The sequence below is a fragment of the Bradyrhizobium sp. WCU1 genome (assembly GCF_053474805.1).
Map to the genome: position 1 here is coordinate 3,683,894 of NZ_CM130280.1, position 456,822 is coordinate 4,140,715.

General features: G+C 64.9%; 410 protein-coding genes, 3 tRNA genes, 1 other RNA gene and 1 riboswitch (2 of these 415 only partly in view). Of the genes, 195 read left to right on the forward strand and 219 right to left on the reverse strand.

Features of this window, described 5'->3' with window-relative positions:
- The 5 genes from trmD to ACTUWL_RS17180 all read right to left on the reverse strand — a co-directional run.
- A protein-coding gene (trmD, locus tag ACTUWL_RS17160) for a tRNA (guanosine(37)-N1)-methyltransferase TrmD (RefSeq protein ID WP_021078823.1) crosses the window boundary here: on the reverse strand, positions 1-155 show its 5' end (the start). 607 nt of this gene lie to the left of the window's left edge; the window shows 155 of its 762 coding nt (coding positions 1-155); its start codon is at positions 153-155; its stop codon lies off the left edge, out of view.
- Between the two features lie 89 nt (positions 156-244).
- Positions 245-931 (reverse strand): hypothetical protein, encoded by a 687-nt coding sequence (locus ACTUWL_RS17165; protein WP_021078822.1) that lies wholly within the window; start codon positions 929-931, stop codon positions 245-247.
- A 67-nt stretch (positions 932-998) separates the two neighbouring features.
- Entirely contained in the window at positions 999-1,691 is a 693-nt protein-coding gene (locus tag ACTUWL_RS17170) for a hypothetical protein (RefSeq protein ID WP_146160372.1), read from the reverse strand.
- Between the two features lie 175 nt (positions 1,692-1,866).
- Positions 1,867-2,949 (reverse strand): zinc-binding dehydrogenase, encoded by a 1,083-nt coding sequence (locus tag ACTUWL_RS17175; protein ID WP_021078820.1) that lies wholly within the window; start codon positions 2,947-2,949, stop codon positions 1,867-1,869.
- Positions 2,950-3,039: 90 nt separating this feature from the next.
- A complete protein-coding gene (locus ACTUWL_RS17180) occupies positions 3,040-4,251 on the reverse strand; it encodes an MFS transporter (protein WP_021078819.1) in 1,212 nt (403 codons plus the stop codon).
- A gap of 170 nt (positions 4,252-4,421) precedes the next feature.
- Here ACTUWL_RS17180 and gcvA point away from each other — a divergent pair, with 170 nt between their 5' ends.
- Entirely contained in the window at positions 4,422-5,333 is a 912-nt protein-coding gene (gene gcvA, locus ACTUWL_RS17185) for a transcriptional regulator GcvA (RefSeq protein WP_021078818.1), read from the forward strand.
- Between the two features lie 13 nt (positions 5,334-5,346).
- Here gcvA and rimM read toward each other — a convergent pair whose 3' ends face one another.
- The 3 genes from rimM to ffh all read right to left on the reverse strand — a co-directional run bounded on the left by rimM (position 5,347) and on the right by ffh (position 7,848).
- Positions 5,347-5,868 carry a ribosome maturation factor RimM gene (gene rimM / locus ACTUWL_RS17190; RefSeq protein ID WP_021078817.1) on the reverse strand — a complete coding sequence of 174 codons (522 nt, stop codon included), beginning with the start codon at positions 5,866-5,868 and terminating at the stop codon, positions 5,347-5,349.
- Positions 5,869-5,885: 17 nt separating this feature from the next.
- Positions 5,886-6,218 carry a 30S ribosomal protein S16 gene (gene rpsP / locus ACTUWL_RS17195; protein WP_021078816.1) on the reverse strand — a complete coding sequence of 111 codons (333 nt, stop codon included), beginning with the start codon at positions 6,216-6,218 and terminating at the stop codon, positions 5,886-5,888.
- An 82-nt stretch (positions 6,219-6,300) separates the two neighbouring features.
- Entirely contained in the window at positions 6,301-7,848 is a 1,548-nt protein-coding gene (gene ffh / locus ACTUWL_RS17200; protein WP_035651281.1) for a signal recognition particle protein, read from the reverse strand.
- A 392-nt stretch (positions 7,849-8,240) separates the two neighbouring features.
- Between ffh and ACTUWL_RS17205 the strand changes: the two genes are divergently transcribed.
- The gene (locus ACTUWL_RS17205; protein WP_035651278.1) at positions 8,241-9,305 is read left to right on the forward strand and encodes an MBL fold metallo-hydrolase; all 1,065 of its coding nucleotides are present in this window, start codon (positions 8,241-8,243) and stop codon (positions 9,303-9,305) included.
- 153 nt (positions 9,306-9,458) lie between these two features.
- On the opposite strand, the gene ACTUWL_RS17210 is transcribed toward ACTUWL_RS17205, so the two are convergent.
- Both ACTUWL_RS17210 and ACTUWL_RS17215 read right to left on the reverse strand, forming a co-directional pair.
- Positions 9,459-10,178 carry an SIMPL domain-containing protein gene (locus ACTUWL_RS17210; RefSeq protein WP_021078813.1) on the reverse strand — a complete coding sequence of 240 codons (720 nt, stop codon included), beginning with the start codon at positions 10,176-10,178 and terminating at the stop codon, positions 9,459-9,461.
- A 5-nt stretch (positions 10,179-10,183) separates the two neighbouring features.
- A complete protein-coding gene (locus ACTUWL_RS17215; protein WP_021078812.1) occupies positions 10,184-10,894 on the reverse strand; it encodes a GyrI-like domain-containing protein in 711 nt (236 codons plus the stop codon).
- A gap of 185 nt (positions 10,895-11,079) precedes the next feature.
- Here ACTUWL_RS17215 and dapF point away from each other — a divergent pair, with 185 nt between their 5' ends.
- A complete protein-coding gene (gene dapF / locus ACTUWL_RS17220) occupies positions 11,080-11,964 on the forward strand; it encodes a diaminopimelate epimerase (RefSeq protein ID WP_021078811.1) in 885 nt (294 codons plus the stop codon).
- A 21-nt stretch (positions 11,965-11,985) separates the two neighbouring features.
- Positions 11,986-13,338, forward strand: a complete 1,353-nt coding sequence (mtaB, locus tag ACTUWL_RS17225; protein WP_021078810.1) for a tRNA (N(6)-L-threonylcarbamoyladenosine(37)-C(2))-methylthiotransferase MtaB — start codon at positions 11,986-11,988, stop codon at positions 13,336-13,338.
- Between the two features lie 61 nt (positions 13,339-13,399).
- On the opposite strand, the gene ACTUWL_RS17230 is transcribed toward mtaB, so the two are convergent.
- Complete coding sequence (locus tag ACTUWL_RS17230) at positions 13,400-14,539, reverse strand: DUF2336 domain-containing protein (RefSeq protein ID WP_021078809.1); 1,140 nt, start codon at positions 14,537-14,539, stop codon at positions 13,400-13,402.
- A gap of 105 nt (positions 14,540-14,644) precedes the next feature.
- Positions 14,645-15,346, reverse strand: coding sequence for an RluA family pseudouridine synthase (locus ACTUWL_RS17235; protein ID WP_035651276.1), 702 nt, complete (start codon positions 15,344-15,346; stop codon positions 14,645-14,647).
- A gap of 49 nt (positions 15,347-15,395) precedes the next feature.
- On the opposite strand from ACTUWL_RS17235, the gene ftsY reads away from it, so the two are divergent.
- Complete coding sequence (gene ftsY / locus ACTUWL_RS17240; protein ID WP_021078807.1) at positions 15,396-16,343, forward strand: signal recognition particle-docking protein FtsY; 948 nt, start codon at positions 15,396-15,398, stop codon at positions 16,341-16,343.
- A gap of 37 nt (positions 16,344-16,380) precedes the next feature.
- Entirely contained in the window at positions 16,381-16,980 is a 600-nt protein-coding gene (locus ACTUWL_RS17245; protein ID WP_021078806.1) for a septation protein A, read from the forward strand.
- Between the two features lie 148 nt (positions 16,981-17,128).
- Here ACTUWL_RS17245 and ACTUWL_RS17250 read toward each other — a convergent pair whose 3' ends face one another.
- From ACTUWL_RS17250 to ccmA, 6 genes are all read right to left on the reverse strand, one after another.
- On the reverse strand, positions 17,129-17,506 hold the full coding sequence (locus tag ACTUWL_RS17250; protein ID WP_021078805.1) for a ComEA family DNA-binding protein: 378 nt from the start codon (positions 17,504-17,506) through the stop codon (positions 17,129-17,131).
- Between the two features lie 170 nt (positions 17,507-17,676).
- Positions 17,677-18,270: a DsbE family thiol:disulfide interchange protein gene (locus ACTUWL_RS17255; RefSeq protein ID WP_021078804.1), complete on the reverse strand. Its 594-nt coding sequence runs from the start codon at positions 18,268-18,270 to the stop codon at positions 17,677-17,679.
- On the reverse strand, positions 18,267-18,446 hold the full coding sequence (gene ccmD, locus ACTUWL_RS17260) for a heme exporter protein CcmD (RefSeq protein ID WP_021078803.1): 180 nt from the start codon (positions 18,444-18,446) through the stop codon (positions 18,267-18,269). Before ccmD ends, ACTUWL_RS17255 begins: the two co-directional genes overlap by 4 nt.
- Before the next feature lie 2 nt (positions 18,447-18,448).
- Positions 18,449-19,237, reverse strand: a complete 789-nt coding sequence (locus ACTUWL_RS17265) for a heme ABC transporter permease (protein WP_021078802.1) — start codon at positions 19,235-19,237, stop codon at positions 18,449-18,451.
- A 75-nt stretch (positions 19,238-19,312) separates the two neighbouring features.
- On the reverse strand, positions 19,313-19,981 hold the full coding sequence (gene ccmB / locus ACTUWL_RS17270) for a heme exporter protein CcmB (RefSeq protein WP_021078801.1): 669 nt from the start codon (positions 19,979-19,981) through the stop codon (positions 19,313-19,315).
- Positions 19,982-20,249: 268 nt separating this feature from the next.
- Entirely contained in the window at positions 20,250-20,852 is a 603-nt protein-coding gene (ccmA, locus tag ACTUWL_RS17275) for a heme ABC exporter ATP-binding protein CcmA (protein ID WP_021078800.1), read from the reverse strand.
- Between the two features lie 242 nt (positions 20,853-21,094).
- On the opposite strand from ccmA, the gene acnA reads away from it, so the two are divergent.
- The 3 genes from acnA to ACTUWL_RS17290 all read left to right on the forward strand — a co-directional run bounded on the left by acnA (position 21,095) and on the right by ACTUWL_RS17290 (position 25,781).
- On the forward strand, positions 21,095-23,815 hold the full coding sequence (acnA, locus tag ACTUWL_RS17280) for an aconitate hydratase AcnA (RefSeq protein ID WP_021078799.1): 2,721 nt from the start codon (positions 21,095-21,097) through the stop codon (positions 23,813-23,815).
- Positions 23,816-24,019: 204 nt separating this feature from the next.
- Positions 24,020-24,781, forward strand: coding sequence for a DUF1223 domain-containing protein (locus tag ACTUWL_RS17285; protein ID WP_035651270.1), 762 nt, complete (start codon positions 24,020-24,022; stop codon positions 24,779-24,781).
- Positions 24,782-25,409: 628 nt separating this feature from the next.
- Positions 25,410-25,781 (forward strand): DUF2794 domain-containing protein, encoded by a 372-nt coding sequence (locus tag ACTUWL_RS17290; RefSeq protein ID WP_021078797.1) that lies wholly within the window; start codon positions 25,410-25,412, stop codon positions 25,779-25,781.
- A gap of 98 nt (positions 25,782-25,879) precedes the next feature.
- On the opposite strand, the gene ACTUWL_RS17295 is transcribed toward ACTUWL_RS17290, so the two are convergent.
- The 3 genes from ACTUWL_RS17295 to ACTUWL_RS17305 form a co-directional block, all read right to left on the reverse strand.
- Positions 25,880-26,671: a Bax inhibitor-1/YccA family protein gene (locus ACTUWL_RS17295; protein ID WP_021078796.1), complete on the reverse strand. Its 792-nt coding sequence runs from the start codon at positions 26,669-26,671 to the stop codon at positions 25,880-25,882.
- Between the two features lie 234 nt (positions 26,672-26,905).
- Entirely contained in the window at positions 26,906-29,491 is a 2,586-nt protein-coding gene (locus tag ACTUWL_RS17300) for an ABC transporter permease (RefSeq protein ID WP_021078795.1), read from the reverse strand.
- Positions 29,488-30,207, reverse strand: coding sequence for an ABC transporter ATP-binding protein (locus tag ACTUWL_RS17305; protein WP_021078794.1), 720 nt, complete (start codon positions 30,205-30,207; stop codon positions 29,488-29,490). The genes ACTUWL_RS17300 and ACTUWL_RS17305 overlap by 4 nt, the downstream gene beginning before the upstream one ends.
- A gap of 55 nt (positions 30,208-30,262) precedes the next feature.
- Between ACTUWL_RS17305 and ACTUWL_RS17310 the strand changes: the two genes are divergently transcribed.
- From ACTUWL_RS17310 to ACTUWL_RS17365, 12 genes are all read left to right on the forward strand, one after another.
- Complete coding sequence (locus ACTUWL_RS17310) at positions 30,263-30,910, forward strand: arylesterase (protein WP_035651309.1); 648 nt, start codon at positions 30,263-30,265, stop codon at positions 30,908-30,910.
- Positions 30,911-31,077: 167 nt separating this feature from the next.
- On the forward strand, positions 31,078-31,614 hold the full coding sequence (thpR, locus tag ACTUWL_RS17315; protein ID WP_021078792.1) for an RNA 2',3'-cyclic phosphodiesterase: 537 nt from the start codon (positions 31,078-31,080) through the stop codon (positions 31,612-31,614).
- A 135-nt stretch (positions 31,615-31,749) separates the two neighbouring features.
- Complete coding sequence (gene zapE / locus ACTUWL_RS17320) at positions 31,750-32,937, forward strand: cell division protein ZapE (protein WP_021078791.1); 1,188 nt, start codon at positions 31,750-31,752, stop codon at positions 32,935-32,937.
- Positions 32,938-33,145: 208 nt separating this feature from the next.
- The gene (gene mdh, locus ACTUWL_RS17325; RefSeq protein ID WP_021078790.1) at positions 33,146-34,114 is read left to right on the forward strand and encodes a malate dehydrogenase; all 969 of its coding nucleotides are present in this window, start codon (positions 33,146-33,148) and stop codon (positions 34,112-34,114) included.
- Positions 34,115-34,274: 160 nt separating this feature from the next.
- Complete coding sequence (gene sucC / locus ACTUWL_RS17330) at positions 34,275-35,471, forward strand: ADP-forming succinate--CoA ligase subunit beta (protein WP_021078789.1); 1,197 nt, start codon at positions 34,275-34,277, stop codon at positions 35,469-35,471.
- Positions 35,471-35,950, forward strand: coding sequence for a DUF1579 family protein (locus ACTUWL_RS17335; RefSeq protein ID WP_035651268.1), 480 nt, complete (start codon positions 35,471-35,473; stop codon positions 35,948-35,950). Before sucC ends, ACTUWL_RS17335 begins: the two co-directional genes overlap by 1 nt.
- A gap of 94 nt (positions 35,951-36,044) precedes the next feature.
- A complete protein-coding gene (gene sucD, locus ACTUWL_RS17340) occupies positions 36,045-36,926 on the forward strand; it encodes a succinate--CoA ligase subunit alpha (RefSeq protein ID WP_021078787.1) in 882 nt (293 codons plus the stop codon).
- 258 nt (positions 36,927-37,184) lie between these two features.
- Entirely contained in the window at positions 37,185-40,145 is a 2,961-nt protein-coding gene (locus ACTUWL_RS17345; RefSeq protein WP_021078786.1) for a 2-oxoglutarate dehydrogenase E1 component, read from the forward strand.
- A 174-nt stretch (positions 40,146-40,319) separates the two neighbouring features.
- Entirely contained in the window at positions 40,320-41,561 is a 1,242-nt protein-coding gene (odhB, locus tag ACTUWL_RS17350; protein ID WP_021078785.1) for a 2-oxoglutarate dehydrogenase complex dihydrolipoyllysine-residue succinyltransferase, read from the forward strand.
- A gap of 72 nt (positions 41,562-41,633) precedes the next feature.
- Entirely contained in the window at positions 41,634-42,383 is a 750-nt protein-coding gene (locus ACTUWL_RS17355) for an SDR family oxidoreductase (protein WP_021078784.1), read from the forward strand.
- Between the two features lie 82 nt (positions 42,384-42,465).
- Positions 42,466-43,866, forward strand: coding sequence for a dihydrolipoyl dehydrogenase (gene lpdA, locus ACTUWL_RS17360; protein WP_021078783.1), 1,401 nt, complete (start codon positions 42,466-42,468; stop codon positions 43,864-43,866).
- Positions 43,867-44,113: 247 nt separating this feature from the next.
- Positions 44,114-44,653 (forward strand): hypothetical protein, encoded by a 540-nt coding sequence (locus ACTUWL_RS17365; RefSeq protein WP_021078782.1) that lies wholly within the window; start codon positions 44,114-44,116, stop codon positions 44,651-44,653.
- Positions 44,654-45,091: 438 nt separating this feature from the next.
- On the opposite strand, the gene ACTUWL_RS17370 is transcribed toward ACTUWL_RS17365, so the two are convergent.
- Both ACTUWL_RS17370 and ACTUWL_RS17375 read right to left on the reverse strand, forming a co-directional pair.
- Positions 45,092-45,682 carry a DUF4337 domain-containing protein gene (locus ACTUWL_RS17370; protein WP_021078781.1) on the reverse strand — a complete coding sequence of 197 codons (591 nt, stop codon included), beginning with the start codon at positions 45,680-45,682 and terminating at the stop codon, positions 45,092-45,094.
- A 146-nt stretch (positions 45,683-45,828) separates the two neighbouring features.
- Positions 45,829-46,800: a tyrosine recombinase XerC gene (locus ACTUWL_RS17375; RefSeq protein WP_021078780.1), complete on the reverse strand. Its 972-nt coding sequence runs from the start codon at positions 46,798-46,800 to the stop codon at positions 45,829-45,831.
- Between the two features lie 115 nt (positions 46,801-46,915).
- Between ACTUWL_RS17375 and ACTUWL_RS17380 the strand changes: the two genes are divergently transcribed.
- Entirely contained in the window at positions 46,916-49,126 is a 2,211-nt protein-coding gene (locus ACTUWL_RS17380) for a primosomal protein N' (RefSeq protein ID WP_021078779.1), read from the forward strand.
- Between the two features lie 178 nt (positions 49,127-49,304).
- Here ACTUWL_RS17380 and ACTUWL_RS17385 read toward each other — a convergent pair whose 3' ends face one another.
- Positions 49,305-49,796 carry a septal ring lytic transglycosylase RlpA family protein gene (locus ACTUWL_RS17385; protein WP_021078778.1) on the reverse strand — a complete coding sequence of 164 codons (492 nt, stop codon included), beginning with the start codon at positions 49,794-49,796 and terminating at the stop codon, positions 49,305-49,307.
- Between the two features lie 630 nt (positions 49,797-50,426).
- Here ACTUWL_RS17385 and ACTUWL_RS17390 point away from each other — a divergent pair.
- The 6 genes from ACTUWL_RS17390 (at position 50,427) to ACTUWL_RS17415 (ending at position 56,865) form a co-directional block, all read left to right on the forward strand.
- Positions 50,427-50,987, forward strand: a complete 561-nt coding sequence (locus tag ACTUWL_RS17390; RefSeq protein WP_021078777.1) for a F0F1 ATP synthase subunit delta — start codon at positions 50,427-50,429, stop codon at positions 50,985-50,987.
- Positions 50,987-52,516, forward strand: coding sequence for a F0F1 ATP synthase subunit alpha (gene atpA, locus ACTUWL_RS17395; protein ID WP_021078776.1), 1,530 nt, complete (start codon positions 50,987-50,989; stop codon positions 52,514-52,516). The genes ACTUWL_RS17390 and atpA overlap by 1 nt, the downstream gene beginning before the upstream one ends.
- 92 nt (positions 52,517-52,608) lie before the next feature.
- Complete coding sequence (locus tag ACTUWL_RS17400) at positions 52,609-53,487, forward strand: F0F1 ATP synthase subunit gamma (protein ID WP_035651266.1); 879 nt, start codon at positions 52,609-52,611, stop codon at positions 53,485-53,487.
- Between the two features lie 25 nt (positions 53,488-53,512).
- Entirely contained in the window at positions 53,513-54,955 is a 1,443-nt protein-coding gene (gene atpD, locus ACTUWL_RS17405; RefSeq protein ID WP_021078774.1) for a F0F1 ATP synthase subunit beta, read from the forward strand.
- 116 nt (positions 54,956-55,071) lie between these two features.
- Positions 55,072-55,479, forward strand: coding sequence for a F0F1 ATP synthase subunit epsilon (locus ACTUWL_RS17410; protein WP_035651307.1), 408 nt, complete (start codon positions 55,072-55,074; stop codon positions 55,477-55,479).
- Positions 55,480-55,881: 402 nt separating this feature from the next.
- The gene (locus ACTUWL_RS17415; RefSeq protein ID WP_035651305.1) at positions 55,882-56,865 is read left to right on the forward strand and encodes an AraC family transcriptional regulator; all 984 of its coding nucleotides are present in this window, start codon (positions 55,882-55,884) and stop codon (positions 56,863-56,865) included.
- Here ACTUWL_RS17415 and ACTUWL_RS17420 read toward each other — a convergent pair.
- The 12 genes from ACTUWL_RS17420 to ACTUWL_RS17475 all read right to left on the reverse strand — a co-directional run bounded on the left by ACTUWL_RS17420 (position 56,823) and on the right by ACTUWL_RS17475 (position 68,441).
- Positions 56,823-57,323 (reverse strand): RNA pyrophosphohydrolase, encoded by a 501-nt coding sequence (locus ACTUWL_RS17420; protein ID WP_021078771.1) that lies wholly within the window; start codon positions 57,321-57,323, stop codon positions 56,823-56,825. The genes ACTUWL_RS17415 and ACTUWL_RS17420 overlap by 43 nt on opposite strands.
- A 21-nt stretch (positions 57,324-57,344) precedes the next feature.
- Complete coding sequence (locus ACTUWL_RS17425; RefSeq protein ID WP_021078770.1) at positions 57,345-57,848, reverse strand: RNA pyrophosphohydrolase; 504 nt, start codon at positions 57,846-57,848, stop codon at positions 57,345-57,347.
- Positions 57,849-57,926: 78 nt separating this feature from the next.
- Positions 57,927-59,141, reverse strand: coding sequence for a divergent polysaccharide deacetylase family protein (locus ACTUWL_RS17430; RefSeq protein WP_021078769.1), 1,215 nt, complete (start codon positions 59,139-59,141; stop codon positions 57,927-57,929).
- A 150-nt stretch (positions 59,142-59,291) separates the two neighbouring features.
- Entirely contained in the window at positions 59,292-60,677 is a 1,386-nt protein-coding gene (locus tag ACTUWL_RS17435; RefSeq protein ID WP_021078768.1) for a S41 family peptidase, read from the reverse strand.
- Entirely contained in the window at positions 60,674-62,050 is a 1,377-nt protein-coding gene (locus tag ACTUWL_RS17440) for a murein hydrolase activator EnvC family protein (protein ID WP_021078767.1), read from the reverse strand. The genes ACTUWL_RS17435 and ACTUWL_RS17440 overlap by 4 nt, the downstream gene beginning before the upstream one ends.
- Before the next feature lie 37 nt (positions 62,051-62,087).
- Positions 62,088-62,570, reverse strand: a complete 483-nt coding sequence (gene rlmH, locus ACTUWL_RS17445) for a 23S rRNA (pseudouridine(1915)-N(3))-methyltransferase RlmH (protein ID WP_021078766.1) — start codon at positions 62,568-62,570, stop codon at positions 62,088-62,090.
- A gap of 50 nt (positions 62,571-62,620) precedes the next feature.
- Complete coding sequence (rsfS, locus tag ACTUWL_RS17450; protein ID WP_197363321.1) at positions 62,621-62,914, reverse strand: ribosome silencing factor; 294 nt, start codon at positions 62,912-62,914, stop codon at positions 62,621-62,623.
- Between the two features lie 277 nt (positions 62,915-63,191).
- Positions 63,192-63,815 carry a nicotinate-nucleotide adenylyltransferase gene (locus ACTUWL_RS17455; protein ID WP_021078764.1) on the reverse strand — a complete coding sequence of 208 codons (624 nt, stop codon included), beginning with the start codon at positions 63,813-63,815 and terminating at the stop codon, positions 63,192-63,194.
- Positions 63,816-63,860: 45 nt separating this feature from the next.
- Positions 63,861-65,153 (reverse strand): glutamate-5-semialdehyde dehydrogenase, encoded by a 1,293-nt coding sequence (locus tag ACTUWL_RS17460; protein WP_021078763.1) that lies wholly within the window; start codon positions 65,151-65,153, stop codon positions 63,861-63,863.
- A 132-nt stretch (positions 65,154-65,285) separates the two neighbouring features.
- Complete coding sequence (proB, locus tag ACTUWL_RS17465) at positions 65,286-66,428, reverse strand: glutamate 5-kinase (protein WP_021078762.1); 1,143 nt, start codon at positions 66,426-66,428, stop codon at positions 65,286-65,288.
- Between the two features lie 67 nt (positions 66,429-66,495).
- On the reverse strand, positions 66,496-67,548 hold the full coding sequence (gene obgE, locus ACTUWL_RS17470) for a GTPase ObgE (RefSeq protein WP_021078761.1): 1,053 nt from the start codon (positions 67,546-67,548) through the stop codon (positions 66,496-66,498).
- Between the two features lie 413 nt (positions 67,549-67,961).
- On the reverse strand, positions 67,962-68,441 hold the full coding sequence (locus tag ACTUWL_RS17475; RefSeq protein WP_021078760.1) for a MaoC family dehydratase: 480 nt from the start codon (positions 68,439-68,441) through the stop codon (positions 67,962-67,964).
- Between the two features lie 168 nt (positions 68,442-68,609).
- On the opposite strand from ACTUWL_RS17475, the gene ACTUWL_RS17480 reads away from it, so the two are divergent.
- Both ACTUWL_RS17480 and ACTUWL_RS17485 read left to right on the forward strand, forming a co-directional pair.
- Positions 68,610-69,524, forward strand: coding sequence for a DMT family transporter (locus tag ACTUWL_RS17480; protein WP_021078759.1), 915 nt, complete (start codon positions 68,610-68,612; stop codon positions 69,522-69,524).
- 294 nt (positions 69,525-69,818) lie between these two features.
- Positions 69,819-71,111: an IS4 family transposase gene (locus ACTUWL_RS17485; RefSeq protein WP_110201936.1), complete on the forward strand. Its 1,293-nt coding sequence runs from the start codon at positions 69,819-69,821 to the stop codon at positions 71,109-71,111.
- 40 nt (positions 71,112-71,151) lie between these two features.
- Here ACTUWL_RS17485 and ACTUWL_RS17490 read toward each other — a convergent pair whose 3' ends face one another.
- The 4 genes from ACTUWL_RS17490 to ACTUWL_RS17505 all read right to left on the reverse strand — a co-directional run bounded on the left by ACTUWL_RS17490 (position 71,152) and on the right by ACTUWL_RS17505 (position 73,895).
- On the reverse strand, positions 71,152-71,748 hold the full coding sequence (locus ACTUWL_RS17490) for a GNAT family N-acetyltransferase (protein WP_021080921.1): 597 nt from the start codon (positions 71,746-71,748) through the stop codon (positions 71,152-71,154).
- 169 nt (positions 71,749-71,917) lie between these two features.
- Entirely contained in the window at positions 71,918-72,187 is a 270-nt protein-coding gene (gene rpmA / locus ACTUWL_RS17495; RefSeq protein ID WP_021080922.1) for a 50S ribosomal protein L27, read from the reverse strand.
- 121 nt (positions 72,188-72,308) lie between these two features.
- Positions 72,309-72,689 (reverse strand): 50S ribosomal protein L21, encoded by a 381-nt coding sequence (rplU, locus tag ACTUWL_RS17500; protein WP_021080923.1) that lies wholly within the window; start codon positions 72,687-72,689, stop codon positions 72,309-72,311.
- Positions 72,690-72,944: 255 nt separating this feature from the next.
- Positions 72,945-73,895 (reverse strand): GlxA family transcriptional regulator, encoded by a 951-nt coding sequence (locus tag ACTUWL_RS17505; RefSeq protein WP_021080924.1) that lies wholly within the window; start codon positions 73,893-73,895, stop codon positions 72,945-72,947.
- Between the two features lie 126 nt (positions 73,896-74,021).
- Here ACTUWL_RS17505 and ACTUWL_RS17510 point away from each other — a divergent pair, with 126 nt between their 5' ends.
- Entirely contained in the window at positions 74,022-74,825 is an 804-nt protein-coding gene (locus tag ACTUWL_RS17510; protein WP_021080925.1) for an SDR family NAD(P)-dependent oxidoreductase, read from the forward strand.
- Between the two features lie 116 nt (positions 74,826-74,941).
- Positions 74,942-76,096, forward strand: a complete 1,155-nt coding sequence (locus ACTUWL_RS17515) for an ROK family protein (protein WP_021080926.1) — start codon at positions 74,942-74,944, stop codon at positions 76,094-76,096.
- A gap of 211 nt (positions 76,097-76,307) precedes the next feature.
- On the opposite strand, the gene ACTUWL_RS17520 is transcribed toward ACTUWL_RS17515, so the two are convergent.
- Positions 76,308-77,171 carry an alpha/beta fold hydrolase gene (locus ACTUWL_RS17520; protein WP_021080927.1) on the reverse strand — a complete coding sequence of 288 codons (864 nt, stop codon included), beginning with the start codon at positions 77,169-77,171 and terminating at the stop codon, positions 76,308-76,310.
- A 213-nt stretch (positions 77,172-77,384) separates the two neighbouring features.
- On the opposite strand from ACTUWL_RS17520, the gene ACTUWL_RS17525 reads away from it, so the two are divergent.
- Positions 77,385-77,474: transfer RNA gene (locus ACTUWL_RS17525), tRNA-Ser, on the forward strand.
- Between the two features lie 66 nt (positions 77,475-77,540).
- Positions 77,541-78,080 carry a GNAT family N-acetyltransferase gene (locus ACTUWL_RS17530; protein ID WP_021080928.1) on the forward strand — a complete coding sequence of 180 codons (540 nt, stop codon included), beginning with the start codon at positions 77,541-77,543 and terminating at the stop codon, positions 78,078-78,080.
- A 151-nt stretch (positions 78,081-78,231) separates the two neighbouring features.
- Here ACTUWL_RS17530 and ACTUWL_RS17535 read toward each other — a convergent pair whose 3' ends face one another.
- The 5 genes from ACTUWL_RS17535 to ACTUWL_RS17555 all read right to left on the reverse strand — a co-directional run bounded on the left by ACTUWL_RS17535 (position 78,232) and on the right by ACTUWL_RS17555 (position 81,586).
- Positions 78,232-78,939: a hypothetical protein gene (locus ACTUWL_RS17535; protein ID WP_021080929.1), complete on the reverse strand. Its 708-nt coding sequence runs from the start codon at positions 78,937-78,939 to the stop codon at positions 78,232-78,234.
- A 52-nt stretch (positions 78,940-78,991) separates the two neighbouring features.
- Positions 78,992-79,192, reverse strand: coding sequence for a hypothetical protein (locus ACTUWL_RS17540; protein ID WP_021080930.1), 201 nt, complete (start codon positions 79,190-79,192; stop codon positions 78,992-78,994).
- 189 nt (positions 79,193-79,381) lie between these two features.
- Positions 79,382-79,966 (reverse strand): protein-S-isoprenylcysteine O-methyltransferase, encoded by a 585-nt coding sequence (locus ACTUWL_RS17545; RefSeq protein ID WP_021080931.1) that lies wholly within the window; start codon positions 79,964-79,966, stop codon positions 79,382-79,384.
- A 243-nt stretch (positions 79,967-80,209) separates the two neighbouring features.
- Positions 80,210-80,749 carry an SGNH/GDSL hydrolase family protein gene (locus ACTUWL_RS17550; protein WP_021080932.1) on the reverse strand — a complete coding sequence of 180 codons (540 nt, stop codon included), beginning with the start codon at positions 80,747-80,749 and terminating at the stop codon, positions 80,210-80,212.
- A 123-nt stretch (positions 80,750-80,872) separates the two neighbouring features.
- Positions 80,873-81,586 (reverse strand): thioesterase domain-containing protein, encoded by a 714-nt coding sequence (locus ACTUWL_RS17555; protein ID WP_021080933.1) that lies wholly within the window; start codon positions 81,584-81,586, stop codon positions 80,873-80,875.
- 382 nt (positions 81,587-81,968) lie between these two features.
- On the opposite strand from ACTUWL_RS17555, the gene ACTUWL_RS17560 reads away from it, so the two are divergent.
- Entirely contained in the window at positions 81,969-83,198 is a 1,230-nt protein-coding gene (locus ACTUWL_RS17560; RefSeq protein ID WP_021080935.1) for an alpha/beta hydrolase, read from the forward strand.
- Positions 83,199-83,459: 261 nt separating this feature from the next.
- Entirely contained in the window at positions 83,460-84,047 is a 588-nt protein-coding gene (locus tag ACTUWL_RS17565; protein WP_021080936.1) for a GNAT family N-acetyltransferase, read from the forward strand.
- A gap of 809 nt (positions 84,048-84,856) precedes the next feature.
- On the opposite strand, the gene ACTUWL_RS17570 is transcribed toward ACTUWL_RS17565, so the two are convergent.
- From ACTUWL_RS17570 to ACTUWL_RS17595, 6 genes are all read right to left on the reverse strand, one after another.
- Entirely contained in the window at positions 84,857-85,759 is a 903-nt protein-coding gene (locus ACTUWL_RS17570) for a sigma-70 family RNA polymerase sigma factor (protein WP_021080937.1), read from the reverse strand.
- Positions 85,756-86,394 (reverse strand): flavodoxin family protein, encoded by a 639-nt coding sequence (locus ACTUWL_RS17575; RefSeq protein WP_021080938.1) that lies wholly within the window; start codon positions 86,392-86,394, stop codon positions 85,756-85,758. The genes ACTUWL_RS17570 and ACTUWL_RS17575 overlap by 4 nt, the downstream gene beginning before the upstream one ends.
- A gap of 156 nt (positions 86,395-86,550) precedes the next feature.
- Positions 86,551-88,149 (reverse strand): ABC-F family ATP-binding cassette domain-containing protein, encoded by a 1,599-nt coding sequence (locus ACTUWL_RS17580; RefSeq protein ID WP_021080939.1) that lies wholly within the window; start codon positions 88,147-88,149, stop codon positions 86,551-86,553.
- Positions 88,150-88,287: 138 nt separating this feature from the next.
- On the reverse strand, positions 88,288-89,607 hold the full coding sequence (locus tag ACTUWL_RS17585) for an Hsp70 family protein (protein ID WP_021080940.1): 1,320 nt from the start codon (positions 89,605-89,607) through the stop codon (positions 88,288-88,290).
- 122 nt (positions 89,608-89,729) lie between these two features.
- Positions 89,730-91,088, reverse strand: a complete 1,359-nt coding sequence (locus ACTUWL_RS17590) for a carbohydrate porin (protein WP_021080941.1) — start codon at positions 91,086-91,088, stop codon at positions 89,730-89,732.
- Positions 91,089-91,104: 16 nt separating this feature from the next.
- The gene (locus tag ACTUWL_RS17595; protein ID WP_021080942.1) at positions 91,105-93,480 is read right to left on the reverse strand and encodes a glucose/quinate/shikimate family membrane-bound PQQ-dependent dehydrogenase; all 2,376 of its coding nucleotides are present in this window, start codon (positions 93,478-93,480) and stop codon (positions 91,105-91,107) included.
- 255 nt (positions 93,481-93,735) lie between these two features.
- Here ACTUWL_RS17595 and ACTUWL_RS17600 point away from each other — a divergent pair, with 255 nt between their 5' ends.
- Entirely contained in the window at positions 93,736-94,485 is a 750-nt protein-coding gene (locus tag ACTUWL_RS17600; protein WP_021080943.1) for a class I SAM-dependent methyltransferase, read from the forward strand.
- Between the two features lie 90 nt (positions 94,486-94,575).
- Here ACTUWL_RS17600 and ACTUWL_RS17605 read toward each other — a convergent pair whose 3' ends face one another.
- Positions 94,576-94,980 carry an SRPBCC domain-containing protein gene (locus ACTUWL_RS17605; RefSeq protein ID WP_021080944.1) on the reverse strand — a complete coding sequence of 135 codons (405 nt, stop codon included), beginning with the start codon at positions 94,978-94,980 and terminating at the stop codon, positions 94,576-94,578.
- A gap of 7 nt (positions 94,981-94,987) precedes the next feature.
- A complete protein-coding gene (locus tag ACTUWL_RS17610; protein ID WP_021080945.1) occupies positions 94,988-95,944 on the reverse strand; it encodes a LysR family transcriptional regulator in 957 nt (318 codons plus the stop codon).
- A 101-nt stretch (positions 95,945-96,045) separates the two neighbouring features.
- Between ACTUWL_RS17610 and ACTUWL_RS17615 the strand changes: the two genes are divergently transcribed.
- Together ACTUWL_RS17615 and ACTUWL_RS17620 are read left to right on the forward strand one after the other, a co-directional pair.
- Positions 96,046-97,227, forward strand: a complete 1,182-nt coding sequence (locus ACTUWL_RS17615) for an MFS transporter (RefSeq protein WP_021080946.1) — start codon at positions 96,046-96,048, stop codon at positions 97,225-97,227.
- 23 nt (positions 97,228-97,250) lie between these two features.
- On the forward strand, positions 97,251-98,285 hold the full coding sequence (locus ACTUWL_RS17620) for an aldo/keto reductase (RefSeq protein ID WP_021080947.1): 1,035 nt from the start codon (positions 97,251-97,253) through the stop codon (positions 98,283-98,285).
- A 32-nt stretch (positions 98,286-98,317) separates the two neighbouring features.
- Here the strand turns inward: ACTUWL_RS17620 and ACTUWL_RS17625 are convergent, their stop codons facing one another.
- The gene (locus tag ACTUWL_RS17625) at positions 98,318-99,220 is read right to left on the reverse strand and encodes a helix-turn-helix transcriptional regulator (RefSeq protein ID WP_021080948.1); all 903 of its coding nucleotides are present in this window, start codon (positions 99,218-99,220) and stop codon (positions 98,318-98,320) included.
- A gap of 301 nt (positions 99,221-99,521) precedes the next feature.
- Between ACTUWL_RS17625 and ACTUWL_RS17630 the strand changes: the two genes are divergently transcribed.
- Entirely contained in the window at positions 99,522-101,162 is a 1,641-nt protein-coding gene (locus ACTUWL_RS17630) for a flavin-containing monooxygenase (RefSeq protein WP_021080949.1), read from the forward strand.
- A 141-nt stretch (positions 101,163-101,303) separates the two neighbouring features.
- Positions 101,304-102,497: a serine hydrolase domain-containing protein gene (locus ACTUWL_RS17635; RefSeq protein ID WP_021080950.1), complete on the forward strand. Its 1,194-nt coding sequence runs from the start codon at positions 101,304-101,306 to the stop codon at positions 102,495-102,497.
- 82 nt (positions 102,498-102,579) lie between these two features.
- Here ACTUWL_RS17635 and ACTUWL_RS17640 read toward each other — a convergent pair whose 3' ends face one another.
- Positions 102,580-103,947 carry a sensor histidine kinase gene (locus ACTUWL_RS17640; RefSeq protein WP_035652647.1) on the reverse strand — a complete coding sequence of 456 codons (1,368 nt, stop codon included), beginning with the start codon at positions 103,945-103,947 and terminating at the stop codon, positions 102,580-102,582.
- 5 nt (positions 103,948-103,952) lie between these two features.
- On the reverse strand, positions 103,953-104,627 hold the full coding sequence (locus tag ACTUWL_RS17645) for a response regulator transcription factor (RefSeq protein ID WP_021080952.1): 675 nt from the start codon (positions 104,625-104,627) through the stop codon (positions 103,953-103,955).
- Positions 104,628-104,960: 333 nt separating this feature from the next.
- Here ACTUWL_RS17645 and ACTUWL_RS17650 point away from each other — a divergent pair, with 333 nt between their 5' ends.
- Genes ACTUWL_RS17650 through ACTUWL_RS17665 form a run of 4 tightly spaced genes read left to right on the forward strand, consistent with a single transcriptional unit; the run spans position 104,961 to position 108,370 of the window.
- A complete protein-coding gene (locus ACTUWL_RS17650; protein WP_021080953.1) occupies positions 104,961-105,539 on the forward strand; it encodes a class I SAM-dependent methyltransferase in 579 nt (192 codons plus the stop codon).
- A 10-nt stretch (positions 105,540-105,549) separates the two neighbouring features.
- Positions 105,550-106,209 (forward strand): DedA family protein, encoded by a 660-nt coding sequence (locus tag ACTUWL_RS17655; protein ID WP_021080954.1) that lies wholly within the window; start codon positions 105,550-105,552, stop codon positions 106,207-106,209.
- Positions 106,206-107,330: a UDP-2,3-diacylglucosamine diphosphatase gene (locus tag ACTUWL_RS17660; protein WP_021080955.1), complete on the forward strand. Its 1,125-nt coding sequence runs from the start codon at positions 106,206-106,208 to the stop codon at positions 107,328-107,330. Before ACTUWL_RS17655 ends, ACTUWL_RS17660 begins: the two co-directional genes overlap by 4 nt.
- Positions 107,330-108,370, forward strand: a complete 1,041-nt coding sequence (locus ACTUWL_RS17665) for a glycosyltransferase family 4 protein (protein ID WP_021080956.1) — start codon at positions 107,330-107,332, stop codon at positions 108,368-108,370. The genes ACTUWL_RS17660 and ACTUWL_RS17665 overlap by 1 nt, the downstream gene beginning before the upstream one ends.
- A gap of 101 nt (positions 108,371-108,471) precedes the next feature.
- On the opposite strand, the gene ACTUWL_RS17670 is transcribed toward ACTUWL_RS17665, so the two are convergent.
- From ACTUWL_RS17670 to ACTUWL_RS17680, 3 genes are read right to left on the reverse strand one after another with little or no spacing between them, the layout of a single operon-like run.
- The gene (locus tag ACTUWL_RS17670; protein ID WP_021080957.1) at positions 108,472-109,602 is read right to left on the reverse strand and encodes a threonine synthase; all 1,131 of its coding nucleotides are present in this window, start codon (positions 109,600-109,602) and stop codon (positions 108,472-108,474) included.
- 6 nt (positions 109,603-109,608) lie between these two features.
- Complete coding sequence (locus ACTUWL_RS17675; RefSeq protein WP_106940522.1) at positions 109,609-110,268, reverse strand: HAD-IA family hydrolase; 660 nt, start codon at positions 110,266-110,268, stop codon at positions 109,609-109,611.
- A 17-nt stretch (positions 110,269-110,285) separates the two neighbouring features.
- On the reverse strand, positions 110,286-111,446 hold the full coding sequence (locus ACTUWL_RS17680; RefSeq protein ID WP_035652610.1) for a DSD1 family PLP-dependent enzyme: 1,161 nt from the start codon (positions 111,444-111,446) through the stop codon (positions 110,286-110,288).
- Positions 111,447-111,517: 71 nt separating this feature from the next.
- Here ACTUWL_RS17680 and ACTUWL_RS17685 point away from each other — a divergent pair, with 71 nt between their 5' ends.
- Positions 111,518-112,441: a LysR substrate-binding domain-containing protein gene (locus ACTUWL_RS17685; protein WP_035652613.1), complete on the forward strand. Its 924-nt coding sequence runs from the start codon at positions 111,518-111,520 to the stop codon at positions 112,439-112,441.
- A gap of 107 nt (positions 112,442-112,548) precedes the next feature.
- Here ACTUWL_RS17685 and ACTUWL_RS17690 read toward each other — a convergent pair whose 3' ends face one another.
- Positions 112,549-114,594: an acetoacetate--CoA ligase gene (locus ACTUWL_RS17690; RefSeq protein ID WP_021080961.1), complete on the reverse strand. Its 2,046-nt coding sequence runs from the start codon at positions 114,592-114,594 to the stop codon at positions 112,549-112,551.
- Positions 114,595-114,783: 189 nt separating this feature from the next.
- Here ACTUWL_RS17690 and ACTUWL_RS17695 point away from each other — a divergent pair, with 189 nt between their 5' ends.
- Together ACTUWL_RS17695 and ACTUWL_RS17700 are read left to right on the forward strand one after the other, a co-directional pair.
- Entirely contained in the window at positions 114,784-115,785 is a 1,002-nt protein-coding gene (locus ACTUWL_RS17695) for a glycoside hydrolase family 3 N-terminal domain-containing protein (protein ID WP_021080962.1), read from the forward strand.
- Between the two features lie 96 nt (positions 115,786-115,881).
- Positions 115,882-116,064, forward strand: coding sequence for a hypothetical protein (locus ACTUWL_RS17700; RefSeq protein WP_035652616.1), 183 nt, complete (start codon positions 115,882-115,884; stop codon positions 116,062-116,064).
- Between the two features lie 50 nt (positions 116,065-116,114).
- On the opposite strand, the gene ACTUWL_RS17705 is transcribed toward ACTUWL_RS17700, so the two are convergent.
- Positions 116,115-116,804 carry a hypothetical protein gene (locus ACTUWL_RS17705; RefSeq protein ID WP_146160402.1) on the reverse strand — a complete coding sequence of 230 codons (690 nt, stop codon included), beginning with the start codon at positions 116,802-116,804 and terminating at the stop codon, positions 116,115-116,117.
- 47 nt (positions 116,805-116,851) lie between these two features.
- Positions 116,852-117,280, reverse strand: coding sequence for a hypothetical protein (locus ACTUWL_RS17710; protein ID WP_035652622.1), 429 nt, complete (start codon positions 117,278-117,280; stop codon positions 116,852-116,854).
- Positions 117,281-117,844: 564 nt separating this feature from the next.
- Here ACTUWL_RS17710 and ACTUWL_RS17715 point away from each other — a divergent pair.
- Positions 117,845-118,453, forward strand: coding sequence for a helix-turn-helix domain-containing protein (locus tag ACTUWL_RS17715; protein WP_021080965.1), 609 nt, complete (start codon positions 117,845-117,847; stop codon positions 118,451-118,453).
- A 15-nt stretch (positions 118,454-118,468) separates the two neighbouring features.
- Here ACTUWL_RS17715 and ACTUWL_RS17720 read toward each other — a convergent pair whose 3' ends face one another.
- From ACTUWL_RS17720 to ACTUWL_RS17730, 3 genes are all read right to left on the reverse strand, one after another.
- On the reverse strand, positions 118,469-118,717 hold the full coding sequence (locus ACTUWL_RS17720; RefSeq protein WP_021080966.1) for a hypothetical protein: 249 nt from the start codon (positions 118,715-118,717) through the stop codon (positions 118,469-118,471).
- Positions 118,718-118,851: 134 nt separating this feature from the next.
- Positions 118,852-119,571: a Crp/Fnr family transcriptional regulator gene (locus ACTUWL_RS17725; protein ID WP_021080967.1), complete on the reverse strand. Its 720-nt coding sequence runs from the start codon at positions 119,569-119,571 to the stop codon at positions 118,852-118,854.
- 163 nt (positions 119,572-119,734) lie between these two features.
- Positions 119,735-120,412, reverse strand: coding sequence for a Crp/Fnr family transcriptional regulator (locus ACTUWL_RS17730; protein ID WP_035652625.1), 678 nt, complete (start codon positions 120,410-120,412; stop codon positions 119,735-119,737).
- A gap of 588 nt (positions 120,413-121,000) precedes the next feature.
- Here ACTUWL_RS17730 and ACTUWL_RS17735 point away from each other — a divergent pair.
- The 6 genes from ACTUWL_RS17735 to ACTUWL_RS17760 all read left to right on the forward strand — a co-directional run bounded on the left by ACTUWL_RS17735 (position 121,001) and on the right by ACTUWL_RS17760 (position 127,838).
- On the forward strand, positions 121,001-122,599 hold the full coding sequence (locus tag ACTUWL_RS17735; protein WP_035652629.1) for a flagellin N-terminal helical domain-containing protein: 1,599 nt from the start codon (positions 121,001-121,003) through the stop codon (positions 122,597-122,599).
- A 377-nt stretch (positions 122,600-122,976) separates the two neighbouring features.
- Entirely contained in the window at positions 122,977-125,709 is a 2,733-nt protein-coding gene (locus ACTUWL_RS17740; RefSeq protein WP_203368941.1) for a hybrid sensor histidine kinase/response regulator, read from the forward strand.
- Between the two features lie 14 nt (positions 125,710-125,723).
- Complete coding sequence (locus ACTUWL_RS17745) at positions 125,724-126,191, forward strand: chemotaxis protein CheW (RefSeq protein WP_021081976.1); 468 nt, start codon at positions 125,724-125,726, stop codon at positions 126,189-126,191.
- Positions 126,192-126,234: 43 nt separating this feature from the next.
- Positions 126,235-126,624 carry a response regulator gene (locus tag ACTUWL_RS17750; protein ID WP_021081975.1) on the forward strand — a complete coding sequence of 130 codons (390 nt, stop codon included), beginning with the start codon at positions 126,235-126,237 and terminating at the stop codon, positions 126,622-126,624.
- A 35-nt stretch (positions 126,625-126,659) separates the two neighbouring features.
- Entirely contained in the window at positions 126,660-127,517 is an 858-nt protein-coding gene (locus ACTUWL_RS17755; RefSeq protein WP_021081974.1) for a CheR family methyltransferase, read from the forward strand.
- Between the two features lie 3 nt (positions 127,518-127,520).
- Complete coding sequence (locus ACTUWL_RS17760) at positions 127,521-127,838, forward strand: hypothetical protein (RefSeq protein ID WP_021081973.1); 318 nt, start codon at positions 127,521-127,523, stop codon at positions 127,836-127,838.
- A gap of 141 nt (positions 127,839-127,979) precedes the next feature.
- On the opposite strand, the gene ACTUWL_RS17765 is transcribed toward ACTUWL_RS17760, so the two are convergent.
- Positions 127,980-128,288: a hypothetical protein gene (locus ACTUWL_RS17765; RefSeq protein ID WP_021081972.1), complete on the reverse strand. Its 309-nt coding sequence runs from the start codon at positions 128,286-128,288 to the stop codon at positions 127,980-127,982.
- A 153-nt stretch (positions 128,289-128,441) separates the two neighbouring features.
- Here ACTUWL_RS17765 and ACTUWL_RS17770 point away from each other — a divergent pair, with 153 nt between their 5' ends.
- The 3 genes from ACTUWL_RS17770 (at position 128,442) to ACTUWL_RS17780 (ending at position 131,868) form a co-directional block, all read left to right on the forward strand.
- Positions 128,442-129,074: a response regulator transcription factor gene (locus ACTUWL_RS17770; protein ID WP_021081971.1), complete on the forward strand. Its 633-nt coding sequence runs from the start codon at positions 128,442-128,444 to the stop codon at positions 129,072-129,074.
- Positions 129,075-129,276: 202 nt separating this feature from the next.
- Positions 129,277-131,016: an L-arabinonate dehydratase gene (gene araD, locus ACTUWL_RS17775; RefSeq protein WP_035653373.1), complete on the forward strand. Its 1,740-nt coding sequence runs from the start codon at positions 129,277-129,279 to the stop codon at positions 131,014-131,016.
- Between the two features lie 132 nt (positions 131,017-131,148).
- Positions 131,149-131,868, forward strand: a complete 720-nt coding sequence (locus tag ACTUWL_RS17780; protein ID WP_021081969.1) for a ribonuclease activity regulator RraA — start codon at positions 131,149-131,151, stop codon at positions 131,866-131,868.
- A 211-nt stretch (positions 131,869-132,079) separates the two neighbouring features.
- On the opposite strand, the gene ACTUWL_RS17785 is transcribed toward ACTUWL_RS17780, so the two are convergent.
- The 7 genes from ACTUWL_RS17785 to ACTUWL_RS17815 form a co-directional block, all read right to left on the reverse strand.
- On the reverse strand, positions 132,080-134,185 hold the full coding sequence (locus ACTUWL_RS17785; protein WP_021081968.1) for a S9 family peptidase: 2,106 nt from the start codon (positions 134,183-134,185) through the stop codon (positions 132,080-132,082).
- A 94-nt stretch (positions 134,186-134,279) separates the two neighbouring features.
- Positions 134,280-135,998, reverse strand: coding sequence for an ABC transporter permease (locus ACTUWL_RS17790; RefSeq protein WP_021081967.1), 1,719 nt, complete (start codon positions 135,996-135,998; stop codon positions 134,280-134,282).
- A 318-nt stretch (positions 135,999-136,316) separates the two neighbouring features.
- Positions 136,317-137,369, reverse strand: a complete 1,053-nt coding sequence (locus ACTUWL_RS17795; protein ID WP_291731308.1) for an ABC transporter ATP-binding protein — start codon at positions 137,367-137,369, stop codon at positions 136,317-136,319.
- A gap of 258 nt (positions 137,370-137,627) precedes the next feature.
- Complete coding sequence (locus tag ACTUWL_RS17800; protein ID WP_021081964.1) at positions 137,628-138,812, reverse strand: pyridoxal-phosphate-dependent aminotransferase family protein; 1,185 nt, start codon at positions 138,810-138,812, stop codon at positions 137,628-137,630.
- A 133-nt stretch (positions 138,813-138,945) separates the two neighbouring features.
- Complete coding sequence (locus tag ACTUWL_RS17805; RefSeq protein ID WP_021081963.1) at positions 138,946-139,776, reverse strand: LssY C-terminal domain-containing protein; 831 nt, start codon at positions 139,774-139,776, stop codon at positions 138,946-138,948.
- Positions 139,777-139,981: 205 nt separating this feature from the next.
- Positions 139,982-140,707, reverse strand: a complete 726-nt coding sequence (locus ACTUWL_RS17810; RefSeq protein ID WP_021081962.1) for a thermonuclease family protein — start codon at positions 140,705-140,707, stop codon at positions 139,982-139,984.
- 112 nt (positions 140,708-140,819) lie between these two features.
- A complete protein-coding gene (locus tag ACTUWL_RS17815; protein WP_106939974.1) occupies positions 140,820-142,547 on the reverse strand; it encodes a hypothetical protein in 1,728 nt (575 codons plus the stop codon).
- Between the two features lie 361 nt (positions 142,548-142,908).
- Here ACTUWL_RS17815 and ACTUWL_RS17820 point away from each other — a divergent pair, with 361 nt between their 5' ends.
- A complete protein-coding gene (locus ACTUWL_RS17820; RefSeq protein ID WP_021078027.1) occupies positions 142,909-143,751 on the forward strand; it encodes a caspase family protein in 843 nt (280 codons plus the stop codon).
- Between the two features lie 171 nt (positions 143,752-143,922).
- Here ACTUWL_RS17820 and ACTUWL_RS17825 read toward each other — a convergent pair whose 3' ends face one another.
- The 5 genes from ACTUWL_RS17825 to ACTUWL_RS17845 all read right to left on the reverse strand — a co-directional run bounded on the left by ACTUWL_RS17825 (position 143,923) and on the right by ACTUWL_RS17845 (position 150,877).
- Positions 143,923-144,852, reverse strand: a complete 930-nt coding sequence (locus tag ACTUWL_RS17825; RefSeq protein ID WP_106939975.1) for an efflux RND transporter periplasmic adaptor subunit — start codon at positions 144,850-144,852, stop codon at positions 143,923-143,925.
- A gap of 338 nt (positions 144,853-145,190) precedes the next feature.
- Complete coding sequence (locus ACTUWL_RS17830) at positions 145,191-145,445, reverse strand: hypothetical protein (protein WP_021078029.1); 255 nt, start codon at positions 145,443-145,445, stop codon at positions 145,191-145,193.
- A 154-nt stretch (positions 145,446-145,599) separates the two neighbouring features.
- On the reverse strand, positions 145,600-145,809 hold the full coding sequence (locus ACTUWL_RS17835) for a cold-shock protein (protein WP_021078030.1): 210 nt from the start codon (positions 145,807-145,809) through the stop codon (positions 145,600-145,602).
- Between the two features lie 179 nt (positions 145,810-145,988).
- On the reverse strand, positions 145,989-148,487 hold the full coding sequence (locus ACTUWL_RS17840; protein ID WP_021078031.1) for an adenylate/guanylate cyclase domain-containing protein: 2,499 nt from the start codon (positions 148,485-148,487) through the stop codon (positions 145,989-145,991).
- 314 nt (positions 148,488-148,801) lie between these two features.
- Positions 148,802-150,877, reverse strand: a complete 2,076-nt coding sequence (locus ACTUWL_RS17845) for an AsmA family protein (protein WP_021078032.1) — start codon at positions 150,875-150,877, stop codon at positions 148,802-148,804.
- Positions 150,878-151,089: 212 nt separating this feature from the next.
- Here ACTUWL_RS17845 and ACTUWL_RS17850 point away from each other — a divergent pair, with 212 nt between their 5' ends.
- Together ACTUWL_RS17850 and ACTUWL_RS17855 are read left to right on the forward strand one after the other, a co-directional pair.
- Positions 151,090-151,764, forward strand: coding sequence for a Crp/Fnr family transcriptional regulator (locus tag ACTUWL_RS17850; RefSeq protein WP_035650774.1), 675 nt, complete (start codon positions 151,090-151,092; stop codon positions 151,762-151,764).
- Positions 151,765-152,229: 465 nt separating this feature from the next.
- Entirely contained in the window at positions 152,230-152,865 is a 636-nt protein-coding gene (locus ACTUWL_RS17855) for a pyridoxamine 5'-phosphate oxidase family protein (RefSeq protein WP_035650777.1), read from the forward strand.
- Positions 152,866-152,873: 8 nt separating this feature from the next.
- Here ACTUWL_RS17855 and ACTUWL_RS17860 read toward each other — a convergent pair whose 3' ends face one another.
- The 5 genes from ACTUWL_RS17860 to ACTUWL_RS17880 all read right to left on the reverse strand — a co-directional run bounded on the left by ACTUWL_RS17860 (position 152,874) and on the right by ACTUWL_RS17880 (position 159,964).
- A complete protein-coding gene (locus ACTUWL_RS17860; RefSeq protein WP_021078035.1) occupies positions 152,874-153,281 on the reverse strand; it encodes a nuclear transport factor 2 family protein in 408 nt (135 codons plus the stop codon).
- Positions 153,282-153,369: 88 nt separating this feature from the next.
- A complete protein-coding gene (locus ACTUWL_RS17865) occupies positions 153,370-156,522 on the reverse strand; it encodes an efflux RND transporter permease subunit (protein WP_021078036.1) in 3,153 nt (1,050 codons plus the stop codon).
- 12 nt (positions 156,523-156,534) lie between these two features.
- Complete coding sequence (locus ACTUWL_RS17870; RefSeq protein WP_021078037.1) at positions 156,535-157,452, reverse strand: efflux RND transporter periplasmic adaptor subunit; 918 nt, start codon at positions 157,450-157,452, stop codon at positions 156,535-156,537.
- 176 nt (positions 157,453-157,628) lie between these two features.
- A complete protein-coding gene (locus tag ACTUWL_RS17875) occupies positions 157,629-158,279 on the reverse strand; it encodes an OmpA family protein (protein WP_021078038.1) in 651 nt (216 codons plus the stop codon).
- Between the two features lie 143 nt (positions 158,280-158,422).
- Positions 158,423-159,964 (reverse strand): caspase family protein, encoded by a 1,542-nt coding sequence (locus ACTUWL_RS17880; protein ID WP_021078039.1) that lies wholly within the window; start codon positions 159,962-159,964, stop codon positions 158,423-158,425.
- A gap of 373 nt (positions 159,965-160,337) precedes the next feature.
- Between ACTUWL_RS17880 and ACTUWL_RS17885 the strand changes: the two genes are divergently transcribed.
- Together ACTUWL_RS17885 and ACTUWL_RS17890 are read left to right on the forward strand one after the other, a co-directional pair.
- Positions 160,338-161,144: an N-acyl homoserine lactonase family protein gene (locus ACTUWL_RS17885; RefSeq protein ID WP_021078040.1), complete on the forward strand. Its 807-nt coding sequence runs from the start codon at positions 160,338-160,340 to the stop codon at positions 161,142-161,144.
- 61 nt (positions 161,145-161,205) lie between these two features.
- Positions 161,206-162,087, forward strand: coding sequence for an NAD(P)-dependent oxidoreductase (locus ACTUWL_RS17890; protein ID WP_021078041.1), 882 nt, complete (start codon positions 161,206-161,208; stop codon positions 162,085-162,087).
- A 126-nt stretch (positions 162,088-162,213) separates the two neighbouring features.
- On the opposite strand, the gene ACTUWL_RS17895 is transcribed toward ACTUWL_RS17890, so the two are convergent.
- Entirely contained in the window at positions 162,214-162,774 is a 561-nt protein-coding gene (locus ACTUWL_RS17895; RefSeq protein WP_021078042.1) for a MarR family winged helix-turn-helix transcriptional regulator, read from the reverse strand.
- Positions 162,775-162,940: 166 nt separating this feature from the next.
- Between ACTUWL_RS17895 and ACTUWL_RS17900 the strand changes: the two genes are divergently transcribed.
- The 5 genes from ACTUWL_RS17900 (at position 162,941) to fahA (ending at position 168,751) form a co-directional block, all read left to right on the forward strand.
- A complete protein-coding gene (locus ACTUWL_RS17900) occupies positions 162,941-164,569 on the forward strand; it encodes an FAD-dependent oxidoreductase (protein WP_021078043.1) in 1,629 nt (542 codons plus the stop codon).
- 10 nt (positions 164,570-164,579) lie between these two features.
- Complete coding sequence (locus ACTUWL_RS17905; protein ID WP_021078044.1) at positions 164,580-164,807, forward strand: DUF2783 domain-containing protein; 228 nt, start codon at positions 164,580-164,582, stop codon at positions 164,805-164,807.
- A gap of 222 nt (positions 164,808-165,029) precedes the next feature.
- Positions 165,030-165,986 carry an MBL fold metallo-hydrolase gene (locus tag ACTUWL_RS17910; RefSeq protein WP_021078045.1) on the forward strand — a complete coding sequence of 319 codons (957 nt, stop codon included), beginning with the start codon at positions 165,030-165,032 and terminating at the stop codon, positions 165,984-165,986.
- Between the two features lie 2 nt (positions 165,987-165,988).
- Positions 165,989-167,335, forward strand: a complete 1,347-nt coding sequence (gene hmgA, locus ACTUWL_RS17915; protein WP_021078046.1) for a homogentisate 1,2-dioxygenase — start codon at positions 165,989-165,991, stop codon at positions 167,333-167,335.
- A 147-nt stretch (positions 167,336-167,482) separates the two neighbouring features.
- Complete coding sequence (gene fahA / locus ACTUWL_RS17920) at positions 167,483-168,751, forward strand: fumarylacetoacetase (protein WP_021078047.1); 1,269 nt, start codon at positions 167,483-167,485, stop codon at positions 168,749-168,751.
- 23 nt (positions 168,752-168,774) lie between these two features.
- Here fahA and ACTUWL_RS17925 read toward each other — a convergent pair whose 3' ends face one another.
- The 4 genes from ACTUWL_RS17925 to ACTUWL_RS17940 all read right to left on the reverse strand — a co-directional run bounded on the left by ACTUWL_RS17925 (position 168,775) and on the right by ACTUWL_RS17940 (position 171,745).
- Entirely contained in the window at positions 168,775-169,650 is an 876-nt protein-coding gene (locus ACTUWL_RS17925) for an SIR2 family protein (protein ID WP_021078048.1), read from the reverse strand.
- An 8-nt stretch (positions 169,651-169,658) separates the two neighbouring features.
- Complete coding sequence (locus ACTUWL_RS17930) at positions 169,659-170,753, reverse strand: ParA family protein (RefSeq protein ID WP_106939977.1); 1,095 nt, start codon at positions 170,751-170,753, stop codon at positions 169,659-169,661.
- Between the two features lie 118 nt (positions 170,754-170,871).
- Entirely contained in the window at positions 170,872-171,183 is a 312-nt protein-coding gene (locus ACTUWL_RS17935) for a DUF1272 domain-containing protein (protein ID WP_021078050.1), read from the reverse strand.
- An 85-nt stretch (positions 171,184-171,268) separates the two neighbouring features.
- Complete coding sequence (locus ACTUWL_RS17940) at positions 171,269-171,745, reverse strand: Lrp/AsnC family transcriptional regulator (RefSeq protein WP_021078051.1); 477 nt, start codon at positions 171,743-171,745, stop codon at positions 171,269-171,271.
- A gap of 123 nt (positions 171,746-171,868) precedes the next feature.
- On the opposite strand from ACTUWL_RS17940, the gene hppD reads away from it, so the two are divergent.
- Complete coding sequence (hppD, locus tag ACTUWL_RS17945; RefSeq protein ID WP_021078052.1) at positions 171,869-172,987, forward strand: 4-hydroxyphenylpyruvate dioxygenase; 1,119 nt, start codon at positions 171,869-171,871, stop codon at positions 172,985-172,987.
- A 173-nt stretch (positions 172,988-173,160) separates the two neighbouring features.
- Here the strand turns inward: hppD and ACTUWL_RS17950 are convergent, their stop codons facing one another.
- From ACTUWL_RS17950 to ACTUWL_RS17965, 4 genes are all read right to left on the reverse strand, one after another.
- On the reverse strand, positions 173,161-174,273 hold the full coding sequence (locus ACTUWL_RS17950) for a CaiB/BaiF CoA transferase family protein (RefSeq protein WP_021078053.1): 1,113 nt from the start codon (positions 174,271-174,273) through the stop codon (positions 173,161-173,163).
- A gap of 305 nt (positions 174,274-174,578) precedes the next feature.
- Positions 174,579-175,379, reverse strand: coding sequence for an FAD binding domain-containing protein (locus ACTUWL_RS17955; RefSeq protein WP_021078054.1), 801 nt, complete (start codon positions 175,377-175,379; stop codon positions 174,579-174,581).
- Positions 175,380-175,390: 11 nt separating this feature from the next.
- Positions 175,391-177,730, reverse strand: a complete 2,340-nt coding sequence (locus tag ACTUWL_RS17960; RefSeq protein WP_021078055.1) for a xanthine dehydrogenase family protein molybdopterin-binding subunit — start codon at positions 177,728-177,730, stop codon at positions 175,391-175,393.
- Positions 177,731-177,820: 90 nt separating this feature from the next.
- Entirely contained in the window at positions 177,821-178,306 is a 486-nt protein-coding gene (locus ACTUWL_RS17965) for a (2Fe-2S)-binding protein (protein ID WP_021078056.1), read from the reverse strand.
- 403 nt (positions 178,307-178,709) lie between these two features.
- On the opposite strand from ACTUWL_RS17965, the gene ACTUWL_RS17970 reads away from it, so the two are divergent.
- From ACTUWL_RS17970 to ACTUWL_RS17985, 4 genes are all read left to right on the forward strand, one after another.
- Entirely contained in the window at positions 178,710-180,425 is a 1,716-nt protein-coding gene (locus tag ACTUWL_RS17970) for a PQQ-dependent dehydrogenase, methanol/ethanol family (RefSeq protein ID WP_021078057.1), read from the forward strand.
- Between the two features lie 52 nt (positions 180,426-180,477).
- Positions 180,478-181,677 (forward strand): c-type cytochrome, encoded by a 1,200-nt coding sequence (locus ACTUWL_RS17975; protein ID WP_021078058.1) that lies wholly within the window; start codon positions 180,478-180,480, stop codon positions 181,675-181,677.
- A gap of 36 nt (positions 181,678-181,713) precedes the next feature.
- Positions 181,714-182,394, forward strand: coding sequence for a response regulator (locus tag ACTUWL_RS17980; protein ID WP_021078059.1), 681 nt, complete (start codon positions 181,714-181,716; stop codon positions 182,392-182,394).
- Positions 182,395-182,574: 180 nt separating this feature from the next.
- Positions 182,575-183,354: a LuxR C-terminal-related transcriptional regulator gene (locus ACTUWL_RS17985; protein WP_021078060.1), complete on the forward strand. Its 780-nt coding sequence runs from the start codon at positions 182,575-182,577 to the stop codon at positions 183,352-183,354.
- 214 nt (positions 183,355-183,568) lie between these two features.
- Here ACTUWL_RS17985 and ACTUWL_RS17990 read toward each other — a convergent pair whose 3' ends face one another.
- A complete protein-coding gene (locus tag ACTUWL_RS17990; protein ID WP_021078061.1) occupies positions 183,569-184,942 on the reverse strand; it encodes an ATP-binding response regulator in 1,374 nt (457 codons plus the stop codon).
- Positions 184,939-186,111 (reverse strand): FIST N-terminal domain-containing protein, encoded by a 1,173-nt coding sequence (locus ACTUWL_RS17995; protein ID WP_021078062.1) that lies wholly within the window; start codon positions 186,109-186,111, stop codon positions 184,939-184,941. The genes ACTUWL_RS17990 and ACTUWL_RS17995 overlap by 4 nt, the downstream gene beginning before the upstream one ends.
- Positions 186,112-186,567: 456 nt before the next feature.
- Between ACTUWL_RS17995 and ACTUWL_RS18000 the strand changes: the two genes are divergently transcribed.
- From ACTUWL_RS18000 to ACTUWL_RS18025, 6 genes are all read left to right on the forward strand, one after another.
- Positions 186,568-188,601 carry a methyl-accepting chemotaxis protein gene (locus ACTUWL_RS18000; protein ID WP_021078063.1) on the forward strand — a complete coding sequence of 678 codons (2,034 nt, stop codon included), beginning with the start codon at positions 186,568-186,570 and terminating at the stop codon, positions 188,599-188,601.
- Positions 188,602-188,901: 300 nt separating this feature from the next.
- A complete protein-coding gene (locus ACTUWL_RS18005; protein ID WP_035650752.1) occupies positions 188,902-190,392 on the forward strand; it encodes an MFS transporter in 1,491 nt (496 codons plus the stop codon).
- 3 nt (positions 190,393-190,395) lie between these two features.
- On the forward strand, positions 190,396-191,229 hold the full coding sequence (gene otsB / locus ACTUWL_RS18010; protein ID WP_021078065.1) for a trehalose-phosphatase: 834 nt from the start codon (positions 190,396-190,398) through the stop codon (positions 191,227-191,229).
- A 204-nt stretch (positions 191,230-191,433) separates the two neighbouring features.
- A complete protein-coding gene (locus tag ACTUWL_RS18015; protein WP_021078066.1) occupies positions 191,434-192,885 on the forward strand; it encodes a trehalose-6-phosphate synthase in 1,452 nt (483 codons plus the stop codon).
- A 248-nt stretch (positions 192,886-193,133) separates the two neighbouring features.
- Positions 193,134-193,223 (forward strand) — tRNA-Ser (locus ACTUWL_RS18020).
- Positions 193,224-193,445: 222 nt separating this feature from the next.
- Complete coding sequence (locus ACTUWL_RS18025) at positions 193,446-195,722, forward strand: fused MFS/spermidine synthase (protein WP_021078067.1); 2,277 nt, start codon at positions 193,446-193,448, stop codon at positions 195,720-195,722.
- A gap of 406 nt (positions 195,723-196,128) precedes the next feature.
- Here the strand turns inward: ACTUWL_RS18025 and ACTUWL_RS18030 are convergent, their stop codons facing one another.
- From ACTUWL_RS18030 to ACTUWL_RS18050, 5 genes are all read right to left on the reverse strand, one after another.
- Positions 196,129-197,805, reverse strand: coding sequence for an alkaline phosphatase family protein (locus ACTUWL_RS18030; RefSeq protein ID WP_021078068.1), 1,677 nt, complete (start codon positions 197,803-197,805; stop codon positions 196,129-196,131).
- Positions 197,806-198,229: 424 nt separating this feature from the next.
- The gene (locus ACTUWL_RS18035; protein ID WP_021078069.1) at positions 198,230-198,892 is read right to left on the reverse strand and encodes a hypothetical protein; all 663 of its coding nucleotides are present in this window, start codon (positions 198,890-198,892) and stop codon (positions 198,230-198,232) included.
- Entirely contained in the window at positions 198,889-199,482 is a 594-nt protein-coding gene (locus ACTUWL_RS18040; protein ID WP_021078070.1) for a papain-like cysteine protease family protein, read from the reverse strand. Before ACTUWL_RS18040 ends, ACTUWL_RS18035 begins: the two co-directional genes overlap by 4 nt.
- Positions 199,479-200,396, reverse strand: coding sequence for a phosphatase PAP2 family protein (locus ACTUWL_RS18045; RefSeq protein WP_021078071.1), 918 nt, complete (start codon positions 200,394-200,396; stop codon positions 199,479-199,481). Before ACTUWL_RS18045 ends, ACTUWL_RS18040 begins: the two co-directional genes overlap by 4 nt.
- A 49-nt stretch (positions 200,397-200,445) precedes the next feature.
- Positions 200,446-202,254 carry an adenylate/guanylate cyclase domain-containing protein gene (locus ACTUWL_RS18050; protein ID WP_158267737.1) on the reverse strand — a complete coding sequence of 603 codons (1,809 nt, stop codon included), beginning with the start codon at positions 202,252-202,254 and terminating at the stop codon, positions 200,446-200,448.
- Positions 202,255-202,545: 291 nt separating this feature from the next.
- Between ACTUWL_RS18050 and ACTUWL_RS18055 the strand changes: the two genes are divergently transcribed.
- The 3 genes from ACTUWL_RS18055 to ACTUWL_RS18065 all read left to right on the forward strand — a co-directional run bounded on the left by ACTUWL_RS18055 (position 202,546) and on the right by ACTUWL_RS18065 (position 204,924).
- Complete coding sequence (locus tag ACTUWL_RS18055; RefSeq protein ID WP_021078073.1) at positions 202,546-203,532, forward strand: tripartite tricarboxylate transporter substrate-binding protein; 987 nt, start codon at positions 202,546-202,548, stop codon at positions 203,530-203,532.
- 403 nt (positions 203,533-203,935) lie between these two features.
- A complete protein-coding gene (locus ACTUWL_RS18060; protein WP_291733776.1) occupies positions 203,936-204,616 on the forward strand; it encodes a TetR/AcrR family transcriptional regulator in 681 nt (226 codons plus the stop codon).
- A 44-nt stretch (positions 204,617-204,660) separates the two neighbouring features.
- A complete protein-coding gene (locus ACTUWL_RS18065; RefSeq protein WP_021078075.1) occupies positions 204,661-204,924 on the forward strand; it encodes a hypothetical protein in 264 nt (87 codons plus the stop codon).
- 67 nt (positions 204,925-204,991) lie between these two features.
- Here the strand turns inward: ACTUWL_RS18065 and ACTUWL_RS18070 are convergent, their stop codons facing one another.
- Entirely contained in the window at positions 204,992-205,180 is a 189-nt protein-coding gene (locus ACTUWL_RS18070) for a hypothetical protein (protein WP_021078076.1), read from the reverse strand.
- A 284-nt stretch (positions 205,181-205,464) separates the two neighbouring features.
- Here ACTUWL_RS18070 and minC point away from each other — a divergent pair, with 284 nt between their 5' ends.
- The 4 genes from minC to ACTUWL_RS18090 are packed head-to-tail and all read left to right on the forward strand — an operon-like array spanning position 205,465 to position 207,593.
- Positions 205,465-206,181, forward strand: coding sequence for a septum site-determining protein MinC (minC, locus tag ACTUWL_RS18075; protein WP_021078077.1), 717 nt, complete (start codon positions 205,465-205,467; stop codon positions 206,179-206,181).
- Positions 206,182-206,206: 25 nt separating this feature from the next.
- The gene (gene minD, locus ACTUWL_RS18080) at positions 206,207-207,022 is read left to right on the forward strand and encodes a septum site-determining protein MinD (protein WP_021078078.1); all 816 of its coding nucleotides are present in this window, start codon (positions 206,207-206,209) and stop codon (positions 207,020-207,022) included.
- On the forward strand, positions 207,022-207,300 hold the full coding sequence (minE, locus tag ACTUWL_RS18085; RefSeq protein ID WP_035650796.1) for a cell division topological specificity factor MinE: 279 nt from the start codon (positions 207,022-207,024) through the stop codon (positions 207,298-207,300). The genes minD and minE overlap by 1 nt, the downstream gene beginning before the upstream one ends.
- Positions 207,297-207,593: a hypothetical protein gene (locus ACTUWL_RS18090; protein ID WP_021078080.1), complete on the forward strand. Its 297-nt coding sequence runs from the start codon at positions 207,297-207,299 to the stop codon at positions 207,591-207,593. The genes minE and ACTUWL_RS18090 overlap by 4 nt, the downstream gene beginning before the upstream one ends.
- A gap of 20 nt (positions 207,594-207,613) precedes the next feature.
- On the opposite strand, the gene ACTUWL_RS18095 is transcribed toward ACTUWL_RS18090, so the two are convergent.
- The 3 genes from ACTUWL_RS18095 to ACTUWL_RS18105 form a co-directional block, all read right to left on the reverse strand.
- The gene (locus ACTUWL_RS18095) at positions 207,614-208,417 is read right to left on the reverse strand and encodes an NAD-dependent protein deacetylase (protein WP_021078081.1); all 804 of its coding nucleotides are present in this window, start codon (positions 208,415-208,417) and stop codon (positions 207,614-207,616) included.
- Positions 208,418-208,555: 138 nt separating this feature from the next.
- A complete protein-coding gene (locus ACTUWL_RS18100) occupies positions 208,556-209,710 on the reverse strand; it encodes a LysM peptidoglycan-binding domain-containing protein (RefSeq protein WP_021078082.1) in 1,155 nt (384 codons plus the stop codon).
- 235 nt (positions 209,711-209,945) lie between these two features.
- Positions 209,946-210,410, reverse strand: a complete 465-nt coding sequence (locus tag ACTUWL_RS18105; RefSeq protein ID WP_021078083.1) for an Lrp/AsnC family transcriptional regulator — start codon at positions 210,408-210,410, stop codon at positions 209,946-209,948.
- A gap of 161 nt (positions 210,411-210,571) precedes the next feature.
- Here ACTUWL_RS18105 and ACTUWL_RS18110 point away from each other — a divergent pair, with 161 nt between their 5' ends.
- From ACTUWL_RS18110 to ACTUWL_RS18120, 3 genes are all read left to right on the forward strand, one after another.
- Positions 210,572-211,585, forward strand: coding sequence for a 1-aminocyclopropane-1-carboxylate deaminase (locus ACTUWL_RS18110; protein WP_021078084.1), 1,014 nt, complete (start codon positions 210,572-210,574; stop codon positions 211,583-211,585).
- Between the two features lie 150 nt (positions 211,586-211,735).
- Positions 211,736-211,981: a hypothetical protein gene (locus ACTUWL_RS18115; protein ID WP_291733800.1), complete on the forward strand. Its 246-nt coding sequence runs from the start codon at positions 211,736-211,738 to the stop codon at positions 211,979-211,981.
- 589 nt (positions 211,982-212,570) lie between these two features.
- The gene (locus ACTUWL_RS18120; protein ID WP_021078086.1) at positions 212,571-213,116 is read left to right on the forward strand and encodes a hypothetical protein; all 546 of its coding nucleotides are present in this window, start codon (positions 212,571-212,573) and stop codon (positions 213,114-213,116) included.
- Between the two features lie 259 nt (positions 213,117-213,375).
- Here ACTUWL_RS18120 and ACTUWL_RS18125 read toward each other — a convergent pair whose 3' ends face one another.
- Both ACTUWL_RS18125 and ACTUWL_RS18130 read right to left on the reverse strand, forming a co-directional pair.
- Entirely contained in the window at positions 213,376-214,317 is a 942-nt protein-coding gene (locus tag ACTUWL_RS18125; protein ID WP_021078087.1) for a metallophosphoesterase, read from the reverse strand.
- Positions 214,318-214,398: 81 nt separating this feature from the next.
- Entirely contained in the window at positions 214,399-216,159 is a 1,761-nt protein-coding gene (locus ACTUWL_RS18130) for a flavin-containing monooxygenase (RefSeq protein ID WP_021078088.1), read from the reverse strand.
- Positions 216,160-216,667: 508 nt separating this feature from the next.
- On the opposite strand from ACTUWL_RS18130, the gene ACTUWL_RS18135 reads away from it, so the two are divergent.
- Positions 216,668-218,350, forward strand: a complete 1,683-nt coding sequence (locus ACTUWL_RS18135) for an SWIM zinc finger family protein (RefSeq protein ID WP_146160317.1) — start codon at positions 216,668-216,670, stop codon at positions 218,348-218,350.
- Positions 218,351-218,411: 61 nt separating this feature from the next.
- Positions 218,412-218,789 carry a hypothetical protein gene (locus ACTUWL_RS18140; protein WP_021078090.1) on the forward strand — a complete coding sequence of 126 codons (378 nt, stop codon included), beginning with the start codon at positions 218,412-218,414 and terminating at the stop codon, positions 218,787-218,789.
- A gap of 209 nt (positions 218,790-218,998) precedes the next feature.
- On the opposite strand, the gene recQ is transcribed toward ACTUWL_RS18140, so the two are convergent.
- Positions 218,999-220,867: a DNA helicase RecQ gene (gene recQ / locus ACTUWL_RS18145; RefSeq protein WP_021078091.1), complete on the reverse strand. Its 1,869-nt coding sequence runs from the start codon at positions 220,865-220,867 to the stop codon at positions 218,999-219,001.
- 257 nt (positions 220,868-221,124) lie between these two features.
- Positions 221,125-222,345 (reverse strand): DUF2235 domain-containing protein, encoded by a 1,221-nt coding sequence (locus ACTUWL_RS18150; protein ID WP_021078092.1) that lies wholly within the window; start codon positions 222,343-222,345, stop codon positions 221,125-221,127.
- A gap of 340 nt (positions 222,346-222,685) precedes the next feature.
- Between ACTUWL_RS18150 and ACTUWL_RS18155 the strand changes: the two genes are divergently transcribed.
- On the forward strand, positions 222,686-223,213 hold the full coding sequence (locus ACTUWL_RS18155) for a hypothetical protein (protein ID WP_021078093.1): 528 nt from the start codon (positions 222,686-222,688) through the stop codon (positions 223,211-223,213).
- A 19-nt stretch (positions 223,214-223,232) separates the two neighbouring features.
- On the opposite strand, the gene ACTUWL_RS18160 is transcribed toward ACTUWL_RS18155, so the two are convergent.
- The 10 genes from ACTUWL_RS18160 to ACTUWL_RS18205 form a co-directional block, all read right to left on the reverse strand.
- Positions 223,233-224,609 (reverse strand): vWA domain-containing protein, encoded by a 1,377-nt coding sequence (locus ACTUWL_RS18160; protein WP_021078094.1) that lies wholly within the window; start codon positions 224,607-224,609, stop codon positions 223,233-223,235.
- Between the two features lie 6 nt (positions 224,610-224,615).
- Positions 224,616-225,563, reverse strand: a complete 948-nt coding sequence (locus ACTUWL_RS18165) for an AAA family ATPase (protein ID WP_021078095.1) — start codon at positions 225,561-225,563, stop codon at positions 224,616-224,618.
- A gap of 162 nt (positions 225,564-225,725) precedes the next feature.
- The gene (locus ACTUWL_RS18170) at positions 225,726-226,040 is read right to left on the reverse strand and encodes a hypothetical protein (protein WP_021078096.1); all 315 of its coding nucleotides are present in this window, start codon (positions 226,038-226,040) and stop codon (positions 225,726-225,728) included.
- Between the two features lie 174 nt (positions 226,041-226,214).
- Positions 226,215-226,847 carry an HAD-IA family hydrolase gene (locus ACTUWL_RS18175; RefSeq protein WP_021078097.1) on the reverse strand — a complete coding sequence of 211 codons (633 nt, stop codon included), beginning with the start codon at positions 226,845-226,847 and terminating at the stop codon, positions 226,215-226,217.
- Between the two features lie 154 nt (positions 226,848-227,001).
- Positions 227,002-227,688 carry a methyltransferase family protein gene (locus tag ACTUWL_RS18180; protein WP_021078098.1) on the reverse strand — a complete coding sequence of 229 codons (687 nt, stop codon included), beginning with the start codon at positions 227,686-227,688 and terminating at the stop codon, positions 227,002-227,004.
- A 100-nt stretch (positions 227,689-227,788) separates the two neighbouring features.
- A complete protein-coding gene (locus ACTUWL_RS18185) occupies positions 227,789-228,121 on the reverse strand; it encodes a hypothetical protein (RefSeq protein ID WP_021078099.1) in 333 nt (110 codons plus the stop codon).
- 50 nt (positions 228,122-228,171) lie between these two features.
- Positions 228,172-228,351, reverse strand: a complete 180-nt coding sequence (locus ACTUWL_RS18190; RefSeq protein ID WP_021078100.1) for a hypothetical protein — start codon at positions 228,349-228,351, stop codon at positions 228,172-228,174.
- Between the two features lie 56 nt (positions 228,352-228,407).
- The gene (locus ACTUWL_RS18195; protein ID WP_021078101.1) at positions 228,408-228,599 is read right to left on the reverse strand and encodes a hypothetical protein; all 192 of its coding nucleotides are present in this window, start codon (positions 228,597-228,599) and stop codon (positions 228,408-228,410) included.
- 174 nt (positions 228,600-228,773) lie between these two features.
- A complete protein-coding gene (locus tag ACTUWL_RS18200) occupies positions 228,774-231,224 on the reverse strand; it encodes a S8 family serine peptidase (protein ID WP_021078102.1) in 2,451 nt (816 codons plus the stop codon).
- Between the two features lie 371 nt (positions 231,225-231,595).
- A complete protein-coding gene (locus ACTUWL_RS18205; protein ID WP_021078103.1) occupies positions 231,596-232,270 on the reverse strand; it encodes a LuxR C-terminal-related transcriptional regulator in 675 nt (224 codons plus the stop codon).
- Positions 232,271-232,709: 439 nt separating this feature from the next.
- Here ACTUWL_RS18205 and ACTUWL_RS18210 point away from each other — a divergent pair, with 439 nt between their 5' ends.
- Positions 232,710-233,471 carry a S1 family peptidase gene (locus tag ACTUWL_RS18210; protein WP_021078104.1) on the forward strand — a complete coding sequence of 254 codons (762 nt, stop codon included), beginning with the start codon at positions 232,710-232,712 and terminating at the stop codon, positions 233,469-233,471.
- Positions 233,472-233,608: 137 nt separating this feature from the next.
- Here ACTUWL_RS18210 and ACTUWL_RS18215 read toward each other — a convergent pair whose 3' ends face one another.
- The 3 genes from ACTUWL_RS18215 to ACTUWL_RS18225 form a co-directional block, all read right to left on the reverse strand.
- A complete protein-coding gene (locus ACTUWL_RS18215; protein WP_021078105.1) occupies positions 233,609-235,831 on the reverse strand; it encodes an acetate--CoA ligase family protein in 2,223 nt (740 codons plus the stop codon).
- A 166-nt stretch (positions 235,832-235,997) separates the two neighbouring features.
- Positions 235,998-236,567, reverse strand: coding sequence for a class GN sortase (locus tag ACTUWL_RS18220; protein WP_021078106.1), 570 nt, complete (start codon positions 236,565-236,567; stop codon positions 235,998-236,000).
- 146 nt (positions 236,568-236,713) lie between these two features.
- Positions 236,714-238,933 carry a marine proteobacterial sortase target protein gene (locus ACTUWL_RS18225; RefSeq protein ID WP_373010765.1) on the reverse strand — a complete coding sequence of 740 codons (2,220 nt, stop codon included), beginning with the start codon at positions 238,931-238,933 and terminating at the stop codon, positions 236,714-236,716.
- 253 nt (positions 238,934-239,186) lie between these two features.
- Between ACTUWL_RS18225 and ACTUWL_RS18230 the strand changes: the two genes are divergently transcribed.
- Positions 239,187-239,951, forward strand: a complete 765-nt coding sequence (locus tag ACTUWL_RS18230) for a helix-turn-helix domain-containing protein (RefSeq protein WP_021078108.1) — start codon at positions 239,187-239,189, stop codon at positions 239,949-239,951.
- 170 nt (positions 239,952-240,121) lie between these two features.
- Here ACTUWL_RS18230 and ACTUWL_RS18235 read toward each other — a convergent pair whose 3' ends face one another.
- Positions 240,122-241,342: an ABC transporter substrate-binding protein gene (locus tag ACTUWL_RS18235; protein WP_021078109.1), complete on the reverse strand. Its 1,221-nt coding sequence runs from the start codon at positions 241,340-241,342 to the stop codon at positions 240,122-240,124.
- Positions 241,343-241,462: 120 nt separating this feature from the next.
- On the reverse strand, positions 241,463-243,004 hold the full coding sequence (locus ACTUWL_RS18240; protein ID WP_021078110.1) for an acyl-CoA synthetase: 1,542 nt from the start codon (positions 243,002-243,004) through the stop codon (positions 241,463-241,465).
- A 215-nt stretch (positions 243,005-243,219) separates the two neighbouring features.
- Between ACTUWL_RS18240 and ACTUWL_RS18245 the strand changes: the two genes are divergently transcribed.
- The 4 genes from ACTUWL_RS18245 to ACTUWL_RS18260 all read left to right on the forward strand — a co-directional run bounded on the left by ACTUWL_RS18245 (position 243,220) and on the right by ACTUWL_RS18260 (position 247,263).
- On the forward strand, positions 243,220-244,356 hold the full coding sequence (locus tag ACTUWL_RS18245) for an acyl-CoA dehydrogenase family protein (protein ID WP_021078111.1): 1,137 nt from the start codon (positions 243,220-243,222) through the stop codon (positions 244,354-244,356).
- A gap of 143 nt (positions 244,357-244,499) precedes the next feature.
- Positions 244,500-245,666 carry an acyl-CoA dehydrogenase family protein gene (locus ACTUWL_RS18250; protein WP_021078112.1) on the forward strand — a complete coding sequence of 389 codons (1,167 nt, stop codon included), beginning with the start codon at positions 244,500-244,502 and terminating at the stop codon, positions 245,664-245,666.
- Positions 245,666-246,322, forward strand: coding sequence for a glutathione S-transferase family protein (locus tag ACTUWL_RS18255; protein ID WP_021078113.1), 657 nt, complete (start codon positions 245,666-245,668; stop codon positions 246,320-246,322). The genes ACTUWL_RS18250 and ACTUWL_RS18255 overlap by 1 nt, the downstream gene beginning before the upstream one ends.
- Positions 246,323-246,438: 116 nt before the next feature.
- A complete protein-coding gene (locus ACTUWL_RS18260; protein ID WP_021078114.1) occupies positions 246,439-247,263 on the forward strand; it encodes a helix-turn-helix domain-containing protein in 825 nt (274 codons plus the stop codon).
- Between the two features lie 143 nt (positions 247,264-247,406).
- On the opposite strand, the gene ACTUWL_RS18265 is transcribed toward ACTUWL_RS18260, so the two are convergent.
- Positions 247,407-248,630, reverse strand: coding sequence for an ABC transporter substrate-binding protein (locus ACTUWL_RS18265; RefSeq protein ID WP_021078115.1), 1,224 nt, complete (start codon positions 248,628-248,630; stop codon positions 247,407-247,409).
- Positions 248,631-248,843: 213 nt separating this feature from the next.
- Here ACTUWL_RS18265 and ACTUWL_RS18270 point away from each other — a divergent pair, with 213 nt between their 5' ends.
- The 4 genes from ACTUWL_RS18270 to ACTUWL_RS18285 all read left to right on the forward strand — a co-directional run bounded on the left by ACTUWL_RS18270 (position 248,844) and on the right by ACTUWL_RS18285 (position 255,046).
- A complete protein-coding gene (locus ACTUWL_RS18270; RefSeq protein WP_021078116.1) occupies positions 248,844-249,710 on the forward strand; it encodes a BKACE family enzyme in 867 nt (288 codons plus the stop codon).
- A 145-nt stretch (positions 249,711-249,855) separates the two neighbouring features.
- On the forward strand, positions 249,856-251,454 hold the full coding sequence (locus tag ACTUWL_RS18275; RefSeq protein WP_021078117.1) for an AMP-binding protein: 1,599 nt from the start codon (positions 249,856-249,858) through the stop codon (positions 251,452-251,454).
- A complete protein-coding gene (locus ACTUWL_RS18280) occupies positions 251,454-253,070 on the forward strand; it encodes an acyl-CoA carboxylase subunit beta (protein WP_021078118.1) in 1,617 nt (538 codons plus the stop codon). The genes ACTUWL_RS18275 and ACTUWL_RS18280 overlap by 1 nt, the downstream gene beginning before the upstream one ends.
- Positions 253,067-255,046, forward strand: a complete 1,980-nt coding sequence (locus ACTUWL_RS18285) for an acetyl/propionyl/methylcrotonyl-CoA carboxylase subunit alpha (protein ID WP_021078119.1) — start codon at positions 253,067-253,069, stop codon at positions 255,044-255,046. Before ACTUWL_RS18280 ends, ACTUWL_RS18285 begins: the two co-directional genes overlap by 4 nt.
- Positions 255,047-255,175: 129 nt before the next feature.
- On the opposite strand, the gene ACTUWL_RS18290 is transcribed toward ACTUWL_RS18285, so the two are convergent.
- The 9 genes from ACTUWL_RS18290 to ACTUWL_RS18330 form a co-directional block, all read right to left on the reverse strand.
- The gene (locus ACTUWL_RS18290) at positions 255,176-256,168 is read right to left on the reverse strand and encodes an ABC transporter ATP-binding protein (protein ID WP_021078120.1); all 993 of its coding nucleotides are present in this window, start codon (positions 256,166-256,168) and stop codon (positions 255,176-255,178) included.
- Positions 256,165-257,178 (reverse strand): ABC transporter ATP-binding protein, encoded by a 1,014-nt coding sequence (locus ACTUWL_RS18295; protein ID WP_106939981.1) that lies wholly within the window; start codon positions 257,176-257,178, stop codon positions 256,165-256,167. The genes ACTUWL_RS18290 and ACTUWL_RS18295 overlap by 4 nt, the downstream gene beginning before the upstream one ends.
- A complete protein-coding gene (locus ACTUWL_RS18300) occupies positions 257,178-258,071 on the reverse strand; it encodes an ABC transporter permease (RefSeq protein WP_021078122.1) in 894 nt (297 codons plus the stop codon). The genes ACTUWL_RS18295 and ACTUWL_RS18300 overlap by 1 nt, the downstream gene beginning before the upstream one ends.
- Positions 258,072-258,075: 4 nt before the next feature.
- Positions 258,076-259,023: an ABC transporter permease gene (locus ACTUWL_RS18305; protein ID WP_021078123.1), complete on the reverse strand. Its 948-nt coding sequence runs from the start codon at positions 259,021-259,023 to the stop codon at positions 258,076-258,078.
- Between the two features lie 30 nt (positions 259,024-259,053).
- On the reverse strand, positions 259,054-260,649 hold the full coding sequence (locus ACTUWL_RS18310) for an ABC transporter substrate-binding protein (RefSeq protein ID WP_021078124.1): 1,596 nt from the start codon (positions 260,647-260,649) through the stop codon (positions 259,054-259,056).
- A gap of 415 nt (positions 260,650-261,064) precedes the next feature.
- The gene (locus ACTUWL_RS18315; RefSeq protein ID WP_021078125.1) at positions 261,065-261,952 is read right to left on the reverse strand and encodes a TauD/TfdA dioxygenase family protein; all 888 of its coding nucleotides are present in this window, start codon (positions 261,950-261,952) and stop codon (positions 261,065-261,067) included.
- Between the two features lie 79 nt (positions 261,953-262,031).
- Positions 262,032-262,730 carry a DUF2270 domain-containing protein gene (locus ACTUWL_RS18320; RefSeq protein ID WP_021078126.1) on the reverse strand — a complete coding sequence of 233 codons (699 nt, stop codon included), beginning with the start codon at positions 262,728-262,730 and terminating at the stop codon, positions 262,032-262,034.
- Between the two features lie 123 nt (positions 262,731-262,853).
- Positions 262,854-264,404 (reverse strand): AMP-binding protein, encoded by a 1,551-nt coding sequence (locus ACTUWL_RS18325; protein ID WP_021078127.1) that lies wholly within the window; start codon positions 264,402-264,404, stop codon positions 262,854-262,856.
- 39 nt (positions 264,405-264,443) lie between these two features.
- Positions 264,444-265,598 (reverse strand): iron-containing alcohol dehydrogenase, encoded by a 1,155-nt coding sequence (locus tag ACTUWL_RS18330; protein WP_021078128.1) that lies wholly within the window; start codon positions 265,596-265,598, stop codon positions 264,444-264,446.
- A gap of 425 nt (positions 265,599-266,023) precedes the next feature.
- On the opposite strand from ACTUWL_RS18330, the gene ACTUWL_RS18335 reads away from it, so the two are divergent.
- Positions 266,024-266,323, forward strand: a complete 300-nt coding sequence (locus ACTUWL_RS18335; RefSeq protein ID WP_021078129.1) for a DUF6916 family protein — start codon at positions 266,024-266,026, stop codon at positions 266,321-266,323.
- Here ACTUWL_RS18335 and ACTUWL_RS18340 read toward each other — a convergent pair.
- The 5 genes from ACTUWL_RS18340 to ACTUWL_RS18360 all read right to left on the reverse strand — a co-directional run bounded on the left by ACTUWL_RS18340 (position 266,305) and on the right by ACTUWL_RS18360 (position 276,155).
- A complete protein-coding gene (locus ACTUWL_RS18340) occupies positions 266,305-266,796 on the reverse strand; it encodes a GNAT family N-acetyltransferase (protein WP_307756434.1) in 492 nt (163 codons plus the stop codon). The two genes, ACTUWL_RS18335 and ACTUWL_RS18340, sit on opposite strands and share 19 nt — an antisense overlap.
- A 76-nt stretch (positions 266,797-266,872) precedes the next feature.
- Complete coding sequence (locus ACTUWL_RS18345; RefSeq protein ID WP_021078131.1) at positions 266,873-267,400, reverse strand: phage tail protein; 528 nt, start codon at positions 267,398-267,400, stop codon at positions 266,873-266,875.
- 9 nt (positions 267,401-267,409) lie between these two features.
- The gene (locus ACTUWL_RS18350) at positions 267,410-267,913 is read right to left on the reverse strand and encodes a phage tail protein (protein WP_021078132.1); all 504 of its coding nucleotides are present in this window, start codon (positions 267,911-267,913) and stop codon (positions 267,410-267,412) included.
- Between the two features lie 12 nt (positions 267,914-267,925).
- Entirely contained in the window at positions 267,926-268,423 is a 498-nt protein-coding gene (locus ACTUWL_RS18355; protein WP_021078133.1) for a phage tail protein, read from the reverse strand.
- Positions 268,424-268,706: 283 nt separating this feature from the next.
- A complete protein-coding gene (locus ACTUWL_RS18360) occupies positions 268,707-276,155 on the reverse strand; it encodes a cadherin domain-containing protein (protein WP_146160318.1) in 7,449 nt (2,482 codons plus the stop codon).
- A gap of 799 nt (positions 276,156-276,954) precedes the next feature.
- On the opposite strand from ACTUWL_RS18360, the gene ACTUWL_RS18365 reads away from it, so the two are divergent.
- The 3 genes from ACTUWL_RS18365 to ACTUWL_RS18375 all read left to right on the forward strand — a co-directional run bounded on the left by ACTUWL_RS18365 (position 276,955) and on the right by ACTUWL_RS18375 (position 282,789).
- Positions 276,955-278,190: an efflux RND transporter periplasmic adaptor subunit gene (locus ACTUWL_RS18365; RefSeq protein WP_106939984.1), complete on the forward strand. Its 1,236-nt coding sequence runs from the start codon at positions 276,955-276,957 to the stop codon at positions 278,188-278,190.
- Positions 278,187-281,357 carry an efflux RND transporter permease subunit gene (locus ACTUWL_RS18370; RefSeq protein WP_021078137.1) on the forward strand — a complete coding sequence of 1,057 codons (3,171 nt, stop codon included), beginning with the start codon at positions 278,187-278,189 and terminating at the stop codon, positions 281,355-281,357. Before ACTUWL_RS18365 ends, ACTUWL_RS18370 begins: the two co-directional genes overlap by 4 nt.
- A gap of 241 nt (positions 281,358-281,598) precedes the next feature.
- On the forward strand, positions 281,599-282,789 hold the full coding sequence (locus ACTUWL_RS18375; RefSeq protein ID WP_021078138.1) for an ABC transporter substrate-binding protein: 1,191 nt from the start codon (positions 281,599-281,601) through the stop codon (positions 282,787-282,789).
- A gap of 174 nt (positions 282,790-282,963) precedes the next feature.
- Here ACTUWL_RS18375 and ACTUWL_RS18380 read toward each other — a convergent pair whose 3' ends face one another.
- The 5 genes from ACTUWL_RS18380 to ACTUWL_RS18400 all read right to left on the reverse strand — a co-directional run bounded on the left by ACTUWL_RS18380 (position 282,964) and on the right by ACTUWL_RS18400 (position 288,442).
- Positions 282,964-283,353: an MAPEG family protein gene (locus tag ACTUWL_RS18380; RefSeq protein ID WP_021080826.1), complete on the reverse strand. Its 390-nt coding sequence runs from the start codon at positions 283,351-283,353 to the stop codon at positions 282,964-282,966.
- Between the two features lie 103 nt (positions 283,354-283,456).
- Positions 283,457-284,542, reverse strand: coding sequence for a lipocalin-like domain-containing protein (locus ACTUWL_RS18385; RefSeq protein ID WP_021080827.1), 1,086 nt, complete (start codon positions 284,540-284,542; stop codon positions 283,457-283,459).
- The gene (locus ACTUWL_RS18390) at positions 284,532-287,003 is read right to left on the reverse strand and encodes an ABC transporter permease (RefSeq protein WP_021080828.1); all 2,472 of its coding nucleotides are present in this window, start codon (positions 287,001-287,003) and stop codon (positions 284,532-284,534) included. The genes ACTUWL_RS18385 and ACTUWL_RS18390 overlap by 11 nt, the downstream gene beginning before the upstream one ends.
- Complete coding sequence (locus ACTUWL_RS18395; RefSeq protein WP_035652551.1) at positions 287,000-287,653, reverse strand: ABC transporter ATP-binding protein; 654 nt, start codon at positions 287,651-287,653, stop codon at positions 287,000-287,002. The genes ACTUWL_RS18390 and ACTUWL_RS18395 overlap by 4 nt, the downstream gene beginning before the upstream one ends.
- A gap of 36 nt (positions 287,654-287,689) precedes the next feature.
- Positions 287,690-288,442: a class I SAM-dependent methyltransferase gene (locus ACTUWL_RS18400; RefSeq protein WP_035652553.1), complete on the reverse strand. Its 753-nt coding sequence runs from the start codon at positions 288,440-288,442 to the stop codon at positions 287,690-287,692.
- Between the two features lie 212 nt (positions 288,443-288,654).
- Between ACTUWL_RS18400 and ACTUWL_RS18405 the strand changes: the two genes are divergently transcribed.
- Complete coding sequence (locus tag ACTUWL_RS18405) at positions 288,655-289,971, forward strand: MFS transporter (protein ID WP_021080831.1); 1,317 nt, start codon at positions 288,655-288,657, stop codon at positions 289,969-289,971.
- 60 nt (positions 289,972-290,031) lie between these two features.
- Here the strand turns inward: ACTUWL_RS18405 and ACTUWL_RS18410 are convergent, their stop codons facing one another.
- Positions 290,032-291,750 carry an N-acyl-D-amino-acid deacylase family protein gene (locus ACTUWL_RS18410; RefSeq protein WP_021080832.1) on the reverse strand — a complete coding sequence of 573 codons (1,719 nt, stop codon included), beginning with the start codon at positions 291,748-291,750 and terminating at the stop codon, positions 290,032-290,034.
- Positions 291,751-291,778: 28 nt separating this feature from the next.
- Between ACTUWL_RS18410 and ACTUWL_RS18415 the strand changes: the two genes are divergently transcribed.
- Complete coding sequence (locus ACTUWL_RS18415) at positions 291,779-292,015, forward strand: hypothetical protein (protein ID WP_035652554.1); 237 nt, start codon at positions 291,779-291,781, stop codon at positions 292,013-292,015.
- Positions 292,016-292,208: 193 nt separating this feature from the next.
- The gene (locus ACTUWL_RS18420; protein WP_158267738.1) at positions 292,209-293,777 is read left to right on the forward strand and encodes a CYTH and CHAD domain-containing protein; all 1,569 of its coding nucleotides are present in this window, start codon (positions 292,209-292,211) and stop codon (positions 293,775-293,777) included.
- Between the two features lie 33 nt (positions 293,778-293,810).
- Here the strand turns inward: ACTUWL_RS18420 and ACTUWL_RS18425 are convergent, their stop codons facing one another.
- On the reverse strand, positions 293,811-295,043 hold the full coding sequence (locus ACTUWL_RS18425; protein WP_021080834.1) for an MFS transporter: 1,233 nt from the start codon (positions 295,041-295,043) through the stop codon (positions 293,811-293,813).
- A 231-nt stretch (positions 295,044-295,274) separates the two neighbouring features.
- On the opposite strand from ACTUWL_RS18425, the gene ACTUWL_RS18430 reads away from it, so the two are divergent.
- The gene (locus tag ACTUWL_RS18430) at positions 295,275-296,564 is read left to right on the forward strand and encodes a xanthine phosphoribosyltransferase (protein WP_021080835.1); all 1,290 of its coding nucleotides are present in this window, start codon (positions 295,275-295,277) and stop codon (positions 296,562-296,564) included.
- A 115-nt stretch (positions 296,565-296,679) separates the two neighbouring features.
- Here the strand turns inward: ACTUWL_RS18430 and ACTUWL_RS18435 are convergent, their stop codons facing one another.
- Positions 296,680-296,850, reverse strand: coding sequence for a hypothetical protein (locus tag ACTUWL_RS18435; protein ID WP_021080836.1), 171 nt, complete (start codon positions 296,848-296,850; stop codon positions 296,680-296,682).
- 111 nt (positions 296,851-296,961) lie between these two features.
- On the reverse strand, positions 296,962-299,172 hold the full coding sequence (locus ACTUWL_RS18440) for a TonB-dependent receptor (protein ID WP_291738653.1): 2,211 nt from the start codon (positions 299,170-299,172) through the stop codon (positions 296,962-296,964).
- Between the two features lie 159 nt (positions 299,173-299,331).
- Positions 299,332-299,529, reverse strand: a riboswitch (cobalamin riboswitch).
- Between the two features lie 112 nt (positions 299,530-299,641).
- Here ACTUWL_RS18440 and ACTUWL_RS18445 point away from each other — a divergent pair.
- The 3 genes from ACTUWL_RS18445 to ACTUWL_RS18455 all read left to right on the forward strand — a co-directional run bounded on the left by ACTUWL_RS18445 (position 299,642) and on the right by ACTUWL_RS18455 (position 302,471).
- Positions 299,642-300,685 (forward strand): FecCD family ABC transporter permease, encoded by a 1,044-nt coding sequence (locus tag ACTUWL_RS18445; RefSeq protein WP_021080838.1) that lies wholly within the window; start codon positions 299,642-299,644, stop codon positions 300,683-300,685.
- Positions 300,682-301,455 (forward strand): ABC transporter ATP-binding protein, encoded by a 774-nt coding sequence (locus tag ACTUWL_RS18450; protein WP_021080839.1) that lies wholly within the window; start codon positions 300,682-300,684, stop codon positions 301,453-301,455. Before ACTUWL_RS18445 ends, ACTUWL_RS18450 begins: the two co-directional genes overlap by 4 nt.
- A 224-nt stretch (positions 301,456-301,679) precedes the next feature.
- Entirely contained in the window at positions 301,680-302,471 is a 792-nt protein-coding gene (locus ACTUWL_RS18455) for an ABC transporter substrate-binding protein (protein ID WP_199196574.1), read from the forward strand.
- A 190-nt stretch (positions 302,472-302,661) separates the two neighbouring features.
- Here the strand turns inward: ACTUWL_RS18455 and ACTUWL_RS18460 are convergent, their stop codons facing one another.
- The 8 genes from ACTUWL_RS18460 to soxX all read right to left on the reverse strand — a co-directional run bounded on the left by ACTUWL_RS18460 (position 302,662) and on the right by soxX (position 308,452).
- Positions 302,662-303,702: an MBL fold metallo-hydrolase gene (locus ACTUWL_RS18460; RefSeq protein WP_021080841.1), complete on the reverse strand. Its 1,041-nt coding sequence runs from the start codon at positions 303,700-303,702 to the stop codon at positions 302,662-302,664.
- A gap of 196 nt (positions 303,703-303,898) precedes the next feature.
- Entirely contained in the window at positions 303,899-304,354 is a 456-nt protein-coding gene (locus ACTUWL_RS18465) for a DsrE family protein (RefSeq protein ID WP_021080842.1), read from the reverse strand.
- The gene (gene soxB, locus ACTUWL_RS18470) at positions 304,351-306,099 is read right to left on the reverse strand and encodes a thiosulfohydrolase SoxB (protein ID WP_021080843.1); all 1,749 of its coding nucleotides are present in this window, start codon (positions 306,097-306,099) and stop codon (positions 304,351-304,353) included. The genes ACTUWL_RS18465 and soxB overlap by 4 nt, the downstream gene beginning before the upstream one ends.
- 34 nt (positions 306,100-306,133) lie before the next feature.
- Complete coding sequence (locus ACTUWL_RS18475; protein ID WP_106940014.1) at positions 306,134-306,436, reverse strand: hypothetical protein; 303 nt, start codon at positions 306,434-306,436, stop codon at positions 306,134-306,136.
- Between the two features lie 8 nt (positions 306,437-306,444).
- Positions 306,445-307,302, reverse strand: coding sequence for a sulfur oxidation c-type cytochrome SoxA (soxA, locus tag ACTUWL_RS18480; protein ID WP_021080845.1), 858 nt, complete (start codon positions 307,300-307,302; stop codon positions 306,445-306,447).
- A complete protein-coding gene (gene soxZ, locus ACTUWL_RS18485; RefSeq protein ID WP_021080846.1) occupies positions 307,299-307,610 on the reverse strand; it encodes a thiosulfate oxidation carrier complex protein SoxZ in 312 nt (103 codons plus the stop codon). The genes soxA and soxZ overlap by 4 nt, the downstream gene beginning before the upstream one ends.
- 30 nt (positions 307,611-307,640) lie before the next feature.
- Positions 307,641-308,135, reverse strand: coding sequence for a thiosulfate oxidation carrier protein SoxY (soxY, locus tag ACTUWL_RS18490; protein ID WP_021080847.1), 495 nt, complete (start codon positions 308,133-308,135; stop codon positions 307,641-307,643).
- Positions 308,136-308,161: 26 nt separating this feature from the next.
- Positions 308,162-308,452 (reverse strand): sulfur oxidation c-type cytochrome SoxX, encoded by a 291-nt coding sequence (soxX, locus tag ACTUWL_RS18495; RefSeq protein ID WP_106940015.1) that lies wholly within the window; start codon positions 308,450-308,452, stop codon positions 308,162-308,164.
- A gap of 262 nt (positions 308,453-308,714) precedes the next feature.
- Between soxX and ACTUWL_RS18500 the strand changes: the two genes are divergently transcribed.
- Positions 308,715-309,404, forward strand: a complete 690-nt coding sequence (locus ACTUWL_RS18500) for a DUF938 domain-containing protein (protein ID WP_021080849.1) — start codon at positions 308,715-308,717, stop codon at positions 309,402-309,404.
- A 99-nt stretch (positions 309,405-309,503) separates the two neighbouring features.
- Here ACTUWL_RS18500 and ACTUWL_RS18505 read toward each other — a convergent pair whose 3' ends face one another.
- The gene (locus ACTUWL_RS18505) at positions 309,504-310,376 is read right to left on the reverse strand and encodes a protein-L-isoaspartate O-methyltransferase family protein (RefSeq protein ID WP_021080850.1); all 873 of its coding nucleotides are present in this window, start codon (positions 310,374-310,376) and stop codon (positions 309,504-309,506) included.
- A gap of 80 nt (positions 310,377-310,456) precedes the next feature.
- On the opposite strand from ACTUWL_RS18505, the gene ACTUWL_RS18510 reads away from it, so the two are divergent.
- From ACTUWL_RS18510 to ACTUWL_RS18520, 3 genes are all read left to right on the forward strand, one after another.
- Positions 310,457-310,954 carry a type II toxin-antitoxin system HicB family antitoxin gene (locus tag ACTUWL_RS18510; RefSeq protein ID WP_021080851.1) on the forward strand — a complete coding sequence of 166 codons (498 nt, stop codon included), beginning with the start codon at positions 310,457-310,459 and terminating at the stop codon, positions 310,952-310,954.
- 194 nt (positions 310,955-311,148) lie between these two features.
- Entirely contained in the window at positions 311,149-312,393 is a 1,245-nt protein-coding gene (locus ACTUWL_RS18515) for an MFS transporter (RefSeq protein ID WP_021080852.1), read from the forward strand.
- A gap of 166 nt (positions 312,394-312,559) precedes the next feature.
- Complete coding sequence (locus ACTUWL_RS18520; protein ID WP_021080853.1) at positions 312,560-313,792, forward strand: MFS transporter; 1,233 nt, start codon at positions 312,560-312,562, stop codon at positions 313,790-313,792.
- Here ACTUWL_RS18520 and ACTUWL_RS18525 read toward each other — a convergent pair.
- Positions 313,787-314,224, reverse strand: coding sequence for a helix-turn-helix domain-containing protein (locus ACTUWL_RS18525; protein ID WP_021080854.1), 438 nt, complete (start codon positions 314,222-314,224; stop codon positions 313,787-313,789). The two genes, ACTUWL_RS18520 and ACTUWL_RS18525, sit on opposite strands and share 6 nt — an antisense overlap.
- 141 nt (positions 314,225-314,365) lie before the next feature.
- On the opposite strand from ACTUWL_RS18525, the gene ACTUWL_RS18530 reads away from it, so the two are divergent.
- Positions 314,366-314,869 carry a DUF2938 domain-containing protein gene (locus tag ACTUWL_RS18530; protein ID WP_021080855.1) on the forward strand — a complete coding sequence of 168 codons (504 nt, stop codon included), beginning with the start codon at positions 314,366-314,368 and terminating at the stop codon, positions 314,867-314,869.
- Between the two features lie 99 nt (positions 314,870-314,968).
- Here the strand turns inward: ACTUWL_RS18530 and ACTUWL_RS18535 are convergent, their stop codons facing one another.
- Both ACTUWL_RS18535 and ACTUWL_RS18540 read right to left on the reverse strand, forming a co-directional pair.
- On the reverse strand, positions 314,969-315,463 hold the full coding sequence (locus tag ACTUWL_RS18535; RefSeq protein WP_021080856.1) for a VOC family protein: 495 nt from the start codon (positions 315,461-315,463) through the stop codon (positions 314,969-314,971).
- Positions 315,464-315,598: 135 nt separating this feature from the next.
- The gene (locus tag ACTUWL_RS18540; RefSeq protein ID WP_021080857.1) at positions 315,599-316,144 is read right to left on the reverse strand and encodes a carboxymuconolactone decarboxylase family protein; all 546 of its coding nucleotides are present in this window, start codon (positions 316,142-316,144) and stop codon (positions 315,599-315,601) included.
- 168 nt (positions 316,145-316,312) lie between these two features.
- Between ACTUWL_RS18540 and ACTUWL_RS18545 the strand changes: the two genes are divergently transcribed.
- Together ACTUWL_RS18545 and ACTUWL_RS18550 are read left to right on the forward strand one after the other, a co-directional pair.
- The gene (locus ACTUWL_RS18545) at positions 316,313-317,497 is read left to right on the forward strand and encodes an acyl-CoA dehydrogenase family protein (protein ID WP_021080858.1); all 1,185 of its coding nucleotides are present in this window, start codon (positions 316,313-316,315) and stop codon (positions 317,495-317,497) included.
- 157 nt (positions 317,498-317,654) lie between these two features.
- The gene (locus ACTUWL_RS18550; protein WP_021080859.1) at positions 317,655-318,794 is read left to right on the forward strand and encodes an acyl-CoA dehydrogenase family protein; all 1,140 of its coding nucleotides are present in this window, start codon (positions 317,655-317,657) and stop codon (positions 318,792-318,794) included.
- 115 nt (positions 318,795-318,909) lie between these two features.
- Here ACTUWL_RS18550 and ACTUWL_RS18555 read toward each other — a convergent pair whose 3' ends face one another.
- From ACTUWL_RS18555 to ACTUWL_RS18595, 9 genes are all read right to left on the reverse strand, one after another.
- Complete coding sequence (locus tag ACTUWL_RS18555; RefSeq protein ID WP_021080860.1) at positions 318,910-319,947, reverse strand: amino acid ABC transporter substrate-binding protein; 1,038 nt, start codon at positions 319,945-319,947, stop codon at positions 318,910-318,912.
- Positions 319,948-320,008: 61 nt separating this feature from the next.
- Positions 320,009-320,602: a L,D-transpeptidase gene (locus tag ACTUWL_RS18560; protein ID WP_021080861.1), complete on the reverse strand. Its 594-nt coding sequence runs from the start codon at positions 320,600-320,602 to the stop codon at positions 320,009-320,011.
- Between the two features lie 172 nt (positions 320,603-320,774).
- Positions 320,775-320,903, reverse strand: coding sequence for a hypothetical protein (locus tag ACTUWL_RS18565; RefSeq protein ID WP_021080862.1), 129 nt, complete (start codon positions 320,901-320,903; stop codon positions 320,775-320,777).
- Positions 320,903-321,904 (reverse strand): cytochrome d ubiquinol oxidase subunit II, encoded by a 1,002-nt coding sequence (cydB, locus tag ACTUWL_RS18570; protein WP_021080863.1) that lies wholly within the window; start codon positions 321,902-321,904, stop codon positions 320,903-320,905. The genes ACTUWL_RS18565 and cydB overlap by 1 nt, the downstream gene beginning before the upstream one ends.
- Complete coding sequence (locus ACTUWL_RS18575) at positions 321,901-323,307, reverse strand: cytochrome ubiquinol oxidase subunit I (protein WP_021080864.1); 1,407 nt, start codon at positions 323,305-323,307, stop codon at positions 321,901-321,903. Before ACTUWL_RS18575 ends, cydB begins: the two co-directional genes overlap by 4 nt.
- Positions 323,308-323,383: 76 nt before the next feature.
- The gene (locus ACTUWL_RS18580; protein ID WP_021080865.1) at positions 323,384-323,962 is read right to left on the reverse strand and encodes a thioredoxin family protein; all 579 of its coding nucleotides are present in this window, start codon (positions 323,960-323,962) and stop codon (positions 323,384-323,386) included.
- A gap of 18 nt (positions 323,963-323,980) precedes the next feature.
- A complete protein-coding gene (locus tag ACTUWL_RS18585) occupies positions 323,981-324,688 on the reverse strand; it encodes a cytochrome c biogenesis CcdA family protein (RefSeq protein ID WP_021080866.1) in 708 nt (235 codons plus the stop codon).
- 402 nt (positions 324,689-325,090) lie between these two features.
- A complete protein-coding gene (locus tag ACTUWL_RS18590; protein ID WP_021080867.1) occupies positions 325,091-325,702 on the reverse strand; it encodes a sigma-70 family RNA polymerase sigma factor in 612 nt (203 codons plus the stop codon).
- A gap of 245 nt (positions 325,703-325,947) precedes the next feature.
- Entirely contained in the window at positions 325,948-327,015 is a 1,068-nt protein-coding gene (locus ACTUWL_RS18595) for an acyltransferase family protein (RefSeq protein WP_021080868.1), read from the reverse strand.
- Between the two features lie 212 nt (positions 327,016-327,227).
- On the opposite strand from ACTUWL_RS18595, the gene hrpB reads away from it, so the two are divergent.
- The 3 genes from hrpB to ACTUWL_RS18610 all read left to right on the forward strand — a co-directional run bounded on the left by hrpB (position 327,228) and on the right by ACTUWL_RS18610 (position 332,131).
- Positions 327,228-329,828, forward strand: coding sequence for an ATP-dependent helicase HrpB (gene hrpB / locus ACTUWL_RS18600; protein ID WP_021080869.1), 2,601 nt, complete (start codon positions 327,228-327,230; stop codon positions 329,826-329,828).
- Between the two features lie 161 nt (positions 329,829-329,989).
- Positions 329,990-331,441 carry an NCS1 family nucleobase:cation symporter-1 gene (locus ACTUWL_RS18605; protein WP_021080870.1) on the forward strand — a complete coding sequence of 484 codons (1,452 nt, stop codon included), beginning with the start codon at positions 329,990-329,992 and terminating at the stop codon, positions 331,439-331,441.
- Positions 331,442-331,618: 177 nt separating this feature from the next.
- Positions 331,619-332,131: a TIGR02281 family clan AA aspartic protease gene (locus ACTUWL_RS18610; RefSeq protein ID WP_021080871.1), complete on the forward strand. Its 513-nt coding sequence runs from the start codon at positions 331,619-331,621 to the stop codon at positions 332,129-332,131.
- Between the two features lie 30 nt (positions 332,132-332,161).
- Here the strand turns inward: ACTUWL_RS18610 and ACTUWL_RS18615 are convergent, their stop codons facing one another.
- The 8 genes from ACTUWL_RS18615 to ACTUWL_RS18650 all read right to left on the reverse strand — a co-directional run bounded on the left by ACTUWL_RS18615 (position 332,162) and on the right by ACTUWL_RS18650 (position 338,546).
- A complete protein-coding gene (locus ACTUWL_RS18615) occupies positions 332,162-332,548 on the reverse strand; it encodes a hypothetical protein (RefSeq protein WP_021080872.1) in 387 nt (128 codons plus the stop codon).
- Positions 332,549-332,656: 108 nt separating this feature from the next.
- A complete protein-coding gene (locus ACTUWL_RS18620; RefSeq protein WP_146160319.1) occupies positions 332,657-333,142 on the reverse strand; it encodes a hypothetical protein in 486 nt (161 codons plus the stop codon).
- Positions 333,143-333,151: 9 nt separating this feature from the next.
- Positions 333,152-333,877 (reverse strand): hypothetical protein, encoded by a 726-nt coding sequence (locus ACTUWL_RS18625; protein ID WP_021080874.1) that lies wholly within the window; start codon positions 333,875-333,877, stop codon positions 333,152-333,154.
- A 357-nt stretch (positions 333,878-334,234) separates the two neighbouring features.
- Positions 334,235-334,510 (reverse strand): DUF6881 domain-containing protein, encoded by a 276-nt coding sequence (locus ACTUWL_RS18630; protein WP_021080875.1) that lies wholly within the window; start codon positions 334,508-334,510, stop codon positions 334,235-334,237.
- Positions 334,507-335,514 (reverse strand): HYD1 signature containing ADP-ribosyltransferase family protein, encoded by a 1,008-nt coding sequence (locus ACTUWL_RS18635; protein ID WP_021080876.1) that lies wholly within the window; start codon positions 335,512-335,514, stop codon positions 334,507-334,509. Before ACTUWL_RS18635 ends, ACTUWL_RS18630 begins: the two co-directional genes overlap by 4 nt.
- A gap of 613 nt (positions 335,515-336,127) precedes the next feature.
- Positions 336,128-336,706 carry a hypothetical protein gene (locus tag ACTUWL_RS18640; protein ID WP_146160320.1) on the reverse strand — a complete coding sequence of 193 codons (579 nt, stop codon included), beginning with the start codon at positions 336,704-336,706 and terminating at the stop codon, positions 336,128-336,130.
- Positions 336,707-337,019: 313 nt separating this feature from the next.
- A complete protein-coding gene (locus ACTUWL_RS18645) occupies positions 337,020-337,694 on the reverse strand; it encodes a hypothetical protein (RefSeq protein ID WP_146160321.1) in 675 nt (224 codons plus the stop codon).
- A 57-nt stretch (positions 337,695-337,751) separates the two neighbouring features.
- Positions 337,752-338,546, reverse strand: a complete 795-nt coding sequence (locus tag ACTUWL_RS18650) for a hypothetical protein (RefSeq protein WP_021080879.1) — start codon at positions 338,544-338,546, stop codon at positions 337,752-337,754.
- A gap of 566 nt (positions 338,547-339,112) precedes the next feature.
- On the opposite strand from ACTUWL_RS18650, the gene ACTUWL_RS18655 reads away from it, so the two are divergent.
- Positions 339,113-340,612 carry a phosphomannomutase/phosphoglucomutase gene (locus ACTUWL_RS18655; protein WP_021079595.1) on the forward strand — a complete coding sequence of 500 codons (1,500 nt, stop codon included), beginning with the start codon at positions 339,113-339,115 and terminating at the stop codon, positions 340,610-340,612.
- A gap of 143 nt (positions 340,613-340,755) precedes the next feature.
- Here ACTUWL_RS18655 and ACTUWL_RS18660 read toward each other — a convergent pair whose 3' ends face one another.
- The 4 genes from ACTUWL_RS18660 to ACTUWL_RS18675 form a co-directional block, all read right to left on the reverse strand.
- Positions 340,756-341,256, reverse strand: a complete 501-nt coding sequence (locus tag ACTUWL_RS18660) for an Lrp/AsnC family transcriptional regulator (RefSeq protein WP_021079594.1) — start codon at positions 341,254-341,256, stop codon at positions 340,756-340,758.
- Between the two features lie 76 nt (positions 341,257-341,332).
- Entirely contained in the window at positions 341,333-342,280 is a 948-nt protein-coding gene (locus tag ACTUWL_RS18665; protein WP_021079593.1) for a sugar kinase, read from the reverse strand.
- Positions 342,281-342,359: 79 nt separating this feature from the next.
- The gene (gene nudC, locus ACTUWL_RS18670) at positions 342,360-343,310 is read right to left on the reverse strand and encodes an NAD(+) diphosphatase (RefSeq protein WP_021079592.1); all 951 of its coding nucleotides are present in this window, start codon (positions 343,308-343,310) and stop codon (positions 342,360-342,362) included.
- 7 nt (positions 343,311-343,317) lie between these two features.
- Positions 343,318-343,737, reverse strand: coding sequence for an HIT domain-containing protein (locus tag ACTUWL_RS18675; protein ID WP_021079591.1), 420 nt, complete (start codon positions 343,735-343,737; stop codon positions 343,318-343,320).
- 121 nt (positions 343,738-343,858) lie between these two features.
- On the opposite strand from ACTUWL_RS18675, the gene ffs reads away from it, so the two are divergent.
- From ffs to ACTUWL_RS18700, 5 genes are all read left to right on the forward strand, one after another.
- An RNA gene (gene ffs / locus ACTUWL_RS18680) (signal recognition particle sRNA small type) lies at positions 343,859-343,955 on the forward strand.
- A gap of 110 nt (positions 343,956-344,065) precedes the next feature.
- Entirely contained in the window at positions 344,066-345,910 is a 1,845-nt protein-coding gene (locus ACTUWL_RS18685) for a DNA polymerase III subunit gamma/tau (RefSeq protein ID WP_021079590.1), read from the forward strand.
- Between the two features lie 21 nt (positions 345,911-345,931).
- Positions 345,932-346,252: a YbaB/EbfC family nucleoid-associated protein gene (locus ACTUWL_RS18690; protein WP_021079589.1), complete on the forward strand. Its 321-nt coding sequence runs from the start codon at positions 345,932-345,934 to the stop codon at positions 346,250-346,252.
- On the forward strand, positions 346,253-346,858 hold the full coding sequence (recR, locus tag ACTUWL_RS18695) for a recombination mediator RecR (RefSeq protein WP_021079588.1): 606 nt from the start codon (positions 346,253-346,255) through the stop codon (positions 346,856-346,858).
- A 147-nt stretch (positions 346,859-347,005) separates the two neighbouring features.
- Positions 347,006-347,434: a hypothetical protein gene (locus tag ACTUWL_RS18700; RefSeq protein WP_021079587.1), complete on the forward strand. Its 429-nt coding sequence runs from the start codon at positions 347,006-347,008 to the stop codon at positions 347,432-347,434.
- Positions 347,435-347,627: 193 nt separating this feature from the next.
- On the opposite strand, the gene ACTUWL_RS18705 is transcribed toward ACTUWL_RS18700, so the two are convergent.
- From ACTUWL_RS18705 to ACTUWL_RS18715, 3 genes are all read right to left on the reverse strand, one after another.
- Positions 347,628-349,004, reverse strand: a complete 1,377-nt coding sequence (locus tag ACTUWL_RS18705) for an AmpG family muropeptide MFS transporter (protein ID WP_021079586.1) — start codon at positions 349,002-349,004, stop codon at positions 347,628-347,630.
- A gap of 226 nt (positions 349,005-349,230) precedes the next feature.
- Positions 349,231-349,536, reverse strand: a complete 306-nt coding sequence (locus ACTUWL_RS18710) for a GIY-YIG nuclease family protein (RefSeq protein WP_021079585.1) — start codon at positions 349,534-349,536, stop codon at positions 349,231-349,233.
- Between the two features lie 75 nt (positions 349,537-349,611).
- Complete coding sequence (locus tag ACTUWL_RS18715; RefSeq protein WP_021079584.1) at positions 349,612-350,832, reverse strand: DNA recombination protein RmuC; 1,221 nt, start codon at positions 350,830-350,832, stop codon at positions 349,612-349,614.
- Between the two features lie 170 nt (positions 350,833-351,002).
- Between ACTUWL_RS18715 and def the strand changes: the two genes are divergently transcribed.
- The 3 genes from def to truA are packed head-to-tail and all read left to right on the forward strand — an operon-like array spanning position 351,003 to position 353,236.
- Positions 351,003-351,530, forward strand: a complete 528-nt coding sequence (gene def, locus ACTUWL_RS18720) for a peptide deformylase (protein WP_021079583.1) — start codon at positions 351,003-351,005, stop codon at positions 351,528-351,530.
- Positions 351,531-351,563: 33 nt separating this feature from the next.
- Positions 351,564-352,499, forward strand: coding sequence for a methionyl-tRNA formyltransferase (gene fmt, locus ACTUWL_RS18725; RefSeq protein ID WP_021079582.1), 936 nt, complete (start codon positions 351,564-351,566; stop codon positions 352,497-352,499).
- Positions 352,499-353,236: a tRNA pseudouridine(38-40) synthase TruA gene (gene truA / locus ACTUWL_RS18730; protein ID WP_021079581.1), complete on the forward strand. Its 738-nt coding sequence runs from the start codon at positions 352,499-352,501 to the stop codon at positions 353,234-353,236. Before fmt ends, truA begins: the two co-directional genes overlap by 1 nt.
- Positions 353,237-353,331: 95 nt before the next feature.
- Here the strand turns inward: truA and dapE are convergent, their stop codons facing one another.
- The 10 genes from dapE to rpmH all read right to left on the reverse strand — a co-directional run bounded on the left by dapE (position 353,332) and on the right by rpmH (position 362,123).
- On the reverse strand, positions 353,332-354,486 hold the full coding sequence (gene dapE, locus ACTUWL_RS18735; protein WP_021079580.1) for a succinyl-diaminopimelate desuccinylase: 1,155 nt from the start codon (positions 354,484-354,486) through the stop codon (positions 353,332-353,334).
- Between the two features lie 118 nt (positions 354,487-354,604).
- Complete coding sequence (gene dapD / locus ACTUWL_RS18740; RefSeq protein ID WP_021079579.1) at positions 354,605-355,450, reverse strand: 2,3,4,5-tetrahydropyridine-2,6-dicarboxylate N-succinyltransferase; 846 nt, start codon at positions 355,448-355,450, stop codon at positions 354,605-354,607.
- Positions 355,451-355,604: 154 nt separating this feature from the next.
- The gene (locus ACTUWL_RS18745; RefSeq protein ID WP_021079578.1) at positions 355,605-356,303 is read right to left on the reverse strand and encodes a pyrimidine 5'-nucleotidase; all 699 of its coding nucleotides are present in this window, start codon (positions 356,301-356,303) and stop codon (positions 355,605-355,607) included.
- A gap of 181 nt (positions 356,304-356,484) precedes the next feature.
- A complete protein-coding gene (locus tag ACTUWL_RS18750; protein ID WP_035651769.1) occupies positions 356,485-357,471 on the reverse strand; it encodes a DUF1036 domain-containing protein in 987 nt (328 codons plus the stop codon).
- A 59-nt stretch (positions 357,472-357,530) separates the two neighbouring features.
- Entirely contained in the window at positions 357,531-358,424 is an 894-nt protein-coding gene (gene argB, locus ACTUWL_RS18755) for an acetylglutamate kinase (protein WP_021079576.1), read from the reverse strand.
- Positions 358,425-358,535: 111 nt separating this feature from the next.
- The gene (locus ACTUWL_RS18760) at positions 358,536-358,904 is read right to left on the reverse strand and encodes a DUF423 domain-containing protein (protein WP_021079575.1); all 369 of its coding nucleotides are present in this window, start codon (positions 358,902-358,904) and stop codon (positions 358,536-358,538) included.
- Positions 358,901-359,554 carry a ribosome biogenesis GTP-binding protein YihA/YsxC gene (gene yihA, locus ACTUWL_RS18765; RefSeq protein WP_021079574.1) on the reverse strand — a complete coding sequence of 218 codons (654 nt, stop codon included), beginning with the start codon at positions 359,552-359,554 and terminating at the stop codon, positions 358,901-358,903. The genes ACTUWL_RS18760 and yihA overlap by 4 nt, the downstream gene beginning before the upstream one ends.
- 129 nt (positions 359,555-359,683) lie before the next feature.
- The gene (gene yidC / locus ACTUWL_RS18770; protein ID WP_021079573.1) at positions 359,684-361,543 is read right to left on the reverse strand and encodes a membrane protein insertase YidC; all 1,860 of its coding nucleotides are present in this window, start codon (positions 361,541-361,543) and stop codon (positions 359,684-359,686) included.
- A 3-nt stretch (positions 361,544-361,546) separates the two neighbouring features.
- A complete protein-coding gene (gene rnpA / locus ACTUWL_RS18775) occupies positions 361,547-361,957 on the reverse strand; it encodes a ribonuclease P protein component (RefSeq protein WP_021079572.1) in 411 nt (136 codons plus the stop codon).
- A 31-nt stretch (positions 361,958-361,988) separates the two neighbouring features.
- Positions 361,989-362,123: a 50S ribosomal protein L34 gene (rpmH, locus tag ACTUWL_RS18780; protein WP_008542748.1), complete on the reverse strand. Its 135-nt coding sequence runs from the start codon at positions 362,121-362,123 to the stop codon at positions 361,989-361,991.
- 363 nt (positions 362,124-362,486) lie between these two features.
- Here rpmH and ACTUWL_RS18785 point away from each other — a divergent pair, with 363 nt between their 5' ends.
- The 5 genes from ACTUWL_RS18785 (at position 362,487) to ACTUWL_RS18805 (ending at position 368,132) form a co-directional block, all read left to right on the forward strand.
- A complete protein-coding gene (locus ACTUWL_RS18785; protein ID WP_021079571.1) occupies positions 362,487-363,965 on the forward strand; it encodes a sensor histidine kinase in 1,479 nt (492 codons plus the stop codon).
- A 151-nt stretch (positions 363,966-364,116) separates the two neighbouring features.
- Positions 364,117-364,193, forward strand: a tRNA-Arg gene (locus tag ACTUWL_RS18790).
- Positions 364,194-364,861: 668 nt separating this feature from the next.
- Positions 364,862-366,007 carry a helix-turn-helix transcriptional regulator gene (locus ACTUWL_RS18795; protein ID WP_106939987.1) on the forward strand — a complete coding sequence of 382 codons (1,146 nt, stop codon included), beginning with the start codon at positions 364,862-364,864 and terminating at the stop codon, positions 366,005-366,007.
- 152 nt (positions 366,008-366,159) lie between these two features.
- Positions 366,160-367,449, forward strand: coding sequence for an Lpg1974 family pore-forming outer membrane protein (locus tag ACTUWL_RS18800; RefSeq protein ID WP_021079569.1), 1,290 nt, complete (start codon positions 366,160-366,162; stop codon positions 367,447-367,449).
- 272 nt (positions 367,450-367,721) lie between these two features.
- The gene (locus ACTUWL_RS18805; protein WP_021079568.1) at positions 367,722-368,132 is read left to right on the forward strand and encodes a hypothetical protein; all 411 of its coding nucleotides are present in this window, start codon (positions 367,722-367,724) and stop codon (positions 368,130-368,132) included.
- 151 nt (positions 368,133-368,283) lie between these two features.
- On the opposite strand, the gene ACTUWL_RS18810 is transcribed toward ACTUWL_RS18805, so the two are convergent.
- The 3 genes from ACTUWL_RS18810 to ACTUWL_RS18820 all read right to left on the reverse strand — a co-directional run bounded on the left by ACTUWL_RS18810 (position 368,284) and on the right by ACTUWL_RS18820 (position 372,286).
- Positions 368,284-369,426 carry a helix-turn-helix transcriptional regulator gene (locus tag ACTUWL_RS18810; RefSeq protein WP_021079567.1) on the reverse strand — a complete coding sequence of 381 codons (1,143 nt, stop codon included), beginning with the start codon at positions 369,424-369,426 and terminating at the stop codon, positions 368,284-368,286.
- Between the two features lie 112 nt (positions 369,427-369,538).
- Positions 369,539-370,192 carry an alpha/beta hydrolase gene (locus ACTUWL_RS18815; protein WP_021079566.1) on the reverse strand — a complete coding sequence of 218 codons (654 nt, stop codon included), beginning with the start codon at positions 370,190-370,192 and terminating at the stop codon, positions 369,539-369,541.
- Between the two features lie 63 nt (positions 370,193-370,255).
- Positions 370,256-372,286, reverse strand: a complete 2,031-nt coding sequence (locus ACTUWL_RS18820) for a YgiQ family radical SAM protein (protein WP_035651766.1) — start codon at positions 372,284-372,286, stop codon at positions 370,256-370,258.
- 708 nt (positions 372,287-372,994) lie between these two features.
- On the opposite strand from ACTUWL_RS18820, the gene ACTUWL_RS18825 reads away from it, so the two are divergent.
- The 3 genes from ACTUWL_RS18825 (at position 372,995) to ACTUWL_RS18835 (ending at position 376,217) form a co-directional block, all read left to right on the forward strand.
- A complete protein-coding gene (locus ACTUWL_RS18825) occupies positions 372,995-374,314 on the forward strand; it encodes a YadA family autotransporter adhesin (RefSeq protein WP_158267739.1) in 1,320 nt (439 codons plus the stop codon).
- 17 nt (positions 374,315-374,331) lie between these two features.
- Positions 374,332-374,928, forward strand: a complete 597-nt coding sequence (locus tag ACTUWL_RS18830) for a hypothetical protein (RefSeq protein WP_021079563.1) — start codon at positions 374,332-374,334, stop codon at positions 374,926-374,928.
- 155 nt (positions 374,929-375,083) lie between these two features.
- The gene (locus ACTUWL_RS18835; protein WP_021079562.1) at positions 375,084-376,217 is read left to right on the forward strand and encodes a helix-turn-helix transcriptional regulator; all 1,134 of its coding nucleotides are present in this window, start codon (positions 375,084-375,086) and stop codon (positions 376,215-376,217) included.
- Between the two features lie 146 nt (positions 376,218-376,363).
- Here the strand turns inward: ACTUWL_RS18835 and ACTUWL_RS18840 are convergent, their stop codons facing one another.
- Together ACTUWL_RS18840 and ACTUWL_RS18845 are read right to left on the reverse strand one after the other, a co-directional pair.
- Positions 376,364-377,386 (reverse strand): glutathione S-transferase family protein, encoded by a 1,023-nt coding sequence (locus ACTUWL_RS18840; protein ID WP_021079561.1) that lies wholly within the window; start codon positions 377,384-377,386, stop codon positions 376,364-376,366.
- Positions 377,387-377,420: 34 nt separating this feature from the next.
- Positions 377,421-378,197: an SDR family oxidoreductase gene (locus ACTUWL_RS18845; RefSeq protein WP_021079560.1), complete on the reverse strand. Its 777-nt coding sequence runs from the start codon at positions 378,195-378,197 to the stop codon at positions 377,421-377,423.
- Positions 378,198-378,323: 126 nt separating this feature from the next.
- On the opposite strand from ACTUWL_RS18845, the gene ACTUWL_RS18850 reads away from it, so the two are divergent.
- The 5 genes from ACTUWL_RS18850 to ACTUWL_RS18870 all read left to right on the forward strand — a co-directional run bounded on the left by ACTUWL_RS18850 (position 378,324) and on the right by ACTUWL_RS18870 (position 383,205).
- The gene (locus ACTUWL_RS18850) at positions 378,324-379,226 is read left to right on the forward strand and encodes a LysR family transcriptional regulator (protein ID WP_021079559.1); all 903 of its coding nucleotides are present in this window, start codon (positions 378,324-378,326) and stop codon (positions 379,224-379,226) included.
- A gap of 190 nt (positions 379,227-379,416) precedes the next feature.
- Complete coding sequence (locus ACTUWL_RS18855) at positions 379,417-380,280, forward strand: sterol desaturase family protein (protein WP_021079558.1); 864 nt, start codon at positions 379,417-379,419, stop codon at positions 380,278-380,280.
- 24 nt (positions 380,281-380,304) lie between these two features.
- Entirely contained in the window at positions 380,305-380,682 is a 378-nt protein-coding gene (locus ACTUWL_RS18860) for a hypothetical protein (RefSeq protein ID WP_021079557.1), read from the forward strand.
- Between the two features lie 437 nt (positions 380,683-381,119).
- Positions 381,120-382,193 carry a GNAT family N-acetyltransferase gene (locus tag ACTUWL_RS18865; protein ID WP_146160322.1) on the forward strand — a complete coding sequence of 358 codons (1,074 nt, stop codon included), beginning with the start codon at positions 381,120-381,122 and terminating at the stop codon, positions 382,191-382,193.
- 13 nt (positions 382,194-382,206) lie between these two features.
- On the forward strand, positions 382,207-383,205 hold the full coding sequence (locus ACTUWL_RS18870) for a glycosyltransferase family 2 protein (RefSeq protein WP_021079555.1): 999 nt from the start codon (positions 382,207-382,209) through the stop codon (positions 383,203-383,205).
- On the opposite strand, the gene ACTUWL_RS18875 is transcribed toward ACTUWL_RS18870, so the two are convergent.
- Positions 383,128-384,510 carry a lipopolysaccharide biosynthesis protein gene (locus tag ACTUWL_RS18875; protein ID WP_021079554.1) on the reverse strand — a complete coding sequence of 461 codons (1,383 nt, stop codon included), beginning with the start codon at positions 384,508-384,510 and terminating at the stop codon, positions 383,128-383,130. The genes ACTUWL_RS18870 and ACTUWL_RS18875 overlap by 78 nt on opposite strands.
- 498 nt (positions 384,511-385,008) lie before the next feature.
- Here ACTUWL_RS18875 and ACTUWL_RS18880 point away from each other — a divergent pair, with 498 nt between their 5' ends.
- Genes ACTUWL_RS18880 through ACTUWL_RS18920 form a run of 9 tightly spaced genes read left to right on the forward strand, consistent with a single transcriptional unit; the run spans position 385,009 to position 394,465 of the window.
- The gene (locus ACTUWL_RS18880; protein WP_021079553.1) at positions 385,009-385,158 is read left to right on the forward strand and encodes a hypothetical protein; all 150 of its coding nucleotides are present in this window, start codon (positions 385,009-385,011) and stop codon (positions 385,156-385,158) included.
- Positions 385,159-385,203: 45 nt separating this feature from the next.
- Positions 385,204-386,634: a GumC family protein gene (locus ACTUWL_RS18885; RefSeq protein WP_106939989.1), complete on the forward strand. Its 1,431-nt coding sequence runs from the start codon at positions 385,204-385,206 to the stop codon at positions 386,632-386,634.
- Entirely contained in the window at positions 386,631-387,956 is a 1,326-nt protein-coding gene (locus tag ACTUWL_RS18890; RefSeq protein WP_021079551.1) for an O-antigen ligase family protein, read from the forward strand. Before ACTUWL_RS18885 ends, ACTUWL_RS18890 begins: the two co-directional genes overlap by 4 nt.
- Positions 387,949-388,764: a polysaccharide deacetylase family protein gene (locus ACTUWL_RS18895; protein WP_021079550.1), complete on the forward strand. Its 816-nt coding sequence runs from the start codon at positions 387,949-387,951 to the stop codon at positions 388,762-388,764. Before ACTUWL_RS18890 ends, ACTUWL_RS18895 begins: the two co-directional genes overlap by 8 nt.
- Positions 388,761-389,990 carry a glycosyltransferase family 4 protein gene (locus ACTUWL_RS18900; RefSeq protein ID WP_021079549.1) on the forward strand — a complete coding sequence of 410 codons (1,230 nt, stop codon included), beginning with the start codon at positions 388,761-388,763 and terminating at the stop codon, positions 389,988-389,990. The genes ACTUWL_RS18895 and ACTUWL_RS18900 overlap by 4 nt, the downstream gene beginning before the upstream one ends.
- Positions 389,991-390,037: 47 nt before the next feature.
- Positions 390,038-391,210, forward strand: a complete 1,173-nt coding sequence (locus ACTUWL_RS18905) for a glycosyltransferase family 4 protein (RefSeq protein WP_291733525.1) — start codon at positions 390,038-390,040, stop codon at positions 391,208-391,210.
- Positions 391,207-392,097: a hypothetical protein gene (locus ACTUWL_RS18910; RefSeq protein WP_021079547.1), complete on the forward strand. Its 891-nt coding sequence runs from the start codon at positions 391,207-391,209 to the stop codon at positions 392,095-392,097. The genes ACTUWL_RS18905 and ACTUWL_RS18910 overlap by 4 nt, the downstream gene beginning before the upstream one ends.
- Positions 392,098-392,117: 20 nt before the next feature.
- Complete coding sequence (locus tag ACTUWL_RS18915; protein ID WP_021079546.1) at positions 392,118-393,383, forward strand: glycoside hydrolase family 5 protein; 1,266 nt, start codon at positions 392,118-392,120, stop codon at positions 393,381-393,383.
- 8 nt (positions 393,384-393,391) lie between these two features.
- Positions 393,392-394,465 (forward strand): acyltransferase family protein, encoded by a 1,074-nt coding sequence (locus tag ACTUWL_RS18920; protein ID WP_021079545.1) that lies wholly within the window; start codon positions 393,392-393,394, stop codon positions 394,463-394,465.
- A gap of 19 nt (positions 394,466-394,484) precedes the next feature.
- Here the strand turns inward: ACTUWL_RS18920 and ACTUWL_RS18925 are convergent, their stop codons facing one another.
- From ACTUWL_RS18925 to ACTUWL_RS18950, 6 genes are all read right to left on the reverse strand, one after another.
- Positions 394,485-395,981, reverse strand: a complete 1,497-nt coding sequence (locus ACTUWL_RS18925; RefSeq protein ID WP_021079544.1) for a sugar ABC transporter ATP-binding protein — start codon at positions 395,979-395,981, stop codon at positions 394,485-394,487.
- The gene (locus ACTUWL_RS18930) at positions 395,978-397,075 is read right to left on the reverse strand and encodes an SMP-30/gluconolactonase/LRE family protein (protein ID WP_021079543.1); all 1,098 of its coding nucleotides are present in this window, start codon (positions 397,073-397,075) and stop codon (positions 395,978-395,980) included. The genes ACTUWL_RS18925 and ACTUWL_RS18930 overlap by 4 nt, the downstream gene beginning before the upstream one ends.
- Positions 397,072-399,195: an ABC transporter permease gene (locus tag ACTUWL_RS18935; protein ID WP_035651764.1), complete on the reverse strand. Its 2,124-nt coding sequence runs from the start codon at positions 399,193-399,195 to the stop codon at positions 397,072-397,074. The genes ACTUWL_RS18930 and ACTUWL_RS18935 overlap by 4 nt, the downstream gene beginning before the upstream one ends.
- Positions 399,196-399,272: 77 nt before the next feature.
- A complete protein-coding gene (locus ACTUWL_RS18940; protein WP_021079541.1) occupies positions 399,273-400,292 on the reverse strand; it encodes a sugar ABC transporter substrate-binding protein in 1,020 nt (339 codons plus the stop codon).
- A gap of 41 nt (positions 400,293-400,333) precedes the next feature.
- Entirely contained in the window at positions 400,334-401,305 is a 972-nt protein-coding gene (locus tag ACTUWL_RS18945; protein ID WP_021079540.1) for an ABC transporter permease, read from the reverse strand.
- Positions 401,306-401,324: 19 nt separating this feature from the next.
- The gene (locus ACTUWL_RS18950) at positions 401,325-402,032 is read right to left on the reverse strand and encodes a TetR/AcrR family transcriptional regulator (RefSeq protein ID WP_035651790.1); all 708 of its coding nucleotides are present in this window, start codon (positions 402,030-402,032) and stop codon (positions 401,325-401,327) included.
- Positions 402,033-402,448: 416 nt separating this feature from the next.
- Here ACTUWL_RS18950 and ACTUWL_RS18955 point away from each other — a divergent pair, with 416 nt between their 5' ends.
- The 16 genes from ACTUWL_RS18955 (at position 402,449) to ACTUWL_RS19030 (ending at position 417,831) form a co-directional block, all read left to right on the forward strand.
- Positions 402,449-403,219, forward strand: coding sequence for a secretin and TonB N-terminal domain-containing protein (locus ACTUWL_RS18955; RefSeq protein WP_106939992.1), 771 nt, complete (start codon positions 402,449-402,451; stop codon positions 403,217-403,219).
- Positions 403,220-403,266: 47 nt separating this feature from the next.
- The gene (locus ACTUWL_RS18960) at positions 403,267-403,929 is read left to right on the forward strand and encodes an energy transducer TonB family protein (RefSeq protein WP_158267740.1); all 663 of its coding nucleotides are present in this window, start codon (positions 403,267-403,269) and stop codon (positions 403,927-403,929) included.
- A gap of 187 nt (positions 403,930-404,116) precedes the next feature.
- Positions 404,117-404,659 (forward strand): RNA polymerase sigma factor, encoded by a 543-nt coding sequence (locus ACTUWL_RS18965; RefSeq protein ID WP_106939993.1) that lies wholly within the window; start codon positions 404,117-404,119, stop codon positions 404,657-404,659.
- 466 nt (positions 404,660-405,125) lie between these two features.
- Complete coding sequence (locus ACTUWL_RS18970; RefSeq protein WP_021079535.1) at positions 405,126-406,109, forward strand: FecR family protein; 984 nt, start codon at positions 405,126-405,128, stop codon at positions 406,107-406,109.
- Positions 406,110-406,402: 293 nt separating this feature from the next.
- Positions 406,403-408,097: a ShlB/FhaC/HecB family hemolysin secretion/activation protein gene (locus ACTUWL_RS18975; protein ID WP_291733538.1), complete on the forward strand. Its 1,695-nt coding sequence runs from the start codon at positions 406,403-406,405 to the stop codon at positions 408,095-408,097.
- Positions 408,098-408,102: 5 nt separating this feature from the next.
- Entirely contained in the window at positions 408,103-410,136 is a 2,034-nt protein-coding gene (locus tag ACTUWL_RS18980; RefSeq protein WP_106939996.1) for a DUF2341 domain-containing protein, read from the forward strand.
- A gap of 5 nt (positions 410,137-410,141) precedes the next feature.
- Entirely contained in the window at positions 410,142-410,546 is a 405-nt protein-coding gene (locus tag ACTUWL_RS18985; RefSeq protein ID WP_021079532.1) for an ExbD/TolR family protein, read from the forward strand.
- Between the two features lie 92 nt (positions 410,547-410,638).
- Positions 410,639-411,097 (forward strand): hypothetical protein, encoded by a 459-nt coding sequence (locus ACTUWL_RS18990; RefSeq protein WP_021079531.1) that lies wholly within the window; start codon positions 410,639-410,641, stop codon positions 411,095-411,097.
- Positions 411,094-411,897, forward strand: a complete 804-nt coding sequence (locus ACTUWL_RS18995) for a TonB C-terminal domain-containing protein (RefSeq protein ID WP_021079530.1) — start codon at positions 411,094-411,096, stop codon at positions 411,895-411,897. The genes ACTUWL_RS18990 and ACTUWL_RS18995 overlap by 4 nt, the downstream gene beginning before the upstream one ends.
- Before the next feature lie 71 nt (positions 411,898-411,968).
- Positions 411,969-413,867, forward strand: coding sequence for a putative porin (locus ACTUWL_RS19000; protein WP_021079529.1), 1,899 nt, complete (start codon positions 411,969-411,971; stop codon positions 413,865-413,867).
- 2 nt (positions 413,868-413,869) lie between these two features.
- Positions 413,870-414,463: a hypothetical protein gene (locus tag ACTUWL_RS19005; RefSeq protein ID WP_021079528.1), complete on the forward strand. Its 594-nt coding sequence runs from the start codon at positions 413,870-413,872 to the stop codon at positions 414,461-414,463.
- A complete protein-coding gene (locus ACTUWL_RS19010) occupies positions 414,460-415,509 on the forward strand; it encodes a peptidylprolyl isomerase (RefSeq protein WP_021079527.1) in 1,050 nt (349 codons plus the stop codon). The genes ACTUWL_RS19005 and ACTUWL_RS19010 overlap by 4 nt, the downstream gene beginning before the upstream one ends.
- A gap of 13 nt (positions 415,510-415,522) precedes the next feature.
- Positions 415,523-416,056, forward strand: coding sequence for a YbjN domain-containing protein (locus ACTUWL_RS19015; protein WP_021079526.1), 534 nt, complete (start codon positions 415,523-415,525; stop codon positions 416,054-416,056).
- Between the two features lie 38 nt (positions 416,057-416,094).
- Entirely contained in the window at positions 416,095-416,997 is a 903-nt protein-coding gene (locus ACTUWL_RS19020) for a lytic transglycosylase domain-containing protein (RefSeq protein WP_021079525.1), read from the forward strand.
- Between the two features lie 35 nt (positions 416,998-417,032).
- Positions 417,033-417,539 carry a hypothetical protein gene (locus tag ACTUWL_RS19025; RefSeq protein WP_291733545.1) on the forward strand — a complete coding sequence of 169 codons (507 nt, stop codon included), beginning with the start codon at positions 417,033-417,035 and terminating at the stop codon, positions 417,537-417,539.
- Between the two features lie 115 nt (positions 417,540-417,654).
- Positions 417,655-417,831: an MJ0042-type zinc finger domain-containing protein gene (locus ACTUWL_RS19030; protein ID WP_307756240.1), complete on the forward strand. Its 177-nt coding sequence runs from the start codon at positions 417,655-417,657 to the stop codon at positions 417,829-417,831.
- Between the two features lie 59 nt (positions 417,832-417,890).
- On the opposite strand, the gene ACTUWL_RS19035 is transcribed toward ACTUWL_RS19030, so the two are convergent.
- Positions 417,891-418,949, reverse strand: coding sequence for an AraC family transcriptional regulator (locus ACTUWL_RS19035; protein WP_021079522.1), 1,059 nt, complete (start codon positions 418,947-418,949; stop codon positions 417,891-417,893).
- 435 nt (positions 418,950-419,384) lie between these two features.
- Here ACTUWL_RS19035 and ACTUWL_RS19040 point away from each other — a divergent pair, with 435 nt between their 5' ends.
- From ACTUWL_RS19040 to ACTUWL_RS19070, 7 genes are read left to right on the forward strand one after another with little or no spacing between them, the layout of a single operon-like run.
- Positions 419,385-421,037: a fatty acid--CoA ligase gene (locus ACTUWL_RS19040; RefSeq protein WP_021079520.1), complete on the forward strand. Its 1,653-nt coding sequence runs from the start codon at positions 419,385-419,387 to the stop codon at positions 421,035-421,037.
- 42 nt (positions 421,038-421,079) lie between these two features.
- Positions 421,080-421,556, forward strand: coding sequence for a MaoC family dehydratase (locus tag ACTUWL_RS19045; protein WP_021079519.1), 477 nt, complete (start codon positions 421,080-421,082; stop codon positions 421,554-421,556).
- Positions 421,553-422,581 (forward strand): PHA/PHB synthase family protein, encoded by a 1,029-nt coding sequence (locus ACTUWL_RS19050; protein ID WP_021079518.1) that lies wholly within the window; start codon positions 421,553-421,555, stop codon positions 422,579-422,581. Before ACTUWL_RS19045 ends, ACTUWL_RS19050 begins: the two co-directional genes overlap by 4 nt.
- The gene (locus ACTUWL_RS19055; protein WP_021079517.1) at positions 422,581-423,051 is read left to right on the forward strand and encodes an alpha/beta fold hydrolase; all 471 of its coding nucleotides are present in this window, start codon (positions 422,581-422,583) and stop codon (positions 423,049-423,051) included. The genes ACTUWL_RS19050 and ACTUWL_RS19055 overlap by 1 nt, the downstream gene beginning before the upstream one ends.
- Positions 423,048-423,242: a hypothetical protein gene (locus ACTUWL_RS19060; protein ID WP_021079516.1), complete on the forward strand. Its 195-nt coding sequence runs from the start codon at positions 423,048-423,050 to the stop codon at positions 423,240-423,242. The genes ACTUWL_RS19055 and ACTUWL_RS19060 overlap by 4 nt, the downstream gene beginning before the upstream one ends.
- On the forward strand, positions 423,235-424,185 hold the full coding sequence (gene phaZ, locus ACTUWL_RS19065) for a poly(3-hydroxyalkanoate) depolymerase (protein WP_021079515.1): 951 nt from the start codon (positions 423,235-423,237) through the stop codon (positions 424,183-424,185). The genes ACTUWL_RS19060 and phaZ overlap by 8 nt, the downstream gene beginning before the upstream one ends.
- A 15-nt stretch (positions 424,186-424,200) precedes the next feature.
- Positions 424,201-424,629: a phasin family protein gene (locus ACTUWL_RS19070; protein ID WP_021079514.1), complete on the forward strand. Its 429-nt coding sequence runs from the start codon at positions 424,201-424,203 to the stop codon at positions 424,627-424,629.
- A gap of 147 nt (positions 424,630-424,776) precedes the next feature.
- Here the strand turns inward: ACTUWL_RS19070 and ACTUWL_RS19075 are convergent, their stop codons facing one another.
- From ACTUWL_RS19075 to ACTUWL_RS19090, 4 genes are read right to left on the reverse strand one after another with little or no spacing between them, the layout of a single operon-like run.
- Positions 424,777-426,024, reverse strand: coding sequence for an MFS transporter (locus ACTUWL_RS19075; protein WP_021079513.1), 1,248 nt, complete (start codon positions 426,022-426,024; stop codon positions 424,777-424,779).
- Positions 426,021-426,350, reverse strand: a complete 330-nt coding sequence (locus tag ACTUWL_RS19080) for a hypothetical protein (RefSeq protein WP_021079512.1) — start codon at positions 426,348-426,350, stop codon at positions 426,021-426,023. The genes ACTUWL_RS19075 and ACTUWL_RS19080 overlap by 4 nt, the downstream gene beginning before the upstream one ends.
- Positions 426,337-426,912, reverse strand: coding sequence for an isochorismatase family protein (locus ACTUWL_RS19085; protein WP_021079511.1), 576 nt, complete (start codon positions 426,910-426,912; stop codon positions 426,337-426,339). The genes ACTUWL_RS19080 and ACTUWL_RS19085 overlap by 14 nt, the downstream gene beginning before the upstream one ends.
- A gap of 53 nt (positions 426,913-426,965) precedes the next feature.
- Entirely contained in the window at positions 426,966-427,418 is a 453-nt protein-coding gene (locus tag ACTUWL_RS19090; protein ID WP_035651759.1) for a MarR family winged helix-turn-helix transcriptional regulator, read from the reverse strand.
- A 238-nt stretch (positions 427,419-427,656) separates the two neighbouring features.
- On the opposite strand from ACTUWL_RS19090, the gene ACTUWL_RS19095 reads away from it, so the two are divergent.
- The 3 genes from ACTUWL_RS19095 to ACTUWL_RS19105 all read left to right on the forward strand — a co-directional run bounded on the left by ACTUWL_RS19095 (position 427,657) and on the right by ACTUWL_RS19105 (position 429,964).
- Complete coding sequence (locus ACTUWL_RS19095; RefSeq protein ID WP_021079509.1) at positions 427,657-428,613, forward strand: alginate lyase family protein; 957 nt, start codon at positions 427,657-427,659, stop codon at positions 428,611-428,613.
- A gap of 10 nt (positions 428,614-428,623) precedes the next feature.
- Entirely contained in the window at positions 428,624-429,442 is an 819-nt protein-coding gene (locus tag ACTUWL_RS19100; RefSeq protein WP_021079508.1) for a hypothetical protein, read from the forward strand.
- A gap of 213 nt (positions 429,443-429,655) precedes the next feature.
- Positions 429,656-429,964: a hypothetical protein gene (locus ACTUWL_RS19105; protein ID WP_021079507.1), complete on the forward strand. Its 309-nt coding sequence runs from the start codon at positions 429,656-429,658 to the stop codon at positions 429,962-429,964.
- A gap of 148 nt (positions 429,965-430,112) precedes the next feature.
- On the opposite strand, the gene ACTUWL_RS19110 is transcribed toward ACTUWL_RS19105, so the two are convergent.
- On the reverse strand, positions 430,113-430,382 hold the full coding sequence (locus tag ACTUWL_RS19110; protein WP_291736455.1) for a hypothetical protein: 270 nt from the start codon (positions 430,380-430,382) through the stop codon (positions 430,113-430,115).
- Between the two features lie 287 nt (positions 430,383-430,669).
- Between ACTUWL_RS19110 and ACTUWL_RS19115 the strand changes: the two genes are divergently transcribed.
- The 8 genes from ACTUWL_RS19115 (at position 430,670) to ACTUWL_RS19150 (ending at position 436,511) form a co-directional block, all read left to right on the forward strand.
- A complete protein-coding gene (locus ACTUWL_RS19115) occupies positions 430,670-431,740 on the forward strand; it encodes a sensor histidine kinase (protein ID WP_021079505.1) in 1,071 nt (356 codons plus the stop codon).
- A 41-nt stretch (positions 431,741-431,781) separates the two neighbouring features.
- Positions 431,782-432,438, forward strand: coding sequence for a response regulator transcription factor (locus ACTUWL_RS19120; protein WP_021079504.1), 657 nt, complete (start codon positions 431,782-431,784; stop codon positions 432,436-432,438).
- Between the two features lie 160 nt (positions 432,439-432,598).
- Positions 432,599-432,961 carry a hypothetical protein gene (locus tag ACTUWL_RS19125; protein WP_021079503.1) on the forward strand — a complete coding sequence of 121 codons (363 nt, stop codon included), beginning with the start codon at positions 432,599-432,601 and terminating at the stop codon, positions 432,959-432,961.
- Positions 432,962-432,963: 2 nt separating this feature from the next.
- Complete coding sequence (locus ACTUWL_RS19130) at positions 432,964-434,706, forward strand: OmpA family protein (RefSeq protein WP_021079502.1); 1,743 nt, start codon at positions 432,964-432,966, stop codon at positions 434,704-434,706.
- Positions 434,706-435,218 carry a Rab family GTPase gene (locus ACTUWL_RS19135; protein ID WP_021079501.1) on the forward strand — a complete coding sequence of 171 codons (513 nt, stop codon included), beginning with the start codon at positions 434,706-434,708 and terminating at the stop codon, positions 435,216-435,218. The genes ACTUWL_RS19130 and ACTUWL_RS19135 overlap by 1 nt, the downstream gene beginning before the upstream one ends.
- Before the next feature lie 272 nt (positions 435,219-435,490).
- Positions 435,491-435,901, forward strand: coding sequence for a DUF3597 domain-containing protein (locus tag ACTUWL_RS19140; RefSeq protein WP_021079500.1), 411 nt, complete (start codon positions 435,491-435,493; stop codon positions 435,899-435,901).
- 82 nt (positions 435,902-435,983) lie between these two features.
- Positions 435,984-436,262 (forward strand): hypothetical protein, encoded by a 279-nt coding sequence (locus ACTUWL_RS19145; RefSeq protein WP_021079499.1) that lies wholly within the window; start codon positions 435,984-435,986, stop codon positions 436,260-436,262.
- Between the two features lie 72 nt (positions 436,263-436,334).
- On the forward strand, positions 436,335-436,511 hold the full coding sequence (locus tag ACTUWL_RS19150; RefSeq protein WP_021079498.1) for a hypothetical protein: 177 nt from the start codon (positions 436,335-436,337) through the stop codon (positions 436,509-436,511).
- Positions 436,512-436,888: 377 nt separating this feature from the next.
- Here ACTUWL_RS19150 and ACTUWL_RS19155 read toward each other — a convergent pair whose 3' ends face one another.
- Positions 436,889-437,707: a class I SAM-dependent methyltransferase gene (locus tag ACTUWL_RS19155; RefSeq protein ID WP_021079497.1), complete on the reverse strand. Its 819-nt coding sequence runs from the start codon at positions 437,705-437,707 to the stop codon at positions 436,889-436,891.
- Positions 437,694-438,158 carry an Rrf2 family transcriptional regulator gene (locus ACTUWL_RS19160; RefSeq protein WP_021079496.1) on the reverse strand — a complete coding sequence of 155 codons (465 nt, stop codon included), beginning with the start codon at positions 438,156-438,158 and terminating at the stop codon, positions 437,694-437,696. The genes ACTUWL_RS19155 and ACTUWL_RS19160 overlap by 14 nt, the downstream gene beginning before the upstream one ends.
- Positions 438,159-438,312: 154 nt before the next feature.
- Here ACTUWL_RS19160 and ACTUWL_RS19165 point away from each other — a divergent pair, with 154 nt between their 5' ends.
- Entirely contained in the window at positions 438,313-440,403 is a 2,091-nt protein-coding gene (locus ACTUWL_RS19165; RefSeq protein ID WP_291736464.1) for a tetratricopeptide repeat protein, read from the forward strand.
- Between the two features lie 7 nt (positions 440,404-440,410).
- On the opposite strand, the gene ACTUWL_RS19170 is transcribed toward ACTUWL_RS19165, so the two are convergent.
- Complete coding sequence (locus ACTUWL_RS19170; protein ID WP_021079494.1) at positions 440,411-442,144, reverse strand: ATP-dependent Clp protease adaptor ClpS; 1,734 nt, start codon at positions 442,142-442,144, stop codon at positions 440,411-440,413.
- Between the two features lie 324 nt (positions 442,145-442,468).
- On the opposite strand from ACTUWL_RS19170, the gene ACTUWL_RS19175 reads away from it, so the two are divergent.
- The 3 genes from ACTUWL_RS19175 to ACTUWL_RS19185 all read left to right on the forward strand — a co-directional run bounded on the left by ACTUWL_RS19175 (position 442,469) and on the right by ACTUWL_RS19185 (position 446,947).
- On the forward strand, positions 442,469-444,823 hold the full coding sequence (locus ACTUWL_RS19175) for a mechanosensitive ion channel domain-containing protein (protein WP_035651755.1): 2,355 nt from the start codon (positions 442,469-442,471) through the stop codon (positions 444,821-444,823).
- Positions 444,824-445,209: 386 nt separating this feature from the next.
- On the forward strand, positions 445,210-446,310 hold the full coding sequence (locus ACTUWL_RS19180; RefSeq protein WP_106940003.1) for an LLM class flavin-dependent oxidoreductase: 1,101 nt from the start codon (positions 445,210-445,212) through the stop codon (positions 446,308-446,310).
- A gap of 82 nt (positions 446,311-446,392) precedes the next feature.
- Positions 446,393-446,947 (forward strand): flavin reductase family protein, encoded by a 555-nt coding sequence (locus ACTUWL_RS19185; protein WP_021076663.1) that lies wholly within the window; start codon positions 446,393-446,395, stop codon positions 446,945-446,947.
- 94 nt (positions 446,948-447,041) lie between these two features.
- On the opposite strand, the gene dapD (ACTUWL_RS19190) is transcribed toward ACTUWL_RS19185, so the two are convergent.
- The 5 genes from dapD (ACTUWL_RS19190) to radC all read right to left on the reverse strand — a co-directional run bounded on the left by dapD (ACTUWL_RS19190) (position 447,042) and on the right by radC (position 454,957).
- Positions 447,042-448,028, reverse strand: coding sequence for a 2,3,4,5-tetrahydropyridine-2,6-dicarboxylate N-succinyltransferase (gene dapD / locus ACTUWL_RS19190; protein ID WP_021076662.1), 987 nt, complete (start codon positions 448,026-448,028; stop codon positions 447,042-447,044).
- 168 nt (positions 448,029-448,196) lie between these two features.
- The gene (locus tag ACTUWL_RS19195) at positions 448,197-450,062 is read right to left on the reverse strand and encodes a sigma-54-dependent Fis family transcriptional regulator (RefSeq protein ID WP_021076661.1); all 1,866 of its coding nucleotides are present in this window, start codon (positions 450,060-450,062) and stop codon (positions 448,197-448,199) included.
- A 270-nt stretch (positions 450,063-450,332) separates the two neighbouring features.
- On the reverse strand, positions 450,333-452,447 hold the full coding sequence (gene glgX / locus ACTUWL_RS19200; RefSeq protein WP_021076660.1) for a glycogen debranching protein GlgX: 2,115 nt from the start codon (positions 452,445-452,447) through the stop codon (positions 450,333-450,335).
- Between the two features lie 381 nt (positions 452,448-452,828).
- Positions 452,829-453,905, reverse strand: coding sequence for a prenyltransferase (locus tag ACTUWL_RS19205; protein ID WP_291736472.1), 1,077 nt, complete (start codon positions 453,903-453,905; stop codon positions 452,829-452,831).
- 338 nt (positions 453,906-454,243) lie between these two features.
- Complete coding sequence (gene radC, locus ACTUWL_RS19210; protein ID WP_021076658.1) at positions 454,244-454,957, reverse strand: RadC family protein; 714 nt, start codon at positions 454,955-454,957, stop codon at positions 454,244-454,246.
- A gap of 117 nt (positions 454,958-455,074) precedes the next feature.
- Here radC and ACTUWL_RS19215 point away from each other — a divergent pair, with 117 nt between their 5' ends.
- The 3 genes in view from ACTUWL_RS19215 to ACTUWL_RS19225 are tightly spaced (at most 49 nt apart) and all read left to right on the forward strand, a layout consistent with a single transcriptional unit that may run on beyond the window.
- Positions 455,075-455,815 (forward strand): DNA-3-methyladenine glycosylase I, encoded by a 741-nt coding sequence (locus tag ACTUWL_RS19215; protein WP_021076657.1) that lies wholly within the window; start codon positions 455,075-455,077, stop codon positions 455,813-455,815.
- A 45-nt stretch (positions 455,816-455,860) separates the two neighbouring features.
- Complete coding sequence (locus ACTUWL_RS19220; protein ID WP_021076656.1) at positions 455,861-456,475, forward strand: TetR/AcrR family transcriptional regulator; 615 nt, start codon at positions 455,861-455,863, stop codon at positions 456,473-456,475.
- A gap of 49 nt (positions 456,476-456,524) precedes the next feature.
- Positions 456,525-456,822, forward strand: the 5' portion of a protein-coding gene (locus ACTUWL_RS19225) for an MFS transporter (protein ID WP_021076655.1). The gene runs 902 nt beyond the window's last position; 298 of the gene's 1,200 nt are visible here — the first part of the coding sequence; it begins with the start codon at positions 456,525-456,527; its stop codon lies beyond the right edge, outside the window.

The following is a 456,822-nucleotide window of genomic DNA, read 5'->3' on the forward strand; positions in this document are numbered from 1 at the left end:
GCCCTGATATCGTGCGCCTCCAGCGCCCAGAGGCCCGACGCCAGCGCCCTGCCGGCCAGGCTGACGCCGAGCGGCCCCGGAAACATGTCCGGGAACAGGGTCAGTACGGTGGCGCGCCATGGTGTCGCTTCGGCCGGGGTCTCTTGCGATGTCATGGCCTCTGGTTACGGCACCACGGCCGTGAGGTCGAGGCTCTGCATCAACGTTCGGTCCGCCGGAGCAGCGCGAACTCAGCGGGGCCGGGCTATTTCTTGCGGCCGTATTCCACCAGCTCCATGGAGTTGCTCGCCATCACGTGGTTGTTGCTGCGCGTCACGGACGTGCGCTTGACCCAATGATCGACCGCCGGCGCGTACCAGGATTGTTCGACAATCTCGACCTTTCGAGTCGGATCGTTGGTCGGGCGCCTGGAAATGGTGGTTTCGATCTTGAATGTCTCGAAGACGCCGGCCTTCGTGACCACAGATTCCTGACCAACGACCTTGGAGTGGACGGCGTTCTTCCAGGTGCTGCCATTGCTGGTGTTGACGTTGTCACCTTCGGAGTGCCAGGTCGCGCCGACCTTCAACGGCGCATGGATTCCGATGCCCTCATGCGGTCGGTAGGTCCAGGAATCCGAGCTCTTCAGATTCCAGGATCGATCGTAGACATAAAGCCCCTCGATCGGCTTGTCCTTGACGCTGTAGCGGACGCTGATTTCGGTAGGGGTCACCTCGGTCACCAGGTTGTTGCGAACGCCGCTCACGGTGCCGCTGATCTCATCCCTCGTCTCGTAGGTCCAGAAGTCGCCCGGCAACGGCTCTTCCATGACGACGGCCGGCTTGGCAGTCGACGACGGTGCAGCTGTCGCTTCGGCGCCACCCGGCGATTGTTGTGCTGAGGCCTGGCTGGCGAACAGGCCAATCGCTGCAATGGCGGCGTAGCGGAGCATAACTTTCCCTCGTCCAAATGGCCGGCGATCGGCGCGGTCCGTATGGCGTATCAATCCAGCGGCTGATCTAGCGTCGGCCATAATCGACCAGCTCCGCCGTGCTCTTGTCCCGGATTCGTCCGTCCGAACGCGTGATCGAGCTGCGCTTGACCCAATGATCGATGGCAGGCGCGTACCAGGTCTCCAGCACGAATTGCAGCTTCTTGGTTGCGTCAGCGGCGTTGTCTTCCTGTAGGGTGGTTTCAATCTTGAAAGTGTCGAACGTGCCTGCGCTGGTCGTCACGCTTTCCTGCGCGACAACTTTGGCCGTCCCGGAGCGCTTCAGGCTGTTACCGGCCTTGGTGTTGAGCGCGGTGTTCTTGAATGACCAGCTCTTGCCCACCGTAAGCGGCGGCCGGATGCCGGTGCCATCATTGGGCGAAAATCGCCAGATGCCATTGTTCGTCAGATCCCAGGTTCGGTCGAATGTTTGGTAGCCAACGACCGGATTCCCGAGCAACGAAAAGCGGATGTTGATCTCCGAAGCCGAGGCGTCGGTCACGGTGTAGGTGGTGGTCGACTTGATGTCGCCGGTAATGTCGTCCCGCACCTGGTAGGTCCAGTGATCGCCGGTTTGGGCGTCTTCCATCGGTTCCGGGCTGTTCGGCGTTTCAGCGGCAGGCGCTGCAGCCGCTGGTGGTGATGGGGCCGGCGTCTGGGCCGAAAGGGGGCCGACCGTCGCAAGGAGAGCGATGGTCGCGAAGACAGGGCTGCGCAACATTGAATGTCTCTGATGCCTGAAGATCAACGATGGACGAAATCCAGCGCGTCGCGGAGGGTTGGTACAAGTTTGCTCAAACAACCACAGCGTGCCTGAGCCGGGAATCCGGCGCAAGCATTTGTCGGCATTCCGGTTGCGACCTTGCCTAAATTTAATGTTGTCTTTTGATTGCGGGTTACGGCACCACGGCCGTCAGATCGAGGCTCTGCATCATCGCGGCCGCGTCCACCGCACGGCGGAAGTCGGCGAGGGCGAAGGTCGCGACGTTGATCTTGCGCAGATCGAGCACGCCCTCGGCGGCGAGGGCGGCAAGCTGGCCCGGCGCAGTGCGATCGTACATGAACTGCCCGACCACCTCCCAGTCATTGGCCAGCATCTCGCGGAAGGACAGTTCAAGCGGCACTTCGGCGCTGCCCATCAGCACCATGCGGCCGCCGCGCTTGAGCGCGCGCAGGCAGGACAGCGTGGTCGAGGTGCTCTTCGCGGCGCCGAGCAAATCGAGTGCGACATCGGTGCTGCCGCCGGCGGCACGGCGGATGGTCTGAAGATCGGCCGATGCATCGCCGCTCACGACGGCGGGAATGACCCGCGGGCCGAATGCATCGCGCAATTGCTCGAGTGCGGCCTGCTTGCGTCCGACGGCGACGACGCGGCCTGCGCCCATCGCGACCGCGAGCATCACGCCGCCCGAGCCGAAATAGCCGGTCGCGCCGTTGACGATGATGGTCTGTCCGCCGCGCAGGCCGGAGCGCTGCAAGCCGCCGAACGGCACGATCAGCTTTGCCAATCCGATCAGCTCGGTTGCCGGCTTGTCGTCGAGATTGGTGAGCGGCGTGGCGCAGGCGGCCGGCCAATGCGCGATCTCCGCAAATACGCCGTCGCGCCAGCGTGCCTGCAACGCGAACGCCTCCGGCGTCGTCACTGTCGCGGTGAGGCCGATCAGGATCTGCGGCGGATCACGATCCGGCACGTCGCCGCGCAGATGCGGGCTGAGGAACACGCGGTCGCCGCTCCGCACATGCGTGACGTTCTCGCCGGTCGTGACGACGCGCGCGATCGCGTTGGTGCCCGGGACGAACGGCATCGGCGGCAGGCTGTAGGGCAGCGCGCCCGACAGCAGCTTATTGGTGTAGGACAGCACCATGCCGGCTTCGATCCGGACCACGACGCCATCGGGTGCGGGCTTCGGTGTCGGCACATCCTCGAAGCGGAGGTCATTATGGGCGTGCAGCCGCCAGGCCTTGTGCGTGCTTGTCATTGTTTTGCTTTCCGTTGGCCGTCCTCATCGACAACGGACTATGTACTGCGCGGACGCGACCGCGCCAGATCGACGCTGCAAAATGCGGCGTCAGGCGTCGGCGCTGCGCGTGTTAGTTTCGCCGGCGAGATGCCGCGCCAGCGCCACCGCGAGCGGACAGATCGCCAGTGCCGTCAGCGCGGTTGCAGCCGTCGCCAGTGTCGGACCGAGTGCGTCGCCGAGCAGGCCGTAGATAACAGGCGCGATCGCGCCCGATCCGATCGTCCCGGTGTAGAACAACGCGAAGGCGCGTTCGGTCTGATGCGGCGGCGTCAGCTCGGGCACCGTGCCATAGAGCACCGAGGAGGTGCCGTTGAGCATCACGCCGAGCAGCGGCAGCAGCGCGATCGCCGGCGCCAGCGGCAATACCAGCACCGCAATGATCAGCGCTGCCGTGCCGCCTTCGGTGATCAGCACGGTGCGCAGCGTGCCGACGCGCGCGCCGAGCCAGCCGCAGCTGAATTTTCCCGCGGCGCCGCCGATGAACACCAGTGCCAGCGCGAGACCGTTGGTCGGCAGCGCGGCGCCCTTGTCGCGCAACAGAAACGGCAGGAAGGTGAGAAAGCCCATCCGCACCGCCGTGTCGAGAATTCCGATCGCGAGCAGCCAATGGAAGCCGCGGCCCGCACCTTCGTGGCGCGATGTGGCGGTTGGCTTGTGCTCGGCGCCCTTGCCGACCGTCGGCATCCAGAGCGCGATGCAGGCCGCGACCAGGAGGCCCGCCAAGGCAAGCACCAGCAGCGTGTGCCGCCACGACATGATCACCAGCAGGATCGAGGTCAGCGCCGGGATCGCCGCCTTGCCGAGATCGCCCGAGAAATTATAGATGCCGAGCGGCCCGCGCGCACCCGCGCCATAGGCGCGCGACACCGCAGCGGATGCGATCGGATGCTGCGTGCTCGAGCCGGCGCCGGAGAGCGCCAGCGCCAGGCCAAGTCCGATCACGCCGCCGGAGAATCCCGCGCACACGTAGCCGAGCGCCGATAGTGCGGTGCCCGCGATCAGGATGATCTTGCCGTCGATCCGCTCCGCGATCCGCCCGACTGGAATCTGCAAGCCGGCCATCGCGCCGGCATAGAGCCCGCGCAGCAGCGCGAGCAGCCCGTAGCTCAGCGCGAATTCGGCCTGCCAGACCGGCAGCAGCACGTAGATGAGGTCGGTATAGCCGTCGTGGAGGGCATGGTTGAGCCCGGTCACCGTCAGCGTGCGGGTTGCCCTGACGCTGCCGGAGGAGGATGCGCCGGCTTCGGCGGATACGCTCATTGCAGCCGTCCGGAGCCAGAAAATCTAAAGTTTGCGCAGCTGGGCATCGGGAGAGATTTCCGGAAAGAGAAGAAATACAAGAAGCTTGCAAGCACTATGCGTCGGCAAAGCGCTTGTCACAAATCAGTAATAATCGGATCATGCGTTAGAAAATCTGGTATTAGGTGGACATGTTCGTCCCACGCCGCAGCCTGCCGCCGCTCAATGCGGTCCGTGCCTTCGAGGCCGCCGCACGGCTCGGCAGCTTCAAGGAAGCCGCTGCCGAGCTCAGTGTGACTCATGGCGCGGTCAGCCAGCAGATCCGCCTGCTCGAGGAATGGCTGGGTGCGCCGGCGCTGTTCCGGCGCTCGGTGCGTCGCGTGGTGTTGACGCCGGCGGGCGCGGCCTTGCTTGCGGAATTCGCGCCGGCGCTCGACCGGATTTCCGCGGCCGTGCAGCAGCATCGCGAGCGGCGCGGCGATGCCGCTGTCGCGGTGTTGCGCGTCAATGCGCTCGCGACCTTCAGCCTGCGCTGGCTGCTGCCGCGGATGAGCCGGTTTCGCGCCGAGCATCCGGATATCGAGGTGCGCTTGAGCACGTCGAATGATCCGGTCGACGCGCTGCCTGAATCCTTCGACGTCGTGATCCGCGGCGGGCCGGATACGTTTCACGGCTTCTCGTCCCGCTTCCTGGTGTCGGAGCGAAGATTGCCGGTGTGCAGTCCGTCGTTGCTGGAGCAATTGCCGCTGCACGAGATCGCGGACCTCTCACGGCACACGCTGCTGCATGTCACCTCGATGCCGCGGCTGTGGCGCGACTGGCTGACTGAAGCGGGGCACTCCGCGCTCGAGCCGGCAGCGGCGCTGACCTTCGATCATTTCTACCTGACGATCCAGGCCGCGCTCGATGGCCTCGGCGTCGCGATGGGACCGACCGCGCTGATCGCGGACGATCTCGCGGGGGGCCGCCTGGTGACGCCGTTTCCTGCCATCAGCCTGCCGGCGCGGAGCTATTTCGCCTATTTTCCGGCGGGGCGCAGCAACGATCCGCACAGCGCGGTGTTCTGCGATTGGCTCGAGCAACAGGGCCGGATGACGGGCTGAGGGTGATTGCAGGTCAGGCGGCCGACGGATCGTCGCCGTCGATTTCCTGCGGCATGTCGATCACGACGCGGCCGCCGGCAAGATCGACCGTCGGCACCACGGCATTGGTGAAGGGCAGCAGCATCGTCGCGCCCTGCGGCGGGGCGATCTCGATGATGTCGCCGGCGCCGAAATTATGGATCGCGATCACCTTGCCGAGCGGCTGCTCTGCCGTCGTCACCGCAGCGAGCCCGATCAGATCGGTGTGGTAGTACTCGCCGTCATCGGTGTCCGGCAGCCGGTCGCGCGGCACGTAGAGCTCGAGGCCGTTGAGCCGTTCGGCGTCATCGCGGGTGGCGACGCCCTTCAGCGTCACCACCAGATGGTCCTTGGCCTCGCGCGCATGCATGACCTCGAACTGGCGCGCGCCGTCCTTGGTCATCAGCGGGCCGTAATCCCTGACGGCCAGCGGATCTTCGGTGAAGGTCCACAGCCGGACGGCGCCGCGCACGCCATGCGCAGCGCCGATACGGGCGACACAGACCGGGGCAGCCACCGTGGTCGCCGTTCAGCTTAGGCCTTGGCGGCGGCTTCGGCCTGCGCCTTGCGCTCCTTGCGTGGCACGGCCTTCTCGGGGTTGTTGCGCGGCGCGCGCTTCTTGACGCCGGCGGCGTCGAGGAAGCGGGTCACGCGATCCGACGGCTGCGCGCCCTTGGCGAGCCAGGCCTTCACCTTCTCCATGTCGAGCTTCAGGCGGGCCTCGTTGTCCTTCGGCAGCAGCGGATTGAAGTGGCCGAGACGCTCGATGAAGCGGCCATCGCGCGGAAAGCGCGAGTCGGCGACGACGACGTGATAGACAGGACGCTTCTTGGTGCCTGCGCGAGCGAGGCGGATAACAACGGACATTCAGTTCTCCTTCAAAGGTCGATGTGTTCGATTGATTGGCATTCCGCGTCGCGCCGGCATCTGAGCCGTCGCGACGAATTCCTCATTTCTTCTTGCCCGGAAAGCCGCCGAGGCCCGGCAGCATCGGCTTGCCGGAAAGCCCGGTCAGGCCCGGCACGTTCGGCAGGCCGCCGCGCAGCCCGGCCGGCAGATCCTTCGGCAGATTGAGCAGGCCGCCGCCGGCGCCGCCCTGCATCTTCTCGGCGAGCGCCTTCATCTCTTCCGGCGACGGCGGCTTCATACCGCCGCCAAAGCCCATCGCCTGCGCGATGCCGGCCAGCGGGCCGCGCTTGCCGCTTCCCATGGCCTTCATCATGTCGGCCATGTTCCGGTGCATCTTCAAAAGCTTGTTGACGTGTTCGACGCTCTGGCCGGCGCCCGCCGCGATGCGCTTCTTGCGGCTCGCTTTCAACAGATCGGGGTTCTTGCGCTCCTGCCGCGTCATCGAATCGATGATCGCGACCTGGCGCTTCAGAATCTTGTCGTCGATGCCGGCGGCCGCGATCTGGTTTTTCATCTTGGAGATGCCGGGCATCATGCCCATCAGGCCGCCGATGCCACCCATGTTGGCCATCTGCTGCAGCTGCTCGCGCATGTCGTTGAGGTCGAACTGACCCTTGCGCATGCGCTCGGCGGTGCGCGCGGCCTTCTCGGCGTCGATGTTGGCGGCGGCCTTTTCGACCAGCGAGACGACGTCGCCCATGCCGAGGATGCGGCCGGCGATGCGGCTCGGATGGAAGTCTTCCAGCGCGTCGGTCTTTTCACCAGTGCCGATCAGCTTGATCGGCTTGCCGGTGACTGCGCGCATCGACAGCGCGGCGCCGCCGCGGCCGTCGCCGTCGACGCGCGTCAGCACGATGCCGGTGAGGCCGACGCGTTCATCGAACGCGCGCGCGAGGTTGACCGCGTCCTGGCCGGTGAGCGAGTCGGCAACCAGCAGCACTTCGTGCGGGTTGGCGGCGGCCTTGATCTCGGCCGCCTCCTTCATCATGTCTTCGTCGAGCGTGGTGCGGCCGGCGGTGTCGAGCAGCACGACGTCGTAGCCGCCGAGCTTGCCGGCTTCGAGCGCGCGCTTCGCGATCTGCGGCGGTATCTGGCCCGCGACGATCGGCAGCGTGGGAATGTCGAGGTCGCGGCCGAGCACCGCGAGCTGCTCCATCGCCGCCGGGCGGTAGACGTCGAGCGAGGCCATCAGCACCTTGCGCTTGTCGCGCTGGACCATGCGGCGTGCGAGCTTGGCGGTGGTGGTGGTCTTACCGGAGCCCTGCAGACCGACCATCATGATCGGCACCGGCGGCACGGAGTTGATGTCGATGGTCTGGCCGTCGGAACCGAGCGTGGCGACCAGCTCGTCATGGACGATCTTGACCACCATCTGGCCCGGCGTCACCGACTTGACGACGGTGGCGCCGATCGCCTGCTCGCGGACCCGGTCGATGAAGCTGCGGACCACCTCGAGCGCGACGTCGGCTTCGAGCAGCGCGCGGCGCACCTCGCGCATCGCGGCATCGACGTCCTTTTCGGTCAGCGCACCGCGCCCCGTCAGACGATCGAGAATGCCACCAAGCCGTTCCGACAGATTGTCGAACAATGCCGTTGTCCTTCGTTGCGCCCGTGAGCGCGCGTCACTCGCTTCGGGCCATCCCCGCGCGTTCGCGCGTGATGACCACATAGTCTGCCTCGGCACCGTGCCAAGACGGTGTACCAAGACGATGGTCCAAACACTTTCGCGCCCGAGGGCGCATCGCGCTGTCGGGCGTGGGCCTCTGGCCTCCAGGACCAGTCGGCGGGTCGAAAAGACGAAGCTTTCCGAGAAAGTCGCGGCGTTAAACGCTGCCGGGGCGGCAAAGTCAAGGAAAGTTTCGCCGCAGTCGGCGCAGCTCCAGCTTTAAGATACTGAAATCACGTCGATTTGCCGAGCTGGTTCCGAATTCGCCGCGGTCACCCATATAAGCGGAGCCTGCCTCCTGTTCGGGAACCCGCTTGCCCATCACCCGCCGCCGCGTTCTTGCAACCTTGACCGGAGCCGCCGCTGCGATCGGCGTGCCCTCGATCTGGATGACTTACATGAAAACCTATGACGGCCCCGTCTCGGATCACTTCGACGGCCTGCACTTCTTTGATCCGGATGGTTCGCCGCCGAAATCGCTGGGCGAGGTGCTGCGTTGGCAGTTCGGGGGGCGCCGCAAGCGCGAGGTCTGGCCGGAATGGGCGCCAAGCCCCCATGCCGATACGCCGCCGCCGCGCGTCGAGGGCGACAAGGTGCGGCTGTGCTTCGTCGGCCATGCCAGCTGGCTGATCCAGACTGGCGGCCTCAACATCCTGGTCGATCCGGTGTGGTCGATGCGCGCCTCGCCGTTCAGCTTCGCAGGTCCCAAGCGGCACAACGATCCCGGCATCGCGTTCGAGAAATTGCCCAAGATCGATGTCGTGCTGGTGTCGCACGGCCATTACGATCATCTCGACGTTGCGACGCTTTCGAAGCTGACGTCTGCGTTCGGCCCTCGCGTGGTAACGCCGCTCGGGAACGACATCACGATGCGTGCGTCCGACACCGCGATCAAGGCCGAGGCGTTCGACTGGTACCAGCGCGTTGAGCTTGGCAACGGCGTTGCCGCGACATTGGTGCCGACGCGGCACTGGTCGGCGCGCGGCCTGTTCGATCGCAACAAGGCGCTGTGGGCGAGCTTCGTGCTGGAGACGCCGGCCGGCAAGCTCTACATCGTCTGCGATTCCGGCTACGGCGACGGCCGGCATTTCCGCCGTGTGGCCGACGCGCACGGACCCTTAAGGCTCGCGATCCTGCCGATCGGCGCCTATGAGCCGCGCTGGTTCATGCAGGACCAGCACATGAACCCGGAGGATGCGGTGAAGGCGCTGGCCGATTGCGGCGCCGCCCAGGCGCTGGCGCATCACCACGGTACGTTCCAATTGACCGACGAAGCGATCGACGCGCCCGCGATCGCGCTCGGCGAGGCGTTGGATGCGGCGAAAGTGCCGCGCGAGAAATTCGTGGCGTTGAAGCCGGGGCAGGTGTTCGAGATTTAGCAGCTGTCGTCCCGGCCTAGTGCGCAATTGCGCACGGGGGCCGGGACCCATTACCACCGAGTTTGGTTGCGAACGGAAGCGCAGCCCCAGCGTCGCGCAACAATCAATATTTGGGGTTATGGGTCCCGGCCTTCGCCGGGACGACAGTAACTCTTATTTCTCCTTGATCGCCCACGACACGCTCACATTCACCGTCAGGGTTTCCTCGCCCTGCGCGACCGGCGTCGGTGCCGCGGCGAATCCGGCCGTGGCCATCTTGGCGCGGAACATCGGCACCGGCGCCGAGCCGACTTCCGAAATGTTCAGCGGCGCGCCGAGCGTGACGCCGGCGGCCTTGGCGTAGATCTCGGCCTTGCGGCGGGCGTCGGCGATCGCCTTTTCGCGTGCGTCGTCGAGCAGCTTCGAGGCCTGCGACACCGAGAAATTGAGCGCGCCGATATCGTTGGCGCCGGCGCCGACCAGGACGTCGATGACGCCGGCGACCTTGCTGACGTCATGCAGCTTGATCGTGACGCGGTTGCTCGCATGGTAGCCGACGATGCTGGGCGGCGCGTTCGGCGACGACGGCGGACGGTTGGCGAATTGCGGCTGCAGCGACAGCCGCGAGGTCTGGTAGTCCTTCTCCGCGATCCCCGCGGCCTTCAGCGCCGCCAGCACCTTGCCCATCGTCACATTGTTGGCGTCGGAGGCTTCGCGCGCAGTCTTGGCGTCCGTGGTGACGCCGGCGTCGAGCTGCGCCTGGTCGGGCGCCGCCGATACGGTGGCCTCGCCGGTGACCGAGATCGCCGGCGGGAAGTCGGAATCGGCCATTGCGGGTGCAGCGAGCAGGGTGGTTGCGAGGAGAGCGGCGGCGAACGGAAGGCGATGGGTCATTGGGCTCACTTCAAGGGTACGTAGACGTTGATTACAAGCTTGTCTTCGGCGGTCTTCAGCGGATCGGTGATGTATTCCTCGATGAAGGTGTCCTTGGCTTCGAGCTTCTTGTCGTCGAGGTGATTGGTGATCGCCTCATAGGTGTTGTCCATGTTGTCGTAGGAACCGCGGTGGACGAACTTCAGCGCCTTGCCGTCGGGCGAATTGCCCATGCTCATGTTCTTGCCGAGGTTCTTCGCGTCCTGATCGATCGGGATTTCCGCGATGAAGGTGAAGCCGGTGTCGTCGGTCGAGGTGTAGACGATCATCGGGTTGCCCGACGGCTTGATGCCGTCCTTGTCGAGCAGGGCGGTGAGCTGCTTGAACGCCTCGATCAGCGCGTCGAAGGCGGAATCCCAATTGGCCGTGCCCTTCAGCATCACGACCTTCTTGGGCTCCAAGGTGAACGACTCGCCGAACGGGTCGGCGGTCTGGACCGGGGCGGCCGGCGGCGGCGTCGGAGATTGCGACGCGGCCGGGCTGTCAGCCGGCGACTTGGTCTCGGCCGGCGGTGGCACGGGCGTTGCCGACGGGGTCGGGGCGGGGGTCGGGCTCGGGCTCGCCGCGGGAGCGGGCGAGGCGGACGGCGACTGGGCAGGCGCCGGGCTTGCCAGTGCGATCGCGGCCAAAGGGAGCAGCGCGACCAGGGCCGCGCGGAGCGTGTTGATACGGTTCATTGGTATTTCTCCATCCCCTTCCTCAGACGGCCGCTCGATCTGTCCCGGCGCGCACGGTCCGCGAGGTGCGATATTCCTAACACGCGAGTTCTGCATTCGTCCCATGACAGATGTGTCATAGGGCCATTCAGGCTGGCTAATCGGCCACCTCTCGCCATATAACCGGGCAGAATTTGGGAAAATCGATGAGCGCGCTCGCCAATCACGCATTCGCCAAGATGAACGGCATCGGCAACGAGATCGTCGTCGTCGACCTGCGCGATTCAGAGGCACCAGGTCGGGCAGTCGTCTCGGCGGCGGAGGCGCGCGCCGTGGCCTCGCCGGCCGGAGCGCCCTATGACCAGTTGATGGTGCTGCAGCCGCCGCGGCTCGACGGCACCGAGGCGTACATCACGATCTACAACAATGACGGCTCTGAGGCCGGCGCCTGCGGCAACGGCATGCGCTGCGTGGTGCGGCGGATCTTCGAGAAGACTGGCCAGACCACGGCAACGTTCCAGACCCGCGCCGGCCTGCTCAATTGCTGGCAGGGGCCGACGCCCGATCTCTATACTGTCGACATGGGTGCGCCGAAGTTCGGCTGGCAGGACATTCCGCTGGCTGAGGAATTTCGCGACACCCGCTACATCGAGCTGCAGGTCGGGCCGATCGACAATCCGGTGCTGCATTCCCCCTCGGTGGTCTCGATGGGCAATCCGCACGCGGTGTTCTGGGTCGACGACGTCAACGCCTACGACCTCGAACGGTTCGGGCCGCTGCTGGAAAACCATCCGATCTTCCCGGAACGCGCCAACATCACGCTCGCGCACATCGTGGATCGCGACCACATCACGATCCGCACCTGGGAGCGCGGTGCCGGCCTCACCCGGGCCTGCGGCTCGGCGGCCTGTGCGACGGCGGTCGCGGCGGCGCGGCTGAAGCGCGCCAACCGGATCGTCGAGATCACGCTGCCCGGCGGCAAGCTCGGCATCGAGTGGCGCGAGCGCGACGATCACGTGCTGATGACCGGCACCGCCGATTTCGAATATGAGGGCCGCTTCGATCCGGCGCTGTTCGCCAGCGTCGCCTGATCAGGGCGTTGGGGATCGGTTATGGGCGTCGATGTCGTCACCTTTGGCTGTCGCCTCAACGCCTTCGAATCCGAAGTGATCCGCCGCGAGGCCGAGCAGGCGGGACTTGCCGACACCATCGTCATCAACAGCTGCGCCGTTACCAACGAGGCGGTGGCACAGGCCCGGCAGTCGATCCGCAAGCTGAAACGCGAACGGCCCAATGCGCGCATCGTGGTCACCGGCTGCGCGGCGCAGACGCAGGCCGAAATATTCGCCGAGATGGCCGAGGTCGATCGCGTCGTCGGCAATGACGAGAAGCTGCGCGGCGCCGCCTGGCAGGCGACGCGCGCTGCATTCGATATCGGCGCCAGCGAGAAGGTCGCGGTCGCCGACATCATGGCGGTGACCGAGATGGCGCCGCATCTGCTCGACGGCTACGCGCGCGGGCTGCCGCGGGTATTCGTGCAGGTGCAGAACGGCTGCGACCATCGCTGCACCTTCTGCATCATCCCCTATGGCCGCGGCAATTCGCGCTCGGTGCCGATGGGCGCGGTGGTCGATCAGGTCCGCATGCTGGTCGAGCGCGGCCACGCCGAGATCGTGCTGACCGGCGTCGATCTGACGAGCTATGGCGCCGACCTGCCGGGCGCGCCGAAGCTCGGCCAGCTGACCCGGCAGATCCTGCGCCACGTGCCCGAGCTGCGACGGCTGCGCATCTCGTCGATAGACTCGATCGAGGCCGATCGCGACCTGCTCGATGTCATCGCCGACGACATCAGGCTGATGCCGCATCTCCATCTGTCGCTGCAGTCCGGCGACGACATGATCCTGAAGCGGATGAAGCGCCGGCATTCCCGCCAGGACGCGATCGATTTCTGCGCGCAGGTGCGCCGGCTGCGGCCGGACATCGCCTTCGGCGCCGACATCATCGCGGGCTTCCCGACCGAGACCGAGGATATGTTCACGCGCTCGCTCGATCTGGTCGAACAATGCGACCTCACCTTCCTGCATGTGTTTCCCTATTCGAAGCGCCCCGGCACGCCGGCGGCACGGATGCCGCAGGTCGCAGGCGAGGCGATCAGGGAGCGCGCCAAGCGGCTGCGCGCGGCAGGCGAAGCTGCGCTGGTGCGTCGGCTCGGGGCCGAAGTCGGCGCGACGCGCGAGGTGCTGATCGAGAGCGAGCGGCAGGGCCGCACCGAACATTTCCTGCCGGTCGCGATCGATGGCGATGTGCCGGGCATGGTGCGGCGACTGACCGTGGCCGGACATGACGGCGCGCGTCTCTCCATCGTCATTCCGGGGCTCGCCGAAGGCGAGAGCCCGGAATCCATGGGGCCGCATAGTTCGTCGAAGAATGGATTCCGGGTTCTCGCTTCGCGAGCCCCGGAATGACGAGGGAATAGAGGGGTGGTGTAGGATGGATAGAGCTTAGCAAAGCTCATTCGTAGCGCACTCAGTGCGTGCGTCCGCCGGGCCTTGCCGGTTGCGACGCGCGAACCTGCCAGAACCGCAGCAGGCGGTCGGCGTTTTCGCGGGTCATTTTCATGAACTGGCCCTTCGCATGGGCAAGCTCGACCGGCCCCATCGAGCCGGTCGTATAGCGGCATTCCATCACCGCGACGGTGGTCTCCCAGCTCAGGCCGGCCGCGCGGCACGGCACCAGCAGGCCTTCGCTGCGCAGGCTCTGCATCAGGGAGCGGATCACCTCGATGCTCGACTGTGCGAGGCCCGCTAGCGCAACAACGGTCTCTTCATATCTTCGCTGCCTGGCGAAGCCGAGCAAAGCGGCCTCGTTGAGGTCGCCGTTGTCCTTCAGCCTTGCGATGTGACGCCTGGCTGCGGTGAAATCGCGGACCTGCGACATGTCGCGCTCGACGCCGGCGGCGACCGCGGCGATCGCGTGCCGGATCTCCTCGAACAGATACGGCGGGGCGCGTTCCAGCAAACGGCTGCGAACCTCCTCCGTTGCGCGGCGCAGCAGCTGAAGCCGGAGCTCCGACGGCAGATCGGCGCGGATGCCGGTCTCGACGGCGAGGACCGGATCGTGCTCGGCCTGCGCGAGGATGACGGCAAATCCGTCCGGCGATACCTTGGCGCCGGGATTGTTGACCAGGCGATGGCTCACACTGGCAAAGCGACGCGCCAGCAATGCGTCGGTGACGACTTCCTTCAGCCACCAGCGACCGGCGACGGCGAGCAGATGCTGCTCGCTCTTGGTCTGCGCGATCTCGATCAGATCGTCCGCACTGAGCCGCGACGACTCCTGCAGAACCGGCCGCGCGATCCTGATCTCGTCATTGCCAGCGAGACGGCGAATGATCGCGGGCGGTGCCTGGGTCACCGGTGCGAGCTGCTCGCTGATCTCGGCAAGCGCCATCCGGGCGCTGATGTCGGCAAGCGCCCGGAGCTCGATGGTCTTGACCAGCCGTTCGAGCACGTTGTCGAACAGCTCGACCTGTTCACTGTTGAAGCTGCCGGCGGAGGTGAGGAAGAGGTCGGTGACGCGTTTGGCGGTGGCGATGCATTTTTCGGCGGAGCCGGCGCGTATCGCCGCCTCGACTTCGTCGACAATTGCCTGCTCGGCAGTCAGCATTGCTCGTCCTGAGCCCGTCGTGATGCGCTTTTCTAAGCCGCCTGCAGGACTACCGGATGGAGCTGAAAGTTCCGTAAAGGATAACGGTCCGTAAAACCACGGAGATCACTCTCCGTTCCAGCCGCATGCCTTGAGCCGCTGGTGCATATGCGCCGGCGCCGGCGCGACCACATGGACCGGGTCCTTGTTGCGGGAAATCGGGATGCCGATCTCGCGGGAATGCAGATGCAGGGTCGGCTCGCCGAAGCGGGGGCCATTGCCATAGATATTGTCGCCGACGATCGGCCAGCCCATCGCTGATGAGTGCACCCGCAGCTGATGGGTGCGGCCGGTGACCGGCTCCATCGCCAGCCAGGCGAGGCCCTCGCCGCGCCCCAGCACCTTCCAGTTGGTGATCGCCTTCTGCCCGTCCGGATCCGGCTTCTGCCACCAGCCGCGCTCGGCGTTGAGCCGGCCGAGTGGCATGTCGATGGTGCCTTCATCCTCGGCCGGGCCGCCCTCGACCACGGTCCAGTAGGTCTTCGAGATCTTGCTGTGCTTGAACAGCAGCCCGAGCGAGGCGGTCGCCTTGCGGTGGCGTCCCAGGACGAGGCAGCCGGAGGTGTCCTTGTCCAGCCGATGCGCCAGCACCGGCGGCCGCGGCAGGCCGAACCGCAACGCGTCGAAGGAGGCCTCCAGATTGGGGCCGCCCTTGGGGCCGCGATGCACCGGCATGCCGGCCGGCTTGTCGATCACCAGCATCAACCCGTCGCGGTGGAGCACCCGGCCCAGGATTTCTTCCGCGGTCAATTGGGGAACATCGATCAATTCGTCGAGACTTTCGTTTGTGAGCCGAAACGGCTAACACGTCCGCGCCATGAACGATACCACTGCAGGAACTCCAAAACAGAGCTGGTGGCAGCGCCTGAAGGGCGGCCTGAAGCGGACCTCGAGTTCGATCGGGACCGCGGTCGCTGACCTCGTCACCAAGCGCAAGCTCGATTCCGCCATGCTCGACGATATCGAGGATGTGCTGCTGCGCGCCGATCTCGGGACCGATGTCGCGGTCCGCATTGCGGAGGCGGTCGGCAAGGGCCGCTACGACAAGGCGATCTCCGCCGACGAGGTCAAGGGCGTGGTTGCGACCGAGGTCGAGAAGGTGCTGGCGCCGGTGGCGAAGCCGCTCGAGATCGATGGCTCGAAGCAGCCGTTCGTCATCCTGGTCGTCGGCGTCAACGGCTCCGGCAAGACCACGACGATCGGCAAGTTGGCGGCGAAACTCTCGGCCGAGGGCCGCAAGGTCATGCTGGCCGCCGGCGACACTTTCCGCGCCGCGGCGATCGAGCAGCTCAAGGTCTGGGGCGAGCGTACCAAGTCGCCGGTCATTGCGGGCGCGCAAGGCTCGGATTCGGCAAGCCTCGCCTTCAGCGCGCTGACCGCAGCCAAGGAGCAGACGCGCGACGTGCTGCTGATCGACACCGCCGGCCGGTTGCAGAACAAGTCCGAGCTGATGAACGAGCTCGAAAAGGTCGTGCGCGTCATCAAGAAGGTCGATGCGTCGGCACCGCACGCGGTGCTGCTCGTGCTCGACGCCACGGTGGGACAAAATGCGCTGTCGCAGGTCGAGGCGTTTCATCGTACGGCAGGCGTCACCGGCCTCGTGATGACCAAGCTCGACGGCACCGCACGCGGCGGCATCCTTGTTGCGCTGTCGGAGAAGCACAAGCTGCCGGTGCATTTCATCGGCGTCGGCGAAGGCGTTGAGGACCTCGCGCCCTTCACCGCGAAGGATTTTGCCAAGGCGATTGCCGGGATCGAGGCATGATCCCGAAAATCATGCCTCAAACCAGCACCGAGGGTTAATGGACAAGACCCAGCCACATCCGCTGTTCAAGCTTGCGACCGAGCTCGGTCCGCTGCTCGTGTTCTTCGTCGCGAACGCCAAGTACCACCTGTTCGTCGCCACGGCTGCGTTCATGGTGGCGATCGTGGCGGCGATGATCGCATCCTATGTGGTGACGAAACACGTACCGATCATGGCGCTGGTGACCGGCGCGATCGTCCTGGTGTTCGGCACCCTGACGCTGGTGCTGCACGACGAGACCTTCATCAAGGTCAAGCCGACCATCATCTACGGCCTGTTCGCGGCCGTGCTCGGCGGCGGGCTGCTGTTCGGCCGTTCCTTCATCGCCGTGATGTTCGACCAGATGTTCAATCTGACGCCGCAGGGCTGGCGCATCCTCACCATGCGCTGGGCGCTGTTCTTCGCCGGCATGGCCATCCTCAACGAGATCGTCTGGCGGACCCAGACCACGGATTTCTGGGTGAACTTCAAGGTGTTCGGCGTGACGCCGCTGACCATGATCTTCGCCATCGCGCAGATGCCGCTGACCAAGCGCTATCACCTTGAGCCGGTCTCGCTGGAAACCAGCGAGGCGGACGCCGGCGATTTGCGGAAGTAGATCGGAACGCAGCGCGGGCGATTGCGCCGCGCTGCGTCCGAGGCCTCAAAGCGCGATGAGATTGGGTTGGATCGTCATCGCGCTTTGGTTTCTTGTTTGAGCATGATCTTTTCGGAAAACCGCTTCGCACTTTTCCGGATCATGCTTCTCAGCTCTTCTGCTTGGCGATGATCTTGTCCTTGATCTTGTCGTAGGTCGCCTGCGGCAGGATGTTCTTCTGCACCAGTTCATCCTTGCCCTTGTAGGGACGGCCCTTGATGATCGCGGCCGAGTAGGCCTTGCCGACACCGGGCAGCGCGTCGAGCTGGTCGGCGCTGGCGCTGTTGACGTCGAGCAGGTCGTCCTTCGCCATCCCCGTCGTCTTCGCGTCGGGCGTCACGGCCTTCGGCGCGGGAGCCATCTTGCTGACTTCCGATTTGGCGGCAGGCGTAGCCGGCTGAACGCCCTGGGCCATCGACGGCGTGGCCGTCAGCATGCCGAGCGTAAGTGCGGTGGCGAGAAGTGAAGCGAGTGTGGTCTTGCGCATATGTCCCCTCCAGAGGAACGTTGATGTCAACGCTGCTGAGTTGGGGGTGCATTCGTGGCGTTGCCGTGGCCGCGAAATGAACCGCAGATAAACGTGTCGAAGTATTTTGCCGCAGGCATTTTCGCTCGCCGTTCAGCAGCGGTTCACGGCAACGCTGAATGTCGGTGCGCTTACTGTCCGGCGTGCAGCGCCTTCTCGATCTCGACCTTGAGCACGCTGTTGACGTTCTCAGGCGTCACCGGTCCGACCAGCTTGTAGACGATGGTGCCCTCGCGCCCGACCAGGAAGGTTTCGGGTACGCCGTAGACACCCCATTCGATCGAGGCGCGGCCGTTGCCGTCGACGCCGACGATGCCGAACGGGTTGCCGTAGCGGCCGAGGAAGCGCCGCGCATTCTCCGGCGAGTCCTTGTAGTTGATGCCGATGATCTGGAAGCGTTTGTCGCGGCCGAGCTCGGTGAGTAGCGGCGCCTCGTCGTGGCAGGGCACGCACCAGGACGCCCAGACGTTGACGATGGAGACCTTGCCCTTGAACGCGGCGGGATCGAGACCGGGGACGGGCGCGCCGTCCTTCTCCAGGCCGTCGAGCGCGGGTAAAGCGGTCTGCGGCGCCGGCCGGCCGATCAGTGCCGACGGAATTTTCGAGGGATCGCCGCCATAGAGCCGCAGCAGGAACAGCCCGGCGAGGCCGAGGAAGATCACGAGCGGCAGCACCACCAGCAGGCGGCGGGCTTGCGGCGGATTGCTGGTCGCCTGCTCGCTCATCTTGTGTCTGCCGCGCGGCGGCCGGAGCGGCGCGTGACGCCGCTGGCCTCGATCTCCTTGAGGCGTGCCTGCTGGCGGCGATAGTCGGTGATGATCCAGATGATCAGCAGCAGCACGACTGCGGCGACCAGCGCATAGGACGTCACGATGAAGGGGGCGTAGGGACCAAGCGACATCGTCACGCCGCTCCGATTTCGTTGGACGCGCTGCCTGCACCCTCGTTCGTGAACGTGACGCGGCTGGCCTGCATCATCTGCAGGCTGCGCACGCGCCGGCGCAGGATCTCGTTGCGCATTGCCGCGAGGTGCAGGGTGATGAAGAGCAGCGAGAACGCGATCGCCATCACCAAGAGCGGCCACAGGAACGCCTTGTCGAGCGTCGAGCCGCCCATGCGCAGCACGGAAGCCGGCTGATGCAGCGTGTTCCACCAGTCGACCGAGAACTTGATGATCGGAATGTTGATCGCGCCGACCAGGGTCAGGACCGCCGCCGCCCGCGCCGCGCGCGAGGGATCCTCCACCGCCCGCCACAGCGCGATCAGGCCGAGATACATCAGGAACAGGATCAGCACCGAAGTCAGGCGGGCATCCCACTCCCAATAAGTGCCCCACATCGGCCGGCCCCACAGCGAGCCGGTGACCAGCGCGAGGAAGGTGAAGGCGGCGCCGATCGGCGCCGCGGCTTTCGCGGCGACGTCGGCGAGCGGATGCCGCCACACCAGCGTGCCGAGTGCGGCGACGCTCATCACGCCCCAGACGAACATCGACAGCCACGCGTTCGGTACGTGGATGAACATGATCTTCACGGTGGCGCCCTGCTGGTAGTCATCGGGCGCCACCGCCGACTGGTAGAGCCCGATCGCGAGCAGGATCGCGGTCGCGCCTGCGAGCCACGGCAGGATGCGCGCAGTCAGCGCCAGAAACCTGGTCGGGTTGGCGAGGTCGGTCAGCGTCTCGGTCAGCTTCATGGCACCCTGATAGTCGTCCGCTGTGTCGCAGGCAATTGGCCCAATTCCTCTCGAAAAGATTTGATCTGGCTCATATCAATCCAGCCCGTGCCGCAGGCTGGCAGCGGCCGCAAACGGGCCGATCACGAGGCTGGCAAGCGACAGCGCGCAGAGGATCGAGAACGGTGTTCCAAACGGCAGCGGCCCCGATATCGCCGCCTGCGAGGCTGCGACGCCGAAGATCAGCACCGGGATCGACAGCGGCAGCACCAGCACCGCCAGCAGCAGTCCGCCGCGGTGCAGCGTCACGGCCAATGCCGCGCCGATCATGCCGGTGAAGGTCAGCGCCGGCGTTCCGGCCAGCAGGGTCGCCGCAACGGCAAGTGTCGCCGTGCCGTCGAGATTGAGCAGCAGGCCGAGCACCGGGGTGGCGATGATCAGCGGCAGGCCCGCGGCGATCCAGTGCGCCAGCGCCTTGGCCGCGCAGGCCAGTTCCAGCGGCGTCCGGCTCATCACGATGAGGTCGAGCGAGCCGTCCTCGTGATCGGCCGTGAACAGCCGGTCGAGCGTGAGCAGGCTCGCCAGCAGCGCGCCGAGCCAGAGGATGGCGGGGCCGAGCCGCGACAGCAGCGCGAGATCCGGACCTACCGCGAACGGCATCAGCACGGTGACGGTGAGGAAGAACAGCACCCCGATCAGCGCCCCGCCGCCGACACGCAGCGCGATCCGGATGTCGCGCCGGATCAATGCGGCCAGCGCGCTCATGCAGTGCCTCCGCGGTGATCGCTACGTGAGCCGATATCGTTCTGCGCGATCGGTGCGCTCCCTCCCCCCTTGCGGGGGAGGGCGGGGGAGAGGGGTGGCCCCGGGCGAGATCGTCGACGCGATCGCTGCTCCGACAATCTCGATCGCTCATCGTGGTGAAATCCAAGGACAGAGCGCATCGTGTGGCACCCCTCTCCCTGACCCCCTCCCGCAAGGGGGGAGGGGACGGAGAGACCTGAGCGCTGCGACGAGAGATGGGAGGGTTTGCTCATGCCGTCCCTCCCATCCGCAGATCGCGCGCGTCGATGCCGAGCGGCAGATGGGTCGCTGCGACGATCAGGCCGCCGCTGGCGAGATGGTCGCGCATCAGGGCGACGAACAACGCCTGTCCGGCCGTATCGAGCGCCGATGTCGGCTCGTCGAGAAGCCACACCGGCCGGCGAGCCGAGAGCAGGCGAGCGATCGAGAGGCGGCGGCGCTGGCCTGCCGAGAGGTAGGCCGCCGGCAGATGCGCGGCGTGGTCGAGCCCCACGGCTGCCAGGCACCCGCCGGCATCCTTGGTCTCACCGCCGAGGAATTCCCGCCAGAAGGAAAGATTTTCCATGACGCTCAGTGCCGGCTTCAAGGCGTCGCGATGGCCGAGATAGTGAGCCTGCTCGGGCAGGCTGAGCTCGGCGTCGCCGCCCTCGAGCGTGATCGTCCCTTCGGCCGGAACCAATAGCCCGGCGAGGACGCGCAGCAGCGAGGTCTTGCCCGCGCCGTTGGGGCCGGTGACGGCAAGCGCCTCGCCTGCTGCGGCTGACAAATCGAGGTTGGAGAACACCTCGCGCCCGCCGCGCACGCATTTCAGATTTCGTCCCGAGAGCCGCATGGTTCGTCTTGTCACAGCCCTCTGAAATCTTTCGCTACCGCGTGAGAATTTTTGGGTCGCGCAACGCCGTCGCACACTTGTCGGTGTGGCGGTGCTTCTAGAAAGGTTCTATAAGCCCGGAACTTGATGCAGCACACACAATCGGCGGCCGCAAGCCACCCTCCGGGCCATCCCTCGGCCAGTGTCGTTCGCCGGTGTTTAGTTACCCTTGCCGGGTATAACTGAGAATTGGGATTCCTCGCATGACCTCACTCGACAGCTTCAAATGCCGCAAGACCATGAAGGTCGGCGCCAAGTCCTACGTCTATTACAGCCTGCCCCTGGCAGAGAAGAACGGACTGAAGGGTATTTCGAAGCTGCCGTATTCGATGAAGGTTCTGCTCGAGAACCTGCTGCGCAACGAGGACGGCCGCACCGTCAAGAAGGAAGACATCGTTGCGGTGTCGAAGTGGCTGAAGAAGCGCCAGCTCGAGCACGAAATCGCGTTCCGCCCGGCGCGCGTTCTGATGCAGGATTTCACCGGCGTTCCGGCCGTGGTCGATCTCGCGGCGATGCGCAACGCGATGCAGAACCTCGGCGGCGATGCCGAGAAGATCAATCCGCTGGTGCCGGTCGATCTCGTCATCGACCACTCGGTCATCGTCAACTTCTTCGGTGACAACAAGGCGTTCGCGAAGAACGTCACCGAGGAATACAAGCAGAACCAGGAGCGCTACGAGTTCCTGAAGTGGGGCCAGAAGGCGTTCTCGAACTTCTCGGTCGTGCCGCCCGGCACCGGCATCTGCCATCAGGTCAATCTGGAATATCTCGCGCAGACGGTGTGGACCAAGAAGGAGAAGATGACGGTCGGCAGGAAGACCGGCACCTTCGAGGTCGCCTATCCGGACTCGCTGGTCGGCACCGACTCGCACACCACGATGGTCAACGGCCTTGCCGTGCTCGGCTGGGGCGTCGGCGGCATCGAGGCGGAAGCCTGCATGCTCGGCCAGCCGCTGTCGATGCTGCTGCCGGAAGTGGTCGGCTTCAAGCTCAAGGGCCAGCTCAAGGAGGGCGTCACCGCGACCGACCTCGTGCTGACCGTCACCCAGATGCTGCGCAAGCTCGGCGTGGTCGGCAAGTTCGTCGAGTTCTTCGGCCCGGGCCTCGATTTCCTGTCGGTCGCGGACAAGGCGACGATCGGCAACATGGCGCCCGAATACGGTGCGACCTGCGGCTTCTTCCCGGTCGATGCCGCGACCATCGATTACCTGAAGACCTCGGGCCGCAAGGCGGATCGCGTCAAGCTGGTGCAGGCCTATGCCAAGGCGCAGGGCCTGTTCCGCACCGCCAAGTCCGCTGACCCGGTGTTCACCACCACGCTGACGCTCGACCTCGCCGACGTCGTGCCGTCGATGGCCGGACCGAAGCGCCCCGAAGGCCGCATCGCGCTGCCGGCGGTGTCGACCGGCTTCGCCACCGCGCTGGTCGGCGAATACAAGAAGCCCGAGGGCGAGCAGAAGCGCTACGCGGTCGAGGGCCGCGACTTCGATCTCGGCCATGGCGACGTCGTGATCGCCGCGATCACCTCCTGCACCAACACCTCGAACCCGAGCGTGCTGATCGGCGCCGGCCTGCTGGCGCGCAAGGCGGCCGCCAAGGGCCTCAAGGCCAAGCCGTGGGTGAAGACCTCGCTCGCACCGGGCAGCCAGGTGGTCGCGGAGTATCTCGCCAATTCCGGCCTGCAGGCCGATCTGGACAAGGTCGGCTTCAACCTGGTCGGCTTCGGCTGCACCACCTGCATCGGCAATTCCGGCCCGCTGCCGGAAGATATTTCCAAGTCCATCAACGAAAACGGCATCGTCGCCGCCGCCGTGCTGTCGGGTAACCGCAACTTCGAAGGCCGCGTCTCGCCCGACGTGCAGGCGAACTACCTCGCTTCGCCGCCGCTGGTGGTCGCGCACGCGCTGGCCGGCACCGTGACCAAGGATCTCGCGGTCGAGCCGCTCGGCATCGGCAAGGACGGCAAGCCGGTGTTCCTCAAGGATATCTGGCCGACCGCCAAGGAGATCAACGCCTTCGTGAAGAAGTACGTCACCGCGACGATCTTCAAGAAGAAGTACGCCGACGTGTTCAAGGGCGACACCAACTGGCGCAAGATCAAGACCACGGAAAGCGAGACCTATCGCTGGAACATGAGCTCGACCTATGTGCAGAATCCGCCCTATTTCGAAGGCATGAAGAAGCAGCCCGACCCGGTCACCGACGTGGTCGACGCGCGCATCCTCGCGATGTTCGGCGACAAGATCACCACCGACCACATCTCGCCGGCCGGATCGATCAAGCTGACCTCGCCCGCCGGCAAGTTCCTCAGCGAGCACCAGGTGCGTCCCGCCGACTTCAACCAGTACGGCACGCGGCGCGGCAACCATGAAGTGATGATGCGCGGCACCTTCGCCAACATCCGCATCAAGAACTTCATGCTGAAGGGCGCCGACGGCAATATTCCGGAAGGCGGTCTGACCAAGCACTGGCCCGACGGCGAGCAGATGTCGATCTACGATGCCGCGATGAAGTATCAGGCGGAAGGCGTGCCGCTCGTGGTGTTCGCCGGCGCCGAATACGGCAACGGCTCGTCGCGCGACTGGGCCGCCAAGGGCACCCGCCTGCTCGGCGTGCGCGCGGTGATCTGCCAGAGCTTCGAGCGCATCCATCGCTCCAACCTGGTCGGCATGGGCGTGCTTCCGCTCACCTTCCAGGACGGCACCTCATGGTCCTCGCTCGGCCTCAAGGGTGACGAGAAGGTCACGATCCGTGGGCTGCAGGGCGATCTGAAGCCGCGCCAGACGCTGACCGCCGAGATCGTCTCCGCCGACGGCGGCAAGCGGGATGTCCCGCTGCTCTGCCGCATCGATACGCTGGATGAGCTCGACTACTATCGCAACGGCGGCATCCTGCATTACGTGCTGCGCAAACTCGCGGCCTAAAGGGCCTTTTGTTGGAGCATGGTCTATTTGGGCCGTGCTCCAACGCGGAATTGTGATCCGTGCCTCACTGCTTAGTGAGTGGCGGCTAAAAAGAAGGCGGCCTATGAAAAGGCCGCTTTCTCGCGTTTTGGGGCACGCAAGTTCAGGGACAGACTTCATGCTCCGTACAATTACGGATGGAAATCATCACGACTGGTTCGCAGTATGACAGCGATGATGGCCTATAATTCGATTTCGCGATGGTCCGGTGCGCTCGGTATCTGCGCGATCGTCGCGATCATACGCCCCGCTCACGCCGATCCGCGTGCAGTCGTCGAACTCTTCACCTCGCAGGGATGCTCGTCCTGTCCGCCCGCGGACAAGATCATCGGTGATCTCGCGAAGGACCCCAACGTCATCGCGCTGAGCATGCCGATCGACTATTGGGACTATCTCGGCTGGAAGGACACGCTGGCCGATTCGCGCTTCAGCGCGCGCCAGAAGGCCTATTCCCACATGCGCGGCGATCGCGACGTCTACACGCCGCAGGCCGTGGTCAACGGCTCCGCGCATGTGATCGGCAGCGATCGCGCCAGCATCGAGGACGCCATCAAGAGCACCGAGAAGGGCGGCACCGTGATGTCGGTGCCGGTGACGATGACGCTGACCGGCAAGCAGATCAACGTGTCGGTCGCGGCATCGAAGTCTCCCGCGGTGTCGCGCGGCGAAGTCTGGATCTGCTCGATCTCGAAGTCGGTGCCGATCTCGATCGCGCGCGGCGAGAACCGCGGCCACGAGATCACCTACCACAATGTGGTGCGCAATCTCCTGAAGGTCGGCGATTGGAACGGCTCGTCCGGCAGCTGGACGGTGCCGCTGGAGAACATCACGCGCGATGGGGTCGATGCCGCGGCGGTGTACGTCCAGGACGGCAATCGCGACAAGCCGGGACCGATGCTCGGCGCCGCATTCACCTCGCTTCACTAGAGCATGATCCGGAAAAGTGCGAAGCGGTTTTCCGAGAAGATCATGCTCAAACAAAGAGCTAAAGCGCGATGACGATTCGACCCAATCTCATCGCGCTTTAGCGCGTTGCTGCGCGGGTTGCCGTCTGCGCGGCCGCGCGCAGGCTGGCGCGGCGACCAACATACATCCGATGATTTGCTGAAGAGCGAGCGCTGAAGGCTTGCGCACGCATCTCGATCGCGTGCGGTCGAGCAGGTCCCCAAAAACAAAAAGGACCAACTTTCGTTGGCCCAGTGTTGGGATTAACTCCCCTGCGAACAGGCCCGATCCCGACGGCCCCGGGGGGCTGGGGGCTGAGGAATCCGGAACCGAAAGGACCGGGCCAACGCAGGATTATCTTTTTGCAGGGCAGCGGGGCAGGCGATGGGCGGAAGTGGGGCAGCAATATGATTCTGCTAACGTTCCCGTGACTCTTCGGTTTTCGGGACAATCCGTCGCGCCTGACCGTGGTTAAGGCCTGGTTGCGTTGCGAATGGGCCCTTGCGGGCCCCGGCGCTTAGCGCAATCATGTCACTCTCGTGACGATCCCGAAGTTGGGGGCACCGGCCTTCGGAACCCGATCGTCACCGGGATGACAAGGAGGCGCTCGATGAGTTTGATCTCGGAGGACACCGATCCGAGCGGGAGTCGCGCCGCGGCGCGCCCCGCCGCAGCGATCCCCCAAGCCAACCGCGTGACATTCAATCGACTTGAACTCAACCGCATTCTCAATCTCTACGGCCGCATGGTCGCCGATGGCGAGTGGCGCGATTATGCGATCGACTTCCTGAAGGACCGCGCCGTGTTCTCGGTGTTCCGGCGGGCGTCCGAGATGCCGATCTACCGGATCGAGAAGGATCCCCGGCTGGCGCGCAAGCAGGGCATGTACAGCGTGATTTCGCCGACCGGCCTGATCCTGCGCCGTGGCCACGAACTCGAGCGGGTGCTGCTCGTCATCGATCGCAAGCTGTCGCTGGTGTAAGCCGCGCCGGCCGGCTTCGCAGCCGTGTTTTCAGTTGCGCAAAACAAAAGCCCCGGCGGTGAGGCCGGGGCTTGGATCGATCGGTTCGCTCGAGGCGCTTAGTCGCGCTGGCCGAGCAGCTGCAGCAGCAGCGTGAACAGGTTGATGAAGTTCAGGTAGAGCGACAGCGCACCCGTAATTGCCGCACGCTCCGCCATCACGCCACCCTGCGAGGCGTAGCCGTAGATGTAGTCGTTCTTCAGCCGCTGGGTGTCCCAGGCGGTGAGGCCCGCGAACACCAGCACGCCGACCACCGAGACGATGAACTGCAGCGCCGAGCTCGCCAGGAACAGGTTGACCAGGCTCGCGATGATGATGCCGATCAGGCCCATGAACAGGAACGAGCCCATGCCGCTCATGTCACGCTTGGTGGTGTAGCCGTAGAGGCTAAGCGCACCGAACGTCGCCGCGGTGATGAAGAACACGCGCACGATCGAGGTGTGCGTGTACACCAGGAAGATCGACGACAGCGACAGGCCCATCAGCGCCGAGAATACCCAGAACAGCAGCTGGGCGGTCGCGGGCTGCAGGCGGTTGATACCGGCCGAGATGACGAACACCATCGCCAAGGGAGCGAGGATGAACAGCCACTTCAGCGGGCTCACGAACATCGCGTAGCCGAACTGCGTCAGATAGGCGTTGCCGAATTTGGCGACGGCGGCCGACTGGTCGGTCGTCACCGCGCCCATGTAGACGCCGAGCGCGGCCAGGCCGGTGATGGCGAGGCCGATGCTCATGTAGTTGTAGATGCGCAGCATGTAGGCGCGCAGACCGGCGTCGACGGCCGCAGCGTCAATGCGCCCGGCGGCCCGGCCGAAAGGAGAAGCGTAATTGCGGTCTAGGTCCGACATGGTCGAATTCCCGTGGTTGGTCCCGGTGGAGCGCAAGGGATTTGCGGCGCCGGTCGTAAATCTAACTCAGATGGTGCGGTTTGCGGAGCATTAATTCCGTGTCATTCAAACCGGCCATCCGACCCGATTGATATGTGGGAAATTAACACATCCGAGGCAAGCTTCCACGCGCGGCTGAATGTCGCTCTGGCCTAGCATTATTAGGCAAAACGGCGCCGCCACCGCTACAAATTGTCACAAATTCCGCAACACCGAGGCGGGCTTCTGGTTCAGCGCGAGCAGCGTGCCGGCCAGCCCCAGGCCGACCGTGACGACCAGCGCGGCGACCACGACCGCGGCGGCACTGCCGGCCTGCCAGATGAAACTCAGCGTCATCAGCCGCGTCACGATCAGCCAGGCCGCGACCGAGCCGGCGATCACCCCAAAAATCGCGGTTGCAAAACCGATCATCAGATACTCCAGCGCGTAGGCGCCGAGCAGCCGCACCCGGGTGGCGCCGAGCGTCTTGAGGATCACGGCGTCATAGACGCGGTGGCGGTGCCCGGCGGCGAGCGCGCCGCCCAGCACCAGGATCGCCGAGATCAGCGTCACGGCACTGGCGCCGCGGATCGCCAGCACCAGGTTGCTGACGACGCTGCCGACCGTCTCCAGCGCCTCGCGGACCCGGACGCTGGTGACCATCGGGAACGTGTCGGCGACCTGCTTGATGATGCGTGCGTCGTCGGTCGAGCTCGCTTGGGTCGAGCTCGCATGCGGCTCCGTCAGGGTCGCGACGTGGCTGTGCGGCGCGCCCTTGAAGGCGTTCGGCGAGAACACCAGCACGAAATTGATGCCGAGGCCCTGCCAGTCGATGTTGCGCAGATTGGCGATCTTCGCCGGAACGTCGCGGCCGAGCACGTTGACCACGATCTCGTCGCCGATCTTCAGGCCCAGGCCGTCGGCGATCTTCTTCTCCATCGAGACCAGCGGAGGCCCGCTGTAGTCCGGGCCCCACCATTCGCCCTCGACGATCTTCGAGCCCTTGGGAATTTCGCCGGTATAGGTCAGGCCGCGGTCGCTCTGCAGCACCCACTCGGAATCGACCGACGGCTTGAGCTGGTCGGCCTTGACGCCGCGCGCGGCGACGATGCGCCCGCGCAGCATCGGCACGTCCTCGACGGTTGAGCCCGGTGCGATCTGGCCGAGGAAGGCGGCAAAGCGGCCCGCTTCGGTGGAGGGGATGTCGATGAAGAAGAACGACGGCGCCCGCTCCGGCAGCGCGGCCAGGAATTGTCGGCGCAGATTGCCGTCGATCTGGGTGATGGTGACCAGCACCGCGAGCCCGAGCCCCAGCGACAACACCACCGACGGCGTCAGCGCGCCCGGCCGGTGGATGTTGGCGATGGCGAGCCGCAGCATGGTCATGCGGCTGCGCGGCAGCCGCCGCGCCACCGCCATCAGGATCTCGGCGATCCCGCGCAGCAGCAGGAACACCGCGATCGAGGCGGCGACGAACACCGTGGCGATCCGCTTGTCATAGGCGAGCCCGATCGCGACGCCGATCAGGAGCGCGACCACCACGGCCATCAGCGCCAGATAGCTCCAGCGTGGCCGGTGCCACTCGCTGGCGACGGTCTCGCGGAACAGCGCCGCGACCGGCACGTCATGGACCCGGCCGAGCGGCCACAGCCCGAACGCCAGCGCGGTGAGCTGGCCGTAGATGAAGGAGAGCGCGAGTTCGTCGGGATGCAGGGCAGGCACCACCGGCAGCGGCAGCAGCTTGCCGAACAGGCCGACGATGACGAAGGGTAGCGCGGCGCCGAGCACCAGGCCGATCACCGAGCCGATTCCCGCCAGCACCACCACTTGCGTGCAGTAGATCGTGAAGACGTCGCGCCCGGTGGCGCCGAGCGCCTTGAACGAGGCGATGACGTCGCGGCGCCGGTCGATATGGCTCTTCACCGCATTGGCGACGCCGACGCCACCGACCAAGAGCGCAGCAAGACCAACGAGGGTCAGGAACTGGGTGAAACGGTTGATGGTGCGCTCGAGCTGCGGCGAGGCGTTGCTGCGGCTGCGCACCTCCCAGCCGGCCTCCGGTGCCGCGGCGCGCGCACCGTCGATCAGTGCGGTGGTGGCGCGATCGTCGTTGGCGCCGTCGGGCAGCTTCACCCGGTAGATCCAGCGCACCAGGCTGCCGGGCTGCAACAGGTCGGTGGCGCGCAGGCTGGCTTCGCTGATCAGGAAGCGCGGGCCGAGGCCGACGCCGCCGGCGAGCTTGTCGGGCTCGGCCACGACGACGCTGCGGATCTGGTAGGTCGCGCTGCCGATGCTGACGCGGTCGCCGAGCTTCAGGTCGAGCCGCGCCAGCAAGGTCGAGTCGGCCGCCGCGCCAAAAACGCCGTCGCGCTCGGCGAGCAGATCGGCGACCGGCATGTTCGGCTCGAGCGTCAGTTCGCCGAGCATCGGATATCTGCCGTCGACCGCCTTGAGCTCGACCAGCGCCAGTTTGCCGACGCTGCTGCGGGCCATCGCGCGCAGCGTGGCTGCAATCGAAACCTCGCCGCGGGTGCGCAGATACGCCACCTCGTCGGGCTTGGCCTCGCGCGAAATGAGCGAGAACGCGACATCGCCGCCGAGCAGCGTGCGGCCCTCGCGCGACAGGCCGTCGCCAAGGCTGGCGGCAACCGAGCCGACGCCTGATATCGCCATCACGCCGAGCGCGATGCAGGCGATGAAGACGTAGAATCCGCGCAGGCCGCCGCGCAACTCGCGCAGCGCGTAACGGAAGGCAAGCGACGACGCGCGGCTCTGCACCGCGACTTCGGACGCAAAGCTCATGTGGCTGATTGTCCGTCGATCCGGCCGGAGCGCAGCCGCACCACGCGGTCGCAGCGCTGCGCGAGCGCGAGATCATGCGTCACCAGCACCAGGGTCATGCCGCGCTCGGCGTGCTTGGTGAACAGCAAATCGACGATCTGCTTGCCGGTCGTTTCGTCGAGATTTCCGGTCGGCTCGTCGGCGACCAGGATCGTGGGATCGGGCGCAAGCGCGCGTGCGATCGCGACGCGCTGCTGCTCGCCGCCGGAGAGCTGCGTCGGATAGTGATGCAGCCGTTCGCCGAGCCCGACCGATTGCAGCTCCTGCGCAGCGCGCGCGGCGGCATCCGGATTGCCGGCGAGTTCGAGCGGCACCGCGACGTTCTCCAGCGCGGTCATGGTCGGGATCAGGTGGAACGACTGGAAGACGATGCCGACCTGGCGGCCGCGGAAGCGTGCCAGCGCATCTTCGTCGAGGGCATTGAACGAGGTGCCGTCGACGACCACTTCTCCACTGTCAGGACGTTCGAGCCCCGCCATCACCATCAGCAAGGTCGACTTGCCCGAGCCCGACGGGCCGATCAGGCCGATGGCCTCACCCGCTGCCACACGAAGGCTGATATCTTTGAGGATATGAACCCGTGCCGCGCCGGTGCCGAGCGAGAGATTGACGTTCCTGACGGCAATGGTGTCCGGCTCGACGTCGGTCAGTGAAGAGGATTCGATGAGACTGTCCATGGTTCGGTCATATGGCACTTCCGCCGCTGCGGTCGAGGCCCGGTTGCGAATCTTCGTGCACATACTCGTGTTGCTTATGGGCTTGATGACGGCGGCGAGCGCGCAGACGCAAGACCAGGGGAAAGGTCCGGTGAGACCGATCAAAATGGTGGTTCTGGGCGATTCCCTGAGCGCCGGTTACGGCCTTCCGGCCCAGGCGGCATTTCCGGTCCGACTACAAAAAGCCTTGGAAGCCAAGGGGATAAAGGTCGAGATGACCAATGCCGGGGTGTCCGGCGATACCGCCTCGGGCGGCCGCGAGCGGCTCGATTGGTCGGTGGCCGATGGAACCGATGCCGTGATCGTCGAGCTCGGCGCCAACGACGCCTTGCGCGGCATCGATCCCGCGGTGACGCGCGCCGCGCTGTCCGACATCATCACAAAGTTGCAGGCGCGCAAGATCGCGGTGCTCTTGTGCGGCATGCTGGCGCCACCGAACTATGGCAGCGAGTATGCGGCGAAGTTCAATGCGATCTATCCGGATCTGGCGAAATCCTTCGGCGTGCCGCTCTATCCGTTCTTCCTCGATGGCGTTGCGGCCAATCCGAAGATCAATCAGGCCGACGGCATGCACCCGACCGCGGAAGGTGTGGACATCGTCGTGAAGAATATCCTGCCTACGGTGGAGGCATTTCTCGGCGCATTATCAGGGCAACGCAGTTGAAACACAGGCAGCGCGCCGCGTTGCGTCCGTAGGTTTACGAGCTGTTAACGCCTCGTGCTTCGCAGAGTCACATATCTCGGGTACAAATAAGCATCGGTGATTCGTCGCCGGGCTTGTTACAGGGTGCGGGCTCCCAAAACCCGCGCCAAGCATCGAGGATTATAGCGATGCCGCGTCTGTTCACTGGTCTGGAAATTCCGGCCGATATCGGCCAATCCCTCTCCAGCTTGCGTGGTGGCCTTCCCGGCGCACGCTGGATCGATCCCGAAAATTATCACGTCACCCTGCGCTTCATCGGCGATATCGATGGTCTCTGGGCCAACGAGATCGCGACGATGCTGTTTCGGGTGAACCGCAAACCGTTCGAGGTCAAACTGCAGGGCCTGTCGAGCTTCGGCGGACGCAAGCCGCGCGCGGTGGTTGCCGCCGTCGAGCCGAGCCGGCCGCTGATCGAACTGCAGGCCGAACTCGAGCGGATGATGCAGCGGATGGGGCTCGATCCCGAGGGCAGGAAATTCACTCCACATGTCACGCTCGCGCGTCTGCATGATGCGTCGAGCCAGGACGTCGCGGATTATCTGTCCGTGCGCGGCTACTTCCCGAGCCGCACCTTCCTGGCGGATCGCTTCGTGCTGTTCTCGTCGCGCGCGTCGACGGGGGGCGGCCCCTACGTGGTCGAGGATGCTTACGAGCTCTGCGCGTAGGGTTTCCTGATCGCGTTTCCTGACGCCGGAGAGGCCCGTGCGGCCGGCCGGTATGCAAGGGCTTTCGCTTGCATACCCCATTGGCACAATTCACGGCTTGCAATTTGCCGCGCACTAGGGCCGTAAGGTGGGCTCATGCTGTCCACCTCGCCAAGTTCCTTTCTCGAACACTACAACGCCCTGGTCGCCTCCGGCGCGATCGAGGCTGATCCGGCGCAGGCCGCCGCCGCCGATGCGTTCGGCGCGCTGGAGGAGCGGCTCGCGAGCTACAAGCCGCAGCGCAAGCAGAGCCTGCTCGGACGGCTGTTCGGCGGCGACAAGGACGACAAGCCGCCGCGCGGCCTCTATGTCCATGGCGAGGTCGGCCGCGGCAAGACCATGCTGATGGACCTGTTCTTCCAGCAGAGCCCGGTCGAGCACAAGCGCCGCGCGCATTTCCACGAATTCATGGCCGAGGCGCATGAGCGCATCTACGGCTACCGCCAGCAGATCGCGCGCGGCGAGATCGCCGACGGCGACGTGATCGCGCTCACCGCGCAGGCGATCTTCGACGAAGCCTGGCTGCTCTGCTTCGACGAATTCCACGTCACCGACATCGCCGATGCGATGATCCTCGGGCGGCTGTTCGCCAAGCTGTTCGATCTCGGCACCGTGGTGGTCGCGACCTCGAACGTCGCGCCTGAGGATCTCTACAAGGGCGGTCTCAATCGCGCGCTGTTCCTGCCGTTCATCGCGCAGATCTCCGACCACATGGACGTGCTGCGGCTCGATGCGCGCACCGACTTCCGGCTGGAGAAATTGTTCGGCGTCAAGATGTGGCTGGTGCCGGCGGATCAAGCAGCCGATGCCGAGCTCGATGCGGCCTGGCGCAAGATGACCGGCAACGCGCCGTGCAAGTCGCGCGACATCGCGATCAAGGGACGCGTGCTGCACGTCCCGTGCTCGTCGCACGGCGTCGCGCGCTTCAGCTTTGCCGAACTCTGCGAAAAGCCGCTTGCCGCGTCGGACTATCTGAGGCTCGCGCACGACTACCACACGATCCTGGTCGACCACATTCCGGTGATGGACTACGCCGAGCGCAACGCCGCCAAGCGCTTCATCTCGCTGATCGACACGCTCTATGACAACGCCGTGAAGCTGATGGCCTCGGCCGCGGCCGATCCGGTGTCGCTGTACCTTGCGGACGAAGGCGTTGAGGCGATGGAGTTCAAGCGCACGTCCTCGCGCCTGATCGAGATGAGTTCGGAGTCCTACCTGGCGCTGCCGCACGGCCGGAAGGACTCCTCGGCCAGCGGCGCGTCGACCGGCCTGGTCGAGACTTGAAGTTCGGCCTTGGATTTTGGTCTTGCGCGCGGTCCGGTTCGGAGCAACTTTTCGTGTCTCCGGGCGGATGTCGCTGGCATGCCTGATCGAATTCAAGGCAGGGCCTGCGATCGGGCAGGCCCTGACTTGAATGGATCATTCGAAAGGGATAACCACCCTTGCAACCGACTACCCTCCCTCCTGCACCAGTTCAAAGGACTGATTTCCCATGGCACGCGACAAGATTGCACTGATTGGCTCCGGACAGATCGGCGGAACGCTGGCGCACCTCGTTGGCCTCAAGGAGCTCGGAGACGTCGTGCTGTTCGACATCGCCGAGGGCGTGCCGCAGGGCAAGGCGCTCGACATCGCGCAGTCGTCGCCGGTCGACGGCTTCGACTCCAACCTGGTCGGCGCCAATTCCTATGAAGCGCTCGACGGCGCCAAGGTCTGCATCGTCACCGCCGGCGTGCCGCGCAAGCCCGGCATGAGCCGCGACGATCTCTTGTCGATCAACCTCAAGGTCATGGAGCAGGTCGGCGCCGGCATCAAGAAGTACGCGCCCGACGCCTTCGTCATCTGCATCACCAACCCGCTGGATGCGATGGTGTGGGCGCTGCAGAAGGCCTCCGGCCTGCCGCACAAGAAGGTGGTCGGCATGGCCGGCGTGCTCGACTCGGCGCGCTTCCGCTACTTCCTGGCCGACGAATTCAACGTCTCGGTCGAAGACGTCACCGCCTTCGTGCTCGGCGGCCACGGCGACACCATGGTGCCGCTGACCCGCTACTCGACCGTTGCCGGCATCCCGCTGCCCGACCTCGTCAAGATGGGCTGGACCTCGCAGGCGCGCATCGACGAGATCGTCGATCGCACCCGCAACGGCGGCGCCGAGATCGTCAACCTGCTCAAGACCGGCTCCGCGTTCTACGCGCCGGCCGCGTCCGCGATCGCGATGGCCGAGAGCTACCTGAAGGACAAGAAGCGCGTGCTGCCCTGCGCCGCCTATCTCAACGGCGAGTACGGCGTGAAGGACATGTATGTCGGCGTGCCCACCGTGATCGGCTCCAAGGGTGTCGAGCGTGTGGTCGAGATCGAGCTGGCCGGCAAGGACCGCGAGGCGTTCGACAAGTCGGTCGGTGCGGTGCAGGGCCTGGTCGACGCCTGCAAGAAGATCGCGCCCGATCTGCTCGGCAAGTAATCTCGATCGGCAATGGCCCGATAGGCGATTCCGATCGCCTGTCGGGTGCAAGGTGATGAAATTCTGGCGGATTTTGTAGTTGCGCGAGCATTGGTATATGGTATGCCAGCGTCAGGGCTGACGTTAAGTTCGCCGCACGAGGGTTTGGGAGCGTCGTTCCATGAATATCCATGAATACCAGGCCAAGGCACTGCTGCATGAATTCGGCGTGCCGATCTCGCGCGGCGTTCCGGTGCTGAAACCGGAAGAGGCTGACGCGGCAGCCAAGCAGCTTCCGGGTCCGATCTGGGTGGTGAAGAGCCAGATCCACGCCGGCGGCCGCGGCAAGGGCAAGTTCAAGGAAGCCTCAGCTGGCGACAAGGGCGGCGTCCGCATCGCCAAATCGGTCGCCGAGGTCGACGAGTACGCCAAGCAGATGCTCGGCGCGACGCTGGTCACGGTGCAGACCGGCCCGCACGGCAAGCAGGTCAACCGCCTCTACATCGAGGAAGGCTCCGAGATCGACAAGGAGTTCTACCTCTCGCTCCTGGTCAATCGCGAGACCTCGGAGATTTCCTTCGTGGTGTCGACCGAAGGCGGCGTCAACATCGAGGACGTCGCGCATTCGACCCCGGAGAAGATCGTCTCCTTCTCGGTCGATCCCGCCACCGGCATCATGCCGCATCACGGCCGCACGGTCGCCGAGGCGCTGAAGCTGAAGGGCGATCTTGCCAAGCAGGCCGAGAAGCTGACGGCCCAGCTCTACACCGCGTTTGCCGCCAAGGACATGGCGATGCTGGAGATCAATCCGCTCGTCGTCACCAAGCAGGGCCAGCTCCGCGTGCTCGACGCCAAGGTGTCGTTCGACAGCAACGCGCTCTATCGTCACCCGGACGTGGTCGCGCTGCGCGACGAGACCGAGGAAGACGCCAAGGAGATCGAGGCGTCGAAATACGATCTCAACTACGTCGCGCTCGACGGCACGATCGGCTGCATGGTCAACGGCGCCGGCCTTGCCATGGCGACGATGGACATCATCAAGTTGTACGGCATGGAGCCGGCGAATTTCCTCGACGTCGGCGGCGGCGCCAGCGTCGAGAAGGTCGCGGCCGCGTTCAAGATCATCACCGCCGATCCGAACGTGAAGGGCATCCTGGTCAACATCTTCGGCGGCATCATGAAGTGCGACGTGATCGCCGAGGGCGTGGTCGCCGCGGTGAAGCAGGTCGGCCTCAAGGTGCCGCTGGTGGTGCGGCTCGAAGGCACCAATGTCGAGCAGGGCAAGAAGATCATCCGCGAGAGCGGCCTCAATGTCGTGCCCGCTGACAATCTCGATGACGCCGCACAGAAGATCGTGAAAGCCGTCAAGGGAGGCTGATGATGGCCGATCATCTCGACGCTCCGACACCGCTGGAGGAACACCGCAAGCTCGCGGTTTTCGCGGGCGAGTGGAACGGCGACGAGATGGTCTACCCGTCGCGCTGGACCGCCGGCGGTCCGGCCACCTCGCGTGTCGTTGCGCGCATCGCGCTCAACGGCTTCTATCTGATCCAGGACAGCGTGCAGACCCGCAACGGCAAGGAAAGCTTCGCCACCCACGGCGTCTTCACCTACGACCGCGACGACCGGGCCTACAAATTGTTCTGGCACGATTCGCTCGGCTACTACCCGCCGTCGCCCGCCTCCGGCGGCTGGGCGGGCAAGTCGCTGGTCCTGGTGCGCGGCTCGCTGCGCGGCAATGCCCGTCACGTCTACGAGGTCGTCGACGACAACACCTACAACATGAAGATTCAATTCTCGCCTGACGCGGAAGGCTGGGCCGACGTGCTCACCGGCGTGTACCGGCGTATCCACTGAGCATGATCCGGAAAAGTGGTCCCCGGTTTTCCGATATGATCATGCTCAAACCATAGAGTTCCTTCACCGCTGTCTCGCGAAAGCATCTCGAACCATGTCCATCCTGATCGACAAGAACACCAAGGTCATCTGCCAGGGCTTCACCGGCAAGAACGGCACGTTCCATTCGGAAGCGGCGATCGCTTACGGCACCAAGATGGTCGGCGGCGTGGCGCCGGGCAAAGGCGGCTCGACCCATCTCAACCTGCCGGTGTTCGATACCGTCGCCGAGGCGCGCCAGAAGACCGGCGCCGATGCGAGCGTCGTCTATGTCCCGCCGCCGGGCGCGGCCGATGCGATCTGCGAGGCGATCGATGCCGAGATCCCGCTGATCGTCTGCATCACCGAAGGCATTCCGGTGCTCGACATGGTGCGCGTCAAGCGCTCGCTGTCGGGCTCGAAGTCGCGGCTGATCGGGCCGAACTGCCCCGGCGTGATGACCGCCGGTGAGTGCAAGATCGGCATCATGCCGGCCAACATCTTCAAGCCCGGCTCGGTCGGTATCGTGTCGCGCTCCGGCACCCTGACCTATGAGGCGGTGTTCCAGACCACCCAGGAGGGCCTCGGCCAGACCACCGCGGTCGGCATCGGCGGCGACCCGGTCAAGGGCACCGAGTTCATCGACGTGCTGGAGATGTTCCTGGCCGACGAGAACACCAAGTCGATCGTCATGATCGGCGAGATCGGTGGTTCCGCCGAGGAAGACGCCGCCCAGTTCCTCAAGGACGAGGCCAAGCGTGGCCGCAAGAAGCCGATGGTCGGCTTTATCGCCGGTGTTACCGCACCTCCCGGCCGTCGCATGGGCCACGCCGGTGCGATCATCTCCGGCGGCAAGGGCGACGCCGGTTCCAAGACTGCGGCGATGGAGTCGGCAGGTATCAAGGTGTCGCCGTCGCCGGCGCGGCTTGGGCACACGCTCGCCGAGATGCTGAAGTAACCGCCGTCGGGCGGTACTTTCCAGCGGATCGGGTTGATTTCTGCCGGTTCCCGTTTCGGGAACCGCGCCGGCCGGCGGATATCAACGCTGCGCGAGGGCATTGATAAGATTTGAAAATATATTCATTTCTTGGTTCTTTTAGGCAGGAATATCCGACCTAGATAGGATAAAGGATATCCATCCAGCCGGCGCGCTTTCCCAGACCGGCACTTGCGCCGTCTCCTACGCGCGAACCGAAAAAATCACCAGGACTGCCCCATGTCTCGCCAAGACGCGAACGCCGCTTTTGCACTCTCCTCATTCCTGCAGGGCACCAACGCCGCCTATATCGACGACCTCTATGCCCGCTACGAGCAGGATCCATCCTCCGTCGACGCCGAATGGCAGGATTTCTTCAAGAGCCTGAAGGACGCCCCGGCCGACGTGCAGAAGAATGCCGAAGGCGCCTCGTGGGGCCGCGCCAACTGGCCGGTGACGCCGCGTGACGAACTGACCTCGGCGCTCGACGGCAACTGGGCCCAGGTCGAGAAGGCGGTCGGCACCAAGCTTGCCGCCAAGGCGCAGGCCAAGGGCGCCGAGCTGTCCGACGCCGACGTCCATCAGGCCACCCGCGATTCGGTTCGCGCCCTGATGCTGATCCGCGCCTACCGGATGCGCGGCCATTTCCACGCTAAGCTCGATCCGCTCGGCATTGAGGCGCCGCGCGACCGTGAGGAACTCGATCCGCGTTCCTACGGCTTCACCGAGGCCGACTTCGACCGCAAGATCTTCCTCGACCATGTGCTCGGCCTCGAATACGGCACGCTGCGCGAGATCGTCCAGATCTGCGAGCGCACCTACTGCCAGACGCTCGGCGTCGAGTTCATGCACATCTCCAACGCCGCGCAGAAGGCGTGGATCCAGGAGCGCATCGAAGGTCCGGACAAGGAGATCAGCTTCACGCCCGAAGGTCGCCGCGCGATCCTCAACAAGCTGATCGAGGCGGACGGCTTCGAGAAGTTCTGCGACACCAAATTCACCGGCACCAAGCGCTTCGGCCTCGACGGCGGCGAATCGCTGATCCCCGCGCTCGAGCAGATCATCAAGCGCGGCGGCAATCTCGGCGTGAAGGAGATCGTGTTCGGCATGCCGCATCGCGGCCGCCTCAACGTGCTGACCCAGGTGATGGGCAAGCCGCACCGCGCGCTGTTCCATGAATTCAAGGGCGGTTCGGCCAATCCGGACTCGGTCGAAGGCTCCGGCGACGTCAAATACCACCTCGGCGCCTCCTCGGACCGCGAGTTCGACGGCAACAACATCCACCTGTCGCTGACCGCCAATCCGTCGCATCTGGAGATCGTCGATCCCGTCGTGATGGGCAAGGTGCGCGCCAAGCAGGATCAGCACGGTGATCCGCCCGACATGCGCATCTCGGTGCTGCCGCTGCTGATGCACGGCGATGCGGCATTCGCCGGCCAGGGCGTGGTGGCGGAATGCTTCAGCCTGTCCGACCTGAAGGGCTACCGCACCGGCGGCTCGCTGCACTTCATCGTCAACAACCAGATCGGCTTCACCACCTATCCGCGCTACTCGCGCTCGTCGCCCTATCCGTCCGACGTCGCGAAGATGATCGACGCGCCGATCTTCCACGTCAACGGCGACGACCCGGAAGCCGTGGTGTTCGCGGCCAAGGTCGCGATCGAGTTCCGGCAGAAATTCCACAAGCCGGTCGTCATCGACATGTTCTGCTACCGGCGCCACGGCCACAACGAGGGCGACGAGCCGGCGTTCACCCAGCCGGTGATGTACAAGAAGATCGCCTCGCATCCGACCACGCTGGAGATCTACGCCAAGCGGCTGGTCGCCGATGGCGTGATGACCGAGGGCGAGGTCGACAAGGCCAAGGCCGACTGGCGCGCGCGGCTCGATGCCGAGTTCGAGGCCGGCGCCGGCTACAAGCCGAACAAGGCCGATTGGCTCGACGGCAAGTGGGCGGGCTTCAAGATCGCCGACCAGGAAGAAGACGCCCGCCGCGGCGTCACCGGCGTCGATCTCGCCGTGCTCAAGGAGATCGGCCGCAAGATCACCAAGGTGCCGGACGGTTTCCGCGTCCACCGCACCATCCAGCGCTTCCTCGACAACCGCGCCAAGGCGATCGACAGCGGCATCGGGATCGACTGGGCGACCGGCGAGGCGCTGGCATTCTGCACGCTGCTGCAGGAAGGCCATCATGTCCGCCTGTCCGGCCAGGATTCCGAGCGCGGCACCTTCTCGCAGCGCCATTCGGTGCTGATCGACCAGGAGGACGAGAGCCGCTACACGCCGTTCAACCATCTTGGCGGCGAAGACACCGGCCATTACGAGGTCATCAACTCGCTGCTCTCGGAAGAAGCCGTGCTCGGCTTCGAATACGGCTACTCGCTGGCCGAGCCGAATGCGCTGGCGCTCTGGGAAGCGCAGTTCGGCGACTTTGCCAACGGCGCCCAGGTGGTGTTCGACCAGTTCATCTCCTCTGGCGAACGCAAATGGCTGCGCATGTCGGGCCTCGTCTGCCTGTTGCCGCATGGCTATGAAGGGCAGGGGCCGGAGCATTCCTCGGCGCGGCTCGAGCGTTATCTGCAGATGTGCGCCGAGGACAACATGCAGGTGGTCAATCCGACCACGCCGGCGAACTACTTCCACGTGCTGCGGCGCCAGCTGCACCGCGAGATCCGCAAGCCGCTGATCCTGATGACGCCGAAGTCGCTGCTGCGCCACAAGCGCGCGGTGTCGCGGCTCGACGAACTCGGCAAGAGCGCCACGTTCCACCGCATCCTGTACGATGACGCCCAGATGCTGCCGGACGAGAAGATCAAGCTGGTGCCGGACGACAAGATCCGTCGCGTCGTGCTGTGCTCCGGCAAGGTCTATTACGATCTGTATGAGGAGCGCGAGAAGCGCGGCATCGACGACATCTATCTGATGCGCATCGAGCAGCTCTACCCGGTGCCGCTGAAGGCGCTGGTGCAGGAGTTCGGTCGCTTCAAGAATGCCGAGATGGTCTGGTGCCAGGAAGAGCCGCGCAACATGGGCTCCTGGCACTTCATCGAGTCCTATCTGGAATGGGTGCTGAACCAGACCAACGCAGCCAACAAGCGTCCGCGCTATGCCGGCCGTCCGGCTTCGGCAGCGACCGCTACTGGATTGATGTCGAAACACCTGGCGCAGCTCAAGGCGCTGCTGGACGACGCGCTGAACTAACGACCTTCACCAACACCATGCCCCGCCTTGTGCGCAATTGCGCACTGGAGCGGGGCATCCGGTATCCCGCGTCATCCAGCACAAGCGCTGTCGTCACGGAGTACCGGATCGTCCGCTTTGGAGGATGGTGGCCGGACTCATTATTGCGACCGCAGGGTTATCGAGGAAAAGACCATGACTGAAATTCGCGTTCCAACGCTCGGCGAATCCGTGACCGAGGCCACCATCGGCCGCTGGTTCAAGAAGGCCGGCGAGGCTGTGGCGGTGGACGAGCCGTTGGTGGAGCTGGAAACCGACAAGGTCACCATCGAGGTGCCCGCGCCGGTCGCCGGCACGCTCGGCGAGATCATCGCCAAGGACGGCGAGACGGTTGCCGTCGGCGCGCTGCTCGGCCAGATCAATGACGGTGCCGTTGCGGCCAAGCCCGCTGCCGCCGCTGCGGCTCCCGCCAAGGCCGCCGCGCCGGCGCCCGCTGCCGCTCCGGCGCCTGCCGCGCCCAAGGTGCCGCCGGCCGATGCGCCGCTCGCGCCGTCGGTTCGCAAGCTGTCCGCCGAAAGCGGCGTCGACGCCTCCACCGTTCCGGGCTCGGGCAAGGACGGCCGCGTCACCAAGGGCGACATGCTGGCCGCGATCGAGAAGGCCGCCTCGGCGCCGACCCCGGTCAACCAGCCGGCCGCCGCCGTGCAGGTTCGTGCGCCGTCGCCGGCTGACGATGCCGCGCGCGAGGAGCGGGTGAAGATGACCCGGCTGCGCCAGACCATCGCGCGCCGCCTCAAGGACGTGCAGAACACCGCCGCGATGCTGACCACCTTCAACGAGGTCGACATGACCGAGGTGATGAAGCTGCGCGCGCTCTACAAGGACACGTTCGAGAAGAAGCACGGCTCGAAGCTCGGCTTCATGGGCTTCTTCACCAAGGCGGTCGTGCAGGGGCTGAAGGACATCCCGGCCGTCAATGCCGAGATCGACGGCTCCGACCTGATCTACAAGAACTACTATCACATCGGCGTTGCGGTCGGCACCGACCGCGGCCTGGTGGTGCCGGTGGTGCGCGACTGCGACCACAAGTCGATCGCCGAGATCGAGAAGTCGATCGCCGACTACGGCCGCCGCGCCCGCGACGGCCAGCTCAAGATCGACGAGATGCAGGGCGGCACCTTCACCATCACCAACGGCGGCATCTACGGCTCGCTGATGTCGACGCCGATCCTCAACGCGCCGCAGTCCGGCATCCTCGGCATGCACAAGATCCAGGAGCGGCCGATGGTGGTCGGCGGCAAGATCGAGGTGCGGCCGATGATGTATCTGGCGCTGTCCTACGATCACCGCGTGATCGACGGCAAGGAAGCGGTCACCTTCCTGGTGCGCGTCAAGGAGAGCCTGGAGGATCCGGCCCGCCTGGTGCTGGATCTCTAAGACCATCTCGCGCGCGGCGCCCGATCGGTTCGGGCGTCGCGATCCATTGGGCACTCACGTTTGGGGATCAATGTGACGGACAAGGTCGTTGTCATCACCGGCGGCAGCCGCGGCATCGGCCGCGCCACCGCGCTCGCAGCCGCCGCGCGCGGCTACCGCATCGTGGTCGGCTATGCCACCAATCAGGCTGCGGCGGACGAAGTCGTCTCCGCGATCGAGGCCAAGAACGGCAAGGCGATCGCGGTGAAATGCGACGTCGGCAGCGAGGCGGATATTCTCGCGCTGTTCAAGGCCGCCGACGGCTTCGGCACGCTCGGCGCGCTGGTCAACAATGCCGGCATCGTCGGCAAGAGCGGCGTGCGCGTCGACGAGATGTCGGCCGAGCGCATCCAGCAGATGATGGCGGTCAACGTCACCGGCAGCATCCTGTGCGCGCGCGAGGCGGTGAAGCGGATGTCGACCAGGCACGGCGGCAAGGGCGGCGTCATCGTCAACCTGTCCTCGGTCGCGGCCAAGCTCGGCGCGCCCAACACCTATGTCGACTACGCCGCCTCCAAGGGCGCGATCGATTCCTTCACGGTCGGCCTCGGCTACGAGGTCGCAGGTGAAGGCATCCGCGTCGCTGGCATCCGGCCCGGGCTGATCGACACCGATATCCATGCCGCCGGCGGCGAGCCCGATCGCGCGCATCGGCTTGCCCATCTGGTGCCGATGAAGCGCGTCGGTACCGCGGATGAGATTGCCAACGCCATCGTCTGGCTGATCTCGGACGAGGCGTCCTACGTCACCAGCGCGATCCTCGACGTGTCGGGCGGTCGCTAGAACACGATCACGCAGCGGGACGCGTCTTCCGATCGGATCGCGTCCTCCAACTGTCACAGAGCTTAGCTACAGGACCTCAATCATGGCTTCTTACGATCTCGTCGTCATCGGCACGGGCCCCGGCGGTTACGTCTGCGCGATCCGCGCGGCGCAGCTCGGCATGAAGGTTGCCGTCGTCGAGAAGAACGCGACGCTGGGCGGCACCTGCCTCAATGTCGGCTGCATGCCCTCGAAGGCGCTGCTGCACGCCTCCGAGATGTTCGAGGAAGCCGGACACTCCTTCGCCAAGATGGGCGTCAGCGTCCCGCCGCCGAAGCTCGATCTGCCGGCGATGATGAACTTCAAGCAGCAGGGCATCGACGGCAACGTCAAGGGCGTCGAGTTCCTGATGAAGAAGAACAAGATCGACGTGCTGAAGGGCACCGGCAAGATCCTCGGTGCCGGCAAGGTCGAGGTGTCCGGCGACGGCAAGTCCGAGACCGTCGAGACCAAGAACATCGTGATCGCCACCGGCTCCGACATCGCGCGACTGAAGGGCATCGAGATCGACGAGAAGCGCATCGTGTCGTCGACCGGCGCGCTGTCGCTGGACAAGGTGCCCGGCAGCCTTTTGATCGTCGGCGCCGGCGTGATCGGGCTCGAGCTCGGCTCGGTCTGGCATCGGCTCGGTGCCAAGGTCACCGTGGTGGAATTCCTCGACCGCATCCTGCCCGGCATGGACGGCGAGGTGGCGAAGCAATTCCAGCGTATCCTGGAGAAGCAGGGCTTTGTCTTCAAGCTCGGCGCCAAGGTCGCCTCGGTCGACACCTCGGGCAAGACGCTGCAGGCCAAGGTCGAACCGGCCGCCGGTGGCGCCGCGGAGACCATCGAAGCCGACGTCGTGCTCGTGTGCATCGGCCGCGTGCCCTACACCGAGGGTCTCGGGCTGAAGGAAGCCGGCGTTGCGCTCGACAATCGCGGCCGCGTCGGGATCGATTCGCACTTCTCGACCAATGTGAAGGGCATCTATGCGATCGGCGACGTCGTCGCAGGCCCGATGCTCGCGCACAAGGCGGAAGACGAAGGCGTTGCCTGCGCGGAGATCATCGCGGGCCAGGCCGGTCACGTGAACTACGACGTCATTCCAGGTGTTGTGTATACCACGCCGGAAGTGTCGTCGGTCGGCAAGACCGAGGAAGAGCTCAAGCAGGCCGGCGTCGCGTATACCGTCGGCAAATTCCCGTTCACCGCGAACGGCCGCTCCAAGGTCAACCAGACCACTGACGGCTTCGTGAAGATTCTCGCAGATGCGAAGACCGATCGGGTGCTCGGCGTGCACGTTGTCGGCATCGAAGCCGGCGAAATGATCCACGAAGCCTGCGTTCTGATGGAATTCGGCGGTTCGGCCGAGGATCTGGCGCGCACCTGCCACGCCCATCCGACGCGATCCGAGGCGATCAAGGAAGCCGCGCTTGCGGTGGGCAAGCGCGCCATCCATATGTGATCGAACGTCCGGCGCGAGCCGGGCTGCAGCATGATCCGGAAAAGTGCGAAGCGGTTTTTCGGAAGGATCATGCTCAAACAGGGAGCATGATCCGGAAAAGTGTGAAGCGGTTTTCCGGGAAGATCATGCTCAAACAGGGAGCATGATCCGGAAAAGTGTGAAGCGGTTTTCCGAGAAGATCATGCTCAAACAAGGAGCTGAAGCGTGATGATTCAACCCGGTCTCATCGCGCTTTAGGATCAAAGCGATGTTGCGCCGCGTGCTTCAGCCGTTCTGGGTCCTGCTTGCGATCATCTTCCTGATCGAGGCTTGGCTGTGGGATCACCTCGAGCCGATCGTGGCCCGGGTGGTCGCATTGATCCCGCTGCGCGCGCTCAAGCAATGGCTCGCCGACCGGGTCGATTCGCTGTCGCCGGCGATGACGCTGATCGTCTTCGTCGTGCCGCTGATCCCGTTGTTTCCGCTCAAGCTGGTCGGGCTCTGGCTGCTCGCGAACCAGTACTGGTTCAGCGCGGTTTCGCTGATCCTGTTTGCCAAGATCGTCGGCGTCGGCGTCACGGCCTTCCTGTTCGACGTGACGCGGTCAAAACTGCTGGAGATGCCCTGGTTCAAGGCGCTCTATGATTTCGTCATGGCGCTGCGCGCCAAGGCTGCCGCGCTGGTCGAACCGGTCAAGCAGCGGGTCCTCGACATGATCCGTGGCGATGGCGTCGGCTGGACCGCGCGCACGCTGCGCCTGATCGCCCGCTTCCGCAAAAGCGTGCATCAGACCAGCAAGGTGCTCTAAAGCGGGATGAGTTTTGGTTGAATCGGCTTGGCGCGGTCTTGCTTTACCTCTCCCCGGTGGGGAGAGGTCGGATTGCGCAGCAATCCGGGTGAGGGCTCTTGCTCTCTCGATAGACCGCAACCCCTCACCCGATTTGCTGCGCAAATCGACCTCTCCCAAGGGAGAGGTGAACTTTCGATGCCGTTCCAGCTCAACCTAATCTCATCAGGCCTTAGGCACGGCTCTCACGCCCGTCATCCTGACAGAATGTGAAGCTTGGTCCTCATCCGCTGTTGTCGTCGCCCGGCTCGACCGGGCGACCCAGTACGCCGCGGCCTATCGGCTCAAGCACGACCGCCTCTGGAATACTGGATCACCCGCATGCGCGGTTGATGACACTGAGCAAGCCAATTCCGTGACCCTGTCAGGGTGACGGAGGTCAAGCGGAGCCCAGCCGCCTCAATGCAGATGCAGCAGATGCGGCTGGAACAGGCCGAGCAGCGTCATCGCGATGCCGGCGAGCGTCACCAGGCCCGACACCCAGGCCAGCGCGGCGATGCTGGTGATGATGGTCGCGGACGCCAGCACGATGGCGATCTGGAAGGCGGCGGAAGCAAGCTCGAAGTGATGATATTTCGCGGTGGCCTCGTCGCGCTCATGCTCGGCGTGCTTGGCGCGTTCGGAGAGTTGCTCCGAACCCTCGCCGGTCTCGGGCTCCGAGCGATAGCGCGCCGCAGTCTTCTGCCAGTCGTCGATCTGCTTCTGCAGCGCGGCCTTGGCCGCCTCGTCGGTAGTGGTCGCGAGGTTCAGCTTGCCTTGTTCGGCCGCGGTCTGCACCGAGGTGCGGCGGATGCTCTTGGCCTGGAAGAAGGCCCAGAGGTTGGACGCCTCGACGTTCTTGCTGATCGATTCGGTCTGGGCGCCCTTGCCGAGGGTTTCCGACAGCGCCAGGCACAGCGCGATCACGGCGATCAGGAGCGCGATCTTCTTGTTCTCGCCCGAGGCATGCTCGGCATGCTCCGCGTGCTCCATACTTTCATGTGCGCTCATGATTCCCCTCCAATGAGACTGTGCCACGATTGCCGAATGCGGTGCACAAGGCAAGGGGCGGCAGTTGGTGGTTATCCGTATGAAGATGAACGCAGCATGACGGCGCCCGGAGTCCGGCGTCTAATCTGGACCGAGGTCCGGCCGTCTCAGCCGCGCGGGTGCGCGGAGCGATAGACTTCAAGCAGGCGCTCGCTGTCGATGCCGGTGTAGATCTGCGTGGTCGACAGCGAGGCGTGGCCGAGCAATTCCTGGATCGCACGCAGGTCGCCGCCGCGGCTGAGCAGATGGGTCGCGAAGGAATGCCGCAGCGCATGCGGCGTGGCGCTGTCAGGCAGGCCGAGCGCGCCGCGCAGCCGCTCCATGGTGAGCTGGATGATGCGCGGGCTCAAGGGGCCGCCGCGCGCGCCAACGAACATCGGTCCGGTCGGACTGAGCTGGTGCGGACAGATCGCCGCGTAGTCCGCGATCAATTGCAGCACGTTCTGCAGCACCGGCACCATGCGGGTCTTGTTGCCCTTGCCGGTCACGACCAGCACGTCGCCTTCGCCCGGCTTCGGCACCTCGCGGCGCTTCAGCCCCAGCGCCTCGGAGATGCGCAGGCCCGAGCCATAGAGCAGCGCCATCACGGCGGCGTCGCGCATCAGGATCCAGGTCTCGCGCTCCTCGCCGGCGCGCTCGTCGGCGTCGGCAAGGCGTTTCGCCGCGTCCATGTGGATCGGCTTCGGCAGGCTCTTTGCCACCTTCGGCGCGCGGATCGCCGAGAGTGCGCCAACCTTGCCCTTGCCTTCGCGTTCCAGGAAGCGTCCGAACGAGCGCAAGCCGGCCAGCGCCCGCATCAGCGATCGCCCGCCGATCTCGTCCGCGCGGCGCATCGCCATGAAGGCTCTGACATCGCTCGCTTCGAGCGCGGAGAAGGCCGCAAGCGTCACGCGCGCGCCCCAGTGTTCGGCCAGGAAGGCCAGGCATTGGCGCACGTCGCGGGCGTAGGCCTCGAGCGTCTTCGGCGACAGCCGCCGCTCGGCGCGCAGATGCGACAGCCAGCGCGTCATCTCCTGCGTCACCGTGGCATCGGCGCAGTCGAGCTCGAGCGGTTGGATGGGCTGATCGGTCCGGGCCATCTGTAGAGGGCTATTGGCGCTGCTAATCTCCTGATTATATCGCACTGCCTTCGTTTACCGTTCGCTAAGAGAGCGAAGCGGTGCTAGCCCGGTCGGGTTCAGGGTTTCTGATTCAATGGACCACGCCACGCGCCCCAGCTCAGCCTCCGTAACGACGACGCGTGTCGTCGACGTGCTGGTGCCTGTGGCGCTGAACCAGACCTATTCCTACCGCGTGCCGCGCGGCATGGAGCTTGCGCCGGGTGATGTGATCTCTGTTCCGCTCGGGCCGCGCGAGGTGGTCGCGGTGGTGTGGGCCGAGAATGCCAGGCCGGATCCGCGGCTGCACAACCGGCTCAAGGACGTCAGCGAGAAGCTCGATGTTCCACCGCTCAGGGCGGAGCTGCGCCAGCTGGTCGACTGGGTCTCCAATTACACATTGTCGGCGCGCGGTATGGTGCTGCGGATGACGCTGCGGATGGGCGAGAACCTCGGGCCGGAGCGGACGCGGCTCGGCGTCCGCCTGGTCGGGGAGCCGCCGCAGCGCCTGACGCCGGCGCGCCGGCGGGTGATCGAAGTGCTGTCGGACCGCTTGCTGCACGGCAAGTCGGAGGCGGCGCGCGAGGCCGGCGTCAGCTCCGGCGTGATCGACGGCCTGGTCGACGAAGGCACGCTGACGGTCGAGGCGATGCCGCCGCCGGCCGCGCCGCCGGTGCCCGATCCCTCCTATGCGCAACCGGATTTCTCACGCGAGCAGCGCAGCGCGGTCGACGTGCTGCGGACGCTGGCGGCGAGCGGCAGCTTTCACGTCGCGCTGCTCGACGGTGTCACCGGTTCGGGCAAGACCGAGGTCTATTTCGAGGCGATCGCCGAGAATATCCGCCGCGGCAAGCAGACGCTGATCCTGATGCCGGAGATCGCGCTGACCGGCCAGTTCCTCGACCGCTTCGCGCAGCGCTTCGGCGTGCGGCCGCTGGAATGGCATTCCGAGCTGACGCCGCGCACCCGGGCGCGCAACTGGGCGGCGATCTCCGAGGGCAAGGCGCCGGTCGTGGTCGGCGCCCGCTCGGCGCTGTTCCTGCCCTATGCCGATCTCGGCCTCATCATCGTCGATGAGGAGCACGACCAGGCCTACAAGCAGGACGAAGGCGCGCATTATCACGCGCGCGACATGGCGGTGGTCCGCGCTCATATCGCAAAAATCCCGATCGTGCTGGCTTCGGCGACGCCGTCGGTCGAGAGTGAGGTCAATGCGCGCAAGGGGCGCTACCAGCGCGTCGCGCTGCCGTCGCGGTTCGGCGGCCAGCACATGCCGCATATCGAAGCGATCGACATGCGGCGCGCCCCGCCGCCGCGTGGGCGGTTCATCTCGCCGGTTCTGGCCGAGCAGATTCGCCACGCGATCGAGCGCCGCGAGCAGGCGCTGCTGTTCCTCAACCGCCGCGGCTATGCGCCGCTGACGCTGTGCCGCGGCTGCGGCCACCGCTTCGCCTGCACGATCTGCGACGCCTGGCTGGTCGATCATCGCTTCCGGCAGCGGCTGGTCTGTCACCATTGCGGCTTCTCGATGCCGCGCCCGAACATCTGCCCGCATTGCGCGGCCGAGGAATCGCTGGTCGCGGTCGGCCCCGGCGTCGAGCGCCTGCAGGAGGAGGCCGCCAGCATCTTTCCCGAGGCCCGCACCATGGTGCTGTCGAGCGATCTGATCACCTCGATCGAGACCATGCGCAGCGAATTGAACGAGATCGCCGAGGGGCGCGTCGACATCATCATCGGCACCCAGCTGGTGGCGAAGGGGCACAATTTCCCGCGGCTCAATCTGGTCGGCGTCATCGACGCCGATCTCGGCCTCAGCAACGGCGATCCGCGCGCCGCCGAGCGCACGTTCCAGCTGTTGAACCAGGTGGTCGGCCGCGCCGGCCGCGAGCAGGGCCGCGGCGTCGGCTATCTGCAGACCCACCAGCCAGAGCATCCGGTCATCAAGGCCTTGATCGCGAACGACCGCGAGGCGTTCTACGCCAGCGAGATCGATATCCGCGAGCGCACCGGCTATCCGCCGTTCGGCCGGCTGGCGAGCCTGATCGTCTCCGCCGGCGACCGTCCGACGGCGGAAGGATTTGCCCGCAAGCTCGCCGCGGTGGCGCCGCTCGACGAGCGGATCCAGGTGCTCGGTCCCGCCGAGGCGCCGCTGGCCGTGCTCAAGGGTCGCTACCGCTTCCGCCTGCTGGTGAAGTCGCTGCGCAATGTCGACCTGTCGCAATATCTGCGCGAATGGCTGGAGGCCGGCCCGAAGACCAAGGGCAATCTGAAGCTCGAGGTCGACGTCGATCCGCAGAGCTTTTTGTAGGCTTCTGGCCCCGGAATGACGGAAAGAAAAAGCCTGCCGTCATTGGCGACGGCAGGCAGTTTGGCGCGAAGCAGGCCTCGCGGCCGGTACGCTACGCAACGCTTACTGAAGGCGTTCGAGCATGATCCGGAAAAGTGCGAAGCGGTTTCCCGAAAAGATCATGCTCAAACAAAGAGCGTTACGACATGACCTCGGCGGTGACGCGGCCGACGCCCGCACCGGTCAGGCCGATGGCGCGGGCAGCGCCGGTGGAGAGGTCGAGCACGCGGCCGCGGACGAATGGGCCACGATCATTGATGGTGACGACGACGCTGCGGCCACCATGGGTGACGCGGAGCTTGGTGCCGAACGGCAGCGAGCGATGGGCCGCGGTCATGGCGTTCTGGTTGAAGCGCTGGCCGGACGCGGTGCGGCTGCCCGACTCATTGCCGTAGAAGGAGGCCATCCCCGAGAACGTGTGGCCACCGGACGACTGGACCGACGCATTGGCGTCGCGCCAGGACGAGCCTTCGGCGCGGGCTTGGTGATGATGATGGTGGTGGTGGCGATGGTGCCTGGACTTCGCGGACGCCTCGGTCACGCTTCCCCCGACCAGCATCGTTGCGGCAACAAACGCAAGCGCCGTACGCGAGCGGGTTACGTTGCCCGCCGCCTTCTTGATATTCGACATTGATAAGACCCTCAGACAGTATTGCCGCTAACGCGGCAAGTGGAACCCCCGTCCCTTCGTTGACCAAAGCCGTTTGGTTGCGCAATGAGGCACGAATTGGGCAGTAAATCCCGATTGTCTCGGGCTGAAATATCTTGTTACCGCTTTGGGGTATTCAATCGAGGTTCCGTAACCTTGGCCGTTAACGAATTTTTAACGATATGAATACCTGTGAATACTGAATATCTGCCTGATTGTAAGATTTCGGTAAGTAATCGCGAAATGAAACGACGGCTCGCGGCGGGTTCCTTGCGCGTGAGCCCATAGGCTCATGCAAATTGCGATGGAACAAAATCGGGGGATGCGAATCGAAGCTGGCTGCGCCGGATTTCCGCACCCCGAATTTTTCTGATTCGCGCGTCCGCGGCGGCCGTCGAAAACCGCATGCGACAAGGCGGCTCTCACGATGCCGTCATGTTGCACCTGCGCGATTGCTATGTTAGCAAAGCCGCGATTTTAACGGTCCCGGCACGTCCTGTGCCGGTCGAAAATCGAAGTCCCGCTTGAATTCCAAGGGCTTGGATCGCTAGGCGCTGCTTTGGTGGCGACGGTTTTTCCCTTGCGGATTTGACAGCAAAAAAGAGCGAGCACGTGGCTGCTGAAGATCCGTCCGTTTCGGGAGTGTCCGGTCGTTACGCAACGGCCCTGTTCGAGTTGGCGCGCGACGAGCAATCCGTCGATCAAGTGAGGGCCGACCTCGACAAGTTCGAGGCCATGCTCAATGACAGCGCCGATCTGAAGCGCCTCGTTCGCAGCCCGGTGTTTGCCGCCGACGCCCAGTTGAAGGCGCTGACCGCGGTGCTCGACAAGGCCGGCATCGCCGGTACCTCGGCAAAATTCCTCAAGGTGCTTACTGCCAATCGCCGGCTGTTCGCCGTGGCCGATGTGATCCGCGCCTATCGCGCGCTGGTGGCGAAGTTCAAGGGCGAGGCGAGTGCGGAAGTCACCGTCGCCGAAGAGCTCAGTGACAAGAATCTCGACGCGCTGAAGGCCGCACTGAAATCAGTGACGGGCAAGGACGTCGCGCTCAACGTGAAGGTCGATCCCTCCATTATTGGTGGCCTGGTGGTCAAGCTCGGCAGCCGGATGGTGGATAGTTCGCTTCGCACCAAACTCAATTCGATCAAGAACGCGATGAAAGAGGCAGGCTGATGGACATCCGCGCCGCAGAAATTTCTGCGATCCTCAAGGACCAGATCAAGAATTTCGGCCAGGAAGCCGAAGTCACCGAAGTTGGCCAGGTGCTGTCGGTCGGCGACGGTATCGCCCGCGTCTACGGTCTCGACAACGTTCAGGCCGGTGAAATGGTCGAGTTCGAGAACGGCACCCGCGGCATGGCGCTGAACCTCGAAACCGACAACGTCGGCATCGTGATCTTCGGCGCCGACCGTGAGATCAAGGAAGGCCAGACCGTCAAGCGCACCCGCGCCATCGTGGACGCGCCGGTCGGCAAGGGCCTGCTCGGCCGCGTCGTCGACGCGCTCGGCAACCCGATCGACGGCAAGGGCCCGATCCAGGCGACCGAACGCAAGCGCGTCGACGTCAAGGCGCCCGGCATCATTCCGCGCAAGTCGGTGAACGAGCCGATGGCCACCGGCCTGAAGGCAATCGACGCGCTGATCCCGATCGGCCGCGGCCAGCGCGAGCTGATCATCGGCGACCGCCAGACCGGCAAGACCGCGATCGCGCTCGACACCATCCTGAACCAGAAGCCGCTCAACGCCCAGCCGGACGAGAGCCAGAAGCTGTACTGCGTCTATGTCGCGGTCGGTCAGAAGCGCTCCACGGTTGCGCAGTTCGTCAAGGTGCTCGAAGAGCAGGGCGCGCTGGAATACTCGATCGTCGTTGCCGCGACCGCGTCCGATCCAGCGCCGATGCAGTACATCGCGCCGTTCACCGGCTGCACGATGGGCGAATACTTCCGCGACAACGGCATGCACGCCGTGATCATCTATGACGATCTGTCGAAGCAGGCCGTCGCCTACCGCCAGATGTCGCTGCTGCTGCGCCGCCCGCCGGGTCGCGAAGCCTATCCGGGCGACGTGTTCTATCTCCACTCCCGCCTGCTCGAGCGCGCCGCCAAGCTCGGCAAGGATCATGGTTTGGGCTCGCTGACGGCGCTGCCGGTCATCGAAACCCAGGCCAACGACGTGTCGGCCTACATCCCGACCAACGTGATTTCGATCACCGACGGCCAGATCTTCCTGGAAACCGATCTGTTCTTCCAGGGCATCCGTCCCGCCGTGAACGTCGGTCTGTCGGTGTCGCGCGTCGGCTCCTCGGCGCAGACCAAAGCCACCAAGAAGGTCGCCGGCAAGATCAAGGGCGAGCTCGCGCAGTACCGCGAAATGGCGGCGTTCGCGCAGTTCGGCTCCGACCTCGACGCCTCGACCCAGCGTCTGCTCAACCGCGGCTCGCGCCTGACCGAGCTCCTGAAGCAGCCGCAGTTCTCGCCGCTGAAGATGGAAGAGCAGGTCTGCGTGATCTGGGCCGGCACCAACGGCTATCTCGATGCGCTTCCGCTCAACAAGGTGAAGGCTTTCGAGGATGGTCTGCTGTCGCTGCTGCGCGGCAAGCATGTCGATATCCTCAATGCGATCCGCGACAGCCGCGACCTGTCTGACGACAGTGCCGCCAAGCTGAAGTCGGCGGTCGACGGCTTCGCCAAGACGTTTGCATAACGAATGGGGCGCCGTCCGGCTCGAACGCCGGGCGTGACGAACGGAGGCTTGCGATCTGACCATCATGGTCGGATCGCCGGGGTGAACGAAGAATGGCGTCACTAAAAGACATGCGGGTCCGCATCGCCTCGACCAAGGCGACGCAGAAGATCACCAAGGCCATGCAGATGGTCGCAGCCTCCAAGCTGCGCCGCGCGCAGAACGCCGCCGAAGCGGCGCGGCCTTATGCCAACAAGATGGATGCGGTGATTTCCAATATCGCCGCCGCGGCCAACGGCTCGCCCGGCGCTCCGGCACTGCTCGCCGGCACCGGCAAGGACCAGGTCCACCTGCTGCTGGTCTGCACCGGTGAGCGCGGCCTGTCCGGCGCCTTCAACTCGGCCATCGTGCGCCTGGCGCGCGAGCGGGCGCAGTCGCTGCTTGCGCAGGGCAAGGACGTCAAGTTCTTCTGCGTCGGCCGCAAGGGCTACGAGCAGTTGCGGCGGACGTTCGACAGCCGCATCGTCGAGCACCTCGACCTGCGTTCGGTGCGACAGATCGGTTTCGTCCACGCCGAAGACATCGCCAAGAAGGTGCTGGCGCGGTTCGAGGCCGGCGAGTTCGATGTCTGCACGTTGTTCTATTCGCGCTTCCAGTCGGTGATCGCGCAGATCCCGACCGCGCAGCAGATCATCCCGCTCGAGGTGGCCGCGCCTGCCGCCAATGCGGCTCCGTCCACCTCGTATGAGTACGAGCCCGAGGAGGACGAGATCCTCGGCAGCCTGCTGCCGCGCAACCTCGCGGTGCAGGTGTTCCGCGCGCTGCTGGAGAACAATGCTTCGTTCTACGGCGCCCAGATGAGCGCGATGGACAGTGCGACCCGCAATGCCGGCGAGATGATTCGCAAGCAAACCCTGATTTACAACCGAACCCGTCAGGCCCAGATCACGAAGGAGCTGATTGAAATCATCTCCGGCGCTGAGGCGGTCTAAGGCAGATTTCGAAGGAGAACAGTCCATGGCTACAGCAGCCAACCAGATCGGTCGCGTCACCCAGGTCACGGGCGCCGTGGTCGACGTGCAGTTCGAAGGCCATCTTCCGGCGATTCTGAATGCGCTCGAGACCAAGAACGGCGGTAACCGCCTGGTGCTCGAAGTCGCCCAGCATCTCGGCGAATCGACCGTCCGTACCATCGCGATGGACATCACCGAAGGTCTGGTGCGCGGCCAGGAAGTGACCGACACCGGTGAGCCGATCCGCGTTCCGGTCGGCGAAGGCACGCTCGGCCGCATCATCAACGTCATCGGCGAGCCGATCGACGAAGCCGGTCCGATCAAGGCCGAAGGCGTGCGCGCGATCCACCAGGAAGCGCCGAGCTACACCGATCAGTCGACCGAAGCTGAAATTCTCGTCACCGGCATCAAGGTCGTCGACCTTCTGGCTCCGTACGCCAAGGGCGGCAAGATCGGCCTGTTCGGCGGCGCCGGCGTCGGCAAGACCGTGCTGATCCAGGAGCTGATCAACAACGTCGCGAAGGCGCACGGTGGTTACTCGGTGTTTGCCGGCGTCGGCGAGCGCACCCGTGAAGGCAACGACCTCTATCACGAGTTCATCGAATCCAAGGTCAACGCCGATCCGCACAATCCGGACCCGAGCGTGAAGTCGAAGTGCGCGCTGGTGTTCGGCCAGATGAACGAGCCGCCCGGCGCCCGCGCCCGCGTCGGCCTGACCGGTCTGACCGTCGCCGAGCACTTCCGCGACCAGGGCCAGGACGTGCTGTTCTTCGTCGACAACATCTTCCGCTTCACCCAGGCGGGTTCGGAAGTGTCGGCGCTGCTCGGCCGTATTCCTTCCGCGGTGGGTTATCAGCCGACGCTCGCGACCGACATGGGCGCGCTGCAGGAGCGCATCACCACCACCCAGAAGGGCTCGATCACCTCGGTGCAGGCGATCTACGTGCCGGCCGACGACTTGACCGACCCGGCGCCCGCCACCTCGTTCGCGCACTTGGACGCCACCACGGTGCTGTCGCGCGCGATCTCGGAAAAGGGCATCTATCCGGCGGTGGACCCGCTCGACTCGACCTCGCGCATGCTGTCGGCGCTGGTGGTCGGTGAAGAGCACTACAACACCGCGCGCCTCGTCCAGCAGATCCTCCAGCGCTACAAGTCGCTGCAGGACATCATCGCCATTCTCGGCATGGACGAACTGTCGGAAGAGGACAAGCTGACGGTGGCTCGCGCCCGCAAGGTCGAGCGCTTCCTGTCGCAGCCGTTCCACGTCGCCGAAATCTTCACCGGCTCGCCGGGCAAGTTCGTCGACCTCGCCGACACCATCAAGGGCTTCCGCGATCTCTGCCAGGGCAAGTACGACCATCTGCCGGAAGCGGCGTTCTACATGGTCGGCACCATCGAAGAAGCCGTCGAGAAGGGCAAGAAGCTCGCCGCCGAGGCGGCCTAAGCTTCGAGATGTCGTCATCGCCGGACTTGATCCGGCGATCCATCGCACGAGAAGTATTTTGACTGATGGACCCGCGGGTCAAGCCCGCGGGTGACAGCGCAAAGAACGGAAAGACCATGGCAACCTTCCACTTCGATCTCGTCTCCCCCGAAAAGCTCGCCTTCTCCGGCGAGGTCGATCAGGTTGACGTCCCCGGCGTGGAGGGTGATTTCGGTGTGCTCGCCGGGCACGCTCCGGTCGTCGCCACGGTTCGCCCGGGCATCCTGACGATCACGACCGCCGGCAAGCGCGAGAAGGTGATCGTGCTCGGCGGTCTTGCCGAAGTGTCGGACAAGGGCCTCACCGTGCTCGCCGATGTCGCGACCGCGCTGGCGGATCTCGATCGCGCCAAGTTCGCCGAGACGATCAACGAGATGCAGGAGAAGCTTTCCGAGAAGGAAGGCTCCGAGCTCGACCACGCGATCGAGCGGCTCGATCACTTCAAGAGCATCCAGCACGAGCTCAACGCGACCGCTATGCACTAAGGCGCGGTTGCCGACCAGCGATCGCGCCATTGCGCCGGGTGAGCCGGCTCTGCCTGTGAAATAGCTCACGTTTTTCAATTATCGCCTGCGAAGGCTCAAACGATTTCAACGCTCGCCACGCCCTGGCGGGCGTTGAATGCTTGTTGCACCCACGGGCGTCTGGCGGCATTCTGCCGCGCTTATTTGGGTTCCGCGGCCTGGTATTCTTGACGCGCAAGGTCGCCGAGATCTTCGCGGACGACATCGAGAACGAGCAGAGCGCGACAAACGCCGCACAAGGGTGCAATCCGAACAGTGTGAAGCAGCTTACAGCAAGGACCGTGCGGCCATGACAAGCTGCGGCACGACGACGAGCTGGCCCGATCGCGTCGCGATTTCTCCCCGGACATGACGGAAGATACTGTGCTGACCTTCTCCACCGATGCGCTCCGCCCCCAGGACCGTTTCGAACACTGGTGCGACGTGCGCGGCAAAAGCCTGTTCGGGGTCACGATCGAGCTCGAGCGCGACAAGCGGCCCGATTTCCGCGGGCACTTTTCCGCGACGCCGGTGGGCGGTGCCGTGCTGGCGGAAATGTCGGCATCCTCCTATCGGGTCAGCCGCACCTCATCGGACATTGCGCGGGTGCCGAGCAACAGCCTGCAACTCGCCTGGCAGGTGCGCGGCCCCGGGTACCTGAACATCGGTCGCGATCGCGTTCACTTCGTGCACAATGGTGATCTGGTGTTCGGCCACTCCAATCTCCCGTATTTCTCGACGCCCGAACGGAACGACGGGTTTCATTTCTTCAGCCTCAAGATCCCGGTCACCGACGAGCTTCTACTCGGCGCGCGAATCGAGGATGCGCCGCCGGTCGCGCTGGCGCGTGATGCGCGCCTGACCCGGCTGGTCGGCGCCATGTTCCGCGCCATGACGCGCGATCCGGTACGAGCCGGGCAGTTCGCCGGCGAAGTGACGCATATGGTGCGCCTGGCGCTGCTCGCGCGCGGGCGCCTGCGGCCGCGCCAGGATGAAATCCGTGCCGCGCTGCATGCGGGCCATCTCCATGCCGCGCGCGAAATCCTGCTGCGCGATCTGCATCGCGCCTCGCTGACGCCGGCCGCGGTCGCCACCGAACTCGGCATCTCGCTGCGGCAACTGCATGCGCTGTTCGAGCCGACCGGCCTGTCGTTCGCGCGGACCTTGACGGCGGCGAGGCTGAATGAAGCGCGGCGGCTGCTCTATGCCACGCAGGAGCGCGGCATCGACGAGATCGCGTTCGCGTGTGGCTTCGACAGCATCGCGACGTTCTATCGTGTCTTCCGCGCGACCTATGGCATGACGCCGGGCGACGCGCGGCGGATTCAGCCGGCGAATTCCGCAAATCTGGTCGCGACCGCGCGATAGACGTCGCGGCGAAACGGCACCACAAGATCGGCGACGCGATCGAGGCGCTCCCAGCGCCATTGATCGAATTCCGCGGGCTGGCCGTTGCGCGGCGTCAGCGGATCGATCTCCTCGTCGCGTCCGGTGAAGCGTAGCGCAAACCATTTCTGCCGTTGGCCGCGGAATTTGGCCAGCCGGTGCGAGGACGGCCCGTCATAGGCCGGGAATTCGTAGGTCATCCAGTCGGTCTCGCCGAGATAGTCGGCGTTGACCGCGCCGGTCTCTTCCCACAATTCGCGCATCACGGCCTGGCGTGGATCTTCGCCGTCGTCGATGCCGCCTTGCGGCATCTGCCATTCGAGGCCGGGCAACACGATCTCCGGACCGTCGTCCTTGATCCGGTGGCCGATCAGCACGCGTCCAGCCGCGTTGAACAGCGCGATGCCCACATTGGGCCGATAGGGTTTCTCTGATGACATCTCGGTTGGTACGTCGTGGGTCTATTTGGCAGCCAGAGCGGCGAATTCCTTCACGACGCGCTCGTAGACCGGCCGCTTGAACGGCACAATCAGCTCCGGCAGATTCTTCATCGGCTCCCAGCGCCAGGTGATGAACTCGGCCTTGTGGCCGCCGCCGGGGTTGGCGACGTTGATCTCGCTCTCGTTGCCGGTGAAGCGCAATGCGAACCACTTCTGCCGCTGGCCGCGGTAGCGGCCCTTCCAGGCGCGGCCCGCGACGGTGCGCGGGATGTCATAGATCAGCCAGTCCGAGACCTCGCCGAGCTTCTCCACCGACTTGATGCTGGTCTCTTCATAGAGTTCGCGTCGCGCCGCCTGAAACGTATCCTCGCCGGGATCGACGCCGCCTTGCGGCATCTGCCAGACATGCGCGTCGTCAACATGTTCGATGCCGCCGGCGCGGCGTCCGATGAAGACCAGTCCGGCCGTATTGAGCAACATGATGCCGACACAGGTTCGATAGGGCAGGTCCTCATAACGTGCCATGCTGCCGCTACCTCGCATTTCCCGATGCCATCAGACCCGGCCCCCCGGCTAGGTCATGCTGCACCAACAGATTGATCTTTAGCCCGATTTTGATTTCAGCATCGCCGTTGTCAATGGCACAAGCATGATGCCCTTGGAGTCCAGTGTCTTGAGCCAGGCGCCGAGCCGCTCGATCGAGACCGGCAGCGCCGAGGCGACGCCCACGGCCGTGCCGCGTTCCTTGGCGATGGTTTCCAGCTTGACCAGGGCGCGGTCGATCTCGGCCGAGGTCGGAACCGCGTCGATGGCGAAATCGGCCTTCGCGAACGGCAGCGACTGGCCGGCGGAGAGGGTCTGCGCGACGCTGCGCGGGGTGGAACCGTCGTCGAAATAGCTGAGGCCGCGCTTGGCGGCTTCACGCACGATCGGCTGCATCACGGGATCGGACGCGACGAACCGGGCCCCCATGAAATTGGCGATCCCGGCATAGCCCTGCAGGCGGCTGAGGTGCCAATAGAGCCGGTCGAGGTTCTGTTCGCCGCTGAGCGTGGTCAGCAGGGTTTGCGGCCCCGGATCGTTGTCGGGATAGTCGAACGGCTCCATCGGGATCTGCAGCAGGATCTCATGGCGTTGCGCCCGGGCGCGTTCCGCGAGCTTGCCGGGGTCGGCGCCATAGGGCGTGAAGGCCAGCGTCACGGCCGGCGGCAGCTTCATGATGGCGTCAGTGGTCTTGGCGGCGCCGACCCCGAGGCCGGCGACCACGACGGCAACCACCGGCATCCGGGCCGCCTTGGCGCGGTCGGCTTCGGCCGCATAGACCGTGAACGGTTTCAGGCCGTCGGCGACGGCCGGGATCATGCCGTAGCGCGACTTTTCCAGCAGACGCGGATCGATACCGGACATCGCGAGCGGCGGCGGTGCGTCGCCGTCAGCCTTCTCGGCCGGATCGCCGGCGCCGATCACGACATCCTGGCGCTTGCCGCTGGAGCCGTCGATGATGGTGACGGTTTTGGCGTCGCTGGCGGCAGCCGGCGTCTTCGCGACGGATTTGACCGCCGGCTCAGTCGCCTGGCCCGCCGGGGCCTGCTTGTCGTCAGGAGCGGCTTGTGGGGGATTGCGCAGAGTGATGCGGGCCATCGGCTCGCCGCCGAGCGGGTTGTCGTTGAACAGCGCAACGCCGACGAAGCCGACCAGCACGAGCCCCAGCAGCACGGCGAGCGCCTGCATCGCCGTGAATGGCAGGCGGAAACGGCGCGTCCTGCCCACGGTCTGCTGCCCAAGCGGCGTGCTCAGTTCGTCGGCCGCCTCTGCCATGACCCTCCCCGAATCAACAGCGCAAACGATAGCACGATGCGGTGCTTTCCCGCGCGCCGGCCGCCCCGGCAATGCACGGACAGTGGTGGATGCCGAAAGCAGAAAGGGCGGCCCGAGGGCCGCCCTGTTCGCCTGGTCGATTGGATCGGATCAGTTCGCGGACTTGTTGGCCGGCTTGTCGGCGGCGGCCTTGTCGCCGGGCGCCTTGTCACCGGACGGGGCGGCCGGCGCCGGCGTGGTGTTCGCGGTCGACTTGATGCCGTGCAGCAGGTCGTCGGCCATCTTCAGCGCCTTGTCGTCCTTGGCGTCCGGCGGGACGTAGGACTGCGAGCCGGTCTTCTCGTCGCCGTCGTTCTTCAGATGGCCGCGCAGCGAAGCCTCGCCCTTGGTGTCGGTGCGCGCCTTCAGCTCTTCCGGCACGTCCTGCAGCACCTCGATGTCGGGCACGATGCCCTTGGCCTGGATCGACTTGCCCGACGGCGTGTAGTAGCGCGCGGTGGTGAGGCGCAGCGCGCCGTTGCCCGAGCCGAGCGGGATGATGGTCTGCACCGAGCCCTTGCCGAACGAGCGGGTGCCGACCAGCGTCGCACGCTTGTGGTCCTGCAATGCACCGGCGACGATTTCGGAGGCCGATGCCGAGCCGCCGTTGATCAGCACGATGACCGGCTTGCCCTTGGTCAGGTCGCCGGGATGCGCCGTGCGGCGCTGGGTTTCCTCGGCATTGCGGCCGCGGGTCGAGACGATCTCACCGCGCTCGAGGAAGGCGTCGGACACGGTCACCGCTTCTTCCAGCAGGCCGCCGGGGTTGTTGCGCAGGTCGATGATGTAGCCCTTCAGCTTGTCGCCGATCTGGCCCTGCAGATTGGCGACCTCCTTCTTCAGGCCTTCGGTGGTCTGCTCGTTGAAGGTGGTGATGCGGATATAGGCGATGTCGTCGGCCTCGACGCGTGCGCGCACCGAGCGGACGCGGATGTTGTCGCGCACCAGCGTGACGTCGATCGGATTGTCCTGGCCCTTGCGGATGATCTTGAGCTTGATCTTGGTGTTGACCGGACCGCGCATCTTCTCGACGGCCTGGTTCAGCGTCAGGCCCTGCACCGCCTCGTCGTCGAGTGTGGTGATGATGTCGTTGGCCATGATGCCGGCCTTCGAGGCCGGGGTGTCGTCGATCGGCGAGACCACCTTGATCAGGCCGTCCTCCATCGTGACTTCGATGCCGAGGCCGCCGAACTCGCCGCGGGTCTGCACCTGCATGTCGCGGAAGCTCTTGGCGTCCATGTAGCTCGAATGCGGATCGAGGCCGGACAGCATGCCCGAGATCGCGGATTCGACCAGCTTGGAGTCGTCGGGCTTCTCGACATAGTCGCTGCGCACACGCTCGAACACGTCGCCGAACAGATTGAGCTGGCGGTAGGTGTCCGACGTCGCGGCGCGCGCGCTCGATCCCATCAGCACGGCGCGGGGCTGCGTGACGAAAAGCGTCAGGGCCGCGCCGGTGGCGGCGCTAAGGAGAATTACCGAAGTCTTGCGCATCATCCGCGAACCTTTTCGCCTTCATTTGCGGCCCACCATGGACCTGGATCGATTGGAGTGCCGTCTTTCCGGAACTCGACATAGAGCACTGGCTGGCTCGCATTGGTCGCGAGAATGGATGCAACCTGGGATGTCGATCCCATCGTCGCAACCGGCTCCCCCGTGAGTACAAACTGGCCGATGTTTACCGAAATACGCTCCATCCCGGCGATCAGGACATGATACCCGCCCCCGGCATTGAGGATCAAGAGTTGTCCATAGCTGCGGAAAGGACCGGCGTAAACAACCCAGCCGTCACACGGGGTTGTGACCTGCGCGCCCGGTTTGGCTGCCAAAGAAATGCCTTTTTGTACGCCCCCCGCGCCGTCGGAACCGCCAAATTCGCGAATCTTGGTGCCATTCACGGGATAGGAGAACAGGCCTTTGGCCGAGGCGAAGGCGACCGCCGGGCTCATGCGGGCCGGATCCTTCAACGCTCCCAAATTCGGCTTACCGTTAACGGTCGCCGGGGCTCCCTGGAGGCTGGCGGTGGCGGCAGCCTTGGCCGCGCTCTTGAGGTCCTGCTCCATCTTCGCGATCAGGCCCTGCAGATTGTCGGCCTGCTTGGACAGCGCAATGGCGCGCGCGCCTTCGGTCTCCATGTCCTTTTCGGCCGCGCTCTGCTGCCGCTGCCGCTCGTCGACCAGCGCCGCCAGGCGGGTCTGGTCTTCCCGCAGCTTGTCGCGGTCGGCCGCCAGTGCGTCGCGCTCGGTCGAGATGGTCTTGCGCAGCGCGACCAGTTCGCCGAGATCCGCGGCAAGCTTCTCGGCGCGGACGCGCAATTCCGGCACCACGGCGCCGAGCAGCATCGCGGTGCGCAGCGATTGCAGCGCGTCCTCGGGCCGCACCAGCAGCGCCGGCGGGGTGCGTCGTCCGGCGCGCTGCAACGCCGCCAGCACCTCGATCACGTCAGAGCGACGTGAATCGAGCGAGGTGCGGATCTCGCGCTCGCGGCCGTCGAGCGGCTGCAGGCGTGCCTCGGCATCCGCGATACGGGTCTCGACGCTGCGCACCTGGCCGGCAATATCGATCAGCTGCTGGTTGAGCTTGCTGCGGTCCTGGCCGATCGCGGCGATGTCGGCCTTCAGCTTGTCCTGCAGCTCGGTCGCCTTGCGCTGCTGCTCGCGCGCGGCCTCGAGCTCCTGCTCACGCTGCTTGATGGCGTCGTCGGGGGATGTTGCGGTCGTGGCGGCTTGTTGCGCCGGCTGCGGCGTCGGTGATGGGGCCTGCGCATGTGCCGAAGCGACGAGGAGCGCAATCGACGGCGGCAGCAGGAAGGACAGCCAGCGTCGTCGCGTGGCGCGAAGATCGAAGAGCTGGTCTCGCTTGTGCTGCATCCGAGCTGTTCAGCGCTTTTGTCTGTCCGTCACCGTGTCACGCGCGGTGATAGGGATGGCCGGCCAAAATGGTCGCGGCCCGATAAATCTGTTCCAGAAGCATGACGCGGACCATTTGATGCGGCCAGGTCGCGGAGCCGAATGCAATACGCAACGAAGCCTTGCGCTGCAATTCAGGCGAAAGTCCGTCGGCGCCGCCGATCACGAAGGCAGTATGTGCAGCCCCCTCGTCGCGCCAGCGGCCGAGCTGCTGCGCAAAGCTTGCGCTGTCGATGCTCTTGCCGCGTTCGTCGAGCGCGACCAGCATATGCTTTTCCGGCAGCAATGCGGAGATCGCCGCGGCTTCTTCCGCGATACGCGCGGCGGTGTCGCGCGCGCGGCTCTCCGGAATTTCATGAACCTCGAGGCCGCGAAAGCCGAGCTTGCGGCCGATATCCTCGAAGCGCTCGCGGTAACGCTCGGCGAGCTCCCGTTCAGGGCCCTGTTTCAGGCGGCCGATGCAGATCACGACGAGACGCATCAGCGCAGACTAGCTGCGCCGCAGCCGATTCGCATCGGCTTCGATACCCGTTAGACCGCCGCGACTGCCGGGTTCTGAGTCCACAACCGCTCGAGATTGTAGAACTCACGCACCTCAGGCCTGAACACGTGAACGATCACATCGCCGGAATCGATCAGCACCCAGTCGCAATTGGGCAAGCCCTCGACATGGATGTTCTTGACCCCGTTTTCCTTGAGGCTCTTCGTCACATTCTCCGCGATCGCACCAACGTGCCGGTTGGCCCGGCCGGTGGTGATGATCATGTAGTCGGAGTATGCGGATTTGCCGCGAAGGTCGATGGTGATCGTCTCTTCCGCCTTCATGTCATCGAGGCGAGAGAGGACCAGGCTCAGCGTCTTGTCGGCATCCGGTTTGGCAGCGTTCAGTTCGGCAGCGTCCGGTTGCGCCTGCAAGGCCGCGGTTTTCGTCGATGTTTTACGCGCAGTCTTTGGAACCTTGGGTAAAACAGACTTTGACAATACAGATGTGGCCAGGGACCATTCCTTTCACTGTATCGCGGGCTGCCGAATCCTCGGCCCCACGCACCATATTAGGCATGTGGGGTTAATGGTTTCAATATTCCAGTAACCCTTTTACGCCTCACGCCGTTCTCCAGCTCCCGTCCGGGTTCCGCAGTCCGGTCGAAGACAGATTGGATTTCATTCCTGTCAGGAACACCCAGGCCGGCGCCTGCTGATCGGCCAGCCGTGTCGCCTGATTTTCGGGCATGCGATAGCGCGAGAGCGCCTGCGCCGCCGGTGCGGCAAGGGCGCGGAAGCTCTGGGGTGGTCGGTCGATCACGGCAATCGGCACATCGGACGCGATGCGCCGCCAATCTTTCCAGCGATGAAATTGCGCGAGATTGTCAGCGCCCATGATCCAGACAAAGTGCACGCCGGAGACACGACGGCGCAAGTGGATGATCGTGTCGACAGTGTAGCTGACGCCAATGACAGCTTCGAGACAAGAGATGTCGATGCGCGGATCGTCGGCAACGCGGCGCGCCGCCGCGGCGCGCTCGTTGAGCGCATGCAGGCCGTCATGGTTCTTGAGCGGATTGCCCGGCGTCAGCAGCCACCACACGCGGTCGAGCTGCAGGCGCTTCAGCGCGAACAGGCTGATGGCGCGGTGCGCGGCGTGCGGCGGATTGAACGAGCCGCCGAGCAGCCCGATGCGCATGCCGTTGGTGTAGAACGGAAGCGCCTGGGCCGCGGACAACGGCACGGTGGAAGCTTGCTGCAAGGGTCTACCGTGCGCGTGCGACAATGATCACGGCCGTGTCTGCCCGGAGCCGTGGACACGGTACTTGAAGCTCGTCAGCTGCTCGGCGCCGACGGGCCCGCGGGCGTGGAATTTGCCGGTGGCAATGCCGATCTCCGCGCCGAAGCCGAACTCGCCGCCATCGGCGAACTGGGTCGAGGCGTTGTGCAGCACGATCGCCGAATCGACCTCGTTGAGGAATCGCTGCGCGGCTGCGGCATCCTCGGTCACGATCGCATCGGTGTGATGCGAGCCGTGATTCTGGATATGCGCAATCGCGGCGTCGAGGCTGTCGACGATCTTCGCCGAGATGATCGCGTCCTCGTATTCGGTGGTCCAGTCCTCGTCGGATGCGGGCTTCACCCTGGCATCGACGCCCTGCACGATGTCGTCGCCGCGCACCTCGCAACCGGCGTCGATCAGCAGCTCGACCAGCGGTTTGAGTTTCGTCGCGGCTGCGTTGCGATCGATCAGCAGGGTCTCGACCGCGCCGCAGACCCCGGGACGCCGCATCTTGGCGTTCAGCACGACCGACTTGGCCATATCGAGCCTGGCGCTGGCATCGACGTAGATGTGGTTGACGCCTTCGAGATGCGCGAACACCGGAACGCGCGCTTCCGCCTCGACGCGCGCGACCAGGCTCTTGCCGCCGCGCGGCACGATCACGTCGATGCCGCCGTTCAATCCGGTCAGCATCAGGCCGACGGCTGTGCGGTCACGGGTCGGCACCAGCGTGATCGCGGCCTCGGGCAGGCCGGCTTCACGCAGGCCCTGCACCAGGCATTGATGGATCGCGCGGCAGGAGCGGAAGCTGTCGGAGCCGCCGCGCAGGATCACGGCGTTGCCGGACTTCAGGCACAGCACGCCGGCGTCGGCGGCGACGTTGGGACGGCTCTCGAAGATCACGCCGATGACGCCGAGCGGCACGCGGACGCGCTCGATGGTCATGCCGTTCGGCCGCTGCCAGCTTTCGGTGACGGCGCCGACCGGATCGATGATCTCGCGCACGGTTGCGACGCCATCGGCCATGGCCTCGACGCGCGCCTGCGTCAGCGTCAGGCGGTCGACGAAGGCCGCGGTCATGCCGCCCGCGCGCGCCTCGGCGACATCCTCGGCATTGGCGGCGAGAATGGCCGGCGCATTGGCGCGGATCGCGCGTTCGATCGCGGCGAGCGCCCGGTTCTTCTGCTCCGGCGGCGCCAGCGCCAGCACGCGCGCGGCGGCGCGCGCCTTGGCGGCGAGGTCGGTCATCAGGGCGGTGAGATCGGCGTTGCCGTCGATCGCCTTCAGGGGGGCGCTCATGGAAGTCCCAGCTTTGGAATAAGGCCATGTTCTAGCATGGCAATTAGGGAGTGGCGAGGCGCGGAACCGGCATGGCAGGTGGGCGGCAGGCCGCCCGCTCGGCCAATGGCCTACTCAGTGCTCTATTTGGCCCTACTTGGCCGGGATCGCGCCTGCCGGGCCGATCACGAGGTCGTCGCGGTGGATCATCTCGGACCGGCCGCTGATGCCCAGAATCGCCATCACGTCAGGCGAGGAGCGGCCCTTGATCTTCTCGGCGTTCTCGGCGTCGTAGGCGACGAGGCCGCGGCCGATCTCATGGGTGTCGGGGCCGCGCACCACCACGGCATCGCCGCGCGCGAACTGGCCGTCGACCCTGACGACGCCGGCCGGCAGCAGGCTCTTGCCGGCGCGCAGCGCGGCCACTGCGCCGGCATCGATGGTCAGCGTGCCCTTCGGCTCCAGCGAGCCCGCGATCCAGCGCTTGCGCGCGGTGACGGGATTGGCCGGGGTCAGGAACCAGGTGCAGCGGCCGCCGTCAGCGATCGCCTGCAGGGGGTGCTCGATCTTGCCCGAGGCGATCAGCATGTGGGTGCCGGCGGTGGTCGCGATCTTGGCTGCCTCGATCTTGGTGGTCATGCCGCCGCGCGACAGCTCGGAGCCGGCCGAGCCGGCCATGCCCTCGATCTCCGAGGTGATGCTCTCGACCACCGGAATCAGCTTCGCATCGGGATCGACCGCGGGCGGTGCGGTGTAGAGACCGTCGATGTCGGACAGCAGGATCAAGAGATCCGCGCTCGCCATGGTGGCGACGCGGGCGGCGAGACGATCATTGTCGCCGTAGCGGATCTCTGTGGTGGCGACGGTGTCGTTCTCGTTGATCACGGGCACCGCGCCCCATTCCAAGAGCTTGGCGATCGTCGAACGCGCATTGAGGTAGCGGCGGCGCTCCTCGGTGTCCTGCAGCGTCACCAGGATCTGTCCGGCCCCGATGCCGTGATGGCCGAGCACCTCCGACCAGATCCGCGCCAGCGCGATCTGGCCGACGGCTGCGGCAGCCTGGCTCTCCTCGAGCTTCAGCGGGCCGCGCGGCAGCTTCAGGCGGCTGCGGCCGAGCGCGATCGAGCCCGACGACACCACCATGACCTCGCAGCCGCGCTTGTGCAGCTTTGCGATGTCCTCGACCAGCGCCGCGAGCCAGGAGGCGTGCACCTCGCCGGCCTGCGAATCGACCAGCAGCGACGAGCCGACCTTGACGACGATGCGGCGAAAGTTCTTGAGCGCGGGGCGTTTCATGGGTTCGGTCTGGCAGGAAGGTGGAAGCAAAAGGTGCCACGAGGTGGCATGGGAGGTCTGGTTGCCGTCAACCCTGCGGCACCGGCGTCGCCCACGGCTCCGCCTGGCCGCCCTTGGCCTTGTTGGACACCGGCGCCTCGCCGATCACCTCGACCAGCGCACGCAGCGCGTCCTGCACGCCTTCACCGGTTGCGCCTGACAGCAGCAGCGGCGTCTTCTTCGCGGCCCGCTTGAGGCGGTCCTTCTGCTTCTTCAGCTCGTCGGGCGCGACCGCGTCGATCTTGTTGAGCGCGACGATCTCGATCTTGTCGGCGAGCTGGCCCGCATAGGCTTCGAGCTCGGTGCGCACGGTCTTGTAGGCCTTGCCGGCATGTTCGCAGGTCGCATCGATCAGATGCAGCAGCACGCGGCAGCGCTCGACATGGCCCAGAAAACGATCGCCGAGGCCGGCGCCTTCATGCGCGCCCTCGATCAGGCCGGGAATGTCGGCGAGCACGAATTCACGGCCGCCGTAATTCACCACGCCGAGCTGCGGATGCAGCGTCGTGAAGGGATAGTCGGCGATCTTCGGCCGCGCCGCGCTGACCACGGAGAGGAAGGTCGATTTGCCCGCGTTGGGCAGGCCGACCAGGCCGGCATCCGCAATCAGCTTCAGCCGCAGCCAGATCCAGCGCTCTTCGCCCGGCGCGCCGGGATTGGCGTTGCGCGGCGCGCGGTTGGTGGAGGATTTGAAATGCGCGTTGCCGAAGCCGCCATTGCCGCCGGTCGCCAGCACGAATTTTTCGCCGAGCTCGGTGAAGTCGTGCAGCAGGGTCTCGCGGTCCTCGTCGAACACCTGGGTGCCGACCGGCACTTTCAGCACGATCGATTTGCCGTTGGCGCCATGGCGGTCCTTGCCCATGCCATTGGTGCCCTTCTGGGCCTTGAAGTGTTGCTGATAACGGTAGTCGATCAGCGTGTTCAGCCCGTCGACGGACTCGATGATGACGTCGCCGCCGCGGCCGCCATTGCCGCCGGAGGGGCCGCCAAACTCGATGAACTTCTCGCGCCGGAACGCGACGCAGCCATTGCCGCCGTCGCCCGAGCGAATATAGACCTTGGCTTCATCGAGGAATTTCATGATTTCAACTATAGCGTTTTCAAGCGAAGTGGTCGCCGGTTCGCGTGAAGAAAACGCGTCAAAACGAGAATCGAGAGCACAGCGGTCCTGATTTCATCAGCACCGGTGTGCTCTAGTTAGGGCAGGGTGGCCGCTGCGGCAACCCGGAAAGGCCCTGACTTTGGCGAAAAGCCTTAATTTTCGAGCCTTTTTGCGGCCCCGGCGAAAGCGGGATGGGTTTTAGTTGAATCGGCTGGCGCGGTCTCGGTCGACCTCTCCCCATCGGGGAGAGGTCGGCGCGAAGCGCCGGGTGAGGGTTCTTGCTCTCTCGATAGACCGCAACCCCTCACCCGATTTGCTGCGCAAATCGACCTCTCCCAAGGGAGAGGTGAACTTTTGACGCCGATCCAGCTCGACCTAATCTCACCATGCTGCTAGCTCGGCCGCCGCCGCACCAAGAATTTCTGCATTCCTTCCAGCACCAACTCGCGGCGCTGGTTGTACACGGTCGAGCGCAGCGTCACGACGCCGGTGGTCTTGCCCGGTGACAGCTCGATCACCTCCAGCGCCGGGTAGATGGTGTCGCCGGCATAGACCGGCTTGAGGAACTTGCTCGACTGTTCCAGGAAGCCGATCAGCGATTCCTCCACGACATAGGGAAACAGCCCTGCGCCGGGCGCGGTGTGCACCAGGGTCTGGAAGCCGTGCGCGAGCAAATCAGGCATGCCGCGGCTGCGGCAATACTCGACGTCGTAATGGATCGGATGGGTATCGCCGCTTGCGGTCTGGAACGCCGCGAACACGGCCGAGGTCTGGGTCCGGCTCGGAATCACGAAGCGCTCGCCGAGCACGAAATCCTCGAACCAGCGCTGCGCGGGGACCATGCGATGCTGGGTGGGGTCGAAGTCGCTCATGCGGCGTTTCCTGCTCTGTTTCTTGACGTGCTGGCCCAGCCGTAGCGCAGCTGCGGCACTGCGACAATTGGTTCGATATGCCCGCGCCGGGGTTGTCCTGCACGGCCACCTCGCTAAAACCGGCGTTCGGACCTGTCCGACTCAAGTGGCGGCGATAACAAGACAACAATGAGCCTGTTCGCAAAACTGTCCTCCTACGACGATCGATCGGCGCGGCTCGCCGGCATCGGCTTGATGCTGCTGTCGATCTTCATGTTCTCGGTCGGCGACGCGATGGGCAAATTCATCGTCGCCACCTACTCGGTCGGGCAATTGCTGTGGCTGCGCGCCTGCGCGGCGCTGCTGGTGCTGCTGCCGATGGTGTGGAAGCGGCGCGCGGATTTCCGGCATCTGGAGCGGCCGTGGCTGCAATTGCTGCGCGTCACGCTATCGACCGTGGAGGTCGCGGCGTTCTTCCTGGCGACGGTCTATCTGCCGCTTGCCGACGTCATCACCTACTATCTGGCCGGACCGATCTTCGTCACCGCGATGTCGGGCCTCTTGCTCGGCGAGCATGTCGGCTGGCGGCGCTGGACCGCGATCCTGGTCGGCTTCTGCGGGGTGCTGATCGCGCTCAGGCCATCCGCGCAGACCATCAGCTGGCCGGCGATGATCGCGCTCGGCGGCAGCCTGTCGTTTGCCGTGCTGATGCTGATCACACGCTCGCTGCGCGCAACGCCCGACATCGTGCTGGCGACGTCGCAATTCGGCGGCACCTTCATCCTCGGCCTCGTGCTGTCGTCGTTCGGCTGGGTGACGCCATCGGCCGGCAGCCTCGTGCTGTTCTTCGCCGCCGGCATCATCTCGGTCGCGGCGCTGCTCTGTGTGAACAGGTCGCTGAAGCTCGCGCCGGCCAGCGTGGTGGTGCCGTACCAATATTCGATGATCGTCTGGGCGGTGATCTTCGGCTTCGTGGTGTTTGGCGACGTGCCGTCCTGGGCCACGATCGTCGGCGCCGCCATCATCATCGCGGCCGGCCTCTACATCTTCGTGCGCGAGCAGCAGCTCGGGCGACCTGACTCCGCGGTGAACCCGCCGGCCTAACCGCGTTGTCGTCCCGGCGAAGGCCGGGACCCATAACCACCGATGCTGATTGCGGCACAGGCTGGAGCCGCAGCGCGGCCGAACAGCGACCATTTGTGATTATGGTCCCCGCCTTCGCGCTAGGGCATGCACACATCTAGTTGGGTGGGGATTCCCGAATCGGTATTTCGTGTGATTCATATTGCGGCACTTCGGCTTTGGCGGAGGTGTCGACATGCTGGCGCAAATTGACTGGTCATTAGGTCGGTTCGGGGATCTCCGCCTCGATAAAGGGGGGCGGCGCTCGTCGAATGCATGGTCGCGGGCAAGGATGTCTGCCTGCGACGGCTGGCAGGAGGCATGCGTGCCCGGGAGGTGCGCTTCAACCGCTTTCTCGGCAATGCCAAGGTGACGACGACGCGGATAATCGAAAGCTGGAGCGATGGTACGGTAATGGCGGCCGAAGGCCGCCATGTGCTGGCGATCCAGGATACCAGCGAGATCAATTTTGCCACCAAGGCACAAAACCGGCGTGGCTTGGGCGAGATCGGTCATGGCAACACCCGCGGGGTGTTGCTGCACCCGATGCTGGCCGCAGACGCGGAAAGCGGCTGCTGCCTTGGCCTGTTGCACGGCGAGATCTGGACCCGCCAGGGCCGCCGCACCGTCTCGCACGACAATCGCGATCTGAAGGACAAAGAATCGCAACGCTGGATCGCGACCGCTCTGGCAGCCAAGCCGCTGTTGGCGAAGGCTGCGATGGTGACCATGCTGGGCGACCGCGAGAGCGACATCTTCGCGCTCTACGCCTGCGCCGCAGAACACCAGTTCCACGTCATTGCCCGGAGCATGCATGATCGCAAGCTGGCGGATGGCTGTGGCCTGTATGCGGCCAGCGAGGCCATGACCAGCATCGAACAACGGACCATCGTATTGCCTGCGCGAGCACAACGGCCTGAGCGGGCTGCGCTTCTCGATCTGCGCTTCGGCGCCGTCGAACTGGCCCGACCGCAAACCAAGTTCCTGCGCCATCTGCCGAAAAGCCTACCCTTGATCCTGGTCGATGTGCGCGAGATCGAGCCGCAGGCCGGGATCGAGCCGCTGCACTGGCGGCTGCTCACCACGCATCCGGTGACGAATGCAGAAGAGGCCTGGCGCATTATCGAATGGTACAAGCGGCGGTGGCTGATCGAGCAGTTCTTCCGCATCTTGAAGACACAAGGCCTCAAGCTCGAAGACAGTCAGATCGGGACCGCCGAGCGGCTTCTCAAGCTGGTCGCGATCGCGGCCAAGGCGGCAGTCATCTCCCTTCAGCTTGTGCAGGCGCGCGATGGTCGCGACAACCAGTCTGTCCGAATTGCCTTCAATGCTGGGGAAGTCGCTACACTTGCCGCCCTCAATCGCAACCTCGAAGCCCAAAGCAAGCGGCTGAGAAACCCGCACCCGCCTGACAGCCTCGCTTGGGCCGCCTGGATTATCGGCCGGCTCGGCGGCTGGGACGGCTATCCATCGTCCAAACCGCCGGGCCCCATCACTATGAAACACGGCCTGCAATACTTCCACGCCGCAGCCGCTGGATGGTCCCTCAGAGATCTGTGCATGCCCTAGCGCCTTCGCGGGGACGACGACGTTGTTGTGGATCGAGCCTTCAGCTCTCCCGCCGCTTCGAGCTGTTCCAGCGCTTCAGCGAGGTCCAGACGCCGCGCGACAGGCGGAAGGCATCGACCGGGCTCGACGAGCCCAGCGCCTCGAAGCGGTGCAGCTCGACGCCGCTCCACTGGAAGCCGCACTTCTCGAGGATGTTGCGCGACGACGGGTTGACGACGCGGGCGCCCGCGATCAGCTGGTCGAGATCGAATTCCTCGAAGTAGTAATCGATCACGGCGCGCGCGGCCTCGGTGCCGAAGCCTTGGCCCCAATAATCGACGCCGAGCCAGTAGCCGAGCTCGGCCGATGTCTCCTCGCGCCAGTCGATGCCGACCATGCCGACCGGCGTGTGATTGTTCTCGATCAGGAAAACGGTCTCGCGGCCGCCGGCGCCGAGCGCGCGCACGAATTCGATGGCGTCGTCCTGGGTATAGGGATGCGGCAGGCGGCGGGTGTTCTCCGCGATGCGGCGATCATTGGCGAGGCGTGCGATTGCTTTTACGTCCGCGAGCGTCGGCTTGCGCAATGTCAGCCGTTCGGTCTCGAGGACGCAAGCTCTTGCCTCGCGCAAGGTCGGCGTCGGGATGTCCTGCAACATGTCGAGCTCCTGTGATGCGACAATTGGTACGCAACGCTTGGAACGTCACGCGCGGTCGAACCGGATCGCGCGCAACAAAAAGGGGAGGCCGGTCATCCCGCCTCCCCTTGGAGCTCTTTGCTGCTCCGCCGGTTCAACAGGACCCGGCGGACTCATGTGTGTCCACCGTCTACTCGGCCGCCTGCGCCATCGGGATAACCGATACGAATGTGCGGCCATTGGCTTTGGCACGGAACTCGACATGACCCTCGACCTTGGCGAAGAGAGTATGATCGGTGCCCATGCCGACATTAAGGCCGGGGTGCCAGGTGGTGCCGCGCTGACGCGCGATGATGTTTCCGGGGATCACGCGCTCGCCGCCGAACGCCTTGATGCCAAGGCGCTTGCCCTTGGAATCACGTCCGTTGCGCGATGAACCGCCTGCTTTTTTATGAGCCATAGCTCGTCTCCGACTTCGCTTTGATCTCTAGATCAATTCCTTGACGGAATCATTTCACGTTTTGTCACGCTTCACATCTGAAGACGCGACGATCACCTTTTTGCGCGTGCCCGCGAACGGCCTATTCGGCTGCCTCGGCGGGCGCTTCGACCTTTGCCTTCTTCGGCCGCGGGCCGATGGTCGGCTTGGCGTTATCGGCGAGGATCTCGGTGATGCGAAGCACCGTGAGCTCGTCGCGATAGCCGCGCTTGCGGCGTGAATTCTTGCGGCGACGCTTCTTGAACGCGATCACCTTGGCGCCGCGCTTGTGCTGCAGCACTTCGGCTGCAACGGTCGCGCCCGCGACGGTGGGCGTTCCCAGCACCGGCGTGTCACCGCCGAGCACCAGAACTTCGCCTAGCTGCACGATCGTGCCGACATCGCCGGCGATCTTGCCAATCTCGAGTACATCATTCGGAACGACACGGTACTGCCGGCCGCCGGTTTTGATGACTGCGAACATCGTTTGATTCCTTCGTGTTCGGTTCCGGCCTCGGACAGATCGCCCGGGTCGGCTTTTTGTTCAGTCGCTATGGGTTATGTGTTCTGCGCGAAGGGAATGAATTCCCAAATGGTTCGCACAAAAACAATCGGCGCGAGAAATCCCCGCGCCGGATGGGCGGACTTATAGCCGCAAACGACGCAGAGTCAAGGTAAAGCCGGGCAAAAACCGGCCAAAGATGAAGGGTTTGGCGCGATTTCGGCCCGGATTGGCGGCTCAGGCCGCGGTCTGTGCCGCGACCCGCGCGTGGCGGCGGATCGCCTGCGGCGGCTGGCCCAGCACCCGCAGGAACGCCCGCCGCATCCGTTCGCGGTCGGCAAAGCCGGTCTCTATGGCAATTTCGTCCATCGAATGGCGGCCGTCGCCGATCAATTCGCGGGCGGCCTCGACCCGCAGCTGCTCGATCGCCTTGGCCGGCGACTGGCCGGTCTCGGCGCGGAAAGCGCGGCTGAACTGGCGCGGGCTAAGCCGCGCCACCTCGGCCAATTCCTCCACCGACAGCTCGTTGCGCAGATGCGTCTTGGCGTAGTGCAGCGCGTTCTGGATGCGGTCGGATTTCGGGTCGAGCTCGAGCAGCGCGGAAAACTGCGACTGGCCGCCGGTGCGGCGGTGATAGACCACGAGCTTGCGGGCCACCGAGCGCGCGACCTCGACGCCGAGATCATGCTCGATCATCGCCAGCGCCAGGTCGATCGTCGCGGTCATGCCGGCGGAGGTCCAGATCGGCCCGTCAACGATGTAGATGCGGTCCTGATCGACCTTCAGCTTCGGAAATCTTGCCTGCAATTCCGCGGCGAATTGCCAATGCGTCGAGACGCGCCGGCCATCGAGCAGGCCTGCTTCAGCCAGCGAGAAGGCGCCGATGCAGGGCGCGGCAATCCGCTGCGACTCCGTCATGGCGCGGCGAATGAAGCCGGTCAGCTTCGGCGACGCCGGATGCAGCTCGTGGCCGGCGCCGATGAACAGCGTGTCGAAGCTGCGCGCGCCGAAAGCTTCGGTCTCGACATTGAAACCGGCGGATGACCGCACCGGGCCGCCATGCTCCGACAGCAGCGTGACCTCATAGAAGGGGTCGCCTGCGATCAGATTGGCGACCTCGAACGCAGTGATGGCGGTGAAGCCCATCACCTGGAATTCCGGAAAAACGACGAAGCCGATCTCCTGCATGGAACCCTCCGACGTGAAATCGATGTCCTAAAAAGGTGTATATATGACATTTGAGACATGCAAGGGGACCTGTAGAACCTGATCAGCGGCCAAAACCGGCCGCCCAGGGTCAAACAGGAGACCAACATGACCAAGTCAGCCAAAGGAACGGCGCTCGTGACCGGTGCGTCGTCCGGAATCGGTGCCATCTATGCGGACCGGCTCGCACGGCGTGGCTACGATCTGATCCTCGTCGCACGTAACCGCGAGCGCCTCGACGGGCTCGCCAAGCGTCTCGCGGCGGAGACAGGCCGATCGATCGAGATCGTTGCCGCCGACCTCAGCAAGCGCGGTGACGTGTCGCGGATCGAAGCCATTCTGCGCGACAATGCCGGCATCAGCGTGCTGGTGAACAATGCCGGCGTCGGCGCCACCGCGCCGCTGCTCGCATCCGACGTCGACAAGATGAGCGACATGATCGCGCTCAATGTCGATGCGCTGATGCGCCTGACCTATGCCGCGGTGCCGGGATTCGTCGCGCGCGGCGGCGGCACCATCGTCAACATCGCCTCGGTGGTCGGCGTGCAGCCGGAGCTGCTCAACGGCGTCTACGGCGGCAGCAAGGCCTTCGTGCTGGCGCTGACGCACTCGTTGCAGCACGAGCTGAAGGACAAGAACGTCCGGGTCCAGGCGGTGCTGCCGGGCGCCACGGCCACCGAGTTCTGGGACATCGCCGGCACGCCGATCGCTCATCTGCCCGGCGAGATCGTGATGAAGGCCGAGGACATGGTCGATGCCGCGCTCGCCGGCCTCGACCAGGGCGAGGTCTTCACCGTGCCGTCGCTGCCGGAGGCCGCCGATTGGCAGGCCTATGAGGCTGCCCGCCAGAAGCTGATGCCGAACCTGTCGCGCAGCGTCCCCGCAGCGCGCTACGGGGTAACGGCCGCCTGAGACTATTCTGCGGTCTTTGCGAGATTGCGTCCCGCGCCCGGCCGAACGCCGCCGCGCGGGACGCAACCATTTGGGTTCCCCGCAGTTGTCTGACGGAACCTCAAGCGGGCAGGCGAATGGCTGACGACACCGGACTGACCACGGGCATCGCGCACCACGGTGCCGCGCGGCTGCCCTCCGTCGATATCGACAGCTTCAACATCGAGCTGAAGGACGACGAGGGCTTTCTCGGCGATCGCGCCTCCAAGGGCGCGTTCCGCAAGATCTTCGATCGCTGGCGCAAGCCGCTGCGCAAATCCGGCGAGGATCCGTTCGGCGACGAGCCGTCCGACAAGATCAGCAAGAAGAAGCTCGACGAGATGCTGGTCGGCGACGACACCGAAGCCTCCGCGGTCGTGCACAGCGCGATCGAGGAGTTCGCCCAGGAGCTCGCCTACGTGACGCGGCGCTTCCTCAACACCAAGGCCTGGGCCAAGACCGAGCGCATCGTGGTCGGCGGCGGCTTCCGCGACTCCAGGCTCGGCGAACTCGCGATCGCGCGCACCGACATCATCCTGAAGTCGGAGGACTTCAAGGTCGATTTGGTGCCGATCCGCTTCCATCCCGATGATGCCGGGCTGATCGGCACGCTGCATCTGGCGCCGTCGTGGATCTTCGAGGCCCATGACGGTGTGCTCGCGGTCGATATCGGCGGCACCAATATCCGCTGCGGTGTCGTCGAGACGCGCTGGAAGAAGGCGCCCGATCTCTCCAAGGCGACGGTCTGGAAGTCGGAGCTGTGGCGCCATGCCGATGACGAGCCGACGCGCGAAGGCGCGGTGAAGCGGCTGGTGAAGATGCTGAAGGATCTGATTGCCGCCGCCGAGAAGGAGAATCTCAGGCTCGCGCCGTTCATCGGCATCGCCTGTCCCGGCGTCATCAAGGAGGACGGCGGAATCGAGAAGGGCGCGCAGAACCTGCCGGGCAATTGGGAGAGCAGCAAGTTCAACCTGCCGGCGAGCCTGGTCGAGGCGATTCCGCAGATCGGCGATCATGATACCGCGATCGTGATGCACAATGACGGCGTGGCGCAGGGGCTGGCCGAGGTCCCTTTCATGCAGGATGTCACGCGCTGGGGCGTGCTGACGATCGGAACCGGACTCGGCAATGCCCGCTACACCAATCGCAGGAAAGACAACGGCAAGGACGACAAGAAGGCCGACAAGGCCAAGAACGACGATGGCGACAATGGCGAGAAGAAGACCAAAAAAGCCAAGAAGGCCGACGCCTGAAGATTTCATCCGTGGTCATACGGCCCGGGATCGCGCGGTAAGGTTGACCGGTTAGGTTAAGATCGGCTTCGCGTTGCCGATCCAGCGGGCGCCGCTACCGTGGACCGTGTCGCTCCCGCCGACCGGCGAAGCCGCACTTCCCGGCCTGCAATATTAAGAAGCGGCACGGGACCGCCAGTTTTTGTCGCGTCCTGGCGGTCCCACCATTCTCTCACCTCCAATTGATCCGCTCGAAGAACCCTGCGATCTCGGCGGCTGCGCGATCGGGGTCCTCGCGATGCGGGAAATGCCCGACATCGGGAAACATCGCGAGATCGAGGTTGGAGAAGGTCTCGCCCAGCCGGTCGGTCCATGAGTAAGGAAACAGCGGGTCGTGCTCGGCCCAGCGGATGCAGGTCGGCACCGTGATCGGGGGCAGCGCGGGCGCCTCGCCCTGCATCATCTTGACGCGCCCCGCATGCGACGCGCGATAATGCGCGAAGCCGCCGGCGAGGTTGCCCGGCTTGAAGAAATTGTCGGCAAAGTCCTCGATCACGTCGTCGAACGCGGCCTTGCGATGCGTCCAGTTGCGCAGGAAATGGCCGATGTAGGTGCGGCAGTTTTCACGGCTGGCGCCGACCAGCGCGGGCGCCATCTCCATCTGGTGGAACGACTGGTACCAGATGTGATTCAGCCGGTCCGGCGCGGCCATCCGTGGCCCGATGCCGGGATAGACGAAATCGAACAACAACAGCCCGGCGATGCGGTCCGGCGCCTTGCGGGCGAGCGGCTGCATCACCGCGCCGCCGACGTCGTGGCCGACCACACCGGCCCTGTCGATGCCGAGGGCGTCCAGCAGCGCCAGCATGTCGTCGGTATGCTGATCGGGGCCGTAAGGGCCCGTCGGCTTGTCGCTGTCGCCGAAGCCGCGCAGGTCGGGCGCGATCAGGGTGTAGCGGTCGGCGAGCCGCGCCATGACCGGCTTCCAGGTCAGCCAGAATTCCGGCCAGCCGTGCAGCAGCAGCAGCGGCTTGCCGCGGCCGGTCCGCACGACGTGGAACGCCGCGCCGTTGGCTCGAATCGTTGCATGATCCATGGTCCGCTCCTGCTGCTTCCGGCTCGCCCGTGCGCTGACCGCGCGCGAGGTGTCCCGCTAGCGCGTTGTTTCCGCGCACTTTCTCCCGTCATGGCGCTGCTTCGGCCGCGCCATGCGCCGGTGACGGAAATATTATTGCAGCGCCTTGTCTGTCCCGTCATCCTCGCCTAGAACACGCCCCGACCGCGGGTGGCGCAAATCACCCGGGCCATCGGAGAGGTGGCAGAGTGGTTGAATGCACCGCACTCGAAATGCGGCATAGGTGCAAGCCTATCGGGGGTTCGAATCCCTCCCTCTCCGCCACCCTTCGCCCGATCCGAACCCGCCAGAGCTATCCGGCTGTGCCGGAGCAGGAGACCGCGGCTGGCCGTGACCCGGTCCGCGGCGCGTGACGACAAGCCGATGACCACTGACATTCCAACCATCAGCACCGCTCGTTTGACGCTTCGTCCGCAGGCGATCGATGACTTCCCCGCTTACCTCGCGTTCCTGGCCTCGCCGCGCTCCGCCGGCATGGGCGGGCCGTTCGATGTCCGCGCGGCGTGGGGGATGTTTTGTCACGATCTGGCGTGCTGGCGCCTGTTCGGGCATGGCGCGCTGATGATCGAACTCACCGCGTCGAAGCAGTGCATCGGCCAGGTCGGCATCAACCACGGGCCGCTGTTTCCGGAGCAGGAGCTCGGCTGGCTGCTCTATGACGGGCATGAGGGGCATGGCTACGCCACCGAAGCGGCGCGTGCATTGCGCGACTGGGCGTTTGCGACGCTGAAGCTTTCGACGCTCGTCAGCTACATGGCGCCGGACAATGCGATGTCGGCTGCGGTGGCGAAGCGGTTGGGCGGTGTGCTCGATCCGTCGGCGCCGCGCGAAGACCCCGACGATCTCGTCTATCGCTATCGGGTGCGCTGAACGGTCAGTTCGCCATCCCGTCACTTCAGGCACGTTCTGCAACTTGTCGGGATTGTGGGTCGCACAACAGCAACGATCCACTCGCCTTCGACCTGCAAGGCGGTCGCTTGGACAAGGTCGTCCTCGATGGTGATGAAGCCGGGCGAGAAATCTATTGATCCGAAGCAGCCAACTGCGCCGTTTGGCGTCCGCCGTTCAACTCTCTCAACTGGTTCACGTATTCCTCAGGCTTCAACAAATGGAATGGAGCTTTCAGACCCATGAAGTTGGCGATGCGACCAATAAAGGCCGTGCAATTGGTCGTCTCCGCATTCCAAACAGGCGAGGTCGCCTGGAGGTGCTTGATATACGCAAAAACCTTCTTCGCGTCGGCCTCACTCAGGTAAACGCGATAGCTGGCCGTCAAATACTGCTCGTCGAGGTCACCGTAACTTGCTCCGGTTTCGGAGGGCACCCAAGTCAGATGTCCCAGCACATAAGGCAGGACATCGCCTGCCGGATGCAGCCCCGCGACCTCGACCTGCTTTTCGCTTGTCTTGCCGTACCAGACAAACGCATGCCCATAGGAAGCCGCCGTGCGGGCACGAAAGTCGACGTAGTATGGCCCTTTGACTGAAGCCCTTCGAGCCGGCTTCGCGGCTGCTTCGGAGGCGGGACCGTTCGGACCAGCGACGGCCGCTGCCACAACCGCTCTCGTCGACGGCTTGCGCGGCTTGTCCTGCGGCAGCGGCGCTTGATCCGATTGCGCCGCCAATTGCTGCGCATGACCGATGCCGGCTTCCAAAGTCATGGAAGCCACAATGACACCAATTCCGGCAAGCAACCGCAAGCCGTTCCGTTTCCGGTTGGATTCTGGCACGTTCAAGCCCTCACAAGGGTAGTCAATCCCAAGCAGCGCCTTGCTGCCCGAGCTATCCCTTCGTCACGATCGGAGCAGGAGCTTTTCCGACCGGGTACTTGCCGACGGGGGACTTGCCAACCGGATACTTGCCGATCGGTGCCTTGCCAATCGGAGCCGTTTCCGCAACCGGCTGCGGGTGGGGGAGGTCTGCCGCGCTGACAGCAGCCATGAAACCGAATGTCGCAACTCCAGCAACCAGGAACTTCAGCATCGTGATCTCCAAGATGGGTAGCGTCAATATGAACAGATTACCCTCTAACGGCGATGGCGTAATTAACGCTCTCGCAAAGCTGGTGCTCGCGCGGTCGTTTCCTTGCCGAGTGTGGCAAAAACGGCACGGGGCTGTCGCTTTGCGTGTGTATCCGGACGTGAGTTCGGCGAGAGCAGCCTGCAAGCCGGTTCAGAAAAGCCGCGGCAAAAGGCGTCCGGTCCGGGCCATATACTGGCGATACTCGTCGCCGAAGGTGTCCACCATCATCTGCTCTTCTTTGGCAATCCGCCCGAAAAACAAGGTTCCAAATCCGATCAGGCCAGCGAAACCAGCCACCCAGTTGGGGAGCAGCAATGCCTGAGCAACAGCCCAGAGCCAGAACGCGGTATACATCGGATGGCGAATTCTCCGATAAATACCGTCTGTGATCAGGCGATGATTCTCCCGCACGTCGAGGCTTACGGACCAATTCCGACCAAGGGCTCGGTGAGTCAGCCGGAACATGACCAGCGCCGCAACCGCGACCAAAACACCCAGCCAGGCTTGAGCCGGCCGGAAGGCGTATGATGCGAAATGAGGCATGGCCGTCGCGGTGTAGATGAGTGGCACAATGCCAAGACCCGTGAGCGATATCAGCAGCAGGGTGTTTTCGCGCCAGCCTCGGGCGCTCCTCGTGACCTTTTCACGGCGAGCTCGACGCGCGTGTCTGTAGCGGATGAGATACCAACCGACCGCCATCATCACGAACACGAACTTGGCAATATCGGGCGTCATCGTGGACCACGCGCTTGTGTCGCTGGCGCCGCATCTTCGCCGATCATCGAAAGGGTGCCATCCTTGGCGAGCGTCCAGGATCTGACAGAAACAGGTCCACAGACCGGCATCAACCAATCATACAGCGCTTGCGGGTCGTTTCCAGCGATTAGTTGGCAGTCCGACAGGTTGGATCCCGGGCGGATGCGTTGCCGGGTTTGCACCGTTGCCGGATAGCACGACGCCGGCACGGAAAGGCTTTTTCTATCTCGCGCGCGGCGAAGCCACGGTGGCCCTCCGGTCTATCTCCAACACGCGCGGGAGCAACTGCGACGCTATGAAGGCATGCCCCGCATCCGTGAGGTGAATGAGGTCGAAAGCGTAGTACTGCGCAGGAATGTCTTCGTCATACAAAATGACTTTGATGGCGCGATCACGGAGCCGCCGCTCCATCGCCGCGATGTTGGCCGCCCGCTGCTCCTTCGTGACGAGGAAGCGCCTGTCGTTGCCTCCAGGCTGCAAGATGACGATGTCGGTCCCCTTTGGCACATCGCTGTCAATGCGCTTGAGCATCCCGGCGGTGGTGTCAAAGGGCACTCCGGCATTGGCGACGGTCGCGTTGACGCCCTTTTCTCTCAGCAAGGCCTCCAGCTTGGCCGGGTAGGCGCCTTGCTTCCCGACGTACCAGCCCTGGGTGTTGCTTGCGCCGACTGCCACGATGTGAATCGGCTTGGAGAAGGCTGCGCACACGGTCGCCGCGCAACACAGGGCGATCGCGATTGAGAGTTTTCTGAATGGCGTCACTGAGTCCCTCTCCGGCTTGAAGTGCTCAAGAAAACAACACCGACACCGGGCTCCTTCAAGGACCTAATCTAAGCCTCACACCTTGCGTCAACACCAACTTCAAATGGTCTTTCGGGTGGTATGCTAGGAAGTGGTCGAAGCCCGGGCTGCAGGTGAAACCAGGTTCGAAGGCCCCTGATTTCTTCGTGGGTGCGCGACAGCCGATCCGATTGAGCGGACCTTTCGTAGCACCATGTTATGCAACGCTGGGTCCTTATCGATGTTAAAGTGAGTGATGTTTACGTCACGAACATAAAAATTTGTCAGCTCCCCCCGGAAACCGGGTCCGCGACCGATTCGAACGCTTTCACTCTTGTACAGATTCAGAACGCGCCCGACATTGGCCGATGCCATATGCGACGATGTTCCGTCAAATGGAACAACCAGCGCAACGGGCACGCCCATTTGACCAAGGTACTCTGCCATCGACATCACGGCATCTGCACCAAGAGAGTGCCCCACCAGGATGATAGGCCCGCGCTGGCCTGCCCTATATCTCTCGATGATGTCGTCGGCGACGCTTCGCCATTGGGTATGATTTGCAACAACTGCGGCAACGCCAGCCGCTTGCAGCTGGGCGGCAAGGCTGTCCATGCCCAACGAAAAGACGTTCAGTAGTCCGCGGAACAAGTAAACGTGCGCCGTAGAAGACGGCATGCGAGCGGGCGAACTGATCGATCTCAGCGCAACCCTCGTTCCGGGCTTCGCCTGAGCCCCGTTGTTCAAAAACAAGCTGCTTGCAAAAACAATCATCAAGCCGGCGCAAATCAGCGCTGCGCTGTGCCGCACTCTCTCCATCTTCAGAATCCTCACCCTCAGGTCTAGTCGCATTAAATCAGACTCGGGAATCGTGGCAATTCATGAACGGCTTGAAAAGCGCGTTGAGGCGCACAATTGCCTCACTGTCGCGTATCTGCCACACGAAGAGCGATCGACGTGCCGCGACCATCAGGGCCCTCCACGTCAATGCCGCCAAAGGACGCCGCACTTTTTTGCTCAAGGCCAAACTCAACGAGTGCCACCCCGCGGACGAAGTGGTAATTTTACAGGTCAAAGTCCGCATCATCCACGTCAGGTTCACCAAGGACCGGCGGGCAACGAGGAGGCGCTAATCATCCGCAAAATTCCGTTTTTCAGAACAGATGCCGATCAATTTCTTTCCAGAAATCGAGTTGCCTAGATGATCCAGCGGCGGCACGTCTTCCATATCGGTGGTTACGATCCAATCACCCCCGAAGAGCAGGTCGAACGCTTGCGGCGGTCGCTCTCGAGCTTCCAAAAGATTTGGGGCGCTTCCTCACGGCTGTCGGAATTATCGAGCACTTCTGCAATTAGTGCTTCATGCAGCCTGGAAGCGTGGGGGCCGAACTGGAAAACTCACTCCACCTTCGAAATGCTCCGCTGGGATGATCTCATCCGGTGCGACGCGAAAGTCGGCTTCGTGTCTCGCCTCGTTCAATCGTTGAAAGCGCTGTTCGATTTCATCGTAACGGGAACGATATTCAGATACGCGATCGCAAGCTGGAAGTACGCTCTCTTTTTCATGTTTCCATATTGCTGTTTGCTGCTGATCGCATTTTGCAGCGTTGGGCTGTCATATCTGTTGATCAGGCTCATACACGCGACATTTTGGATAGAATTGCTGGTTGGATTTTTTTTGTCGCTTGCCATCTTCGTCGGCGCGATGCTCTGGATTGGACCAAGGCGCAGGATAAATCACATTCTCGATGATGCCATTTTCTCCCACCAATTTCTTTACGGGCGGAAGAGCGAACTTGATAAGCGGCTCGGCGCTTTTGCGGACCTGATAGCAAGAACGGTTCGGGCCGCAGAAGTTGATGAAGTTCTGATTATTGGCCATTCCCTTGGTGCGGCGCTCACAATTGCGGCGGTCGCGCGCGCGCTGAAATCGGATCCTCCGCTCGAAGCGTGCGGACCCAAGCTATGCATTCTCACGGTCGGCGCCACTATACCTAAATTCTCGCTACATCCGATGGGGGGGCAAATACGGGAAGCGGCGCAACTCGTGGCCGGAACGCCAGCGATAGACTGGGTCGAATACCAGGCACGAGATGACGCAATCAGCTTCTATCGCTTCGACCCCGTCACCCTGAAACGTGTCAGTCGAGACCATCCGGGTTGCCGCCCGAGGATTCGGCGCGTCCAGATACATTCGATGGTCAGTCCGATGCGCTTCAAACGTCATCGCTTCAACTTCATGCAGATCCATTATCAGTTTCTGATGGGAAACGATCAGCGCTCGGCCTACGACTATTGCATGATTACTTGCGGGCCGCTCGACTTCGACGTTTCGACTTCGCCGTGCGGAGCGGTTGGGCTGTTCGAGGCGGACGGTTCGGTGATGACGACCGAAGTTGACGATCGGCTTGACCCGTCATGTCGAGAATAGCGTAGCCGGTTGCCAGCTGCCTCTGCCGGCACTTGCCGGCACCAGGTTGTTGAGCTGAGTAGGGTGCGTAGGCGCCATGATAGACGATCGGGATCCGGGCGTTTCCGTCGCCGGTTCCGACGTCGTGTATGGTGTCCTCTGCTGCTGCCATTGCGGCACCTTCTGCAGCTTGTCGGGATTGCCGGGCACATGAACAGCGACGATCCGCATCAATAGTGATCCGCTGGCTTTCTCCTGCGCGACCCCCATATCCTGAGCGACATGGAAATCATTCGCGCGGACGCGCTCCCAAGATCGGCTGAGGACGTCGATTTTTCCTTCGAGATTGATCGTATCGTCGTAGAGCCGTTCGATGCGGTGCCGTTGCGCGTCGAGCCGCTCTCGCAAAGGCATAAAGCCTATGGGCTGGACGATGCGCTGTTTGAACGATGCGACGGCACCGACAAGGTGCTGTTCCTGGCAAGCGAAGCGGGAAATCTCGCCGGATACATCACCGCCAGCCTGGGATGGAACGGCTGCGCCATGGTCGATGATTTCGCAGTGGCCCGATCATTTCGCCGACGAGGATTGGCTAGCGCGTTGATGGATCGGATTGTCGATTGGGCGCGTGACAAAGGGCTGGGAGCGATCCGGTTGGAGACCCAATCCAACAACGTCGCAGCTTGCAGCTTCTACCAGCGCTATGGCTTTGTCCTCGGCGGCTACGATCGATTTCTCTATCGCGAACTGGGTTCGGACACGGCCGACGAGGTGGCACTCTTTTGGTATCTTGATACTCGCTCCCGTAAGCCGGGCGACAACCGCATACCGAACGAGTCGTCGAGGGATGAAGGGCTTTGCCCGCAATGACATCGGCAGCTGCGCCATCCCGCGATGAGGAGACCGTTGAAGCGGCTTCACCTCGCTGACGGGCCCGCACGCCAGCGCCTCGCGAGCGCGACTGGGAGCCGCGTTCCATCGTGACAAAAGCGGCTCTCGGCGAAACGAGCCAATCGGAGCGGCCGCACGTCATTAACCTTAATTTTTCCTTTCGATTGTCAGTAAAATTTTATCGATTATCCTCGTGACGGTTGAGCGGTGTGACGAACCGCACAATGAGAGGCGAGAGCCGAGTGGCTCGACGGCCTCTCTGAAATCGAAGGGTGGGCAGAGCGCAGTGCCAGCCACCTTTCGGGCTGTCCGGCGGCGGCCGGCGGGGCAAATCAATTTCTGAAGTGCATTTGATTGCCAGATTGCGGCGCATCGCGTGCCGCATGATGCTTCACAATTGGGATGTTCCAAATGACGTTCGCGCATCTATTGATCGCGGCCGGTGGCGGCTTTGTGCTGCTGGCCGGCTTCGTCGCATTTGCCCTTTGGCGAAACGCACTCCATTCGACAGCGCGGATTTAGCAACCGGCGAGATCTGACTCCGGCGGCCTCGCTCATGGGGGTGAGTGAAGCCTGCGGGGATGGCCGCACCGCCGCGCGGCCTGACAGCCGAGCACCGCGCCTACAACCTGCCCCAAGGCGACGCGTGCTCGGCTGTTCATTATTCAAACGACCTTCACCGTTCGAAGCATTGATCGTGAGAGCAACTTGCTTCGACGCTGAGAGCGTCGGCGAGGAAGATCATTCGGTGCGTGTCGTGGTGGCGGCCCCGTTGCGCTCTCTGCGCGTCAATGCGGCCGCGCGGGAGGTGCGATCAATTCCGTCGCATCGGGGATGTTGTGCAGCTTGTCGGGATTGCGAGTCACAAAGATCGCAACGACCCGTTCGTTCTCGATCTGCAGGGCGGTCGTTTGAACGAGGCCATCCTCGATGGTGATGAAGCCGGGCAAGCCGTTGATGGTTGCGTAGCGGATCAAGCGTGAGGGATGCACAACGAACAGGCGAGCGAGCCCCGCGAACCGCTCCATCGCCGCTTCGAGGCCGACCAGCGGTCGAACAGGTGCCGGGACCCGGCCACCGCCGTCGGCGTAGACCACGACATCTTCGGCGAGCATCGCGCGCAATGCGGCGAGGTCGCCGGTCCTGGTCGCAGTGAAGAAGGCATTGGCCAGCCGCAGGCCTTCTTCATCGCCGACCACGAATCGCGGCCTGGCATCGTGGATATGCGCGCGGGCTCGGCTGGCGAGCTTGCGGCAGGTCGCGGCCTCGCGTCCGATCGTCTCGGAGATGGCGTCGAACTCCATTCCGAAGACGTCATGCAGCAGGAAGGCTGCCCGTTCCAACGGCGACAGCCGCTCCAGCGCGATCATCAACGGCAGTATCAGATCGTCGGCGGTCTCCTCCTGCTCGGGATCGAAGAACGGCTCGGGCAGCCACGGTCCGACATAGGCAGCGCGCCGGCGCCGCGCGGATTTCAATTCGTTCAGGGATAGGCGGGTGACGATGGTGTAGAGCAGGGCCCTGGGATCGCGCATCCGGTCGCGATCGGCGGCGAGCCAACGCAGCCAGGCATCGTGCACGACGTCCTCCGCGTCGGCCACCGAGCCCAGCATCCGATAGGCCAGCCGGATCAGCCGTGGCCGCAGATCGGCGAACATCTCGGCTGCCGCGGTTTCAGCCGCCTCTTTCATGACGCCGCCCGAATGGCCGCGGCAGTCGCCTCACGGCCACGCGCGAACTGAATTGCCGTCGTCGCCACGCGCCGTCCGAGGTGGCGCGCGGTCGCGAGATCAGATTCAGGCGGCGCAGTGTCGGCACCCTCGTCGGTGTTCGACTGCGCGCCGGCGCCGAGCCAGAACCCCAGCCGGTTCGGATCGGCCGCTGATCCCGATGCGGAGTTGTTGCCCGGCGGCAGGTCGAGATTGACCCAATGCATGCCGTGCTGGGCGGCGAACAGGGCAAGCTGGATCAAGGTGGAGAGCTTATCGCCGGCGTGGGCCCCCGAATTGGTGAAGCCGGCCGCGAGCTTGTCTTTCCAGCGATAGCCCTTGGACATCACCGCACCCGAGGTTGCTTCCTGAAACGCTTTGAAGGCCGCGGACGCCGCGCCCATGTAGGTCGGCGTGCCGAAGATAAATGCTTCAGCATCCAGCAAACAATCCCGATTCTGTTCCACGTCCTCCACAGGCACCAACAGGGCCTCCGCGCCATCGACATCCCCGACGCCGGACCAGACGGCCTCCGCCTGGCGCCGGGTGTGGCCATACGCGCTATGATAGATGATCGCGATCAGGGTGCGACCGCCGCCGGTTCCGATAGGATGCATGCTGTCCTCTGCTGCTGCCATTGCAGAGGCTAAGACAAGGCAGCGCGTCGAAACGTGACATGCGCTGCGAATTTTTGCCCGGAGGATATTGCGCCAATTGACCGCCGCTCAGGCGGTCGCGGTGGCCGCCGGCTGCTTTGCATGGGGTTGTTTTCGTTATTTTGGCGGGAGCCGGCCGCCGATCTCGAACCTGCGGGTGATCCCGATCGCCTCCAGGAAGGCCTCATCGTGGCTGACGACCAGCAAGGCGCCGTCATAGGCGCGCAACCCGGCCTCGACCGCTTCCATCGAGTCAACGTCGAGATGGTTGGTCGGCTCGTCGAGGATCAGCAGCGGTGGCGGCGTTGGCCCGCCCAGGACGCAAGCGAGGCCGGCACGAAGCAGCTGGCCGCCGCTCAGGTCCGCGACGGTCTGCAGGGCCGCGTCGGCGCGAAACATGAAGCGCGCCAGCGCGGCCCGGCAGGCGTTCTCGCCGGCATCCGGGTTGATGCGGCGGAAGTTGTCCAGGATCGAGGCCTTGGCATCGAGCAGGCTGACCGACTGATCGAACATCGCAAATCGGGTCATCACCTCGACGGTGCCGCGCAACGCGGTCAGCTCTCCGCTGACGAGCTTGAGCAGCGTTGTCTTGCCGGCGCCGTTGGGGCCTGTGATCGCGACGCGTTCCGGACCCGACATGAAGAAGGTGAGGCCGCGCAGGATCGGCGCGTCCGCGCTGTGGCCGGCATCGGCGGCCTCGATGCGCAGCGCTATCCTGCCCGCCGGCAGATGCGTCGACGGCAGCTGCACCGAGAACGGTTGCAGCACCTCGATGCGCTGCCGCGCTGCGGCGGCAAGCTCGCTTGCCTGTGTTCGCCTGCGCTCGGCGAGCCGGGCCGTCTCGCCGCCGCTGTCCTCGCTGCGGTTCTTGCGCAGCCCGGCGGCGATCCGCGGCAGGTCGCCCTTGGCCCGCTTCCTCGCGCCGGCGCCGTCCTTGCGCGCCTTCCTCTCGGTGGCTTCCCTTGTCTTGCGGTCGATCTCGGCGACGCGTTTTTCGGCATCATCCAGATCGTGTCGTGCCGCCGACAGCTCGATCGCCTTGCGCGCGCGGTACTGGCTCCAATTGCCGCCATAGCGCGGGGCCTCCAGCGAGGTCAGTTCGACGATCGCATCCATGGTCCCCAGCAGCTCGCGATCGTGGCTGACGACGATGGCGCCTTGCCGCCAACCGACGAGCAGGTCGATCACCGCCTGGCGTCCTGCGCGGTCGAGATTGTTGGTGGGCTCATCGAGCAGCAGGAAATCGGGCTGCGCGAAGGTCAACGCAGCGAGGCGCGCCCTTGTGGCCTGTCCCCCTGACAGCATCGCCAGCGGGGTGTCGAGCACGTCATTCAGTCCGACGCGCGCGAGCGCGGCCGCGATGCGATCGTCGAGCGTCCAGTCGATATCCGCGAGCTCCTCTGCGCTCGCAAGGCCCTGCTCCGCACGGCGTAACGCTGCCAATGCGCGGCGGGCGCCGAACAGGTCGATGACGGATTCGTCCGGCCTCACCTGCACCGTCTGATGCAGCATCCCGACGCGTCCCTGAACCGCGACGGCACCGGATTGCGGCGCCTGCCGGCCTGCGATCAGGCCGAGCAGCGTTGTCTTGCCGATGCCGTTGCGGCCGACAAGGCCGGTCCGTTCAGGGCCGAAACTGAGATCGATGTTGGAAAGGAGAACCCGGCCGTCAGGCGCGGACAGGGTCAGATTCGAGAGCGTGATCGATGCTGGCATGGCGATGGATATCCCGGTGGGCAAGGCTGATGGGCGTTGCTGTCCGGATGAAATCCATGGCCGTCGGCATCCTCTCGAGTTGATGATTGATCAGCTTTAGTCGCGTATTGCGCCGGCATCAAGGCGTGAAGCAAAACGTCAGGCGGCTTCGGCGAAGGTCCAGCGGTCGGGATCGGGGGTGTGGCCGATCAAGGCGAGACCATAAGCGATCGATTCGAACTGGTCCGCCGAGGTCAATCGCGCCTCGCCGAAGCGTTCCGCGAACAGCCGCTGCACCGCCGGCACGAACGAGGTGCCGCCGGTCAGGAACACCTTCTCGACGTCGCGCGCGGTGATGCCGGATTTCGCGAGCGCCTCGTCCACCGTCGCGCCCAGCCGTTCGATGTCGTCGGCGATCCAGGATTCGAATTCGTCGCGCGTCACGGTGGCGCCGATATCGATGCCTTCGCGGGCGAAGCGGAACTCGACGCGGTCGCGGCTCGACAGCGCGACCTTGGTGTCGGAGACGGCGCGGTACAGCGCGAAGCCGAGATCGTGGTCGACGATGGTGATGAAATCGTGCAGCGGCGCCGGATCGAGTGCGGTGCGCGCCAGCTGCTGCAATTCGCGCAGATCGCCGTTGCCCCGCATCATCGCGAGCTGGTGCCAGCGCGCGAGGCTCGAATAATAGTGATTGGGGATTGGCAGCACCTTGTCGAACGAGCGGTAGTTGGTGCCCTTGCCGAGCCGCGGCGACACGATGTGGTCGACGATGCGGTAGTCGAACGTGTCGCCGGCGATGCCGATGCCGGAATGGCCCAGCGGCTCGGCGCGCAGCACGCCGCCCTGGCGCGAGAAGCGCATCACGGAGAAGTCGCTGGTGCCGCCGCCGAAATCGGCGACCAGCACGGTCGCATCGTGATCGAGGCTGCGCGCGAAGGAGAACGCCGCGCCGACCGGCTCGTAGACATAGCGCGCATGGCCGGCGCCGAGCCGCTCGAACGCGGCCCGGTAGCGCTGCATCGCGAGCTCGTCATTGGGATTGCCGCCGGCAAATTTCACCGGGCGGCCGACCATGATGGTCGGGGCGCCCAAATCGAACCCTTCGCCGGCATGGCGCGTCAGCGTGCGCAGGAACGCGGCGAGCAAATCCTCGAACTTGTAGCGCTGCCGGAATATCTGCGTGGTGTTGAAGGCCGAGCTTGCCGCGAAGGTCTTGAACGACTGGATGAAGCGATGGATCGTGCGTCCCTCGAGGAATTGCTCGATCGCCCACGGCCCGCCCTCGGCGCGCGGATGCAGGCCGGCGCCGGGCCGTTCCTCCCAGAAGCACAGCGCGGAGACATAGACGCTATGCGTGCGGCCGCCATGCTCGAAGCGAACAGCCTCGACACGGCCGTCGGCATCGGACAGCGCGACCACGGTGTTGCTGGTGCCGAAATCGACGCCAATCGAGACGGCGGGCGGAGCGCTCGACATGTCATGCTCGGGATTTGGTGTGAAAGGGGGCGGACCTTTAGCGGCTTTGGCCGGGCTTGCCAACCCTTGCCGAGCGCGCAAAATTCACGATCCGGCGAATGACAATGACTTCACGCGCGACCTCAGAAATTCGCCACGGTCTTCAGACCGAACACCAGCGCGTTCGGGTTCCTGCTGGTGCCGCCGGGATCGACGACATACTGGATGTTCGGCCGCACCTGCAGGCCGGCCAGCGGCCGGTAGGTGTAGTAGAGTTCCATGACGTATTCATTGCCCTGGACCGCGACCGGACCGAGGCCGGCCAGATTCTGCAGTTCCTCCGACCAAGCGATGCGGCCGTTGACATGGGTGGTGCCGACTGCAAATCCGATGTCGTCCTCGGGGCGGGATTGCAGAGGTCCGGTGTAGGTCAGACCACCCGCGATCTGATAATCGGTGGTCGCGGTGCGGCGATCGGCCATGGTCGCGTTGAAGAACAGGCTCAGCGCACCCGCGGAACTGACCTGCGACGAGCGGATCACCTGCTGAACGAAGCTGACATAGCCGCCGTAGCGTCCGCGGCTCTGCAGCAGGGGCTGGCCGCTGAGCATGGCCGGACTACCATTGATATCGGTGACCACATCGGGGGCGGTCGACGTGTCGTACCAGCCGCCGAATTTGTAGCTGCCCGGCAGATTGCCGAACTTCGGCAGCCAGGCGATCTCGGCCGGGATCAGCAGGCCGGTCGACCCCGAATAGAACACCGGAAGCGCCGATTGCGACACATTCAGATAATTCGGATTGGCGTCATAGACGCCGAACTGAAAATAGCCGAAGCCCGGTAGGTTGAACTTCAGTCGCGTTGCCCATTGGCTGACCGGCCAATTGTAGATGTAGTTGCCGACCAGGTTGCCGGGCTGCGCGCCGCAGAAGGTCAGGTTCTGGAAATCGCAGGCGAAAGATGCGAAGTCCTCGCCGAAGGTGATCCGTCCAATCTTCCAGTCGATGAGGTCACCGATGAACTTCTGGTCGTACCAGAACTGCGTCAGCCGCAGCGTCTGGCCGCGTCCGAACAATTCCTGCACCTGCTGTAGCGTGCCGAGCCGCGCGTCGTCGCTCAGATTGCTGCCGTTGCGGTCGGTCCAAGTGACCTGGATCGTGCCGTCGGGCACGACACCGAGCTTTGCCAGATCAAACGTGGTGCCGAAGGTCCATTGATCGGTGTAGGCCGCATCACGCCGCTGACCGCCGGTTGCGTTGCCGGCGACCTCGCTGGTGTAGCCGAACTGGAAGTCGATGCCCGCATTCGACAGGCGGGTGCGCGCGCCGTTCCAGTCGCCGAGCAGCCAGGGAACAGGTGCGGGCGCGGCCGCTGCGCCGGGCGTGGTCAGATCGGCCGCATGCGCGACGTCGCCGCCTGCACAGGCCGACATCGCCGCGATGCCCAGCCAAAGATAGATCGCCGTCGGATGTCTCGCTCGGCTGCGGGACGACGCGCGCATGACGACGCTCCCCGGTTCAATCCTTCAATGCGTAGGCGATGACGTAGTCGCCGCGTTTGGTGCCGAACGAGCCGTGGCCGCCGGCCGCGGTGACGACGTACTGCTTGCCGTCCGCTTCGTAGCTCATCGGCGTCGATTGCGCGCCGGCGGGCAGGCGGTCTTCCCACAGCACCTTGCCGTCGCGCACGTCGTAGGCGCGGATCGTGTACTCGTAGGTCCCGGTGTAGAACGCGACGCCGCCGGCGGTCGTGATCGGGCCGCCCAGCATCGGAACGCCCATCTTGAACGGAAGCGGCAGCGGCGTGGTGTCCCGGATCGTGCCGTTGGGATGCTGCCAGACGATCTTCATCGTCCGGAGATCGATCGCCGCCATCGAGCCCCATGGCGGCCGGTAACACGGCACGGACAGCGGCGAGAGGAAGCTCGAGATGTCCACCCCGAACGGGGTGCCGTACATCGGCTGCGTCCCGACTTCGCTGCCGACCGGCTTCTCGGCGGTCGGCGCCGGCGGATTCTGCGGGCCGCGCGGGATCAGCCTCGACCTGAACGGCAGCGACATCGGATTGGCGATCGCGATCTGCCTGACGGGATCAACCGCGATGCCGCCCCATTCGAACATGCCGAGATTGCCGGGGAAGACTAGCGTGCCTTGCAACGACGGCGGTGTGAAGGTGCCCTCGTAACGAAGCTGGTGGAACATGATCCGGCACAGCAACTGATCGAAGATCGTGCCGCCCCACATGTCGGCGCCGGTCAGCTTCGCCTCCGGCCGGAACGTCAGTTCGGAAAACGGCTGCGTCGGCGCGCTGCGGTCGCCGGGCGCGGGCCCCTGCGGCACCGGACGCTCCGGCGCCGGCACGATCAATTCGCCGGTCCTGCGGTCGAGCACGAAGATATTGCCCACCTTGGTCGGCTGGATGATCGCGGGAACGACGCCCTTGGCCGTGGTGACGTCGACCAGGCTCGGTTGTGAGGGAACATCCATGTCCCAGAGGTCATGATGCACGGTCTGGTACGACCAGGCGCGCTTGCCGGTATTGACATCGAGCGCGACGATCGAGCTCGAATAGCGCTCGACCAAAGCATCGCGATTGCCGCCCCAAATGTCTGGCCCGTTGTTGCCGGTCGGGATGTAGACCAGATTTAGTTTCGGATCGAACGAGGCGGTGATCCAGGAGTTCGGCGAACCGTTGGTGTAATGCCGCGTCGGGGATGGCAATGCATTCTCGTCAGCCGCGCCGGAATCCCAGGCCCAGACCAGTTTGCCGGTATAGACATCGAAGCCGCGGATCACGCCGGACGGCACTTCGACCGCATAATTGTCGATCACCGCGGCAGCGACGACCATGATCCTGTCGCTGACGACCGGCGGTGACGTCGGCTCGAAGAAGCCCGCGGTCTTGATCCCCATGCCCTGCTGGAGGTCGAGGATGCCGTGATCGGCAAAGCCGTCGCACAGCTTGCCGCTGTCGGCATCGAGCGCGATCATGCGGCCGTCATTGACCGGTAGGAAGATCCGCCGCGGGCACTCGGCTGGCGCCGGGCTGCCGCCGGAGTCGACGGCACCCTGCGCGGTCTCGTGATAGGAGACGCCGCGGCAAGTCATGTGCTGGAACGTCTTGTTGTGCACGAGCTTGGGGTCGTAGCGCCAGCGCTCGGTGCCGGTCCTGGCGTCGAGCGCGAACAGCACCTGATGCTGCGAGCAGAGATAGAGCGTGTCGCGCACCTTGATCGGGGTGACCTCGAAGGTGGTTTCGCCGGAATCCTCAGGCGTCGCCACGTCGCCGGTGCGGAAGATCCAGGCGACCTTGAGCTTGCCAACATTGTCGGGTGTGATTTGCTTGAGCGGCGAATAGCGTTGTCCGAACTGCGTGCGGCCATAGGCGCGCCAGTCGCCGTCCGGCTGCGGGTCGGCTTCGCTTTGCGGCACGGCAGGCCCGGATGCGGCAATCGTGCCGTTGATGTCGTGATAGCTCGAAAGCAGCGCGGCCACGAGGACGGCAGCTGATGCCACGACGCCGATCCAGAGCGGCGCTGTCGCGCGCGCGTAGGACATAGGCTCGCCTCGAATCAGGGCGCGAACGATCACCGGCGTCAGCAGCCAGAGTGCCATCGGGAAGATGATGTCGCCGCGCGCCGCGAGCGGCCACCAGTCGAGACGCACCTCGTGCACAGCCCACGCCAGCGTGCCGACCAGCACGATCGCAAACAGCCATAGCGCGGAGCGCCGCTGCATCAGCAGCAACGCCGCCGTGGCGAGGACGCCGACGCCGAGGACGATGTAGAAGATGGAGCCGCCCAGGGCGGCGAGCCAGATTCCGCCCGCCGCGAGGACCAGGCCGATCAAGGCGTAGACGATGGCTGTGATAAGGACTGCCCTGGATCGCTGCATGGCCACTCCGGTGCGCAAGAGGGACCGGGCTTGTCGTGCAAGCGCAAAAGACCGTGTCCGCCTGCAAGGACTGTGGTTCAGCCAATCGCAACTTGCAACCTGGAACTGCGGCGTGGATGCTGCCGCCGGCGCTGACGCAAAGGTGAGGGGGCTTCAGCGAATTTTGTATCGACGCGCCCTTCCGGTCCCGCGCAGGCGCTGCTCTATACCGTCGGCAGATTTCATCGCCGAAAGCTGGCTCGCAGGAGACGCACAATGACACTGAACCCTACAGCCAAGAATTATCGCGTCGCGGTCGCCGCCTACGAGGCAGGCCGGCCGAGCTACCCCGCGGAGATCGTCGCCGCACTGCCGCTTCAGGCCGCGCGCTGTGTCGTTGATCTCGGCGCCGGAACCGGCAAGTTCACCCGCCTGCTGCTGCAGCATCTGCCCGCGACCACGCGTCTGGTTGCGGTCGAACCGGTCGCCGAAATGTCGGCCAAGCTGGCGCAGGAAGCAAGGGTGGAGGTCATCAACACCCGCGCCGATGCGATCGGTCTTGCAACCGGCAGCGTCGATCTCGTGACCTGCGCCCAGTCGTTCCACTGGTTCGACAACGAGGCGTCGGTCGCCGAGATCGCACGGCTGCTGCATCCCGGCGGCACGCTGGCGCTGGTCTGGAACAACAGGGATGATCGTGCGCCATGGGTGCACGCATTGTCCGCCATGATTGAAGGCTACGCCGGCGACACGCCCCGGCAACGCTCGGGACGCTGGCGCTGGATCCTGAACGATGCCCGCTTCGTGCTCGAGAAGGAAATCGTGCAGGACCATCCGCACCGGATGGCGCGCCAGGACGTCTTCGAGCGCGTCACATCGACCAGCTATGTCGCCAATCTTCCTGATACGGAGAAGGCGGCCCTTCGCAAGAAGACCGATGACATCCTGCGTGAGGCCGGTCTCGGTGACGCCGACGAGGTGGTGTTTCCCTATATCACGCAGCTCTTTCTGCTGAAACGGGTCTAGGTCACGCTATGGCACGGCACGTCCTTGCTCGACGACCTGCTTCAGGCGTGGAAGAGTCATGCGCCAATAGAACGCGACGTGCTTCGCGCCTTACTCGGAGCCGATTTCCCATCCGTTCCTGCGGCGGATCGGTGACGGCGGCACCTGCTGGGTTACGGTCAGCACCGTCTCGCCGCCGTCGGTCGTGAGCGTCATCATAACAGTCGCATAGGATTGCGGAACGTCGGGCAGGCCGGAGACCTGCGACCAATAGGAGTATGCGAGCAGCATTGGCGGCTCGATGCGGATGACTCGGCCCTTGTCGCGATAGTGCTTCGCGCCGATCTCCGCCTCGATCTCGATCGGCGCACCGATCTGCCAGTCCGTCGTGAAATGTGCGTTGCGCCACGTCTCGCCCGCTTTGGGATCCAGGATCGCGTCCCACACATGCTTGGGCCGCGCCGCGATGCGGATCGACTCGGTGACGGACTGGAAGACCGGGATTTCGTTCGTCATCGCATGCTCACTTGTCGCCCACGATCTTCCATTTCCCGTCCGCGCCACGCCGCAGCGCCGGATCGCCGATCCGGATGTTGCTTGCCAGAAAATCGATGAAGGCGCGCACCCGTGCCGGCAGCGGACCGGCGTGGCCGACATAGACCGCGTGGATGTCCTCGCGGTCGCCCGGATTGAGGTTTTGCAGCACCGGGACCAGACGCCCGGCTTCGATGTCGGGGCCGATATGGAACAGTGCCAGCCGCGCGACGCCGATGCCGCCGAGCGTAAGCTGGCGCGCGGTCTCGCCGTCGCTGGCGCGAGCGACCGGCGGCGGCAATGCTTCCTCGATCTTTTCAGCCCGGCGGAACGGCCAGCCGCGGATGCTGCGCGGAAAGGTCCAGCCGATGCCGCGGTGGGCGGCGAGGTCGGCCGGCGTCTTCGGGATGCCGTGGCGGGCGAGATAGGACGGCGCGGCAACCACCGCCATGCGGCTGGTGCCGAGCTTGCGCGCGATCAGCCGCGAGGCGCCGAGCGGGCCGGCGCGGATCGCGACATCGGCACGCGCCTGCATCAGATCGACCAGCGTGTCGGTCAGCACGACGTCGAGCGTGATGTCGGGATGCTCGCGCATGAAGCGCGGCAGCAGCGGCATCACATGCAGCATGCCGAACGGGATGTTGCTGTTGACGGTGAGATGGCCGCGCGGCACGCAGGAGGCGGCCTCGCGCTCGGCCTCGTCGATGTCGGCGAGGATGCGTTGCGCGCGCTGATAGAACGCCTGGCCTTCCTCGGTGAGCTGTAGCTTGCGCGTGGTGCGGTTGACCAGCCTTGTGCCGAGCCGCGTCTCCAGCCGCGACACCAGCTTGCTGACGCCCGACGGCGTCTGGCGCAGGCTGTTCGCGGCGGCGGTGAAACCGCCGAGGTCGACGACGCGGACGAACACGTCCATTTCGCCGGAGCGGTTGGTGTCGGTACGAGCCATCTTGAATTCACGTCACAAATGATTGGATTTCGGCCATTCTAATCCTTCCTCGCCCGGGCCGCTATCTCGCATTGCGGAATCCTTACCCTCCGGAGCGACACATGCCTCTCGCAGTCCTTGCCTTGACCGCCGGTGCCTTTGGCATCGGCACCACCGAATTCCTCATCATGGGACTGTTGCTGCAGGTCGCCGCCGACATGCATGTGTCGGTCTCCGCGGCGGGCCTCTTGATCTCCGGCTATGCGCTCGGCGTGTTCGTCGGCGCGCCGATCCTGACGCTCGCGACGCGCAAGATGCCGCGCAAGGCTGTGCTGCTGGCGCTGATGGCGATCTTCACGCTCGGCAACGCGGCTTGCGCGGTCGCGCCGAACTACGACCTCCTGATGGCCGCGCGCATCCTGACCTCGCTGGCGCACGGCACCTTCTTCGGCGTCGGCTCGGTGGTCGCGACCAGCCTGGTCCCGGAAGACAAGAGGGCGTCGGCGATCGCCACGATGTTCATCGGCCTCACGGTCGCGACCCTGCTCGGCGTGCCCTTCGGAGCCTGGTTCGGCCTGATGCTCGGTTGGCGCGCGGCCTTCTGGGCGGTGGCTGTCATCGGCGTGGTCGCCTTCATCGTGCTCGCGGTGCTGGTGCCCGGCCATGTCGGCGCCAAGGACAAGCCGGCGCCGCTGCGTGAGGAACTCGCCGTGCTCGGCCGCCCGCAGGTGCTACTCGGGCTCGCGATGACGGTGTTCGGCTTTGGCGGGCTGTTCGCGGTCTTCACCTATGTGCAGCCGATCCTGACGCGGCTCACCGGATTCTCCGACGCCGCGGTGTCGCCGATCCTGCTGGTGTTCGGCGCCGGCCTTGCGATCGGCAATGTCGCGGGCGGTCGGCTCGCCGATAAGGGGCTTGCGCGTGCACTGCTGGTGTCGCTCGGCGGGCTTGCCGCAGTCCTCGTCGCGCTGGCGGCGGTGGTCTCGATCAAGGCCTTGGCTGTGGCGCTCTTGTTCGTGCTCGGCATCGCATCGTTTGCAACTGTCGCTCCGCTGCAGCTTCGCGTGCTCGAAGCCGCGGGCGCCGAGGGCCGGACGCTGGCGTCCAGCCTGAACATCGCGGCGTTCAATCTCGGCAATGCGCTCGGCGCCTGGGCCGGCGGCGTCACCATCGATCGCGGTCTTGGTCTCGGCGCACTGCCGTTGGTTGCGGCCGTTATCACCGCGATCGGGCTGCTGCTCGCGCTGTGGAGCCTGCGGCTTGATCGGCCCGCTGTGCTGGCCGCGCAGTGTCCGGCGGAATGATTGGCATCACAAGGAGTACGACCATGGAATATCGCAATCTCGGCACGTCGGGTTTGAGAGTCCCCGTGCTCAGCTTCGGCACCGGCACCTTCGGCGGCCAGGGACCGTTGTTTTCCGCCTGGGGCCGCAGCGACGCCAGCGAGGCGCGGCGGCTGATCGACATCTGCCTCGAGGCCGGCGTCAATCTGTTCGACACCGCCGACGTCTATTCGAACGGCGCATCGGAGGAGATCCTCGGCGCCGCGATCAAGGGCCGCCGCGACAAGGTGCTGATCTCGACCAAGACCGGCCTGCCGATGGGCGACGGCCCGCTCGATGCGGGCACGTCGCGTTATCGCCTCGTCGCCGCGGTCGACGCCGCGTTGCGCCGGCTCGGCACCGATTACATCGACCTGTTGCAGCTTCACGCCTTCGACGCCTTCACGCCGATCGATGAAGTGCTGTCGACCCTCGACACGCTCGTGCGGGCCGGCAAGCTGCGCTATGTCGGCGCCTCGAACTTCTCCGGCTGGCATCTGATGAAGTCGCTTGGGATCGCAGAGCGGCACGGCTGGCCGCGCTATGTGGCGCACCAGGTCTACTATTCGCTGGTCGGCCGCGACTATGAATCCGAGCTGATGCCGCTCGCGCTCGATCAGGGCGTCGGTGCGCTGGTCTGGAGCCCGCTCGGCTGGGGCCGCCTCACCGGCAAGATCAGGCGCGGCCAGCCGCTGCCGAACAACAGCCGCCTGCATGAGACCGCGAAGTTCGGGCCGGCGGTCGACGACGAGAAGCTTTACGCGATCGTCGATGCGCTGGACGCCGTGGCCGCGGAGACCGGCCGCACCGTGCCCCAGATCGCGATCGCCTGGCTGCTCACCCGCCCGAGCGTGTCATCCGTGATCATCGGCGCGCGCGACGAGGCGCAGCTGCGCGACAATCTCGGTGCGGTCGGCTGGTCGCTCTCGCCGGACCAGATCGCGCGTCTCGACAAGGCAAGCGCCGTGATGCCGGCCTATCCCTACTACCCTTACCGGATCCAGGAGGGCTTTGCCCGGATCAATCCGCCGCCGGTGTAGGCGTAGGCCGATCGCTGGCTAGCGTCGCGATCTCACGCCTCGAGCTTGGTCTCGCAGACCTGCCGGCGGTACTCCGCCGGCGTCACGTTCATGTGCTGCCGGAACACGCGATTGAGGTGGCTCTGGTCGGCGAAGCCTGCCAGCAGCGCGATCTCCTTCAGCGCCACGCGGTCCCTGCGCAGATGCTGGCAGGCATGCTCGACCTTGCGCCGCAGCACATAAGCGTGCGGGCGCATGCCGTAATGGACGCGGAACTTGCGCGCGAACTGCACCGGCGTGCAATTGCAGATGTTCGCGAGCTCCTCCAGCGTGATGTTCCGGAAGATGTTCTGCTCGACATAGTCCTCTATCAGCCGCGCGTGCGCTGGGCGAAAGCGCCCCTGCGCGCAGGGCATCTTGAACTCGATCGCGGCGTATTTGCGCAGGATGTGCACGCTGGCCTGCAGCGCCAGGGCGTCGTAGCAGAGCCGGCCGCCGGGACCGCCCGCGGCGATTTCCTGGACCATCTGGTCGTTGATCCAGGTCAGCATCGGATCCTCGACCTTGAGCAGATCGTGGAGCTCGACCGTCTCGGCGTCGCGGTCGAACGCTTCGCTGGCGGTCTTCGTCATCAGCGTCGGCGAGATGTAGAAATGGCTGACCTCGATGTCGTGCTGCCAGCGCCAGTTCGAGGGCTCGGCGCGCGTCAAGAGCGTCGTGACGCCGCGGCCGACATGATCCTGCTTCCAAGCGCCGGTGACGCGGCGGTTCATCGATGTGACGCCGTCGCGATAGATCACGACGAGGTAGTTCTCCGACGGCGGGACCCAGATGTCGGATGGCGCATAGCGGAATATCCGCAGCCGGAAATCGTTGCGGCCAACCGGCGTACTATCCAGCTTCAGCTCGCCGGGAGCGTAGCGCGGCAGTTCCTCGACCGTGATCAACTGGCCCATCGCGCGAGCCTCCTCCCTGGAATCCGCGGCGCGATTGACGGCTTCTTCTTGGCCGGACGGCTGCGCACAGGATAGGCGGCTTTCACGGTTTGCCAAGGCGACCTATGGCCGAGCGCCGCCTGCAGCCGCGTTCCAGAGATTGTCGGTTTCATCCAAGCCCCGCATGCCGCAAGGGCCATAGCCTCCGGTGCGTTCCGGCAGCCCCACCGATGCCGCCGAGGACGAAATTGGCGCAACGCACCGTCATCCCGCGATGCAGCGGATGGGAAGGAGCGGGCGAGACACCACACAGGAGGAAACCATGACCGCGACCGCAACCAGGTCCAATGGAAGCAATGGCGTGCACGCGACATCTAAACTCGACGCCGTGGTGATCGGCGCCGGCGTCGCGGGCCTCTATCAACTGTTCCGCCTGCGCGAGCAGGGCCTGAATGTCAGGGCTATTGACGCAGGATCGAGCGTCGGCGGCACCTGGTACTGGAACCGTTATCCCGGCGCGCGCTTCGATTCCGAAGGCCACACCTATCAGTATCTGTTCTCCGAGGAGCTCTACAAGGGCTGGAGCTGGAGCGAGCGGTTTCCGGGACAGCCCGAGATCGAGCGTTGGCTGAACTATGTGGCCGACCGTCTCGACCTCAAGAAGGACATCCAGTTCGAGACCACGGTGAAAAGCGCGCATTTCGACGAGGCGGCGCAGCGCTGGCAGGTCACGACCGACAAGGGCGAAGTGATCGACACCCAGTTCCTGGTCACCTGCTGCGGCATGCTCTCGGCCCCGCACGTGTCGTTCCCGGGACAGGAGACGTTCAAGGGCAAGCTGTTCCACACCGCGCGCTGGCCGAAGGGGCCGATCGAACTCGCCGGCAAGCGCGTCGGCGTGGTCGGCAACGGCGCGACCGGGATCCAGGTGATCCAGTCGATCGCCGGCGAAGTCGGTCATCTCAAGGTTTTCATCCGCACCCCGCAATACATCATCCCGATGAAGAACCCGAAATGGGATGCGGCGGACGCCGAAGCCTACAAGTCGAAGTTCAAGTTCCTCACCGAACGGCTGCCGAAGACGTTCACCGGCTTCGAATTCGACTTCGAGCATGCCTGGGCCGACCTGACGCCGCAGCAGCGCCGCCAGGTGGTCGAGGATTGCTGGAACGACGGATCGCTCAAATTGTGGGTGTCGTCCTTCGCCGAATTGTTCTTCGACGAATCCGTCAACGCCGAGATCACCGAATTCGTGCGCGCGAAGATGCGGGAGCGGATCAAGGATCCCAAACTGTGCGAGCAGCTGATTCCGTCGGACTACGGCTTCGGCACGCACCGGGTGCCGCTGGAAAGCAATTTCCTCGAGGCCTTCCATCGGCCCAATGTCGAGATCGTCAGCGTCAAGGATAACCCGATTGCCCGCATCACGCCCGAGGGCATCCAGACCGCAGATGGCACGGCGCATGAATTCGACGTCATCATCCTGGCAACCGGTTTCGATGCCGGCACCGGCGCGTTGACGCGGATCGACATCCGCGGCCGCGACGGCCGTTCGCTGAAGGAGGATTGGGGCCGCGATATCCGCACCACCATGGGGCTGCAGGTCCACGGCTATCCGAACCTGTTCACGACGGCGGTGCCGCTCGCGCCTTCAGCCGCGCTCTGCAACATGACCACCTGCCTGCAGCAGCAGGTCGAGTGGATCGACGATTGCATCAAGTACATGCGCGGCAACAACCTGAACGTCATCGAGCCGTCCAGGGATATCGAGGATCAGTGGGTGGCGCATCACGATGAGACCGCCAACGCGACCCTGATCGCCAAGACCAACTCCTGGTATCTCGGCTCGAATGTCGAGGGCAAGCCGCGTCGCGTGCTGTCCTATTGCGGCGGTGTCGGCACCTACCGCCAGAAATGTGACGAGGTCGCCGCGAGCGGCTATCGCGGCTTCGCGATGCAGTAGGCCCGATCGCGATCGGATTTGGTAGCCCGGATGGAGCGAAGCGTAATCCGGGACCAGTGACACCGACTGCCAACCCCGGATTTCGCTTCGCTCCATCCGGGCTACGCAAGTCAACATCACAAGAATATTTGGAGGAAGACAATGAGCGCGAATTTCAGTGCGGCAGCAGATGCAATTCTCGATGGCGTCGTGACGTCAAATCCACGCGTCCCCGGCGTCGTTGCGATGGTGACCGACCGGCATCGCAACATCTACGAAGGCGCCGCGGGCAAACGCCGGCTCGACCAGCCGGCCGACATGACGACCGACAGCGTGTTCGCCATCTTCTCGACCACCAAGGCGATCACGGGCACCGCCGTTCTGCAACTCGTCGAGGAAGGCAAGCTCGATCTCGACGCGCCGGCCAAGACCTACGCACCCGACATCGGCAGGCTTCAGGTCATCGAGGGCTTTGACGACAAGGGCGAGCCACGCCTCCGTGCGCCGAAGCGCGACATCACCACCCGCATGCTGATGGTCCATAGTGCAGGCCTCAGCTACGATTTCATCAATCACACCTACAACCGCCTTGCGCAGGAGAAGGGGCAGCCGAGCGTCATCACGGCGTCCAAGGCCTCGCTGATGACACCTCTGCTGTTCGATCCCGGCGAGCGCTGGGAATACGGCACCAACATGGATTGGTGCGGCCAGATCGTCGAGGCGATCACCGGAAGGCGGCTCGGCGAGGTCTTCAAGACGCGGATCTTCGAACCGCTCGGCATTCGGGATACCACGTTCGAGCTCACCGATGCGATGCGCCGCAAGCTTGCCAGCATCCACGCCCGCAATGCCGACGGCTCGCTCACGCCGATGGATTTCGAGTTGCCGGCCAATCCGGAAATCCACATGGGCGGCCACGGGCTCTACGGCACGATCGGCGATTACATGCGCTTCATCCGGATGTGGCTGAATGACGGCGCCGGCGAGCATGGCCGCGTCCTCAAGGCCGAAACGGTGCGGATGGCCGAGAAGAACCATCTCGGCAACAACAAGGTCACTGCGATCACCGGCGTGATCACCTCGCTCGCCAACGACGCCGAATTCTTCCCCGGCCAGTCGAAATCCTGGGCGCTGAGCTTCATGATCAATGACGAGCAGGCGCCGACCGGCCGCCCCGCCGGCGCGCTCGGCTGGGCCGGTCTCGCCAATCTGTTCTACTGGATCGATCGCCAGAACGGTTTCGGCGGCTACTGGGCGACGCAGATCCTCCCCTTCGGTGATCCGACGTCGTTCATCGGCTACATGAACTTCGAAACGGCGTTCTACGAATCCCTCAGGCTGCGCAAGGCGGGTTAGGCCCTGATCCGCAAGAGCGCGATGACGATCAACCCAATCGCATCGCGCTTTTGTGCCGCCTGCCGCAGCCATCTCTGCCCGATCAACGGGACGGCTGCACCTTCGGAAACACCATCCGCATGCAGGCGCCGCCGGACGGCGCCTGATCGACTTCGATCCGGCCGCCATGCAGGCGCATGATGTTCTGCACCAGGTCGAGGCCGAGGCCGGCGCCGCGTCCGCCCGGATGCAGCCGGCGGAACGGCTCCAGGATCTGCTCGCGCTCGTCGGGCGGAATGCCGTCGCCATCGTCGCAGACCTCGATCAGGCCCGCCGCCGTGACCCGAACCAGGATCGTGCCGCGCCGCCGTCCGTGGTCGATGGCGTTCTGTACCAGATTGGTGAGCGCACGCTCGATCGAGGTCTGATCGCCGTTCATCACAGTGGTCTCGTCCTCGTGCTCGAACGACATCTCGTAGCCGGCCGCGAAGGCGAGCGGTGCGAGATCCAGCACGACCTGCCGCGCGACCGCGACGAGGTCGATGGCGGCGAACGTGTCGGCCTGCTGATCCAGCCGTTGCAAGTCCAGGAGCTGGCCGGCCATGACGCTGAGCCGGGTGGCGTCTTCGAGCAGATAGGTCTTCTCCGGTCCGGGTTCGAGTGAGGCGACCCGTGTCGAAAGAATCGCGATCGGTGTGCGCAGCTCGTGCGCGGCATCGGCGAGGAAGCGGCGGTGGCGTTCGTAACCCTTGTCGAGGCGGTCGAGCGCAGCATTGATCGCCTTGACGAGCGGGGTGATCTCGATCGGCACCTTGTCGAGCGGCAGCTGCACGCCGCGCTGGTCGATGTCGATGCGTTCGGCCTGCGCCGCGACTTGCGCCAGACCCGTCATGGCCCGGCGCACCACGAACGGGGTCGCGACCAGCGTCGCCAGCGTCATCAGCACGATGATCGGCAGTATCATGTTGAGGAACAGCAGCGGGGTGCTCTCCAGCGCGCGCCACATCGAGAGCTGGCCGTACGTGCCGGTCAGGATCTGGATCCGTCCCGCCGAGGTGTCGACCCATTTGACGAGACCCGCCGGGCGCGTGACTTCCGCCGCGTTCCATTTGAGCCGCGCCTCGCTCACATGATCGAGGCTCGATGCGATCGGCGCGAATTCCGCGGGCACCGTGCCTTCGGACAATTGGTGCCCCTCGCCGTCGCGGATGACGAACCAGAGGTCGGCGTGCTCCGCGCGCAGAGCGGCGAGCTCCGGCGTTGCGCGTAGCGCCAATCCGCCCGCTTCATCGCGGGTGACGGCGTCCCGCAACGTATCGAGCGTGCTGCCTTCGTACTCGCCGATCAAGAGCCCCGCCCGGAGCAACCCGATCGCGGCGGCTCCGATCAGCAGAATCAGCAGCGTCAACGTGACCGCCTGCAGGCCCGCGAGGCGCCCGACCAGTCGCCAGGTCAGGGATCGTGGTCGCAGCACGCTCACGGCGTTTCCCGCAGCACGTAGCCGAGGCCACGAACCCCGTTGATCGTGACGCCGGCGTCGGCCTCCGTGAGCCGGCGGCGCAAACGCGACACATGCGTGTCCAGCGCGTTGGGCTGCACGTCGTCGTCGAGGCCGTAGACCGCCTCCATCAGCGCGGAACGCTGCACCATGCGCCCCATCCGATGAAGCAGCGTCTCGAGCACCAGCCGTTCGCGACGCGGCATCTCCAGCGGGCACCCGTCGACACTGGCCTCGCGATGGGTGAAGTCGAACGACAGGCGGCCGATCCGCGCGGCGTGCTGCTGCACATTGGCGGGCCGGCGCAGCAGCGCGCGCAACCGTGCCAGCAGTTCCTCGAACGCGAACGGTTTGCCGAGATAATCGTCCGCGCCGCTGTCAAGGCCCGTGACCCGGTCCGCGAGCTCGCCGCGGGCGGTCAGCACCAGCACCGGCACGGTGTTGCCGCTGGCGCGCAGTTTCGGAATCAGCGACAGCCCGTCGCCGTCAGGCAATTGCCGGTCGAGCACGATCGCATCGTAGCTTCCTGCGGCGGCGATCGCCTCGGCTTCCGACAGATCAGGCGCGTGATCCACCAGCATGTCGTGACGCGCGAGTGCCGCACGCAGCGCTGCGACCATTTCCGGCTGGTCCTCCACCAACAGCACGCGCATTCGTCACCTTCATCCCTGTATCGGGTTCGTCATTGGTCTGCCGGCTTTATGTCCGATTCATTGCGGCAACCTTGCGGTTTGCTCCGCGCCAATGCGTCGCGGAGCGAAATTTCGCACGCGCGCCCGTTCGCGACAGGCTGCCGCAAGCTTCGCATGAGACAGAGGGCTCCATCGGAGCGGGTCGAATCGTCCCGTCACCGACCGACACGACGCTCAACCGGCGGGCGCTTCCTCCACACGATGGTGGCACCTGCAATGCGAAAGATACGTAAATGGCTTTAACGAATCCGCGGCGCGAGATGCGCAACGCGCCCATCGTGCGGGAGCTCCAGCATGTCGGCCGCTGACATCCTGCCGTTCTTCCGCGCCTGGGTGCGCAATCCGCTCGGTGTCGCCGCGGTGGCGCCGTCCGGGCCCGCCATCTCGTCCCTCATGGTGCAGGAGATCATGGCGGACGCCGGTCCGGTGATCGAGCTCGGTCCCGGCACCGGCGTCTTCACCCGCGCGCTGCTGAAGCGCGGCGTGAGGCAGCAGGATCTGACGCTGGTGGAGTACGGCTCCGAGTTCATCCCGCTGCTGCAGCGGCGCTTCCCGGGCGCCCGGGTGCTCTGGATGGACGCGGCCTGGCTGTGGAGGGAGAGGCTGTTCGAAGGGGCGCCGGTCGGCGCCGTCGTGAGCGGGCTCGGGCTTCTCATCATGCCGCCGGAGAAGGTCACGACGATCCTCGATGCCGCCTTCCGCTATCTCCGCGCCGACGGTGCGTTCTACCAGATCACTTATGGCCTGCGTTGTCCCGTGTCGGACGCGGTCCTGGATCGCCTCGATCTGCAGGCGAGCTGCATCGGGCAGACGTTCCGCAACCTGCCGCCGGCGTCCGTGTACCGGATCAGCCGCCGTCACCCTCACGCTTGAACGAGGCAGCATGGACACGTCGAGCACGATCGCGATGTTTCTGCACTTCGGCCTGGTCGGCGTCGGCTGCCTCGCCGTTGCCGAGAAGTTCATCCCGTTATTGCCGTCCTACGTGCTGCTGATGCTGCTCGGAATGACCATCCCCGACGGCGCGACACTCGCGATGACCATCCTGGCGACCAGCGCCGGATCGGTCATCGGCGCGATCGGCTGGTACGGCCTTGGGCGCGCGCTCGGCTCGCGGCGCATCGAAGCGCTGGTGGCGCGCTTCGGCAAATTCGTGCTGTTGCGGCCGTCGCTCTACCAGCAGCTCACCGATGCCTATCGCGGCAATCATTTCTGGGTGACGCTGATCGGCCAGACCCTGCCCACGGTGCGGATCTATCTGGCGCTGCCCGCCGGCGTGCTGCGGCTGGAGCCGCGCGCCTTCGTGATGGCGACCGCGATCGGCACCGTGATCTGGAACATGCCGTTCCTCAGCCTGGGCTATGCGCTGCGCGGCAGCGGCCATGATCCGGTCAGCCTCGGATTCTGGGTGGTGGTCGTCCTGATCGCCGTGGAAGTCGCGCTCTTCGTTGGATTCCGCTTCTACAAGCGCTCGCTCGCGCCGCGGCCTTTCGCGGAGCCGCTCGCGCTCCCCTCACGCTTGCCGATGGAGGAAGGTGCATGAGAGTCGTGTTGTCCCGCCTGCGGCCGAGTTCGCACACCCTCGAAAGCGCAGCCGCCGCGCTGCTGGTCCTGGCTGCGAGCTATCAGTTCGGTGTCGCAGCGTCCGGCGGGCGATATCGCACGGCCGAGTTCGCGCTGCTGGTTCTCGCGGCAGGCATCTATTGGCATCGCTCGATCTTCCGGCGATGCGCCAGCCGCGATATCACCAGGGTTCTCGCTGGATTGGCCGAGGCCATGGCGACGGCATTCCGGCGCGACGGCAGTGAGGCCGATCGAGATGTCCGGCTTCGGGGACACGGCGACCGTGCCGGCGCAGTGCGGCTCTCGTCGCGGCATGTCGTCAAGGTCAGAAGCCTGTTCATCTCCGACGTCCATCTCGGAACCAGGGGGTGCCAGGCCGAGCGGCTGATCGACTTTCTTCGGCACCATGATGCCGAAACCGTGTTCCTGGTCGGCGACATCGTCGATGGCTGGTGCCTGCGGTCGAGCTGGTACTGGCCCACGGCGCACAATGCCGTCGTGCGGGAGCTGATCGAGCTCGCGCAACGGGGCCGACGCCTGGTCTACATCCCCGGCAATCACGACGAATTTCTGCGCGACTATGCCGGCGCGGCGTTCGGCGGCGTCGAGGTCGTCGAACGCGCGATCCATCGTGGCCTCGACGGCCGCGACTATCTCGTCGTTCACGGTGATCATTTCGATCTCGTGGTGCGGCATGCGCGATGGCTCGCGCTGATCGGCGATGTCGGCTACCGGGCCGCGCTGGCCTCCAATGTCTGGCTCAACCGGATCAGGCGCCAGTTCGGGTTCGGCTATTGGTCGTTTTCGTCCTGGGCGAAATTGCGGGTCAAGAATGCGGTCAACCACATCGGCCGGTTCGAGGAGGTGCTGTCCTCCGAGGCCAGGCGCCGCAACGTTCAGGGCGTGATCTGCGGTCACATCCACCACGCGGCGATGCACGACGAATTCGGCGTGCGCTACATCAATACCGGGGACTGGGTGGAGTCCTGCACGGGCGTGGTCGAGCGCTATGACGGGCAGTTTGAAATCGTCCGATGGACGGATCCGCAGCCGGCGTCGAACGCGGCGGGCCTCGCGCCGCTCGTGGAGGCGGTCGCGTGATGCGCGTGCTGGTGGCGACCGACGCCTGGCGTCCGCAGATCAATGGTGTGGTCCGCTCGCTCGAGTATCTCGCCAGCGAAGCGCCGTCGCTCGGCGCCGATATCAGCTTTCTCACGCCGGCTGATTTCCGCACCGTGCCGCTGCCCGGCTATCGGGAGATCCGGCTCGCGCTGCCGTCGATCGGGCGGATCGAGCGTGCGATTGCCGCTGCTCGCCCGGACTCGGTGCATATCGCGACCGAAGGCCCGATCGGCTGGATCACCCGGCACGTCTGCCAGACGCGCGGCTATCCGTTCACGACCAGCTATCACACCCGGTTTCCGGAATATCTCGCGGCGCGGCTGCCGGTCCCGTTGCGGTGGAGCTACGCGGCGCTGCGCCGTTTCCACAATGGCGGCGACGGCATCATGGTCGGCTCGCCGTCGCTCGAGCAGGCGCTGAAGGCGCATGGCTTCCGCAAGCTGATGCCATGGTCGCGCGGCGTCGACGCCGAGCTGTTCTGTCCGCGCGTCGAGCGGCCGCTTGCCTTCGCGGCGCCGGTGTTCCTCTATGTCGGCCGCGTCGCGGTCGAGAAGAACCTCGATGCCTTTCTCGGTCTCGATTTGCCGGGTTCGAAAGTCGTGGTCGGGGATGGCCCGCTGCGCAGCAGCCTGCAGACCAGGTTTCCGCAGGTTCATTTCCTCGGCACGCGGACCGGGCGGGCGCTCGCCGATGTCTACGCGTCGGCCGACGTCATGGTGTTTCCAAGCCTGACCGATACGTTCGGGATGGTGCTGCTCGAGGCGCTGGCCTGCGGCGTGCCGGTCGCCGCGTTTCCGGTGATGGGGCCGCTCGACGTGATCGGCAAATCAGGCTGCGGGTGCCTCGATGATGACCTGCGCCGAGCGGCACTCGGCGCGCTGCGTGTACCGCGCGAGAAATGCCGCGCCCACGCTTTGACCTTTACCTGGCAGGAAAGCGTGCGGCAGTTCCTCGACAATATCGGCCGCGCGCACGCTTCGCCGGCGTGCGCGGCCGTCGCGGGAGCGATGGCCGGCTGACTAGAGCATGATCCGGAAAAGTGCGAAGCGGTTTTCCGAAAAGATTATGCTCAAACAAAGAGCTAAAGCGCGATGACGATTCGACCCAATCTCATCGTACTTTAGCTGCCGAGCAGCTCCGTGATCAGTCCTGCGGCCTTGATCCCGGTGCCGCTGATGATCACGACGGTGCGTTCCGTCGGCCGGATCGCGCCGCGCGCCTTCAGGACGTCGAGCGCGGCGGCCGCCGAGGCCGAGGTCGGCTCGACGAACAGGCCGGTCAACGCCAGTCGCTTCAATGCGGCGACGATGCCGTCTTCGGGGATCGCGACCGTGCCGCCGCCGCTCTCCTTCAGCGCAGCGATCATCTGCTTCAGCCGCAGCGGATGCCTGATCGCGGTGCCTTCGGCGATGGTCTTGCGGACTTCGCGATCGACCGGCGTGTCGACGCCGGCGGAAAAGCTCGCATCGACCGGCGAACAATTGAGCGGCTGCGCGGCGAACAGCCGCGGCAATCGCGTGATCTGCCCGGCTGCGAGCAGTTCCTTGAAGCCGATGTAGCAGCCGAGCAGGCTGCTGCCGGCGCCGACCGGCATGATGACGTTGTCGGGCGCGGTGAAGCCGAAGTCTTCCCAGATCTCATAGGCCAGCGACTTGGTGCCTTGCAGGAAGAACGGCTGCCAGTTGTGGCTGGAGTAGAAGATCTGCTTCGACTGCCGGATCGCTTCCGCTTCGGATTCCTCGCGCGGGCCTTCCACCAGCTGCACCTCGGCGCCGAAGGCGTGCATCTGCGCCACCTTCATCGGCGACGTCGTCGCCGGCGCCAGGATTTTCACCCGCATGCCGCCGGCCGCGCCATAGGCCGAGACCGACGCGCCGCCATTGCCGGAGCTGTCTTCAAGCACCGCATCGACACCGAGCTGGCGCAGCAACGACAGCATCACCGTGGTACCGCGATCCTTGAAGCTTGCGGTCGGATTGAACCAATCCAGCTTGAAATGCGGCCGCAGATCGCCCCACGCCTTCTCGACGGCGGGCGTGCAGCCTTCGCCCATCGTGATCGGTTGCCTGATCTCGACCGGCAGCGCGGCGCGGTAGCGCCACAGCGACCGCGTCCCGCGCTCGACCTCGTCGCGGGAGATGCCCGGCAGCGGTGTGACGAGCAAAGGCTTGCCTTCGTCGGAGCACCAGCGCGGGATATCCAGCGGGTAGAGCTTTCCGTTCAGCGGGTCGACGTAGCTGGGTGAAGGCATCTCGATTCAGTCCTCAAGGGGCGGGCCGGACAGGTCTCGTCCAAGCACGAAAGCCGGCAGGGTCGCAAGGTTGTCACGAACCATGATCGGGGCGGGCGCCCCTTCCGGAAGGTTCATTGCGGCTCGATTATGCCACCAAGTCGGCAAGTGCACACGTGCCGTTCCGAACAGATCATAGGCCGATCCCGCGACGAACAGGCATCGATTTGCGGGGACCGGCAATTCGTCGAGCGCGAGCTGGTAGGGTTGCGGCTGCGGCTTGTAGTAGCCCGCGCGCTCCGCCGTCACGAACACCGTGAGCGGGATACCGAGGCGATCGGCGGCGATGTGGCCGAGCCGCTCCGAGCAGTTGGTCACGACGCCGAGCGCGACACCGGCCTCGTGCAGCGTTCGCAGGACATCGCGAGCCTCGGGCCAGGGATCGAGCTCCGCATAGCGTGCGCCAAGCTCTTCGGCCCGTTCGAACGGCAGCCCGACATTGTGTGCCGCTTCACCGACCAGATCCTCATAGGGGCGATAACGGCCGGTGGCATAGGTGTTCTTGAGATACTCGGCGCGCCAGCGCAGCCCGGCCTCGTCGGAGCCCGCGACCTTGTTCCAAAGCGTCCAGCTGTCGAGCAGCGCGGTCAAGAGGTCGAACAACACGGCGTCATAGGCTCGTTTCATGGGCTGCGCTCCGTCTGCTACCATCCGCGAAACCGCTCCCATTGCCTGACGGTGTCGGCGCCCGCAGCGACGACATGATAACGGTCGTGCTGGGCTCCGGTGGCGCAGGCATGGTTGGGCAGGATCCGCACCTTCGCGCCGACCGGCAGCGCAACCTGCGGCGCGGTGCTGCCGGGACGGAGCGCGATGATGCCGTGCTCCTGATTGGTCTCGGTCACGATGAGGTCGGGATAGGGCCGGCCATCGACGTCGCAGACGATGCCGTAGCCCTGGTCGACCGGCTGCTTCGCGGTGCCGCGATCGCGCGACAGCGCCATCCAACCCGCGTCGACGAAGGTCCAGCCGCGGTCGGCGCGATGGCCGATCACCGTCGCGAGCACCGACAATGCGATGTCGTCGACCGCGCAGACCCCGATCCCGGCCATCACCAGGTCGAACATCACGAACACGCCGGCGCGCACCTCGGTGACGCCCTCGAGCCGGCGCGCGAAATGGGCCGTCGGCGTCGAGCCGACGCTGACCACGGGGCAGGGCAGTCCGGCCGCGCGCAACGCTTCGGCGCAGCCTACCGCGGCGGCGCGCTCCTGCCCGGCGGCCTGCTCGAGCGCCGCCACGCTGCGGCAGGAATAGGATTCCCCCGCATGCGCCATGACGCCGCGCAACTCAGCGCCGCCCTGATGCAGCGCGCGGCCGATCTCGACCAGCAGCGGGTCGTTCGTGCCCAGACCGGCGCGATGGCCGTCGCAATCGATCTCGATCAGCGCCGGAATGCGGTCGCCCGTCATGCGCGCCATCGCGGTGACGGCGGCCGCCTGCTCCACGCTGTCGAGCACCACGGAGAGGTCCACGCCCCGCCGCCGCAGCGCGGCGACGCGATCGAGCTTCTGCGGCGCGATGCCGACGGCATAGAGGATGTCTGTGACGCCATCAGCGGCAAAGGCCTCGGCCTCCTGCAAGGTCGAGACCGCGGCCGGGCCGCCCGGGCCGTCCATCACGGCGCGCGCCGCCGGAATTGATTTCGCGGTCTTCAGATGCGGACGCAGCGGCACTCCGAGCCGCGCCAGCCGCGTCTTCAGGCGGGCGATGTTGCGCAGCATCCGGTCTTCGTCGAGGACCAGGCAGGGCGTGTCGATCCCGGCGAGCGGATGCGGTGCGTTCGAGGCAGGGGCTGATGACATCCGGCGAGACTAGCCGTTTCAATGCTAAGTACAATTTACCGAATGTCATTGTTATATTAAGTCTGGACTTAATGATATCGACCGACGACATCCGCTTCTTCATGGCCATCGCTGCGGCCCGGTCGCTCGCGGCCGCGGCGCGAGCGCTCGACGTGACGCCGTCGGCGGTCTCGCAGCGGCTACAGAGCCTCGAACAGCGTTTGGGCGTTCAACTGGTCAGCCGTTCGGCCCGGCGGCTGACGCTGACCGATGAGGGCGAGCTGCTGGTGCTGCGCGGCGGCACGCTGCTTGACGACGCGACGGAGCTGACCGAAGCACTGCAGGCGCGTCGCGGCACCATCGCCGGCCATCTGAAGGTGCTTGCGCCGCTCGGCTTCGGACGGCGCCATATCGCCCCGGTCGTTGCCGCCTTCCGATCACGTCATCCCGAGGTGTCGGTCGAGCTCGAACTGTCCGATCGGCCGGGCCGTGCCGCGGTGCGTGCGTGGGATGTGATGATCCACATCGGTGCGCTGAAGGACTCCACGCTGCGCTTGCTGCGCCTCGCGCCGAACGAACGGTATCTGTGTGCTTCACCGGCTTATCTGAAACGGCGGGGAACGCCGGCGCGCCCGCAGGATTTGCGCTCGCATCAGTGCATCGCGCTGCGCGAGAACGAGGAGGACGTGACGCTGTGGCGGTTCTCCCGCAAGCGCGCGGCGTCGGAGCCTGATGTGGTCAGGATCGAGCCGATGCTGTCGAGCAATGACGGCGAGGTCGTGAAGACTTGGGCGCTGGCGCATCACGGCCTGATCGTGAGGTCGGAGTGGGATGTCGCCGAGGATCTCGCCGCCGGCCGGTTGATCCGTGTCTTGCCGAACCATCGCCTGCCGTCGGCCGACATCGTCGCGTTGCTCAATCCCGGGCGCGGCGGCCGCGCCCGACGCACGCAGGCTTTCGTCGAGCAGCTGCACGCCGCGCTTGCGCCGCCGCCATGGCGCAGCGGGCCGCGCTAAAGCATGATCCGGAAAAGTGCGAAGCGGTTTTCCGAAAAGATCATGCTCAAACAATGAACCAAAGCGCGATGACGATTCAGCCCAATCTCATCGCGCTTTAGCTGCGCTCACGCTGCGCCGGCCTGCTTGCTCAAGTAGCTCCTCGCAAAATCGAGATACCAGTCGAGGCATCCAGGATTGGCCATCGCATCGCGGTTGATGACCTTCTCGACGGGGTGGCCGAGCAACAGCTTCTTGACCGGAAGCTCCTGCTTCTTGCCGGACAGCGTGCGCGGAATCTCCGCCACCACGAAGATGTCGTTGGGCAGGAAGCGGCGCGACAATCCGGCTTCGACTGCCTGGTTGATCCTGGCCTTCATCGCGGCATCGAAGACAACGCCCTCGCGCAGCACCACGAACAGCGGCATGTAGCTGTCGCGGCCGAGATATTCGAGGTCGACCACCATCGAATCCAGCACCTCGGGCAGCGCCTCGATCGCCGAATAGAGTTCGCTGGTGCCCATCCGCAGGCCATGGCGGTTGATGGTGGCGTCGCTGCGGCCATAGATCACGCAGGAGCCGTCGGGTTCGATCTTGAGCCAGTCGCCATGCCGCCACACCGGGCCGCGGCCTGAGCCGTCGAAATTGTCGGGGTAGGTCTCGAAATAGCTCGACAGATAGCGCGCATTGCCGGGGTCATTCCAGAAACGCAGCGGCATCGAGGGCAGCGGCTCGGTGCAGACGAGCTCACCGACCTCGCCGATCACGGCGCGGCCTTGTTCGTCGAAGGCTTCCACCGCGCAGCCGAGCAGGCGGCATTGCATGATGCCCGGCGTCTGCGGCAGTTCGCGATTGCCGCCGATGAACGCGCCGGCGAAATCGGTGCCGCCGGAAATATTGGCCCACCACATGTCGGCTTGCGCTGTGTTGCCGTTCGTCTTCGACAGCGCGGCGAAGCGCTCGTTGAACCAGGCCTGCGTGTCGGCTGAGAGCGGCGAGCCGGTCGAGCCGAGCGTGCGCAGGCCGGAGAGGTCGCCGACGGCGGCAAGGTCGATCTCGGCCTTGGTGCAATTGGCGAAGAACGCCGCGCCGGCGCCGAAGAAGGTTGCCTTGGCATCGGCAACGAAGCGCCACAGCGTGGTCCAGTCGGGTTTGTCCTTGGTGCCGCCGGGGCTGCCGTCGAAGATGCAGCAGGTGGTGCCGTTGAGCAGGCCGTTGGCCTGGCAGTTCCACATGATCCAGCCGGTCGAGGAGTACCAGTGGAAGCGTTCGCCGAACGAGTTCGGCTGATAGCTGCAGCCGACGTCGTTGTGCAGCGTCGAGAGCGGCAGCGCCACCACGATGATGCCGCCATGGCTGTGCAGGATCGGCTTCGGCAATCCGGTCGTGCCCGAGGAATAGACGATCCATAGCGGATGATCGAACGGCAGCCATTCCGGCTCGAAGGCGTCGATCGTCGGGCCCTGGCCCGCGAGGATGGTGGATAGTCGTGTCTCCGACGGTGCCGCGTCGCTGTGCAGGATGACATGTTCGACTGTCGGCAACGCGCGTCGCAAATCCTCGATCACATTTTGCCGGTCATGGCGCCGGCCGGCATAGGTTACGGCGTCGCAGGCGATCAGCACTTTCGGCTCGATCTGCTTGAAGCGGTCGATCACCGCTGGTGCCGCCATGTCGGGGGCGCAGACGCTCCAGATCGCACCGATACTGGCGGTCGCAAGAAACGCGATGATGGTCTCGGGGATATTCGGCAAGTACGCCGCGACCCGATCGCCGGCGCGCACGCCCCTGGCCTTCAGATGCAGCGCAAGCGCCGCCGATTTGCGTTGCAGTTCGGGCCAACTGGTCTCCGAAAGCCTGCCGTCTTCGCCGCTCGCAATCAGGGCCGGCAGGCCGGCCGCATGCGCCGGCCCGACATGACGGAAGACCTGGCGTGCATAATTCACCGAAGCGCCGGGAAACCACAATGCGCCGGGCATCTTGCGGTCGGCAAGCACGGCGGAATGCGGCGTCGGCGAGCGCAGGTCGAAATAATCCCAGACGCTCTGCCAGAACGCGTCGATGTCGGTGACCGACCAGCGCCGCATCGCCTCGAAATCCGCAAACGCAAGGCCGCGGGTCTCCTTCAGCCAATCGCGGTAAAGGGCCATTTGCGGGACGTAAGGTGCGGTCATGGGCGGTTTCCGAAGTTTCTTGTGTCGTGGCAGACGCGAGTGAGGCGTGCCGGCGTGTCTTAACATAGGGACGCGAGCACGGGGAACGCAGTCGCGCCATGGCTTGCGTCATATTCATACCGCTGCTGCAACGTGCTATTCCGCAAGCGCGCGGGCTGATTCCATGCGCATGCGGTGGAGCGAGCGGCGATGTCCGTCGGCGAACTTTTCATCCTCGGCTTCTACGGCAGGGTCATCCCGGCCTGGCTGAAGGACTTTGCCGCGCAATTCGGGCTCGGCGGCGTGATCCTGTTCGACTACTCGTGCCAGACCCGCCAATACGACAACAACATCGCTTCGCCCGAGCAGGTGCAGTCGCTCTGCGCCGAGATCGCAGCGCTGCCGTCGCAGCCGCTGGTCTTCATCGACCAGGAGGGTGGGCGGGTGCGCCGGCTCAAGGACAGCCTGGGCTTCCAGCCGCTGCCGAGCGCCAAGGATTTCAATCGGCTTGCGATGGCGGACAGGCAGGCGATCCTGGCTGCCAGCTATGGCGAGCTGCGCCGGCTCGGCATCCGCTACAATTTCGCGCCGGTCATCGACGTCGACTACAATTCCGACAATCCCAATATCGGCAGGATCAAGCGATCCTATTCGTCCGATCTCGGCGAGGTCGAGGCCAATGGCCGCCTGGTCGACGCCGCGGCGCGGCAAGCCCGCGTGGGTCTCTGCCTGAAGCATTATCCGGGGATCGGCGGCGCGCACGTCGATTCGCATCTGGAATTCATGGACATTTCCGACGCGCTGCGGCCGGAACAGGAAGAGCTGTTCTACGCGTTGGCCCCGGATACTTTCGGCGACTCGGTGCTGGTCAGCCATGCCATTGTGCGCCAATGGGACGCGCAGCATCCGATGACATTGTCACCGGCCGGGATCGGCCGGCTTCGCCGCCGCTTGCCCGAGACGCTGTTGATCACCGACGACATGCAGATGCAGGGGCTGCAGAAGGCGCTCGGCACCAGCGCGGCCAGCCTGCGGGCGATCGCCGCCGGCATGGACATGATCTGCATCGGCAACAATTTGTTCGACCAGGAGCAGGCGATGGCGGGCATCGCCGCGGCGGTCGCGGGTGCAGTGCAGGACGGATCGCTGGATCAGACCGCGGTGCGGCAATCGATAGCGCGCGTCCAACAGCGCAAGGCGCTGCTCGCCTGAAAGCATTGAACCAAAATTTGCGCCGGGCGACCACAAGGGACGGAACCAATTTTCGTTACCGCGATTTAACACAGACGCTCATCGGGGCTAACAACCATGAAGATGCTCAAGCGTCTCTTCCGATTGACCTGGCTACGCCGCATCGCACGCAGTTCAGCCGATTTTCCGCCTGCCTCCATCGATCCCGACGAATTCGCCCGTCTGCTGTGCAGCGGGCGCAGCCAGGATTTGAAAATCCTGGCGAAACGGCTGAGCCAGCGTACGCGCGCCCACGCTTGACGATCACCCGGCAGGGCGATGACGTCGGGCGCGATTGCGCTGCCGCCGATCTACTGCGTCGACATGGCGACCCGGGCGACGCATGTGCTGGCCTCGTCGTCCCCGTGGCTCGAGGGTTGCTGCGCGACAGGGCCACCGGGAGATGCCTCCCAAGCCGCGATGGCGGCGTCGATCGCCTTTTGTCCTGACATCCCCTTCTCGATGGCGATGATCGCGCGTCGCTGGTCGGCGTAAATCACCGGGATATCGAACCACGATCGCTCCTTCAGCAGCAGCGTGTTGGCGTTACGCTGGGCATCGACGTTCGACAGCGCCACCAGAAAGATGTTGTCGACCACCTTGGCCGCGAGCGCCTGCAGCGGCGTGCCGCGCGCCTGTTCGCCAGACTTCATCAGCATGCCCGGGAGGTGAATGATTGCGCGCCCACTGAAGCCGGGCGAGGGGACAAAAGTCAGCCGGAACAGGTAATTCGCCGGCAAGGTCGGGTCGGAGTTGCGACCGAGCGAGATGCATAAACGGAATTTGCCGGGAAATTCGGCGATCGCGCGCACGGTGACGTCGCCGGCTTGCGTGTCTGATTTGGCTGGATCGACCCGCCAGACCGCCGAACCGACGAGCCTTTGGCCGGTTGGATCGGTGCTGGATTCCTCGTAAAGCGCAGCGCGTTCGCTCACGCCGTCGTCGGTCGCATGCACTGGTCTGCCAGCGAGCACACACCACGCGATCAACGCGGCGAGCAAATAGCGATACCAATGGGGCGGCAAGTCTCTTGCGGACCCATGCCGCATCACTTTGCCCTATCGTGCTTGTCGGCCCCGACCGCCTTGTAGTCGTAGGTCGGATAGAACTCGGTGCGATAGGCGCCCCAGGCACTGTTCTCGATCACGCGGTTGACTTCGCGCAGCCGCGACGGCGGCAGTCGCAGGGTCACGACCTGGCCGATGCCCATCATCACGTACCAGCTGACCACCTCGACACCTTCCGGCGGAAACGCCTTGTAGAAGCCCTGCCGCTCGAGCTGCGCATTGAGTTCGGCGAGCGGGCGTGACTGATCATGCTTGAAGAAGATGCTGACCATGATCGCGTTGTCTTGTGGCGGCGCTGCGTCGCCGGTCCGCGTGGTCTGGGCCTGTGCAGCGGCGCCGAACAGCAGCGCCGCGGCCAGCGTCGCGATCGTCATCCGGGATCCAATCGGCCCGCTCCGCCCTCGCTTCATTGTCGCGCCCGTTTGTTGTTGGTCGAGAGGCTGTGATCATCGCGGCGCCGGACCGAGCTGTAAATTGACATTCGCCTGACCCGACGCCCACGCACGCGCCGCCCCTTGGGCCGATGTGATCCGCCTCATACGAACGCGTCCCGGCGTGCGGTAAGCCGATGCGATCCCGATGCCCGGAGGGGAGATCAATGTCGACCCGGCGAATGGCGTATTGGTGGTTCAGGTTCGTTATTTCGGGGCGGTTCCTGCAGAAATTCCTGCGGCTCCGCCGCTCCTGACGTCCGGGGGACGGCGCGGAGCCTGGCTCGTGCAGCCCGAAACGCGGGACGCGGATGCGCCCGCGGAGCCCTTAACTTCCCACCAGCAGGGATATGGAGGCACAGGCGGCCTGCCGTCCCGTAAGAATACTGTCATTCGACTCAAATATGCGACATTCATTGCCAAATCAGCGGTAATCTGCGCCTGCTTGGCAGGTCGGGGCCCGAGGTCACAGTTGCGTCACCCGTAGTTTTACGGAGTCCCGTGTTAACGCGGCCACAAGTTCACCTTCGGTAAACCATACTTATGACGCAACATGACAATCGAGCCGAGGCGCGCCTTCCGGCATGGCCGGGTGGAACCGCGACGCTCGAGACGCAGCCGCTTGAGCTTCAGGGGGCCGCACCGCCACGATCGCAGGCGACCGGGGAGGCCAGCGCGGCGATCGTCCGGCAGTTCAATGGCCCGGTGACGGCGCTGCTGCTCTATATGAACGAGCTCAAACAGCACAGTCAGCAGTTCGCGCAGGCGCCCGGCAACGGGGTCTATCTGCGCCAGGTGATCGAGAACGCGCTCGAGCAGACCGAGCGGGTGTCTGCGATGCTGAAGCAGATTTCGGATCTCTATCCGAATGCCGTTCCGGCCGGCGACGTTAGATCGCCGGGTGATGACAAGCCGGCAGCTGCCCGATCACCCGATGTCATGTTCGCACCGGAGGCCGGCCGCAAGCCGTTGACCAAGCGCGAGCGTGAGGTGCTCAGCCTGATCAGCGACGGCTATTCCAACAAGCAGGGCGCGCTACGGATGAACATCAGCCCGCGCACGTTCGAGAGCCATCGTGCCGAGGCCATGCGTAAGCTCGGTGCGCGCAACACCGCAGATCTGGTCCGCAAGGCGCTATTGCATTCCGCCTGAGCGGAGACCCGGTTCTCAGACATCGTCTTCCGTGGCAAAGCGCAGCCGCGGCGCGCGCCGCGCGGCGCGGGCGGCCGTCTTCGGCTCGTCCGGAACGATCGTGACCACCCATGCTGCCGTCGCGCCGGCGTTGCTTTCGACGATCGCGCGCACCCGTCCGGTGACCGTCGCACCGGCGGACCTGATCGTAGCAGGCCGGCCGTTGAACTGGGCCATACGGAAGCGCCGGGCTTCCTTCCGGTCGGTCGTCTCGTACGTGAACATCGGCTCCCCCGTGCGTCCACGCGACTTTGCGGAAGCAGCGTTATCCGACGGTGAAAATCCCACGCCGTAGAAGTACGGCTTGCGCGACGGAGCGCGCGCTTTCGAGCGAAGCGGTGACCGCTCGAATCGAAACCCTAGCCGCTGGTTTCCACACAACTCAGCAGCCCGGCATACTGTGCCTTGACCGCGGCGTAGCATTCGCACGCGGTCCTGATCAGGCCGTCCGGGTTGGTGATCTCGATGTGGCCGCGGCTGTAGTGAATGAACCTCGCCTGTTGCAAGGTATGCGCGACCAGCGACACGCTGTTGCGGCGCGCGCCGATCATCTGTGCCATCGCCTCCTGTGTCAGGATGATCTTGTTGCTGCCCGAGAGATCGCGCATGTGCAGCAGGCATCGCGCCAGCCGCGACTCCACGGTATGCGCGGCGTTGCAGCCCGCCGTCTGCTGGATCTGGGCATAGACGGCGAGCCCGTGCCGGAGCAGCATGGTACGAAGCGTCGGGCTCTGGCCGGCAGCCGCGCGGAACGGTTCGAGCTCGACCGTTGAGGCGCGGCCGGGCACCAGCACCGTGGCATTGTTCAAGACACGGCTCTCGACGAGCGGAGCAAATGCGCCAAAGATGCTGTCGCGGCCGACCATTGCGACCTGGACGCGCTCGCCCCGTGCCAGCTTGACCACCAGCGAGATCACGCCCTTGTGCGGCATGTAAGTCCGCGTGAGCATCTCGTCGGTCTCGGTCAGGACCGAATCGGCTGCAAGGTCGACCGTCCGCAGATGCGGCCGGATCAGGTCAAAGTCGCTCGCCGACAGCGAGGACAGGAAGCCGTTAGGCGATCGCGGAACCGTATCCAAAGCAACCTCCTGCCTGCCGGCAAAGTTTGTCTCTGGGCACCAATGGCCGATGCCTGTGGCCTGTCGTTCATGCAACTTATTCGGGCGTGACTGGGTTCCAATGGAAGCACGTCCTGGTTCCAATAGATACACCTATCGCAGAACACGCGCGTTTGTGTTCCGTTCAGTCTTCCGGCCCGATCAACTGTGTGGTGTGCGCCTTGACCGTGGCATAGCATTCACACGCCGCCTTCCGTAGGCCGTCGATATCGGTGATTTCGATATGGCCGCGGCTGTAACGCAGGATGCCGGCCTGCTGAAACCCGTGTGCGACGATCGAGACCGCATTGCGCCGGACGCCGATCATCTGCGCCAGCATCTCCTGGGTCAGCGGCAACGCCTCGCTGCCGCACAGGTCGCGTGCGCGCAGCAGCCAGCGTGACAGCCGCGCCTCCACCGGATGCGAGACGTTGCAGGCGACGGATTGTTGCGTCTGCGCCATCAGCGCCTGCTCATAGAGCGCAACCAGGGTGCGGAATTCTGCACTGCGATTGGCTGCCTCACGGAAATCCTCCGCCCGCATCACCGATGCCGTGCCCGGCACGACGACAATGGCGTCGGCGAGCGGCGGCCGCTCGTGCAGGGCGGCGGATGCACCGACGATACCGTCACGACCGATGGTTGCAATCTCAACCGATTGCCCGTCGGACAGATTGACCATCATCGAGACCACGCCGGCGTGCGGAAAATAAACCCGCTGCACCGGCGCGCCGGCATCGGCCAGCGCCGTCTCCTTGGTCAATTCGACGGTTTCCAGAAGAGGATGAAGTTGCGCGTATTCCGCGGAGGGAAGTGCTTGCAACAGACGATTGGGCGGGCGCGTTACCGCGGACATTGGAGCTCCTGCCGAGGGCGGGAGCACTACAGTCTCGCATCACCTACTCTTGGCGTGTTGAGTGCGACCATAGCTTGCCTGTCCAATAGCACAAGGGTTGTAGTGCGAACCTTATACCCTCTAGGGGGCAGACGGTCGGCATCACGCCGGTCCGTGCGGCGATCGAAGCGATTCGTACGACACGCAATCCGGCCGGTACGGTTGCGACATTGTCTCGCATTTATTGATTTCCATTAACTCTGATGCAGACCAGGCGCGTGTCTTCGACGATTGCAATTCCGGGTTTCGAAGCCGCCAGCCGGCAGCGTGAGCATGCGGCAAGTCCTGCAAATGCGGAGACAAATTCACCGTCACGTCGTCGATCCGACGACGGACAAAGTCGGCTGGGCCGCGCGTCTGCGCGGCGGCCGTAGAATTACCGGCAAGGGCCGTTCTGGGTATTTGTACGGAGCAGCCCTTTAACGAACGGGTAGCGCGGACGGACCAGTGTGGCACCGGTCGCCGTGCGAAATTTACGGCGTCGCGTCAATCGTGTTCATCCAGAAGGGTACCAGTATGTCCGGCATCGTCCTTTCGTCATCGGTCCGTCAGAACCTGCTTTCGCTGCAGTCGACGGCCGATCTGCTCGCCACCACGCAGAACCGCTTGTCCACCGGCAAGAAGGTCAACACTGCGCTCGACAACCCGACCAACTTCTTCACGGCGCAGTCGCTCGACAACCGCGCCAGCGACATCAACAATCTGCTGGACGGCATCGGCAACGGCGTGCAGGTGCTGCAGGCCGCCAACACTGGCATCACCTCGCTGCAGAAGCTCGTCGACAGCGCCAAGTCGGTCGCCAACCAGGCCCTGCAGGCTGCCGTCGGCTATTCGCAGAAATCGCAGGTGACGACCGCCACGATCACCGGTGCCACCGCCGCCGATATCCGCGGCACCGCGACCTACAGCAACGCCATTCTCGCCGGCACGGTCGTCAACAATAACCTCACGACGCCGGCGCCGATCACGGCCGCCACCAAGCTCGTCAGCGCGGCCAACTCCGATACGCTGGCGGCGACCCCGACCGGAACGATCAGCGTCAATGGCAAGTCGATCACGTTCTCGACCTCGCAGACCACCTCGACGACCGATGCGTCCGGCAACGTGACCCTCGGCACCGGCACCGGCAGCAACCTGACGGTCGGCGACCTGCTCACCGCGATCGACGGCATCACGGGCGCGGCCACCGCCTCCACCGTGTCGGCCGGCGCGCTCCAGATCAGCACTGGCATCAACCAGGATCTCAACATCTCCGGTTCGGGGCTGGCCGCCTTTGGTCTTACGGCCACCACCAAGGCCCGCACCGTGGCAACGCCGTCACCGCTCGATGGCCTGACGCTGACGATCAACCCGACCGGCAACGGCACCGCCACCAACATCACGTTTGGCAGCGGCGCCGGCCAGGTGAAGTCCCTCAACGATCTGAACACCGCGCTGGCAGCCAATAACCTGCAGGCCTCGCTCAGCGCGGGCGGTGCGCTCACCATCAGCACCACCAACGATGCTGCTTCGTCGACGATCGGCACGATCGGTGGCACGGCAGCCGGTTCAGGCAAGCTGTTCAACGGTCTGACGGGCAGCGCCCCGGTGCAGGATCCGAACGGGCTGGCGAACCGCGCCAACCTGGTCAGCCAGTACAACAACATCCTGGACCAGATCACCACGACCGCCCAGGATGCCTCGTACAACGGCATCAACCTGCTCAACGGCGATCAGCTCAAGCTGACCTTCAACGAGACGGGCACCTCGACGCTGAAGATCCAGGGCGTGACCTTCAACGCCTCCGGCCTCAACCTCACCAAGTTGACCGCCGGCACGGACTTCATCGACAACGCTTCGGCCAACGCCACGCTGAAGACGCTGAACAGCGCGAGCGGCCTGCTGCGCACCCAGGCTTCGACCCTCGGTTCGAACCTGTCGATCGTGCAGATCCGCCAGGACTTCTCGAAGAACCTGATCAACGTGCTGCAGACCGGTTCGTCCAACCTGACGCTGGCCGACACCAACGAGGAAGCGGCCAACAGCCAGGCGCTGTCGACCCGCCAGTCGATCGCGGTGTCCGCGCTGGCGCTGGCCAACCAGTCGCAGCAGAGCGTGCTGCAGCTGCTCCGCTAAGCGTAGCCGCAACAGACAACTGATATCGAGGCGGCGGGGGCAACCCCGCCGCCTTTGCTTTGCGCGTGATCGACCGGTCCGCGGACTTCAACCAAAGGGCGATCGGGCTTTGATGCAGGCCGATGCCGTGGCGCGAGTGTTTCGCTCGGCTTAGCGGCTCTGCGATTCCATTTGATTCAAATTGCGACGACCGGTGGAACGGCCTCTTTCCCGTTCGGGTGGTAAGGCCTGCCCGTGCGAGACCGGCCGTGACGTTGCGATGCATCGCGGGACTCCTCGTCCGTATTTGCACGGACGGCAAAATTAACGTCGCTGTGAAGCCCGCCAAGTTATCGATGCGATGCGAGCGTTCCGCAGCACCTTGAGGGGGCCTATCCATGGACGATCTGTTGCGCGAGTTCCTGACGGAGAGCAGCGAGAGCCTGGATACGGTCGACAACCAGCTGGTGCAGTTCGAGCAGGATCCGAACAACGCGAAGATCCTGGACAACATTTTCCGCCTTGTGCACACGATCAAGGGGACCTGCGGCTTCCTCGGGCTGCCGCGGCTGGAAGCGCTGGCGCATGCCGGCGAGACCCTGATGGGCAAATTCCGCGACGGCATGCCGGTGAGAGCGGAAGCGGTGACGCTGATCCTGTCCTCGATCGACCGCATCAAGGAGATATTGGCCGGCCTCGAGGCGACCGAGGCCGAGCCCGAAGGCAACGACCGCGATCTGATCGATCAGTTGGAAGCGATGGTCGAGCGCGGCATGGCGGCAATGGCCGCCGGTGATGCCGCTGCCGAAGAAGATGTGCCGGTGGTCGAAGCGCCGTCGGTGCAGGCGGATATGGCCGAAGGCACGCTGGTGGTGCAGACGCTGGAGCGCCCCTTGCGTCCGGGCGAGGTCTCGCTCGACGAGCTCGAGCGCGCCTTCCGCGAGACCGAGACCGAAGTGGCCGCACCTGCGCCGGCGCCTGCCGCGAAGGTCGTTGCCGCAGCCCCCGCCGCCGAGCCGGCTGAAGCTGCGAAGAAGCCGGCGCGCAAGGCCGCCGCCGAAGACGTCCAGGAAGGCGACAAGATCGCCAACCAGTCGATCCGGGTCAACGTCGACACCCTCGAACACCTGATGACCATGGTCTCCGAGCTGGTCTTGACCCGCAACCAGCTCTTGGAGATCTCGCGCCGCAACGAGGACACCGAGTTCAAGGTGCCGTTGCAGCGGCTCTCCAACGTCACTGCCGAGCTGCAGGAAGGCGTCATGAAGACGCGGATGCAGCCGATCGGCAATGCCTGGCAGAAGCTGCCGCGCATCGTCCGCGACCTCTCCGGCGAACTCGGCAAGCAGATCGAGCTCGAGATGCACGGCGCCGACACCGAGCTCGACCGCCAGGTGCTCGACCTGATCAAGGATCCGCTGACGCACATGGTGCGCAACTCCGCCGATCACGGGCTGGAGACCACCGCCGAGCGCCTCGCCGCCGGCAAGCCGGAGCAGGGCACCATCCGCCTCAGTGCCTATCACGAAGGCGGCCACATCATCATCTGCATCGCCGACAATGGCCGCGGGCTCAACACCGAGCGGATCAAGGCCAAGGCGCTCCAGAACGGTCTCGTCACCGAGGCTGAACTGGAGAAGATGACCGAGGCCCAGATCCACAAGTTCATCTTCGCGCCGGGCTTCTCGACCGCGGCGCAGGTGACCTCGGTGTCCGGCCGCGGCGTCGGCATGGACGTGGTGCGAACCAATATCGACCAGATCGGCGGCACCATCGACATCAAGAGCGTGGCCGGCGAGGGCGCCAGTGTCACCATCAAGATCCCGCTGACCTTGGCGATCGTCTCCGCCCTGATCGTGGAAGCCGGCGGCGACCGTTTTGCCATTCCGCAACTGTCCGTGGTCGAGCTGGTGCGGGCCCGCGCCAACTCCGAGCACCGCATCGAGCGGATCAAGGACACCGCGGTCTTGCGGCTGCGCAACAAGCTGCTGCCGCTGATCCATCTCAAGAAGCTGCTGAGGATCGACGACGGCGCCACCACCACCAGCGATGCCGAGAACGGCTTCATCGTGGTGACGCAGGTCGGCAGCCAGACCTTCGGCATCGTGGTCGACGGCGTGTTCCACACCGAGGAGATCGTGGTCAAGCCGATGTCCACAAAACTGCGGCACATCGACATGTTCTCCGGCAACACCATTTTGGGCGATGGCGCCGTGATCATGATCATCGACCCCAACGGCATCGCGAAAGCCTTGGGCGCCTCCGGCTCCTCGGCCCATGACATGGCCGACGACAATGCGAGCGCCCATGCCGCGAGCGGCGAGCAGCTGACCTCGCTGTTGGTGTTCCGCGCCGGCTCCTCGCAGCCCAAGGCGGTGCCGCTCGGCCTCGTCACGCGGCTGGAGGAGATCGCAACCGACAAGATCGAGCTCTCGAACGGCCGCTACATGGTGCAGTACCGCGAGCAGCTGATGCCGCTGGTGCAGATGGCCGGCGTCGAGGTGCAGGCGCAGGGGTCGCAGCCGATCCTGGTGTTCGCCGACGACGGCCGCTCGATGGGGCTCGTGGTCGACGAGATCATCGACATCGTCGAGGAAAAGCTCAACATCGAGGTCGCGGGCAGCCAGGACGGCATTCTGGGCTCGGCCGTGATCAAGGGCCAGGCCACCGAGGTGATCGACGTCGGCCACTTCCTGCCGATGGCGTTCGCCGACTGGTTCTCGCGCAAGGAGATGCGTCCGTCGGCCAGCGCGCAGTCGGTGCTGCTGGTCGACGACAGCGCATTCTTCCGCAACATGCTGGCGCCGGTGCTGAAGGCTGCCGGCTACAAGGTGCGGACCGCGGGCGGCGCGCAGGAGGGACTCGCCGCACTGCGCTCGGGGCAGGCCTTCGACGTCGTGCTGACCGACATCGAGATGCCCGAGATGAACGGCTTCGAGTTCGCCGAGAACATCCGGTCTGACCACAATCTGAACCAGCTGCCGATCATCGCGCTGTCGGCGATGGTGTCGCCGGCGGCAATCGAGCGCGGCCGGCAAGCCGGCTTCCACGACTATGTCGCCAAGTTCGACCGTCCCGGGCTGATCGCGGCGCTGAAAGAGCAGACCGCAGAGTTGCGGCGCGCCGCTTGAAGGAAACAGCATTGATGACCAAGACCGAGACCAGTGAAGGCGCGATGGCCGAGTACGTCACCGCTGTGATCGGCGGGCAGCTGTTCGGGCTGCCGATCTCGCGGGTGCAGGATGTGTTCATGCCGGAGCGGCTGACGCGGGTGCCGCTGGCCTCCAGCGAGATCGCCGGCGTGCTCAATTTGCGCGGCCGCATCGTCACCGTGGTCGACATGCGCGCCCGGCTCGGGCTGCCGAAGGCCGACGACGGCAAGCCGATGGCGGTCGGCGTCGACCAGCGCGGCGAATCCTATGGCCTCCTGATCGACCAGATCGGCGAGGTGCTGCGGCTGCCCGACGACAGCCGAGAGGACAACCCGGTCAATCTCGATCCCCGCATGGCCAAGCTCGCCGGCGGCGTCCATCGCCTCGACGGCCAGCTCATGGTCGTACTCGATGTCGATCGCGTGCTTGAACTGGTGCCCAGAACAGCTGCTGCAGCGTAACGCTCCGCCGCGGAGACGGCGGATTCTACAAGGAGGCCAACACATGAAGACATGTCTTGTCGTCGATGATTCCGGAGTGGTGCGAAAGATCGCGCGCCGTATCCTCGAAGGAATGGAGTTCACCGTCGTCGAGGCGGAGGACGGCGCGGTCGCGCTCGAGGCCTGCAAGCAGGCGATGCCGGACGCGGTGCTGCTCGACTGGAACATGCCCGTGATGGACGGCTTCGAGTTCCTCGTGCAGCTCCGCCGCATGGCGGGCGGTGACGTGCCGAAAGTGGTGTTCTGCACCACCGAGAACGGCATCGACCATATCTCGCGGGCGCTGCATGCCGGCGCCAACGAATACATCATGAAGCCGTTCGACAAGGACATCGTGATCGCGAAATTCCAGGAAGTGGGTCTGCTGGCGCTCGATGCGTCCGCCGAAGCCTGACACCCAGTTTCACCCTTTGCCTTTGCGAGGCTCCCGTGACGCCCCCCGACTATGAGTATCTGCGTAAGCTCCTGAAGGACCATTCCGGTCTCGATCTGTCCGCGGACAAGCAATATCTGATCGAGAGCCGCCTGCTGCCGCTGGCGCGCAAATGCGGCCTGTCCGGCATCCCCGACCTGGTCGCCAAGATCAAGGCCGGCTCGTCGACCCACACCGTCCAGGTGGTCGAGGCCATGACCACCAACGAAACGTTCTTCTTCCGCGACAAGGTGCCGTTCGACCATTTCCGCGACACCATCATGCCCGATATATTGAAGGCGCGGGCTGCGCGCCGCAGCGTCCGGATCTGGTGCGCCGCCGGCTCGACCGGCCAGGAACCCTATTCGCTGGCGATGTGCCTCAAGGAGATGGGCGCGGCGCTGGCCGGATGGCGGGTCGAGATCGTCGCGACCGATCTGTCGCAGGAGGTGCTGGAGAAGTCGAAGGCCGGCATCTACAGCCAGTTCGAGGTACAACGCGGGCTGCCGATTCAACTGCTGGTCAAGTATTTCAAGCAGTCGGGTGAATTCTGGCAGGTCAGTCCCGAGTTGCGCGCGATGGTGCAGCACCGTCAGCTCAATCTGCTGCACGATTTCTCCCAGCTCGGCACCTTCGACGTGATCTTCTGCCGCAACGTGCTGATCTATTTCGACCAGGACACCAAGATCAACATCTTCAACCGTCTCGCCCGGTTGATGGAGGCCGACGGCTTCCTGGTGCTCGGCGCCGCTGAAACCGTGGTCGGCCTGACCGACACGTTCAAGCCGCTTCCCGAGCGGCGTGGCCTGTACCGGCCGAGCGGAGTGCGGGCGCCGCTTGCGATGCCGCGGCCTGCCATGGCGGTCGGATACTGAACGATGACGGACGACGGCAAATCCATCGAGCGGGTCACCTTCAGCCGGGGCGTCGATGTCTGCATCATGGCCATCGACGGCACCTGGCGGCGCGACTGTCAGCTCAACGCCATCTCCGACAATGACGCGGCATTGACCGTCGAAGGTTCCATTCAGGGGCTCAACCTGAAGGAGTTCTTCCTGCTGCTGTCCTCGACCGGGCTCGCCTATCGCCGCTGCGAACTGGTCCGCGTCAACGGCACCGAGATGGACATCAGCTTCCTCAAGGGCAAGCCGAGCAAGCGGCGCTCAGGCGCCGACGACGAGCGGGTCAGGGCCTGATAGCAGGAAGGCTTGCCCCGGCTGGTTAGGGCAACGTCGGCCGCCAATCCGAACCTGGAACGGGTCGTTGCCTCGAGAGTTGGGGCTCGCAGGCACAATCTGCATGATGTCGCCGAACTCGGCGCTGGCCGGTCCGGCTGGTCAGTTCAGGAAACGCGCCGGGGCGTCTGGCTCGCGCAGCCGATCGAGCGCCATGCCGAGGCCGGTGTCGCAGGCCTTCAGGGCCGTGGAGGCCGCCGCGTAGCGCGGGGTGACGTCGTCGAGCACGAAGACATTGGCGGCGGCGTCCTGCTCGGCCAGAAATGCCTCCCGGGCGATCGCCGCCTCGATCAGCCGCAGGCTCGCCTGGACATGGCCGATCAGCGCGACCAGGTCCGTCACGATCAGGCGGTAGGGATCGCTGTCCTCGTCCAGGCACACCGCAACGCTGTCCGCCGCTGCATTTTCCATGCATGTTTCTCCACTGCCGTCACTTTTAGGGACTGTGGTGCTACTTGTGCGTTAAGCGGACGTCCCGTACAAATACTGGTCCATTGATCGAGATGGTCGAGTTAGGTCTTGTGCAGTCTGGGCGGCACATTTCACCACTGATGGACGATGCATATGGTTGAGAATGGCGCTCCTCGCGGGGAAATTTTCGTAGTCGACGACGACCCCGCCGTTCGTGAGACGCTTTCCGTGGTCCTGTCGACCGCCGGTTACAAGGTGATCTGCTTTGCGGACGGCGCCGCGCTGCTCGCGGTGGCGCGCAGCAGGACGCCGGCCTGCATCCTGCTCGACGTGCATATCCCCGGCAAATCCGGCCTCGATATCCTGCGGGAGTTGCACGGCGAGGATTATCCGGCGCCGATCTTCATGATCTCGGGCCAGGGCGACATCGCGATGGCGGTCAGCGCCATCAAGAACGGCGCGCTCGACTTCATCGAGAAACCGTTCCGCGGCAACGAGATCGTCAGCCGCCTGAATGAGGCGATCGACGCCTATACGAGGCGCCAGGCCGAGACTTCGGCGTCGCGCATCGCGACGCTGCATTTCCCGGGGCGGGAGCCGCTGACCCGCCGCGAACGCGAGGTGCTCGAGCAATTCACGGCGGGCGCCTCCAACAAGGAGGCCGGGCGCCACCTCGGGATCAGCCCGCGCACGATCGAGGATCACCGCGCCAACATCATGAAGAAGCTCGGTGCGCGCAATGCCGCCGATCTGGTCCGCATCGTGATGACGGCGCAGCAGAAGTAAGCCGAGGCTGGTCAAGGCCGGCCTACGCTCCGGCTTCCGCGCTGCGGAGGCTGCGCGGTGCACGCCCGGCGAACGGCACGTCTGCGCCGGGCGCGGGACGACATGTCAGGAAATCCTGTATATGCGTGGCGCAGGGCATACGCGCCGGGGGCCGCGCGCGTGCGAGCAACGTCGAGACCCCGCAATATCGAAGTACATGGCGATGACGACAAAGAACAAGACTCCCGATCAATTGCGCAGCGCGCGCTGGTTTGCGCCCGACGACCTGCGCGCCTTCGGCCACAGATCGCGCGCGATGCAGATGGGCTACGCGCCGGAGGAGTGGCGCGACCGGCCGGTGATCGCGATCATCAACACCTGGTCGGATGCGCAGCCCTGCCACATGCACTTCAAGAGCCGGGTCGACGACGTCAAGCGCGGCGTGCTGATGGCCGGCGGCTTTCCGCTCGAGCTGCCGGCGCTGTCGCTGTCGGAATCGCTGCTGAAGCCGACCACGATGCTCTACCGCAACATGCTGGCGATGGATGCCGAGGAATTGCTGCGTGGCCATCCGGTCGACGGTGTGGTGCTGATGGGCGGCTGCGACAAGACCACGCCCGGCCTGCTGCTCGGGGCCACCAGCATGAATCTGCCGGCGATCTACCTGCCGGCCGGTCCGATGCTGCGCGGCAATTGGAAGGGCAAGACGCTGGGCTCCGGCTCGGATGCCTGGAAATATTGGGACGAGCGCCGCGCCGGAAAAATCTCCGACAAGGACTGGGTCGACATGGAAGCGGGCATCGCCCGCAGCTACGGCACCTGCATGACGATGGGCACGGCGTCGACGATGACCGCGATCGCCGAAGCCATCGGCATGACATTGCCCGGCGCTTCGTCGATCCCCGCGGCCGATGCCAACCATATCCGCATGAGCTCGGAGGCTGGCCGCCGCATCGTCGAGATGGTGTGGGAGGATCTGACCCCGCAGCAGATCCAGACCCGAAAAGCCTTCGAGAACGCGATCGCGGTCGCGATGGCGATGGGCTGCTCGACCAATGCGATCATCCACCTGATTGCGCAGGCGCGCCGCGCCGGCCAGGACATCTCGCTCGATGATTTCGAGATCGCGAGCCGCAAGGTGCCGGTCATCGCCAACGTGCGGCCGAGCGGCGACCTCTATCTGATGGAAGATTTCTTCTACGCCGGCGGGTTGCCCGGCCTGATGAACCGCATCAGGCCGCATCTGCATCTCGATTGCATCACCGTCACGGGCAGGACGCTCGGCGAGAACATCGCGGGCGCCGAAGTCCACAATGACGACGTCATCCGCACCGTCGACAACCCGATCTACAGGGAAGGCGCGCTGGCCGTGCTGAAGGGCAATCTCGCGCCCGACGGCTGCGTGATCAAGCCGTCAGCCTGCGATCCGCGCTTCCTCAAGCACACCGGGCCTGCGCTGGTGTTCGACGATTATCCGTCGATGAAGAAGGCAGTCGACGATCCCGATCTCGACGTCACCGCCGATCATGTGCTGATCCTGCGCAATGCCGGCCCGCAGGGCGGCCCGGGCATGCCGGAATGGGGTATGCTGCCGATCCCGACCAAGCTCGTGAAGCAGGGCGTGCGCGACATGGTGCGGCTGTCGGATGCGCGGATGAGCGGCACCAGCTACGGCGCCTGCATCCTGCACGTCTCGCCGGAATCCTTTATCGGCGGCCCGCTGGCGCTGGTTCGGAACGGCGACCGCATCACGCTCGACGTCGCCGCGCGCACCATCGATCTCGATGTGCCGGAGGCGGAATTGGTGAAGCGCCGTGCCGAATGGAAGCAGCCCGAAAAGCGCTTCGAGCGCGGCTATGGCTGGATGTTCTCGAAGCACATCAAGCAGGCCAATGAAGGCTGCGACTTCGATTTCCTCGAGACCGGTTTCGGCAAGCCGGTGGGCGAGCCGTCGATTTACTAGTCCCTGTCATTCCGGGGCGCGCGAAGCGCGAGCCCGGAATCCATTTCTCCTCAAGCTATGCGGCCTGATGGATTCCGGGCCTGGCCCTGCGGGCCATCCCGGAATGACGAAAGAAGAGAGAGCAACGTAGCCATGCCCAAACTCAGCGACACCACCCGCAACAAGCTGAAATCCGTCTCCACCGCCACCGTTGCCACCGCGCTGTTCAAGCGCGGCTTCCGCATCCAGATGATCCAGGATGTGCATCCCCTGAGCGCGGATCAGCCGACCATGGTCGGCGAGGCCTTCACGCTGCGCTACATGCCGGCGCGGGAGGATCTCAACACGATCGAGGTATTCCGCGATCGTGCGCATCCGCAGCGCAAGGCGATCGAGGATTGTCCCGTGGGCGCGGTGCTGGTGATGGACAGCCGCAAGGATGCGCGCGCGGCGTCGGCCGGTGCGATCCTGGTGACGCGGCTGATGAAGCGCGGCTGCGCCGGCGTCGTCACCGACGGCGGCTTCCGCGACTCGGCCGAGATCGCGCGGCTCGGCTTCCCGGCGTTTCATCACCGGCCGAGCGCGCCGACCAATCTCACCTTGCATCAGGCGATCGAGATCAACGTTCCGATCGGCTGCGGCGACGCGCCAGTGTTTCCCGGTGACGTGATTCTCGGTGATAGCGACGGCGTCATCGTGATCCCGGCCCACCTCGCCGACGAGATCGCGGACGAGACCTTCGAGATGACCGCGTTCGAGGATTTCGTCACCGAGCAGGTCCAGAACGGCCGCGGCATCTTCGGTCTTTATCCCGCGACGGACGAGCAGACGCTGCAGGATTTTGCGGTCTGGCGGAAGGCGAAGGGGCGGTAGGTCTCACCCCACATTCCCCGTCGCTGTCGACGAGCGATCGCCGCGCATTCCGCCGTCGTCCCGGCGAAGGCCGGGACCCATAAGCACAGGGAGAAGTTTGGCGAAGACCGGATGTGCCGTGGTACTGCGACTTCCTTGCTCGAAAGATCACGCGGTATGGGTCCTGGCTTTCGCCAGGACGACGATGGGGGGGTAGCCGGGCTAAGGTGCCTTACACCTCCGCCTTCTCAGCCATCCCCACCGCCCACAACGCAAACGCATAGACGATCGCGACTTCGTCGAGGCGGTTGAAGCGGCCGGAGGCGCCGCCGTGGCCGGCGCCCATGTTGGTGCGCAGCAGCACCGGGCCGCCGCCGCGCATCGTGGCGCGCAGCCGGGCGATCCATTTCGCCGGTTCCCAGTAGGTCACGCGCGGATCGGTGAGCCCGCCCATCGCGAGGATCGCCGGATAGTCCTTGGCCGCGACGTTGTCATAGGGCGAATAGGACAGGATGGTGCGGAAATCCTTCGCGCTCTCGATCGGGTTGCCCCATTCCGGCCATTCCGGCGGCGTCAGCGGCAAGGTGTCGTCGAGCATGGTGTTGAGCACGTCGACGAACGGCACTTCGGCGACGATGCCGGCGAACAGCTCGCCGGCGCGGTTGGCGACGGCGCCCATCAACATGCCGCCCGCCGAGCCGCCATGGCCGACGATGCGTTTTTCGCCCGTATATTTCGTCTCGATCAGCGCCCGGCCGGCCGCGGCAAAATCGTCGAACGTGTTGGTCTTCTTCTCGCGCTTGCCGTCGAGATACCAGCCCCAGCCCTTGTCGGCGCCGCCGCGGATATGAGCGATCGCATAGACGAAGCCGCGGTCGACCAGCGACAGCCGGTTGGCCGCGAACGAGGCCGGCATCGCCATGCCGTAGGAGCCGTAGCCATAGAGCAGCAGCGGCGCCTTGCCGTCGCGCACGAAATCCTTGCGATGCAGGATCGACACCGGCACCTGCGCGCCGTCATGCGAGGTCGCCATGATGCGCGTGGTGACGTAGTCAGCCGGGTTGTGGCCGGACGGAATCTCCTGGCGCTTGCGCAAGACACGGGTCCGCGTCGCCATGTCGTAGTCATAGACCTCCGACGGCGTCGTCATCGATGAATAGGCGAAGCGCAGATTCGTGGTCTCGAACTCGTAGCCGCCCATGGTGTCGAGCGAATAAGCCGCCTCATCGAAGGCGATCGCGTGCTCTTCGCCGCTCCTGAGGTCGCGGATGATGATCGCCGGCAGCGCGTTGGCGCGCTCCAAGCGCACCATGTGGCCGGCATAGAGCTCGACGTCGAGCACATAGACGCCCTCGCGATACGGGATCAGGTCGCGCCAGTTGGCACGCGCGGGCGCGGCGAGCGGCGCGGTGACGACCTTGAAGTCGATGGCGTCGTCGGCATTGGTCAGGATGAACAGCTCGTCGCCGCGGTCGGCGATCGAATATTGCACGCCTTCCTCGCGCGCCGCGACGAGGCGCGGCGGCGCGTCGGGATTGGCGAGATCGATCAGCCGCTGCTCCGAGGTCTCGTGGTCGCCCCCGGCGATCACGCAGAAGCGGCCGCTGGCGCTCTCGTGCAGATGGGTGAACCAGCCGGCATCCTGCTCCTCATAGATCAGGATGTCGTCGGCCTGCTTGGTGCCGAGCCTGTGCCGCCACACCTGCATCGGGCGGTGATTGTCGTCGAGCTTGACGTAGAAGAAGCTCTTGGAATCCGCGGCCCAGACCACGCCGCCGTCGGTCTCCTCGACGAGATCGTCGAGATCGCCACCGGTCGCCCAGTCGCGCACGCGGATCGAAAAATACTCCGAACCCTTGGTATCGGCACTCCAGGCGTGCAGGCGGTGGTCATTGGAATGCCGGCTGCTGCCGAACTTGAAATATTTATGGTCCTTCGCCAGCGCGTCGCCGTCCAGCACGACATGCGCCTCGCCGCCGTCGCGCGGCGTGCGGGCGAACAGCTCATGTTGGCCGCCTTCGCGGAATTTCCTGAAATAGGCGAACGGGCCGTCCGGCGACGGCACGCTGGAATCATCCTCCTTGATCCGTCCGCGCATCTCCTTGACCAGTTGCTTCTGCAAGCCGTCGGTATGGCCGAGCAGGCTCTCGGTGTAGCCGTTCTCGGCTTCGAGATAGGTCCTGATATCAGGATCGAGGATCAAGGGATCGCGCAGCACCTCCTGCCATTTCGGATCCTTGATCCACGCATAGTCGTCGGTCACCGTGATGCCGTGGGTGGTGAAGGAATGCGGCCGGCGCGGCGCAACGGGGGGCGATGGCTTGGTCGATTGGGTCACAAGATCCTCATGGTGCGGGGTTCCGCTTTATATCGGGATGAATGTGGCGATTGCCAGATGGTGCGCCCGTCCGCGCGCACGCGGACTGGGCGTCCTACCCGTTCCGCAGCTTCGCGCCCGCATTGCCGCCGGACATCGGGATCTGGTTCACCGCCAGCACCACGGCGAAGGTGATCACCAGCATCGCGATGCCGAGCACCGCGATCGCAGCGAGGTCGCCGCCTTCGTTGAGATCGAAGATCAGGACCGACAGCACCTTGGTCTGTGAGGTGAACAGCACGATCGCGGCCGACAGTTCCCGCATCACGCCGATGAAGATGAAGCACCAGGTCGCGATCACGCCGGTGCGGAGCAAGGGGGCGGTGATCTGGCGCAGCGCCTGCAACCGGGTCGCGCCGAGGATGCGGCTCGCTTCCTCGAGTTCGGGATGGATGGTCGCGAACGCCGCCTGCAATTGCTGGTAGGCCGAAGGCAGATTGATGGTGAGGAACGCCAGCAGCAGGATCCACAGCGTGCCGTAGAGCACGAAGGGCCGCCGCGTGTAGCTCAGGAACAGGCCGACGCCGAGCACGATGCCGGGGACCGCGACCGGCGCGGTGGCGAGGAAGCCGAGCAGGCGGTGGCCGGCGATCACCTTGCGTGTCGTGACATAGGCGATGACGAGCGCCAGGATGGTGCCGATCGTCGCCGTTGCGGTGCCGAGGATCACGGTGTTCTTCAGCGCGAGTTGGGTCGACGACAGCTCGGTGAACACGAAGACGATGTTGTGCAGGGTGGCCGTCGACGGCGTCACCAGCGTGGTCGCGTTCGGCGAGAACGCGGCGTTGAGCAGCGCGAGATAGGGTAGGAAGACTGGATTGAGCAGCACCACGAGGCAGAAGCCGAGTGCAGCCCAGCGCCAGCCGCGCAACTCGACCCGGCGCGGCGCGCCATATTTGCCGCCGATCACCGAATAGCCGCGGCGGCCGAGCAGCGCCTTTTGGCCCTGCAGCAGCAGGATGGTCAGCACCAGCAGCGGCACCGCGGCGGCGGCTGCGAGCTCGAGCTTCGGCGGATACTGGAACAGGCTCCAGATCTTGGTCGTCATGGTGTGGAAGCCGGCCGGCAGCGCCAGGATCGCCGGCGAGCCGAACAGCGTCATCGCCTGCAGGAAGGCGATCAACGCGCCCGCGACGAGCGCCGGCAGCGCGAGCGGGATGGTCACCCGCCGTGCCGTGGTCCAGGCGTTGCCGCCGAGGATCGCGGAGGCGTCTTCCAGTTCGCCCGGCATGGTGTCGAGCGCATTGGCCACCAGCACGAACACGAACGGAAAGGTGTAGCAGGAGATCACGAAGATGATCCCGGTCATCGAATAGATATTGAACAGCGCATCGGCGTCTTCGCCGGCGAACAGCCGATAGAGCTGGTTGAGCAACCCCGAATTCGGCGCCGCCAGCAACTCCCAGGCGACCGCACCGAGGAACGGCGGCGTCACGAACGAGGCCGTCACCAGCGCGCGGATGATCTGCCGCCCCGGCATGTCGGTGCGCGACACCAGCCAGCTGATCGGCGCCGCGACGATGCAGCAGATCACTGCCGATGTCGTGGCGATGATCGCGGTGGTCAGCAGCGGATCGAGGAAGTCGGGATTGCTGAACAGCGTGACGAAATTCGCAAGCGTTGGATGACGGTTCTTGTCGGTGAAGGCGAACACCGCGAGCCACGACAACGGCAGCAGGATCAGCAGGACGAGGAGCGCAGCGAACAGCCACAGCACGGGGCGCGTCCAGTCGATGCGCGGTTTTGCGGAGGGGGAGGTGGTGACGGTTGTCATGTGAAGCCTCTCTCCCGGTCATTCTCGGTGCGCAATTGCGCACCTGGGGGCGCCGCGAAGCGGCGAGCCCGGAATCCATCGGGCCGCAGGCGCAGGTGGAGAAATGGATTCCGGGCTCGCGCTGCGCGCGCCCCGGAATGACGATCGTGAAAGTTACATGGCATCCTCACACCCGAAACAGCCGCGCATAGCGCGTCTTGATCTCTTCGGTCATCGCGTGCGACGCGAATATCCTGCCGAGTGCAAGCGCCGCAGAACTTTTCGGGACTTGGCGTCTGGAGATTTGCTTCCGCATCGCGTCCCTCGGTTTCTTTCTCGTTATCGGCTGAGCGCCCGGCAGCGCTCGGGCGGCAAGTTCAGCCAGACCTCGCGCCCCTTCTCGACCGCGGTCTCGGTCGGCGTGGTCACCCGCAGCGAGGTGCCGTCTGGTGTTTCCACCATGTAGTCGCGGTTCATGCCGAGATAGACCTGCCGCGTCACGATGGCCTTGAGCGTGTTCTGCGTTGCGGCGGGCGGCCGGGTCGAGAGCTGGATCTCATGCTGGCGGATCGCGACCGGCGCACCCTGGCCGGCGGTGAGCCTCGCCCCGACCACTTCCAGTATCGTGCCGCCGAACTCGACATGGGTCGCATCGCGTGCGGTGCCCTTGATCACATTGGCCGCGCCGATGAAGCGCGCGACGAATTCGGATTCCGGCCGCGCGTAGATGTCCTCCGGGCTGCCGAGCTGGTCGATCTTGCCGGCATTCATGACAGCGATGAGGTCGGCGGTCGTCATTGCTTCGGACTGATCGTGGGTGACATAGACCGTGGTGTAGCGATATTCGTCGTGCAGGCGGCGGATCTCGAACCGCATCTCCTCGCGCAGATTGGCGTCGAGATTGGACAAGGGTTCGTCGAGCAGCAGCGTCTCGGGGCCGACGATCAGCGCCCGTGCCAGCGCGACGCGCTGCTGCTGGCCGCCGGACAACTCGCCCGGATAGCGCTGCGCCAGCGGTTCCAGCTTGGTGGTCGCCAGGATCGCGGCGAGTTTCTTCGCGATCGTGTCGCGGTCCATTTTGCGCAAACGGAGGCCATAGACGATGTTCTCGGCCACCGTCATATGCGGCCACAGCGCGTAGCTCTGGAAGATCATCGACATGTTGCGCTGCTCGGGCGGCAGCGTGCGCGCCTTCGACGACACCACGCGGTCGCCGACACGGATCTCGCCGTCGGACGGTTCAAGGAAGCCTGCGATCAGCCGCAGTGTCGTGGTCTTGCCGCAGCCGGACGGCCCGAGCAGGCAGACCAGCCGGCCGTGATCGATCGTGAGGGAGACGTCGTCAACCGCGACAAACGAACCAAACCGCTTGACCAGGCCGCGCAATTCCACCGATGCCAAGCGATCCCTCCATTTTGTTTTGTCGCAGGGATCCGTGCCCGGCTGTTGCCGGCAGTAAAGCGGAAAACGATGACGACGAAAAGTGTTGGGGCCTTAGCAATGCGTTGCATGCACGGCATCCCGTCGTCCTTGTGAGCGGATCATTCACCAGCGACGCCAAACACTCAGTGTCGTCCCGGCTTTCGCCGGGACGACAGCGGAGCGTGTGGCCCCGCCGGTGCCTCAGGATACCGGCTGCCTGCGCTCGGCCTACGCCTTCACGTTCTCGCCGAGCCACTGGATGGCGGCGTCGGCGCCGGCCTTGCCGTGCGGGATATTCAACGCGGTCAGCGCGACCTCGACGACGCCGAGCGTGCCGAGGATCATCGGCGCATTGACGTGGCCCATATGCGCGATGCGGAAGGCCTGGCCTTGCAGATCGCCGATGCCGGTGCCGAGCACCACGCCGCATTTCTCCTTGGCATAGCGCTGGATCGCGGCGGGATCGGCGCCCTTCACGGTCACGGTCGTCACGGTGTTGGAGCGCTCGGTGGGTTCGGCGATGTTGAAGCCGAGCACCTGTCCCTCCGCCCAGACCGCAACCGCACGGCGCACCGCCTCGCCGAGCAGCCGGTGCCGCTCGAAGGCGTTCTGCAGGCCTTCGGCGTGCAGCATGTTGATCGCCTCGCGCAGCGCGAACAACAGGTGCACCGGCGCGGTGCCGGCATATTTGCGGTAGTGCTCGCTTCCCTCGCGCTCGGTCCAGTCCCAATAGGGCGTGCGCAGATTGGCTTTCTTGTGCGCATCCCAGGCGCGATCGCTGGCGGCGACGAAGCCGAGGCCGGGCGGCGTCATCAGGCCCTTCTGCGACCCGCTCATTGCGACGTCGACATACCATTTGTCCATCTCGAACGGCATGCAGCCGAGCGAGGCGACGGTGTCGACCATGAACAATGCGGGGTGGCCGGCCGCCTTGATCGCCCTGCCGATTGCCTCGATGTCGTTCACCGCACCGGAGGCGGTGTCGATCTGCACCGCGAGGATTGCCTTGATCTTGTGTTCCTTGTCGCGCTTGAGCCGCTCCTCGACCTCGGCCGGGCGGATCGCGCGGCGCCAGTCGCCCTTCAGCACCTCGACCTCCGCGCCCATCGCGGCAGCCGCCATGCCCCAGCCGATCGCGAAGCGCCCGCTCTCCAGCACAAGCACCTTGTCGCCGCGCGACAGCACGTTGGAGAGCGTCGCCTCCCAGGCGCCATGGCCGTTGGAGATGTAGATGTAGGATTTGCCCGCGGTGGCGAACAGGTTCGAGAGATCACGCAGCAGGCTCTCGGTCAGTTCGACCATCTCGCTGGAGTAGATGTCGAGCGCCGGGCGGTGCATCGCCTGCAGCACCTGATCAGGCATCGTTGTGGGCCCGGGGATGGCCAGAAATTCCCGGCCCGCGCGAACGGTCATCGTCCTGTTCCTTTTGGGTAAAGCAACGCAAATCATGCGTCTGAGGGGTCAAGCGGAGAGGATATTCCATCGCACTGCGGATTGCGAGCCGGGCGAAGCAATCCAGCGTTTCCAAAACCGCGGGGCACGCGTCCTATTTGCCGATCGATTCCATCACCGCGCGCCAGATCTGGTCCTTGAACTCGGTCGCGGCGGGGCTCGGGATCTGTGCGACGGCGCCGTGGTTCTTGCTGCAGGCTTCGACCAGCCGCAGCACCCAGATTTCGCCGTCGGTGTAATAGAGGTCGCCGCCGCCATTATGCCCGTTGAAGGTCGGGCCGATGCCGGTGACCTGGTATTTCGCGGTGACCATGCCGGCGGACTCGAGGTCGGCGACGAGCAGGGCGCGTTCGGCGTCGAGATCGGGTGCGATGTGATGGGTCACCGCGCCGGTGTAGTGGCTGATGCCGACGCCGCGGTCGAGCGTCGCAGCGCCCAGCCACACCGGGCGCTTCTCCTGGCCCTGGTCTAGCACCCTCCAGAACCGGACATGGTTGCGGCGATCCGCGCTCGATCCGACCGGGCGCTCGAAGGCGAGGTCTTCGCGGCGGCCGAGATAGAACAGATTGCTCACCGGCGCATCCCTGTAGGGCCGATCGAGCAGCACGGAACCCACGATTTCGATCGAGGATTTCAGCGTCACCGGATCGGCCGGAAACCAGCCGGCCTCGTGCATCGCGCAGACGACGTCCCTGACGTCGCCGATCAGCCCGACATTCATCGGGTCGCCGGGAATTCCCTGCGCGGTGCGGGTCACCATCGGCAAATTGGCGAGGCCCTTCTGATGCTCGTGATGCGTCCACAGCGCCGGCAGCACCAGATAGGCCGCGATCAAATAGGTGGCGAGCACGAACAGCAGCAGCTGCAGATAGCGCAGGCGCTTGCGACGGCGCGGCGCAAGCAGGTTGATCTCGAGATCGGTCATGCCGTGGTCCTTCACCTCTCCCGCTTGCGGGGGAGGTCGGATTGCATCGAAGATGCAATCCGGGTGGGGGCTGTCTCCACGCGATGAGTATCGCTCGTGGCAAGACCCCCACCCCAGCCCTCCCCCGCAAGCGGGAGAGGGTGCGCACTGCCAATGCGGTTGCGTTCGAGTCTCATTCTGTCGAAGTCGAGCCTCAGTCAGCGCCCTAACGCCGCGTCTCGCGGCAGCCGGCGGCCTCGGCTTCCTCGACCGAGCAGAACCAGCGCGTGCCCTTGGAGATCTTCATCTCGATCTTGGCGTACCAGCGGCTGCTCGGCTGGTGGAAGATGCACTCGCCGGAACGGTTGACGTTGCCCTTGATGGTGCAGTCGGGCGAGGGCGCGACCGGACCGGAAGCGGAGGCGAGCAGGATCGAGTGTGCACTCTCCGGCACTTTCGCGGCGCCGAGCACGGGGGTCTTCTTGTTGCGCACGCGCCAGTCCCACGGCGCAATGAACGCGCCCTGCCACATTCCGGCCTTGGCCTCGCGCGCCTCCTTCTCATCCGGCTCGTAGTCACGCGAGATGCGGGTGAAGGCCAGCGCCCAGCCATTGCTGACCATCCACTTCTGGATGTCCTCGCCATCGACCTCGCAGCGCGCGATGGTGCGGCCGCGGCGATCGACCGTGCGGGCATGGCAGGTCCAGCTCTTGTTGCCGGCATGCTTGATCAGCTCGTCGCGCGCGGCGACGCCGCAGGTCCAGCGCTCGCCCTTGGTATTGAGGCAGAGCTGGTCGGTCGACGGCGCGTCGATGCCGCCGAGCCGAATCTTGACGCTGCCGATCATGAGCTGGTCGCCGTCGCGGATCTTCGGCACGCCGGTGATGTCGGCGGCGACCGCCAGCGTCGGCAGCGACAGCAACAGGCCAGCAGTGAGCAGCGTCTTCAGCATCGGCGTTTCCCGGCCAGGTTCTTGGCGTTCAGTGCCCAACGATTGTGCGGGCAATTGGGCAACCGTGCCAGTGCTGTCGTGTTTCCGCCAGTCTCAACTTCGCGTCATCCGATTATGAATGAGCCATCCGCTTCCTCGCCAGCGCCAGCGCCATCAGCACGAACGCTGACGTCACCTCCGGCCCGCCGACCAGTATCCGTGTCGGCGTCTTCATCTTGTTCCATTCATAGGCCTTGTAGGGTCCCTTTCTGCCACCCTCGCCGAGGCCCTGCACGATGCAGTGCAGCGCCGGCGTGAAGCTCGCGACCTCGGCGCCAAGATGCGCCAGCGCCATCAGCGCCAGCGCGGCATCGAACGGGTTCATCTCATGGGTGATCAGCTCGCCCTGGACATAGCCGAGCACGCGGGCGCGGATCAGCGCGAACACGTTGCCGGGATCGATCACGCGCTGCGCCGCCAGCGGCAGCGCGATGAACGCGGCATAGCAGCGGCCGAAATAGGCCGAGTAGAGCTCGGGCAGATAATAGATGTGCGAGCGCGGATTCCTGAACGCGCCGCTTTCGACCAACCTCTCCTGGAAGGCGATGATGCGATGCACCGTCTCCAGCCGCTGCGGCGTCTCGATGATCTGCCAACGGGCAAGGTTGCGGAACGAGACCTCGAGGATGTCGAGGTTCAGCGTCGGGTCGAGGTCGTTGCCATAGGGCCGCTCGCCCCTAAGGTTGTCGATCCAGGTGACGACGCCGCCCTCATAGTCGATGTTGTCGTTCAGCGGCACGGTGACGACAGGCTCGTTGGCGCCCGATCGCACCTGGTAGCCGCGGTAGAAATCCACGAGCGGCTGCGCGAGGATCGGATCGTCGCAGCCGGCTTGCGTGGCGGCCGAGAACGCGCACGCCGTGGTGTCGCAGTCGGGCACGTAGACGCCGAAGCCGAGGTCCTGCTTGATCTGGGCAAAGAAGCGCGAGAAGCGCGGATGCCGGCCCGGTGCCAGCGCGGTGATGACGCGCACGTTCGAGCCGTCATGCGATGGCACCTCCTCGGCGCTGGTCTTCAGGCAGAAGTCCACCATCTCGGCGATCGCGCGCCGCGCCGCGCCGGCTTCATCCGGCGACGCCAGCCCGGTCTCGACAAAGCTGAGCAGCGCTTCGGTGAAGAATGCGTCGTAATAGGCCGATCGGTGGCGGATCTGCACCGGCTCCCACATCGGCTCGGCGATGCCGCGCCATGGCGGGTTGATCAGCGCGCGCGCCGGCGAATGCGCGATGAAGATCCGCGCCAGGCTGAACAGCAAGGTCGAGTTCTTGTAGCCGCGCGCGTTCAGCCCGGTCAGCGCCATCAGCATCTCGCGTCCGCCGATGTCGGCATCGCCGATCAGGTTGAACGCGGCGTAGGTCGGGATGAAGCCGTTTGTCGCGAACGATCCGAGCAGATGCGCAGCCGTCCTGCGGATCGCGCGATCGATCTCGGCGATCGCAGGCGGGCGTGCCGGCGCGGCGGCGGCCGGCGGGGCAGGGTGGCGCACGGCGATGCCGTCCATCAGGGCAGCGACCGGGGCGCCGATCGCGGCCCAGTCCGGCGCCACGGCGTCGCGAGCCTGCGTGAGCGCCGCGCGCAGCCCGGCGAGGCGGTCGGGGTCCTGCAGCGCGGGCAGCCCGGTGCGGCGGAGCAGCGCGCGCAGCGGCGGATTGCCGAGCGCCGTCCGGTAGAACTTTCCGAGATGGGGATCGCCGCCGCGATAGGCCTGCAATACGGGGTCGCAAACGTCGTAAAGCGACGGGCCGTCCTTCCTGACGGCCAGCGACCGGCACACGGCTCCGGCGATCTCGTGAAGGCTCATGAATCCCTTTCCCGCGGAACCGGTTAACGCCGGCGTCCCCGACGGTGTTTCCTCCGGTTCTCCCCCAAACTCGCAAGCCTTTGGAAAGCTACATGAATCCATACAGAACACAAATGTGACGGAGATCACGTAACGGGATTTTAACGGCGTCAATGGCCTGTGCCGGGCGGCAGGGTGCGGCAAACCGGGTTGCCCCGGCCGCCCGTCCGGGTTAAGGGAGTGTTTGTTGCGGCGCCGCAAATTGAGCTCAATTCAACGGCACAGACACCTCAACCCCATTACACCTGATCGTCACTGACGCGACTAACTGGCGCGATTTCGCTCGAACGCCATCGGGATAAAGATTGGGACTAGGAACGCTATGAACCTTAGGCAGCTTCAACTTTCCCGGCGCAGCATCGCCGTCTGTGTGGCGGTGGCCGGCACGGTGTCGCTGGCGATCGGCGCCCATGCCGCGCTCAACAAGCGCATGTTCGAGTCGCCCAAGGGCGCCGTCGCCGCCGGCACCACCGGCAGCATCCCGTCCGGTGCCTCCCGCCTCGCACTGATCATCGGCAACGGCCATTACCCGGACGCATCGGCGCCGCTGGCCCAGCCGATCAACGATGCCCGCACCTTGTCGTCCGCGCTGCGCCACGAGGGCTTTGACGTCGACGTGGTCGAGGATGCCACCAAGGACGACATGTTCCGCGCGGTCGAGCGCATGAAAGCCAAGATCCGCCCCGACACCGTCGTGATGCTGTTCTTCGGCGGCTATGGTGTGCAGGTCGGCCGCGAGAGCTACATGATCCCGGTCGATGCCACGATCTGGAAGGAAGCCGACGTCAGGCGCACCGGCGTCAGCGTCGAGTCCGTGCTCGATGCGATGAAGGAGCGCGGCGCCAAAGCAAAACTCGTGGTGCTCGATGCGTCGCGCCGCAATCCCTATGAACGCCGCTTCCGCGCCTTCTCGCACGGCCTCGCGCCGATCAGCCCGCCGGAGAACACCATCGTGCTGACCTCGGCGACGCCGGGCAAGGTCGCCGACGACGGCAAGGGCGCCAACAGCGTGCTGGTCTCGGAGCTGATCAACAACCTCAACGCCCAGGCCGGCGCAGAGACCGCCTTCAACAAGACCCGCGTCGCGATCTCGCGCGCGAGCGAAGGCGAGCAGGTGCCGAGCGTGTCGTCCTCGCTCCTGGAAGACATCAAGCTCGGCGGCTGAGGTCGGGCTCTTTCCCCACGTCGTCCCGGCGAAAGCCGGGACCCATAACCACAGGGCTGCGTTGTTGAAGCGCGCTGAGGCCACAGCGCTTCAAGACAATTCACATTGGTGGTTATGGGTCCCGGGTCGCGCTTCGCTTGCCCGGGACGACACCGTTTATCCGGTGCCCACTCACTTCGCGTCGGCGCTGGCGCCCACCGGCCGCACCGGATCGCCCTCGCGCAGCAGCGCGCCGGCGCGGGCGACGACGATGTCGCCTTCCTGGATGCCGTCGCGGATCTCGACCTGGCCGGCCGACATCAACCCGGTCTCGACCCGCCGCGTCTCGACGCGGCCGCCGCGCACCACCTGCACCACGGTGCCGGCGGTGGAATAGAGGATCGCGGTCAGCGGCACGGCGACGCCGCAGCTCTGCCCGGTCTTGATCTGGGCGCGGCCGGACGAATTCACCAGCAGCCGCTGGTTCGAGCCGATCGCCACCAACACCTGGCCGAGCTGGCTGTTCGGCTCGATGGTCGGCGCGATCAACCGCACCTTGCCATCCATCTCGCCGGCGCCTGATATCTTCAGCCGCGCGGTCTGCTCGGTCTTCAGCTTGGCGATGTCGCGGGTCGGCACCATGCCGACCAGGTCGTATTCGCTCTTGGCGATGATCGAGAACAGCGCGTCCTTGCCCGAGGCCGGCGCGCCGACGATCGCCGTTGAGCCCGAGATCGTGCCCGCCACCGGCGCCGTGAGGTTGATCGCGTTCGTGCCGTCGGTCAGCCGCGCCAGCACCTGGCCCGCGGTGACGGTGTCGCCGGGATCGGCCTTCACCTCCGCAACCTTCAAGCCGAAGCGATCCGGCCGCACCTGCTGCTCGTCGCGCGGCAGCACGATACCCGAGACCTCGACAATATTGCCGAAGCAGTATTTCGAGGCCTTCAGCACCGTCACCGCCGCGCCCTTCGGCAACGTGTCGGCTTCGCCCGCGGCGGATGCGGGAGCGGCCGCTAGCAGAAGCAGCGCGGAGGCGGCCACCACCGAAGCGCGCAGTCCGTAGGATGGGTAGAGCGATGTGTCCGTCGTAGCTCGAAGAGCGAAGACGGAAGCGAAACCCATCCACTGCTTGAGGCACGAAATCATCGGCAAACTATTCCCAAAATGAGGGCCTCCTGAATACCAGATGCGGCGCTGGCGAACCAGCCGGCTGCGCCGCATCGGCCTTCTCCTGCGCCCTCTTCTGTGTGAGATGGGTCAAATCAGAATCGGGGCCGCATATTCGCTGTCGTCCTGGCGCAGGCCAGGACCCATTGCCCCGAATGGTGGTTGCGGCGCGTGGCTGGGGCCACGATCCCTCTCGGCACGAATAGCGGTGATTATGGGTCCCGGCTTTCGCCAGGACGACGTGGGGAGAGAGTGCCGCTTACTCCGCCGCCGCCGCCACGCGCGGCAGTCCGTCAGCGCACGATGCGCTTGACGCGTCGTGTGGGCGTTGGCTTGGCGGCTGTCGGTGTTTCGATCTGCGCCGCGGCATCGGCATCGGCATCGCGGGCTTCGCGCAGCGCGCGCAGGCGCTCCATGTTCCGGCGCACGGCGATTGCCTCGCGCTCGACATCGGCCATGGCGCGGGCGCCCTCTTCGGCCGCAAGCCGCTGGCGTTCGGCGCGCGCCCGGCTTTCGGGGGTGGGAGCAGGCGACGTTCGGGTGGCCATGGTCATCCTTGCTTCAAATACGCCAAGGCCCGCCCAACCTGTGCAGATCGAGCGGGCCTGGCAGTCACTCCAGTACATCCGTGGAATGACGCTGCGGCATGATTGCTGCGACAAGCGCGGAGCGCTGATGCGAACATCATGCGCGAATGCGAACTCAGGCCAGCTGAAGATTCTCGGCGCTGGTCTTGCCACGCATCTTGTCGGTCTTCAGCTCGAACGACACCTTCTGGCCTTCGGCGAGGCCCGACAGACCGGCGCGCTCGACGGCGCTGATGTGAACGAACACATCCTTGCTGCCGTCATCCGGCTGAATGAAACCAAAGCCCTTCTGGCCGTTGAACCACTTCACAGTACCTGTTGCCATGTCTCTTCTCCAAAGCAGACGTTTCGCGTGATGGACGCGTCACCAATTCAACTGGCGATGTCTTTGGAGGAAGGCCGATGGGACCATTCAACAAGGCGCAACGGCTAATCGAACGGCGGTAATATATACCCGTTTGGCGCGAAAACAAGGCGGGCACGGGAGCGGTTCCGTGACGCGCCTCACTCCGCCGCCGCTTCCGCTGACGGCTCGCCTTTCCAGCTGAGGATCTCCGCCGCCAGGATCGGGTGGTTGAAGCCCTTCACCACGAGGTCGTCGATGGCGCGGCCTTCGACGAAAGCCTCGACCATGCCGTAGACGCGGCGGCTCACCACGATCTGGCCCGCCTTGGCTTCGCCGCACAGGCGGGAGGCGAGGTTGGTGACGCTGCCGATCGCGGCATATTCCAGCCGCTGCTCGAAGCCGACCTGGCCGAGCGTGGCATAGCCGAGCGCGATGCCGATGCCGAACCCCAGACTATGCCCGCGGTTGCGCCATTTCTCGGTCAGCGGGCCGACGGTGTCGCGCATCTCCACCGCCATCCGCACGGCGCGCGCGGTGTGGTCGGCGAGCTGGATCGGCGCGTTGAACAGGATCATCACGCCGTCACCGGCATATTTGTCGAGCGTGCCCTCATATTTGAAGATCAGCTGGCCGAGCGCCGCGTGATATTCGCGCAGCACGTTCATGGCCTCTTCCGGCTCGGTCGCCTCGGTGAAGGCCGTAAAGCCGCGCAGATCGCAGAACACCACCGTGACTTCGCGGCGGTGGCTCTCGAGCAGGCCCTCGGGATTGTCCGACGAGGCGATCAGCTGCGCCACCTGCGGCGCCAGGAAACGCTCGAGCTTGCGGATGCGCTCGATCTCGCCGAGCTGGGTCTCGACCCGGGCCTCCAGCGACTTGTTCCAGTCGGTGAGCTGCTCGGTCTGCTGCTTGAGCTTGTCGGCCTGCTCGCGCACAGTGGAATTGGCTGCTTCCAGCGCGTGGCTCTTCTGGTCGACCTCGGTGAACAGCCGCGCGTTGCGCATCGCCAGCACCGCCTGGTGCGCGAAGGTCTTCATCAGGCCGATCAGGCCCGCGGGGAAATCGCCGGCCGCCTTGCGCAGCACCACCAGCGCGCCGAGCACGCCCTGCTGATCGACCAGCGGCACCACAAGCACCGAGTGGAAGCCGGCGCCGACCACGACATCGCGCAGCGGGTGCTCGGGCTGGGATTCTTGTTTTGACGCGTTTTCTTCACGCGAACCGGTATCCACTTCGCTCGAAAACGCTCTGGTAGCGAGATCCGGGAACGCTAGCGGCTCGCCCTTCGCGGCGGCCTCGCCGAGCGGACTGTTATCAGCGTCGATCGCGCGATGATGGCCTTCGGCCTCGCTGTCGATGCCGATCGATTGCGTCAGAGTGAATGCGCGTTGCGCGGCGTCATAGCCATAGATCAGCACGGCGTCGGCATGGGTGATCTCGAGCGCGCGGGCGGCGACCGTCGGCAGCACGGCGTTGAGGTCGAGCGAGGAGGCCACCGCTCGGCCAACCTCCTCCAGCACCTTCAGCTCGTTGATCGATTGCGCGAGGTCGCGGGTGCGCTCCTGCACCTTGGCCTCGAGGCCGGAGTAGGTCTCGGCCAGCTGCCCGGCCATGCTGTTGAATTGCTCGGCGAGCTCCTCCAGCTCATCCGCGGTCTTCACTTTGATGCGGTGGCCGAAGTCGCCGGCGCCGAGACGCCGCGCGCCGGTACGCAATGCCGTGATCGGCACCAGCATGCGCCGCGCCAGAATCGTGCCGGCGATGATCGCGACCACGAGGCCGAGCGCGATCAGGAGCGCGATGCGCACCAGCTGGTCGCGGATCGGTGACAGCGCCTGCGACGTCGGCTGCTCATAGAACACGTGCCAGCCGAGGTTCGGCGCCGATGTCGCTGTCGTCAGCACCGCATTGCCGTCGACGTCCTTGCCGGAGGCGATCGGCCGGCCGTCCGCGGACAGCACTGCGGCGACCTGCGGCAGCGCGGCGAGGTCCTTGCCGACCTCGGGGCCCTTCGACGAACTCGCCAGCACGCGGCCCTTGGCGTCGACGACATAAGCATAGGCCGTGCGGCCGACCTGGGAATCGCCGAAATAGTCGTTGAGGAAACGCAGGTCGATCTCGGCGACGGTGACGCCGGCATTGAAGCCGGAATGTTGCTCACCGATCGACATATACGGCCGTTCGTCGCGGAAATACGCCGGCGCGTAGGCGGTGCCGCGCTGGACCGCCTCGGTGAAGCGCAGGTCGCGGGAGAGGTCGGTGTTGGAGTTCACCGTGACGGTCTGGCGCGACAGCCGCAGCACCTCGCGGCCCTGGCCGTTGATCAGCGTGAGCTGGCTCACCGCCGGCACCTGGCCGAGCAGCTGGGCATAGTCGGCGCGGCGCAGCTCGAGCGTGTTGGAGGAGGCGCGGGTCACCCAGGAGATCTGGCGTTCGAGATCGGAGATCGACTGTTCGATGTGCTTGGCGGTGGCGTCCGCCTTCTCGCTCATCGCGTCCGTCAGCGTGCTCTTGATGCCGCGGTAGCTGATCCAGGTCTCGAGCGCGCCGTTGACCGCCAGCACGAACACGACGAGGCCGACCAGCGCGAGCACGTATTTGGCGAACAGGCCGCCGCGCAGGAACCAGTTCTTGCCCTTGTCCGTAGCCCCGTTCATCCAGCCTCGTCCGTCCCCTCCAATCCATCGGGTGCGCCGCTGTATCCTGCGCTGTTTAGCACGGATCGGCAGGGCGGGGCGGCTCGTCGGGCCCCATGGTTAGCCGTGGATAGGAGGTTTTGAGTTGGAAGGGGAGCCGTCAGCGGAAGCGCAGTAGGCGGCATACTCCATCCACGTCGTCCTGGCGAAAGCCAGGACCCATAACCACCGTCATCCATGATGAGCGGGATCGCGGCCCCTGCGCGGCGCCATAGCCACCATTCGGGGTAATGGGTCCTGGCGTTCGCCAGGACGACAGCGAGTATGCGGGAATATCAGCGATTGAACAGCTGCCGCAGCACGTCGTTCATCGCCGGGTTGTCGCGCCGCTCGGCGGTGTCGGCCGGCGGAGGATTGGGCGGCGGTGGCGCGGCGGCCTGTGGTGCGTCCGGGGTGGGCTGGGCGAGGCTGCGGCTCGGGCGTGCGGCGTTGCCTTGATTGAGGGTGGAGAGGCCTTGCTGCAGCAGGTTCCCGATGGTGTCGCCGAGCTGCCCGCCGAGCGGATTGCCCTGGCCGGCGCCGCCCGGAGCCTGGCCGGTGCCGGGCTGCGCGCCGTTTCCACCGGCCTGCGCGCCGTTCAGGAGGTTGGTGAGCCCGTTGAGGCCCTGGCTGATCCCCTGCTGGCTCAGCGCCTGGCCATTCGCGCCGAACAGTCCCTTGCCCATCTCCTTGAGCTTGGCATAGGCGGCCTGGGGATTGTCGAGGATGCCCTGCATCTCCGGATAGATCCGCGGGCTGACCCAGGGCCCCTCGACCATCACGGGGATGCCGAGGCCGACCGGATTGCCGGCGCGGCCCTGGCCCTCGGTGGTCATCACCAGCTGCGGCTCGACCCGGAACCCGAGCTGGCGGGTGTTGAGGTCGACGGTGCCGACCCCGCTCATCTTCACCAGCGGCCCGATCAAATTGAGGTCGGTGGTCACCGCCTGACCCTTGTCGAGCTTGAACGAGGCCGAGAGCTGGCTGAGATCGGTCGAAAGCGCCTCACCCTGCTGCCAGCCCGACAATGTGCCGGTGGTGAGGTTGCGGATCATCTGCGCGACGTTGAGGCCGAGGATCTTGCCGTCCTGGAAAACGACGAAGGCGGTGCCGCCGAGATTGCCGACGATGGCGCGCTCGCTCGTGCCCTGCGAGGTCAGCGCGACCTTGGCCTGCATCCTGCCGTCGAGCTTGTCGAACTCGGCGAGGCTCTTCAGCACCGGCAGCGCCCGCACGCCGGCGAGGTCGAGCCGCAGCGTGTAGGTCGGAGTTGTGCTCCTCGCGTCGATCGTGACGTCGCCGTTGGCGGTGCCCTCATAGGCGCCGAGATTGGCGAGCTTGGCCTTCAGCACGCCGCTGTCGACCGACGCCTCGATCGCAGCCTGCGCGAAGCGGCCGTCGCCGATCACGAGCTCTGCCGCCGAGATGCGCGCTTGCGCGTCGACATAATTGAGCCCAGCGAGATCGATCGACGCGTTGCTCCAGCTGTTGGTGCCCGGCGGCTGCGTTGCGCCGGGCTGATCCGGCGGCATCGCAATCGAGATGCGCTGGAAATCGAGATCGAGCTTCACCAGCGGCTTGTTGCTGGCGAAATCGACCGAGGCCCAGCCGGTGAAGCCGCCATCGCCGAGCGTGCCGGACACGCCGTTGAACATCAACACCGTGCCGTTCAGCCGCGCTTCCGCGTTCGCCTTGATCGCCGCGGGCAACAGGCCGGGCGCATCGATGGTGAATTCGGCCGGCACGTTCTGGCGTTCCAGCGGCGCTTGCGGCGCGGTCGCGCGGATCTCGAATTTCAGCTGGCTGTCGCCCGTGCGCGCGTCACCGGTGACGACGATCTTGCGGTCAGCGCCGATCGAGATGTCCGCCTTGAGTGCCTCGATCCGGTTCTCGACCCGGTCGCGCACATTGGAGAACACGATGGTGCCGCCGGTGATGCCGACATGCCGGATCGTGATGTTGCCACCATTGGACGCGGACGACTTCGCCGGCGGATTGTGGTCACGGGTGCGCTCGCGCTGCAACGGCAGATTGACCACCGGCTTCTCTATCACGAGGTCGGTGATCTCGGGCCGGCCCGACCACAGGCTCGACAGCGTCATTTCAGCTGCGACGCGGCTTGCTGCGAACCGGTCGTCGGCCTCGCGCTCCCGCGGGCCCTGCAACACGACATCGCTGAGGGTCAGATTGACCGCCGGCCAGAGGCTAATCCTGACGCCGCCATTGATGCTGAGCTGGTAGCCGGTCTCACGCTCGACCCGCTCCGTGATGGCGGACGTCACGAAGGACGACGGAATCCCGACCGCGGCGACCAGGGCGACGATCGCGATCACGGCGACGATGGCGGCCCCGGCGAATTTCAGTGCTTTCATGTCGTCGTTCCAGGCCGCGCAAGCAGGGTTCCGCCGCGGCGAGACACGGCCGATCGCGCGAGATTACCCCGCAAACCGGACCTCGCTGCAATGGTCGGAAAAATAATCCGTTACCAGCATGAACTTATGTGACCTCTCACACACTCTTATGAGGGTGATTTTTGCTAACCGGGCGTCAGGGGACCGCTCGGATGGATTTGGAAGGCAATACAATGAGCAAACAGGCCGAATTTGCGGTCATTCTGAAGATGAACCCGATGTTCGCCGATCTCGGTGCGGACGAGTTGCAGCGGCTTGCGGGCCTCTGCCACACCCGGCAGCTCGCCACCGGCGAGGTGCTGTTCCAGAAAGGCGATCCCGGCGATGCCCTGTTCGGGGTCCGCCGCGGCCAGATAAGGATCGAAACCGGCGCCTCCGATGGCGCCCGGCTCACACTGAACTTCATGGGATCCGGCGATCTGTTCGGCGAAGTCGCCGTCCTCGACGGCCAGGATCGCACCGCGGATGCCACCGCGGGCGAGCCCACTGAATTGTTCGTGTTGCGGCGGGAGGATTTCCTCGGCTTCCTCGAGCGCGAGCCGAAGGTCGCGGTCAGGCTGATCGCGTTGCTGTGCCAGCGCATCCGCTGGCAGAGCGAGCGGATGGAGGAATCGGTGCTGCAGCCGTTGCCGGTCCGTCTCGCACGCCGGCTCTGCGCGCTGGCCGAGGATTTCGGTTCCGAGGTGCACATCTCGCAGGAACAACTCGGCATCTTCGTCGGCGCTGCGCGCGAGAGCGTCAACCGGCAGCTGCAGACCTGGCGCAAGGACGGCATCGTCGACCTGCAACGCGGCCGGATCATGCTGCACAACATGACCAAGCTGACGGCGGTCGCGCGCAACGATTAGAAACGTTTTCGAGCGAAGCGAGCAATGGCTTCGCGCAACGAACGCGACGAACGGGAAGCCAGGCGGATCGCATGCAACGCGTGCGCGAGGATTTGATTCTCTCGCGCGCTCTGCCTGCGAATGTTGTCGCAGTCCTGCCTAAAAGACGTGCTTGCATGATTTGGCCGCTATCGCTTTCATTGCGGTGCCGGTCCTTGGGGTGACACCCAGCCTTGCTGGCCTCACGCCATCCACCTGCAAACCCCTGCGGTCTCTTTCCCGTTGACCGCAGGGGTTTTGCGTTTCGCGACCACGTGACGCGAATTCGCCGACCTCAATGCCATTCAAGGATGGGCCGTGCAGATATCGGCCGGCGCCGCACTCGGCATCGCGGCGGAGGCGCCGATGGATGCGCGCTTTGGCGGTCTGGACTATGCTGTTCCAGCATTCTACCTCGGTGCGAGGAATGGGAACGGGAGATTCGCCATGGATCAGCAGGGCGCGGGTGGCAAGCCGCCGGTCAAGTCGCAGGAGGATCTTCGCGGGCATTTCGGGCAGGTGAGCCCGCTCGCGGAGAAGAAGGTCCTCCACCATCTCGACAAGTTCTGCCGCGACTTCATCGCGCTGTCGCCGTTCCTCGTCATCGCCTCCAGCGACGGCAACGGCCATGCCGATGCCAGTCCGCGCGGCGATGCGCCCGGCTTCGTCTCCGTGATCGACAACAAGACGCTGCTGATCCCGGACCGGCGCGGCAACAACCGGGTCGATACGTTCGGCAACATCATCGCCTCGCCCGGGGTCGGGCTGATCTTCATGGTGCCGGGCATCAACGAGACGCTGCGCATCAACGGGCGGGCGGAGATTTCGCAGGAGCCGGATCTGCTGACCCCGCTGACGGTGCAGAACGTCACGCCGGTCATCGGCCTCAAGGTGCATGTCGATGAAGTCTACTTCCACTGCGGCAAGGCGCTGATGCGCTCGAAGCTGTGGAGCCCCGCTGCGCAGGTCGAACGCAACAGCTTCCCGACACTCGGCCGGATCATCGCCGAGCAGACCGCCGCGATCGAGGTCGAGGTCGCCGAGAAGGCGATGGAAGAGGCTTATCGCACGCGGCTCTACTGACCCGACCGCTAGGGTGACGTGATTTGCTTCAGGAGTGCCGTATCGCCGAACTCGACGAGTTCGGCGATCTTGCCGTTCTCGATCCTGAAGAGATCGACGACCTCCGTCGTGACCGTGATGTCCTTCGGAATGAAGCGGACCGTGATGGTCGAGTGCACGGCGACGCGGTCACCATCGATGAGGAAGCTCGTGACCTTGCGATCCACGAACTGGAACGCCGTGATGAAATCCGACAGCGCCTGCCGGACATTCGCGTGCCCCTCGACGGCGCCGGTCAGATGAAGAGCCTCTTTGTCACCAACCAGTTCGAAACTGGCGCCGGGGCCAAATGCTTTCATCAGCTCATCGATGTCGCCCTTGTTGCGCGCGGCATATGCCTCAGTGATCAAGCGATGGATTGCTTCGCGGTCTGTCATCGGGAGCCCTCCTCTCCGGCCTGAAAGGCAGCTACTCTACCACACCGGGAGTGCAGCTGGCTCGCAACTTCGGGAGTGCGGACCTGATTTACTCCGCCGCGGGTGAGATCACGCTCGGCGGGCCGCCCTGCCGCTTGCTCTCGTCGGCGTTCGGCTCGCTCGGGGTCAGCTCGTGGTCGGCATGCGAGACCACGAGCCGCTTGCCGAAGCGCCAGATCAGGCCTCCGATGTCGTCCATCACCATGAACATCGCCGGCACGAACACCAGCGACAGCACGGTCGAGAAGATCAGGCCGCCGATCACCGCGAGCGCCATCGGCGAGCGGAACTCGCCGCCGGCGCCGAACGCCAGCGCTGACGGCATCATGCCGGCGGCCATCGCGATCGTGGTCATCACGATCGGCCGGGCGCGCTTCATGCCGGCGTCGATCATGGCCTCCTCGCGCGCCTTGCCGTCGCGGATCGCCTCCACCGCGAACTCCACCAGCATGATGGCGTTCTTGGTGACGATGCCCATCAGCATCAGGATGCCGATCCACACCGGCGTGGTGAGCTGCTTGCCGGTCAGGAGCAGCGCCCCGATCGCGCCGCCGATCGAAAGCGGCAGCGAGAACAGGATGGTGATCGGCTGCAGGAAGGTGCCGAACAGCAGCACCAGCACGGCATAGACCATCATCAGGCCGGCGGTGATCGCGGTGGCGAAGCCGTCGGACAGTTCGGCGAGGCTCTCGGCGTCGCCGGACGGGCTGACCTTGACGCCCTTCGGCAGGCTCTTCATGACCGGCAGGTCGTAGATCAGCCTGGTGGCATCGCCGAGCGCGGCATTGCCGACGAGGTCGGCCGCGACGGTGGCCTGCCGCTCGCGATCGTAGCGGTTGATGCTGGTTGGGCCCTGGTCGAGCTGGATGTCGGCGACGACGGAGAGCGGCACGCCGCCGCGCTCGCCGCGCAGGCCGAGCGGCACGCGCAGCTGCTCCAGCATCTGCAGATCGCTGCGCGCATTGTCCTCGAGCTGGACGCGGATCGGCACCTGGCGGTCGCCGGCGTCGAATTTCGCGAGCGCCGGGCCGACGTCGCCGATGGTCGCGACGCGGATGGTCTGCGACAGGCTCTCGGTCGAGACGCCGAGCCGCGCCGCCAGCTCGGCGCGCGGACGGATGCGCAGCTCTGGCCGATCGAGCGCGGTCTCCGAGATCACGTTAGCGATGATCGGAATCCGCTTCATCTGCGTCGCCAGTTCGCTCGCGACGTTGTTGACGATGTTGCTGTCGGTACCCGTGACCACAAGCGAAATCGCGCGCAGGCCGTTCTCGTCGAGGAACCAGAACCGGATGTCGGGGACGTTATCGAGCTCCTTGCTGATCGACAGCTCGAGCTCGCGCTGGGTGATCTTGCGGTCCGCCTTCGGCGTGTAGTTGATGATCAGCGCGGCGCGGCGCACCTCCTGGATGCCCGGCGGCACGCGGCCGCCGTCGACGAACACGCTCCGCACCTCGGGCCGCTTGCGCAGCCGCGCCACGATCTCCTCGGTGACCTTCTCGGTATAGGCGAGCTGCGAGCCGGGCGGCAGCTCCATGGCCAGCAGCGAGCGCGCGGTGTCCTGCGCGGGCAGGAAGCCTTGGGGCAGCAGCGTGATGCTCCAGATCGACGCGGCGAACACCGCAAAGCCGATCAGCACGGTGACGTAATGGTGCTTCACCGACCAGGCGACGAGGCTGTGATAGCTGCGCAGGATACGGCCCGGCGGTGGGTCGTCGTGGTCATGATGCTTGAGGAAATAGGCCGCCAGCATCGGCGTCACGAAGCGTGCTGCGAGCAGCGAGAAGAACACCTGCACCGACACGGTGATGCCGAACTGCTTGAAGAACTGGCCGGCAATGCCGGACATGAAGCTTGCGGGTGCAAAGATCGCGATGATGGTGAGCGAGATCGCGATCACTGCAAGGCCGATCTCGTCGGCGGCTTCGAGCGCGGCACGATAAGGCGTCTTGCCCATCCGCATGTGGCGGACGATGTTCTCGATCTCGACGATGGCGTCGTCGACCAGGATGCCGGTCGACAGCGTGATCGCGAGAAAGGACACCAGGTTGAGCGAGAAGCCGAGCAGGTCCATCACCCAGAACGCCGGGAAGATCGACAGCGGCAGCGAGACCGCGGCGATGATCGTGGCGCGGATGTCGCGCAGGAACAGCAGCACGATGATCACGGCGAGGATTGCGCCCTCGAACAAGGTGGAGATCGCGGCTAAGTAGTTGCCCTTGGTGAACTCGACCGAGGTGTCGATCAGCTTGAGGTCGACGTCGGGATAAGCGCCCTTCAGCGCGTCGATCCGCTTCTGCACCGCGGCCGCGACCACCACGTCGCTGGCGCCCTTGGAGCGCTTGATGCCGAGCGCCACCACAGGCTCGCCGTTGAAGCGAGCGAAGGTGCGGCGGTCGGCGATGGTGTCGGTGACGGTGCCGAGATCGTCGAGCCGGATCTCGCCGCCGCCGAACAGCGGGATCATGGTGCCCGCGAGCTCGTTCAGCGTCTTGGCGCCGGCCAGCGTGCGGATCGCCTGGTCGTTCTTGCCGATCTCGGCGCGGCCGCCGGCGACGTCGACATTGGTGCCGCGCAGGATCTGGCTGACATTGACGGCGGTGAGCCCGACTGCCTGCAGCTTGTCGGGATCGAGCGAGACCAGGATCTCGCGCTCGACACCGCCGATGCGCTCGACCTGAGCGACGCCGCGCACACCCTGCAACGCGCGCTTGACCACGTCGTCCACGAAGTAAGAGAGCTGCTCCGGCGTCTTGCCAGGCGAGATCGCCGCATAGGTCACGATCGGCAGGCCGATCACATCGACACGCTGGATCAGAGGCTCGGTGACGTTCTGCGGCAGGTTGGCGCGCACGCGGGTGACCGCATCCTTGACGTCGTTGAGTGCGCGGTCGGTATTGGTCTCCAGCGCGAACTGGATGGTGGTCACCGACAGGCCGTCGGTGATCGAGGAGGAGATGTGGCGCACGCCCTCGACGCCGGAGACGCCGTCCTCGATCGTCTTGGTGACCTGCGACTCAAGTTCCGAGGGGGCGGCGCCGAATTGCGAGACCGCGACCGAGATCACCGGAATGTCGGCGCTGGGCAGTCGCGTCACGGCTAGCTTGGTGAAGGAGACCCAGCCCAGCACCAGCAGGATGATCGAGAAGACGATCGAGGGAAGCGGGTTCCGGATCGACCATGCCGAGATGTTCAAAGCCATTGATGTGTCCGATTACCGTGATCGCGTGCGATCGAGTTCTTCGGCGAACATGGTCTTGATCTGGTCGCCGTCATGCAGCGAGGTGCCAGCATCGGCCACGACGATTTCGCCGACGTCGAGGCCATCAAGGATTTCGGTCGAGGTGTCGGAGGTCAGTCCGACGCGCACCCTGCGGGTCTCGATCGTGTTGCCCTTCACCACCTGCAAGGTCAGACGGTCGATCGCCGTGCGCGGCACCGCGACGCCGCAGGAGCGCTTGGCGTCGATATTGGCGCGCGCGAACATGCCGACCTTCAGCGTCGGATTGTTGTTGATGGTGATGCGGACGTGGCCGAGCTGGGTGGCGCGGTCGATCTGCGGCGAGATCTGGCGAACCTTGCCGACGATGTCGGGTGCGTCGTCGCGGCTGATCCGGACATTGGCGCCCGGATTGAGCTTCAGGAGCTGGAAGCCCGGCACCTCGGCGTCGAGCTCGATCTCGTTGTTGACCGAGATCTTGAACATCGGGGGAGCCTGCGGCGAGGCCGGTGCGCCGGGCGCGGTGCGCACCTCGGTGACGAGGCCGGCCGCCGGCGCGCGCAGCACGAGCGGCTTGGCATTGCCCTGAGCCGCCTGCTGCGGCGGCGGGGTCAATCGCGCCAGTTCCTGGTTCTCGGTCACGGTGTCGCCCTCGCGGACCAGCACGTCGGTGACCTTGGAGCCGTCCTGGTCGACATTCACCTGTGCCTCGCGGCGCGGCACGATGAAGCCGGTGACGCGGACCATGTCGGAGAAGCAGGCATTGGTCGATTTCGTCACCACGACCAGCGCCTGGCCGGGCGTCTCCTTCTCCTCCGGATGGGAGCGGTGCTCGAATGCGTAGTAGGCGATGGCCAGCGCCAGGAAAAACACGGTGCCGAGCGCAGGCTTGAGGTATTGGGAAAAGTTCATCGCCTGATCAATCCGGAACTTGGCGCGTCATGACAGTGATTGTCTTGGGCGCTCGTCTGAGGGATGCTTCGGAGCTTGGCCCAGAAGTATTGGCCCAAAAGCAAATGCGCCCCGCCGGGGTGCGGAACGCATTGTAACCTCAAAAAGGAGCCGCGCCACCGCCCATCACATCCGGATCATTTGGATGCGGTGTCCTTGTTTTCGACGTTGACGACCTGCACGCGCCGGTTGACGTCCGCCATCGGGTGGCTCGGGTCCTTGAGCTTGCTCTTGCCATAGCCGACGGTGACCAGGTCGGTGCCGCTGATGCCGTATTTGTCGACGAGATAGCGCTTGATGGCGTCGGCGCGGCGCTCCGAGAGGCCCTGATTGTATTCCTCGCCGCCGGCCGCGTCGGTGTGACCTGCGACCACGAAGGTCGAGCCCTTCAGATCCTGATTGGTCAGGGCGCGGCCGAGCGCCTGTACCGAGGGCAGCGACTTCGCGCTGATGTCGGCGGAGTTGTAGTCGAAGTTGATCTCGAGATCGATCTTCGGCTTGTCCTGGACGATGGTCGCGATTTCCTCGCGTTCGGTCGAGGACAGCGAGCGGGTGGCGCGGCCGCGAACGCTCTGCACGAACTTGGCCTGGTCGGCGTTCAGCCCGGGCGAGGTCTGCGGGCCGACCGAGAGGCCGCGGGTCAGCGGCTTCTTCTCGGGCGTCAGCGCCTTGATGATCTGGTCCTCGGTGACGTTGTCACCGGCGCGGGCGACCGCCATGTCGAATGACAGCATGGCGCCGACGGTCACGACTGAAAGGATTGCGGCCTTCGCCGACGGCTTGAACATCTCGGTCCCTCCTGCGCAGGCTGGCGCGGTTCCATGCAACGTGTCAGATCGATTTTGCCGGCATCGCTGCCCGGCACGTACCCTCTGATTAGTCGCGCGATTTCATCCGTGGTTCGAGCCGCGGGCCGGCCTTGCCTGATCTGTCATTGCACGCCGTAGTCGGCGAATTCCTTGACGATGTTCGGGTCCATCGCCTTGGCGTTGGCGATGTCGAGATCGCCCTCCGCCACCGCGCCGTTGCGCTTCTTGGCGAGGCCGCGCCCGTACAGCGACGAGGTCAGCCGCGGGTTGATCTTCAGCGCGGCGTCGAAATCGGCGATGGCGTTCTTGTTCTGCCCGCCCTTCAGGTTCATCAGGCCCCGGCTGTCGAGCGCATCGACGAAGTTCGGGCGCAGCCGCAGCGCCTCGTTGCAGTCCTTCAGCGCCGCCTGCAGGTCCCCGATCACGGTGCGGACCCAGCAGCGGTTGTTGTAGGCTTCGACATCCTTCGGGTTCAGCCGCAGCGAATCGGTGAAGTCCTTCACCGCGAGGTCGTAGGCACCCTTGCTGGCATAGACCTGGCCGCGGCGATACAGCGCAGCCGCGTCGTCCGGGTTCTTGCCCAGCCGGTCGCTCAGGCTCTTGATCGTCGGATCATCGGCAAGCGCAGGCGGATTGCCTGGAGCCGGCGTGGGCTGGATCACTACGGGCGGAGGCGGTGCGGGTGGCGGCAGTGCGATCTCCGGCGCTTTTGGCGGAGACGGCGGTGCGGTCGCCACTGACGGCTTCGGCGGTGCAGGCGGTGGTGTCGGCGCGGTTGCCGCAGGAGGCGCCGGTGCCGGCGTCGGCGTTGCCGCGGGCGGGGCTGGTGGAGGCGGAGCCGGCGGTGCCGTTGCGACCTCAGTTGACGGAGTTGCGGCGGGGGCGGGCGCAGCGCTCAGGGCTCCCGGTGCGCCGCCCGGAATGAATGAAAAATCTTCAGCCAAGGACGACGAAATCCATGGCACCTGCTCCTGCCGCGAGGCGCGGGTCACGCCGACCCGGGTGCGGTTCAGCGTTTCCTCCGCCATCAGGTCCGGGGTGCGGATCTCCTTCAGCAGTTCCCGCACGAACAGGCTGCGGTCGCTGCCATTGTCCGAGACGACGGACGACAGCGCGGCCGAATACATCACCAGCGTGCCGTTGGGTGCGATGACAGGGGCGAGTCCCGCCGAGAAGCTGCGGAAGCGGCGCTCGAACGGGTTGCGCCTGGAGGCGTCGATCAGCGCGATCTTGACCCCGGCGCCGCGGCTGTTGATCTCGCCGAGCACGGTCTCGAGGCTGAAGCCGTCGCGGCGGACGTCGGCCTCGGCCCAGATCTGGGCGTCGATCGGGATCATGTAGCTCTGCCGGTTCGACTGGATGCCGTAACCCGAGAAGAAGATCAGCGCGACCGAGCCCGGCTTGATCTTGCCATAGAGCCGGTCGAAGGCGCGGTGCATGCCGTCGCCGGTCAGGTTCTCGCCGACCTCGACGGTGAAGCCATCGCGCTTGAGCTCGTCGGCGACGTCGCGGGCGTCATTGACCGGCTCCTTCAGCGGCGCGTCGGCGTCCGGATACTTGGCGTTGCCGATCACCAGCGCGAAACGGTCGCCGGCGGCGATGGACAGGGTGGGCGACGCGATTGAAAAAATCAGCGTGGCGAGCAAGGCAAGGCGGATTTTCATAATCGCGGCAAATCCAGATCGCGGCATTCCGATGGAAATGGCGCCGCTTTCGGCCTGCGCCCCGGGAACCTTACTCTAGCGAAAATCCATTATCAAACCACGGCCGAACTCCCGTCAACGGCTTGTCGCAGCATCGCTTATTGCCGTGACGGCCGCGAGACCGCAGTGCAACAGCATCCGGTCATGGCGGCCATCGCCATCGCGGCATGGTGCCGGTTCCTATGAACCGATAGTGTGATTGCACTCACAGTGGCTCCAGCCCCCTGTCATGCGCTCGTCGCACTGCGCGCGGTTTGACCTTTGCGCAGGGCGATGGCTTTGTGCTCGGGACGGCAAGCCATTCAAAACACAACCGCAAACAAGAGCGAAACCGATGGGAAACGCCTACGAAATCTACGCCCTGCGCTATGCGACGATGTCGCCGCGCACGCCGCACCTCAATTTCCTGGTCCCCGATCCGCACGACACCACGGCGCAGGATCTCGACTATTTCGTCTGGCTGGTCCGTGGCCACGGCCGCGATATCCTGGTCGACACCGGCTTCAACGCCGAGGAGGCCAAGGCGCGCGCCCGCAAGCTGACGCTCAACCCGGTCGATGCGCTGGCCAATTTCGGTGTCAGCGCCGACGCGATCCGTGACGTCATCGTCACCCATCTGCATTACGACCACGCCGGCAATCTGGATCGCTTCCCGAACGCCAAATTCCATCTGCAGGAACGCGAGATGAGCTACGCGACCGGCCGCTGCATGTGCAACGGCATGCTGCGCCATCCGTTCTCGATCGAACACGTCACCCAGATGGTGCGCCATGTCTATGGCGAGCGTGTCACCTTTCATTCCGGCGACGGCGAGATCGCGCCTGGCGTCACCGTGCATCGCGTCGGCGGCCATTCCGACGGCTTGCAGGTGGTGCGGGTCGAGACCGCGCGCGGCCCTGTCGTTCTGGCGTCGGACGCCGCGCATTACTACGCGAACTTGCACAAGAAGAGCCCGTTCCCGATCGTCTACAATGTCGGCGACATGGCGCAGGGCTGGGAGACCGTCGAGCGGCTCGCCGGCCATCCCGACCGCTTCATCCCCGGCCACGATCCGATCGTCAGCGAGATCTATCCGCGCGCCAGCGACAAGGTCGATGCGTTCGCGCTGCATCTGGCGCCGTCGCGATCATTCGCGAAATAGCCTCGCCGATCGGGCGAGGCGCATCTCCACCACTCAAGAAACGTCAAAAAGAAGCAGCGATATGACTGACACCAAGACTCTCGGATTCATCGGCCTCGGCGTGATGGGTGAGCCGATTTGCCGCAACCTGGTCAAGAAGAGCGGGAAGCGCGTCGTCGTATTCGACCTTTCGGCCGAGCCGTTGCAACGGCTCCGCGCCGATGGCGCCGAGGTCGCCGGCTCCGTCGCCGACGTCATCAAGCAGAGCGATGTGCTGTTCCTCTGCCTGCCGAGCGCCAAGCATGTGCGCGCGGTGTTCGAGGGTGACGGCATTCTGAAGCATGCGAGAGCCGGCCAGGTCGTGGTCGATCTCGGCACGTCGTCGGTCAGCCAGACCCGCGACTTTGCCGGGCAGCTCAAGGCCAAGGGGGCGGCCTGGGCCGATGCGCCGATCGCGCGCACCCGGCAGGCGGCGCAGGACGGCACGCTCAGCGTGATGGTCGGTGCGGTGCCCGCGCTCTATGCCGCGATCGAGCCCTTGATCCGCTGCTTTGCCACCGACGTCACCAATTGCGGCGAGGTCGGCGCCGGCCAGGTGACCAAGATCCTCAACAACATGGTGCTGTTCGAGACCGTGAACGCGCTGGCTGAAGCCGTCGCGGTGGCAAAGCACAACGGCGTCGATCCAAAACTGCTGCTGGACACCCTGTCGAAAGGCTCCGCCGACAGCTTCGCGCTGCGCAACCACGGCATGAAGGCAATCGTGCCGGGCGTATTTCCGGAGCGCGCGTTCTCGACCGAATATGCGCTGAAGGATCTGTCCTACGCGCTGGAGCTCGCCGCCGACGCCGGCATCGCAATCCGCGGCGCCGAGCTGATCGGTACGGTGTTGCAGGAGGCGATCGACAAGGGATCGAAGGATAATTATTTCCCTGTGATCGCGAAGCACATCGACAAGGCGTAGCTCCCTCCACCGCCATTCCGGGGCGTGCGAAGCACGAGCCCGGAAGCCATCAGGCCGCACGGTCCGTAGATCAATGGATTCCGGGCTCGACGCTGGCGCGTCGCCCCGGGATGACGAGGGGGTGGCCTAATACACGTCTTTCGCGTCGGCCTCTTCGCTGGTCTGCACCAGCTCGAGGCTGGTCTCGACCTTGCCGAGCAGGCGGCCGAGGTCGCGGCGTTCCTGCGCGGACAGGCAGGACAGGATCTCATGCTCCTTGCGCAACAGCCGCGGGATCAGCTCTTCATACAGCGCCTGGCCCTTCTTCGTTAGCCGCAGGCGGAATTCGCGGCGGTCGTCCGCGTTCTCGACGCGCTCGACGATCTCGCGCTCCATCAGTGCCGACACTGCGCGGCTGATGGTGGATTTATGCGTGCGGGTGCAGTGCGCGATGTATTGCGCGCTGCAGGGATCGCTGCGGAAACCGAGCGTGGCGAGCACGCGCCACTCCGGAATGTCGAGGCCGTAGCGCGCCTGATATTCGCTCGACAGCGCCGAACTCACCTCGGCCGCCACCCGGTTGAGGCGGAACGGCATGAAGTGGAACAGGTCGAGGCGCTTCTTCGCCGGTGCGGCATCGTCGCGCGTGTCTGCTTCCACGGCGCTGCGCTGCCGGATCGGAGGCTGGCTCGCAGAGGTCCTAGCCAAAAATCCCTCCAATTTGAGTTGACGGCGGCCCCGACTGGGGGTTTAAGATAGTTGCAAGTGAGACTAATTTAGCAAGGTCGCGGCCGGCCCGCAAGATGCTGGTCGCAAGCCAGTCACACACAAGCCGCAGCCAAAAGCCGGCGCAAGGGAACATCCAGGGTCACGCATGGCAAACGCCAACTCGGCACAGGCCAAAACCCAGTTCGGCTATCGCCGCCACCCCGACCAGGAGCGGTCGGGCGCCAATGTGGCGGAGCATCCGGTCGTCGTGGTCGGTGCCGGGCCAGTGGGCTTGTCGCTCGCGATCGATCTCGCGCAGCGCGGCCAGCGCGTGGTGCTGCTCGACGATGCCGACCGGATCGGCGAAGGCTCGCGCGCGATCTGCTTCTCGAAGCGCTCGCTGGAGTTCTGGGATCGCCTCGGCGTCGGCGACCGCATGGTCGAGAAGGGCGTGGTGTGGAGCGTCGGCAAGATCTTTCACGGCGCCTCGCAACTCTACCAGTTCAATTTGCTTCCCGAGGAAGGCCACAAGCGGCCAGCCTTCATCAACCTGCAGCAATTCTACGCCGAGGCCTATCTGGTCGACCGCGTCGAGCAATTGCCCGAGATCGATCTGCGCTGGCGCAACAAGGTGATCGCGCTGGAGAGCCGCAACGACGGCGTCGCGCTGACCATCGCAACGCCTGAAGGCTCCTACCAGGTGCATGCTTCGTTCGTCGTCGCCTGCGACGGCGCGCGTTCGTCGCTGCGGCAGATGGTCGGCGCTGAGTTCGCAGGCCAGGTGTTCGAAGACCAGTTCCTGATCGCCGACGTCAAGATGACGGCGGCGTTCCCGACCGAACGCTGGTTCTGGTTCGATCCGCCGTTCCATGCCGGGCGCTCGGCGCTGCTGCACAAGCAGCCGGACGACATCTGGCGCATCGACCTGCAGCTCAATCCGGATGCCGATCCCATCGCCGAGAAGCAGCCGGAGAATGTCCGGCCGCGGATCGAACGCATGCTCGGACATGACAAGTTCGAGTTCGAGTGGATTTCGCTGTACAAGTTCCAGTGTCGCCGGATGGCCAGGTTCATCCACGGCCGCGTGATCTTCGCCGGCGATTCCGCGCACCAGGTCTCGCCGTTCGGTGCCCGCGGCGCCAATTCAGGCCTCGAGGACGCCGAGAACCTGGCTTGGAAGCTCGACCGCGTGCTGCGGCGGCTGTCGCCGGAAAGCCTGCTGGAGAGCTACCACATCGAGCGCAGCGCGGCGGCGGACGAGAACATCCGCGAGTCCACGCGTTCGACCGATTTCATGGCGCCGGTGACGAAGCAGGAGGCGCGGCTGCGGCAAGCCGTGCTGTCGCTCGCGGAGGATACCGAGTTCGGCAAGCGCATGGTCAATGGCGGCCGGCTGTCGGTGCCGTCGGTCTACGACACGCCGCTGTCGAGTGGCGATCGCGACGATTGGCGCGGCGGCCCGCGGCCGGGCGCCTCGATGCTGGATGCGCCGCTGACGGAGCAGGGCGGTGGTGCGACCTATCTGACCGATGTTTTCATCAGGCAGGGGACGCGCTTCACGCTGCTGGAGTTTGGCAATGGCACGGCTGTCGATGTCCCCGAGGGCGTCGGCACTATCCGGGTCGGCGGTGAGGGCGGGCTGGTCGATGCGCGCGGCCTTGCCGGCAAGCGCTACGATGCTGAGCCCGGCACCGCCTATCTGCTGCGGCCGGATGGTTATGTCGCGGCACGCTTCCGCAACGCGGCGCGGCCTGCGCTCGATGCGGCGCTGGCGCGCGCATCCGGCCTGAATTGAGGTGTTGCTGATGGCGCTGTCGACCAGTTCGAACTTCGCAAAGCCCGATGACGCCTTCCGCGCCATCGTCGAGGCGCATCGCGGCCTCACCGAGGCGCAGAGCGCCGATCTAGATGCCGCGCTGGTTCTGGTGCTCGCCAACCATATCGGCGATCTCGACGTGCTGTGCGAGGCAATCGCTTTGGCGAAGCGGCGGATGCCGGACGCGAGCCAGCAGCAGCAACAGCAGCAACAATAGCACGGGCCAAGCCTGGATGATTTTGGTTCAAATCGAACGGCAGCTTCCGCTTCACCTCGCCCCGCCTGCGGGGAGAGGTCGGAACGCATCGTCAGATGCGTTCCGGGTGAGGGGGAGCTTCCGCGGACGCATCTGTCACCGTTTACGCGGAGACAGCCCCTCACCCCAACCCTCTCCCCGTAAGAACGGGGAGAGGGAGCGCATGAAGACAGGATTGAACTGATGGCCAAAGGTTTCGCATCGACCACGGATCTCACCGAGAAGAAGGTCACATTCTCCGAGATCGGCACCGATCTCTACGCTTTCACCGCCGAGGGCGACCCCAACACCGCCGTGATCGTCGGCGAGGACGGCTGCCTGGTGTTCGACGCGCAGGCGACGCCCGCGATGGCCAACAAGGTGATCGAGCGGGTCAAGACCGTCACCGACAAGCCGATCAAATATGTCGTGCTGTCGCATTACCACGCGGTGCGGGTACTCGGCGCCTCGGCCTATCACGCGCAGGGCATCGTGGCCTCGCAGGAGACCTATCGGCTGATCGAGGAACGCGGCCAGCAGGATTGGGATTCGGAATACGGCCGCTTCCCGCGCCTGTTCCAGGATGCGGCAAGCATTCCCGGCCTGACCTGGCCGACGCTGACCTTCGAGGGCGAGATGTCGATCTATCTCGGCAAGCGCGAGGTGCGGCTGATGCAGCTCGGCGCCGGTCACACCTCGGGCGACATCGTCGCCTGGGTGCCGGATGCCGAGGTGATGTTCTCGGGTGACCTGATCGAATACCACTCGGCCTGCTATTGCGGCGATGCGCATCTGCGGGAATGGCCGATGACCTTGAACGAGATCCGCGCCTTCAATCCGAAGGCGATCGCGCCGGGCCGCGGCGATGCGCTGAAGGGCCTCGAGACCGGGCGTGATGCGATCGCGATGACCCGCGACTTCGTCACCACGCTCTATGGCGCCGCCGAATCGTCCGTCGCCAAGGGCCGCTCCTTGAAGGAATCGATGGCGGCGACGCGCGAGGTGATGGATCCGAAATTCTCGAGCTTCGCGATCTACGAGCACTGCCTGCCGTTCAACGTTTCACGTGCCTATGACGAGGCATCCGGGATCGACGATCCCGTGATCTGGACCGACAAGCGCGACCAGGAAATGTGGGCCGCCTTGCAAGGAGGAGGATAGACATGAACATCAATACCTCGCCTGATCAGATCGTGCGCAGCTCGGGGCAAGTGACCCCGGGCTACATGTCCGGCTTCGGCAACAGCTTTGAGACCGAGGCGCTGCCCGGCGCGCTGCCGATGGGGCGCAACTCGCCGCAGCGCTGCGCCTACGGGCTCTATGCCGAGCAGCTCTCCGGCTCGCCGTTCACGGCGCCGCGCGGCACCAACGAGCGCTCCTGGCTCTACCGCATCCGTCCGTCGGTGCGGCACTCCGGCCGCTTCGCCAAGGCAAATAGCGGGCTGTGGCGTACCGCGCCGTGCCACGAATACGATATGCCGATCGCGCAACTGCGCTGGGACCCGGCGCCGATCCCGAAGCAGGACATGACCTTCCTGCAGGGCGTGCAGACCATGACCACCGCGGGCGATGCCAACACCCAGGCCGGCATGGCGGCGCATGTCTATCTCATCACCAAATCGATGGTCGACCAGCATTTCTACAATGCCGACGGCGAGATGATGTTCGTGCTGCAGCAGGGCGATCTGCGGCTGGTCACCGAGTTCGGCCGCATCGATGCCGAGCCGGGCGAGATCGTGGTGATCCCGCGCGGCGTCAAGTTCCGCGTCGAGATCCCGAATGGTCCGGCGCGCGGCTATCTCTGCGAGAATTACGGCGGTGCCTTCACGCTGCCGGAGCGCGGCCCGATCGGCGCCAATTGCCTGGCCAATTCGCGCGACTTCCTGACGCCGGTGGCCGCCTACGAGGACAAGGACACGCCGACCGAGCTCTACGTGAAATGGGGCGGCGCGCTGTTCAAGACCACGCTGCCGCATTCGCCGATCGACGTGGTCGCCTGGCACGGCAATTATGCGCCGTACAAATACGATCTGCGCACCTTCTCGCCGGTCGGCGCGATCGGCTTCGATCATCCCGATCCGTCGATCTTCACGGTGCTGACTTCGCCGTCGGAGACCGCCGGCACTGCGAATATCGACTTCGTGATCTTCCCGGAGCGCTGGATGGTGGCCGACAATACCTTCCGTCCGCCGTGGTACCACATGAACATCATGTCGGAGTTCATGGGCCTGATCTACGGCGTCTACGACGCCAAGCCGCAGGGCTTCGTGCCCGGCGGTATCTCGCTGCACAACATGATGCTGCCGCACGGCCCCGACCGCGAAGCCTTCGAGCATGCCAGCAACGGCGAGCTGAAGCCGGTCAAGCTGACCCGCACCATGGCCTTCATGTTCGAGACGCGTTTCCCGCAGCGCGTGACCAAGCATGCGGCGACGTCGTCGACGCTGCAGGATGACTACTCGGATTGCTGGAAGGGGTTGGAGAAGAAGTTCGATCCGACCAGGCCGTAGCCAGCCGTCATTCCGGGGCGCGCGAAGCGCGAGCCCGGAATCCATTGCTCCGCGCGACACGTGGCCTGATGGATTCCGGGCCTGCGCCTTACGGCGCATCCCGGAATGACGAGAGATAAAGTGCGTCAATTATTTCGGCAGGAGACCATGCCCCACCCCAACGACCCCAAACTCCGCTCCTTCATCGACGTCGCGCCCACGTCCGACTTTCCGATCCAGAATTTGCCCTACGGCGTGTTCTCCGCGAACGGACTGGCTCCGCGCGTCGGCGTCGCGATCGGCGATTATGTGCTCGACCTCTGGGAGCTCGAGCAGGATTCTCGGCTCGATGTCGGGCCGCTCGGCGTGTTCTCGCAGCCGTCGCTCAACGCGTTCATGGCGCTCGGGCCGAAAGTGTGGTCGGCGACACGGGCGCGGATCAGCGAGCTGCTCCGCTCGGATCATCCGGAGCTGCGCGACAACAGGGAATTGCGCGCGCGGGCGCTGGTGCCGATGGCTGACGTGAAGCTGCATATGCCGTTTGCGGTTTCGGGCTATACCGATTTCTATTCGTCGAAGGAGCATGCCACCAATGTCGGCGTCATGTTCCGCGGCAAGGACAATGCGCTGCAGCCGAACTGGCTGCACATGCCGATCGGCTATAACGGCCGTGCCTCGACCGTCGTTGCGAGCGGCACCAAGGTGAAGCGGCCGCGCGGCCAGCTCAAGCCGCCGACGGCAGAGGTGCCGAGCTTCGGGCCCTGCAAGCGGCTCGACTTCGAGCTCGAGATGGGCGTTGTCGTCGGGCAGGCGTCGGCGATGGGCGAGATGCTCACCGAGGCGCAGGCCGAGGAGATGATCTTCGGTTTCGTCATCCTCAACGATTGGAGCGCGCGCGACATCCAGCAGTGGGAATACGTGCCGCTCGGCCCGTTCCAGGCCAAGGCGTTCGCGACTTCGATCAGCCCGTGGGTGGTCACGCGCGAGGCGCTGGAGCCGTTCCGGATGCAGGGCCCGGTGCAACAGCCGGAGCCGCTGGCCTATCTGAAGCAGGTGAGGCCGAACAATTACGATCTCGCGCTCGATGTCGGCCTGCGTGCCGGTGCGATGAACGAGGCGAAGACGATCTGCAGCACCAACTTCAAATACATGTACTGGTCGTCGGTGCAGCAGCTCGTGCACCACGCCTCCAGCGGCTGCGCGATGAATGTCGGCGATCTCTTAGGGTCCGGCACGATCTCCGGCCCCGAGAAGCACCAGCGCGGCAGTCTGCTGGAGATCAGCTGGAACGGCACCGAGCCGGTCGAGCTCGCCGACGGCGTGACGCGCTCGTTCCTCGAGAACGGCGACTCGCTTGTCATGCGCGGCTGGTGCCAGGGCGACGGCTACCGCGTCGGCTTTGGTGAAGTCGAAGGTACGATCGTCGCGGCGGAGTGAGTTCGCTGGATAGAACGAAGTTATCACGGAAGCAAGAACTCAGCTGCAATCTCTTTTCTCTTCGGCCTTATGAGTCCTGCTAACTCGCCAAGAACCGAAGGCAGCTTTGTGTGGTTGTCAGAGCTGTCGTAGCCAATCACCACAAGTTTTCGGAGGCGCTTATTTATCTCGATGATATTTGGTTCCAAGCCCGCAGGAGAAATGACGTAGTGGGGACGTGCTCTCGGGTAACGAAGTGCATACATCTCCATTAGAGACGAAATCGCCGGATCGTCCATGGAGAAACCAATAAAGAGAAATGTGTAATTTAGTAGAAGCGTCTCCAGAAAGGCAGAATACACGGCACTACCGAATGCCATGCGGATATACTCGGATCGCGAGAAGACCAGGGTTCGTACGTCGTCGATCGTGCCGTGAAGCTTGATTAGATATTTGCCTGACTGATCTTTCAAGATGTTGAAGATGTTTGCGTCGATAGCTGTGATCACCTGGGGGAAATGAGTGGCAAAGCCTATTTTGCTTTGCCAAGACATCTCGAGCAGCTTGTCGAAGTTAGTTGTGACTATGATTCTCTGATCGAGCGCTACTATCGCCTCATGGAGTGGAGAGGGCTCCGCTGCTTGACCGAATTCTTGCACGATCTCGCGTTCCCATCGTTCACCAAGGTCCATCTGCAGGATTTCGCACGCGAGCAGGTAGTCTTTTTGGTCTAGGAGCCGTGTAACCTGTTCCTTGACCGCGGCTCCGGCTTTGCCGTTCATCTCGTTGAGAAAGGCCTCCCAGCCCTTTATTCTTCCACCCGTACGGGTTGCGGCGCTCGCAGATACTCCAGCACCTAGAAAGAGAACGACTCTTCGGCGAGCGAGATCATCGACAAGATCGGCATTAAATTCGCTCATCGCGAATCTCAGGTCGCAACAACATTTTCTAGATAGCGTATCGCTATCCCGCGATAGATGTCTCGCGCCTGCTTTCGCAGCTGCGTGTAGCTGCCGGTGCCCCGCACGGAGATCATTGGTGCATGTTGACTCTGAGATCGAGGAGCCAAACTTCCGAGGTGACGAATATCACCCAAGTGAGGATCCACTTTCTTCGCGTCGAAGAACTTGCCGAGGTGAGCTGATATCTCAGCCGGGAAGTTTTGGCTGATGTCCTGGTACGCCTGCACGATACGTTTTCTGGTTGCTTCGTTCTCCTCTGCAGGGTCCGGCTCAGACCCACCCCTTTCTTTGTGTTGTTGGGTAACGTAGCCAACGAATCGTAGCGATCGAGCTTGATCGGCCGCTGGAATCTCAGAGGGGTCCTCAGACAAGCTAATCCCAGTTTTAAGTTCGCGTTGCCACACTCCGACGGTCGTACCAATGTTCCTTATGGCCCAAAGTGAAAAAATATCGATGGCCATCGGAACGACGAAGTAGTCCATCGCTAACAGAATCGATCTGTTGATGGCTCCTAACGATGGCCCCATGTCGAAAAACACGAAATCATAGTTCATTTCCTTCGCTTTTCCGACCACATCTGCAAAAACAAAGGTCGTGCGTATTCCTCGCATTCCGCCTGCTTTGGCATCGCGCCAGTCTTGAGCAAGGAGGTCTTCCTGCAGTGCGAGGCGTGGGTCTCCGACAATAATATCGAAGCCGAAATTTCCTGCTTTGACGATAGGTAGGCTGGTGCCATACCCCTTTCCTAGGGAAAGGGGCCGGATCACGCTGTAGACGGACGTGGGGTCATTTGCTGAATAGATATCGATCCATTCGTCCTCACCCAGAACATACTGAGTAAGATTGCATTGTGGATCGCCATCGACGACGAGAACCCGCGCTCCAAAGTTAAGTGCTAGTTCCGCGGCCAGATTTGCAACGAGCGTTGTCTTTCCCACGCCGCCCTTATTGTTAAAGAAGCATGTGGCTTTGACTCCACTCTCCCGGACGGAATCGAATAGTTCTTTGTCTTCCGCATCAAGTGGCTTGCCGGTAGAGATGCCGCGTTGTCTTTTTGCCACTTTATGCACCGGAGGGTTGTGGATTCTTCCTTCGCTATTCTAAGCTTGGATGATGTGCGCGCAAGCTTAGCGACACCGAAGATGGGTCCTGCTAACAGGATTGAACTTGTAAGGCGCGCTATCTCTGTTCAGGTGGTATATCCTTCAGCCTCGCCGTATGCGCCGCGCAGTCCTCGAGACTGTATTTCAGATGCACCCGCTTGTCCGACGGCGGCTGGTTCACGGTGCAGACGCCTGCCCGCCAGGGCTTGGCCGGGCGGATCGGCCGCGGCGCAAAGCCGCCGCCGCAGTTCGGGCAGACATTACCGAGCTTGGTCTCGGCGCAATCCGCACAGAACGTGCATTCATAGGAGCAGATCCGGGCGTCAGTTGCGCTCGGCGGCAGGTCCTTGTCGCAATATTCGCAGTTCGGTCGCAGCTGCAGCGCCATCGTCGCCTCTCTTGCCGGATGTTAAGGAATGATCGCAGATCGGACCGGGAAAGCGAATGACGGATTTCCCTCGATTTGTGCCAGGTCAGCTTTGTAACGCTTTCAACGGCAGCTTGGTGCTCTCCTTCAGCCGGTCGAGCACGATCGATGAGCGCACATGCGCGACGCTCTGGTGCGGCATCAGCACGTTGTTGACGATGTCGGACAGGCTCTTCAGGTCGCGCAGCATCACCTTGAGCACGTAGTCGGCATCGCCGGTCAGCGCATAGGCCTCCTGGATGTCGTCGACCCGGTTGACCAGCTCGCGGAACCGCTTGGCGTTGTCGGGCGAATGGGTTGCCAGCGTGATGTGGATGAAGGCGATCAGGCCGAAGCCGAGCGCCTCGCCGGCGAGGTCGGCGTGGTAGCCCGCGATCACCTTCTCCTCCTCCAGCCGCATCCGCCGCCGGGAGCATTGCGAGGCTGACAGACCGATCAGGTCGGCCAGCTGCTGGTTCGTCAGCCGGCCGTCATCCTGCAGCGCGGCGAGCATTTTGAGGTCGAAGGCGTCGACTTCTGGCATGCACCGAATATCCATTTCATGCACAAATCGTGCGCGATACTAGCAAAACAAGCCCTATTTTGCACGCACGTTGCGCAGCAAGTGACGGAGACTGATCCCTAGGCAAATCAGGGAGTTACCGCCATGGGTCCGTTTCCGCACGATGCGCCGCCAGCCGAAATCACCGACGACAATCCGATGGGCACCGACGGCTTCGAGTTCGTCGAATACGCCCATCCCAATCCGGCTGAGCTGCACGCCTTGTTCAAGCTGATGGGCTTTGTCGCGGTCGCCCGGCACAAGACCAAGGCGATCACGGTCTACCGCCAGGGCGACATCAACTATCTCGTCAATGAAGAGCCCGGCAGCCACGGCTTCAACTTCGTCGCCGCGCACGGCCCGTGCGCGCCGTCGATGGCGTTCCGGGTGGTCGATGCCAAGCACGCCTATGAGCGTGCGATCGCACTTGGCGCGGAGCCGGCGGATGTGTCGTCCGCGGAGAAGACGCTGGATGTGCCCGCGATCAAGGGCATCGGCGGCAGCCTGCTCTATTTCGTCGACCGCTATGGCGCCAAGGGTTCGGCCTATGATGCCGAGTTCGACTGGCTCGGCGGCGTCAATCCGCGTCCCGCCGGCTCGGGCCTCTATTACGTCGATCACCTCACCCACAACGTCCATCGCGGCCGCATGGACGTCTGGACCGGTTTCTATGCAAAACTGTTCAACTTCCGCCAGATCCGCTTCTTCGACATCGAGGGCCGCGCCTCCGGCCTGTTCTCCCGCGCGCTGACCAGCCCGGACGGCAAGATCCGGATTCCGATCAACGAGGACGCCGGCGATTCCGGGCAGATCGAGGAATACCTCAACATCTATCACGGCGAGGGCATCCAGCACGTCGCCTGCGGCGCCCGCGATATCTATGCGACGGTCGAGCGGTTGCGTGCGGACGGCCTGCCGTTCATGCCGTCGCCACCCGACACCTATTTCGAGCGGATCGATGCCCGCCTGCCGAAGCATGGCGAGGACGTCGCGCGGCTCAAGACCAACGGCATCCTGATCGACGGCGAGGGCGTGGTCGACGGCGGCCAGACCAAGGTGCTGCTGCAGATCTTCTCGGCGAATGCGATCGGGCCGATCTTCTTCGAATTCATCCAGCGCAAGGGCGACGACGGCTTCGGCGAAGGCAACTTCAAGGCGCTGTTCGAATCGATCGAGGAAGACCAGATCCGCCGCGGCGTGCTCAAGGTCGACCACGCGGCGTGAGCACAGCATAGCGTGCTATGTAGCGCACAACAAAAGGTGTCGTCCCGGCGAAAGCCGGGACCCATACCGCGGAATCTATCGCGTGTGTCGGATATCAATCCCGCGGAACGGTCGTGCGCAACAACGGCCTTCCGGGGTTATGGGTCCCGGCCTTCGCCGGGACGACAGCGAAATTACTTCCCTGCCTTCCACGCGCTCGTCACATCCCCAATGCTCGCCAACTCCGGCTCACGGATGGCGGACGGCGTGCGCGAGAAACGCGGTGCAGGGGCGGGCTGGGTGACGCCGTGGCGTTCGACAAACACCTGGCGGGCCGCCATGTGCGGATGCTTGGGCGCTTCCTCCATGGTGAGGATCGGCGCGAAGCAGATGTCGGTGCCTTCCATGATCTTGCACCAGTCGGCGCGCGACTTGCTCTTGAAAACCTTTTCCAGCTTCGCCTTCAGCGCCGGCCAGGCCTTGCGGTCCATCTGGGCGTCGAAGTCGGCGTCGGTCAGGTCGGCATGCTTGCGCAGCAGCGCGTAGAACTGCGGCTCGATCGAGCCGATCGAGATGAAGTTGCCGCAGGAGCACTCGTAGACGCCGTAGAAATGCGCGCCGCCGTCGAGGAAATTCTGGTCGCGGCCGCCGCTCCAGCGGCCCTGCGCCGCCATGTCGTAGAACATCGACATCAGCGAGGCCGCGCCGTCGCACATCGCGGTATCCACAACCTGGCCCTTGCCGGACTTCTGCGCTTCCAGCAGCGCGGCGAGCACGCCGACCACGAGGTAGAGCGCGCCGCCGCCGAAATCGCCGACCAGATTGAGCGGCGGCACCGGCTTCTCCTTGGTGCCGATCGCAGCGAGCGCGCCGGTGATCGAGATGTAGTTGATGTCGTGGCCGGCGGCGTTCGCCAGCGGGCCTTCCTGGCCCCAGCCGGTCATGCGGCCGTAGACCAGCTTCGGATTGCGCCCGAGCACGACATCGGGGCCGAGGCCGAGGCGCTCCATCACGCCGGGACGGAAGCCTTCGATCAGCGCGTCGGCATGGCTGAGCAGGTCGAGCACTTCTGATATCGCCGCCTTGTTCTTGAGATCGAGCTCGATAACCTTGCGGCCGCGGGTCGCCACCGCCTTCAAATTCTTGCCCGCGCCGACCCGGTCCAGCGTGATGACCTCGGCGCCCATGTCGGCGAGCAGCATGCAGGCAAACGGGCCGGGACCGATGCCGGCGAATTCGACGATGCGGAAGCCTGTGAGCGGGCCCGAGGTGCGAGCGGCGGTTTGGGAGGCGGGCTTGTCGAGCACGTTGTTGTTCCGTTGTTGCTGTGAGGGAGCTGGTCGAAGAGTCTGTGGATCGGCGCGCCGGGCGTCACGCCGGCTCGATGTCAGAAGTCCGGTCCGGCGATTGGGGGCCGTGGCAAGTGGTGCTGCCGAACCTCATTAAGTCCTCTCCCCGGGGCCGCCCGTCTGACGGTATTTTTAATTAGCTGATTAGCTAAATTCTCTCGCCTAATGGGGGACGTGGCAAGCTCTTTCGGCTGGAATGCCAGCAAAACGCGAACGGCGCGCATCGCTGCGCGCCGTCTGCATGGGTTCAGGAGGGATAGCGGCTAGCCGGCCGCGGTCACCGCCCGCTGTCCCATCACCTTGACCAGGTTGGCGCGGTAATCCGCCGAGCCGTGGATGTCGGCGAGCAGGCCGCTCGCCGGGATCGTCACGCTGTCGAGCGCCGAGGCCGCCCAGTTCGCCTTCAGCGCCTGCTCGATCGGCGCCACCCGCATGACGCCGCTTTGCGAGGCGCCGGTCGCGGCGACGCGGACGTCACCCGCCTTGGTCTTGACGACGAACACGCCGGTCAGCGCGAAACGCGAGGCCGGGTGCCGCATCTTGGCATAGCCGGCCTTGGCGGGGACCGGGAACGACACGGCGGTGATGATCTCGCCATCCTCGAGCGCCGTCGTGAACAGGCCCTTGAAGAAGTCCTCCGCCGGGATCGACCGTTTGTTGGTCTTGACCACGGCGCCGAGCGCCAGCACCGCCGCCGGATAGTCCGCCGCCGGGTCGTTGTTGGCGAGCGAGCCGCCGATCGTGCCGCGATGACGCACGGCAGGATCGCCGATCATCGACGCCAGATGGGCGAGCGCCGGGATCGCCTTCTGCACGGCGTCGCTTTGCGCGACGTCGTAATGCGTGGTCGCGGCCCTGATGGTGACGGTATCGCCGGACACGTCGATGCCGATCATGTCCTTGATCTTGGCGACGTCGATCACGTCGGACGGAGCAGCGAGGCGCTGCTTCATCACAGGGAGCAGGGTCTGGCCGCCGGAAAGGAACCTGGAGTCCGTGCCCTTGGCGAACTGCGCCACGGCATCGTCGATCGAGGATGCGCGGTGATAGTTGGTCTCGTACATCGTATCCTCCCTCAACCGTGAATGGCGTGCCAGACGCGATCGGGCGTCGCCGGCATTTCCAGCTTGTTGTTGCCGATCGCGTCCGTGATCGCGTTGATCACGGCAGCAGAGGCGCCGATCGCGCCGGCTTCGCCGCAGCCCTTGACGCCGAGCGGATTGCCCGGACACAGCGTCGTGGTGTGGGAGAGCTGGAACGACGGCAGGTCGTCGGCGCGCGGCATGGTGTAGTCCATGAACGACGCGGTCACGAGCTGGCCGGTGTCGTCATAGACCGCACCTTCGAGCAGCGCCTGGCCGATGCCTTGCGCAAGACCGCCATGAACCTGGCCCTCGACAATCATCGGGTTGATCAGCCGGCCGAAATCGTCCGCCGCCACGAAGTTGACGAACGAGGTCTTGCCGGTGCCGGGATCGACTTCGAGCTCGCAGATGTAAGCGCCGGCCGGGAAGGTGAAGTTGGTCGGGTCGTAGAACGCCGTCTCCTTCAAACCGGGCTCCATGCCGTCGGGCAGGTTGTGCGCGGTGTAGGCGGCGAGCGCGACCATCGGCAGCGCGATCGACTTGTCGGTGCCGGTGACCTTGAACTCGCCGTTCTCGATCACGATGTCGCTCTCGGACGCCTCGAGCGCATGTGCCGCGATCTTCTTGGCCTTGGCCTCGACCTTCTCCATCGCCTTCACGATCGCCGTACCGCCGACCGCGAGCGAGCGGGAGCCGTAGGTGCCCATGCCGAACTGCACCTTGTCGGTGTCGCCATGGACGATCGAGACCTGGCTGATCGGCACGCCGAGCCGCTCGGCGATGATCTGGCAGAACGTCGTCTCATGGCCCTGGCCGTGGCTGTGCGAGCCGGTGAGCACCTCGATGGTGCCGACCGGGTTGACGCGGATTTCAGCCGATTCCCACAGGCCGACACCGGCGCCGAGACTGCCGACCGCCTTCGACGGGGCGATGCCGCAGGCCTCGATATAGCAGGAGACGCCGATGCCGCGCAGCTTGCCACTGGCTTTCGCCTTGGCCTTGCGGGCCGGGAAGCCGGCATAGTCGATCGCCTTCATCGCGGCGTCGATCGAGGCGTGGAAGTCGCCGATGTCATAAGCCATGATGACCGGCGTCTGATACGGGAACGTGGTGATGAAGTTCTTCTTGCGCAGTTCGGCCGGATCGACCTTCAACTGCCGCGCCGCGGTCTCCATCATGCGCTCGATCAGATAGCTCGCTTCGGGGCGGCCGGCGCCGCGATAGGCGTCGACCGGCGTGGTGTTGGTGTAGACGCCGATCACCTCGGCATAGATCGCCGGGATCACGTACTGGCCCGATAGCAGCGTCGCGTAGAGATAGGTCGGCACCGCCGAGGAGAACAGCGACATGTAGGCGCCGAAATTGGCGTGGGTCTTCACCCGCAGGCCGAGGATCTTGTTGTCCTTGTCGAACGCCATCTCCGCCTTCGAGACATGGTCGCGGCCATGCGCGTCGGTGAGGAAGGCCTCCGATCGGTCACCGGTCCACTTCACCGGGCGACCTACCTTCTTCGAGGCCCACAGCGCCACCATCTCTTCCGGATAGATGTAGATCTTGGAGCCGAAGCCGCCGCCGACGTCGGGCGCGATCACGCGCAGCTTGTGCTCCGGCGCGATGTTGTAGAACGCCGACAGCACGAGGCGGGCGACGTGCGGGTTCTGCGAGGTCGTGTAGAGCGTGTAGTGCTCCTCGGCTTGGTCGTAATGCGCGACCGCTGCGCGCGGCTCCATCGCATTCGGCACCAGGCGGTTGTTGGTGAGGTCCAGCGTCACCACGTTGGCCGCCTTGCTGAATGCATCCTTGACCGCGGCTTCGTCGCCGAGATGCCAGTCATAGACGATGTTGCCGGGAGCCTCGGGGTGCAGCTGCGGTGCGCCGGGCTTGATCGCGGCCTTGATGTCGGCCGCGGCGGGAAGCTCCTCGTAATCGACGACGACGGCTTCCGCCGCGTCCTTGGCCTGGTTCTTGGTCTCGGCGATCACCACCGCGACCGCCTGTCCGACGAAGCGCACGGTCTCCGGCGCCATCGCCGGCCATGCGCCCATTTTCATCGGCGAACCGTCCTTCGAGGTGATCGCCCAGCCGCAGATCAGATTGCCGACCTTGTCGTCGACGATCTGCTGCCCGGTCAGCACCGCGATCACGCCGGGCATCTTCATGGCCTCGGCCGAGTTGATGCCCTTGACCTTGGCATGGGCATGCGGGCTGCGGATGAAGTGAGCGTAACTCATGCCGACCATTTTAACGTCGTCGACGTAACGTCCTTGTCCGGTGATGAACCGGCGATCTTCCTTGCGCACGACGCGTGCGCCAATTCCTTCAACACCCATGGTCTGGTCCTCCCGACCGGAGATTCGAATTGCCGCCGTTTCCATCGAGACCGGCGGTGATGAGCTTGATCGTGTGCGGTGCGTAGCGCGCTATTCGGCGGCCTGCGCCACCTTCATGCGGCCGGCAGCGTCGAGCACCGCCTTGACGATGTTGTGGTAGCCGGTGCAGCGGCAGATGTTGCCTTCGAGCTCGTGGCGAACCGTTTCCTCGTCGAGCTTGCCACCATGGCGGTGCACGATGTCGACCGCGGACATGATCATGCCGGGGGTGCAATAGCCGCACTGCAGGCCGTGATTGTCGCGGAACGCCGCCTGCATCGGGTGCAGCTCGTCGCCCTTGGCAAGGCCTTCGATCGTGATGACGTTGGAGCCAGCCGCCTGGCCGGCCAGCATGGTGCAGGATTTGACCGCCCGTCCGTCGACATGGACGACGCAGGCGCCGCACTGGCTGGTATCGCAGCCGACATGGGTGCCGGTGAGGTTCAGATTTTCGCGCAACAGGTGCACGAGGAGGGTTCGGTCCTCGACGTCGACCGAGACCGCCTTGCCGTTTACCGTCAGTTTGACTGTAGACACGCGTTTCTCCCAATAGCTTCGTTATGGGCCCAGTAGACCACGCTTCATGTGGGTCGTAACCGCGATCAAAGTCGTAGTTGCGGCCCTGTCATGAAGGCTCCGGGCTGTGGCTGCGATCCTAGCAGGCAGCCGTTCAATGGGCAATTTGCAAGCTGCTTTCGGCGTGCTCCGGCGCGACGAAATTGCGCGGCAGCGCAACGGGTTCTCCGCCTGCTGGTCTGGTTTGCGGCATATCAAAAACCGCCGCGGCGATTGCTACTACCTTCCGCCTATAACGACAAAAAAGCGTAGCTGGCATTTTCATCGCGACATAGCGACCGAAGATCGCTGGTTCACGAATTGGGTAGTGAGACGCGCGCGCGATGCATCCATCGCGGCAACGAAACCATATTGGAGGAAGCCAATGAAGCTGAGGAGCGGGATTTTCTTTGCCGGCGTGTCGCTGGTCGCCATGGTGATGGCAGGAATTACTGCGTCGAATGCGAATGATTCCGTTGCAAAGGCGGTGTCCGATCCGAACGGATGGGCGATCGCCGGCCACGATTACGGCAATACGCGCTTCAGCCCGCTGAAGCAGATCAATTCCGAGAACGCCGGCAAGCTGCAACTGGTCTACTCGCTGTCGCTGGCCTCGCTGCGCTCCAACGAATCGTCGCCGGTCGTGATCGGCAAGAACCTGTATGTCTCGACCTCGTGGGGTCCGAAATACGTCTACGCGATCGACGCCGCGACCGGCGCCCGCAAATGGACCTGGCAGCCCGACATTCCGGATGACGTGCTTCAATACGCCTGCTGCGACGTCAATAATCGCGGCGTGTCCTATGCCGACGGCAAGATCTTCGTCGGCCGGCTCGACGGCAAGCTGACCGCGCTCGACGCCGAAACCGGCAAGGAGCTCTGGACCTCGACGGTCGTCGACTACAAGCAAGGCTCGGTCATCACCTCGCCGCCGCTCATCGTCCGCGACAAGGTCATCACCGGCTTCGGCGGTGGCGAATATGGTGTGCGCGGCGCGTTGCAGGCTTTCAACCTCAAGGACGGCAAGCTGCTCTGGCAGACCTTCACGGTGCCGGCGCCGGGCGAGCCCGGCAGCGACACCTGGAAGGGCGATACCGGGCTGCATGGCGGCGGCGCCGCCTGGCTGGTCGGCTCCTACGACGCCAAGTCCGACACCGTCTACTGGGGTACCAGCAATCCGGGGCCGTGGAATACCGGGGTGCGCTCCACCGGCGACGGCAATTTCGGCAAGCTGACCAACCTCTACACCGCCTCGACGCTGGCGATCGATCCCAACACCGGCAAGATCAAGTGGCACATCCAGGGCACCCCGGCCGACGCCTGGGACTATGACGGCGTCAACGAGCTGCTGCTCGCCGACCTGAAGATCAAGGGCGCCGAGACGCCGGTCCTGATGAAGGCGGATCGCAACGGCTTCTTCTTCGTGGCCAACCGCGAGACCGGCAAGGTGATCTCGGCCGAGAAGTACGTCTTCGCCAATTGGGCCAAGAAGTGGGACATCAACACGATGCGGGCGGAAGAGGATCCGGACAAGCGTCCGGGCCCCGGCCATCCCGCCAAGGACATCTGCCCGAACCTGATCGGCGGCAAGAACTGGCAGCCGATGTCGTTCAACCCGCAGACCGGTCTCGTCTACATCCCGACCAACAATGTCTGCATGGACTGGTCGGTCTCCGACGTGAACTACAAGCGCGGCGTGTTCTATCTCGGCGCCGAATTCCCGACCAAGGCGGGTCCCGGCGGCTTCCTCGGCGAGCTCGTGGCCTGGGATCCGATCGCCAACAAGAAGGTGTGGAGCATCAAGGAGGACCTGCCCTTCAACGGCGGCACGCTGACGACGGGCGGCAATCTGGTGTTCTCCGGCAATCTGCACGGCGACTTCCGTGCCATCGATGCCAAGAACGGCAAGGTGCTGTGGAGCAAGAACCTCGGCAGCGGCATTGGTGCCGGTCCGGTGACCTATTCGGTCGACGGCAAGCAGTATGTCGCGATCGTGGTCGGACGCACCGCGGCGCTGCCGGCCTTCCTCGGTGACATCGGCAAGCAGATGGTCGCCGCGGCGCCGGAAGGCGGCTCGCTCTTCGTGTTCGCCCTGCAGTAACGACCGTCGCAAGGAGGCAGCATTGTCCGTGTCTTGCATCAAGGCGACTTGCATGAAGGCGACTGGCATCAAGTCGAATGACGTGCCGAGCTCAACGCGTAGCGTACAGTTGAGGATGGCGATCCGGACCGTGCTGCTCTCCGCCGCATTGTTGGCGCCGGCCCTGTCGGCCGGCGCGGAAGAGGCCAGGCCGTCGCTACGGCTCTGCGCCGATCCGACCAACTTGCCGTTCTCGAGCGACGAACCGGGCAAGCCGGGCCTTTATCTCGAGATCGGCCAGGCGGTGGCGCAAAAGCTCGGCCGCACGGTGAGCTATAATTGGTACAAGTCCTATTTCGGCAAGCGCACGGTGCGGGAGACGCTGCTCAGCAAGCATTGCGATGCCATGGTCGGCCTGCCGCTGATCGACGATTTCATGGGCCCGGCGGTGATCTTCTCGAAGCCGATCGCCCATGAAGGCTATGCGCTGGTCGGCGCCACGGATCGCAAGCTCGCCGGTATCGACGACCTCAAGGGGTTGCGGGTTGCGGTGCAGTATCAGTCGACGCCGCAGAACCTGCTGGCTTTGCGCGACGACATCCAGAAGGTCACCGTGCTGAGCCCGGAAGAGGGCATGGCGGCCCTCGACCAGGGCAAGGTGGACATCGCCTTCATCTGGGCACCGGTGGCGGGTTGGCTCAACAAGACCAGCTACGGCGACAAATATCAGATCGTCTCGACCGAGGGCGACGGCCTGCTCTGGGCGACCGCGATCGGCTTCGCCAAGGCGTCCGGCGCGCTGCGCGATGAGGTCGACGGCGTGCTGCCGTCGCTGCAGGGGGACATCGACGCCCTGTTTGCCAAATATGGCGTGCCGAACGGCGCCCCGGTGAAGTTCGGCCAGGCGACCACCTCGTCCGCCGGAGCAAGCGAGCCGGTCACGATCGGGCAGGCGACTGCTGCCGAGAAGCCGGTTCAGACCGCCGCGACCACCGGCGAAGTCAAGGGAGACGCCAAGGCGGGCCGGGAGGTCTTCAATGGCACCTGTGCTCATTGCCACGGTCCGGACGCGGTCCAGGCCGAGCGAAAGATCGATCTCAGGCTGCTCAAGAAGCGCTATGCTGACGACATGGAATCGACATTCTGGAAGACCGTCCATGACGGGCGGCCGGCCAAGGGCATGCCGGCCTGGAAGGATGTCTTCAGCGACGACGAGCTCAGAAACGTATATGCCTATCTGCAGAGCGTGCAGGATACCGGCGGGTCGAACTAGAAGCGGCCATCGGCAAATACCAATGCGAGGGTCCTCATGATGGGGTTCCTGATCATCGACGATCACCCCCTGTTCGGAGAGGCGCTTGGCAACGCCATCCGCATCTCGCATCCCGATGCCCGGATCTATGAGGCGACCTCGATCAAGGGTGCGCTGGGCATCCTTGCCAGCGAGCCGAATATCGATCTGGCGCTGCTCGATCTGCTGCTGCCCGACGTCGTCGGTTTTTCCGGCTTCCAGAAGATCAGGGATCGCCATCCGCGGCTGCCGATCGCCATCGTCTCGAGCGAGGAGGACAAGCACACCATCCGCGAGGCGCTGGAAATGGGCGCGGTCGGCTATCTGCCGAAATCGACCTCGCTCGGCGAATTGTCGCAGGCGATCGCACGCGTGTTGAGCGGATCGGTCTCGGCGCCGCGGGATTTCGTCGCGGTCGGCGCGCTGGAGCAGTCCGAGACGGCGCGGACGCTGCGCGAGCGGATTCAGAAGCTGACCCCGCAGCAAATTCGTGTCCTTCACCTGATCATCCGCGGCTTGCAGAACCGCGAGATCGCATCGGAACTCAAGCTCGCGGAATCCACCGTCAAGGCGCATGTCACCGAGATCCTGCGCAAGCTGAAGCTGTTCAGCCGCAACAAGGCGATCATCGAGCTCGGCAAGATTCCGCTTCCCGCCCTTGAAGCCGGCCTGGGTGCGAAGGCCGAAAAGGCGCCCTAAGCGCGATGAGATTTGGTTGAATCATCATCGCGCTTTAGACCTTTGTTTGAGCATGATCTTTCGGAAAACCGCTTCGCACTTTTCCGGATCATGCTTTAGCCTTGCTGCACTGCACGGCGAACGCATCCGGGGTGCGCCCTATAGGCTGCCGGTCAGCTTTGAGATAACGTCGTGCGCACAATGGCTGTCATCAGCGATCCGAGGGAGGGCGGCGCAGCGTTGACCACGACCGTGCCCCTGGCGGGCGAGCCGCCGCTCGGCAAGGCGGGTGCGCCTCGACTGCTGATCGTCGAGGATCATCCGCTGTTCCGTGCTGCCCTGATCGGCGTGATCGGGGCCGAGTTTCCCGATGCCGAGGTATTGCAGGCCACCTCGATCGATGGCGCGCTTGACGTGATCGCCGCGCGCGATGGCCTCGATCTGATCCTGCTCGATTTGTCGATGCCGGGGACCACGGGCCTGCTCGGGGCCTACCGGGTGCGGGCCGCGGCGCCGCGCAGCGCGCTGGTGATCGTATCCGCGCATGACGATTCCCGGATCATCGGCGGCGCGATCTCGCTCGGCATTTCCGGGTTCATTCCTAAGTCGACGCCGAAGGTCGAGCTGGCGCGCCTGCTGCGCGGCATCCTCGAAGGCGAGGTGTGCCTGCCGACGCGCTTCCGCGACGCCGCTGCCGCGCGGAAAGCCCAGGCCGAGACCAGGGAGCTGGTGCAGCAGCTCGGCCAGTTCACCGCCCAGCAGCTGCGCGTGCTCGACATGATCTGCCGCGGATTGCAGAACAAGCACATCGCCTATGAGCTCGATATCTCGGTCACCACCGTAAAGGTGCATGTCTCGGAGATTTTGCGGAAGCTCGGCGTGCGCAGCCGGACCGAGGCCATCATCGCGCTGTCGAAACTCGACTTCGGCAAGCACGACCATGCGCCGGTGACGGCGGCGCCGCCGTCGCACGGCGCCTAAAGCGGGATGAGTTTTGGTTGAATCGGCTTGGCACGGTCTTCCTTCACCTCTCCCAAGGGAGAGGTGAACTTCGATGCCGTTCCAGCTCAACCTGATCTCATCAGGCCCTTGAGCCTATTCCGTTCCGATCGCATCGGAACGGGGTTCCAGGTTTGTTGTCTTGACGCGTTTACTTCACGCGAACCGGTATCCAGGTCGTTCGCAAACGCTCTGGTCATAGCCGCGGGCCCGATTGCTCCGCCGCCAGCAGGAACGACAGCAGCGAGCGCATCTCGGCGGGCTTGATCGGCTTCTTCAGGAGTTCGTGGCCAAAGGCCGACACGTCGGAGGCTGCCTTGGCCGAGTAGTCGGCGGTGACGATGATCGCCGGCACCTTGGCGTTGATCTCGCCGCGGATCACGTCGACGGCCTGGATGCCGGTCTCGCCGTTGTCGAGATGCAGGTCGGCGATGATGGCGTCGGGAACGCCGTCGAGCGCGTGGATACGCTCGAGCGCCTCGGTCTTGGAGATCGTCACCGCGACGTCGCAGCCCCATTTCTCCAGCAGATGAGCAAGGCCCTCGGCGCTGGAGAGGTCGTTCTCGATCAGCAGGATTTTCGCACCCTCCATGCCGCCATAGCGATAGTCGACGCTGGCCTGCTCGCGCACCGGGATCGCTACCGGATCAAACGTGCGCGGCACGGTGACCGAGAACACCGAGCCCTTGCCGGCGCGCGAGCGCAGCCTGATGTCATGGCCGAGCAGGTCGGCAAACCGGCGCACGATCGAAAGGCCGAGCCCGATGCCGGCCTTGTCGCCGGCGCCGGCGTCGCCGCGCTGGAATTCGACGAAGATCGCCTCGCGCTGGGCTTCCGGGATGCCCGGCCCGGTGTCGTGCACCTCGATGCAGATATCGTCGCCCTTGAGGCGGCATCCCATCAGCACGGTGCCGCGCTGGGTGTAGCGCAGTGCATTGGCCAAGAGGTTTTGCAGGATCCGGCGCAGCATCAGCGGATCGGAGCGGACCACCGCCGACGACGGCATGATCCGGAAGTCGAGGTTGCGCTTGGCGGCAGTCGCCACGAATTCCTGTTCCAGCGGCTCGAACAGCGAGGCGATCGCGACCGGACCGAATTCGGGCCGGAGCACGCCGGCATCGAGCTTCGAGATGTCGAGCAGTGTCCGCAGCATGTCCTCGAGCGTCGCGAGCGAACGGTCGATCTGGTCGGTCAGCGCGACACTCTTGGGCTCGGTCGCCGTTTCGGTCAGCGCGGACAGCGTCAGCCGTGCCGCATTCAGCGGCTGCAACAAATCGTGCGTCACCGAAACCAGCACCGACGACTTCAGCGAGCTTGCCGCCTCGGCCTGCTGCTTGGCCTGCAGCAGGCGTCCATTGGTTTTCTCCAGCGATTGCAGCGCCTGCTTGAGCTGCTGGGTGCGGTCGCGCACCTGCTGGTCGAGCGCGATCGCGGTCTCGAACAGGGAAAAGGCGTTGAGCTGCTGGTCGGTGGAGCGCTCGACGCGCGACATCAGCGCCGCGTTGATCTTGCGCAGCTTTTCGGCTTCGCGTTCGAGGGCCGCAATGCGCGTGGTCTTGCTGTCGGTCATTGCGGCGCGACAGCGCGCTTACCGATGGCGATGCCGGTCAGCGTCTGGTTGACATGCATGGAGCGATACTGCTCGCCATAGGTCTGAAAGCCGATCACTTTATTGCGGCGATAGAGTTCCGACATCTCCCGGGAAAGCTGGCGCTGCTCGACGTCGAGCCGGCGCAGCACGCATTCGAAGCCGATGAACATCGAGACCTCGCCGAGATCCTCGGTCAGCTCCTTGAGCAGGCGGCTTGTGACGTCGATCGGATCGCGCTCGCGCGCCACCGTCAGCACCATGCCTTCGTCGATGGCGCAGAAGAATTGCAGGGATCCGTCGGGATTGGTGCGCTGGATCGACCGTGCGTAATAGGCACCGCCGACGCGCACCAGGACCGGATGCGCCGCGAACGAGAACAGTTCGAGCTTGTTGTCGCTGAGGCCGACGGCGCGGGAATATTCCAGCGCGGCCGGCTCGGCGTTCAACTCCTTGACGATGCGGTGCTCGATGTCGGCCTCGGTCACCACCATCTTGGTCGAGGTCGGCTCGAAATGGTCGCACTTGAACAGGCGGAACGGCAGCCGGGTCCGGATCAGGATCAGGACGGCGGCGTCGGTATGGGCCGCGCCGCCGTGGAAGACCCAGGACTTCTCGAAGCGCAGGCCGTCGCCGGCGGAGCCGCCGACCACCGGGATGTCGCCGAGCGATGCGTAGATCGCCGACATGATGGTTTCCTCGCGCTGACACATGCCGTCGATGAAGAGTAGCCCGAAGGACTCGTCGGTGTGATCGCAATGCTCGGTGCGCTGCGCGAATTCGCTCTGCAACTCGGTGCAGATCGAGCGGCCATGATCGACCCGGAACGTCGCGAGATCGAACAGCGGCCGGGCGGCGATGACGAAATCGGCGGCGTCAAAGCCCATCGCGACCACGCTGTCCTCGTCCCAGCCGCCAGGCGACAATTCGCCGGCCGTGGTGCAGCCGAAGATCGGCACCTCGGGCATCCGGCCGGACAACTCGGCAATGAATTGTTGCGGGTCATAGAACGGTGACACGAACACCACGAGCATGGCGAGATCGGCCGCCGCCAATTGGCGCGCGATCTCGTCGGCGGCTTCCCGCGGCCCGTTGGTCTTTGCCTGCACCACGACAATGCTGTCGGCGGCGCTGCCGTTCTGCTTCGCCAAAGGCGTTCTCCCTGACCAGAATCTGTTGCTTTTCTTGGCGCGGCTGGTTCTGCCCGCGCGGGTCTCAAGGGCATCCGGGCCATGCCGCGATGGTTCGCGATCCAGCCAGCCTTTATCTCTTAGGTCGTGAGGGGGAATGTCATTGGCCGGGCGACTTCGCCGGCAGCCGTGCTCGCCGCAAGCGCCAACGGCGCCGCTCGACGCGATGACATGGGACACCTCCCGATGTGTTCTCCTGGCCCGGGCAGGGTCAGGCTTGATCCATTCTAAACTATCGGGCTGCCGCCACGCGTCAATCTTCGGTTTGGGCCGACCAAGGTAGTACCGGATCACTACGGGGCGAATTGCTGCCCATTTACCGGGCCTTATCGATTCTGCCTTAGTTTTGCCCTCCGGGGACTGGGGCGGGTTGCCGCCGGACCCCGCGTGGTTTTCAGAATGAAGACGGGGGTTGGAATGCCGGGACTGAAGCGATCGCTCTCGATCAGACTCCCAACCCTCCGATTCCGCGCCAAGATCATGCTCGGCTTTGCCGTCACGCTGGCGCTGTCGGCAGCCACCATGGGCTTCGCCTATCTGGGCTTCGAGCGGGTCTCCGCCGGCGTCGGCTCCTATCGCCAGAGCGTCGCGGAAGCCGATCTGGCCCGCAACATCGATCGCGAATTGATCTCCTACCGTTCGCTGGCGCGTTACTACGTCGCGACCGGCAAGGAGGATGACGCCAAGGCCGCACTCGCCGCCGAGGCCAGCCTGAAGGACGCCATCACGGCGTCGATGAAGGGCACCACCAATCCGGCCCGGCTCGACCAGATCACCAGGCTGGAGCGTGAATTCCGCGCCTTCACCAAGATCTTTGCCGAGATCGTCCGCATCAAGGACGACAGTGCGCAGATCGCGCAGAACAAGCTGACCCGCAGCGCAACCTCGATGCGCTACAAGCTCGATGATCTGCCGAGCAACGCCGACGATTCCGAGCTGCAATCGATCCAGTTCGGCGCCAAGAAGGTGGCCGACCAGCTGCAGTCGATCACCGGCGCGGTCAACAGCTTCGTCGTCAATGGCGACAAGACCGTCGCCTCCAGCGCACTTGCCCGGCTGAAATTCGCCGACAATCTGGTGAAGGGCATCAGCTCGAAGGACGAGCGGATCACCCAGAGCGTGAAGGACATCACCGCGCTGCTCGAGGAATACCGCGAGGCGCTCGCCAAGCTGATCGCGAATGCCAAGTCGATCGACGAGCTGACGGTCGAGATGACGGAATCCGCGGCCGCGATCAGCCAGGGCGCGGCGGCGATGAAGTCCGATCTGCTCGCCGACCAGAAGCGGCTCGAAACCGAATCGCACGCGATGATCGGTGAAACTGAGCAACTGATCCTGATGCTCGCGGCCGGCAGCTTCGTGCTCGGACTTGGCTGGGCATTCCTGCTCGGCAAGGGCATTTCGCGTCCGATCGCGGCGATGTGCGCGGCGATGCGCGAGCTCGCGGCGGGCAATTTCGACGTCGTGCTGCCGGGCCTCGGCCGTCGCGACGAGCTCGGCGAGATGGCCGGTGCCGTGGAAGAGTTCAAGGTCCAGGCGGTCGCCAAGGCCGAGCGCGACGCCGCGACCCAGGAAGCGCAGAACAAGGCCAGCGCGACCGCGCGGCGCGCGGAGCTCATTCGCTTCGCCGACGAATTCGAATCCGCCGTCGGCTCGATCGTCTCTAACGTGTCGGCGTCCGCCGTGCAGCTCGAATCCGCGGCCGGTACCCTGACCCGGACCGCGGAGACCACGCAGAATCTGTCGAGCCAGGTCGCCGGCGCCTCCGAGGAGGCCTCCAGCAACATGCAGTCGGTGGCGTCTGCGACCGAGGAATTGTCCGCGTCCGTCGATGAGATCGGCCGCCGCGCCAAGGAATCCAGCCAGATCGCCGATTCCGCGGTGCGCCAGGCCGAGCAGACCGATGCGCGGATCGGCAAGCTCTCGCGCGCCGCGCAGGAGATCGGCGACGTGGTCAAGCTGATCACGGCGATCGCCGAGCAGACCAATCTCTTGGCGCTGAACGCCACCATCGAGGCCGCGCGCGCGGGCGATGCCGGCCGCGGCTTCGCGGTGGTTGCCTCCGAGGTGAAGTCGCTGGCGAGCCAGACCGCGAGAGCCACCGACGAGATCTCCACCCACATCACGGGTATGCAGGCCGCGACGCAGGAATCGGTTGCCGCGATCAAGGAGATCGGCGGCACGATCGGGCAGATCTCCGGGATCGCGACCAACATTGCAAGCTCGGTCGAGCAGCAGAGCGCGGCAACGCAGGAAATCGCGCGCAGCGTTCAGAACGTCGCGCAAGGCACCCAGGAAACCGCATCCAGCGTCACCCAGGTCAACCGCGGTGCGGCCGAGACCGGAGCCGCCTCCGAGGAAGTGCTGAACTCGGCGCGTTCGCTGTCGGTCGAGAGTTCGCGGCTGCGCGAGGAGCTCGATCGCTTCATGGCGAACATCCGCGCGGCGTAAGCACGCCGGTCTATCCACCGTCGTCCTGGCGAAAGCCAGGACCCATAACCACCACTGTTCGTTGGTGTGCCGGCAACTCGCCGCTCGCCCCTTGCGAAGGCCGCGGCGTATGCGTCCTGGCATTCGCCGGGACGACGACGGAGAACGGCGTGCCGTAATCCCGATTCCCATGCCGCATTGCGGGAACCTCAGCTAGCCTGCGGCGTTGACGTCGCGTGGCGGGCACACCGTTTGCCGCAATCCTGGGAGATAGAACCTTGGAACCCAACGTTCCGGGGTTTTTCTCATTGGTCCATACTGATGACACTGCAGCGGACACGATTGAGCTCTGCGACGACGCACGAGGGTGTGGCTGCCGCCGTGCCGGGCGATGACCGCATCATCGAGACCTCGATTCCGCTTCGTCTCGACAGCCTCAGCTGGAGCGGCTTTCACACCCGCGTTGTGCTGGCACTCGGCATCACCTGGATTCTCGATGGGCTCGAAGTGACGCTGGCCGGGGCGCTGTCGGGCGCGCTGAAGGAGAGCCCGACGATGAGCTTCTCCAACGCCGACGTCGGCCTTGCCAGCAGCGCCTATCTCGCCGGTGCCGTGCTCGGCGCGCTCGGCTTCGGCTGGCTGACCGACCGGATCGGGCGCAAGAAGCTGTTCTTCATCACGCTCGCGGTTTATCTTTCGGCGACCGCCGCGACCGCGCTGTCGTGGAATGTCGCGAGCTACGCGCTGTTTCGCTTTCTCACCGGCGCCGGCATCGGCGGCGAATACACCGCGATCAACTCGACCATCCAGGAGCTGGTGCCGGCTCGCTATCGCGGCTGGACCGATCTCGTCATCAACGGCAGCTTCTGGATCGGGGCTGCGATCGGCGCGGTGAGCGCGATCGTGCTGCTCGACCCTGCGTTGCTTGCGCCCGATCATGGCTGGCGGATCGCCTATTTCACCGGCGCGGCGCTCGGCCTCGTCGTGCTGTTGATGCGGATGTGGATCCCGGAAAGCCCGCGCTGGCTGATGATCCATGGACGCCCCGAGGAGGCCCACAGGATCGTCGGCGGTATCGAGACAGCCGTGCTCGGCCACGAACAGCCGAGTGAAGGTTTCGAGAAGATCAAGCTCAAGATGCGCGATCACACCCCGCTGCGCGAGGTCGCGGCGACGCTGTTCTTGACCTACCGGCAACGCTCGCTGGTCGGGCTCACGCTGATGGCCGCGCAGGCCTTCTTCTACAATGCGATCTTCTTCACCTTCGCGCTGATCCTGACCGATTTCTTCGGCATCGCGGCCAGCAATGTCGGCTGGTACATCCTGCCCTTCGCCGCCGGCAATTTCCTCGGGCCGCTGCTGCTCGGCCGCCTGTTCGACACGCTGGGCCGCCGCACCATGATCGTGCTGACCTATGGCGCCTCGGGCGTGCTGCTTGCGCTATCCGGCTATCTGTTCTCGATCGGCGTGCTCAGCGCGCAGACCCAGACCATCGCCTGGATGGTGATCTTCTTCTTCGCCTCGCCGGCGGCGAGCGCCGCCTATCTCACCGTCAGCGAGACGTTTCCGCTGGAGGTCCGCGCGCTTGCCATCGCCGTTTTCTATGCCGTAGGCACCGGCATCGGCGGCGTGATCGGACCGGCGCTGTTCGGCGTGCTGATCGACACCGGATCGCGCAACAGCGTGTTCGCCGGCTACCTGCTGGGGTCGGCACTCATGATCGCCGCCGCAGCCGTCGCATGGCGCTACGCCGTCGCGGCCGAGCGAAAATCGCTCGAATCCGTCGCGCGGCCATTGGCATTTGTGGAGTAGACTATGACGAAGCATGAATTGGCCGAAATGCCGCCTGATGATAAAATCGCACCTCGCGGGACGACCGGCAGCATGCCGGCGCCGGCGTCGCTGATTCCGCCGCTGGATCGGACCGCGGTGCTGCTCGACATCGACGGCACTTTGCTCGATTTCGCCCCGACCCCGCGCGAGGTCTGGGTGCCGCCGGAGCTCGCGGCCACGCTGAAGCAATTGCATGACCGCACCGGCGGCGCGCTGGCGCTGGTCAGCGGTCGCTCGCTCAACGACATCGACCTGATCTTCGCGCCCGAAGCATTCCCCGCGATCGGCGGCCATGGCGCCGAGATGCGGCTGCAGCCGGACAGCGAGGCGGTTGCCGCGCACGCGCCGCCGCTCGACAAGGAATTGAAGCGCCGCCTCGCCGCGATCGCAAAGCTCAGCCCCGGCATTCTGCTCGAGGACAAGGGTTACTCGCTGGCGCTGCACTATCGCCTCGCGCCGCAGGCGGAGAAGGCGATCTATGAAGCGGTTTCGCTGATCCGCGCCGAGCTGCCGAATGCGCCGATCGAGGTGCTGCCGGGCAAGAGCGTTTGCGAGATCAAGCATTCCGGCTTCACCAAGGCGACCGGCGTGCGCCAATTGATGACGCATGAGCCGTTCAGGGGACGCCGCCCGTTCTTCATCGGCGACGACGTCACCGATGAGACGGTGTTCGCGATCATGCCTGACTTCAACGGTCTCGCATTCTCCGTCGGCCGTCACGCGCTCGGCGTCGACGGACATTTCGAAGGCCCGAGCGATGTGCGCGCGTTCCTCGCGCGGCTGCTCGACGATGATAGGGACGTCAATCTGTCCTAACCAAATCAACTATGTCGCGCGCTCGAATCGAATGCGGTTGTTTTGCGTCGTGGCGTTTGCCTCGCATGAATTTTTCTTTTCGCGAGTTCCCGCGAGTTCCATGCGTCTTCGCCAGAATTTGGTTTCATTTGGGAGATTCCTTGATCAGGAACCATCTTGATGAATGGTTGTTAATACGCGAGTTGACCAACAGGAGGGGACCTGGTGAACCTCGTCGTCGTATCGAACCGCGTTTCGCGCGGAAAACCCAATGAACCCATGACGGGGGGGCTTGCTGCGGCATTGTTGCCGGTGGTGGAAAAGACAGGGGCAATATGGGTTGGTTCCAGCGGACGGGTCCGCGACGGGAACCACAAGGAACCTTTTGCAGAGGTCGAAGCTCTCGGTGCGGGCGCGCTGGCGATGCTCGATCTGCCGGCCGCGCACTATGGCGGCTACTACGAAGGCTTTGCCAATTCGGCGCTGTGGCCCGCGATGCATTCGCGCGCCGATCTGATTCGCGCTTCGCACGAGGACTACGCGAGCTATCGCGCGGTGAACGCGTTCATGGCGCGCGCGCTGCTGCGTTTCCGCAAGCCGGATTCCGTGTTCTGGATCCAGGACTATCATTTCCTCGCGCTCGGCGCCGAACTGCGCGACCTCGGCGTCACGCAGCCGATCGGCTTCTTCCTGCATACGCCGTGGCCGGCGCGCGCGGTGATCGCGGGCGTGCCCAATCACCGTGAGCTGATCGAGGCGATGCTGTCTTACGACCTGATCGGCTTCCAGACCGACGAGGATTGCGAGAATTTCCTCAGCTACGTGCAGCACGATCTCGATTTCGAGGTGCGCGACGGCATTATCAATTCGTCGTTCGGCCGCACCCGGGCCGCGGTATTTCCGATCGGCATCGATCCCGGCAAGTTCGCGCAGCAGGCCACCAAGGCGATGACGCATCCCGACGTGACGCGGCTACGGCGCAGCCTCAACGGCGAGAAGCTCGCGATCGGCGTCGACCGGCTCGACTATTCCAAGGGCCTCGTCAACCGCATCAAGGCGTTCGACAAGATGTGGTCGCTGTATCCGAACCTGAAGCGATCGGCGTCGATGCTGCAGATCGCAACGCCCTCGCGGGGCGCGATCGAGGCCTATGGCAATCTCGCCAGCGAGGTGGCGAAGCTCGTCACCGACGTCAACGGCGTGCACGGCGAGGTCGACTGGACGCCGATCCGCTATCTCAACAAGGGCTTCGGCCAGGGCGTGCTCGCAGGGCTTTACCGCACCGCGCAGGTCGGCGTGGTAACGCCGCTGCAGGACGGCATGAACCTCGTCGCCAAGGAATATGTCGCCGCGCAAAACCCGGCCGATCCCGGCGTGCTGGTGCTGTCGAAATTCGCCGGTGCGGCGAACGAGCTCGACGCCGCGCTGCTGGTCAATCCGCACGACATCGACGGCATGGCGCGCACGTTGGCGACCGCGCTGGCAATGCCGCTGACCGAGCGGCGGATGCGCTGGGAAGCCATGATGGAGAAGCTCAACGGCGGCACCATCCAGCAATGGTTCGCCGATTTCATCGAGGCGCTGCAGGATACGCACAATGCCGGAGCCGCAGCGCTGCCCGAGCCAACATCCCTGTGGCCGCGCCGCGCGGCGGATTTTGCCGCGCGATATCACTGAGCGACTGTCGGCCTTCCCTGAGCGCCTTGGGCTGTGCAATGGCACAGAGGGGAATGATGGAGGCGGGCCAATCGGCTTGATTTGCGCCGGCCACTCGCCGGCGCTGGCAAGAGCCGTCTGCGATGGCCCCGCGCGCGGCCGACGTTGCCGAGAATTTACCCAATATTTTCAATCCGTTGGGGAAATTTCGCGGTTCGACCCCGCGCTCCCTTGCAAAATCCGCCTCAGCCCTTCAAGAGAGGCCTCCCGGAGAGATGGCCGAGTGGCTTAAGGCGCACGCTTGGAAAGCGTGTGTGCGGGAAACCGTACCGTGGGTTCGAATCCCACTCTCTCCGCCATCGCTCAAAATAGCCTGCTTCGCTGCTCTCCGGTCTTCTCGCCACTGTCTCGATGCGCCGGTAGTGGGATAACCCTGCATGGGTGTGCCGACATACCGACGGAATGCGGCTTCGCCGCCGATGCGCATACCGTGATGTGTCGATCTCGTTCCCGAGCTCCGCTTAACGCCTGTTTAAGCGGGGCGAAGCTACCCTGCGCGGCGGGATTGCCGGAACGAGCGGATGTCAGTCGTCGAGAATGCGCCAGATCGAACGCCTCCCGAGGCGGCGCGTTCTGTCGATGATACGCGCCTGCTGCCGATCCTCAGCGTGGCGACGCTGCTCCTGTCGGCGCTGCTGCTGTTCCTGATCCAGCCGATGTTTGCGAAAATGGTGCTGCCGAAGCTCGGCGGTGCGCCCTCGGTCTGGTCGGTGGCGATGGTGTTCTTCCAGGCCGTGCTGCTTGCCGGCTATGCCTATGCCCATCTGCTCGGCCGCTTGTTCGGGCGGCAGCGCGCGGGGCTGGTTCATCTGCTCCTGCTCGCCGTCACGGCGATGACCTTGCCGATCGCGATCGCGCCGAATTGGGGGGCGCCGCCGGCAGATGGAACGGCGCTCTGGCTGTTCGGGCTGTTCGCTGCGTCGATCGGCCTGCCGTTCTTCACGCTGTCGGCCAGCGCACCCTTGCTGCAGAGCTGGTTCGCCGCGAGCGGCCATCGCGAGGCCAGCAATCCCTACGTGCTCTATGCCGCGTCGAATCTCGGCTCGTTCGCGGCCCTGTTTGCCTATCCCGTCGTCGTCGAGCCGCTGCTGACGCTGAAAATGCAGGCGGGCGCTTGGTCGGTCGGCTTCGCGGTCTTCGCGCTCCTCGTCACGGCAGTCGCCTTCGTCCTGGGACGAGGCAATGGCGTGACGGGCGCGGCGCCGACGCCGCAGACGTCGATCGTCAGCGCAACCGACCGGCTGCGCTGGATCGCGCTTGCGGCTATTCCATCCGGGCTGGTCATCGCGGTGACCGCGCATCTGACGACCGACGTCGCGGCAACCCCGTTTCTGTGGGTCATTCCGCTGGCGCTCTATCTGTTCACCTTCGTTGTCGTGTTCCGCGATCGGCCGTGGATCAGCCACGCGACCGTGGCGTGGCTCGTTCCGTTCGCCGTGGCCCCACTTGCGATCAGTCTCGTGGGCGCCAAGGTGTTCTGGCTGACGACGATCGCGCTCCACCTCGTCGTGTTCACGCTGCTGACGCTGCTCTGCCATGGCGAACTCTACGCCCGGCGCCCGCACCCGCAACGCCTGACGGAGTTCTTCCTGTGCACCTCATTCGGGGGCGTGCTGGGCGGCGCCTTCGCCGGACTGCTGGCGCCGAAGATTTTTTCCGGCAACTACGAATATCCGATCCTGATCGCGCTCGCGCTGCTGGCACTGCCGGGCATGTTCGCAGGCGGTGCGCGCCGGGCGCTGACGAAGGCTTCGCCATGGCTGGCGCTGGCGATCGCGCTCGCCATGGTCTGGTATGTCACCAAACTGCAGCTGCCGGCCTCGCTGGAGTTTCCGTTCAAGGCCCTGTTGATCCTGCTCACGGCCTGCATGCTCTTCCTGCGACAACGGCCGGTGTCATTCGCCGGATTGGCGATCACGGGCCTGATGCTGACGACGTTCTGGCGTCCTGGCATGGCCCCGATCGAGACCGCGCGCAGCTTCTTCGGTGTCCATACCGTGGTCGACCTCTCGGACGGCAGCGCGCGGCTGCTGTTCCACGGCAACACGATGCATGGCGCAGAGCGGTTGCGTAACGAGGATGGCACGCCGGTCGCGGGAGCGCCCGAGCCTCAGAGCTACTACTATCCGGGCGGCCCGCTGGCCGAAGGGATCGCGGCGGCACGCGGCGCCAACGACAGGTTCAAGAACGGCTTCGAACGGGTTGCGGTCGTCGGCCTCGGCACCGGCTCGCTCGCATGCTACCTGCGCGGCGAAGAGGAGTGGAGTTTCTTCGAGATCGATCCCGAGGTGATCAGGATCGCGAGCAATCCCGCATTCTTCACGTTCCTCTCGCGCTGCGCACCCAAGGCCGACCTCGTGCTCGGCGATGCGCGTCTCACGCTGCAGGCCTCACCCGAGCGCTACGACCTGATCGTGCTGGACGCCTTCTCGTCCGACGGCATTCCCGTCCACCTGCTGACCCGTGAAGCGATCGCCGGCTATCTGTCGAAGCTGACGCCGCACGGCGTCATTCTGGTGCATATCTCCAACCGCCATCTCGATCTGGCGCCGATCATGGCGAATGTCGCGCAGTCCCAGGGGTTGATCGCACTGTTCAAGGAAGGGCATCCCACGGGCGACGTCATGACCACGCTCAGGACGGCGTCCCGGGTGGTGATGCTTGCGCGCACGGCTGAGGATGCCGGCGCGGCGGCACAGCATTGGATCGCCATGTCGCCGGACCCGGCCAGCGCACTCTGGACGGACGACTACTCGAACCTGCTTGGCCCCATGCTGCGAGCGAAGTTCGGCTCCTGAGCCCGCAGACGATGCGCGCCGGCCATCTTGGCTCCGTTCACGTTGACGCCGGCGGCCTGCTTTCCTGCCTAGAGCCTATTCCGTTCCGATTGAATCGGAACGAGGCTCTACAGCATGATGAAGTTAGCTTGAGATGGAGCGGCGTCGAAGGTGCACCTCTCCCCGACGAGGAGAGGTGGACCGAGATCGCGCCAAGCCGATTCAACCAAAACTCATCGCGCCTTAGATTGTTGTTTTGACGCGTTTTCTTCACGCGAACCGGTATCCACTTCGCTCGAAAACGCTCCAGAGCATGATCCGGAAATCGGCGCCCCGTGCGCGGGGCGCCGATAGATGGGACGAGGCCGTCCGGCCTGCCCGGTCACGATGGGCCGGTGCAGGCCTTCGGTGCGTTGCGCCGTGGCGGTCAGAACCGCTCGGCGTCTTCGTTCAGCGTCAGCGCCTCGACGCCTTCTTCGCGAACCGCCTGGAGGCTGCGCGGATCGAGGTCGAGCGCACGCAGGATCGTCGGCGCGATCTGGGTGGTGAAGGTGGTCTCCTCGTTCGTCCTCGCATGCTTGATGCGGGGCGAGGAGACCAGCAGCAGGACATTGCGATCGTCCTTGGAGAAGCCGCCATGCTCGGCAAGCTTGCTGCCGCCGGTGCAGATGACGCCATGATCGGTGATGGCGATGAAGTCCGGCACCCGGCTGTTGTGGAACGGATCCTCATAGAGCTTGGTCAGTTCATCGCGATCGAGCAGCTTCTGGATATGCAGGTCGGCAGCATGGGCCAGAATGTAGGCCTTGGCGTCGGCATAGTAGGGGTTGCCGGTCGCCGGATTGGTCGCCTGTTGCAGTTCCGGCGACAGCCAGACCAGCGCCGCGTCATCGCAGATCTCGAAGCCGTTGGCGCCGAAACCGGGCGCCTTGCTGTACAGCGAGTCGGAGATCGCCACGCGGTCCGCGAGGTTGATCGGCGACTGGCCATGCTTGGCGCTGATAATGATCAGCGTCGAATCGTAGAGGTTCTGCGCCTTGAGTTCGTTGATGAACTTGCCGAGCGCATCGTCCACGAACTGGAATTGCTGCGTGAGCGCATTGCCGGGCGTCGCCTTGGCGTCGGCATAGCCGCCGACCAGCGACTTGTCGGTATCGGCGTTGCCGGCCTTCGCAAGCTTCTGGCCGACGCTGACGGCCTGGAAGTTCATGCCGAAGATCGCGGGGACGCCTTGATGCTGCGTTCGCGTGCCGTTGTAGCCGTCGATCCAGTTCAACACCGCCTGCACCTTCAGCGAGTCGTATGAACGGACGCCGACAAAGCTCTTGGTGTAGTCGTCGCCAGGCTTGGCGCCCTTGTCGATCGTGTCCTGCGAGTTGATCTCGGGCGTGAACAGCTCGTCGAGGCCCTTGCCGGATGGGCCCGCCAGATCCTCATAGGCCGGATGCTTGTCGGACCACGCCGTGCGCCTGCCGGCCTGCTTGATGACCTCGAAGATCGTGTTGGTGCGCACGTATTCGTGCGGATAGACCGGGACGCACTGGCCGTTCACCAGCTTGCGCTGCATGTGATCCGGATCGAGCTGCGTATGGACCTGACCGAGCGTGCCGCCGGCGGTGTAGTCGGCAACCAGCCCGCTGGAATAATCGTAGGTCTTGTCGAGTGCCTCGAAGTTGGTGATTTCGGTGCCTGCCGGCTTCACGCAACCGGGGTCCGCGAGATTTTGGCTGGTGTAGAAGGCCTTGGCCGGATACTCGGTGCGATCATAGCTGTCGTCATAGAACAGGCCGCCGCCCTTCGGCGTGGCGCCAGTGACCTGCGCGAGCATGCCCGGATAACTATCGGACGGCGCGGTGGTGTAGGCGTTCGGATAGACGACGCCCTTGCCGGTGAGCTGGGCGAAGTTGCCGCCGGGGCGGCTTTCGACCCAACGCTTCAAATCGACGGCGTGCATGCCGTCGACACTGATCAGCAGGACATGCTTGTAGCCATGTCGCCGCGAATGCCCATCGTCATCGTCCGCATGCGCCACTGCGACGCCGCAAGCGAGCATGGTCGCCGCGATCGCGGCAGTCGACAAGAAATTGTTATGAAAACAACGCATGAAATTGCCCCTCTCTGTTTCCGTTGAATTGGAATTGCCAGCGCTGGCCGCGACAACTTGTCGCCGTCAATTGACGGCGGGATGACGCTTTCGTGCGAGTTCGATGACTAAGGCGGGATGAGTTTTGGTTGAATCGGCTTGGCGCGGTCTCGCTTCACCTCTCCCCAGTGGGGAGAGGTCGGATTGCGCAGCAATCCGGGTGAGGGCTCTTGCTCTCTCGATAGACCGCAGCCCCTCACCCGATTTGCTGCGCAAATCGACCTCTCCCAAGGGAGAGGTGAACTTTCGACGCCGTTCCAGCTCAACCTATTCTCATCGGGCCTTAAGGCGGAGCTGATCGGCATCCAGGGGCGGGCGATGCGCTGTCGCCGCGCAACGAATGGTTCTTGCCGTTCACTCGCCGAGTTGTGCTGGGCTGCGGGTGTCACCCTGCCGAAGCGCCGTCGGTTGGAACTGCAAGCGATGCTTGAAGCAGGACGGCGAGCACCTCTGCAGGTTTCGCGTTGGCAAAGGCCGGCAGGAGGGAGGAGTCCATCGGCCGGATGAAGTCCTTGCGGCTGTCCTGATATCGGATCCACAGTCCGGCAAAGTAAATGGCCGGAGCGAGCAGCAACAGCGGCTCACAAGGTTCGTCATCGTCACTGTCGAATGAGATCGCGCGACGCACGGCGGGTGCCTGAAGCGCTTTGGGAAAGTTGGTTACGTATGGTCCCTCGTTCAGTTCGGCCAATCGATAGCCGCCCTGGTCGGTGAAGACGGCATGAGCTGCGGCGATCGGCTCAAGAGCATTCTTGTCATAGATGAGAAACCGCCAGCCGAGGATGGTTGCTACGGAACTGAGTGCCGGCAGCTCATTTGCGGCTGGAGCCTTGGCCGTGCACCGGTCAGGCCCCGCCAGACGGCGCAACGCGCTCAACGGCAGCAACGCCATGCGATGCGGTGCGCAAAGCTGCAGGTCTTCGGGATGATTGCGATGCGCGAAGTTGAGCTTGGGCGTCGCAAAGCCCCGCGTGCGCGCCCGTCTGGCCATGCCGGCAAGGACGGCGTCGCGGGCATCGTCGGGAAGGTCAGCTGCCGGAATCGTCATGCCGTTGCCCTCCTGGTGTAGTATGTGTCCGTCCAGGTGCCGCAGTTGACATAGCCGCGCGGAAATTGCGCGGCGTCGATATCCGAGAGGCCCCACCAAGGGTCCGCAATCGCCAGGCCGTAGTTATCTTGCGCGGGCACGCCGACCGCCGCGGAGTAACCCTTGATCGTGACCAGGTGGGCTCCGCCGCCATTCCAGACGATGCGCACGCATAGCGGGCGCCTGCCTCCGATCTCTTCCTCGGTCTCTCGCAAGGACGCGGAACGGCGCGCCGTCCATTTCCTGAAATGGCCGACGCGGAACAGCGAGGACATCAAGTAGCCGTAGACATTGCAGGCGTCCTTGTCGCCCGCGCAGCAATCACTTCGGCCCAGCTGTCCGTTCGCAATGTCGCATTGGGTCACCCTGCTGGCGGGACGATAAAAATGGGCGACGCTGGCCGCGACGGCGGCCCAGCACCAGTTGGTCTTTTCCTGGTATTCGTTCTTGAAGTCGAGCAGGCGCCACCTCGATCGCCTGAACGGGGGCAGTTTGATCGGGACGCATGTCGCGTTCACGAGTGAAGCCGTTTGGTCTGCTGCCGGTGTCACGATCGTTTCCCCCGCGTCTTCTTGGAGGCCGAACGTCCGGGCGGCAGGACGAGCGTCCCGGCCTTGCCAGGCTCACGCTTGGCCTCGGCCGACACCGCCTTGAATGTCGGACAGTCCTTGAGGAGCTCGAACGCCTGGTGGGCAATCACCTTTCCCGCGTGGGTATCGCTCGGGTAGTGGACGCCTGCCACCTCGCGGTTGCGCCCGATGCGATCGGCCAATGCGACGAGCATCCGCCTGGTGTGTCGGGGATGGATCTCCGCAAGCGCCAGGGCGATCAGGTGGCTTTCCAGCGAATGCGCGCTCGGAAACGAGGCGTGCCCCGGCGAATTGATCAAGGGAACGAGAGCGGGACAGACCTGTTGCGGCCGAGCCCGATTGAACCGGAGCTTGAAGTCGATCGCCACCATCTGGGCAACCCGGATCGCCATCTCGATGATCTTGAGCGAGTTCGGATGCGACCACGCCGACATCATCAGGACTTCGGCAAAATAGCCGCGCAGTCGGGCATTCTGATCGAGAATTTCACCGATCAGGCGAGGGCGCTCGTCGCGCGCCATTGCAGCCAACTGATCGATCTCGGTAAAAATATCCGCATGACGATGGGGCGGATCCGGAGCTCGAATGGAGCGACGCCAATTGGTCTGCCCGAACTCAGCCAGCGCGATCACGCCAAACAGGTCGGGCTCCCACCCCGACCAGGGGAAAACCACCTTGAAATCGAGGTCCTTCTCGCAGATTTCACCGCCCAGCGGATCGAAGATCAGGAAAGGTGCGCCCTGTGCTGGTGGCGAACCCATATAGGCTCCGCCCGCGCCATAACTTTGACCGCCGCCTCCCCCGCCATCTCCGCCGCCATCGCCACCACCGTCTCCGCCACCGTCCCCGCCGCCATCAAATACATGAAACTGCATCGCGACCTCCCAGCTCCAATAATCATCTTGTCAATGAGACGCTCCAAATTCAGACAGGAAGTCCGGCGGCTTCCAGCCGTTGTACGTAAAGTGAAGCTTGCTCCGCCTTGAAAGGGCAACGCGGCGCGTAATCAGACACCGTGAAATGCGGCAGAACCGATCGATGATGTGTTGCCAACAACGTGGCATCCTCATGCCTGCCGACCGCCACGAGGCTTGCCGCGGCGATCCGGATCGCGTTTCCGTATCGCGGATTGAGGCTGAGTGCCTTTCGCGACCAGCGAATGGCCTCCTCATAGGTACCGTTCAAATAATGATTCTGGCCGAGCCGCGAGTAACTGGTGAAGGCTTGTTGATCCAGCGGGGACAGCCGAATGGCGCGTTCGGCTCGTTCGATTCCTGACGTCGCTTGGCCGATGAAGCCGTATGTTGCGCTGCTGAACATCCATGCCCAGGGATTGTTCGGCGATGCGGCAAGCGCGCGGTCAAAGCAGTCCAGGGCCGTGTCATAGTCGAAATGAAACGCACTGCGCGCGTGTCCCTGCAGTGAAAGGGCCAGCGCGTCGGATGGATCTCGTTCGATTGCGCAATTGGATAGCCGGATGATCTCGGCGATCTCGGCGTTGGGATCGGTCGACCGGCCCTCGGCGATGTTCAGCATGTGCCAGCGCGCCGAAAACGCATAGGGCGCCGCATAGCCGTCGTCCTCTTCGCGCGCCCGCTCCAGCAGCGTCCGCGCCATCGAAAAGCTGGCGAAGTCCAGCTTGTAGAGCAGATCAAGCGCGCGCAGAAAGTAATCGTACGAGTTCAGATTGTGCGGGCGCTTCCGCAGCGCGCGCTTCACCTCGGCCTGGTGCACATGCGTCGAGATGCGACCCACGATCATGAGGGCGATTTCGTCCTGCACGCCGAAGATATGCTCGATATCGGTTTCGTACTTTTCCGCCCATATGACCGATGCCGTCGACAAGTCACCGAGCTCGACAGCGAGCCGGATTCGACCGCCGGCCCGGCGGATGCTGCCACTGAGCAAATACCGCACACCAAGTCGTTCGCCGGCCACTGTTCCGTAATCGACGGCGCGGCGGTCGATCATCATGGTCGATCCGCGGGCAACGACCAGGAGATGCTTGATATTGCTGAGCGTCGCGATGATGTCGTCGACGAATCCCTCGGCAAAATAATTATCGCCGGGGTCGTCTGAAAGACTGACGAGCGGCAGGACGGCGATTGAGGGCAGCTTTGCGCGTCTGGAGGGCGGGCTCGCGAACCCCACTGCCGCGCCGCGATCCACCCCCGGCAATCGCAGCGAGAACGCGGGGACAGCTCGGGTCAGGTTCTTCAGCCGAAGGTCGCCGAGACTGTCGAATTTCAGATCTCCGGCGCCATCAAGATTGTCGAGCACGGCCGACGACACCACGATCCCGTCTGCCGGCGCCGTCGTCTGTAGACGCGCGGCGATATTGACCGCGCTTCCGTAGACGTCGTCGAGATCGAAGATCACGGGCTCCCAATGGATGCCAATGCGAAATGCGATACGGCGCTCGGGAGAGTGCTGGCTCTCTCGAGCCAGGATTTCCTGCTGCAGCTCGATCGCGCATTCGACGGCATCCAGCGGGCTCTCGAAGACCGCGAGAAATCCGTCGCCGGTGTTCTTCACGATTTCACCGCGATGAGAGACGATGGTCGGATCGGTGACTTCGACCCGGAGCGTGCGATAGCGTTGATGGGTTTCGAGCTCGGCCGCTTCCATCAGTCGGGTGTAGCCAACTACGTCAGCAGCAAGGACAGCGCGACAAGCCCGCTCAAAGGGAGGCATCACTTGAGTGGACAACACGGGGTCAGTCTGCACTGCCATGCCCGTCATACCGTCGCGCCATAACCTTCGATGTACGTTAGCATGCGGAAACGACCCTGTCGCCATCGGGCCGGGACCCGTCGATGAGCGCCGACCGCCACAAAGATGCCGGCAGAAGGCCGTTATTCCGCAGCCCGGCGCGGATGATGGCCGACATTCAATGCGATGTCCGGGTCCCGGCGATCCGCAGCGCCGGCCGCGCGACCGCGCAATTCATGCTGGACCGGGCCACGTCGAAGGGCTGGAGCTTGCAGGCGCAGGGCTCTATGACAAGCACGAGGGGGAACGCACATGCCCAACATGTCTCGCCGGCCATTGCTGCGGCTCGTGCTCGGCGCGGCTGCGCTGCCGCTGGCATCGGGGCGCGCGCGCGCCGAAACCATGGCACGCCCGATCACGATGATCGTGCCGTTCGCCGCCGGCGGGCCGACCGATGTGCTGGCGCGGATCCTCGCCGAATATATGCGTAATGCGGTCGGCCATCCCGTCATCATCGAGAATGTCACCGGCGCCTCGGGCACCGTCGCGGGGCTGCGCGCCTCGCGCGCGGCGCCTGACGGCTCCACGATCACGATCGGGCATTGGGGTACGCATTGCCTCAACGGTGCGATCTATCAGCTGCAATACGACGTGCGCGAATTCGCTCCCGTTGCGCTGATCGCGAGTGGACCGCAGCTGATCATCGGCCGGCCCGATCTGCCGGCGAAGAATCTGAAAGAGCTGATCGCCTGGCTCAAGGCCAATGGTGACAAGGCGACAGCAGGTACCGCGGGCCCGGGTTCGGGCGCGCATGTCGCAGGCGTGTTCTTCCAGCAGCTGACGGCTACGAACTTCTCCTTCGTGCCGTATCGCGGCGCCGGCCCCGCGCTGAACGATCTGATGGCCGGGCATATCGACATCATGTTCGACCAGGCCTCGAACTCGCTGCCGCAGGTGAAGAGCGGGACCGTGAAAGCCTTCGCGGTGACGGCATCGTCGCGCCTCGCATCGGCAGACGATATTCCGACCGTCGATGAAGCCGGATTGCCGGGTCTCTATATCGCCTGTTGGCACGGCATCTGGGCGCCGAAGGGCACGCCCGCCGATATCGTGTCGACGCTGTCGAAGGCGGTGATGTCGGCACTCGCGGAGCCCGCCGTCCGGCAACGCTTCGCCGAACTCGGGCAGGAGATTCCGCCGCCGGACAAACAGGGCTCCGCCGCGCTGCGCGACCATCAAGCCGCCGAGGTCGAGAAATGGTGGCCGATCGTCAAGTCGGCCAACATCAAGGCGGAATAGGCTCCGTCGCGACGTTCCATCACGCTCAAGAGCGGACCGCGAACAGCGGTATCCCTTGCCGTTTCGAACTTCGATGTCGTCCGAAGGTCAGGCGCTGCTGCCGGACAGCGTCGTGAAGCAGATCGGGAAGACCTGGGCCTCCGAGCTCGAGGGCTCCCGTCTTGCCTCGCGAGAGCACGCGATGGCTTGGGCCGGCGTCAATCGACGCCGACCTTTTTCGTTCGGGCTCGGCCGGTTCGGCGATAACCAAGGGGTGTTTGAACCAAGTCACTGACTTTAAAAGGGTTTCTGAGCATAATTCGCTTCGTCAGCCCCCCTTGAACGGTCGATCTCTGCACTTATATGTACGATCGAACATATAAAGCGAACGATGATCGATACCAGCAAAGCAGCAATCGCGCCCATGTCCCGGCCCAAGGGACGCCGCAGCAAGGACATGCCGGATGGCCGCCAGGCGCTGCTGATCGCGGCGACCGAGGCCTTTGCGGCCCAGGGCTTCGACGGCGCCGACCTGCGCAGCGTCGCGGCGGCGGCCGGCGTCGCGCCGAATCTCGTGCGCGTCCATTTCGGCAACAAGGCCGCGCTGTGGGACGCCTGCCTCGATCGCATCGTCGTGCTCGCGCTGCCTGTGATGACCGAAGTGCATGCGATCGCGACCGATACCAGCCGATCGCTCGGTGACCGGCTTCGCGCTCTCATCATCACCATCGCCACGTTCTATGCGGCGCATCCGCAGCTGAGGAATTTCGTGGTTCGCCATGCTGCGGAGACGCCTGAGCGCTCCACGCGGGTGACCGAGAAGCTGCTGCGTCCGGCCTATGAGAGTGCGCGCGAGCTGTTTCAGGCCGGCATCGCGGCGGGCATCATCCGCAGCAGCCATCCGGCGCTGTTCTTCGCGTTGCTCAATGCCGCACTCAACCAGCCGCCGACTTTTCCGACGCTGCTCGGCCGGCTCGCGCCCGAGATCGATCCCGAGACTGCATGGGCGCAACTGCTCGACACCACGATCGCAACGCTTCTGCACCTTCCGCCGTCGCACGACGGCGAACCCGCCGCCGGCAACGGCCGCAAACCGCAGTCGTGACCTCGGTCTCGACGACCCTTCAACCGCCAGTGAGAGAGTGATCCATGAAACTTCGCCTTGCCCTCGTGTTCGTCGCCGCAACGATGGCGCCAGCCATGACGCCCGCCTTGGCTCAGTCCGACCCGAACGAATCGATGCAGCGCCAGGCCTGCATGGGCGACGCGATGCGGCTCTGCGGCGCCTACATCCCGAACCGCAGCAAGATCAGGGATTGCATGGCGGCGCAGGTCGAGCAGCTCAGCCCGTCATGCCGCGCGGTGTTCGATGCATCCGTTCAGGCCGAGCGAGCGCCGTCGGGGAGGCGTTGACCAGCGTCGTCTGGCTGACAGTCGGCGCGAATGCCACAGCGGCGGATGCAATTGAGAGCATCCGCAGCTATGGCAGGGCTGGCAATTTGCAAAACTTGCATTGGAAATCATTGCCCCGCTCGTCGGTGCGAATCTCGAAATCCTCCGAGACGCGCTCGATTCGATTGCGGAAGGGGCCGATCTCGCAAAGCTCGGCGCACCCCGTGCGCGGGCACTTCGGGCAGCGCAAAATCTCGGTCCAGCGCGACTTGGCCATGACATGATCCTGCGAACGCGGGCGTCATTGTCAGTGAGCCGGTCCGGTGAAATTTGATCCAGCTCAAATTTGGTTCGCGGAGCCCCGGGTCTTCTCGAGCCTCCAGTTGCTTGAGCTTCGTCGGCGCACATTTGCAGTTGTGTTCGTCAGCGCTCCGCAGCTTGGGAGAGCGTAGCCAAACTGCCATCTGTTTCAAATCCGTGAAAACACCCAGCCCTGTTAACCTTTGGTTAACCATGCGGGTCGATTGTTAACCATTCGACAAGACAACCGAGTCAGGGGCGATGGACGCAACTCAACAGGTCGCACGTCAGCAGGTCCGCATGCGCGGGCGCTCCTATGTTGCGTTCGTTTTCTCGCCGGTCGTGCCGGTCGTGTCGTGGCTCGCCGAGATCGACGTGACGCTGGCGAAATCGCCCGGCTTCTTCGCCGGCAAGCCCGTCGTGCTCGACCTCTCAGCGGTCGACCTCAGCCAGGCCGCGATCGCGCATCTGATCGGCAGCCTCGCCGAACGCAACATCCGCATCCTCGGCATCGAAGGGGTCGACGAATCGAAGCTCGGCGCCAACATGCCGCCGCTGCTGACCGGCGGCCGCGCCTGCGCGATCACCCATGTCGAGCCGAAGGCGCCGCCGGCGCAGGAAAAGAACAAAGACAAGGACAAGGGCAAGCTGCCGTCGCTGCTGCTGGAGAGCCCGGTCCGTTCCGGCCAGTCGATCGTGTTTGCCGAAGGCGACGTCACCGTGCTCGGCTCGGTCGGCTCCGGCGCCGAGATCGTCGCCGGCGGCTCGATCCATGTCTACGGCACGCTACGCGGCCGCGCGATGGCCGGCATCAACGGCAATTCGGCGGCGCGGATCTTCTGCCAGAGGATCGAGGCCGAACTGCTCGCCATCGACGGCTACTACCAGACCGCGGATGACATTTCCGACAGCCTGCGCAACCGGCCCGCCCAGGCGTGGCTCGAGGGCGAAATGCTGCGCATCACACCATTGAACTGACCGACTGACTACAAGGAGAGAGAGAATGGCCAAGGTTTTGGTCGTGACGTCTGGGAAGGGCGGGGTCGGCAAGACGACCTCAACCGCCGCGCTTGGCGCGGCGCTCGCGCAAATGGGCCAGAATGTCGTCGTCATCGATTTCGACGTCGGCCTGCGCAACCTCGACCTCGTGATGGGCGCGGAGCGGCGGGTCGTGTTCGACCTGATCAACGTCGTGCAGGGAGTTGCAAAACTGCCGCAGGCCCTGATCCGCGACAAGCGGCTGGAAAATCTCTGGCTGCTGCCGGCGTCACAGACCCGCGACAAGGACGCGCTGACCGAAGAGGGCGTCAAGCGCGTGATCGCCGACCTCAAGACCAAGTTCGACTGGATCCTGTGCGACAGCCCGGCCGGCATCGAACGCGGCGCCACGCTCGCGATGCGCTACGCCGACGAGGCCATCATCGTCACCAACCCGGAAGTGTCGTCGGTGCGCGACTCCGACCGCATCATCGGCATGCTGGATTCCAAGACGGTCCGCGCCGAGCGCGGCGAGCGGGTCGAGAAGCATCTGCTGGTCACCCGCTATGACGCCAGCCGCGCCGCGCGCGGCGAGATGCTGTCGATCGACGATATCCTGGAGATCCTTGCGACGCCGCTGCTCGGCATCGTTCCGGAAAGCCAGGACGTGCTGCGCGCCTCCAATGTCGGCTGCCCGGTCACGCTGAACGCCGCAGGCAGCGCGCCGGCGCGGGCCTATACCGACGCGGTGCGACGCCTGATGGGCGAGCAAGTCGAGATGATCGTGCCGGTCGAGCGCAAGGGGCTGATGGACCGGCTGCTGCGACGGAGGGCGGCATGATGAACGTAATGCGGCTGTTCGGCGGCCGCGCTGCATCAGCGCCCGTCGCGCGGGAGCGGTTGCAGATCCTGCTGTCGCATGAGCGCGGCCGGAGCGGTGCGCCCGATCTTCTGGAAACGCTCCGTTCGGAAATCCTGAGCGTGGTGTCCAAGCATATCGACGTCGATCCCGACAAGGTCGTGGTCCGGATGGATCGCGGCAAGTTCGTCTCGATGCTCGAGGTCGACATCGAGGTTCCCAACGGCGTGCAACGATCAAAGATGGTGGCGGCCACATGACGGCAGACAGCGACAGTCACATTGCCTGGCAGCGCGCGCAGCTGAAGAAGCTGCGTGCGGCGCTGAAGCAGATCGAGGTCGATCAACTCGGCAAGGCCAATTGCGGCCGCGCGACCCAGATGACGATCGACGAATTGCAGCGCAAGATCGGTGAATCGGGCCGCTGCATCGCCGAGTACGAGCGCCGCACCCGCCGCCCGCTGGCGACCGATCTCGGCAGCCTCGCCAGCGTCAGCTGGACCCACTGGAACGCCAACCTGCCGATGGCCAAATCGCCGCGCCATCGGGCGTGACGAACCGTTAGCGCAGCCAACTACAGCAAAAACGCCAGCGCCGCTTCGCACTGGTCCTCGACCTTGAGCGTCAGCAGCTCGTCGGCGCGGGTGCGGCCGAGATTGACGGCGGCGATCGGCAGGCCGCGCTGCTCCGCCATCCGGACGAAGCGGAAGCCGGAATAGACCATCAGCGAGGAGCCGACGACGAGCAACGCGTCGGCCTGCTCGAGATGGGATTGTGCCGACGCGACCGTGTCGCGCGGCACGTTCTCGCCGAAGAACACCACGTCGGGTTTCAGCACGCCGCCGCAGACCTCGCAGGCCGGCACCACGAATGACGAAAAATCCTGCTCGAGATCGGCGTCGCCATCGGGCGCATCAGTGGCATCGAGCGCGAGCCAGGCAGGGTTCAGCCGTGCAAGTTCGCCCTGAAACCGCTCGCGCGGCATCGTGGCGCCGCAGCCGAGGCAGCGCACCACGTCGAGCCGGCCGTGCAGGTCGATCACGCGCCGGCTGCCCGCAGCCTGGTGCAGGCGGTCGACATTCTGGGTCAAGAGCAGCTCGCAACGCCCTTGTTGCTCCAGGTTTGCCAGCGCGCGATGCGCACCATTCGGCATCGCCCGGCCGAACCGCCGCCAGCCGACCATGCTGCGCGCCCAATAGCGCTGCCGCGTCGTCGCCTCCCCCAGAAATGCCTGGATCGTGACCGGCCGCGTCCGCTTCCAGTTGCCGTCGCTGTCGCGATAATCGGGAATGCCGGAATTGGTGCTGCAGCCGGCCCCGGTCAGGACGAACAGGCGCTGGTGGCCGGCGACGAAATCCTCGAGGGCGGGGTGGGGCATGCGGGCTCATCTAGGGTGGCGCGCACGGCTACGCCAGATCTGGGGTTTGTCGCGCGCAGGCCGTTCACCCGGCCTCTGCGTCCTTAGCATGGCCTCGGTGAAATGGTGTTGCCGCGCTGGCCTGGCGGCGTTCCGGCCTTACCGTGTCGGTAGAACGAAGACCTGGCCCGGATAGATCAGGTTCGGATTGCGGATCTGCTGCGAGTTGGCGCGATAGATCACCGCGTAGCGTTGCCCGGTGCCCAATGCACGTTGGCTGATCCGCCACAGGCTGTCGCCGCGGGTCACGGTGGTCGTGGTGATCTTCGGCACGATCACCGTGGACGGCGAGCTCGCTTCAGAAGCGGTGGTGGCTGCCGTCGCGAGCTGCGGCGTGACCGTGCCTGCACCGGTGGACGACGCTGCCGACGCCGGGATCGATGCCGTCGTCGTCGTGTCCGGAACATTGAACGGCACCTCGGCACGCGCGCGGACCTTGCCGGAACCGGGGTCGACCTCGTCAAGCCGGATCCGATAGTCGCCGGGCGTCACGCCCTTGTTGATCGTGACCGAGAGGCGTCCCGTCTGGTCGGCCGTGGCAGACGTGATCGGGCTGCCGTTGAGGTAGAGCCTGACGGTCGCGCCGGGAGCGGCCTGACCGCTCACATGGAGTTTGCCGCCCGGTTCGGTCTCGACCGCCTCAATAGCCATCTTCCCCGCAGCCGATGCCGTGGCGCCGGGTTGCGACAGCACCCGGACCGGCGTGTCCGGGGTCATCAGCGCCACCATCGGACGCTCCCTTGCCGCGGCCTCGAGCGCCACCGCCACGCTCTGCTTCGAGGTCACCTGCTTGCCGTCACGCATGATGCGCAGGGTCAGGTCGTGGTTTCCCGGCGGCAGCGGGCGCGGGACCATGACGAACTGGCCGGATTTGTCCGCCACCGCGCGATCGTACACCTCGCCGTTGCGCAGCAATTCCACCGTCGCATCAGGCAGCGCCCGGCCGGCGACGACGGTCTCGCCGGTCGGCTCGACGTTGACGACGTCGAACTCCGGCAACGTGTTGCCATCAGGTGCCGGCGTCGGTCCTGCGAGCGCGTCGGCCAGGGCTGCGGTGTCGGTCTGCACCTTCGCCAACGCCGCCTGGCGCTGGTCTCGTGCGGGAGCCCCCGGCGCGGATGGCGCCGCCGCCATCAAAGGCGTGCCCGTGCCCGGAATTTGCTGGCTTTGGCGGACGCCAAACACGAAAACGGCCGTGCCGGCGGCGGCAAGTGCCACCAACGCTATGACCAATTTCATCGCCGTGGCGTTCATGAGCCGTCACCCGCGGATGAACCTCCCCCGCCAGCAACCCCGTGGAGATTCCTGGGAAGACTGCGCTCGTTTGCACGCCCCATCAAGTCGGATGAAAGGATTACTCTTCTCGGTGAGCCGGGCGGATCCTGCAGCTTACCTCCGCTTCGTGCCAGGGCGCGATTTCGGCGCTCGACGTGACGGATAAGACCGGAGCCGATGACGCGCGTCAGCATGGGCGGCCGCTGGTGCAGGCTCAAAACTCCAGCGCCGCATTGTCCACCACCTCCTTCATCACGAAGAAGGTCCGGGTCTGCCGCACGCCGGGCAGTGCGATCAGCTGGTCGCCATGGATGCGGTTGAAATCCTCCATGTCGCCGGCGCGGATCTTGAGGAAGTAGTCGAAGTCACCGGCGACGAGGTGGCAGTCGAGCACGCATTTCAGTTTCGCCACCGCCTGCTCGAAGCTGGCAAAGCTTTCCGGCGTCGAGCGGTCGAGCACGACGCCGACCATGACCAGCGTGCCTTTGCCGAGCTTGCGCGGCGCCACCATGGCGCGCACGCTGCTGACATAACCCTCGTCGAACAGCGCCTGCGTGCGGCGATGGCAGGTCGCGGGGCTGACGCCGACCTGATCGGCCAGCTCGGCATTGCTGAGTCGGCCATTCTTCTGCAGCAATCGCAACATCTTGAGGTCGATGCGGTCGAGCTCGGCGGGCATGGAAGAATCTCTCATTTTTGTCGGATATTTCGAGAGAAATATTAGCATCGGTGAGAAATTGCGCAATCTTGGGCGATTTCACCTGCCGAGTTAGAGCGCACCTTTCGCGTCGAGGGTGATAAAGATTGCCGCCGTTTCGGACCACCAAAGAGGACGCCAGCATGCTGGAAAAATTCGCGCGCTATCCGCTCACCTTCGGGCCGACCGCCATCGAGAAGCTCGATCGGCTGTCAAAGCATCTCGGCGGCAAGGTCGAACTCTATGCCAAGCGCGAGGATTGCAATTCCGGGCTCGCCTACGGCGGCAACAAGCTGCGCAAGCTCGAATACATCATCCCCGACGCGATCGCCTCCAACGCCGACACGCTGGTCTCGATCGGCGGCGTGCAGTCGAACCACACCCGCATGGTTGCAGCGGTCGCAGCCAAGATCGGCATGAAGTGCCGGCTGGTGCAGGAAAGCTGGGTGCCGCACGAGGATGCGGTCTATGACCGCGTCGGCAACATCCTGCTTTCGCGGGTGATGGGCGCCGACGTCCGCCTGGTCGACGAAGGTTTCGACATCGGCATCCGCAAGAGCTGGGAGCAGGCGATCGAGGAGGTGAAGGCGGCCGGCGGCAAGCCCTACGCCATTCCGGCCGGGGCCTCCGTGCACAAATATGGCGGGCTCGGCTATGTCGGCTTTGCCGAAGAGGTGCGCGCGCAGGAGCGCCAGCTCGGCGTCAAGTTCGACTACATCGTCGTCTGCACGGTGACCGGCTCGACCCATGCCGGCATGCTGGTCGGCTTCGCCGCCGATGGCCGCGCGCGCAACGTGATCGGCATCGACGGTTCGTTCACGCCCGCGCAGACCAAGGCGCAGGTGCTGTCGATCGCGCAGAACACGGCTGAGCTCGTCGAGCTCGGCCGCGACATCGTCAAGGACGATGTCGTGCTGATCGAGGACTACGCCTATCCCGCCTATGGCGTGCCGTCGGAAGAGACCAAGGCGGCGATCCGTCTCAGCGCGCGGCTGGAAGGCATGATCACCGACCCCGTCTATGAGGGGAAGTCGATGCAGGGCATGATCGACCTGGTGCAGAAGGGCTTCTTCCCGGCCGGATCCAAGGTGCTCTATGCCCATCTCGGCGGCGCCCCGGCGCTCAACGGCTACGCCTACGCCTTCCGCAACGGCTGAGGCCGGCGGGGCTTCTGATTTCATGGCTTCGTAGCCCGGATTACGCTGCGCTTCACCGGACTACGCGCTGCATTTGCACGAGTAAGGTCGGAGTCATCTTCTCCCGATATTCTGTCCGGACCGGGCGAGTCGGGAGACCATCGCGTGAGGATGATGAATGCGGCCGGCCGGGCCATCGCCGCGCTTGGCCTTGGCATCGTCGCCGTGGGGCATTGGTTCTGGACCTGCCAGGGGCAGGGCGCGGTGTTGCGGGCCCGTCTGCTGGGGCTGAATCACACCATCGAGCTGTACGCCGGCATCTTCCTGATCGGCGTCGGTGTCCACGCCCTCGCATCCCACTACTGGTTCAGCGATCCGGATGAGCCGGCGCCGTCTTCGGTTCGGGAGCCGCAATAGCGCGCCGCCTCGCGGCAAAGCCGAGACGTCGGAGACGACCCCGGCTGCCGTCGCTCTAGCTCGTCGCGGAGCCTTGAGGTCAGCAAGGCCACAGCTGAAAAGCATCCCCAGAACGGCGAGCGGAAATCGCTAGGAATGTAGCGCAAAGTCGCTGGCGATGTGATTCTTAACCAATTGTAAACAATTAGGTTTTGACTCTTAAGCTAAGATATTGGATTCGCAGCAAAAATCGCTAAATCCAGTTTGACTTTTGCCTGAGAAAACCTTACATACTAAAAAAGGGGGCGGATTTCTCCGCCCCCCGGTAGTCGGGCATATTCCGAGCCTCGGCTGGAGACGGGTGGCAGCCCTCTCCATTTCTCTGCCGAAGCGCAGGTAAAACGACACGACTTCCTCGATCTTCTCCCGGCGTCGAGCTACGCTGGTTGGTGTCAGAGCCACACACGGCCACCCGAGCGGGTGGCCGTAGTCGTTTCCGGAATAGGATTCGACTGCTCACAGTTAATCACGATTCAGCCCCGCATACAACGTTCTTGAATGTACCATCCGCGCGTTATACCATTCGAATTAGAACACAGGAGGAACATCCGTGGCTGATACCGCGCTACAGAACGCTGAGAAGCGGCGAGACGAGATCGCGGCCGCCATTAATCAATTGCAAGCACAGATCGAAGAAAAACGTAAGGAGTTAGAGAGGATTAAGACCTTTATCGCGGACTACGCGGTGTTCCAATCATACCCCTCAGAGCTACCGCTCGAACTTCAGAAAACTCCCTCGCCCGCGCCGCGCCTGCGGCTACTCAACCCACCGCGCCATATGGTTGGGGATAAGGCGGAAAAGGTTCTACTTCAAAACGGCCGCCCGATGGCCCGTGACGAGTTATTCAAGGCGGTCACGCGGGATGGGATGACAATCCAGGGGAAAGACCCCGAGATGGTGTTCAGTACGATGCTCTGGCGCATGCAGGATCGGTTCGTGCGGCTCCGGCCGCACGGCTATTGGCTGACCAGGATGCCGTGCGCGGCGGTCGGTTACCTTCCATCTCCTCCTTTATCCGCGCCCGCGCCCGAGCCCGAGCCCGAGAAACCTCAGCCTTGGCCGTGGGGTAAGCCGAAGCCAGATACAGCAGATTGATCCGAGCGCGTTATGGTTAATGGAATCTTCCATACCTAGCCGCTCAAGCATCTTGCACTGTATTCTTGGGCATGAACAAGCTGCTCGGAAGAGAGATCGTGCTCGAACCCTCCGCCTCCTGTGAGGAGGCAGTTCCATTCGCGATCGCGTGCCACAGGTTTTTCCCGCGAGGGGCCGGCAACTCGCCAGCTACTTTGCATGTGTTGTTTTCGATATTTTAGCAATGCGCGCCTGCGACCTAGGGCAGGAGTATCAGAGCTCATCCGAGCCGCCGCAGCGTATGCACCGTGATCTCCGCCGGGCAATTCAGCCGCACCGGCGCGAGGCTGGTGCCGGCGCCGGTCGACGTGTAGCCGGCGAGTTCGCCGAAGCGCCAGGCGCCCTTGCCCATCCGGCGCGGCAGCCGCGCCTCCAGCTTGATCGCGACGCCGCCGGGCAGGCAGAGCTGGCCGCCATGGGTATGGCCGCTCAGCATCAGGTCGAAGCCGGCCGCCGCAGCCGCGCGATAGGATTCCGGGGTGTGTGCGAGCAGGATCGAGAACGCCTCGCGCGGGATCGCCGCGGCAGCCTTTGCGATGTCGTCGGTGCGGTAGAAATGCGCGTCGTCGATCCCGGCGAGATGGATCGTCGCGCCGTCGCGCGTGATCGGCTCGTGCTCGTTGAACAGCATCCGGATGCCCATCGCCTCCAGCGCCGGCGTCATGCGGATGCTGTCGTGATTGCCGAGGATGCCGTAGAGCGGCCGCTTGATCCGCGCGCAGACGTCTTTCATCAGCGCGAGGCTGGTCTCGAACGAGCCGAACGTCTTGCCGCGATAATCGCCGGTCAGCACGCAGATGTCGCAAGCCAGATAGCGCACGATGTCTGCCAGATGCCGCATCGCGCCCTGGCTGATGTCGGCGTGGAGATCGCTGAGGTGAAGGATGGTGAAGCCGTCGAAGGCCGCCGGCAGCCGCGGCGACATCACCAGATTGCGCCGCACCTCGACCCGGTCGGCATTGCGCCGCGCACGGCCATGGAGGCCGACCAGCTTGAGCGCAGTCGTGACGACCCACGGCGCCAGGCGCCAGTTCTCGACATTGAACACCAGCGTGCCCTGGCCGATCAGTTGCTTCTCGTGCGCGGCCTCGAGCCCAAGCCGGCGCACGACGTGATCCGCGCCGATCCGCTCGACCAATCCCTGCAATGCCGTATCGGCCATCGTCCCCCGTGCGGCGCGCGATGCGACGCGAGCCGGCGCGACACTATCATGCGCAATCCCGGCGCGGATACCGCTTGCGGCTCAGACCACCGGGACGCGCCTGGCGGCAACCGCGGCCGGCGAGATCACCTCGATGTCGAGCGGCACCTGCCAACGCCCGGTGAAGCGGACCTGCGGCGGCGCATTGCCGTTGCGTCCGCCCTGCAGCACGAAGCCCTCATAGCCCGAGTTCATCACCTCATTGCACTTCTGCACATAGATCGGAAAGCCGCCGATATAGGGCATGAACACGCGGGGACGGCCCGGGATGTTGGCGCCGACATACCAGGAGCTGCAGGTCGAGCGCAGTGAGACCGTGGAGACGTCGTTGACATGGGCGACCCAGGCATCCTCATCGTCGCGGACCGCCTCGATCGTGTCGGCGCCGATGTCGCGCATGTGGCCAAGGCAGTCCGCCAGCCAGTCGACATGCTGCTCGATCGCCTGGATCATGCTCGCGAGCACCGACGGGCTGCCGGGACCGGTGATCATGAACAGGTTCGGAAAACCCTCCGAGGCGAGGCCGAGATAGGCGCGCGGGCCGGCCCGCCATTTCTCGGCCAGCGTCTGCCCGCCGCGGCCGGTGATCGCGATCTTGTCGAACGAACCGGTCATGGCGGCAAAGCCGGTGGCGGAGACGATCGCGTCGAATTTGTATTCGGTGCCGTCGACCACGATGCCCTCGGTGGTGAAGCGCTCGATCGGCGTCGTCGACACGTCGACCAGCTTCACATGCGGCAGATTGTAGGTCTCGAAATAGTTGGTATCGACGCAAAGCCGCTTGCAGCCGAACACGTTGCGAGGGCACAGCAGCTCGGCGGTGGCGGGATCCTTGACGATGCCGCGGATCTTCTCGCGCGCGAAATCGGCGATGGTGTCGTTGGCGGCCTTCTCGAACAGCAGGTCGCCGAACGCGCCGAGGAAGGGCAGGCCGCCGCGCTGCCAGGCTTCCTCATACAGCCGCTCGCGCTCGTCCTCGCTCGCCTGCAATGCGGGTTGGGCGTTGAACTGAAAATAGAAGCCGGTCGGGCGCGCACGCGCTTTCGCGCGCAGCTCCGGATAATGCGCCTTGGCTTCCCTGAGATATTCCGGTGACAATTGCTCGTTCCATGCCGGAACAGACCAGGTCGCGGTGCGCTGGAACACGGTGAGCTCGGAGGCCTGCTGCGCGATGATCGGGATCGACTGGATCGCCGACGAGCCGGTGCCGATGACGCCGACGCGCAGGCCGGTGAAATCGACACCTTCATGCGGCCATTCGCCGGTGTGATAGATCGGGCCGCGAAAATCCGCCATGCCGGTGAAGGCCGGACGGTTCGGCGCCGACAGGCAGCCGACCGCCATGATGCAGAATTTTGCGCTCACCCTGTCGCCGCGATCGGTCTCGATCAGCCAGCTCCCTGCCTGCTCGTCGAAGGTCGCCGCGATGACGCGGGTGTTGAACACGATCTGGCTGCGCAGGTCGAAGCGGTCGGCGACGTGGTTGGCGTAAGCGAGAATTTCGGGCTGCGGAGAATATTTCTCCGACCAGCTCCAGTCCTGGTCGAGCTCCTCGGAGAACGAGAAGGAGTATTGCAGGCTCTCGACGTCGCAACGCGCGCCGGGATAGCGATTCCAGTACCAGGTGCCGCCGACGCCGCCGCCTGCCTCATAGACCCGCGCGGTGAAGCCGAGCCCGCGCAGCCGATGCAGCATGTACATGCCGGCGAACCCGGCGCCGATCACCACGGCATCGAACGTTCCAGTTTCGGCAGGGCGCGCAGTTGTGCGCGCGGCGCTCTCCTGAGGGCTCTGCTGAATCATGGCCCGTCTCTTCCCTCTGTCGTCGTTATGTCTTGGCCGCGCCTCGTTGGGCGGGCAATGCAAAGATTAGGGCGAGCGCGGCACGGCCCGCAAGCGCATGCGTGGCCGGGCCGGGTATGGCTCCTATGCCGCGGGGCGAAGGGCTGCGGTATCCGGGTGCTGCCTCATTCCAGGCGCTGGACCCTGCGCAGCGACGGGAACAGTTTCATCCACAGCATAGGCGAGTTGGGAGAAGTTGTGTGACGCCACGAACAGCAGCAGTGGCGGATGGCGAAACAGGTCGGCAGACGGGACCTCAGGTTGCGCGGACATGCGGCGGGGATGGCCGAACTGGCGGCGGTCGTCATTCTCTGCGTTCTGGACGGCTTTTCGAATCTCGTCTGGGCTGGTGCGGTCGGATATATTGTGGCGATCGACCTCCCGAGAGCGACAGGCTGTGAATATGGTGCGCCCCCGAAAGCGATCGGCCCCCGACGTTGAAGCCGTGGTTCGGACCGATCGATTCGATATGGCTGCGTTGCAGGAGGTCGCTGGTGAAAAAGTCTTCGCTCGGGGCTGCGCTTATCACGCGGATGGCCGCGTGGAGGTCATAACCATCGACGAGACCCGCGTGGTCGCGCAGGTGTCCGGTACCGAATTCTATCGCTGCGAGTTGGCCGGACGAGGCAAGAGTTTTTCCGGTGTTTGTACATGCCAGGCATTTGCCGATTGGGGCTTCTGCAAGCATCTGACGGCGGTTGCCTTGACTGTCAACAACCTGGAACCGGGTGCGTTTGCCCAGGCCTCGAGCCGACTTGGCAAGCTTCGTGACCATCTGCGCTCAAAGGGTGTCGATCGTCTTGTCGAGATGGTTCTCGAACTCGTCCGGCGCGATCCCATGCTGCTTGGGGAGCTGGAGCTATCGGCCGCGCTCGACACCGCCGACGATGCCACGCTGGCTGCACAACTCAAGAAAGCCATCACAGACGTGACGCGGGTCCGTGGCACCGTCGAATATCGCGGAATGCGTGAGTGGGCTCGTGAAATTGACCGCGTTCTTGATCGCATCTCGGTTCTGCTCGAACGCAGGCGAGCATCGCTTGTCCTCGAATTGCTCGAACATTTCTTTGCGCGAATGGATGAGGCCTTGGCCAAGGTTGATGATTCCGATGGCGGTGGAGGAGCTTGCTACGCGCGGGCCTGCGCAATTCACCTTGCGGCTTGCGAGCAGTCGAAGCCTGAGCCTATCGAGTTGGCGAGGACGCTGTTCAAGCGCGAAGTCGACTCCGACTGGGATTTCTTCTTTGGCGCAAGTGAGACCTATTCAGACGTCCTCGGCGCGGCCGGGCTTGCAGAATATCGCAGACTCGCAACCGAGGCATGGCAGAAGGTGAAATCCGGGCGAGGGAGACGAACGGAGATTCGGTCCAGCGCAGAATATGCGCTCCGAACCATGATGGAGCGTTTCGCCGAACGAGACCAGGATATTGATGGGATCATCGCTATTCGAGCGAGTGATCTATCAACCGCGCATAGGTATCTCGACGTCGCTCAGGTGTGCCTGGACCACGGAAGGGAACAGGAGGCGCTGAAATGGGCCGAAGAGGGGCTTTGGAAATTCGAGGATAAGCCAGACAGGGATCTGGTTTTCTTTGCCTGCAGTCTCCTTCAGCGCAATGGACGAGGCGAAGATGCCAACGGATTGCTCTGGAAGCAGTTCGTCAGGGAGCCCAGCGTAGAGCTATATCAGCGATTGAAATCCACCGCCGGCGATCGCGAGGCTCAGGTCCTCGTCCGCGACAAGGCCCTCGCCGCACTGAGGGGCAGAGCCGAAAAGTCTCGCCGGCAAGCGGAATGGGGCATATTCGGCGTGGCCGACGTTCTTGTTCGCGTGCTGCTGGCAGAGGGATTGCTTGCGGACGCATGGGTGGCTGTCAGTGAGCACGGATGCCGCGAAATCGTCATGAAAGAGCTCGCCGAGGCGAGCGAAGCGGCTCTCCCCGCCGAGGCATCGAAGGCCTACGCCCGGTTGGTGGAACGCAAAGTTGCGATGGGTGGACAGGGCAATTATGTCGACGCATGCGCCATGATCAAGCGGATGAGACGGCTTCACGGAGCCGCTCAACATTCGGTCTACCTCGCCGATCTCATGACGCGCCATAAGGCGAAGCGTAACTTTGCTAAACTTTTGGCGTCCAAACAGGCCTCTTGAGGTCGTGCGATCCAAGAAGATTGCATACTGTCGTCCGATCGTCGCCCGCAAAGAAATAGCCATGAAACTCGGATGGAAGCCACAGAAGTGGCTGGAAAAGAAGAGCAAATCAGGTTTTCGGGGCTATCTGGTCGGCACGGTGGCATTCTATGGACCCGACAACCTTCGCGCCAGTAAGGTCGCCGTCGCGGTGGTCACCGCGGAGGGAGCGCCTCCCTTCGCATTGCGCAGATGGTTCTCTGAAACCGGCGATGTTCGCCATGATCCGGCGATCATGGAGGAGATCGCAACTTTCCTTCGAGCGGAGGACGTGCGCACGGTTGCCTCGGTGCCGACGATGATGGGGTGTCCGCATGAGGAGGGGATTGACTATCCCCAAGGGGAGGTTTGTCCGCAGTGTCCCTATTGGGCCAACCGGGAACGCCCCTTGTCGCGTTGAGAGGTGATCGGGCCGCTCGACGACGACTTAGCTACTGCATCGTGGGCGCTGGCAATATTTCGGAATAATAGAAAATACCACTGAGTTGCCCGACGCGTCAAGCGCTTTTTCGGGTGCCGGCGGCTGCCTGCTGCTTTGCATGGGGTTGTTTTCGATATTTTGTCGCGGGCCCCTCGCAATGACCACGAAGAGAACATGACGAGGTCAGATCAGCCCTCCGTCCCACGCACGATCCGGATCAGCTCGTCGCCATAGTGCTCGAGCTTCTTGTCGCCGATGCCGGCGATGTTGCGCAGGTCGCCCAGCGTGTCCGGACGCATCGCGGCGATGCCGTCGATGGTCGAATCGTGCAGCACCACATAGGCCGGCACGCCGCGCGCCCGCGCGATCTCCGAACGCCAGGCGCGCAACGCCGCATGCAGCGCGGGGTTTGCGACCCCGCCCGGGCTGTCGGCTGCGGGCACGAGCTCGCCGCGGCGCGACTTGCCGCGCACCGCGCGGTTGCGCGCGCCTTCCGGCTGCTCGCGCAGCATCACCGCGGTCTCGCCCTTCAGCACGCCGCGGGCGCTGTCGGTCAGTTTCAGCGCGCCGAAGGCGTCGCTGTCGGCGCGCAGATGGCCCATCGCCACCAGCTGCCGCAGCACCGCGCGCCACTGCTTCTCGTTGAGCTCGCGGCCGATGCCGAACACGGACAATTGGTCGTGGTTGAACTGCTTGACCCGCTCGGTCAGCCGCCCGACCAGCACGTCGATCAGGTGCATGGCGCCGAAACGCTGCCCGGTGCGATAGACGCAGGACAACAGCTTCTGCGCGAGCACCTTGCCGTCGCGCACCCGCGGCGGCGTCAGGCAGTTGTCGCAATTGCCGCAGCTTTGCTCGGTCCTGGTCTCGCCGAAATAGCCGAGCAGCCGCTGCCGCCGGCAATGCACCGTCTCGGCGAGTGCGACCAGCGCGTCGAGCTTGCCGATCGAGACGCGCTTGAAGGCATCCGAGCCGGTGGACTCATCGATCATGCGGCGCTGCTGCACGATGTCGGAGAGGCCGTAGGCCATCCACGCCGCCGACGGCTTGCCGTCGCGGCCGGCGCGTCCGGTCTCCTGGTAATAGGCCTCGATGCTCTTCGGCAGATCGAGATGCGCGACGAAGCGCACGTCGGGCTTGTCGATGCCCATGCCGAACGCAACCGTGGCGACGATCACGATGCCGTCCTCGTTGAGGAAGCGGTCCTGATGGCGGGCACGCACACCGGCATCGAGCCCGGCATGATAGGGCAGCGCGGCAATGCCGGCCTCGCTGAGCGCCGCCGCGACGTCCTCGACCTTGGCGCGGGACAGGCAATAGACCACGCCGGCGTCGCCGGCATGGCGTTCCCTGATAAAGTTCTTCAGCTGCGTGGTCGCATTCTGCTTGTCGACGATCTCGTAGCGGATATTGGGCCGGTCGAAGCTTGCGACGAACTCCGGCGCGTCGGTGAGTGACAGCCGCTCGGCGATCTCCTTCCGCGTCATTGCGTCCGCGGTCGCGGTCAGCGCGATGCGCGGCACCTTGGGGAAGCGCTCGGCGAGCGCCGACAGGCCAATATATTCCGGGCGGAAGTCGTGGCCCCATTGCGACACGCAATGCGCCTCGTCGATCGCGAACAGCGCGATCTGCGCCTGGCCGAGCAGATTGAGGCAGCGCGGCGTCAGCAGCCGTTCCGGCGCGACATAGAGCAGATCGAGATCGCCCGCGATCAGCCGCCGCTCGACCTCGGAGGCTTCCTCATAGGACAGCGTCGAGTTCAGCACCGCGGCGTTGACGCCGGCTTCGGTCAGGCCCGCGACCTGGTCGCGCATCAATGCGATCAGGGGCGACACCACGATGCCGCAGCCGTCGCGCAGCAGCGACGGCAGCTGGTAGCACAGCGACTTGCCGCCGCCGGTCGGCATCAGCACCAGGCAATTGCCGCCCGCGGTGACGTGGCGGACGATCTTCTCCTGCGCGCCGCGGAAGCCCGACAGGCCGAACACGGAACTGAGCACGGACCGCGCGTCGCGAGACGGATCGGATGTGCGATCGGGGGCGGGCTGGGCGGTCATGATCCCTTGCGATTTCCCCGGAATTTCCTGGGGGGCAACAGGCGGTGATCGAACTCGTCCGGGCGAACGATACCGGAACGAAACGTGTTAATACACGTCCCGACAGCAAACTCAATTCAGGACTCAATTCAGGTTGGGCCGGTCAACAGCGGATCATCGCAGGCATTGCCGCGATCGCTGGCGCGGCGGCGAGCGTCACAGTTCCAGCGCCGTTCGGCGCCAGCTCCTTGTCCAGCGTCACTCCGCGAGCGGTATCTTCAGGCTGTCGCAGTTGGTGGCGGCGGTGCCGGCGTCATTGGCTCGACATTGTAGGTCTTCGGCAAGTTGATCGGCTGGTAGGCCGGATCCTTCTGCATCCGCTCCAGCACCGAGGCGTGGATGGTCGCGCCTTCCGGTATCGGCCGCGGCTCGCCCCGCGGCAGATAGAAGCCGAGGAAGGATTTCCGCTCCGGCCATTCCTTCCATTTGTCGCGCTTTGGAATCCACTCCAGGATCTCCCAGGCGGCAGTCAGCGAATTGTGCAGCGGGGCCGTTGCGCTCGGCGGCACATAGTCATGGCTGTGCGGCGGCAACGGGGTGCCCCAGGCGAGATGATCGATCAGTGCTTGATCCATGTGCAGCCCAGCGGCCTTGGCCTGCTCGAGCATCCAGATCAGCGGAAACTTCGACGGCCCGCTCTGGTCCTCCGGATAGCCGCCGCCGACGTCGGAATGCACGCCGGCGAACCAGACCTGGCGGATGTCCTGCTCGACCGCCGTCGAAGGATCGAACGGATCGGAGCGGAACTTCTGCGGCTCCTTCCAGTAGTTGAGGCGAAACATGCGCCTGCGCTCGTCGATCGAGATCGCCTGGCGGAAGCGCCTGACGCTGGAATTGGTGCGGGTGAACAGCAGCGTCTGCATGTCGAACAGGAAATCGTCCTGCCGCGGCACGATGATCGAGGCCACCGTGTCCCAGACGCCGACGAACTCGATGTCGATGTTGCGGCCGCCGGCGATCTGGCTGAAATGCCAGGCTTCCTTCAGCGGCGCTTCGTCGAACGTGCCGTCGGATTTCTGGGCGTCGGCGCTGGCCTTCTTGTAGGTGCCGAAGGCATAGCCAGCAAGGTCGAGCTGGTCGACCGGCAACAGCCCCATCACATGGACGAAGGCGGCGAGCACGCGCACCGTGTAGGCGCCGCGGCTGAAGCCGAACATCCAGACCCGGTCGCCGGGCTCCCAGAGCCGGCATAGAAACTGGTAGGCGTCGAGCGTATCCTTGTCGAGACCGGCGCCGAAGGCTAGCCCGAACAGGCCCCGCGCCTCCTGCTTGAAACGGCCCCAGCTGTTCTGCAGGCCGATCGTGCCGAGGCCCGGATGATAGTAGATTCGCTGCCGGCCATCCTTGTCGGCGACACGAAACAGCTTCAACACGTTGGAAATATTGGCCCCGATCTCGTTGCCGGTGCCGTCGCACAAAATCACAATATCCTTCGGCATCCGTTTCCCCGCGGTCGCCGTGAAAGTTCGCGGTTCCTATGTAGGGCAGGATGCGCGGCAGATTCAATCTTCAATTGAAGACGGTTCTGTGTACGCGGTGTGAACGCCGCCGATGCCGCGCCGCCCGATCCGATCGCGGCCATTGGCACCAGCTGCATAGTCGCGCTTGGCGATATCCGTAGAATTCAATTGCAACACCTTGGAAAAGGTGGGAATCTCAACTTCAATAATTGCTGTGGTGCGTTGACATTTTCCTCCCGTTCGGGACTTCGCTGGTGCGCGCGATCATTTTGCCTGCGGGTTGCCGCAGCTTCCTCATCATCGACAGGAACGGATCGGCATGAGCCATCAAGCTCTCGTGACGATCATTCTCGCGGGACTGGTGATGGGTGCGTTCGGACTGTTCTGGTGGGTCGGCAGCTATTCCGATCGCGTGTTTGCCAACCGATTCAGCACCCGCTTTCCGGAGAAGACGCTGAGCTACAGCGGCGACCAGCTCGGGGCACTGGTGCAGTCCGATCTGCGGATGAAGTATGTCTTCCCGATCCTGTTCCCGTTCGATCTCATCGTCATGCTGGCGCTGGCGGGTGCGATGGGCGCCGCATCATCGCACTGGCTCACCCAGATCTATCCGTCCGCGGCGTGGCTCGGCCTGGTCGTGCCGGCGGTGTATCTGCTCAGCGACCTGATCGAGGATTGTCTGCTGGCATGGCTGCTGCTGCGCGGCGATCCTGATGCGGCGGCGCGGTCCGTCTCGGCCCTGAAGGCGATTACGACGATCAAGCTGGTCAGCGTCGCAGCGTCGATCGCGCTGATGCTGGCTGCATTCGTCGGGTGGCTGTTCCACACCGAATCGCTCGTCATCTAGGCGTTGCGGACCGGACGGCCTATTGATACGTCGCGACGATATCCGACACGGCGCGCTCGAGCTGCTGGGCGGTCGCGCATTGGCGCACCACGGTGCAGAAGGTCGCGTAGCGCGGCATCTCGGAATCGCCGAAGCCCCAGACCATCCGGCCTTCGGGATTGAGCCACACCAGCCGTTTCGACCGCTCGCCGATCCGGCGCAGGATGTCGGCGCGCGGATCGAGATTGTTGCTGCGGGCGTCGCCGAGCACGATCACGGTGGTCTGCGGCGTGATCGCGCTCATCCAATTGTCCTCGAAATCGGCGAAGGAATTGCCGTAGTCGGACGAGCCGAAGCCGACCTTGGACATGATCTCCTTCATCGCCTCTTCCGGCGAGTTTGATTCCAGGATGTCGCTGACCTCGATCAGATGGCCGGAGAACGCGAAGGAGCGGACGTCGTCGACAACCTCGTGCAGGCTGTGGATCAGCAGCAGGAAGAAGTCCGAGACGCGGGCGACCGAGCCCGAGACGTCGCACAGCGCCACGATCTTCGGCCGGTCGCGATGCTTGCGCTTCCAAGCGGTGAGGAACGGCACGCCGCCCCAGGCCGCATTCCGGCGCAGCGTGCGGCGGACGTCGAGATGGCCGCGGCGCTGCCGCTTGCGCGGCTTGGAATAGCGCTCGCGCAGCCGCCGCGCGATCTGGCGGATCAGCGCGCGCATCTGCTCGACCTGCCGCGGCTCGATCCGCGCCAGCGGCGCATTGCGCAGGATCTCGTTGCGCAGGTTTTCGGCCTCTTCGCGACCGTAGAGCAGCAGCGCCTGCGAGACCGCATCGCGAACCGTGCCGCGCAGGCCGTTGAGCGCGTCCTGCAGCCGCTCGGCGAGCGCAGGATTGCGCGTGGTCTGCTCGTCGATGTCGTCGCGCAGGCGCTGGATGCCCATCGCATCGAGGATGCGGGTCTGGAAGATGCCGCGTTGGGTGAAGTAGCGGATGTCGGGCAGCGAGGCGGCGCCGGAGGCGTTGGCGATCGCAGTCGAGATCGCGGCGCGGTCCTGCGACAGCAGCATCTGCGCCAGTGGCCCGACATCGGCGTCGGCCGCTCCGCCCGAGGTGTCGCCATGCTCGTCTGCCGACGGGTTGGCGCCGGATTCGCCGTTGTCGTCGGTCCTGTTCTGCTCGGCGCTTTCCTGCTGCGGCTCGGGCTGGCTGAAGAACAGGTCGAAGCATTCACCGAGCGCGCGCTTCTCGTCCTGGGTTTTGGCGAGCGTCAGCAGGAACGTGTCGCGCAAAATGTCGCGATCGTTGAAGCCGACCTGGGCGACCGCCCGCATCGCATCGATGCTTTCGGCGGGCGAGACCCGGACCCCGGCTCCCCGCGCCGCACGAAAGAAGCGATGCAGGTTCTCGCGCATGTTGATTTAGCTAAAGACGCCCTGGCGCGACGCCTTGGCGATGAAGGACGAGATCTGCGGCGTCGCGGCCTCGATGTCAGCCTCGTATTTCAGCAGCACATTGAGCGTGTCCTTGACGATCTCGTGGTCGAGCTCGCTGGCTTGCAGCAGCACCAGCACGCGCGCCCAGTCGATCGCCTCGCTGACCGACGGCAGCTTCTTCAGGTCAAGCGAGCGGATCTCGTGGATGAAGCCGACCATCTGCTTGCGCAGGGTCTGCGAGATGCCGGGCACCCGGCTCTCGACGATGCGCTCCTCCAGCTTCTGCTCGGGGAAGCCGATATGCAGATGCAGGCAGCGCCGCTTCAAGGCATCGCCGAGATCGCGTTCGCTGTTCGAGGTCAGGATCACGGTCGGCGGCGCCACCGCGGAGACGGTGCCGAGTTCGGGGATCGTGACCTGGAAGTCGGAGAGGATTTCCAGGAGCAGCGATTCGAATTCGGCGTCCGACTTGTCGATCTCGTCGATCAGCAGCACGCAGCCGGCGGGCTGCTCCAGCGCCTGCAGCAGCGGCCGCGGCTCGACGAATTCCTTGGAGAAGAACACGTCGCCGAAGGTGTGGAGCTGGTCGAGCGCTGCGGCCAGTGACTGCGCGCCGCCGAGCACCTCGCCGAGCTTGTCCTTCAGGATCTGGGTGTAGAGCAGCTGCTTGGCGTATTTCCACTCATACAGCGCCTTGGCCTCGTCGAGGCCTTCATAGCACTGCAGGCGGATCATCTTCATGCCGCGCCAGGCGGCGATCGCCTTCGCCAGTTCGGTCTTGCCGACGCCGGCGGGGCCTTCGACCAGGATCGGCTTCTCGATCTGCTGCGACAGATAGACCGCGGTCGCGATCTGCCGGCTCGCAATGTAGCCTTGTGCGGCGAGGCCGCTTTCCACAGCCTCGATCGAGGCGGTGGGCCTGGTGTCAGCCACGAGGATCAGCTCCGAATTTGCCTTGAACTCGGACCTGTTCTGCGCTCGTTGCGGGCAAAGCACAAGGCTCGTTTGGCCCGCAACGGCATGGCTCCAAGGTTGGAGTTAGCGCATGGTTCCGGGGTATTCCGCCGAGCGCAATACCCCGGAAGCTGCTCGCCCTCAGCTCGCGCAGCTCTTGACGAAATCCTTGCGCTGCGGGCCGACGATCTTCTGGTCGATCGCCTGCTTCAGGCAGTCGAGATGCGCCTGCGCCATGCAGAGCTGCATCTGGTCGTGCCGCTCCTGACCCTTCAACGCCTTCGCCGCGCTTTGGCAGGCCGCGCGCTTCGCGCCGGGCACGGGGGCTGCCGCCGTGCTCTCTTGTGCGGGAGCCGCAGTCGGCGCCGCTGCGGGGCTTGAGGTTGACTGCGCGAACGCTGCGGCCGAGACCAGCAGCGAGCCGGCCGAGACAAGGGCGACGACAAGACGTTTCATGGGATGTGCCTCCGCGGGCATGATCAGGAGAATTGGACGTCGGTTTTCCGGAACGTCCTGCTCAGACCAGGAAAGGGATCACATTGCGATTTCACCAGCGCGCCGTGACCCCAGGGGAGACCGAGAACTAGAAGCCGTCGCCTGAATGCGGCGTGAATAGGCGCAGAACCCGCTTCACCTCAGCGTGAGGCCGGTCGCCGCTTCGAGTTCGGAGATCGCCTGCGCGGCGTTCGCGACCTTGATCGTGGTCATGCCCATCTCGCGCGCCGGCTTCAGATTGACGCCGAGGTCGTCGAGATAGACGCAGTTGCCAGGATTCACCTGCAGCGTCTCCAGCATCATCCGGTAGATGCGTGGATCGGGCTTGCGGAGGCCGATCTTCGCGGACTCGATGACATGGTCGAACAGCGCCATCACCTCGGCGACATAGAGCGTGCGTCCGCTGTGGCTGCCGATGGCGTTCGATGGCAGATTGTTGGTGATGCAGCCCGTCTTGAATTTCGCCTTGATGCGCTTCAGCGCCTCGACCATTTCCGGGCGCAGGTCGCCGGAGAGCAGCGGCAGCACGTCCTTGCCGCGGACCTCGGCGCCGAGCGCCTTCGATTCCGTCGCGAACAGCGCATCGAATGCGTCGATGCCGATCTCGGCGCGTTCGAACTTGGCCCAGGCGTTGTCGAGATGGTTGGCGGCGTTGGTGCGGCGGATGATGTCGACAGGCAGGCCGCGCTCGGTCTCATAGCGCGCGAAGGCCTCGAACGGCGAGGTGGTCAAGACGCCGCCGAAATCCCAGATCACTGCCTCGATCATCACAGTCCTGCCCGTTGCAAAGCGGCGGCTTCGCCTCGGGTCGTCCGGCCGCTTGGCCGAAGACAGGGAAACGCGCCTTGCGCCTTCTTTATTGGAATTGGCGCCGATCAGGCAAGCCGCCAGTTTGCGGCAAACTCCGCCACGTGGAACGGGCTCACCAGACCATCGGAACCAGGCGATAGCGCACGCGGGTGAGATATTCGGCGTAGCCGTCGAGCTCGGCGGTGAGCATCCGTTCCTCCATCATGGAGCGCAGGCCGAGCAACGCCATCATCACCGGCACGATGGCGAGGCCCCACCAGGATCCCAGCAGCAGCGGCGTGCCGAGATAGGTCAGCAGGCCGCTGGCATAGATCGGGTGGCGTACATAGGCGTAAGGCCCCGTGGTCACCGCGGCGTGCCCGCGCTCGCGCTGAATTTTCACCACCGGCGCGGCGTAGCTGTTTTCGCGATAGGTCCGGTAGACGACGTAGAACGACGCCGCGATCATCGCCGCGCCCGCGCATTGCAGCCAGACGGGGACGAGCGATGTCTGGTAGCGCACCGCATCCAGCGCCATCAGCGGCAGCCATGTCAGCCACAACAGCGGCATGATCGACGTGATGACGCGATCCCAGCCGGCCTGGCCGCGCGCGGTGCGCCGCTCCGCCAGCAGTCCCGGATCGTGCCTCGCAAGCCAGGCCTCGGTGATCAGTCCGCCGATCGTGATCTCGGCGAGGAATGCCCAGCCGCCGGCCCAGCGCATGGTGCCGGCCGCGAGAAACAGGAGTGTTCCGAGGCCTGCAAATGTGCAGGCCGCGCGCTGCAGATTGATGCGAGGGGGACTACTGTTCTGGTCCATGTCTGTCCTCCGACGGGCGGCAACGGCCGCACCGCCGGATCGGGCGGGCCGTTGCATATCCGGGTAGCGGATCGACGCGCGGCTCGGCGCGCTCAAACGGTCACGGTCGGCGGGTCCAGTTTCGCGCCTGTCCGGAATAGACCTTGCTCGGCAGCGCGCGGGCGGTCGGATCGAGCAGGATCTTCATCGCGGTGTTAAGTCTCTCCTCCGAGCTCGGCGAGCCGTCATGGCGCATCTGCTGCGGGGCGCCGGGGCCCTGCGGCGGCGCCATGTAGGCGGGCGTGGTCGGCGGCGCGGGCGTGGTGGCGATCTTCGGACGGGCGACAACGGCCGCTTCCAGCGGGCGCCGTGCTTCGGCAACGGCTGAGGCTGTTGATTCCGCCGGCGGCGGGGCGGCATTGCCGGATCCGGATTGGCGGGGCGTTCTTGCCATGGCATCGGCTCCATAGGTTGGGTGATGACGACGATTTCAGGATTCGGACGTCAGGATTGGTCCTCGTCGGATGTGGTGCGTTTGGCGATGATCGGGTTGCGGTCGCTGATCGCAGCGAGCAACGAGGCGTGGCTCACGACCGACGACACGACGATCTTTCCGGAGGGCTCGATCCGGCGACCGTTCTGCTGTTGTTGCTGTGGGCTCCTGGCAGTGGACTTCTGCATCATGTCGGCCTCCTCGAGGTGGGGTGGGGCCCGACAGCGCCGGGCCCCGAGTTTGGCGATCAGATGCCGAAAGCACCGAGGACGCCCGGCAGCGCCTGCACGACGCCGCCGACGATGTCCTGCCAACCCTGCGGGTTGACCGACCCGTTGGTCGCCACTTCGGCAATCCGCTTCGGACCGCGCTCGATGCCCTCACACTGGATCGGGCTACGCACGCTGCCGAAGGTCTCAAAGTCGTTCCTTGCGTACATGTTCAGCTCCTTCTTTCGGTTTGAATTGACGGCAACTACGGGAGGTAGGCACCGACCGGGGCAGCCGTCGCTGGACGTCGCCCAGGGGATCGCTCATCGCGTCGATCCCCTGGACCACGTGACGCAAATTCGCGCCACGTTCTGCTCTCCTCCGGACGCAGAGGAGCAATCGCGTCAATAGACCTGCCACTGCCGCAGCGGCCCGACCGCCACCGGCACCACGTCGCTGACGTCGATCGTGTATTGATAGACTTCGCGCGCCTGGGTCAGGACCTGCGTCGGATTGAAGAAGCGGTAGGTCACGTCGTGGCAAATCGAGTCGGGGCGGCAGATGACGCTCTGGTCGACCTCGACGGTATCGAGCCGCAGACCCTTCTTGGCGGCGTCGATGAAGATCTTCCGCGTGTTGTAGGCATTCATCGCGGAATAGTTCAGCGCGCGGTCCTGCGGAGAGAGACCGACATTGCGGAACTCGTTGTAGATCCGCTCGAGGAAGCCTTCCGCGCCGTCCGGCCAGGGCAGTGGCCCGAACAGCGTGAACAGATCCCATTGGTAGAAACCGCGCCAATCGGTCACCAGCGTCGGCACGACGGTGCCGTTGAGCAGCTTGGTCGTGTTGGTGCTGTCGACCCAGCCGGCCATCGAAACCCGCGCAACGCCGCCGGGTGGCGGGAATGCCGGCCGCGGCGCCGGCCGCGCGTCGTCGGCGACGGCCGCGGTCGCGGTCACTACCGTGCGGGTCGTCGCTGGATCATCGTGCGAGACTTCCTGGTGCCAAAGCGCCAGGATCAGCGCGGCGAAGAATCCAAGACCGAACACATCGAGCGGCTTGATCGCGTAGATCGGGATCGAATCGATCGTCATCGTCCAGGTGATGGCGTCGGCATCCGGGAAGTTGTTGCCGGCGCCGGCCGGTGTCGCGGTCTCGCCTTCGGCCTGGTTCAGCAGATAGCGCGCCATGATCGCCGGATTGTAGGGCGCCGACGTATCGCCGGAGTGATCGCGATCCGGACCGAATGCCGGATCGCCGCGTCCGACCAGGCTGTCGCGCCAGTTGGCGATCGCCTGCACGAAGTAATCGAGCCGGGCTTCCTTGCCGAAATCGTAGAACAGCCGGCCGATCGGGAAAGCGAGCTGACCGGTCGATTCGGCCGCAGCACTCTGCGGACGCATGCCGCCGCCGCAGCCGCAGCTCTTCTCGCTGGTCCGGACCGCGGGCGCTTCGTACATCGGCAGCGCCTGCGGCATTGCGACGGGAAGCGCGTTGCTCGGCATCAGCGCCGGCAATTGCTGCGGCTGCAGCCAGGTTTGCGGCATCATGCCGGCCGTCGGCATCGCCATCTGCGGCATCATCATCTGCGGCATGACGATCTGCGGCGCCGGTGCCGGCATCCAGACCATGTCGCCGCCTGCATGGGGTGCGTGATACGGATACGGCGCGGGCGCCGCGATCGGTGCGGCGACGATACCGTGATCAACGGGGACGGCCATGGCCGCAGGTGCTGCCGGCGCGGCAGGCTGCGCCTCGCTTGGCATGATCCCGGCGCTGCTTCGCAGGACCGAGCCGTCCGGCCCGAAGATGCGCGGAGCCGATGGTGCAGACATTGCTGATAGATCTCCCATGGAACCCTCTCTGGTTGCAGTTGGCTGAGCGGCGGATGATGGTTGGACGAAAGGGCGCGCGGACACTCCCCAGAAGCGGGGAGGCGCGGCCGTGGCACCCGACGGCGTGACGGCGTCCGCCTGCTCGCCAAGCAGGGCGGCGACAGCCGCGGGAATGTCGAGCCGTCCGGCGAGACAGCGCGAGGCGCTGCCGTCGTTGCGGCAGGGCGCCGCGCTTTCGAGCAGCGCGGCACGGACGGCTTGCGGATCGGCCTTGCGTCCGTTCTGGCGCAGGCATGAGAGCAGCAGCGCGACGACGCCGGTGACGATCGGCGCGGCGAAGCTCGTTCCGGAGCGCAGGCTGACATTGCGGACCGGCGAGGCGCCGGCAATGTTCTCGCCCGGCGCCAGGATGCCGTTCTCGAGATAGGCGTCGCCGAAATTGCTGAACGCCAGCGGATTGCCGGCCAGATCGCACGCGCCGACCGCGAGCACCGACGAGAGGCTGCCCGGCACCTGGACGCAGCGGCAGCCGTCATTGCCGGCGGCGGCGACGATCAGCTTGCCGGCGCGCTCGCAGGCGCGCACCGCATCGACCAGGATGCGATCGGCCTGTCCGGTCGTGGATTGCTGGCCGCTGCTGATGTTGATGACGTCGGCGCCGACGGCCAGCGCCTGATTAATCGCGAGCGCCAGGGTGCTTTGCGACGAGGGCACGATCTGCCCGGCGGCATTCTCGCGATAGATCGAGAACACAGTGGCGCTGCAATTCGGCGCCACGCCGAGCACCGGGCTGCCGGGCGTGCCCATCAGCACGCTGGTGACATGCGTGCCGTGCTCGGACTGGATCGTGGGCGAGGACGGCGCGACGAACTCGCCGCCCAAGGCGACACGCGCCTGCCTGAGCGAGGGATGATTGAGATCGACGGGGCCGTCGATGATCGCGATCTTCACCTCGGGGTCGCCACCCGACGTTCTCTGCCACAAGGCAGTCAGACCAGCGATGTCGGCAACTGGATTCATGAAATCATTCCTGACCGATCTGCCGCGAATTCACGCAGTCGATCCTCTTCCACACCAAATTGCTTTCACGCAGCGAGCGAAAAGAGCGGCATGTCGTTGCGTTGGCGCTGTTGTGGCAGGTGTGCGGCGAGAGGCCTATTCGCCGCGGTGGATCAGAAAGGATCGAGCCGGTGATGCGGATCAATCGATCCAGAAATCGATCCAGAACCGATCCACGAGATCGATCGCGCGGTACGAAAGATCGATCGAAGGATTTAGTTGGGATCGATCGCGCGGCGCGCCGTCCATGCATGCGCAAGGACGTGCGGCACCCTGCCGCCGGAGTGTCACGCTCCCGCGGCCGGCCGAACACGGAATTCAAGATGCTGGGGTCAGTCGAGCTCGCGGCGGCGATCGAGAGCCGGCGCCGAGGATGCGATCCACGGCGCTTCCCGCACCCGCCGCATCGCCTGCGCGCGGCGCGGCAGGCCGAGCTTCTGCAGCACGTGATGGACGTGATGCTTGACGGTCGCAAGGCTGAGACTGAGATCGCGTGCGATCTCCTTGTTCGACATGCCCTGTCCGATCAGCTTGAGAACCTCGCTTTCGCGGGGCGTCAGTCCCTGGTCCGTGTCGATCGTATCCGTCTGGCGGTCCATGCAAAACAGCGCGCGCAGCAGGCCGCCGGAAATCTCGGCGCTGCAGGCAAGCCGCCCTGATGCCACGTCCGACAGCGCGCGACAGAGCTCGTCGAAGCTGGCATTCCGGGAAATGTAACCGCTGAACCCGGCGCGACCGCAGCGAACCACGTCGCGTCGGTCTTCGTTGAGACCGAGCGCGACCAGGGCGATGTCGGAATACTCGCTCGCAATCACGCGCACCTCGTCGAGATCGATGCCCTGTGTGACATCGATCAGAATGACATTCACGCCACCGGCCCCGAGGGTCGCGCGCAGGCCGGCAAGATCGGAAACCGCCGCCTCGACGGCAAATTCCGCGTGGTTTCGGAAACTCGAGGTAAGCCCCTCGCTGAACAGCCTGATCGGCGTGACGACCGCGATCCTCATCATTATCCTCGAACTCAACGAAATGGCGGATGGAAAAGCCGTCTGTCTGGTGGTCGACGGCACCGGCATCCAGAAAGTCATGAAGGTAAGTATGCGGTATGCTGCCAGAGGTTGTGTTGTTATCTGGCCGAAATTACGGCCCTGATCCACGCGGGATCAAGAGATGCAGTTCACATTCGTGCGTCGTGCTGACAGCGACGCACGATACGACGTGTCGGACGTTGCGGCAAGGCGACGATACGATACGTGTGGACGCCAAGGTGCTGCAGCAAATCTGGCGGCGAGTTCAACGCCGTAGTCATCGTCGACTAGATATTTAGATAATTGACGCGTGAAGGCCCGGATGCTCTGTACAAGAATGCGTGTTCTCCGAAGCCGAGGGTGAGCGACGCAATGCCGCGCCTCGGTGCTCAATTCCGAAACAGATCGACGGGGTTCCATGACGAGCTTGATTCGAGCGACAGCCTTTCTGACCCTGTTGATGGCAACGCCGGCCTTCGCGATCGTCGGTGGCGGCGCGCCGTCGACCGACGGTGTCGCGCGCGCGGTGGTCACCATCGTTGGTTCGCGCGGCAATTTCTGCACCGGTGCGCTGATCGCGCCGAAGGTCGTGCTGACCGCGGCGCATTGCGTCCAGCCCGGTGCCGACTACAAGATCGTCGAGTACGGTGCGGACCGGCAGCCCAAGCTGCAGGACGTCAAGACGGTTGCGATTCATCCCGGCTTCCGGATGCAGGCGATGACCGATCATGTCGCGACCGCTGACGTGGCGCTGCTGCAGCTTACGGCACCGGTCGCAGGCAAGGCGCCGGCCGCGCTCGGCATGCCCAACATTCCGATCCAGGTCGGCGGCCGCTTCACCGTCGCGGGCGTCGGCGTCACCGTGCGCGGCGACGGCAAGAGCGGCGGCAGCATTCGCGTCGCCGGACTGATCGCGAGCGGCAAGCCCGGCACGCTGCAGATCCGTCTCGTCGATCCGGTCGGACAAGGCGTGCGCGACGGGCTCGGGGCCTGCACCGGCGATTCCGGCGCGCCCGTGTTCGAGGACAAGCCGGGCGGGCCCGTCATCGTCGGCGTGGTGAGCTGGTCCACCGGTCCGAACGGCACCGCCGGCTGCGGCGGCATCACCGGCGTGACACCGCTGACGCTCTATCGCGACTGGCTGATGCAGACCGCGCTGCAATGGGGCGCGAGCTTCTAGCGCGTTTTCAATTCCGTCATCCTGAGTAGCGCGTTGCGCGTCTCGAAGGATGAACGGCCCCACTGCGGCCGATTCACCCTTCGCGGCTCGCTCCGCTCGCACCCTAGGATGACGAAACAAAGAGTGTGCAGCGAAGCCTAATGCCCCACCGCCTTGTTCGCGGCGGCGTTGTTCAGCACGATCAGTCCGTCGACGGCGACGCCGAGCTTGCTATTGATCAGGAACGGGTTGACGTCGATCGAGGCGATGCGGCCGTTGGCGTCGGCCATCAAATTGGAGAGCCCGACCAGCGCCTTCACCGCCGACGGCTCGTGCAGCGCGGGCTTGCCGCGATAGCCCTTCATCTTGACGCCGGCCTTGGTCTTGCCGATCAGCTGCTTTGCCTCGGCGGCATCGAGCGGTGCGCCGGCCAGCGCGACGTCCTTCATCAGCTCGATATCGACACCGCCGGTGCCGAACAGCACCACCGGGCCCATCTCGGCATCGAGCGAGGCGCCGACCACGAGCTCGAGGTCGGCCTTGACCTGCTGCGCGATCAGGATGCCTTCGAGTTTCGGCTTGCCCTTCAGCTTCTTCACCCGCGCGGTGATGTCGTTGAACGCCTTCTTCACCTCGGCCGCATTGGCGAGGTTCAGCACGACGCCGCCGATGTCGGACTTGTGCAGGATGTCGGGGCTGACCACCTTGGCGACCACCGGGAAGCCGATCTGCTTGGCGATCTTTGCGGCATCGGCCGCGGTCTGCGCGACCGCTTCCTTCGAGATCGGGATGCCGTAGGCCTTGAGCAGCTGCTTGGAGGCGACCTCGTCGAGCGCGGCAGCGCCGTTGGCGGCCTTCAGCGCCTTCTCCAACATCGCGCGCGCCGACGCCTTCGAGCTCGACACGATGTCGGGCACCTCCTTGCGCAGGCCGGCATATTCGATCAGCGACTTGATCGCGCCGACCGCGCGGTCGAGGCCCTGCAGGACGGCGATATTGGGCAGCGATTTGCGCAGTCCCTTGGTGAAGTCGGTGAAGCCGATCGACATCGCGCTGATATAGATCACCGGCTTGTTGGCGTGGCCCGCCATCTCGTCGACGATGCGCAGATTGCGCTCGCGCAGTTCGTGCGGCGCCTTGGGCAGCTCGGCATCGATGATGACGATGTCGGTGTCGGGATCGTCGATCATGATCTTGATCGACTTCATGTAGACGGACGGGTCGACCACCGCGGCGAAGCCGGCGTCGAGCGGGTTACCGACGATGCTGCCGGGCCCGAGCATCTTCGCCAGCTGCTCGGACGCGTTCGGGCTCAGCGGCGCGAAGTTCAGCCCGGCGGAATAGAATGCGTCGATCAAAAGTCCGCGCTTGCCTCCGGAGAGCGACACGGCCGCAAGCCGATTGCCCTTCGGCGGATCGGCATGGACGAAGCACTCGGTGGTTTCGATCAGTTCATCCAGTCCGCGCACCCGGATCACGCCCTCGCGGGTCGAGATCGCGTCGAATGTCTCGATCGAGCCGGCCAGCGCGCCGGTATGCGCCATCGCGGCGGCGCGGCCGCCTTCGGAGGCGCCGAGCTTCAGCGCGATCACCGGCTTGCCCGCGGCGCGTGCGGCCTTGCAGGCGTCGCGGAACACCTTTGTGTTCCTGACGCCTTCGAGATAGACCACGATGACGCGGATGCTCGGATCGGCCGCGAAATAGCTCATCAGATCCGGGGTCTCGAGACCGGATTCATTGCCGGTCGTGACCATGTAGCCGACGCCGACGCCGCGATCCTCCAGCGCCTGGCGGATCGCCATCACGATGGCGCCGGACTGGCCGGCGATCGCGACCGCGCCCTGCTCCATGGTGACGATGCGGTCGTCGATATTGGTGAACAAATTCTCGCCGGCGCTGAGATTGCCGAGGCAATTCGGACCGGTGACTGCAAGCCCGGTCTCCTTGATCGCCTGCTTCAGCTCGGCCGCAAGGCGCTGGCTCTCCTCGTCCTGCAATTCGCTGAAACCCGAGGTGACGATGGTTGCCGAACGCGCGCCGGCGGCGGCCGCGTCGCGGATTACCTGCACGGCAAAGCGGGCCGGCACCAGCACCAGCACGTGGTCGGGCTTTTCGGGAAGGCTGGCGAAATCCTTGTAGCAGGTGACGCCCCAGATCATCTCGCGCTTGGCGTTGATCGGATAGAGGCCGCCGGCATATTTGTACTTGACCAGGTTGTTCCAGATCCGCTCGGCGTAGTTGCCGGGCTTGTCGGTGGCGCCGACCAGCACGATGTTGCGCGGGTGCAGCATCGCATGGATGCTCTTGACGATGTCGCTGGCGTCAGCAGGCGGCGCCCATTTGTGGGACGGATGAGACGCGGTGCGTGCGATAGCTTCCATGGAGCCTGCCCTTATCCTTGTTCTGCTTGTTTCCTCTGGCCCACGGTGCGTCACCGCAGGAGATGATTTTTCATTGTTTTTATGGCGAGGGAAAGGGGGTAGCAACTCACGCTGGCGCAAGTCAGGGCGTCGCGCGCGATATCCCGGCAGGCGAAATTGATGTGGATCAGGAACCCTGTTCGATCAGGGGCGCGTGCAACAGATAACGCTCGGGCCCCGATGTCAGTGCGTCGAACGGCCAGCAGGTCGACAGCACCAGTTCATGTTGATCCGTGATAGGATCGATACCGGATTGATCGAAGCGAACGACCGCGCTGCGGTCGGCCCGGTAGCGAAACGTCTTGCCGTCGCTTCGCGTGATGTCGATCTCGTCGCCGATTGTGACATCTTTCAGAAAGCGGAAATGGGTGTCGCGATGCGCGGAGTAGACCGCGACGCCGCGCTCGCCGGCGTCGACGCTCTGCTCGACATGACCGGGGCCGAACGCCAGCGCCTGGCCGCTGCTGCCCGCCAGCGCGATCGTGGACACGTGCAGCCGCTTCACCTCGATCCTGGCCACGGGCCAGGTATCGGCCCAGTGCCATGGCTTCACGGGCAGGCCGGTTTCGATGCTCTTTGCAAAGGCGCGCTCCAGCAGCACCTGCGCGACCAGCGCCTTGGCGTGGATATAGCTGCCCTGGCCGAACAGGATCAGGCCGATGAGGGCGAAGGTGAGCGGCAGGATGAAGCGGCGCATCTTCATTTTCCTCGTCATTGCTTGCGCCGCTCGCGATGACGGCTGAGGAAGAAGTGACGCGCGCGGCCCCTGGGGGACGGGTGGGAAGGCCGCGCGCGCTCTTGGAAAGGAGGAGGTCGGGGGGCACCTGCTCCTTTCATCGGACGTCATTGGGGTGACGTCTGACGCCGGTTGAACACCAGAAGCAGAAGGCTGACCGTGAGCAGGATCACACCCGCGATCATCTTCAATTCCGCATCGGTCGCGGTCTTCGGCAGCTGGATGGTGCCGGGACCTTGCGTTGCGACCGGTGAGCGCTTCAGCGCAGCGAGCTGCAGCTTGCCGTCGCCTGCGTCGGCGCGGCGTTCGGTCGGCGCGGCCGGCAGGCTTGGACGCTCGCCGAACACCTTTGCAAAGTCCCAGCCGGCGGGCAGGTTGAGCGGCAGCTCGGAAAGCTTCAGCGGCTCGCCTTCGGGGCGGCTCGGCGTCTTGTCGACCGCGACGAGGCTGGTCAGCCGCGTGACGATCTGATGCGCCAGCGCCAGCGCAAGGATGGTCTTGTCGGCGTCTTCAGGGCTTTGCTGCCGCGTGGTGCGTGCGACTTCGGCATCCGCGATCTTGCGGCGCGCCCACAGTTTCGAGAGGCCCTTGCCTTCGGCGGCGTTCGCGACCGGCAGCGTCACGCTCCACGGGCGGTCGCCGATGCGGCCCTTGATCTCGATCGAGCCGGCGAGCTTGTCGAGCTTCGCGGCCAGCACCAGCGGCTCGTCGCGATAGATGTCGGGCAGCGCTGACGGCGTCAGGTCGGCCGCGGCATCGGAGAACTTTGCGGAGAGCGTGGTCACCGCGGCATTCTCCAGCTTGGCGAACAGGTCGCGCATACGCTCGTCGACTTGCTCGACCGAGCCGATATGGGTGAAGGTGCCGCGGCCGAGTTCGGCGGCGCGCGTCATCAGATAGGTGTTCGGCGCGGAGCCGATGCCGACCATGAAGATCCGCGAGCGGCCGCGCAGCGCACTGATGGTCTCGAACAATTGCTGCTCGTTGCCGATCGCGCCGTCGGTCAGGAACACGACCTGGCGAACGTGGTCGGCGTCGTCATGGTTGGTGTCGGACAGCGCTGCGCGCATTGCCGGCACCATTTCGGTGCCACCGCGGGCCTGTATCGCGCTGACGAACGATGTCGCATTGCCGATATTGGCGCTGTTGGCCGCGACCGGCGAAGGGAACAGGGTGTCCATGGTGTCGTCGAAGCGGATCACGTTGAAGCGATCGGTCGGCTGCAGGCGGCCGAGCGCGTAAGTGAGGCTTGCCTTGGCCTGGATGATCGAGGTGCCGCCCATCGAGCCGGAATTGTCGATCACGAAGATCACTTCGCGCCGCAACGGCTTTTGTTGCGCCTGCTCCACCGATGGCGGGGTGACGAAGGCCAGCAGATAATCGGAACTGCCGATATGTTCGCGGAACAGCCCGACCGACGGCGCCTTTTCTGCAGCCGGCTTCCAGCTCAGCTCGAAATCGCGATCGGCCGGCACCGGGCCTTCGGCGAGCTTGACGACGCGCGTGGTGCTGTCGGGGCTGTCGATCCTGACCTGATGGAAATGGCTCTTCACCTCGCCGAGCGGGAAGCCGGCGTTGAGGTGAACCGTGATGTTGGTCGGGTTGATGGACGCATTCGCGGCGGGATCAAGCACCGGCGAGGTGATACGGTCGCGGTCCGGCACCGGATCGGTCGTGGTGGCGCCCCAGCCGTTGCCATCGGCACGGAGGTCGACGCTCTGCACCACCGGGCGCGGATTGTAGCGCGGGCCGACCACCATCGGCACCCGCAGCGAGAATTCGTTGCCGTTCTGCCGCACCGGCTCCTGATACTCGATCTGTACCAGCACGGTTTCACCCGGACCGATATTGGCGACCGAGTTGGTGAAGATGTTCGGCCGCTCCTGCTCGGTGAGCGCAGCCTTCTGGCCGTTCTGCTTGGCCTGCTCGTAGATCGCGCGGGCCTGCTGCCGCTCCCTGATGTCGCCGACCACGACGCGATCGCCGACCACCATCTTCAGCGTATCGACCGCGCCGCCGGACGGTAGCGGATAGACATAGGTCGCCTCCACCCAGTCCTTGGTCGGATTGCGGAAGATCTGCGTGACGCGGGCGCGGATGGTCGGGCCCGACACCGTGAGATCGACATCGACGCCGAGCCTCAATGCTTCCCTATAGCCGTCGTCGGTCTTGAACAGCAGCGAGCCGGAGCGTGCATCGCTCGGCCGCAACACCGCCTGCTGCGGCAGTTCGGCCGACCACACCGGATCGAAACTCACGAACAGCGCCGCAAAGCCGATCACCAGCGCGGCGACGCTTTCCACCAGGAAGAACAGCGCAATGCGCATCCGGCGCGACAGGCGGATCTGCGGACTGCTCTCACATGCATCGTAAATCGTCATTGTCGTCACTCCCGAGCGAGACTTTCGCTGCCTCGCGATCATGGAGAACGGCGGTTTTGGCGCGAGCAGAATGATCGGCAATGATCGGCCGCCGTCCGGCGCGGCCCGCCGCCGTCCAAGGCGGTTTTGTGCGGTTTTGTGATGGATTGTCCGGTCTGCTAGACTGCGCAGGTTCACGAGGAATCAGCGCAGGAACCCGATGTCGACGCCGGACAAGCAGCTTTCCGCCGAGCAGAGCCAGCAGGTCGCGGAGACCATCCGCGAGGAAATCGCGCGCCGCCGAATCTCACGGCAGACCCTGGCCGAGCAGGCCAAGCTCAGCGTGTCGACGCTGGAAAAGGTGCTCGGCGGCCGCCGCCCGTTCACGCTCGCGACCACGGTGCGGCTTGAACAGGCGCTCGGTGTGTCCCTGCGCAAGCTGCCGGAGGCGATCACGGTAGCCGCCCCCGCCAATGGCGGGATCGCACCCGACAGCCTCGGCTCCTATTCGCGCCGCGCGGTGGCGCGGATCGAGGGGGCTTACATCACGGTGCGGCCGTCGTTCGGCGAGCAAGGCGCAGTTTATGCCTATCGGACGGAGATCGCGTGGGACGAGGCGTCGTCATCGCTCGGCTTCCGCGAGGGCGAGCGGCAGGATGCCGACTACACCCAGTATGGCGAGGTCGCGGTGCCCAATGAATCGGGTTTCGTCTATCTCGTGACCAACAGGCACGGCCAGCATCGCGTGATCACGGTCTCGCGCCCGCGCAATTCCGGTGAGATGTACGGCATCATCACGACGCTGCTTGCCGGCCGCGGCTCGCTGCTGACGCCGGTCGCCGCGCCGATCGCATTCCTGCCGATCAAGAACGTGCCGAAGCCGAGCCTCGGCCGGGTGTCGGCTGACGATGCCAGCTACGCCCTCTATCGCGAGCATCTGCGCCGCACGATCGACGAGCCGTTTGCGATCTTCCTGCCGGGCTAACGTCAACAGAATTAGCCCCGTCATCGAAGGATGCACGGCCCGGCTGGTGGCCGTCGACCCTTCGAGACGCCGTTTCGCGGCTCCTCAGGGTGACGGTGAGAGAGTCGCAAAACAACGAAGCCGCCCGGATGGGCGGCCTCGCGATATTGCCAGCTCGTCGGCATGTAGCGCTAGCCGCCGGTCTCGGCGCTGATGATGTCGCCGAACAGCTCCCACTGTCCGTTCTTGAACTGCATCATCTTGAGCTGCTCGACCGGGGCGAAGTCGGTCGCGCTGGTATTGATCCGGATGCCGGGGATCAGCGTGTCCGGCGCAAAATCCTTCAGGCTGGCGGCCTGCTTCATCACGTTCTCACGCGTCAGGTTGTCGCCGGCCTGCTTCAGCACCTGCACCATGGTCTGCGCCGCGGCGTAGCCATAGACCAGGTTGGCGTCGGACAGATTGGCGCCCGGCAGGTACTTCTCGGCGAAAGCCATGAACTTCTTCATGCCCTCGTCATTCTTCCATTGCGGATCGGAGGCGTCTTTGAGGTACCCGGCCGACAGCACGCCCTCGGAGGCGTCAAGGCCGGCGGGCTTCATCACGGCGCCGATCGAGATCGAGACGTCGGTCATCACATGCATCGGCTTCCAGCCGAGCTCGGCGATCTTCTTGATCGCCTGTGCCGCGAATTTCGGCGTCGAGATGTTGACGAACACGTCGGCGCCGGTGTCCTTCAGCTTGACGATGTGGGAATCGATCGACGGCTCCGTTGTCTCGTAGCTTTCCTCGGCGACGATCTTGACGGACGACTTGTCGAGCACCTCCTTGAGGCCGACCAGGTAGTCCTTGCCGAAATCGTCATTGGCATAGAAGATCACGACCTTGGCATCCGGCTTGGCCTTGAGAATGTACTTGCCGAAGATCCGCGCCTCGACGCGGTAGCTCGGCTGGAAACCCATGGTCCACGGGAAATCCTTCGGATCGTTCCACTTGCTGGCGCCGGTGGCCAGGAACAGCTGCGGCACCTTCTTGGCGTTGTGATACTTCTGCACCGCGGTCTGGGTCGGCGTGCCCAGGGCGTTGAACACCAGGAAGACCTCGTCGCTCTCGATCAGCTTGCGGATCTGCTCCACGGTCTTCGGCGGCGAGTAGCCGTCGTCATAGGAGATCCAGTTGATCTTGCGGCCGTTGATGCCGCCCTGATCGTTGATCATCTTGAAATAGGCTTCCTCGGTCTTGCCGATGACGCCGTAGGCAGAGGCAGGACCACTATAGGCCTCGACATTGCCGATCTTGATCTCGGTGTCGGAGGCGCCGGTGTCATACTTCTTTTGCGCAAAGGCGGCCTGGGTGGAGAGCAGGCAGAGCGCCGCGGCGGCGGCCAGCAGCGACAGTTTTGTGGCTTTCATAAAGGCAATTTCCTCGATCTATTTGGTGGGGACTCAACGCAACGAACCCATGGCCGGTCCCGGCAGACGGTCACGGGCAACTCTCGACATGGCCACGGAGACGTAACTCGCGTCCCCCGATCATGCGGCAGTATCAGTTGGCTTCGGCTGGCCGAATTGCTGCCGGAGCGTCGGCTTATGAATTTTGCCTGTCGCATTCCGCGGCAGAGCATCGATGAATTCGATCAGGCGCGGGCATTTGAACCGCGCCAGATTGGCCTGGCAATGCGCGTGGATCTCGGCGGGCGTCAGCGTATGGCCCGGCTTCACGGCGATCACAGCCATCCCGACCTCGCCCCATTGCTCGTTCGGGATGCCGATCACGGCGGCTTCGGCCACGGCCGCCAGTTGATGCAGCACGCTTTCGACCTCGGCCGGATAGACGTTCTCGCCGCCGGAGATGTACATGTCCTTCCAGCGGTCGACGATGTAGTAGAAGCCCTCCTCGTCGATCCGCGTGGCGTCGCCGGTATGCAGCCAGCCGTCGGTGAACGAGGAAGCGTTGGCGTCCGGCCGGTTCCAGTAGCCCGGCGTGATGTTCGGGCCCTTGACCCAGAGCTCGCCGAGTTCGCCGATCGCGGCATCGCTGCCGTCGGGGCGCACGATGCGGACCTCGGTGTGCAGCACCGGCTTGCCGGACGAACCCGCCTTGCGTGCGGCATCCTCGCGGTCGAGCACCATCACCGCCGGTGAGGTCTCGGTCATGCCGTAGCCCTGTTGCAGCGCGACGCCGCGCGCCTCCCAGGTCTTGAGCAACGGCACCGGCATCGGCGCGCCGCCGACGCCGCCGATCATCAGGCGGCTGAAATCTGCCGTGGCGAACGAAGGATGCTGCGCCATGAACTGGTAGATCGCGGGCACGCCGAAGAACACGTTGATACCCTGTGAGGGATCGCCGATCAGCTTCAGCGCCTCGCCGGGATCGAAGGCGCGCATGATCAGCACGGTGCCGCCGGCATGCAGCACCGGGTTGGTGTAGCAATTCAGTCCGCCGGTGTGGAATAGCGGCAGCACGGTCAGCAGCACCGAGGCCGGTGAGATATAGGCGGGGCCGCCGAGGTTGACGCAATTCCAGAACGTCATCCCATGCGTGATGATCGCGCCCTTGGGCTGGCCGGTGGTGCCCGAGGTGTACATGATGGTCGAGATGTCATCGAGCGTGACCTCCTCGAACCGCTCGAGCGGCTTGGCCGCCGCGATGCCGGCCTCATAGGCGCCGCCCGGGCCGAGCCGGACGGTCGCGGCGACATCGCAGAGCTTGGCGACCGCAAGCGCGGTCTCGGCGAGGTCGTCGTCATGGATCATCACCTTGGGGGAGGCGTCGCCGGTGATGTAGCGCAACTCGGGAATCGTGAGGCGGGTGTTGAGCGGCAGGAAGACCGCGCCGATCCGGAAGCAGGCGAATTGCACCTCCAGCGTATCCGTGGTGTTCAGCGCCAGCACCGCGACGCGGTCGCCGCGCGCGACCTTCAGGCCGTCGCGCAAATGGGCGGCAAGCCGTGACACGCGGTCGTGGAGCTCCGCATAGCCAAAGCGGCGTCCGCTTGCGAGATCGACAAGCGCCGTCTTGTCCGGCGTGCGCCGGCGATGATGCGCGATCCAGTCGTAGTAGCGAACCGGCACGTGTCCCTCCTCCGGAACGGCAGTCTTGCGCCGCCTGTTCCTGGCTCGATTGATGCCACAGATTGGCAGTGGAGGGGGGCTATCGGGATACTGTCTTGCGTTTAGTGGCTGGGGGCGGCCAGATGGAAACCCGCTCCCCCGGACAGCCACTCGACGCAAGTGAACAGGGAAAAATCCGGACATCGTCTGAGCCCGGGAATCAACGGAGCACGCGGATGGCAAACCCGTTCTACACCGGCGAGCATGAGGCCTTTCGCGAGGTGATGCGGCGCTTTGTGGCCAGGGAAATCGAGCCTTTTGCCCATCAATGGGATGAGGAGGGCGAGTTTCCGCGGGAGCTGTACGCCAAGGCATCCGAGATCGGGCTGCTCGGGCTCGGTTTTCCCGAGGAATATGGCGGGACCGCCGCCGACCAGTTCATGAAGATCGTGGCCTCGCAGGAGTTGGCACGCGCCGGCGCCGGCGGCGTCTCCGCGAGCCTGATGAGCCACACCATCGGCTCGCCTCCGATCGCCCGCGCCGCCCGCCCCGAGGTAAAGGCGCGGGTGCTGCCGGAGGTGCTCGCCGGCAGGAAGATCTCGGCGCTTGCGATCACCGAGCCGGGCGGCGGCTCCGATGTCGCGAGCCTGCGCACCAGGGCGCGGCGCGACGGCGACCATTATGTTGTTTCCGGCGAGAAGACCTTCATCACCTCGGGCATGCGCGCCGACTATCTGACGGTCGCGGTCCGTACCGGCGGCGAGGGCCCCGGCGGCGTCAGCCTGCTCTTGATCGAGGGCAATACGCCGGGCCTCTCCCGTACGAAACTGAAGAAGATGGGCTGGTGGGCATCGGACACCGCGACGCTTCATTTCGACGAGTGCCGCGTGCCGGTCGAGAACCTGATCGGCGAGGAGGGCCAGGGCTTCAAGCAGATCATGTACAACTTCAACAGCGAGCGCATGGGCATGGCGGCAAGCTGCACGGCGTATGCGCGGGTCTGCCTCGACGAAGCGATCGCCTATGCCAAGGAGCGCAAGACCTTCGGCAAGCCGATCGCGCAACATCAAGTCATCCGGCACAAGATCGTCGACATGGCGCAGAAGGTCGCGGTTTCGCAGGCGATGCTGGAAATGCTGGCGTGGCGGCTCGGCCAGGGCGAAAGCCCGGTCGCCGAGATCTGCATGATGAAGAACCAGGCCACGCAGACCATGGCGCACTGCGCTTCCGAGGCGGTGCAGATCTTCGGCGGCGCCGGCTTCATGCGCGGCATCAAGGTCGAGCGTATCTACCGCGAGGTCAAGGTCAACGCCATCGGCGGCGGCACCGAGGAGATCATGAAGGATCTCGCGTCGAGGCAGATGGGGCTGTGAATGCCTCTCACTCAACCACCGTCATTCCGGGGCGCGCGTAGCGCGAGTCCGGAATCCATCAGGCCACAGATTCGATGTGAAATGGATTCCGGGCTCGTCCGCTTCGCGGCCGCCCCGGAATGACGAAAGGATGGACAACGACCATGCTCTTCACCGCCGACCACGACGAACCGCGCCGCGCGTTGCAAAGATTCATCGCGGCCGAGATCAATCCCCATGTCGACGAGTGGGAGAAGGCCGATATCTTCCCGGCGCATGAGCTGTTCAAGAAGCTCGGCGATCTCGGCTTCCTCGGCCTCAACAAGCCGGTCGAGTTCGGCGGCCAGGGGCTGGATTATTCCTATGCGCTGATGATGGCCGAGGAGCTCGGTGCCATCACCTGCGGCGGCGTGCCGATGGCGATCGGGGTGCAGACCGACATGGCGACACCGGCGCTGGCGCGGTTCGGCTCAGACGAGGTGCGGCGCGAATTCCTGGTGCCGGCGATCGCCGGCGACCAGGTCGCCTGCATCGGCGTGTCCGAGCCCGGCGCCGGCTCCGACGTTGCCTCGATCAAGACCAGCGCCCGCTCCGACGGCGACGACTATGTCATCAATGGCGGCAAGATGTGGATCACCAACGGCACCCAGGCCGACTGGATCTGCCTGCTCGCCAACACCAGCGACGGCCAGGTCCACCGCAACAAGTCGCTGATCTGCGTGCCGATGAAGACCAAGGGCGTGCAGGTCGCGCGCAAGCTCGACAAGCTCGGCATGCGCTCGTCCGATACCGCGCAGATCTTCTTCGACAATGTCCGGGTGCCGAAGCGCAACCGGATCGGCGAGGAGGGCCAGGGCTTCACCTACCAGATGATCCAGTTCCAGGAGGAGCGGCTGTGGGGCGCGGCCGCCTGCCTGAAGGCGCATGAATTCATCATCAACGCGACCATCGACTACACGCGCAATCGCAAGGCGTTCGGCGGCTCGATCCTCGACAACCAGGTGGTGCACTTCAAGCTCGCCGAGATGCAGACCGAGGTCGAGCTCTTGCGTTCGCTGATCTACCGCGCGGCCGAGGCGCTGGTGGCGGGCGAGGATGTCACGCGGCTCGCGACCATGGCCAAGCTGAAGGCCGGCCGGCTCGGCCGCGAACTCACCGACGCCTGCCTGCAATATTGGGGCGGCATGGGTTTCACCAACGAGACCCCGGTCAGCCGGGCCTATCGCGACAGCCGCTTGACTTCGATCGGTGGCGGCGCTGATGAGGTGATGCTCATGGTATTGTGCAAGATGATGGGCACGCTGCCTGGCCTGAAGAAGGGAAACGCCTGATGATCACGCTCTATCACTGCGACGCCGCGCGCTCGTTCCGCCCGCTGTGGATGCTGGAGGAGCTCGGGCTGCCCTATGAGCTGAAGATGCTGCCGTTCCCGCCGCGGGTGTTCGCCAAGGAATATCTCGGCATCAATCCGCTCGGCACCATCCCGTTCATGGTCGATGGCGAGACCAGGATGACGGAGTCCTCCGGCATCTGTCATTATCTCGGCACCAAACATGGCCCGACGCCGCTGATCGTGGGCATCGACGAGCCGGCCTATGGCGCGTTCCTGAACTGGATGTATTTTTCCGATGCAACGCTGACCTTTCCGCAGACATTGGTGCTCCGCTACAGCCAGCTCGAGCCGGAAGAGCGGCGCAACCCGCAGGTTTCGGGTGACTATGCAAAATGGTTCCTGGGCCGCCTGCGTGCAGTGGAAGCCGCCGCCGCCAAGTCTGAATTCCTCTGCGCGGAACGCTTCACGGCCGCCGACATCGCCAATGGTTATGCGCTCCGGCTTGCCAGCAATATCGGCCTTGCCAAGGATTTCGGGCCGAATGTCGCGGCCTATTGGGCGCGGCTGCAGCAGCGCGACGGTTACAAGCGCGCGGTGGCATCGGAGCAGAAAGCCGGGCAGGAACAGAATGTTGCGCCGCGGGCGCGGCCTTGACCGCGCCAGCGTCGATGTGTCCGGGAATTGATCCAGCGCGTCGGTGACAGGCCGCCAATTTGCGCTATGGTGGTTCGGCCGCAGCGGCCCCAAGAGCCGCGCGAGGAGGAACCGCCATGGACGCGATCGTGGACGCGAAGTGCCAGAAATCCGGCCAGCAGCAGTCCGGCCACCGGATGCTGATTACGCCGGAACGGGTGTTCTATGCCGGGCTGCTCGGCCGCCCGCGTGAACGCTGTCCCGGCGCATTCCATGTCTATGTCGCGATCCGCGATGGCTTGCATCTGTCGACCAGCGAGGGCCGTGAATCCCACGGCGAACTCGCGGTGACGATGCCGAACCTCCGCCACACCATCACCAGCGAATATCGTTCGGCGATCTGCGTCGCGATCGAGCCGGAAAGCGTGCCTGACGGTACGCTCGAAGCCGTCGCCCGCCGCCTGCAGGGACCCGATTCTCATTTGTTTGCGAACCGGATTCGCAACGCCTATGCCACGCTCGGCGAGATGCAGCATCGCGACGCGATCGCCAATGCCGAGTTCGACACCATGTGCTTCGGTGACGCGCTGCCGCAGCGCGTGCTCGATCCGCGCGTCGTGCGCGCGATCGGCCGCATCGGGCAGTTCTCCGGCGAGCCGGTGACTGCGGCAGGCTGCGCCGCCGAGGCCGGGCTTTCGCCGTCGCGCTTCCTGCATCTGTTCAAGGAGGAGACCGGGATCTCGTTCCGTTCCTTCCGCGCCTGGAAGCGGGCGCGGCATCTGCTGCATTTCGCCAACCAGGACATCAACCTCGCGCATCTCGCGCAGGATATCGGCTATCCGGACAGTACCCATTTCAGCCACTCGATCCGCCGCTTCTATGGCTTAAAGCCGCGCGCGATCTTCTCCGGCTCGCGTGATCTTGCGATCTACCGGACGGGGCAGGAGCGCGCGCTGACGTAGCTCCGCTGTCGTCCCGGCGAAGGCCGGGACCCATAACCACCATAGCCTGTCGGTTCGACAGGTGTCTGCCATCCCGATCCATCGATAGATCACGCGGTATGGGTCCCGGCTTTCGCCGGGACGACACCTGGGATTTTCTACCCTTACAAATTCGCGCCCTGGATCACCTCGCCGAACCGCAGCCAGCCGGGCCCTTCGATCCGTTGCAGCTGCAGCTGCTGCAGCGGGTGATGATTGGTCGGGCTGGTGTTGACCTTGATGCCGGGCAACAGCGTCGGCACTTCGACATCTCTAAGATTGTTCGCCTGCGCCATGATGTTGTCGCGGCTGAAGTTGCCCTTGCACTGCTCGAGCACGATCTTGAGCACCTGCGCCACCGTGTAGGCGTAGAGACTGTAGCCCTCCTTCGGGTTGCCGTCGGGAAAGTACTTCGCCATGAAGGCGAGGAAATCCTTCACGCCGGGATCATTGGCCCAGGCCGGATCGGCGACGTCCTTCACATAAGCCGACGAGATCGTGCCCTGCGACTTGTCGAGGCCGACGGGCGCAATGGTCGAGGAGATCGATGCCGCGCCGCTGGCGATGAAATGCATCGGCTTCCAGCCGAGCTCATAGATCTTGCGGATCGACTGCGCGCAGAACTTTGCCGTGGTGCCCGAGATCAGCACGTCGGGATTGGCGCCGCGCAGCGCGACGATCTGGGAATCGATGGTCGGATCGGTGACCTCGTGCGAGGCCACGACGGCCGACGTCGCGAACCGCTCGCCGAGCACGTCCCTTGCGCCGGCAACGAAATCCTTGCCGAGATCGTCGTTCTGGTAGAGGACCGCGAATTTCGCGTCCTTGTGCTGGCTCAGCGCATATTTGACGAACACCTGTGCCTCGGTCCGCGCGCTTGGCGCAAAGCCCATGGTCCAGGGATAGGTCTTGTAGTCGCCCCATTTGTCGCCGTTTACCGACAGGAACAGATGCGGCACCCTGGCGGCGTTGATGTATTTGACGACCGACGAATTCGGCGCGGTGCCGAGCATGTTGAACAGGAAGGCGACATTGTCGCTCTCGATCAGGCGGCGCACCTGCTCGACCGTCTTCGCCGGATTGAACGCGTCATCGTAATAGATGTACTTGATCTGCCGGCCGGCGATGCCGCCCTGTTCGTTCAGCATCTTGAAATAAGCTTCCTGGCAGCGCGCCTGCACGCCGAGCGCCGACACCGGGCCGCTGAGTGAAGTGGTGCTGCCGATCCTGATCTCGGTCGCGGTGACGCCGGGCATGTCTTCGGCGAACGAAGGTTTGAGACCTCCGACTGCGGCAAGTCCCGCACCTGCCGCGCCGGTCAGCCAGGTGCGCCGGTTGATCGAGACCATGTCGTTCTCCCCGTGATGCCGGCTTGTTGCGCCGCTTTGCTTTGCAGCAAGGCTACGCGTCACGTGGGCGTGGCGTCTTGTGTTAACCGGCTGATGGCGGATTGTGTCGTGAGCGCATCGACACAGCCAGTCAACGCAAGATGGCCGGTCGGCAAATTTCTCATCATGGGAAAATCAGCAGCGCACGTGCACTGCAAAGCGGACAAGAGACCCATGAGCGACAAGGCCGTCATCACCTGCGCGCTGAACGGCGTGCTTACCGACCCGAAGCAGCACAATGTCCCGGTGACGCCGGAGCAGATGGCGCGCGAGGCCAAGGCCGCGTTCAACGCCGGTGCCAGCATCATGCACATTCATCTGCGTCAGCAGGAGCCGAACAAGGGCCATCTGCCGTCCTGGGACGTCGGCGTCAGCAAGGAAATCCAGCAGGCGATCCGCGAGGCCTGCCCCGGCGTGATCATCAACCACACCACCGGCACCTCGGGTCCGAATTATCAGGGTGCGCTCGACTGCGTGCGCGAGACCAAGCCGGAGATCGCCGCCTGCAACGCCGGCTCGCTGAATTATCTGAAGGTCAAGGCCGACAACACCTGGGCCTGGCCGCCGATGATGTTCGATAACGCGGTCGAGAAGGTGCAGGATTATCTCGACGTGATGAAGACGGCCGGCACCATCCCGGAATTCGAATGCTTCGACGTCGGTATCGTGCGCTGCGTCGGCATGTACCGGCAGACCGGGATGTATTCCGGCCCGCTCGAATACAATTTCGTCATGGGGGTCGCCTCGGGTATGCCGGCCGATCCGGAGCTGTTGCCGATCCTCCTGAAGCTGAAGGCGCCGGAGGCGCATTGGCAGGTCACCGCGATCGGCCGCGCCGAGATCTGGCCGCTGCACCAGCGCGCCGCCGATCTCGGCGGCCATCTGCGCAGCGGGCTGGAAGATACGTTCTATCTCGGCGACGGCACCAAGGTGACGTCGAACGGACAGCTCGTCGAAGGGCTCGCCGCCTGCGCCCGCCGCGCCGGCCGCGAGATCGCGAGCCCGGCGGAGGCGCGGCAGATTTTCGGGGTCAGGCACTGACGTCATTCCGGGGCGCGCGGAGCGTGAAACTCAGATGCGCAATTGCGCATCGGGGAATCCATCAGGCCGCACGTCCTTTGGCGCCATGGATTCCGGGCTCAGCCCTTCGGGCTGCCCCGGAATGACAGCGAGCAAGGAGCAAGGCATGGACAATCTCGCAGCAACCGGCGGCGTCACGGGCCCAGGCCGCATCGGGCGGGTCGCGATCGGCGATCTGCTGAAGCGCGCCGCGCGGCGGTTTCCGGATCGCGTCGCGCTGACCGATGGCGGCAGACAGGTCACCTTCACCGAGCTCGAACGCGACGCCAATCGCTTCGCCAACCATCTGGTGCAGCGTGGATTGAAGCCGGGTGAGAAGATCTCGACGATCTGCAACAACTCCGTCGAGTTCGTCAAAGCGCTGTTCGGCATCCACCGCGCCGGCCTGGTCTGGGTGCCGATCAACACCATGCTCGGCCCGGCGGACATGGACTACATCCTCGGCCATGCCGAAGTCCGCTTTGCCATCATCGACGACAACCTCCATGCCCAGGCCGACCGGCGCGCCGCGCTGGAGGCGCGCGGCATGGAGATGATCGCGGTCGACCTGGCTGGCAACGCGGGCAAGACCGGACTGCAGGAATTCAACGGCCTGCTGGAAGGGCAGTCCGACATCGAGCCGGAGATCGAGATCAATGACCGCGATCTCGCCATGATCATCTACACGTCAGGCACGACGTCGCGGCCAAAGGGCGCGATGCATTGTCACCTTGCCGTGGTCATGGCCGTGATGAGCAACTGCATCGAGATGCAGCTGTCGCGTCATGACGGGATCACCGGGCAGTTTCCGTTGTTCCATTGCGCCGGCCATGTGCTGCTGCTGAGTTATCTCTCGGTCGGCGGTCGCATGGCGCTGATGCGCGGCTTCGATCCGGTGGTCTGCATGGAGGCGATCGTCCGCGACAGGCTCACGGTGTTCGTCGGCCTATCCTTGATGTACCAGGCGATCCTCGATCATCCGCGCCGGCGCGAATACGATTTGTCGGTCCTGCGCTGCTGCATCTACACCATGGCGCCGATGGGCAAGCCGCTGCTCGAGCGTGCCATCGCCGACCTCTGTCCGAATTTCGTGCTGACCAGCGGCCAGACCGAGATGTATCCGGCGACGACGATGTCGCGGCCGGAGGTGCAGCTCGACCGGTTCGGCAATTACTGGGGCGAGTCGCTTGTTGTCAACGAGACCGCGATCATGGACGACAACGGCAATCTGTTGCCGCGCGGCGAGATCGGCGAGCTGGTGCATCGCGGCCCCAACGTGATGATGGGCTACTACAAGGACCCGAAGTCGACCGAGGAGGCACGCAAGTTTGGCTGGCATCATACCGGCGATGTTGCCCTGATCGATGCCAATGGCGAGGTGCTGTTCCTCGATCGCAAGAAGGACATGATCAAGTCGGGCGGCGAGAACGTCGCCTCCGTCAAGATCGAGGAGACGTTGCTCGCGCACCCCGCCGTGCAGAACGCAGCCGTGGTCGGGCTGCCGCATCCGCAATGGGGCGAGGCGGTCTCAGCCTTCGTCAAGCTGAAGCCCGGTGCGGTCGCCGACGAGGCCGGTATCGAGGCGCATTGCCGAAAGCATCTCGGCGGCTTCCAGGTGCCGAAGCTGGTGCGTATCCTGGAGGAGATGCCGATGACCGCGACCGGCAAGCTGCGCAAGGTCGAACTGCGGCAGCAGTATAGCGGGCATTTTGTGGAGCGCGCCTAGTGGCCATCATCGAGAACACGATTTCCACCAGCAGCAACACATTCCAGGGCAATCGCGACGGCATGCTGGCGCTGATCGCACGGATGCGCGGGCTGGAGGAGCGCACGCGCACGGCCTCCGCCGCCGCCAAGGATCGCTTCCACAAGCGAGGCCAGCTGCTGCCGCGCGAGCGCGTCGCGCTGGTGCTCGATCCCGGCTCGCCCTTCCTCGAATTGTCGACGCTCGCCGGCTACATGTTCGATGTGGCTGATGCCGACAGGAGCGTGCCCGGCGGCGGACTGGTCGCCGGCATCGGCTTCGTCTCCGGCATCCGCTGCATGGTCAGCGCCAATGATGCCGGCATCGACGCCGGCGCGCTGCAACCTTACGGTCTCGACAAGACGCTGCGGGTGCAGGAGCTCGCGCTGGAGAACAAGCTGCCCTATGTGCAGCTGGTCGAAAGCGCCGGCGCCAACCTGCTGCGCTACCGCGTGGAGGATTTCGTCCGCGGCGGCAACATTTTCCGCAATCTGGCGCGACTGTCGGCGGCCGGGCTGCCCGTCGTCACCGTGACTCACGGCTCCTCGACCGCGGGCGGTGCCTACCAGACCGGGCTCTCCGACTACATCGTGATGGTGCGTGGCCGCACCCGCGCGTTCCTTGCCGGACCGCCTTTGCTCAAGGCCGCCACCGGAGAGATTGCGACCGAGGAAGAACTCGGCGGCGCCGAGATGCACACCCAAGTCTCGGGACTTGGCGATTATCTAGCCGAGGACGACCGCGATGCGCTGCGCATCGCGCGCGAGATCATGGCCAAGCTGCCATGGGACCGGCCGAGCCCAGAACCTGCCGCGTTCAAGCCGCCGCGCTACGACGCCGAGGAATTGCTCGGCATCATGCCGATGGATCACAAACGACCCGTCGACATGCGCCAGGCGATCGCGCGCTTCATCGATGATTCCGATTTCACCGAGTTCGGTGCCAATTACGGACCTGCCACGGTCTGCGGTCATGCCCGCATCCAGGGCCAAGCGATCGGCATCATCACCAACAACGGCCCGCTTGATGTGCCCGGAGCCAACAAGGCGACGCATTTCATCCAGGCCTGCTGCCAGTCGCGCACACCGATCCTCTACATGAACAACACCACCGGCTACATGGTCGGCCGCGCCTACGAGGAGGCCGGCATGATCAAGCACGGCTCCAAGATGATCCAGGCGGTAACCTCGGCAACGGTGCCGCAGATCACGCTGTATTGCGGCGCCTCGTTCGGCGCCGGCAATTACGGCATGTGCGGCCGCGGCTTCCATCCGCGGTTCTGCTTCTCCTGGCCGAATGCAAAGACCGCCGTGATGGGCGGTGAGCAGGCCGCCGAAACCATGGCGATCGTCACGGAGGCGGCGGCCGCGCGGCGCGGCAAGCCGATCGAAAAGGAGAAGCTGGACGCCATGAAGGCGCAGATCACCGGTGTGTTCGACAGCCAAATGGACGTGTTCTCGACCAGCGCCCGCGTGCTCGACGACGGTGTGATCGATCCGCGCGATACGCGGACGGTGCTGTCGGAGGTGCTTTCGATCTGCCGCGAGGCTGAGGCGCGGACCCCGCAGCGCATGCAGTTCTCGGTGGCGCGGCCATGAGCGGTACCATCGTGAAGCGGACGCCGTTCTTCAAGGTTTTGATCGCCAACCGCGGCGAGATCGCGCTGCGCATCATGCGCACGGCGCGGCGGCTCGGCTACAGCGTCGTCGCGGTCTACTCTGACGCCGACCGCGACGCGCTGCATGTGCGCGAGGCCGACCAGGCGGTGCGGATCGGTGAGGCGCTGCCGGCGCAATCCTATCTGAAGATCGACGCGATCATCGCGGCCGCCAAGGCAAGCGGCGCCGCCGCGGTGCATCCCGGCTACGGTTTCCTCGCCGAGAACGAAGACTTTGCGCAGGCTTGCCGCGATGCGGGTCTGGTGTTCATTGGCCCGTCGCCGGAAGCGATCCTTGCGATGGGCAACAAGGCCGGCGCCAAGGACATCATGCAAAAGGCCGGCGTGCCCTGCTTGCCCGGCTATCAGGGCGCCGACCAGAGCGATGCCGCGATGCTGGCGGAAGCGAAGGCAATCGGCTTCCCCGTCATGATCAAGGCGGTGGCCGGCGGCGGCGGCCGCGGCATGCGGCTGGTCGCGGACGCCGCGGCGTTTCCGGATGCGCTGCGCAGCGCGCGATCCGAGGCGCAGGGCGCGTTCGGCGACCCCAATGTGATCCTCGAGCGCGCGATCGTCGATCCGCGCCACATCGAGATCCAGGTGTTCGGCGACCGCCATGGCAATGCGATCCATCTCGGCGAGCGGGATTGCTCGGTGCAGCGGCGGCACCAGAAGCTGATCGAGGAGGCGCCGTCGCCCGCGGTGACGCCGGAGCTGCGCGCGCTGATGGGCGCGGTCGCGGTGCAGGCGGTCAAGGCGATCGGATACGAGGGCGCCGGCACGCTGGAGTTCCTGCTCGACCGCGCCGGCAATTTCTACTTCATGGAGATGAACACGCGGCTTCAGGTCGAGCATCCCGTTACCGAGGCGATCACCGGGCTCGATCTGGTCGAACTGCAGCTCCGTGTCGCCAGGGGCGAGCCGCTCGGCGTGAGACAGGAGGACGTCACCTTCTCCGGGCACGCCATCGAGGTGCGGCTGTGCTCGGAGGATGCCGCGCACGACTTCATGCCGCAATCCGGGACGATGGCGCGCTGGCAGATGCCTGACGGCATCCGTGTCGAGCATGCGCTGCAATCCGGCTCGGAGATCCCGCCGTTCTATGATTCGATGATCGCCAAGGTCATCAGCCACGGCGCGACCCGAGACGAGGCGCGCGGCAAGTTGATCTGCGCGCTGGAGCAGGTCACGGCGTTCGGCGTCACCACCAATCAAGGTTTCCTGATCGACTGCCTGCGTCATCCGGTCTTCGCCAAGGGCGAGGCGACCACGGCCTTCATCGGCGACAACCGTGATGCGCTGTTGGCGCCGCGGGCCGATCGCGGCAGCGACCTCGCGCTTGCGGCGCTGCTGTTCTACGTCACCCATCCGCATGCGCCGCCATGGCAGCGCGGCCGGTCGCTGTCGGCGACATTCCCGCTCGGCTTGCGGATCGATCTCGGCCATGGCGTGCAGGAGATCGAGATCGTCCGCGAACGCGACGGGAACTACCTCACGAGCCGCAACGGCGATCGCTTCAGCTTCGTGATCGACGAGCTCGATCAAGACAGCATCCGCTTCCACCATGATGGCCTGATGGAGCAGGCTAAATTCCTGCGCGATGGCGATCGGCTCTTTGTCTTGCATCGCGGCGTCATGCTGTCGGCCCGCGACCTCACGCTTGCGCCACCGGAGAGTGCGTCAGTCGCCGGCGGCGACGGCATGGTGCGTGCTGCCATGAACGGCCGGGTCGTCGCGGTGCTGGTGAAGGCTGGCGACAAGGTCGCGGCCGGCCAGCCGGTGATGACGCTGGAGGCGATGAAGATGGAACATGTCCACACCGCAGGGATCGCGGGCACGGTGTCGTCGATCGATGTCGCCGAGGGCGAACAGGTCACGACGGGCAAGATCGTGGTGGAGATCGAGGCTGCCGCATAACAGGTGTCGTCCCGGCGAAGGCCGGGACCCATAACCACGAATGTTGGTTGGCGGCACGATCTCCGGCCGCTTGCCGGTTTCCATGGCCGCGGCGTATGGGTCCCGGCCTTCGCCGGGACGACGGCTGAGTTACTCGTCGCGCCCCGTTCCATCATTCAGCCAGCAGGCCACCTGATGTCTCGCGCCGGTCGCCTGCAATCCTGGGCGCTCCGTCCTGCAACGATCGATGGCGTAGCGGCAACGGGTGTGGAAGGCGCAGCCGGGCGGCGGATTGATCGGACTCGGCACGTCGCCGTCGATCAGCGGTGCGGAACGCTTCGCCTTGGGGTCGGCGATCGGCACCGAGGCGAGCAGGGCCTGGGTGTAGGGATGGCGCGGGTTGGCGAACAGCTCGTGCTTGTCGGCGATCTCGACGATGCGGCCGAGATACATCACGGCCACGCGGTGGCTGATATGGGCGACAACAGCGAGGTCGTGTGCGATGAACAAATAGGAAAAGTTCTGCTGGCGCTGCAGGTCGATCAACAGATTGATCACCTGCGCCTGGATCGAGACGTCGAGCGCGGAGACCGGCTCGTCGCAGACGATCAGCCGCGGCCCGAGCGACAGCGCACGCGCGATGCAGATGCGCTGGCGCTGGCCGCCGGAGAATTGATGCGGAAAGTTCTTCATCTGGTCGGCCCGCAGGCCGACCTGCTGGAACAGTTCCGCGACCCGATCCTGCTTTTTTACGCCGCGCGCGAGGCCGTGCACGGTGAGAGGCTCGCCGACGATGTCGCCCGCCGTCATGCGCGGGTTGAGTGACGCGAAGGGATCCTGGAACACGATCTGCATCGAACGGCGGTACGGCCGCAGCGCCGACTTGCTGAGCGGCGCGATGTCCTCGCCATCGAGCCTGATCGCGCCGCTGGTCGGCTCGACCAGCCGCAGCACGGTGCGCGCGACCGTCGACTTGCCGCAGCCGGATTCGCCGACCAGGCCGAGCGTCTCGCCCGCGCCGAGTGCGAAGCTGACGCCGTCGACCGCGTGTACGGTGCCGACCTGCCGGCGCAGCACGCCGCCGCGCACCGGGTAGTGCTTGACCAGGTCAGTGACCTCAAGGAGCGGGCGCTGCTCGGTCATGACGCCTTCGCCATCTCGCCGGCGCGCCAGCATGCGGCCCAGTGATTGCTCTTGACCTCATCGAGCGGCGGATATTCCTGGCGACAGCGGTCGACCGCGAGTTTGCAGCGCGGCGCGAAGGCGCAACCCGGCGGCAGCCTTGTCAGCGACGGCACCATGCCGGGGATTTCGATCAGCCGCACGTCCTCGCTCCGGTCGGGCGAGGGCACCGCGGGGATCGAGGCCATCAGGCCGCGCGTGTAGGGATGCTGCGGCGTCTCGAACAGAGCTTCAACCGTCGCCTCCTCGACCTTCTTGCCGGCATACATCACGATCACGCGCTGCGCGGTCTGCGCCACGACGCCGAGATCGTGGGTGATCAGGATCAGCCCGGTGCCGAGCCGTTGCTGCAGATCGACGATCAGCGCCAGGATCTGCGCCTGGATGGTGACGTCGAGCGCGGTGGTCGGCTCGTCCGCGATCAGCAGCGCCGGCCGACACGCCAGCGCCATCGCGATCATGGCGCGCTGGCGCATGCCGCCGGAGAGCTGATGCGGATATTCCCGGGCGCGGCGCTCGGGCTCCGGAATGCGCACCAGCCGCAGCATGTCGACGGCTTGCTTCCAAGCTTCCTTGCTGCTCACCTTCTGATGCAGCCGCACCGCCTCGATGATCTGGTCGCCGATCCGCATCACCGGATTGAGCGAGGTCATCGGCTCCTGGAAGATCATCGAGATGCGGTTGCCCCTGATGCCGCGCATCGCGGCATCGTCGAGCTTCAGGAGGTCGGTACCCTCGAGCGTCACCGAACCGCCGACGATGCGGCCGGGCGGATCCGGCACCAGGCGCATGATCGAGAGCGCGCTGACGCTTTTGCCGCAGCCGGACTCGCCGACGATCGCCAGCGTCTCGCCGCGGCAGACCGAGAACGAGACGTCGTCGACCGCGCGGAATAGGCCGGAATTGGTGAAGAACACCGTCTGCAGGTTCTTCACGTCGAGAACCATCTCTGCCGCAATCGTCTCGCTCATCAGCCGCGCTGCCTCGGATCCAGGATGTCGCGCAGCGCGTCGCCGAACAGGTTGGTGCCGAACACGGCGAGGCTGATCGCGATGCCGGGGAAGATCACGAGCCACGGCGCGGTGCGGACATATTCGGCGGCAGATTCCGACAGCATGCGGCCCCAGGACGGATAGGGCTCGGGAATGCCGAGGCCGAGGAACGACAGCGACGCCTCGGTCAGGATGGTCGAGCCGAGCTGCGCGGTGGCGAGCACGATCAGGGGGGCGATGGTGTTGGGCAACACGTGGCGCAGCGCAATCCGCATATCGCTCATGCCGATCGATTTGGCGGCCTCGACGAACGGCTGCTCGCGCAGCGCCAGTGTGTTGGCGCGGATCACGCGCGCCACGGTCGGGATCAAGGGTATGGCGATCGCAAGGATCACGTTCGGCAGTGACGGGCCGAGCGCGGCGGTCATGACAAGCGCGAGCACCAATAGCGGCAGCGATTGCAGGATGTCGGTCACCCGCTGGAACACGAGATCGACCCAGCCGGAGAGATAACCCGAGGCGAGGCCCACGATGACGCCGAGCGTGGCGCCGAGCGTCGTCGAGCCAATGCCGACCGCAAGCGAGATTCGCGCGCCATGGATGATGCGGCTCCAGACATCGCGACCGAAGGAATCGGTGCCGAACCAGTGCAGCGCGGAGGGCGCGGCGAGCCGGTGCGTGGAATCGACGGTGAGCGGGTCGTAGCGGCTGATGACATTGGCGAAGATTGCGGTCAGCACGAACAGCAGCATGATGATCAGGCCGATCGTGCCGAGCACATGCCGCTGCGCGAGGAAGGCCAGCCGCCCCCAGCCGCCGGTGGCGTTGGCTCCGGCGCGTCGCAATTCGCTGTCGAAATTGATCGACGCCATCAGGTCAGTCTCCGAACCGGATACGCGGGTCGACCGCCGCATAGATCATGTCGACGATGAAGTTCACGACCACCACGACGACGGCGATGAACATCACGAGGTTCTGCACGATCGGATAGTCGCGCCAGCGCAGCGCCTCGACCAGGAAGCGAGCGATGCCGGGGATGTTGAACACGGTCTCGGTTACGATCAGCCCGCCGATCAGGAACGCGGCCTCGATGCCGATCACGGTGATGACCGGCAGCACGGCGTTCTTCAGCGCGTGGTGATAGTTGACGGAAGCCTCGGAGGCGCCCTTGGCGCGCGCGGTGCGGATATAGTCCTGGCGCAGGATCTCCAGCATCGAGGAGCGGGTGATGCGCATGGTCAGCGCCGCGCTGCGGAAGCCGACCGCCATCGCCGGCACCGCATAGATGCTGAACGCCTCGAGCCAGGTCTTCGGGTTCGGATTGAAGATCGGCATGGTGCCGAACAGCGAGACCGAGGCCATCAGGATCAACAGCCCGAGCCAGAACGACGGCAGCGACAGGCCGCTGAGGCTGACGACGCGCAGCGCGTAGTCGAGCTTGGAGCCCTGGTGCACCGCGCTGATCACCCCGAGCGGAATGCCGATCGAGGCGGAGAACAGCAGCGCCAGGCCCGCGAGCCGCGCGGTGATCGGAATCCGCGGCAGGATCTCCTCCAGCGCCGGCTTCTCCGAGACATAGGAATAGCCGAGATCGCCGTGCAGCAGGCCGCCGATCCAGTGCAGATACTGGATCACGATCGGCTGGCTGAGCCCGAGCTCGCGCTCCAGATTGGCCTTGTCGGCGGGATCGACGAAGCCGGCAGCATCGAACAGGATATCGACGATGTTGCCGGGAACGACGCGCAGCAGCACGAAGATGATGACCGAGATCCCGAACAGGGTCACCAGCATCAGGAACAGCCGCCGCACGATATAGGCAAACACCCTGGCTCTCTCCCTGATCTCGCTTGTGGCTTATTTGTCCAGCCAGACGTCTTCGTAACGGTAGCCGTTATAGGAGCTGTTGGACATGATCGTGACATTCCTCACGTAGGGCTTCCAGCAGGTGCCGGTGCGAGCATGGAAGATGATCGGCCGCGCGACGTCTTCCTGCAGCTTCCTGTCGATCTCCCAGACCAGCTTCTTGCGCTTGTCGACGTTTGTCTCTTCCGACTGCTGGTCGAACAGCTTCTCGATGTCCTTGTTGCAATAGTTGGTGTAATTCCGCTCCGAGCCGCAGGCATAGTTCTCGTAGAACGACTGGTCGGGCTCGTCGACGGCGTTGCCGGTGAGGTTGAGGCCGAGCGAATAGTCCTTGCGCGCGATCTTCGGGAACCATTGCGCGGTGTCGACCACGTCGAGCTCGGCGTCGATATAGATGCTCTTGATCTGGTCGATCAGGATGATCGCGGGGTCGCGATAGACCGCGATGTTGCGGGTCGACACCTTGATCTGCAGATGCTTGTCCGGACCATAGCCCGCCTTCTGCATCAGTTTGCGGGCTTCCTCGCGGTTCTTCTCGACGTCGGGCCCATACCCTGGAATCGATTCGAGCATCTCCTTCGGCATCGCCCACAGGCCGGCGGGCGCCGGCTCCATGGTGCCGCCGATGTCGCCCTGGCCCTCGAACATGATCTGGATGAACGCCTTGCGATCGAGCGCCAGCGCTAAAGCACGGCGGATGTCGAGATTGTCGAACGGCGGGGCGGTTGAATTGATGATGATGTTGGTGGAGACGTTGTTCGGTTCCACCACGCAGACCGCTTTTGGGTCCTGCGACTTGACGTCCTTGAGCAGGGGGATCGAGACCTCGGTCGGGAACGTCATGTCGAACTTGCCGGAGACGAAGCCGAGGATCGCGGTCGAGCGGTTCGGGATGATGGTGAATTCGATACCGTCGAGATGGGGCAGGCCCTTCTTGAAGTAATCCGGGTTCTTGGTGAGCTTGATCGATTCGTTGGCCTTGAACTCGACGAATTTGAACGGCCCGGTGCCGACGGGCTTGGTGCGCATCTCCGCCGGCGAGACGTGGCAGGGATACACCGGCGAATAGCCCGAGGCGAGCAGCGACAGCAGCGCCGGCTGCGGCCGCTTCAGCTTGAACGACGCTTCATCATCGCCGTTGGTCGTGACCTCGTCGACCTGATCGTACCAGGATTTGCGCGGGTTCTGCCGGAACTTCTGCGGCGATTTGCCCATCAGCATGTCGAAGGTGCATTTCACGTCGGCCGACGTGAACGGCTTGCCGTCATGCCACTTCACGTCCTTGCGCAGCTTGAAGGTCAGCGTCTTGTTGTCGCCGCTCCAGGCCCAGCTTTCGGCAAGCTCCGGCCGGATCGTGCTGGTGCTGTTCTGCGCGACATGCTGATCGAAGATCACGAGATTGTTGAAGATCGGCATGAACGGAATGTTCACCGAATAGGTCGCGCCCTCGTGGATCGAGGCACTGCCGGGACTATCGCGGTGATAGATCCTGAAGATGCCGCCGGATTTCGGCTCGGTTGCGCGTGAAACGTCGCCGACGGTCAGCACAGATAACACCGCGACGGCCAGCGCTTGCACGCTCCGCATGGTCCCCTCCACGAATTTCGGTCTCAATGGCCGATTGGCATCGACGATACCACGGTGAGGCTGTCGGGCAACCGGCGAGGGTCACGAAGGGATTGGCAATTCGGATGACAACTGACCATAAAATTCCCGGGGACCGGGAATATTGGGTCTGATGATGTGGAACTCCGGCCGTTCTGCTATGTGGTGACGAGTCTCTGTTGGAATTTGATTGCTAACGCTGAAGCGTGTGGCGTGAAGCTGACTGCAATCAGCGACAGTTTGTCGCCGATTGCTAGTGTCGCGGTTGGCTCGTTCCCGTCATCCCGAGGTGCGAGCGGAGCGAGCCTCGAAGGATGCACGGCCACCAGCCGGGCCGTCGATCCTTCGAGACGCGCTTCGCGCTCCTCAAGATGGCGGTGTCGCATCACCACTCGCTTCACTCCGTCGCCTGCGGCGAGGGGAGTTGCATGTTGGCGACACCATCGGCGTCGGTCGCCGAGATGGTGGTGCGGATCATCAGGCGGCCCTCATGCGCCGGCCAGGGGCGGCCGCGGTGCATGGTGGCGCGGTTGTCCCACATCACGACGTCGCCCTGTTTCCATTGATGCAGATAGCTGACGCCGGGCGCGGTCGCCGCTTCGGTCAATTGCTCGATCAGCGCCTTGCCGGCATCGGCATCCATGCCCTCGACGCCGTAAGCATGGGAGGCGAGATACAGCGCGCCGCGGCCGTTGACCGGATTGCGCCAGACCATGCGCCAGCACACCGGCGGCAGCGCGTCGACCTCCTCCGTCGTCGCGAGCCCGGCGGCCACCTTGCTGCGCGAATGCGCGTAGGAATGCCAGGCGAACGAGTTCTCCAGCCGCCTCGCCACGTCCTTGTCGAGCCGCTCGAAGGCGAGCCGCATCGAGACGAATTCGGTCTCGCCGCCATGTTCTGGGATGATCCGCGCGGACAGGATCGAGGTCAGCGCCGGCACGCGCTTGAAGGAGGAATCGGTGTGCCAGAGCTGGTTGGCCTTGGCGCGCAGCTGCTGTCGGTGATCCGACGGCACCACCTTTCCGTCGGGCCCGAAGGTCGAGAGGATCACGAAATGCGAGCCGGTGCCCATCGAGCCGACTTTGGTCGTCTCGGGCGGACCGAAGCGGCGCGAGAAGGCGAGCTGGACGTCGTCGCTGACCTCCTGGTCGCGAAACACCAGCACCGAATGTTCCTCGAACGCTGCGCGCACCGCCGCGTAGGCCGCATCGCTGGCGGCAACGTCTGACAGCGTCACGCCGCGCAGCTCGGCGCCAAACCCCTCGCGCAGTGGGATCACGTCCATCGGCAGCTCCTCCCTGATTTTTCTTGTTGAAGCGAGGTTAGGGCAAAACCCCGCCACCGGCAACGCGGCCCGCTGCATCTCAACCCATTGCGATCAGATTGTGCCGTGTGCGTCGTTCGGCGACCTCAATGCGCTGCGTGACGAAGGCGAACAGCGCCCAGCTCGAATGAAAGGCGACGCCGGCAAGGACCACGATGGCTCCCGGAAGCGGCCCGATCGAGGCGCGGTCCCAGATGTCGGTCACCGCCACCAACGGCAGCGGATGGATCGCCAGCTTGCCGTAATAGGCGATGGCCTGGATCGCGAAAATCCAGCCGTAGGTACGGCGCAGCCGCCGGCCGACCGCGCGGGCAAAGCTGATGTGGTAGCTGGGGCGGCGATAGTCGTTGGCCAGCAGCTCGGTCCAGGCCGCATTCGGCGATGGGTCTTCGCCGCGGATCATCGGCGCGTAGAAATCGGTTTCGAGCAGCCGGGCACGGGCACGCCAGACATTGAAGTAGCGGTAGCGTCGCGCCTCGAACAGCAGGAAGACCGTCACCAGCAGGCCGACCAGCACCATCGGCAGAGGCGATGCCTCCGCATTGCTGTAGGTCGCGGACAGCGCGATCCCGGTGGTGACAACAGCCCAGTTGGTCGAGCTGTCGAGGCGGGTGCGCCAGACTGTGCTGCGGTAGACCTCGCCGCGATAGAGGTGGGCGAGCGCGCCAATCTCGGCGGCAGTGAATTCGAGCCTGCCGGCCTGCACCGGCTCCGGCTCGCGCGGCTGGGGCGACGGCATGGCGGCCTCCGGCGAAGCTGGCTTGCAATCCCGGAGCATAGCGCGAAATCAGCGCGAGGGGCGAGTCCGTCGCGCGGCGGCGCGTGCCCGATCGGATCAGCGTCGTCAGCCGCATCGCTCGGCTCACACGATCCGCGAGGTCTTGTTGCCCCAGTAGCGGTCGCGCAGCAGGCGCTTGTAGAGCTTTCCGGTCGGCAGCCGCGGCAGCTCGGCTTCGAAATCCACCGAGCGTGGCACCTTCTGGCGCGACAAGGACTGGCTGCAGAACGCGATCAGCTCCTCGGCGAGCTCCGGCCCCGGCGCGATGCCCTCGGCCGGTTGCACCACCGCCTTCACCTCCTCGCCGAGATCGACATTGGGCACGCCGAACACCGCGGCGTCGGCGACCTTGGGATGGGTGATCAGCAGGTTCTCGCATTCCTGCGGATAGATGTTCACGCCGCCGGAGATGATCATGAAGGTGGCGCGATCGGTGAGGTAGAGGAAGTTGTCGTCGTCGACATAGCCGACGTCGCCGACCGTGCTCATGCTGCCGTCGGCCGAGCGCGCCTCGCTGGTCTTGGCCGGATCGTTGAAATACTCGAACGGCGTCGCGGTCTTGAACCACACCGTGCCCGGCGTGCCCTTCGGACAGGGCTGCATGTTCTCGTCGAGGATATGCAGGTCGCCGAGCAGGACCCTGCCGACGGTGCCGCGATGTGCGAGCCATTCCTCGCTGTTGCAGGCGGTGAAGCCGAGGCCTTCGGTCGCGCCGTAATATTCGTGGATGATCGGCCCCCACCACTTGATCATGTCGTCCTTGACCAGCGCCGGGCAGGGCGCAGCGGCATGGATCGCGATCTCGAGCGTCGACAGGTCGTAGCGGGTGCGCACCTGCTCGGGCAGCTTCAGCAGGCGCGAGAACATGGTCGGCACCAGCTGGCTGTGGGTGATGCCCCACTTCTCGACCAGCGCGAGATAGCGTTCGGGATCGAAGCTCTCCATGATGACGACGGTGCCGCCCATCCGGATGGTCAGATTGACCGCGGCCTGCGGCGCCGAGTGATAGAGCGGCGCTGGTGACAGATAGACCATGCCCTCGCGGTAGTGCCAGAGCTTGGTCAGGAAATCGAACAGCGGCAGGTTTTGCGACGGCGGCTGCTCCGGCAGCGGCCGCACGATGCCCTTGGGCCGGCCGGTGGTGCCTGAGGAATAGAGCATCGCGGTGCCGGCATATTCGTCCGCGATCGGCGTTGCCGGCAGTCCTGCGGTGGCTTCTCGCAGTCCGACGATGCGATCGCTCTCGCTGTCGCCGTCGACCACGATGCAGAGCTCGACCTGCGGGCACTCCTTGAGTGCCTCGCGTGCGATGTCGAGCTTGAGCTTCGAGGTGATCAGGATTCGCGACTGGCTGTTGGTCAGGATGTAGGCGAGCTCGCCCGCGGTGAGGTAGGAATTGACGCAGGTGTAATAGAGGCCCGCGCGCTCGCCGGCGCCGCAGGCCTCGAGGTAGCGGTTGTTGTTTTCCATGAAGATCGAATAATGGTCGAGCCGCTTCATGCCGCGGTTGCGGAACAGATGGGCGAGGCGGTTGTTGCGCGCCTCCAACTCGCGATAGGTGACGATCTCGCCGGTCCCGGCCATGATGAAGGCGGGTTGCAGCGGACGCAGGTAAGCATGCTTGCCGGTATACATTGAGCTTTATTTCCCCCTCACTCGCAACTTGATCATGCCCTAGGCAGCCATCAGCAAAATCTCGCGAACCTGCGATGGACCGTCGATCTTGCGCGGGTTGCGTGGCACCCAGGGCGTGCGCATCGCACCCGCCGCGATGCGGTCGAAATGTTCAGGGCCGACACGGACCTCGGCCAGGCTGCGCGGCATGCCGAGATCGCGGATGAAGTGGTCGAGCACGTCGCCTGCGTCCTCGCCCGGACGCCCCATCGCGGCGGCGACCAGCGCCTGCCGGCCGGCATTGTCGCGCTTGTTCCAGCGCATCACCGCCGGCAGCATCACGCAGGAGGTGTAGCCATGCGGCACGTCGAACTCGGCGCCGAGCACATAGCCGATGCCATGGCTCGCGCCCATCGGAACGCCGGAGGCGAGCGGGCCGGTCGAGAGCCAGGTGCCGATCTGGCAATCCATCCGCGCCGAGATGTCCTTCGGGTTGGCCTTCACCCGCGGCAGGCCGGCCGCCAGCATCTCAAGTCCCTTCAGCGCCTGCGCATCGCCGTAAGGATGCGCCTCGCGCGAGCAGATGCCCTCGACGCAATGGTCGACCGCGCGGATGCCGGTCGACAGAAACAGCCAGTCCGGCGTGTGCACCGACAGGTCCGGATCGAGGATCGTGGCGCGCGGCATCACCAGCGGATGGCGCAGCATCTCCTTCTGCCGCTTGACCTCGTTGGTGACGCCCGCGATCGACGAGAACTCGCCGCCGGCGATCGTGGTCGGCACGCTGATCTGGCGCACGGCCGGCGAATTCATCTCGGGCGAGACGCCACCACGGGTGCGAATCGCATCGATGCCGTCGGATGTGGTGACATTGTTGGCGAGGCAGAGCTGCACCGCCTTGGCGCCATCGGTGATCGAGCCGCCGCCGATGGTGACGATCAGATCGGCCTGCGCATCGCGCGCCTGTTCCGTCGCCGTGATGACCGCGGCGCGCGGCGTATGCGCCGGCATCTTGTCGAAGGTCCCGACGCAGCGGGACCCGAGCGCCGCGCGGACTTTCTCGATCTCGTCGGTGTCGCGGTTCAGCGTGCCCGACACCATCAGGAACGCGCGCTGCGCGCCCAGCCGGTCCAGTTGCTCGACGACGGCCTCACGGGCGGGCCGCCCGAACACGACCTCGTCCATGGCGCCGAATACGACACGGCCTCGATGCACGCGCCTCTCCCTCAAAATGGTCCGCCTTGCCGGCGGTCGTTTGGGTGGAGGTTAGCGGAGGAAATCGGGGTCGTCATCAGGGACCTCGGTGGCACGGTCGGAGGCTCCGCATCCACCGCCGTCGTCCTGGCGAAAGCCAGGACCCATAGCCACCGCATTCGGTGATGAACGGGATTGTGGCTCCAGCGTCGCGCAAGGGCCGCCCCTCTATCCTCCCGTCATTCCGGGGCTCGCGAAGCGAGGGCCCGGAATCCATCGGGCCGCATCACTTTTGGTGAAATGGATTCCGGGTGCGACGCGCTTTGCGTCGCCCCGGAATGACGAGGGAGAGAGCAACTCCGGAATGACCGCGAGAGAGCACGGCAGAAGCCTTGACGGTATCGTCGCGACGTGTGTTACACGTCGACAGCAACAAGGACGTGCGCATGACCACCGTCGATCTCGCGAAATTGCATATTGATGACTTCACGCCGTACCAGGATGCCGGGTTCGAGTTGCGGGCGGCGGATCGCGTGGTGGTGCTGAAGCTCGCCAAGGTCGAGCCCGCGGGCAACAGCGGCCGGCCGGGCGGCGCGTTCTCGCTGCTGTTCGCGGGGCCGAAGGGGGCCTGGCTGCCGCAGGCGATCTATCCGGTGCGGCATCCGGCGCTCGGCGTGATCGACATCTTCCTGGTGCCGATTGGCCCGCTCGAAGACGGCAACGGCTATCAGGCGGTCTTCACCTGACCGCCGGGAGCTTCCGGTGCGCGCCAGCGCATCAGGTCGTAGACGCCCTTGTCTTCCTCGGTCACGAAGCCGAGCCGGCGATAGAGTCGCATCGCGGGATTGTACTTCTCGACATGGATCGACATCGCCTTGCCGGCCGCGGCGGCCTCGTCGAGCAGGTCGCGCATCAGCGCGCCGCCGAGGCCGGATCCGCGATATTCCGGCAGCAAGGCGATATCGATGACGCAATGCTCGCTCGGCCAGCGGTCGAGATAGAGACGGCCGACATCCTCGCCGCCGCGCATCGTCACCAGCCAGTCGGCGGTCGGATAATGCTGCTGGTAATGCGCGTGCTGCGCCTGGAATTGCATGGCGAGGAAGGCGGCCTTCTGCTCCGCGCTCCACGGGGTGACCGCCAGTTCCTCGGTGCGGGTCGAGGCGTAGAGCCGCGCGAGGAACGGCAGGTCGGCTTCGGTGATATGACGGAAGGTCAAGCCGGCATCCGCCGCGCGTGTCCACCCGAACGCCGCGGAAACCCTATCTGTGCTCAAGCCATCCGCCATGTCCAGCTCAGCTGCGCGGCGGGAAAATGCCCTGCAACGCGATGCAGAAGTTCAAGGTGAGATAGGGCATCAAATTGTTGTGGGGCATGCTGCCGCCGTTCGGAAGTATCGAGCTGGCCGGCGCGAACTGCGCAATGTTGCTCAGCGTTGCCGTGTAGGCTTGGCCCGGGTTCGCGCGCGCCAGCGATCGCGCCGGGCTGGGCGTGGCGAGATCCGACGGATTGATATTGCCTTGAATCGGATGGTTGTGCTGAGGCATTTCGCTTTGCAGCAATGTCACGGAGGGGGTGCCGCCGTTCTCGCCCAGGATGTAGGAGGAGCCGGTGATGCTCTGCCCCTGCTGCATCGGCGAATTGCCCTGCATGTTGGGCAGCGCGAAGTTGCTCCTGCCGTCGCCGCCGTAAGTGGTGCCGAGCAAGGAGAACAGCGCGGTGTTCTGCGAGATCGGCATCAGCTGGCCGTTGCAGAAGGCCCATCCCTTGGGCGCAAAATTGAACGGGAATATGCGGATCTCGGCCAAGAATGGATCAGACATGGTCCCGTCCTAGGTTTGGCTCGGATAAACGCCGAACAGTGAAATAATGAAGTTGATGCAAAGGTAGGGCTGCATGTTGTTATGCGGCTGGTTGCCGCCGACGAACGTGCACGCCTGGTTCGCCATCGCAGAGGCGGCCGGGGCCTCGCGATAGATCTGGGTCGCGCCCACACTGCCCACGACATTGCCGGTCACCGTGTTGCCGGTCGCATTGTTCAGCGATGCGGCCATCGGGTGGTTGTGGACGGGCAGTTGCTGGGTGATCAGCGTCACCTGTTCGACGCCCCCGGTCTGCCCCATGACGAAGCCAGCGCCCTGGTGCATCGGAAGGCGGCCCTGCAGGTTCGGCAGCGCGAATGTCGACTGGCCGTCTCCGCCATAGGTGGTCCCGATCAAATTGTACAAGGTGTCGTACTGATCGATCGGCACGACCTGTCCCTGGCAAAGCATCCAACCGGCCGGCGCGAAATTGCCGCCGAACATCCGAATTTCGCCGACGTAGGGCTGGCTCATGATGGGCGTCCTTCAGGTCTGGGAGGGAAAGATGCCCTGCAATGCGATGCAGAAGCTGAGCGTGAGGTAGGGCTGCATGTTCTCGTGAGGTTGCGAGCCACCGGCATTGCCGACGGTGCTCCCGACCAGCGTCGTCAGATTGCTGGGCGTGGTGTAGAGATTGGCCGACTGCGCCATCAGATTGTTGGTGAGCACCGCATTGTCGGCGGGGTTGGTCGTGCCCTGGAAGATGTGGGGGTGCTGCGGCATCTCGGAGGTCGTCAGCGTGTGCGTCGTCTCGCCGCCGGTCTGGCCCAGCGTGAAGCCGGAGCCCATATGGATCGGCACCTTGCCTTGCAGATTGGGCAGCCCGAAGGTGGTCTGGCCATTGCCGCCATAGGTCGTGCCGAGCAGCGAGAACAAGGCCTGGTTCTGGTTGATTGGCATCAGCTGACCGTTGCAGAACGCCCAGCCTTTCGGCGGGAAGCTGAACGACATCATCTTGATTTCCGAGAGAAACGGCTGGGACATCGATCCTCCGTCAGACGATCTGTCTCGTCAGTGATGCAATGAATAAAATGCAAGGCAAATGCGGTCGTGCGACAGCGAAATGCACGATAGCGTGTTTTGCGCCAAGTGCAACCTCAACGATCATATGAGTTCTGTGATTTTTTGTTTAGATGCGTGACACATGGATGTCGTCGCGATGACGTGGAGCTTTCGCAACCCGCATCGATGCGTATGCGATCCGATCAAGATCGAAACGCCTGCCGGATGGTCCGGCAGGCATTGTTCGAGTCGCCGCGGCGTTCGATCAAACCACCAGATCGTGATGGGTCTGGAGGTGATCGGTCGGCGTTCCGCCCATGGCGGCGAACGTCGCCTCGTGGCCGACCCACCAAGGGGGCGCGGCATTGGAAAGCCCGCTGAACAGATCGGACAAGGTCTGTGTGTTCGCGATCGGGTCCACATGGTTTGTGGTGGTCTGCGACGACGTCTTGGTCAATGACGAGAAGTCGAAGCTATCCCCATTGCTCACGTTGACCGTCGTCGTCTGCTGACCCGAGGTCGTCGTGTCTTGTGCCGGCATGGCCTTCTGCAACGCCAGGTTGGATTGAGCGACATCCGTAGCCGTGGGCAGTCGGCGCTCGCCGTCGGAGAGGCCGATATACATCAGGCTGCTGGCATCGGACGGCGAGATGGAATCGGGCAGGCCGAGCACGTGACCGAGCTCGTGCACCACGGTGGTCAGCAGATCGAGATGACCGGCCGCGGCGCTCGACGGATCGGTCAGGAGATCGGTGCCGGCAGCGTTGACGGCGTGGGTGAACTCGAAATTGTCAGCAGGCGTCGGGTCGATGAACCAGCCGCGGCCGGCGGCATCGGTATCGATCGTGATATGCCCGGCGCCTTCCTGTCCGACGATCTGGCCGGAGAGGTCGGCGATGCTGAAGGTCGCGGCATGCAGCAGGGCGAGCTGCGTCGCGTTGGCGCCTGCGCTCGCCCATTGCGCGATCGCCGCCGACACCACCGAGGTGAGCTCATCCTGCGTCAGGTGCATCTCGCCCGTGGTGGGATTGGATGCCTCGACGCCACCCGCCTCGGCAAGCAGCGGTGCGACCACCGCGGGAAGCGCCGGCAGCGTCGAGACCAGCGTCGTCAAGCCGTTGCCGCCCGTGGTGTCGACGGTGATGCCGCCCGTGGTGCTGCTGTTGTCGGCGGTGATCACGCCAGCAGGATTGTTCGCCGTCGAACCGTTCGTCGAAAGGTTCAGATGGGTGCTGCTGCCGAAGTTGCTCAGCTCGACGTCGGTGGCGTAGAGCGAGCTGTGGTTCAGCGTGTTCTTGCTGCCGGTGCCGCCGGGGCCCATGCCGATGACGATATTCGTCGTGCTGGTGTCGGCGGGCGGGCCCGCGGTGGCGCCATTGTCGACGAGCATGGCCGCAAACGGATTGGTCGAGGTCGGGGACGACACCGAGTTGCCGTAGACCGTGGCGTTCAGGGTCGAACTGCCGTCGTTGTTCTGTAGATGGATGCCATTGTCGCCGACGCCGGTGATGGTGTTGTTTTGGATCAGCGTGGTCAGGCTGCCATTGCCGGCGGTGCGGACGAAGATGCCGTCGGAATTCGAGTTCACCTGAGCGGGGCCGATCTGATTGCTGGCGATCGTGCCGGACATGGTGCCGTTGTCCTGGCCCTTGGAAACGAAGATGCCCGCGGTGTCGAAGGCGTTGGCGCCGCCGTCGGTCAGGATGTTGTGCGAGATGTCGAACGTGGTGGTCGCGGCGGAGACGTTGCCGCCGGATCCGCTGGCAATATGGACCGCCGTTCCGCCGCCCGGAACGATGGTTTCGCCGTTGTGGAACGTGTTGCTCCGGACCACGGCGTCCATCGACGAATTGTTGTTGGCAACCATCGCGATGAAGTCGGCTCGCGTGCCGGCAAATGTGCTGTTGGTCAGCGTATAGTTGGCCGTCGCGGAGTTGAAGACCTGCGCGCGGACGTTGTCGTTGCCGGCGGAGCCGACCAAGCCGAACGTGTCGCTATCCATCGTCAGGCGGTTCAGCGTGCCGCTGGTGTTGTAGAGGTCGACATTCTCGTCGAAGCCGCCGGAAATGCTCGACCCAGTGATCGACGAGGTACCGAGCAGATTGTCGAACCGGATGCTGCTCTCTTCCTGGTTCCCCGCATTATTGGTGCCGTTGACGCCGCTGATGCTGCCGCTGGCGAAGGTGAATCCGGTGACGTTGTTGCCGTAGATCGCGAAGTTGCTGAAATCGTGCAGCGACATGTCGGTGAACGACACGTTGGCGGTGTTGTGCAGGAAAATACCCGTTCCGCCGGTGCCCGACGTGGTTTGCCCGCCGGCATCGGTGCCGGTGAGAATATCCGCGCCGGTCTTGTTGTTGATGGTGCCGCCGGAACCCGCGCTCCCGGTGCCGGTGATATGCAGCCCGCCGGCCGTTCCTGTCGTGTCGAGGATAATGCCGGCACTGCCCGACGAGCCTGTCGCGGAAATGCTCTTGAAGGTGAGATTGCCGGCGCCGATGTTGGTGTGCTCGACATCGAGCGCGGTGCCGGTCGTGGACGCGATGGTGTTGTTGCTGCCGGTGACGGTGATCGTGCCGCCATGGGTGAAGCTCAAGCCGGCGCCGCTGGATGTCTTGACCGTGATGTCGGACATCGTGACGGTGCCGACATTGTTGCCGTCGTCGCTGATGCCGATACCGGTCGAGGCCGAGGTATCGATGTTGACGCCGGTGATGGTGTGGCCCGTGGTGCCGAGCAGGTCGATGCCGTTGTGAGCGCCGGTGACCTGGATGACCGGATCGGTGCCGGAACCGACATTGGCGGTGACCGTTGCGCCGGTCACCGGATTGGTGAACTGCAGCGGATGGCTGCCGCCGATCAAATTGACGCCGTTGGCGAGACTGATGCCGTTGGCTTCGCTGTAGGTGCCGGTGCCGTGTTCGAGCACGACGTAGTCGCCTGCGCCTGCCGGATTCGCCGCGTTGAAGGCCGCGATCGAGGTGTACGGGTCGGCCTGGGTGCCGAGGTTGTGGCTCGTGGTGGCCGAGTTGTCGATGTAGAACACATGCGGGACGACGCCGACGTGGAAACTCTGCGGTCCCGACGTGAGCGGGCCGCCGGTGCCGGTGTGGTCGTTGTCGTTGATATTCAGCGTAACGGTGTCCGAGCCGGTGAAACCGCTGTCGCTGTTGTAGTTCAGCGTTGCCAGCGCGGTGTTGAGCTGCGCGATCGTGCCGGTGAGCGTAACGCTGTGGCTGCCGTTGTTGGTGGAACTGGCAAGGCCGGTGGTGTCGAAGATCAACGCGCCGTGGTTGGACGTGATCGTTGCGGTTTCATTGCGGCCTGCGGAATCGATGTCGCCGACCGAGAGCCCCGATATCGCGAGGTTGGTGTGCGAGAACGCGGTGCCGACCGACGAATCCGACGGCACGGTCGCGGTTGGCGGATCGTCGATCGCGGTGACGGTCTGGGTTGCGTTCGCCGAACCGGTATCGTGACCGCCATTGGCGGTGCCGCCATCGTCTTGTGCGGTCACGGTATACGAGCGCACCGTGGTATCGGGGGGCTCGCCGGTGTTGTTGAACTGCACGGCATCGAGCACGGCATTGTAGTGCGCGATCGTGTCGGTGCCGGTCAGCGTGACGGTTTCGGTGGTGGCCGTGCTGGTGATGGCGAAGTGGATGTTGCCGATGTCGCCGCTCGAGCCGGCGTGGCCCGCGATCGAGAGCGCGTCAGAAGGCTTGAGGTCGTTCAGCACGAAGGTCGCGCTGATCAAATTGGTGCTGTCGACGTCTGTAACCGTGAGGTTGGGAGCGATCGTGACCGGGATGGAACTCGTGGTCGGCGTGCCGACCGGCGGCTCGCTGAAGTTGGTGATCGCGCCGATCGTCACCACCGGCGGGTTGTTGACCGGCGTGACATTGATGGTGTCGGTCACTGGCGTGCTGTCGACGATGCCGTCGCTGGCGATGACGGTGACCGTGCGGGCCAGGGCCGACGGGTTGTTGCTGGTGTTGAAATAGGTCACCGCATCCAGCGCCGCCTGATAGTGCGCGACCGTGTCGTTGCCGGTCAGCGTCAGCGTGCCGTGCACGGCATCGAACGCCCCGGTGATGGCACCAATGGGGCTGAAGGCGAGCACGTCCTGGCCGGCGAAATAGTTGCCGGTGATCTGGACGGTCGCAAACGTCAGATTGGCCGAGTCGGAATCGGTGACGGTCAATGCCGGGTCGATTGCCGTCGCGGGCTGGGCCTCGAGGTAGTTCAGGGTGTGGCCCGCGGTGACGACCGGCGGGGCGTCCGGAGGCGCCACCGTTTCCGAATTCGAAGTGCCGGTGATGGCGGCACTCACCGTGTCGGTCGCCGTGATGGTCTGGCTGCCGGCGGTTCCGAAGGTCTCGCTGAAGGTGCCGGTGCCGTTGGTCAGCGTCATGTTGGACGGCAGCACGGCGTGGCCATCGGTCGAGGTGAAGTGCACCGTGCCGGAATAGCCGGTGGCGATGTTGTTGTGGGCGTCGAGTGCGGTGACTGTGACGGTGCCTGGAACGTCCGCCCTGCCGTTGGCCGGGATGGTCACCACGAAATGCGTGGCGGCGCCCGGCGCGACGGTTTCGGTATTCGAGGTGCCGGTGATCGCGCCGTGCGCCGTGTCGGTCGCGGTGATGGCCTGGCTGCCTGCGGTATCGAAGGTCTCGCTGAAGGTGGCGATGCCGTTGGTCAACGTCATGTCGGCCGGCAGCACGGCGGCGGCATCGGTCGACGTGAAGTGGACGGTGCCCGAATAACCCGTGACGACATTGTTGAAGGCATCGAGTGCGGTCACCGTGCCCGAACCGGCCGAACCGGCCGTTCCGTTGGCCGGGATGGCCACCGCAAAATGGGTGACGGCGCCGGCCGTGATCGTCTCGGCGTTCGACGTGCCGGTGATCGTGCTGTGGACCGTGTCGGTCGCGGTGATGGTCTGGCTGCCGGCGGTATCGAGGGTTTCGCTGAAGGTGCCGACCCCGTTGGTCAGCGTCACGTCGGCCGGCAGCACCGCCTGACCGTCGGTCGAGGTGAAGTGCACGGTGCCCGAATAGCCGGTGACGATGTTGTTGCCGGCATCGAGCGCCGTGACGGTGACCGAACCCGCCGTGCCCGCGGTTCCGTTGGCCGGGATGCTCACCGTGAAATGGGTCGCAGGCCCCGGCGCCACTGTTTCCGGGTTCGAGGTGCCGGTAATGCCTGCGCTGACCGTGTCGGTCGCGGTGATGGTCTGGTTGCCGACGGTCTCGAAGGTCTCGCTGAAGCTGCCGACGCCATTGGTCAGCGTCATGTTGGCCGGCAGCACGGCGTGGCCATCGGTCGAGGTGAAGTGCACCGTGCCGGAATAGCCGCTAGCGATGTTGCCGAAGGCGTCGAGCGCGGTGACGGTGACCGTGCCGGGCGTCCCCGCCGCACCGTTGGCGGCAATGCTCACGACAAGGTGCGTGGCGGCGCCCCCCTTCACGGTCTCGGTATTCGAGGTGCCGGTGATCGCACCGTGCGCCGTGTCGGTCGCGGTGATGGTCTGGCTGCCTGCGCTATCGAAGGTCTCGCTGAAGGTGGCGATGCCGTTGGTCAACGTCATGTCGGCCGGCAGCACGGCGGCGGCATCGGTCGACGTGAAGTGGACGGTGCCCGAATAACCCGTGACGACATTGTTGAAGGCATCGAGTGCGGTCACCGTGCCCGAACCGGCCGAACCGGCCGTTCCGTTGGCCGGGATGGCCACCGCAAAATGGGTGACGGCGCCGGCCGTGATCGTCTCGGCGTTCGACGTGCCGGTGATCGTGCTGTGGACCGTGTCGGTCGCGGTGATGGTCTGGCTGCCGGCGGTATCGAGGGTTTCGCTGAAGGTGCCGACCCCGTTGGTCAGCGTCACGTCGGCCGGCAGCACCGCCTGACCGTCGGTCGAGGTGAAGTGCACGGTGCCCGAATAGCCGGTGACGATGTTGTTGCCGGCATCGAGCGCCGTGACGGTGACCGAACCCGCCGTGCCCGCGGTTCCGTTGGCCGGGATGCTCACCGTGAAATGGGTCGCAGGCCCCGGCGCCACTGTTTCCGGGTTCGAGGTGCCGGTAATGCCCGCGCTGACCGTGTCGGTCGCGGTGATGGTCTGGTTGCCGACGGTCTCGAAGGTCTCGCTGAAGCTGCCGACGCCATTGGTCAGCGTCATGTTGGCCGGCAGCACGGCGTGGCCGTCGGTCGAGGTGAAGTGCACCGTGCCGGAATAGCCGGTAGCGATGTTGCCGAAGGCGTCGAGCGCGGTGACGGTGACCGTGCCGGGCGTCCCCGCCGCACCGTTGGCGGCAATGCTCACGACAAGGTGCGTGGCGGCGCCCCCCTTCACGGTCTCGGTATTCGAGGTGCCGGTGATCGCACCGTGCGCCGTGTCGGTCGCGGTGATGGTCTGGCTGCCGGCGGTATCGAGCGTCTCGCTGAAGGTGCCGACCCCGTTGGTCAGCGTCGTGTCAGCCGGCAACACGGCAATGCCGTCGGTCGAGGTGAAGTGGACGGTTCCTGTATAACCGGTGGCGACATTACCGAAGGCATCAAGCGCCGTGACGATGATCGAGCCCGGCGTCCCTGCTGTGCCATTGGCGGGGAGACTGACAGAAAAATGCGTGGCGACGCCCGGCGTCACGATTTCGGCATTCGACGTCCCGGTGACGGTGTGATCGACCGTGTCGGTCGCCGTGATCGTTTGGCTGCCGGCGGTATCCAGCGTCTCGCTGAAGCTGCCGACCCCGTTGGTCAAGGTGACGTCGGCCGGCAGCACGGCGTGGCCGTCGCTTGACGTGAAATGAACCGTGCCGGTGTAGTTGGTGACGACGTGGTTCAGGGAATCGAGCGCGGTAACGGTGACCGAGCCCGGCGTCCCCGCTGTGCCGTTGGCCGGGATGCTCACGACAAAGTGCGTGGCGGCGCCCAGCGTCACCGCGATCGTGAAGGTCTGTGAGCTGGACAGGGTGCCGTCGCTTGCCGTCGCCGTGACGGTGTAGGCGTGACCGGGAGCGGTCGTGTAGTCGATCTTGCTGGGATCGGCGACGGTGATCACGCCGGTGTTGGGGTCGATCTTGAAGCCGCCGCCCGAACTATCGCCGGTCAGGCTGTAGGTCACCGCATTCATGTCGGCCGCGACTACCGTGATGCCGACCGGTGTGCCGGCGGCGGCTCCTTCCGCGATCTTGTTGGGGACTGCGTTGCTGTCGACCGGCGTCGACGGCGCGACGTCAGTGACCGCGATGACGAAGCTCTGCGAGCTCGTCGCTATGCCGTCGTTCGCCTGAACCGTGATGGTGTAGGCGTGACCCGGGCTGGTCACGTAGTTGACTTTGGTGGGGTCGGCGACCGATACCACGCCGGTGTTCGGATCAATCTTGAAGCCGCCATTGGAGCTATCGCCGGTCAACGTATAGGTGACGGGATTGCCACTGCTGCTGACGGCTTGCGCGGTAATGTTGACCAGGGTGTTGGCTGCGGCACCTTCGCTGACCGTGCCGCTTCCTGGATTGGCGTCAACCGGCGTCGCCAGCGATTCGGTGACCGGCGGCCACGGCGTGCCGGGAGGACAGCCGAGGTAGAGATATTGCAGACCATACGTGTCAGCGAACGACAACGCGGCCGAATCGAGGACGATATGGCCGGTCGAATCGAGCTGAAGTTCGGGGCGAGTTAAACCACCGATTGTATAAGCAGGTATGGTCGTCATGAGCACTCCTGCGATCGGCGTGCAAGCCGATCAAGAATTACATTTGTTGGGAACGATGACGTGTGAAGCCGTTCACACGCTGAAGTTGACCGCTTGCGACGGGGGTCGGCACCAAGCCGCCTGCAATACGGGAAAGCCGCGATGTCCGCGGAGCCGTGACATCAGCAAGATCAAATGCGCTTGCCATAACGTAGTCGCCTTCACACACTCGCGCCGCGACAAAATACGATGAATGTTCGAGAAATAGGCGGCGGCCAAAAAAATTCATGCTTTGGCAACCATGACCGTATTGGCGATACAACCGAGTGTCAATGTGCGCACGGATGACAACCGCGCCATTAACGACGATTCCTGTCCTACAGCGGGAGGTAGAGTGGGGGAATCCGGCCGGACGTGCCGGCTGCGGGGCGGAGGTTTCCGTGCCAAAAGTCGAGTTCGACGTGGTGTGACGAATCTGTGATACGAATTCGCGTTGTGATTGATTAAGGACCATTCGTCTGTGATCTCGCGCGTCCGATAGGCCAGCCAATCTGCCCCTTTTCGTCGTCACGGTTTCGCGAGCGCGTCGTAAGGCTTTCAGACTACGCAACTATTTTCTTGATCCGGCGGCCATCTTGAACACACTGAGGGGCGGCTACATCTGTGACGTCCGCCGCCGCGGCATCGCGGTGGTCCATCCGCGTTGAAACACCGCAAATTCAGTTGCGACTTTCGTAGCCCTGCATTGGTCGGCGTGCTTCGTGGTCTTTTGGGGGAGAGGGAATTGAGGTCGATTGACAGAACGGACCGTCTGGCTCCGGTGAGCGGCGTCGGGCGCCATTCGCTTCGACGCCAAGCATCGCCCGGCCTTTGGCGCGGCCTGGCGCCGCTCGGGCTGCTGGCCGCGCTGGCGCTCGGCGGCTGCGAAGAGAAGGCCGCGCAGTCGCAGACCGCGCCCCCGGCGCCGCCCGTGACCGTCGCGCAGCCGGTCAAGCGCACCGTCACCGACTGGGACGAATTCACCGGCCGCTTCGAGGCGATCGAGGAGGTGCAGGTCCGCGCTCGCGTCGGCGGCTTCGTCAACAGCGTCGAGTTCAAGGACGGTGCGATCGTCCACGCCGGCGATCTGCTCTACATCATCGATCCGCGGCCGTTCGAGGCCGTGGTGCTGCAGGCCGAAGGCCAGCTCGCCGACGCGCGGGCCAAGGGTGAGCTTGCCAAGCGCGATCTCGAGCGCGGGCTCAACCTGGTGCAGACCAGCGCGGTCTCGGAGCAGGTCGTCGACCAGCGCCGTCAGGCATTGCAGGCGGCGCGCGCCGCCGAGACGCAGGCCGAGGGCTCGCTGAAGGCCGCGCAGCTCAACGTCGAGTTCTCCCACGTGCTGGCGCCGATCACCGGCCGCGTCAGCCGGCATCTGGTGACCCCCGGCAACCTCGTGCAGGGCAGCGAGGGCGGCGCGACGCTGCTGACCTCGATCGTGTCGCTTGATCCGATCTACATCTATTTCGACGTCGACGAGGCGACCTATCAGCGCAACAGCAAGCTGTGGTTCGAAGGCCGGCGCCCGAGCTCGCGCGATACGGCGAACCCGGTGCAGGTGACGCTGACCGGCGAGACCAAGCCCTCGCATGAGGGCAAGATGGACTTCATCGACAACCGTCTCGACGTCTCCACTGCAACGCTGCGCAGCCGCGCGGTGATTCCGAACAAGGACCTGTCGATCCTGCCCGGCCAGTTCGGCCGCGTCCGCCTGATCGGCTCCTCGCCCTATGAGGCGCTGCTGATCCCGGATACCGCCATTGCCACCGACCAGTCGCGCAAGATCGTGTTCGTGGTCAAGGACGACAACACGGTGGAGGCACGCGCGGTCACGCTCGGGCCGCTGGATGACGGCCTGCGCGTGATTCGCGAGGGCCTCAAGCCGGAAGATCACGTGATCGTCGACGGACTGCAACGCGCCCGCGTCGGCGCCAAGGTGACGCCGAAAATGGCCCAGGCCCCGACGGGTGACAAAGCTCCCGCAGATGCCAAGCCGGCGGCAGGTGCGAAGCCATGAATCTCGGAAGGCTTTCCATCAACCAGCCCATCCTCGCGATGGTGCTGTCGATCGTGCTGCTGATCGTCGGCGCGATCGCCTATCCGACGCTGCCGATCTCGGAATATCCGCAGGTGGTGCCGCCGACCGTCGTCGTCACCACGCAGTATCCGGGCGCCTCGGCGCAGACCGTGTCCGACACCGTCGCCGCCCCGATCGAGCAGGAGATCAACGGCGTCGAGGACATGCTGTACCTCTACAGCCAGGCGACCTCGAACGGCCAGCTGACCATCACCGCGACCTTCAAGCTCGGCACCGACCTCGACAAGGCCCAGGTGCTGGTGCAAAACCGCGTCGCGATTGCGCAGCCGCGGCTGCCTGAAGAGGTGCAGCGCAACGGCGTCACCACGCGCAAGAACTCGCCCGACATCCTGATGGTCGTGTTCATGCTGTCGCCCGACGACACGTTCGACCAGCTCTACATCTCCAACTACGCGCTGCTGCAGGTGCGCGACCAGCTGCTGCGGCTCGACGGCGTCGGCGACATCCAGATGTTCGGCGCGCGCGACTATTCGATGCGGCTGTGGCTCGATCCCGACCGGATCGCCAATCTCGGTCTGACCTCGGCCGAGGTGCTGGCGGCGATCCGGGCGCAGAATTTGCAGATCGCGGGCGGCCAGATCGCCGAGCCGCCGATCGCCGATCGCGCGTTCCAGCCCAACCTCGTCTTCACCGGCCGCCTCAAGGACATCAGGCAGTTCGAGGACATCGTGGTCAAGGCCGGCTCCGACGGCCGCACCGTGCGGCTGCGTGACGTCGCCCGCGTCGAGCTCGGTGCACTGTCCTACGCGACCAACAGCTTCCTGCTGCGCAAGTCCGCGGTCGCTCTGCTGGTGACGCAGCGGCCGGGATCGAATGCGCTCGCGACCGCCAAGGGCATCACCGACACGATGGAGCGGATGAAGGCGGGCTTCCCGAAGGGGCTCGACTACAATATCGGCTACAACCCGACCGAATTCATCGCCCAATCGGTGCATGAGCTGATCAAGACCATCTACGAGGCGATGGCGCTTGTCGTCATCGTGGTGCTGGTGTTCCTGCAGGGCTGGCGGCCTGCCATCATCCCGATCATCGCGATCCCGGTGTCGCTGGTCGGCACCTTCGCGGTGATGGCCGCGCTCGGCTTCTCGATCAACAATCTGACGCTGTTCGGCCTGGTGCTTGCAGTCGGTATCGTGGTCGACGACGCCATCGTGGTGGTCGAGAACGTCGAGCGGCATCTCGAGCACGGCATGTCGAGGCGCGACGCCGCGCTGAAGACCATGGAGGAGGTCGGCGGCGCGCTGGTCTCGATCGCGCTGGTGCTGTGCGCGGTGTTCGTGCCGACTGCGTTCCTCGGTGGCATCTCCGGGCAATTCTTCCAGCAATTCGCCGTGACCATCGCGGTCGCGACCGCGATCTCCTGCTTCTGCTCGCTGACGCTGTCACCGGCGCTGGCCTCGCAGATCCTGGTGCCGCACGAGGAGAAGCGACCGCCGGCACGCTGGAACATCATCGCGCGCGGCTGGGACAGCTTTACTGCGCTGTTCAACCGGGTGTTCGACCGGCTGGCCCATGGCTATGCTGGTGTCGCCGACTTCGTGATCCGGCACACCGTGGTGATGGTCGTGATCTATCTCGCACTGATCGGCAGTGCCGGCTGGCTGCTGGCGACCACGTCGCAGGGCTTCATCCCGGCGCAGGATCGCGGCTACGTCATCATCTCGGCGCAGCTGCCGGGCGCGGCGTCGCTGGCGCGGACCACGGCCGTGGTGCGTGAGATCGAGCGGATCGCGCTGGATACGCCGGGTATCGTTCGCGTCGCGGCGTTCGCCGGCTTCTCCGGCGCGACGCGCACCCAGGCGGGCAACGCCGCGGCGCTGTTCCCGGTGTTCGACGAGCCCGAGGCGCGCCTGAAGAAGGGGCTGACGGCGAACGCGATCACCGCCGAGCTGCGCAAGCGGCTGGCGGTGATCCAGGGCGCCTTCATCATCGTGATTCCGCCGCCGGCCGTGCCCGGCATCGGCACCGGCGGTGGCTTCACGATCCGTGTCCAGGACCGGCAGGGGCGTGGCCCCGAACTGCTGGCGTCCGCGACCGACGAGCTGGTGCAGGCCGCGCGCAAGTCGCCGAGCCTCACATCGGTGTTCTCGCCGTATTCTGCGAACACCCCGCAGCTGTTCGTCGATATCGACCGGGTCAAGGCGCAGAAGCTCGGCGTGCCGATCGCCAACATCACCGACACGATCGAGACCTATTTCGGCTCGACCTATGTCAACGACTTCAACCTGTTCGGGCGCACCTACCACGTCACCGCACAGGCTGACCTGCCGTTCCGCAAGGAGGCCACCGACCTGTCGCGGCTGCGGACCCGCAACGCCAATGGCGACATGGTGATGCTCGGCAGCGTGGTCGACTTCAAGGACATTTCGGGCCCCGACCGTGTCGCGCGCTACAATCTCTACTCGGCGTCCGAACTACAGGGTGAGCCGGCGCCGGGCGTCAGCTCAACGACGGCGCTCAACACCATCAAGAAGATCGCCGACGAGACCTTGCCAAGCGGCTTCTCGTTCGAATGGACCGACCTGTCCTATCAGCAAGTCAACGGCGCCAATGCCGGCCTCTACGTGTTCCCGATCTGCGTGTTGTTCGTCTATCTCGTGCTCGCCGCGCAATATGGCAGCTGGACCCTGCCGTTCGCGGTGATCCTGATCGTGCCGATGTGCCTGTTCGCGGCCACGATCGGCGTGCGCATCATGGGCCAGGACGTCAACATCCTGACCCAGATCGGCTTCGTGGTGCTGGTGGGGCTCGCCGCCAAGAACGCGATCCTGATCGTCGAGTTCGCGCGCGACATCGAGCTCGAGGGTAGGCCGCGGCTGGAGGCAGTGATCGAAGCCTGCCGGCTCCGCCTGCGGCCGATCCTGATGACGTCGTTCGCCTTCATCCTCGGCGTGCTGCCGCTGGTGCTGTCGACCGGCTCGGGCTCGGAGATGCGGCAGGCGGTCGGCGTCGCCGTGTTCTTCGGCATGCTCGGCGTCACCCTGTTCGGCCTCGTCTTCACCCCGATCTTCTACATGGTGGTGCGCAACCTCGCGGAAGGGAAGAACGAGGGCAAGCCGAAGGAAACGGCTGCTGCGGCGGGGTGAGCCATGATCTCTCTTCCGTCATTCCGGGGCGCCGCGTAGCGGCGAGCCCGGAATCCATTCATCCACCTGGACTGCGGCCCGATGGATTCCGGGCTCGCGCTGCGCGCGCCCCGGAATGACAGGGGTAAGGCACCGCAAGCCCATACTTTTGGCTGAACTGAAATCGATGGGCAGGCGCCGGGTTATAAAATAATGTCGCGTCGATTTTTCCTGATCAAAAAACTGCTGGGAGAGCATAACAATGAAGTCGGGATTTTTGGCCGCGGTAGCGGCGTGCAGCCTGATGCTGGCGGCGCCGGCGATGGCCCAGGGTGTCAAGATCGGCATCCTGAACGACCAGTCGGGCGTCTACGCGGATTACGGCGGAAAATACTCGGTCGAAGCCGCCAGGATGGCGATCGAGGATTTCGGCGGCGAGGTGCTCGGCCAGAAGATCGAGATGATCACCGCCGATCACCAGAACAAGCCCGATCTCGCGACCTCGATCGCGCGGCGCTGGTATGACGCCGATGGCGTCGACATGATCACCGAGCTGACAACCTCGTCGGTGGCGCTCGCGGTCCAGGAGCTCTCGAAGGAAAAGAAGAAGGTCGACATCGTGGTCGGCGCAGCGACCTCGGCGATCACGGGCGCGGCCTGCACGCCCTACGGCTTCCACTGGGCGTTCGACACCCATGCGCTCGCGGTCGGTACCGGCGGCGCGCTGGTGAAGGCCGGCGGCGACAGCTGGTTCTTCCTCACCGCCGACTATGCGTTCGGCTACGCGCTGGAAAAGGACACCAGCGAGATCGTCACCGCTGCCGGCGGCAAGGTGCTGGGCTCGGTGCGCGTGCCGCTGAACTCGTCGGACTTCTCCTCCTTCCTGCTGCAGGCACAGAGCTCGAAGGCGAAGGTGATCGGCCTCGCCAATGCCGGCCAGGACACCACCAACTCGATCAAGCAGGCCGCCGAGTTCGGCATCGTCAGGGGCGGCCAGAAGCTCGCCGGCCTCCTGATGACGCTCGCCGAGGTGAACGGTCTCGGGCTCGAGGCCGCGCAGGGCCTGGTGCTGACCGAGGGGTTCTACTGGGATCATGACGACAAGAGCCGCGCCTTCTCCGAGCGCTTCTTCAAGCGCACCGGACGGATGCCGAGCATGATCCACGCCGGCACCTATTCGGCGACGCTGAGCTATCTGAAGGCGGTGAAGGCCGCCGGCACCAAGGACTCGGATGCGGTCGCCAAGAAGCTGAAGGAGCTGCCGGTCGACGACGCCTTTGCCCAGGGCAAGGTGCAGGAGAACGGCCGCATGGTCCACGACCTGTATCTGTTCGAGGTCAAGAAGCCGTCGGAATCGAAGAAGCCGTGGGACTATTACAAGCAGCTCGCCGTGGTGCCCGGCGACCAGGCTTTCCCGAAGGCCAAGGACTCGGGTTGCCCGCTGACGAAGTGATGCGTCGCTGGGGCAACAAGTATCGGTGTCGTCCCGGCGAAAGCCGGGACCCATAACCACCGATGTTAGCTACCCTGCTGCGCTGTGGCCCCAGCCTTCGCAAAACTGGTTGCTGTGGTTATGGGTCCTGGCTTTCGCCAGGACGACAGCGGTGGTTGTGGCGCGATCGCGCCTTCAATGCGCCAGACGCCACGCCGCGCCGCCGATCGCGCCGACCCACAACACGATGGAGGCGACCGCCTGGATGGCGAAGCCGGGGCTGCGTTTCGCCACCGCCTCGCGATAGCCGATGAAGCAGACGATGCGGCCGATCACCCAGATCGCGCCGATCGCGGCCGCGGCAGCGTCGCCGACATAGATCGCGAACAGCCACAGCGACGGCAGGAAGATCGGCATCCATTCCAGCGTGTTCATCTGGATGCGGAAGATGCGCTCGAAATCCGGATTGCCAGAAATCGCCGGCAGCTTGACGCCGTAGGCGGCACGGGCGCGCGAAACCTGTGTCGAGGTGAAGAAGTAGAACGCAACGGCAAGGCAGGTGACGATGGCCGTGTAATGGTACATGGCAGGCGTATCCTCTTCTGTTGGCTCCGATGTCATGACGCGGCGGCGCCGCGCAGTGTGACAAGCAGGGCTTCTTTTGCGGCGCCGATCTTCCGTCGACGTCCTAATATCCCGTCATCTCAAGATAGCCGATTCCGGCATAGCTGCCTGAAAAGCGGATCGGGCCTTCCCAATAGGGGAAGCTGGTGCCCATCCAGCTCCGGGGATTGAGCGGCGTGGTCTCGATGGCGAGGCCGCGCGCCGGCAGAGCGACGCGCCATGATGTCGGCAGCTTGCGGCCGGCGATCTCGGTGGTCGCGATTGGGGTGAGGCTATTGCCGGCGGCTGCGATCTCGGTCGAGCGGCCGTCCGGCGTGATCCAGTTGCCGAACAGGTTCTCGCGGCCGTCCTGCTGGCGCAGCCGGTACAGCATCAGCTTCTCGTCGCCGGGCAGATGCAGTGAGAACCAGTCCCAGCCGGTCTGGTCGGCCGCCAATGGCTGGCTGCTCCATTCGCGATCCATCCACGCCGTGCCGGTTACGTCGACCGGTTTGTCGTCGATCACGATGCGGCCGGACGCCGTGTAGAACGGCTGGCTGTAGTAGTATGAGGCCTGCCCGCGATCCGATTTGCGGCTGTAGCCGTGGTCGCCTTGTAAAACCAGCGCACGGTCGGCGTCGAGCCGGAGCGTGGTCGAGAAGTCGGCGGCGGAGGCCTTGAGCTCGAGCGGCGCGACCCGCTGCGCGTCGAATCCATCGAGCCCGCGCATCTCCCAGGCATCGATCCAGGCGTGGAAAGGCACGGCCGCGACACCGGCCTGCTCGACACCGCCGCGCGCAAACGTCTCGCTGAAGCGATGCGTGGTGGCGCTGGTCACGGCGGCATGCCCCATCCAGAGTTGCTGGTTGGCCCAGCCCTCGTTGGGGCCGCCCGGCTTCATCGCCTGGCGGAACAGCGTCCACTGCGCGCCATAGGCCGCGCCGCTGGCGTCGGAAAGATTCGCCGTGACGTACCACCACTCGATCCGGAACTCGGGATGTGGGCCGTGATCGACAGGGAAAGCGAACGGCTTGCCCGGCGTGACGGCGGAAAAACCTTCGGCATTCTCGCCGAGCCCGGCAAAGCCCTGCGCAAAGCCCTTGCCGCCGAGTGCCAGCGCCAGCGCGCCGCCGGCAAACGCGCGCCGCGTGATCGTGCCGCTAGCGCTCATTGACGAAAGTCCGGATCAGGGTGGCCGGCTGCATGCGGGCCAGTCTGGCGACCGGCAGCGCGGCGGCACAGAGCGCTGCGGCCATCGCCACCGCGAGCAGCTCGATCAGTTGCAGCGGGAAGACGTGGAACGGCAGCCGCCAGCCAAATGCCTTGACGTTGACGATCGCAAGCAGGCACCAGGCGACCAAAAGGCCGAGCGGCAGCGCGAACAGCGCGGTGATCAGCGCGACCGCCATGGTCTTCAGCAGTTCGAGCGCCGCAAGTCGCCGCCGCGTCAGGCCGATCGCCCATAGCGGCGCCAGCTGCGGCAGCCGCGAATTGGCCAGCGTGAGCAGGCTGGTCAAGAGCGCGATGCCAGCGACACCGAGCGTGAAGGCGTTGAGCGCCGCGGTCACCGAGAAGGTGCGATTGAAGATCCGCTTGGATTCCCGCTTCATCGTCGCCTGGTCGGCGACGCTGCGGTCATCGAGACCGAACTTCTCCTGCATCGCCGTGATCAGCGGCGCGATGCGATCCGGCGCGACGCGGAGGCCGAGCCGGGTCTGCGGCGTCTGCGGGAATCGGCGCGTCAGCGCAGCGAAGTTGACCGCGATCTGACCCTTCGGATTACCGTAATCGGCGTAGATGCCGACGATCTCGAGCGACCAGTTACCGCCGGGCGTGGGCACCTCGATGTGGTCGCCGAGGCCGAGATTCATCCGTCGTGCCAGCTGCTCGCTGACGAGACAGGCGTCGCCCGGGCGCAGCCTGATCCAGGCATTCGCCGTGCTCTCCAGCAACGGCCAGTTGTCGCGATAGGTGCTGTGATCGGGCAGGCCGAGCACCTCGATCGGCGAGCCGCCAAATTGCGTGTCGGCGCGGCCGCCGGGCAGGATCGCCTCGACCTCCGGCTGGTCGTGCAGCCAGGCCTTGATCTCCTTGGCCTGCGCATCGCTGGCGGCACTGACATAGACGTCCGCGGCGAGGCGGCCGTCGAGCCAGACCAGGAAGGTGCGGCTGAAGCTGTCCACCATGGTGCCGACACCGACATTGACCGCGAGCGCGAGCAGCAGCGCCATCAGCGCCAGTGACAGTCCCGAAAGCTGCTGTCGGCTGTCGGCCCAGAACCAGATGCCGACCGGCGCCCGCGCGCTGCGCTGGCCGATCGCGAGCGCGATCTGCAGCACCATCGGCAGGATCAATGCGGCGCCCAGCATCAGCGCGGCGAGCACGGCAAAGCCCGCGATCAGGGAATCGCCGAACCGGATGAGGGCGGCAGCGACAGCAAACACCGCGAGCGCTGCTGTGCTCTGGAACATGAGCCAGCGCCGTTGCGCCTGCTGCCAGGCCTGCGGCTGCGCGGTTGCCAGCACCGGCATCCGGATCGCCTTGATCAGACTCGCGGCCGCGGCGGCCAGCGCGCCCAGGATGCTGATGGCAACGCCGGCGAGCCACCAGACCGGCTTGAGCGAAAGCTGTCCCGGAATCTGCGCGCCGTAGAGCCCGCGCAGTGACGCCGCGACGTCCGGCAGCAACGCTGCCGCGATGAAATATCCGCAGACGAGTCCGATCAGGCCCGCGACCAGGGCCAGCGACACCAGCTCGATCACCAGCACACTGTTGAGCATCCGTGCCGAGACGCCGCAGGCGCGCAACGTGCGCAGCATCGGCAGCCGTTGCTCGAAGGCGAGCCCGATCGCGGAGTTGACGATGAACAGGCCGACGAAGAATGACAGCAAGCCGAACGCGGTGAGGTTGAGATGGAAACTGTCGGTCAGCCGTTCGAGGTCGCTCTCGGCGCTCGGCTCGATCAAACGAAGCTTGTCGCCCGCCACGCTTTCGAGCGTGGCGTGCGGTGCCTCGGATTTGCCTTTGGACCTTCCGACCAGCAGGCGCGATACCTGGCCGGGTAGCTTCAAGATATCCTGCGCGATGCCGATATCGACCACCAGCGCGCCGGGTGCGAGCTCGGCCTGCACGCGCAGCGGCGGCAGAGTCATGCCACTGGCGCGCGGCCGCTCGCCTTCCTTGAGGCCGAGATCGCGCAGTGTCTCCGGCGCCACCAGCATTTCGCCGGGTGGCGTGACGAAGGCTTGCAGGCTGCCGCGCCCCACCGCCGGCGCGGTGCCGACCTCGGAGGGCAGCGTCACCGGCTCGACCCCGAGCAGGCGGAAGCTGCGGCCGTCGATCTGGATCCGGCCCTCCAGCATCGGCGATACCGGCCAGCCGGCGCGGCGCAGATCGACGAACAGTCGTTGCGGGAAGGTTGCGCTGTCGCGGCTCACCAGCATCGCGGTGCGCGAGCCGCCGAAGGTCGCAGCCGCGCGGTCATAGGCGATGCGCGCCTGCTGGTTCAGCGCCTGCACGCCGCTCCACAGCGCAGTCGCCGAGATCAGCCCGATCAAGAGCGTCGCAAGCTGCATCGGATGCCGTCGCCAGTGGCTGAGCAGCACGGCGAGGATCCAGAGCGGGCGCCTCACGCAATAACTCCAGCATGCAGGGTGACCTGGCGGTCGAGCGTCGCGGCGAGCCGCGCGCTGTGGGTGACCATCAGGAAGCCGCAGCCGGTGCGAGCAACGAGATCACGCGCCAGATGCAGCACCTCGTCGGCGGTGTCCTCGTCGAGATTGCCGGTCGGCTCATCCGCGAGCAGCAACAGCGGCTTCGGCGCCAGCGCGCGGCCGATCGCGACGCGCTGCTGCTGGCCGCCGGACAATTGCTCGGGATAGCGTTTCAATAGCTCTTTCAGCCCCAGGCGCTCGACCAGCTCGTCATGCCAGGCCGCATCGTGGCGGCCGGCGATGCGCGACTGGAACACGAGATTGTCCGCGACCGTCAGGCTTGGGATCAGGTTGAACTGCTGGAACACGAGGCCGAGCCGGTCGCGCCGCAATTCGGCGCGTCCGGCATCATTGAGGCCGGAGACGATGATCTCGGCGAGCGTGATCTCGCCGCCGTCGGCGGCGTCTAACCCCGCGATCAGATGCAGTAGCGTGCTCTTGCCGCTGCCGGACTCGCCGGTCAGCGCGACGCTCTCGCCGGTCGCCACATTGAGGTCGACGCCGCGCAGCACCGCGACGTCTTCGCCGGCGGAGCGGTAACTCTTGGTCAGGCCGGTGACGCGAAGCAGCGCGGCGGTCTGGTCAGGCGAAGCGATGGCGATGCCTCATTGCGGCTTCTGGTATTTCAGGACGAACTCGTCGATCGGCACTGCGGCCTTGAAGACGGGAATGTCCTTCGGGTCCTCCGCATGATGCAGGAAATCGCCCTCGGCGACCAGCTTGAAACCGGCGGCCTCGATCTCCTGTTTCAGGGTGCTCTCCTCGATCCGGTGCAGCGTCTTGGCGACGTTGGTGCCGTCGCCCGGCTTGGCCGAGTGATCCGCGATCACGAGATAGCCGCCCGGCTTGAGTGCTGCGAACATCTTCCTGTTCATGGCGTCGCGATCGACCGGCAGATAGCTGATGTCGTGATAGAAAAAGAAGAAGGTGATCATGTCGAAGTCCTTCACCTCGGGCGGAATCGGATCGTCATAGTCTCGCACCACATGGACCACGTTCTTCATCGCGGGCGCCTTCGCGCGAGTGTCGAATTTGTCCTTCACGAATCGCTCCAGCACACTGGCCGAATCCTGGGCGTAGACCTTGCCTGACGGGGCGACGGTGCGCGCCAACAATTCGGTGCTGTAGCCCGCGCTCGCCGCCATATCGAGGATAGTCATGCCGGGCTTGACGCCGGCGAAGGCGAGCATCCTGGCCGGCTGCCGGCGCTGGTCGGTCTGGCGATCGGCGTCGCTGCGATCGGGTGCGGCGACGATTGCCGCATAGTCGGGGCTCGCCGCGTCCTGCGCGCGGACAGCGGGCGCCGCGGCGGACAACAATGCCATGCAGGCGGCTGCGCGTAGGATTGATCTGCTCATGGAATAACCCCGGGCTTTCTTCGTTGCGCAGAACATAGCAGCGCCGCCATGACAGATCACCGTGTCGCGGCCGCGCCGACGCGATCGTGATCGGCTGTTACGGCTGCGACCATAGGAAAATGCGCTGTTGCGTTGCGCGGCGAGGCGTGGCTAGCATCGCCGATTGGGGCCGAACTTACGAAGCCAAAAAAACAAACGACGGGGAGCCAGACATGACGACACAACCGATGCCCAGGGGGATGGTGAAGAGCACGCCCAAAGGCGCCTGGCAAATCACCTTCCTTCTGTTCCTGTTCATGGTGGTGAACTTTGCGGACAAGATTGTGGTCGGTCTGGCGGGCGTCCCGATCAGGAAGGATCTGGGCCTCACTCCCGAGCAGTTCGGCACCCTCGGATCGTCGTTCTTCTATCTGTTCTCGATCTCGGCGATCGTGATCGGCTTCGTCGCCAACCGGGCGTCGACGCGCTGGATTCTGCTGATCCTGGCGCTGATCTGGGCGGTGACGCAGTTTCCGATGGTCGGGACGGTCGATTTCACGACGCTGATGATCTGCCGCATCATCCTCGGCGCCGGCGAAGGACCGGCGGCGGCGGTTGCCATTCATGCGATTTACAAATGGTTCCCCGACGAGAAGCGCACGTTGCCGACCGCGATCCTGTCGCAGGGTTCGGCGTTCGGCGTGATCCTGACGATGCCCGCGCTGGGCTGGGTCATCAACAGCTACAGTTGGCATCTGGCGTTCGGTGTGCTCGGTGTCGTCAGCCTGCTCTGGGCCGTCGCCTGGTTTGTGTTCGGCAAGGAAGGGCCGTTGGTGTCGACGGCGGCTGTCGTCACCGAAGAGCAACGGATTCCCTACTGGCGGCTTCTGACGTCGCGCACCTTCATCGGCTGCGTGGCGGCGACCTTTGGCGCCTATTGGGCGCTGTCGCTCGGGCTCACCTGGTTCACCTCCTTCATCATCGAGGGACTGGGCTACACCCAGCAGCAGGCCAATTTCATCTCGATCCTGCCATGGGTGTTCGGCGCTGTCGTCGTGATCCTCACCGGCTGGATCTCGCAGCTGATGCTGGCGCGCGGCTTCACCACCCGCGGCGCGCGCGGCGTGCTCGGTTCGGTGCCGCTGATCGTCGGTGGCTGCATTCTGGCCACGCTGCCCCATGTCGCGCCCGGCCCGCTGATGATCGCACTGCTGGTGGTCGGCTCCGGGCTGTGCGGCTCGATCTATGTGGTGTGTCCGGCGATGCTCGGCGAGTTCACCCCGGTATCGCAGCGTGGCGCGATGATCGCGATCTACGGCGCATTGTACACGCTCTCGGGCATTCTGGCGCCGCAGGTGATGGGCAGTGTGATCCAGCATGCCGGAGCCGTGATGGCCGGCTACATGACGGGCTTCACCATCAACGCAGCGATCATGGTGGGGTCGGGCGTGTTCGGGTTGCTGCTGCTGTGGCCGAACACCGAGCGCGCACGGCTGACGGGCACGTCGCAGCCGGCGGGCGCGATCAGGGGCGCGGTGTCGTCGACGTAAGGCAGGCACACGCTTCACCCTCCCCTGCTCTCCAGGGGAGGGTGCATTGCCGCACCTATCTCAGTTCAATCCCTGTGCGCCGCGCACCAGCCTGCCCGGCCGTGCGCCGGTGGCCTTGCCCTCGCGCTGGGTGACGATGCCGGAGACGATGGTGGCGTCGTAGCCGTCGACCTGCTGCAAGAGGCGGCGGCCGCCGACCGGGAGATCGTAATGCACCTTCGGCGGATGCAGATGCAGCCGATCGTAATCGATCACGTTGACGTCCGCCTTGAAGCCGGGCGCGATCACGCCGCGATCGGTGAGGCCGACCGACAGCGCGGTCTTGCGCGACTGCGCTGCGATCACGAACGGGATCGAGAGCTTGTCGCCGCGGCTGCGGTCGCGGGTCCAGTGCGTCAAGAGATAGGTGGGGAAGCTGGCGTCGCAGATGATGCCGCAATGTGCGCCACCGTCGGACAGGCCGGGCACTGCGCTCGGCTCGCGCAGCATCTCGTGCACGGCGTCGAGGTTGCCGTCGGCGTAGTTCAGGAACGGCACATAGAGCATGCCGCGGCCCTCGTCGGTCAGCATCGCATCATAGGCGAGCTCTTCCGGCTGCCGGCCCTGGCGGCGCGCTTGCGGGCCGAGCGCGTTCTCCGGCGGCTGTTCATAGTCCGGCGGATTGCCGAGCAGGTACATCTTGTCGTAGTTCGGCCGGAAGAACAGCGGATCGTCGGTCGCCGTCGCGCTCTCGCTCAGGATCGCGGCGCGTATCTCGGGCCGGCGCAGATGCGTCAGCCGCTCCGCCAGCGGGAGCTTCGCGATCTCGCGATAGCTCGGATGGGTCTGGAACGGGTTGCGCGACAATTCCAGCCCGAGCAACAGCCCGACCGGCCGCGCCGCGATCTGCGTCGTGATCGACAGGCCGCGCGCGGCGGCTTCATTGATGGTGTCCATGGTCTGCCGCCAGCGCCGCGGAGCCTTGTCGGCCTGCGCGACCGAGAACGAGATCGGGCATTTGGTGTTCTCGGCGACCCGCAGCATCATCGGCAGGTCTTCGTGGACGGTGCTCTGGTCGAGCACGAATTGCAGCACGCTGCGGCCGACGCCGTGCATCGCGCCGGCGATCGCGGTCAGTTCGTCCTCGCCCGCCTTCAGCGTCGGCGTGTAGTCGCCGGTCGAGGTGCGGTGATTGAGCGTGCGCGAGGTCGAGAACCCCAGCGCGCCCGATCGCACCGCGTCGCCGGCGAGCGCAGCCATCTGCTTGTTGTCCTCGGGCGTTGCCGGATCGCGGCGTGCGCCGCGTTCGCCCATCACATAGACCCGCAGCGCCGCATGCGGCAGTTGCGCACCGATGTCCATGTCGAAGCTGCGCTTCGACAGCCAGTCCATGTAGTCGGGGAAGCTTTCCCACGCCCAGGGAATGCCGGCGGAAAGCACCGGCTCCGGAATGTCCTCGACGCCCTCCATCAGCTGGATCAGCCGGTTGTGATCGCTCGGCCGGCACGGCGCGAAGCCGACGCCGCAATTGCCCATGATCGCCGTGGTGACGCCGTTCTGCGATGACGGCGTGATGTCCTGGCTCCAGGTCACCTGGCCGTCGTAATGGGTGTGGACGTCGACGAAGCCGGGCGCCACCAGCCTGCCGCGCGCGTCGATCTCTTCCTTGCCCTTGGCGGAGACCTTGCCGACTTCGGCGATCTTGCCGCCGGTGATTGCGACATCGGCTTCATAGAGCTCGCCGCCGTTGCCATCGGCGATGGTGCCGCCGCGGATCACGAGGTCTGGGGTCGAGGTCATGGCGTTTCATCCCGGGGCTGCTTTTTGATTGTCCGGCATCATCGGCGACCCCATCGTGCTGTCAACCAGCGCCGATGAAGCTCTGGAATGCGCTGGCGGCGATTGGATCGCGCGCCACCATGCCGCGGAAATTTGTTCCGCCGAGCGGGCGCGCCCGCGCACCAGGTCCTTCCGGCCGATACTGCCGACGACGCGCTGGTCCTCCTGCGCGAGACAGAAGCGAGACGCCGACCTCAAGCAGATTTTGTCGCGGCGATCGGAATGAACAACGCCGCGCGCCCGTGTAGCACGCCCCTTCGCCCTTGGCTGGCAACCCGGACAAATGCGACTTAAAGCGGTATTTTTGATACATTTTACGGCTATTACACGCTGGGATAACGGCAATATGCCTTGTCATTGTCATGAAACGTTCATAGACCATGAGGGGAACGATATCATTGAATGGACGGCGGCCGGTCGTGACCGATGCAGGGACTGCTATTGCCGTCAGGCATGGCGATCAGGCGGAGTTCGAGCTCAAGCTGCTTGCGCCGCAAGGAAGCCTCGAAAAGCTGCGCGAGGCGCCCTGTATCGTGCAGCATGCGCGCAACCGCGGCGCATATCACCGGCTGGAAACCGTGTATTACGACACGGCGGAGCGCCTGCTGTTTCAGCGGGGCATGTCGCTACGCGTGCGACACAGCGGCAAGAACTTCATCCAGACGCTGAAGCTTCCACCCGATGACGGGCAGCCCCTGAAGCGACGCCAGTGGGAGATGCCGGTTGCCGGCATCACCCCCGACCTCGCGCTGTTCCCCGCCGACGAGGTCGGCGATGTCGTGGCGGCGCTGAGCAACGACGCGCTGGTGCCGGTGTTCGCGACCAAGGTGCGCCGGCACGCGCGACAACTCGATCTGCCCGACGCGTCGGTTGAAGTCGCGTTCGACGAGGGGACGATCGAGGCCGATGCACGCCAGGAGGTGCTGTCGGAAATCGAGATCGAACTGAAGAGCGGCAATGCCGGCGTCCTGTTCGATCTCGGAACGCAGTTGCTCGACGCCGCGCCGTTGCAGATTGGTACGCGCAGCAAGGCGGAACGCGGCTATGCGCTCGCGTTCGATGTCGCGCCATCCGCGGCGAAGGCCGAGTTGTCGGGCATCACCGCGGAGCTTGCGGTCGACGACGTCATCGCGCTGCTGGTAGGGTCCTGCTGGCATCATCTGTTGAAGAATCATGCGGTGGCCGAGCAGGGCTCGGATCCCGAAGGCGTGCACCAGATGCGCGTGGCTTTGCGGCGCTTGCGGACGATCTGCGCGCTGTTCCGACGCGACATTCCATCGCCGGCATTTCTGGCGGTCAACGGCGAAGCCAAATGGCTGATGCGGAAACTCGGCCAGACCCGGGATTGGGACGTCTTCGCCGAAACGACGATCACCCGCCTGGTCAAAGCGGTACCGGATATCGATCTCGGCGGTCTCCGCCAAGCGGTCGAACAGCGCCAGAAGTCGAGCTACGGCGCCTTGCAGGACGTTCTAGCCGATCCCCGTTGCAGCCGCTTCCTGCTCTCGCTGGGGCAGTTGGTGGAGCGCCGCAGCTGGCGCAACGAGATCGACAGCGAAGCGCTGGCGATCCTGTCGCAACCGATGCCGGTGCTTGCCGATCGCATTCTGGAACGCTTGCACCGCAAGACATTGAAGCGTGGTGCGCGGTTCCGGCGGCTCGATATCCATGCGCAGCACAATCTGCGGATCAACCTGAAGAAGTTGCGCTATGCGGCGGAGTTCTTCCTGCCGCTCTATGCAGCCCACGCACCGGCGAAGCGCTACGTGAAGCGGCTCGCCGGGCTGCAGAGCAGTCTGGGCCGGGTGTGCGACATCGGAAGCACGCGCGTGCTGCTCCAAACCATCCGGCAGGACGACCAGCCTGAACTTCATCTCGGCATCGGCGCGATGGCCGGCTGGCTGGCCCGCGATCAGATCGCGATGGCGAAAACGCTGCGCAAGAGCTGGCGGCGGTTCAAGACGGCGCCCGCGTTCTGGGGCCGGTGACGCCGGCGTCCACAGGCGATCCGTGCGGTTGCCCTAACGGGGCTGCGCCTGGATCGTAAACCCGGAGGCCTGCGGCTTGCGCTCGGTGACCAACGCAAGCAGCACGGTCAGCACCATGAAGACCACCGACGCGCCGAACACCCAATGCGGCATGTGCTGGTCCATGATCCAGCCGAACAGCAGCGGGCTGACGATGCCGCCGAAGTTGAAGCCGGTCGAGACGATGCCGAAGGCGCGGCCGGCGGCACCGGGAGGCGCGGCGTTGCGCACCATCATGTCGCGCGACGGTGCGATCACGCCGCCGAGGAATCCGGCGAGCCCGAGCGTAAGCGTCAGCGCCACCGGCGGCAGGCTCACCAGCGTAACCAGCAGCACCAGCACGGCATTGACCGCGAAGCAGGCCGCGGCGAGCTGGCTGTGGCGATGGGTCCAGTCGGCGAGATAGCCGCCGGCGAGCACGCCCGCGGCGCTGGCGCCGAGGAGTGCGGTCAGCGCGATGTTGGCGGTCGAGAACGAGGCGCCGTAGCCGCCCATCAGCGCGACCACGCCGAAATTGTTGATGCCCGAGGTCGACAGGCTCAGCAGCGTGAAGAACGCGGTCAGCACCATCAGCGCCGGCGTGATCACGCTGGCCTTGGCTGCGGTATCGTCCTTTGCCTTGGTCTTGTTGGCGCCGGCATCGGGAATGCCGAGCACGATCAGGAACAGCGCCACCAAAGGTCCCACCGCGCCGGCCACGATCAACGCGCCGTGGCCGCCGATCGAGGCGACGAGAGCTGCGATGATCGCCGGTGCCACCGCGCCGCCGAGGAAGCCGGCAAAGGTATGGATCGAGAAGGCGCGGCCCATCCGCGCCTCATCCATATGGGCCGACAGGATCGCGTAGTCGGCCGGATGATAGACGCTGTTGGCGAGGCCGAGCAGCACGGCACAGACGATCAGCGAGGTGTAGCTGAGATGCAGGCCGAGTCCGATCAGCGCACAGCCGCCGACGGTCAACCCGACCAGCAGGATCTTGCGCGCGCCGATATGGTCGGCAAGGTAACCGATCGGCGCCTGGGTCAGGCCCGACACCACCGCGAACACCGTCAGCGCGAAACCGAGCTCGACATAGCCGACGCCGAGCTGCTGCTTCAGGAATGGGAACAGCATCGGCAGCACGAAGATATGGAAATGGCTGACCCAATGGGCGACCGAAATCCCGGTCAGGGTGCGCAGCGCGCTGTCGGTTCTCGCTTGCTGCGGTGCGGCCAGAATGTCGACCATTGCTGAGACAACCCCATCTTCCAGCGCGTTTTCAAGCGAAGTGGATACCGGTTCGCGTGAAGAAAACGCGTCAAATGAAAGTAATGCCCGGCAGGGCCGCCAGAAAATAGAGGCTGGCCGCTAATTGTCCATGAACGCAGGTGCATGGCTGCCCCCGGCGCGGGCGTGCCGGATCGACACATGCGGCATTAAAGGCGGCGACAAAGTGCGGGGCTGCGGTGATGATCGGCCATGATCGACGCCAAGAAGCCGCTCCGGGTGCTTGTGTCAGAGGGCTCCAGCACCTCCGGCCGGGAGGCGATCACGATCCTGGGGTTGGCCGGCCATCACGTCGAGGTCTGCGATCCCTCACGCTGGTGCCTGGCCCGCTATTCCCGCTTTGTCCGCAAGTACCACCATTGTCCGCCGCTGCGGTCGGATCCGGCCGGCTACCTGCGCTTCGTCGAGCAGCTGTTGGCGTCGCAGCATTTTGACGTGCTGCTGCCGACCCATGAGCAAGGCTTCCTGTTCGCCCGCGCCGCGGCGCGGCTGACCTCGCGCACTGGTCTGGCGCTGCCGGATTTCGCCTCCTATCGCGCCGTGCACAGCAAGGCCGGCTTCAGCCGGCTGCTCGACCAACTCGGCCAGCCGCAGCCGCCGACCCGGATCGTGACCTCGGCCGAGGAGCTGCGCGACGGCCTGCAGTTTCCGTCCGTGGTCAAGACGTCGGTCGGCACCGCGAGCCGCGGCATCTGGTTCGTGCGCGACGCCGGCGATCTCAATCGCGCGCTCTACGATCTCGAATCGTCAGGCGATTTTGCCGGCGAGGTGCTGGCGCAGGATCTCATCACCGGTACGGTCGCGAAGGCGCAGTCGGTGTTCTGCCGCGGCACGCTGGTCGGCTTCCATGCCTACCGGCAGATCGCAGCCGGGGTCGGCGGCGGCGAGGCGATCAAGGAGAGCGTAAGCCGGCCGGCGATCCGCGCCAATCTCGAGACCATCGGTGCGCATCTTCGCTGGCACGGCGCGCTCTCGGTCGACGTCATCATGCCGCTCGACAGCGCAACCCCGCTGTTGATCGACTGCAATCCGCGGCTGGTCGAGCCGATGAACGCCTACCAGTCCGGCACTGATCTGGTCGATCTCTTGCTGCGGGTCTCGCGCGGCGAGACCCCGGCGCCGCTGGGGGAGAGCCGCGCCGGTGTGCGGACGCACCTTGCGATGCAGGCGCTGCTCGGCAGCGCCTCGCGCGACGGCACGCGGCGCGACCTGATCCGGGAATGCGGCCGGATCGCTGCGGGTGAAGGCCTCTATCGGGGCAGCGCCGAGGAATTGACGCCGGTCCGGCTCGATTGGCTCAGCGCCGTGCCGCTCGGGATGACGGCCGCGCTGCTGCTGGCCTCGCCGCCGATCGCCGCATCGCTGGCGCGCGGGGGGTTCGGCGCGCACCTGCTCGATCGCGGGAGCATCAGGACAATCGAGGGGGAGGATTTCTTGCACGATCCCTCAACACGTCGTCCCGGCGAAAGCCGGGACCCATAACCACGAACGGTCCTTGGTGAGTGACGGTGGAACAACGAGTCCCATTCCCAACATCCGCCGCGGAGTATGGGTCCCGGCTTTCGCCGGGACGCCGTGGGGATGGATCGTTCATCGCTCACAACGGCTCGTCATCATTGCCGTAGCGGTCGAGCTTCGGCGTGGCGATGTCGCCATCCTCGTAATCGTCGTCCTGAGACGCCGCTGGCGGCGGCGGCTTCTTTGGCTTGTCGTCGGGCTTGTCGCGAGCCGTGGCGCCGCCCTTGCTTGTCTTTCCTGCCTTGGCCATGCGTTTCCTCTGCACGGGTCAAATCATCTGCCGGAATTCTACTCAGTTCCCTGGCGCTTGTAACGTGAGGAGATGGCGCGGCCGGTCACACTCCGCCGCGCCAGTCAGGCTCTAGAAGGTCGCGCCGGCCTTGACCATGTAGGTGCGGCCGGGCAGCGGATAGGCCGAGAAGCGGCCGGCCGTGAACGAGCTCGCGATGGCGTAGTCGTAGTACAGCGCGTTGAACAGGTTGTTGACGCTGAGCGACCAGAAGAAGCGGTCGACTTGTCCGCTCAGCTTCAGATCGGCGGTGGCGTTGCCGGGGATCCGGCTCTGGGTGTTGGCCTGATCGTTGTCCATGATGCGCGAGCTCCAGGCCCGCACCGTGGCGTCGAACACCAGATAGTTCTGCCAGATATTCCAGGTCAGGCCGATGTTGCCGGTGTAGCGGGAGACCAGCGGCACGTCGTTGCCGGCCCACATGCCGTCGCGGAACACGGCACGGGTGATCGCCATGCCGCCGCGCAGCGTGACGCTGTCGCTGACCTTGAGCGATGCGCTGGTCTCGGAGCCATAGCGCCGCGTGGGGTCGAGGTTGACGTTGTAGAACAGCACCGGGTTGAAATGGATCTCGTTCTCGAGGTCCATCAGATAGACGCTGGTCTGCACCTGAAACAGGTTGGTCTTGACCCGGAAGCCGCCCTCGACGTCCTCTGACGTCTGGGTCTTGAGCTGGAAGTTCTGCGGCAACGGGTTGAAGAACGCGTCGAAGCCCGGGCCTGACAAAACGCGCTCATCGACATCGGGCGTGCGGAAGGCACGCGCGGCGCGGCCGAACACCGAGAAGGTGTCGGTGAAGCGATGCTCGATGCCGACATGTGCAGCGTACTGCGTCTCGTTGCTGCCGAGCGGGGAGGCCTGCGTGTCGAACGCGAACGGCGCGTTCGGGTCGTAGCGGTCGCGCGCCGAGACGTTGGTATTCTGCACGCGCGCGCCGTAGGAGAAATCGGTCGTCGGCAACAGACCCAGCGTATGCTGCCAGTAACCGGCGACGGTCTGCTGCTCGATGTTGTAGATGTGGAAGGGGTCGACGCCCTGATAGGCGCCGCGCGCCTCGCGGAACGTCGAATCGTAATAGTCGATGCCGGTCAGGATCGTCGACGGCATTCCGAACGCGACGTTCTTGATGCTGAGCCGCGGTGTCAGCGACCAGGTCTGCAGCGCCGCATCGTTGTAGGTCGAGGCGAAGCTGATGGTCGGCACTGTGCCGAAGAAGCCGCTTTGCGTCTCACGCTGCCGCCAGCCGCCGTCGACGATGAGGTCGACGCCGTTGGTCAATGTTTTGGTAAAGCCGGCCGTGACGCTTGCCGTCTGCTGGTTGGCGTAGTCGAACGGCGTCGCCGCGCCGCGGCGATCGGTGAGCAGCTGGTTGACGCCGATCGACGGATCGACCAGCCGTCCGCCGGGCAGGCCGAGCTTCTGGTCGCTGCCGGTGACGGTCAGGAAGGCGATTAGATCCGACGTGGTGTAGTTGACGCTGCCGACCGCGTTGCGCTGGTCGAGCGCATTGTTGACGCGGTAGCCGTCGGACTTGATGCCATTGCCGTAGAACGAGGTCGACCAGGGTCCGGAATTGAGCGCCGCGGACACGGCCGCCATCCGGCTATTGAAGGAACCGAACCCGCCCTCGGCCCTGATCGTGGCGGGTGGACCGCCAGCGCCGGTCTTGGTGATGATGTTGACCACGCCGCCCACCGCGTTGTCGCCATAGAGCACCGCGCCGCTGTTGCCTCTGACGATCTCGATCCGCGCGATCGAATCGAGCGGGATCGTGGTGAGGTCGAAGCCGGCCTTGTCGACGTCGTTGAGGCGGCGGCCGTTGAGCAGGAACAGGGTGTTGTCGGAGGCGAACGCGCCGAAGCCGCGCAGGTCGACCGAGGTCTTGGCGCCGTTCGGTCCTCCATAGGGCGTTTGCAACTGCACGCCCGGCACCTGCGCGAGAATCTCGGGCAGCGACTGCACCGGCGAATGCGCGATGTCGTCGGCCGTGATCACGGTCGAGGAGGAGCCGACAATACCGGCGAACTGGCGGCCGCCACCGGCGTCGCCCGTTCCGGTGACTACACCGGTCCCGGTCGCGCCCGATCCGCTTCCGCTGCCCGCGTTGTTGCTCTGCGTGGTGCCCGGCGCCGGGCGGCGCGGTGCCGGTGTTTGGTCGGCCGCCGGCTTGGCGCGCGTGACATTCTGGTCGCCCGGCTTGGTGACTTCGATCGCGGGCAGCTGATCGGGAGCGGGCGCCTGCTGCGCCCGCGCGGCTGAGATGATGATTGACGGCACGATCATCGTCGACGCGAGCAGAAGCGCGCGGCGCCGACGGGCAGGGTAGCAGAACATAGGCGAGACCTCGGTAACGTCAGTGGCACGTCACCGCGAACCAGTCTCACCATGTGCTTGCCGCATCAGGTGAAGCTCATGCCTGTACTCCCCGACCGGCATCCTCGCGTGTGACCACGGCTGACGGCAGGTCTCCTGGCTCGCGGGTCGTTACCCTTCGTCGCCTTCCCAGGACCGAGACTCCCAGTGGCATCTGACGAAGGATTCACCGCATACAGTTGCGGGGGCAGCCGCGGCCTTGGGGAGGTTTCCCCGCACCGCATTCCCTTTTCATCTCATCAAAGAACCGTCATGTTCATCTAGGGTTCGGCCGCGCAGCAAAGTCAATCCGGCGGCGGTCGGGCGATCGCCGCACGGCCACGGTTTTTGTCGAGTGTCGCTTGTCTGCCACGGCGATCGCTGTAAGAGCATGGATCCAATGAGCGTGCAGGAGTTTGCCTTGGCGGCCGAGGTCGCGGCGCGGCGCCGGTGGGGTGCCACCGCGGCGCTGCTCGCGCTCGTGGCGCTGCTGCTGGTGATCTCGCTCGGCATCGGGCCGGTGCGGTTGTCGCCGCTTGCGGTGATCGAGGCGCTGTTCGGCGGCGGCAGCGACGTGGCGCAGGTGATCGTGCGCGAGATCCGCCTGCCGCGCACCATCCTTGCATTCGCGATCGGCGGCATTCTCGGGCTGTCAGGCGCGGCGCTGCAGGGCCTGCTGCGCAATCCGCTGGCCTCGCCATCGCTGTTCGGCGCGCCGCAATCCGCGGCATTCGGCGCGGTGTTGGTGATCGCGCTGGGGCTTGCCGATGTACGCTCGTATGCACTGCCGGTGGTGGCGATCATCGCCGCCTTCGGCTCGGTGTTCGCGCTGCTCGCGATCGCCGGCCGCAATGCCGGGCTGCTGATCCTGATCCTCGCGGGGCTCGCGATCTCGAGCTTTGCGGGAGCCGCGACCGCCCTGGTGATGAACCTCTCCAGCAATCCGTTCGTGGTGCTGGAGATCGCGTTCTGGCTGCTCGGCTCGCTGGAGGACCGCAGCTTCCAGCACGTGGCGCTGGCGCTGCCCTTCATCGTCGCGGGTGCCGCCATCCTGCTGAGCCAGGCGAACGCCTTCCGCACGCTGACGCTCGGCGAGGAGGCCGCACAGAGCCTCGGCGTCGATGTCGCCCGGCTGCGGCTCCTTGTGATCACAGGCGTTGCGCTCGGCGTCGGCGGCGCGGTTGCCGTGACCGGCACGATCGGTTTCATTGGGCTCGTCGCCCCGCATCTGATGCGACCGCTGATCGGCCACGATCCGGCGCGGCTTCTGGTGCCGAGCGCGCTTACCGGCTCGGCCCTGCTGCTCGCCGCCGATATCGCGGTGCGCATCATCCCGTCGACCTCGGACATCAAGGTCGGCGTGCTGACCTCGATCATCGGCGTGCCGTTCTTCCTCTATTTGATCATGCGCGAACGCCGCGCGCTCGGTGGGGGCGTGGCATGACATTGCTTACCACCAGTGGTCTCTATGCGTCGCTCGGCCGTCGCGAGGTGCTGCATGATATTTCGTTGTCGCTGGCCCCGGGTCATCTGGTCGCGCTGGTCGGGCCGAACGGCGCCGGCAAGACCACGCTGCTGCGCGCGCTGGCCGGGCTGATCCCGTCGAACGGTGAGATCCGGATCGGCGACGATGCGCTGGCGTTGCTGCCTCTGCGCGAGCGCGCCAAGCGCTTCGCCTATCTGCCGCAAGGGCACATGGTGCATTGGCCGCTGCCGGCGCGGGACATCGTCGCGCTCGGCCGCTATCCGCATGGCGCCACCGACCCGGGACGGCTGTCGCCGAGGGATGTGGAAGCCGTGCTGCGAGCGATGCAGGCGGTCGACGTCGTCGAATTCAGTGATCGCCGCGTCACCGAGCTGTCCGGCGGCGAGCGCAGCCGCGTAGCGCTGGCTAGGGTGCTCGCGGTCGAGGCGCCGGTGATCCTCGCCGACGAGCCGACCGCATCGCTCGATCCGCGCCACCAGATCGACGTGATGCAGAAGCTGCGCAATGTCGCCGACACCGGCGTGCTGGTCATCGTGGTGACGCATGATCTCGGGCTCGCCGCGCGCTTCGCCGATCATGTGTTGGTGCTGTCGGAGGGACGGCTGGCGGCGCAGGGCACGCCTGATGAGGCATTGTCGGAGAGCGTCCTCGCCAGCGTGTTCCGGGTCAGCGCCTATCGCGCCGAATTTCGGCGCGAGACAGTGATCGTGCCGTGGGCGGACGTGTGATGATCCGGCATTGCCACGAACTCGGTGCACCTCTCCCGCTTGCGGGGGAGGTCGCATCGCATCAGGGATGCGATGCGGGTGCGGGCTCTCTCCACAATGCGATTCGCGGAGAGAACCCCCACCCCAGCCCTCCCCCGCAAGCGGGAGAGGGGGCGCAGTTTCGGCGCGGCCGGCATCTCGCTTCGTTTCACCTTGCGCTGGTGTTCGCGTTTCTGACATGGATCATGTCGTGTAATGCCGCGTCCGCCGCCGGACCACGCATCGTCTCGATGAACGTCTGCAGCGACCAGCTGGTGCTGTCGCTGGCCGATCCGGATCAGATCCTCGGTCTCAGCCGCTTCTCGCGCGACGCCTGGCAATCCTGGACCGCCGGAAAGGCGCGCAACTATCCGCGCCTGTCCGGCGGGGCCGAGGACGTTCTGCTGCTCAAGCCCGATCTCGTCGTCGTCAGCCTGTTCGACAAGCGCGCGACTCGCGACTTGCTCAAGGCCCACGGGTTGTCTTTGGTCGAATTCACCGTGCCGCGCACGCTGGACGAGGTGAAGGACCAGATCCGGGCGATGGGCGACGTGCTGCAGCATCCGCAGCGCGCGCAAGCCGATATCGCGCGGCTCGACGCGGCCGTCGCGCAGGTGCGGGCGGTCGCGAGCGCGCATCACTATCGCGTGCTGCCGCTGGAGCGGCGCGGCTTCGTCGCGGGCGACAGTAGCCTGATCAGCTCGTTGCTGGCGGCAACCGGCCTGACCAATGCCGCAGGCGAGCTCGGGCTTGGTGCCGGCGGCTTCGCTTCGCTGGAGGCGATCGTGCAACTACGGCCGGATTTCATCCTGGTGTCGGAGGCCGGGAATCACGCCGAGGACGAGGGCCGCGCCTTCCTGTTGCATCCGGCGCTGGAGCGCTTCTATCCGGAGGGCAAGCGCATCGTGTTGCCCGAGCGGCTCACGGTATGCGGCGGCGTGATGCTGGCCGATGCGCTGGATCGGCTGACGGAAGAGCTCAAGCGGGTGACGCGGTAGAGCGGTCCCGTCATCCCCGCGCAAAGGCTTCGCCTTTGTCGCTGGAGGTGCGAGCTCTTGCGAGCCTCGAAGGATGCGCGGCCCGGACATTTCCACATGTGCAGAGAGCGGGACCGTCGCCCTTCGAGGCTCGCCGAAGAGGCGAATACCTCAGTGACGGTGATATTCATGTGTGCGCGCGGTTAGGCGCCTATCCCATCACCACCGGGCCGCCGGCCTTCTTCCAGGCGTCGATGCCGCCCTCGATATGGGCGGTGTTGGTCAGTCCGGCTTTCTTGGCGGCGGCGACCGCCATTGCGGAGCGCTCGCCGAAGGCGCAGAAGAACACGACGCGGCGGCCGGTCGCGGCGGCGACTTCGCGCAGCATGCCTCCCGGCTGCAAGGTGGCGCAAATCCCGGGATACGGCGCATGCAGCGCGCCCGCCAGCGTGCCGTGCTTGGCGCGCTCGGCGCTCTCGCGCAGATCGACCAGCAGCACGTCGGGCCGGCCGAGGCTTGCGATGGCGTCGCGCGTGTTCAGCGAGAGGCCTTCCTTGGCAAGTTCGTCCTGGTGCAGGCCGACATGCATGTTAGCGGGCACCACGACATCCATCAGCTTCGGGCTCGGCAGATTGAGGTTGTTCATCAGCTCGACATAGTCGTCGATCGATTTCACCTGCAGCCGCGGATTGTAGCGCTTCTCCTCGCCGATGGTGGAGACGGTGTCGCCCTTGTAGTCATGCGCGGGAAACACCATCGTCTCCTCGGGCAGCTTGAGCAGGCGGTTGAAGATCGAATCGTATTGCGCCCGCGCGCTGCCGTTCTGGAAATCGGTGCGACCGGTGCCGCGGATCAACAGCGTGTCGCCGGTGAAGACGCGGTCGCCCATCAGATAGCTATAGGAATCGTCGGTGTGGCCGGGCGTGTACATCGCCTCGAGGCAGAGGCCCTCGATCGTCACCCTGTCGCCGTCGGAGACGCGCATCGAGACCACGTCGGCCTTGCTCTGCTCGCCCATGATGGTGATGCACTGGGTGCGATCGCGCAGTTCGCCGAGGCCGGTGACGTGATCGGCATGCAGATGGGTGTCGACGGCTTTCACCAGCCGGAGGTCGAGTTCTTGCAGCAGCTTGCAGTAGCGGTCGGCCTTTTCCAGCACCGGATCGAGGATCAGCGCCTCGCCGCCGGCGCGGCTCGCGAGCAGATAGCTGTAGGTGCCGGACACGCTGTCGAACAGCTGACGAAAGATCATGGCGGCTTACCTATTCTTCGATTCAAGTCATTAGAAGCATATTATTCCATAAATATGGTTGATTCAAAGCAAATACATCCCCGCGGCGCCCGGCCCGCACCCCTAGATCCAGCGTCATCCTGGGCAGCGCGTCGCGCGTCTTGAAGGGGCGACAACCCGGCTCTTTCCGATGACGGGTATTCGCTTTGGGGGATTCCTACGGCCGCACCAGCGTGTAGCCGTTCTCGGTCAACAGCAGGATCTGTGCGACACCAACCTGCACCGGCGTGGCGGCGGCGATGTAGTCCGGCCGCTTGCCGGTGTCGCGCTCGATGGTGTCGACGGTGTTGAGGCAGATGTCGATCCGCGCGCCCTGCGCGACCAGGCTCTCGACCAGCTTGCGATTGGCGTTATCGGGCCTCAGCAGCTCGATGCCCGGGCCGAAGGCGACGATCTCGACCGCGACCTTGTCGGGGTCGTAGTGCTTCATCAGATTGCTGGCGACGCTGAGGACGAGGCCCTGCTTTCTCGGATCGTTGTCGGACAGCTGCAGCACGACCTTGTGCTCGGCGAACGGCTTGTCCTGCAACGGCGCGAGCTGGGCGCGGGCGAGCGGCATCGCCAGCACGATCAGAGCACAGCCGAACGCCGCGATCAGCGCGCGCCGCGTCATCCGTGCCTCGCAATGCCCAAATTGCCCTCGACGCCTTTCAACGTCACGCCGGGTTCTTCGCGGTTCGGCGGCCGGCCGGCGCGTAGATGCCTGGCGACGACATCCCAGATCGGCGCGCCGTTCTGCTGGTTGACGGAAGCCCAGCCCGCGACCTTGTAATGCTTGCCGGCTTCGAGATGCTTGCCGTTGCCGAGCTTCAGCTCGGAGATGCGCTTGCCGACGCTCTCGGTGGGCGTGCAGGTGTAGGCGAGGCCGCCGACGCGCACCATGTCGCCGCCCTGCTGATAATAGGGATCGGCGTTGAACAGATTGTCGCAGACGTCTTCCAGCACATCCTTGATCTGGCTGCCGGTCATCGTCGCGAGGTAGGTCTCGGGATAGGTGATCGCGGTCTCCGACAGCACGTCCTCCATGGTGATCGGCTGGCCGGCGAGCGTGGTGAGGCCCCAGCGGAAGCCCGGCGACAGCGCGATCTCGGCGTTGAGCTCGTTCAGCAGCGCGTCGCAGATCAATTGGTCGACGGTGCCGGAGAAATTACCGCGGCGGTAAAGCAGGCGGTCGGCGGTGCCGAGCTTGTCGCTCCATTCGTCGGCATGCGGATCGCGCATCTTGTCGATCAGTGCCTGCATTGCGGGATCGGGCTTCAACAGCTCGGCGAACACCGGCAGCAGGCGGTAGCGGAGATTGGCGACCTTGCCCTTGGCGAGGTCGAGATCGAGCACGCCGATGAACTTGCCGTTGGAGCCGGCATTGGTGACCAGCGTGACGCCGCCGGCATTGGTCACCGTGATCGGGATCGGGATCGCGTCATGGGTGTGGCCGCCGAGGATGACGTCGATGCCGGTGACGCGGCTGGCGAGCTTGAGGTCGACATCCATGCCGTTATGCGACAGCAGGATCACCGCCTCGACCTTGTCGTTGTTGCGATGGCCGTCGACCAGCTTCTGCAATTCGTCGTCGCGGATGCCGAATGTCCAGTCCGGCGTGAAGCGCTTGGGATGCGCGATCGGCACATAGGGGAAGGCCTGGCCGATGATCGCGACGCGATGGCCGCCGATCTCCTTGATAACAGACGGCTTGAACACCCGCCCCGAGGCGGGATCGAACGCCTTGGCGTCGTTGAACGCGGCTTCCTCGGTCAGGAATACGTTCTGCGCCAGGAACTCGCCCTTGAAGCGGGAGAGATTGTCGCGCAGCACCTGCTCGCCATAGGTGAATTCCCAATGCCCGGTCATCGCCTCGATGCCGAGCAGGTTGGCGGCCTCCACCATGTCGGCGCCGTTCATGGCGTTGGCAAGCCCGGTGCCCTGCCAGAGGTCGCCGCCGTCGAGCAGGATCGAGCGCTTCTCGCCGACATCGGCGCGCAACTTGTCGATCAGCGTCTTCAGATGGGCAAAGCCGCCGAGCCGGCCGAAGCGTCCGGCGGCCTTCTCGAACTCGACACAGGTGAAGGCATAGGCGTCGGCGCTATCGGGCCGGATGCCGAAGCGGTCGAGGAATGCCTTGCCGACCAGATGCGGCGGCTGGCCGGCCATCGCGCCGACGCCGAGATTGACGCTGGATTCACGGAAGAACACCGGCTTCAGCTGCGCATGGGTGTCGGTCAAATGCAGGATGCGGGCGTTGCCGAAGCGTTCGAGGTCGTAGACGCTCGCGGTATCGGCGCCGCGGGCAAGGCGGGGCAGGCCGGCCACAAGCGTCGCGGCGGCCGAAGTCTTTAGGAAATCCCGGCGGCGGATGATCATCGCTCTCTCCGCGCGGCCCGTGGCCTGCGCGCCTTTAACGAACTTCCATGTCCTTCCAGCGTTCCTTTTCGCTGGTCGCCTGGAAAATCGATGCCTTTGCCAGCGCCTCGGCCTCCTTGGCCTGGGCGACTGCGGTGTCGAAATCACCAGCCTCGCCGGCCTTTTTTGCGGCGGCGAGCGTCGAAGCTGTCGTGGTCCACTGGTTGCGCAGAGAGCCGGCTTCCTTGTTGGCGGCTTCAGCCGCGGCATAGGCCGCCTTGTAATCGGCCTCGGAGGCGGCAAGGGCGCTGCTCCCGGCTGTGGTCAGCAGGGCCGATGCGGCGAAGATGGCTCGCATGACCGTCCTCATGGCCGTGCTCCCGGCCCCGAAATCGGCAGCCCGTTGCTGACATAGGACAAATAATATTCGAGGTTGCGGTATTCGTCGTCCTGCGGATCGAGCGGCACGCCGCGGATCTGGCTGTTGCAGGTGGTGAAGCGGCGGCTGGTGGTGCCCATGCCCGACCATTCCGAGCGGTAGATCGGCATCGCGTTCAAGATGCCGAGCGCCGGCGCCAGCACCTCGGCGCGGATCCGTTCGCCCGGGCTCTGGATGTGGCAGGTGGCGCAGGAGAAATTGAGCTGGCCGCGGCGGGTATAGAAATATTCCTTGCCCTTCTGGTAGGCCTGAAGCGCGCGCGGATCGTTCGGGATCTTGATGTCCATCGGCTTGCCGCGCGAGGTGAAGGCCATGTAGGCGGTGAGCGCCGCCATGTCGTCCTTCACATAGGAGAACGGCGCCTCGCCATTGGCCTCGCGGCAGCGGTTGAGCGCGAGCTCGAGCGTGACGACCTTGCCTTCCTTCTCGTCGAAATAGGGATAGGTCTGGCGGATGCCGATGCCCTTGTTCGGGAAGCAGTCGGCGTAGGTCTTGCCGTTCTTGAAGGGCGTCGAGAACATCTCCTTGCCGGCTTCGAGCGAGAACTCGTAGGGCGGAAACTGCTCCTTCTCTTCCCATTGCTTGTGCAGGTCCTCGTTCATCGAATAGGGACCGTTGACGAAATCCTCGAGCTTCAGCTTGGGGAATTTGGTGGTAAAGAATTTCTGGAACGCGGCCTTGTCGGCGGTGGGATCGACGCTGTCGGCCGCGCGTGCCGGCGCGAGCGCCAGCACGCCGAGCGTGAGCGCGGCGAACGCGGCGCGGATTACGAGGCGCCGCGTCATTGAATCTTCGCCGTGGTGGCGTCGGTCGCACCCTTGTTGTCGACCCAGCTGACCTTGAGTTCGCCGTCCTTCTTGCCGCCCTTGAAGGCGAACTTGACATAGGGGTCCTTGGACACGCCGCCGCCCCAGTCGGCGACGAACACCGGCTTGCCGTCATATTCGAAAGTCAGCACCTGGATGAAATGCGGCGGGATGATCTCGCCCTTGGCGTCCTTGACGAAGCCGGAATCCATCGGATGCTGGATCAGCGCCTGCACCTCGGTGGTGTCGCCGTTCGAGGTGGCGCGCACGCGAATGCTCGATGCCATCGGTTTGCTTCCTTGTTGTTTAGCGTGCGATCAGCCGCCGCAGCCGCCGACGGTGACCTTGATTTCCTTGGTCGCGCTGTAGAGCTTGCCGTCGGCCTCGACCAGCACCACGACGTTGCTGGTCTTGGCCATCTTGATGCGGTTGCCGACGCTCGGCAGCGTGCCGTCCGGAATCTTGTAGGATGCGACCAGCGAGATCGGGTTCTCGCTCACCAGGAACGAGATCGAGGTGACGCCTGATAGCGTCGTGGTGGCCGAGATCGGTACCACTGCGCCGTTCTCGGCGATCTCCGGCGCGTCCATCTTGACCTTGTCCGAAGGCTCGGCGGTCTTGCCGTAGAGCGCCTTGATCGCGTCCGCCACGGTCTTCTGCTTGAACGCATCTTCCGGATATTTGTCGTTGGCGGCGGCGAGCGCCCGCGGCACGTCGAACGGGATCACCCCGAGGCCGACCAGTGCGGCGACGCCCGCGCCCTTCAGCAGCAGGCGGCGCGCTTCGGAATATTCGTTGGTCGCAATGTTCATCGAAATCTCCTCAAGCGGTCGCGGCGTCACAGGGTCTGCAGGAAGTCCACCACCGCGTCGATTTCCTTCTCGCTCAAAATTCGGTTGCGGCCGAACGGCGGCATCACGGTCTGCGGGTTGCGCTTGGTCTCATCGGTGACGATCGCGATCAGCTCGTCGCGGCTGTATTTCGCCTTGAGGCCAGTCAGCTCGGGGCCGATCGTGCCGGGCAGCTCGCCGCCCTTGATGACATGACAGGTCAGGCAATTGCCCTTGCCGCGGTCGAAGGCGAGCTTTTGGCCTTCGGCGGCGGATTGGGCTTGCGCGGACGCAGCCATAGCAGTGCCGGCCAGCAGCGCCAGAACGAAGGCTGGCTTGGAGAAAGTGGCGATCAAGGACGTTTCCCGGGCTTCAATCTCGATGATCCCATCGCAATATAAAGAGTGGAAAGCACAAAGGCCATCGGCTGGCAATCTGGAGAATAGGCGCGTTGCGACGGGGTTAATGACAGCGTGGTGGTCCGGAACTGGAGTGGTCCCCTGAGCCTTCCACCTGCCATGTTGGTGCGGTTGAGTGCGGTTGAGGCGTAAGGAGAGCGCGGTGGCGGAGTTCGTGGTGGAGTTCGGCAAAGACGGGCGGCCGGTCGAAGCGGATGGGCGGCTCGATGCGGCGGCCTTCCACCGCAACCATCAGCCGATCTGGGCGGTGCTGAAGGATTTCCTCGCCGGCCAATCCGGTGACGTGCTGGAGGCCGGCAGCGGCACCGGCCAGCATGTCGTCTATTTCGCCGGCCGGACGCCCGACATCACCTGGTGGCCGAGCGACCTCCATGCCGCGCATCTGCGCAGCATCGCGGCCTGGCGCGTCCACGCCGGGCTCGCCAACATCCGGCCGCCGCAGCCGATCGATTTGTCCGATCCGGCCTGGTCGCCGGCGCCGTCAGACGGCAAAGGTCCGGACAAGCTGCTCGCGATCTTCTGCGCCAACGTGATCCACATCGCGCCGTGGCGCGTCGCCGAAGGCCTGTTCGCCGGCGCCGCGCGGCACCTGCGCGCCGACGGCCGGCTGTTCCTCTATGGCCCGTTCAAGCGCGGCGGCAAGCACACAGCGCTCAGCAATGCCGTGTTCGACACCTCGCTGCGCGAGCGCGACGCCGAGTGGGGTGTGCGCGACATCGCCGACGTCGAGGCGCTTGCGGAGCAAGTCGGGCTGAAGCTTGGCGGCAGCTTCGAGATGCCGGCCAACAATTTGATCCTGATGTTCGTGCGGAAGGATGCCGCTCAAGCGTAGGATGGGTAGAGCGAAGCGAAACCCATCATGCTTGATTGAGGCGCCGATTGATGGGTTTCGCTACGCTCTACCCATCCTACAGGTCGGGCGATTTCCGGCTCAATCGTAAGCCAAGCACCATCCATCTCCACGCAGCCAGCAACCGTCGTCGGGGACGTCGGCATTGCGGTACAGTCGCGTCACCTTCTGCCAGCCGCCGCGGGTGAAGGCTTCGGCCAAGGCTTTTTCCGATCGTTCGTCACGACCGCCATCGCAGGGAATGATCGCGACCGGCGATATCCAGGCGGCCTGATAGCCTGCGCCTTCGCGTCGGACCCGGAACACGGCGCCGGATCGCGCCACCTGTTCCGGCGCGCCACCCTTGAAGCCCTCATCCGATGTCAGCGGCAGGATCAGGCGGCCTCCCTCGGCGAGGCCGTCGAGCCAGCGCGCGGCGGGCCGGGTGCAGCCGGCATTGACGTAGATCACGTCGGCCGGCCCGAACTCCACCTGCGTGCCGTCGCCCGCGATGATCGCGACATTCTCGTAAGGAGCGAGATTGGCGCTGGCGCGCGCTGCAAGCTCCGGGTCATATTCAATGCCGGTGACGCGGCCGGATGGTCCGACCAGATGCGCGAGCAGAGCTGTGTAGTATCCGGTGCCCGTGCCGACATGCACCACATGCTCGCCGGCCGCTGGCGCGGCCTGGTGCATGAGATAGGCATGCAGCGACGGCTGGCCGTTGTTGAGGCGACGCTCGGGCAGCAACGCGACCAGATCGTTGGTATAGAGATAGACCGGGTCGGCATCGGGCGTCGGCATGTAGTTGCCGTTCCACCACCGCAGCATCAGCCAAGGTCCCGGGCCGACGAAGTCCTCGCGCGGGATGGCGGCAAAGGCCGCGGTCAGCCGCGCATCGGCGACGTTGGCGGCGGCCAGGATCTGCTTGGCATAGGCTCCGCGGACGATGCGGAGTTCGGCTTGCGGGTCCATCACGGCGCTCCCTTTGCCTTCATGTGTCATTTGACACACCAAGGTGTGTGAAATAGCATACTTAAACGACGGAGGCCAGAATGAAGAGGCGGCTTTATCCGGCTGTGCTGGAGCGCGGTCCGCGCGGCGCGTTCGGGGCATGGTTTCCCGATTTTCCCGGCTGCGTCGCCGGCGGCAAGTCGCAGGAGGAGGCGATCGAGCGCGCCGAGCATGCGCTGGCGCAGACGGTGGACGGCTGGGCCGAGCAGGGCCGCGCGCTGCCGGAGCCGACGCCGATCGAGCGGATCGTGCCGCCCAAGGGCTCCGATGTCGCCGCCTTCTTCATGGTCGGCGTCGATCCGCCCGATCCGTCCGAGCGGGTGAATGTCTATCTGCCGAAAAGCCTGATCACGCGGATCGACAAGCACGCGGCCTCGATTGGCATGAGCCGCTCAAGTTTCTTCGGCTTCGCTGCCTCGCTGGCGCTGGAATGGGCGCCCGGCATCGCGAAAGCAACCTTCGTCGAGCCACGCTCCAAGGTGCACAAGACCGGCGCGCTGCGCGCCGAGAAGCGGCCGGGCAAGAAGCCTGTGCGATAGGCAACGCGCGTTGGAATACACTTGACGTCGTCCTGGCTTTCGCCAGGACGACGTCGGAGAGTATTCGACCAGGCCATCGCGCGTGCGCCTCCCGCATGGCCTGCGCCCGTTTGCGCCGGTTGATCGGCCCGTACCCGCTCTCCATAGTGCCGGCGATTGGAGGCTCCCGCCGGGGCTTCGATGCGGGAATGCCGATGATCGACGTGACAGCAGCGGATGAGACCAGCGATGACGCGCGGGCGCGCGGCAATGTCTGGCGGCTTGCGGCGGCGCAGGCGCTGACCGGCGCCAACTCGGCGGTGATCTTCGCCACCGGCTCGATCGTCGGCGCGACGCTGGCGCCGAGCGTCTCGCTCGCCACCGTGCCGCTCTCGATGTATGTGCTCGGCCTGGCCGCCGGCACGCTGCCGACCGGCGCGATCTCGCGCGCCTATGGACGGCGCACAGCCTTCATCGTCGGCACCTTCTGCGGCACGCTCACCGGCGCGCTCGGCGCCTTCGCGATCCTGCACTCCTCGTTCTGGCTGTTCTGCGGCGCGACCTTCCTCGGCGGGCTCTACGGCGCCGTCGCTCAGTCCTATCGCTTCGCGGCGGCCGACGGCGCCAGCGTCGCGTTCCGGCCCAAGGCGGTGTCGTGGGTGATGGCCGGCGGCGTGTTCGCCGGCGTGCTCGGGCCGCAGCTCGTGCAATGGACCATGGACATCTGGCCGCCCTATCTGTTCGCGTTCTCCTTCGTGATGCAGGCACTGGTCGCGCTGGTGGCGATGGCGGTGCTGTCGGGGGTCGACGCGCCGAAGCCCGCGGCCGCGGATCTGCATGGCGGCCGTCCGCTGCTCGAGATCGCCAAACAGCCGCGTTTCATCGCCGCCGCGCTGTGCGGCGTGATCGCCTATCCGATGATGAACCTGGTGATGACCTCGGCGCCGCTCGCCATGAAGATGTGCGGGCTCACGGTCAGCGATTCCAATTTCGGCATCCAGTGGCACATCGTGGCGATGTACGGCCCGAGCTTCTTCACCGGCTCGCTGATCGCGCGGTTCGGCGCGCCTCGCATCGTCGCGCTCGGGCTGGCGCTGGAGGCGGTGGCCGCGATGATCGGGTTGTCGGGTATCACGGCGCCGCACTTCTGGGCGACGCTGTTCGTGCTCGGCGTCGGCTGGAATTTTGCTTTCGTCGGCGCCTCCGCGCTGGTGCTGGAAACGCATCGCCCGCAGGAGCGCAACAAGGTGCAGGCGTTCAACGATTTCCTCGTCTTCGGCATGATGGCGATCGGCTCGTTCTCATCCGGCCAGCTGCTGGCGCATTACGGCTGGAACGCAGTCAACTGGGTGGTGTTTCCGCCTGTTCTGCTCGGCCTTGCCGTGCTGTCGCTCGCCTCGTTCGCCAGGCGGCGGGCGAAATTGCGCGCGTTGGAAGAAATCCCGGATCCAAGCATCTGAAGCTTTCCAAGCATGATCCTTCAAAAGGCCGCTTCGCGCTTTTTCGGATCATGCTCCTGCCAGCTGCTGACACTTCGATCCGTTTCGAAGTGACCGGCTTGCGCGGCTCCTTACATCGTGAGAACGGATAATCCGGTCCTGACGATGTCGGAAGCAAGAGCAAGAAATGGACGCATCCTCACCCACGCGAACTGACGAATCCTCGCTCGGTTACGAAGGCTGGCGCATCGTCGCCGTCTGCTTCCTGCTGGCGACCTTCGGCTGGGGTCTCGGCTTCTACGGCCAGAGCGTCTATGTCGCCGAGCTGCACAAGCAGCACGGCTGGCCGGCCTCGCTGGTCTCGTCCGGCACGACCTTCTTCTATCTGTTCGGTGCCGCGCTGGTCGCCTTCGTCAGCGAGGCGATCAAGGCGTTCGGCGCGCGCAGCTGCCTGATCGCCGGCACCTTCGCGATGGCGGTCGCGGCGGTCGCGATCGGCCAGGTGCGCGAGCCGTGGCAGCTCTATCTCGCCGACGCGCTGCTGGCGGTCGGCTGGGCCGGCACCAGCCTCGGCATCATCACCAACACGCTCGGCCTGTGGTTCGACAAGAAGCGCGGCATGGCGATCAGCCTGGCGCTGAACGGCGCGAGCTTCGGCGGCATCGTCGGCGTGCCGCTGCTGGTCGCCGGGATCGGCGCATTCGGCTTCTCCGGCGCGATGATCGCGGCAGCTGGGCTGCTGGTCGTGATCATGGTGCCGGTCATCCTGATCTTCGTCGGGCGGCCACCGGCGCATCTGCACGCGGTGACTTCAGCGGCTGCCGATGCGCCGTCGGCGACGCAGGTGCGCGCCCGGGCACTGCGCGACATCCGCTTCCTTTCGGTCTCGATTGCTTTCGCGCTGGTGCTGTTCGCCCAGGTCGGCTTCATCGTGCATCTGATCGCCTATCTCGACCAGGTGATCGGCCGCGAGCGCGCCACGGTGGCAATGGCGCTGCTGACCGCGATGGCCGTGGTCGGCCGGGTCTCCTTCTCCTTCGTGATCGACCAGCTCAACCAGCGGCTGGCGTCGGCGTTGTCCTTTGTCAGCCAGGCGATCGCGCTGGCTCTCATCATCAACGTGCACAATGACGTCGTGCAGATCGCGGCCTGCGCGCTGTTCGGCTTCTCGGTCGGCAATCTGATCACGCTGCCGGCGCTGATCGTGCAGCGCGAATTCGATCCGCGCGCGTTCGGCGTGCTGGTCAGCCTGATCACCGCCATCAACCAGATCACCTATGCGTTCGGCCCCGGCGTGATCGGGCTGCTGCACGATCTCTCCGGCAGCTACACGCTGCCGTTCTACGGCTGCATCGGCCTCGAACTGATCGCGGCGGTGACGATCATGACCCGCGGCCGAAGCCAGCAACGCCGGTTATGATTTTCGACGTGACTTCTTCGTCTTCTTCGGTGCCTCCATCTTCCCGGCCGCCGCGACCCGCAGGAGGCGGCGGAAGGTCGGACATTCCATGTGGCTCGGCGCCGGGCAGACGGCGGCGTGGCGCAGGCCGTCGCGCATCGCGTTGAGGCGGCGGATGGTGCGGTCGAGCTCGTCGGCCTTGGCCGCCAGCATCTTCCGGTCGATCCGCGGCCTGCCGTCAGGCGCGAACATCCGTCCGATCTCGTCGAGCGAGAAGCCGGAGGCGCGGCCGAGCGCGATCAGCGCCAGCCGGTCCAGCACGCCCGGATCGAACAGGCGGCGCAGCCCGCGCCGTCCATGCGAGGCGATCAGCCCCTTCTCCTCGTAGAAGCGCAACGTCGAGGCACGCACGCCCGACTGTTCCGCAACCTCCGCGATGTCGATGTCCCTCACGCCTCTTGACCTCAAGTTCACTTGAACTGGCAGTGTGCAGCCTATCGCCTGCCCGCCGCAGGCAGCAAGCAGGATCAAGAAGCATGGATGCCGCATCGCAGGTCGACGACGAGCAGCTCAAATGCCGGAACGGCGCTGCTCATGGCTGACGCCGTGGAATACCTGGCGAGCGCGGCGTTGATTGGGACCGGCGCGACCATTGTGATGGACATCTGGGGGATGGTCCGCGCGCATCTGCTTGGCGTCCCGTCGCTGGACTATGCCCTGGTCGGCCGCTGGCTCGGCCATCTCGCATCCGGACGCCTGCGTCACGATCGCATCGCCGCCTCGCCGCAGGTCACCGGCGAACGGGTGATCGGATGGATCGCGCATTATCTGATAGGGATCGGCTTCGCCGGGCTGCTGCTTGCGATCTTCGGCCTCGATTGGGCGCGGCAGCCGACCATCGGTCCGGCGTTGCTCGTTGGGATCGGCAGCGTGGCCGCGCCATTCCTGGTGATGCAGCCCGCAATGGGCGCCGGCATTGCCGCGAGCCGCACGCCCCATCCATGGGCCGCGCGGCTGCAAAGTCTCGTGACACATGCGGTGTTCGGTGGCGGGCTCTACGCGGCCGGCTGGATCGGGCGGCTGTCGTCATCCTGGTAGCCCGATGGAGCTGAGCGCAATCCGGGATATGCCCCCGCGAAACGAGATCCCGGATTTCGCTTCGCTTCATCCGAGCTACGGAATTATCGGGTCGCGGAATTATGCCGCCCGCTGCTTCAGCAAATCCTCGAGGTCCAGCCGTCGCGTGAACATCGAGAGCTTGCCGTCCGCGCTGCGCGGCCATTCGGCTTCGGGGCGGTCCCAATAGAGCTCGACGCCGTTCTCGTCGGGATCGCGCAGGTAGAGCGCCTGGCTGACACCGTGGTCGCTGGCACCGTCGAGCTGGATGCCGGCCGACAGCACCCGATGCAGCGCGTCAGCGAGCGCCGGCCGGGTCGGATAGAGGATGGCGGTGTGGAACAGGCCGGTGGTGCCGGGCGGCGGCGGGCGGCCGCCCTTGCTCTCCCAGGTGTTGAGGCCGATGTGGTGGTGATAGCCGCCGGCCGAGATGAAGGCCGCATCGGTCCCGAGGCGCTGCTGCAATTCGAAACCGAGCACGCCGCAATAGAAGCCGAGCGCGCGCTCGAGATCGGCGACCTTGAGGTGGACATGCCCGATCCGCGTGCCCGCGACGATGGGGGGATTTTCAGGCATGAGCTGGCTCCGGTGGCATCAACGCCCTGCCGTCAGCGGCAAGGCTTCGCCGCCTGATATAGTGCGGATTTGCCGGGGCCGGAGCAATCCATCCGGAAACGCAGCGTTTCCGGATGGCGCCACTTCCGGCCGGATCTAGCAGAGCTCCGACAGTTCGCCGCCGGGCAGCTGGAACTCGAACGTGTTCAGCGTCATCGAGACCATCGTGTAGTAGCCGCAGAGGCCGATCACCTCGACCAGGCCGCGCTGGCTCAGCACTTCGATCGCCTCGTCATACAGTGCCTTCGGCAGGCCGTGACCTTCGTGCAGTGCCTTGGCGACGTCGTAGATCATCCTGGCCTTGGGGTCGTCGAAGGTCGGCGTCCGGCGCACCCGGATGTCCTCGATGATCTTCGGATCGAGCCCGCCCTTCAGCGCGAGGCGCTTGTGGGCATACCATTCGTAATGCGCGGTCCAGTGCCGCGCGGTGACGAGGATCGCGATCTCCGACAATTTTGGCGGAAAGATCGTGTCGAAGCGCAAGACCTCGCCGAGCCGCGTGGCGTGCCGCGCCATCTCCGGACTGTTCAGCCAGGCCATCATCGGCGCCGGTGGCGCGCCGCGCTTGCCGGCGATCGACTCGTCGTAGGTTTCTTTCTGGGCGGCGTTCATTTCGCTAGGCGAAAGCAGTTTCAGCCGCATGTCCGTTTCCTCTTGTTTTTCAACCGTTACCCCGTCTCGGCGATACACCCGATCGCGCAAGGTGAGTAGCGACGCCAGAGCATGGCGCGGCCGCGAGGCATATTGAATTCGGCGGCTGCGTAGGTCTAAGGTCGAATCCAATTCGTCGAATTTGACTGGAAACGCACCATGGCTGACCTCGAGAAATTCCGCGCAGAGACCCGCGCCTGGCTGGAGCAGAACTGCCCGGCCGAGATGCGCAAACCGATGACCTCGGATGGCGACACCTTCTGGGGGGGCCGCAATGCGAAATTCTCGTCGGACGCGCAGCGGGTCTGGTTCGAGCGGATGCGCGACAAGGGGTGGACCGTGCCGCATTGGCCGAAGGAGTATGGCGGCGGCGGCCTCGACGGCGAGGAAGCCAAGATCGTGCGCCAGGAGATGGCGGCGATCGGCGCGCGGGCGCCGCTGACCTCGTTCGGCATCTCGATGCTCGGGCCGGCGCTGTTGAAATACGGCACCGAGGAGCAGAAGAAGGAGCATCTGCCGAAGATCACCGCGGGCCTGATCCGCTGGTGCCAGGGCTATTCCGAGCCGAACGCCGGCTCGGACCTCGCCTCGCTGCAGACCCGCGCGGTCGGCGACGGTGACGACTACATCATCAACGGCCAGAAGATCTGGACCTCCTACGCCAACTATGCCGACTGGATCTTCTGCCTGGTGCGCACCGATCCTGCGGCCAAGAAGCACGACGGCATCAGCTTCATCCTGTTCGACATGACCTCGAAGGGCGTGTCGACCAAACCGATCCTGCTGATCTCCGGCTATTCGCCGTTCTGCGAAACCTTCTTCGACAATGTCCGCGTGCCGAAGTCGCATGTCGTCGGCACCGTCAATCGCGGCTGGGATGTCGCGAAGTACCTGCTGCAGCACGAGCGCGCGATGATCTCGGGCATGGGCGAGCGCGGCGTCGGCCGTCCGCTCGGCCAGATCGCCGCCGACTCGGTCGGCGCGGATGCGCAAGGCAGGCTCGACGACGCGCAGCTGCGCAGCCAGATCGCGAATTTCGAAGTCGACGAAGCGGCGCTCGCCGCGGCCGCGGAGCGCGCGGTCGATCTCGCCAAGGCCGGGCAGTCGCATCCGGCATTCTCCTCGGCGATGAAATATTACGGCACCGAGCTCAACAAGCGCCGCTACGAGATCCTGATGTCCGCCGGCGGCATCGACGCGCTGGAATGGGAGAGCGATCGCTCGAAAGGCGGCGCCCGCCCGCGCGCCTGGCTGCGCACCAAGGCCAACTCGATCGAGGGCGGCACCTCGGAGGTGATGCTCGGCATCGTCGCCAAGCGCATCCTCGATCTGCCGGGGGCGTGACGCGGTCTTTCCACCCGTCATTCCGGGGCGCGACGCAGTCGCGAGCCCGGAATCCATAACCCCAGATCGTGGTTATGGATTCCGGGCCTGTCCCTTCGGGCCATCCCGGAATGACGAACTTAGACATATCAGCTTCGAACGTTAGATCGGATTCTCCATGGCCCTCGTCCTCACCGAAGAACAATCCATGCTGCGCGACAGTGCGCGCGGTCTCATCAGCGACAAGGCGCCGGTGGCGCATCTGCGGTCCTTGCGCGACAACAAGGACGCGACCGGCTTCTCGCGCGAGCTCTGGACAACCTTTGCCGAGATGGGCTTCTCCGGCCTGTTGGTGCCGGACCAGTTCGGCGGCAGCGGGCTCGGCTGCGTCGAGGCCGGCATCGTCATGGAAGAGATCGGCCGCACCTTGATGCCGTCGCCGTTCCTTGCGACCTCGGTGCTCGCGGCCTCCGCACTGTCGCGCGGCGGCAGCGAGGCGCAGAAGGCGCAGCATCTGCCCAAAATCGCCAACGGCTCGCTGCTCGCGGCGCTCGCGATCGATGAAGGCGCCAAGCATCGTCCGCTGCAGACCAAATTGCAGGCTGTGCGCGCCGGCAACGGCTTCAAGCTGTCGGGTGACAAGGCCTTCGTGGTCGATGGCCACACTGCCGATCTGTTGATCGTTGCCGCGCGCAGCGCAGGCAGCGCCGGCGACAGGAACGGGTTGACGCTGTTCCTGGTCGATCCGAAGGCGAAGGGGCTCGCGGTCGAGCGCACCGCGATGGTCGATTCGCACAACGCGGCGCGGATCGTGTTCGACAATGTCGAGGTCAATGCCGACAGCGTGCTCGGCGAGGTCGATCAGGGCTTTGGGCTGCTCGAGGGCGTGCTCAATATCGGCCGCGGTGCGGTCGCCTCCGAAATGGTCGGTCTCTCCGACGAGGTGTTCGGCCGCACCGTGACCTATCTCAAGGAGCGCAAGCAGTTCGGCAAGGCGATCGGCGAATTCCAGGCGTTGCAGCACCGCGCCGCCCAGCTCTACATCGATATCGAGATCACCCGCGCCGCGGTGTTGAAGGCGTTGCAGGCGCTCGATACCGATCTCGACAAGGCCGCGCATGCGGTCGCGGTGGCAAAAGCGCGCGCGGGCACCACGGCAACGCTGGCTGTGCAGGAGGGCGTGCAGATGCATGGCGGCATGGGCATGACCGACCAGTTCGACATCGGCTTCTTCATGAAGCGCGCCCGGGTCTGCCAGGAGCTGTTCGGCGACAGCAATTTCCACACCGACCAGCTGGCGAGCGGCAAAGGGTACTGATTGTCATTCCGGGGCGCGCGAAGCGCGAGCCCGGAATCCATGGCGCCACCAGCTTTGCGGCTTGATGGATTCCGGGCCTGCGCCTATCGGCGCATCCCGGAATGACGGAATAGCGTCACCGGATCGGCGGTGCGTATTGCACGCCGCCGGCGTTCCAGAGCTGGTTCATGCCGCGCGGGATCTTCAGCCTGGAATCGGCGCCGACGTTGCGGTCGTAGACTTCGCCGTAATTGCCGACGTGGCGGATGATGCGCACCGCCCAGTCCTTGGTCAGGCCGAGATCCTCGCCATAGGAACCTTCGGTGCCGACCAGCCGCATCACTTCGGGCTTCTTCGACTTCAGCGCCTCGTCGATGTTCTTCGAGGTGATGCCGAGCTCCTCGGCGTTGATCATGGCGTAGAGCGTCCACTTCACGATCATCATCCAGTCGTCGTCGCGCAACCGGACCACCGGCGCCAGCGGCTCCTTGGAGATGATGTCGGCCAGGATGGTGTGGTCGTTCGGCTTGGAGAGGTTGAGCCGCAGCGCATAGAGCTGCGAGGCGTCCGAGGTCAGCGTGTCGCACTGGCCCGAATCATAGGCCTTCACGACATCGTCTAGCTTGTCGAACTTCATCTCCGTGTACTTCATGTTGTTGGCACGGAAATAGTCGGCGAGGTTGAGCTGCGTCGTGGTGTTGGCCTGCACACAGACCTTGCTGTCGTTGAGGTCGAGCGCGGAATCGATGTTGCGCGCGCGGGGAATCATGAAGCCCTGGCCGTCATAATAGGCGACCGCCGGGAAATAGAGATCGTAATTGGTCTCGCGCGACATGCTCCAGGTGGAGTTGCGCGAGAGGATGTCGACCTTGCGGTTCTGCAGCTCCTTGAAGCGTTCGCTGGCATCGAGCGGCACGAACTTCGCCTTCGACGGATCGTCGAAGATCGCCGCGGCGACCGCGCGGCAGAAGTCGACGTCGAAGCCGGTCCAGTTGCCCTTGTCGTCGGGGATCGAGAAGCCCGGCAGGCCCTTGTTGACGCCGCACAGCACGTCGCCGCGGCGGACGGTGCGCTTCAGCGTGCGGGTGTCGTAACGCTCATAGGTGATGGCGGCGGCCGCAACGAGCGCGGCGACCGCGAGCCCGATCGTCAGGCCGCCTCGAAATGTACGCATGGGTTCTCTCTCGCGAATGATCGGGGGAAAAGCGGGTCGGATATCGAAGGCGGGGTCGGGATCAGAGTTCGGGCTTCTGGCGGATGATCACCTTGGTGCCGACGGGAACGCGGTTGTAGAGATCGGCGACGTCGGCGTTGACCAGGCGGAAGCAGCCGGACGAGATCGCGGTGCCGATGGTGTCGGGCCGGTTGGTGCCGTGGATGCGGTACACCGTGGTGCCGAGATACATCGCGCGGGCGCCGAGCGGATTGCCCGGGCCGCCGGCCATGAAGCGCGGCAGATAGGGCTGGCGGGCGATCATTTCCGGCGGCGGCACCCAATCCGGCCACTCGGCCTTGCGGGTGATGGTCACGAGGCCCTGCCACTGAAAGCCGTCGCGGCCGACGCCGATGCCATAGCGCAGCGCGCGGCCATTGCCTTGCACGAGATAGAGATGGCGTTCGGCGGTGGAGACGATGATGGTGCCCGGCGCCTCGTTGGTCCGGTAGTACACGACCTGCTTCTGCCATTCCGGATCGAGCTGGTAGCTGTCGTCGGCGATCAGGCCCGGCTCGTCGGCATCGGGGCGGCTCTGGGCGAAGCCCTGCGACGTCGACAGCACGAGCGCACCTGTGGCAATCAACATCCAGACCAGGTGACGAAGTTTCGTCATGCAAAGCTCTCCTTGTTGGCAAGCAGCCAATGGTTGCTCCACCCAAATCAGGTTCGGAAGCATCAAATCTCAGCGGCAGCTTGATGGCAAGTTTAGGGCGGGCGTCACACTATATCACTGTAATGCTTCCGTTTTTTGTCGTCGGGGACGGCGGCGCGCGGCGCGGGCCGCCTCATTTCGGCGCGATCCAGAGCCGCAACGCGAACGAGACCAGCGCCACCGTGCCGACGCCGCCGAGCCAGAGCACGACGAACCACAGCAGGCGCTGACTGAGCGGCCGCTGACCGGGATCGGGCGGCATCAATGATATCCGTGGCCGGGCCGCACCTTGCCGCGGAACACCCAATAGGCCCAGGCGGTGTAGCCGAGGATCAGCGGCACCAGGATCGAGACTCCGAACAGCATGAAGATCTGGCTGTTGGCCGGCGCCGCCGCCTGCCAGATCGTGATGCTCTGCGGCACGATGTACGGATACATGCTAATGCCGAGCCCGGCATAGGACAGCGCGAACAGGGCGAGCGTCAGGAAGAACGGCTGGTGGTCGTTCCTGTTGCTGAGCGCGCGCAGCAACAGCGCCGTGACTGCGGCGACCGCGATCGGCACCGGCGCGGTGAGGACGATGTTGGGCCAGGCGAACCAGCGCTGGGTGTACTGTACGGCCAGGAACGGCGTTGCGATGCTGACGGCACCGATCGCGCACAGCATCGCGACCAGCAGGATCCAGCTCAGCTGGTAGGCGCGGTCGCGCAGCGAGCCTTCGGTCTTCATCACCAGCCAGGTCGCGCCGAGCAACGCATAGCCGATCACGAGCGCAATGCCGGTCAGGACGCTGAACGGCGTCAGCCAGTCCCACCAGCCGCCGGCATAGTGTCGTCCCTCGACATGGATGCCCTGCAGGATGGCGCCGAGCGCGATGCCCTGCGCCAGCGTTGCCACCAGCGAGCCGCCGGCGAAAGCGAGATCCCATTTGTTGCGCGCCTTCTGGGTGCGCCAGCGGAATTCGAAGGCGACGCCGCGGAATACGAGGCCGAGCAGCATCGCGATCATCGGGGTGTAGAGCGCCGGCATCAGCACCGCATAGGCCAGCGGAAACGCCGCCATCATGCCGCCGCCGCCGAGCACCAGCCAGGTCTCGTTGCCGTCCCACACCGGCGCCACGGTATTCATGATCACGTCGCGATCGGTCTTTTGCGGGAACAGCGGAAACAGGATGCCGAGGCCGAGGTCGAAGCCGTCCATCACGACATAGACGAACACGGCGAAGGCGATGATGAAGGCCCAGATCGTGGTCAGGTCGATCATCGCGCGCCCTCCACGGCGGCGCCTGCCGCCGGCGTGATGCCGGCCGCGCGGGCGGGAAGGTCCTTGGTCGGGCCCTGTTCGCCGGGATGCGGCGGCTGCGCCATCAGCCGCAGGATGTAGATCACGCCCGCGATGAACACGACGAAATAGACGATGATGAAGGCGATCAGCGAGGAACCCACGGCCGGCGCCGCCAGCGGCGAGGCGGAATCCGTCGTGCGCAGCAGCCCGTAGACCGTGAACGGTTGCCGCCCGGTCTCGGTGGTGATCCAGCCGGCGAGCACCGCGATGAAGCCGGCCGGGCCCATCAGCACCGCGAAGCGATGCAGCAGCTGTGACTGGTACATCATGCCGCGCCAGCGCATCAGCAGGCTGAACAGGCCGAGCCCCATGATCAGGAAGCCGAGCCCGACCATGATGCGGAACGCCCAGAACGTGATCGGCACCGGCGGCCAGTTCTCGCGCGGCACCGTGTCGAGGCCGGCGAGCGGTGCGTCGAGCGAATGCTTCAGGATCAGCGACGACAGCTTCGGCACCTCGATCGCGTATTTCACCTTGGCATCGCGTTCGTCGGGCCAGCCGAACAGGATCAGCGGCGCGCCGTCCTTGTGGCTCTGGAAGTGACCTTCCATCGCCATCACCTTGGCGGGCTGGTGCTCCAGCGTGTTGAGGCCGTGTTGGTCGCCGGCCAGGATCTGGATCGGCGCCACCAGCGTCGCCATCCACATCGCCATCGAGAACATCACGCGCGCCCCCGCCAGATGCTGGTCGCGCAGCAGGTGCCAGGCGCCGACCGCGCCGACCACCAGCGAGGTGGTGAGGTAGGCCGCCAGCACCATGTGCACCAGGCGATAGGGGAAGGACGGGTTGAAGATCACCTTGAGCCAGTCGGCGGCGACGAACTGGCCGTCGGCATTGACCGCGTGACCGGCCGGGGTCTGCATCCAGGAATTGGCCGACAGGATCCAGAACGCGGAGATCAGCGTGCCGATCGCGACCATCAGGGTCGCCACGAAATGCAGCCGCGGGCCGACCCGCGACAGGCCGAACAGCATCACGCCGAGGAAGCCGGCCTCGAGGAAGAATGCGGTCAAGACCTCATAGGCCATCATCGGGCCGATCACCGGCCCGGTCTTGTCGGCGAAGGACGCCCAGTTGGTGCCGAACTGGTAGGACATCACGATGCCGGAGACCACGCCCATGCCGAACGCGACCGCGAAGATCTTCAGCCAGTAATTGAACAGGTTGATGTAGACCTCGCGCTTGGTGATCAGCCAAAGCGCCTCCAGCACCGCGAGATAGCTCGCAAGTCCGATCGAGAATGCAGGAAACACGATGTGGAACGACATCGTGAAAGCGAATTGCGCGCGGGCGAGTACGACCGCATCCCAGCCTTCGAACATGATCCACCACCTGCCGTCGACCTGACGTGGACCCTACCACGTCAGGTGTGACGACAACACTGGGCGGATTGTCTAATCAGCTATTGGCGTTGAGCAGCCGGGCGACGGTGCGGTCGATCTCCTCGTACCGCCCCTCGCCGGCATGCTGGAAGACGATCTTGCCGTTCTGGTCGATGATGTATTGCGCCGGCCAATACTCGTTGTGGTAGGCGTTCCAGGTCAGCGAATTGTTGTCCTGCGCCACCGGATAGAGGATGCCGTGCCGCTTCAGCGCCGCCTGCAAATTGGAGGCCGAATGCTCGAACGGGAATTCAGGCGTATGGACCCCGATCACGACGAGGCCGCGATCCCGGTACTTTGAATAAAGTTCGGTGACGTGCGGCAGTGTGTTGACGCAGTTGACGCAGCCATAGGTCCAGAAATCCACCACCACGACCTTGCCGCGCAGGTCGGCGAGCTTCAGCGGCTGCGAGTTGAACCAGTTGCTGATCCCGGCGAACTCGGGCGCGGTCTGGCTCTGTTCGGTGGTCATGGCGACCGCGCGCGGCACCGGTTGCGCCGGCGCGTCGGATTCGGTGCAGAGGCCGGGGATCACGGCGCCGCCGAGGCCAAGGCCGGCGACCAGAGCGGATACAGCAATCAAGCGCAGGGACATCGATCTCTCCTTGTGAGCTCACAGGCCGATCTGGCCGTTGGGATAGAACTGGGTCAGCCACGCCACGATCAGCGTGTCGTATTGCAGGTAGGACAGCGCGGCGAAGCCGATGATCACGACGCCGAAGCCTTGCTGCAGGCGCGGCGCGATCCGCGCCATGCTGCGCACGCGGGTGGTGACGGCCTGCCCGCCATAGGCAATGGCAAGCATCGGGATCGCGGCGCCGATCGCGTAAGTGACGAGCTGCAGGCTCGCCCACGCCGTATCCCCAGAGGTCGCGACGATGGTCAGGATCGAGCCGAGCACCGGGCCGGCGCACGGCGTCCACACCAGGCCAAGCGTGGTGCCGAGCACGAAGCCGCCGAACAGGCTCTGCGACGGCGCGGCCTGACTGAGGCTGCCCGCGGCACCGCTGAGCCGGATCGACAGCCATTCGAATGGCGCCGGCCAGATCATCAGCAGGCCGAAGCCGGCGAGCAGGACGGCCGCGCCGGTGCGCAGCAGGTTGGGATCGAAATCGAAGGCGCGCGTGATCGCGCTCAGCAGCAATGCCACCGCAGAGAATGACATTACGAAGCCGAGCGCGATCATCGCAGGCCGCGCCTTGCCGGTCTGGCCTATCGATACCCCAAGCAGAATCGGCAGCATCGGCAGGGTGCAAGGGGCGGCGACGGTGGCGACACCGGCAAGCAGGGCCAGGGTAAGGGCAGGGGCAAGGCTGAGCATCGTCATCCGTCCATCAGAAGTCCCGGCGCGCCAGAGGGCCGTGCCGGGTACGCATGATGGTCTTCGAAAGGACGGTCCGGCCGTTACGGCGGAGCGCCGTCACGTCCGTGTGAGACGTGCCGTGATCGGCCTCACGACCACGCGCCGAAAACAGAGCGACCCGGCTGGGGGGCATCCCGGCCGGGTCGTTGGAGGTTTACTTGGGAGGTTAGAACTAGGGAAGTCTCGAAACTGAGTCAGTCACTTGGGTTGGGGTTGCGTCGTTGGATATGGGTATAGGGATCGTGTTTTTCCGGGTGATGTCGTCGATTGTTTCAATTGTTTCGTCGCCGAACTTTTTTGGCTTCGTGGACAATTGCCCGGGTTCCTCGATCTCCCTTAACTATCTGTATCTGCTTCGCTTTATGCCGCGACGCTGTCCACGCCGGCACCCCGCAGGAGATCGGCGAGCTGCTTGCGGGCATAGAACATGCGGGTCTTCACCGTGCTCTGCGGGATCCCGATGATCTGGCCGGCCTCCTCGACCGACTTCTCATGGTAGTAGACCAGGTTGATGATCTCGCGATGCGCCGGCGACAGCTTGGCGACGCAAGCGCGCAGGATCTCGCTGGTGGTGGCGCGATCGAGCGAGGTTTCCGGCGTATCGGCGCCGTCGGCGATCTCCAGCACGTCGTCCTGGTCGATGTCCTCGTGCTTGCGCTGGCGCAGCGCGGTCAGCGCCTTGAAGCGGGCGATCGAGAGCAGCCAGGTCGAGACCTGCGAGCGGCCTTCGAACTGGGCCGCGGTGCGCCAGACGTCCAGGAACACCTGGCTGACCAGGTCCTCGGCCATGGTGGTGTCGCGCACCATGCGCAGCACGAAGCGGTAAACCCGGACGTTGTGACGGGCATAGAGCGTGTGCATCGAGGTGCGGTTGTTCTTGGCGATACGCGCGAGCAGCATTTCATCCGAGGTCGCGCGAGCAGCGTCGATATGCTTCTCGGCTGCAGAGTTAATGGCGATGACGTTCGGCATGACAGGCTCCCAGTTCGCCGTTGGGCGGCGGTTCGTTGAGAGAAAGCTAGTTAGCGCCGGTTTCCGGATGTCTGCGCCAAAAGCGGAAAATGGTTTCATGACCGGGAGAATTGTTTCGTCGCCGGCCGAACGACGAAACATTCGCGGGCAAAAAGCCTGTCATTTCAATGCACGGAAAATAGCAGCGGCCGAATCCGGCCGCTGTGGGAACGAATCCGGCTTATGACTTTCGGCACTACCTGGGCCTATTCGGCCGCCTGCAAAGCGGGCGATGCCTTTTTCGGGGCAATCCAGAACGCGTCGGGCCGTTCGAACAGGAAATTGGCCCGTACCGCCAGCGCCAGCCGCCAGATCAGCAGCGAACCGGCGACGCCGGCCGCGGTAACGATCAGCGAGATCAGGCCGATGTCGGGGATGACGTCGAACCGCAGCAGAACCGTGCGGGTCGCGGCCATCGGCAGGAAGAAGGCCAGATAGATCACGATCGAGTGCTCGCCGCAGAAGCGCAGGAAGCCGAGCCATTGCGCCCGCGCCAGCAGCGTGCCGGTCACGATGATCGCGCAGGCGCCGGCAAAGCCGAGCGCCAGCGAGACGACCGGCCATTCGCTGACCCCGAGCGCAACCAGGCCGCCATTGACGAGGGCCCACAGCCCAAGCCCGGGCAGGGCGAGCGCAGGCCGTGCCCGCGCGCGGTCCGACAGCGCGAACACGTAACCGGCCAGGGCATAGCCGGTAAAGAAATAGACGAAGCGGGCGCAGAACTCGTCGATCACGGTCCAGCCGGTCGTGACATGCGCGCTCTCCAGCGCTGCCGCGATCAGCCAGATGACGAGCGGGTGGACATTGCGGGTGAGCTTAGCGACGACGAAGAAGATCGGCAGCAGATAGATGAACCACAGCGTGCCGAACGGCTCGATGAAGGCCTCGAGATATTGCAGCCCGACCTGGGCCCAACCGGTCTCGGCCGCCAGCGACGGCGCCTTGAAGCCGAACTGGATCGTCACCCACAGCACATAGAAATAGGCGAAGTGCATCACCTTGCGGTCGAGATAAGTGCGCCAGTCGCGGTCGATCACCACAGACAGGAACAGCCCCGAGATCAGGAAGAAGTCCGGCATCCGGAACGGCTTTGCGAACATCACGACATAGTGCATGAAGCCGGTTTGCTCGGCGGCCTTCTCGACCCCCAGCACCGAGTGCATCATCACGACCATGATGATGCAGATGCCCTTGGCATAATCGACCCAATCGACACGCGCGCTCACGCTCCCGGTGGAACGATCTGTCGCAGCGACTGTGCCGTTTGTAGCCATCCTTGTCCCGTTTCGGCGTGATCGGCGCCATCATCGGCCCGATCGGTTGCTTTCTCCTTTATCAATACAAAGGATGTGCCAGCGAACGTCGGCCCTGTCCCCGGTTCCCTGGACCGGGCGAATGGTCTAAGAGGCTTGGAAATCCCAAGAGAATCCGACGTTCGTTAACCACAGGACGCAAGCCCGGCCGAGCGCCGCCGCGATGAGACTCCTTGCCGCACCAATTCGATAGCCCGCTGCCGATCGACGCCGTGCTCGACGAGCTCGACCGCACGCTCGATCGCCACAACGCCGCCGTGCTGGTCGCGCCGCCCGGCGCCGGCAAGACCACGCGCGTGCCGCTGGCGCTGCTCGACGCGCCTTGGGCCAAAGGCAAAAAGATCATCGTGCTGGAGCCGCGCCGCATCGCTGCACGCGCCAGTGCCGAGCGGATGGCCAAGACGCTTCGTGAGCGGCCCGGAGAGACCGTCGGCTATCGGGTGCGCTTCGGCTCCAAGGTGTCGCGGGCGACGCGGATCGAGGTCGTCACCGAGGGCATCTTCTCGCGGCAAATCCTCGACGATCCCGAGCTCGACGGCATTGCCGCCGTGCTGTTCGACGAATTCCACGAGCGTTCGCTCGATGCCGATCTTGGCCTTGCGCTGGCGCGCGACGCGCAGACCGGCCTGCGCGAGGACCTGCGCATCCTCGTGATGTCGGCAACGCTCGACGGCGCGCGGGTCGCAAAGCTGCTCGGCGATGCGCCCGTGGTCGAGAGCGAGGGCCGCGCCTTTCCGGTCGAGACCCGCTATGTCGGCCGCAAGGTCGACGCGCCGGTGGAGCGGCAGATGGCCGAGACGATCGCGACCGCACTGCGTACCGATGCCGGCTCGGTGCTCGCTTTCCTGCCGGGCGCAGCCGAGATCCGCCGCACCCAAACCTTCCTCGCTGAGCGCGTGCACGACGCTTCAGTGGAGATCGTGCCGCTGTTCGGCGCGCTCGATGCCGCCGTGCAGGACCGCGCCATCGCGCCAGCCCCGAAGGGCATTCGCAAGGTGGTGTTGGCGACTTCGATCGCCGAGACCTCGCTGACCATCGAGGGCGTGCGCATCGTGGTCGATTCCGGCCTCGCGCGGGTGCCGCGCTACGAGCCTGACACGGCGCTGACCCGGCTCGAGACCGTGCGGGCCTCGCGCGCCGCGGTCGATCAGCGCCGCGGCCGCGCCGGCCGTATCGAGCCCGGGGTGTGCTACCGGCTCTGGGACGAGCCGCAGACCGCGTCGCTCCCGGCCTACACCGCGCCCGAGATCCTCTCCGCCGATCTGTCATCGCTGGTGCTCGACCTCGCGCAATGGGGCGTCAGCGATCCCGCAGGCCTTGCCTTCCTCGATCCGCCGCCGGGACCGGCGCTGAAGGAAGCGAGATCGCTCTTGTCCGAACTCGGCGCCCTCGACGCAGACGGCCGCATCACCGAGGAAGGCAAGAGCCTGCGCGCGCTGGCGCTGCCGCCGCGGCTGGCACGCATGATCGTGGATTCCGCCCGCTTCGGCATGAGCGAGGAGGCGGCCGAGATCGCCGCCGTGCTGACCGAGCGCGGGCTCGGCGGTGACAGCGTCGATCTCGACGTCAGGCTCGACCAGTTCCGCCGCGACCGCTCGCCGCGTGCCTCGAGCGCGCGCAGCATGGCCGCGCGCTGGGCCTCGCAGGTGAAGGCAAACGAGGACGCACTTACTTCTCCCTCCCCCCTTGCGGGGGAGGGTCGGGGAGAGGGGGCCACACGGGCAGTTTCTCCCGGGGCCACCCCCTTCCCCAACCCCTCCCCGCAAGGGGGAGGGGAGCCCTACCGCTCTCGCGTCCCTAACGCAGACCTTTCGACCGGCGTCATGCTGGCTTTCGCGTTTCCGGACCGGGTCGCGAAGAACCGCGGCAATGGCAGCTTCGTGCTCGCTAACGGCCGCGGCGCGGCGGTCGAGCAGACCGCGGCGCTGGCGCGGCTACCCTATATCGCGGTCGCCGAGCTGACCGGCACGGCCGCGAGCGGCCGCATCCTGCTGGCGGCGCCGATCACCCAGGACGAGATCGAGCAGCGCTTCGCTGACCAGATCGAGAATGTGGAGGAGGTGACGTTCGACCGCGGCGCGATGGCACTGCGCGCGCGCCGCCGCCGTTCGCTGCATGCGATCACGTTCTCGGAATCGCCGATGCCGCTCAAGCCATCTGCCGAGACCGCGCGGGAGTTCGCCGACGGCCTGATCGCTGTGGGTCTCGACCGCCTGCCGTGGTCGAAGCAAGCGAAACAATGGCGCGACCGCGTCATGTTCCTGCGCAAGGCCGAGGACGACAGTTGGCCTGATCTGTCCGACGCCGCGCTCGCTGCACGCGCCGACGCCTGGTTGGTACCCGCGCTCTACGACAAGACCGCGCTGAAGGATCTGTCGGCCGGTGACCTGTCGGACGCGCTGATGGCGCTGCTGCCGTGGGATTTGCGCGCCCGGCTCGATCGCGAGGCGCCGACGCATTTCGAGGCGCCGACCGGAACGCAGCTTGCGATCGATTACGAGGCCGAGCAGGGCCCGACCATTGCCGTCCGGCTGCAGGAACTGTTCGGGCTCAACACCCATCCTTCGATCGCCAGGGGCGCGGTGCCGCTGGTGCTGGAACTGCTGTCGCCGGCGCAGCGGCCGGTGCAGGTGACGCGCGATCTGCCCGGCTTCTGGCGCGGCAGCTATGCCGCCGTCCGTTCCGACCTGCGCGGCCGCTATCCGCGCCATCCTTGGCCGGAAGATCCCGCCAGCGCGCTGCCGACCAGGCGCGTGAAGCCGCGCGGCACCTGAGTTGCCGGCGGACGTGGCTCACCTCTCTCAAGGGGAGAGGTGAAGCGAGCGCGGCCATGGATGACGAGCTGAATGAATTCTTCCGCTGGCGAGCGCCAGCAAACGGTGATTAGATTTGCGGGCTGGGATGGGATCACGGGCTCGCAATTGGGGAGGCCGTCGTGGAGATCAAGAACGCATCGCCGTCGCTGTACAACGAAGACCTGGCGCCGGCCAGGGAACGCAACTGGGGCGCCTTCAGCATCTTCAACGTCTGGACTTCCGACGTCCACAGTCTGTGGGGCTATTATCTCGCCGCCAGCCTGTTCCTGCTCTGCGGCAGTTTCGTCAATTTCATCCTGGCGATCGGCATCGGCTCGCTGGTGATCTTCGTGCTGATGAGCCTGGTCGGCAATGCCGGGGTGCGGACCGGCGTGCCTTATCCGGTGCTGGCGCGGGCTTCGTTCGGCGTGTGGGGCGCCAACATCCCGGCGCTGGTGCGCGCCATCGTCGCCTGTTTCTGGTACGGCGCGCAGACCGCGGCGGCATCAGGGGCGATCGTCGCGCTGCTGACGCGCATCGACAGCTTCAAGGCGTTCCACCAGTCCAGCCACATGCTCGGCCATTCCACGCTCGAGGTGATCTGCTTCGTCGTGATCTGGGCGCTGCAACTCCTGATCATCCAGCGCGGCATGGAGACGGTGCGCCGCTTCCAGGACTGGGCCGGACCTGCGGTGTGGCTGATGATGCTGATCCTCGCGATCTATCTCTGCATCGCGGCCGGCGGCATCTCGCTCACCGCGCCGATCCCGCAGGACGTGCTGCTGGAGAAGACCAAGGAGGCCGGCGTGCCCGGCGTGCCCGGCTCATTCCCGGCGCTGTGCGCCGTCGCCGCGACCTGGATCACCTATTTCGCCGCGCTCTATCTCAACTTCTGCGACTTCTCGCGCTACGCGCCTGACGTCAACGCGCTGCGCAAGGGCAATATCTGGGGCCTGCCGGTCAATCTGATCCTGTTCTCGCTGGTCGCCGGCGTCACCACGATCGCGGCGTTCAACGTCTACCACGAGGTGCTGCTGCATCCCGACCAGATCTCGGCGAAGTTCGACAGCTGGTTCCTGGCGCTGCTCGCCGCGGTCACCTTTGCGGTCGCGACGCTCGGCATCAACGTGGTCGCCAATTTCGTCTCGCCGGCGTTCGATTTCTCCAACGTGTTCCCGCGGCATATCGACTTCAAGAAGGGCGGCTACATCGCGGCGCTGATCGCGCTGGCGCTGTATCCGTTTGCGCCCTGGGAGGGCAGCGCCGCCTCGTTCGTCGGGCTGATCGGCGCCACCATGGGGCCGATCTACGGGATCATGATGGTCGACTATTATCTGATCGCGAAGGGCCGCGTGAACGTGCCGGCGCTGTACCAGGAGCACGGCGAGTATCGCTTCCAGAACGGCTGGAACGTCAGCGCACTGATCGCAGCCGCGGTCGGCGCCCTGTTCTCGTCGGTGCTGCCGAACTTCACCTCGATCCTGCCGGCCTGGTGGGCGGTCTATGGCTGGTTCTTCGGTGTCGCGATCGCCGGCGCGGTCTATTACGCGCTGCGCGTGGCGATGCCGAGCCCGGTCGCCAGGACGGCCTAGAAGGCTGCTTGAAGCCGGCAAATCGGGCGGCCGATGTCATTCGGCCGCCTCTCCGGGCTCGCATTAACCCTTCGCTCATCCTTTTCGTCAAAATGGCAGCCTCGTGCTGCCGCCCTCGCTCGCGGCGGGGCGGGCGGCGTGGTGAAATTGCGTGTTCGGTTTTCCGAGTATGGTGTCATGCGTAACCTGATGATTTTCGCGGCCATCCTGATCGGGCTGGGCACCTTCATGGCCCAGATGGCCAGCAAGATGTCGCCCGCCGCCGCGACGACCGCAAAGCAGACCATCGCTCCGGCCGTCACGGTGGCGCAGGCCAGCGCCCGGACGCTCAGCATTACGCCCGATCCGCGCGGTCACTTCGCGACCGACGGCCGGATCGACGGCCAGCGCATCAACTTCATGGTCGACACCGGCGCCTCCGTGGTCGCCCTGAACGAGACCTCGGCCGCGCGCTTCGGGCTGCGCCCGGTGCCGGGCGACTACACCTCGCGCGTCACCACCGCCAACGGCACCATCAAGGCCGCACGCGCCCGCATCGCGATGGTCGAGATCGGCGGCATCACCGTGCGCGACGTCGACGCCCTGGTGCTGCCGGATGAGGCGCTGTCGGAAAACCTGCTCGGCCTGTCCTTCCTGTCGAAGCTGAAGCGCTTCGAATATGCCAACGGCAAATTGTTGCTGGAGCAGTAAGGCCGATTGGCATCAAGGCCCTATCCAAGTCTATTGCGGAGTTACCTCCACGCACTGACCAGGGTCTGAAATACAGAACTCGGTTTTCCCGGTAGTCGGATCGATTTTCCAAGAGCCTAACACCGGCAATCCGCCAAAAATGTCTGAAATCCCTCCCTGTACGTTAATGCCGGTCGTTTTCTCCGGAAAGCCGGGCCTCTCGGTGCATTGACCGGTTAATTGCTTAGTCTCGGCGTCGAGGACTGCGGTGCAGTGATGAAGCCTCCCGTTCTTGTGGTCGAGGCGTTCGACGGCATAATGGTTTACCCCAGTCTCCACAGTCGCAAACTCAGCGAAAATTTCGTAATCCGCAGCCAGCCCAACGGTCGCCGTCACGGTTAGCGAAAGCGCGAGTATCCCGGTCCTAAGAAGCCTCATAAGACCTCTCCATGTCTTCCCCTGCGATGCGGATCATGTCCCCATTTCGGCAGAAACTCGGATCACTGAAGCGCTTGCGCAGAGTGTCGAGTCGGTCTCCGGGCGCACCTACTGTAAGTCCCTATTGTACTCCCTAATTTCGTGATCCTGATCGTCGACATTCGGATAGCGCTCTATCTGATAGCAGGAAATCCCATCGTCCAATTTGAATATCGAGCGTTTTACACGCTTGTCGTCGTCCGTCGATTTTCCAATAAGAAGTATGCCCAGACCGGCATCGTCACCCGATAGCGCCAGCCCCTCCACCGCAAAAGAAAAACCGGACAGACACGCTTTCGGCACGTCAGTCCATTGCCCATTGTGTTCGATGCGCATCGAGCGTTCCAGGTTTGCGCCAAACCCTTCCTTTCCCGGGTTACGATCGCAAACCGCTTTGAGGGAACGAAGCTCGATCTTTGCAAGATCTTGACCTTTGTAATTTTTGAAATTCAAGATCGCAACATCCGCTGCGCACCAGGGACTGGAGTTCGCGATACATAACGTTGAACTGGCAAGTAGAAGCGATAAAGCTCCAGCGAGCGCGACTGTTTTCATCGACAGGCCTCAATATTTGTATCGGTTCCAATCCGGCATCCCGCGCCCCGTTGGCTTGCCGTTATGCCAATACTTTTTGTACCCATACCAAGATCCAACCCATGCATTGTAATCTGGAACTTGCTGAGTGTAAGCGCGCGCGTTGGCTCTATCTCCATCACTTTCATCCTGACTATCCCAATGCATGTGCCCTCTTGCGACCGCACCGCTATCGCCAAACCCCACGCCACCGCCCAGCGCTCCCTCTTGGTACCCGCGCGCTATCTGATCGTAGTAGTATAGTCCGTTGCGTTTGAAGGTTTCGACGCCCAGCTCCGGGATAAAGCCCCTCCTCTTGGTCTCTTCCGGGTAATATTGGGCACCAAGGTCTTTCATTTCCTTGAGGGCAGCATCCCATGCGCTCTCCGCGCTTTCGAAGCCGATCCCCGCATTGCGGCTCGGATAGTCACCACCTTCGTCGCCGCCGAAACGCTTGATGCCGGCGATGCCACCCGATCCGCTGGAGCTGTTGCCAGTCGCCGGCCCGTTGACGCCGGGCTGACCGGCTCCTGTCGCAGGCTGTTGCGACTGGGTTTGCGGCTGTGGCTGCGTTGGTCGAGTAGGTGTCGGCGGCTGTTGAATCTGCGCCTGTTGAGTCACGCCATCTGCAGCGAACGGATCATGGTCAACGGGAACGAGCGAGTAGTCAACGAAATCCGGCCGATGGTCCACCGGCACCAGAGAGTAATTGGGCATTGATCGTCACCTACAGATATTGCGGACAGCTTCGGGCGAGCCCGTGCGTGACCGCACCTCGCGGAGAGGGCTGGGTTGGCTTTGGATGTTTGAAGGCAAGTGCTTGAGGGCAAAGTGCTTGAAGGATGGCTTGCGCGATGGCGCGGAAGCGTCACTTCCGGTTCGGCTTGCCCATCGTCTTCGCCGGGCGCCTGTCGGTCGGTGGGGCGGCCCTGGCTATCAGCCAGATCGGCTCGGTGCGGTGGCGAATTTCGGCGCGCTCGGCAGTGTATTGGCCGACAGCGGCCCATCCGATTCAAAAAGCCCGCAGCGGATTTTCCGATGCGGGCTTAATTGCCGTGCAGCGGCGAAACCAGTTCACGCCGTCGCCATTGCCCAGATTTTTTCGAACTCGGCCTTTGATATCACTTCCGGCACGAACTGGGGATCGGCGGCGATCTCTTCAACGGACGGCAATGGCATCTGACCAAGGCCCGTGTCCCCGACCTCAACTTCAGCATCGGCATACCAGATCCTTCCGTCGGAAAAGATTTCGACCTTACGAAGCTCCCAACGTTCGTGATCCAACTCGCTGTAGATCAGGACCGGTTGATCGGGGTACGCGTGAATCCACTTCACTTTGAGATAGGTCATTGGTCGGACACCTTTCCGCTGCGGATAATCCTGTTGTTCAAATCCAACGGTCCTTCGTTTGGGATAACATAAACGCCGGACCGGCCCTCAACGACATTCAGACCGGCCGGGTTGATTTCGAGGTAGTGAGTGAATTTTTTCACTTGGTGGGGATTTTGTACGAGGGCCACCGAAAGCTTTTCCGGCTCCATTGTGCCGGGCTCAATATCGGTAAGATACTGACCGTTGCCATACTTCACATCGCGTGGTCTTCGGGCTTTCAGAGAAGGATTTAGCTTTCCTTCATTCAGGATGCCGTTCAGACCAGCCTCGTCGGTGTAGTGATATAGGTTACGAAGCCCAGCGCCTGGAACGTCTTCAACTGCACCCGTCGGCGGCCTCACCCTGCTCGCAGGTGCTATCTTGGCGGCACCAAGGCCACCGACCAGGCCGCCGAGAATCCGGAGAGGCAGCTCCAGCGAGCTTCCCTCACCAAGTTGACCGCCAGCTTCGCTCCCCAAGCCCCCCAGCGCAGCCGCTCCGACTTTGAACGGCAATCCTCCGGGCACGACATAGGAAGCGGGATTGCCGACAAATTCCCCGACAGATGCACCGAGTTTGCCCGCCCGGCCTTCCGGCCTGTGCATGGGTCCGGTTACATTCTTCTCAAGAATGTCCATCCCCTGTGCTGGAGTCGGCGCGTCCACGTCTTGCCCCATTTCGGCCTGCGTGGCGCGAGCCAATGCGCTCCCCGCACTATTCAGGCCAGAAGCGATTCCGCGAGGGATGGACCTGAAGAAGTCAGCGGCCCCCGCCGCAATCGAGTGTGGCGGCGCGGACCCCGGCGTTTGCGGAACGGACGGCGGCCGATCGAAACCCGCATCCGTTTGCGCATGGCTTGCCGGTTGCGTCCTTGTCCGTTGAATGATGTCGTCCGCGGCGAACGGATCGTGGTCAACGGGAACGAGCGAGTAGTCATCGAAGTCCGGCTGATGGTCCACCGGCACCAGAGAGTAATCGGGCATTGATCATGACCTACAGATATTGCGGACAGCTTCGGGTGAGCCCGTGCGCGACCGCACCTCGCGGAGAGGGCTGGGTTGGCTTTAAGTGCCTGAAGGCAAAGTGCTCGAAGGATGGCTTGCGCGATGGCACGGAAGTGTCGCTTCCGGTTCGGCTTGCCCATCGCCTTCGCCGGGCGCCGGTCTGTCGGTGGGGGTGGCCCTGGCTATTTGCGAGTTCAGTTCGCTGCGGTGGCCAATTCCGGCGCGCTCGGCAGCGTATTGGCCGACAGCGGCCTGTCCGATTGAAAAAGCCCGCAGCGGATTTTCCGGTGCGGGCTCAATTGTTGCGACGATGAAAATGTATCGGTGAGTTGCCCGACGTGTCAATTATTCGTTGCGCAGATTGCAGAGCGCCGGGAGCGGCTGAAATGACAACCGCACGGCAATACCTGCCTGTCCATCCCTAGCGCCCCCTAGAAACAATGCCGGGTCGGAGCGATAGCGCTCAAGCAATTCGTGGGGCGCAACAGCGTAGCGCAGGGGCGCTTTGACTCCATCTCTTCCATTTGGCCTTGCTGGCAAGAGATTCTGTCGCAGTCGGGATTGGCCCGGTGTCCACCGAACCGGGAGCAGCTCATTGCCGCACCGAGCAGCATTCCAAATCAAATAATCGACGTTCCTCAAGCGCCTCACCCGAAAGAATGCTCCGTATCCGGGACTTGGGAGAAGGACCAATATCATCCCGCGCTTCCAGCTCGTTCAGAAGCGACTGAATGCCCTCGTCTTGGTAGTTTGCCAAAACCAGCATCGTCGATAAACGAGGCACCATGGCGCTCGTGAGCTCCTCGGGAGATATCAAATCCTGGTCACGTAATTTCATCAGTTTCCTGACGAAGACCACATGTTGATCAATCGAAAGCCCATACATCGACAGAATTGCTACGTGTCTCTGGCGTTCTGAGTACTTTTTCTCCGAGAGAAATCGGATGCAGAAATCGGGGTTCCTGGCGCTCGCATCGACAAGTTGCTGGAAGCTATTTATGCCGAGCCACTCGTAGACTGAAACCCCAACACGCTCATGGTTCTGGTCCGTGGCAACAACCTTGTCCGCGTATCCCTCATAATTACTCGCTGCACCGCTGCCGGATGATTCAGGGGGAGCGGGTCGAGGACAGGAACTGACTGCACACCAGTCCTGTGGGTCGGAGGTCATGAGCCGATCCAGCAAAGCCCTATCACTCCTAGCGTCATACGAGCCGTCGGCCTTACGACTAGATGGTTCGGCGGCAGCGATTTCTGGACAGCAACCGAAGAGGCATCCGAAGCATAGCAAGAGCCATATTCGAGCGCGCCGCATGCTAAGGCTCGTAACGACGAATAAACCAGCAGACCACCAGGCTGATTTTTACCCATCATCTTTGCAGCAACGCTCTCGATCTTTTCGCTCTCTCCAACACCGAGGAAGTTGGCATTCGGCCCCACAACTGTTCAAGCGTAAGCGGCTGCGCCATCAAGACGCCTTCTGATCACCGCGTCGCCAAAGAGACCGCATAGACCCTCAATATCTCCGCCGCCAGCGAAACGCATGCTGAGATCGATCGTATCTCCGACCAGCGCGAGCACTCCCGATCAAAATCCCGCCATCTCTTCTTCGCAAACCCCTCACCAGAACGGATATATCTAATTTCCCACTTGATATGGTCCGGAAAGTCTTGTGCCGCCAATTCCTTGAAAAGTGCCTGAATTTTCGGATGATCGTAATGATCACGGGCAACAAGAGAATAGCGATAATATATCGCTCCTGCTAATGAGAGTTCGGGTAACAGGCCACTGCGGTACAGTTTCACCAATTTTCTTATAAGCACGACATAGTCATCGACATCGAGTTGATACATCGCATAGAGGGCGATGCGCCCGCCCTCCCTTCCTTCCGTTAGATAGCGAATGCAAAAATCGATGTTCTCTGGCGCGGCGGCCACAAGCTCTTCGAACGCGTCGCCGGACGGGGGATATTGGGGCGGTATGCGGTCAACAGCATCATCTCTTGTCGCCTGGGCGACTTTCTCGACATAGGCTTGATACTTGTCTTCATCGTGCGGCGCGCTTGCTTCGCTCCCGTTGGAGGCCGCGCTGGCGGCATTCAGACAGAGCGCGAACGCGCAGCCGAGCGACAGTACACAAGACAGGATGAAACGTCGCACGTTATTGCCCGACATAGCGTCGATACAGTATCGGACCCTTGGCAGGGGCGCGTACTATCATGTCCTTTTTGGGCCGCTTTCAATCTTTTCGGGAGCCCCATCGTAGGGAGGAGACCCGACGCCGATGAACGTGTTGTTCGGCCCCACGATCACGACATGCCCCGTCGCGTCGCTATAATCTCTCGGTTGCGCCGCCACATCGCCCGGCTGGGGCGACTCGTCGGGACCCAGGACGCGCCATCCGGGAATTGCATACGATGGATCTGCCCATTGTCCGGCGGCGGGCGGAAAATGCTTCCAATACCAATGCCCATTCGGGAGACCGGGACTCGTCCCAGCATCGGTCAGCATCTCATGCACGAACAAATTGCACTTGTTCTTTCTTTCAGCGAAATTTCCCCTTGCCACCCCGGTGGTCCATGCGGTTGAACCAATTTGAGCGTTAGCTCGATCGACGATTTTCTGACGTATGAGGTTGAGCTGATCATCCGTCAGGGACTGCGTTGGTGCCGGATTTCCGCCGAAGGGGCTGGACTCGATCGACCAGCCTTGAGCCCAAGTCGGGTTGTTTGGATCGCTTCCTGCATCGCCGACGCCGGCGACGCCACCCGATCCGCTGGGGTTGCTGCCAGTCGCCGGCCCATTGACGCCGGGTTGATCGGCTCCTGTCGCAGACTGTTGCAATTGGGTTTGCGGCTGTGGCTGCGCCGGTTGAGTCGGTGTCGGCGGCTGTTGAAACTGCGCCAGTTGAGTTACGCCATCCGCGGCGAACGGATCGTGGTCAACGGGAACGAGCGAGTAGTCATCGAAGTCCGGCTGATGGTCCACCGGCACCAGAGAGTAATTGGGCATTGATCATCACCTACAGATATTGCGGACAGCTTCGGGCGAGCCCGTGCGTGACCGCACCTCGCGGAGAGGGCTGGGTTGGCTTTGGATGTTTGAAGGCAAGTGCTTGAGGGCAAAGTGCTTGAAGGATGGCTTGCGCGATGGCGCGGAAGCGTCACTTCCGGTTCGGCTTGCCCATCGTCTTCGGGCGCCCGTCTGTCGGCGGGAGCGGCCCTGGCTATCAGCGCGTTCGGCTCGCTGTGGTGGCCAATTCCAGTGCGCCCGGCAGTGGATTGGCCGACAGCGACCTGTCCGATTGAAAAAGCCCGCAGCGGATTTTCCGGTGCGGGCTTAATTGTTGCGATGATGAAAATGTATCGGTGAGTTGCCCGACGTGTCAATTGTTCGATGCGCAGAGCAGCTCGCAGGGCGCAATAGCGCGGCGGATTGCGCCGGCGTGCAGGTATTTCGCCGACGCCAAATCTGCCGTAATTATTCGCCACAAGCCGTCAATCCTGCCTTTCGCTGCGGCGACGCATTCGCTAAAGCCAGCAGCATTGTTCCTCCGCATTTCCACGAGGCTATCTCTGATGTTTCCGAAGCCGAAATCCGCGCTGGTCCCGAACACCTATGCCTTTGAATCCGAGCCGATGGTGAAGCCGACCGGGTTTCGCGAATACGACGCGCGCTGGCTGTTCAACAAGGAGATCAATTTGATGGGCGTGCAGGCGCTGGGCATGGGGCTCGGCGCGCTGATTGCGGAGCTCGGCGTCAGCCAGGAGATCGTCACCGGTCACGATTTCCGCGGCTATTCCGCCTCGATCAAATACGCATTGATCTCGGGCCTGATGGCGGCCGGCTGCAAGGTGCACGACATCGGGCTGGCGGTGACGCCGATGGCGTATTTCGCGCAGTTCGATCTCGACGTGCCCTGCGTCGCGATGGTCACCGCTTCGCACAACGACAATGGCTGGACCGGCGTCAAGATGGGTGCCAACCGTCCGCTCACCTTCGGCCCCGACGAGATGACGCGGCTGAAGCAGATCGTGCTCAATGCTGAGTTCAACAACAAGGCCGGCGGCTCCTACCAGTTTCACGAGAACTATCCGGCGCGCTACATCGCCGACCTCACCAGCCGGCCGAAGCTGAAGCGCAAGCTGAAGGTCGTCGCCGCCTGCGGCAACGGCACCGCGGGCGCATTCGCGCCGCAGGTGCTGGAGGTGATCGGCTGCGAGGTGATTCCGCTCGACACCGAGCTCGATCACACCTTCCCGAAATACAATCCGAATCCGGAAGACATGGAGATGCTGCATGCGATCCGCGATGCGGTGCTTCTGCACAAGGCCGATGTCGGGCTCGGCTTCGACGGCGACGGCGACCGCTGCGGCGTGGTCGACAACACCGGCGAGGAGATCTTCGCCGACAAGGTCGGCGTCATGCTGGCGCGCGACATGTCGGCGATCAACGCCAACGCACAGTTCGTCGTCGACGTGAAGTCGACCGGGCTGTTCGTCACCGATCCGGTGCTCTCGAGGCAGGGCGCCAACACGGTCTACTGGAAGACCGGGCATTCCTACATGAAGCGCCGCACCAACGAGCTCGGCGCGCTCGCCGGCTTCGAGAAGTCCGGTCACTTCTTCTTCAACAAGCCGTTCGGCCGCGGCTATGACGACGGCCTGGTGTCGGCGATCGCGATCTGCGAGATGCTCGATCGCGCCCCCGGCAAGTCGATGGCCGATCTGAAGGACGCGCTGCCGAAGACCTGGTCATCGCCGACGATGTCGCCGCATTGCGCCGACGAGGCGAAGTATGGCGTGGTCGATGCCGTGGTGAAGCACTTCGAGGCGCTGCAGCAGAACGGCGCGCTGGTCGCGGGGCAGGCGATCCGCGATCTCGTCACCGTCAACGGAGTCCGCGTCACGGTCTCCGACGGCAGCTGGGGCCTGGTGCGGGCATCCTCGAACAAGCCGGAGCTCGTGGTCGTGGTGGAAAGCCCGGTCAGCGAGCAGCGTATGCGCGACATGTTCGAGGCGATGGATTCGGTGCTGCGCACGCATCCCGAGGTCGGCGCGTACAATCAGAAGATTTGATTTTGTTGCCGCAGGCACGGTGTCATCACCCGCGCAGGCGCAGGCGGGTGATCCAGTATTCCAGAGACGGCAATGATTGAGCCGAGACGTCGCGGCGTACTGGATCGCCCGCCTGCGCGGGCGATGACAGTTGAGGGCGCCGCTTACGCCGCGGGCACCGGCAGCGCCGTCACCGACTTGATCTTCTCCATCGCGAAGCGCGAGGTGACGTTCTTCAGCGGCACGGCCGAGATCAGCTTCTTGTAGAACACGTCATAGGCCTGCATGTCGGCGACCACGACGCGCAGCATGTAGTCGACGTCGCCGGCCATCCGGTAGAACTCCATCACCTCGGGCATGGCGCTGACGGCGTCGGCGAATTTGCGCAGCCAGGCTTCGGAGTGGTCGGCGCTCTCGACCGAGACGAACACCGAGATCCCGAGCCCGATCTTGTTCTGGTCGACCAGCGCCACGCGGCGCAGGATCACGCCGTCGGCCTCGAGCCGCTGGATGCGCTTCCAGCACGGCGTCGACGACAGCCCGACCCGGTCGCCGATCTCGGCGACCGAGAGCGAGGCATCCTCTTGGAGCACCGTCAGGATCTTGCGATCGATGGCGTCGAGGCGGCGGTTATTGTCATGAAGCTGAATAGCGAGTTCGGACATAGAAGAAAGTTCCATATGAAGGATCAAACTCCCTCATATAGAGAAAAATCTTCTCGCGCAAGCGGTTCCTGACCGGTCAGGCCGGCCGGGCGTCGACGTGTTCGCCCAAAAACGCTTCAACTTCAGTACGTTGCGGTGCGGCATAAGCGCCGCCGAAGCGGGTGCATTTTAATGCTGCGGCCGCGGACGCAAAGCGCAGCGCCTGCCGCAATTCCTGCTTCTCGGTAATGGCGAGGGCAAATGCGCCGTGGAAGACGTCGCCGGCCCCGAGCGTGTCGACGGTATGGACCGGGAAGGCCGGGCTCTCCTCGAGCTCGCCCTGCTCGTTGAGAAAGATCGTGCCCTTCGGGCCGCGGGTGCCCGCGAGGAACGAGCGGGTGAGCTTGGCGAGCTTGTGCAGCGCCTGGCCGTCATCGGTGACGTCGGCGGTCTGCTGCAGCGGCTCGCTGGAGAACACCAGGTGCGAGGAGGCGGTCAGCAGCCCTTCCCGCATCGACATCGCGCGGTCGACGTCGACCACGACGGGAATGCCGCGCTTGACGGCCTCGGCGCACAGCTCGGTGCAGAACGGCGCGCAGCGGCTCTCGGTCAGGATCGCCGCGCAATCCTCCAGCAGCAGGTCGGTCGGCGGCAGCTTGACCTTCCAGAGTTCGGGATCGCGGAAGGTGACGATGGTGCGCTCGCCGGTGTCGTCGATCATGATTGCCGAGATCGGCGTCACCAGATCAGGCATGTGGATGAGATGGTTGGTCTCGATGCCTTCCTGCGCCAGCTTGTCGAAGATGTAGCGGCTCGAGGTCTCCCGCGAATCGCCCATCGGCCCGCAGATCGAGGCGCGGCCGCCCAGCCGGACGATGCCGATCGCGGCGTTCAGCGCGTTGCCGCCGCAGATCTCGTCGAAATGCGTCGCATTCTCCTTGGAGCCGCGCGCCGGAACGTTGACGCGGAAGGTCAGGTCGCGCACCGGCAGGCCGATGCAGAGGATGCGGGGCGGGACTTTCGGGGCGCCGTCTTGAAAATTCATGCAGGGATCCGTCGCAATGGTTCCGTCGACTTACACAATCTTTGTCCAGTCTAATCGGCAGAACGATGTCCGGTTCCCGCTATTGGTCGAGCGGGTTTCGGTGGTGCACCCAGCGGCCGAGCAAATGATGGGCAATCGCGAACGGATGCGGGCCGGCGAGGCCGTCGGGATGCTGGCGCTTGAGCATCAGCGTCGCCTCCGCATGGTCGAACCAGCGCGCATCTTCGAGTTCGGTGCGGTCGACCACGATGTCCTCGTTGGTCGCACGCGCAGTGCAGCCGATCATCAGCGATGACGGATAGGGCCAGGGCTGCGTCATGTAGTAGTTGACGTCGGTGCAGCGGATGCCGCTTTCCTCGAAAATCTCGCGCCGTACCGCATCCTCGATGGTCTCGGCGGCCTCGACGAAGCCGGCGAGGCAGGAATACATGCCGGGCATGAACTGCTTCTGGCGGCCGAGCAGCACCTTGTCGCCTGACGTCACCAGCATGATCACGACCGGATCGGTGCGCGGGAAATGCTCGGCCTTGCAGCTCGGGCATTCGCGCTTCCAGCCGCCTTCCCGCATCGCCGTGCGGGTGCCGCAGTTCGGACAGAAGCCGTGGCGCTGGTGCCAGGTGACCATCGATTTCGCCATCGCGATCGCCGACAGCTGCTCCGGCGGCACCACGCCCTGCATCGCCATGCCGCGCAATTCGGTGATCGCAACATCGCTGCGTCCGACCAGCTTCTCGGCCGCCTGCGGCGCGATCCCCATGCCGAAGATCGGCGCCGCATCGCGCAAGCCCAGGAAGATCGTGCCGGGATTGGCACCGTAGCTCCGCGCCTCGTCCAGCGAGAGCAGCGCGCGGGCGCCGCCATCTTCCTGCTTCACCACCAGCGAGTCGCGATAGATCACATAGGCGCGCGCCTCGCGATGACCCTCCAGCGCGAACAGCTTCTCGTCGTTGCTGCGCAGATGCGCGGCACGGTCGAGCACATGGGTGACGAAGGCCGGCTGGCCGAGCGGAAATGAATCGGATGCGGACATTGAATTTTCAACCCAACCAGATCTTGCGGCGAAGCGCGCTGATGAAATTCTGCACTTCCTCGGCGTCATGCGCCAGCGGCGGCATCACGCCCCAGACGGGACGCGGCCATGCAGCGTCGCTGGTGCGGCGCGCGATGACATGGACGTGAAGCTGCGGGACGAGGTTGCCGAGCGCCGCGACATTCAGCTTGTCGCATTTGGTGATCTCTTTCAGGGCCCGCGAGACCCGGGTGATCTCGGTCATCAGCTGCGCCTGCTCGACCTCGTCGAGGTCGATGATCTCGACCGCATTGTCGCGCCGCGGCACCAGCAGCAGCCAGGGATAATGCGCATCCTTGATGACGAGCACCTTGCACAGCGGCAGGTCGCCGACGTCGATGGTGTCTTTTTTGAGCTGCGAATGCAGCGACCAGTTGGAGGCGGGCATGGGAGGCAAATAATGCCTTTCCGTGTTCCCAGACAAGCCCCACAAAGCCAGCCTCAGCCAGCCCCACAAAGCCGGGTCAGGCCGCTTGCTTTCCGGCGCTTTTGGCCCCAAATAGGGACCGGGAGATTGGCGGTGGACGAGCCACTCGCCAACCGGGTCAGGTCCGGAAGGAAGCAGCCCTAACGAGGTCCGGATCGGGTCGCTCGTCAGTCTCCTACCTGTTTTTTCCGAGCGAATCGCGCTGGAATGGCGGTCTCCGCGCCCGGCGCTCGATTTCGGCTCCTGTCCGCACGCCGGCTGAAGAGACACCCAAGTTGCGGATCGACGCATGAACGGCGCTGGCGACCCCTCCCGACCGTCCGACGGTGCGAACCAGAGCGGTTTCGATCTCGGCGGGCTGCCTGAGGCGGCCAACAAGCCCTACCGCGTTCTCGCCCGCAAATACCGCCCCTCCAGCTTCGAGGACCTGATCGGCCAGGAGGCCATGGTCCGCACCGTCTCGAACGCGTTCGAGACCGGGCGAATTCCGCAGGCCTGGATCCTCACCGGCGTCCGCGGGGTCGGCAAGACCACCACCGCCCGCATCCTCGCCCGCGCCCTGAACTACGAGAAGCCCGACGGCTCGGTGAAGGGGCCGACCATCCACATGCCGGACCTCGGCGTGCACTGCCAGGCGATCATGGAAAGCCGGCACATGGACGTGCTGGAGATGGACGCTGCGTCCCACACCGGCGTCGACGATGTCCGCCAGATCAATGACAGCGTGCGCTATGCGCCGGCGAGCGCGCGCTACAAGGTCTACATCATCGACGAAGTCCACATGCTGTCGACGGCGGCCTTCAACGCCTTCCTGAAGACGCTGGAGGAGCCGCCGGAGCACGCCAAGTTCGTGTTCGCCACCACCGAGATCCGCAAGGTTCCGATCACGGTGCTGTCGCGCTGCCAGCGCTTCGACCTGCGCCGCGTCGAGGCCGACGTGCTGATGAAGCATCTCGGCAATATCGCCACCAAGGAAGGCGTCGAGGTCGAGCCCGAGGCGCTCGGCATCATCGCGCGCGCGGCCGAAGGTTCGGTGCGCGATTCGTTGTCGCTGTTCGACCAGGCGATCGCGCATGCCGCCGGCCATGTGAAGGCCGACGCGGTCCGGCAGATGCTCGGCCTTGCCGACCGCACCCGCGTGATCGACCTGTTCGATTCGCTGGCGCGCGGCGATATCGCCGCTGCCTTCGCCGAATTTCGCGCCCAGTATGATGTCGGCGCCGATCCGGTGGTGGTGCTGTCCGATCTCGCCGAGTTCGTCAATTTCGTCACCCGCGTGAAATTCGTGCCGGGGACCGCCGACAACGTCGCATTCGGCGAGACCGAGCGGGTGCGGGGGCGCGGATTCGCCGCGAAGCTGTCGACGCGTGTGCTGTCGCGGATGTGGCAGATGCTGCTCAAGGGCATCGCCGAGGTGCAGACCGCGACGCGGCCGGCGGCTGCTGCCGAGATGGTGCTGGTGCGGATCGCCTATGTCGCCGACCTGCCGACACCGGATGAAGTGATCCGGATGATCGAGCAGAATGGCGCCGGCGCGGCGCCCGCGACGTCAGGTTCCGCCGCATCATCGCCGTCACGCGGCGCACCGGCTTCGGCGATATCGGCCATGCCGTCGGCGTCGATGCGTGCACCGCAGGCCGGCCCGCGGGCCGATCTTGCCGCGCGTCCGCAGATGGCCTCACCGGTCACCGACGCCGCGCCGGTGCTGCGGATCACGAGCTTTCCGCAACTGATCGCGCTCGCCGGCGAGAAGCGCGATATCATGACCAAGAGCGCGCTGGAGGCCGATGTGCGGCTGGTGCGCATCGAGGATGGCCAGCTCGAGATCGGACTCGAGCCGAAGGCGCAGCGCACGCTCATCACCGATCTGCCGCGCAAGCTCGAACTGTGGACCGGGCGGCGCTGGACCGTGATCATTTCCAACGAGGCCGGCCAGCCCACGGTGCGTTCGCAGAACGAATTGGCGCGCAGCGAGCATCAGCGCGCGGCCGAGGCCGATCCGCGCGTGCAGGAGGTGCTGGCGCGCTTTCCGGGCACCAAGGTGATCGAGGTCCGCCGCCTTGCCGCCGAGGTTCCGGTGGCGGATGTATCAGGCGAAGACCCGATTGAAACTTCTGACAGCGACGACGATTGATCCGATCATAGGAACGCACGCATGGCTGATTTTCTCGGCATGATGAAGCAGGCAGCGCAGCTGCAATCCAAGATGCAGGAGATGCAGGAGCAACTCGGCAATGTCGAGGTGGAGGGCATTTCCGGCGGCGGTCTGGTCGCGGTGCGCATGACCGCGAAGATGGAAGTGAAGGGCGTCAAGATCGATCCGTCGCTGATGAAGCCGGAGGAGCGCGAGGTGCTCGAGGATCTCCTGGTCACGGCGCATGGCGATGCCCGCCGCAAGGCCGAGGCGGCGATGCAGGAGAAGATGATGGCGCTCACCGGTGGGCTCGGCCTGCCGCCGGGATTTGGTCCGACCTAAATGGCCGCAAGCGTCGCCGGCCCCGAGATTGAACGCCTGATCCAGTTGCTGGCGCGGCTGCCGGGCTTGGGTCCGCGTTCGGCGCGGCGCGCGGCGCTGCATCTGATCAAGAAGCGCGAAGCGCTGATGACGCCGCTGACCGCGGCGTTGCAGGTCGCGATCGACAAGATCCAGGTCTGCAAGACCTGCGGAAACATCGATACACAAAACCCCTGCACGGTGTGCACCGATCCGCGCCGCGATCCCTCGATCATCGTCGTGGTCGCCGATGTCGCCGATCTCTGGGCGCTGGAACGCGCCAATGCGACCAATGGCCGCTATCATGTGCTCGGTGCAACGTTGTCGCCGCTCGACGGCGTCGGCCCGCAGGATCTCACCATCGACCAGCTGGTGGCGCGCGCCCACGCGCCTGAGGTGACCGAGATCATTCTGGCGCTGAATGCCACCGTCGATGGCCAGACCACCGCGCATTACATCACCGACCTGTTGTCGGAGGCCAATGTGCGGGTGACGCGGCTGGCGCATGGCGTGCCTGTTGGCGGCGAGCTTGATTACCTCGATGAAGGTACGCTATCCGCAGCCATGCGGCAGCGGACGCTGTTTTAAGCAACCGGTCCAGGGCCGGACCCGGCCGATTTTGCCAAGCGATCCGTCACAAGTCGAAAAGATCGCGCTGAAACAAAATGATAGGGTGGATGACGATTCGAGGATGGTCATCCACGCTCTGACGAATCAAATACGGAACACCTGAAAATGACGACACACCGATTCGGCGCACGGTTCGGCTTTGCATTTTTGACGGCGACCTTGGTCGCGCCGTGTGCGATCGCGCAGCAGAGCGATGCGCCGCAGAAGCCCGGCAAGATGATCCATGCCGGCGACGTGCTGTCGGGGGAACTCGGCGTCATGAAGGTGCGCGACGCCAAGAATCGCGGCAAGCGCGTCGCGACCTACCAGATCACCAGCGAGCCGCGCCGCCTGCCGCCGCCGAACGGCCTGTGCAATCTCGAAACCGGGCCGGAAACCTTCCAGCTGATTCCGACCAACGATGCCCAGGCCGCGCAGCTCAAGAGCCTTTCCGGCAAGGCCATCTCGGTGAAGGTCGACGAGGTCACCTGCGCCAAGGACGCCGGCGAGATGAGCGAAGCCATCGTCACCAAGTGGAGCGTGGTGGCGAAGTAAATCTCATCGAATCGAGAACCATCCGCATCATCGTCCTGGCGAAAGCCAGGACCCATTACCCCAACTGTCGGTTATTGCGCGACGCTGCGGCCAGAATCCCTGTCACGACCAGGTGCGGTGGTTATAGGTCCTGGCTTTCGCCAGGACGACGCGGGGAGAGTTCGGGCGCCTGCTCGGGCCGACGGCAGTTGGGCTAAACCCGCACCGGCCCCAGCTCATCAAAATGCCCGCGCCGCTGCAGCCAGGCTAGCAGGATCAGGCTCGGGATCGCGACCAGCACGCAGATCACGAAGAACATCTGCCAGCCGACCGCCTTGGCGACATAGCCCGCGCCCGATGACAGATAGGTGCGGCCGACCGCCGCGAGCGCGGTCAGCAGCGCGTACTGGGTCGCGGTGTGCAGCGGATTGCGGCACAGCGCCGACAGATAGGCGACGAAGATCACGGTGCCGATCGCGCTGGTGAAATTCTCCGCGGTGATCGCGAGCGCCAGCGCCCATTGATCGACGCCGACATGCGCCAGCCAGGAGAACGACAGGTTGGCGATCGCCTGCAGCACGCCGCCGATCCAGAGGCTCGTTGCGAGCGAATAGCGCCGCGCCACGAAGCCGCCGGCGAAACCGCCGATCAGGGTTGCGGCAAGACCAACGCCCTTCACGATCGCCGCGTAATCGACCTTGGAAAAGCCGATGTCGATCACGAACGGCGCGGTCATGGTGCCCGAGAACGCGTCGGTGAATTTGAACAGCACCACGAAGGCGAGCGCTGCGAAGGCATCCTTGCGGCTGAGGAACTCGGAGAACGCGCCGAGCGCCGCGTGCAGCACGCGCTCGGCGGCGTTCTGCGCGTGCGTTGCGGCCTCCGCGCCCTTCGATTGGGCGGGCTCGGTCGCGGCAAGCGCGGTGACGATGCCGATCACGACCAGCGCGGCCATCACCACATAGCCCCACATCCACGCGGACGGGCGCGCGAGCCCTGCGGATTCGAATCCGCTGACGATGAACAGCGCGCCGGCGGTCGAGACCAGCATGCCGACGCGATAGGCCGCGACATAGGACGCCATGCCGGCGGCCTGCTCGCTCTCGGGCAGGCTTTCGACGCGGAAGGCATCGACCACGATGTCCTGCGTCGACGACGCGGTCGCGACCAACAGCGCGGCGAAGGCCGCGAACCATGGCGAGCGCGCCGGGTCGGCCACCGCCAGCACCAGGATCGTCGCCATCAGCACCAGCTGCGAGAGCAGCAGCCAGCCGCGGCGGCGCCCGAAAACTTGCGTGAACAGCGGCACATGCAGCGCATCGACCAGCGGCGCCCAGAGGAATTTCAGCGTGTAGGGCGTGCCGATCAGCGCCAGCAGCCCGATGGTGCCGAGATCGACCCCGGCCTCCTTCATCCACACCTGCAATGTCGAGCCCGACAGCGCCAGCGGCAGCCCCGAGGAGAAGCCGAGCAGCAGCACGATCAGCACCCGCGGCTGCAGGTACACCGCGAAGCTGTCGCGCCAGGAGGTGACGGCGGGCTTTGGCTCAGGCGTCGCGGGCGTGTCTGACGTCGCTTCAGGGGCTGTCATGAATGAGGTGTTACCAGATTCGGCCACAAAAAGACTGTCATCGCCGGGCTTCACGTAGACGTACGCGCACCCAACTTCCGCCTCTGGGATACTGGATCGCCCGATCAAGTCGGGCGATGACAGCAATTATGCGGCGCGATCCGCGGTCATCGATGAGTTGATCCCTGTTCGCCTCAAAAACACTGTCATCGCCCGGCTCGACCGGGCGATCCAGTATTCCAGAGGCCTATCCGCCGCCGCCCGCAATCTCCGGATAAAGATCAATCCAGTCCGGATTGTCCTTCTCAATTAGGGCAATCTTCCATGCGCGCGGCCATTTCTTCAGCCGCTTCTCGCGCTTGATCGCGTTCTCGGGATCATCGAACTGCTCGAAATAGACGAGTTTCACGACGTCGTATTTTTCGGTGAAGCTTTCGATGAGTTTGATCTTGTGCTCACCGACGCGACGAATGAGGTCATTTGTCACGCCGATGTAGAGCGTGCCGCCGATGTGGCTGGCGAGGATGTAGACGTAGAAGCTGCGTGCGCCCATCTACGGCCTCTGGGATACTGGATCGCCCAATCAAGTCGGGCGATGACACCGGCTATGAGGTGACATCAGCAACGATCACTCCCCCGCCTGCAGCTTGCGCGGGGCGGGGAACAGGTCGGTGGCCGCGGGCTTGACGAAGCGCGGCACTTCGATCGGGGTCTCGGACTTGCTGAAGTCGAGTTCCTCGATACGGCCGGCGCGCTTCTCGATCTTGTCGGCGGAGATCAGGATCTGCCTGACGTCCTCGTTCACCTGGCCGAAATGGGTCTGCAGCTTGAGCACGCGATCGCGCAGACGGCCGAGATCATCACCAAGGTGCATCACCTCGTTGCGGATCTGGTCGGCGGCGTCGCGGATGCGGGCATCCTTCAGGATCTGCTGCATCACCTGGATCGCCAGCATCAGCAGCGAGGGCGACACCAGCACCACGCGGGCGCGATAAGCCTTCTGGATCACGTCGTCGAAACCGTCATGGATTTCGGCATAGACCGATTCCGAGGGCACGAACATGAGCGCGGTGTCCTGGGTCTCGCCCGGAATCAGATATTTCTCGGCGATGTCGCTGACGTGCTTGAGTACGTCAGTGCGCAATCGCTGGCTGGCGAATTTGCGCTCCTCGTCGCTGCGCGCATCGTGCAGCGCGGTCATCGCTTCCAGCGGAAATTTCGCGTCGATGCAAAGCGGGCGCTGGTCGGGCAGGAACACGACGCAGTCCGGCCGCTTGCCCGATGTCAGCGTGTACTGGAACTCGAATGAGCCCTTCGGCATGCCGTCCTGGACGATCGCCTCCATCCGCGCCTGGCCGAACGCGCCGCGCGACTGCTTGTTGGCGAGCACGTCGCGCAGGGTCGTCACCTGGGTGGTGAGCTCGTTGAGGTTCTTGTGCGCATGGTCGATGATGCCGAGCCGCTCGTGCAGCACGCGCAACGAATCCATCGTGTTGCGGGTCGATTGTTCCATCGACTGGCCGACCCGGTGGGTTACCGAGTCGAGCCGCTCGTTGACCGCGCGGGCCATCTCGGCCTGCCGGCCGGCTAGCGCCTGCGCGAAGGCATCAACCTTGGCGTCGACCCGTCCGGAGGATTCGCTCTGCGCCCGCAGCATCTCGGCGAGCCGCTCCTCCAGCTCGTCGGCGCGAATGGCCTGGGCCATCGCGAGTTCCGCGCCGCGCCGGCTGCCGCGCGCGATCACCATTGCGATGGCGAACAGCAGGATCAGCGCCAGCACGCCAAGCCCGATCAACGCGTCGGAGACGCGGACCGGAAGGTCGCCGATCATGAGGAGAATCTCGTTCATGCCGGTCCTTGTAGCCGATTCGCGGTCGGACGCGAACGAAGAGGGAACGCTTATGGTTAATGCTTCCCTGATTTTCTTGGTTAATGCAGCGTGAAGAAACGTGGTTAAGGCTGCCTTAACAGGCTCCTCAGCGCATTGACCGCATCAGGCCCGCAGCTTAAATCGCCGCCATGGCTTTAAGAGAAATCATCATCCTGCCGGACAAGCAGTTGCGGCTGGTGTCGAAACCGATCGAGAAGGTGACGCCGGATATCCGCAAGCTCGCCGACGACATGCTCGAGACCATGTATGACGCGCCCGGCATCGGGCTGGCGGCGATCCAGGTCGCGCAGCCGCTGCGGCTGATCACCATGGATCTCGCCAAGCGCGACGAGAACGGCGAGACCTCGCCGCAGCCGCGGGTGTTCATCAATCCGGAGATCATCTCGCATTCGGAGGAGCTGTCGGTCTACGAAGAGGGCTGCCTGTCGATCCCCGAATATTACGAGGAGGTCGAGCGCCCGGCGCGGGTGCGCCTGCGCTTCACCGATCTCGACGGCAAGCTGCACGAGGAGGATGCCGAGGGGCTCTACGCCACCTGCATCCAGCACGAGATCGACCATCTCAACGGCGTGCTGTTCGTAGACTACCTGTCGAAGCTGAAGCGCGACCGCGTGTTCAAGAAATTCGAGAAGGCCGCCAAGCGCGCGGCGGAGTAGGCGCGCCCTCCGACGCCGGAAGAATCTGATCGCATGCCTCTCCGCCTGATTTTCATGGGCACGCCCGATTTCGCGGTGCCGACGCTGCTGGAGCTGGTGGCCCATGGCCATGAGGTCGTGGCCGTCTACACCCGCGCGCCGAAACCGGGCGGGCGGCGCGGCCTGCAGCTGCAGCCGACGCCGGTCGAGCAGGAGGCGCGCCGCCTCGGCATTCCGGTACTCACGCCGAAGACGCTCCGGACGGACGAAGCGCTCGAGGCGTTTCGCGCCCAAGATGCGGATGCCGCCGTTGTCGTCGCCTACGGCATGATCCTGCCGCAGGCCATCCTCGATGCGCCCAGGCTCGGCTGCTTCAACCTGCACGCCTCGCTGCTGCCGCGCTGGCGCGGCGCCGCGCCGATCAATCGCGCCATCATGGCGGGTGATGCCGAGAGCGGCGTGATGGTGATGAAGATGGATGTCGGGCTCGACACCGGCGACGTCGCGATGGCCGAGCGGCTGCCGATCACGGACAGCATGACGGCATCAGACCTGCACGATGCGTTGGCGCCGCTCGGCGCCGACCTGATGGTGCGGGCGATGGGCGGCCTCGAGCGCGGCGGCTTGCAACTCACCAGGCAGAGCGAGGACGGCGTCACCTATGCCGCCAAGATCGAGAAGGCCGAGGCGCGGATCGACTGGACGCAGCCGGCGCACGCGGTGCTGCGGCACATTCACGGGCTGTCGCCGTTCCCCGGCGCCTGGTGCGAACTCGGCGGCGAGGGCGAGCCGGTGCGGCTGAAGATCCTGCGCTGCGAGCTGGCGAAAGGTTCGGGCCAACCGGGCGATATGCTCGACGATCAGCTTGCGATCGCCTGCGGCGATGGCGCGGTGCGGATTCTCGAATTGCAGCGCGCCGGCAAGGGGCCGATGAAGGCGGCGGACTTCCTGCGCGGCACGCCGCTGAAGCCGCCCGCGCGGCTCGGCTGATGCCCCGCTACAAGCTCACCATCGAATATGACGGCACGCCGTTCTCCGGCTGGCAGATCCAGGACACCGCGCCGACCGTGCAGGGCGCGCTGGAGGCGGCGGTCAAGGCGATCTGCGGCGAGGACGTCCGCGTCCACGGCGCCGGGCGTACCGACGCCGGCGTGCATGCGCGCGGCCAGGTCGCGCATTGCGACATCGCCAAACATTTTCCGCCGGGCCGTTTCCGCGACGGGCTGAACGCGCATCTGCGGCCCAATCCGATTGCCGTGCACGCGGCCGATATCGTGCCCGACGATTTCGAGGCGCGGTTCTCCGCGATCAAGCGGCATTATCTCTATCGCATCACCAACACCCGCGCGAACCTCGCGCTCGACATCGGCCGGGTCTGGCGCGTGCCACGCGCGCTCGATGCCGAGGCGATGCACGAGGCCGCGCAGCGCCTGCTCGGCAAGCATGATTTCACCACCTTCCGCGACACCGAGTGCCAGGCCAAGTCGCCGGAGAAGACGCTCGATCAGCTCGACGTCACCCGCGACGGCGCTGCCATCAACATCGTGACCTCGGCGCGCTCGTTCCTGCACAGCCAGGTGCGCTCGATGGTCGGATCATTGGTCTGGGTCGGCGAGGGCCGCTGGAGCGCGGACGATCTGTTCGCCGCACTCGTCGCCCGCAACCGCGCCGCCTGCGGCCCCGTCGCGCCGCCGGACGGGCTCTATTTGATGCGGGTGGATTACTAGGCAGACTGTATCTGGTATGGGCGGATTACCCGCGACCCCAATCCCTACTGTGCATGGGGTTGTTTTCGATGTTTGTGTCCAGCCGAGCGGCCGGATCAAGCAAAATACCGCTCCAGCACGCCCCGATAGATCTGCGTCAGCTTCTCCAGATCAGCCACCGGCGTGCGCTCGTCGATCTGGTGCATGGTCTGGCCGACCAGGCCGAATTCGATCACCGGGCAGTAGCTCGAGATGAAGCGCGCGTCCGAGGTGCCGCCCGAGGTCGAGAGCTCCGGCCTGCGGCCGGTGGCCTCCTCGATCGCGGCAACCGCGAGGTCGGTGAACGGTCCGGGCTGGGTGACGAACACGTTCGAGTTCGACGGCTGCCAGTCGATATGCGCGCGGATGCGGTTGCCGCAGGCCTTCGCCAGCCGTTCGTCGACCAGCTGCCGGAGGCTCTCCTGCGTATGGTTGTCGTTGTAGCGGATGTTGAACTTGGCGCGCGCTTGGCCGGGGATCACGTTGCTCGCGGTGTTGCCGACGTCGACGGTGGTGAATTCGAGGTTGCTGGCCTGGAATTGCGCGCTGCCGTGATCGAGCGGCTCGTCGCCCAGCGCCACGATCAGCCTGGAGATGTCGGGCACCGGGTTCGAGGCGCGGTGCGGATAGGCGACGTGGCCCTGCACGCCGTCGACCACCAGCGTGCCGGATTGCGAGCCGCGCCGGCCGATCTTGATCATGTCGCCGAGCACCTCGACATTCGAGGGCTCGCCGAGCACGCAATGGTCGAACTTCTCGCCGCGCTCGGCGCACCATTTCAGCAGCTTGACCGTGCCGTTGATCGAGACGTCTTCCTCGTCGCCGGTGATCAGGAAGGAGATCGATCCTTTTGGCTTGCCGCCATGGTCGTTCAGATACTGCAGCACCGCGGCGACGCTGCAGGCGATGCCGCCCTTCATGTCAACGGCGCCGCGGCCGTAGAGATAGCCGTCCTTGACCTCGCCGGAGAACGCGCCGAGCGTCCACGCCGCTTCGTCGCCGGGCGGCACCACGTCGGTGTGGCCGGCAAAGGTGATATGCGGCGCCGAAGAGCCGATGCGGGCATAGAGGTTGTCGATATCGGCGGTGCCGGGTTCGGAGAACGTCACGCGGTGGACGTCGAAGCCGGCCGCCTTCAGCAGGTTTTCGAGCACACCGAGCGCGCCGGCGTCGGCCGGGGTGACGGACGGGCAGCGAACCAGATCGCGGGTAATCGAGACGGCATCAATCATGTGTCCCGCTTAACACGTCACACCGCGGGTGGACCAGCTTTGTGCGGCACGATATCGAGCTCGCTCTGCTGATCCCAGCCCTGCGTGGAGCGCGACCCGCCGCCGTGGCCGCCGCCTGTCAGTCCCGCAGCAGCTCGTTGATGCTGGTCTTGGCGCGGGTGCGCTCGTCGACGCGCTTGACGATCACGGCGCAGGCCGTGGCAGGTCCCGGCTGGCCGTTCTTCAGCGGCTTGGCCGGCAGCGTGCCGGGCACCACGACGGCGTATTCCGGGACCTCGCCGACGAAGATCTCGCCGGTCTCGCGGTCGACGATCTTGGTCGAGGCGCCGAGGAACACGCCCATCGACAGCACCGCGCCCTTGCGCACGATCACGCCCTCGGCGACTTCCGAGCGGGCGCCGATGAAGCAATCGTCCTCGACGATCACGGGCTCGGCCTGCAGCGGCTCGAGCACGCCGCCGATGCCGACGCCGCCGGAGATGTGCACGCGCTTGCCGATCTGGGCGCAGGAGCCGACCGTCGACCAGGTGTCGATCATGGTGGCCTCATCGACATAGGCGCCGAGATTGACGAAGGAGGGCATCAGCACGACGTTCCTGGCGATGAAGGCCGAGCGGCGCACGATCGCGCCCGGCACGGCGCGGAAGCCGGCGTCGCGGAAACGGTTCTCGCCCCAGCCCTCGAACTTCGAGGGCACCTTGTCCCACCACGAGGCCTTGCCCGGGCCGCCCGCGATCTGGCCCATGTCGTTGAGGCGGAACGAGAGCAGCACGGCCTTCTTCAGCCACTGATTGACCTTCCACTTGCCGCTGGCCTCGCGCTCGGCGACGCGGGCCTCGCCCTTGTCGAGCAGCTCCAGCGCGTGGTCGACGGCCTCGCGGACCTCGCCCTTGGTCGACGTCGAAATGCCTTCGCGGGCATCGAACGCGGTGTTGACGGTGGTTTCGAGGGCTGACAGCGACATCGGGCGATCCTTGGGCGTATCGGGGATATGGCGGGAATTTTGCAGAGCTTTTTCGGAATTTGAGGCTGCGGAGTCAAGGCAAACCCGGCGGTCCTTTTGGCGAGCGATTGCTCTGCTCCGTCGTCCCGGCCTTCGCCGGGACGACGTGGAGAGATCAGCGTTTTCCGCTCAACCGCTGCAGGAACCCGGTGAGATCATCCGTGACATGGTCGACATGAGCGGCGTCGCGCCCCTCCAGCTCCCAGGTCTCGCGCACCACCTCCTGGCTGCCGTCGGGCACGACCAGCACGGTGGTCATGCCGAGCTCATGCGGCACCACCAGATTGCGCGCGAGGTCCTCGAACATCGCGGCCTTGGCCGGATCGACGTCGTGCAGCCTGAGGAACTTCTGGTAGGTCTGCGGCGCCGGTTTCGGCTCGAGATCGGCGGCGATGATGTCGAACACGCCGTCGAAATGATGGCCGATGCCGAGCCGGCCGAGCACCGCGTCGACATGGTCGACCGAACCGTTGGTCAGGATCAGCTTGCGCCCCGGCAGTTTTGCGATCGCGGCGCCCATCGCCGGGTTCGGCTCAAGCGGCGAGTGGTCGATCTTGTGCACATAGGCGAGATAGTCGTCGGCCTGCACGCCGTGCTCGGTCATCATTCCGCGCATCGTGGTGCCGTAGCGCAGGTAATAGTCCTTCTGCAGCCGCCGTGCTTCTTCGGGCGAGATCTTCAGCCAATTGCCGACAAACTCGCCGATCCGCGCATCGACCTGCTGCCACAGATTGACGTGATGCGGGTACAGCGTGTTGTCGAGGTCGAACACCCAGGTCTCGACATGGCCGAAGTTGCGCGGAGTTTTAGTCATGGCTTTTTCAACGCGTCGTCCCGGCGCAGGCCGGGACCCATACGCCGCGGCGGCAATTGGGGCCGTGGTGCGCGTTGCCTTTCGTTGTGGGGTTGTCGCCAGTGAACAACATGTGGCGCGGTGGTTATGGGTCCCGGCCTGCGCCGGGACGACATCGATATTTGTAGCGCCAGCGTCTTCATCACGGCACCGCAAAGCGCAGCGTCTTGCCGCCGCTGGTCATGTCGACGGTGGTGAAGCCGAGCGCGGTGAGGCCGCGGCTGGCGCAGTCGCCCTGCTCATTGACCTCGAACTTGCTGTCGCGGGTGCAGAGCTGCACCGCGCCGCCCCAGTTCAACGGCTTGTCCTTGATCTTGATGGTGCGGTTGTCGCCATCGACCGCTTCGGCGAAGGAATAGATCTGCTTCGGCGTGCCCGACACGTCGGGATGCAGGCATTTGCCGGGGTCGACGCGATACCAGCCGCGGCTGGTCACCGCCTTGCCGTCGTCGGTCGCGACCGCGGCCATCACCTTGTACTGAGTATCGTTGCACCAGGTCAGCCCTGACGCCGACGGCTTCTGCACGGCATCGACCATGGTGGTGAAGAAGTTCGGCGACTGCACGATGTCGCTGGCGAGCCCGCGGCTCTTGAGGAAGGCCGACAGCGCGCTCTGCGTCTTCGGTCCGTCGACGCCGTCGATCGGCGCCGCATCGTAGCCCGCGATCACCAAGAGGCGCTGGATGCCGGCGAGCCGCGCCTGCTCGTCGTCATATTCGCTGTCCTCGGCGAGGTAGGCGACGAGATTGCCATCGTCGGTCTGCGTCGGCGTGATCTGGGTGAATTGCGCTTGTGTCTGGCCGGAGCGGCATTGCCGCGCGGCGGCGATCACGAAATTGTCCTGCGCGACGCAGAGCGTGTCGGTGCCGTTCTGCGGGATCGGCGAGGCGCCGTAGACGCCGAGCGCGCGGGCATTGAGCAGCACGCGGTCGGCGGTCAGCGCTCCCTGCACCACGACCCGGCAGGTCGCGGGATCGATGCGGAACCAGCCGCGTGTCGCGGTTGCGGCCTTGTCGTCGATGCCGATCGCGGCCTCGATCACATAGCTCATGCGGTTGCAGAGCTTGAGGTCGGCATGCGCCGGCGCCGCCGAGAACAGGAACGACACCAGCGCGGCCGGCAGCGACATTGCGAGCCGCGCCGCCGGCGAGCGGCGAGGGAGCCTCGCCGTGTGTCCCGCGTCTGCCATTACTTATGGATCAGCGTGCCGGTGCCCTGGTTGGTGAAGAGCTCGAGCAGCACCGCGTGCTGGGTCTTGCCGTCGATGATCACGACGCCTTGCACGCCCTGTTCGAGCGCGTAGATGCAGGTCTCGACCTTCGGGATCATGCCGCCGGAAATCGTGCCGTCGGCGATCAGCTTGCGGGCTTCCTTGATCGACAGGTCCGGAATCAGCTTCTTGGACTTGTCGAGCACGCCGGGCACGTCGGTCAGCAGCAGCAGGCGCTTGGCCTTCAGCGCGCCCGCGATCGCGCCGGCAAAGGTGTCGGCGTTGATGTTCAGCGTCTGGCCGTCCTTCGACGTCGCCAGCGGCGCCAGCACAGGAATCAGCTCGTAACCGATCAGCTGGTTGAGCAGCGTGAGGTCGACCTTCTCGGGATCGCCGACGAAGCCGAGATCGACCGCCTTCTCGATATGGGAGTCGGGATCGACCATGGTACGCGTCGTCTTCGACGCCTTGACCATGTTGCCGTCCTTGCCGGAGAGGCCCACGGCCCTGCCGCCGGCCTCGTTGATGTAGCCGACGATCTGCTTGTTGACCGAGCCCGCCAGCACCATCTCGACGATCTCGATGGTTGCGGCGTCGGTGATGCGCAGACCCGCGGCGAATTCCGACTGGATGCCGAGGCGCTTCAGCATGGTCGCGATCTGCGGTCCGCCGCCATGCACCACCACCGGATTGATCGCAGTCTGCTCGAGCAGCACGATGTCGCGCGCGAATGCCTTGGCGGTGTCCTCGGCGCCCATGGCGTGGCCGCCATATTTGATGACGATGGTTTCCTCGTCATACTCCTGCATGTGCGGGAGCGCCTCGGACAGGATGCGGGCCTGATCGAGCGGGCTGATGTGCTGGTCGGTCATGGGGCTGGTCTCATCGTCAGCGGAGGGACGGCCGCGGTTCTATCTGATTGCCGGGCAGGGCGCAAAGCGGGGATAGCAATTCGTAGCCGGTTGGAGCCAACGGGCTATGGGTCATCGCCTCGGCCACATGGCCGAAACCGCCAGCGCCACCCAGCTCAGAATCAGCAATGTTCCGCCGGCCGGCGCGGCCATCGGAAACAGTCCGTGGCCGGCATACTGGCGCAGCACCAGGTCGCCCGCGAACAATGACGCCGCGATGACGAAGCCGGACGCCGCCGCGATTCCGAGCTTGGCGTGAACGATTGCACGGTCCGCGACCGCAATGGTCGCGATGGCGGCGGGCGCATGGAACAGCAGCATCGAGGACGCTGCCGCCAGCCGCGTGGCATCAGGCAAATGAGCCGCGGCCGCTGCCAGCATGACGCCGCAGGCGCCCATCACGGCGGCACAGACGATCAGGAGGCGGGGCGCGCCGCTCATCGGAGCCGTTCCTCGATCAGGCGCACCATCGCCGCGCGCAGCTCCGGCATACCATCGCCGGTGCGCGACGAGGTCACCAGCACCTCGGGGAACGCGGCGGGATGCTTTGCCAGCGTCGCTGACGTATCGGCGATCGTGGTCTTCAGTTCGCCGACCTTGACCTGGTCGGCCTTGGTCAGCACGACCTGATAGCTGACCGCGGACTTGTCCAGCGTCTTCAGCACGTCGAGATCGACGTCCTTGATGCCGTGGCGCGCGTCGATCAGCACGTAGACCCGCGCCAGCGTCGCGCGCCCGAGCAGGAATTTGTGGATCAGCGCCGTCCATGACGCCACCTTGGTCTTCGGCGCCGAGGCGTAGCCGTAGCCCGGCATGTCGACCAGGCGGAAGTTCGCGTTCTCCGGGCCCTCGAAGAAGATCAGTTCCTGGGTGCGGCCCGGCGTATGCGAGGTACGCGCGAGCGCGCTGCGGCCGGTCAGCGCGTTGATCAGGCTCGATTTGCCGACATTGGAGCGGCCGGCAAAGGCGACCTCGAGGCCGGCCATCGGCGGCAGCGTCTCGATCGAGGGCGAGGCCCAGATGAAGCGCCAGTCGCCGGCGAACAGTTTTCGGCCCTGTTCGATCAGCTCCGCATCGGGTTCGGTGGTCATCGAAGGGTCCACTTCGTCTTGGCCGGAGCAGATCCGACCGTTCAGGTCAACGTCTTGCCACCCTCCAATACGTGGATGCCCGGCACAAGGCCGGGCATGACGCATTGATCAAGCGAGGTGGCCGGGAAGCTATGTCGGCTTCTTGGCGAACGTCGATTTCAGATTGTCGAACAACTCCACCTTCACGCCGTTCTTGCGCATGATGAAGCTCTGCTGCAGCACCGAGAGCGTGTTGTTCCAGGCCCAGTAGATCACGAGACCCGCCGGGAAGCCGGCCAGCATGAAGGTGAAGATCAGCGGCATCCAGTCGAAGATGATCTTCTGGGTCGGATCCGGCGGCGCCGGATTGAGCTTCATCTGCACCCACATCGTGATGCCCATGATGATCGGCCAGATGCCCATCACCAGGTACGAGCCGAAATGCGGTCCGAGCAGCGCGATCGGATCGAACGGGATCAGGCCGAACAGCGTGAACAGGTTGGTCGGATCCGGCGCCGAGAGGTCCTTGATCCAGCCGAAGAACGGCGCGTGCCGCATCTCGATGGTGATGAACAGCACCTTGTAGAGCGAGAAGAACACCGGGATCTGCAAGGCGACGGGAAGACAACCGGCGATCGGGTTGATCTTCTCCTTCTTGTAGATCTCCATCATCTCCTGCTGCTGCTTCACGCGGTCGTCGGGATAGCGTTCCTTCAGCGCCTGCAGCTGCGGCTGCACCGACTTCATCTTCGCCATCGAGGCGTAGGACTTGTTGGCGAGCGGGAAGAACAAGAGCTTCACGATCACGGTCACCAGGAGGATCGCGATGCCGAAATTGCCGACCAGGCGATAGAACCAGTCGAGCGCCAGGAACATCGGCTTGGTGATGAAGTAGAAGTGGCCCCAGTCGATCAGGAGGTCGAAATGGTTGAGGCCGAGCTGCTTGTTGTAGCCGCCGAAGCCGACCAGCGGGAAGTTGAGGCCGACGGTCGCGGCCTCCTTCGCGCCGGCAAACAGCCGCGCGTTGGCGACGCCGGAGCCGCCGATCGGAATGGTCTGCGCGCCGAGCATGTAGTCGACCCGGTAGCGCTTGTCGCCGTTCGTGAAGCGCGCTTTCTCCAAGGTCGCATTGGTCTCGGGCAGCAGCGCGGTCGCCCAGTATTTGTCGGTGATACCGAGCCAGGCGTCGGTCACGTTCTGGAAGATAACGCCACGCGAGTCCGGACCCGTGGGGGTCTTGCTGTCGTCGATGTTCTTGTAAGTGTATTCCTGCAGGCCCTGTTCGCCGAGATAGCCGATCAGGCCTTCGTGCAGGATCGCGTAGCCGGACACCGGCGGCTTGCCGCCGCGCGAGATCAGCGCAAACGGATACAGCGTCACCGGCGTGCTGCCTTGATTGGTGACCTCATCCTTGATGCTGAAGAGGTAGCGATCGTCGATCGAGATGGTGCGGCGGAAGGTCAGGCCCTGGCCGTTCTCATACTTCAGCACCACCGGGGTGCTCGGCGACAGGCTGTTCGACCCCTCCTGCTGCCAGACGGTTTCGGAATCCGGCGTCTTCACCGACGAGCCGGTGGGCGTTAGCCACAGGAACTCGGCATAGTAAGGCTCGGCGGTGCCCGACGGCGACAGCAGCACGATAGCCGGCGATTTGGGGTCGACCGTCTCGCGGAAATGGACCAGCGCCAGATCGTCGATCCGGGCGCCCTTCAGCGCAATGCTGCCGATCACGCGCGGGGTCTCGATCTTGATGCGCGGACCGGCTGCGAGCACGGTTTCACGGCTTGCCACCGGAGCGTCAACCGCAGGCGTGCCCGGCGTCGCCGGGGGGGCAGTCGAGGTCCCAGGTGCAGCGCCCGGGGTCGCCTGCGGCGTCGGCTTCAGCAACTCGGCCTGGCGCTGCACCTCGCGCTGCTTCTCCATCTGCGGCATGTTGTAGAAATATTGCCAGGCGATCAGGACGAGGCCGGACAGAATGACGGCAAGGATCGTGTTGCGGTTGTCGGACATCTCTTAGGGTCTCGTCATTCCATTCGGATTGGGCGCGCTCGTGTTACCCGCCCTGTCGGCACCCGTCTTGTTGGTACCGATCTTGGGCGCAGGCCGGTCGAGGCGGCGCAGCGCCGACCGCAGGTCGTCAATCATGGTCGCAAAGTCGCGGGTCAGCGCGTCACGGCGGCCGACTAGCACATAATCATGGTGCGGCCGCATGAATACGGCATCGACCCGTCTCATCACTTCGCGAAGCCGGCGTCGGATGCGGTTGCGCTCGGTCGCGGTGCCATTCTTCCTGGTGACGGTATAGCCGACGCGGATCGGGCCCTGATCGTTGCGGCAACGGCCCTGCAGCACAAAAGCTGCGGTATTCGCCCGCACGCCATTGGCAGCGGCGAGGAAATCCGCCCGCTGCCTCAGCCGATCCATAATGGGTATCTCCGGGTGGAGACGTCCGGGCTCAGGCGCTCAGGCGCTTGCGGCCGCGCGCACGGCGCGCAGCGAGAACCTTGCGGCCGCCGGCCGTGGCGAGACGGGCGCGGAAGCCGTGACGGCGCTTGCGCACCAGTTTGCTGGGTTGATAAGTCCGCTTCACGGGTAATTCTCCGCTGACCGGGCAATTTGCCGTTGTATTGAGATGGAGTCCGGTGATGCTGGCGGGCCCAAACGAGCCGTTACGGCCCCAAAGAGCCGCCCCCGGTCAAGAACCGGGCCATCGCGGACAGTTGGCGCGGCTTATAAGGGAGCGCCCTGTTTTCGTCAATGTCACAGGGCGTCGCAAAGAGGGTTCTTTGAAACGTCGCAATTGGGGCGAATATAACTGTTTTCGCGGGGTTTTTGACGGTGAGGAGCGCCTTGGGGGCGTTCCGGGAACCGCCGACATTAGCGATCCGTAATTTGACCGGCTTGGGGGCCGGGCCGCATCTTCCGACCCCTAAGCCAAACAAGGCCTTATCTTGTGGCTCTAACCGACGATCAGGCGACCGCGCAGAACCAGCGGCCCAAGCCGACCCTCCGGCTCGGGCTGTCGGGCAAGCTCTTGCTGCTGACGATTCCGCTGGTCATGATCGCCGGGCTCCTGATCTATGTGCCGGCGATCGCGAACTTCCGGATGAACCGGCTCAACGACCGCCTGGCCGCCGCCAATACCGCGGCGCTGGTGCTCGATGCCGCCCCGTCAGGCCTGGTGCCGGATTCGCTGGCCCGGCAGATCCTGACCAGCATCGGCGCCCGCGCGGTTGCCATCAAGCTCGGCCAACAGCGCCGCCTGCTCGCCAGCGCCGATCTGCCGGCCTCGATCGACCATGATGTCGACATGCGGGCCATGACGGTGTGGTCGGCGATCGTCGATGCCTTCGAGATCATGCTGGAGCACGGCGACCAGACCATCCGTGTGGTCGGCCCGGCGCCGGGCCAGGCCCAGTTCATCGAGGTCGTGATCGACGAGAAGCCGCTGCGGCAGGCGATGTACCGCTTCTCGCGCAACGTGCTGGTCGTTGCGCTCTTGATCGCCGGCCTGACCGCAGGCCTGGTCTACCTGGCGCTGCATTATCTGTTCGTGCGGCCGATGCGGCGGCTGACCGCGAGCCTGGTCGGCTTCCACGAAAATCCGGAGAGTTCGGCGCGAATCATCGTGCCGAGCCAGCGCGGCGACGAGATCGGCGTCGCTGAGCGCGAGCTGTCGGACATGCAGCGTGACCTCGTCTCGATGCTGCATCAGAAGAGCCGGCTCGCCGCCCTCGGTCTCGCCGTCTCCAAGATCAACCACGATCTGCGCAACCTCTTGGCCTCCTCGCAATTGCTGTCGGACCAGCTCGCCAGCGTGCCTGATCCGCGGGTGCAGCGCTTCGCGCCGAAGCTGCTGCGCTCGCTGGAGCGCGCCATCGCGTTCTGCCAGTCGACCTTGTCCTATGGCCGTGCGCAGGAGGCGGCGCCCGACCGCCGCGTCATCATGGTGGAGCCGGCGGTTGCCGAGGTGCGCGAATCGGCCGGGCTTGCGACCGATGTCTCGATCACCTGGATCAGCGCGATCGAGCGCGGCCTGACCATCGACGCCGATCCGGACCAGCTGTTCCGCGTGCTGCTCAATCTGGTGCGCAACGCGACCCAGGCGCTGGAAAGCCGGCAGGACGGCGATGGCGGCGCCCAGCAGATCCGCATCACCGGCCGCCGCGAGGGCACGGTTGCGATCATCGAGGTCTCCGACACTGGGCCCGGCGTTCCGGCCAAGGCGCGCGAGCATCTGTTCGAGGCGTTCCAGACTTCCGGCCGCCCCGGCGGCAGCGGACTTGGCCTTGCCATCGCCGCCGAGCTGATCCGGGCCCATGGCGGCCATATCCATCTGGTCGAGGGTACCATCGGCGCCACCTTCCGGATCTCGATCCCGGATCGCCCGGTGGAATTGCTGTCGGTCCGCAGCGAGCGGGCGAGGGCGTAACGCCGTTCCGGTACTCTGGGGCGGCAGGAGCGCGCCGAAAATGGCGTTTCCAGAGCTTGCCAACCGGACCGGGAGCCTGTAGCTAGAGCGCTCTTTCGCGACGTTCCGGGGCTCCCGGAACCTTGCGGGCTTCAAGCCCAACCGCGAAAATGCGCCCGTAGCTCAGCTGGATAGAGCATCAGACTACGAATCTGAGGGTCGGACGTTCGAATCGTTCCGGGCGCGCCATTTGCGTACAAAACCAGGACCATCTCCGTTCTCGGTCTGTTTGCCGGCGACGCGCGGATGTGATCGGCGTTCTCGATACGGCACCTACCACGAGCGCAGCCTGTCGGATCGGCTGCCGAAGGCGCAGCGATATCTGCTCGCCAACAGTTTCGACATCTCGGACGAAGTCGTCGGCGTGATGGCGAAGGCCGCGTGCCGAAACATCGGGACGTGGTGAGAAGCAATTCGGCAGCACATGGTCGGGGTAATTGGCGGAGACGAGTTCAACCGGTTTCCGGGGGCGGAAGCAAAAACTGCATGGCTTCAACCGGACGGTTGATGTGCAGTCTGCGACCTCCTGCCACCGTGCCACAAGCGTTAGGCGAATAGCCTCAAGATGATACCATCTTGATGCGCGCCGGCTCGGGGTTGAATGCATGAACTGCATTGCAGATCGTTGGAGGCGGCGGCATCCCGGACCGGACGCGAGTGGTCGCATGCACGAGCCTGCAGCGCGCGGCTGACATGTCATCGTTTGGCTCTGGTTCAGCATCTGATTTGGCATGCCCGCTCCGTCCGGCACGCTCGCTCTTGCGGCGTGAGCGGCAGCGCGCCCGATCCCAAGAATGCGGACAAGAATGCGCACGGGCCTTTTCGGCTTCCAATAACCTCAGTGCAAGAAACTGGACATGACATCGGTCAGACCGCAGCTTTCGCCTGGCGTCATCGACAAGATTTACGAAACAGTTTCCGATCCATCGCAGTGGCAGGCTGCCATCGATCAGGTCCGTGTCATGTTCCACGGTTCTGCTGCGTGCTTCGTCCGGAGCGGTCCCGGCCTGGCGTCGGCCGATGTGATCAATGCAAACCCCGACCCCACGTATCAGCGTCGCTATATCGACGAACATGCAGGGCGTTCCGACATCTACACCGACGCGCTGGATGCCGCTCCTGTCGGGATGATCTACAGCGATCGTGCGTTGATCGGAGATGAGATCTTGCGGCGCAGCCGCTTCTGGAATGAATGGATGGCGCCGCAGGACATGTATGGCGGCCTCGGCAGCAAATTGCTGGCGTCCGGTCCGTCATTCTGGTTTCTCGACGTCCAGCGCGGTCGCAACCAACCCGCCTTCGACGCGGCCGAGGCCGAAGTGCTGCAATTGATCGCGCGGCACATCGCGCGCGCGGCCCAGCTCGGCCGCAGGCTTCAATTGGCGCAGGCGCTGGCTTCAGGCTACGCGCACGTGCCATTCGGCGTGCTGCTCGTCGATGCCCAGTTGAGCGTCGTCCACCTCAATGGGGTGGCCGAGGAAATCCTGATGCGCCGGAGAAGCCCGTTGCGCGTGAAATCCGGCACGCTGGCAGCGGCGGATGCCAAGAGCACGGCTGCCTTGCGGCAACTCGTTGCCGATGCCTGCACGGTTCACGACGGTGTCGCCCCCGGCCCGGGCGGCGATCTTCTGCTCCGCGCCGGCGAGGCCGATGAAGCCGGCATCGATGTCGTGCTGAGCGTCGGGCCGACCGCGGGCACCGAAGTATCCGGGTTCCTGCGTCCGCGGCACGCTATCATCTACCTGCACCAGACGTCTCTGGCATTGCCCGGTGGGTTCGCAGATCACGCCCGCAAGCTGTTCGACCTCACGCCCACCGAAGCCCGGCTCGCGGCCGCGCTTGCCGGAGGTTTGACATTGAAAGATGCCGCGATCCATCAGGGCATTCGCTTCAGCACCGCACGCTTCTACCTCCATGGCATCTTCCGCAAGACCCGGACCAATCAGCAAAGCCAGCTCGTCGCGCTGCTGAAGAGCACACTGCCGCTGATCCGGCGCGGCTGAGTCCGAAAGCCTTGTGGCGGCTTTGTCACAGCCGTTCGCCAAGTGCCGGTGCCCCTAGCATATGCGAGGTGTTCGCGCCCGCCATATTCGGAAACATTCGCTGCACGTGCGCCGCTGTGTCGGCGCCAAGCAGGCAATGGGGCGAGGCGATCATGAAGAAGAATCTAGTTGCTGCACTGGCGCTCGGCATCGGTGCGGCCGGTGCCGTGCATGCGGCGCCAAACGACGATGTGGTGGCGAGGCTCAACGCGCTGGAGAAGGAAAATGCCGCGATCCGCAAGGAGAACGCAGCGCTGCGCCACAACAAGTCCCTACGCGAGCAGAACGCGGCGCCGAAATCAGCATCGGCAGTCGAGCCGCAGGCCGCTCCCAAAGCCCGTGCCGGGCGCTCCGATCCGTTGCAGGCGTTCGCCGCCGATCTGCCGTTGGCCTACAAGGCGCCGGTCGTCGGCGAGCCCGGCCGGTTTCGGGTCTGGGGTGAGGGCGGCGCGATCTGGAGCGGCGGCGATCCGGTTTCGTCGGATTACAACCTCACCGATTTCACCCGGCTGGACGCGCTGAGCGATTCTGCTCGTCTGCCTGGATCGTTCGATTTGACGCCCAAGGTAGGCTGGGAAGCGGCGGCCGGCTTTGACTACCGCTTTGCGGCTTCGCCATGGCATGTCAGCGGCCAGTTTCGTTACGGTGAGGGCAAGGCCTCCGGCTTCGCATCGTCTGCGGGGGCGATAGATCCGGCAGTCCTCGCATCGGTCAAAGGGCTCCGTGTTAGCGGCTTCAGCGGGAGTTCGTCGTCGGGGGCGGCGTACAAGGAAACGCATTGGTTGGCCGATGCCGCTGTTGGACGGGACGTTCTTGGGGGCGGCGCGTCCGCGATGCAGGTGAAATTCGGCCTGCGCCTGGCGGAATTCGTGGGCAAAAGCAGCGCAACGAACAACACGAGCACCACCAGCACCTTCACCAAACCCCTTGATATTTTGGGCAACGGGTCTCTTCTGTCCAACCAAATCTCGACCAACGCCATGGATGCGACAAATCAACGAAACAGCTTTCTCGGCGCCGGGCCGCGTCTGGGGATCGAGGGCGCGGTTCCATTCGCGGGCAGCTGGGCGTTTGATTATCTCGGCGATGTCGCGGTCCTGTTCGGAAACCAGAAGTTGGTGAACACGTCGACGTCTGCGCGAAGCTTCGATCCGGCCGTTCTCAACAGCACTCTCGGCAGCGTCAGCAGCAGCACATCCACTGACCAGCGTTTCGCAACCGTGTTCAACGCGGATATCCAGGTCGGCGTGTCGTACTGGATGACGCCAAACGTCAAGCTCAGCGCCAGCTACCGGCTGGACGCCTACTTCAATGTGCTGAACCAGGCCTTCAGCACGGACACCAAGCAGACGCTCGATCGCTACATCCACGGGCCTCGCCTTGGTCTGAGTGCGACGTTCTAGAATTCCGTACCGATCAGCGAAGCGCAAGCTAGGGTCACAAAGGCGCGTCGTGCGATGTGATCCAGGCCCATTATCCGAAACTGTCTTTTGGTCGCGCGCGGGCGGGATCGATCCGCGCGCGGAAGCGGCCGCGTTGAAGAGTACCGTGCCGACCATGGCGCCGACGGAAGCGTCGAAGCGGCCGTGACACGTGGTGTAAGCCGAACGGTTGATGTGCCGCCGCTCTATCTCCCCCAGCTTCCGATCGAGTCACTGAGACAGGAGAGCAACGGATGCGATCCGGATACACTCGCCACAATCAAACCACGGGCTCACACGGCAGCACGGCCATCCGCTCACCCGGCCTAGCCAAGGCCGATCGTGCGGGCGGCGCACTGGCAGGCACGGCGACCGCCTTCATCGCGGCGTTGCGCGAGATGTTCCGGCTGCCCGCGATGTGGTCGCAACGCGCTTCCTTCAGGGCGCAGTTGCGCGCCGATCTCCAGGACAATGCCGATCTGCTGCACGACATCGGCTTCAACATCGCCGAAGTGCAGGCTGAAGCGGTGCGCTTCTTCTTCGAGCCCGTCGTGCTGACACGCCGTTCCCATCCTCCCGACGTGGAGCGAGAATATTCCGATCGTCGCGCGCGTCATGCAGCGACGTCTCCGGACTATCCGGAAACGAAGGCCCGGCCGCGTTAACCGATTTTGGAAGGCACTCGATCACGCCGAATTTGGAGCAGGGTCTTGTTTGAGGGAAATCGTCGTATCGTTCTTCAGTCATTTGTTGTCGGTGCCGGCGTGACAGGGCACGTGCGGCATCAGCGACTGGACGAGCCGTCGTTGGCGCGGCTTACACCGGGAAAGTGAGTGACTTTGCGAGCCTGACCAGATCAACTTGACGCCGGCACCCTGTCTTGTCGAAGACGTGAATGAGATGAGTTTTGACGGTGCTGACCGAAATGCCGAGCATCGCCGCGATATCGGCTCGAGTTTGTCCTTCGCAAACGAGCTCGAAGATACGAATCTCGGCCGGCGTCAGATCATAGAGCTGGCTGAGAGCATCCTGAGGCAATCGCGGCGGCCCGGAAGCCGACGCAACGAACAGAGCGGCGGCGGCTCTCTGGATCAAACCGGATCGCATGTGGCCGCGTCGCAACGGCAGAACGTGGATGACAAGAGGGGCTCCGTCGGGACGAAGGATCGGGATGCCGATGCCCTTTTGCCCGAGCGTCGCCTCGTCCTTCGCCGCATGTGCGACAGCCGACTGCAATGTGCTTGTCGTGATCGTGGACTGAACGGCGATCCGGCCGTGTCGAACCACAATCGGATCACCGGCTGCGAGCATCGCGGTGGCCGTGGCGTTGGCGTGAACGATTTTGGATTCCTCGTCCGCCAGGACGACACCAGCCGTCAGGGCCTCCACGGTCGCGGCGAATGTTGCGGCTTCCACCGTCTTCATGTCGAACAGATTGCTGATCGTCACGGCACGGCGAATGTGAGGTGCCAGCAGCCGCAATCCGGTGATCTGCGCATCGCGAATCGGGCCGGCCGATTCATGCTGACTGAATATGGCATTTCCAACCATCATCCCGTCGCGAACGAGGCCGACGGCAACGGCGTCGAACAGGCCCTTCGGCAGTGCCCACTCGAGATAATAGCGATTGCCGAGGATGACGTCCTGCCGGACGGCCTGGGATTGAACGATCGGCTCTCCGAGCGGGTATTGCTGAATGCGCTCAGCGCCGCCCCAGAGTTCGATGATGTCAGTCCCATACGCGATCCCGTTCTGAGCCATCTGGGCCAGGTTGGACCCGGAGACCGCATTGACGCCCGCCTTCATGTTTGTGAGGCTGGCGACCGAGAGCGCGCCGGTGGCAAAGCCGAACTCGGCGCAAATCCCGTCCAGAACCGCTGCCCATCGTTCCGGCGCGATCACGCAATCGTAGATGGCACCAATGAGGTTCGAGAACTTTTCGACCGAAGCTTGCTGCATTCCGGGCTCGCTCGAAGGTCAGAGGCGTCAACGGGGACATAATGCGATAGCGGTGAGACCAGGGGTACACGCGGCGATCACGACGAATGCCCTCGGTGCAAGCGTTGGACGGTCAAACCTGACCCAGCAAAATATGCGCCAGAACGTCGGGCTTCAGGCGTGCGACATTGTGCCCGCAGTCGAGGGCGATGGTCGACCAGCCCGGATCGCGGCTCAAGCGCTCATAGAGATCAAGGAAAGGACTTCCCTCCCATCCGAATGCGCCGACGTAGGACTTGCGTGGCACTTCACGCCATCGCCCGCTCAGATTGATGGATTGCAGGAACGTCCCGATCGGCTGCGGTCGGCAGCGCGGGTCAAGGTTCGGAGGTGGCGCGCAGTTCAGTCCGTCGGATTTTACACCCGCGACAAAAAGATCTCGAAAACGGGGCGTCGTCAGCGACCAGACTGAGTCGCCGGAATCGGGCACATAGGCGTCGACATAGACCAGCGCGCGAATCTGCGATGGTGCCACGTCAGCTGCGCCGCTCACGACCATTCCACCGTAGGACTGTCCGACAATGACGAGTTCGTCGTCATGCGACTTCACGGCATGCGCAACCTCGCCGATGTGAGCATCAAGATTGGCCAAAGGGGCAGGCGCTTCGCCGAGCCCCGCAAGCGTGACCGGAACAGCCTTGTGCCCGTGCGCAGCCAGTATTTCGGCGACATCTTGGTAGACCCAGCCGCCCTGCCAGCCGCCGGGTATCAGGATGAAAGTGGCCATACGATCGGTCTCTGAATTCGAGGCTGCGGATTTGGCGATGAAGCCAAGTCGATGATGCAGCGTTCACTTTCCCATCCGCACGCCCTTGGTCGTGAACCGCTGCGCCTTGCCGCCGTCGCGCAGCGGTCGCCGCGTGCCGGCGGCCTTGCCGGTGCCGGGCGGCTGGTGGGCGGGCACCAGCTGGTCGGGGCGCGAGCCGATCAGATCGCGGCGTCCCATCTGGATCAGCGCTTCGCGTAGCACCGGCCAGTTGTCCGGGTCGTGGTAGCGCAGGAACGCCTTGTGCAACCGGCGTTGCCGGAGGCCCTTGATCGCTTCGACCTTGTCGCTCGCCCCGCGGCGCACGCCGCGCAGCGGATTGACGCCGGTGTGGTACATCGCGGTCGCGGTCGCCATCGGCGAGGGCAGGAAGGTCTGCACCTGGTCGGCGCGGTAGCGGTTCTTCTTGAGCCAGAGCGCGAGGTTCATCATGTCCTCGTCGGTCGTGCCCGGATGCGCGGCGATGAAATACGGGATCAGGTAGTATTTCTTGCCGGCCTGCTCGGCCGCGGCATCGAACATTTTCTTGAAGCGATTATAGGCGCCGATGCCCGGCTTCATCATCTTGTCGAGTGGGCCGCGCTCGGTGTGCTCGGGCGCGATCTTCAGGTAGCCGCCGACGTGATGGGTGACGAGCTCCTTGATGTATTCGGGGCTCTCGACCGCGAGGTCGTAGCGCACGCCGGACGCCACCATCACCCGCTTGACGCCCTTCACCTCGCGCACCTTGCGATAGAGCCTGATCAGGTCGTCATGCGAGGTGTTGAGGTTCGGACAGATTTCGGGAAAGACACAGGACGGCCGCCGGCATGCCGCCTCGATCTTCGGATCCTTGCAGGCCATCCGGTACATGTTGGCGGTCGGCCCGCCGATGTCGGATATCACGCCTGTGAAGCCCGGCGTCTTGTCCCGGATGCGCTCGATCTCGCGCAGGATCGAGCCCTCCGAGCGGTTCTGGATGATGCGGCCCTCGTGCTCGGTGATCGAGCAGAACGTGCAGCCGCCGAAGCAGCCGCGCATGATGGTCACCGAGAAGCGGATCATCTCCCAGGCCGGGATCTTGGCGTCCTTGTAGGAGGGATGCGGCGCACGCGCGTAGGGCAGGTCGTAGACGGCGTCCATCTCGGCCGTCGACAGCGGGATCGGCGGCGGGTTGAGCCAGAGGTCGCGGTCACCGTGACGCTGCACCAGTGGCCGCGCGTTGCCGGGGTTGCTCTCCCGATGCAGCACGCGCGATGCGCGGGCGTAAGCGTCACGGTCCTGCTCGACCTGCTCGCAGGCCGGCAGGCGGATCACGACGTTGCCCGCCTGGCGCGCTGCGCCCTCGTCGGCGGAGTCGAGATCGTCGGCATGCAACTCGGCGTAATCCTCGGGCACGCGGCGGAACAGCGCAACGCCCCTGATCGAATCGAGATCGCGCGGCGCTTCGCCATTGGCGAGCCGGTGCGCCACCTCGACGACGGCACGTTCGGCGTTGCCGTAGAGCAGAAGGTCGGCCTTGGCGTCCGCCAGTATCGAGCGGCGCACCTTGTCGGACCAATAGTCGTAATGCGCGATGCGGCGCAGCGACGCCTCGATGCCGCCGAGCACGATCGGCACGTCCTTGAACGCTTCACGGCAGCGCTGCGCATAGACGATGGTGCAACGGTCCGGCCGGCGGCCGCCTTCGCCGTCCGGCGTGTAGGCGTCGTCATGGCGCAGCCGGCGGTCCGCGGTGTAGCGGTTGACCATCGAATCCATGTTGCCGCCGGTGACGCCGAAGAACACGCGCGGTTTTCCCAGCGCCTTGAACGGTTCGGCCGACTGCCAGTCGGGTTGCGCGATGATGCCGACCCTGAAGCCCTGGGCCTCCAGCAAGCGGCCGATGATCGCCATGCCGAAGCTCGGATGGTCGACATAGGCATCGCCCGTCACCAGCACGATATCGCATTGGTCCCAGCCGAGCGCCGTCATCTCGGCACGGTTCATCGGCAGGAACGGTGCCGGCTTGTCGGCGCGCGCCTCGTGGCGCGGCCACGACGTCAGGGACATTTCGGCGTTGGCAAGGGTGCTCATGGCCGCCACGCATAAGACTCCGGCGTCGCGAATTCAACCGATCAGCATGCCGTCCGGCCCGGTCGCGCATTGCCATCGCCGACGAGTTCCAGATCGGACTGAAGGGGTCGGAATGGCAGTTGGCGAATCATGCTGATATCTCAATGGCATAAGAGATCAGCGCCGTGCCATTCTTCCGGCCGGCGACCCGGCGGTGCCAGTTTGGCATTCAAGCTCGATCGCATCCGTAGAACTTGCTCGCCGTATCCGGCGTTGCGTTCCTTGAGGTGCGATTGTCGGCCTGATGGCAAGGCCCGATGGCCGGGTGCAGAAACTTCAGGATGCAACCCGAAGCAATTCGGCAACACTTGGCGGGAAAACTCCGGCGCTCGACGACGTTGAAGACGAGTTCAACCGAACGGTTGATGTCGGGCCTGCGGCCGTGTCCCACATTCGCGGTCGCGACGTCCGGTCAACCCGTCAGGACCGGCCGGAGTTCTGGAGTTGAGAGCGCAAATGCCTCATGCGATCACTGAATCGATGTTTCGTTTGATCAAAGCGCCTGTTGGCGCCGCCGCGCTCGCGACGTTCGTTTCGCTGTTTGCGCCGTTGCCAGCAGCTGCGCAAACCGTTTGCGGCGCGGCCGGGACAGGTGCCCCGCTCGGCACCGCAACTGGGAATTTTGCGTTCGTTTGCGGCCCCGTGAGCCAAGCGAGCGGTGATGGCAGCGTGGCGATCGGTGTCAACACCACGGCGAGCGGGCAAAACAGCATGGCGATCGGCCTGGGCGCCGGGGCAAGCGGTATCGACAGCACGGCGAGCGGCGTCGGCAGCAAGGCGCGTGGAAACTACAGCACGACGAGCGGTGCCAACAGCAGCGCAGCGGGCGCTGGGAGCACCGCGTTGGGAGGCGGCGAGTTTACCGGGGTTGGTGGTACCAACTTTGCTGCTACCGCTTCCGGGAGTTACAGCGTCGCGATCGGAGGTGGCGGCGACGGAAGCGCGGGTACGGGCGCACGGTCCACCGGCGACAAGTCAGTTGCAATAGGCCTCAACAGCGCCGCAGCGGGGGTGTCCTCGACGGCCATCGGAAGCGGCGCCAGCGCCAGCACCACAAATGCCGTCGCGCTGGGCAATACGGTGACGGCGACCGGCGCCAATGCCTTCGCGGCCGGCAACAATGCCCACGCCACCGGGGCGAGCGCCGTCGCGATCGGCGATGGCGCGACCGCCGGTACCGGCGCGAATGCCATTGCCATCGGTACCGGCGCGGTCGCGACCGGATCGATAGCCATCGGCGCCAGCTCGGCGGCGGCGCTCGGCAACACGGCCGTGGGCGATGGGGCGAAGGCAAGTGCCGCTGCAGGCAGCTCCGCATTCGGCAATGGTGCGATAGCCTCGGCATCCAACGCGACTGCCACGGGCGCCGGCAGCAGCGCGACCGATGCAGGCGCGACGGCCTATGGGCAGGGCAGCACTGCGTCCGCGGCGAGCGCTACCGCCATCGGTTCCGGCGCCACCGCAGGATTTGCGAACTCCACCGCGGTCGGCGCGGGCGCGACGACGACGGCGGCCAACCAGGTCGCGATCGGCACCGCAGGCAACACTTATCGCCTGGCCGGCGTCACCTCCGCGGCAAGCCTGGCGGCCCAGAGCGGGCCGGTGTCCTTCGTCACGTCGGACGCCGCCGGAAACCTGGCGACCTCGAGCTTCAATCCATCGAACCTCACCTCATTGCAGTCACAGTTCACCTCGCTGCAATCACAGGTGACCTCGCTGCAATCGCAGGTGATGGACAACCGTTTCGAGGCGCGCAGCGGCACCGCGGTTGCGCTCGCTGCCGGATCGATGCCGGCGCTGCAACCGGGCCGCAAATTCGCGCTGTCGGCCGGTTACGGCAATTTCGAAGGTGCCAACGCCTTTGCAATCGGCGCAACCGCGCTGCTCTATGACAGCAAGAACTATGCGATCGTCGCCAATGCCGGCGGCGGCATCGGGCTCGAGCGCAATGTCGCTGGCGGGCGTGGCGCCGTGTCGATCCAGTGGTAGGCTTGAGCGGCATTGCCATGACGCTGCGTTGGGTCAGTGCCGGCGTTGGGCTCCTGATACTGGGCGCGGTCGCGACGTTCGCGCAGCAGCCGTCGCCGCAGCCGCACCCGCCCCCGTCACAACCTTCGGCGCAGCAGCAGGCGGCCAAGCCCGCCAACATCGACCGCAACGGCGTGCTGATGCTGATCCGCTCGACGCTCCTTGCGCTCGATCATGCCAACAAGAGCGGGAATTACACCGTGCTGCGCGACCTCGGCGCCTCCGGTTTCCAGGTCAACACCGCGGCCAAGCTCGCGGAGATTTTCGCCAAGCAGCGCGCCGATAAGCTCGATCTCTCCGGCGTCGCCGTGATCGAGCCGCAGCTCTCGTTATTGCCGCAGATCGAGCCGAATGGCCTGTTGCACATGGCCGGGTTTTTCCCGTCGGTGCCGTCGCAGGTGAATTTTGAATTATTGTTCGCGCCGGTGGACGGACAATGGCGCGTGTTCGGCGTCTCGCTGTCGGTCGGCCAGTCAGCGCCCGTGGCGCCCGCCGCGCCGGAAGCTTCGTCGGGAAAGGCCGTCGTTTCGCAGAGGCAGACGGCGCCTGCCAAGCCGAACACACCAGCGAAATAGCCGCAGACGGGTCTTGGCATGCTGTTCCGTGGGGCAACGCCGTCCCAATATTCGTGTACGCAACGTTTGCCGTCGTGATGGTGCGTGTTGTAGAGGTAGAGTCCCACTGAGGCGCCAATGCCCCACGAATTGCTCGCCACGATGAAGAGTTGGCCGTGACGTCTGAATCAGCCTTGCTTTCAGAGCTGATCGGCGTCGTTTATGATGCCGCGCTCGATCCTCCCCTCTGGCCACGTGCCATCGAGAAAGTGTGTCGGTTCGTCGGTGGCTCCTCGGCAAATCTGTTCTGGCACGATGCCGCAACCGAGCAGTCCGCGCAGCTGCATCTGTTCAACAACGATCCTCACTACACCAAGCTTTACTTCGAGAAATATTTCTCCCTGAATCCATGTTTTCCTGCGGCTACCTTCTATGATGCCGGTCAGGTCTACGGGTCCACCGATCTCGTTCCGTTCGAAGAAATGCTGGAGACGGTGTTCTACGAGGAGTGGATGAAGCCGCAGGGCGTCATCGATTCGGTCGCCGCCAATCTGGAAAAGAGCGCGACCAGTTCATCCATCATTGCCATTCAGATGCATGAAGCGGACGGCCTCGCCGATGCGGAGAATCGTCGGCGCCTTGCGCTGATCGTGCCGCATTTGCAGCGTGCGGTCTCGATCGGACGGCTGTTCGACCAGAACAGGACCGCGCAGGCGGTCCTGTTAGAGACGCTCGACAACGTCACGGCCGGCGTTTTCCTGGTCGGCGCGAACGGGCGCCTGGTCTTCGCCAACGGTCCCGGACGCGCTCTGCTCAACGATGGCGCGCTGCTCACCGAGAGGATGGGCGCATTGACGGCGGTCTCGCCGCAGGCGCAGCGCGCGTTGCGCGAGGCGCTTGCTGCAGCCGAGAACGGCAATGCCGCAGCCGGCAACCCCGGTCCGATTCCGCTCCTGACTTCGCTGCGGGGCGGCTCCTTTGCCTACGTGTTACCGCTGACCACGGGCGACCGGCAGCGGACCGGCGCGCTGCACTCGGCGGTCGCCGCCGTCTTCGTCCGCAAGACATCGCCGGCGAATCCACCGCCGCTCGAGGCGCTCGCCAAGCTCTACAAGCTCACGGCGAGTGAAGTCCGGATTGTCGATGCGGTCATGAAGGTCGATGGCGTGCGGGCGCTGGCCGAGACGCTCGGGCTGACGCAGGCAACGGTCAAGACCCACCTTCATAACGTGTTTCGAAAGACCGACACCGCAGGCCAGACGGAGCTCGTGAAGCTGATTGCCGGATTCGCGCCGTCCGAGCAGGAATGAAATTCGGCTTCGGAGCCGCAGTTCTCTCGGATCGTCCGTCCTCCAACGAAGTGGTGTTGGGGTTCTGCTGTTCGTCGCGGTCGCGATCTCTGGTGTTCAACCGGGTATCTGCTTCAACCTCGCATCCGTGCTCGCGGATTCTCGATCTATCCCACGTGCCGAAGCCCATGCGCTCGCGGAAGATTCGCGGCGGCCGGCTGCGTGCGTCCGTGCGCTGCGGTGAAGTCGAGGACGGGACCGAGCGGAACGATCCCGGTCGGATTGATCGAGCGATGGCTCTCGTAATAGTGCCGCCGGATATGCTCGAAATCCACCGTCGCGGCGACGCCGGGCCACTGATAGATGTCGCGCGTATAGGCGAACAGATTTGGATAATCGACCAGCCGCCGGATGTTGCACTTGAAGTGCCCGACATAGACCGCGTCGAAGCGGATCAGTGTCGTGAACAGGCGGATGTCGGCTTCGGTCAGGCTGTCGCCTAGCAGGAAACGCCGGTCGGCAAGCCGTTGCTCGAGCCAGTCCAACGTGTCGAACAGCGGCACGACGGCTTCCTCATAGGCTTGCTGCGTGGTGGCGAAGCCTGCCTTGTAAACGCCGTTGTTGACGGTGTGGTAGACGCGCGTGTTGACCGCGTCGATCTCTTCGCGGAGCGCGGCCGGATAGTAGTCGCCGGGCTTGGCGCCGATTCCATCGAAGGCCGAATTCAGCATCCGGATGATCTCGGACGATTCGTTGCTGACGATGCTGCCGGTGTGCTTGTCCCATAGTACGGGAACGGTGACGCGACCGCTGTAGTATGGATCCGCTGCGGTATAGATTTGATGCAGGAACCGGGCGTGGTAGACGGTGTCCGGGACCACGCCCGGGCCGTCGGCGAAGGTCCAGCCGTGCTCGAGCATTAGCCAGTGCACCACCGATACAGAGATCTGGTCCTCGAGCCCCTTCAGCGCGCGCATGATCAGTGTGCGGTGGGCCCAGGGGCAGGCGAGGCTGACATAAAGATGATAGCGGCCGGCCTTTGCCTTGTAGCCGCCGATTCCGGTCGGGCCGGCGCTGCCGTCGGCCGTGATCCAGTTGCGGAAGGAGCTGTCCTTGCGAATGAAGCGACCACCGCTTGGCTTTGTCGCATACCAGGCGTCTTGCCATTTCCCGTCGACCAGCAATCCCATGTCAGCCTCCTTGAACGATGGTTGGTCGGTCGCCTCAGGTGCGGGTGATCGAGAGGCCGCCGTCGACCAGCAACGCGGTCCCGGTGACGAAGCTGGAATCTTCCGACGCCAAATAAAGCACCGAGCGCGCGACTTCCTCGGGGCGACCCACGCGCTTGAGCGCGTGCAGGTTGGTGACGAACGCCGCCTTGTCAGGGGTGTCGTTCATCTCGCGATACATCTCGGTCTCGATTGCGCCGGGCAGCACCGCGTTGACCCTGACGTTCTGTGGGCCAAACTCGGACGCAAGCGTCTGGGTCAAGCCGATCAGGCCGGACTTGCTTGCGGCATAGGCGGCAACGCCGGGGAATGACGAGCTGTAACCGACGAAGGTCGAGGTGAAGATCACCGATCCGCCGCCATGCTTGGTCATCTCGGCGATCTGGTGCTTGGCGCCCAGGAACGAGCCGGTGAGGTTGATCGCGACGGCATCGTTCCAGCCGGCTTCGGAGACGCCGGTCGAGGCACCGCCCTCGCCGAGGGTGCCGGCATTGTTGAAGGCAATGTCTAATCGGCCGAATGCCTTGACCGCCAGGGCGACGAGGGCCTTGGCATAATCTTCCGAGCGCACGTCGCCGGCGAGCGAGACCGCTGTCCCGCCGCTGGCCTTGATCTCGTCGACCAGGCTCGCCAGTTCGCTTTCCCGCCGCGCGCCGACCACCACCTTCGCGCCTTCGGCCGCGAACAGCTTGGCCGTGACCCGGCCGATGCCCGAGCTCGCGCCGGTCACGATTGCAACCTTGTCTGAAAGACGTCCCGTACCCTGTGCCATGTCCGTTCTCCGGTTCGGCCGCGCCAATCGCGGCGTGATGGGAACCTGATTAGTCACTTACAGAACTGGAAAGAAGGTGCAGAAGATGGTTGTATCATTCATCTTTTATGAATGATCGAGGATGCCATGGACCGTCTGCGTGCCTTCGAGGTGTTTGCCACCGTGGTCGGCCAAGGCTCCTTCACCCGCGCGGCGGACAAACTGGAGACCTCGCCGGCCAATGTGACCCGCTACGTCAACGAGCTGGAGGAGATGCTCGGGGCGCGCCTGCTCAACCGGACCTCGCGGCGCCTGTCGCTGACCGAGACCGGCAAGACGCTGTATGACCGCGCGCTCTCGATCCTGGAGGAGGTGGCGGAGGCGGAGGCGATCGCGTCGTCCACTGCAATGCAGCCGCGCGGGCGTCTGCGGATCAACGCGCCGCTGAGCTTCGGCATTCTTCACCTCGCGCCGCTATGGCCACGCTTCATGGCGCGCTATCCGGACATCGAACTCGACATCAGCCTGGTCGATCGGCTCGTCGACCTCGTCGACGAGGGCTTCGATCTGGCTGTGCGCATCTCACGCGGAGGATCGCCGAGCCTGATCAGCCGCAAGCTCGCGGCCATCCATCATTTCGTCTGTGCGTCACCGGATTACGTCGCGCGACACGGCGCGCCGCAGACCCCGGATGACATCAAAAACCACGCCTGCATTGCCTACGCCTATTCCGCCTCGGCCGAGGAATGGCGGCTGCTCGACGGCGACGGCAAGCTTCACGCCGTGCCGGTCTCCAACATCTTCCATACCAACAACGGCGAAACGGCTTGTGCGGCAGCAGCGGCCGGATTCGGATTGATCCTGCAGCCGACATTCCTGATCGGGGAGCTGCTGCGGCAGGGCCGCCTGGTCCGCCTGCTGCCGGACTATCACACACCCGAGATCGACGTGCTGGCGGTTTACCCGAGCCGCCGCCATGTCAGCGCAAAAGTGCGGGTGATGGTGGACTTCCTGGTCGAGGCATTCCGCGGCAAGCCGCCGTGGGATTGACGGGTGATCGAACGGCGCTGCCGGCGTGGACCAAGGTGTGGTGAAGTCAGGGCTGAAGGCGAAGGAACGCCCGTAAAAACCCTGCTTGCGCCCGTCGGGGCGTTGAGAAAAAATAAGGTTTTTCAGTCTACAGGCGGCGGAATGTTTTATTCATTTTGTCCGGCCTTTTGAACCGGCGGGTTCGTTTCTCATGTCGAGTGAGATTTCAAACGCCGTTTTTTGCGCAGCGGTCCTTCTGGGGATCGTCTACGGCAGTCGCATCCTGGAGAAGACGTGGCCCATTGCGCCTGTTTCCGGCGACGAGTTTCGTGCTGATTGGCTCGCGGTCATCGTGAGCGTCGGGTTGGAGCACCTGTTCGCCCCACTTGCTGCGATTAGCGCGGGTGCGATTGCAAGCTATGTCGGACTTGGCTGGATCAAGCTGCCGACCGAAGGCTACAGGTGGTACGTCTCGTTCGCGATCGTGGTGGTGGCGCTCGACCTCTACAAATACACGTTCCATCGGCTTCAGCACGCGATCCCCTTGCTGTGGGCGATGCACTCGTTCCACCACAGCGCGAACGGCATTACGTTCATCACCGGCGCCCGACATTTCTGGTTGGAACGGGTGCTGTCCGACGCCTTTCTTCCGATCATGGCGATCCTGTTTCGGATCCCGCCGGACATGGCGATCGCCGCGGCATTCATCTTCTTCGTCCCCGATGCTTGTGCGCATCTCAACGTCCGCATCCCGCTCGGCCGCTTCGTGACATGGATCAACAATCCGCCTTGCTCCTGGGATACGCGGATGGCTGGTTCCCAAGCTCGGTCTCACATTCGTCCTGACGTGGCTGCTTTGGCGCAGCGACAATGTCTACAACATCGCGCTCGTCGTCGCCTTCTGTTCGACGCCTGTCTTGAACAACCTCGTCATCATCGCCGCAAACTGAACCGGACACGCGTTGCGCTGCCGGAACCGGCGACACGCGCGTCTCGACGCGGGCGCGCAAAGTTTCGTTGGAGCGCACAGAACCTGCCCGCCTCGTCCGGCGACAAACTCCGGAATGACGGATGATTGCGTCGTGCGGTCGGAGAGTGAATGACGTCGGACAGGTTTGTTCTCGCCTGCATCGCCGGTAGTGCCCTGATGCTGGGGGCTCTGGGTGCAACTGTGCACGCGCAGCCGCCGTCGAGCTGCAAGGAGCCGCGGGCGGGTACCAGTCGCGTCCCGATGCTGTCGCCGCCGCTTGCCAATGTGGTGACGGGCAAGGGGCGGCTGCAATTCTACTCGGCGCCCAATCTTCACTGCCCGATCAGCGGGGTGTTCGTGATTCCGAATGACGTGCTCGTCGCCTATGCGCAGACCAGTGATGGCTGGTCGTCGGTGATGTATCTCAATCCGGGGACGGGCAACGACGTCTCGGGTTGGGTGAGGTCGGCGAGACTGAAGGTAACCGGAACCATCGCGCCAAAGTAGCGGCTCACCCGGTCATGCGGATGTCACGGACCGCGGTCGGGACGCGCATTAACCTCCACAAGTTGAAATTCTTGACGGCTTGCGCCCGAAGTTGGAGGGTCGCCGCATGACGGGCGCCCGGTCGGCGCAATCGGGGTTAATGCTCTCGATTTGCTTGAGTGACAGTGAAGACCGCCCAGGCGCACCACGCGGTGAGCGATGAGGGACAGGGTCATCGGTTTTTGAAGATCATTGATACTGGCGTCCGGCGACGCCGCTGCGATTGGACACAGATCAAGTGGCTGACCATGCTGAATTCATCGTCGCATATTGCTTTCCGGCCCCGCCATCCGCATGACGCGCGGGCGCGTCCGCTAATTCCCGAGCGCTAGATGCTGCAGCGCGGGCCGCAGACGCAGGCGAATGCACAGGCCCCGCGCAGGGGCTCCGTCAGGCCGATGACTACCGACGACGTGCCGGCAGTCGCGCGCCTCTTCCTCAAGATCTTCAGGGATGCCGACAAGCCGGCGAGCCCGGACCTCGAGGCGTACCTGGCCGCCCTGAACTTCGGCTCGCCGTGCTACAGTGCGACGGCAGGCACGCAGGTCTACGAGCAGCAGGACGGACGCATCCGTAGCGCGTTGCTCACTGTCCCGATGCGCTTCATGGCCTGTGGCAATGTCGTGCCCGGACGGCTGCTTGGCGTCTTCATGACCGACGCCAACAAGGAAGCTGCCGGCGCGGCGCAGCTGATCCTTGCGCTGCGGCCCAGGCGCGCCGATTTTTCGTTTTGCGACAGCGCCTCGCCGACCAGCGCCGATCACCTGCGGGCGATCGGCGGAAAACCGATACCCGTGCAGAACCTGGAATGGGCGCGCAGCTTCCGTCCGCTGGGCGCGCTCGCCGGACGCTTCTCGCTGCGGTTCTTGCGCCGAAACGATCCGGGCTTCGCGACGCTGCTGCGCCCCCTCGACGCGCTGCTGCGCTGTCTGCGCGGCGGCGACGATGCGGACCAGGCCGCCGGCGTGAACGTGACCGAGATGCCGGTCCCGGCCTTTCTTGAGCATGCGCCGCGGCTGATCGCCCATTATGCGGTGCGGCCGTTGTGGTCGGAAGATGAACTTGGCTGGCTGGTCGCCCTGGCGGCGCAGAATACCAGGCTCGGCGCGTTCACTATCCGCGCGGTGGAAGACCGTGCCGGCACGCCGATCGGCGCATTCGTCTACTACGCCGCCCCGGGGCGGACGGCGCACGTTCTGAACATCCTGTCGCTGCCCGGCCAAGAAATCGTCGTGCTGGGTGCGATGTTCCGCCATCTGGAAAGCACCGGCCATGTCGAAGCCCGCGGCCGCGCGCAGCCCGCCTTGATGCCGGGGCTGGCGCTGCAGCGCTGGCTCGTGTTTCGGCACCGGGCGTTCGCCATGGCGCTGACGCGGATTGCCGAGGTGAACGACGCCGTCGCGCGCGGTGACATCTATCTCGGCGGGCTCGCCGGCGAGGACTGGAGCCGGCTGATGTGCGATTTCGGCTGAGGTGGATCACGCCATGGCAGTGTCGGTTATCCTCAAGGCCCTCAACGAGGAGGCGCGGATCGGCCCGGCGATCGAGAGCGTGCTGGCTGCGCTCGAAGGGATCGGCGGCGAAGTCATCGTGGCCGACGGCGGTTCGCGCGACGCGACGCTCGCCGTCGCGGCGAGATATCCCGTCCGCATCGTGCAGCTTGAACCGGCGATCGCGCCGAGTTGCGGCATCGGTCCGCAGCTCGGTTTCCAGTACAGTCGCGAACCGTTCATCTGTCTGATGGACGGCGACATGCTGCTTGATCCCGCCTTCCTGCCCGACGCGCTCGCCTGGCTCGCGGACCATCCGGGCGTCGCGGGTGTGACCGGGCATGTCGTGGAGATGAACGACACCAGTCTCGAATATGTGCGGCGCGGCCGCAGGATCTCGCCGGAGAACCGGATCGGGGAGATCGACCGCTTGAACGGCGGCGGTCTTTATCGGCGGACGGCGATCGAGCAGGTCGGATATCTGTCGGACCGCAATCTGCATGGCTACGAGGAGTTCGATCTCGGCGTGCGGCTGCGGGCGAGCGGCTGGCGGCTGCACCGTCTCGACCGCAGCTTCGTCCGGCATTTCGGCCATGCCATCAACGCCTACGCGCTGCTCGTCCGGCGCTGGAAGTCGGGCTATCTGCGCGGCATCGGCGAACTGCTGCGGGCGGCGTTCGGCAAGCCGCAGTGGAAGCAGCTGGTTCAGGAATTGCCGGAATTGAAGCTGTGGGGCGCGGTCTACCTCTGGCTGGCCGCCATGGTCGTGCTGCCGTTCCTGACGCCGCATCCCGGATCGGGGCTTGCGATCGATGCGGCCACGATCGCCGGCGTCATCGGATTGATGAGCCTGCGCCAGCGCAGCCTGACGCTTGGTCTCTATGCTGTCGTTGCGTGGTTGTTCCACGCCGCGGCGCTACCGCTCGGCTTCCTGCACGGCCGGAAGGCTCCGGCGGCTTGGATCGACAGCCGCGTCGTCCGGGACATTCCTTGACCGCGCAACAGTCGCGCCGGACTCGTCCGCATCCCGGCAACTGCGGCGCACGAGCCGCAGCAGCACCAGCCACGCGGAGACGACAAGGGATCCCTCGATCACATAGAGTGCCAGGAAGGTCCCGATCGGAGCGGCGAGCCAGGTCGCTGCAGCGATGAGTCCGCTGCCGACCAGATTGGTGCTGTTCAGGATCAGCGCGCGCACGCCTTGCCGTCCCGATGCCCCCAGCAAGTCCATCGCGACTGCCCAGGCGCCGATCAGGATCACCGTGCCGGACAGGCACCGCACGAAGAACGCAAGATCATGGTACTCGCGGCCGAACAACCGCGGCAACTCGGGCGCCAGCACGAACAGGATGAGGCAGGTCGCCGCGCCGAGGCCGAGGGCCGCGGCCAGAGCACGCTTTGCCGCGGGCAGCGCCAGATGCAGGCCGTCGCGGCTGGCGCGCGCGAAGCGCGGATAGATCAGCCGGTTGAACGCATCGATCGAGAGGTAGCTGCTGTCCATGATGCGGCGGGCGACGCCGTAGCTGCCGACGGTCTCGATCGGCGTGAACAGGCCGATCACGAACAGGTCGACGTTGGATCGGATCGCACGAACGACGAATTGGGAGCTGAACAGAACGCCGGAGCGCAATTCCTCGCGCAGGATCGCCAATCGCGGCCGGCCAAGCGGCCGGAGCCACATCAGTCCCACCAGGGCATAGAGCAGGTGTCCGCCAAACTGCCATGCCGCCCATTCCGACAGGCTCGATGCATGGAATACGAGACAGGCAAGCGCGGCCGTCGCCGTGCGCGCGATCGCAAAGCCCACGACCGAGCGATTGGCCGAGCGAACCTGGCCGAGGCTGAGGAATACGGTCTCGACGAGGAGGATCAGGCGGACCAGCACGACGTTGCCGAGGAACAGCAGCGCGATGGCCGAGACGGCGATCGAGGGACCGGAGACCATGCGCGTCCACGACGCCATCGCCGCGACGCCGCCGATCACGAGCACCGCGCCGGTGAGCCCGATCAGGAGAATGTTGTGGCCAAGCAGGTCAGGATAACTCGCCGGCTCGCGCGCGACCCTGCGCAGCAGGCAGTCGGAGGCGCCGAGGCCGCAGATCTGCACCGCGATCGCGGTCACCGCCGATATCTGGACGAACAGGCCGAATTCAGCCGGGCCCAGCGCACGCGCCAGGATCGCAAACGTCACGAGCTGCGCCAGGCTCGCCGCCGCCAGCGATCCGCTCGACAGCAGATAGCTGACGATCATCGGCGTGGCCGTCGAGAATGTCCGGCTAACGGCGGTGATATGTAGCAATGATCCACGGCCTCCGGTTGGCGGTCGATCCCCACGCGCACTCTATCAGGCTCGCATGCGCGTCGTATCGTGAGCTGCGCGCCGTTCGAAGATTGACGTTAACGCCGACGTCGCGCCTGACGCGACGCCCGCGTCCTCGAGCGCTTGCTCGTGGTCTCGAGCGGAGCGTTGCGGTCCGTCGCTCAACGAAGCCGCAAGGTCGCGCAACCGCGAGCGCGGCGAAGAAGCTGTGAGGTGCGATCCTCCCGCGCTGTGTTCGTGAACGACGCGCGATCGCCGATGCAATCAAAGGTTGATTATATGCGGCTCATCAGTTCGTCGTCGGACATCAGCTTTTATGGAGCTATCACTGCGCATGCCAATATCCAAGGAATTGATAGTAAGGTTAACGCTAACACCTAACGCTAAAGGCCACTTAAAGTTGTCTGTGCTCTTGGAGCGAGGATAGTGGGCCAAGCCGAGCGAAATGAATGCTCGGGACAGGACACGGAGGTCGTCATGGACGATTTGGCCGCTCTGAGCGTCAAGAGACCCATCACCGGGCACGTGTTGCCGGACGGCACGATCAGCGGATCGGGCTCCGTGCCGATCGCGCGGATCAAGGTCGGCATCGCTTTCGATGGCGATGCCTGGTCCAGCCCCAACTAGACCGCCCCCGCCAGGCCGGCATGCCCCCCAGTGAAGTCGACTGACATGTACACAGCAACCGACAGCAACAGGTCACGGCGAGATGATGCCGCTTACCGCGCGATGAGCGCAACGGCTTCGGCCGTGATCAGCCCGATGCAGGTCGCCGGCCTGCTGCTGCAGGGCTGGCGCTGGATTCTGGTTGCCATTCTCGCCGGCGCGATCGTCGGCGTCGGTGCAACGCAACTCGTGACGCCCCGCTTCACCGCGATCACCGATCTCACGATCTCACCGTCCAACCTGATGGTCACCCCGAACGATCTTTACGCGACGAACATCCAGAGCGACAGCCAGATCCTGGATGTCGAGAGCAAGATGCGGACGATCACCTCCGGGAATGTTCTGCGCCGCGTGATCGACAAGCTCGGCCTCAGGAACGATCCGGAATTCGCCGACAAGATGCGCCTGTTCGATCTCGGCTGGCTGTTCGATCGCCGCGCATCCGACGCGGCCGAACGCAACGATCTGATGGGCCTGCTCGCCAAGCGCATCAACGTCGTGCGACAGGAGCGGTCCTACGTCGTGACGCTGTCGGTCTGGGCGAGCGAGCCGGCGATGTCGGCTCGGCTTGCGAATTCAATTGCCACGACCTTCCGCGAAGAGGTCGTTCGGGCCGACGCCGAGCGGGCCGGACGCGTGGCCCAGGGGCTGACGGCGCGGCTCGGCGAGCTCAAGGCCGCGGCGACCGAGGCGGAAGACCGCACCGAAGCCTTCCGTCGCGCCCATGGCCTTCAGCAGGGGCAGTCCAAGCAGCCGCTGAGCACCGATGCCATGGAGCGGATGAACGGGAAGCTGACCGATGCAAAGGCGCGTCTCGCCGAGGCGGAGGCCCGCTACAACGAGGTCTCGCGCGCCGTGTCGCTCTATGGCGTGCAGGCAGGCGCCGTGCAGTCGCAGACCTTGTCCGGCTTGCTCGCCGACGAAGCAGCCCTGCGCCGGCAAATCGCGACCCTGACCCAGACCCTCGGTCCGCGTCATCCTGCCATGCTGAATGCGTTGGCCGAATCCGACGCCCTCACCAAGGCGATCAAGTCCGAGACCGAGCGGCTGCGCAGCGCCGCCCGCTTTGAGGTCGGTCAAGCCAAGGTGGCGCTCGATACGCTGACCGAGGAGACCCGTACCCTGCGCGGCAATGTGTCGGTCGATGACCAGGCCCAGGTCAAGCTGCGCGAACTCGAACGCGAGGCGAGCGCCAAGACCGCACTCTACCAGACCTTCCTGACGCGCTCCGGCGAGGCCGCCGAGCGGCAACAGATCGATGCCACCGACGTGCGCGTTATCTCGCCCGCCGTCGAGCCGATTCGCCCGACCTGGCCACCTCGTCCGATCATCGCCGCCGCCGCCGGCGCGGCGCTCGGCCTGCTGCTTTGCGCGGCCGCGCTCGCCGGCTTCGGTTATCTCGACGCGCTGCGCGTCGCCAGGAGCAGGGCGACATGATGCCGTCAGGCGAGATGCGCGAGAGTGGAGCGATCGGCGTCCTGGGACCGCCGCTGTTCGTGGCGACGCTGTTGTTCTACCTGATCACGCTGACGCCGTTCATCGACCTCTCGGCGGCCAATGCGGGCGACCCCGCCGCTGACAAGTCGAACACCATCAACCAGATCGTTTTCCTCGGCCTGACCGCCAGTCTGTGGCTGACCGCCATCAGCTCACCGGTGCGTCATCTTGCGGTGCGCCCGCGCGGCGTCCTGATCGCGACGCTGCTGTGGTTCGCCTTCGTCTCCGCCATTTCGGCACATCCGGACCTTGCGTTGAAGCGGGTCGTGCTGGCGACGCTGACGATCGTCAATGCCGGCATCTTCCTGCTGCTGCCGCGCTCGGAGCGTCAGTTCGCCGGCATGCTGTCGATGTGCTGCGTCGGGACGCTGGCGTTCGCCTATCTCGGCGTCGCGTTGTGGCCGGTGCATGCGATCCATCAGGCGAGCGAGGTCCGCGAGCCGATGAACGCCGGGCTGTGGCGCGGCCATTTCGCGCACAAGAACGTCGCGGCGGCGGCGATGGTGCTGATCAGCTTCGCCGGCCTCTATTTGTACGGCACCGGGCGCCGTGTCATGGGCGGCGCGATCACGCTGCTGGCGGTCGTGTTCCTCACCCAGACCGGCGGCAAGTCGTCCACCGCGGCGCTGCCCGGCATTCTGGTGATCGCCTGGATGTTCGAGCGCTGGCGGGCGATCCGGATGCCGATGGTGGTGCTGGGAATCGCGGCCTTCAACGTCATCACGATCGGCTGTTCGATCTCGCCGGCGATGCGGGAACTGGTCGCAGGCCTCGGGATCGACCCGACCTTCACCAATCGCATCGACATCTGGCGGGTTGGTGCGTCCGCGGTCGCGGACAGGCCGCTGACCGGCTACGGCTTCCAATTGTTCTGGCAGACCGACGAGATGGTCTACAAGGCGGGAGGCGGCGCGAGCTGGGCGGTCGGCGCCTTCAACGCCCACAACGCCTATCTCGATGCCGCGATCACGACCGGCATCCCCGGCCTGATTCTCACGCTGGCCCTGCTCGTCTGGCTGCCGCTGCGCGACGTGTCGCGCGCGGAGGCGCGCGGCAATGATCCGGCGCTGACGCGTCTGTTCACCCGGATCTGGCTCTACGGCGTGTTCTCTGCCTGCGTCGAGAGCCTGTACTTCCAGTCCGGCAGTCTCGTCTGGTTCATGCTGATCGTCTCGATCTTCGGCCTTCGCCTGCAGGCGAGCGCGCACGAGATTCGCGAGGCGGACACCGTGATGCATGTCGGGGAGACGGCGCATGCATAGTCCCGCTGTCGCGTTGCGCTCACCGGCAACCGCGTCCCGTCTGCCGGGGACGATCGATCGGCTCGCCGGCCGCCTGACCAACCGGCTGATCCGGGCGACGCCCTGGCGGTTGATTCCGATTCCGACCCGGCAACCGATCGTCTCCTTCACGTTCGACGACGTGCCGGATTCAGCACTCCGCGCCGGTGCCACGATCCTGGAAGCGCGCGATGTGCGCGGCACCTTCTACATCGCCGGCGGTCTCGAGGGGCGCGTCGAGCCGGGCCGTACCCTGATCGATGCCGCGGGCTGCAGGGAGCTTGCCGCGCGCGGTCACGAGATCGGCTGCCACACCTTTGGCCATCGGGATATCAGGCATGTCGATCGCGCGTCGCTCGCCGCGGACCTCGCGGACAATGCACGTTATCTCGATTCGGTCGATCCGCGCCCTGGCCGTCGCAACTTCGCCTATCCCTACAACTCCGGCAGCTTCGGCAAGCGGCCGATGCTGGCTCATGCGTACCGGACCTGCCGCGCAGGCGGCGAAGCGATCAACCGCGGGCCGACCGACCCGACCTTTCTCAGGGCCGTCGAGATTCGCCAGCCCGAGACGCATGTCGCCGGATTGACGCGCTGGATCGACGCGGTGGTCGAAAAGCCGGGGTGGTTGATCTTCTTCACGCACGACGTCGCGCCGGCGCCGACCCCCTTTGGCTGCACGCCCGCTGCCTTCGAGCGGCTGGTCGCGCATGCGGTCGCGAGCGGCTGCTGCGTGTTGACCGTCGATGCCGCGCTCAACCGCATGGGATTCCGGGAGGACGAGCGATGACGAGCGAGCGCCGGTTGCTGGCCATCAACAACTACTTCTACCGGCGCGGCGGCGCCGAGAGCGTCTTCCTCGACCAGATCGATCTGTTCGCGGCCGCCGGCTGGGATGTCGTGCCCTTCGCGATGGAGCATCCCGACAATCTGCCGAGCCCGTGGTCCGACTACTTCGTCTCCGAGATCGAGTATGGCCGGATCAACGGGCCGATCACCAAGGCCAGGCAGGCGGCCAAGATCATCTTCTCGCTGGAGGCACGCCGGAAGATCCGCGCCCTGATCGCCCGCGTCCAGCCGTCGGTCGCGCACGCCCACAACGTCTACCATCACATCTCGCCCTCGATCTTCGACGTCCTCAAGGCCGAAGGCGTGCCTGTGGTGATGACGGCGCACGATCTCAAGCTTGCCTGTCCAGCCTACAAGATGCTGAGCCACGGCGAGGTCTGCGAGCGTTGCCGCGGCGGACGGATCCACAACCTGCTGCTGCGGCGCTGCGTCAAGGATTCCGCCGTGGTGAGCGGGCTCGTCTTCCTCGAGACCCTGGTCCACCGCAGCTTCGGTCTCTACCGCGACACGCTGGACTGCCTGATCGCGCCGAGCCGCTTCTATCGCGACAAGCTGGTGGAATGGGGTTGGGACGCGAGCCGCATCGCCTACATCCCGAATTTCGTCGACGCGGAGCAGTTCACGCCCTGGTGTAACGAGGGCAACTACTTCGTCTATGCGGGCCGGCTCGCGCCGGAGAAGGGGCTCGGCACGTTGATACGCGCCGCGGCGCTCGCGCATCAGCGGCTGGTCCTGGTCGGCGCCGGTCCCGAAGAGGCGGCCTTGCGTCAGCTCGCATTCGAGCTCGACGCCGACATTGTCTTCGCGGGCCACATGGCCAAGCCGGAGCTGAAGCAGCTGATCGGAGAATCGCGCGCCCTGGTGCTCGCCTCTGAATGGTACGAGAACGCGCCGATCAGCGTGCTTGAGGCTTACGCGCTCGGTCGCCCGGTGATCGGGACGCGGATCGGCGGCATTCCGGAGCTCATCGTTCACAACAAGACCGGTGTACTGGTGGCGCCGGGCAATGTCGGCATGCTGGCCGAAGCCCTGGCGAGCATGGCGAAGCTGCCGCGGACGGCGCGAAACCGGCTTGGTGCCGCGGGCCGCGACTGGGTGCTGCGGGAATTCTCTCCCGAGAAATATCGCGACCGCACGATGGCGCTCTACGAGACGGTGGTGCACTGATGTACACGTTGATACCAGCCGGTGGAGCGGACCGTCCTCCGAGAAAGGTGATCTTCCTCGGGCTGCGCGGCATCCCCGAGATTCAGGGCGGGGTCGAAACCCATGTTGCCGCGCTCGCGGTCCGGATCGCGCAGCGCGGCTGGCGGGTCGAAGTGCTCGGGCGCAAGCCGTACCTTCCGTCGCCGGAGCCCTACGTCTGGAAAGACGTCACGGTGACGCCGGTCTGGGCACCGCGCTCGAAGAACGTCGAAGCGCTTTTGCACACCACCCTGGGTCTGTTCGCCGCCGCCCGACGCAATCCGGATCTCGTTCATATCCATGCGATCGGGCCGGCGCTTCTGACGCCGCTCGCCCGCCTGCTCGGCCTTCGCGTCGTGGTGACGCATCACGGTTTCGATTACGAGCGCCAGAAATGGGGATGGATGGCGAAGTCGGTGCTGCGCACCGGTGAGTGGATGGGAATGAAGTTTGCGCATGCGCGGATCGGCGTCGCGAAGGGCATCGTCGACCAGGTCCGCGCCCGGCTCGGGGTTACGGCGACCTTCATTCCGAACGGTGTGGAGCGCAGCGTTCCGAGGCTCGGCACCTCCTATCTCGACCATATCGAGGTGATCCCGAACCGCTACATCCTGTGCGTCGGCAGGATCGTCGAGGAGAAGCGGCAGCTCGATCTGATCGGCGCGTTCGCGCGGTTGGGCGATCCCGACAGGAAGCTGATCATCGTCGGTACGGCCGATCACAACGGCAGCTATCTGCACGCAGTCGAGAAGGCGGCCGCGGCGACGCCGGGCGTGGTGATGACGGGCTTCCAGTCCGGCGAGAGCCTGGCCCAGCTCTACCGCAACGCGGCGCTGTTCGTTCTGCCGTCGAGCCATGAAGGCATGCCGATGGTGCTGCTCGAGGCGCTGAGCCACGGCGTGCCTTGCCTCGCGAGCGACATCGACGCCAATCTCGCGCTCGATCTCGGGCCCGACAGCTACTTTCCGTTAGGCAACCTCGATGCGCTTGCGGCGGCGATCCGGCTCAAGCTGGCCGCACCCGACAGCGCACCGGAACGCGGCGAGCGTGCCGCGCGGGCGCTGGATTGCTTCGGTTGGGATCCGATCGTCGACCGTACCATCGAGGTCTATGAGAGCGCGCTGGCGGCCTGGAAGCCCGGACATGCGAACCGCGGCGCTGCCGAGCTCAAGAACCATCTCGGATTCGGAGGCCGACAATGACGCCGGCGCTTCGGCAACTCGAAATGACGGTGCTCGGCCTCGGTTTCCTCGGGCTGGCATGGAGCAAGGACAAGCTGCGCGGCTATGCCACGCCGAACACCGTGTCGAAATTCGATATCGAGGGCCAGATCGCCTATCTGCTCGACACCTTCGGCTCGCTCCGCCGCTTCATGCCGCCGGGGTTCGACCTGCGCGGGCGCGACGTGCTGGAGCTCAGTCCCGGCGCATCGCGCGGCAATGGCGTGCTGTTTCTCGCGATGGGGGCGCGGTCGTATCACGCGATCGACGTGTTCAACCTCGCCGGCGATGAGGATTCCATCTTCTACGACCTGCTGCTCGATCGCTTCGCCGAAGGCACCGCGACGGACCGGGAACGCGCACGCGCCGTCGCGTCCGCGTCCGGTGCCCGCGAATTCGGCTATGCGGTCGGCCGGGACTTCGACATCCCGCGCCTCGCCGGCGGCCGAACCTTCGACCTGATCGTGAGCTGCGCGGCGTTCGAGCATTATGACAGCGTTCCGGCTGCCGTTGCCGGCCTGACGCAGGTGGCGCGACCCGGCTGCGAGGCCATCCACATCATCGATCTGCAGACGCATTCGCGCTGGATTCGCGAGCACGATCCCAACAACATCTATCGCTATCCGGAGGCGATCTACCGGTTATTCCGCTTTCCCGGACAGCCGAACCGGCTGCGCCCGGCCGACTACATCGCAATCTTCGAGGCCGAGGCGTGGAGCGACGTCCGGTTCGCACCGTCGCGAACCATCGAGCCCGCGCTTCGCGACATCTCGCTCGCAGGTCTCGCCGCGCCCTTTGCGGGCCAGGACGACATGATCGTGCTCGACGGTGCGCTGACGGCGCGCCGTCAGGGCAGGGGCAGCGGTTGAACGCGATCGGGAGAAGCGCCGTGGCCAGCCGCCGTTCCATTCTCCGCAGCATCGCCGGCGTCGCGATGCTTGCCCCTTTCGCAGCGTTGCGCGCGGTGGCCGATCCCGTCAGCCCGATTCCCAGCTTCCGTCGCGGCATCGGCGTCGCGCATGCGTTCGGGTGGGCGGACGTCCAAGCCGACGGCTCCTATGTCGATCCGCCGTTTTCCGCGCCGCGCTTTCTGTTCGGTGCGGACCAGCGCCGGGCGATCCGTGCCGCGGGTTTCGATTTCGTGCGTCTGGTCGTCGATGTCGGTCCTTTCCTGGCCTTTGATGGCGCGAGCCGGGACCGACTCGACGATCTCGTCGTCACGACGGTTCGCAATCTGCTCGCCGCCGATCTCGGCGTGATCGTGGATATGCATCCGAGCGCGATGAATCCGGTCTATCAGCCGGCAGAGCTGACGGCAGGTGTGAACACGCCGAAATTCCAGGCGGTGCTGGCCTTGCTCACCCGCCTGGCCGGCCGTCTGGGCCAGGTCGCGGCGGAGCAGGGCGATGCCATTCCGCCACGGATTGCACTCGAGCTGATGAACGAGCCGGAGATATCGGCGGCAGCATGGCAGCCGATGCTGGAGACCGCTTACGCCGCCGCACGCCGCGGCTCAGCGACGCTACCGCTCGTCCTCGGCGGCGGTTCGATGAACGCTCCGGGAGGGCTCACGCAGATCAACATGAGCGCATTCGCCGGCGATCCACGCCTGATCTACACCTACCACGACTATTCGCCGTGGCAGTTCACCCATCAGGGCGTGCGCGGCAGTCCCGCCTATGCGCTGGATGCGATCGTCTATCCGGCGCCTGCATCTGTCGACGCGATGAACCAGGCGACCGACCAGCGCGTGACGGCGCTCGGGCTCGCCGGCGCCGAGCTCGATCTGGCGCAGCAGGCCAGGCAGACGCTCGCGGGTTATGTCAGCTCCCGCTTCAATCGATCGAACCTCGAGCGCACGTTTCAGCAGGTGGCGGCCTGGCGCACGGCGCAGCACCTGCCGGCGCAGGCGATCCTGCTCGGCGAGTTCGGCGTGCACAAGACGCCCTATCAAGACACCGCTCAGGGCGCGGCCGCGCGCGCGAGCTGGTTGCGGGACATGCGCGAGCTCGCCGAGACTTACGGCTTCACCTGGTCGTGCTGGACTTATCTGGCGACGGGCGGCTTCGCACTGGCCGAGAACGAGGCCGGCCCGGGCTTCGACGCGGCGACCCGCGGCGCGCTCGGACTCGCGCCGTCAGAAGCACCGGAGTGAGGCCAGGCATGACAACGCAGCGCTATGCCAATATCGACGGATTGCGAGCGATCGCGGCGCTCGGCGTCATGGTCGAGCACATGTTCGGCGACCTGCTCCGGCAGACCCCGCCTGCCGCCGGGCCGCTCAATGTCGCCGGCGATCTGCTGGTTCAGAATGTCAGCCTCGGCCGGTTCGGCGTGGCGCTGTTCTTCCTGATCAGCGGCTTCGTCGTGCCGTTCAGCATCGGCGGCGAACGGCCGTTGTTTCAATTCGCCGTCTCGCGGGTGTTCCGGCTCTATCCCGCGCTGTGGCTCGCGCTCGCGGTGCTCGCGACCATGGCGTGGCTTGGCGGCGAGCCGCCGCGCGCGATCACCGTGCTCGCCAACATGACGATGGCGCCGACGCTGTTCGGCCAGCCCTGGCTCTCGCCGATCTACTGGACGCTGTTCATCGAACTGGTGTTCTACATCCTCATTGCGCTGCTGTTCTCGGCCGGCGCACTGAGGCGTGTCGCGGTGCTGTCGCTGCTGAGCCTGGCGCTGGTCGCCGCGACGGCGTTGCCGGTTCAGTTGCGCATCCACGGCATCGCCAATCTGCCGGTGCAATATCTCGGCATGCACCTCTCATTCCTGTTCCTGGGTCTGCTGCTACGCCTGTGGCTGGTCGAGCGGGCACCGGGGGCGCGCATCGCCGCGCTGGCGCTGGTTGTTGCGCAGGTCGTCGCGGTGCCGTCGGTTGCAGCCTTTTCGCTGGCGCGCGGCGACAATTTCATCATGGAGGGACTGACACCCGTCCTCACGGCCTACGCGCTGGCTTTCGTGATCTTCATGGCAGCCGTCAGGTTCGACCGGCCGCGTTCGCTGCTGCTGTCGCGGATCGGGCTGATCAGCTATTCGATGTACCTGTTCCACTGGCCGGTGAACATCACGGTCTACCGCGTCCTGCCGTTGACCGGGCAGATCGGCGATATCGCCACCATGCTGATCTGCTCCGGCCTCGTCCTGCTGGTGTCCTGGCTGGTGTACCGGCTGGTGGAGCGCCCGATGATCATGTTCGGCCGCGCGATCGTGCTCCGCCATGGCGTGGCCAGTCGGCCATGACGGATGTCCGTTGCGGCGATCAATGAATCGCCGCGTACATGATCTTCTCCTCGGTGGCTTCGAGCGCGGAGAATTCCTCCACCACCTTGCCCTGGCGCGAGACCAGGATGCGGTCGGACAGCGCCATGATCTCGGGCAGATAGGACGAGATCACCACCACCGCCTTGCCCTCGTCGGCGAGCCGGTTGATCAGCTCGTGGATCTCGACGATGGCGCCGACGTCGACGCCACGCGTCGGCTCGTCGAAGATGATCAGCTCCGGATCCTGCACCAGCGATTTGGCGATCACCACCTTCTGCTGGTTGCCGCCTGACAGCTCGACCACCTTGGCCTCATCGCCGATCGCGCGCACCTTGAGCCGCTGGATCCAGCTCTTGCCCACGCTATTGGTCTCGCGCCGCGACAACAGCATCCGGCCGCGGGGAAACTTGGAGAGCAGGCCGAGATAGATGTTGCGGGCGATCGAGGCGGTCTCGAAGAAGCCCTCGACCTTGCGGTCCTCGGTCACATAGGCGATGCCGGCCTTCACCGCCGGCGCCGGCACCCGATAGCGCACCGGCTTGTCATGCAGCAGGATCTCGCCGCCGTGGAAGAAGTCGCGCTTCAACACGCCGGATACGATCTTGAAGGTCTCGGTGCGGCCGGCGCCGACCAGGCCGAATACGCCGGTGATCTGCCCGGCGAACACCGACAGCGAATTGTTCTTCACCATCGGCGCCATCTTGAGATTCTGCACCGTGAGCACGCGCGCGCCGGCCGGCCGGACACTCGCCTTCCGCGCCCCATATAGCGTATTGGAGAGATCGCGGCCGACCATTGCCTGCACGATCGCGGCGCGGTCGAACTTCGCGGCGTCGTCGGTGACGACGTGCTTGCCGTCGCGCAGCACCGTGATGCGGTCCGCGAGCAGCAGCGCCTCTTCCAGCGCGTGCGAGATGAAGACGATCGAGACGCCGCGCTTCTTCAGATCACGGACCAGGTCGAAGAAGTACTTCTTCTCCTCCGGCGTCAGCGATGCGGTCGGCTCGTCGAAGATGATGACCTTGGCCTTGTGCAGGACCGCGCGCGCGATTTCCACCATCTGCTTCTTGGCGGCGCCGAGCCCGCCGACGGTCGCGGTCGGCGTCACGTCGAAATTCAGCGATTGCAGGAACTGCTGGGCGGCGATGTAGATGCCGCGCAGCCGGTTGTAGAACTTCTCCTGTCCGAGAAACAGATTCTGCGCCACCGTCATGGTCGGCACCAGGCTGTTCTCCTGGAACACCATGGCGATGCCGAGGTTGCGTGCCTCGAGCGGCGTGCGCGGCGCGACGTCGGAGCCGTCGACCGTCATGCTGCCCGAGGTCAATGTCACGACGCCGGCCATCACCTTGGTCAACGTCGACTTGCCGGCGCCGTTCTCGCCGACCAGCGCGTGGATCTCGCCGCGGCGCAGGTCGAAGTCGACACCCTCGATGGCCGGCACGCCGGCGTAGAGCTTGGTGGCCTTGCGCAGGGACAGCACGGTGTCGCTCATGAGCCTGTCTCCTCGGCGAGCCCGGCGAGGGGCAGTTTCAGGACGCGGCCCGGTCCTTTGGCGATCAGCACCAGGTCGCTGCCGAGCTCGAGCGCCGCGACGACGCCGTGATTGATGCCGTCGACCCGGCTATGCAGCGAGTAGAGCGGCTTGCCGTCTTCGCCGAGCCGGATCACGAGGCCGTAGGAGCGCGGCGGCGCCCACGGCTTGATGACGCCCATCGTCTTGATGTGCGCACCCTGCATCGGCTCCTTGAACGAGAAGCCCGAGCGCAGCCGCGGCGCCACCCAATAGGCCGGGTCGATCTCGGCCATCATGCGGCGCCGATAGGCCGGCTCACGCAGCACGAATTCGATCAGCTGGGTGCGTGCGGTGAACGCGGTGAGCCAATAGCCGCCGCCGGCGGCCTTCGATAGTCGCGACGGATAGACCGGCAGGCGGCCGAGCACGATCTGCGGTGCTTTTCCGTCTCCGATGAGGACCAGACGATGCCGCCAGCTCTCGCTGACCAGAACGCCGTCGCCGCGCGCGCAGGCACCGAAGGCGTAGCCGAGCTTTGAAGCCAGTGGCTTCACCGTTCTGGTCCTGGGATCGAGCCGGAATACGCGGCCGCTCCGGTTGAGCTCCATCAGGTCGCGTGCCCAATCGTCGACGCCGCACGTTGTCGAGCCGTCGGTCGCGATCAGCGTGCCGTCGTCCGCCGGCGCCAGCGCATTGACGGCATTGAAGGCGGCGTCGCTGAACGTCACGGTCGGCTCGCCAGACGAGGGATTGGCATAGAGGCGCACCTCGCGGCCGCCGAGCGCGACCGCGAGGCCGCCATCGGCGAGTGCGCAGAGCGCCGAGATCGGCTGCTCGAAGCTGCGCAGCTCGACAGCTGTGCCGCCGTCGAGTCGCAGCAGGCGCCGGCCGTCGGCGACGTAGAGGTTGCGGCCATCGGTTGCGAGGTCCTCGGGCGCCTCGCATTCCAGCAGTGTGGTTGCCGCCTCTAGTTTCTGGTTGGGCTTCAGCGCGCCGTCGAACGACGGCACGGTGATGGTGGCCTCGCCACGGCCGAGAAAGCGGTTGGCGAATTCCCTGACGGCCGCGATCACGACAGCTTCCCCCAGCGCTTGTCATACTGCACGAAGTTCGGATCGGCGTTATCAAGCTTGTAGCGGCCGATCCGGTTGTTCATGATGCCGCCGAGATAGAGATAGCCGCGATGCTCGCGCATCGAGGTGATCATCGGATGGTTCTCGCCGCGCAGGTCCCAGAACGATTCGAGGATCTTGCCCTGTTCGTTGAACTTGACGACGCAGCCGGTGTTGATGTTCGGGAACAGCCATTCGTCGACCGGCACGCGCTTGGCCATGCGGCGGCGGAAGCCCGGCATCTTCCAGGCGAGGTCGAGCGAGGGGCTGCGCATGCCGACCAGCGCCAGCCAGTAATTGCCGTCGGAGGCGAGATTGATGTTGTCGGGATAGCCCGGCAGGTTGTCCATCACCACCTCGACCTGGCCCTTCTTCGGCCCCGCGAACCACAGCCGCTTGATCGAGCAGCCGAAGGTCTCGGCGAACAGGATCGACTGGCCGTCGCTGGCGACGCAGATGCCGTTGGGAAATTTCAGGCCGCGCAGCGCCGTATGCGTGGCGCCGGTCTTGGTGTCGTAGCAGATGATGCGGCCGTTGCCGCGCGCTTCGAGACCGTCGATCGGCCATTCGTCCATCTCGTAGCGGACGGTGGCTTCCGAGAAGAAGATCAGGCCGTCATCGGTGATGTCGAGATCGTCGGCCAGTCGCAGGCGGCTGTCGTCATTGACCGAATGCATGCTGCGGTTGGTCTCGTCGGTCGCCTTCTCGACGGTGCCGTCGGGTTTGATGAGGTAGAGGCCCATGCCGCCGATGCAGACATAGAGATTGTCCTGCCGGTCGAACGCCATGCCGAGCGGCTGCCCGCCGATATGGGCGAACACCTCCATCCGCTGATAGTCGGGCGCGAGGAAGCGCATGATGTCGCCATGGCGCGAGCCGGCGTAGAGGTTGTCGTTGCGATCGAGGATCACGTCCTCCGGCGCTTCGATGCGTCCGAGCCCGATCAGTTCGACGTCGCGCAGCTTGTCGTTCTGTTCGAACGGACCGCCCTGGCCGATCTCGGTCGGAGGCGGTGGCGGCAACGCGTGATAGGTCGGCGCGACATAGACCTTGCTGATGATGCGGGTGCGGTTCTTCTGCCAGCGGATATCGACCATCGCGGCGATCAGCAGGATGCCCGCGAGCGCCATGCGGTTGATGCCGCCGCGTGCATTGAGCGTGGTGAGGCCGTTGGTGATCAGCAGCACGATCAGCACGCCGACCAGCGACTTGGCGACCGAGCCCTTGCCGCCGCCGAGCGTGATGCCGCCGAGCACGGTCGCGGTCAGCACGATCACCTCGAGGCCGACGCCGATGTCGCCGCCGACGGTGCCGAGGCGTGCGGCGAAGAACAGCGCGGCGATGCTGGTCAGCACGCCGCTTGCGACATAGCACAGCGCGATGGTGCGGCGAACCGGAATGCCGGAATTATAGGCCGAGCGGCGCGAGCCGCCGATCGCGGTGATGTGCCAGCCCGGGCGCAGCCGGGTCATGAAGATGTGGCCGAAGATCGCGATCGCGATGTAGACGAGCGCGACGCTCGGAATGCCGAACACGTCGCCGCCGCCGATGAAATTCCAGGACGGGATGTCGGGAAAGGCGGCGGCGATCGAATTGGAGTAGCGCTGGATCAGGAGATCGAAAGCCGAACGGTAGATGATCAGGGTGATCAGCGTGGTGATGAAGGCGCGGAGCCGCAAGTAGCCGATCAGGACGCCGTTGACGGCGCCGAGCAGTGCGCCGCAGGCGAGAGTGGCGACCACCACCGCTGGCACCGGCCAGTTCAGCACGTCGAGCAGATAGAGCGCGCAGAAATCCGTCAGCGCGAAGATCGAGCCGACCGACAGATCGATGCCGCCGACGATGACGACGAGCGCCATGCCGAGCCCGATGAAGCCGATCTCGCCGGCCTGCCGCGCGGTGTCGGCAAGGCTCGACGGCGACAGGAAATGGTCGATCGAGCGGCTCAGCGCGAAGCCGACGATCAAGAGCAGGATCACCGGAATTGCGGTCTCGGTCCAACGCTTGGACAGGATCTCGCCGAGGAGATGATCCGGCCAGTAGCGGTAACGCAGGCTCGTCAAGGTGTCGCGCATCGGCATTCCAGCAAGGCGTTCGATTTTGGGAGATCGACGCCCCGGGCGGGGTACACCCGGGACGTCAAGCGGACGTGGCCGGGCTATTTCTTCAGGTCACTGAGATTCCAGCACGCGGTCTGGCTGTCTGCGTTCTCCTTAGTGATCGGAATCAGCGTGGTGTATTCCGAGCCCTTGATCGAGCCGGCCTTGGCGCCCGACGACAGCAGCCACTTGATGGTGCCTGCCATCTGCGCGGCCTGGGTCGGCACGTCGTAGCTCAGGTTGAGGTCGAAGGCGCCCGACTTGACGAGCTCGCAGGCACCCTTGCGCTCGCCGCCGCCGGAGGTCGCGACGAACACCTTGCCGGTCAGGCCGGCTTCCTTCACCGCGGCCGCGGTGCCGATGTCCATGCCGTCCCAGAAGCCGACGATGCCGCAGAGATCGGGATTCTGCTTCAGCACCGTCTGGGTGATCGCCTTGGCTTTCGCCGCATCCCAGTCGGCCGCCTGGCTCGAGACCACCTTGATCTCCGGATGCCTGGCGAGCACGTTCTCGACGCCCTTGAGCGTGTAGGCGCTGGCAGCTGCCGAGAGCGCGCCCTGCACGACGGCGATTTTGTTCGACTTGCCCTGGCAGGCCTTGACCACGGCTTCGGTGTCCTTCTCGCCGATCTCGATCCAGTTGGCGCCGACGAAGGCCGATGAGCGATAGGCCGATCCCATGTTGATCTGGATCACGTAGATGCCTTCGTTCTCGGCGCGTTGCAGCAGCTTGGCGTAGGTCTGCACGTCCGGATTGTGGATCACCATCACGGCCGGCTTCTCGGAGATCAGCGAGGTCACCGCCTGCGCGCCGGCGTTGGTGTTCCAGTTGGGGTCGCGGATCTCGAACTTCACGCCGTAAGGCTCGAGCTCCTTCTTCATGCCGGCGTACCAGCCTTCGGTGAGGTCGAAGTTCATGGCGACCGGAACATAAGCCACCGTCTTGCCGGCGAGCGACTCCTTGAACGGCTTCTGGAACGGCTCGTCCAGGCCCTGCTGGGCCAGAGCCGGGGCGGCGGCGATGGCCGCGAGCCCGAGCGCTGCGGCGATCACCTTTGCATTCCTGACAGCGTATTTCATTGCTTCCTCCTTGGTCGTGATTGATCGTTCTTCGACTTGGTTCAGATGTCGCCCTGCTGTGCCGTTTCTTCGTTGCGCGGGTTCAGGAATGAATCCGTGATGACGGCGAGCAGCAGGACGACGCCCTTGACGAGGTTTTGTCCGGCGTAGGAAATGTCCATGATGGTCATGCCGTTCAGCATGGTGCCGATCAGCAGCGTGCCGATGACGACGTTGAGCACGCCGCCGCGGCCGCCCGACAGGCCGATGCCGCCGAGCACGACGACGAGGATGACGTCGTAGATCAGGGTCGAATTGAAGACGCGGGTCGGCATCGAGTTGACCGACGCCGCCATCACGAGGCCCGCAAAGCAGCCGATCAGTGCCGCGACGACATATTGCAGCACGATGATCGGCCGCGAGGGGATGCCGGTGACGCGAGCCGCATAGGGATTGTCGCCGATCGCGTAGATGTAGGCGCCCCAGCGCGTCTGGCGCAGCAGGAAGGCGACCACCACGCAGGCGATCGCGAACATCACGATCGAGGTCGGGATGCCTGCTATGGTGCCCTGTCCGAGCCGCTCGAAGCCCTTCATGCCGTCGCTCCACTGCACGACGTCGAGCTGAAACAGCGCGGCCTGGCCGAGGCCGGCGAGCAGCAGGCCGGTCGCCAAGGTCGCAAACAGCGAAGGGACCTCGGCGTAGGCGATCAGCCAGCCATTGACCAGGCCGAACGCGATCGTGAGCAGCACGGCCGTCAGCAGCGAGGCCGGCAGCGAGTGGCCGTTCTGCACCATCTGCAGCACCAGCCCCGGAGGCACCGCGAGGGCTGCGATCAGGGAGATGTCGATGCCGCGTCCGATCACGACGATCGCCATGGCAAGGCCAAGGATGCCGAGCACCGCAACGTTCTGCAGCAGCGTCAGCATGTTCTCCGGCGTGAGGAAGCCGCGCAGGAAAACCGAGAACGCCAGGAACAGCACGGCGAATACGGCGAAGACGATCTCCTGTTGATTGAATCGCAGCCGCTTCATGGTCTCGTCCTTCTTGCGTCTATGGGTGCGCCGTCTGCCTGGTTCTGGTACGGGAGCCGCTCGCGACGCGGCCGGGCCGCGTCCTGCCGGCGACCGCAGTGTCGACAAGCGCGCAGACCGCGTTGATGTAGGCCTCGATCGACGTGCCGCGCCGGCGGTATTTCGCGCGTTTGACGTACCAATCCTGCAGCAGCGGCTTGATCAGCGAGGCCGTCAGCGTGATCTGATCGATCGCGAACACGCCGCTGGCGACGCCCTGCCTGAGGACGCCGGCGATGATCTTCTCGGTCATCACCTCCATCTCGATGGCACGCTGGCGTTCCGCAGGTGGAAACGACTTCGCTTCCATGAAGCAGAACACGAACCAGGGCTGCATCGCCTCGCTCATGCGGACATGGGTGGCGATGATCCAGTGCAGGTGCTTGCGGGCATCCTGCTTGACGTCGGCGGGCGGTTGGTTGAGGACCTCCGCCGCCGTCTCGGCGACCTCGCCGAGGATCATCGACAGCAGCGTCGGCTTGCTGTCGAAATAGGTATAGAGGCCGCCCATGCTGAGGCCGGAGGCCTCCGCAAGCTGGCGCAGCGTGGTGGCGTGAAAACCGTGCTTGTTGGACAGCGTCAGCGTGGCGCCGATGATGCGCGTGAGGTTGGGGACGGCGAGATGCGGTTTCTGGACTCGCACGGAATCCCGATGCCGTTCGAGGATGCGTGCGCAAAGCACGTCCATCGCGAACGCATTCGTCCCCGGCCGCTGGCGCGCGAGACCCAAATTGCCTCCCTGGCTCTATTCCCGGACGGTTTCATTTTGTTGCCGGTCCAGGCTGGGCTTTACGCCCTTGCCTAATTCCTAACCCACGAACCGGCGTTCGGAAAAGGGGGCCGAGCAAATTTTCTGAGAGAGCGCTCGCTCGTTTTCTGGCGCGCTGTGCCGCCTGCCGACGCTCGGCGCCGCTCTGGCGATGCCCGGGAACCTTTCGCGCTGAAAGGTCAGCACAAATCCCAGGCACCCAGCCGATCGAATTGCCGGTTAGACGGCCGTCACATTCCAGATATAAAGAACGCAGGTTCGCTGGCCGAAAGGCTAACCCGCACAGACATGCTGGCCGAATTTCACCCGCGGTCACTTTGGGCCGAAGCAAGGTTATGACGGCAGTTGGATCATATGGTGCACGTGCGGGCGCTGCGGTCAGCCGCGACGCTCCGGCGGCCTCGACAAGGTCGCGGCTTCCGTTCGGGATTTGTGCCGTCCTGCTGATCGGCAGCATCTGCGCCGTCACCGCGGAGCAGCATCAGGCCGTTACCGCCGCCGTGCCCATCGAGTTCAGCATTCCCGCGCAGCAACTTGCGAGCGCGCTGCAGGCCTATGGCGAGCGAACCGGCGTTCAGGTGCTCTATGAAAGCAATTCCGCAACCGGCCGCACGTCGACGTCGGTCGAGGGAACCCTGACACCTGAGGACGCATTGAATCTGCTTCTGAAGGGGTCCGACCTGAAGGTCCAGTACGTTCGTCCGGATGCCATCACGCTCGCTTCGCGCAGCGCGCGCCCCGACCGTCCCCCGACGAGCCCGCTTCCGACCGCCGATCTGTCACTGGGCACGTTGCGGGTGCGGGCGAACAGTGACGGCAACGACACCGGTGCGCTGCGTGACTACAGCGAAAGCCTGCAGTTCGACATTCAAAAGGCGCTGCAGAAGAATATCGGGCCTCGTGGCGGCAGCTACCAGCTCGTGGTCGATCTGTGGATCGATCCCTCGCGGACGATCCAGCGAACCCAGCTGTTGCGCTCGACCGGCGATCAGAAGCGCGATGCAGCCGTGACCGCGGCACTGCAGGGACTGACCGTAAGCCGAATGACGCCCGCGACTGCGTCGCAGCCGGTGCGGATCGCGATCCGGGTGAAATCGTTCCAATGAGCGCCAACAACACCAGCGGACCCGGCGACGCGCGCGGCATGAGGCCGATGACGCTGCTGTTCCATCCCGAGGATCCGAGCGCGTGGACCTCGGGCGAGGTCCTCCGCTTGCTTCTGGTGCCGACCGTCGCGACCATGTTGTTCGTCGGGGGAATCTACTGGTTCCGACTGCGGCCGCCGGCCGGATCGGCAAGCCCGCAGGAGACCTCGATCGTACAGGTTCGGTTACTGCCGAGCCCCTCGCCCGCGCCCATCCTGGTTGCACCCGTCTCGCAACCGCAGATCGCGCCCCTCGCCAGCCGGACCGAGGCGTCCCAGGACATCTCGGAGCCGCCCCTCGACAACACGACATCGCCAACGGCGCTGGAGCCGCTGCCGGCAGTGCCGACGGCGCCGAGCCTGCGTCCGATGCCGTCGCCTGCCGATACGCCGCCCAACAGCGTCGCCATCAAGTTTCAGCAGAAACTGTTTCGTCACGTGGCACGCTACGCGGTGCCGCCGAAAGGACTGCACGGTGCGGTCGAGACGTTATTCTCCATGCAGCGGGACGGCACCGTGCTGGAAGTCTGGGTCAAGACCAGTTCAGGGCAGGCCGCGCTCGACAAGGCCGCGGTGGACGCTATTCGACGGGCTCAGCCGCTGCCATCGATTCCATGGGGATTGCCCGACGACCTCAAGGTCGAAATCTGGCTGGAGTTCGACCTGTCCTGATCGAGGGCGGGGCCAATCTGGCTTCCCCGTTCATCGCTTGGATGTGACCGCGGCGCATCAGCCTTGCGTGTCGTTCGGTGTCGACTTGTTGCCGTCATAAATGTGTTGTGCCCGGCCGTTACGAGATTGGCAGTTTTAAGAACAATGCAATCTGGATATCGGGCTGGTGTCTGGGGGGCCGCGGAACGTGGCTGAAATCAATCGAGTGCGGCTGCGGGGCCAGCTTGCAGACAACTACGACGGTCTGGTCAAGAAATTGACCCGCCGTCTGGGATCGTCGGACTTCGCGTACGAAGCCCTGCACGAGACGTTCCTGCGGCTGGAGCGAGTCACGGACGCCGTTCCGATCCGCAGCCCCGCCGACTACATATTCCGTATTGCGATCAACATCGCCAGGGATCGCCAGAAAGCGCAGAAGCTCCGCGTCAGCGCCGCCGAGATCGATTCATTGCTCGACGTCAGCGACGACGGACCGAGCCCGGCGAGAATCGTCGAGGCGCGATCAGATATCGATGCTTTCAAGCGGGCGTTGGCCGAATTGCCGGCGCGGCCGCGCGACGTACTCCATAGCATAGCGATCGAGGGACGGACGCCGCACGATGTGGCAACTCGCCTCGGCGTCAGCGTGCGAACGGTGGAAAGCGATTTGAAGCTGGCCCTGAGCCATTGTGCCGATTGCCTCGACTATACGTTGATCCGTCGTCTCGGCGGTCCTCGTCCCCGTTCGTGATCGAATTCGCCGCGGCCTGACGCGCGCGTCGTCCTGCGCGGCGGGCTCGTCGAAATTTGTTGCGGAGAACTATTTCCAGTCGTTGCAGGTGCTTGACCTGAAATCTGCGGTCACACGCGGCAGGATTTTCAACCTCTGTTCTGCGGGATAGCAGGCTTTCCGTCGTCTATAGAGTAGAGAGCGATCTCATAAGGACCGTTTGGGTGCCTGGGAAAGGTTCGCTGGAAGTGTTGAGCCGCTTGAAAACAGGTTCAAACCCGATCGGCCCGGCGTGCAATCGCCGCGCTGCCTTGCCATGCGCGATGCGGCGCCAGCTGCGATTGCCGGATGTTTCTGCTTGTGTTGTGCGCAACGGCCGAATGCGGTGCCCTGCTGCCGTCGGAATCGTTTATATAGCGACCTTCGCTATGTGCTCGACGCGATCGGGAGGTTGAGGTTTGGCGAACTGGGTGATGAGCAATCCGTCGTGACCGAGCCGACCCGCACTTCCGGGCCCGATCCGTTGCTGGATGAGGCGCTCGACTGGGTTGTTCGGCTGAAAGCCGGTGCGCCGACACGCGCCGACGTCGATGCTCTGCAACGCTGGCGCGCGCAAAGTCCCGATCACGAGGATGCCTTCAGGAGGGCGGCTCGGCTGTTTCGCACCGCCAGCGCGGCAGCCAGGGAGCTTGCCGGCGAACAGGCCGCGACCGCCTCCGTCGTTGCATTGCCGCCTCGGCCGGCGCGGTTATTGACGCGCCGTATCGTGCTCGGCGGTGCGATTGCGGCTGCGGCCGGCTATCTGGTAATCCGCCCGCCGCTCGACATGTGGCCGTCGATCGAGGAGCTCTCAGCCGACTACCGCACCGGAAAGGGCGAGCAGCGCAAGGTGATGCTGGCGCCCGACATTTCGGTCGAATTGAACACCCAGACCAGCCTGGCGCTGCGGCCTGCGCCGAACGAAACGCGGGTCGAATTGATCTCGGGCGAGGCCTCGGTGGTCGCCCGAAGGTCGTCGTCGACGCCGCTGGTGATGCTGGCACGCGACGGACGCATCAGTGCGCTGCAGGCTGATTTCAACGCGCGCTGCCTCGACGGCGTCGTTTCGGTAACGTGTCTCGAAGGCATCGTCACCGTCGAGCAGGACGGCCGCTCCGTGCAGCTCCGCAAGGCCGAGCAGGTTACCTACTCGCGGGCCGGTCTGCAGGCGTCGCTGCCGGTCGATGCCAGGCAGGTCGCAGCCTGGCAGACCGGATTGCTGATCTTCCGCGACCGGCCGCTGGCGAGCGTCGTCGACGAGGTGAATCGGTATCGCGCCGGAAAGATCATCATCACCAATGCGGAACTGAAGCGCCGGCTCGTCAACGGCACCTTCCAGGTCGACAAGCTCGACAATTTTGTCGCCCAGGTCGAACAGCTGTTCGGCGCGCGGATCACATCGCTGCCAGGCGGTGTGGTGCTGATGAGCTGACTAAAGTCGAACGAATCGACGCCGCGCGCTCGATTTCCTAACAAACCAAAAATTTATTCCGCGACGCCGCAGATTCTTTTGCGGGTTTGCACCCGCCCAGACGTCTTCTGAGTAAGGCGTCGTCATCACGGCCTTCCGGTCGTGATGGCGCGCATCTGCGCGAACTGAGTGGGACGTCTGTGCGTAGTCGAAGAGATCATAGGGTTTTTGGGTATCGTTCGCGATGCCGAGGCGGGTTGCGTGTGTCGGCTGCGGCACTCACCGTGGTTGGATCCGTAGCAACCGTCGTTCCGGTGTATGCAGCGAAGGAGGCGGCGAAGGATTCCGCGGCTGCGGCCGCAGCGCCGGCAGCGGGCAAGCAGCCGGCTCAGGCGAACGCGCCGGCGCAAAAGCCGTCCGCGCCGCTGCAGCGCTTCGACATCGACGACTTCGCCGTACAGGGCGCCGAAAAGCTGCCGCAGGTCGAGATCGAGGAGGCGATCTACCCGTTCCTTGGTCCGGGCAAGACTTCGGAGGACGTCGAGAAAGCGCGGGCCGCGCTGGAGAAGGCGTATCACGACAAGGGATTCCAGACCGTCAGCGTCGCGGTCCCGCAGCAGAACGTGACCGGCGGCGTGGTCACCCTCAAGGTGTCCGAGCTGAAGGTCGGGCGGTTGCGGGTGAAGAACTCGCGCTATTTCGATCTCGACCGGATCAAGGACAGCGCGCCTTCGCTGAAGGAGGGCAGTGTTCCCAATTTCACCGATGTCACCAAGGACATCGTGTCGCTCAACCAGTGGCCGGATCGCCGTGTCACCCCGGCGTTGCGTGCCGGCGTGACACCCGGCACCGTCGACGTCGATCTCAATGTCGAGGACAAGGCGCCGTTCCACGCCAGCCTCGAAGTCAACAACCGGCAATCGCCCTCCACTACGGCGAGCCGCGTCTCCGCCACCGTGCACTACGACAATCTGTGGCAGCTCGGCCATTCGCTGAGCTTCACCTATCAGGTCGCGCCGGAACGGCCGAGCGACGCCGAGGTGTTCTCCGGCTCCTACATGGCGCGGATACCGAACGCCGATTGGCTCAATCTGCTGTTCTACGGCGTGAAGTCGAACAGCAATGTCGCGACGATCGGCGGCACCAATGTGGTCGGTCCCGGTATGATCATCGGCGAACGGGCCGTGATTACGCTGCCCACCCGCGAGGGCCTGTTCCACACGCTGTCGCTCGGCATGGACTACAAGCACTTCGACCAGAACGTGACGGTCGGTACCGGCGGTTTCTCGTCACCCGTCACCTACTATCCTCTCGTCGCGACCTATGGTGCGACGTTCCAGGAAGAGAAATTCACGACCCAGTTCAATGCCGCCATCACCTACAACATCCGGACGCTGAGCAGCCCTTGGGACGAGTTCGACGCGAAGCGCTACAAGGCTTCGCCGAGCTTCACCCATTTCAATATGGACGTCTCGCATACCCAGGAGCTGCCGGAAGGCTTCCAGCTCTACGGCAAGGTGCAGGGACAGATGGCGGACGGTCCGCTGGTCTCGAGCGAACAGTTCAGCCTCGGCGGTCTCGATACAGTTCGCGGTTATCTCGAATCGGAGATGCTCGGCGACAACGGCGCCGTCGCCAATATCGAGCTGCGCACGCCCAACGTCGGCAGCATGCTGCAAGGCGAGCTGAAGAGCGAGACCGGTGATGGCAAGCCGCGCTTCGTCACGTTCAACGACTGGCGCTTCTTCATCTTCGCCGACGTCGGCTACGCGGCGGTCCAGCAGCCGCTGCCTGAGCAGGTGTCCTCTTTCGCGGCGTGGAGCTATGGCGTCGGCACGCGCTTCAAGACGTTCGAATATTTCAACGGCATGGTCGTGCTCGCGGTACCGGGGACTACTCCACCGGAATCGCTGCCGGGACTTCCCGGAGTCGCGCTGCCGGGAGTCTTGCTAACCGGTACGCACGCAAACGTTCCGCGCGTGAACTTTCGAATCTGGGGTGAATTCTGATGGGAATGGGTCTTACTCTCGAGCGACGCACGCGCCGGGCGGCGCTGCGCCGCGGCATTGCGAACGCTGCGACGGCATTGTTGTTCGGGCTCGTCGCCTTGGTGACATCGCTCGCGCCGGCGAACGCCTGGTGGAACGACGAATGGTCGCTGCGCAAGAAGATCACGGTCGACGTCAGCGCGTCGGGCGCCAACGTCACCGATCCGATCGGGGCGACGGCGGTGCTGGTGCGGCTGCATGTCGGCAATTTCCGCTTCAGCTCGGCAAAGGATGACGGCAGCGACCTGCGGTTCGTCGCCGGTGACGACAAGACGCCGCTGAAGCATCACATCGAGAAGTTCGATTCGCTGCTTGGCGAGGGTCTGGTCTGGGTTGCGGTGCCGAACATCGCGCCGGGCGCACGGACCGATATCTGGCTCTATTACGGCAACAAGAAAGCGCTCGCGACCAGCGACCCCAAGGGAACCTACGATCCGGATACCCTGACGGTCTATCACTTCAACGAGCGCGGCACGCCGGCGATCGATTCCTCGGTGTGGGCCAACAACGCCCAAAGCGTCGGCCAGCCGGCGGACGGTTCGCTGATCGGGACCGGCTTGCGGCTCGACGGCCGCGCTCCGGTGACCGTGCCCGCCTCGCCGTCGCTCGCATCGCCCGATGGCGCCGCGCTGACCTGGTCGGCCTGGATCAAGCCGGCCGCGCTACAGCCGAACGCCGCGCTGTTCAGCCGGCGTGACGGCGCCAACGCGCTGGTCATCGGCGTCGACAATGGGAGCCCGTTCATCGAAGTCACCAAGGCGGGCACGGTGCAGCGCTCGAGCGCCGGGGCACCGGTGGCGGCCGGCAGCTGGCATCATGTCGCCGTCGTTGCCGGAAACGGCCAGGTCACGCTCTACCTCGACGGCGTGTCCTATGCCGCGCTCAGCGCGAGCCTGCCGGCTCTCAATACTGTTGGCCTGATCGGAGGAGACACGTCGACCTCCAGCGCTTCTCCGATCGCGCCTGCGACGGCCCCGTCCGCAGCAACACCGTCAGTGCCCCCTGATGCGTCGGCTGCGGACGGTGGCGCCACGCCTGCGGCAACGCCCGACGCGGCGGCAACTCCGGCTCCAGCGCCCGCTGCCGCCATGGCCGGCTTCGTCGGCGATGTCGACGAGCTGCAGATCAGCAAGGTCGCGCGGCCCGCCGGACTGATCAAGGTGATGGCGATCGGGCAGGGCCCCGACCAGGGCAAGCTGATGTCCTTCAGCGTCGACGAGGAGACCGCCAGCTGGCTGTCCGGCTACTTCGCGGTGATCCTGAAGTCGGTGACGCTCGACGGCTGGGTTGTGATCGGCATTCTCCTGATCATGGCCGCGATCAGCTGGGTGGTGATGTTCGACCGGGCCTCGTATCTCAGCAGGCAGGCCAAGGCGAATGCCCAGTTCATGAAGGGCTTCCGTGAGATCGCCGCCGATCTCACCATGCTGGATCGCGGCGATGCCGACGACATCTCGACGCTGGGCGGACGCCTCACCGAGGCCGACGCCAAGATGATGCGCTCGTCCTCGCTCTACCGCATCTATCACATCGGCGCGGCGGAAATCCGCCACCGCTTCGGCAACAATCCGCAGCGCGTGCCGGTGCTCTCGGCGGCTTCGATCGCGGCGATCCGCGCGGCGCTCGATAGCGGCGTCGTCAAGGAGATGCAGCGGCTCAACCGCCTGATGGTGGTGTTGACGATCGCGATCTCCGGCGGTCCGTTTCTCGGCCTGCTCGGCACCGTGGTCGGCGTCATGATCACCTTCGCGGCGATCGCGGCCAGCGGCGACGTCAACGTCAACGCGATCGCGCCCGGCATCGCTGCAGCGCTGGTGGCGACCGTCGCCGGTCTCGGCGTCGCGATCCCGGCGCTGTTCGGCTACAACTACCTGATCTCCCGGATCAAGGACCTGACCAGCGACATCCAGGTCTTCGTCGACGAGTTCGTGACCAAGATGGCGGAATTCTATTCCGCCGACCGGCCGGACCCGATCGAACGCCGCATCGCCGCGGAGTAACGGCGATGCAGATCCAGGCCGATTCCAAACCCTATGACGACATCAACATCACGCCGATGTTGGACCTCGCCTACGTGCTGCTGGTGATCTTCATCATCATGACGACCGCGACCGTGCAGGGCCAGAAGGTCAATCTGCCGAAGGCCTCGGCGGCGCCGAGCCTTGCGACCCAGACCACTAAGGCGATCACGGTCGCCAATGACGGCAAGATCTTCCTCGACACGATACCGGTGACGCTGCCCGAGCTCGAGCAGCGGCTGATCCAGCAGAAGGCGCTGACGCCGGAATTTCCCGTGGTGCTGCGCGGCGATGCGCAGGCGCAGTACCAGAGCGTGATGGACGTGTTCGACCTGCTCAGCCGCATCGGCCTGAGCCAGGTCGGGCTCGCCACCAAGCCGCTCGTGAAGTGAGGCAGCCGAGAAGCGACGCCATGATCACGACGCAGCCATCACCTTTCTCATTGACCGAGCGCCGGACGCTACGGTCTTGGCTGAGCAGCATGATGCGGGCATTCGATGATGGCTGCGGTGCCGCAGACGTCACGCGCACCGATCCCGTGGCGCAGGTGTCGATCCGCGGCAGTGCCGAGCTTCCGCTGGCGCCGGTTGCAGCGGACCTGCGCGAGGAGCCGCGCGGCGAGGTGGTGGCATTCCCCCTTCATGGCGAGGCCCTGCTGGTGAAGCTCGCGGACGTGCTGCGCAGGTACGTCGCCGGCCGCGAGCCCGCTGGCGATCCGTTGTGGCTGACGATCTCGCGATGCCCGTGGGTCCGCCTCTCGATCGACGAGATGGCCCATGTGGATTATCTGAGCGAGGTCGAGACCTTTCATGCGGCGATCGAAGCGGGTCCCGACACCAAGGTCATCCTGAAGACCACGGATTTCGACGCGCTCGCCAGCTTCGTCACGCAGTATGTCGATGAAAGGCTGCGCGATCGCACCTCGGTGGAGGCCGCGCCATGAACGCGCCGATGCGGGACCAGAACGCGCAGGCCGCGCGTACAACGCCGGCAGCTGACGATCAGAAGGTTGCCGTCGCCTCCGCCACAGCGCCGGCCCGCAAGGCTGCCGCCCGGAAGGGCGAGCGCAGTGTGCTGCTGCGTTACGGCGCGGTCGTGGCGGTGGTCGCGTTGTTCCTCTGCGGCATCGTCTATTTCTTCCTCGGCCACGACGACATGCCGCCGCCGCGCCAGGTGCGCGATCTCACCATCGTCAATGTGACGCTGCCGCCGCCACCTCCGCCTCCGCCGCCACAGCCGCAGCCCGAGCAGAAGATGATCGAGCAGCCCAAGATGGCGGAGCCCGAATTCAAGGAAGAGAAGCCGGTCGACAAGCCGAAGGACGAGCCGGCCAAGGACGCCAAGAACGACGAGCCGCCCGGTCCGCTGTCGCTTGATGCCAAGCCGACCGGACCCGGCGATCTGTTCAATCTCGGCGGCAAGCCCGGCGGCAGCCCGTATGGCGGCGGCGGCGGCGGTGGCAGCCGCTGGGGTTGGTACACCACGATCATCACCTCGCAGGTCGAAGCGGCGATCCGCGCCAACCCGAAGACGCGCAACATGGCGACGCAGATCCAGGTGCGGCTCTGGGTGGACGGCTCCGGCCACGTCACCCGCGTCGTCCTGACGCCGTCGTCCGGCAATCCGGAGGTCGATGCGGCGCTTCGCAACGAGGTGATCGGCAGCCTGACGCTGCGCGAGCCGCCACCCAAGGACATGCCGATGCCGGTGGTCACACGCGTCACGGCGCGCCGGCCGAGCTGACGAGACCAACCGACAAGACGACCAACGACCAACCTACGAACTTAAATGTGCGAGTGAGAACTGGGGGACTGATGTTTAAGAAACGAGCTCACGCAGAATGGCGCGCGTTACCGCTTGCGGTGTCGCTGGGCGCGCTCGCCTGCGCAACGCCGGCCGTGGGCCAGACCGCGGACCAGGCTGCCGACCAGGCTCCCGCCGCCGCGGCGAAGCGTACCGATGCCAAGAAGCCGAAGGTGTCGAGCACCAAGCCGACATCGTCGAACGCCACCGTCAACCTCGTCAATCTGCTGGTGCAGCAGGGCGTCCTCAAGGAGGACCAGGCCCAGGCGCTGATCAAGCAGGCCGAGGACGAGGCCTATGTCTCCCGCCAGGCTGCCAAGGATGCCACAACCAAGGCCGACGACGCCACCAAGGCCGCAACCGCAGCCGCTGCGGCGGCGCAGCCGCCCGGCACAAGGCACGTCACCTACGTTCCCGAAGTCGTCAAAAGACAGTTACGGGAAGAGATTAAGCAGGAGGTGATGGCCAAGGCACAGAAGGAAAACTGGGCGTCGCCCGGAACCTATCCGGAGTGGGCGCAGCGCATCCGCTTCTACGGCGACGCGCGCGTGCGCTATCAGGGCAATTACTTCCCGACCGGCAACGACCAGGCCGGCGCCGCGAACTTCAACGCGATCAATACCGGTTCGCCGTATGACGTTTCGCTCGTCTCGAATCCGTATTTCGGGCCGACCTACGACACCACGCAGGACCGCAACCAGTTCCGCTTCCGCGGCCGGCTCGGCATGGAAGCCGACCTGCTGTACGGGTTCACGGCTGGCTTGCGCATCGCGACCGGCGAAAACAATTCACCAGTGTCGACCAACCAGACGCTTGGTGGCAGCGGGGGCAACTTCTCGAAATATTCGCTCTGGCTCGATCGCGGTTACGTCAACTGGAAGGGTTGGAATGGCGATCTGAGCCTGTCGGCAGGCCGTTTCGACAACCCGTTCTGGTCCCCGACCGATCTGGTCTGGTACAAGGAGCTCGGCTTCGACGGCTTCGCCGTTCAGGCCAAGCACGAGGTGTGGGAAGGCTTCACGCCGTTCGCGGTCGGCGGCGCATTCCCGATCTACAACACCGATTTCAACTTCGGAAAGAACCTGGGGGATACGGCCACCGGGGCGCCAGTCAAATACGCGAGCCACGACAAGTGGCTGTTCGGAGGCCAGGTCGGCTTCAATGCGCGCTTCAGTCCGGAATACGCGTTCCGGTTCGGCGTCGCCTACTACGACTTCGACAATGTGCAGGGCCAGCTTTCCAGCCCCTGCATCGTCGAGGTGGCTGCCGACGTTTGCAACACCGACATCACCCGGCCGTCCTTTGCGCAGAAGGGAAATACCTATTTCCCGCTGCGTAGGATCATCGCCGACGCCCCCGGAATCGGCAACAATGGCGGTACCTCCTTCCTGTACCAGTATTTCGGACTGGTCAGCGAATATCGCCCGGTGGTCGTCAGTGGACAGCTCGATCTCGGACATTTCCATCCGACCCACATCGTGCTCGACGGCGAGTACGTCAACAACACCGCGTTCAGCCGCTCCACTATGAACGCTGCGGCCGCAACTTACGGCGTGCTGATGAACAATCGCGGGCCGAGTCCGGATGGCGGCAACACGCCCGGTCCCTTCAACGGCGGCAATCAGGGTTGGCTCGGCCGCGTCACGGTCGGCGACCGGGAGATCAAGCATCTCTGGGATTGGAACGTCCACGCCGGCTACAAATACCTGGAGTCGGATGCCACCATCGATGCCTTCGCAGACTCCGATTTCGGTCTCGGCGGCACCAACCTGAAGGGCTATTTCGTCGGCGGCAATATCGGTCTTGGCGAGAACGTCTGGGCGAGCTTGCGCTGGATGAGCGCCAACAGCATCGCCGGCAGTCCCTATGCCGTCGACGTCCTGCAAGTCGACCTCAACGCGAAGTTCTGACCATGCGCATCGCACTCTTTGTCCTGATGATGGTGGTCGGAGCATTGAGCTCCGGCACCGCATCCGCCCAGTCCGAGACCGACCGCCTGCGCGAGGCCCTGCGCAGCGCGACGGCGCAGACCCGTGCGCTGGAAGACCAGCGCACGGCGCTGCAAGCGAAAGTCGCCGACGCCGATCGCGAAAAGGCGGCGGCCAAGAAGGAGGTCGATGACCTCAAGGCGCAGCTGAAGAAGGCCGACAAGGAACATCGCGACGCGGTCGACGAGTTCAATCAACGGCTCGCCGAACGCGACGAGACCTTGGAGAAGTGGAAGTCGGCCTATGAGGAGGCGGCCACAGTCGCCCGCACCAAGGACGCCGAGCGCGCCAAGTTCGAGGGTGAGGCCACTGCCTACAAGGCCAGCACCAAGAGCTGCATCGCCAAGAACACCCTGCTGGTCAAGGCCGGCAAGGAGATGGTGCAGCGCTACAAGGACCTGACCATCGGCGAGATCGTGGTTTCGCGTGAGCCGATGATCCAGCAGCGCCGGGTCGAAATCCAGAACCAGCTGCAGGAAAGCCAGGACAAGTTCCTCGATCAGAAGGTGAATCCATGACGACCGCCCCTATCGTGAAGCCGCTTTGCTCGATCGGCCTCGCCGTCGTCGTTGCGGCTTTCGTTGTGCCGATCGATGCGTCGGCGCAAGCGCAGGCTCCCGCGCCGCGGACGGTGCAGGCTCCGGTCAGGAAGCCGCAGCCCCAGCCCGCGACGCAGGCGCAAGCCGCCGCCACCCCTGCGCCGGCTGCTCCGGTCGCGGCCGCGCCGAAGGCCGCGACCGTTCCGGAGAATGTCGTCGCGCGGGTCGGCGACACCAACATCTCGGCCGATGACCTGCGCAGCTATGTCGCGGCACTTGCGCCGCGCGAGCAGGCTGCGCTGGCGAAGGATCCGGCCATGCTCAGCCAGACCGTGCGGCTTCTGCTTGCCAACCGCCTCGTGCTGCAGGAGGCGGTTGCGAAGAAGTGGGATCAGCAACCCAGCGTCGCGGCGCAGCTCGAGCGGGCCCGCGAGGGCGCGGTGGTCGAGCTTTACCTGCAATCGGTGTCGACGCCGCCGGCGAGCTTCCCGAGCGAAGACGACCTGCAGAAGGTCTATGAAGCCAACCGCGCCGCATTCCTGATGCCGCGGCAGTTCCAGCTCACGCAGATCTACATCGCCGCTCCGAAGGAGGGCGACAAGGCCGCCGAAGACAAGGCGAAGCAGGAGCTCGACGACGTGCAGCGCAAGCTGAGGGCGCCGGGAGCGGACTTTGCGGCGATCGCGCGCGGCGACAACAACGCTGCCAAGGATGCCGCAGATCTCGGATGGGTTGCCGAGAACCAGATTCGTCCGGAGATCCGCAGCCAGGTGATGGGGCTCGCCAAGAACAGCGTGTCCGAGCCGATCAAGCTCGACGACGGCTGGCACATCATCAAGCTGATCGACACCAAGGCGTCCTACACCCGCACCTTGCCGGAGGTGCGCGACCAGCTGGTGCAGCAGATCCGCTCCGAGCGGTCGACCATGATGCGCCGGGCCTATCTCGCCGAGCTGCTGAAGCAGCATCCGCCCGTCCTCAATGAACTTGCGTTGTCGAGCCTGCTCGACGGATCGAAGAAGTAGTACGGAGATCAGAATGTCCGAGACCATCACCAAGCTCACCATCGAGGGATTGCGCGACAATTTCCAGAGCGTCGGCTATCGCGTCGAAACGCTGACCGATCCGGTCGCCAACACGACCTATCTGCGCTCGGCGACCGCGGGGCTTGGTTTCGAGATCCGGCCGGGAAACCAGCTGGTCGGCGAGGAACAGAGCTTTGTCGACACCACGCTGGTCACCACGCTCCAGGTGCAGGGTGAGCTGCCGCTCGACCTCGTCAATCGCTGGAACACGACGCGGCGGTTCGGACGGCTGCAGTTCAGCCATCCGTTCCTGATGTTCTGCATGGATATCTCCGTCGCCGGCGGCGTGGCGCCGAACTTCGTCCGCGCGCAGATCGAGATCTGGGACCGGCTGGTTCAGGAGCTGATCGCCTATCTGCGCGAGGAGCTGCCGAAGCTCGCCGCGCGGAACGGCGCGGCGGCTGCTGCCCCGCAGCCCGGTGCGCCGGTCCAGCAGCCGTCGCACGAGCGCGCCGCGGAAGCGGAGGCGGTCCCCACCATCCAGTAGTCGCGCTGACGCGCGACCAGCAGGACCGCAAGCGATCGATGAATGATGTTGCCCCCACGATGCAGGCGAGCAGCTTTGGCCGATGGCCGAAGCTGATCGATCCTGCGCGTCGTCGGGGCACCTGCATCGCGGCTGGCGGCCTTGCACTCGCGCTCTGTCTTGCGCAGCCCGTTCATGCCGGGGGTGAGAGCGCGGCGCCGTCATTCAGTACGCGCTTCGCCGCCGTCGAGCAGGCCGAACCTTCCGTCGACACCACGGCAAAGCCGCCGGCTGAGGCGACGACGAAGCCGGCCGCGCCGGCCAGGGATTCAGCGAAGGATACAGCGAAGGATGCCGGCGGGAAAAACCTGCCGGCTCCACCCGTGAGCCAGCCTGCGGTTTCGGACGCGCGGATGCGCTATCGCGCACTGATCGAGAAGGAGGCCGCGGGAAGCGGGCTTGCGCCGGAGATCGCCGAGGCGGTGATGGGCGTGGAGAGCGGCTATAATCCCGATGTGATCGGCGGCGTCGGCGAAATCGGACTGATGCAGCTGCTGCCCTCGACCGCGCGCATGCTCGGTTTTTCCGGCTCGCTCGCCGAGCTCGCGATTCCCGAAAACAACATTCACTTCGGTGTCATGTATCTTGCGCAGGCGTGGCGCCTTGCCGGTGGTGACCTGTGCACCGCAGTCATGAAGTACCGTGCAGGCCATGGCGAGACCCGCTTCTCGTATCTGTCGGTGAATTATTGCGTCGCAGTGCGCGCGCGGCTGTTTGCCCGCGGCTTTCGCGTGACGGGAACCGTACCGGTCGCGACCTTCGGCGAGCCCGGGCGCGCTGGTGGCGGCGGTGGATGCGGCCGCAAATGTCTCGGCGCGGGCGGCCTCATCGGGCGCGTCGATCTGGTCGCGCTCAACACCAGGCTGAACGCGCTTGTGATCCAGGCCCGGGGAGGGAAATAGCAAGCGGGCTCGTCGCCGAAGCTGATTCCGTTGCCTTGATATCCTCCCTCGGCTTCCTATCGTTTGAAACAGTTCTGGTTCTGCAAGGAGCAGCACCGATGAAAGCATTCACCTTGGCGATTGCCATGGCCGGATTGGCGGCGATGCAAGCGCAAGCGCAGACACCGCAGCCGCAGCACACGCCGTTGCCGGAAATCGTCGTCGGCACGCCGCCGCCGCCGACAGTCAATCTCAACCGCGACAGCAGCGGCAGTCCCGGCCGGGCTGCGGCGAGAGGTAGCAGCAGCGGTGGCAACAGTGGTGGCAGCGGTACCGAGCGCTGCGGCGATGCGGCCTCGCTTGGCTGCATCAACGAGCGGTTGAAGAAGCAGGTCGATCAGGTCAATCCGCCGGTAACGAATACGCCGCCGATCGACGCGAAATCGTCGGATCTCAAGGTGGGCGTGGTCAACGTCCCGGCAGTGCAGCAGCAATATGGCCGCAACTTCGGGATCTCGGCGATTCCCTATCGCCCGGCGGCGCCGGTTTTCAGCCATCGATAGATAACGCGGAATTCTCGTCCGTCTCGAACAGATCGTGACGCCGTCACATTTCTGACGATGGGCATATGGAAAATAGAGAGAGCAACGGTTTGCTGATTCCATGCGAAAATCTGACGTGACGTGCCCCCATTGCCAGGCCGGCTATCGCCGGATCGAATTGACGTCGAAGGGCGGCGTCGCCGGTGAGTTTCGTTGCCTGGTGTGTGACCACATGATCGAGCTGATGGACGGCTCGACCGATGTCGCCTTTCGGCTGACTGTGCAGCCGGGCAAGACGTCCTACGCCTACTGACGTTCATGCGCGCGAGAACCGTTTTCGGCGTCCTCGCCGGCAAGAAACCGCAGTCCGAATCATTCGCCGCGGATATCGCTCGGCGCCTTGTTGGTCCAGCGGTGGAACGCGCGCCTGAAATTCGCCGCGTCGCTGAACCCGAGCGCCAATGCGATGTCTTCATTGGCCAGCGTCGTGTTGCGGAGATATCTCAGGGCAATCTGGGTCCGCAACTCGTCGTGCAGTACGCGGAATGAAAAGCCTTGCTGGCGGAGCTGGCGCCGCAGTGACCGGTCGTTCATGCCGAGCTGCCTTGCGATCGCCTCGAACGTCGGCGGATTTGCGATATCGCGAAGCAGGATGGCGCGGATCTTTCCGGCTACCCCGGTGCGCAATCTCAGATCTCCCAGCAAGTCGTCGCATAACGCCACGATGGTCGGATACGTCGTCTTGTTGCCGAGATCGGCGCTGCGATCCAGCCATTGCGCCTTGAACACGATCTGGTTGGCCGGCTGATCGAACCGCACCGGGCATCCGACATGATCGAGCGGAAGATCGAAGTCCGTCGCCTGCGGATAGGCGAGCGTGATTTCGGTGGGGGAAAAGCCCGGCCCCATGATGTCGCGCATCAGCGAGATGTGGATGCCGATCTGCATCTCGGCGACGAACCGGTAGAGCGTCGAATCGGCAAGCGCGTGCAGATTGGGTTCGATGGTCCATCGTGCCGCGGCCTTGTCCTCGACGAAGTCGATTGCCGCCAGCGGCGCCGCGAGCGCGTGGTAGCGCATCGCGAACTCCATGGCTTTGCGAAAGTCCGGGCAGCACAGCAGCGCATAGCCGTACATTCCGTATGTCGAGATGTGGATCGACGCGCCGATGCGATAGGGCAGGTGACGGTCGCGCGACAGTCGCAGCGCGTTCTGACAGACGGTCATCAACTGCGTCAACGAAATCCGCGCCTGCGGCGAATGGACGTCGGCCAGCGGAATGTTGGTGTCGCGCAGGATGGCCTCGGCCGGGACGCCGGCGCCGGCCAGCATGTCGAAGACAGCGCCGAACTTGGTCGCTTCATAGACCTTGTCGCGGGTGCCGACGGTCAGGATGTCGGAGCGAGAGCCCCCAGGCTTCTTCAGTCGCATGGTTGGTTGCAAAGGGAACCAGCCTTTCCTTCGGTCCGGAAGCAGGACATCGCGAGAGCAGGGCAAAGCCGATTCCCGCCCACCAACACCGCGGAAACATAGCCGGTTCACGGCACAACCCAAGCCTTATCCGAGGCTTATCAATGGGGCATTGTTGTTGCAGAGCAGCAAAAAGCGGAGCGGGGGAGAAGCTGCTGGAGACGGCGAAGCGGATCGTTTCGGTCAAGACCGTTGCTGTCGATGAGGGCAGCTTGTCCGCTTGAGACCCGGCAGATGTCCGATTCGGACCTTCACAAATCTCGGGCGTCACGCGAGGCTTCGTCCTAATGTCACGTCGTCAAACCGTTGTGGCGCAGGACGGCAGACCACACGATCCGCTCGCTTAGAACGGCGGACGCAACGGTCGGAGGAAATACCAGGTCGAGGGAGGCTTCCATGGTCGGAAGGCTGATTCAGACTGCCCAATCCGCATATCAATATCCGCTCATCTTCAAGCAGCTCTGGCACACGCCGCGCGTGCAGGCGCCGGATCAGGAGATCGTCTATCGCGATCTCAAGCGCTTCACCTACCGACAGATCAGGGAGCGGATCGGCCGTCTCGCCTCGGCGTTGAGCAAGGCCGGCGTCGAGCCCGGCGACACCGTCGGCGTGCTCGAATGGGACAGCAACCGCTTCCTCGAAGCGTTCTTCGCGATCCCGATGATGGCGGCGGTGTTGCAGACGGTGAATGTCCGCCTGTCGCCGGAGCAGATCGCCTACACGATCAACCATGCCAGCGCCTCGACGCTGCTCGTCAACGATGAGTTCGTGGGATTGCTGGAAGGCATGAAGGGACAGCTGCCGAATGTGAAACGGATGATCGTGATGTCGGACCGGCCGATGCCGCAGACCGGCAGCCTGTCCTTCATCGGTGAATATGAGAACCTGCTGGCGGCCGCCTCGCCCGATTACGACTTCCCGGACTTTGACGAGAACACCCAGGCCACCACCTTCTACACCACCGGCACGACCGGATTGCCGAAGGGCGTCTACTACAGCCACCGCCAGCTCGTGCTGCATTCGATCGCGGGACTGGCGCTGTTCGGCATGGCCGGCTCGCAAGGCCGCTTCTCGCGCGACGACGTCTATATGCCGATCACGCCGATGTTCCACGTCCACGCCTGGGGCTTTCCTTGGTCGGCAACGCTTGCCGGCACCAAGCAGGTCTATCCCGGCCGCTACGAGCCGGCGATGCTGGTCAAGCTGATCAAGAGCGAGGGCGTCACCTTCACCCATGGCGTGCCGACCATCCTGCAGATGCTGCTCAACGCCGCCGCTGCGGCCAAGGTCGATCTTCATGGGCTGAAGATGGTGATCGGCGGGTCGGCCCTGCCGAAGGCGCTGGCCAAGCAGGCGCTCGAGGCCGGCATCGACATCTTTGCCGGTTACGGCATGTCGGAGACCGGGCCGCTCGCCGCGGTGTCCCATGTCAGCTCCAGGGATCTCAGCGGCGACCCCGCCGGCGAGGTCGAATTCCGCACCAGGGCCGGCATCGCCGGTCCGCTGGTCGAACTGCGCATCGTCGATCCCGACATGAAGGACATCCCGCATGACGGCAAGTCAGCCGGCGAGATCGTGCTGCGTGCGCCCTGGCTGACCCAGGGCTACTACAACAATCCGGAGGGCTCGGAGCAGCTCTGGGCCGGCGGCTATCTGCACACCAGCGATATCGCGGTGATCAGTCCGGGCGGCCATGTTCACATCACCGACCGGATCAAGGACGTGATCAAGACCGGTGGCGAATGGGTCTCCTCGCTGCAGATCGAGGACCTGATCTCGCAATGCGCCGGAGTGGCCGAGGCCGCGGTGATCGGCGTCAAAGACGAGAAATGGGGCGAGCGGCCGCTTGCGCTCGTGGTCAAGAAGCCATCCGGCGCCGACAGCCTCACCGATGCATCGATTAAGGAGCATCTCAAGCAATTCGCCGACCAGGGCGTGATCTCGAAATATGGCATCCCCGGCACGATCATGTTCATCGACAGCATTCCCAAGACCAGCGTCGGCAAGATCAACAAGAAGGAGCTGCGCGAGCAATACGGCGACATGTGACGGGACAAGCACGCCAAAGAAACGATCGAGGAGGACAACAAAATGAGCAACCTCACACTGGCCGGCCTGGGCGAACATGTCGGAAAGGAGCTCGGGCTCTCCGACTGGGTCGCGATCGATCAGCAACGCATCGACACGTTCGCGTCCTGCACCGGCGATCACCAATGGATTCATGTCGACGTCGAACGGGCCAGGCGCGAGAGCCCATTCCGCGGTCCGATTGCGCATGGCTATCTGACGCTCGCGATGGTGGCGCCGCTGGCGATGCAGGTCGGCATCATTCCGCGCGACGCCGCCGCCGGGCTGAACTACGGGGTCGACAAGGTCCGCTTCCTGACGCCGGTGCCCGCGGGCGCAAGGGTGCGGCTGCGGGTTGTCTTGTCCGGCATCGAGCCGAGGGACGGCGGCCAGGTGATCATGAAAACCCTGAACACGCTGGAGGTCGAGGGATCGGAGAAGCCTGCTCTGATCGCCGAGACGCTGGCGCTCCTGATTCCCGCAGCGGGAGCAAAGCAATGAGTACGGAAAAAAGCGCCCCGGATCAGCCGGCCTCCGACATGTCCGAGGCCGCGTCGCGCAACACGCTGGCGCTCAATCCACTGGTCGGCATCCAGGGCCAGGATCTGGTCGAGGGCGCCGGCATCCTGTTCAAGGCCGTCATCAACGAACCGAAGGTCGCGACCGAGCAGTGGCTGTCATTCGTCAGCGAGCTCGGCTCGATCGCCGCCGGCAAGTCGGAGCGAGCGCCGAAGGCGGGCGACAAGCGATTTAACGATCCAACCTGGAAGGAGAGCTCGCTGCATTCGGGCCTGCTCAAGGCCTATCTGGCCTGGGGCGAGGCGGTCAGCGGCCTGGTCGACAAGACCAGCCTCAGCGACATCGACAAGCAGCGCGCGCATCTGATCACGGATATCCTGATCGACGCGGTTGCGCCGACCAACACCATGGTCACCAACCCGGCGGCAGTACGCAAGTTCATCGACACCGGTGGACAGAGCCTGTGGAGCGGCCTGAAGAACTACATCGGCGATCTCACGCAGAATCGCGGCATGCCGTCGATGGTGGACATGAAGGCCTTCAAGGTCGGCGAGAACCTCGCGACCACGCCGGGCGCCGTGATCTTCCGCAACGAGCTGCTCGAGCTGATCCAGTACACGCCGACCACGCCGATGGTCGGGAAGCGGCCGCTGGTGATCACGCCGCCGCAGATCAACAAGTACTACGCGCTCGATCTCTCGCCGGACAAGAGCATGGTCCGCTTCCTGCTGGAGAGCGGCATCCAGGTCTTTGCGGTGAGCTGGCGCAATCCGACCGCGGCGCATCGTGACTGGGGGCTCGACACCTACGTCGCCGCGCTGGACGAGGCGGTCGACGCGGCGCGCGAGATCTCCGGCAGTGAAGACGTCTCGATGATGGGATCCTGCTCCGGCGGCATCACGGCGACGGCCTATTTCTCGACGCTCGGCTCCGCGGCCGATAAGAAGATCAAGAATCTCGTGCTGGCGGTCTGCCTGCTCGATCCGAGAGCGCGTTCGGCTGCCTGATGACGCCCGAGACCATGCGGGCGGCGAAGGCGTCGTCACAATTGCGCGGCATCGTCGACGGCCACGACCTGGCGCGGATGTTCGCCTGGATGCGGCCCAACGACCTGATCTGGAACTACTGGGTCAACAACTATCTGCTCGGCAACCAGCCGCCGGCGTTCGACATTCTGTACTGGAACGCCGATACCACCCGCCTGCCGGCGGCGCTGCACGGCGACTATCTCGATCTCTATTTCTCCAACCCGTTCGTCAACGCCGGCAAGCTGACGCTCAACGACAAGACCATCGACATGAGCAAGGTCAAGGCCGACAGCTACGTCGTCGCGGGCATGACCGACCACATCACGCCGTGGAAGGGCGTCTACAAGACCGCCCAGATCATGGGCGAGGGCACCACCTTCTGCTGTCGAACAGCGGGCACCTGCAGAGTCTGCTCAATCCGCCGAGCAATCCGAAGGCCTCCTTCATGATCGGGCCGGCGTCCGCGAACAAGCCCGATGCGTTCATGGCCTCGGCCGAGAAGCGCAAGGGAAGCTGGTGGCTCGACTGGCGCGACTGGCTGCAGCCGCGCTCGGGCGAGGAGGTCAGTGCGCCGGCCGCGCTCGGCAGCGCGCGCCATCCGATCCTCGCCAAAGCGCCGGGAACCTACGTCTTTGACTGAGGATCTCACCAGCGCCGACACCGCAAGCCCATCGCCCGACAGGCAGCGAGGCGCGATCGAGACGCGGCAGGTCACGATCGACGGCCAGCTGCTTCAGGTCGCGATCAGGCGCGGCAGCGGCAGCCGGCCGCCACTCCTGCTGTTCAACGGGATCGGCGCCAATTGGGAGCTGGCAAAGCCGTTCCTCGACGCGCTCACCGGCACGTCAGCCATCATCTTCGACGTCCCCGGCGTCGGCGGCTCGCCGAGACCGGCGTGGCCGTATCGCCCGTCGACGCTGGCGCGGCTTGCCGCCGATCTCGTCGCCGAGCTGGGCTACGCCGAGGTCGACGTCGCCGGCGTGTCCTGGGGCGGCGGGATTGCGCAGCAATTCGCACACCAATTTCCGAAACGCTGCCGCCGGCTGGTGCTTGCGGCGACCGCGCCGGGTTTCACCATGGTGCCGGCAAGTCCGTCGGTGTTGTGGAAGATGGCGACGCCGCGCCGCTATACCGACAAGGATTACATGAACCGGATCGCCGCCGATATCTATGGCGGGGCGTTTCGCGATGATCCCTCACTGATCGGCCGGCACGCCGCTGCGATGCATGGCGCGCGCAGCATGGGCTATTTCTACCAGCTGCTGGCGATGACCGGCTGGACCAGCCTGCCCTGGCTGTGGTCGCTGCCGCAGCCGACGCTGATCCTGATGGGCCGTGACGATCCGCTGGTGCCTCCGATCAACGGGCACATCATGGCGAGCCTGATCCCGAACGCAGAGCTGCATTTGATCGACGACGGGCACCTGTTCATCGTGACGCGGCCGGCGGAGACCGCGGGCCTGATCGAGGCGTTTCTCGCCGACGAGAGCCGACAGGCCGCGTCGCCAACCCTGCTCTCGCGGACCACCAGTTACCTCAGGGATCTCATTCCAACGTCCGGAGACCGGCGCCAGAACTCGTAACCACAGGAGGATATCGTGACGGATAACAGCTCATACATCGATATGCTGCGGAAATTCGGTACTGATCTCGGCTTGCCGAAGCTGAACGTGGACGAATTGCTGCAGACCCAGAAGAAGAACCTCGAGGCGCTCGGCCAGAGCGCGAAGGTCGCCGCACAGGGCGCGCAATCGGTGGCGCAGAAGCAGCGCGAGGTGCTGGAGGCCGGCCTGCGCGAGGCCTCGACGCTGGCGCGCGAGTACAAGCCGCTCGGCAAGGTTCAGGAGAACCTCGCCTTGCAGACCGAATTCGCGCGGAAGATGTTCGACATTGCGGTGAAGGGTGCCCAGGACAGCGCGTCGACCGCGCGGCAATCGACATCAGATGCGGTCAAGATCATCCAGGATCGCATGAAGGAGAGTTTTGAGGAGTTCCGCGCCAGCGTCCGTCCGAACAAATCGGCCTGAGATCGTCGGCCCGCACGCCGGCGCGGCCGGGCGGAAATGATGGATTGCTTCGCCGAGCCTGTCGTCCGGCGGCGCTTCGCGCCGATCGGCGGCTCGCAATGACGTGAATGACGTCACGCTACGGGTACGTCTGAATGCGACCCTGGCTCATTCGGCCGGCGGCATGCTGCCATGTCCGCTGCGCTGTCCGGCCGCGGCGTTCGCCCGCGAGAGCATGCCGAGCGCGACGAGCGCGGCGGCAAACCCTGCTGCCGCACCGACGCCGAGCGCCCAGCGCGGGCCGAGATGGTCGGCGACCCAGCCTACGATCGGTGCGCCGATCGGCGTGCCGCCTAGCGCGACGCCGAGCCGCAGCGCCATCACGCGCCCGCGCATCGCGGGCTCGGTCGAGAGTTGCATCAGTGCGTTCGAGGTATTCAGGATCGTCAATGAGGCGATGCCGATCACGACCAGGGCGGCGGCGAACAGCCAGTAGTTCGGCGCCAGCGCGGCCAGTGTACAGCCGACGCCGAAGATCGCCGAGCCCAGCATCAACGCGACAAAGCGCGGCTGGTCGCGTGTCGCCGCCAGCAGCGCTCCCGACATCGTCCCGATCGCCATCATCGATGACAGCAGGCCAAAGCCGCGCGCGTCGGTATGGAAGACGCCGACCGCCATGGTCGAGATGAAGATCGGAAAGTTCAGCCCGAAAGTGCCGATCAGAAACAGCATGACCAGGGTCGCCCTGAGATCGGGGCGGGACCAGACATAGTGAAATCCCTCCATGATGCCGCCGCTGGCACGGGCTGCGCGCGCATTCGGTCGCAGCTCGGATTTGCGCAGCAGGCACAGCGAGGTCAGCACCGCCATGAAGGACGCCCCGTTGAACAGGAACGCCCAGCCGGTGCCGACCGAGGCGATGACAAGGCCGGCCATCGCGGGGCCGACCATGCGCGCGGCGTTGAACGAGGTCGAGTTCAGCGCGATGGCGTTCGACAAGTCCCGATCACCGACCAGCTCGGCCACGAAAGTCTGGCGGACCGGGGCGTCGAGCGCGGCGCTGCAGCCGAACAGAAACGCGAACACATAGACGTGCCAGAGCTGCACCAGCCCGGTGACGGTGAGAACGCCGAGGATGAGCGACAATGTGCCCATCGTCGCCTGCGTCGCCATCAGCAGCCGCCGCTGGTTGAAGCGATCGGCGGCGAGTCCGGACCACGGCATCAGCAGGAGCTGCGGGCCGAATTGCAGCGCCATCACGATGCCGACGGCGGATGCGCTGTGATGTGTCAGCTGGGTCAGGACGAGCCAGTCCTGCGCGGCGCGCTGCATCCAGGTGCCGATGTTCGACACCAGCGCGCCGGCCGCCCAGACCCGGTAGTTGAAGCTTGCGAGTGATCGAAAGACGCGTCTCATGTTCGCTGTGGATCATTCCCGCCGTGGAACCGTCCGAACCGCCGCGCCATGACGATACCGAATAGAAGTCCGCCGAGACCGACGGCCGCGACATCGCTTGTGTTGCGGAGGGCGAATTCGCCGACGCGGCAGATCAGCAGATAGCCGACGAAAAGATTGAAGAAGCCCCAGATGATATTGACGGTCGACGTCGACAATCCTTCTCCCGGCGGTTTGGCGAACGGGGTCTGGAACGGTTCGCCCATGATGCCGGCGACGACATGCGGGATCGCGTTGGTGAGGAAGGCGCCGCCGAAGAAGTAGGCGACGAGGTCAAGCCAGTTCATGCGCGTGGATCCTTTCGAGCAGATCGATGATCGCCTGGGTCGAGCCGGTTTCACCGAGCCGGGGGAATACCTGTTCGATGCTGTAGTCATGGGCGTTCGGCCGCGCATCGGTCATGGCGTCGATCGCGAGCGTGACGTTGAGGCCGGCCTCAAAGGCCTGCCGTGCCGTGGATTCGACGCCGGTGCCGGTCGCAACGCCTGCGACCACGACATGCGTGACGCCGCGGGCCTTTAGCTGCATCTCCAGATCGGTGCTGGCAAAGGCGCCCCAGGTCCGCTTGGTGACGACGATGTCGCCCGGCTGCCGGTCAAGTTCCGGGAGCAGGTCGGTCCAGCCGTCGGGAAATGCACTGTTGTGGCGCGGACGCTCGGTTCGACCGGGGGCAACGCCGTCGACATTGACCAGCACGACCGGCAGTCCACGCCGCCGAAACGCATTGAGCAGGGCGCGGGCGCGCGCCACGACGTCGGCGAACGGATGAACGAAGGGCGCGCCGGCGAGCCCGGCCTGCAGATCGACGACGATGAGCGCGGTGATCGGATCGAGCGTCGTGAGGGCCATGATTGTTACCTTTTCAACCGGATGTTCTTCGCGATTGGCGGCGGCGACCGGCGTCAGTCCGCGACCAGCCGCTTCAGCAAGCCGACCGCGGCGGCGAGTTCATCCTGCTCCCGCGCCGACAGCCGCGCCGCGATGGTGCGCGCCAGCCAGTCCTGTCGCGCGGCGCGGCCGGTGCGCAGTCGCTCGCGGCAAATGTCGGTGAGCGACATGATTGTCTGGCGGCCATCGTCCGGATCCGGCGCACCGCGGACCAGGCCTGCGGCCTCGAGCGCCGAGATCGCCGAACTCATTGACTGCGGACGCATTCTCTCCGACCGCGCCAGGCTGGACACGGTCGCGGGGCCGTCCTTCTCGAGGCGCAGCAGCACCGCGACCTGCGACGGCGGCAGGTCGTCACGTTGCCCCTGCTCGCGCAGCCGGCGCTTCAGCGTTCCGATCAACAGGCGAAGATCTTCGGCGAGCGCGGATGTCCGCGCTGAGCCGGCACGGGCCGGTGAACTGTTCATGCCGGTGTGATGACACATATACAGGTAAACTGTAAAGCTTGCCTTCGCAGCTAATCTTCATATTGCCGTGATCGTCGGCGCTCGCGCTGAACGGGGGTTCAAATCTGAACGGTGCCTGAACCCGGTTCTGCGGCGCATCACTTTAGATTTTGTTGTCTTGTTGCGTGCGGTTCTCGATGACTGTATCCGCGCTCACGACGTGGGGTGTCTTCCCGCGGTGGCTCGCGGAGTTCTTTCAATGAAGCATGACGTCCGTTTCGCGGCGATCGGCGTGTCGATCGCTCTTGTCTGCCTTGCGCAACCGGCCGCGGCCAGGACGTGCGAGGCGCCACCGGCACTGACGTCGGTCGATCCACCGGGCTTCTACCAGAATGCAGGCGGATACGCGGAAGCGATCAAGCCGCTGCACGCGTTCATTGCAGAGGTCAACAAGGCCGCCGATGAACACGATCTGGATTGCGTCATGGACTTGCTTGCAGGCTGGGCGAGGGGAAGCGCCCTGCTGACATCAGGCGCCAATTATCAGAGCGATTTCGAGCGCTCCTGGGCCGGGACCGATTTCGCGCTCGCGCTGCTGCGCTTCCCGGCGGCACCCACCAAGGCCGATCATCGCTTCCAGCAGATCAAGCCGTGGCTGATCCGGATTGCCGAGGAAACCCGCGATGCGGATCGCATCAATCACCTCGGCAACAATCTGGTCTATTGGGCCGGCCTCGATCTGATGTCGATCGGCACCCTGACGGATCGCGGTGACCTGGTCGATGCCGGCATCTCCCGGGCGCGTCAGGGCATCAGGGATATCGGCCCGCATGGCGAACTGGAACGCGAGTTGAAGCGCGGCGAGCGCGCGCTGCACTACCACAATTTTGCGCTCACGCCGCTGGTGTTCTGCGCCGAACTCGCGAGCCGGCGGAACATCGACCTCTATGCCGAGAACAATGGAGCGATCCATCGGCTCGCTGGCCTGATCGTGCGCGCCGTCAAGGATGAGCGCAGTTTCGGCGCTCGCACCCAGGTTCAGCAGCAACTCTTCCCCTGGACCTTCCAGGGCGATCTCGCCTGGATGGAGCCGTACTACGCCCGGTTTCACAGCCCGGACTTGCCGGCGATCATCCGCGCGAGACGGCCATTCAACAATCCAAGGCTCGGTGGCAACGTGACGGCAGTTTGGGGCGCGCCCCTGCCGAACAGCTGACGGAGCAGTCATGGCGAGGGCTTTCTGCTTGCTTCTCGCGCTTGGTTCAACGCGCGTTCTGCTTACGCTCGCGGCTCTTCTGGGCGCGATCTCCGCGGCGCGGGCCGGCGAGGCCGCCGTCGGCGTCAACGTCATCAATCCCTATGTGCTCAGCGTCGCGGATCAGAATGCTATGCTGGATGCGATCCATGCAGCCGGCGTGTCGGTCATCCGCGCCTCCATCACGCTGGACGACAAGGGCATCGACTACGCCGAGCGAGCCTGGCAGCGCGGCATCAGGATCGAGTGGCTGATCTACCATTTCGGCGGCTACGATCCGTTCGGAAGCACGCCGCTGTCCGCTGCCGACCCCGAGCAATTCCACGCGACATTGCAGCCGGTCCTCGATCGCCTGGAAGCCAAGGGCATCGTTCTGGCCGCCTTCGAACTCGGCAACGAGATCAATCTTTCCGGCACCAATCCGGAATTCGTCAAGCCGGTCGGCCGCGCACGCCAGCTCAGCCTGTCCGATCTGGAGAATGATCCGCAAGGGCAGCGCGTGGCGGGCGGTATGGGCGCCGAGGCGGGACGCTGCGCGCTACCAGATGACGCGTGCGCAAATCAGCGCCAGCGGCAGGACCGCAAGACCGATCGGAACCCATCTGCGCATGTCAACAGGATCCCGCGAATATCGGAAGATCTGGATGCAAACGAAGAAGCAGACGGCGGCACCGAGCAGGATGCGGAACAGGTCAGAAGGGGTGTCGTACAAAGTCGCAAAGCTCTCATTCTGGGGCATGGCCACCCGGGCCGTTGTTACCACCACGACGAGCAGAAAAAGCGTCCTTAGAACGAGACCGAGAAACCGCATAGGCGTGCCAGCCATCACTCTGTTCGAGTCGAACTATAGCACGAATCCGGCAACAAAATAAGCATCTGCACAAGTTTGTGCAGTGCGACGGCCTCATGACGGCCGGTTCATTCAAGGGCAAGCTGCTATGAAAGACGGCACGACTTTCGTGGGCATGCCGATCCGAGGCGCTCTCAAGGGGTGGATACCGTCATGGTTAACCTGATCGTCGGTTTCGCACAGGTCGCGCTTGTCCTGATCAGTCCCGCCGGTCCGGCTGCGGATCGCACCTGGCAGCCGGCGGTTGAGCGGATCAGGGTGGTCTGCGATCAGGACTGCAACTGTTGGCGAACGCGCTATCAGGGGCGCCGGCCAATGGCTGCCGGCCGCGACGACCTCGCCTGTCTCTCGACCGACGGGCGTCGCGTCGGTGATTACAACGGCCACTATCGCAAGGGGCCGGCGAAGGGGGTGGGCTTTGACAGCAAGTCCCCGGTCCGGGAGTTCTCGTTCCCGTTCTAAAGCGTGATCCGGAAAAGTGCGAAGCGGCTTTCCGACAAGATCATGCTCAAACAAGGAGCTAAAGCGCGATGACGATTCAACCCAATCTCATCGCGCTGTAGCGGGATCGCGAACGGCGCGCCGGAGGTCAGCCGCGACCTGCGCCGGCCTATTCGCTCGCTGCGTTGTCGGCCGCAGCCGCGTAGATTTCCCGGGCGCGTTTGGTCACGGCCGCATAGCGCGCCGTGGCGCTGAGGCTCATCAGGCCGGCGCGCACCAGGCCGAGAATGGCGCGCCGTGAGTGGAACGGTCCGGTCTTGCTCGCAGCATATCCGCGCGGATAGAGCTGCAAGCGGCCTGCGAGGGCTTCCCGCAACGCGACCTTCTGGGTCGCGCTCAGGCGCCGGCGCCGCGCTGGCTTCTCTGCTTCCGCCAACATGTGCAGTTCGATGCGCGACGATTTCCGTGGCGCGGCCCTCATTGTCAGTCCAAGCTCCGGTCGACTGGCGCGACCCTCCCAGGGCGCGGCCCGGCTGGCGTCGCCATCGGCGACGGCATGTGGCACATCGTGGATTGCGCCTTTGCTCATGTCCGAGAGAGAACCGCATTTCGTGCGGCGGCGGCATCTGACGAAAGTCAAGATCGGTTGTGACGAAAGTCATATTCGTTTACGACCGCAGCCGGCTTACGCCAGAGTGGGCTGCTCGCTGAGTTGATGGGCAACGCATGATCGATTTGAGCGCGGATTTGCTTGCGGCCGCAGAAGCCGATGTCATCGGTCTCGCCGTCATCGGGGCCGACCGGAGCATGCAGCGGAAAATCGGGCGGCTGGTCGAATGGCTTCCCGCGATCGGCGTCGATTGCTGCGAGTGCATGCTGCTGGTCGGCATGGAAGCCGAGTTGGCGGCGCTTGCCGGCGGCCGGCGGGACATCATTGCGCTGGCCGGCGTGCGCGGCGCATCGCCGGGCATCGCGCAGCCGATGACGGCGGTGGTGCGGTGGAATGGCGCGCGGTCGCACTACTTCGTCATCGCCATGCCCGACTTTGCCGGGCGTCAGGTCGAAACGCTGCTCGGCAGCGAGCGCCGGGCGCGGCGCCTGATGGAGCAGCAGCTCGAGGCGGCGAGCGCGGAGGTGCGCTTTGCCTCGCTGGCGCGAACGCGGCTGCGGCTGGCGCGTGATCTGCACGACACGCTGGTGCATTCGATCGTGGCGCTTCTGACCCAGATCCGGCTGATCAGGCATTATCTCTCGGCCGATCCGGCGCGCGTGGCGGACAGCCTGGCAACCGCCGAAGATGCCGCAGCGAGCGGCCTTTCGCGCGCCCGTGAGGCCATCGATCGCCTGCGCACCCCCGACGACCTGAAGCTCGATCCCGATGTCGAGGGACTGCTCAGCGACTTTGCCGCACGCAGCGGCGTCCGGGTGTCGATCCAGATCGACGAAGAGGCGCGTGCCGGGTTGCGCGATTGCGGATTGACGGTTCAACGCATCCTCAGCGAGGCGCTGCGCAACGTCCAGGCCCATGCGCAGGCACGCCGGGTCTCCTTTCACGCCTTCGATGCACCGGCGGCGGTCGGCCGCAAGCTCGTGGTCGAGATCCGCGACGACGGCCACGGCTTCGATCCCGCGGTCCCTCATCCCGGACATTTCGGATTGATCGGAATGGCCGAATTTGCTGAACTTGTCGGCGGAAGCTGCGCGGTCGAGAGCGCACCCGGACAGGGAACGCTGGTCCGGATATCGCTCCCCGTGGCGGTGCCGCCGGCCGGATCGGTCGGTGTGCTGGCCGATTGATGCCGTTGCATTCAGGACCTTCGAGAGGATGACGCAAGCCCGTGAGCAGGATTGAGAAGGTACGGGTGCTGATCGCCGAGGATCAGACCCTGATCAGGGAAGGTATCGCAACACTGCTTGCCCAGCAGAACGATGATTTCGAGATCCTTCCCGGTGCTGCCGACGGCGAGCAGGCCATCGAATTCGCGCGGCGCTACCGGCCGGACGTCATCCTGATGGACCTGCAGATGCCGCGCGTCGATGGCATCGCAGCGACCCAGCGGATTCTCCGCGAGCTGCCGCAGACCCACATCGTCGTGCTGACGACGTTCGAGACCAACGACCTGATCTTCGAAGCGGTCAGCGCGGGCGCCAAGGCCTATCTGCTCAAGGATGCCAGGATGGAGGAGATCGCATCGACGATCCGCGCGGTCATCAACGGCCAGTCCGGGCTTTCGCCCGGTGTCGCAGCGCGCATTCTCGACGAGTTCAAGCGGCTCCGCGGCCCGCGCGTCTCGGCGAAGCTGCCGGTTCGCGACGGGCTGACCGCGCGGGAGAATGAAATTCTCACGCTGATCGTCGAGGGCAAGAGCAATACCGAGATCGGCGAGCGGCTGCATTTGGCCGAGGGTACGGTGAAGAACTATGTCAGCACCATCCTGGAGAAATGCCAGGTCAAGAACCGCACGGAACTCGCAATAAAGGCAATAACTTACTAGAAATAATTGGCCTTGTCCGTACAACCAGGCCGCTGATCTGGCTGAAATTGCTCGCCTTTCTCTGGGCCGCGCCCACAAAATTGGCTATAGGATTGTTCCGGATTTGCTTTTCGACACGGCAGGTCCGGATTGCGCAGCTTTGAGTGAGCAGGGAACGACCATGAAGGGTATCGAGCGCCAGACCAAGGATTCGGATGGACTGGCAAACGCGGCGGCCGGCAACGGCGCGGATGCCGCAGCGCATGGCATGGCGGCGATCGATCAGGTCCGCGACCTGCTGTTTGGCGGCGCGCAACGTTCGCTCGAGACCAACCTTTCGGGTCTGCGCGAGGAGATGCGGGCATCGCTGAAGCAGATGCAGGCGGATTTCACCAACGAGCTCACCGCGCTTTCTGCGCGGCTCTCCGACCTCGAGCGGGATACCGAGCAGAAGCGGCTCGACTCGCTGAAGGATGTCGGCGCGGCCATCACCCAGCTCGGCACCGTCATCAGCGGATTGGGATCCGGCCGCACGGGCAAATAAGCATGGCAGCTGCTGCCGGCCAGAATCGCGAGATCGAGCAGCTCAAGACATTGCTGTTTCAGCCCGAGGCGACGCGCCTGTCGTCGCTGGAGGCCGACCTCGACTCGCTGCAGCGCTATGTCGGCAATTCCGATCGCCTGGAGACGGCCACCGCCGGCATTCTGGTCGAGGCGCTGGAGCGCGCCGAGGTCAACCGGCCGCGCGAGCTCGCCAGCGCGATCGCGCCGGTGGTGGTCTCCGCGATCCGCAGTGAGATCAAGAATTCGCGCGAGCAGATGATCGAAGCGCTCTATCCGATCGTCGGCCGGCTGGTCAGCGCCGCGGTTGCGAATGCGTTCAGGGAGGTGGTTGCCTCGCTCGAGCAGCGCATCAACGCGCTGACCTCGGCGCAACTGTGGGTGGGGCGGATCAAGTCGCTGGCAACGGGGCGCCCGATCAGCGAGTTCGTGCTGGCCGACAGCCCGCCGCGGGTCAACCGGCTGCTGATCATCGAGCGCGGCAACGGCCGCCTGATCGCCGACTGGAAGCGCGACGCGACCCCCGACGAGCGCGCCGATCTGCTCAGCGCGATGGTGGCCGCGATCCTGGAGTTCTCGGTGCAGGCGCTCGCCGGCGAGGGCAATCTGCAAACGCTCGATTTCGGCGGCCGGCAGATCGCGCTGCGCGCCTCACCCCGCTTCATCCTGGCCGCGGAGTGCCTGGGCCCGCTGCGCCCGGCGGACAATGCCCGGATCAATTCGCTATTCTTCGACGCGATCGAGCGCATCGACCGGGGCGCGGATTGCGATGGCCCGATGCTTGCCTCGCTCGCAGCCGCGATCGAGACCGATGATACGCCGCCGCGGATCGCAGGCCGGCGCGGCAAAGTGATCCTGTTTGGCGTGCTCGCCGCTGTGCTGGCGCTGCTGCTCTGGCTTGCCGCGACCTCGGTGTCGCGCAGTCTTTTCGAGCGGCGGACCCATGCGGCGCTCGACCAGCTCGCAGCGAAGCAGCCGTTGCTGGCCACGTTCCCGCTACGGCTCGACTTCGATCACGGCAAGGCAAGCGTGGCCGTTACGGGAATCGAGCCGAGCCAGCTCGAGACCGCGCCATTGATCGACGCGCTCGCTGCGGCCGCGGCGCCGTACAGGATCGTCAACCGGATCGGGCTCGTGTCCGCGCCGGATCAGCTTGCCGCATCGCAGGCCAGCATCGCAGAAAGCCTGAAGCGCCTGCAGGCGAGCCTCGACCAGATGCGCGAGGCGATGAGCGCGCAGGCGAAGTCGGGCGACCAGAAGATCGCCGGGCTGACCGCGCAGTATGACAAGCTCGGCGAGCAGTACGCGAAACTGGGTGAGCAATTTACGAAGCTGCAATCCGTCGCCGACGGCCCGACGGCGCGGCTCGACCGCTTCATCTCTTCGACCGCGATCTTCTTCGCCAACAATTCGGATGAAGTCCTCTACAACGACCAGGCCGAGCAGCAGCTGCGCGAGCTCGCCGGACTGCTGGCGAACAGCGATCTCAAGATACGGGTCGTCGGCTACGCCGATCAGAGCGGCACCGAAGGCACCAACAAGACGCTGGGGCGCAAGCGGGCGGAGCAGGTCCAGCGCAGGTTGACCGCGCTCGGTGTCGATCCGTCGCGACTGATCCTGGTGTCGCGCGCTGCGGCGATGCCGATCACCGACCGGCTCGACGCCACCGTCGGCGGCAACCGCCGCGTCGCGTTCGAGACGGTCTATCGAGGCGAAGTGGCCCGCTGATGCTCACCGCGAAAGTCATGCTGCTCGGCGATATGGGGGTCGGCAAGACGTCGATCCTCTACCGGCTGATCTACAACCGGTTCGAGGGCCAGTACAAATCGACGCTGGGCGTCGAGATCCTGAGCCACGACGTGGCGCCGGCCGACGGCGGCGATCCGATGCGCCTCGTGCTGTGGGATACCGACGGCGATTTCGGCACGCAGATATTCGACACCGTCTACGTCACCGGCGCGTCTGCCGCCATCATCGTCTCCGACGTCACGCGGCCGCAGACCGTGACCCGGATGGTCGAGTTGGTCCGCGGTTTCGAGGAGCGCTTTCCGGGCCGGCCCTACCGCGCGTTGCTGAACAAGATCGACCTGCCGGAAGCCGCGGGCAGCGCCGGCGCGATTGCCGGGCTCGCCAAGTCACTCGCCAAGTCGAGCGTCAAGTCGGTCAGCGCCAAGACAGGCGTCGGCATCGCGGAAAGCTTTGTCGAGCTCGCCCAGACCATCCGCCGCCGCCAGCTCTAGCTCAACGCGCGTTGGTGTCAGCCGTCCCGACTTCTCGGGGCTGGCGAATCGGGCCGGGACGGCTGACTTCATCGCACGTGGGGCGTACGATGAAACGCTCGCGACGTGCGGTGCACGACCGCACGATTCTCGCCCCAAATTGCACCACGCCGTCCCACACTCCGATAGTGACGATGGTCATCTTCCGCTCGGCCAATGGCCTGCTTATCGTTTGCTCGTCACTGGAACCAGCCACGGGACCACGCCGTCCCGGGCGCATGGAGTGAGAGAACATGAGCATTTTCGGAAGCATCATGGGTGCAATCTTCGGCCATGGCGCACAAGCCAAGACGGCTGAGATCACAACGACGGCCGCGCCCGGCACGGCATCGGCATCAACATCGCCAGCTTCCACCTCGGCGGCGCCAGGGACGCCGGCGGCGCAAACGGTCGATGTCGCTGCGATCGTCGACAAGGCGGCGGCGGCCACCGGCGAGAAGCTCGACTGGCGCACCTCGATCGTCGACCTGATGAAGGCGCTCGGCCTCGACTCGAGCCTTGCGGCGCGCAAGGAGCTCGCGAAGGAGCTGCACTACACCGGCGATACCAACAACACCGCCACCATGAATGTCTGGCTGCATCAGCAGGTGATGGCCAAGCTCGCCGCCAATGGCGGCAAGCTGCCGGCCGACATCAAGACCTGACGACCGGCCTGCCTTGAGCCGTGCAGGGCCTTCGCGTCCTGTACGGCGCCGAGCGATGCGTATTGCGTGAGGAGCAGTTGCGATGACCTCATCTCATCTTGCCATCTTGAACCGGCCGCGGCCCGGCATCACCGCCGCTTCGATCGGCGCGGGACTTGGGCTCGCAGCATTGGCGCTGGGCATCACGATTGCGATCGCCCGCGCGGATAATCCCGGCGACGCACCGCAGCCGGCAACTGCGAATATGCAGCGCACGTCGCAGACCCTGCCGCCGGCGCGGGTGATCCTGCCTGCGCCGTGGGAGCAAGCCGCTTCCCCGCAGCCGGTCGTGGCGCCTGCGCAGTCGCAAGGCCGCAAGTAATCTTCAGCCCTCCGTCGTGGCCGGCGATCCAATCGTCGGGCCGCGCACAGCCCCCAGCTCTGGAGCCTCGTCATGCCAGAACAGGTCAAGCTGCCCCGAAAACTCTCGCAGGAGCCCGGCGGTCCGCCCGTGCTTCGGCCGAGTTACCGGCGGGTGATCGAGGAACTCGACCGCTGGGCCAACAGCCCCGGCCTGCAGCCGCCGGGTGACGAGGACAAGCGTGACGACGACAAGCGCCGGCGCAGGTGAAGCGAGAACGGCGCTGCCGTGGACCCGCAGCGCCGAGGCTGCGGGGCCGGCGGCCTCGTTTCCGATCAGTTGAACGGCACGCGCGCCCTGGCCGAGAACGTCCAGATCCGTGTGGTGCCGCCGAGCCCGCCATACTCCGCCCCAAGGCCCAGCACGGTGCCGCCCGCGAGTTTGGGATTCAGCCCGCCGGATACGGCGCGAGCACCACACTGTCGGTCAATGTCAGCGGATAGCTCAGCCTGGCGCCGGCAGACGCGCGGTCATTGCACGATTTGAGAAGACGGTCGCGCGGTTGCGCGATGAATCGCTATCATTCAACACACGCAAGCTGGTCATCGATAACGTACCGGCTCGCATGTTGGACCGGGCAGCGCGAGCTATCGGCGCAGGGCTGTCGCGATCAGCGCAGTGGAAGGAATCGAGAAGACGTCGCCGACCCGCCGTTGCTCGATCTCGCTCCGGAAGGCGCGCGCAACTGCCGTGCTCTGGTCCGCATCGAGCCCGCTCCAATGCGGCATGAACGCGAACAGTTTGTCGATGTCGGCAGGGTTGGCGACATTGAGCTTGAAGTCATGGGTGACTTCAATGACGACAGGATCGGAGAAGCCGGCGGCGACGACCGCAGCCGAGAGGCGGCCGGGATCGGCGAGTTCCGCGAGGCCGGTGCAGGGCATCGGCGTGACGTTGTCCGGATAGAGCCGCCGGATGACCTGCGCGAGCAAGAGATGCAGGGCGGCGCCGTCTGCGCTCTTCCAGACCGCAATCGCTGCCGACCCGCCGGGGCGCGTCACCCGCGCCAGCTCGCGCAGTCCGGCGCGCCAGTCCGGAAACAGCATCACGCCGAACACCGAGACTGTGGCGTCGAAGGCGGCATCGGGCAGATCGAGCGCCTGGCCGTCCATCTGCCGTGCCTCGATATTGGGAAGGCCGTGCGCGCCGACCCGCGCCACCATGCCGGCGGAGAAGTCGATCGCGGTGACGTCGGCGCCGGTCCGTGCGGCGGCGAGCGCCGCGGCACCGGTGCCAGTGGCGACATCGAGTACCCTGGATGACGGACCGATCGGAAGTGTTGCGATCGCAGCATCGGCGAACAACGTCGTGAACGGCTGCGACTGCGCCTCATAGGTGGCGACCATCTTGTCCCAGTGCGCGGGATCGTTGAACGGAAGAGGTTTCGCCGACTCATTTTGTTGCATGGATCTGGTCCTCGAGGCCTTGTTTGTGTTTGGCGAGCCGGCGCTTGAAATCCTTCGCGAGCGCTTCGAGCGTCACCGCATTGAGCCGTTTCAGGAACAGCGCCTCGACCTCGCGAAACGTGCCGGAGAGCGCGTCGTTGACCGCCTGTTCGACCAGGCAGCCGGGATTTTCCGACCGGTGGCCCATCGCAACGATCGTCGGCGCGCCGACCGCGCGATAGATGTCCGCCAGCGTGATGTCGGCGGGCGCGCGCGCCAGTGTCCAGCCGCCGCCATGGCCTTTCTCCGAATGGACCAGGCCCTGCTCGCGCAGGCCCGCCATCACGCGGCGCACCACCACCGGGTTGGTGGCCATCGCCTGTGCAAGTTGCTCCGACGTGACCGGCTCGCCCGCCCCGATCATGTGGAGCACGCCGTGCAGGACGCTGGACAGGCGGCTATCGCGGATCATGTAACTTCATATGTTACATGATGGGGCGAGCGTCAAGAGGGCGTTGGCGGGCCGCGATCCGATATTCGCGTGCCGGATTTGGCAACGTCGCGCGTTTAATCCGCATCGGGGTCTTGAAGGCGGGGGCGGTATGGGCAAGGTGGCGATTGATCGGATGTTGCTGGATGCGGTGGCGCATTACGGCGCGGGGCGCGCGATGGAGGCCGGCACGCTGTGCGGCGACATCCTCTCCGCCGATCCCGACCATATTCCGGCGCTGCATCTGTCCGCCGTCATCGCCTTCGTGACCGATCGCGCCGCGGAAGGCGCAGTGCTGCTGAACCGGGTGTTCAGCCTCGATCCGCAGCATGGACCGGCGTTCGGCACGCTCGGCGATGCGCTCGCCGTGAAGGGCGAGCACGAAGGCGCAGTGGCGGCGTTTCAGCGCGGCGTGATGCTGCGGCCGAAGGATGCCGGCCTGCACATCAAGCTCGGCGTGGCGTTGTGCGACCTGTCGCGCTTCGACGAGGCCGAGGCGGCGTTCCGCCGCGCCATCGCGCTCGACGGCGGCCTGACGCGGGCGCGGTTCAACCTTGCCGTTGCCCTGGCCGGGCAGCAGCGGCCGGTCGAGGCGGAGCAAGCCTATCGTGAGGTGATCGCGCGCGATCCGGCCTATCGCGGCGTCTGGCTCAATCTCGGCAATGCGCTCACCGATCAGAAAAAGCACGACGCTGCCGTCACCGCCTATCGCCGCGGGCTTGGCTTGGATCCCGACAATCCCGGGCTGCATGGCGGCCTTGGCGCGGCGCTCTACCGCCTGGGCCGGCTCGAGGACGCGATCCTGCACTACCGGCGCGCAACGGCGCTCGATCCGGGCAACCTCGCGCCGCAGCGCCTGCTTGCCATGGTGCTGCACGAACGCGGCGAGCGCGAGGAGGCGGTCCGTCTCTACCGGCAGCTCTCGGCCCGCGATCCCTCCGATCACGTCATCCTCAACAATCTCGGGGCCTGCCTGTTCGAGCTTGGGCAAGTCGACGAGGCGATCGCCTGCGCCGAGCTCGCGCTGGCGCTCAAGCCGGATTACGCTGCCGCGCACACCAATCTCGGAATCATCTTCGAGGCGCAGAATCTGGTCGAGGCTGCGGTCGCGGCGCATCGGCGCGCCATCGAGATCGAACCGCTCTATGCCAAGGGGCACGCCAATCTGGCGGTCGCGCTGCGCAATGCCGGCGACATCGATGCGGCGATCGTGTCTTCGCGCCGGGCCATCACGCTCGATCCCGAACAGCCGTTGGCGCACTACAACCACGCGCATTTCCTGCTGATGAACGGCGAGTTCGAGGAGGGCTTTGAAGAGTATCAGTGGCGCCGCAAGACCAGGATGCTGAGCGATGGCGATCCCGTGTTCGACGAGCCGGAATGGCAGGGCGAGCCGCTGGCGGGACGAACGCTGCTGCTGTTCGCCGAATACGGGCTCGGCGACGTCATCAATTTCGTCCGCTACGTTCCGATGCTGATGGGCAAAGGCGGCCGGATCATGCTCCAGGTGCAGCCGGCGCTGGTCGCGCTGCTGCGGCCGATGCTGCCCGGTGTCGTGGTGTTTGCCCGCGGCGAGCCATTGCCGCCGTTCGATCTGCAATTGCCGCTGCTCAGCCTGCCGCGGATCTTCCGCACCACCGTCGAGACCATTCCGGCGGCGACATCCTATCTGCAGGCGGATGCCGGCAAGCTTGCCCGCTGGCGCGACGCGCTCAGCGGCGTGTCCGCGCTGAAGGTCGGCGTGGTCTGGGCCGGCAATCCCAGGCACAAGGGCGACCGCCAGCGCTCGCTGCCGGCGGACGCCGTGCTGCCGCGGCTGGTCACGCCTGGTGTCCAGCTCTACAGCCTGCAGAAAGAGCCGCGACCGGACGATGCGCCGGTGCTGCGGCGACTCGGCGCCGATATCGTCGACCTCGCGCCGACGCTCGGCGATTTCGCCGACACCGCGGCGGCGGTCTGCGCGCTCGATCTCGTCATCGCCGTCGACACCTCGGTGGCGCATCTCGCCGGCGCGCTCGGGCGCCCGGTCTGGATGCTGTGTCCCTATGCGCTCGACTGGCGCTGGCTGCGCGATCGCGCCGACACGCCCTGGTATCCGACCATGCGGCTGTTCCGCCAGGACAGACCGCAGGCCTGGGACCGCGTGCTGGCGCGGATGTCGGATGAACTCGCGCGCGTTGCCGCCGGCGAGCGCGAGTTGCTGCTGCCGCCTCGTTTGGCGCGTTGACCGGCGATCACCCCGCGCTCATTCCCTGCGCGCCGCCGAGCAGCTTCAGATTGAGCCGGCCGCCGTCGAACAACATCTCGTTCAGTGCGCCGTCGATGTCGTCAGCGGTGACATCCTGGCCACCGTCGCGGGCGATGCTGGCCTGGGCGATACGGCGCATCAATTCCTTGATGAAGGCGGCGCTGACGCCTTCGGTGCGCTGCACCGCTGCATCGATGACGGACGGTACGAGCGGCAGGCCGCGGCCGTAGAGCCGGATCAGCTTGCCGCGGCCTGCCTCGTCGGGCAGCGGCACTTCGATCGCCTGGTCGATGCGGCCGGGCCGACCGGCCAGCGCGCCTTCCAGCTCTTCCGGCCGGTTGGTGGTCAGCACGAACAGGATGTCGCAATCCTCCTTCAGGCCGTCCATTTCGTTGAGCAGCTTGTTCAGCAGGGATTCCTCGCACGGTCCGCCCATGTCCTCGCGGTCGCGCGCGATCAGGTCGACATCCTCGATCACCACCATGGTCGGCTGCAGCAGTCGCGCGAGGCTCATATAGGCGCCGAGCAGGCCAACCTGCTCGGCGGTGATGATCAGCGTGGTGTGGCCGGGCAGGCTGGTGGCGAGATAGCGAATGGTGTGGGTCTTGCCGGTGCCGGGCGGGCCGTAGAGCAGGATGCCCTTGCGGGTCGACTGGCCGAGCTTGCGCAGCAGATCGCGGCTGTCGACGAACCCGAGCACGTTGCGGTCGAGCAGCCGCAGCGTCCGGTCCGGGAGGATCACGTCGTCGCGGGCGACCGTCGGCAGGCGATGCACGGTCAGACCACGCGAACGTCCGCGATAATTGGCGCCATCCTCCAGCGACAGGATCTTGCCGCGATAGGAGCGCGCCGCATGCACGGCCGTTTCCAGCTCGGCGAAAGTGCGTTGCACGAAAGCATTGCCGGCCGCGCCGGCAGGTAACGCAATCTCAATGCGCAGCGACGGCTCGTGATTGTATTCGCGATAGAATGTCAGCAGCACGGCGTAGCGCAGCTCGCCGGTTCGGCACAGCCATAGTCCATTGACGAGGCACTTCACCGGCTCGGCCTCGCCGATATCGACATCGCGATATTGCGGCGGCGCGATCGCCGGTGCATTGCGGCCAGCCTTCATCAGCGCCGCGAAGTCGAGCGTCTCGTAGCGATATTCCTCATGGATGCCGAAGAAATGGATCGGATCGGTGAACAGCTTGTCGATCGCGACCTGAACATCGGCGCGCATGTGGCCCGGAAACTGTCGCGCCCGTGTCACGATCAGGTTGCGCGGCACGCCGGCGAAATGCCAGTCGAGCGCAACGTAAGCGGATCGAAACGTCTCGCCCGGCAAGTCTTCCGAACTGCGGCGTGCCGCGAGCAGGCAGTCGCTGCACAGCGATGCAGTCGTCGTACCGGGGATCAGAATCTCCGTCACGGCCCGCGGGGCTTCGCAGAGATCGCAGGGGCGGCTGGCGTCGGCGGATTCGGTGCTAATCATCAACGGCTGGCCGTTGGAGCGGATCAGCCATTTCGCCGAGTTGAAGATGGCCCGTGCGACCGGTCCCGGATAGGGGCCGCAGGGAATAGCGCCGTTGGCCTCGATCAAGGCGGCGCAGGCAATGGCTTCCTGCTCGGATTTCCCGAACACCGTACGCAACAGGTCCTGCACGAACTCCAGCGGCGTTTCGTCGTCATCATGAATGAAGAGCCGGACCGGACCGTCGTCGCTGAACACGTCGTGCATGATCACCTCGAAACGCAATCGGAACCAAAAGAACAAAATAAGAACATCATGGCCGCCGGCCTGCGTCAAGCGAAAGATTCCGGCGTCTCATCCCTGACGTGTGGTGACCCGGCTCGGCCGGCCCAGCGGGATGCGCGTTGCATGCGTAAACGCCGCTCAACACTTGTGACGATTGTGTTGCGGCAAATGCCAAGACATGGCCGCCACAGCGGCAAACTTCCGACACATCATCGGGGCGAAAAGGAATAATCCGACATGACGCGAGCGCGGGGCAGATTCTCTTGCAGGAATCTTCCGTCGCGCGATTGTTTTTATGAGGCCTTCGTGTCGCACAGACTCCGTTTTGCGATTCTTCTCGTCTTCACTCTGCTCATCTCTCCCGCACTGGCGCAGCCGGGCGCCAAGCCGGCTTCGCCGCAGCCCGTTACCAGCGACACGCTGACGCCTGAGCAAGCCAAGCGCGCGCTCGAGACGTTGCAGGACGACAAGAAGCGCGGCGAGATCATCAACACGCTGCGCGCCATCGCCAAGGCCTCGCCGCAGGCTGCTGCCCAGCCGGTGGCTGCGGAGCCTGTGCCCGAGCAGCATTCGCCGATCCCGCTCACCGCGGACAGTCTCGGCGCGCAGCTCCTGCTGATGGTGTCCGAACAGGTCGGCGAGATGTCGCGCGAGGTTGCCGATGTCGCGCGCACGCTGACCAACTTTCCGTCGTTCTACTACTGGTTCCTGCGCACCGCGAATGATCCGGCTGCCTATGGCCTGCTGATCGATATCGCCTGGAAGCTGGCGCTGGTGTTCGGCTGCGCGCTGCTTGTCGAGTGGGTGGTGTTCCGCCTCATCAAGCGGCCGGTGGCGTTCCTGGAGCAGCGATTGCCGCAGACGGCGCGGGTGCCGGCGCAGGCGCTCGCCAGCGCCGATCCGCCGTCGTCGGTCGCCGACGTCACGCCGGAGCCCGAGCTGCATCGCCGCCGGCTCAGCCTGGCGCGGGCCTGGCAGTCGGTGATCCGGCTGCCCTTCGTGCTCGGGCGCCTCGTGCTCGAGCTGTTGCCGGTCGTGGTCTTTGTCAGCGTCGCCACCGCGCTGCTCGGCACCGAGATCGGCGACCAGTCGACCACCCGGCTCGTGATCCTTGCGGTCGTCAATGCCTATGCGCTCTCGCGGGCGCTGATCTGTGCGGTGCGGGCGCTGGCCGGTCCGTTCGGCCTGTTCCGCGTCCGGGCCGAAACCGCGGCCTATATCGAGATCTGGGCGCGACGCATTGTAGCGGTCGGCGTATCGGGCATCTGCTTTGCCAATGTCGCGTTGCTGCTCGGGCTGCATCGCGCCGGCTATGCCGCGCTGCTGCGGCTCGTGATGCTGATCGTGCATCTGTTCGTTGTCGTCATCATTCTGCAGTGTCGCCGGCAGGTCGCCGATGTCATCCGCGCCCCGGCCGATCGCACCGGGCTTGCGGCGCGGACGCGCAACCGTCTCGCCTCGCTCTGGCATGTGCTGGCGATCGCGCTCGACCTCGCGCTATGGGCGGTGTGGGCGCTCAACATCCGCAACGGCTATTCGCTGCTGCTGCAATATTTCGTCGGCACCGTCGCGGTGCTGCTGGTCACCCGCCTCGTCACCATGGTGGTGCTGAGCCTGATCGATCGCGGCTTCCGCATCAGCCCGGACCTGATGCAGCGCTTCCCGGGGCTGGAGACCCGCGCCAACCGCTATCTGCCGCTGCTGCGCAAGGTGGTCACGGCGGTGATTGCCGTGATCGGTTTCGTCGCGCTGCTCGAGGTCTGGGGCGTCGATGCCATCGTCTGGTTCTATGGCGGCCAGATCGGCTCCCGGCTGATCTCGGCGGTGATGACGATCGGCATCGCCGCGCTTGCCGCGGCCGTGATCTGGGAAGGCGCCAATGCGCTGATGGATCGCCAGGTCGACACGCTGTCGCGCGAGGGGCATTACGCCCGCGCGGCGCGCCTGCGCACCTTCCAGCCGATGCTGCGCACCGCGCTGTTCTGCATGATCGTTGCGGTGGTCGGGCTCACCGCGCTCAGCGAGATCGGCGTCAATGTCGCGCCGCTGCTCGCCGGCGCCGGCATCGTCGGCATCGCGATCGGCTTCGGCTCGCAGAAGCTGGTGCAGGACCTGATCACCGGGCTGTTCCTCCTGATCGAGAACACCGTGCAGGTCGGCGACACCGTCACGGTGTCGGGCCTCTCGGGCGTGGTTGAGAACGTCTCGATCCGCACCATGCGGCTGCGTGCCGGCGACGGCTCCGTGCATGTCGTGCCGTTCAGCGCGGTGACCACGATCACCAATGCCAGCCGCGGCGCCGGCAATGCCGCGGTCAGCGTCAACGTGTCCTACAAGGAGGACACCGACCGCGCCGGCGAGGTGCTGAAGGACATCGTGGCGGGGATGCGCCAGGAGACCACGTATCGCGCGCTGATCCGCGGCGACCTCGAATTGTGGGGCGTCGACAAGGTCGACGGCTCGGTCGTCACCATCGTTGGCCAGATCCGTTGCACCGATGGCGGCCGCTGGTCGGTGCAGCGCGAGTTCAACCGCCGCATGAAGCGCCGCTTCCAGGAGGAGGGCATCGAGATCGCCTCGATGGGCCAGACCATCCTGATGCAGATCCCGGCGCCCTCCGAGCCCGATACCAACACGATGCCGCGCCGCGCGGCTGGCTGATCGGGCGCTTCGCTTCACCTCGCCCGCTTGCGGGGAGAGGTCGAATTCGAGCAAAGCTCGAATTCGGGTGAGGGGGAGCCTCCGCGATTTCATCTGTCATCGCATATGAGGACGCAGCCCCTCACCCCGACCCTCTCCCCGTAAGAACGGGGAGAGGGAGTAAACTAGGTCATCGCTATCGCAGCGTCTCACGGCTGCGACACGTCTCGCGACGGTGAGACGTTTGCAGCGCTCATCAGCCAGGCGTTCGGCCAGAGCCGGCCGAAATCCGGCCGATCTGATCCATTCCCCGCGATTTCCTTGCTGGCACAGCGCTTGCTGATTGTCGTGCCAATGCGCGGCAAGACGCATTGCATGACTGAACCCAACGAAGGAAGGAAACGCACATGGAGCTTGGCTACTTCACCATGCCCTCGCACCCGCCGGAGTGCGGATTGAAGGAGGGCCACGACTGGGACCTGCAGACCCTGCGCTGGCTCGACGAGCTCGGCTATCAGGAGGCCTGGATCGGCGAGCATCACACCGCGCCCTGGGAGCCGCACCCGTCGCCCGATCTGCTGGTGGCGCAGGCGCTGTTGCAGACCAAGAACATCCGCATCGGGCCCGGCGGCTTCCTCTTGCCGTATCATCATCCTGCCGAGCTCGCCAACCGCGTCGCGATGCTCGACCACCTCTCGAATGGACGGCTCAATTTCGGCGTCGCTGCCTCCGGCCTGCCGAGCGACTGGGCGATGTTCAATGTCGACGGCATGTCCGGGCAGAACCGCGACATGACCCGGGAAGCGCTCGAGATCATCCTGAAGATGTGGTCCGAGCCCGGACCGTGGACGCACAAGGGCAAGTACTGGACAGTGAACAAGCCGGACACGATGTTCGACTTCCTCAAACCCCACATCAAGCCGTTGCAGGGCCCGCATCCGCCGATCGGCGTCGCCGGCCTGTCGAAGAACTCGGACACGCTGAAGCTCGCCGGCGAGCGCGGCTTCATCCCGATGAGCCTCAACCTCAACCCGGCCTATGTCGGCAGCCACTGGGATTCGGTGGAAGCCGGTGCTGCCAAGACCGGCCGCAAGCCGAGCCGCAGGGATTGGCGGCTGGTGCGCGAGGTGTTCGTGGCTGATACCGACGAGGAGGCATGGAAGCTCTCGACCGGCGACATGATGGGCCGGATGATGGGCGAGTACTTCCTGCCTCTGCTCGGCCATTTCGGCTTCAAGGACTATCTGAAGCACGCGCCTGACGTTCCCGACAGCGACGTCACCGTCGAATATTGCGCGCGCCGGAATTGGATCGTCGGCTCGCCCAAGACGGTCACCGAGAAGATCGAGCAGATCTACCGGGAGGTCGGCGGCTTCGGCGTGCTCTGTGTGTTCGGCTTCGACTACAAGCACAAGCCGGAGGCCTGGCGGCACTCGCTGGACCTGCTCAAGAACGAGGTAATGCCGCGGCTGAAGCATCTCGGCGCCGAGTTCGAGAAGGCCGCATGACAGCTAGGCGGGGTGCGGGGCTTGCCTCGCACCCCGCCTGGCATATGTTGGAGGAAATATATTTCAGTACTGAGGTTGCGACATGACGGTCGACGCACAGAGTTTCAAGCAGGCGATGCGCCATTGCGCCGGCGCGGTCGCGCTGGTGACGGTCGGCTCGGAGACCGGGCAGCGCACCGGCCTGACGGTGACCTCGGCCTGCTCGCTGTCGGACAATCCGCCCTCGGTTCTGGTCTGCGTCAACCGCAATGCCAGCGCGCACGCGCGCATCCGCGAGGAGCGCCATTTCGTCATCAACTTCCTGAACGAGGAGCACGCGCTGCTGGCGCTGACCTTCTCCGGCCAGAAGGGCGTCAACGGCGACGATCGCTTTGCGTTCGGGCGCTGGACCACCGGCGCGACCGGCGCCCCGGTGCTGGAGGATGCCGTCGCGGCGTTCGACTGCGTCCTGAGCCAGGAGCTGGAAACCAAGACCCACTCGATCTTCATCGGCGAGGTCCAGCATGTCCGCGCCGCGACCGCGGTCGATCCGTTGATCTACCTGCGCTCGGGCTTCCAGAGCGTCCGCAACATCCACGATCCGATCACGCTCGGCGACGTCGACGCGCGGCGCGTGAGCTGGAACGAGTTTTCCTGAAACGGCGTGCCGCGGCCTGTCACCTCCGTCGTCGTTCGCCGTTGGCGCTACGGCTGCGTCCGCCTATGTCGGGCCAGCTTCGTTTTCACTGCTCTCAAGTGACGGCATGAAGGGCTGGGTTCAGGCTGCCCCAGGATGTGTTGCGAGGGATCGCTTCGATCGCCCCTGTCTGCGAGTGGCGTCGAAACAGGATATTAGGCTTGCCGGATAGCTCGAGCGCCTTGACGACCTCTCCCGATCGCTGGCGGACGAGCGTGCCGGCGGTGACGTAGCAACCGGCCTCGACAATACAATCGTCGCCAAGCGCGATGCCGGTGCCGGAATTGGCGCCGAGCAGACAGCGCTCGCCGATCGACACGACCTGCTTGCCGCCACCTGAAAGGGTGCCCATGATCGATGCGCCGCCACCCACATCCGTGCCGTCGCCAACCACGACGCCCGCACTGATGCGTCCCTCCACCATCGAGGTCCCCAAAGTCCCGGCGTTGAAGTTGCAGAACCCCTCATGGAGCACGGTCGTTCCGCGGCCGAGATAGGCACCCAGTCGCACGCGATTGGCATCGGCGATACGGATGCCGTCCGGCGCCACGTAGTCGGTCATCCGTGGCAGCTTGTCGATGCTGCGGACGTCCAGGGTGGAGGATGATGCGCGAGCGGCCCAGCGAAGCGCTTCAATCTGCTCGGGCAAGCATGGCCCCATCGACGTCCAGGCAACATTTGCGAGGATACCGAACAGTCCATCCAGATTGGCGCCGTGCGGCCGGATCAGGCGGTGACTCAGCAGATGAAGCCGCAGATAGACGTCATGGGCATCATGTGGGGGTTGCGCCAGATCATCGATGACGGTCTTGACCGGGATCACGGAAACGGCACGGCGGGCGTCAGCGTGCAGACACGCCGCTGCTCTCGGATCCAGGGCAGCGCGGGCCTGCTCGGCTGTGAGAACCGTTGACCCTGATGGGCCGGCCGGATTGCCGCGCCTGGGCGCCGGGAACCAGGTGTCAAGGACAGTGCCATTGTCCGCGACGGTGGCCACGCCATATCCTTCCGCGCCCAGCCCTTCGTGGTGAGTTTCCTTCACGTCAGACCATCCTTCCATTCGCGACCGGCATGCCATGTCGAAACATGCCGCGGCAACGAGCCGTCATCTAAAGCATGATCCGGAAAAGTGCGAAGCGGTTTTCCGAAAAGATCATGCTCAGACAAAGGGCTAAAGCGCGATGACGATTCAACCAAATCTCATCCCGCTTTAACCGTCCAGCGCGATCTTCAGCGCCTTGATCTTCCGGTACAGTGTCGCGCGGCTGAGCTTGAGCGCTTTCGCCGTTTCCGTCACGCGGCCGCCATTGGTGCGTAACGCCTCGACAATCGCGGCGCGCTCGGCCGCGGTATGATCGGCGGTCACGTCGCGCGCGGCGAAAGACGGCAGATCGAGATCGGCCTCGGTGATGACGCCGTCCTCGGAGGTCGCGCCGGCGAGCCGCAGCACGTGGCGAAGCTGGCGCATGTTGCCGGGGAAGGGATAGGCCATCAGTTGCGCCCATGCATCTGGCGCGATGCGGCAGTGTGGGGCTTCCTCGTCGGCGATCTGTGCGATCACCTCGCGCCGATCCGCGCGCTCACGCAAGGCGGGCAGGCGGATCTCCATGCCGCGCAGCCGGTAATACAGGTCGGAGCGGAAGCTGCCGTCCTCGGCCATCCGCGCCAGGTCACGGTGCGTGGCGCTGATCAGGCGGATGTCGACCGGGACAGGCTTCAGCGCGCCGAGCGGCCAGACCTCGCGGTTCTCCAGCACGCGCAGCAGCCGCGTCTGCAGCGTCAGCGGCATGTCGCCGATCTCGTCGAGGAACAGCGTGCCGCCGCTGGCCTGCACGATCAGCCCCCTCGATCCCTCGCGCCGCGCGCCGGTGAACGCGCCGGCCTCGTAGCCGAACAGCTCGGCGTCGATCAGGCTCTCCGGCATCGCCGCGCAGTTCAGCGCGACATAGTTGCGGGCCGCGCGATTGCTGGCCGCGTGGATGGCGCGCGCGAACACGTCCTTGCCGGCGCCGGTCTCGCCATGCAGCAGGATCGGCAGATCGAGATTGCCGACCGTCATCAGCCGCTTCACACCCTTCATCAGCACGGGATCGCGGCCGGCCAGCCGGTGCAGGCCGCTGAACTGTCCGGCCGGTTGTTGGCGCGGCGGTGCAGGCATCGGACGCGGCGAGCGTACGCGTACCGGCGGTGCGAGGCGGCCGCGGCCCCAGGGCGTGCCGTCGGCCCGGCGCAGCGTGACCGGATCATCCGCGGCGCGTGTCGCGCGGTCGTCCAGTTGAATCAGATGCGACAGGTCGATGCCGTCGTCGATCATCGCGTCGGTCAGGCCGAACATGCCGCGCGCGGTGCGGCAGGCGCCGACCACGCGGCGGTCGTCGTCATAGGCCAGCATGCCATGCCCGTCGTCGGGCAGGGTTGCGATCCAGGAGGCGCGGTAGCGCCGGCGGAAGAACGACTGCTCGATCCGCCGCGTCGCTTCCGTGGTGACGGCGAGCGCCAGTTCATGCGCGCTGCGGCCGAGATCGCTGCGGCATGAGGAGATGTTGACGGCGCCGGCGAGCCGGCCCGCATGATCGAACAGCGGCGACACCGCGCAGGTGAACATGTGCCACTGCTCGCGAAAATGCTCGTCGCCATGCACGATGATCGGCCGCTGCTCGGCGAGCGCGGTGCCGAGCCCGTTGGTGCCCTCGAAGGTCTCGGCGAAGTTCGAGCCGGTGTAGATCTTCCATTCCAGGAACATCCGGTCGTAGTCGCCTCCGGGCAGGCGGCTCACCAGCATGGTGGCGTTGGGGTCGGCGAGGTTGACGCAGTAGCCGGCGTCATGGAGCACGCGGGCAAGATCCTCGAGTTCCGGGATCGCGACCTGGATCAAATCCTCCATCGGCTCGGCAATGTGCCGGACCTCGGCTTCGGTCAGGGTCTGCGGCGGCCCGCGCCGCGCCGGATCGAGGTTGTGATTGACCACGCAGCGCCGCCAGGACGCCGCAATCCGCGCCTCGGTATCGACGCCGGCCACCTGGTTGGCCGCTGACAAGACACGGGCGACATGATTTGAGGCCGAAAGATTGGCCATCCAGCGGTCTCCACCCCTAATTTTCCGCGAAGTCTGGCACTCGGCGAGCGAATGTCAATTGGCCGCCGGGGTCGCGGGGAGGGGGCCCTTTGGGGAGACGTGCTCCTTCCGTCATTCCGGGGCGTGCCAACGGGTCGCGCGAACGCGCGCCCGATGACAGGCTCAGCACGAGCCCGGAATCCATCGGGCCGCCGATTCTGCCGATGAATGGATTCCGGGCTCTCGCTTCGCGAGCCCCGGAATGACGAGGGTGGGCAGTTGCGCCCGTCCCTACTTCACCTCGCCGGCCGTCAGCAGGACGAACGAACGCCCGGCCGCCTTGTAGGTGCTCTCGAACGCGAACTGCGCACCCGCGGCTTGCTCCGGCGCATTGGTGTCGAGCAGCAGCGACCAATGCGGGCCTGCCGTGGTCGGCGGCAGCTTGAAGTCGACCTCGCCTTCATAGCTGTTGAGGATGACGAGCACGGTGTCGTCCTCGCCCTGGCGGGCGATCGCGGTCTTGCGGGCGCGGCCGTCGAGCACGACGCCGAAGCACTTGATCCAGCCGGTGGTCCAGTCGCCTTGCGACATCTCGGCGCCCGAGGCGTTGATCCAGACCACATCGCGGATCTCGAGCTGCGGATCGCGATCGCCGGAGAGGAAGCGGCTCCGGCGCAGGATCGGATAGTCGCGCCGCAGTTTGATCATTCGTTTGGTGAAGGCGAGCAGCTTTTCGGCGTCGTCGGAGAAATTCCAGTCGAGCCAGGAGATGTCGTTGTCCTGGCAATAAGCGTTGTTGTTGCCGCGCTGGGTGCGGCCGAACTCGTCGCCGCCGAGCAGCATCGGCGTGCCCTGCGAGGCGAGCAGCGTCGCCAGCATGTTGCGCTTCTGGCGTTCGCGTAAAGTCCGGATCTCGGGGTTATCAGTCGGGCCCTCGGCGCCGCAATTCCAGGAGTGGTTGTCCGACGAGCCGTCGTTGTTGTGCTCGCCGTTGGCCTCATTGTGCTTGGCGTCGTAGCTCGCCCAGTCGTTCAGCGTGAAGCCGTCATGGGCGGTGACGAAGTTGACGCTGGCCCAGGTGCGGCGGCCTTCGCGGTTGAACACGTCATGCGAGCCGAGCAGCCGCGGCGCCAGCGCGGCCGGTGTTGCCTCCGCGCGCCAGAAGTCGCGCACGGTGTTGCGGTATTTGTCGTTCCACTCTGCCCAGCCCGGCGGGAAGCCGCCGACCTGGTAGCCGCCGGGGCCGCAGTCCCAGGGCTCGGCGATCAGCTTGACGGTGGCGAGCAGCGGGTCCTGGTTGACAGCCTTCAGGAAGCCGGACTGCTCGTCGAAGCCGTAGACCTCGCGCGCAAGGATGGTGCCGAGGTCGAAGCGGAAGCCGTCGACATGCATGTGGCCGGCCCAGTAGCGCAGGCTGTCCATCACCAGCTGGATCACCCGCGGATGCGACAGGTTTACCGTGTTGCCGGTGCCGGTGTCGTTGATGTAGTAGCGCCGCTTGTCGGGCAGCAGGCGATAATAGCTCGCATTGTCGATGCCCTTGAACGACAGCGTCGGGCCGCGTTCATTGCCTTCGGCGGTGTGGTTGTAGACCACATCGAGAATCACCTCGAGCCCGGCGCCATGCAGCCGCGACACCATCTCCTTGAATTCGCGCAGGCTGTTGGCGACGTCGGCGGCGTAGCGCGGGTCCGGCGCGAAGAAGCCGATCGTGTTGTAGCCCCAGTAGTTGGTGAGGTGCTTGTCCAGCAGGTTGCTGTCGTTGATGAAGGAATGCACCGGCAGCAGCTCGACCGAGGTGATGCCGAGCGCCTTCAGGTGATCGATCGCGGCGTCCGAGCCGAAGCCGGCATAGGTGCCGCGCAGGTTTTCGGGGACGCCCGGATGCTGCCTGGTAAAACCCTTGACGTGGGTCTCGTAGACCACGGTTTCGTCCCAATGCACGTCCTGGCGCTGGGCCTCCTGCACCCAGTCGAAATTGGGGTCGACCACCACGCATTTCGGCATGAACGGGGCGCTGTCGCGCTCGTCGAAGGTCAAGTCGTCGCCGGTCTCCATCTTGTAGCCGAACACGGCCGGATTCCAGGTGAGCCCGCCGGCATGGGCGCAGGCGTAGGGATCGAGCAGCAGCTTGTTCGGATTGAAGCGGTGGCCACCGTCGGGCTGGTACGGGCCGTAGACGCGATAGCCGTAGTACGTGCCCGGTTGCACGCCGTTGATGAAGCCGTGAAACACCTGGTCGGTATATTCGGGCAGCTCGAAGCGGTGCGTCTCACGCTCACCGTCGAACAGGCAGACCTCGACCTTGGTGGCGTTGGCGGAGAACACCGCAAAGTTGGTGCCGTGGCCACTCCAATGGGCGCCCAACGGGTAGGGTAGTCCTTCCTCAATGACATAGTCGGACATCGGTCCCCCAAAGTCTGGAGCTGACAAATCAACCTGCAACAAACGCCGCCGCGCGGAAAACGTTGCATGGGCGATGTTAGCGGGAAGAGCCGATGGCTGTATGACGTGGGGGGATGCTCGGCGTGTCGGCGCGATCGTTCTCTCCATCGTCATTCCGGGGCGACGCGCAGCGTCGAGCCCGGAATCCATTCCACCGTTTGGTTTGCGGCCCAATGGATTCCGGGCTCATCGCTTTGCGATGCCCCGGAATGACGGGAGCAGCCACGTCCTCTCCCCTCAAGCACTGGCGCCTCTGGAATACCGGATCGCCCGCATGCGCAGGTGGTGACGCCGAACAAGCTGTTTCACCGTCGTCCGGCATTCACCAGGACCGCGGCGTGCCTAATTGTTCGCCAACAGCGCAAACCGGCGTCGGTCGATCCGCTCGCGCGCCGCTTGTCCGGCCGCCGCGCAAAGATCGGGCGCGTAGAGCTGGCAGGTTGCCCGCTTCTCGATGGCGGTGTCGATCAGGTGCAAAAGTCGCGCAGGCGCGATGTCGGGAGGCGCGGCAATGCGGCCGACGACGACGTGCGTCTCCATTTGCTCGTGATCGGCGTGATCGATATCCGGGTTGCGCCAGCAATTCGCGCACATGATCTTGAAGCCCTCCGAGTGCGAATAGATCACGGCGTCCCCGTCCAGCTCGTCGGTGATGTCGGCCAATTGCCGTGCGGTCTCCTGCGTGCCGGCGAAATCGAAGAACCGGTAGTTTCGACGCAGCAGCGTCGCGAGATGCGGGAAGACCGGGATCTGCTGCTCGCCATAGGTGTGATGCGTAATCGGGGCGCCATCCGTCAGGATGACATCGCCATAGTCGACGCCGAGCTTGCCGTACAGCACGCTGCGGATGATGCCGTGGCACGGACTCAGCCGTTCGATCCACACCGTTTCCTCCTGGCCCGGATCGTCTGAGTCCGCGGCCCGCTCGGCAAGCGGCCGCTCGGCGAGCTTCACCTTGCAGGCCGGATATCCGCCTTCTGGCAACCCGAATCGTCCAGGCTCGATTTTCTGGCCCATCCGCTTCCACACATCCATAGCGATCTCCGCGTTCCCGGCGCCCGTAGCGCAGATCCCGAGATTCCACTGGTGGCTGTCGATCACCTCTTGCGACAGGCTTGCGGCGGCCTGGTTGGCCGCCACGCCTTCCGCGAACCTGCCGCGTGTCTTGTAGAAGAGGCCCAGATTGTAGTGCGGCGGGCTCTTGCGCGGATCGATTTCGACCAGCTTGCGAAGACAATGCTCGGCGATTGCATCGTTCTGGCGCGCCATCATTCGCGCGGCCGTGGCGAGCCCGCGCAGGATCCATTCCTGTTCACGCGGCCCCTCATGGAGCTTCGCCAGGCGGCCCAGCTTCTCGACCATGGTCCGGAAGATCGGGTGGTCCGGCGGCGGCGCGTTCAGATCGTCGATGTCGCGCACCGCTTCGAGGCATTGTCCAAGCGCCGAGAGGACACCGATATCGTCATCATGGGCATCCGCGATCTCCAGCAGCAGACCTGCCGCCTCGTCCCTTGCGAGGCTGTGCTGGTCGACAATCCATACCAGCGCCATCGCCGCCTCCGGCTGGTGACGCTGGGCCTCTCGCAGCGGTTGAATTTTCTGCGATGCCGCCTGCTTGCGGTCCGCCTGTCCCTCTGCGATGGCGTCGCGTGCCATCGCACCAATCTCGTCGGAAGTGAGAGCCGCGCTGGGACCTTTCGACATCATCTGTCTCCGTGGAGGCGCCCCGGTGTGTGACGTATCTCAACGCCGCAAGACTACATCAATTTCATGCCCTTGAAGCTGGTATGCCCGTTCTTGCCGACGATGATGTGGTCATGCACGGCGATCCCGAGCGGCTTGGCGATGTCGACGATCGCTTTCGTCATCTGGATGTCGGCCTGCGACGGCGTCGGATCGCCGGAGGGATGGTTGTGCACCAGGATCAGCGCGGTCGCGGACAATTCCAGCGCGCGCTTGATCACCTCGCGCGGATAGACCGGGGTGTGATCGACGGTGCCGGTCTGCTGCACCTCGTCGGCGATCAGCTGGTTGCGCTTGTCGAGGAACAGCAGGCGGAACTGCTCCTTGTCGGCGAACGCCATGCTGGTGCGGCAATAGGCGATCACGTCGTTCCACGACGACAGCGCGATGCTGCGCTTGATCTCGCCCTTGGCGATCCGCCCGGCGGCGGCGGCGAGCAGCTTGAGCTGGTTGATCGAGGCATCCTTGACGCCCTCGACCTCGCGCAGCCGCGCCACCGGCGCGTGCACCACCTCGGCGAACGAGCCGAATTTCTTCAGCAGCGCCTTGGCCAAGGGCTTGGTGTCGCGGCGTGGGATGGCGGCGAACAGCGCCATCTCCAAGAGCTCATAGTCGGTCAGCGCGTCGGGCCCCGCCGCGTAGAAGCGCTCGCGCAGCCGTTCGCGGTGGCCGTGATAGTGCGGCGTCTCGTCGGGCTCTCCGGTGCTGGCATCGGGCTTGGCGGGCATCGGCCACAACCTTGCCGTGCCTGCCGCGTTTTGCAAGGGCTGATGCTGTCGAGATTTGCCACCGCGCGGCGAGCGAATTACCGTTGCCTGCAGCGAGATCGAAAGGAGGAGGGCGGCGTGACGTCATTCAAGGTGATCCGCGCGCGTGCCGAAAAGCGCAAGGGCGGACCGAAGGCGCTGGAGAAGCTGCTGCACCCGCCGGCGGGCGCCAAGGCACTGGCCAAGCTCGGCGACGACCGCGTGCTGGCTGAAATGACCAGACGCGTGTTCTGCGCGGGTTTTGCCTGGAGCGTGATCGACGCCAAATGGCCGGGCTTCGAGGAAGCCTTCTTCGGCTTCCAGCCGACCAAGCTCGCCTTCAGGCCCGATGAATTCTGGGAGAAGCTCACGAGCGACGCCAGGATCGTGCGCAACGGCGCCAAGATCATGTCGGTGCGCGACAATGGCCGCTTCGTGCAGGAGATCGCGCGCGAGCACGGCAGCTTCGGCAGGTTCCTTAGCGCATGGCCGTCATCGAACGAGATCGGGCTGCTGGAGCTGCTCGCCAAGCGCGGCAGCCGGCTCGGCGGCAACACCGGGCAGATGCTGCTGCGTTTCCTCGGCTGGGACGGTTTTGTCACCTCGCGCGACGTCGCGGCCTGCCTGCGCGATGCAGGCGTGGATATTGCCGAGGAGGTCAAGTCGAAGCGCGATCTTGCCAAGGTGCAGGCGCAGTTCAACGCCTGGGCGGAAGAGACCGGGTTGCCCTATCTGCACCTGTCGCGGATCTGCGCGATGTCGATCGGCGACAACCACACGCCCGAGGAGATCGAGCGGCGCACGCGGCGATTATTGATCTTGCAGCGCACAAAGATGTGAATTGATTTAGGGAATGATCTTTTCCTAAATGGGAGCATGAGGACGATGGCCAGATTGTCGGAGCAGGCGCGGCGCCCACGCGGGCGGCCGCGGGAATTCGACGTCGACGTCGCGCTCGACAAGGCGATCCGGGTGTTTCGCGAACACGGCTACAACGCCACCTCGATCGAGGATCTGGCGGCGGGGATGGGGCTGGCCTCCGGCAGCATCTACAAGGCGTTCAAGGACAAGCGGGCGGTATTCCTGGCCGCACTCGATCGCTACATGCGCCTGCGCAACGAGCAGATTGCGTCGGTTGCCCGAACGCAGGGATCGGCACGCGAGCGGCTGCGCGCCGTGCTCGGCTTTTATGTCGAGTCGGCGAAAGGGATCGAGGGACGGCGCGGCTGCATGATTGTCGGCAGCGCCGTCGAACTGGCCATCGCGGACCGCGAAGTCGCCGTGCGGGTCGGCGCGACATTGGCGCGCAACGAGGCGTTCCTGGCTGACCTGATCCGGCAAGGGCAGGCGGACGGATCGATCGTGGACGGCATCGATGCGGAGGACACGGCGCGCATGATGGTGTGTCTCACCCAGGGCCTGCGCGTCGTCGGACGCTCCGGTCGTGCGCCGGCGGATACGCCGGCTGCGGTCGAGGTCGCGATGCGACTGGTCGGGTGATTTTTGGTTTGGCTATTTAGGAAATGAATATTCCCAAATTGGAGACCCCATGACGACGATCACATCCGATACCCGGCCCGAGCCGGATTCGGTCTCGACCTGGCTCACCTTCCTGCTGGCGCTGTCCTGCGGGCTGGTGGTTGCCAACATCTACTACGCCCAGCCGCTGGCCGGACCGATCGCGACCGAGCTTGGTCTGCAGCCGGAGCATGCCGGCCTGCTCGTGACCATGACGCAGCTAGGCTACGGCGCGGGATTGCTGCTGATCGTGCCGCTCGGCGATCTGATCGAAAACCGCCGGCTGGTCACGACCACGATCGCGGTCGCAGCGGTCGCGTTGGCCGCGG

Bases quoted from the DNA above. Each gene is read 5' to 3' on its own strand.
- ACTUWL_RS17400 (WP_035651266.1), top strand. From the start codon at position 52,609: ATGGCGTCACTAAAAGACATGCGGGTCCGCATCGCCTCGACCAAGGCG.
- ACTUWL_RS19140 (WP_021079500.1), top strand. From the start codon at position 435,491: ATGAGCATTTTCGGAAGCATCATGGGTGCAATCTTCGGCCATGGCGCA.
- ccmB (WP_021078801.1), bottom strand. From the start codon at position 19,981: ATGAGCGCGCTGGCCGCATTGATCCGGCGCGACATCCGGATCGCGCTG.
- ACTUWL_RS18955 (WP_106939992.1), top strand. From the start codon at position 402,449: ATGACGGCAGTTGGATCATATGGTGCACGTGCGGGCGCTGCGGTCAGC.
- ACTUWL_RS17170 (WP_146160372.1), bottom strand. From the start codon at position 1,691: ATGTTGCGCAGCCCTGTCTTCGCGACCATCGCTCTCCTTGCGACGGTC.
- rsfS (WP_197363321.1), bottom strand. From the start codon at position 62,914: ATGAAGGCGGAAGAGACGATCACCATCGACCTTCGCGGCAAATCCGCA.
- ACTUWL_RS18690 (WP_021079589.1), top strand. From the start codon at position 345,932: ATGGCTGATTTTCTCGGCATGATGAAGCAGGCAGCGCAGCTGCAATCC.
- ACTUWL_RS18245 (WP_021078111.1), top strand. From the start codon at position 243,220: ATGGCAAACCCGTTCTACACCGGCGAGCATGAGGCCTTTCGCGAGGTG.
- ACTUWL_RS18980 (WP_106939996.1), top strand. From the start codon at position 408,103: ATGGGTCTTACTCTCGAGCGACGCACGCGCCGGGCGGCGCTGCGCCGC.
- ACTUWL_RS18055 (WP_021078073.1), top strand. From the start codon at position 202,546: ATGCCCAACATGTCTCGCCGGCCATTGCTGCGGCTCGTGCTCGGCGCG.
- ACTUWL_RS17430 (WP_021078769.1), bottom strand. From the start codon at position 59,141: ATGGCAGAGGCGGCCGACGAACTGAGCACGCCGCTTGGGCAGCAGACC.
- ACTUWL_RS17420 (WP_021078771.1), bottom strand. From the start codon at position 57,323: ATGTCATCAGAGAAACCCTATCGGCCCAATGTGGGCATCGCGCTGTTC.
- ACTUWL_RS18515 (WP_021080852.1), top strand. From the start codon at position 311,149: ATGATCGACGTGACAGCAGCGGATGAGACCAGCGATGACGCGCGGGCG.
- ACTUWL_RS17510 (WP_021080925.1), top strand. From the start codon at position 74,022: ATGACCAAGTCAGCCAAAGGAACGGCGCTCGTGACCGGTGCGTCGTCC.
- ACTUWL_RS18285 (WP_021078119.1), top strand. From the start codon at position 253,067: ATGAGCGGTACCATCGTGAAGCGGACGCCGTTCTTCAAGGTTTTGATC.
- ACTUWL_RS17290 (WP_021078797.1), top strand. From the start codon at position 25,410: ATGAGTTTGATCTCGGAGGACACCGATCCGAGCGGGAGTCGCGCCGCG.
- yidC (WP_021079573.1), bottom strand. From the start codon at position 361,543: ATGTCCGACAACCGCAACACGATCCTTGCCGTCATTCTGTCCGGCCTC.
- ACTUWL_RS18530 (WP_021080855.1), top strand. From the start codon at position 314,366: ATGGCTGACGCCGTGGAATACCTGGCGAGCGCGGCGTTGATTGGGACC.
- ACTUWL_RS18235 (WP_021078109.1), bottom strand. From the start codon at position 241,342: ATGAAAGCCACAAAACTGTCGCTGCTGGCCGCCGCCGCGGCGCTCTGC.
- ACTUWL_RS18710 (WP_021079585.1), bottom strand. From the start codon at position 349,536: ATGGGCGCACGCAGCTTCTACGTCTACATCCTCGCCAGCCACATCGGC.
- ACTUWL_RS18465 (WP_021080842.1), bottom strand. From the start codon at position 304,354: ATGACGCGGCGCGCGCTGATCGCGGCGTTCGGCTGTGCTCTGATCGTG.
- ACTUWL_RS18295 (WP_106939981.1), bottom strand. From the start codon at position 257,178: ATGAGCGAGACGATTGCGGCAGAGATGGTTCTCGACGTGAAGAACCTG.
- ACTUWL_RS17580 (WP_021080939.1), bottom strand. From the start codon at position 88,149: ATGCCAGCATCGATCACGCTCTCGAATCTGACCCTGTCCGCGCCTGAC.
- soxX (WP_106940015.1), bottom strand. From the start codon at position 308,452: ATGGCTGCGTCCGCGCAAGCCCAATCCGCCGCCGAAGGCCAAAAGCTC.
- ACTUWL_RS18210 (WP_021078104.1), top strand. From the start codon at position 232,710: ATGACGAGCTTGATTCGAGCGACAGCCTTTCTGACCCTGTTGATGGCA.
- radC (WP_021076658.1), bottom strand. From the start codon at position 454,957: ATGCCCGCCAAGCCCGATGCCAGCACCGGAGAGCCCGACGAGACGCCG.
- ACTUWL_RS18070 (WP_021078076.1), bottom strand. From the start codon at position 205,180: ATGGCCAAGTCGCGCTGGACCGAGATTTTGCGCTGCCCGAAGTGCCCG.
- ACTUWL_RS19015 (WP_021079526.1), top strand. From the start codon at position 415,523: ATGTCCGAGACCATCACCAAGCTCACCATCGAGGGATTGCGCGACAAT.
- dapF (WP_021078811.1), top strand. From the start codon at position 11,080: ATGAGCGCGCTCGCCAATCACGCATTCGCCAAGATGAACGGCATCGGC.
- yihA (WP_021079574.1), bottom strand. From the start codon at position 359,554: ATGACCACCGAACCCGATGCGGAGCTGATCGAACAGGGCCGAAAACTG.
- ACTUWL_RS19110 (WP_291736455.1), bottom strand. From the start codon at position 430,382: ATGTTGGCGGAAGCAGAGAAGCCAGCGCGGCGCCGGCGCCTGAGCGCG.
- ACTUWL_RS19185 (WP_021076663.1), top strand. From the start codon at position 446,393: ATGACGGTCGACGCACAGAGTTTCAAGCAGGCGATGCGCCATTGCGCC.
- ACTUWL_RS18795 (WP_106939987.1), top strand. From the start codon at position 364,862: ATGACATCGGTCAGACCGCAGCTTTCGCCTGGCGTCATCGACAAGATT.
- ACTUWL_RS18520 (WP_021080853.1), top strand. From the start codon at position 312,560: ATGGACGCATCCTCACCCACGCGAACTGACGAATCCTCGCTCGGTTAC.
- ACTUWL_RS17300 (WP_021078795.1), bottom strand. From the start codon at position 29,491: ATGAGCTTTGCGTCCGAAGTCGCGGTGCAGAGCCGCGCGTCGTCGCTT.
- ACTUWL_RS18135 (WP_146160317.1), top strand. From the start codon at position 216,668: ATGGCTGCGTTGCAGGAGGTCGCTGGTGAAAAAGTCTTCGCTCGGGGC.
- minD (WP_021078078.1), top strand. From the start codon at position 206,207: ATGGCCAAGGTTTTGGTCGTGACGTCTGGGAAGGGCGGGGTCGGCAAG.
- ACTUWL_RS18590 (WP_021080867.1), bottom strand. From the start codon at position 325,702: ATGCCGAACGTCATCGCCATTAACTCTGCAGCCGAGAAGCATATCGAC.
- ACTUWL_RS17505 (WP_021080924.1), bottom strand. From the start codon at position 73,895: ATGCAGGAGATCGGCTTCGTCGTTTTTCCGGAATTCCAGGTGATGGGC.
- ACTUWL_RS18225 (WP_373010765.1), bottom strand. From the start codon at position 238,933: ATGCGCATTGCGCTGTTCTTCCTGGTGGAAAGCGTCGCCGCGCTGGTG.
- ACTUWL_RS17825 (WP_106939975.1), bottom strand. From the start codon at position 144,852: ATGGGTTTCGCTTCCGTCTTCGCTCTTCGAGCTACGACGGACACATCG.
- ACTUWL_RS18230 (WP_021078108.1), top strand. From the start codon at position 239,187: ATGTCGACGCCGGACAAGCAGCTTTCCGCCGAGCAGAGCCAGCAGGTC.
- ACTUWL_RS18355 (WP_021078133.1), bottom strand. From the start codon at position 268,423: ATGTCCCAGCCGTTTCTCTCGGAAATCAAGATGATGTCGTTCAGCTTC.
- ACTUWL_RS17645 (WP_021080952.1), bottom strand. From the start codon at position 104,627: ATGCGCGTGCTGTTGGTGGAGGACCAGCCGGAAATGGTCGCAGCGCTG.
- ACTUWL_RS17845 (WP_021078032.1), bottom strand. From the start codon at position 150,877: ATGAAAGCACTGAAATTCGCCGGGGCCGCCATCGTCGCCGTGATCGCG.
- ACTUWL_RS17975 (WP_021078058.1), top strand. From the start codon at position 180,478: ATGAAGGCGACTGGCATCAAGTCGAATGACGTGCCGAGCTCAACGCGT.
- odhB (WP_021078785.1), top strand. From the start codon at position 40,320: ATGACTGAAATTCGCGTTCCAACGCTCGGCGAATCCGTGACCGAGGCC.
- ACTUWL_RS17635 (WP_021080950.1), top strand. From the start codon at position 101,304: ATGAGCGCGAATTTCAGTGCGGCAGCAGATGCAATTCTCGATGGCGTC.
- ACTUWL_RS17740 (WP_203368941.1), top strand. From the start codon at position 122,977: ATGGACGATCTGTTGCGCGAGTTCCTGACGGAGAGCAGCGAGAGCCTG.
- ACTUWL_RS18185 (WP_021078099.1), bottom strand. From the start codon at position 228,121: ATGGCAAGAACGCCCCGCCAATCCGGATCCGGCAATGCCGCCCCGCCG.
- ACTUWL_RS19150 (WP_021079498.1), top strand. From the start codon at position 436,335: ATGCCAGAACAGGTCAAGCTGCCCCGAAAACTCTCGCAGGAGCCCGGC.
- ACTUWL_RS18635 (WP_021080876.1), bottom strand. From the start codon at position 335,514: ATGCCCGATTACTCTCTGGTGCCGGTGGACCATCAGCCGGACTTCGAT.
- sucC (WP_021078789.1), top strand. From the start codon at position 34,275: ATGAATATCCATGAATACCAGGCCAAGGCACTGCTGCATGAATTCGGC.
- ACTUWL_RS19125 (WP_021079503.1), top strand. From the start codon at position 432,599: ATGAAGGGTATCGAGCGCCAGACCAAGGATTCGGATGGACTGGCAAAC.
- ACTUWL_RS19155 (WP_021079497.1), bottom strand. From the start codon at position 437,707: ATGCAACAAAATGAGTCGGCGAAACCTCTTCCGTTCAACGATCCCGCG.
- ACTUWL_RS18360 (WP_146160318.1), bottom strand. From the start codon at position 276,155: ATGACGACCATACCTGCTTATACAATCGGTGGTTTAACTCGCCCCGAA.
- ACTUWL_RS18440 (WP_291738653.1), bottom strand. From the start codon at position 299,172: ATGATCGTGCCGTCAATCATCATCTCAGCCGCGCGGGCGCAGCAGGCG.
- ACTUWL_RS18585 (WP_021080866.1), bottom strand. From the start codon at position 324,688: ATGCTCAGCCTTGCCCCTGCCCTTACCCTGGCCCTGCTTGCCGGTGTC.
- ACTUWL_RS17750 (WP_021081975.1), top strand. From the start codon at position 126,235: ATGAAGACATGTCTTGTCGTCGATGATTCCGGAGTGGTGCGAAAGATC.
- ACTUWL_RS19075 (WP_021079513.1), bottom strand. From the start codon at position 426,024: ATGAGACGCGTCTTTCGATCACTCGCAAGCTTCAACTACCGGGTCTGG.
- ACTUWL_RS17695 (WP_021080962.1), top strand. From the start codon at position 114,784: ATGTCCGTCGGCGAACTTTTCATCCTCGGCTTCTACGGCAGGGTCATC.
- recR (WP_021079588.1), top strand. From the start codon at position 346,253: ATGGCCGCAAGCGTCGCCGGCCCCGAGATTGAACGCCTGATCCAGTTG.
- fahA (WP_021078047.1), top strand. From the start codon at position 167,483: ATGCCCCACCCCAACGACCCCAAACTCCGCTCCTTCATCGACGTCGCG.
- ACTUWL_RS18650 (WP_021080879.1), bottom strand. From the start codon at position 338,546: ATGCCCAATTACTCTCTGGTGCCGGTGGACCATCAGCCGGACTTCGAT.
- ACTUWL_RS19195 (WP_021076661.1), bottom strand. From the start codon at position 450,062: ATGGCCAATCTTTCGGCCTCAAATCATGTCGCCCGTGTCTTGTCAGCG.
- ACTUWL_RS18895 (WP_021079550.1), top strand. From the start codon at position 387,949: ATGCATAGTCCCGCTGTCGCGTTGCGCTCACCGGCAACCGCGTCCCGT.
- ACTUWL_RS18885 (WP_106939989.1), top strand. From the start codon at position 385,204: ATGTACACAGCAACCGACAGCAACAGGTCACGGCGAGATGATGCCGCT.
- ACTUWL_RS18655 (WP_021079595.1), top strand. From the start codon at position 339,113: ATGTTTCCGAAGCCGAAATCCGCGCTGGTCCCGAACACCTATGCCTTT.
- ACTUWL_RS17255 (WP_021078804.1), bottom strand. From the start codon at position 18,270: ATGAGCGAGCAGGCGACCAGCAATCCGCCGCAAGCCCGCCGCCTGCTG.
- ACTUWL_RS18170 (WP_021078096.1), bottom strand. From the start codon at position 226,040: ATGAAACGTCTTGTCGTCGCCCTTGTCTCGGCCGGCTCGCTGCTGGTC.
- ACTUWL_RS18265 (WP_021078115.1), bottom strand. From the start codon at position 248,630: ATGGTCTCGATCAACCGGCGCACCTGGCTGACCGGCGCGGCAGGTGCG.
- ACTUWL_RS18425 (WP_021080834.1), bottom strand. From the start codon at position 295,043: ATGGTCGACATTCTGGCCGCACCGCAGCAAGCGAGAACCGACAGCGCG.
- ACTUWL_RS18800 (WP_021079569.1), top strand. From the start codon at position 366,160: ATGAAGAAGAATCTAGTTGCTGCACTGGCGCTCGGCATCGGTGCGGCC.
- ACTUWL_RS18900 (WP_021079549.1), top strand. From the start codon at position 388,761: ATGACGAGCGAGCGCCGGTTGCTGGCCATCAACAACTACTTCTACCGG.
- ACTUWL_RS18315 (WP_021078125.1), bottom strand. From the start codon at position 261,952: ATGGACGTGATCCCACTGCGCGAGGGGTTTGGCGCCGAGCTGCGCGGC.
- ACTUWL_RS17245 (WP_021078806.1), top strand. From the start codon at position 16,381: ATGGACAAGACCCAGCCACATCCGCTGTTCAAGCTTGCGACCGAGCTC.
- ACTUWL_RS18625 (WP_021080874.1), bottom strand. From the start codon at position 333,877: ATGCCCAATTACTCTCTGGTGCCGGTGGACCATCGGCCGGATTTCGTT.
- lpdA (WP_021078783.1), top strand. From the start codon at position 42,466: ATGGCTTCTTACGATCTCGTCGTCATCGGCACGGGCCCCGGCGGTTAC.
- ACTUWL_RS18760 (WP_021079575.1), bottom strand. From the start codon at position 358,904: ATGAGCGGCGCGCCCCGCCTCCTGATCGTCTGTGCCGCCGTGATGGGC.
- gcvA (WP_021078818.1), top strand. From the start codon at position 4,422: ATGTTCGTCCCACGCCGCAGCCTGCCGCCGCTCAATGCGGTCCGTGCC.
- ACTUWL_RS18150 (WP_021078092.1), bottom strand. From the start codon at position 222,345: ATGCCGAAGGATATTGTGATTTTGTGCGACGGCACCGGCAACGAGATC.
- ACTUWL_RS18545 (WP_021080858.1), top strand. From the start codon at position 316,313: ATGGCTGACCTCGAGAAATTCCGCGCAGAGACCCGCGCCTGGCTGGAG.
- ACTUWL_RS17585 (WP_021080940.1), bottom strand. From the start codon at position 89,607: ATGTCGAGCGCTCCGCCCGCCGTCTCGATTGGCGTCGATTTCGGCACC.
- ACTUWL_RS17890 (WP_021078041.1), top strand. From the start codon at position 161,206: ATGACTGACACCAAGACTCTCGGATTCATCGGCCTCGGCGTGATGGGT.
- ACTUWL_RS17490 (WP_021080921.1), bottom strand. From the start codon at position 71,748: ATGTTGCAGGACATCCCGACGCCGACCTTGCGCGAGGCAAGAGCTTGC.
- ACTUWL_RS17515 (WP_021080926.1), top strand. From the start codon at position 74,942: ATGGCTGACGACACCGGACTGACCACGGGCATCGCGCACCACGGTGCC.
- ACTUWL_RS17485 (WP_110201936.1), top strand. From the start codon at position 69,819: ATGGTCGCGGGCAAGGATGTCTGCCTGCGACGGCTGGCAGGAGGCATG.
- ACTUWL_RS17905 (WP_021078044.1), top strand. From the start codon at position 164,580: ATGGCGCTGTCGACCAGTTCGAACTTCGCAAAGCCCGATGACGCCTTC.
- ACTUWL_RS17570 (WP_021080937.1), bottom strand. From the start codon at position 85,759: ATGAAAGAGGCGGCTGAAACCGCGGCAGCCGAGATGTTCGCCGATCTG.
- ACTUWL_RS17605 (WP_021080944.1), bottom strand. From the start codon at position 94,980: ATGACGAACGAAATCCCGGTCTTCCAGTCCGTCACCGAGTCGATCCGC.
- ACTUWL_RS17520 (WP_021080927.1), bottom strand. From the start codon at position 77,171: ATGGATCATGCAACGATTCGAGCCAACGGCGCGGCGTTCCACGTCGTG.
- ACTUWL_RS18615 (WP_021080872.1), bottom strand. From the start codon at position 332,548: ATGAGGCTTCTTAGGACCGGGATACTCGCGCTTTCGCTAACCGTGACG.
- def (WP_021079583.1), top strand. From the start codon at position 351,003: ATGGCTTTAAGAGAAATCATCATCCTGCCGGACAAGCAGTTGCGGCTG.
- ACTUWL_RS17165 (WP_021078822.1), bottom strand. From the start codon at position 931: ATGCTCCGCTACGCCGCCATTGCAGCGATTGGCCTGTTCGCCAGCCAG.
- ACTUWL_RS17700 (WP_035652616.1), top strand. From the start codon at position 115,882: ATGAAGATGCTCAAGCGTCTCTTCCGATTGACCTGGCTACGCCGCATC.
- otsB (WP_021078065.1), top strand. From the start codon at position 190,396: ATGACGAAGCATGAATTGGCCGAAATGCCGCCTGATGATAAAATCGCA.
- ACTUWL_RS18115 (WP_291733800.1), top strand. From the start codon at position 211,736: ATGATGAATGCGGCCGGCCGGGCCATCGCCGCGCTTGGCCTTGGCATC.
- ACTUWL_RS18380 (WP_021080826.1), bottom strand. From the start codon at position 283,353: ATGTACCATTACACGGCCATCGTCACCTGCCTTGCCGTTGCGTTCTAC.
- ACTUWL_RS18130 (WP_021078088.1), bottom strand. From the start codon at position 216,159: ATGATTCAGCAGAGCCCTCAGGAGAGCGCCGCGCGCACAACTGCGCGC.
- ACTUWL_RS18410 (WP_021080832.1), bottom strand. From the start codon at position 291,750: ATGACCTCGACCCCAGACCTCGTGATCCGCGGCGGCACCATCGCCGAT.
- ACTUWL_RS17675 (WP_106940522.1), bottom strand. From the start codon at position 110,268: ATGAAACGAGCCTATGACGCCGTGTTGTTCGACCTCTTGACCGCGCTG.
- mdh (WP_021078790.1), top strand. From the start codon at position 33,146: ATGGCACGCGACAAGATTGCACTGATTGGCTCCGGACAGATCGGCGGA.
- ACTUWL_RS18630 (WP_021080875.1), bottom strand. From the start codon at position 334,510: ATGACCTATCTCAAAGTGAAGTGGATTCACGCGTACCCCGATCAACCG.
- ACTUWL_RS18125 (WP_021078087.1), bottom strand. From the start codon at position 214,317: ATGGCCGATACGGCATTGCAGGGATTGGTCGAGCGGATCGGCGCGGAT.
- ACTUWL_RS17940 (WP_021078051.1), bottom strand. From the start codon at position 171,745: ATGCCAGAAGTCGACGCCTTCGACCTCAAAATGCTCGCCGCGCTGCAG.
- ACTUWL_RS17990 (WP_021078061.1), bottom strand. From the start codon at position 184,942: ATGACCGACAGCAAGACCACGCGCATTGCGGCCCTCGAACGCGAAGCC.
- ACTUWL_RS18450 (WP_021080839.1), top strand. From the start codon at position 300,682: ATGACATTGCTTACCACCAGTGGTCTCTATGCGTCGCTCGGCCGTCGC.
- truA (WP_021079581.1), top strand. From the start codon at position 352,499: ATGCCCCGCTACAAGCTCACCATCGAATATGACGGCACGCCGTTCTCC.
- sucD (WP_021078787.1), top strand. From the start codon at position 36,045: ATGTCCATCCTGATCGACAAGAACACCAAGGTCATCTGCCAGGGCTTC.
- ACTUWL_RS17625 (WP_021080948.1), bottom strand. From the start codon at position 99,220: ATGGGCCAGTTGATCACGGTCGAGGAACTGCCGCGCTACGCTCCCGGC.
- glgX (WP_021076660.1), bottom strand. From the start codon at position 452,447: ATGTCCGACTATGTCATTGAGGAAGGACTACCCTACCCGTTGGGCGCC.
- rlmH (WP_021078766.1), bottom strand. From the start codon at position 62,570: ATGCGTCTCGTCGTGATCTGCATCGGCCGCCTGAAACAGGGCCCTGAA.
- ACTUWL_RS17860 (WP_021078035.1), bottom strand. From the start codon at position 153,281: ATGACAGACCGCGAAGCAATCCATCGCTTGATCACTGAGGCATATGCC.
- ACTUWL_RS18460 (WP_021080841.1), bottom strand. From the start codon at position 303,702: ATGATCTTTCGTCAGCTGTTCGACAGCGTGTCCGGCACCTACAGCTAT.
- ACTUWL_RS18860 (WP_021079557.1), top strand. From the start codon at position 380,305: ATGACGTCGGACAGGTTTGTTCTCGCCTGCATCGCCGGTAGTGCCCTG.
- ACTUWL_RS18350 (WP_021078132.1), bottom strand. From the start codon at position 267,913: ATGAGCCAGCCCTACGTCGGCGAAATTCGGATGTTCGGCGGCAATTTC.
- rplU (WP_021080923.1), bottom strand. From the start codon at position 72,689: ATGTTCGCAGTCATCAAAACCGGCGGCCGGCAGTACCGTGTCGTTCCG.
- ACTUWL_RS18925 (WP_021079544.1), bottom strand. From the start codon at position 395,981: ATGAGCGACACCGTGCTGTCCCTGCGCAAGGCCACCAAGCTCTACGCC.
- ACTUWL_RS18175 (WP_021078097.1), bottom strand. From the start codon at position 226,847: ATGATCGAGGCAGTGATCTGGGATTTCGGCGGCGTCTTGACCACCTCG.
- ACTUWL_RS18940 (WP_021079541.1), bottom strand. From the start codon at position 400,292: ATGAAATACGCTGTCAGGAATGCAAAGGTGATCGCCGCAGCGCTCGGG.
- ACTUWL_RS18935 (WP_035651764.1), bottom strand. From the start codon at position 399,195: ATGCCGATGCGCGACACCTTGACGAGCCTGCGTTACCGCTACTGGCCG.
- ACTUWL_RS17385 (WP_021078778.1), bottom strand. From the start codon at position 49,796: ATGTCGAATATCAAGAAGGCGGCGGGCAACGTAACCCGCTCGCGTACG.
- ACTUWL_RS17830 (WP_021078029.1), bottom strand. From the start codon at position 145,445: ATGGCCACCCGAACGTCGCCTGCTCCCACCCCCGAAAGCCGGGCGCGC.
- ACTUWL_RS18880 (WP_021079553.1), top strand. From the start codon at position 385,009: ATGGACGATTTGGCCGCTCTGAGCGTCAAGAGACCCATCACCGGGCAC.
- ACTUWL_RS17425 (WP_021078770.1), bottom strand. From the start codon at position 57,848: ATGGCACGTTATGAGGACCTGCCCTATCGAACCTGTGTCGGCATCATG.
- rnpA (WP_021079572.1), bottom strand. From the start codon at position 361,957: ATGGATCGGCTGAGGCAGCGGGCGGATTTCCTCGCCGCTGCCAATGGC.
- ACTUWL_RS18335 (WP_021078129.1), top strand. From the start codon at position 266,024: ATGACCACCGTCGATCTCGCGAAATTGCATATTGATGACTTCACGCCG.
- ACTUWL_RS18400 (WP_035652553.1), bottom strand. From the start codon at position 288,442: ATGAGCAGATCAATCCTACGCGCAGCCGCCTGCATGGCATTGTTGTCC.
- ACTUWL_RS18375 (WP_021078138.1), top strand. From the start codon at position 281,599: ATGAAGTCGGGATTTTTGGCCGCGGTAGCGGCGTGCAGCCTGATGCTG.
- minC (WP_021078077.1), top strand. From the start codon at position 205,465: ATGGACGCAACTCAACAGGTCGCACGTCAGCAGGTCCGCATGCGCGGG.
- ACTUWL_RS19080 (WP_021079512.1), bottom strand. From the start codon at position 426,350: ATGAACTGGCTTGACCTCGTCGCCTACTTCTTCGGCGGCGCCTTCCTC.
- ACTUWL_RS17265 (WP_021078802.1), bottom strand. From the start codon at position 19,237: ATGAAGCTGACCGAGACGCTGACCGACCTCGCCAACCCGACCAGGTTT.
- soxY (WP_021080847.1), bottom strand. From the start codon at position 308,135: ATGAACATTGCGACCAACGAATATTCCGAAGCGCGCCGCCTGCTGCTG.
- ACTUWL_RS17745 (WP_021081976.1), top strand. From the start codon at position 125,724: ATGACCAAGACCGAGACCAGTGAAGGCGCGATGGCCGAGTACGTCACC.
- ACTUWL_RS18870 (WP_021079555.1), top strand. From the start codon at position 382,207: ATGGCAGTGTCGGTTATCCTCAAGGCCCTCAACGAGGAGGCGCGGATC.
- ACTUWL_RS19165 (WP_291736464.1), top strand. From the start codon at position 438,313: ATGTTGCTGGATGCGGTGGCGCATTACGGCGCGGGGCGCGCGATGGAG.
- ACTUWL_RS18060 (WP_291733776.1), top strand. From the start codon at position 203,936: ATGTCCCGGCCCAAGGGACGCCGCAGCAAGGACATGCCGGATGGCCGC.
- ACTUWL_RS17805 (WP_021081963.1), bottom strand. From the start codon at position 139,776: ATGACCGATCTCGAGATCAACCTGCTTGCGCCGCGCCGTCGCAAGCGC.
- hppD (WP_021078052.1), top strand. From the start codon at position 171,869: ATGGGTCCGTTTCCGCACGATGCGCCGCCAGCCGAAATCACCGACGAC.
- hmgA (WP_021078046.1), top strand. From the start codon at position 165,989: ATGAACATCAATACCTCGCCTGATCAGATCGTGCGCAGCTCGGGGCAA.
- ACTUWL_RS18510 (WP_021080851.1), top strand. From the start codon at position 310,457: ATGAAGAGGCGGCTTTATCCGGCTGTGCTGGAGCGCGGTCCGCGCGGC.
- ACTUWL_RS17970 (WP_021078057.1), top strand. From the start codon at position 178,710: ATGAAGCTGAGGAGCGGGATTTTCTTTGCCGGCGTGTCGCTGGTCGCC.
- ACTUWL_RS18180 (WP_021078098.1), bottom strand. From the start codon at position 227,688: ATGGACCAGAACAGTAGTCCCCCTCGCATCAATCTGCAGCGCGCGGCC.
- ACTUWL_RS17375 (WP_021078780.1), bottom strand. From the start codon at position 46,800: ATGGCCCGGACCGATCAGCCCATCCAACCGCTCGAGCTCGACTGCGCC.
- ACTUWL_RS17565 (WP_021080936.1), top strand. From the start codon at position 83,460: ATGGAAATCATTCGCGCGGACGCGCTCCCAAGATCGGCTGAGGACGTC.
- ACTUWL_RS18660 (WP_021079594.1), bottom strand. From the start codon at position 341,256: ATGTCCGAACTCGCTATTCAGCTTCATGACAATAACCGCCGCCTCGAC.
- ACTUWL_RS17410 (WP_035651307.1), top strand. From the start codon at position 55,072: ATGGCAACCTTCCACTTCGATCTCGTCTCCCCCGAAAAGCTCGCCTTC.
- ACTUWL_RS17335 (WP_035651268.1), top strand. From the start codon at position 35,471: ATGATGGCCGATCATCTCGACGCTCCGACACCGCTGGAGGAACACCGC.
- ACTUWL_RS18155 (WP_021078093.1), top strand. From the start codon at position 222,686: ATGAGCCATCAAGCTCTCGTGACGATCATTCTCGCGGGACTGGTGATG.
- ACTUWL_RS17295 (WP_021078796.1), bottom strand. From the start codon at position 26,671: ATGTCGGACCTAGACCGCAATTACGCTTCTCCTTTCGGCCGGGCCGCC.
- ACTUWL_RS18985 (WP_021079532.1), top strand. From the start codon at position 410,142: ATGCAGATCCAGGCCGATTCCAAACCCTATGACGACATCAACATCACG.
- proB (WP_021078762.1), bottom strand. From the start codon at position 66,428: ATGAAACGCCCCGCGCTCAAGAACTTTCGCCGCATCGTCGTCAAGGTC.
- ACTUWL_RS18220 (WP_021078106.1), bottom strand. From the start codon at position 236,567: ATGCGCCGCTTCATCCTGCCGCTCACCTTCGCCCTCATCGGCCTGATC.
- ACTUWL_RS18575 (WP_021080864.1), bottom strand. From the start codon at position 323,307: ATGTTCGAAGGCTGGGATGCGGTCGTACTCGCCCGCGCGCAATTCGCT.
- ACTUWL_RS17175 (WP_021078820.1), bottom strand. From the start codon at position 2,949: ATGACAAGCACGCACAAGGCCTGGCGGCTGCACGCCCATAATGACCTC.
- ACTUWL_RS17370 (WP_021078781.1), bottom strand. From the start codon at position 45,682: ATGAGCGCACATGAAAGTATGGAGCACGCGGAGCATGCCGAGCATGCC.
- ACTUWL_RS17685 (WP_035652613.1), top strand. From the start codon at position 111,518: ATGATATCGACCGACGACATCCGCTTCTTCATGGCCATCGCTGCGGCC.
- recQ (WP_021078091.1), bottom strand. From the start codon at position 220,867: ATGACCGCCCAGCCCGCCCCCGATCGCACATCCGATCCGTCTCGCGAC.
- ACTUWL_RS18745 (WP_021079578.1), bottom strand. From the start codon at position 356,303: ATGACTAAAACTCCGCGCAACTTCGGCCATGTCGAGACCTGGGTGTTC.
- ACTUWL_RS18090 (WP_021078080.1), top strand. From the start codon at position 207,297: ATGACGGCAGACAGCGACAGTCACATTGCCTGGCAGCGCGCGCAGCTG.
- ACTUWL_RS17480 (WP_021078759.1), top strand. From the start codon at position 68,610: ATGAGCCTGTTCGCAAAACTGTCCTCCTACGACGATCGATCGGCGCGG.
- ACTUWL_RS17620 (WP_021080947.1), top strand. From the start codon at position 97,251: ATGGAATATCGCAATCTCGGCACGTCGGGTTTGAGAGTCCCCGTGCTC.
- ACTUWL_RS17985 (WP_021078060.1), top strand. From the start codon at position 182,575: ATGGCTGTCATCAGCGATCCGAGGGAGGGCGGCGCAGCGTTGACCACG.
- ACTUWL_RS18995 (WP_021079530.1), top strand. From the start codon at position 411,094: ATGAACGCGCCGATGCGGGACCAGAACGCGCAGGCCGCGCGTACAACG.
- ACTUWL_RS19055 (WP_021079517.1), top strand. From the start codon at position 422,581: ATGACGCCCGAGACCATGCGGGCGGCGAAGGCGTCGTCACAATTGCGC.
- ACTUWL_RS17710 (WP_035652622.1), bottom strand. From the start codon at position 117,280: ATGAAGCGAGGGCGGAGCGGGCCGATTGGATCCCGGATGACGATCGCG.
- ACTUWL_RS17735 (WP_035652629.1), top strand. From the start codon at position 121,001: ATGTCCGGCATCGTCCTTTCGTCATCGGTCCGTCAGAACCTGCTTTCG.
- ACTUWL_RS17575 (WP_021080938.1), bottom strand. From the start codon at position 86,394: ATGCATCCTATCGGAACCGGCGGCGGTCGCACCCTGATCGCGATCATC.
- ACTUWL_RS18345 (WP_021078131.1), bottom strand. From the start codon at position 267,400: ATGTCTGATCCATTCTTGGCCGAGATCCGCATATTCCCGTTCAATTTT.
- ACTUWL_RS18035 (WP_021078069.1), bottom strand. From the start codon at position 198,892: ATGACGATTCCGGCAGCTGACCTTCCCGACGATGCCCGCGACGCCGTC.
- soxB (WP_021080843.1), bottom strand. From the start codon at position 306,099: ATGATCATCCGCCGCCGGGATTTCCTAAAGACTTCGGCCGCCGCGACG.
- ACTUWL_RS18550 (WP_021080859.1), top strand. From the start codon at position 317,655: ATGGCCCTCGTCCTCACCGAAGAACAATCCATGCTGCGCGACAGTGCG.
- ACTUWL_RS17230 (WP_021078809.1), bottom strand. From the start codon at position 14,539: ATGCTGACTGCCGAGCAGGCAATTGTCGACGAAGTCGAGGCGGCGATA.
- ACTUWL_RS17840 (WP_021078031.1), bottom strand. From the start codon at position 148,487: ATGAACGGGGCTACGGACAAGGGCAAGAACTGGTTCCTGCGCGGCGGC.
- ACTUWL_RS17545 (WP_021080931.1), bottom strand. From the start codon at position 79,966: ATGACGCCCGATATTGCCAAGTTCGTGTTCGTGATGATGGCGGTCGGT.
- ACTUWL_RS18865 (WP_146160322.1), top strand. From the start codon at position 381,120: ATGACTACCGACGACGTGCCGGCAGTCGCGCGCCTCTTCCTCAAGATC.
- ACTUWL_RS19040 (WP_021079520.1), top strand. From the start codon at position 419,385: ATGGTCGGAAGGCTGATTCAGACTGCCCAATCCGCATATCAATATCCG.
- ACTUWL_RS17910 (WP_021078045.1), top strand. From the start codon at position 165,030: ATGGCCAAAGGTTTCGCATCGACCACGGATCTCACCGAGAAGAAGGTC.
- soxZ (WP_021080846.1), bottom strand. From the start codon at position 307,610: ATGGCATCGAGCATTCGCGTGCGCGCCACCTCGAACGGCGACACCACC.
- ACTUWL_RS18030 (WP_021078068.1), bottom strand. From the start codon at position 197,805: ATGCGTTGTTTTCATAACAATTTCTTGTCGACTGCCGCGATCGCGGCG.
- ACTUWL_RS18110 (WP_021078084.1), top strand. From the start codon at position 210,572: ATGCTGGAAAAATTCGCGCGCTATCCGCTCACCTTCGGGCCGACCGCC.
- ACTUWL_RS17815 (WP_106939974.1), bottom strand. From the start codon at position 142,547: ATGAGCCTTCACGAGATCGCCGGAGCCGTGTGCCGGTCGCTGGCCGTC.
- ACTUWL_RS18100 (WP_021078082.1), bottom strand. From the start codon at position 209,710: ATGAACGCCACGGCGATGAAATTGGTCATAGCGTTGGTGGCACTTGCC.
- ACTUWL_RS18275 (WP_021078117.1), top strand. From the start codon at position 249,856: ATGGACAATCTCGCAGCAACCGGCGGCGTCACGGGCCCAGGCCGCATC.
- ACTUWL_RS17560 (WP_021080935.1), top strand. From the start codon at position 81,969: ATGATCCAGCGGCGGCACGTCTTCCATATCGGTGGTTACGATCCAATC.
- ACTUWL_RS18960 (WP_158267740.1), top strand. From the start codon at position 403,267: ATGACGCTGCTGTTCCATCCCGAGGATCCGAGCGCGTGGACCTCGGGC.
- ACTUWL_RS19115 (WP_021079505.1), top strand. From the start codon at position 430,670: ATGATCGATTTGAGCGCGGATTTGCTTGCGGCCGCAGAAGCCGATGTC.
- argB (WP_021079576.1), bottom strand. From the start codon at position 358,424: ATGACCGACCAGCACATCAGCCCGCTCGATCAGGCCCGCATCCTGTCC.
- ACTUWL_RS17250 (WP_021078805.1), bottom strand. From the start codon at position 17,506: ATGCGCAAGACCACACTCGCTTCACTTCTCGCCACCGCACTTACGCTC.
- ACTUWL_RS17440 (WP_021078767.1), bottom strand. From the start codon at position 62,050: ATGCAGCACAAGCGAGACCAGCTCTTCGATCTTCGCGCCACGCGACGA.
- ACTUWL_RS18300 (WP_021078122.1), bottom strand. From the start codon at position 258,071: ATGGCGTCGATCAATTTCGACAGCGAATTGCGACGCGCCGGAGCCAAC.
- ACTUWL_RS18715 (WP_021079584.1), bottom strand. From the start codon at position 350,832: ATGAACGAGATTCTCCTCATGATCGGCGACCTTCCGGTCCGCGTCTCC.
- ACTUWL_RS18640 (WP_146160320.1), bottom strand. From the start codon at position 336,706: ATGACCTCCGACCCACAGGACTGGTGTGCAGTCAGTTCCTGTCCTCGA.
- ACTUWL_RS17810 (WP_021081962.1), bottom strand. From the start codon at position 140,707: ATGCTGAAGACGCTGCTCACTGCTGGCCTGTTGCTGTCGCTGCCGACG.
- ACTUWL_RS17835 (WP_021078030.1), bottom strand. From the start codon at position 145,809: ATGGCAACAGGTACTGTGAAGTGGTTCAACGGCCAGAAGGGCTTTGGT.
- ACTUWL_RS17380 (WP_021078779.1), top strand. From the start codon at position 46,916: ATGGACCACGCCACGCGCCCCAGCTCAGCCTCCGTAACGACGACGCGT.
- ACTUWL_RS18950 (WP_035651790.1), bottom strand. From the start codon at position 402,032: ATGGACGTGCTTTGCGCACGCATCCTCGAACGGCATCGGGATTCCGTG.
- ACTUWL_RS17765 (WP_021081972.1), bottom strand. From the start codon at position 128,288: ATGGAAAATGCAGCGGCGGACAGCGTTGCGGTGTGCCTGGACGAGGAC.
- ACTUWL_RS17460 (WP_021078763.1), bottom strand. From the start codon at position 65,153: ATGAGCGCCCCCCTGAAGGCGATCGACGGCAACGCCGATCTCACCGCC.
- ACTUWL_RS17875 (WP_021078038.1), bottom strand. From the start codon at position 158,279: ATGTTCAAGCCGTCGGCGAAGGCCGCAATCCTTTCAGTCGTGACCGTC.
- ACTUWL_RS17850 (WP_035650774.1), top strand. From the start codon at position 151,090: ATGAGCAAACAGGCCGAATTTGCGGTCATTCTGAAGATGAACCCGATG.
- ACTUWL_RS18920 (WP_021079545.1), top strand. From the start codon at position 393,392: ATGACAACGCAGCGCTATGCCAATATCGACGGATTGCGAGCGATCGCG.
- ACTUWL_RS18190 (WP_021078100.1), bottom strand. From the start codon at position 228,351: ATGATGCAGAAGTCCACTGCCAGGAGCCCACAGCAACAACAGCAGAAC.
- ACTUWL_RS18830 (WP_021079563.1), top strand. From the start codon at position 374,332: ATGACGCTGCGTTGGGTCAGTGCCGGCGTTGGGCTCCTGATACTGGGC.
- ACTUWL_RS17680 (WP_035652610.1), bottom strand. From the start codon at position 111,446: ATGTCATCAGCCCCTGCCTCGAACGCACCGCATCCGCTCGCCGGGATC.
- ACTUWL_RS17305 (WP_021078794.1), bottom strand. From the start codon at position 30,207: ATGGACAGTCTCATCGAATCCTCTTCACTGACCGACGTCGAGCCGGAC.
- ACTUWL_RS18565 (WP_021080862.1), bottom strand. From the start codon at position 320,903: ATGCCGCCCGATCCCGGTCAGCGGCCGCTCAGTCAGCGCCTGCTGTGG.
- ACTUWL_RS19020 (WP_021079525.1), top strand. From the start codon at position 416,095: ATGAATGATGTTGCCCCCACGATGCAGGCGAGCAGCTTTGGCCGATGG.
- ACTUWL_RS17435 (WP_021078768.1), bottom strand. From the start codon at position 60,677: ATGATGCGCAAGACTTCGGTAATTCTCCTTAGCGCCGCCACCGGCGCG.
- ACTUWL_RS19050 (WP_021079518.1), top strand. From the start codon at position 421,553: ATGAGTACGGAAAAAAGCGCCCCGGATCAGCCGGCCTCCGACATGTCC.
- ACTUWL_RS17180 (WP_021078819.1), bottom strand. From the start codon at position 4,251: ATGAGCGTATCCGCCGAAGCCGGCGCATCCTCCTCCGGCAGCGTCAGG.
- ACTUWL_RS18505 (WP_021080850.1), bottom strand. From the start codon at position 310,376: ATGGACCCGCAAGCCGAACTCCGCATCGTCCGCGGAGCCTATGCCAAG.
- ccmA (WP_021078800.1), bottom strand. From the start codon at position 20,852: ATGCGGCTCTCGGGACGAAATCTGAAATGCGTGCGCGGCGGGCGCGAG.
- ACTUWL_RS17690 (WP_021080961.1), bottom strand. From the start codon at position 114,594: ATGACCGCACCTTACGTCCCGCAAATGGCCCTTTACCGCGATTGGCTG.
- ACTUWL_RS17800 (WP_021081964.1), bottom strand. From the start codon at position 138,812: ATGACCGTTCGCGCGGGCCGGGAATTTCTGGCCATCCCCGGGCCCACA.
- ACTUWL_RS19095 (WP_021079509.1), top strand. From the start codon at position 427,657: ATGAAGCATGACGTCCGTTTCGCGGCGATCGGCGTGTCGATCGCTCTT.
- ACTUWL_RS18675 (WP_021079591.1), bottom strand. From the start codon at position 343,737: ATGCCCGCCTCCAACTGGTCGCTGCATTCGCAGCTCAAAAAAGACACC.
- ACTUWL_RS18250 (WP_021078112.1), top strand. From the start codon at position 244,500: ATGCTCTTCACCGCCGACCACGACGAACCGCGCCGCGCGTTGCAAAGA.
- ACTUWL_RS18560 (WP_021080861.1), bottom strand. From the start codon at position 320,602: ATGACGAAACTTCGTCACCTGGTCTGGATGTTGATTGCCACAGGTGCG.
- ACTUWL_RS18620 (WP_146160319.1), bottom strand. From the start codon at position 333,142: ATGAAAACAGTCGCGCTCGCTGGAGCTTTATCGCTTCTACTTGCCAGT.
- ACTUWL_RS18810 (WP_021079567.1), bottom strand. From the start codon at position 369,426: ATGCAGCAAGCTTCGGTCGAAAAGTTCTCGAACCTCATTGGTGCCATC.
- ACTUWL_RS18945 (WP_021079540.1), bottom strand. From the start codon at position 401,305: ATGAAGCGGCTGCGATTCAATCAACAGGAGATCGTCTTCGCCGTATTC.
- ACTUWL_RS18535 (WP_021080856.1), bottom strand. From the start codon at position 315,463: ATGCCTGAAAATCCCCCCATCGTCGCGGGCACGCGGATCGGGCATGTC.
- ACTUWL_RS18430 (WP_021080835.1), top strand. From the start codon at position 295,275: ATGATCGACGCCAAGAAGCCGCTCCGGGTGCTTGTGTCAGAGGGCTCC.
- ACTUWL_RS18815 (WP_021079566.1), bottom strand. From the start codon at position 370,192: ATGGCCACTTTCATCCTGATACCCGGCGGCTGGCAGGGCGGCTGGGTC.
- ftsY (WP_021078807.1), top strand. From the start codon at position 15,396: ATGAACGATACCACTGCAGGAACTCCAAAACAGAGCTGGTGGCAGCGC.
- ACTUWL_RS18065 (WP_021078075.1), top strand. From the start codon at position 204,661: ATGAAACTTCGCCTTGCCCTCGTGTTCGTCGCCGCAACGATGGCGCCA.
- ACTUWL_RS17670 (WP_021080957.1), bottom strand. From the start codon at position 109,602: ATGCCTTCACCCAGCTACGTCGACCCGCTGAACGGAAAGCTCTACCCG.
- ACTUWL_RS18700 (WP_021079587.1), top strand. From the start codon at position 347,006: ATGACGACACACCGATTCGGCGCACGGTTCGGCTTTGCATTTTTGACG.
- ACTUWL_RS17600 (WP_021080943.1), top strand. From the start codon at position 93,736: ATGACACTGAACCCTACAGCCAAGAATTATCGCGTCGCGGTCGCCGCC.
- dapE (WP_021079580.1), bottom strand. From the start codon at position 354,486: ATGATTGATGCCGTCTCGATTACCCGCGATCTGGTTCGCTGCCCGTCC.
- ACTUWL_RS18385 (WP_021080827.1), bottom strand. From the start codon at position 284,542: ATGAGCGCTAGCGGCACGATCACGCGGCGCGCGTTTGCCGGCGGCGCG.
- ACTUWL_RS18325 (WP_021078127.1), bottom strand. From the start codon at position 264,404: ATGTATACCGGCAAGCATGCTTACCTGCGTCCGCTGCAACCCGCCTTC.
- rpsP (WP_021078816.1), bottom strand. From the start codon at position 6,218: ATGTCCGTTGTTATCCGCCTCGCTCGCGCAGGCACCAAGAAGCGTCCT.
- thpR (WP_021078792.1), top strand. From the start codon at position 31,078: ATGCCGCGTCTGTTCACTGGTCTGGAAATTCCGGCCGATATCGGCCAA.
- ACTUWL_RS19100 (WP_021079508.1), top strand. From the start codon at position 428,624: ATGGCGAGGGCTTTCTGCTTGCTTCTCGCGCTTGGTTCAACGCGCGTT.
- ACTUWL_RS18095 (WP_021078081.1), bottom strand. From the start codon at position 208,417: ATGCCCCACCCCGCCCTCGAGGATTTCGTCGCCGGCCACCAGCGCCTG.
- ACTUWL_RS18610 (WP_021080871.1), top strand. From the start codon at position 331,619: ATGCGTAACCTGATGATTTTCGCGGCCATCCTGATCGGGCTGGGCACC.
- mtaB (WP_021078810.1), top strand. From the start codon at position 11,986: ATGGGCGTCGATGTCGTCACCTTTGGCTGTCGCCTCAACGCCTTCGAA.
- ACTUWL_RS19180 (WP_106940003.1), top strand. From the start codon at position 445,210: ATGGAGCTTGGCTACTTCACCATGCCCTCGCACCCGCCGGAGTGCGGA.
- ACTUWL_RS18910 (WP_021079547.1), top strand. From the start codon at position 391,207: ATGACGCCGGCGCTTCGGCAACTCGAAATGACGGTGCTCGGCCTCGGT.
- ACTUWL_RS18845 (WP_021079560.1), bottom strand. From the start codon at position 378,197: ATGGCACAGGGTACGGGACGTCTTTCAGACAAGGTTGCAATCGTGACC.
- ACTUWL_RS17960 (WP_021078055.1), bottom strand. From the start codon at position 177,730: ATGGGTGTTGAAGGAATTGGCGCACGCGTCGTGCGCAAGGAAGATCGC.
- ACTUWL_RS18405 (WP_021080831.1), top strand. From the start codon at position 288,655: ATGACGACACAACCGATGCCCAGGGGGATGGTGAAGAGCACGCCCAAA.
- nudC (WP_021079592.1), bottom strand. From the start codon at position 343,310: ATGTCCGCATCCGATTCATTTCCGCTCGGCCAGCCGGCCTTCGTCACC.
- ACTUWL_RS19220 (WP_021076656.1), top strand. From the start codon at position 455,861: ATGGCCAGATTGTCGGAGCAGGCGCGGCGCCCACGCGGGCGGCCGCGG.
- ACTUWL_RS18840 (WP_021079561.1), bottom strand. From the start codon at position 377,386: ATGGGATTGCTGGTCGACGGGAAATGGCAAGACGCCTGGTATGCGACA.
- ACTUWL_RS19085 (WP_021079511.1), bottom strand. From the start codon at position 426,912: ATGGCCCTCACGACGCTCGATCCGATCACCGCGCTCATCGTCGTCGAT.
- ACTUWL_RS18000 (WP_021078063.1), top strand. From the start codon at position 186,568: ATGCCGGGACTGAAGCGATCGCTCTCGATCAGACTCCCAACCCTCCGA.
- ACTUWL_RS19035 (WP_021079522.1), bottom strand. From the start codon at position 418,949: ATGCGACTGAAGAAGCCTGGGGGCTCTCGCTCCGACATCCTGACCGTC.
- ACTUWL_RS17885 (WP_021078040.1), top strand. From the start codon at position 160,338: ATGGGAAACGCCTACGAAATCTACGCCCTGCGCTATGCGACGATGTCG.
- ccmD (WP_021078803.1), bottom strand. From the start codon at position 18,446: ATGTCGCTTGGTCCCTACGCCCCCTTCATCGTGACGTCCTATGCGCTG.
- ACTUWL_RS19060 (WP_021079516.1), top strand. From the start codon at position 423,048: ATGATCGGGCCGGCGTCCGCGAACAAGCCCGATGCGTTCATGGCCTCG.
- ACTUWL_RS19010 (WP_021079527.1), top strand. From the start codon at position 414,460: ATGACGACCGCCCCTATCGTGAAGCCGCTTTGCTCGATCGGCCTCGCC.
- ACTUWL_RS18105 (WP_021078083.1), bottom strand. From the start codon at position 210,410: ATGCCCGCCGAGCTCGACCGCATCGACCTCAAGATGTTGCGATTGCTG.
- zapE (WP_021078791.1), top strand. From the start codon at position 31,750: ATGCTGTCCACCTCGCCAAGTTCCTTTCTCGAACACTACAACGCCCTG.
- ACTUWL_RS19105 (WP_021079507.1), top strand. From the start codon at position 429,656: ATGGTTAACCTGATCGTCGGTTTCGCACAGGTCGCGCTTGTCCTGATC.
- ACTUWL_RS18215 (WP_021078105.1), bottom strand. From the start codon at position 235,831: ATGGAAGCTATCGCACGCACCGCGTCTCATCCGTCCCACAAATGGGCG.
- ACTUWL_RS17285 (WP_035651270.1), top strand. From the start codon at position 24,020: ATGACAGCGATGATGGCCTATAATTCGATTTCGCGATGGTCCGGTGCG.
- ACTUWL_RS17660 (WP_021080955.1), top strand. From the start codon at position 106,206: ATGAGAGTCGTGTTGTCCCGCCTGCGGCCGAGTTCGCACACCCTCGAA.
- ACTUWL_RS17590 (WP_021080941.1), bottom strand. From the start codon at position 91,088: ATGCGCGCGTCGTCCCGCAGCCGAGCGAGACATCCGACGGCGATCTAT.
- ACTUWL_RS17595 (WP_021080942.1), bottom strand. From the start codon at position 93,480: ATGCAGCGATCCAGGGCAGTCCTTATCACAGCCATCGTCTACGCCTTG.
- ACTUWL_RS19135 (WP_021079501.1), top strand. From the start codon at position 434,706: ATGCTCACCGCGAAAGTCATGCTGCTCGGCGATATGGGGGTCGGCAAG.
- ACTUWL_RS17770 (WP_021081971.1), top strand. From the start codon at position 128,442: ATGGTTGAGAATGGCGCTCCTCGCGGGGAAATTTTCGTAGTCGACGAC.
- ACTUWL_RS18750 (WP_035651769.1), bottom strand. From the start codon at position 357,471: ATGTCGCTGCCGGCCGCGCTGGTGTCGTTCCTGTTCTCGGCGGCGCCG.
- ACTUWL_RS17900 (WP_021078043.1), top strand. From the start codon at position 162,941: ATGGCAAACGCCAACTCGGCACAGGCCAAAACCCAGTTCGGCTATCGC.
- rpmA (WP_021080922.1), bottom strand. From the start codon at position 72,187: ATGGCTCATAAAAAAGCAGGCGGTTCATCGCGCAACGGACGTGATTCC.
- ACTUWL_RS18540 (WP_021080857.1), bottom strand. From the start codon at position 316,144: ATGCGGCTGAAACTGCTTTCGCCTAGCGAAATGAACGCCGCCCAGAAA.
- ACTUWL_RS18195 (WP_021078101.1), bottom strand. From the start codon at position 228,599: ATGTACGCAAGGAACGACTTTGAGACCTTCGGCAGCGTGCGTAGCCCG.
- ACTUWL_RS19130 (WP_021079502.1), top strand. From the start codon at position 432,964: ATGGCAGCTGCTGCCGGCCAGAATCGCGAGATCGAGCAGCTCAAGACA.
- ACTUWL_RS18050 (WP_158267737.1), bottom strand. From the start codon at position 202,254: ATGGCAGTGCAGACTGACCCCGTGTTGTCCACTCAAGTGATGCCTCCC.
- ACTUWL_RS17955 (WP_021078054.1), bottom strand. From the start codon at position 175,379: ATGTACGAGACCAACTATCACCGCGCATCCTCGATCGACGATGCCGTG.
- ACTUWL_RS17615 (WP_021080946.1), top strand. From the start codon at position 96,046: ATGCCTCTCGCAGTCCTTGCCTTGACCGCCGGTGCCTTTGGCATCGGC.
- ACTUWL_RS18855 (WP_021079558.1), top strand. From the start codon at position 379,417: ATGTCGAGTGAGATTTCAAACGCCGTTTTTTGCGCAGCGGTCCTTCTG.
- ACTUWL_RS18200 (WP_021078102.1), bottom strand. From the start codon at position 231,224: ATGAATCCAGTTGCCGACATCGCTGGTCTGACTGCCTTGTGGCAGAGA.
- ACTUWL_RS18445 (WP_021080838.1), top strand. From the start codon at position 299,642: ATGAGCGTGCAGGAGTTTGCCTTGGCGGCCGAGGTCGCGGCGCGGCGC.
- ACTUWL_RS17715 (WP_021080965.1), top strand. From the start codon at position 117,845: ATGACGCAACATGACAATCGAGCCGAGGCGCGCCTTCCGGCATGGCCG.
- ACTUWL_RS19000 (WP_021079529.1), top strand. From the start codon at position 411,969: ATGTTTAAGAAACGAGCTCACGCAGAATGGCGCGCGTTACCGCTTGCG.
- ACTUWL_RS18005 (WP_035650752.1), top strand. From the start codon at position 188,902: ATGACACTGCAGCGGACACGATTGAGCTCTGCGACGACGCACGAGGGT.
- ACTUWL_RS17820 (WP_021078027.1), top strand. From the start codon at position 142,909: ATGAACCTTAGGCAGCTTCAACTTTCCCGGCGCAGCATCGCCGTCTGT.
- ACTUWL_RS19045 (WP_021079519.1), top strand. From the start codon at position 421,080: ATGAGCAACCTCACACTGGCCGGCCTGGGCGAACATGTCGGAAAGGAG.
- dapD (WP_021079579.1), bottom strand. From the start codon at position 355,450: ATGTCGCTGTCAGCCCTCGAAACCACCGTCAACACCGCGTTCGATGCC.
- acnA (WP_021078799.1), top strand. From the start codon at position 21,095: ATGACCTCACTCGACAGCTTCAAATGCCGCAAGACCATGAAGGTCGGC.
- ACTUWL_RS17665 (WP_021080956.1), top strand. From the start codon at position 107,330: ATGCGCGTGCTGGTGGCGACCGACGCCTGGCGTCCGCAGATCAATGGT.
- ACTUWL_RS18255 (WP_021078113.1), top strand. From the start codon at position 245,666: ATGATCACGCTCTATCACTGCGACGCCGCGCGCTCGTTCCGCCCGCTG.
- ACTUWL_RS18025 (WP_021078067.1), top strand. From the start codon at position 193,446: ATGTCAGTCGTCGAGAATGCGCCAGATCGAACGCCTCCCGAGGCGGCG.
- ACTUWL_RS17215 (WP_021078812.1), bottom strand. From the start codon at position 10,894: ATGAACCGTATCAACACGCTCCGCGCGGCCCTGGTCGCGCTGCTCCCT.
- ACTUWL_RS18595 (WP_021080868.1), bottom strand. From the start codon at position 327,015: ATGGCTACAAACGGCACAGTCGCTGCGACAGATCGTTCCACCGGGAGC.
- ACTUWL_RS18555 (WP_021080860.1), bottom strand. From the start codon at position 319,947: ATGCGTACATTTCGAGGCGGCCTGACGATCGGGCTCGCGGTCGCCGCG.
- ACTUWL_RS17650 (WP_021080953.1), top strand. From the start codon at position 104,961: ATGTCGGCCGCTGACATCCTGCCGTTCTTCCGCGCCTGGGTGCGCAAT.
- ACTUWL_RS18455 (WP_199196574.1), top strand. From the start codon at position 301,680: ATGTCGTGTAATGCCGCGTCCGCCGCCGGACCACGCATCGTCTCGATG.
- ACTUWL_RS18160 (WP_021078094.1), bottom strand. From the start codon at position 224,609: ATGCGCGAGAACCTGCATCGCTTCTTTCGTGCGGCGCGGGGAGCCGGG.
- ACTUWL_RS18290 (WP_021078120.1), bottom strand. From the start codon at position 256,168: ATGACCGAGCAGCGCCCGCTCCTTGAGGTCACTGACCTGGTCAAGCAC.
- cydB (WP_021080863.1), bottom strand. From the start codon at position 321,904: ATGATCGACCTGACCACGATCTGGGCCTTCATCATCGCCTTCGCCGTG.
- ACTUWL_RS17865 (WP_021078036.1), bottom strand. From the start codon at position 156,522: ATGGCTTTGAACATCTCGGCATGGTCGATCCGGAACCCGCTTCCCTCG.
- ACTUWL_RS18850 (WP_021079559.1), top strand. From the start codon at position 378,324: ATGGACCGTCTGCGTGCCTTCGAGGTGTTTGCCACCGTGGTCGGCCAA.
- fmt (WP_021079582.1), top strand. From the start codon at position 351,564: ATGCCTCTCCGCCTGATTTTCATGGGCACGCCCGATTTCGCGGTGCCG.
- ACTUWL_RS17345 (WP_021078786.1), top strand. From the start codon at position 37,185: ATGTCTCGCCAAGACGCGAACGCCGCTTTTGCACTCTCCTCATTCCTG.
- ACTUWL_RS19090 (WP_035651759.1), bottom strand. From the start codon at position 427,418: ATGAACAGTTCACCGGCCCGTGCCGGCTCAGCGCGGACATCCGCGCTC.
- ACTUWL_RS18820 (WP_035651766.1), bottom strand. From the start codon at position 372,286: ATGAGCACCCTTGCCAACGCCGAAATGTCCCTGACGTCGTGGCCGCGC.
- ACTUWL_RS17555 (WP_021080933.1), bottom strand. From the start codon at position 81,586: ATGGAGAGAGTGCGGCACAGCGCAGCGCTGATTTGCGCCGGCTTGATG.
- ACTUWL_RS17935 (WP_021078050.1), bottom strand. From the start codon at position 171,183: ATGGCGCTGCAGCTGCGACCGAACTGCGAATATTGCGACAAGGACCTG.
- ACTUWL_RS17880 (WP_021078039.1), bottom strand. From the start codon at position 159,964: ATGAAAATCCGCCTTGCCTTGCTCGCCACGCTGATTTTTTCAATCGCG.
- ACTUWL_RS17780 (WP_021081969.1), top strand. From the start codon at position 131,149: ATGCCCAAACTCAGCGACACCACCCGCAACAAGCTGAAATCCGTCTCC.
- ACTUWL_RS18705 (WP_021079586.1), bottom strand. From the start codon at position 349,004: ATGACAGCCCCTGAAGCGACGTCAGACACGCCCGCGACGCCTGAGCCA.
- atpD (WP_021078774.1), top strand. From the start codon at position 53,513: ATGGCTACAGCAGCCAACCAGATCGGTCGCGTCACCCAGGTCACGGGC.
- ACTUWL_RS18805 (WP_021079568.1), top strand. From the start codon at position 367,722: ATGCGATCCGGATACACTCGCCACAATCAAACCACGGGCTCACACGGC.
- ACTUWL_RS18140 (WP_021078090.1), top strand. From the start codon at position 218,412: ATGAAACTCGGATGGAAGCCACAGAAGTGGCTGGAAAAGAAGAGCAAA.
- ACTUWL_RS17855 (WP_035650777.1), top strand. From the start codon at position 152,230: ATGGATCAGCAGGGCGCGGGTGGCAAGCCGCCGGTCAAGTCGCAGGAG.
- ACTUWL_RS17630 (WP_021080949.1), top strand. From the start codon at position 99,522: ATGACCGCGACCGCAACCAGGTCCAATGGAAGCAATGGCGTGCACGCG.
- atpA (WP_021078776.1), top strand. From the start codon at position 50,987: ATGGACATCCGCGCCGCAGAAATTTCTGCGATCCTCAAGGACCAGATC.
- ACTUWL_RS18580 (WP_021080865.1), bottom strand. From the start codon at position 323,962: ATGTCCCTGCGCTTGATTGCTGTATCCGCTCTGGTCGCCGGCCTTGGC.
- ACTUWL_RS19170 (WP_021079494.1), bottom strand. From the start codon at position 442,144: ATGCACGACGTGTTCAGCGACGACGGTCCGGTCCGGCTCTTCATTCAT.
- ACTUWL_RS17870 (WP_021078037.1), bottom strand. From the start codon at position 157,452: ATGAACTTTTCCCAATACCTCAAGCCTGCGCTCGGCACCGTGTTTTTC.
- ACTUWL_RS17720 (WP_021080966.1), bottom strand. From the start codon at position 118,717: ATGTTCACGTACGAGACGACCGACCGGAAGGAAGCCCGGCGCTTCCGT.
- ACTUWL_RS18205 (WP_021078103.1), bottom strand. From the start codon at position 232,270: ATGAGGATCGCGGTCGTCACGCCGATCAGGCTGTTCAGCGAGGGGCTT.
- ACTUWL_RS18435 (WP_021080836.1), bottom strand. From the start codon at position 296,850: ATGGCCAAGGCAGGAAAGACAAGCAAGGGCGGCGCCACGGCTCGCGAC.
- obgE (WP_021078761.1), bottom strand. From the start codon at position 67,548: ATGAAATTCCTCGATGAAGCCAAGGTCTATATTCGCTCGGGCGACGGC.
- ACTUWL_RS17475 (WP_021078760.1), bottom strand. From the start codon at position 68,441: ATGAGCGACTTCGACCCCACCCAGCATCGCATGGTCCCCGCGCAGCGC.
- ACTUWL_RS17365 (WP_021078782.1), top strand. From the start codon at position 44,114: ATGTTGCGCCGCGTGCTTCAGCCGTTCTGGGTCCTGCTTGCGATCATC.
- ACTUWL_RS17610 (WP_021080945.1), bottom strand. From the start codon at position 95,944: ATGGCTCGTACCGACACCAACCGCTCCGGCGAAATGGACGTGTTCGTC.
- ACTUWL_RS18310 (WP_021078124.1), bottom strand. From the start codon at position 260,649: ATGCGGAGCGTGCAAGCGCTGGCCGTCGCGGTGTTATCTGTGCTGACC.
- ACTUWL_RS17760 (WP_021081973.1), top strand. From the start codon at position 127,521: ATGACGGACGACGGCAAATCCATCGAGCGGGTCACCTTCAGCCGGGGC.
- ACTUWL_RS18475 (WP_106940014.1), bottom strand. From the start codon at position 306,436: ATGCGAGCCATCTTCGCCGCATCGGCCCTGCTGACCACAGCCGGGAGC.
- ACTUWL_RS18270 (WP_021078116.1), top strand. From the start codon at position 248,844: ATGAGCGACAAGGCCGTCATCACCTGCGCGCTGAACGGCGTGCTTACC.
- araD (WP_035653373.1), top strand. From the start codon at position 129,277: ATGACGACAAAGAACAAGACTCCCGATCAATTGCGCAGCGCGCGCTGG.
- ACTUWL_RS19145 (WP_021079499.1), top strand. From the start codon at position 435,984: ATGACCTCATCTCATCTTGCCATCTTGAACCGGCCGCGGCCCGGCATC.
- ACTUWL_RS19005 (WP_021079528.1), top strand. From the start codon at position 413,870: ATGCGCATCGCACTCTTTGTCCTGATGATGGTGGTCGGAGCATTGAGC.
- ACTUWL_RS18990 (WP_021079531.1), top strand. From the start codon at position 410,639: ATGCGGGCATTCGATGATGGCTGCGGTGCCGCAGACGTCACGCGCACC.
- ACTUWL_RS17540 (WP_021080930.1), bottom strand. From the start codon at position 79,192: ATGCTGAAGTTCCTGGTTGCTGGAGTTGCGACATTCGGTTTCATGGCT.
- minE (WP_035650796.1), top strand. From the start codon at position 207,022: ATGAACGTAATGCGGCTGTTCGGCGGCCGCGCTGCATCAGCGCCCGTC.
- ACTUWL_RS18890 (WP_021079551.1), top strand. From the start codon at position 386,631: ATGATGCCGTCAGGCGAGATGCGCGAGAGTGGAGCGATCGGCGTCCTG.
- ACTUWL_RS18045 (WP_021078071.1), bottom strand. From the start codon at position 200,396: ATGCAGTTTCATGTATTTGATGGCGGCGGGGACGGTGGCGGAGACGGT.
- ACTUWL_RS17655 (WP_021080954.1), top strand. From the start codon at position 105,550: ATGGACACGTCGAGCACGATCGCGATGTTTCTGCACTTCGGCCTGGTC.
- ACTUWL_RS18260 (WP_021078114.1), top strand. From the start codon at position 246,439: ATGGACGCGATCGTGGACGCGAAGTGCCAGAAATCCGGCCAGCAGCAG.
- soxA (WP_021080845.1), bottom strand. From the start codon at position 307,302: ATGACGCGGCGCCTCGTAATCCGCGCCGCGTTCGCCGCGCTCACGCTC.
- ACTUWL_RS18685 (WP_021079590.1), top strand. From the start codon at position 344,066: ATGAACGGCGCTGGCGACCCCTCCCGACCGTCCGACGGTGCGAACCAG.
- ACTUWL_RS17790 (WP_021081967.1), bottom strand. From the start codon at position 135,998: ATGACAACCGTCACCACCTCCCCCTCCGCAAAACCGCGCATCGACTGG.
- ACTUWL_RS18320 (WP_021078126.1), bottom strand. From the start codon at position 262,730: ATGCCGTCGCCCCAGCCGCGCGAGCCGGAGCCGGTGCAGGCCGGCAGG.
- ACTUWL_RS17210 (WP_021078813.1), bottom strand. From the start codon at position 10,178: ATGACCCATCGCCTTCCGTTCGCCGCCGCTCTCCTCGCAACCACCCTG.
- ACTUWL_RS18665 (WP_021079593.1), bottom strand. From the start codon at position 342,280: ATGAATTTTCAAGACGGCGCCCCGAAAGTCCCGCCCCGCATCCTCTGC.
- ACTUWL_RS18370 (WP_021078137.1), top strand. From the start codon at position 278,187: ATGAATCTCGGAAGGCTTTCCATCAACCAGCCCATCCTCGCGATGGTG.
- ACTUWL_RS17925 (WP_021078048.1), bottom strand. From the start codon at position 169,650: ATGAGCGAATTTAATGCCGATCTTGTCGATGATCTCGCTCGCCGAAGA.
- ACTUWL_RS17980 (WP_021078059.1), top strand. From the start codon at position 181,714: ATGATGGGGTTCCTGATCATCGACGATCACCCCCTGTTCGGAGAGGCG.
- ACTUWL_RS19160 (WP_021079496.1), bottom strand. From the start codon at position 438,158: ATGATCCGCGATAGCCGCCTGTCCAGCGTCCTGCACGGCGTGCTCCAC.